Here is a 460,207-nt window from a genome sequence, read left to right as displayed (position 1 = left end):
AGGGTGGGGGAATATTGGGTTTATTTTAATAATATTGTGGTGTGTGGGCCCTCCTCACTGGAGGGCCCAAATATAAATGGACACGATCAAATAGTAGAAGTAGCTTGCGGTGGAGAGCATGAGAGAGAGGGCTGCGGCTGGAGCAGATCGCTTAGATGACGCCGAGCCCTCTTTCATGCCTTCCCACCAAAGTGTGAGTGTGTGGATATCAGTTCTTCAAAAAGGATTAAAAAGCTTTATTTCAGCAAAATTTTGAAAAAACGGCCTTTGGGTATTATAAATCGATACAGATCTCACTCGAACTCTATAGTCGCCGGCGGCTTCGTCGTCAAATCGTAGAGGACCCTGTTGACCCCGGGAACTTCCCTAACGATCCTCGAAGATATCCTCTCGAGCACCTCCCAAGGTATTCTCGATGGAGATGCTGTCATGCCGTCCTCGCTTTCAACTATCCTCACCGCCACCGCCCTCTCATATGCCCTCCGATCCCCCTTGACTCCAACCGTGCGGATGGGGAGGAGGACAGCGAACGCCTGCCAAACTTTGCTGTAGAGGCCGGTGCTCCTGAGCTCCTCCTCAACCACAGCGTTGGCCCTCCTCACGGCCTCGAGGGAGCCCTCCGTAACCTCACCGATTACTCTTATGGAGAGCCCCGGCCCCGGGAAAGGGTGCTTCTCAATTATCCTCTCGGGGATCCCGAGGCTCCTCGCTATTTCTCTGACTTCGTCCTTGTAGAATTCGGAGAGGGGCTCAACTAGCTCGAGGCCTTTTATTTTCCTCATGACTACGTTGTGGTGGCTCTTGATCTTCTCGGAACCCCTTCCCGCTGCTCCGCTCTCTATTCTGTCCGGATATATCGTTCCCTGCACCAGGTACTTCACATTCCTGCCCTCGGAAACCAGCTCCGAGACGAACTCCTCGAAGACCTCGGCGAAGGCCTCAGCTACCGCCCTCCTCTTGTCCTCCGGATCCGATAGACCTCTCAGCCTTGAAATGAATCTTTCGGATCTGTCCAGAACATATATGTTTTCTATTCCAGCTTCCCTGAGGGCTTCCTCAGCCTCTTCAGCTTCCCCTTCCCTCAGAAGGCCCGTGTCGACAACAAGAGCGTGCACCTTGTTTCTCCCGATCGCCATTGAGACAAGAACCGCGGCTGTCAGGGAATCCACGCCGCCGCTGACGGCTGCAACCGCTTCCCCGTCCCTCATCCTCTGCTTCAGCTCTCCAACTATCTCAGCTGCCCTCTTTTCAGGAAACCACTCCTCCCCAATCGAAGCAACGGAGGATAGGAAGTTTTCGAGGATCCTCATTCCATTCTCCGTGTGCTTAACCTCCGGGTGGAACTGGAGGCCGTATATGGGGAGGCTCGCGTGCCTGAAGGCTGCGATAACCCCGCCTTCAGTCCTCGCAAGAGGCCTCAGGTGCTCGGGGAGAAAGACAACGCTGTCCGAATGGGACATCCATGCTTTGAACTTCCTGCCCACACTATCAAAGATAGGATCTTCTGTGAGGACTTCCACTTCTGTGGGGCCGAACTCGCCCCTCCACCCCCTCTCCACCCTGCCTCCGAGGGCTGCTGCTATGAGCTGGTGGCCGTAGCATATTCCGAGAACAGGTGTTCCCCTCTGCATGGCTTCCCCCATCATCTCCCTCACTGCCTCCACATCTTCCTCAGCTACGCTCCTCGGGCCGCCGGAGAGGATCAGAGCGCTCGATGTCCTGAGGGGTTCCAGAGCCGTTCGCTTTTCCCAGGGAACTATCTCCGAGAGCCTCCTCAGCTCCCTTATCCGCCTCGCTATCAGGTGGGCATACTGCCCTCCGAAGTCGAAAACTGCTATTCTCTTCACTCCGGGCACCTCAGATAGAATATTTCGAGAGAGCTTCCTCCTTCACTTCTCTCAGCTCTCTCTCGAGCTCAGCCCTGCCTTCTCCATCGATCTTGCCTTCCTCGACCACAGCCTCCCCCTCCACCAACACAAGCTTCGGCTCAGTCTTCCCAGAGTATATTGAGGAGAGGGGTTCGTCGTAGAAGGCTGCATCGCCCTCGAACCTCATGCCGAAGACATCATATCCTCCGGCAGTGGCCTTGCTCAGGAGCTCCAGAGAAGGGCCGAAGATCTCCGCAGCTTTGGAGACTGCATGCTTCACTGTCCCGATCACGAGGGGCCAGTCGCTTCCGAAGGCATCAACGAAATCGAGAGATGCTATTGTTCTTCCGTAGAGGTGGAGGTTGCTGAGGGGGCAGGAAACAACTTTCAGCCCTTCTCTCCTGCACCTCTCCGGCTCCTCGATGCAGTGGACGGCTATCATCCCCCTGACTTGTCCTCCAGCGATTTCCATGAGCCTATCCAGCTCCTGCACCCCTTCATTCAAGTGAATTGCTACTGGGATCCCCAGCTTTCTGCTCATCGACAAGCTCAACGCTATGGCTGAAGGGTCTGCGAATCCCAGGGAGTGTATGAAGATCCCTCCCCTGAACCGCCCTCCGTCCAATCGGAGGAGAGCCTCCGCTGCTCCGCTCAGCTCAACAGGGCTAGGCCACCCCTCTCTGTTCATTACGGTTGGAAGCACGACTACCCTTGGGAGGTGCGCTGTTCTTCTGAGGGCTTCAATGTTTCCATGCAGGCTTCCGGTCATGGCTACGAATGTTGCGCCGTCGAGCAGGGAGAGCTTCAGTGCTAGAGATGCCAACTTGGAAGAGAGCTCAACGTCCTTCCTCAGCTCTCCCTCTCTCAGCTTCAGCTTTCTCCGAGAAATCCAATCGTAGCTGTTCCTCCAGATCCCTCCCTCCCCGACATCTATGACCTGCGGGTGGGCGTGGGCATCGCTGAATCCGGGGATCAGGGCAGATCTGTAGCTTCCTGAAGATCTTCCGGGGATCGCAATCCTCACATCCCTGTAGATCCTCCCCCTGAAGAACAGCTCCCCTACTTCAAATTCCCCCATTCCCCCTCCCTCAGAATTCCCCTCGGCCCTCCTTCCCTCAGCGCCGATGGTGTTATCCTGACGAACCTCGACTTGCTCTGGAGCTCCTCGATGCTCCTTGCTCCAATGTAGCCCATTCCCTGCTTCAGGCCTCCGATCAGGTAATCGATTATTTCGCGCAGAGACCCCCTGCACTCCACGAAGCCCTCTTCCCCCTCGGGAACTCTCTTGAAGTCTCCGTACCTGCTAGAACCGGAGCTGAGGGCTCCTCTGCTCCCCATTCCCCTGTACCTCTTGTAGCACTTCCCCCCTATCTCAACCCTGTCACCTGGGGCTTCATCGCTCTGAGCTATGAGGTAGCCCAGCATAACTGCATGAGCTCCAGCAGCGAGGGCCTTAACTATGTCCGCGGGCTTCTCTATCCCACCATCAGCTATTACTGCAACGCCCTCTCCGTAAACGGCATCGGCAACTGCAGCTATAGCTGTGAGCTGCGGGCAGCCGACCCCTGCAACCTCTCTGGTCGTGCAGGCGTGTCCAGGCCCTATCCCAACCCTGAGCCCTGTCGCCCCCGCTTCCGCGAGGGCCCTCGCTGCCTCAGCTGTAGCTATGTTCCCCGATATAAGCGGGATGTCTAGCTTGGAGAGCCTCGCAGTTGCCTCCAGGACGGCCCTGCTGTGGCCGTGGGCGGAGTCTATCACGATGGCGCTCGCTCCTTCCTCAGCGAGCTTCTCAGCGAGCTCTGCGTCTCGGGGACCGACAGCTGCTCCAACCGGGATCCCCCTATCCCTAAGCTTCCTGATTGCTGAGACCATCTGCTCTTCAGGAATGTTCCTCGGGAGCACGCCGAGACCTCCCAGGGATCCCAGGACCTCAGCAACCTTCTCCCCTGTGACCGTGTCCATTGGAGAGCTTAAGATGGGGATGGAGAGCTTCAAACCGGGTTGCATAGAAACTGAAACGTCTATTTCTGAGAAAGAAACATCGCTGGGGCCCGGGAGCAGGAGGACGTCCTCGAAAGAGAGGGCTGTTTCCGCTTCCCTGAGCTTATCCAAGAACTTAGGCATAAGGGCGACCCTTTTTCAGCCTTTTGAAGCTTTATAGCGTTGGAAAAAATAAGCGAAGCGGTCGAAATTCGGAAAGATATATTTATCCCCGCTCGAGGAGAGAGTTTAAGTTTGGTTGAGGTTTTCCATTCTGCTTGCTTCAGGAGCTGAGCAGAGAAGCGAAGTTCAGCAAGGGCTCCTTGATTCCTCTCATCGCCTCAGGCTCGGAGACCGCCACACTCATCATCCTTCGCTTGATCTGTGGTTTCAATATTTTAATACAGGGTTTTGAGATAATAGATTTTCGTGGAGATGCTGTTTGAAACTGAGGGGGATCTCGGGCCTCATCTCTGTTCTCTTCCTCATGATAGCCTTCCTCATCGTCTTCTTCTCGCTGTATTACCTAGCACAGTCCTCCGTCTCATATGTTAACAGCGCCGTGGAGAGGGAGTCGCTGGAGCAGAAGAGCTCCGAGCTCTCCAGATCCGTCTCGGGATACTTCCTGTACAACCAAAGCAGCGGTTCTGCATTCATTAATCTAACAAACTACTTCGGGGAGCCCGTTTTCCTCTCGAAAATCCTTGTGATATACAGCAGCGGGGTAGGGGAGCTGAGAAATCCCTCCAATGCGACTGTAATACAGCCGGGGAAGAGCGCTAGCATTGCGCTGAGCGGCTTATCGGATCAGCCTGAGAGCTTCATCGCCCTTCTCTACACGCTGAGCGGAGCCCAGGCTTCGGTTCCTCTCCTTCCCCTTCCTCAGCAGCCCTCCCAGGGCCTACCTTCGAACCTGCCTTCAAACCTGCATTTGGCAGAGAACAACTTGATGCTAGCAGACGACTTCTCCACCGATCCTCTAACATCTGGAAGAATTGTTGTGCTATCCGGCTCATGGAGTTGGAGCCAGGGAAGCTTGACTGTGCTGCAGGGGGGAACTGCTTCTCCCTCTAGAGAGAACATGGCATATTTGAACCTTCCTTCATATGGATTTCAAGGCGCTCTCCCAAATGAAACATATGTGCTGGTGAAGGTTATTCAAAATGATTTGCAGGGGAGCTATGCCGATGTCGTCTTTCTGAGCTCGAATTCCGCTTCATCTTCCATATATACCGCTGGGGCTCACTATCAGAACAGAAATTGGATGGATGCGGAGGTCTGGAAGTATCTCAGCAGTGGTGGGTGGAACGGGCCTCTCTCTTCTGGAGCTTCGATTTCGGTGGAGAATCCTGCCATCATAGAGGCGAGGTTCTCGAGAGCTTCGAATAGCGCCACGGTCTCTGCGTTGCTTCTTTCGAGCCGTGGAAACTCCTCGGCTTCATATAACGATGCTTCGCCTCTCAATGTAGCATACATAGGTTTGGGGAGCCGCAACAGTCAGAGCACGACCTTCGAATTCGTCTACGTTGCGAAAAACCGCGACCCTCTCTATGTTTACGTGGAAGGTATCCCGCCGTCCTACAGCGTGGAGATAGTAGGAAATGATGGAAGCGTTTACAGGGCAGCATACGACCAGAGCTTGGGCATGTTCAAAGCATACATCTTCAAGGATCCCTCCAGCTTCTACCCAATTCTCAAGAACGCACAAATCCTGGTGGTGAACGGCTCCTCCCTCGTTTACTTCTACTCTGGAGATGTCTGCGGAGGGTGCGTCTACAGCAGCTGAGAACTCTTGAGAGGAAAAGGTTTTCTTTCACTCCTCCCCGCTCATCCTTTCGAGCGATGAGAGGGCAGCATATATGATGGAGATCCCGATGATTACTGCTATGAGGGGAGACGCATCTACGGTTATGATCATTGTTTGGCCTGATACGGAGACCTCCCTGCTTATCTTCCCCCACCCAACCAAGCTGCCCATGACAAAGAGGGCTACCGCAGCGGATGAGAGGTAGAAAGGAAGAGAGAGGGGAAAGCGGAGCGCATAGCCTATGGCATCTAGAGCTATTATCACGATGAGGCTCAGGAGCAGGTACGGGGAGCTCCAAGCAACTTCTCCCTGAAGCGGGATGCCGTAGAGCGAGAGGAGCTTTGGGATGAGAAATGCGAACACCAAATAGTAGAGGATTCCGGAGATCGCTCCCCAAACAATTCCCTTGGCAGCTCTCGAAGCTGAGCTCACCCGCCCTTCACCTCGACGGAGACTGGATATATTCCCGCGAGAACAAAGCTGATCTCGGCCCTGCTCATCTCTTGCAATAAGGAGACTGGAAGGGTTACGTTCTTCCTGTAGACGCCCTCTTCAACATCTCCGAAGCTCAGCGACGCATTTCCTATCCTTATGGTTAAATTATCGAACCTCACGGTGACGCTGTGCCTGTATGTAACTTCCACCAGGACAGTTTGGTTGGGAAACGACTCGATGGGGGAAATCTCTATGCTGATGGCGTTTGGGTTGTTGAGAACCTCGAGGAAGAGGACGGCGAGGGGGGAGAGGAGGTAGGCTAGGAGCGCAGCCCCAAGCACTGCAACCCCCAGCTTGGCAGGACCGTACAATGCGAGGTCCTCCTCTGCAGCTCAGCTTATTTTCTGAGACCCAGGAGCAGCTGTATTCCGTGCTTGATGAGGAGGGATCCTCCCCAGACGAGGATGCCGAGATACCCCAGCTTCATCGCGAGGACGAGGAGGGAGGAGATGACGGAGGAGAGAACTCCTCCAACGTCCTGAGACTGTTGAGACAGCGCGGGGCTGAATGTCTTGTAATCGCCATATGCCAGGTATGCTGCGAATATCACGAGGAATATTCCTGCGGCAATTATTATGTAGGCCACGATGGGCTCCGGCTTCAAGCGCATTACCTCCGGTGAAGATTTGAGTTTTTCTCGGAGCATGTGCATTTAAATGTTGCGTTAACCCCCCAGTTAACAGCACTCTTATTTTCTCCTCATTCTTATTCTCCAGAGAAAGGGGAGACCCCATGATTCTCGGAGACAGGGACCTGAGGTACTACATAAAGACCGGGAGGATCTACATTGAGCCCTACGACGAGGAAATCGTTAGGGAGAACGGGATCGATCTCAGGATATCCAGCGAAATTGCCAAGCTGAAATCGAACAGCATTCCAATCGATACAAGAGATAGAGATCTGGATCCCAGCGGGTACTACGAAATCCTGAGGGGGGAGAGCTTCATCATAAATCCAGGAGAAAGAGCTCTCCTGAACACCATGGAGTTCATAAAACTGCCGGACGACATCATGGCATTCGTCAACCTGAGGAGCACTTTCGCCCGACTGGGCTTCCTCGCCCCGCCGACCATCGTAGATGCGGGGTTTGAAGGCAACATAACTATAGAGGTGGTCGGGGGGTCATTTCCAGTGAGGCTGCATGCTGGAGACAGATTTGCGCACTTGATCTTCGCCCGCCTCCTGACTCCAGTGGAAAAGCCTTACGTGGGAGACTACCAAGGCCAGAGAGGTGTCAGGCTCCCAAAGATGTTCAAAACTGCATGAACAGCTGAACCCCCCTCCATTTCTTTTGGATTTCATTTTTGATTTTTCGAGTGCTTAATACCATTCCTATTTGTTTATACAAACTTTTTGAATAGAAGTTAGAAAAATAAAAAGCTCAGAAAAAGCTCCACAGGAAACAGAGGGGTGTGTGGGAGCTTCTCAGGGGAAATAAGGGGTAGTCTCCATAGGAAATTGAGGGGTGTTAACTGGGGGGTTAACTCAGCAAGCAAGATCTCTCAACCCCTTCTTCAGCAGACCCCTCCACTTCCACTGGAGCAACTGGAAACATTATTAATCGATATAGATGAACACTTTTCCGTGGTGTCGTGCTTGGCTCAGAACGGAGAGATAAAGCTCGATCCCTGGGGGTACTCCCAGATAGCCGACTACGAGAAGCTCTTCACACTGTTCGGGATCAGGCCGTTCAGAGAGCTCCTCCCTAGAATAAAGAACCCCCACCACCTCATGAGGAGGGGAGTAATTTTCGGTCACAGGGACTTCGACCAGGTCCTGAATGCCCTTGAGAGGGGGGAGAAGGTAGCGCTCCTCACGGGCTTCATGCCCAGCGGTAAGCTGCACTTCGGCCACAAGATGCTCATGGACCAGATAATATACTACCAGAGCATGGGCGTGGACGTGATCATAGCAATAGCCGACATAGAGGCATATGCTGTGAGGAGGATGAGCAGGAAGGAGCTGATAAGGATAGCCCTGGAGGAGTATGTTGCAAACGCCCTCGCCCTGGGACTCCAGAAGAAGAACCTGAAGATATACTTCCAGAGCAACATGGACGCCCCGTACTACAGGCTCGTCGGGATGTTCAGCCAGAAGATAACCTCTGCGGAGTTCTCAGCGATATACGGGGAGCTGACCCCTGCTAAGATCACTGCAGTCCTCCACCAGGCAGCAGATATACTGCACCCGATGCTCGAAGAGTACGGAGGCTATAAATACGTTTTTGTCCCTGTTGGAGCAGACCAGGATCCCCACCTGAGGTTCACCAGAGACATAGCGGACAGGTTCTCGGGAGAGCTGAACTTGAGGAGGCCCTCCAGCACGTACCACAGGTTCATGACAGGCCTGGACGGGGGGAAGATGAGCAGCAGCAGGCCTGATTCTGCAATATTCCTCTCCGACCCCCTCGAAGTCTCTGCTTCCAAGCTGATGAGGGCTCTTACAGGAGGCAGGGCCACTGTCGAGGAGCAGAGGAGGCTGGGAGGTGAGCCGGAGAAGTGCACTGTATATGAAATGTACCTCTACCACCTCCTGCTGAGCGATGAGGACCTCCTCGACATCTACACCAGGTGCAGGAAGGGTCAGCTCCTCTGCGGGGAGGACAAGAAAATGGCCGTTGAGAAGATGCTGAAGTGGCTGGAGGAGCACCAGAGGAAGCTCGAGCACGCGAAGAGCGAGGCGGAGAGGCTCGTAGATATTCCATCCTTCTAGCACTTGTAGTTCTCTATCTCTATTCCGAGCCTCTCCGCCTGCGAGCAGAGCTCGTTTATGGGTATCAGCGCCTCCTTCCCCTTCTCAGTCTTGAGATAAGCTATCTTCCCCCAGATCTCCACCCTCCCCTTCTCCTTCACATAAAAGCACCCCATGAAGCAGGAGCATTCTCTCTTTCTCTCTGCAAAGCGGGGCTTTTATTCTTCAGCCCTGCTCTCTGGAGGAGAAACTCTACTTTTCAGAGGAGCAGAACCTCTGCAACAGAATCCTCCGCCTCCGGTATGACAGCTTGAGCTTCCTCCACCATCTGGGAGACGAGATCCCTGATCTCCCACTGAGCGTGGGGAGAAAGCCTGAGGCACGCAATGTGGAGGAGCTCCCTCAAGTTCACACTCATGAGCAGTCTCGTTTCGACCGCCTGAGGGATTATATACCTCGCATCCTCCTGGGGAACTCCAGACGAGACCATTTCATCGTATAGAGCATAAGCTTTTTCCATGAGCTCCCTGAACTTTTCTCCGAAGCCCTTCTCCTCCACCGATGGGGGGACTACAAAGCTCCTTTCTACCGTAGAAAACCTCTGGCTCTCCTGGGTGTACGATGCGAGTCTGTGTCTCACCAGCTGGTGAGAAGTAACCCTCGATATGCCCTCTATCAGGAACGTGAACACCACGTGCTCCAGAACGGAGGGGAATTTGTAGGAATCGAGAACAATCTCTCTCACATTCTCTTCCTTATATTCCTTCAGGTAGTGCTCTGCTCCTTTGAGCCCCAGCTTCCCAGAGGAAACCTTCACTGCAAGAACTATCAGCCTCCTGGGATCCCCCAACGAACCTGAGCTCCACGAAAGTAGCTTAACATGCAAGAGAATCATCCCTCTCTTCAAAAGGACCGCTGAAAAATTCAAGCGCTGCATTAAAAAACATAACCTGTTGAAAGCTCACCGGATCACGCTGAACCAAAATGAGAAATTTTCAAGCTTCGCCGGGAGTCTCTCCTGCAACAGGATCCCTCGAGTCTGTTTCGCTTGTTGCGCTAAAGTTAAAAGAACGACGCCTTCTTTCTTGCTCGGTGGTTCGGCGTGAGAGAGAAGACATTGTCCAGGCTGAAAGCAGCGGCCCTAATCCTCTCGATTTCCGGAGCTGTCCTCCTCCTAATTCTAGCTCATTCCGCCCTCTCCCAACCAATCCTCGGGCTCTCTGCACTGCAGAATTTGAGCGCCGCCCCGCAGCAGATAGAAGGTCTCAAAGAGCAGGTATCTCGCGGCTGCACCATGATAGTTGTCGGGAAGAACGCAACAGCGGACGGCTCCATAATAATTGCCAGAAACGAGGACTACGCAGGAAACTGGGCGAAGCATTTGATAATTGTGCCTCACCAGCATCACAGCGCAGGCGAGCAGCTGTGCGGGGCGACGGGCTTCTGCTTCCCCCTGCCCCAAGAGACGTACAGATATATTGCCATGGAGGACTGGGACACCTCGGGAGGGCTCTACCACGAGGCCGGAATAAACGAGAAGTTCGTTGCTGTGAGCGCAACAGTCACCACAAAGATAAACAGCAAGGTGGAGGAAGTCGATCCCCTCGTTGAACGCGGCGTTGCCGAAGATATAATCACAACCGTGGTTCTCTCAGCTGCATCAACCGCGAGGGAAGGGGTGCTTCTCGTCGGGAAGCTCGTGGAGACATACGGGGCAGCGGAATCCTTCGCCATGGCTGTTGCTGATCCGAGCGAGGCCTGGGTTATAGAAGTCGTCAGCGGCCATAGATGGGTTGCGGCTCGCGTCCCTGACAACAGCTACGTTGTCTACGGGAATGAGCTGCGCATATGCCGCGTTAACCTGAGCGACCCGAGCAACTTCTTGGGATCCCCGGATCTGGAGAGCTTCGCTGTTGAAAAGGGGCTGTGGAACGAATCTAAAGGTCCTCTCTGCGTAGCTGAGGCGTATGGAACAAAGCCGTCTCCGAGCAACTACAGGAGGGTCTGGGGGATCGAGAACTTATTCACCCCATCAGCGCACCTTGATCCAGAAGCAAAGGTCTACCCATACTTCATTGAGCCTGACAAAAAGCTCAGCATCAAGGACGTAATGCAGGCTCTGAGGTACTACTACGCCGGGACTCCCTACGACACCAGGTTCAATCCAAACGAGAGAGGTGTGGGAATATCGAGGACGATAGAGAGCCATGTGATCCAGCTCCGCGGCTGGATGCCGGTCGAGATCGGAGGGGTTATGTGGGTTGCCCTCTCGGCTCCGAGAGCGAGCATATATGTGCCATTCTATGAGGGTATAAAAGAGCTGCCATATGAATACACGATCGGCACGGACAGCTACGACAGCTCATCAGCGTTCTGGGCATTCAGATCGGTCGCTAACATAATGTTCATCAATGCAACCAAATACGAGCCTCTGGTCAGGGAGAAGTTCGATGCCTACGAGAACTTCCTCATTAATTCTCAAGAATCCATGGAGAGCTACGCCCTCATGCTCTTCGGCGTAGACAGAAACGCTGCCCTGGACTTCCTCAGCAGCTACACGAAGTCAGCAGCAGAGGGGGCCGTGAGCCTCGCGAGGTCTGTCTTCTCCCAACTCATGACCGACCTCGCAAAAACCGAGAAGTGATTTTTTTCCAAACAATACAACTTTTAATAACCTTCTGGAACATATGAGAGGCTGAGAATGATGCGTCATGCCCAGCGGCAAGCAGGTAGCTGTAATAGCAGCAGGAGTCCTCCTCATAGCGGTGATGATTCTCTCAGTAATAATCCCCATCATCACAGGCCTCGGAACGAGCCCCCTCGTCAACGTGGAGGGGATCTACGAATATTCCGGGGGAGGTTGGAAGAAGATAAACAGCAACGGAACGGTCTGGCTCCCCCAGGGCGAAGGGAACTACCTCATATACTTCAGGAACCTCAACTGCCCCTCCTGTCAGCAGTTCGATGCAGCGTGGAGCGAGTACTTCAAGAACTATCTCTTCAAGTCCCCCTACAACATAACTCCCGTTGAGGTTGTCTGCACCTACTTCTCCTACAGCTGCTCCGATCCATCAGCGAAGGCCCTCTTCAGCGCATTCGAGAACGCTCTGGGCCAGTACTTCGGAACTCCCTACCTCGTCATCATAAGCAACGGCTCCTTCATATACTTCAACTTCCCCCCCACTGATTCAAGCGGAGCCTATTCGGCTCAAGTCCTCAACCAGACCGTTTCCCAGGTCCTCTACCAGCACCTCAACCCGCAGGTTGCCACTCCAACCGAAACAGCCCCGGAGAACACCACAACCACAGCGACATGAGGAGAAGAGCGAAAAGCTTTTAAATTGCAGCCCTCCTCAATTGAAGGGCGCGGGGTGTTGCCTTTTTGTCGTCGCTTCCCATAACAGTGGAGCTGCCGCGGGCGGCAGGATCAGAGTTCTCATTGCAGATAGAGTAGATGATTTTTTGATAGAGGAGCTCAAGAAGCTCGGCATGGAAGTCCTCTATTCTCCCGGGATATCCAGAGAAGGATTGCTCAGCATCATTGGAGAAGCAGATGCCCTCGTCGTCAGGAGCAGGACGAGGGTGGATGCCGAGCTGATAGAGAGGGGGACCAGGCTCAGGGCCGTAGCGAGGGCCGGAGTGGGGACGGACAACATAGATGTCGAAGCAGCTAGGAAGAGGGGGATCGCTGTCGTCTCAGCGCCTTCAGCCCCGGCCGCTTCCGTCGCTGAGCTGACCTTGGCTCTCATGCTCGCCCTGGCGAGAAACCTGAAGAGGGCTTTCCGGTCTGCTGAGGAGGGGAAGTGGGAGAAGATCGAGGGCGTGGAGCTCAGGGGAAAGACAGCGGGCATCTTGGGGTTCGGGAGGATTGGAAGAGAGGTGGCGAGGCTCTGCAGCTGCATGGGAATGAGGGTAATAGCATACGACCCAAGGAGGGAAGCATTCTCCGGAAGCGCATATATCGAGGAAGCTGGAAGCCTTGAGGATCTGCTCAGAGCAGCAGACTTCCTCACAATCCACGTTCCGCTCACAGAGGAGACCAGGAAGCTGATAGGGAGGAGGGAGCTCTCTATTATGAAGGACGGGGCATACCTCATAAACACTTCCAGGGGGGCAGTCATTGATCAAGAGGCCCTGATAGAAGCTCTCAGGACGGGGAAGCTCGCTGGAGCAGCCCTCGACGTCCTCGAAAATGAGCCCCCCGGTGAGAGGGAAAAGGAGTTGCTCAGCCTCCCAAACGTGATAGCTACTCCCCACATAGGGAGCCAGACTGCTGAAGCGCAGAGGAGGATAGCTGCTGAGATCGCAGAGAAGATGTGGCAGCTCTTCGGAGGGGGATCCTGAATGCTCCTTGTGCCTGGACCAGTGGAGTTACACCCCAGAGTTCTCGAAGCCATGTCGAGGCAGGTTGTCTCTCACAGGTCAAAGGAGTTCTCAGAGTTGCTCTCGGAAATAACCGATGGCCTAGCGATGGCGGTGGGAGGAAAGAGAGGAAAAGCAGCTCTTCTCACAGGCTCGGGAACGCTCGCTGTTGAGTCAATGATATACAGCATAGTTAGCCCAGGCGACAGAGTTCTTCTCCTCGAGTTCGGAGAGTTCGGCAGGAGGATGAGGGAGTCCCTCGAGGCTAGGGGAGCCGAGGTGCATTTGCTCAGGGCCCCATTGGGAAGAGCCACCTCAGCATCAGAAGTGCGGGAAGCTGCGGAGAAGCTGAAGCCCAAGTACATTGCGACTGTGCATGTGGAGACGAGCACTGGAGCAATGGTCAGGGATCTCGAGGAGCTGTCCAGAGCAGCTGAGGAAGCAGGCTCTCTCATCCTTCTTGATGCCGTCTCCTCCCTCGGTGGCGAAGAGCTGAGGATGGATGACTGGGGGATCTATGCGGTGGCGAGCTGCTCGCAGAAGGGCCTCGGCGGTCCTCCGGGGCTCTCTTTCGTTGTGCTGTCAGAGGAAGCTGCTCAGAGGGTCTGCGAAACGGAGAGGAAGCCCTCCTATCTCGATCTCTGCAGGAACCTGAAGTTCCTGGAGAAGATGGAGACCCCATTCACACCTGCAGTGAACCTCATGTACGGTTTTGCTGAGGCCCTCAAGCTCCTCAGGGAGGAGGGGATTGACGGTAGGAGGGAGAGGATATGGAGAGCGAGCGGGCTGCTCTACAGGAAAGCCGGATCCATGGGATTCTCCCCCCTCCCCCCTGAAGAGCACAGGGCCCACACCGTTGCTGCGCTCTTTCCTCCGGATGGAATGGCAGCGTCTGAGATAATCGAAGCTCTGAGGAGGAGGGGGATCCACATAGCTTCGGGAATGGGGGAGCTGAGGGGGAAGATACTGAGAGTGGGGATAATGGGATACGTCGATGAGGGCATCGTAGAGAAGCTCATCTTTGCCCTCGAGGAGGTCGTGAGGGGAAGAGCTTGAACAGGCCGGCCGAGTGCATATCCTGCCTCATCACAAACAGGGTCGGAGACCTCAGGGAGGCGAGAGCTGGAGAGGAAGCCTACTCAGCCCTCATGTTCGCTCTTTCTGAGCTCGTGCGGAGGCCGAGGACGGAGGCGTTTGCTGAGGCATTCAGGTTGGCTGCGGAAGCTGCTGGAGAAGAAGATCTGTACAAATACGAGAAGGAGGAGCTGAACGCATTTGCTCAGGATCTCCTCACCTCCTTCGAAGCGGATGGCCTGGGGGAGGCGGAGCTCATGAGGATTGGGGCTGCAGCCAACGCTTTCGATACCAGGGTGCTCGGCTACCAGTTCAGCCCGGGGGAATTCGATTTTAAAAAGCTCCTTGAACCTCCAGCCGTTGACGATTCAGAGCAGATCGATTGGGAGAGCGTTGAGAGCATAGCATACGTTCCGGACAACTCGGGAGAGTTCGCGGTGGATGCATTGATAATGAAGAGGCTCTCGGAGCTCGGGTACAGAGTTTTGGCGGTGGCGAGGGAGGATCCCTATGAGATAGATGTTACAGCAGAAGATTTGAGGAAAGCTGTAGGAGGCTTTGCTAGAGTGGTGGCGAGCAGGGGAAACGCACCGCCGCTCTACAGGAAGAGGGCAGGCAGAGAAGCAGCGGAAGCAATAGAGGGAGCTGACCTCGTTGTTGCTAAGGGAATAGCAAACCTGGAGGCGTACATCGACTCGGAGAGGTGGCTGGAGGGCAGAGCATTATTCCTGCTCAGGGCAAAGTGCCCCCTCATAGCGAGGGCTTTCGGAGCTGAGAAGGGAGCGCCGCTGGTTGTGAGAGAGGAGAGAGCCTGGTCTTCAGCCCGGAGAATGAAGCGAGACAGCTTTCCCATGGAATAACAGCGGGCGGAAGCTATAACTACTGCACTCTGCAATGTGCATCACAGGTGCAGGGGACTTGAGCGCTGAGCATTCCAGAAGAAGCTTCAGGGTCTTCGATGAGAGGACCGAAGAATACGACATGTGGTTCGAAAGGAACGAGGCAATATACAGGACCGAGCTCAAGCTCGTCGAGAATTTTCCCTGCAGGCCTCCTTGCCTTGAGATAGGAGTGGGGACTGGAAGGTTTGCTCAGCCCCTCGGGGCTCAGTTCGGCGTGGATCCCTCAGTGCAGTCTCTATCCATCTCGAAGCTCAGGGGGATAGAGGTAGCGAGGGGGGTTGCAGAGAGCCTGCCTTTCAGAGACGGGAGCTTCAGCTCAGCATACCTCATAGTTACACTCTGCTTCGTCGACGACCCTTTCCAAACGCTGAGGGAGTCCTCGAGGGTTCTCAAGAAGGATGGAAGGCTCGTGGCATGCATAGTGCCTTTGGACTCCCAGTGGGGGCAGTTCTATCAGGAGAGGAAGAGGAGGGGGGAGAGCGTATTCTACAGGGACGCAGTCTTCTACACAAAGAAGCAGCTCAAGGAGATGCTGGAGGCTGCAGGCTTCGAGCTGGTGAGGGCTGAGAGCGTGCTGCACTATCCCCCGGGCTCCGAAATAGTTCCCGAAGACCCCCGTGAGGATGAGGAGGGATCCTTCGTCTGCTACGAGTCCAGGAAGGGCTGAGGACTTCAGCTCGATCTCATGCTGAATCCTCCGCACTCCAGCAAACTATTATACCTGCTCCAGCTAATGCCAAAGTGGTGGCGAAGGCGGAGAAGAAATGGCTTCCGAGAAGATCCTCGTGATAAACTACAAGGCTTACCCTTCCAGCTACGGAGAGAGAGCGGTTGAGATAGCTGAAGCCGCCGAAAGAGCTTCGAGGGAGCTGGGAGTCAGGATCATCCTGGCAGTTCCCTTTACCGAGATATCCCGCCTCTCAGAGAGGTTCGGGCTTGACATAATAGCTCAGCACGTGGATCCAGTTGCTGAAGGTGCTTATACAGGGCACGTAACAGCCGAAATGATAAGGTCGTCTGGGGGGAAGGGATCTCTCCTGAACCACAGCGAGAGGAGGATGCTCATAGCGGATATAGAGGAAGCCATACTGAGGCTGAGGAGCGCGGGCCTCTACTCAATAGCCTGCGCCTCCACCCCCAGGACGGCAGCAGCTGTGTCGCTCCTCGGGCCCGATATGATAGCTGTTGAGCCTCCGGAGCTGATAGGAACGGGGGTGAGCGTGTCAAGGGCAAAGCCCGAGGTCATAACCTCATCGGTAGAACTCATATCGAAGATTGCGGGGAGCAGAATTCCTGTCCTCGTGGGAGCTGGGGTGAGCAATAAGGAGGACTCGAGGAGATCCGTGGAGCTTGGAGCCTCAGGCGTTCTGGTTGCAAGCGCTGTTATGAACTCTAAGGATCCTGGAAAAAAGATAGCTGAGCTTGCAGAGGGGCTGCTGGGAAGATCCTAGCTCCTCCTCTCCTCCAGCTTCTTGAGGACCTGCGGGAGCGTTGTGTACTCCATCTCCTCGGGGCCCAGCCTGTGCGGCATGAATGGGCCGTGCCTCCTCATGTAGTCTGCTATCTGCTGAGCAAGCCTTCTGGTCTCGTCGAACGCGGGATCGTCGAAGAGGTCGCTCGGCCCAATGAGCTTTCCATCCTTTATGTTGAACCCAAGCGCCACAATCCTCGGAGGGCCGTCGAACCTGGTGCACCTGGCATCTCTCTGCGAGACAGGCATGAGGGGACCGTTGTGGCTCCCCCTCATCCACCCGGCAACGAGGTGGGGGAATGAGAAGGGCTCCAGTATCTCCCCCAAAGCGGGGAAGCCGCTCTGCGCCCTGGCAACAGCAACGGGATCGTCCTTCCCAACATACTTCCCAGCTATCAAGTTCAGCCTCTCGCTGCTGACGGCTGCAGCTATCTCTCCATCGGACTTTCGGAACACCCTCTTTATTGTATATCTCCCTGTCGTCCCTATCAATGCCAGGATGTCGTACGAGTCCTCGGGGGCGTTGAGGAAGTATATCTTGTGCTCGATCAAATCCCATATCTCGAACTTGAACCCGGTGTGCAGCTTCGAGTCTATAACCAGCCCGGCAGTGTTGAACGGATCGGCGAAGATCCTGTAGAAGGGCAGGTTGAAGGCTCCAGGCTCCGTCTTGTCGGCCATGAATACTACGACAGGCTCGCTCGGCCTCTCCTCGAACTCCATCTCAGCAACTCCAGGGCCCAGCCCCCTCACGTTTCCCGAGAAGGAGTCGGAGAGCAGGTCCTGCCCAGCCCCGTAGAGGCCGAGCCTCTGCGCTACCTTCGTCGCCTCCTTGAAAGCCTCCCAGGCCGTTCCATGGACTTCGGAGCTGTCAACCCCCCTGTAGTGGGTCATTATGAGCTGCAGGTCGTCCCCCACATTCGTAACGTAGAAGTCCTCTATTATCCCGTTCGCCTTCGCCTCCCCGAGGACTCTGGTGGCAGCAGCGAGCAGGTCTGGGTGAACGACGTGGTGGCCGGCGAGGCCCCCCACGTCAGCCTTTATCACGCTCAGCGTGACCTTCTTCCTTCCGGACAGAATGCATCACCGCTTAACTATTGGGAGCATGGAGTTTAAAATATAACGCTGTGATTCGCAAAAGCTGGGAACTTGCACGAAAATGTTTTTATATTCCCACTCTGTTTATGCATTTGAATAAACGGTGTTAGACATGAGTCTAATAAGGGAGGCCCTCAGGCTCGAGGAGCCGAGAGAGTACCTCGTGAGGGCAATGAGAATAGAGCCCCCGCAGAACGTGAGCGAGGCCTTCAGAGTTCACCTCCTCCTCTACGGCGGGAGCATCATCACCCTCGAGGCCATAAGCATAGAGTTCAGGGGGGCAGCTGTCGGCGGAACAATATCCAAGAGGGATCTCTGCGTCAAGATGAGCGGCGAGGGGTGCCTCAGCAGGATAGACCTCGCCTTCCCCGAAGGCGCCCTCGCGACATACGACAACGGGCACCTGGCGGTTGAGTGATTTCGACAAAAATCTTAAAAAATAAATTTTTCTTCGCGCAAACATTTTTAAAAATGGAATCCCATACTCTTTTATCGGCGATTGTCTTGATACGCAAATTCTCGAGGAGGGAGGGCCTGGAGGCCTGCATTTCCTACTACGAATACGTGATGCTATCCGAGCGCGGAGAAGCTGAGCAGATCTGCGAGGACCTCTATGGAAAAGAAGAAGATGAGGACGTATTGCTGAAGAAAGTCAGAGAGCCCCTTTTAGCAGCCCACTGACTGCTCTCTCAACTGCCTCTGCGCTTATCCCCTCAATGCTCCACAGTAGAGAGCTCCTGACGAGCAGCTCGACAGCCTCCTCCTTCTTCAGCCCCCTGCTCCTCAAGTAGAATATCGCATCTTCTGGAATCGGGGAAACGGAGGTCTCGTGGGAGGCCTTGAGAACGCTGCTGCTCTCGACCTCCAGCGAGGGGACGGAGTAGCTCTTCGCTCCATCCCCTGCCCTGTAGATTATGCTGCTGAGCTCGTTCTCGCTCTCAACAGCGCTCTGAGAGGCCTTCAGCTTCCCCCTGTGCACAACTGTTCCGCCGAAGTTGAAGCCTCTGCTTACTATCTTCGAGGATCCGAACGAAGATTCGCTCGATATGTTGGTTACGTGGTCGACCTTCTCCCCCCTGGAGGCCAGGAGGAATGACCTTATGCTTGCCTTTCCCCTCTCCCCCCTCATGAAAACGTCCTCATAAACAGCGTTTGACAGCCCGCCCACTGCTGCATTCCCGATCTCCACTTTCCCGCCGTCCGAGAGAACCCTGATCCAGCTCAGCGGGAGACCTCCTCCAGCAAATGCGCTTATTACCCAAAGCCTCAGCGAGGTTTCCTTCTCAGCGATGATTTCTGCAGTCACCATGGAGGCGCCGCTGCTCCCCTTTCCGGTTAAGATAAGGACAAGAGAAGCGCTAGCCCCCTCTTCCAGTTCAACTCTCAGGTGGTGGTGGGAGCTTCCGCTGATGGGGGGAGCAGCGAAAACTTCAATCTTTTTCTCCTCCCCTCTTGGTATTCTGAGGACAACGGCGTTTCTGACTCTGAGGAAGTGCTTCGCGAGCACTCTCCCCTCCTGCATTGAGAAGAGGAAGGGCTTCTCCTCTTCAGCCTCACCGCTCCCCCTGAAGCTTCCGTCGGGGAGGAGCTCGAGCACCTCGGCTCCAGGAAGGACGCTTCCTTTTATGAGTGGCTCAGCCCTCCCGGTGGGAGGGGAGATCGATTCCTCGTAGAGCCTCCAGCTCGTATAGAGCTTTATTGTTGGGCTGTCGCTGTACTTCTGGTATGGAAGCTTCTCGACCCAAGATTCTCCGCTGAGCGTCATCCCGTACCACCTAGCTTTGAGAACTCCAGCTGGATGACCGAGTTGAGGACCGAAGCCATCTCGAACGGGATGTCCACGATAATGTCCTCCAAGTAGCCGAGGACCATCAGGCTCTTCGCCTCTCCATCGCTCAGCCCCCTGGACCTCAGGTAGAAGAGCTGCTCCTCGCTTATCCTACCAGTCTTCGCCTCGTGGTTTATCGAGGCCGTCTCTTCCTCAACCTGCACGTGGGGATATGTGTAAGCCCTGCTCTCCCTGTCGAGGATGAGGCTGTCGCAGCTGCTGGCGACGAGAGAGTTCGCAGATCCCTTGTTTATCTTTATCAGCCCCCTGTAGACATTTGTCCCCCCGTTTGCGCTTATGCTCTTGCTCACGAGCTTTGCGGCCGTGTTCTTTCCAATGGCAATGACCTTCCCCCCACTGTCCTTCAGCTTCCTTCCGTTGGATATGGAGACGGTGTAGATGGATGTCCTGGAGTCGTCTCCCTTCAGTATTGTGCTGGGATAGACATATGAGACTTTGCTCCCCACGCCCCCCTCCAGCCACTGCACCATGGATCTTTCCTCGGCCACAGCCCTCTTGTTGTTGAAGTTTATCATGTTTCCGCTCCAGTTCTGGAGCGTTACGAACTTGACCCTGCTGCCCCTGTTGGCATATATTTCTACCATCCCGTCGTGGAAGCTGTACTTCCTGTACATGGGGGCGGAGCACCCCTCTATGAAGGTGATCTCGCTCCCCTCATCCGCTATAATTAGTGTGTGCTCGAACTGCCCCTCGAGCTCGCTCGCCATGAAGAAGAATGCTTCTACTGGCTGGGGGATCCTCACGCCCTTCGGAACATACACGAAGACGCCCCCGCTCCAGAGGGCGGTGTGGAGCGCCGCGAACTTGTGCTCAGCGTAGGGGAAGATCCTGGAGAAGTACTGCTTCACGATGTCTGGATACTTCTGCACGGCTTCCTCCATAGGTATCATGACGACCTTCTTTTCCTCGAGAAGCTTCTTTACCCCCAAGTACACGGTTTCGCTCTCGAACTGGAAGCTTATCCCTGCGAGGGCCCTCTTCTCGGCCTCTGGAAGCCTCAGAGACTCATATACCTTCCTTATGTCCTCGGGTATCTCCTCCCAGCTCCTGGCCAATCCGGCTTCAGGCCTCACGTACTGGGATATCTCATCCAGGTTGAGCTCCTCAACTCCGGTGAGCCAGTTCGGAGAGGGGAGCTTTTCGTAGGCCTCGAGAGCCTTCAGCCTCAGCCTGAGCATCCACTCGGGCTCCTTCTTCGTCCTGCTTATCTCCTCAACGAGGGACCTCTCGACTTTCCCCTTAATCGCAAGGAGCTTGAAAGCCCTCAAATCCTCTGGCAGCTCTATATCTGGGCTCGTCTGGAACTTCCTGAGAAGCTCCTCTCTCCCCTCAACCATTCTTCTCTTCTCCCTCCAGTGAGCTGTTCATGAGGGCAGAGTAGCCCTCCCTATCTATCCTCTCAGCGACCTCCATCCCTCCCTCGAGGGCGATCCTCCCCTTCAGGAGAACTGCTATCCTGTCCGGCTCGATGATGGAGAAGAGTCGAGTGTAGTGGGTTATGAGCAGCACCCCCCTTCCCTTCTCCTTCATCTTCCTGATGAACTCCCCGACAACCCTCAAACCATCTACATCAAGACCGCTGTCGGGCTCGTCCATTATGAGGTACTTTGGCTCGAGGACCATGGCCTGAGCCAGCTCGGCCCTCTTCTTCTCCCCTCCAGAGAAGCCAACATTGACCTCCCTGTAGAGGACCTCCTCCTTAAGCCCGACAGCAGCGAGGGAGCTCCTCATCCTGCTGAAGATTGTGGGATCGGAGATCTTCAGGAGGTCTCCAGAAGCTCCCCTCCTCTTGTTGTGGGATGCAACCAAGAGGCTGCTCAGCTTGACCCCGGGAACCTCAGGAGGCGACTGGAAGAGCAGCATCAGCCCGCGGAGGGCCCTCTCCTCTGGAGCGAGGCCTGTGACATCTTCTTCATCGAGCAGGATCCTCCCCCTCCTCAGCGAGACGAAGGGGCTTCCTGCCAAGACATTGGCGAGGGTAGTCTTTCCAGATCCGTTGGGCCCCATGAGGGCCAGCACTTCCCCCTCCTTCAGCTTTAGGTCGACGCCCTTCAGTATGATCTTTCCTCCAGCCTCAGCCTCAATGCCCTCTGCAATAAGCGGCAAAACACTCACCGAAAAGAATGGAGCGAGGCCAGAGAAAATATCTCCACTGTATATATTTGCGGATTCAGGCCTTCTCGAGGAGCCGGAGGCGGGAGGACAGGATTCTCTTCTCTTCCCTCTCCCTCCTCTTTGTAATCTCGAGGGCTCCCTGAACTCCGTACTTATCGAGGCAGTCGAGGCATATAGCTCTGGCTTTATCTATCCTGTGCATGCAGTCGGGGCAGATGAGCCTTCCGCAGATCTGGCACCTCTCCGCAGAGTGCTTCCTTCCGCACCTCTGGCAGAGGGTCTCGGAGCAGACAAGGCAGATCCCCTTCTCCTCATCGAAGCACTCCCTGCACACATGCCTCCCGCACTTTGGGCAGAGGAGCTCTGCCTTCCTCCTCCCGCATATCTCGCAGAGACCCGGTTTCAGCATGCAGCTACACTTGGAACTGCTCGAGGGCCTGGGGGAACTCCTTCACTATCCTCAGGCTCCCGCTCGCCCCAAGTATGTCCGCCCCAGCAGCGAACATGAGCAGGGCCTGAAGACCCGTCCTTATCCCCCCCGATGCCTTTACCCCCTGCTCTTCTCCAACGGCCTTCCTTATTATGAGGATGTCCTCTATGCTCGCCCCCCTCGATCCAAACCCTGTTGACGTCTTCACGAAATCAGCACCGGCCTCAGCAACCATTTTGGAAATTGAGGAAATGAGCTCAGCGTTGAGGGAGCCCGTCTCCAGTATGAACTTTATCCCTGCACCGAGCTCATGGGCGTGGGAGGTGAGCTCAGCAATCTCCTTCTCCACATAGTCAAGCTTGCCAGACAGCGCAGCCATTATGTTTATCACCACATCCACTTCGGAAGCTCCGTCGGAGGCAGCCCTCTCTATCTGAGCCTTCTTGATCTCTGTGGGGTCGTGGCCTAGAGGGAAGCTCACGACTGTTGCTATCTTGACCTCAGTTACTGAAGATGCATCTTTGACAGCCCAAGGAGGTATGACGAGGGCCCTGAAGCCGTACTTCTCCGTCTCATCCACAGCCCTGAGGATGGACTGGAAGCCCTCTTCCGGCTTGAGGACTGTGTGATCTATCCTCTTGGCCAGCTCCTCCGCAGTCCTGGGGATCCTCCTGCTGCTGAAGAGCACACCAACTCACCTTTCCTCCTTCTTCTTCAATTCGTGCCTGGTTATGTGCCTTATCAAGTCTTCTTCGCTGAAGAAGATCGGCGCCCCTTCTCCTTCTCCGCATATGGGGCAGAGGAGGCCCGAATCCTTCGTCCTCCTCGTCCTGAAGAGGGAGCCGAACCTGTCCACAACGACTTCATCGCTCTTGCTCAAGCCAGGCACCTTCTCATATAACTCATCAAAGACCTATAAACGGGTTTCTCTTATCTTCTCCAGCCCCGCGAGGAGCTCGTCCAGAGAGCGGGAGAAAGCAGAGCTCTCCTGCCCTATCCCTATCCTGAGGAAGCCAGGGGACTCGAAGCACTCCCCAGGGTTCACCAGGATCCCGCTCATGGAGAACAGCTCCTCGCTCAATGCAAGCGTATCATCCTCCCAGGGGATCCTGGCCCAGACAAACGCTCCTCCTTCAGGGATGACTGGGTCGAGGAGATCCCCCTTTGCTTTGGAGGAGAAGAGCTCCAGGTTCTTCTTTACTATGCTCCTTGCCCTCTCCCTCAGCCTCTGAACTGAGATCCTGGTGAGGACGGCTGAGGCTATCCTGTCGCTCAAGACCGAGGGGGAAATGCTGATGTAGTCTTTCACCGACCAGGCCCTCTCGATCAGCTCCCTCCTGCCGGCGATCCAACCAATCCTGAGCCCAGGGAGACCGTATACTTTCGAGAGTCCCGAGACCGAGACAGCGAAGCCCTTTCCTATGACCTCGAGGGCGCTCGGCCTTTCCCCATCAAGCTCCGAGCCCCAGTAGACTTCATCGAAAATGAGCATGCTGTTAGCTTTCCTCGCTGCTTCACCGAGCTCCTCCAGCTCCTCTTCTTTCAGAACCTTCCCAGTGGGGTTGTTTGGATTGCATATGAAGACGGCCTTCGGCTTTTCAGCCTCGATCTTCTCCAGCGCTCTATCGATGGGGAACCTCCAGGAAGGGTGGGAGCGCCTCAGAGCTTCAGCCCTCGCCCCGAGGAATTTGAGGAGGCCGGGAAGCTGCATGTAGTTCGGCAGATCAACGAAAGCGAGATCTCCATCCTCAACCGTGCTGATGAGCACTGAGAAGTTGGCTTCAGCCGATCCAGCGGTAACAAGAACCTCCTCTGCACTCACTTCGCCGTTGTAGAGCTCAGATATCCTCTCCCTCAGCTCCGGAGAGCCCCGAGTCCAGCCGTAGCTGAGCTCCAGATTCTTCAGCTCTTCGAGCCTCAGGCCCAGCTCTTCGAGATCGCCTAGCCTCAAGGGGAAGACCCCGCTTTCGCTCATGTTCACCCTCGCGAAGTTCTCGTGGAGGCTCTGCCACCTTTCAAGGCAGAATGCCTCGAGCCTTCCGTTCAGCCTTCCCAGAACCTTCGACCTCACAGATTCCCTCGAATTCATCGCGAATCTACCAAGAAATCTGCAGGAGAAGAGATGAGAGATAAAGGTTGTGTCCCGCCCAGATCCCGAAGAAGTGTTCAAGCACTGTGCCGGAGCTGTTCATATATGGGAACTATGCATCATGGGATTTGGGGGAGAGGGATGGAGGAAGCAGCAGTTGTAGCTCACCACTTCTGGAACGAGCCGGGAGGAGCCGAGCTCGTTATGGTGAGGGAGAGCTCTTGAGCAGGCCAGTTGGGCTCATAGCGAATCCCGCTTCCGGAAGGGACATAAGGAGGCTCGTGGCCCACGCCAGCGTCATAGACAACGTTGAGAAGGCCAACATGGTGAGGAGGATAATCGCAGCCCTTGACGCTCTAGGAATTGAGGAGATGCTGGTGATGCCTGAGACCTTCGGCATAGCCGAGAGGGCCCTCTCCCTCCTGCCTCAGAAGCCCAGGATGAGGGTTGAGTTCCTGGACATGAAGGTCAACGGCGACTGGAGGGACACGCTCACGGCAGCGGAGATGATGAAGGGTAGCGTGGGAAGCATAATAAGCATAGGGGGAGACGGGACCAACAGAGCCATTGCAAAGAGCGAGACCGATGCGCCTGTTATGCCCATTTCAACCGGGACGAACAACGTCTTCCCCATTCTGAAACAGTTTTGGTTTTTATAGGTATTGATAAGCGTTAATGAAATTTAAATATCTTATTGTTAGGAGGTATGCTGATGCTGTATGCCTATCTAGTCCTAGTTTCTTGGCTAGAGGTATTGCATCTACTGATGAATATGCTGGGTTCATGAGATGGAGTTTTCCATTATATCTTGGTATGAGAGTTTCTAGATTGTTTAAATACTGCCTTAGCGCAAATTTTGAAATTTTTCTATTAGCCGTTTTCGAATACTTTTTACTTCCTGGTTTAGTAAGCTTCTCAGCAACATAATCTCTCACTCCATGATGATAAGCATATTCTACTAGCTCAGCAAACGCTTTTCTCCGGATATCTTTTGCCCTTTCCTTTGGAAATCCAGGTGAAGTAACTTCATGGAAGTGCTTGCTCCTGATATCCAAGATATTTCCTTCTCTATCTACGATAACCATATTTACTCTATCAGGGTTGAAGTCGAAACCAGCTATATATCCACAATGCTTATTGCTCTCCATATTGTGACCTAGATGCCTTACATAAACTTCTAATGGGATGTTTACATGGATTTCCACGCTCTCTTTAAGGTATATCCCTACGCTGTAAGGAAGCAAAGAAGAGTTAGCTAACTCTTCTATTATTGGTACATATTTTTCACCGAATTTAGCCTTAGCAACTATCCACCTGTGTTTCCCTGTTGAAGAAGGTATTTTTATTTTAACAATATCACTTGTTTCAAATCTGATATTTCTATTTCCACTCTCATTACCTTTACCTACAGAAAATAGCTGTGGCTTCTTTAATTTTAAGTATGGCTGATCCTGGTAGAGCTTTGCCCTCTGTAGTGCAGAATAGGAGTAGTGAGCATTATTGAGTATTCGTGAAGTTAAGAGCTTAACTATCTCTGCATCGTTTAGCCCATCCCTCAACAATGAATGCGAATATTCCACAGCATCTCTAAAATTTCTCATAAGCAGGAGTAGCCATGCTCTGTCTTCAGAGGAGTTAAGTATTAACCTCCCCTTTATCGTAGGTTTCACTTCTTCCACTTTTCTACCACCATCCTTTGATTCTCCTCATCGTAATAAACAACGAGCTTATCACCTGCCTTCAAATTCAACCTCTCAGCGATTTCCTTAGGAATGGTCATCCTCATCTTTGGAAGTACCCTATACACACCTATTAGCTCCAAAATATCACCAGAAACACTTATATATCCTCGAATTTATAAATTTATTGAAACTCGACACCGATGAAGACGGCGAGGTGGATGAGCACTAGATGAATCCATGTTCGATGAGGGGAGTCACGAAGGAATGAATGGCTCCCGCAGTCGGGCATGAAGGATTCCATGGGTAATGAACACCTGTGTGGGTTAATCAAAGCCTACGTAGGTGCAAACCCTCCGCTGCCCAATCCCTGGAAGAGCTCGGCATCCGGACCTCCATCCTCTCCCCAACCAGCGTGGATTTGGAAAAGTACAGGGAGTTTTTCGGTCTCTCTCTGAGCGGCGTCAGAGTAATCGGGCCCAGGCTCAAGATGAAGAGGTTCGCCCTATACTCCAGGCTTCTCCTCCTCCCCATGCTCTCCAGGTATTCCGGGAAGGGAGAGATGGTCCTCATAGACTCTCCATTCTACAGGAAGGACGGGAGCCCTATAGCAGAATATATTCACTACCCCATCGAGCTCTACTTCAGAAATGCTACGGATTTCTCAGCCATGGAGAGAGCGGATCCGTACATAGCTGAGAAGTACGGCCGATTTCCGTGGAACATCTACCTGAAGTCTTTCCTGATGGCCGCTTCGAAGCTCTCCAGGAAGAACCCCTTCGAATCAGCATCTCTGGTTCTCGTCAACTCGGCCTGGACTGGGAACATAGTGAGGGATCTCTATGGAGAGAGGCCAGAGATTCTCAATCCTCCTCTTCCACCCTCAGTTGAAGCCGAGGCCTCCTCTCCTTTAGAACCATTCGAAGAGAGGGAAAACATTGCAGTTATGCTGGGGAGGTTCAGCGAGGAGAAGAGGTACCACTGGGTCATAGAGAGGGTGTTCCCAAAGGTCTTGAAGAAAATAGAGGGGGCAAGGCTCTACATAATTGGGTCCTCCAGCACTCCCCACTCGAAGGGATACTTAAATAGTCTCCTCAGGCTTGCTGAGAAGAGCTCCATGAAGGCTTCTTTTCACCCTGAATGCTCGGGGGAGGTGTGCTTTCTTCCCAATGCTCCAAGCTCACTGAAGAGTTCGATTTTTGGGAAGGCGAAGGTTTTTCTGCATGCGACAATCAACGAGCACTGGGGGATAGCTGTTTCCGAGGCTATGGCGAGGGGACTTCCGGTAGTTGTTCACAGATCCGGAGGCGCATGGAGCGATCTTGCCGAGCATGGGAAAAGGGGGATAGGATATGAGGATGAGGAAGAAGCAGCTGAAGCCATTGCAGAGCTCATGAGCAGGGGGGATCTCTGGAGGAAGTACTCGCAGCTCTCCCTCGAGAAGGCTAAAGAGCTTAGGTACGAGAAGTTCAAAGAGAGGCTCGGCTCCCTCATCCGCAAGCTGTAAATTGGAAAAGTTCTGCTAAATTTTTACTTGAAATAAAGCCTACTATCCTTTTAAACCTTAACACTCGAATAAGCATTAGATCAGGAAAATGGTGATGGAAGTTATGGAAAAGGCAAAGGCGACACCCCTCTTCATACTGTTGGCAGCATCGCTGGCAGCGACTGCGGTCTTCGCAAGCGTCTTCGTCTACTACCCGCTGAACATCTCGCTGACGCCATCCAAACCGGCAGTATACTTTGTCGCTGGTAGCAACGCTGGCCAGAATGACATCATGTATGGAACCGGGAACAATATCGCTGTAAGCGTTGATAGTGCAGACGCTTTTGCGCAGATAGAAGTCCACCCAACCTACCAGACAACCTACTACAAGAACGTGCTTAATATCACCAACCAGGACAGCCAGGCCTACTACGTCTGGCTCAACGTCATCAACCCAATAACGGTCAGAGGCAACCTGAGTTCAGCGGTTTTATATGTAATTGACGACTCAGGCAACCAGCACCTTGTTGACCTCCACCAAACTACGGGACCAGTGCTGGTAGGCCAGATATCTGGCGGAGCTACTTGGAGGATCGACCTGGAGTTCCAGATAACAGGCTATGGAAGCAATGGATCACCCAGCCAGGCGCCGATACTCTCAGACACATCTGCAAGCCTGAGGCTGATCTACTCTCCGTCTAGTGAGACACCGCCGTCGCCTTAAAGTGAGGTGACACGAAATATTGCCCCAAACAAATCCATTTTAACAAAAAAATTTTTTATTGTAGCTTCAGCTCTTATGCTCTCAGCTTTCCTGCTTCAAGCTTACGCGTCCGTGTTCGTATACCACCCCATCTCCGCGAATATTAAGCCCGTTAAGCCTCCTCTGATATTTCAACCTATTTCTACGGCAGGTGTATCTTCAGTCATAGATCCGACTAACACTTCTGCACAGGTGAACGTAACGATTCCTATTCAAGCTCAGCTTCTACAGAACCCAGATTTCAACGAGAGTTCTTCCCAGCTTGTCTATTGGAGCAACTATTCAAGCACAACCAATCTCGCATGGTCTGTAGCAACAGTTGTGAGTAACGACAATTACTCCGCAAGATACTCAGGGTCAATAACAAAAGGCACTTATACGGGCAGAATCAATCAGTCTGTAAACGTTTCAGGTCAACCATTAAATATAACAATTAGTTATCAAGTTCCCGTTCTCGATAAACCTATTTCTCTGAGTATAACCTTCGGCTTGTATAATCCTGCAAGAGGCTGGGTATGCTCAAATACGACTTCACTTTCTTCTACCACTACTTGGTGTACAGTCCCGTTTGTGTGTACCCCAACCGCTGGAACATATTACGCAATGCTCGAGATAATTGCTACGACTACAGCTAATGCTACAAAAAGTCTCAAAGTTGATATTGACTACTTCACGATTACATCTACCGGAGGAGCATTCAACGGCACAGTTCTTCAGGTGTATAACCAAGACTCCCAGCCTTACTACGCACTTCTAACACTCGATGCTACAGCGAGCACCTACAGCAATATTATCTCATGCAACATCACTCTAGGCAATTCAGAACCGATCCAGATCCGGAACGGCCAGATTGTAACAAGCAGTACATCAGAGGTGCAGGTGGCTAATCAAACCGCAGTCCCAATAAATGTTGACGTAACAGTTACAGGGGGTACTTCATCGCTCAATCTGACGCTGAAGTACTGCACACTGCCCGGAGGCAACGGCGCGTGTGTGTTCTATCCGCTGACCATAACGCTGAACTCGGGGTAGAAACTCATGAAGAAATGGGAAGCAGCAGTCCTCATCGCCGCAGCCTTCCTGATCGTGATGCTGACCCTCGGATCCAGGTTTTTCATATCCCCCATCTCTCTGGACATAGTCATCGGGCACTCCATGTACCCAACTTTGAAGCAGGGGGATCTAGCCCTCGGGATCTCGGCTTCCCTTTCCGGCTACAGGCCCGGGGACATAGTCATATACTGCAGGTCGGCCAGCTACTGCATAATACACAGGGTGATCGAGATAGGAAACGGAACCATAACCGCCAAGGGGGACTTCAACCCGATCCCGGATCCCCCAGTTAGCCCCAGCGAAGTCAAGTACAGGGTTGTATTCTCTATACCTGCCTGGATCTGGATCCCCTCCCTCTTCCTCCTCGCTTCCCTCTCATATCTCGACCTCAGAAGGCCCAAAGCATCCCTCCTCCTTCCATTCAACCTCGAAGCATTTCTCTACACTTTGATCCTCCTGGTCCTCTTCCTTGTATTCCTCTTCGCCATCGTCCAGGAGCCCGGCAGAGCCGCCACGATCCAGCTTCCATCTATGACCCTGAGGGGAATAGGCTTCGCCGAGAACAGGAGCACCGTGCTCATACATTACAACCTCTACAACCTCACGCCCCTCTCCGTTCAGTCCTGCTACGCTGGAGTCCCTCAGCTCTCCCTTCCGTGCTCTGCCTCCATAATAAACGGCAGCGCTGTTTCCGCTGACATCCCCAGCGGCCTCCTCGACTATTTATACAGCAATAATGAGGGGAGCTTCACGCTCAACATAACCCTCTCCCTGGACAAGGGCGCTCTGGTCGGGAGCTACCCCCTTGTCATATCGTGGCAGAGCCCTGCTCTCAGAATAGAGAACTCCACGCTCGTGATAGAGAACAGAAACCCCGTCCCCCTGAAGATCCTCAACTCCACTGTATACTACATGAACGCAACGGCCTACTACGGCTCCCCCCTGATGGTCGGGAAGATGAGCCTCCTCAACGAGACCGAAATACCTCCAATGGGGATCCTCAGGAAGCCCTTCCCTCCGGAGCAGGACTATGCATATGTGGAGGTATACTACGAGTACATGAACCAGACGGTGAGGTGGGTTGGAAAGGCTCAGTTCTCCTGAAGCTAAGAGGATCTTCTCCGCCCTCTCTGGGATTGCTCTGATCCTCTACGGGGTCCTCCTCCTTCTATCCTTGATCCTCCCAATCTACGAGCTGAAGGGGCCGGTAGAGGGGAAAATCTCTCTCTTCCATAGTGGCCTCTCCCTCTACGGCTCCCCCATAAGCATAGATGCGCTCAGCAGGGCCTCCCTCCTCTCCATCCCCCTCACTGCTATTGCTGCATCTTCTCTCATCCTCGGAGCTGCAGTCATTGCAGCCTCCGCGAGAAGGATCTCTTTTCCAGTTCTGCACAGAGCAGCCTTTTCCCTCTCCCTCTCCTTCCCCTCATCCTCAGCTTTGGCCTACTTATCCAGGCTCGTCCTCGTTGGGGAGGCAATGAGGGAGATCCCCCTCAATCTTGGAGGAGTGACTTCAGCAGGGATGATAATCATGCCGCCTGTCCAAGTTGCTTCTGGTCCTTCCCTCGCGCTCCTCACCCCGCTCCTCTCAATATTCCCGCCCGTCCTGGCAATGGCTCTGGCTTCGGTGAGCGCTTACTTAAATGCATACACCTCCTGACTATCGCAGTACTTTCAATTCAGCAACCTCAATGATGCATCTAGATCCTCAGACCTCCCTTCCTCCCCTCCCTTATCGCGGCCCTGTAGTCTATCACCCGGAGCCCCTTCCTCACAACAGCTGCCTCCACCTCATCCCCTTCCTTGATGATGACCTCCCTCTCCCCGTCCAGTGCTAGAACGGATGGAGAGGTTCTGAGGGGAACCTTTTCCCCATCCCCGATCCTCTTCCTTTCCCCCACCCTGACCTCCCTCAGCGCTCCTGGAGCTATCGGGCACAGCACAGCCTCTCCCCCCTCATCTCCAACCGAAACATAAGCGCCGCCCTCGTCCATCTCCCCTATCTCGAAGAAGGCCCCAGGTATGGAGCTCAGCCCGATATTGTATGGGGCAGAAACAGAGGCGACTATTTCCCTCACTAGCTCTGGCCTCCACACGGCCCTCGAACCTACGAACTGGTGGAGGGTTGCGCTCACCTCAATCAAGGCTATGTCCTCCAGCTTTCCGTTCCTGTATACCTCCACCCTCTTGGACCTGAACGTCACCTTTTCAGGATCAGCTGCGCCGAGGGCGACAGTCCCAGCAGCTATTGCAGCTATCGTAGCCTCTATCATGACGGGGAAGACGTTGTTCGTCCCGGTGGAAATGGGCATAACAGGCACATCTGTCTCGCTCTTTGCGATGGCTCTGTTGGTCCCGTCTCCCCCTATGCTTATTATGCTCCCCGCAACGCCCTTCATCATCTCCGCTGCCGTGAGCGTGTCTCTCCAGTCGCCGTTGACCTTCATGTCTAGGAACTCAACCCTCATCCTGGGCTTCTGAGGCAGGAGGGAGAGGGCCCTCTCGGCTATGCCGAAGGTCTCAGGCATCACCAGCATCTCCTCAATTCCTAGAGCGTCAAGGGCTGCGATTATCCTCCTCACCATGTTGGCCTTCTCAACGTTGTCTATGACGCTGGCGTGGGCCACGAGCCTCCTTATGTCCCTTCCGGAAGCGGGATTCGCTATGAGCCCAACGGGCCTGCTCAAGAGCTCTCCCTCACCATAACGGTAACGGCGGCAACAGCAACGATCATTTCGCTGCTTCTGTCCCCCAACCTCTCAAGCCCTATGCACTCTGCGCTGAGCCCTCCCTCCCTTATTTCAGCGCCGAGGATCCTGTAGCACTCCCCTCCAGGAAGAGCCTTCAGCACCTCCTCTCTCTTAACCTCCCTGCTCCGCGGAACCCCGACCTCGATGGAAACGGCGAACTCCTTCCCCTTTTCCGTAAGGTATGGGATGCAGACTCTAGATATGGCATCCTTCACGGCCCTGACTGCGGCCTTCGTTGGGTCCTGGCCGTGCTGGTCTATTCCCAGCCCGACCTCCACGAGGAGCTTCCTGTAGCCCTCACTCCCCACTCCACTTCACTTCCCCCGGATTTTCCATGTAGTGCTTTATTCTTCCCAGGAACCTCGCGGCTGGGGCTCCATCGTTCACCCTGTGGTCGAACGTTAGAGAGAGGAAGGAGAACTTCCTCCACTCGATCCCCCCGTCTTTCCCCATGACGGGCTTCTCGAACGTAGCATTGACTCCAAGTATGGCTACCTGCGGCGGATTTATTATCGGGTTGAATGTGCTCACCCCCAGCATGCCGAGGTTTGTTATCGTGAACGTCCCCCCAACTATGTCCTTCTCCTTCAGCATCCCCTTTCGGGCCCTCTCAGCAGCATCCTCGAACTCCCTGCTCAGCTCATTTATGCTTCTTTTATCGACCCTCCTGACAACCGGAGTGAAGAGGCCAAGGGGGGAGTCTACAGCGAAAGCTATGTTGACGTCCTCGTATATTGATATCTCGCTCCCGTCGAATGTCGCATTGAAGCTGGGGAACTCCTTGAGAGCGTGAGCCACAGCCTTCCCGATCATTATTGTGAGAGAGGGGGACTTCCCTGCCTCATCCTTCATCTCCTCCCTCTTCTTCAGCATCTCCTCCATGGAGACCTCCATGTTGAGGGTGACGTGGACAGCTTGGCTGTAGCTTCTGTATAGGTTCTGGGCTATCGTCTTCCTTATGCCCACGAACTTCCTCTTCTCCTTGAGTTTTGGTAAATAGGCCTCTGCTATGTAGGCCTCGACGCTCTCCTTATCGAGCTTCCCGAACTTCCTCCTCACATCCTCCTCCTTTATGTCGTACTGGTCGAGCAGAAACCTGATCTCTTCTTCCCCCATGATGAGATCACGCCTTCTCTATTATGGCTATGGCCTCCCCTACGGGGACTTCCTCTCCCTCCTTCCTCAAGATCTTCTTCAGCACTCCGTCCTCCGGGGACTTAACTTCACCGCTGATCTTCTCCGTCTCTATGGCAGCTATGGGCTCATCCCTCTTCACGGGATCCCCCTCCTTCTTGAGCCAAGAAACTATGGTCCCGGACCTCATGGTGAGGCCCAGCTTGGGCATTACCACCTCCACTTCAACCAATCCAGACACCTCATTTCAAAGAATGCTTGGAAAAAATTATTTGAATACCTCGTCTCCGCTCTTCACCCCGAGGGCGGGGTGAAGGTCGAACCTGACAACCCCGACCCTCGCCCTTCCCGCAACTGCCTCCGAGACGAGGGCAACCCCTCTGTTCCCGAAGCCGCCGCACAGCTCGATCGTTTTTATTCCCCTCTCGACCAGCCTCTTGGCAAGGTCCGCAGCTTCCGCGTAGCTCCCAACCCCGTAGACCTCCAGCTCCACCGATGGAGTTGAGACCAAAGCTCTATCGGCATCGCTCCTCGCGCCTGGGGCTATGAATATGAACGCGGCCTTAAGCTTCTCCGCCAAGCTATCACTCCTCCATTGTCTTCCTAACAGCCTTCTCGATGTCGCTCTCGCTCGGTATCCATTCGGGCTCCAGGGCCGGGCTGAACGGTACCGGAGTGTCCGGAGGGGTCACGAGCTTCACTGGGGCCTTGAGGCTCCTGAATGCCATGCTTGCAGCCATCGCTGCTATGTCTGCTGCGAATCCGCACCTCGGATAGCCCTCATCAACTACGACAAGCCTCCCCGTCTTCTTGACGGAATCGAGGATTGCATCAGCATCGAGGGGCTTCAGGCTCCTGGGATCTATAACCTCAGCTTCGATCCCCTCCTTGGACAGCTTCTCCGCAACCTTCAGAGACTTGTGGACCATCGCCGCCGTCGCAACTATTGTTACATCCTTTCCCTTCCTCTTGACATCCGCGACTCCGAGCGGTATCTCGTACTCTCCTTCGGGGACGTGCCCTTTCAGCCCGTACAGCCCCTTGTGCTCTATGAAGATGACCGGGTCGTCGTCCTTTATGCTCGATATCAGCAAGCCCTTCGCATCGTAAGGAGTTGAGGGCATGACGACCTTGAGTCCTGGGACGTGGACGAATATCGCGTGGAGGGACTGGCTGTGCTGAGCAGCAGCGCTGAAACCTGCTCCTGCCACCGTCCTGAGGACGAGGGGTATCTTAGCCCTCCCCCCGAACATGTACCTCATCTTGGCCGCCTGATTGTATATCTGGTCGAACGCTACTCCGAGGAAGTCTATGAACATGAGCTCCACAACGGGCCTGTATCCCACTGCTGCCGCTCCAACGCCTGCCCCTATGAAGCCGCTCTCAGCTATTGGCGTATCCCTCACCCTCTCGGGCCCGTACTTCTCTATGAGCCCCTTTGTTACTCCGAACACTCCTCCGTAGACTCCAACATCCTCTCCCATCACTATGACCTTCTCGTCTTTAGACATCATTATGTCGAGGGCTTCGTTGAGGGCCTCCGCGAAGGTTATGACTCTCTCTCCCATTCTGCTCACCTCTAAATCTTCCACTCCCAAACGAGCACCCCTTTGGTCGGGGTGGAGAACACATCTTCATAGAGCTCGCTCGGCTCCGGATAGGGGCTCTCTTCAGCGAACTTCACAGCATCCCTGACCTCCTCCACCACCTTCGAGTCTATGCTCTTCAGCTCCTCCTCGCTGGCTATCCCCATGTCCAGAAGCTTCCTCTTGAACAGCTCGATGGGGTCCTTGTTCTTCCTCCACCACTCCACCTCTTCTCTCTTCCTGTAGACCTGGGGATCCCCCTCGAAGTGGCCCATGTACCTGTAGGTCTTCGCCTCGATGAGCGTAGGCCCCTCCCCCCTCCTCGCCCTCTCCACGGCCTCCTTCACGACTTCATAGACAGCCAACACGTCCTGCCCATCTACTTCCACACCGGGAACCCCGTAGGCCGATCCTCTCTCGGCAACGCTCCTTATGGCCTGCTGCTTCGAGTATGGCAGGGAGATCTGGTAGAGGTTGTTCTCGCATATGAAGACGACCGGAAGCTTCCATATTGAAGCAAGGTTCAGCCCCTCGTGGAAGTTCTGCTGGTTTGAAGCGCCGTCTCCGAAGAAAGCTGCAGCTACTCTGTCAGACTTCGAGAGCTTGAATGCCAGGGCCGCGCCGACCGCGTGGGGTATGCCTCCCCCAACTATGCCGTTGGCCCCCAGCTCCCCCTTCCTGAGGTCAGCTATGTGCATTGATCCTCCCTTCCCCTTGCAGACCCCTGTCTTCTTGCCGTACAGCTCCGCCCACATCTCCTTCAGCGATCCTCCCTTTGCTATGAAGTGACCGTGACCTCTGTGAGTGCTCGTTATCACATCATCTTCCCTCAGATTGGCCATAGCCCCTACAGCAACCGCCTCCTCACCAGCGTAGAGGTGAACGAACCCTGGGATCTTCCCCAGAGAGAAGTGCCTTGAAGCCTCCTCCTCGCTCTTCCTTATCTTCACCATCGTCTCGTACATCCAGAGGAGCTTGTCCCTCGGGATCTCCTCTCTCGACAATTTCCCACCGTTTTCTAACTAATGCACTTCTCAATGATAAGGATTTCCTTTTGAAATTATTTTAATAATTAAATAATCATGGAAAGATAGTCGGTTGCAAAACAGCCCTCCATTCTCGAGGAGCTTCCTGCAGGGCGGCTCGCAGCTTTTCTCATCATTAAACTGCAGAGCAGCGAGCACCCTCACCTCGCTGGAAGCCCTTTTAACGCTTCATCACTGTTCCTCCAGCTTTCACGCAGCTGCCGAAAACATCCTTGGAGCGCTGCCGAGATAAAGCTACCTCTCCCTGAGTATGATGAAGGCATTGAGAGCGTGGAGGGCTGCGGCGAAAATCAAGTGCCCGAATCCTCCGGGAATGTGGGACCTGAGGAAGCCTCCGATGAAGGGAGAAGGAATAGCCGCGAGCGTGGCATAGAAGTTGATGGAAGCCATGTACTTCCCTCTCTCCCAGCTCTCCGTCCTCTTCATGAAGTAGGAGCTGTACCCGGGGGCCCAAGAAGCAATGTTGACTCCCAGGAGGGCGAAGGCAGCGGAGAGGAAAGGAGAGCTTCCTCCTCCAGCGATTCCGAGAGAGAGGAAGACGGCGGAGGCCGAGGTAGTTATCTCGGAGAAGGAGAGGAGCTTCTCCGGCCTCACTCTGTCGGCGAGCATCCCAAAAGGAAACTGCAGTGCCAGCCAAGCTGCGTTTTGAACGGAGTAGAGCAGCGCAGAGCTTTCAGCAGGTATCCCTTCAGAAGCCATCAGCGCAAATATCAGCGGGACCCATGTATAGTAGGTGAACCTGTCCAGGGTGGCGAAGATCGCGAACCCCCTGAGCTTCTCCGGAATCGATGAAACTCCAAAGCCTCCAGCAGCCCTTCCGCGAGCTTCAGTCTTTATCAAAGATGAGGAAGCGGCGGAGGAGGCGAACAGCAGGGAAGAAAAGGCGAAGACCCCAGGATATCCGAGAGACGACCTCAACAGATCTCCAGCTATGGGGCCGATTATCATCGCTACCGCTGTTCCCCCCATGGCAATCCCCACCACCGTCCCGGTCCTGATGCCTCCAACTTCTATGGCAAGGAGGTTTCTGGCTACCGCTCCTCCGAGAAAAGAGGAGTTCAGAGCCAGCACAGAGAGGAAGAACATTATGGGGGATCTGCTGGAAATGGCAAAGATCGGTGAGAGAGCGCCTGCGAGGGAAGAAAGCATCACAGCTTTTTCCCTCCCTAGCGTATCCGAAGCTCTGCCGATCATGAGTATGAACAGCGCAACCCCCAGGTAAGAGAGGGATTCCAGGATCGACTGGAGGGAGTACCTTATCCCTCCCTCTTCGGCATAGTACCTCAGCTGGTAGCTGTACGAAGAGTAGGCGAGCCCGAAGAGGAGGTAGGTTGCAAACAGAAGCGCAGGGTACTTCCTGGAGGCACAGCACGAGCTTTTAAATTCCCCGCCCAACTAGATCACCTCGGTGGTGAGCAATGGAGCTCAAGTTCTCGGGAAAGAGGATCAGAGTGTACGCCGGTATGATCAGGGGGCCGGAGGGCTCAGAGTCGTACAGGGAAGTTGTGAGGCACCCAGGAGCAGTCGTAGTCTTAGCTGTCCGCGAGGGGAAGGTCCTGCTCATAAGGCAGTACAGGCACGCTGTAGGGAAGTGGCTGCTTGAGCTCCCAGCTGGCACCCTGGAGGAGGGGGAGAGGCCTGAGGAGGCGGCTGCGAGGGAGCTGGCTGAGGAGACCGGGTACAGGGCCGAGAAGCTCAAAAAGCTCATTAGCTTCTACTCATCCCCCGGCATTTCGGATGAGATCCTGCACGTGTTCCTGGCGGATGGCCTCAGAGAAGGAGCTCCGCACAGAGAGGAGGGAGAGATCATAGAGAACCTTTGGGTGGATCTCGGAGAGGCCTTGAAGATGATCGAAAGGAACGAGATAGAGGATGCAAAGACCATAGCAGCTGTCCTCTACTACTCGAGGTTCTCCCAGTGATGCCCTTCGTGCTCGTGCTCCTCCTCAGGCTCATACGCCTCAGCAGCTTCTCTCAGCTCACCTCTGAGAAGGGCCTCGACTGCCTCAGAAAGCTTCGGCATCTCGTTTCCTTTGCTAGGATAGAAGAACACCTTCACTCCCGCCTCTCTGAGCAGCTCGAATGCTCTGTTTCCCATTCCAAGCGCAAGGACAGCATCGGGCTTGAGAGAGAGAATGAAATCTATTATTCCAACTCCTCTCCCGTGCTCGTGGCTCCTGTATGGATTCTCCTTCGCTTCAATTGACTCGATCTTCCCCTCTCTGGCTTCCACAACAGCAAAATAGGGAGCCCTCCCGAAGTGGGGATAGAGGAGGAATTTATCCCCGGCCTTAGCGACAGGAGAAACTATCCTCAACAGCTACACCTCAGGTCTCGATAGCTCCACGCCCCTTATTAAAGCATATGGAGCCCTTGTTGGGATCTCCACTTCCCACCACCACACATCGCTCCTCTCTCTGCTGAGCTGCTCCACGCTTTTGAGCATTTTGGGGAAGGAGGAGGAAAGCCTTATCCTCCCGACATTGCCCACGACCTCGCCATTCCTCACCAGGAGAGCTGCATCCCTGGAGACAGTTGAGAACTGGCCCTCCACATAGCTCTGGAGCCTGGTGTACCAGTTGTTCATCACTACAATCCCGTTCCTGAGCTCTCTGCTCATCTCCCCTTCGGCCAAATCTCCAGGCGGGACCTCCAGGTTCCACGCTCTCGGCATGGTCCACCCAGCATTTCCAGTGCTCCTCGAGCCGTTCCTCGAAGCAGTTGCAGAGTTGTGCAGGAGGGTCTTCAGCTTTCCCCTCTCTATCAGTGCCTTATCCTCCGTTTCAACCCCCTCATCATCGAAGAAGGCTCCTCCGGGCAGCGAGAGGTCTCTCGGCACATCGAGCAGCGAGAACAGCTCGTTCGCAACAGCATCTCCAGGCTTGAATGTTGAGAGGAAGGAGTACCCCATCATAACAGCGAGGGCTGAGGACATGAAGGCGAGGATGTTCATCAGGTTCCCCATCACCATTGGGGAGATGATGACGTCGTATCTCCCGGGGGAGAACTCCGCCTTTTTTCTGGAGAGCTGAGCTATCTCTCCAGCCCTCCTCCCGACCTCCCTGAGAGAGGATTCGCTCAGCTTAGAAGACCCTATGCTCCAGTGGCCGCTTCCCTCTCCCGAGAACGCCCTCAGATGAAAGCCCACGGAGCTCCTCTCCTCTTCTCCCTCGAATCCAGATGTCGTCGAGAGGGCCCTTCTGAACACCTCGAGCGTGAGAGTTCCCGAAGACCTCTCAGCTCCAGCCTTTGCAGCTTCATCCACAGCTCCCATCGCAAGCGGAACGGGATCCTCGAGAAAGCTCTTCACTCTTGGATCCGCAGCTCCTTTGAGGAGAGGCCCTCCTTCCCAGCGCGGGAGGGGGGAGTAGAGCTCCGAGCGCTCCATCCTCCTCGCAATGCTCTCTATCCTTCCAGCCTCCTCGGCAATCTTCCTCGGATCCGATGTTGAAAGCTCGAGGACCACAACCCTCTCCTCGATCCCGAGCCTCAGGTACACATCAACGGTCTTCCACCTCTGCACCGTAGCTATATCGCTGTCCCATATCTTCACGAGGGCTCTATCCCTCTCCACGGTAAGAACTGCTGCGTCCTGCCATCTTCCCTTGATCGAGTTCAGTATCTGCGAGGAAATTTCCAGAGCTCCCATATTAATCACCCAGCCCTCTCACCTTCACACCCGAAATCCTCACGTTGGGTCCTCCGAACCAGACGGGGACCCCCTGGTGCGGCTCCCCCTTTCCGCAGGTTCCGGGGAAGAACCTTAGATTCCTGTCCTTTGCAACTATCTTTCCGTAGAAGTCCCCGGTCGTTATCTCCACAACGGGGTTGAGCACCGGCTCGGCTATCTCCCCATTCCTGATGAGATACGACTCGAGCCCCACGTACCTCTGGTTCCACCTAACATCATCTATGTTCCACTCCATGTAGCTCTTCATGAAGAGCCCCAGGGAGACATCCTCTATCATCTCCTCGAACTCCATATCCCCTGGCTCCATGTAGGTGTTGCTCATCCTGACGAGTGGCTCCACAGCGTAGCTCATCGCCCTCGCAGCTCCGTTGCTCCTCCTTCCCAGAATGAAGGCAGTTTCCCTGTTGAGCAGCATCTCTGAGATCATCCCCTCTCTGTAGAGGTACCTCAGCCTTGCTGGAACCCCCTCATCGTCGTACAAGTAGAAACCCATGCTCCCGGGGATAGTGGGATCCTCTATCACCGTTGCCATCCTGCTCCCCATTTTAGTCCCGATCATATCGGGCTTAACGAAGGACTCCCCGGCCTGAGCGGCTTCCCTCCCCAGCACTCTGTCGGCCTCCATGGGGTGGCCCGAGGACTCGTGGACAGCTAGCCCCACTATCTCCTGCCCCAGCACGAGCTCCAGCCTCTCGCTGGGAGGCCTCCCTCCCCTCAGCATGACCCTCTCCAGCCTGGATGCTTCCTCGGACACCTCTTCCTCCATGTTCCACTCACCGAAAAGCTCCGCTCCCCCGCTCCCGCCGAACTCCCTCCACCTCTGCATGGTCCTCCCCCCTCCTTCAAGAACGTAGTTAAGCGAAGCGTAGGCCCTGGGGACAGTCGAGCGGACGTGCGCCCCATCGCTTGTCAGGAGGAGCTTCTCCTGCATGTGGACAGAGAAGGATGCAGCGAGGACGGAGAGCTTCGCTTCCTTCAGCGATTCCTTCACCCTGTCCTCGATAGCTTTCCCGCTCTCCACGAGCTCCCCCATATCCAAATCCTCTATACTCCTCTTCTGGAAAACCTGGTACGAAGCCCTTCCGAGCCTCTCTTCGCTCACTCCAGCCTTCCTCCTCTTGGATTTTGAAGCAGACCTCGCAGCAGATAGAGCAGCATTGAGGGCATCGCTGAGAGAGCTCGATGAGAGTATGTTTGTTGAGGCGAATCCAAAGCCCCCATCGAGAAGCACCCTTATCCCAACTCCGCTGCTGCTGAAGGAGGAAATGCTAAGGACTTTTCCGTTCCTCATCATGAGGGACCTCCCGCTGTCCCTCTGGTACCTGACCTCCACATACCTAGCACCCATCTGCATGCCTCTCTCTATCAGGCCAAGAAGAAGGTCCTCATCGATTTCAGCATCCATAGCGAGCACCTGGATCATGGTTGAGGAAGGATAAATATACGCTTTTCTCCCATATATTCTCGGATGATAGAATGAGCAGGGAGCCCAGGGATTTCGGCCTGACGGTCATAGTGGGGCCCATGTTCTCAGGGAAGACCACGGAGCTGCTCAGGCTGCTGAACAGGTACAGGCTAGCTGGCTACAGAGCTGTTCTCCTCAAGCCCTCCATAGATACGAGGTACTCCGAAAGGGAAGTCGTCAGCCACGACGGCCTGAAGATGGAGTCAATAATTGTTAATCCAAGCTATGAGGGCCTCTTCTCAGCGCTTGAGATGCTTCGGGATGCTGATGCAATCGGAATAGATGAGTTCCAGTTCTTCGAGAACGATCACAGGATAATCGACCTCCTCCTGGGGCTCAGCTTGGAGAGGAAGGTTTTCGTGGCAGCCCTCAATCTGGATTTCAGGGGGGAGCCCTGGGAAATAGTGAAGGAGCTCCTTCCCAGGGCCGACGAAATAATATCCCTCCAGGCCGTCTGCACCTATATAGACCCCAAGACCGGGAAGAGGTGCGGGGCGCCGGCAACAAGAACGCAGAGGCTCATCGACGGGAAGCCTGCACCAAGGGATGCCCCGAGGATATTGATAGGCGGGAGGGAGAGCTACGAGCCGAGGTGCAGGAGGCACCACGAAGCAGTTTAGCTCCTCCTCGCGGAGTATGAGAGCGCAGTCCCGAGAACGCTCAGCGCAATGTATATCTCCAGGCCGACAAGCAGGCTGCGGTTCAGAGGAGAAAAGATGCCCTCAACAGAAGTTATTATGGATGTGCTGATGGCCTGCCCGAAGTACCTCATTGTTGCCAGAAATGCCAGAGAAGACGCGAATGCCTCCCTAGGAGTATAGGACACGATGGCAGTTGTGTTGGGGGAGGCGAAGAGCGCGAATCCAACGCCTATCAGCACAAGGGATAAGTAAACGGACGCGAATCCTCGGGATGAGACAACTGGAAGGAGGGATGCAATTCCCACAGAGATTATGCCCATTCCGCTCGTTGCTATCAGTGAGGGATCGATCTTCTCGGCCAAATAGCCGGCCAGGGGGGATAGGGCGGCCTGTATTACGGGCTGAACAGTTAGGACAGCCCCCGCCTCGAGAGGGCTCAACCCCCTTATCTTTTCCAGATACACGCTGAGGAGCACCGTCAATGCGAACGTGGCGCTGTAGTTGAGCATGGCGGCAGCATAAGACATCAGGAGCCTTGGATTGAAGAGGGAGTGATGCAGGAGCGCCTCCCTCCTCCTCTCCAGAAGCATCAGAAGCAAGAAAGCTATGGAGCCGGAGAGGATCAGAGCTGCCCCGAGGGAGGGCTCATTCATGAGCGAAGTCCCGTAAGCTATGGCAACAGTCGAGATGGTGAATATGATGGACTCGAGAGCTCCGGGAGGGTTCATGGATCCCCTCTTCCTCTCCACGGAGGGGAGAGCTGCTGCTAGGCTGGCCGCGGAGACTGCGAAGGTGAACAGAAATATGGACCTCCAGCCGAGAAGAGAAGTCAGGGCACCACCAAGCAGGGGGCCGAGGCTCAGCCCTAGATACACAGCCATAGTGTTTATCCCGATCACCCTCCCCCTCCTCTCCGGAGGAAAGGCCTCCGAGATGAGAGCTACAGCCACTGATGTGACAAGAGCGCCGCTGATCCCCTGGATTGCCCTCACCGCGAAGAATGCATATGGATCCCTCGAAGGAATGAGAGCTGCAGCAGAGGATGCTGTGAAGAGGAGGAGTCCAGCAATATAAACAAAACTTCTCCCGATCCAGTCCCCAATTCTTCCTGCTATCAGTACAGTTGCTGCCAAAGGAATTAGGAAGGAGTTGTTTGCCCAATTTGCAAAGGAGAGGGAAATACGCAGGTCTTCAGCTATAGTAGCTATTGCCACGCTCACGCTGCTCGATAGGAAGGGGACGAGCGAGCTCGCCAGCGTGGTCGAGAGGAGCAAAACCCAGGGTCTCCTGCTCAAGATAGGGCACCGGAAACAGCTGAAGCTTAAAGATCGCCTGAAAGATTAAAAAATTTCTGGAGGGGATGCGCATCGAAAAGCGATTATCAGTGGACGGAGCAGGATATGCATGGGTCGAACTGCCTTATGACCTTCTCCACCTCCTTCGCAGCCTCTTCCCTTGAAGCGTTCACTCCAGCCATTCCTATCCTTCTGAGGTGCTCTAAGGAAAACTTCTCCATAGCTAGGAGGTTCTGGGAAGTTGGAGGTATGATGTTGGCCTCCTCAATAGTCCCTCTCTCCCCGACTCTGTACCTGTGGTAGAGGATCCCCCTCGGTGCCTCCACTGCCCCCCAGTAGATTCCTGGAGCTATATTCTCCTCTCTCGCCTCGACCTGCTCGGGTCTGTAGGAGTCTATAAACTCTGCCAGCCTCATGATGAACTCGTAGAGCTCAGCGGCCCTCGCGACGACACTGCAGTGCATGTTCCTGAATGGAGGAGCAAAGCCGTATGTTTTCAGCATCCTCCTCACCTCCCCCCTCAAACTGTAGAACGAGGTGCTCAGCCTGGAGATGGGGCCCACAACGTAGACCTCCCCTTCCCTCGTCCTGTATCTGAGGGAGTTTGAATAGGGAACCTGCTCTGCCGCGACCTCCTCCTCGAACCTGCTCACATCGAACCTCCTCCCCTCATAGCAGATTTCCCTGGAAACAAGCACGTAGTCTACCGAGCTGCACAGGGCCATCTTCCTCATCTCCTGCTGGTACTTTGGTAGCCTCTCGACACTCTCCAGAACGAACTCTGAGAGAGCCCTAGCGTTGGTTATGGCCTTCTCGGCCTCTAAGGACAGGGCTCTGACCTCCGACTGCTCCGGCATGCTGTAGACTCCCCCTATCCTTACGTTCACAACATTGTGGTACCTCCCTCCCAGCACCTTCATGGCCTTCCTCGACCACATGAAGAGGTCAACAGCCATCTTGTGGAGGTGGGGATCCCTCTTGAATACCTCTAGGGAAGAACGAGCCCCGAGGAGGTCTGGGAGCTGCAGGTACAGTATATGGAGGACATTGCTCTTTATGTGCTCGGCTGTGAATATAGCCTCCCTCAGCCTCTCCTGTTCATGAGGAACATCTATTCCCATGCCCGCCTCGAATGCCTTAGCTGCAGCCATCTGGTAGGAGACGCTGCATATTCCGCATATTCTGCTGGCTATTTCCGGGGCCTCATGAGGTCTCCTCCCCCTCATGACATACTCAATGAAGCGGGGGGCCTCCACTATGTGGACTTCAACCCTCTCGATGCCCTCATCTCCGTATACGAGCCTGACCTTCCCTTCTCCCTCAACCCTCGTGAGGAGCCCCTCGTGAGAAGCCTGGCTCACTTCACCTCACCCCTCAGCATCCTCTCAAAGTATTCCTTGTCCTTGGAGTAGCTGAACCTCATCATCAGAGAGAGCACCTCTCCCCTCCTTGCCAGACCCATCCTCTCCAGCCTCTCCGCGAACTTTTCCGCATCTTTTGGCGCTAGATCTTCTCTGAGTCCAAAGCACCCTGTGCATCCCCTCCCGAAGCTTGGGCAGATGGCCCCGCAGCCAGCTGAGGTTATGGGGCCGAGGCAGGGGAACCTCCTGTTCACCAGGACGCACTCGATGCCCTTCCTCTTGCATTCTGCGCACAGGGACTCAGGAATCGAGATCTCTCCCCCTCCGAAGGCGATCTTTCTGAGCGTTCTGAGAAACGATTCTCCGTTTATCGGACAGCCAGGTATTGAGAGATCAACCTTGACAACCTCGCGGAGGGAGTACACATCTCCCTCGGCATCGATGAGCTCAGGCCTCGGGTATACGGCTTTCTTAACCGCCTCGACATCCGCCCTGTCCCTGAGGGACTGCACCCCTCCGAATGTCGAGCACGTTCCAACCGCAACGAGGAGCCTGCTCCTCTCTCTTATATCCTCAACCCTCTCCCTCTGCTCTCTGCTGACCACCGAGCCCTCCACGAAGAATATATCGAACTGGCCCTCAAAGCTGTTATCGTCCTGCAGCTCCGGGAAATACGCTATTTCAAGAATCTCGGAGAGGAGCGGATCGCTGAGCAGAGCATAGATGATCTCGTTTATGCAGCCGGAGCACGAAGCCAGCTTCTCCACTCCGATCCTGAGCCTGCTCATATCCCCTCCACCTCCATGTAGCGGGAAACCTCCTCATATGAAAACACGGGGCCGTCCCTGCACACATAGTAGTGGCCGAACTGGCAGGTTCCGCAGATCCCCATTCCACACCTCATCCTCCTCTCGAGCGATACGTATATGCTGCGGGGGTCGAGGCCCATTTCAACGAGTCTCCTTGATGCTATCTTCATCATTATCTCTGGTCCGCATATGAAGCTCACCACGCTGCTTCCAAGCTTGATCCTGCTCAATACATCCGGAACCAGCCCCACCTCTCCCATCCACCCCTCAGCGGGCCTGTCTATCGTGAACCTTATCTCGGCATTCGGGAGGCTCCTGTAGCTATCCAGCTCGTATCTGTAAAGCATGTCTCCTGGGCTCCTGGCCCCGTAAACAACGAAGACCCTCCCATAATCTTCCCTGTTCTTCCAAACATGTTTGAGAATGGGCCTCAGGGGAGCGAAGCCTATCCCCCCAGCAGCGATCAGCAGATCCCTCCCCCTAGCCTCCTCCAGGGGCCATCCCCTTCCAAAGGGCCCCCTCGCCCCGATCATGCTCCCGGCTTTCAAACTTGACAACATGTACCTCGAAACGACTCCTACCCCCCTGACCGTTATGGTTGCAATCACGCCGCCATCGGAGCCGTATGCCAAGTCCGATAGAGAAATGGGTATCTCGCCGAAGCCCTTTGCGTAGATCATCAGGAACCTGCCCGGCCTGAACTCCGAGGCATCAGCTCCCCCTATGAAGAGCTTGAAAGTCTTCGTGTCTTTAGTCTCCTCAATTACCTCCCTGACCTCGGCTATCTTAGGGATAACCATGGCCTCATTTGCTGCCATAGCTCTTCATCACCTCCTGAAGTGCGTTCCTCAAGTCAAGTCCCATGGGGCATGCAGCTATGCACCTCCCGCACCCAACGCAGGAAATGAAGCCGTTCTTCTTCTTGGAAAAGAGGAACTTGTGGAGAACGAAGTGCCTGTACCTCATGTACTGCTCCCTTCTGAAGTGTATTCCAGCAGCCTGCCCGTAGACTGGGGAGAGGCAGCCGATCCAGACTCTGCTCCTCTCAGCGCTGCCATCCATCTTGATCTCATCGAGAAACTCAGTGCAGGAGCAGGTAGGGCAGGCCATATTGCAGTTGGAGCACCCCACGCAGTCCGCACTGAGCCTTCTCCAGAGAACGGTGTCTCCGGCGGATCTCTCCAGAGCTCCCTCGAGGCTTTCCACGCTTTCTCTGAACCTCTTCTTCATGCTCTCGGCAGAGGCTCTGATCCTCTCCCTGTAGATCTGAAGCTCCTCGCTGCCCTCATCCAGCTCTCTCAGGGGGAGAGATGAAAGCAGGTCTTCTCCCTTTCTGCTCCCTCCTCTGAACAGGATGCAATCTTTCCCTATGACTGCGAAAGATACATCGAAGCTTCCCTCAGCCGCAGGGCCCGTTCCAAGCGAGCTGCAGAAGCAGAATATCCCCGGCTCCAGGCACTCCTCAACAACGACCCAGGAGAGCCCTGCCCTCCTCCTCCTGTAGAGAGGATCCTCGGAGAGAAGGGAATCCATAACTGCCATCGAAGCAATGTCGCAGGGCCTCACAGCAAAAAGAGCCCATTCATTAACCTCTTCCTTCGCAAGGTATGATGCGTAGTTTCCCTCGGAGAGCAGGAAGGGCTGAACAGGAGGGTGCAGAATTTCCTTCACCGAGTGATGAGTTGCGGAACTTATTCCTCCCTTTCCAATCGGGATACCCTCTGTGCCGCTCAGCTTGCCGTATAAAATGCTGCCCCTCGTCTTCTTCGGTCCATATACCTTCGCCCCGCTCCCCTCGATCTCCAAGAATATTCTGTCGAGGTCCCTCCTCCCACCGATGAAGTATCTCATGAGCAGCAGCTCTCCTTTTTATTTTCCATAATATATCTTAATTTTGTAATAATAATAAATTTTTTTATTAACCAAAACTGCATTCAGAGCGCATCTTTTCCCTTCAGCAGCTCTATCAGCCTCGGAAGCGCTTCCCTCAAGTCTCCAGCGTAGAAATAATCGGCGCTTCTGTTCATTGGGCAACTCCTGTCCAGATTTATCGAGATGACAGTGCCCGAAGCAGAAACTCCCGCTAAGTGGTAGACCGAGCCTGATATCCCCAGAGCGATGTAGACCTTCGGGGATATCCTCTTCCCGCTGACTCCGATGAGCCTCTCTATGCTGAGCAAACCACTTTCAACGAGAGGCTTCGTGCAGCCATATTCAGCATTGAGGATCTCGGCAAGCCCGATAGCGAGCTCAAGCGTGCCGCTCTGCCTCACCCCATCACCTATCCCAAAGACAACCGAGGCATCATCGAGCTTGATCCTTTCTGCTTCTCTGCTTTCGATGATCCTCAGCTTCCTTGGGAATTCATCGAGCTCCAGGACCTGCATCGAGATTCGCCTTCTCTCCCCCGTATTTTCAGGGAATCCCCTCCTTATGATGGCAACGAATCCGCTCCTCTTCACCTCGAAGTCGCCCCAGACGGATTCCCGGTTCAGCGGCTTCGTCACTATGATGCTCTCCCCTTCTCTGCTGATTTTCACGGCATCTGTTATTACAGGAAGCTTCAGCTCACCGGCGAGGAGGGAGGAGATCCAGAAGGACAGAGGAGAGTCATTGAAGATGAACGAGGAAGCGCCGATCCTCTTCCCGAGCGCTTTCACCGCTTCCTTCAGCTGCTCAGGGGTAGGAACACCCCTGCTCCTGAGCAGCCACCCGCTTTCGAACTCGCATGGAGAGATTACCTGTGGAGGTTCGCCCTCGACTTCTGGATCGAAGACTGCTAGGTGCGAGCTCTCTGCCACAGCGAGCGAGGCTGAGCAAAGCTCCGCAACTCTCTTAGAGGAAAACCTCCCCAATGCAACGGATAGAGAAATCAGCTCAATCACCGATCACCTTCTTCAGTATTCTAGCAAGCTCCTCCGGGGAACTGAGCTCGATGGAAGATCTCTTCCTCTCTTCAGGCCTCCTGACTCTCAAAAGCTTAGAAGATTCCGGTGCTGCTTTATTCAACCTCTTCACAACAGGTTGCTTCTTTCTGGCATCGAGCCTGTCCTTCATCAGAACTGGACTTGGAGGAAAGGCCTCAGGAGTGGGAACCAGGATTGCTGGAAGGTCTGCCTCAACGATCAGTTCGCTCTCGGGAACACATTTCGCCCTGATCTTTCCGCCCTTCAGCTCAACCACCTCGCTTATAAAAGAGAGGAAAATCATGTTGAGGAGGCCGGAAACATATCCTCCGAGAGCCCCAAACGAAGTGTCTGAGCTCCTCTCTCCGAAAACGACGGCTGCGCAACCAAAGCCTTCTATGATGTCCTTCATCATCACTGCCGAGGAAAGAATATCGCCCTCCCCCTCTTCGAGCACGTAGATGAATGCTTCGTCCACCCCCCTGGAGTACAGCTCCCTCGCCGCCACCTTCTCGAAGCCTTCTTTGAGAATGGAAGCAGAAATCAGCTTCCACCCACTGACCGCTTTGAGCCTCTTCGAGAACTCAATCGTTGAGAGATCCTGCTCATCGATTCTGCCCTCTTCAGGAAAAAACTTCACAAACGTCAGGATGCATTCGTTCAACCACCATCTCACTCCAGTTATTTTTAAAAATTTATTGTTTTTTAGAAACCATAAATAAATATTTATATCAAGAAGTAAAAATTTTTGAAAGAGGGAAAATCATGTACCGATTTCCTGAACTTGGAACAGCTGTAGGCGGAGTCGAGTTCGCGAATCCCTTCATTTTGGGCTGCGGCCCCCCTACGAGGGATGCGGACAGAATAATAAGGGCCGCGAGAATGGGATGGGCGGGAGCAGTCCATAAGACGGTCGTAATACCGCCCACCAGGGATCCGACGCCCCACATAATTCTCAGAAACATTGACGGCTACCCGTTCATCAACCAGAACATAGAGCTGCTGACGACCTACCCAGTTGAGAACTGGGAGAAGTGGATAAGGGAGATAAAGGCTAAGGCGCCGAGCGATTTTGTGCTGATTTCCAGCATAATGGGAAGACCCGAGCCGGAGACGTGGATCGAGCCCCTGCAGAGAGTTCAGGAGGCAGGCACGGACTTCATAGAGCTCAATGTATCCTGCCCCCACGGAAGTCCCGAAAAATATATGGGAGCATACATTGGGCAGGATCCTGGACTTGTAGGGAACATAGTCAGGGAAGTCAAAAAGCACGCGAAGGTCCCTTTCAGCGTGAAGCTTACTCCCATAGTTACTGACATAAAGCCAATCGCTGCGAGCGCCCTCAATGCAGGGAACAGCATATTCACGATTGCTAACACGCACGGAACAGGCATAATAGGCATAGACATTTACAGAGATGAGCCGCTTCCAAGCGTGAAGGGCTTCTCTTCGCCGGGAGGACTGAGCGGTCCTGCGGTCAAACCAGTAGTCCTCAGGCTGATTCATGAGGTCAGCACGGCCTTTCCGGGCGCTGAGATATTCGGGCTGGGAGGCATAACCAGCTGGTACGACGCCGTTGAGCACATGATGGTTGGTGCTAGGGCGTTGCAGCTTGTGACCGCGGTTATGTGGTACGGCTACGGCATCATAGACAATCTGATCAGCGGGATGCTCAGCTACATGAAGGAGAGAGGATTCTCTACTGTAGAGGAGATCGTTGGAAGGGTGAACAGCAAGATAATCCCCCACTCCTCTCTCGATTTCGAGGAATGGGGAGCGACCTTCGTTGACCCGGAGAAGTGCATTGCCTGCGGCAGATGCCTCGATCCCTGCAGGGACGCAGGGGGAGGAGCCTTGTACTATGATCCTGACTCCAAAGTGGTTCGCGCCAATCCTAAGGACTGCATTGGCTGCGGACTGTGCATCAACCTCTGTCCGACAGGAGCGATCAAGCTGCTCCCGAAGGAGGAGGCAGAGAGGAGATACAACGAGAGCCTCCTCAAACCTGCACCGAGCCTATCTTCCAGACTCCACAGAGAGTATGAGAGGGAGCACGTGGATCCTCTGACCAGGACACTAAGGTAATTGAAAAAAGCAACTGAGGATCCTGCCTTCAGCACGCGGAAAAAGCTCAGAAAAGCATCACGGAGCTCTCCAGCGGGAGCCTCGGACGGGGGCCCGGAGTTTCGGCCGGCTTACCCAGAGCTAACATCCCAACATAGGAAGCGTTCTCGGGAAGGCCTAGTGCTTCTTTGAACTCTTCCTCAAGGAGTTGCGGTACGGCAATCCACCCGCTCCCATATCCAAGGGAGAGGGCAGCGAGCATCATGTTGCCCAGCGCGAGAGTCACGCTTTCAACGCCCCAGAGGTACTCATACAGAAGGTACTCATCGCTGAGTGTTCTCCTGCTGTAGTTCAGCATCCCAATAATATAGACAGGTGCAAAATACATCCCCTCATCGAACATCTCCTCCCACTTCTTCAGCCCCTCCTCATCCACCTTCTTCCTCAGCATCCTCTTCAGATAGATCATCTGCCCCCTCCTTATGAAGCCGTGGACAGTCTTCCTCTTCGCTTCATCTCTCACCACAACGAAGAGCCACTGCTCTGCTCCGCTGGCCGTGGGAGCTCTGATTCCAGCCTCCAATATCTTCCTCAGATCTTCTTCAGCAACAGGGTCACGGGTGAACTTCCGTATACTGGCCCTGCTCTTTATAAAATCAATTATGCTCATCTCACTTCCCAAAGAAAGCACCAGATATTCCTCCCTCCTGCGCAGAAATAAAGCTTTGCATTACTCAGCTCCCGCTCCACATATGCGTCATTCCTCGAAAATATGTGAACCTCAGACGAATGTGAAGATGATGAGGAGAGCTCCGAGGACGGAGAAGAGGGCATTGGCAGCAGGGTCGTCGTATCGAAGTGAAGCCGCTCTGAATGACCTGCTGCTGAGAGGCCAGAGCACCTCAACCCCAGCCCTTGTGAGCGAGTCGAGTGCAATGTGGCTCAGATAAGCTATGAGGGAGCAGGCGAAGAAAGCGGTCCACGGGAGGGCGCTCAGCTGCATGCTGATGATGTAGCCACTGCTGAAATAGGAGGCCGCCCAGCTCAGGATGACTGCTGAAAACAAGTTGTGGAGGAGGGCCCTGTGCTTCATGGAAGCGTCGAAGTCCGGGAGGATGGAGAAGAACAGCGAAAAGACGATCATGAGGGGATCGAAATAGGAAAAAATCCTGCTCATAACGAATGCTGAAAGGCCGATCCCGAAGAAAGCGTGAGTCGACCTCTTCAATAGGCATCTCCCTGACCGTACATCAGCTCTTCGATCTCTCTCCTGCTCTCCTCCGGAGCAACCTCCCCCTTCCTGCTCTCCATCCAGAGCTCCGCGACGTTGAGATCCCTTCCCACCGTCTTCTTCTCGTGAACGTCTATTCTGACGAGGGCGGGCAGCTTCGTGAACTCCCCAAGCAGTATCGCCTCTCCCGTCCTTAGGCTAGGGAGCATTCTCAGGAGCTCGTCGCTGAGGAGCTCGCTCGAGCTCTGCACGTATCTCAGATCGTTCGGCTCAACGATCTTCAGGATTATCTTGTTGTTGGTCTGGCTGAGCGAGCTCTCGTCTATGCTCTTTGGGCGCTGGCTGACCAGGCATATGCCAACGCCGAACTTCCTCCCCTCCCTAGCGATCCTCCCCACAACTTCCTTGGTGAGCGTTTCCTCCTCCCTGGGGACGAGTATGTGGGCTTCTTCGATGAATATAAATACAGGAACGGGAAATCCCCTGCTTCCATTGCTCCTCAGATAGGACTTCCTCTCATCCAGTATCCTTCTGAGGATGTACGATGCCACCACATCGCTCCCCACATCATCGACTTCACCCAGATCTACTATGTTCAGGTGCCCCGGCTTGATTATCTCCGCTATGGATTTGGCCGCCTTCTCGGAGAGTATGCCCTCGTAAATTTCCCAGAGATCTTCCAGCTTGTTCATGACGTTCAGAACAACATCTCTGTCGAGCTTTCTGGGGGGATTGGGCAGCTCCCGGCATATGCCGATCAATTTTTCATCCCCTCCAGCCTCCTCCTCAATGAGCCCGGTGCTCGCTTTCCCCTTACCCCCCTTCTTCCCCGCTTTCTCCGCTCCGCTCAGAATATCGAGGCACTCGAGAACCTTGTGCATGTAATCTATGACGTCGAACTTCGGGAGCTCGGCCGGGTCCTCCTTGCTTATGCGTTCCCTGGCTGCTATAGCAGCCCTGTACACATACCTCAGAACGCTCTGCTGCTTTATTGCATCCTCTCTGATCTTGGCAAGCTTCTGCAGCTCCCAGATCTTGAGCGTCGCAGGGTTTATCACAGGCTTTATCACGTTCTTCCTGTCATTGCCTATGCCTGAAGCAGCATATTCGCTGTGCATGTCGAAAAGCAGAACAGTTGCTCCCAGGCCGAGAACCATCCTCTCAGCAATGATGCTCACGGTGTTCGACTTCCCCGCCCCGGTCACAGCCAGAATTGCGGCGTGCCTCGAAACAAGGGAGTCGACGTTCACATACACGGGAACGTTTGGGTGGTTCGCAAGCACCCCGATCCTCACATACCCTCTCCTCTCGGAAGGGCTGTAGTAGTAGGGGGCCTCTTCCTGCATCCCCGAGGGCAGGAAGATCTTCCTGAGGATCTCATCGCTCGCTCTGAAGACCTTGCTGCTTGGGTTAGGAGGAGTTCTGGCCGGATCGAACCTCTTTCCTTCGAGGAGGGGGGTTATCTTCGTGAGGATCCTTATGGCCCCCCTCATGTAGTTCCTCGCCTCCACAACGTTCCTCCAGGTCTCGAAAGATCCGAGGTTCGTCATGTTCTCCGGTATGAACGGGTTTCCTGCGATGGATTCCTCGACCATTCCGAGGAGATAGTCTTCATCGTGCGAGACTATAACGAACTCTCCCAGCCTAGGGGGCTCCTTGGAGAGCATGATCACCATGGAGGGGGTGCTCTCTCCTATCACGTACCCGATTTCCTTGAGCTCCGATTCGTTTATCCCGAGCCTTTCATTGCTGAACATGCCCGACCCTTCTCCCATTCAAACCACCTCACAGGATATCGATCTCCTCCCTCCCGCTGAGCTCCTCCCTCAGCCCGAGGGCGTCCGTTACCATCTCCGTTATTCCCTTCTTTATGTGGGCCTTCAAGTGGGCTATGAGAAGGGGGAATGGGTATCCGTCCTCGGATGAGAGGGAGGCCAGCTTCAGGACCAAGTCCTCAAAGGCTCTGCCCTGCTGCCCCTCACTCATCTGTGGGGCCAGGAGCTGTATCTTTAGGACGGGAGCTCCAGGAGAGAGCCTGGCATAGCCGCTTATGAGGGAGACCCTCTCCGCCTGAGCTCTCAGCGAGCACGCATCCGTGAGCTCTCCCCTCACTGCCTCCTCCAGCGTGCTGAACTTCCCCTCTACTATGTATCCTTCCTTGGTTGTTAGCTTCGTTATGACGTACTGGTCTGGTAGCGGAAGGTTGAAGAGCTTGTTGCTCCTACCAGTCTTCGTTACGAAGGCCAGGAGGCCCCCTCTCGATACCCTCTCGAGGAGCATCTTCAGCCTCAGAGCCTTCTCAAGCATTTCCACGGTCTTCGCCCTCTCAGGGTCCTCGCCCAGCTCCCTCTCTATGAACCCCTTCACTGCCACTGCCGCGTCCTCCCTCTCCTCCCTCGCCACTATTTCTTCCACTTGACGGCACAGATCCTCATCCTCTCCGCTCAGATCTCTCAGCTTCATGTGAGCGGGCCTCGCTATGAGCGATTCTATGCTCCCGTCAGCCAGCGTGAGGAATCCAGAATCGAGGGAGTTCTTCATGGCTCTCAGCTCGCTTATCTGGCGGTAAACGGTGATCCTGTCTTGAGACATGGAAGGAGGAATGAGGACATCCACATCAACAACTCTGCTCTCTCCCCCATCGATATACCTCCCCCCAAGCTCATCGTAGATGAACCTCACCGCATAGGCCTTTATGAAGTACATCTCGAATCCCAGCATAGAGACGGGGAAGGATCCCCCATCAACGGCAGCAACTTTCTTTGGGCGGGGGAGGTTCCTCTTTGAGGACAGGGGCTCTGGGGAGATCATGCCCCTCTCTATTATCTCAATGGCTCTCATCTTCTTGGCTCCAAGCACAGCGATCTTCTTCCTTATCTCCTCGCTCTTCTTCGCAGCTACCTCGAGTATGTCATCTATGTAGCTCAAAGAGCCACCGCCTCCTCCTGCTCCTCTTCTATGACGGAGTTCGCCCCGCTCTTCCTCACCCTGAGCACAACATCTCCCGCGTCTTTCAGGCTCTCCTCATGAGTCACCACAATGATCTGGGCGCCTCCTCCTGCAGAGACCGCTTCCCTCAGCACGTCTGCCAAGTACCTGACCCTCGCTTCATCTAGGTAGTTGGTCGGCTCATCCAAGACAATGAACCCAGAACCCCTCCCCCCTCCGTACAGCTCCGCCACGACCCTCTGGGCTGCGAAGATGAACGAAAGATAGACGGCGACCCTCTCCCCTCCGCTTGCCTGGTCCAGGGAAACTTCCAAGTTCTGCGCGGAGTTTATGAGAGATATGTTGAAGGAATCGTCCACGCAGATTTCGTCATACGAGAGCTCAAACCTCCTGTATACTTCAACGAGCCTGCGCCTCAGCTGCTTGAGAGCGTGCTTCATGAGAATGGAGGGGAGCCCGCTCTCCCTCTCATATAGCGACCTGACCTTCAGGAGGACCTTCAGCTTGTAGACCGCCTCGGAAAGGGATCTGCTCAGCGCCTCCAGGTAATCCTTCCTCTCCTTCAGGACAGCCTTCCTGCTCCTCAGCGAGCTGAGCTCGTCTCTAACAGCCTTCAGCTCATCCTCCGCTTCGGAAAGCATTCTGCTGACTCCTTCCAGTTGGGAGCTCAGCTTGCTCCTCCTCTCTTCAAGCTGTACTATCGCTGAGGACTCTCTACTCAGCTCTCTTTCCTGCTCCTCAAGCAGCTTGATCTTCTCCCTTACTCGCGCGAGCTCCGCGCTTTTGGACTCCGGCTTCAGCTCTCTCAGCTCCCTCTCCATGTCAGCTATCATTTTCCCCAGCCTCACCGGATCGGAAGGAATGGGGAGCTTGAGCTGAGAGCTCAAAGCGGAAGCCTCCTTCTTAAGGGTCTCAACCATTCGCTCTACCGATTCGATATCCTCGGCCTCGATCCGCCTGGGATCGATAGAAATATCGCTGCCGATACGCCCAATTTTGCTCAGGGCCGATGATTTAAAGAGAAGAGCTCTGCTCACACCGTCGCGGAGCTTCGAGAAGATTTCCTCTCTCCTCTCCAGGTAAGATATCTCCTCTTCCAGCTTCTTCAGCTCAGCCTCGACTTCCCCAACCGAGATCCCCGAGATCCTCCTCCTCAAGGCTTCCAGCTCCCCAGTCCTAGAGCGGAGCCTGTTCGCAGTTGCGCTTCCCGCCTCAAGGACTTCCAGTTTTTTCCTCAACAACTCGTATTCTCCCCTCAAGCTCTCGAGCTGCTGTGAGTATTTGGAAATGAGCTCGCTCCTGTGATCGTCGTCCAGCTCCCTCCCGCAGACGGGGCACCTGCCCTTTGCTTCCTTCAGCTCTTCTATCGCTCTCTCGAGCCTAGCTATCTCGCTCTTCACAGTTGCCGAGGCCGTCCTCCCTTCCTCCAGCATACTCGAAAGGCGGGAGCTCAGCTCATCGATCATGCTCAGAGGATCTTGAGATGAGACCTCGATGCCGGTTCTCAACGCTATTTCCCTCAATTGAGATGCGATCTCGCCCTCCTTCCTACCCGCTTCGTCCAGCAGCTTCTTCGCTTCGCTCAGCTCTTTAGCCTTCAGAGCCCTTTCTCCCTCCAGCTTTCTCAGCTTGCTCGAGATGGCCCCCTCCTCTTCTTTAACGATCTCTTTCAGTTTCTCCAGAGGTCCTTCTATTCCAAGTTCGCCGAGCCTCGCCCTCACGTCTCTCAAGCTTTCAAGGAAGGCCTCAAGATCTCCCTCCAGCTCTTCTAAGAGAAGCAGCCTTTCAGCAGCCTTCAAATCTTCCAGCTTTCTCTTCAATTCCTCGGCCTTCTTGACCTCTTCTTCCAGCTTTTCCTCCTCAATTCTGAGATCTTTCATCTCCTTCTCAACAGCGCTGAGCTTTTCAAGGGACTCCCTCGCCTTAGAAAGCTGCGACTCGACCGAGCTCAGCTCAGCTATGTAGCTGTTTTTCTCGCCTTCTAGCTCGCTCTTACTGCGGGAAAGCTCTTCTTCTCTGGATGCTAGCTCCGCTATCCTCTGCTCTATCTGCTCCTCCTCCTTCTCGATCTTCTCTACCCCCTCCAGGGATCCCTTCAGCTTCCTCTCAGCTTCCTCGAGTTCATCCTCCGTGACCTTGAACCTCTCTTTCTCCTGCACCCCCACTTCAGAAGAGGGATGAGGAATGGGGCTCACCCTCACCTCGAGATCCTTCATCCTTTCCCAGGCCTTCAGGTAAGCGCTCAGTCCCAGTATGTTCATGAGGAACTCGATCTTGTCCTTTCTCGCTGAGGAGAGCGCTTCCCCTATCTCATCGAGCTTTCCCTGGTTGAGCACTATCAGGTCTATTACCGCCCTTTTTGCTCCCCTGTCTTCCAGGGTCTCTATGTCAGAGAACAGAACTAGCTGGGCAAGCTTTCTGGTGACTTCCTCTGCTCCGGTTGCTATGAGGCGCTCCCCTCCTCCAGATTCGCGATAGAGTGCATCGTACCGCCTCTTCCCCCTCCTTCTTTCGACCCTGTACCTGTTTGTGCCATCTGTCAGCGTGAGCGAGACGAGGAATTCATCTCTTCCCCTGTGGATGGCGTCGTTCAACCTCAGGTCGGGGAGCTCTCCGAGAAGCGCGAAATATATTGCCCTCACAATGCTCGACTTGCCTGCGCCGTTTTCTCCAACTATGACAGTAACTCCTTCATCGAACTTAATTTCGCTCCTTTTGCCGTAGCTGTAGAAGTTTTCGAGAACGAGCTTCTCCAGCTTCAGAGCGGAAGGCGGCATGTGCCATCAACTCATGAACTTCTTCAGCCCCTCCTTCCTCTCGCCTTGGGCCTTTCCTATCAAAGGCCACTGCTTGAGGGCCTTCTCCCAATAATCCCTCCTCTCGAGGATTTCTCCTGCAATGTCGTCGCACTTTGACTCCTCAGAGGAGGAGAGGCAGTTCTTCAGATCAATTATGAGCTTGGCTACAGCCTCATCGCCCACGATCTTCTTCACTATCTTCAGCTCCTCCCACTCGCCATCTGCCGCAAAATCCGAATCCAGAGAGGAATCCTCCGCCGGCTTCGAAGTGACGGAGAAAATCGCATTGCTCTTCTGCAGCTTTTCGAGCCGAGACTGAAGCACCTTCCTGAGACCTTCCCCTCCCCTCACAACTACATTTATTATTGGGGGCCTCCCGCCAGACAGCTGAGCAAGGAGCTTCTCTACACTGCTCGCAAATGAAGGGATATCCTCTTCTGAGGATATCTCGAATACTTCCTGAGGCCTTACATCAAGATCAACCTGGTGGACAACTGGCTCTTCAGGGCTCAAATCCACAATGTAGAATCCCTTGCCCTTCTTCTTCCACTCGGGCACTTCGCTGAGGGAGAGGATCTCCAGGCTTCCAGGGTAAGCCAGCACCCCATCCTTCACCCTCTCCACCGCCCTGAAGTGAAGGTGGCCGAGGGCATAGTAGCTGATGCCGCTCGGGAGGGAGCTAAGCTCGTAGCCCTCAGCGAACGGGAAGTAATCTTTGATGGAAATGTGCGAAACCATCACCTTTTTCCCTGGAGAGCTCTTCGCAACGCTCTCGATTTTACCCATTATGTTTCTTCCATGCGCCAGAGCTTTCGGCCCTCTTATAGCTCCGAGGCCGTAGAAGCAGGTTTTATCTCCCCCATCTTCTAAGCAGAGAGCGTCCTCGCTTCCAAAGAAGTGCTTCAAATGATAGACGTTGCTGAGATATTTGGAGACCAGGTAGGTCGCTGGGTGCTCGCTGGCTGTTGAGGTGTCGTGCTCGCCGTTCACAAGAACGATCTTTCCCCCTCTTTCGAGGAACTCTCTCACTGACTCCCGAAAGAATATCAGTGTGGAGTTGCTAGGCCTAGGCTTGTCGAAGAGATCTCCGGCTATCACGAGGAGCTTCACATGCTCGAGCAGGATTAGTTCCATCATCTGGCTGAAGGCTTCCTCCACATCTCTGTCCCTGTCCTCCCTCCCCAGACCGACGAAATTCTTCCCCAGATGCGTGTCAGCAGCATGAGCCATGATCGCCAAGAGCTTCACCGCCTGGAAGAACCCGCGGGATTCTCCTCAAGACAAAAGACAAGTTGCAGATTAAAAATATAAAAGGATAGATAGTCGAAAGTATCAGAACTCTGGGTAGTCATCGGGGACTCTTGCTCTGAAGTACTGCTTTGTTACTGGGCTCTGAAACAGGCCCATCTTTATTCCTTTCTTTCCGCTCGGACTCAGCTTCCACACCTTTATGGGAACAAGATCAACCTCTTTTCCTGTTGTCTTGTCCTTAACTCTGACCGGCTTCTTCTCCATAGAAAATAACCTCCATTACAAATGATTAAATTATATATCCATGGTTATATACTTAATGATATGGGTGCTTGAATGGGAAGGTGCGAGAAAACGGAGCTGATAATTGAAGACATAACTAAGTGCACGGAGCATCCCCTGACAATCGTGGTGGAGATGATGAAGTGCGCAAAGGAGAAGAAGAGAAGCTATGCGATAAAGGTTCCCCACGGGAGCATACCAATGAACCTCCTCATGGAATATGCGAGGAGGTACGGGGTTCTCGTAGATGCGAGCACCGAGGGAGAGTACGCGAAGTACATCTTCTCTCCTCAGTGAAGCATCTCTCGCAGGATAGCTGATCACAGCTCTACCCTCTGTCCTGCTGTAGGATGCAATGCTATATCTTGGCTTTATATTTCTATCATTGAAAGAAAAGTTTTCATTTGTAAACCTTATAGGTGAAAAGAAAATCTTTAAAACCATAAGGCAGATAACAGGTATATCATTTCAGGGTGCTCTCCGTTGAGCAGAGCTCGGGGCGAAATGCAGAGCGTTGCGGAAGGAGAAGAGGAAATCCTGAGGATAGTGAATGTAAGGAAGACCTTCGGCGGCCTGGTCGCTCTGGATGATGCCAGCATGAACATAAAAAAAGGGAAGGTTTCCATCATAATCGGTCCGAACGGTTCAGGGAAGACAACTCTCCTCAACGTCGTCACAGGGTTTCTGAGGTGCGATTCTGGGAGCGTCTTCTACAAGGGCGTAGACATAACGAACATGCCCCCCTACAGAATAAACCGCCTGGGCCTGGTGAGGACCTTCCAGATACCTCAGCCTTTCTACAACCTCACCGTCCTGGAGAACCTGCTGGTCGCCTCCAGGGAGAACATAGGAGAGAAAGCTGTGAACGCGATGAGGAGATCCAAATGGATAGAATACGAGAAGAGGGACATGGAGAGGGCCATGGAAGTTCTCAGAGTTGTCAACCTCCAGAAGGTCTCAGACCAGCCCGCCTCGAAGCTTAGCGGGGGGCAGCTGAAGCTTCTGGAGATAGGCAGGGCACTGATGAACGGCGCTGATACCGTTTTCATGGACGAGCCGGTGGCCGGAGTCAACCCAACTCTTGCTCACGAGATCTTCTCTTTGATAAGGAGGCTTGTGGAAGAGAGAGGCATGACATTTATTGTGATAGAGCACCGCCTTGAGATAGCCCTTGGCTACGTGGACTACGCATACGCCATGGCAAAAGGTAGGGTAATAGCTGAAGGCAGTCCGGAAGAAGTTATAAGCAACCCGGTGGTGGTTGAAACCTATCTGGGGAGGTAGCAGGAATGGCCGAGAGCATAATCAGAACAGATAAGCTGAATGCGGGATACGGCAAGATGCACATACTCTTCGATGTCTCCCTGGACTTCTCCGAGAAGAAGATCACTGTCATAGTTGGTCCCAACGGAAGCGGGAAGAGCACTCTCCTCAAAACCGTCTTCGGCCTCACGAGGGTGATCTCGGGGAAAGTAATGTTCAGGAACCGCGACATCACCGGGAAGCCCCCTCACGAGATAGCAAAAATGGGGATAGCATATCTCCCCCAAACTCAGAACGTCTTCGATAACCTAACTGTCCATGAGAACCTAGTGATGGCGTCCTATACCTTGACCAAGGAGGAGGCACGAAGCAGGAGCGAAGAAGTTCTGGAAATGTTCCCCATCCTGAGAGCCTACATGAAGCAGAAGGCTGGAAGGCTGAGCGGGGGAGAAAAGCAGATGCTGGCCATGGCCATGGCCCTCATGAGGACGCCCGAAGTCCTGATGTTCGATGAGCCGACTGCAGCCCTCTCTCCGAAGATAGCCCACCAGATAATCAACATCATCAGAGACCTTAACGCTAGGAGCGGCAAGACCATAATACTCGTAGAGCAGAACGCAAAGCTGGCTCTTGAGATATCGGATCACGCAGTGGTTATGGGAAGCGGAAAGGTAATCTTCAGAGGCGACGGGAAGAAGCTCTTGGAAGACCCCGAGCTGGGGCTCCTCTATCTTGGACTGAAGGCAGCGAGTTCTACATGAAGAAAAATTTAATTAATAGCTTCGAAAAAAGAATCCTGCATAATTGGTGGTATCTATGGCCAAGATAAAGGTCACAATAGATAGGGATGGATGCATCGGAGATATGGTATGCGTTAATCTGTGCCCAGACGTCTTCGAGATGAATGCCGAAGACGGAAAGAGCCAGATAGTGGCCAAGTGGAGGACCAACGCGAACGACCTCTCATCGGGGCTGGTCGACGAGAGCCTCGAGGAATGCGTGAAGTCAGCTGCGGAAAGCTGCCCGGTTTCAGTCATTCACTGGGAGAAGGCCTGAGCTCTTCAAAGCGGCTCGAGACCTTTTTTCCGGTCCTTACTTTTCGCCTTCTTCTACCGCCCTCTGCTGCTCGATGACATCTTGAAGGAGCTTGAAGGCCTTCACAGAATCGTCCTTGCTTATTATCAGTATCGTATCTGTATAGCAGCTCATTATCTGCGTTATGTTTATTCCGTTCAAATACATCAAGCGGGTGAGGAAATTCACAACTCCCGGCGTGAACATTATGTCGTAGGGGCTTATCATGACGAGAGCGCTCTGCTTTTCAACCTTATCGAGGACATCCTCCCTCTCTATCATCCTCTCCACATTCTCTTCATCTTCCTGGCTTATCACGAAAGTGTAGGACTTCTTTCCTTGAGTGAAGTTGAAGAACCTTGACCTGGATGCCACTTCTAGTATCTCCTTCAGCTTTCTCTCCACAGTGTACTTCTTCACTGTGAGCACTGTGATATCGTTCTGAAGCTCCAGCGTGCTCTTCGCGAGGACCTTGCCCACCGACTTCATGAGGGCCTGCTTCTCCTTCTTCAGCTCCTCCTCATACCTTATGAGAGCGGCCTTGATGGCATCGAGGTTGACCCTCTTCCTCTCGGATATCTTAGCAACCTCATCTGCTATCTTCTCGGCCAGCCATGTGTAGTTCACCAGGCCCTCGCTCAGGCACTCAATTAGGCTCTGGTTCTTGGAGACCACGAACCTGACGGCTTCGGCTATGGAGATCTTCTGCTCATCTGTCATTTTTTCATTCTCTCCGCAGAGAAGTTTACCGAAAATCATTGATGATAGGACTTTAAATTTTTTCGGTCGGCGGGCTCAGGTCTCGCTCAGCTTCCCGCAGACAGGACAGCTCGGATCCCTCGAAACAGCGATCTCTCTGAACTCGAGCCTCTTGAAGTCGAAGTATATCAGCTTTCCAGCAGATTCGCTCCTCCCGATCAATATCTTCAGGGCCTCAGCAGCCTCTAGGGCTCCCAGAACCCCTGGAGATGGAGGGAATAAAGAAGGAGGTGATTCTGGATCTGTAGCGTTCCTGAAGATGCAGTGGAGGCAGGGGGTCTTTCCAGGCAGAACGACCATCAGCTGCCCGTACCACTCTCCAACGGCCGCGTGCACGAGGGGCTTTCTGTGCTTGACCGCCACCTCGTTTATTCGGAATCTGGCCCTCCAGTTGTCCATACCATCTACTATCACATCACTTTCCTGGACAGCCCTCTCGAATGATTCATCGAAAACATCTATTCTCAGCGGAATAACTTCAATGTCGCCCCGCAGCTCCTTCAGCCTCTTGGCTGCCAGCTCAACCTTCGGCATGCCGAGCCCTGCTTCAGAGTATAGAACCTGCCTGTTCAGATTCGAGAGCTCAAGCACATCCCTATCAACCAAGATGAGTCTTCCAACCCCCGCTGCAGCCAAATACAAGCTGGCAGCGCTCCCCAGGCCGCCGACGCCTGCTACCAGAGCGGTTGAGGATGAGAGCTTCTTCTGCCCTTCCTCGCCTATGAGCTGAAGCTGCCTCGAATACCTCAGCCTCTCCCTTTCAGGCAGCAGGCTCAAAGCAGATCATCCAGCTTCTTCTTGCCCAGCTTTTTGCTTATAACATCTTTGACCTTGCTGTCTATATCCTCCTTTATCAAATCCTCAAAGATCTCCTTTTCTTCGGAAGAGGCCTGAGACTTCTGCTTCACATAGCCGCAGCTCCCGTCCGGGAGGAGGTAGTTGGACTTGCAGGTAGCGTACTGACACGAAGCTCCTATGCACTCGTCTCCTATCCAGCTGCAGAAGACGAACTTTCTCCCCGTCTTGGGATCCCGCCTTATCTGATATGCCCTCTTGGTGCACCAGAAGAGAGGACAGAGGTTGCTGCACTTCCCGTTTACTGGCCGAGGAGCGATTTCCTCCTCTCTGAGCCTGCTCTCCCTGTCCTCACTCCTTCTGGGCGCTTCAGTCCTCCTCTGTTGCCTCTCCCCACCCCTGAAGTCTCTACCAAACTTGCTCAACGATCTACACCTTCCCTCAGTTTAACGAAAGGGCAAAAACAATCACGGCTTGAACCACTTGAAGAGGACATATTCTATTCTTCCCCCCTCTTCAATGGCGAACATAAACTTTTTCTTCACGCTGTGGCTCAGCCTTCCCATCCTAACTATTTCAACCGGATCCATCATGTGACCTCCTCTGTAGACGTGAACGAGGTACGGCGCATGTTCAAGTCCTGGACCAATTCTGTACACAGCATAATCGCTTCCAAACTTCAAGCCACTCCTCACAATGAACCCCCTCTTCCTCAGATCCCTGTATACTATGTACAAAGAATCGAAGTCATCTATCCTTTTTCTGGCCTCCTCTCTGACCTCCTCCGAGCTGAGCCTCTCCCCATCGGGGCTGTATATCTCTATAGCCCCCTCCTCGAGAAGGTAGAGGGCTTCGATCAGGGAAAGCTCTATAGCTTCTCCGTACTCTCTTGGCTCAGGCTTCCTTATGCCGAAGGGCTTCCCGTAGAACCCATGCTTGTAGAGATTGGAGGCATTCTCTCCGCTGGGGAGAACAACTCTCAGCCCAAGGAGGATGCCTCTCGGGGCAGTTTTAGAGCTTGTATAGTGCGAGGTACTTGAAGTCATGACTCGCTTCCCTTATGATGTCGGCGAGGTCTTCCACCAGGTCAACGATCTCTTTCAGCAGCATGAGGGAGAAGACATCCTTTGAGTACTTCCTTATTATTTCCAGGACAAGCCCTCTGTATATTTGATCGATCTCCTCCTCCCTGGAGTTTATACCCTCATGCACCTCTATTATCATTCTGGCATTTGTACTCAAGAGCTTGGATTCCTGGAAGAGATCTGCAACCATGCCCAGAGATTTGCTGGACATCTCTATGATCCGCTCCTTTGTCCCCCCATCGAGCTCTATTCCCGACTCAGCGAGAATGCTCAGCCTGTAAGCAATAGAGTCTATTATCTGTATGAGCCTGTCCAGATGCGAGAGAGAATACATGTAGAGCTCCTTGGTCAGGAGGGCCGGTGAAACCCTCACAACATACTCCATTGTGCCCTCTCTGAGCTTCTGAGCCTCATCTTTGAGCTGCTTTACATATTCATAGCCTCTCTTCACGAGCTCGTATTTGCCCTCCCTCATGTTTAGTATGATTTCCTCGACCCTCTTCCTCTCAGAGTCCACGGCGCTGAGTATCTTCTGAAGCTGCTCGGAGAGGTTCATCTCTGCTATGCTGCTCTGTATGGCCTCGTTGTTGAGATTTATGAATTCCTCGGGCATCTTTGCAACACACCCACTGTTCTATGAGGGCGGAGACGGTTGCCCTGCTCTGTATTTTTCGGTTGCATCACGAAACAATTCTAAACATGAATCCTTATAAGCTTTCATATTGTTCTTAGACCTCTTCTTGCTCTGGAAGACGAAGCAGTGAAGCCTTCCTCCAAAATCTGGAGAGAGCTGAAGAAGCGCACCTTGGAGCCAGGAGGCAGGAAGCTCAGATCTCTGCGCTCAGCCTGCCGAGCTTCCTGCTCTCCTCCAACTGCTGGATCAGCCATTCCCTGTTCTCTCTGAGAGCGCCGTTGCTCTTAAGCGAGAGGTCTATGACTCTCTCTATTAGTTCAGACTCCTTCTCCGAATCAACTAGCCTGAGGAAATCCAGTATCGTCTTTATATATTCCTTCTCTTCATCGCTTGTTGCCTGCGAGGAGTACTCCTTGATGAATAGTATCATCTCGGCCCTAACTCTGCTCCCCTTCTTTAGGAGGAGTAGAAGCCTCTTCTCAGCCTCCTCTCCCATCCTACCGTTCAATAGCTCCTCTATCTTTTCGTAAATCATCTGCCTTTCCGTCATGATTGTTTGAAAGTCTCTAGTCCTCAAACCAACCACAACCGCGAAAATCTCCGATCTTCTCTGGCGAAGACCTCCGCACTCTGTCGCCCTCAGACATTTTCACGCGGCTCTCAGCGTGGCAATGCTGTTGTCAGCAACACCGTTTTCCTTCATGAAGTCCGTGTTCGCATAAACAGTGTTGGGGGGCACAGAATCATCGATGACAACAGCGAACGTGAACTTCTTCCTTCCCGCTACAACCACCTCAGCTTTTTCCCCTATCCCTAGCTCTTTCGCTAGAGACGGATTGATCATTATCTGTCCCGGCTTGGCACTGCTGTACCTTATCCTTATCCTCTTTTCTTTCAGCACTTTCTGCTTGGCTTCGGAGCCTGCCGGCGGAATGACCGCCAACAGAGATTTTATGTCCTTCTTCTCTGGCAACTTCTCTTCGTTGTTATCGGACATACGGCCTACCTCCGTTCATCCATGCGCATAGTCTTCCTCTTTGAAAAATATACCCGTTCCAAGTCTTTAAAAGTTTCCGCGTTTTTCAACTTCAAAAATAGGCCAGCTTTTCCTGATAGAAGAGGAGCTTTCAGCGCAGCAGCTTTCTGAAGATGAGCTCCACAAGCTCCGATGAATGGACCCTCTCCTGGCTCCAGGTGTCCCTGTCCCTCACGGTTACGGAGCCGTCCTCTATGCTCTGAAAGTCCACCGTAACTGCGAAGGGGATCCCGATCTCATCAGCTCGCGCGTACCTCCTCCCTATGCTTCCAGCCTCATCGTATATCGATGGTATCCCCCTCAGCTTGAAATCTTCGTATATCTTCCTAGCCATGTCTCGAAGGCGGTCGTCGTTCACGAGAGGGAAGACTGCAACCTTCACGGGAGACAGCCTGTGCGGCACCGAGAGTATGAGTCTATCTCCCTTCTCCTTCAGCCCATACTCCATAACTACGTAGAGCAACCTCTCCACTCCGAAGGAAGGCTCTACAACGTGGGGAATTATCTTCTTGCCCGTTTCCCTCTCCTCGACCTCCTCGACAACAACTGCCTCAGGAGGAACCCTTACTCCCCCCGCTTCCAGCCACTCTCCCTTCCTCAGCAGCTCCTCGACCTCCTCAGGATTCATGGATATCAATACTGCTTCTATTTCTGAAGCCCTGTCCTTGAACAGCTTTCCCAGAACTGCCCTGTTCACTTTTATCACCTTCCTCCTGACCGTTCTGGCCTGTTCGAACTGCCTGAATACGGTGAGGTCCTGCTTGCTGTAGACCGAGTGCCTCGAGAGGTCGTAGTCCCCCCTGTACGCGTGGCCGGCAACCTCAATCCAGCCCCACCTCTCCGTCTTAACGAGGAGGTCGAAAGTCTGCCTGGAGTAGTGCGCTCTCTCTTCCGGTAGCTTCTCCTCGAAGTACATGTTTTCTTCCGGAACTCCTAGGGACTTGAGAAAGTCCAAGGACACGACCATCCAGTAGCCGAGCCACGGCGTCTTTATCACTCCGCTGCTTATTGCTTCTGAAAGAGAGAAAATCCTCGGCTCCTCCCTCCCAGCCAGCCTGTCTTCCGAGCTGAGGATCTTGAGAGCTCTTTCCTTCACTGGAACCACGTACTCCTCATGCCCTGGCTTTTCTGGATCGAAGAAGAACTCGAACTCCATTATGGTGAACTCCCTGAGCCTCAGCATGCCCTGCCTCGGAGAAATCTCGTTCCTCCCCACCCTTCCCACCTGCGCTATGCCGAGGGGGAGCTTCTCCCTCATAACTCCGTAAACTCTCTTGAAGTTAAGGAACATGCCTTGAGCCAGCTCGGGCCTGATGTATCCATTGCTGCCTTCATAGGGGCCTATCTGCGTTCTGAAGAGAAGATTGAATGACTTGACCTCGCTGAGCTCGCCTCCGCACACTGGGCACTTCAGCCCCTTCTGCCTTATGATAGCTGTCAGCTCTTCGTTTGATCTGCCCTCAGCCTTCACCCCAGCGAGCTCCTCTATCAGCTGATCCGCCCTGAACTTCCTCCCGCACTTCAGACATGTAACGATGGGATCCGTGAAGCTCTCCAGGTGGCCCGAGGCTTCGTACACGATCTCGGGCCCTATGATGGGGGTCTCTATTTCAGCCATGATCTCCTGGTGCTTCCTAATGAAGTGAAATTTCCACTCGTTGATGATGTTTTCCTTGAGCATTGCGCCGTAGGGGCCCAGGTCATACATGCCGCTCAGGCCGCCGTAGATCTCGTAGGACTGCCAGAAGAACCCCCTCCTCTTGCCGACTTCGAAGACTCTGTCTGCCGCGCTGGATAGAGACATACCAGAACCCCTCTGTGAAGGAATGCTTAAGAGTTGTAAACTAAAATATTTTTGCAGGAGGCTACGAGTGGTTGCCTATACCATCATTTGAGTTGCCCCGGCTTCTCTTAGCATGAGCTCCTTCCTAAGATGCTTCATCTCTTTCAGCAGTTTATTTAAAGCTGCATTCACGGTCACCACGGAGCCGCCTTGCGGTTTTATAATAGCTGTTCTCCCGCCTCTGATGGTTTTCTGCCGTCACTGGGGCGGATTTCATCTAGCAACTTCATCGGCTAAACAAACTTGAAGACCCTTTATGACGTGAGTAGTCCACGAGCTTCCAGGTCTTGGTCAATGGATCCGCACCTTCACTATTAAAAACCATGCTTTATGAGAGCTAAACTTCTCAAGTCGAAAACCCAAAAATGCGTCAGGACAGCATTTCTTTAGTGATGAAGAGGAATCGCAGGGATCAATCTTCACCGAATGCTTTCTTCAGAACCGCTCTTATCTTGACTTTATCTTCCTCGCTCAGAAGGGACCTGACTGCTATGGGGGGTTCAACGGTGAACCCTGCTTTCCGCATCCTCTCTTCCATTGACGATAGGGCAATCCCGCCTCCCCATCCATAGGTGCCTATGAGAGCGATCTTCTTCCCCTTGCAGAGCTTCTTTTCCATCAGATAAACCAGGTGGCTGGCTAAGGGGTGCGGAGAGTTCTCGTATGTCGAGAATACCAGGACTATCAGAGAGGAGTCCTGCATTGAAGCTACAGCATCGGAGAAGTCATTTCTCCCCTTCGATGTGAAGCCGTATGTCTTGTATTTAACGCCCAAATCATTCAAAGCCCTTGTGACTTCCTCAGCAGCTTCTTCGGAAAAGCCGTACATTGACACAAAGGCTACAGTTGCTTCCCTCTCCTCAGAGCAAGCGGCCCAGCTTTCATACAGGGAGAGAAGCCTTTCAAGCACATTCTTGCCAGAGAAGCCCGCGCCATGTGCGGGGAGAACCAGGGCTGGATCGAGGTTGAGCCCCCTCAGCTTCACGACAGCATTAATAACATTCTGGCGGTAGGCTCCTATAACATTCACGAAGTATTTTTTCATGCTGTACAGATAGCGCTGGTCCTCGAGGCCATTGACTCCTATAACCGGTTCGCTCGGTATGGAATATGCACCAAAGACATCGCCAGTGAAAAGCGCTCTGTTTCTCTCAGAATAGGAAATTATGGTTTCCGGCCAGTGGAGCCAGGGGACATGGATGAATTTGATCTTGTGCCCGCCCACCTGAAACTCGGCTCCATCCCCAACCTCCAGCCTGGAGCTCGGCTCAAGGCCGTAGAAGCTCTTCATCAGCTTGAAAGATATGGGGTGCGACACCATAGTTATATCTGGATTCTTCTCCAGCACTTCCTTGATTGCTCCTGAGTGGTCCGGCTCCATGTGGTTCACAACCAAAGCCCTCAAGTCCTTCGGCGAAGCTATGGAGCTGAGGGCCTCTATGAACTCAGCATACCCCTTTGGGCCAGTATCGAACAGAACTCCGCCCTCTTCTGTGAACATGATATAGGAATTGTAGGAGATCCCCTCGGGGATTTCCCAGAGCGCTTCGAAGAACTTGGTCTCGGAGTCATTGATTCTTATCAAGGCTATGTCATTAGTCAGCTTGGCTACCTTCCATTCCAGCCCGCCCATTTTTTTAAACCTCCTCTTTTTCATTAGCTTTATATTATATATGAAAATTTCGCATATTCTTTCAGAAGGTTCTCTGGCCTCCTCCCCTCTCTAAAGGGGAAAGATCCCTTCAGGGGCTCGCAGGTTCCCCGCATCTGTTCGGGTCTACATCTGTCATATGCGGAGCAGCCAAGAAAGTCAGAGATTCCCATTTGGATCGATATTTTTCCATAGGCTTGGGGCTAACCCTCATCCCGGTTGCAAGGGTTAGGAAACCCTCATCGCCCGACATGCTCGCACAACCCTGTACTTCAATACACTCGCAGAAATTTATAAGCTTTCCATTCTCGCCTTAAAGGAGAGGCTTCCAGATGTAACTGCAGATACATCCATCAATGTCCGCTCGGCACACATGTCCTACTGACATGTCCTGCGCTATAAAGAAGACTTCTGCTCACCGCTTCAACACTTTATGGAACCTCCTTGCAACTCTTCTCAGCTCTGCATTAGGTTTCTCAAGCCTCCAAGCCACCTCACGCCGTTACTAGCGGATAAAATTATCCGCTAAGACCGTGGCTATTCGAATGCAGATGCGGAGAAGACTGCTGAGAGCGTGCTGATGAGCTATATAGAAACGGGATCTATTGAGGAGGGTTTGCACCTACGTGGGCTTTGATTAACCCACACAGGTGTTCATCACCCATGGAATCCTCCATGCCCGACTGCGGGAGCCATTCATTCCTTCGTGACTCCCCTCATCGAACATGGATTCATCTAGTGCTCATCCGCCTCGCCGTCTTCATCGGTGTCGAAATCTAGTAAGCTTATATCCTAAGTGATAATATATAAATTTTGACACCTATCAACACCTATAAAAAGCAAAACTGTTTCAGAAGGCGCTCAAGACGATCCCTCAATCTTCTAACGGAGATTACAACTGAAAGCCTCGATTTTTAAGGCGGGAATGAAAAGCTTCTACAAGTTGCAGCTTCTAACTTATTTTCAGCGATGATAATTAATGTGTGCGGGAGGCAAACCTCAAGCAAATCAATTGAAGCACACATAATCCATACAACACCTCCCGCAAGAAGATTGAGGCCTTCTGAGGCCGATGATTGCTTAAGGCAATCCATAATTCCAAATCTCCTAGAGGGGATAGGAGTAACGGGCCGGTTGCCCGGCCTGGACTAAACAAAAAGGATGCGTCTCCAAACATATGAATTGCTTGAAGGGCGAAGATCCCCTTTAGGGTGGGGAGGAGGCCAGATCTTTGCTTCAATTCTCATTTCGTCGCTCCACTCGATCTTCAATATTCACCTTCCACCGAGGGGCCCCTCCTCAATCGCCGCTCACAAATCCCGTGCTCGCTTGCCAGATGTTAAGCTCTTTCTGCACTCAGCAACAAAGGATCCGCTAATTCCATGCAAAAAGATCTTCCAGGTCCTTTGCGAGCTGAGCAACCTCCGAACTCATGCAGTCAGCCCAACCTTTCTGAAGATGTAGACCTTGAGGGGATCTATTCCTATTGTGAAAGCGGCCGAGTAGGCTAGAGAGAAGGCGACAGCAGAGGGAGAGATGGGCTCTACTATAGCTCCGAAGACCCCCAACAGAGAGAACGCCAGGATCACACCGATGATCGAAATAGTGAGCTCTCTTCCAGGTCTGCTCTTCCAGAACCAATCCCGCTCTCTGACTATCAATACTCTGAACTGGCTGGTGAACACCATGACCAGCAGGATGAACGTCTGCATTCCGCCCTCATCGAAGCCGAAGAGCCTCAGACCCAGGTAAATGGAGAGGAGAGCTTCAGCGAGGAGGGCTATTCCAACAACCGAAGATGAGACCATTATGTTCTTTATGTTCCACTTGTTTGGACTGAGAGAGGGCTCAGCGTTGTCAGTTGCGAGAGACATCGTTGCAAAGTCGTTGGCGAAGATGAGTAGGGCCATGCCCATCAGCGTGAGAACGTCGTAGTGAAGCCACATGAGTCCGAGGACAAGGAGGAAGGTGAACTGGATCACCTTAGTGACCTTGTTTATGAGCCAAGTCAGGGCCCTCTGGTAGACCTCCCTGCTCAGGACTATGGCATCGACGATCCCCCTAAGGCCGGGTGTCAGAAGGACCATCCCCGCTGAGCTCTTCGCAACATCTGTGGCATTTACTACAGCTATACCCAGCTCTGCCTGCTTGAGCGCAGGCGCATCATTCACCCCATCCCCAGTCATCCCGACCATGTGCCCTCTCTCCTGCAGCGACTTGACTATGGAGTACTTGTCTTCGGGATATACTTCAGCAATGAAGTCCGCCTTTTCAACGGCTTCTCTGAACTTATCCTGGTCTCCCTTTATTTCCGAGAGAGAGTACCCTTGGTCGCCTATTCCTACCCTCGAGGCGACCTCCTTCGCTATGGGGAAGCTGTCTCCCGTGAGCATCTTTGGCCTGACGTAGAGCTCTTTCAGCTTCTTGATGAGCTCCGGGGAATCGGGCCTAGGAGGATCGGAGAAAGCTATTAGCCCAACGATGTTCATCTGGCCGCCCTCTTCTCCGTAGGCGACGGCTATTGTCCTCAGCCCCCTCCGAGCGAGCCCCTCCAAGAGAGCATCCAGCTTCTCCGAAGCTGAGAAGCATATCCCCTTCAAAATCTGGGGAGCGCCCTTGGCGATCCTCATCCTTTTCCCATCAAGCTCAACGACTGCCTCCGTCCTCTTCAGGGAAGGGTCGAACGGAGTGAAGGAAATTTTCTTCCCCTTCCTCTCCACCTTAAGCTCCTCTGCCTTCTTCAATATGGCTTTATCTATGGGATCCTCCGTGCTGTCGGCGCTTGCATACGCAGCCAGCTCGATCACTTTCCTCTCATCCAGCGAGGGATTCAGAGGGATGATCTCTGTCACTTCCAGGGATCCGAGCGTTATGGTTCCGGTCTTGTCGAGGCAGAGTATGTCCACCGAAGCAGCATCCTCAACAGCATCCAGCCTCGAGACGAGGACTCCCTTCCTGGCGAGCTCCCTCGCTCCGCTGGCCTGCATGATCGTCATGACTGCGGGAAGGGCAACGGGGACGCACCCCATTAGTATAGCAACATCGAAGGTGAGAACGGATATCAATCCGTTCTTCAAGCCGGAAAGGTACACATATATGCTTGCAATGATCATCACCGCGAGGCCTATGTACATCGAGTATTTCGTCACAGTGAGCATTATCTCCTGCTGGTGGGACTTCGGCCTCGCAATCTTCACGAGCTCCGCAGTCCTTCCAAAATATGTGTTTCTGCCCGTTGCAACTACAATGCACTTAGCTCTTCCCCTCTTGACAAGTGAGCCGGAGAATATGATCCCTCCAGAGGAGACATCCACGGGCAGGCTCTCTCCCGTTAGAGCGGACTGGTCTACAGAGAGATCCCCCTCTATGATCTTGCAGTCTGCAGGAACAACATCTCCGAGCTCCACGATAGCAACATCTCCCGGAACGAGAAATCTGGAATCGATGACCTTCAGAGAGCCGTCTCTGAAAACTTTGGCTTTCGGGGAGAGCCTGCTCTTCAGCATCTCCAGAACCTTTCTGCTCGATTCCTGGTGCATGAAGCCTATAATGGCGTTCATGACGAGGAGAACTGCTATTATGGCGGCTTCGATGAAGTGCCCGATCAGGATCGAGAGAACTATAGCGATTTCGAGAAGCCACGGCATCGGCCCCCAGAACCTCTTCAGGAAGTCCACTGCCGCATTTCTCTTCTCCTCTTCGACAGCGTTTGGGCCGTATATTCTGAGCCTCCTCTCGGCCTCCTCCTCCTTCAGTCCGCTCGGATCAGTAGCAAGGAGCTTGAATACCTCATCGATGGATAAGCTTTCGAAGTCCTTGGTCTTCATCTTAGATGCTTCCACAGAGGGTCGCCCGATGAATAGTGAGGAGAACATGGGTTTATTTTTCTATGTCGCGGAAAAGCTCACTGCGCTATCGCTCTTCCTCAAGCCCTCCGCTTCACAGCCTCGAGGATGAAGGTCGCCCCTCCCAGCATGTAGAAGCATCGAGCTTTCCCGAAGAGCTTGGAGAAGAGGATGAAGAGAGAGGGGGTGCTGGGAAACCTCAAATATGTCCTCCTCAGCTCCATATACCTCTTCACCCCATCCCACCCCATGACTATTGCTCCTGCGAGGGGCGGAAGCAGGAGCATGAAGGGCCCTTCCAGGATCTTCGAGTAGAGCCTTCTCCTCACAGGCTTTCCGAGATCCAGGATCGCGATCGAACCCCCAGCTTTCACCGACTCATATGCTTCGTGGGCAGCCTTTCCGTAGTCAATGGCGTCTCGGAAGGAGAATGAGAACGTGGCTCCCAGCAGAGAGTTTCTTCTGAATGGAAGTGCTTCAAAAACACCCCTCACCAGCTCGACCCTTGGCTCCTCACTGAACCTGCTCTTCGCTTGAAGCAGCATTGGCTCCAGAGGGTCCAGGCCAACCACATAAACTCCTTTTCCCGCGTTTTTCAAAATCGTGGATATTGAACTGCCGGGGCCGCAGCCAGCATCCAGGATGATCCCTTCTTTTCCCCTGAAAATCCTCTCCACTTCCCTCCCGAAGACCTTCCTGACGTATCTGAGAGAGCCCATGCTCATTATGAGGTTCGCAGCATCGTAGACGTGGACGAGCTTCTCAAGCGTTCCCACTATTCTGAGCCATGACCGCACTCCCGAATCTGCCCTGTCCTCTTCTCTAGGCAAAGCTACTTCCTCAATATGTACCTGGTCTCCAGGCCGCTGTCCTGCAGCTCGATGCCAAGCTCTGCGAGAAGGCTCCTTATCTTGTCTGCCAGGTCGTACAGCCCCCTCTCCCGCAGGCTCCTCCTTACGGAAATCATCGCCTCTATCATTGCTCTAAGCCTCTGGTCCTCAGCTGCGGTTCCCTTCTCCGGCCTGTGGAAGCCGAAGACGAAGTTGGCCTCTTCGAGGAATAGGAGGAGCTGGCGGGCCAGCGCGGCGCTTTCCCTCGGCCTAACTCTTGAGAAGAAGATGTCTGAAGCCCTCCTCACAGCCTTGAGAGCTTCCGCAGTGTTGAAGTCGTCGCTCATGGCTTCGTGGAATTCCAGGTGTAGCCTCTCGATTTCTCTGAGGGCCCCGATGTCCTCATCGCTCAACCAGTAGTCCTGCCTTCCATCCTCCGCAATGGACTTCAGCTCCTTGTAAGCGGCTGAGAGCCTCTGCTGATTGGCTTCATGTTGCTGGAAAGAGTCTTCGCTGAATTCGAGCTGGCTCCTGTAGTGGGAGCTCAGAACCCACATCCTCACAACCTCTGGCCTCCACTTCTTCAGGACTTCATCTATGTACACCATGTTTCCCAGGCTCTTGCTCATCTTCTCCCCCCTTATCGTCAGCATGCCGGTATGCATCCAGTACTTAACCCAGGGCCTCACTCCGAAAAGAGCTTCCGATTGCGCCCTCTCGTTCTCGTGGTGGGGAAATATCAAATCTCCCCCGCCTCCATGTATATCTATGGGAACGCCGAGGTATCTCGAAGACATCACGCTGCACTCTATGTGCCAGCCCGGCCTCCCCTCTCCCCACGGGCTGCTCCAGTGCGGCTCCCCCTCCTTCATCCTCTTCCATAATGCAAAGTCGAAGGGATTTCTCTTCTCTCTCAGCACATCCTCCTCCTGCCTCCAGCTCTCAGCACTCTTCCTTCCCGAGAGCTCTCCATAGCGATCGTACTTGGAAACATCGAAGTAAACGCTCCCGTTTGATTCATAAGCATATTCGAGCTCCACGAGCTTCTCAATAGCTGAAATGATCTCTCTTATGTGAAGCGTTACCCTGGGAGAGAGAGTTGGGGCTATATCGAGTTGCTTCAGGACCTCCAAGTAGCTCTTGATGTTTTCCTCCGCCACATCGCTCCAGCTCTTCCCCTCCTCCTGCGCCCTCCTGATTATCTTGTCATCTATATCCGTTATGTTCTGAACGTGGACTACGTGGTAGCCTCGCAGGATGAGATACTTCTTCACGGCATCGAAGGCAATGTATGTCCTCGCATGCCCCAGGTGCGATCTGTCGTAAACTGTTGGGCCGCACACATACATCCTCACAATTCCCGGGGTGAAAGGCTCGAAGCTTTCCAGCCTCCTCGTGGCAGTGTTGAATACCTTCAACGAAGGCAGAGAGCTCAAACTTCCTGACCTCCGCTTTTATCTGGAGAGGAGGGATTATTATCGTTTCATTCTGCTTCTCGCAAGGAAGGCTGCGAGGACGGCTGAGAAAACCGCTATTCCTACAGGAAGCGGGATGTATATAGGAGCGTCCAGGGAGCACTGATAGGAGCTGGGGTTCAGCAGAGAGAGCGTCAACTCGCTGGAGAGAACAGAAGCGCTCCAGTTAGCCTGCGATCCGCACGTAAGCGAAGCATATGTGAACAGGTTCGGCATCTTTAGAAAAGAAGTGGAAGCATATGCAACAGCTTCGTATAAGCCTCTTCCCACCAGCGGGCCCCTCAGCTCTTCGCTCGGAGGCACCATCTTTCCATCAGCTTCTATGTATCTGAGGACCAGGTAAATTTCATAGCTGAGGGCAGTGCCCTCACCCTGCTTCAGGAGAACCCTCTGGCTCAGGTTCAGGGTGCTCCCCTCGGGGATCCATCCCGTGCGGTTTTCTCCATACAGCATCAAGCTGACGAGGTACTCCCTCCTGTACTCCAGCAGAATGTCCTCCGGTCCATTAACTATGAGAGGGAAGGTGACGTTCCTTCCGCTCGAATCGATGGCTCCTGTGATTACCAGCCTCGTCCCATTCTCGAAGTAGATTTCCTCCTCCACTGGAGGAGAGAAAGCCTCCCCCGCTTTGATCCAGAGCTCCGTGGCGTTGCCTGGAAGCAAAAGCCTAATCAAATATGTCCTCGAATAAACTGCGCTCAGATTCCCCGGAGATGCTATCCTGAAACTGTAGGGATCGATGGGAGATCCGTTGAAATAAGCTGAATCGAGCACGAGAGCTGTCCCGTTGCCCAAATCCTCAAATGTTGGAAGAACTGAGGCCGGGCTCTCCCCCTCTCTGACCCAAACGCTCTCTCTCACAGCCTCCGAGATTATGGAGAGCAGGTACTCCCTCGAATATACCAGGGTAAGATTCATGGGCCCTTCTACCTTATAGCTCGTCAGATTCACTTCCTCTCCATTAGCATAGGCTGTTTCCAGCAGCAGCCTTGTCTGGTTGGGGAACTCAATGGTCTCATTCACCAAACTGCTCAGAGGGGAGAGCCTGGGGACCCAAAGCACCAGCTCCCCCAGCGGATAGCTTATACCAACTCGGTACTCAACGGAATACTCAATGACGACAACGGATCCTGGCCCCACGGAAGATCCCTGCAACTTCTGCCCATTCACATATGCAACGGGATAAGTGAGCCTCGTCCCGTTCCCAAGGTCAACTGTCCTCAAGTACTGCGATATATCGCCGGTGCTCTGCAGGAAGCTGCCGTACGGCGTTATGACCAGAACCAGGCCGGACCAGAGCTCATATGCTGATGGGTTTCCCGGAGATATCCTGGATGCTCCTATGCCCGATGGTTGCGAGCTCGCTACCACACTCTCACGCGTTGCCGCCCCCACGCTCCAGGCGGAAAGGGGAGATGCCCACTTCCCAGAGAGGTTGTATGCGAGGGAGAGCTGAATGCTTCCACTGGAAAAAACAGCTATGGGCTCATCCCCTGAATATCCTCCGAGGACGAGCTCCACATCCAGAGGAACTCCATAGCCGCTCTTCTTCGAAGGATCCACAACTATCTCAGCATCAAGGACCTGAGCATATGGGGAGAGGATCACGGTATCGTAAGGGTTGCCGTCCACATAGAAGACCACCTTCGCCCCCCTCCCGTACTTCCCCACAGCTATGATCAGCTCATGATATCCTACGGGGAGCGCACTCTGCTTCCCATAAGCATAATACTGCTCTCCAGCAATCCTTCCGGAGAAGTAGACTCCTCCGTTTCCAGAGATGCCCGCAGCAGAGAAGGTCGAGAGAGAAGAGGTCGAGTTCCAGACATTGTCCAGGTAGCCCAGCTTGCCTCCATAGTCGTTCCTCCAGTCCAGAGCATTCTGCAGCCAATAGAGCTGTTCGTTTCCGTCGGCAAGCTTGAGCAGAAGGAATGCGTTCAGCTGAACCGAGAAGCCGGGAAATGCGTAAGTTCCGTTCTCGAAGTAAGAAATGGCGAAGGCATCTCTGCTCAAGTTGATCTCCCCTCTAACGGAGGAAGTTTCAATCCTGTAGAACGATCCCTGACCGGACATGAGCAAAGCTCCATAATCAGCTATCCCAACTGGTGCAGCATTGCCAAGAGGAGAAGCCCCGATCTTAATATTGGCAGAGACCCACCTCTCCACCGCAGGAGAGCCGCACATGCATACAACGATGCTCCCGCGATAATCTGCTGGAGCTTGACCAGGATTGTAGATCCCGATCTCCACGTTTGCAGGAGAATTAATATTGAGAGTCTCGTTAGAATTGAATTCAGTCGAAGGAGCGCTCCTGTAGAGATATTCTCCACTCTTCGCGTCCATTGCGAAGACCTCGATAGGTTGCGTCGAAGCTATCTGCAGCGAAAGGGTCAAATTGAGAGCACCGGGAGATGTGAAGTTGTATGTGTAGAAAACCATCTGGTTCGACCTGAGAGGTCCAATCTCGCTGTACCAATCCGTGAGGTTCAGCGATTCGCTGTAGCACTGAAAGAGCTCGACGCCTGCTGATTGCGCGCTCGCGGATTTTTCAGAAGTTGCGAGGAATAACAAAATGAGAAAAACCGAAGCAACCAGGAGGATCCTTCTCAAAGCTAATCACTTTCCCCAGCATGTTCACGAACGCTTCATAAGCTCGGAGAACTTCTTCACGAATCTCTCCATCTTCAGCTCTTCCGCTTTCTCGAGGGAGAGCTGCGAGTACTTCCTCCAGAGATCCCCCCTGCTCATGAGCTCAGCAACTGCTTCAGCAGCTTCTTCCTCACTCTCATATCCTATCCCCCTCTTTCCATTCTCAGCAAGGTCGCTCCATGCACCTCCGGACCTGTGCACAACTACTGGAAGTCCCCTCGCCATAGCTTCGGAAACAGCTATCCCCCAGTGCTCGTTGATTGTCGCATGCAGGAAAACCTTCGCCTTCCCAAAAACCGAGCTCTTCAGTGAGCTCGGAGCGTTGGGCAACAGGAACAGATCCGCTCTGCCGTCTGGGCTCTTCGAAACCCTCAGCCCGACATCCTCAGCCAGCTTCTCTATCCTGGTCAAGTAGTTCCTCGTGCTCCTTATTCCCGAGGACCCAATTATGTAGAGCCTTGCATCCTCTATCTCTTTCAAGACCTTTGGAAATACCCTCTCTATGACCCAGTGGTACCTCTTCTCCTCGCTGAACCTCCCAAGCATGACTGCAATGTTTTCCCTCTCTTCGAATGGTTCTAAAGGAGAGGAGGCCTCGGCTTCAATTGAGGGTGGAAGAGGAGGATTGAGAACCTCTGGCCTCTCTCCGTAGACCTCCTTTGCCCTCTCAGCTGTCCACGAAGAATTGGTAAGAACGAGATCCGAAGCTTCGAAGGGGTTGATCCCTATGAATCGGGGCAGGAGGAACTTGTAGACCCTCCAGTAAACATTCATCGGAAACTTGCTGTAGCGCTCGAGGATGTAGGGATCTTCCCCGTAAAAGTACCCCGTCCCCCTGTACTTTTCTTCAACCGACATCTCCAGAGGAAAGTGAATGTACTCTGCAGTCTTCACTCCCTTCTTCGTGAGATCTCTCAGGGACCTCCTCGCAGTTGGCTCGTCTGTGAAGAGCACTTCAGGCTTGAACTTCTTGAAAACTCTCTCAGCTACAACTGAGATGAGGAGCCTCAAGTATATTCCAAAAGCCCTGAGGTCCATCGGAAAGCTGTAGGCTTCCATCCCATCGAGGCTGATCCCGTACCACTTGGGGTACTTGCTGATGTCGATTTTCAGCGGCGAAGCCAAAGTGACTTTATACCCCATCGATTTGAGAGCTAGTGCTGCTGAGGAGCAGACCAGCTCTCCTCCTCCAGGTTCGTTCCAGTAGTGGTGAAGGACGACAGCCCTCTCCATGCTCTTCATCGGCTAAAGTTTCGGATGTTGGGCGTTATAACTCTTCTTCTGGTGCTCAAGCATTGGTGAGGAGGAAGCAGTTAGCAGGGAGGTCTAATGAATGCTCGGGAAACTTCAGTCGATCAGTATATTGAGCGCTGGTCTGAGGGGGGAGAACGGTATCCCGCTTCCAGAGTAGAACTTGCTGAACCATTCGTAGTAGTGCAGCCTCAGCGAGTGCGCGAAGACTATGATCCCCTCCAGACCCGCCGCCAGCAGGTTCCCAATTGCATATACCACAACGGCAGCAGCTGTGCCTGCTACACCACCCATCAACATTTCAGCAAGGACAGCAAAGCTGTACATGAGCCCCGCATGGGCGACGCTCAGTCCGAGAATTCTCAGGAAGCTCGCCGTGTTCCCTATCATCATGAGGACTGTGTCGAACATCTCCATGAACGACATCGTCAGCACCGAGGACAAAGAGCCGCTTTCGTGCTCGATGAGGTGAGCGAGCGGTTCTGCTATGAATATCGAGAGGAGCCCGAGGGCAGCTCCGTACTTTACGATCAGGCTTTCAACCCCTCCCCCTCCTCCGAACACGGCGCTATATATAAGGTGGCCCGCCTGTGGCGCGTTGTATATGACGAATGGGTAGAGGGCAAACGTGAATGCAAGGAACTTGGGGAGGCCGCGCGTCAGCATCCCCACAAGATCCCTTGAGAGAATGTGGTTGAGCATTCCTATGAAAGTTCCGAGGATGAGGAGAGTTGCACCCAGCCTCAGCGATATATTTATCATTATGTCCACGGCGCTGGCTCCTCCTTCGAACGGGGTCGGGAGCACTGGGTGGCCGTGCCAGAGGATTTCGCTCAGTTTTGTGAGCGGGCCGAAGAACTCTCCAGCCAGAATCCCCGTCACTATGCTCGCTCCTCCCAAATATAAAGCCAGCAACCCCGTATTCTTCCACCCTTCTCTCCCTCCCGCTTTCTTCATCAAGATGAACCCGAACAGCATCACAAGGAGGCCGTGACCAGCATCTGGAAACATCAGGGCGAATATCACGGGGAAAGTCACAGCTACCATGAGGGCCGGGTATACTTCGCTGGTCTTCGGGGCGCCGTAGTTGTCAACTAACATCTTGAAGGGCGCTAGCAGCTTAGGCACTGAGACTGCTGAGGGAGCTCTCTGCGCTCTGAACCCCCTCTCTGCCCTCCCCACGAACAGGATGTACTCCCCCCTGAGAGCCCTCTCCAGGGCCTTCTCCATCCTCCTGAGCTCGCTGGATGGCACAAACCCCCTCATCGCGACATAGAACTTGGTGAAGTTTGATAGCGACAGAAGCTTCAGGGCCTCTCCTGCCGTAGCAGCTTTGGCGTAGAGCTCTATTATTCTCTCCCTATACTTCAGAAGCTCTTCTTTCTTGGCCTCTATAGCGGCTTCAAGCTCCTCCAGCCTCTCCCTGATTTCTTCGCATGCCGCCGCCGGATTCTGCGGCAACCCCTCCGGCACTTCGAGCTGCTTGAAGCCTATGGAGAGAAGCTTCTTCTCTACTTCCTTTTCCCTCTCCTTCAAAGCTATAACAGCTATGTTGTAGCTTCCCTCGCTCTTCTGCCAGACGATGAAGTATTCATCTGAGAAGAGAGGGGGGATGCTCTGGACCTGCTCTTTCGGTACCTCTCCAATCTTCACGGCAAATAAATTCAGCTCAGACAGCTTCCTGAGCTCTACGTCCAGTGAGCATACCGATTCCAGGTCCTTCAAAATATCCATGAGCTTCGATGCCTGTTGCCTGCTCTCCCTTATCTGAGAAAGGAGGGGATCTGCTTCTGCCTCAAGCTTTGAGATCTCCTTGACAAGCTCCTGAGAGAAGGCAACCCAGTCCTCGACCCTTATCGATTCATCTACACGAGGGGAGAACTCCCTCAGCTCCTTCAGATATTCCTCCAGCTTCTTAAGCTTTGAGGAAATCTCGAAGCTTGTCCTCTGAACGAAAACATCTTGAGCGCCGGGAAAAGAGGAATCGAGCGAAACCGGGTGGAAGCTTCCGCTAGAGAGCAGAACAGAAGTCAAGGTGTTAGCTTTCTCCCTGGTAGTGATCAGCACCACTTCAGCCAGCACTTCCGGAACGAGCATCGACCTATACCTCTTTCTGCAGAAGCATTGAAAAAATCACGGGGCATCCTTTTTAATATTTGCTTCTCATCCACTGTAGCATCTTCTCGGCATATTCGATTCACCGCTTCAACCTATCGCTTTGCTCGCTTTCAAACTTTCAAAGTATATATAGAGGTGCTCTACAAAGTCTCTGCTGCAGTTTCCTGGTCTCAGCTTCATCGGGGGGACGCGATGAGCTCCAATCCCAGAGAGGGAAAGGTTGTGGTTATAGGAAGCGCCGACATTGTTGCGATGTACAGGACGCTGGGATGCCTCGGGGAGGTGCAGAGAGATCCAGCTGAGGCACTCAGGCTTGTAGATGTCTACGCCAACAGGAGCGATGTTTCCTTGATACTGATCGAAAAGGACCTGGGACAAATGATCGAGAGGGATGTAGAGAAGATCAGGAGGAGGACTGGGAAGATAATCTTCATGCTCCCCTCTCCGAGGACCGAGTTCGCCCCATCGAACATGAGGGAGGAAGTGCTTAAGGCTCTTGGATTCGGATGATTGTTCGGATACAGGCTAAGTATTTATAGGGATGCAATTCAATTTAAGAGCCGTTCTCAAGGTGGTTCGCGTGGAAGGGGGGAGGCCCGAAAAGCTCAGCGGCGCAGCTGTGGAGAAGATATCGAAGGAATACTCGGATTACTTGGCCGGCGTCAAGAAAGATGCGTTGAGCATGCTGGAGGACGGCTACAGAAAGATCCGGTCTGAAACATCCTCAGCTCTCATCGAGCTTTACTCTTCCTATGAGGATTACACCAAAAGCCTCGAAGCTTCTCTCGAGCTCAACCTCAGGCTCTCTGTGCAGAAAAAGAGGAACGAAATCATAGAAGCGGTGCTCGCAGAAGCGGAGAAGAGGTTATTTGAGCTAGGAGAGAAGGAGAGAGAAAAGCTCTACAGCTCTGCCCTGAAGAGAGCCCTAAGCAGCGCCCTCGGAAGAAAGTTCGAGCTGCACACAGAAGCTAGGGAAAAGAAGATGTTTGAGAAGCTCATCAAAAAAATGACGGATGAGGAGGTCGAAGTGAAGGCAGACCTGCCTGAAGGCAGTGGGGGGTTCGTCCTCTACTTCACCGATACTGGGATCTCCCAGGACTTCACTTTGAAGAGGGCGTTCGAGCTCATGAAGGATGAGCTCATGGTAGTTGCAAGGAAGTCTCTGTTTGAGGAGGAGTGATCTTCTTGAGCGTTCTGGGAAGAATAAAGAGGATATCTGGATCGCTCGTCGTAGCGGAGGACATGGCCGGCATAAAGATGTATGAAGTCGTCGAGGTAGGGGAAGAGGGCCTCGTAGGAGAGGTCTCGAGGATCGAGGGCGACATCGCATATATCCAGGTATATGAATCAACATCTGGATTGAGGCCTGGAGAGGTGGTAAGGGGCACAGGGAACCCCCTGGCAGTGGAGCTGGGGCCGGGGCTGATAGGACAGATATTCGATGGCATCCAGAGGCCCCTCGAGGAAATAAAGAAGCTCAGCAGCTCAATTTTCGTGAAGAGGGGCATACGCATTCCAGCGCTACCAAGAGAAAAGAAGTGGCACTTCAGGCCTAGCGATCAAGTGAAGCCCGGTTCAAAAATAAATGGTGGAACGGTTCTCGGAGTTACGAAGGAAAGCGAGCTGATTGAGCACAGAATACTCGCACCTCCAAACATCCACGGAACTCTGAAGGAGATCCAGCCTGAGGGGGACTACACAATAGAAGATGAGATAGGCACTGTTGAGCAGGATGGAAAGAAGGTACCCCTCAGGCTGCACCACACCTGGCCAGTTAGGATACCGAGACCCTATCTTGAGAAGCTGGAACCAAACGAGCCCCTCATCACCGGGCTCAGGATAATAGATACGCTGTTTCCGATAGCCAAGGGAGGGACAGCTGGCAATCCCGGGAGGCTTCGGAACAGGAAAGACTGTAACTCTCCACGGCCTCGCCCAGTGGAGCGAAGCTAAGGTTGTCATATACATAGGATGCGGGGAAAGAGGTAACGAGATGACGGAGGTTCTGGAGAGGTTCCCGGAGTACAAGGATCCGTGGACGGGGAGGCCGCTTATGGAGAGGACAATCTTGATCGCGAACACCAGCAACATGCCGGTTGCTGCGAGGGAGGCGAGCATATACGTAGGGATAACGATGGCGGAGTACTACAGGGACCAGGGCTACGATGTGCTGCTCGTAGCTGACTCCACGAGCAGGTGGGCTGAAGCCCTCAGGGAGATCGCTGGAAGGCTGGAAGAGATGCCCGCAGAGGAGGGGTATCCCAGCTATCTGGCATCAAGGATCGCTGAGTTCTACGAGAGGGCCGGAAGGGTTGTTGCTGCTGGCGATCCGAGGAGGGTCGGCTCAGTGACCGTTGGGGGAGCAGTCTCACCGCCCGGAGGAGACTTCACTGAGCCGGTAACCAGCCACACGAGAAGGTTTGTCAGAGTTTTCTGGGCTCTCGATACATCGCTCGCCTATTCGAGGCACTACCCAGCCATCAACTGGCTCATCAGCTACAGCGCCTACGCCGATACAGTGAGCGAGTGGTGGGTGAAGAACGTCGACAAGAGCTGGCCGGAGGACAGGAGGAAGGCCCTCGAGATACTCTACAGGGAGAATGAAGTTAGAGAGATAGTGAGGCTTGTGGGAACCGAAGGGCTGAGCGAATCGGATAAGCTGATACTGTTCACAGCAAGGCTGCTGAAGGACGGGTTCCTCAAGCAGAACGCCTTCGATCCAATAGATGCCTTCTCAGACCCGAAGAGGCAGTACAAAATGCTCCGCTCAATCCTCACAGTTCACGAAGCCGTTAGCTCTTTGATCTCTCAAGGTAAAGCTGCAATGGGGGACGTTGAGGCGGCAATCTCCGATCTTGTTGCACAGCTGGTCAGGGGAAGATACACAATCCCCCACGACAGGCTCGAAGAGTTCGACGCCATCGTGGGGAAGATCCTCGAAAAGCTGAAGGAAATCGAGAAGGGGAGGTGATGTTTCATGGCTGCGAGGGGGAAGAGGAGAGTCGCTGGTGCTATTGAATCGAGAGAGGTGGAGAGAATAAGGGGGCCGCTCCTGTTCGTCAGGATATCCTCAGGTGTCGCTTTCGATGAGATAGTTGAAGTGGAGCTTTCAGGCGGAGAGAAGAGGAGGGGGAGGGTTCTCGACGTCAGCTCCAATGTTGCAGTGATTCAGGTGTTCGAAGGGACAACGGGGATCTCGACAACGGGCACAACAGTTAGGTTCCTCGGAAAGACCCTCGAGATAGGGGTTTCCGAGGACATGCTGGGAAGGATATTCAACGGCCTGGGAGACCCAATAGATGGAGGACCAGCGATAATAGCTGAGGACAAGAGGGACGTTAACGGAGAGCCGCTCAACCCAGCCTCCAGGGCTTACCCCAAAGACTTCATTCAGACCGGTGTGAGCGCCATAGACGGGATGAACACGTTGGTGAGGGGGCAGAAGCTCCCGATATTCAGCGGAGGCGGTCTGCCTCACAATATTCTCGCTGCCCAGATAGCGAGGCAGTCGGTCGTCAGGGGGGAGAACGAGCAGTTCGCCGTCGTCTTCGCGGCTATAGGCATAAAGTACGACGACTTCCTCTTCTTCAGAAAGTTCTTCGAGGAGACGGGCGCTCGAAGCAAGGTGGCCATGTTCGTCAACCTGGCAAACGAACCGGCTATGATAAGGCTTATGACTCCGAGGGTTGCGCTCACCCTAGCGGAGTACCTAGCGTACGAGAGGGACATGCATGTGCTGGCAATAATAACCGACATGACCAACTACGCAGAGGCCCTCAGGGAGATAAGCTCTGCGAGGGAGGAGATACCCGGGAGGCAGGGGTATCCTGGCTACATGTACAGCGACCTCGCTTCAATATACGAGAGGGCGGGAAGGGTCGTGGGCAAGAAGGGGAGCATAACCCAGATGCCCATACTCTCAATGCCGAACGACGATATAACCCACCCGATCCCAGACCTGACAGGATACATAACGGAGGGCCAGATAGTTCTGGACAGGGGGCTCTACAACAGAGGCATCTACCCTCCAGTAAACGTGCTCATGAGCCTCTCCAGGCTCATGAAGGAAGGCATTGGACCGGGAAAGACCAGAGAGGACCACAACGATGTCTACAACCAGCTCTACGCTGCCTACAGCAGAGCTCAGGAGCTCAGGAGCCTGGCAACTATAATAGGAGAGGAGAGCCTCAGCCCCACAGACAAGAAGTACTTGAGGTTCGGCGAAGTATTCGAGAGGACGTTCATAAATCAGCTTCCCACCGAGAACAGGAGCATAGAGGAGACCCTCGATATTGCCTGGAACGTTCTCTCCATATTGCCTGAGAACGAGCTGACCAACATAAGGCCGGAGCACATTCAGAAGTACTACAAGAAGAGCTGAGGCAGGGGGAATGAGCTCAGACAGCAGAAGCAGGCTTCCCACGAAGATCAACCTGATCAGGCTGAAGAGAGACCTGGCCCTGATAAGGAGGATAAGGAAGGTTCTGGACGAGAAGAGATCGGCGCTCCTCCTCTACATCAGGACAATGATATCTGAATATGAGAAGCTCTATGCACAGACGGCTGAGGATCTGAAGAGGGCATACTCGAAGTTCGAGGAAGCCCTCCGCGAAACGGGCCTGAAGAGGTCCCTCGACCTAGCCTACAGCGTTCCCCCAAGCCTCCTGATCTCTGCGAGGACGAAGATAGTCTTCTCGGTCAAGACCCCATACCTCTCCCTGAACAGGGAATCCATTCCCAGGCTCTCGCACCCAGCAGACATCCCCCCAGGAATATTTGAGGCGAGGGAGGAGCTGGCTGGAGCCTTCGAGAGGCTCCTCAAGCTGATAGAGCTGGAGAACTCCATCTACATGCTTATAGCTGAGCTCAAGAGCACCCAGCGGCTGATAAACTCAATTGACTATGCTATAATGCCCGACTACGAGAGGAGCATAAAGTACATATCCCTCATTTTGGATGAGAGGATGAGAGAAGAGTTCATGAGGCTCAAAGTCCTCAAGGAGAAGAGAGCATCTGCCTCCCGCGAGGAGAGAGGATAGTCTCGTCTCTCCAAATTAGCAACATTTAAAAGCGAGGAGTTGAACAGATATGAACCAGTTCTTTGTGAGGGAATGAGTATGATGATCCGCAGGTTCGTGCTCTACGGAATGCTCGCCGTGCTTTCCTTAGCGCTGCTCGCTTCAATTGCATCCGCCCAGACAACCGCAACTGCTGCTGAGACCTCCACAGCAAGCTACAAGGCTCTTGGAGCTGCCTTAGCTGTGGGTCTCGCCGGCCTGGGAGGAGGCTATGCTGTCGCTGTTGCAGGTTCGGCAGGCCTCAGCGCTCTGACAGAGAAGTCTGAGCTCTTCAGCAACGTCCTTCTCATCGTAGCGCTGGGAGAGGGAATAGCGATATACGGGCTCATAGTAGCCATCCTGATAATAATAATGATATAGCGAGGATAAAATCTCTCAAAAGCTTTGTTCGCAGACTTTTTTTATTTCCCTGTGGGACGATGAAAAAGCCTTTGTGGAGATGGATCATGCCTGCTCCCGCTGCCAACTTCGGGGAGTGGTTCGACAGGGTGCTGAGAGAGGCGGAGATCTACGACTACGGCAGGTACCCAGTAAAGGGGATGGGCGTTTGGCTGCCCTACGGCTATGCATTGAGGAAGAACGTCATCGAGCTCGTCAGGAGGGAGCTCGATTCAACAGGCCACGAGGAGGTTCTCTTCCCCCTTCTCATACCCGAAGATCTGCTGGTCAAGGAAGAAGAGCACATACGGGGCTTCAGAGATGAGGTCTACTGGGTCACCCACGGAGGCCTCGAGGAGCTGGATGTGAAGCTGGCCCTCAGGCCTACAAGCGAGACCTCCATAAGCTACATGGAGAGCCTGTGGCTCAACAGCTACAAGCAGCTCCCGAAGAAGTACTACCAGATAGTGAGCATATTCCGCTACGAGACTAAGTCCACGAGGCCCCTCCTCAGGCTCAGGGAAGTCACAACGTTCAAAGAAGCGCACACTGCGCACTCTTCATTCGAGGATGCGGACAGGCAGGTTAGGGAAGCAGTAGAGATCTACTCGAAGATATTCGATCAGCTCGGCATACCCTATGTCGTATCTAAGAGGCCAGATTTCGATAAGTTCGCGGGAGCCCTCTACACTGTAGCATTCGATACAATACTGCCGGACGGAAGGGCCCTTCAAATAGGGACTGTCCACCACCTCGGCCAGTCTTTCTCCAAGCCGATAGATGTCAAGATAATGCTGAGCGATGAAAGCATCGATTACGTCTGGCAGACAAGCTACGGAATATCGGACAGAGTGATAGCATCTCTGATCGCAACCCATGGAGATGAGAGGGGAGCGGTCATCCCTCCAGGCCTCTCTCCAATCCAGGCCGTCATAGTTCCGATATACTTCAATGAGGAAGAGAAGAGATCCGTGCTGGAGTATTCGAGAACGATAGAGAGCAAGCTGAAGGACTGCGGCTACAGAGTGAAGCTGGACGACAGGGAGGAAATGACCCCCGGAAGGAAGTTCTACGATTGGGAGATGAAGGGAGTTCCAATAAGGGTTGAGATAGGGAAGAGGGAGATCGCTACCTCTTCCGTTGTGCTGGCAAGAAGGGACCTCCTCAAGAGGAAGACGGTCTCATCCTCGGACATGTGCTCCGAAGTATCCTCCCTCAGCGCGGAAATAGAGGAGAACCTCAGGAGGAAGGCGTGGGAAAGCTTCAGCTCGAAAATCAAGCGCTCTGAGAAGATTGAGGCAGATCTCGGGGACGAGGGCGGGAGAGGGATACTCGAAGTTCCCTGGTGCGGGAGAGATGAGTGCGCTCTCAAGGCCCAGGAGCTCAGCGGCCTCAAGGCCTTGGGCTCCCCAATCGACCCCCCAACCTGGATAAAGGGCACAAGATGCCCCGTATGCGGAAGGGAAGCGAAGACCTCCCTGAGGCTGGCTAAAACTTACTGAATCAAACGCTTTTCATTTCCTCTTCTCTATGGAACAGCTCGCTTTAGATCACACCTGCAAAGGTTTAAAATCTTCTGGAGCATATAGAAAGGATGCGCGCTTGTCCATTCAGCAGGAGGAGATAGTCTAAATGCCGAAGAAGAGAGAGAGCAGAGGAAGGCACAAGGGAGGAAAGGGATACGTAGAGAGAATTCAGTGCGATAACTGCGGAAGGCTAGTGCCAGAAGACAAGGCAATCTGCGTGGAGAGGATGTACTCTCCCATTGAGCCACAACTAGCTAGGGAGCTCGAGAAGAAGGGAGCAATAATAGCGAGATATCCTGTGAGGAAGTGCTACTGCATCTCCTGCGCTATCCATCTGGGAATCGTGAAGGTCAGAGCAGAAGAGGAGAGGAAGGCAAAGCAGAGCTTGCTGTGAGCTTCACTTTTCGGTGCAGAGATCCTCACAGATCTTCTTCATTTTTATCGCATCCCTCTCGAGAACCGGGCTCTCGCTTATTATCACTGCATTGATCCCGACCTCTCTGTAGGCTTCGCAAACATCCTTGAACTCCGGTCCGTAGCTCTCATCGAGCGCGTGGTGCTCCTTCTCCCCTCCCCTGGTGAACTCTATCTTCGAAAAGTGCGTGTGCAGAGGATCGATGGCTTCTCTCCCCAGCTCCTTCTCGAGCTTCTCTATAACAGCTATTACATCCCCCGGACCTTCCGGGAACTTCCCCAAGCTCCTGGCGTGCAGGTGGGCCCAGTCAACGACTGGCCTGCACCTCTCCACCTCTCTGCATATCTCGATGACATCATCAACCGAACCAACCTGCTTCGTTTTTCCCGTGGTCTCCGGGCCGAGCCAAACGCCCTCGGCCGCAATCTGCTTGGATCTCTCCCTAACTTCCTTGAGGGCCTCTATGACCTTTGAAACCGCCTCCTTGATCCCCCAGTCCAGATAGTACCCAGGGTGAAACACGACGACGTAGCTCCCCATCCAAGCTGAAGCCTGCAGAGCATCGAGCAGCCTCTTCTTGCTGCTCTCAACTTTCTCCCTCTCCACGGCGGAGAGGTTTATGTAGTAGGGAGCATGCATGCTGAGAACGACTCCGCTCTCCCTCGCTGCGCTTCCGAGCTTCTCCGCCCTCTCCCTCGAAATGTTCACCCCCCTCACAGCTTCGTACTCCATGGCATCCAGCCCGATGCTCCTCAAAAAGCTCGGCGCTTCCAGCAGATCCCCGGAGAGATCAATAGGCTTCCCTGCTGGTCCAAACCTCAGCTTCCCACAACCCATACTGCATCCCCTTTCATAGATCTTGTACAACTCAGAGATAAAACTTCATCCCATCCCTCGCGGCGTAGGTGGTTGGGAAGATCCTCCTGGCCTCCATCTCCAGGGCCTCAACATCATCGCTGTACCTGCTGCTTATGTGGAACAGGAAAAGCAGCTTCGCTCCAGCTTCCTTAGCAATCCTCGCAGCATCCCCAGCTGTTGAATGCCCGAAGCTCCAGGCCTCTTCGCGCAGCTCTTCGCTGAATGTGGAGTCGTGCACAATGATCTCAGCTCCCCTAATCCTTTCGATGTAGCTTTCACAGGGCCTCGTGTCCCCCGTATACGCGAGGGAGAACCTCACCCCTCCTCCCCCAGTTTTTCCTATGATGAGGTAGCCGAAAGACGGAGACGCTGTGTGGCAGGTTTCGAACGGGACTATCTCCACATAGCTTCCCAGCTCGATCCTCTGGGGCTCCCTCACCTGTATTTCGAACTGAGGCGAAAAGCCTGTGATCCTGAAAGATGATTCGAGAAACTCGCTCAGCCCGGGGGGCGACATTATGAGCAGGGGCTTCTTCCTTGACCCCATTCCCATTGTCTGGATTAGGCCGGGCAGTCCAAAAATGTGGTCCCCGTGGAGGTGCGTGACGAGAACAGCATCTATCCTCGAGGCTCCGATTCCGTATTCGGAGAGAGCCAGCTGGGCCCCCTCCCCAGCATCTAGAAGCAGGTACTTCCCCCTGTACTGCAGCAGGATGGAGGGCAACCTCCTCCCCCTATTCGGTACCCCTGCCGAAGTGCCGAGAAAGACTAGCCAGGAGTCGCTCATTTCCTCACCAGCACCAATATTGTTCGCGTCAGTCTGTTGTGCACGTACATGGGGCACCTGAACTTCTGCTCGAATTCGCTCGGAATAGAGAGCCTCCTGGCTATCTGCTCGTCAACTGAAACTACCACCCTCCCACCGCTCTTCAGGAGGTTTGAAAGCTGGAAGAGCGTCTTCGAGAGGAGATCCGCCGCTTCGGAATAGAGAGACCTCACAGACCTGTCATATGGAGGGTCGCTCACCACGAAATCGAAGGCGCCGCTCCTCGCTGGGATGAGCGAGGCATCGGCCCTGAAGACTTCGAAGGGAGCCCCGGAGAGCTCCTCCAGATTTCTTCTAGCCCCAGCGCACATATCCCGCCTTATGTCGCTGCAGAGGAGCTCTAGCCCCGTCCAGACCTCTGAAGCGGCAAGAGGAATTGTTGCAGTTCCGCAGAACGGATCGTAGAGCTTTTCTCCATGACCAGGAGAAGCCAAGTTCACCAGCAGCCTGGCATACCAGGGGTTCAGAGCTCCTGGCTTGTAGAACGGGAGATTGTGTGGATTCCTTCCCATCACATCTCCCTTCCCCTCGCTCGATATCGGCGCTCCGGCTATTATTACCCCCTCTGACATGTAGACATCGATGGGGTCCGCGCTGCTCCTCCTCTCCGCACCGCACCTCTCCTTCAGCACCTTTTCGACCGCCCGAGCGGCATCTTCCCTCTTCATTTTTCTGTTCATTCCCTGCACCCTCTTGACGCGGATGTCTCCGAAGCTTTCCACGCACTTCAGGTGCCAGATCCTTCCTAGCGCATCCAGAGCTATGCTCACAGCTCCGACTGATCTGATGGTCGAGGATCTCCGCTGAGCGAGAACTAAGCTTTCCCTGCTCTCCAGCTCAAAGAGAGCGAGTCCTGTGAAATGGTAGACCTCCCTGAAGCCCTTCTCCTTCTCCAGCAGGGAGACGAGCTCGGCTCTGCTCAGGCACGGAAACTTCTCAGATATGTCGGCATAGAAGAGCTCGCCCAAATCCAGGATTCCTCGGCTGCTCTTTTGAGGCCCTCGCTATTAACTTTTCCCTCACGAAGAGCCCAGGGCCTCTCTTATGTATGCCGCAGCCTCTCTTGAGACATCGAAGTACTCCACACCCTGAATTGGAGGAAGGGTGTTTGCAGCGATCACCTCCGAAACTCCCGCGCTCCTCAGCCTGCTCTGCGCCTCCCCCACCATCAGGGCGTGAGAGACGGCAACATACACTTCCTTCGCCCCGGAGCTCTTCAGGAGAGATGCAGCCTTAGCCACTGTCCCCCCGGTGCTCAGGATGTCATCAACGATGACTGCGCTCCTGCCCTCCACCTCGATCCCCTCGGCGCTGACCTCAACCTCCCCAGTCTTGAGGTCCCTCCTCTTGCTGAGGACGGCGAGAGGCGCTCCGAGCCTTCTCGCTATTGACGATGCTCTCTTCTGCGCTCCAGCGTCAGGCGCCACGACAAGAGGATCCCTGACAACGCTCATTATCTTTGCAGAGAGGGATTCCTCTGGAATCACGTTGTATGCTTTCCCCCTGAAGTAGATGAGCGATTTCTCTTTGTGTATGTCGATTGTTACCAGGGAGCTCCCTCCCATGAAGGACAGGATCTGCAGCAGGGCCTTCACGCTCACGGGCTCCCCTGCTATGAAGGCCCTGTCCTGCCTGCTGTAAGCCATATATGGAATATAGAGAACGATCTTCCTCGCCCTACCTTCGCTCAGGGATTCCATGATGAGCAGGAGCTCCCAAATGGAATCGTTCTGGGGTGGAGCGAGCGACTGCGCTAGGACTACCTCCCTCCCTGCAACATCTCCCTCCACCCTCACGTAGCTCTCTCCATCCGGGAACTTCTTGCTCTCCAGCCCAACGATCTCTGCGCCCAGCTCCTTCGCTAAGCTGCTGCAGAACCACTGCGATTTCGTTCCGCATAAAAGGACCTGGTCCAAGTGAAGACCACCATGCAATTTGGAATATGAAGCATGGCTAAAAAACTATCCTCTTCTCTAATATGCCCTTTGCGACCTCTCTCACTGCCCTTCCAACCGAAGAAGATTTCGCCATCCTCTTCAGAATTTTGTCCTCATCCTCACCATATGCCTTCTTCCACTCTTCTATGCTGTCAGCAATCCTCGCGAGAGCCCTCTGGTGTACTATGCACAGTCCACCATCAAGGGCCGGGAGGTCGCAGAGCTCGCACTTCTGCTCGGGAGACATGTAGCTTTTCATATAGCTGCTCAGCTCATTCTCGAGCCTCAGCGCCTTATTGAGCTCGCCCTCCAGAAACTCCCTCGCTTCCTTCACCACCTCTTCCCTCCCCTCTTTTCCCTCCCTTATTCTGAAGAGCCTCTCTTCGAACTTCCTGGTCAGCTCCGTTTTGGTTATGTCCGGGAACTTCTCCTTCAAGAAGAGCGCCACAGCGATGCCGAGCCTGGTAGGCCTCACTCCTCCCCCAGCCTGAACCAAATACCCCCTCTTGAAGAGCGTTTCTATTATCTGGGCCCTCGTAGCCTCTGTTCCTATGCCCTCCCTCTCCATCCACTTCAGCAGCGAGGTCTTCGTGTGAAGCCTCGGCTTTCCCTGGAATACTGCCTGCACTCTCGCGGAGACAACCTCGACTCTTTCCCCCTCCTTCAGAGGAAGAGCCTTCTCTCTTCCCGCCGAGAAGGGGTAGATTGAGGTCCACCCAGCCTTCACAAGAGCTCTGAACTGTGCTATAAGCCTCTCTCCTCCGGCAGAGATTTGGACCTCCTGCCTCTCGATCAGCGCGCTTTCCATGAATGCCGCTATATATCTCCTGGCTATCAGGTCGTAGAGCTTGAATTGGTCCCCCTTGACCCCCACCGGTCTCTTTCCGGTCGGATATATGGCTGGATGCGCAGGATCTTCTTTTTCTCCCTGCACTGGACTCAGCTCTCCTCTTCTGAGCACAGCAGATGCGGCCCCTCTGTAATCACCGATTTGGGAGAGCTCGCTTAGTATCTTTCTGTGCGGGATGGAAGGGGGGAGCTTTTCGCTGTTGGTTCGAGGATAGCTTATGAGGGCGTCGAGGTAGAGCTCTTCAGCCAAGCGCTGTGTGTAGCTTGGAGAGAATCCATAGACTCTGGAAGCCTCGTACTGGAGCTCTCCCAGATTGAAGGCAGGAGGCGGGCGGAGGGATTGTTTGCTGATCTCAACCTTCTCAACAACTCCATAGCCGGCGCTCACTATCTTCTCCCTCCTCTCGACGGCCTCCTGCCTAAGATTGAAGGGAGAATCGGCGTGGGTTGATGAAAACTTATCGCCTCTGAAGGACAGCTCCGCCCTCAGCGCAAACTTGGGCGGCGAGATGAAGGTCAGGAAGTCGAAATACCTCTCCACTGCTTCGACCAGCGTCGGGGTCTGAACTCTTCCAGAGCTCAGCACCCTCTTCTCTCCTGCAAGAGAGTTTATCCAGCTGAGCAGCCTGCTCAGGTTTATTCCCCAAATCCAGTCCAGCTCGTGGCGGCAGATTCCAGCTTCTATCATCTCCCAATCCAGATCTGATAGAGAGGAGAATGCCGCCCTGAGCTCCTCCTCCGTGAGCGTTGAGTACTTCATCCTGAAGGCCCTGGATCCGTTGCCGAGCATCTTCACTATCATGTATCCTATGACTGAGCCTTCAATGTCGAAGTCGCATGCATTCACATAGGCGGAAGCCCTCCTGGCCAGCTTCGAAAGAACACTGTAAAACTTCTTCAAGTGCCCAGATCCCCTTTCGGCCTCCCACCTGGGCACCCATTCGTACTCGAAAACAGGAAAACCCCTCTTCTTTGTCGAAAGAGAGAATAAATGGCCTGCCGCACTAGCGACCACATAAGTCTCCGATCCTCTCTTGAAGACCCAGTAAGGCACGCCATATTCCCTGCACTCCTCCGCATTTTTGGAGAGAGCCCTGGAGATCGCTGCTCCAGCCTTTGGCTTCTCTGAAATTATCAGCACGAATCCGTCTTCTATAGAGTCAGAGCAGCTCTTCCGCACAGATTTCGGCATGAGTTGAGCACATCCTCTGCCCGCTCTTCTGCATTCAAGCCCCTAATTTAGCAATCTCGAGAAAAAGCTTATTCAAAAAGAAGCGATGAGAGATTCATTTTTCCCAGAGAGCGGAGAGATCCTCTCTTTATCTTCCAAGCTTGGACTTCTTCTCCGCTTCAATCAGCCACTTAACAGGTATCAGCTGCTTGACTCCCCCCCTAAGCCACCTCGCCACTGTTATGGGAAGGAGCCCCTCTTCCAGCTCCTTCTCTGCTATGTATATCGGGTCCTTTGGAATTCCTGAAAGGTCTATGAATGGCGGCGCTCCGAGCGAAAGTTGCAGAGCCCTAGCGCTTATTATCCTGGCTCGCTCGAATCTAGTAAGCCTTTTCGGAGGAATTATTTCTTCGACGCTCTTGGGAATCGTGAAGCTCATAAAGTGAACCCCCAAAAACAGCAACAGAACAAAAATATGGTTATGAAGTTGAGGAGATTAAAAAGTTTTCAGAACTCTGGCATCTTGGGAGTTGAGCCGGGGGCTCCCCCTTCCTCTCCTTCCTTCCCCTTCTCCTTCTTCGGCGGCTGAGCAGCGATCAAGTCGTCGATCTTCAATATCGTTATTGCTGCCTCCACGGCGCTCTTGACAGCCTGCTTCTTCACTATTATAGGCTCAATGATGTTCTCATTGAATGTGTTCTCCACTATTTCTCCCGTGATGGCGTTTATCCCTGCCTGGACTTTACCTTCGCTGTGGAGCTGCCTCAGCTTCATCAAGGCGTCGAGTGCATCAAGACCGCTCGTCTCAGCGAGGATCATGGGTATGGTTTCAAGCGCGTCTGCAACAGCTTCCACTGCCAGCTGCTTCTTTCCGCCAAGGGTCATGGCGTACTTCCTGAGCTGGAGAGCCAGCTCTATCTCCGGAGCACCTCCTCCGCCGATGACCTTCGGATCCTTCATGACGTTCCTGAGCACATGCAGGGCATCATTAATGCTCCTCTCGGCCTCGTCCAGTATTATGTCGTTGGCTCCTCTGAGCAGTATCGTCACGCTCCTCGCATTCTTGACTCCCTCGACGAAGACCATCTTGTCGTTTCCTACCTTCCTCTCCTCTACAAGGGTAGCTTCTCCAAGATCTTCTGGCTTGAGGTCCCTAATGCTCGTGACGATCCTTCCTCCAGTGGCCCTCTCGAGCTTCTCCATATCGCTCCTCTTCACCCTCCTCACGGCCAGTATTCCTCTCTTGGCGAGGAAGTGCTGCGCAACATCATCTATTCCCTTCTGGCATATCACGACGTTTGCTCCAACTTCGGCTATCTTGTCAACCATCTCTTTGAGGAGCTTGGTCTCTTCCTCCAGGAATGCCCTCATCTGCTCGGGACTTGTTATGTTTATCTTGGCTGAAATCTCGGGCTTCTTTATCTCGAGCGGAGCATCCAGCAGTGCTATCTTGGCGTTCTCGACCCTCCTCGGCATGCCTGGATGCACGACCTCTTTATCCAGAACCGTTCCCCTCACAAGTATCGAGTCGGTGAGGGATTCGCCTTTCTTCTTCTCTATCTTTACGTTATCGAGCCTCACATTGAAGCCTCCGCCGTTCTCAATTGGTTCAGCAACAGCCTTCGCAGCCTCAAGTATCAGCTCGGTGAGCTTCTCTTGAGTAGCACCGCTTCCAATGTACTTGCTAGAGATCGAGGTCTTTATGAGCCTCTTGAGCAGCTCATCGTCCTGAGTGGAGACCTTGACGGCAATGCTGTCCAGAATCTCGATAGCCTTGCTCAGCGCATTCGAGTACCCCTCCATGATGAGGGTCGGGTGGATGTTCTGATCCAGGAGGAACTCCGCCTTTTCCAGCAGAGCGCCTGCCAGGACCACGGCGGTTGTTGTTCCATCGCCAACTTCAGCGTCCTGAGCTTTAGCCACCTCGACTAGCAGCTTTGCTGCTGGGTGGTTGACCTCCATCTCCTTAACTATCGTGACGCCGTCGTTCGTCACGGTGACGTCTCCGAAGCTGTCAACCAGCATCTTGTCAAGGCCCCTAGGCCCAAGGCTGGTCTTCAGGATCTCAGAGAGAACCCTCGCGGCCATGATATTTGCTCTGAGAGCGTCCCTTCCAGTTGTTCTCTGCGTTCCTTCTTTCAGTATAAGTACGGGTACACCGTAGCTCATAATTGTATCACCTCAAGCGTTCGTTATGCAGATGCATTTCTCTATCAAGACGAACTCAACTTAAATCATAAATCTACTTCTATAAAAACTTTTCGCTAATCTCAACAGTCTCACTCCAGCTTCGCTTCTCGAGCTCATCGGATGAGGCCAGCGTGCTTGTTCTCCTCCCCTTCCTTTCCTCCATATCCCGAAACGCCGTGCACAGAACCAATACGTTAATTATTTTTTCCTTCGACCCGCAGATTTGAACGGGTGCAGAGCTGTTGGAAGCGGGAAGGAAGATTTTCCACACGCTGCTTTCTCCTGAAGAAGCTCTCGAAGCCGTAAGGAGAGAGGGGCTCCTTTCGCCTCTTGGCACCGAGGCTGTGAGGTTGGAGGATGCTGTCAATAGGGTTCTCGCAGTTGACATCTACTCGCCCATCGACTACCCTCCATTCGACAGGAGCGAGGTCGACGGATATGCAGTTAACTCCAGGTCCGTTGAAGGGGCAGACGAGCTTCATCCGATCAGGCTCAGGCTCAAGGGAGTGCAGAGGATCGGGGTACCACCCTCACTCGAAGTTGGAGAAGGAGAATCCGTTGAAATAGACACTGGGGCAGCAATTCCCAGGGGCGCCAGCGCCGTCGTGATGGAGGAGCACACGGTTAAGCTGAGCAGCGAATCCGTCGAGGTCAGGAGATCCGTTGCTCCCGGAGAGAACATCTCTTTTGCTGGTTCGGACATAGCGAAGGGGGAGCTGATACTTCCGAAGGGGAGCATACTGTCGGCGGAGAAGATCGCTGTGCTCAGCTCTCTCGGCATAGACAAGATAGAAGTCTACAGGGCTCCGAGGGTTTCGGTTCTATCGACGGGAGACGAGCTCGTGGAGCCTGGATCTCCCCTTAGTCCTGGAAAGATATATGAGTCAAACGGCAGGATGGTCATTTCCTACCTCTACTCCATGGGAATCAAGCCGCTTTTCGCAGGCCTCGTCCCGGATAACTATGAAGCAATGCGAAAAAAGGCCGAGGAGCTCCTCGAGGGGAGCGACGTTGTCATAACGAGCGGAGGAACCTCTGCCGGAGAGAGAGATGTGGTCTATCGGGTCTTTCAGGACCTGGGAAAAATAATCGTCCACGGGCTGAGAATGAAGCCTGGAAAGCCCACAGTTATAGCAGCCTCGGGGAGGAAGCTCCTCATAGGCCTCCCGGGCTTCCCCCTCTCAGCCCTCTCCAACATGATCCTCCTCGTGGAGCCTATGCTAATGGAAATGATGGGCGCCCAGCCGAAGGATCTGAAGATGAAGGTGCTTTTTTCCGGGAAGCTGAGGAAGGGGCTCGGGAAGACATGGGTTCTACCCGTGCTGCTGAGCAGAATTGGGGAAAGGCTGTTCGCAGTCCCCCTACCCTATCAGTCAGGCAGCGTTTCAGCCCTCATGAGAACCGATGCTATTGCGATACTTCCGGAAGATGTGGAAGTCGTTGAGGATGGAACCCCGATCTACGTTGCTCCGCTGGCCAGGAGAGGATCCCTTTGGAAGGAAGCTCTCATCGTCGGGAGCCACGATCTCCTCCTGCCCGAGATCATTAGGGAGCTCGGCCTTCTAGAAAGAGTTGGAATGGCTTTCGTAGGATCTTTCAGGGGGCTCTCCCTCCTCAAGAAGGGAGTCATCGACATCGCACCTATCCACCTCCTAGACCCAGCAACCGGAGAGTACAACATCCCGTTTTTGAGGGCGGATGAAGAGCTCAGGGAGAAGGCCGTGCTGATAAGGGGGTACAGGAGGAAGCTCGTTCTGGCGTACAGGAAGGGGGAGGAGGTGAGCGGAATTGAGGAGCTTATGGAGAGAGGAAAAAGATTCGTCAACAGGAATGTTGGCTCTGGAACTAGAGCATACGTCGACACAATGCTCAGCAGGCTGGCTGAGCGAATGGGGGTGAAGAAGGAAGAGCTCTCGAGAAAGCTCAAAGGATACGAGTATGAAGCCCCCAATCACAACGCCGTTGCCGCTGCCATTGCTCAGGGGAGGGCGGATGCGGGCATATGCATTGAGCACGCAGCTTTCCTGTACAATCTCGACTACAGGGAGGTTGCCGAAGAGCGCTATGATTTCGCAGTTCTGAAGGATAGCATGGAAAAAGGAGCCGTGAAATCGCTGATAGAGCTCCTCAGGAGCGGAAGGCTGAGGGAGATCGCTGAGAGATACCACGGCTATGAGATCGATGAGGCAGCAGGAAGAGCAGTCTGCTGCTGATCTTTCTGCTCACTCTCACTTTCTGTGGGGGCCTTCGTACCTGTCTACCTCCTCGAGGAGGTGGTTCAGAACATCCTTGAAAATGCTGATGCCCACCTCAACAGCGTTCTTCGAACCAGGCAGAACCACTGCCACCTTTCCATCGGGGAGGATGAAGAGCTCGCTCCTGGATAGAATAGCGCTGATGCCAGCTGACTCGAGCGATTTGAGCCTGAAGAGCTCTCCAAATCCTGGGAGCTTCCTCCAAGCAAGGCTCTCCAGGACATCCACCGTTATGTCCCTCGGGCTCGGTCCCGTTCCTCCAATGAAGACCAGAACCCTGCTCCTCGATTCCCTCACAGCCCTCACTATGTCCCTGTAGCTGTTCCCAATATACTTCATTGAATCTACGGCATACCCAAGCTGCTCGAATGTTCTCTTCGCCAGGGCGCCGCTTTCATCGGTTGCTTCTCCAGAAGCGACTCTATCGCTGACGACCACTATCTCTATCATCCGCCTCCCCTCTTCACCCTCTTCCTCTCCCCGACGATCCAGTAATCTCCATCTTCCCTCCTCTCCAGCTTAAATATTGGAACCTCGCTCTTCACCCTCTCCACTGTCTCCTCGAGGGCTGGGAAAGCCTGCTTCCTGCTGGCAGCTGCAACAGCTACAAGCATCGTGGGATCTCCCGGCTTCAGCCTGCCGATCCTGTGCACCACTGCAATCCCCTTCAGCCCCCACTTCATTGCTTCCTCCTCCGCGATCTTCTTCATCGCCTCCTCTGCAGCGCTCCTTATGCTGTCATACACCAGCTCGTTCACCTTGCCCCCATCTTCCACTGATCTCTTGACGGTTCCGAGAAAAGAGGCTATGCCTCCGACTTCCCCCATCTCATCGCCTGCCTTCAAGATTTCCACGACCCTCTCGAGCTTCAAATCTTCCGGATCCTCCGTCGCTTTCGCAAAGATGACAACCATCTCTCACCCTCCGGAAAACCTTGGAGCGATCTCTATGAGATCGCCCTCCTCTACTCTCCTCTCTGGGCTTGAAGGCCTTCCGTTTATGAATATCACGAGGCCGTACTCCTTCTCTGCTCCGGGCGGTATCAGCTTCAATACGAGCTGCCTCGCCTCTGCTCCCTCTTCAGCTTCAACTTCCTTTATGCCGCCGATTATGTCGGAGTATATCGAGATCCCCCTAACCCTGACCTTCATTTTCACCCTTCACCTTTTTCAGGACTTTTATTTCCTCTATGCATGTGCTGGGGTACTGGCCCATCTCATCCTTCTCATACTTCTTAACCATGTCCCAGATGTTCAGGAGAGCGGCGGAGACCCCTGCCAGAGCCTCCATCTCAACCCCGGTCCTCGCGTGCGCTCTCACGGTAACGTAGACCGCAACTCGTTCATCTTCGAAGTCGAACTTCACGTCTACGCCGCTTATTGGAATGTTGTGGGTGAGCGGGAGGAGCTCAGGTGTCCTCTTCACGGCCATTATAGCTGCTAGGGTTGAAGCCGAAAGCACGTCTCCCTTCTCGACCTTCCCCTCTCTTATCATAGCTATCGTCTCTCTCTTCAGCCTGATCTTTCCAACTGCTGTCGCCTCTCTGTAGACCTCGCCCTTCCCGCCGACATCCACCATCTTTATTCCCATGCTCTCACTCTCTCCTGAAGAAAGGCTTCCTGAGCTCAACGGCCCTGCGAAGGGCCGCGGCCAGCGCCTCTCCATCTCTTCTTTTCATGGGCTCTAAAAAATCAACATACGGATCTTCAACGAAGAGGCAGGTCTTGAACTTAGCATCGGGGGTTACCCTGAGCCTCGTGCAGCCTTCGCACAGGGAGGGGTTGCCGTATCCCTTCACGAACGTGACTTCTATGCCTGTGGACAGCCTGTAGCTGGGGCGGTTCTGAAATGCCTTCACCTCAACATTCTCGACCAGATCTCCCAGCAGGCCCTCGAGGCCGTTGAGGGGGAAGTGCTCCTTGGAGTAGACTGCTGGAGGCGTTCCCAGGGGAATGAGCTCTATAACGTTCACATCCGCTCCAATGCTGGATGCGAACTGCACTATGCTCCTCAGCTCATCTGCATTGGAATTCATCAGAACGAAGTCGAGCTTCACTTTTATGCCGTACTCCTCCGCCATCTTTATCCCCTCAATAACCCTCCTCAGGCTCCTGGATCCCCCAGTAAGATATGCATAGGTGCTCTCGCGGAGGGAGTGAAGGCTCACGTTTATCCTCTCTAGCCCCCCTTCAGCCAGGGCTTTAGCCCTATCGACGAGGAGCGAGCCGTTCGAAGTCATTGTTACCCTCCCTCCCGCTTTGCTGATTTCCGCCACTATCTCTCCTATGTCATCCCGGATCAGGGGCTCACCTCCAGTTATCTTGTAGTCCTTCACTCCAAACTTAACGGAAACCTCAGCTAGGAAGCCGTAATCGGAGGGATCCATCAGTTCATTTCTTGGCGAAGAGGTTATCCCCTCTCTGTGGCAGAAGATGCAGGAGTAATTGCACCTCATTGTGACCACAAGCCTGTAGCTGTTGACGCACCTGTTGAATCTGTCTCTCAACACACATGCTTCCAATGGAGCTCATCCTCTCGCATTTCATGAGATCCCAAACTTTCACTTGAAGATTCTGAGGACTGCTATAGGTATTTGCCGTATATATACGTAGGAACGGGACACATGACTATCCTCCTCGCCCAGAGGCAGTCGGCGCAGCTCGGAGAGTTCCCCCAGCAGTCCACATCCGTGGTTTTTACAAAATCGCAGGAATCCCTCAGGGGGCAGTCGATGCAGGAAGGGTACATGTAGTTCTTCATGATGAACCTGAACCTCGAGTATTCCCTGCTCATCCAGATCTCCGCGAGGCTCCTCTCCTTCACATTTCCAAATGAATAGGCGTTGACCTTCTTCTTCCTCCCGAAGATGTACTCGTAGTAAGTGTGGAGGAACCTGTAGCACGGAGAGACCTCACCATCCCACCTGATCACTGCTGCATTGTTCTCGTCGAACTCGCACCTCCTCTCAGTAGTGAGCCTGAAGTTGGGCAGCTTCACGTATATCCCGTAGGTAGCGATCTTCTCAACTTCATCAACTATCTTTTCCATATCGACGCTCCCATCGTAAACTATATCGTCCTTCTGCTCTTCGCTCAGCGGAAGTAGGTTCGTTACGAGAACCGAGTCCACGCCTATGTCCCTCAAGTATCTGACAAGCTTAGGCAGGTCTCTGTAGTTCTCCTTCGTCACGACAGTCGTTACAGAAACGGTTGGCTTTCCGGAAGAATTTTCTCTTATCCGCCTGATCAGCTCCCTTATCCTCGAATCCACGAGGAGGGAGGAGAGATGACCCAGCGATGGAAGAGTGGGTTGCGTCGGGAGCGAGTCCATGGAGAAGTAGACGAGATCCACATCATTCCTTACAATTTCGTCGATCAGCTTGTTGCTCAGAAGCGTCCCGTTGGTCGTTATTCCGAGAGCGTATCCCCTCTTCTTCACCTCCCTCATCATTTCCAAAAATCTCGGGTGGACAAGAGGCTCACCGATGCCGCCGAATATGATCATCCTAAGCTCGGGAAAAGCCTCGGCATCCTTCAAGATCTTCAAGAACAGATCGAAGCTCATGTCACCGTCTTTATCTTCCCAGTGCTGCTTGAAGCACATCTTGCAGTTCAGGTTGCACCTGCTGGTTATCTCGAGATAGAGGTAGTGCATGTCGAGCTTTGGTCTCACAACTACCTCGGCATCCCAGAGAAAAAACCTGTGCTCCAGCTGGTCCAATTTCAGCCACCGCCGACCGGAGGGAAGATCACCACAGTGTCTCCATCTTTTATTTCAGTATCTAGACCCTTCAGGTGAAGCACGTTCACCCCATTCACCAGAATGAGGAAGCCCTTCTCCAGCTCTTTCTTGAATCCGGGGTAGCGAGAGTCGAGCAGATCTATCAGCTCTCCCACAGTTTTTGCCCCCTCAACTTCAAGGCTTCTCGATCCCACAATATCTATCAGCATGGCATATACTCTAACATGGATCATTTCAAACAACCCAGCAAGCTTTGAGAAGACGTTAAAAAAAAAAATTATTTGGCCAGGGGGAGGAGGTCCAGCTCCTTCAGCTTCTCCTCCGGTATCCTCCCGTCCTCTGTCCACCCTCTCAGGGCGTAGTACCTCGGCAGCATTTCCTTCAGCCTCACTGTCCTTCCCTTGTTGGGGCCTTCAGGCATTGGCTCCTCCAGGAACCTTCTCGGAAGGGTGTCCTCCGTCTTGGGATCCAGGCCTGCCTTCAGATTGAAGAGCCTCTCAGCGTTCCATATCCTCTCCCCGATCTTGAGGTATTCCTCAGTTGTCAGGTTCCAGCCAAGAGCAGCGTTAAGCATATCTCTGTAGTCGTCGGGACCGAGGCCGAATGTTGTGAAGAGGCAGAGCCCAGCAGAGTCAATTATAGCTGTAAGGTCCTGGAAGAGAATGAGCATCTTCACCTTATCATCGCTGATATCGTGGGGATCCATCTTCTTTGGATAGCCGAGGATCTCCGGGCTTATCATGTAGTTCTTTATGTGGCATCCTCCCCTGTTGTTTGTAGCGTACCCGAGGCCATGGCCTTCGGCTCCCCTCGGATCGTAGGCAGGAAGCTCCATCTTCTTGACTCCCATGAAGTACTGCTCTCCGTTGTACATTTTTGCCAATCTGTACCCTCCCTCAGCCAGCTTGTCTCCAAACCCATCCCTCTTGGCGAGCTTCTCTATGTAGTAGTGGAGAACTTCGGTGTTGCCCCATCTTAATGGGGGAGCAGACTTTCCGAGCTCAGAGTCCTTCAGGAGGCCCTTCTCGTAGAGCTCCATAGCTGTTGCGAGCGTCCCTCCTGTGGAAATAGTATCCAGCCCGTACTCATCGCACATGTGGTTCGCTTCAATGATGCTGGCCAAGTCGTTTATCCCGAGGTTGGATCCCAGAGCAAATATGCTCTCGTACTCCGGCCCTTCTGTAACCCCTATTGTTGGGAGCTTGTTCATCCTCGCGCATCCTATTGGACAAGCGAAGCACGGATGGTTCCTTATCAAGTACTTATCGGCCATCGCCTCGCCGCTCTGCTCAAAAGCATACTGGAAGACGCCGGTCTGGAAGTTCCTCGTCGGGTAGAGGCCGTTCTCGTTTATTATGTTCACGAGAACAGCTGTTCCGTACTTTGGAAGCCCTCCTCCTGCAACTGGATCAGCCCTGAGCTTGTTTATCTTCTCCCTTATCGTGAGCATGAACTTCTCTCTATCGGCAATTGGCACATCCTTGGTTCCCCTCACTGCTATCGCCTTCAGCTTCTTGCTCCCCATAACGGCTCCCGGACCGCCCCTTCCGGCAGCCCTGTGGACATCGTTCATAACGGCGGCTATCTTAACGAGCTTCTCTCCTGCTGGCCCTATTCCAGCCACCTTGATGTTCTCGTCCTTCAGCTCCTTCCTGATTGCCTCCTGGGTTTCGCTCATTATCTTTCCCCAGAGGTGCGAAGCATCCCTCAGCTCCACGTGCTCATCTTTTATATATAGGTACACGGGCTTTTCGGAAGCCCCCTCTATCACGAGGGCGTCGTATCCTGCTCTCTTGAGCTCAGCACCGAAGAATCCCCCCGAGTTGGCGAAAGTTATGTATCCCGTTAGAGGGCTCTTGGTTACAACGTTGTACCTCCCGCCAGTCGGAGCGCTCGTTCCAGAGAGGGGTCCCGGAGCAATTATCAGCTTGTTTTCCGGAGACAGCGGCTCGACTTTAGGATCCATCTCCTTGAGCAGAAGGTATATAGCAAGGCCCCTGCTGCCGAGCCACTTCCTGGCGAGCTCTTCGTCCCAGCTCTCGACCTTTATCTGCTTTGTCGTCAAGTTCACTCTGAGAAACTTCCCCCAATTACCATACATTTTTACCACTCTTATTCAGGTTGTGATTCTCTAAAGTTAATAATTGAGAAATCATCATATAAAAGAATTTCGCATTTTAATTGCACATAATATATTTCTTAACGTTTTAAAAATTAATATCATTATTTATTTTACAAAAATATACAAATAAAATTTAAATGAACGTTAAATACTTTTAATTCGTAATCAACGAAGAAGTTGAAGCTAGCGATCGGAGCCTGAGGCCTTCAACCTTCTGAAGGCCGCTGCCAGCCTCTCCGCCTCCCTATCTAATTGCTTTATCCCAAGCCTGTGAATGCAGTCTTCCGGAATTTCAGCTGAAAAAACTACAAATCCCTCGGGATCCTCGAAGATCTTGACCCCATAAAGGAGGAAGTTAAGCTCAAAGATCTTCCTCTCCAGCCCCTCGCTCAGCAGGTCTGTGAGGAGGGAGAGCCTGACATACCCCTCAACATCTCTCTCGAGGAGAAATGCCAGCTCTCCGCCTTCGCTTTGGCATTTAGCCATAAGAACCTCTTCTCTTATGAGGGTCGAACAGCCCTTAGCCCTGAAGGCCGATTCAGCTGCTGAGAGCAGCTGCCTGTAGCTCAACCAGCCCACCACGCCCCCGCACTTTTCTTCTCGCCGATCTCACAGATTGAACCAATTTTATCCATTTCATATAGGATATTATGAATGCTTCTCTCATCCGAGTAGTCGCCCGTGCTCATCATTTGAGCTTCTCAGGCTATTTTTAGCTACCCCGGCATCTCTGAGCATTGGCTTCCCCCTCTGCCGCTTCATCTCTTTCAGCAACTCATCGGGAGCTGCATTGACGGGCACCACTAGGCCCGCCTCAGATGGCTGCTCTGCCGTCTTTAAGGCGGGATTAGAGGTTTAGGCATGCAACCCCTTGGCATCGTCCTAGCAGCTCCAGCAGCTGAACAAACTTAAAAACCTTTATGACGCGAGCAGTCCATTGACCTCAGCTTCTCGCTTCGCATTTCCTATGTGCTTCGAAGCTAAGAGGACAGCTCTATGCTCATTCCCACATGGATCTGCTTGAACTTGGAGCCGAAGGCCCTCTGAAGCTCACAGAACGCTTTCATCCCCGTGCAGTGCCCAGCATATATGCTTTCTATATCGAAGGAGGAAAGAGACTCTATAGTCTTCGAAATCCTCTCATCGGACGCCTCTGCAAGATGGAAGCCTCCCAACAGGAACCTGATCTTCCTAGACCCTGAGAGAGAAACAGCCTTGCTGAGGATGTTCACTACTCCCGCATGTCCGCAGCCAGTTATCACGCCGATCCCATCCCTGAGCCTCACAACGAGGGCTATATCGTCAAGGAGCTCATCGTGCTTCAGCCTCCCCTCATCATCAACGAACATGTAGCTTTCCTCGACTCTCTCGAAGTCGCTCTTCCTCTCTATTTCCCCCGTCGTGAAGAGGCCTGGTGCTATTTTGACGGGATCCTTCGTTACGATGGGATAGCCTCCCAACCTCTTCAGCTCGCCCAAGTCATGGAAGGAAACGATTCCAACGGGACGGAGATAGGGCTCTGCGACGAAGGAGGCCTTCAGAGCAAGGGGGTGCATGATTATCGGGATCGTCCTGCCGCCTGCGCTCTCGAGCACCTTCACGAGACCGCCCGTGTGATCCCAGTGCCCATGTGTAAGGACTATCGCATCCAGGCTTCTTGGATCGATTTCCAGGCTCTTCATATTGAAGAGGAGGGCCTCCCCATTCCACCCAGTATCGATAAGCACCCTCTTGACTTCTCTTCCATAGCGGGCCTCGAGAAAGTAGGAAGCTCCGTGCTGTCCCAGGAGCCTCCCCCTGAATCCAACCACATTATCTGCAAGAACAACAACCCTCACGCTGTCAATGGAACCTTCATCCAATCTCTCCACCGCTTTTTCTATCAGCGCCCATATCATATATCTTTTCCGCCGGTTCTCATGGAAAAAGCGGATGTTGCAAGGCTCGGAGGTGCCTAAAAGAGCTCTCATTGGGCACATACCTCTTACGAGAGCAGCAGGTGATAAAGAGAAAAAGCACAATCAACAGATCCGAGCTTTTACGTAATATACTTACTTTTTTGTCAATTATATATATCTATTTTTTTTCTTTTAGATAATTATATAAATCCCGCTCTATATTCGGAAATTTAGTGATCTGCTTGCGCAGCTTCTTTCATGAACTCGATGGAGCCAGGCTGAATCTAGCGCACCTGAAAGTAATGATAGTATCTGGCCTCGGATTCTTCACAGATGCATACGATCTCTTCGTGATCGGTGTAGTTATACTGATACTTTCTGGAAGCGCTCAGACTTCGATACACTTGACCGGCAATCAAATGGGTGCGATAGGCTCCTCTTCTCTGGCCTCGGCCATTCTTGGGCAGCTTCTGTTTGGGAGAATAGCAGACATTTACGGGAGGAAGAAGATCTATGGCGTCGAACTTGCGATACTCATCGCAGGGGCCATCATGAGCTCCCTGTCATGGAGCTTCGAATCTCTCCTGATTTCGAGGATTATTCTGGGAATAGGAATAGGTGGAGACTATCCCGTCAGCGCTACAATAATGAGCGAGTACTCCAACGCGAGAGATAGAGGCAAGCTTGTGGGCCTAGTGTTCTCCATGCAGGGAATAGGAGCAATAACAGCTGTGCTTGCCGCATACACGCTGACAGCCTTCCTTTCTCCTGAGGTTGCTTGGAGGCTTCTCCTGGGGCTTGGAGCGCTACCTCCCATGTGCGTTGTTTTTTTCAGAAGGAGAATACCGGAGACGCCGAGGTACTCGCTTCTGGTCGCGAGGAACCATGAAGAGGCTGTCAGAGGCCTGAGGATGGTTATCGGAGGAAGCGATGGGGATTTCACGAGCAGAAAGGTGAAGATCGAATACAGCATAAACACGTTCTCCGATTTTCTCAAGCGCTTCTGGGAGCCTCTCTTCATCGCTTCATCCACCTGGTTCCTGATGGACGTAGCATTTTACGGCACCGGAATATACTCTGGCTTCATTGTTTCAGGCTTAATCCAGAGAGCCTCTCTCCAATCTCAAATTCTGATGGCAGGGATACCTTACTTTGTAGGGGGCTTCGGATACTTCTTCGCGGCATTTCTGATGGACTCCATGGGGAGAAAGAGGATTCAGATTCAGGGATTCCTTGCAATGGCAGCCATTTACACCGCTGTCGCTCTCTCCATAGTAGCTGAAGGCAGCAGGGTGAAGGAATTAGCTTTACCCAGGGAGTTAGCTTTCCTGATATACAGCGTTTCCTTCTTCTTCATCAATTTCGGTCCCAACGAAACAACTTTCGTTCTCCCCACAGAGCTGTTTCCAACGAAATTCAGGAGCACTGCCCACGGGATCGCTTCAGCTTCAGGAAAGGCCGGGGCCGCTGTGAGCACATATCTGATGCCCATGCTGTTAAACAGCATTGGGATCAGAGGGATGCTCTTCCTCCTTTCTGGGGTTTCTCTGCTTGGAGCTCTGATTTCGATGGGGCTGAAGGAAACAGCAGGATTGGTCCTCGAGGAGGCTTCGAAGGAGAAAGAGCTTCTGAAAATAGCTGCCTGACTTTCTCGCAGGATCAAGCTTTACGACTGCGAAAACCTCGCTTTTTTAAGCAGGAATGGAAAACTTATAAATCTCTAGCTAGTAGTTAATAGTTAGTGAAAACCATGAAGCTGCGCTGCCCTCGGTGCGGATATGTCTGGGACTATAAAGGCAAAAACTTGTACTACGCTACATGTCCCAGGTGCTTGAGAAAGGTGAGCATATCAAAGTATAGGGTTGAGTGAGCATGTCGGGCTATGAAGGTTTCCTAACCCTCTCGGTGAGGATGAGGGTTAGCCCCGAGCCCGAAGCAATTGAATTGTTGAAAAGGTATAGGGATGCCCTCAATTATGCCATAAAATGGGTTGTCGAGAATACTGTTAAAACTGAGAAAGGGTATAGAGTTCTTTCAATATCAAAGACGCACGAAGCTCTTAGTGAGAAGCTGAAGTCTTATAGACTTCCACCGAGGATAGCTCAAGATTGTTATAGAGAAGCTCGCTCAATAGTAAAATCCTATCTAGGCAACGGCGCCAATGGAAGGATACCTAGAGCTAGAACTCTCAGGTTGTGGCTGACTCCAAATCTAAGCTACAGGATTAGGAATGGTTATGTAGAGGTCCTCGGAGGCTTCAAGCTGAAGATTATCGGATGGGACAGGAGGTATGATGCATTTGAGAGCAGGGAAGCGAGGCTTATCTATAGGAATGACAAGATGTTCCTGATGATATATAAGAGAATTCCCAAGCCCGAGGCAGCCCAGCCTAGAGGAATCATAGCCGTAGATGTCAACGAGAAGCACATATACTACGGAAATAAATTTTCTATTGAAAAAGTTGCAACGCCTATCGAGAGAGCAGTTTACTTTAGGAAACTTGCTGAAAATCTTCAGAGGAAATATTCCTCAGCGAAGAATAAAGTTTGGCTAAGGAGGAAAGGCGTTCTGGACAGAATAAGGTATTTCCAAAGAAAAGCTTGGAGCATCATTGAGGACTGGGCAAAGAAGGCTTCCCTAGAGATTGTTACGATAGCTAAGCAGAACAGCTATGCCGTTGCCAGAGAAGACCTGAACGGACTGATAGAGTCCTTGAGGGAGCTGCCTAAAGATCATAGGATAAAAACAATAATGCTGTCGTATAGAAGGTTTGACTACTGGATAGACTGGCAGGCGCAGAAGCACGGAGTTAGAACTGTCATCGTAGACCCAGCATACACATCTTCAGAGTGCCCAATATGCGGTTCAAGGATGGTTGAATCTGGCTACAGAAGATTGAAATGTCCAATATGCGGATTTGAAGCTGACAGAGATGTTATAGCTGTTATGAACATCGAGAAGAAAGCCCTAAAGCAGATGGGGGGATCTCTGACCACCCCGACTGCCCCGCATATGACAGATGTAAGCCCGAACAGATGCGGGGAACCTGTGAGCCCCTGAAGGGGATCTCTCCCCTTTAAAGTGGAGAGGAGGTCAGATAGTGATTTCTGCGATCATCCTGGCGATAGTGAACTACTTCTTCAACGTGATGATTCCCGAAATATCTACAACATACCCGCAGCTCTCAAACATAGCGGTAGTTAAGGACTATTATCCATACGTAAACGCAGTCCTCGTGCTGATTTTGGGCTGGCTCATAGTTTCATCCACTGCTCAGGCGTTCTATGCCATGCTGCTTCCAAAGTACGGGATCTCAGCAGCGGGGGCCGTTAGGAGCTTGGTGAGGATCCTTGGAATCGCTGCCCTTATAGCGGGAGTCGGTGGCAGCGCTGCTGGAGGCGCCGCTGGGGTGGCCCTGGGTGGCTTCATCGGCATGATCGTCGGATATGCTACTCAGCAGGTCCTTGGTCAGGCCGTTGCAGGGATATTCGTCCTCATCTCGAGGCCTTTCAAAATCGGCGACATTATCGATGCTGCTGGAGAGAGCGAGGTTGAAGTGACCGATATAGCGTCGCTGTTCACAACTGCGAAGAGGAAGGACGGGAACCTGGTTCTGATACCGAACAACACGATGATAGGTCAAAAGATAGTTATCCACGAAGGAAAGAAAGCTGAAAGCAAGTAGAGCACATATTTTTCCTTTTCATGAGGTTAATTTTTTAATCTCAATAAACAAACTTTTCAGAGGCTGTGCCGCGGTAGCTCAGCCTGGTTGGAGCGCCGGACTCATACGGAGATCAGGGGAATAGGTCGCTCCTGAGAGATCCGGAGGTCCCGGGTTCGAATCCCGGCCGCGGCACTTCCAGAAAAAACCCTTCTATTTATTCTCTCCATTTTGTGCTCTGCTCTCTGGAGCAGGTCTGTAGAAGATCAGAGGCTTCTCTCTCATCAGCCCGCTGGGCTTGATCAGAAGGATCGCTATTATTGAAGCGCTGAGGAGGAGGTAGTCAAGCCATGCTACGTTGAAGGGAAGGAAGCCGGACAGCTGTTGCTTGTATGTGAAGATGAGAGTCCTCGCAGTGACGAATGCAAAGGTCCCAACCAGCGGGCCGAAGTCTGTGCCCATCCCCCCGAGCATCATCATGACCCATGGCCAGAAGGTCCAGGAAAATCTGTCGTAAGCTGTAGCTATCACTCCTATCGTGTAGTAGGCGTAAAGGCTCCCTGCCAGAGCCGCTGTGGCGGAGCCTATGAAGATAACAGTTGCCCTGCTCTTCACGATATCCTTTCCCAGCGCATTAGCAGAGTCCTCGTTCTCCCTCATTGCCTTCAAAGCTCTCCCGAATGGAGAGTTCAGCATCTTCCTGGAGAAGAGGAAGACGAGGAGCGAGACAAGGGCCAGCACTAATGTGTAGTAGACGTATCTGTTGTCTCCGAAGCCGTAGAAAGGATCTGGAACCTGGACTCCAGACGTCCCCCCAGCGATCGGCTCGTAGTTGTATCCTATGACCCTAGCTGTTTCGGCCATAGCCAGCAGGGTTATGCCGAGGTAGTCCTCCCTCAGCCTTACAGAGGGAATCACGCTTATGAGCCCTATGATCCCGCCGATAACTGCAGAGAGGAGAAGGGCAGCAGTGAATAAAAGAGCAGCATTCGCAGGAGAATGCGCGAGCCAGGGATCGAGAACAACAGCGATGGAGTTGCTCTGCAACACATAGTTATTCACCGTGAGCGGGGAATCAGGGTGGGCCAGATTGTAGAGGAGAACGCCCAGCCTTGGGGAGAACCACGCAGTGAAGAGGGCTCCGGATATCACGGCGAGCATCTTGCCGAAGTTGGGAAGGCCCATGTATCCGGCCTCAATGTTCAGGCTGACTACAACGATGAGGTAGATGAAACCCGTGGAAGCAATTGTCAGGAGCAGCTGGAGAGCCTCGCTGGCCATCTACTTCAGCCTCCTCTTCAATGCTTTGAGCTCTATTCCCGCTATGCCCTTTGGAAAAAGCAGGAGGACCAAGGTCATTATCAAAAGGGGGATGACAGGTCTGTAGGCGGAGCTGATCCCCGTTGCCTGGGTTATGTACCCAAGCAGAACGGTCTCGCTCGTCCCCACAACGAAAGCCCCGATTATGGAGCCGTAGAGAGAACCTATTCCTCCCAATATGCTCGATGCGAATATGCTCACGATCAGCGTCATCCCTATCGATGTGTTCGTATAGAACTTCAGCGGTATGAGGGATCCGGCCATTCCAGAGATCCCCCCAGATATGAACCAGGCGAACACATTTGCGAGCTCGACATTGATCCCTATTACTCCCGCGAGGTTCGGATTCTCAACGACGGCTCTGAGGGCTATGCCGAACTTGGTTCTCTTCAGCAGGATTTCGAGCGATGCCAGGACCGATAGCAGGAGGAGGGGGGAGATTATGACTGCCCTCTGGATCCCATTGCTTCCCATAAGGTCGAAGCTGTAGAACGTGAAGTCCCTGGCATCCAGACGGAGAGGAATGCTGTACCCCAATCTGCTTGAAAGTGAGGAAACGGAGGAGAGGAGGTAGGAGGACATGCTGTCTACATATATGTTCAGGAGGGAGAAGAGGAGCATGTCAACGGCTATCGTCGCTATCATGAGAACTGTGGGACTCCCTCCCCTCATCTTCAGGGGCCTGAGGATCAAAACGTATTGCATCACCGCAGCAGCCCCCACGATGAGGAAGGACAGGATAATGAACTCCAGATAAACTGCCGGAGGTATAGTGTAGCTGTAGACGGCGGCGTTGATCTTCTGGGGATCGGGAGACAACGAAGCTGTTGCTCTGACAGCATCGATCCTGCTCAGGGAGACCGAGCTCCATGCTATATAGGCGCCGAGAACAGCGAAGCTCGCCTGAGCGAAGTTCGGAACTCTGGTTATCGCGTATGTGAGCGAGAGGCCCAGGCTGATGAGGGAGAGTATCGAGCAGTATGTAACTGCGTTCATGAGCTGCGGAGAGAGCATCTGAGAGCCTCCTGCCGAGGAATGATTAAAAAGTTCAATTATAAGTGGATTATATTGCTTTCTCCCAGCTTCCAGTTCAGCTGAAAATGAACGCTTTCGTTGCTGTATCGTACATCCCTGCATATACCCACTGGTACTGGTTCGCCTCCTTCGCCACTCCGTAGATGAAGTAGTTCGCAAACGCCCTGTCACCGTTTTGATTCAGCTGGGTCCATCCCGTGACTCCATAGAAGTCAGAAGCTATGGTCGGGAGAACCTTCACCACCTTATCCGGATTGTACTCTCCGGCGGTAACTATGGAGAGAGCGAGTATCCATGCGATGTCATATGTGTTGTATGCATAGGTTATGGGCTCCGTCCCGAGCTGCTGAACGAACCTATTGGTCAGGGCATCGTACTTCGGATTGGGGAGCGTTCCGGATATGGTTGCAGTGAAGTTGGTCTTAACGGCGAAGGCTGCAGCAACTGGATCTCCAATCAGCTTTCCTGATTTAGCTATGCCGTCTGTCCCTATCCACCTCACGCTGGAGAGAGAGGAATATTGGCTCGCCTGATCCATGAACTGGACCCCCTCCTCGAAGGATATCAGGATTACTCCGACGCTCGACGCTCCGTACTTGCTAATGAGGGAGCTAACGGTGCTCGCCAGCTGATTGACCTCAGACGTGTAGTCGCTGGCCTGAGTAGAATATCTCGGCCCGCTGATGGCATCTATGCCGAGGGATGCGAGATTGGCGAGCGTGGAGTTTGCTAGGTTGTCTCCCCAGTCATCCCCTCTCCACACAACTACCACATGCTTGAGGCCGAAGTGGTTGGCCAGCTGCGCTAGCGCTTCCCCCTGCATCCTGTCGTCGACTACGAGCCTGAATATGAGGTCGTTTGGTACAGCGAGGGCTGGAGACGTGCTGGACGGGCTGAAGATCAGGATGTGATTAGAATTCGCGAATCCCATGAGGTTCTTAACTTCGGAGCTGGCCATTGGGCCTGCGACAAATTTAACTCCCTGCGAATAGAGGCTCTGGAGCTTCTGGAGGGCAACATCTGGGTTTGTCTGCGTATCCTCTATGATGACCTTGACTTGATAGGGAATGCCGGAGGCATTGAAGAACGAGTTAATGTCCGATGCTGCCATCTGCAGTGCCAGGCTGTTCTGCTGCCCGAATGTCTGCAGGTCTCCGCTCAGGGGAAACAGCCCCCCGATCTGTATGACCGTAGTCTGCTTTGCCTGCTGAGCAGTTGTGCCGGTGGAGCTCGGACTGCTCGAGGGCTTAGCAACATATCCTACTGCAACTCCAATGAGCAAAGCGACGACTGCTACGATTATAAGCTGAGCTTTTGAATCCATACATGCGACCTCCGTTTTTGGAAAGGGGGTTTAGATGAAGTTGAATATAAATTATTTCACCCCTTTCTTGTGGGAAACCGGCATTTCAGCAGAATCAATTATCGAATAATATTAATTATAATTTTAAATATTCTCTGCTCTGGAGCCTCTCACCGCTTCGGAACATCACTCCGCGGCCCTGTGCTCCTCCCCCCTCACAGCTGATAGGGCAAAGGCTATGAGAAGAACGAGCATGGAAGCTCCAAACGCAGCCTTTATCCCTACGAGGAATCCAGCTGCAAGGCCGCCAACAACGCTGCTCGTCCCCATGAAGATTTTGAATGCAAGCTCTCTCGGCAGGGATAGGGAGGAGACCCCTATCGCGAGGACGTAGCTCAGCAGCATCCCAACATTCCCGAGGGTCCTCTGTATTCCGCTTGCTCCTCCGTAGTACCCTCTAGATGCATTGGCCATTATCGCGCTGTTGTTTGCTGGATAGAAGAGAGCGGATCCTATACCCCCGATCATCGATGAGACGACTATGAAAGAGAGGGGAGTGTTCGGAGTGAGGACCGCTATGTATATCGCAACGCTGGCCATCATCATCCCTATCCCAAGAGTTGCGGGTATCCTGGAGCCTATCCTGTCCGAGAGCCTTCCTGAAAAGGGAGAAATGGCGCTGGCGATCAAATATCCGGGCACGAGGAGCAAAGAGGTCTGGAAGGGGGTGAGCCCCCTTACTCCCTGGAGATACATCGTCATTATGAACGAGATGGAAATGTAGCCCATGCTCTGGAAGAAGGATGCGAGTATCGCCGCAGTCAGCAGCCTGTTCCTGAAGGCCTTCAGGTCGATTATAGGCATTTCCTGCCTCGGCTCTACATAAAAAAGCATAACTGCGAACAGAGAGACCCCCAGAGCGACGAGTGAGGCTGCTTCAATATTCATCCCAGCCCCTGCTGCTTCAGTGCTCCCGAGCGAGATCAGGACGAGAGAGGCCGTCATGAGCAGCGTCCCGAGCAGATCGAACTTCCTCCTGACCGTAGCATACGACTTTATGTACTTAGCTCCGAGGGCGAACGCTGCTATTCCAATCGGCACATTTATATAGAAAATGAACCTCCATCCCAAGGCCGTCGTTATGAATCCGCCGAGCACAATGCCGAGAGTGGAGCCTATGTTCCAGCCTATCGACGTGTACCCGAAAGCCCTCCCTCTGAGGTTCGGAGGGTAGTAATCGGCGATAACGGCTCCAGAGGTGGACTGCATCATTGCTCCTCCAAGCGCCTGCAGCGCTCTGAATGCTATCAGGGCCTCCATGTTTGGAGAGGCTCCGCAGAGGGCAGAGCCTGCCGTGAATATCAGGAAGCCTAGATTGTATATCTTCGACCTTCCAATGTTGTCTCCGAGCCTCCCCATCTGGGCGCTCAAGGCAGCGATCACGATGATGTAGACCATTATTACCCATCCAGCCATCTCCAGGTTGCTGTGAAGCTCATCCACAATTGTTGGGATGGCTAAAACTACAATGGTGCTGTCTATTGCCGACATCATTACTCCGAGGAAAACTACGAGGAGAACCAGCTCCCTTCGAGCATTCTGCTGCATTTCGCTTCGCCCGCCTCTATCCTGCAGGAAGCTTCTGAACTTCACTGCTCGAGCTCCTACTTCAAGATATTGAGGATTAATAACTGTTCCCTGAAAAACTATAATAGCGCTACAGGAAAAATACAAGTGAAGCACCATGTCCAGGCTCCCCCTTCTTGCTACTGGAAAGCTCGGAGCAGACTACGAGCTGCTCTTTGCCTATTGGGAGATAGCCAAGGAGGAAGGAAAGGGGAGGGAGAAGGATGTAGTTCTGAGGAGCGAAGACATGGACATGCTCGAGTCTCTGTCGAAGCAGAGAGGCGGCAGGATCAGGCTCGATGATGCAATCTCAGCGCTCATCCCCTCCATACTCAACAGGATAGATGCCCAGCTTGCGCAGAGAGCTTACAGAAAGGTCCACCAGATCGAAGTGTCCCATGAGTTCGCTGCTGCAGCGCTGGCGAAAGTGATAGCTCTCTGGACAGTTGAGGCTCTGGAAACCATGGGGAGGGTCAGGATCTAGCTTTGACTGCTGCTTCCAAATATCTCCGCTCAAATTGAAGTTGTGGACGAGTTTCGCAGGGAAGAAGAGCTCTTCTGCAACACATTTTTTAACCTAGAGGGAACTATTTAATCAGAGGGGGCCGGTAGCTCAGCTGGAAGAGCGCTGCCCTCGCACGGCAGAGGTCCCGGGTTCAAGTCCCGGCCGGTCCACCACTTTTGGCTTCAAAGCTTCACATCTTGAAGGAGGCGCTGCCTTTTGAAGAGAATAGAGCTTCCTCCTCCGAGGAAGATATCATCCCTCAGCTTGGAAGAAGCGATGCTCAGAAGAAGGAGCGTGAGGAGCTTCAGGGAGGATCCCCTAAATATCGAGGAAGTCTCGATGCTCCTTTGGGCGGCCGGCGGAATCATTGAGGAAAACGGGTTCAGGAGGACGGCGCCGAGCGCTGGAGCAACATACCCGCTCGAGCTCTACATATTCATTGGGGAGAAGGCGATGGCGGAAGCACCGGAAGCTCCAACAGGCGTGTACAGATACATACCGGAGGAGCATGCTCTCGTGCTCGTAAAGGAGGGAGATGAGAGGAGGAGACTCGCTTTGGCATCGTTCGGGCAGAGGTTCATCCTGTCAGCCCCCATCTCCATAGCAATATTTGCTGAATACGAGAGGACGGTTTCCTACTATGGGGAGAGGGGATACAGGTACGTGCACTTCGAAGCGGGGCACTCTGGGCAGAACATATACCTTATGGCAACCGCTCTAGGGCTGGGGACTGTGGCTGTTGGCGCTTTCGACGACAGCTCAGTCAGAGAGCTCGCCGGATGCTCAGCTCAGCCGCTCTACATATTCCCGGTTGGAAGACCGAAGAAATCCCAGGAGCCCGGCAGCTTCGAAGGCATAGCGAAGAGGATCTCGGCGGAGAGATCTCGATCTCGCAGGGAGGAGAGATGAGCTCTGTGGACTGCAGCAAGATAAAGCTGTTCGTCGTCAGAATCTCGGAGGACTCCCCATCGGCGAGCACGGGAGTCAAGCTGTACAGGCTGGGCCTTGCAGAGCGAATAGGAGAGAGGAAGCTCAACAGAGCGAGGGGAATATTGCTCGACCCCTATGCATCTTCTCCGATCTCGAGGTCTGACAGCAGAGAGGCGGAGAGCATCATCGTCGTGGACAGATCTTGGAATGTTCTAGAGGAGGACGAGAAGTTGGTTTCTGTCCGCACAAGAGCTGTGAGGAGGAGGCTCCCCTTTCTGATGGCCTCAAACCCGGTGAACTACGCAAAGGCTTTCAGGCTAAGCAGCGCAGAGGCAGTTGCGGCCGCCCTTGCAATCCTGGGGTGCTGGGAGAGGGCAGAGGAGATCATGTCTAAGTTCAAATGGGGGGAGAACTTTTTTACCTTCAACGAGGAGCTCCTGCATAAATATGCGGAGGCAAAGGATGCCGAAGAACTGGAAAGAATCGAGAGGGAGATCATTAAGAATTTGATGGAAGGGGACCGAAGATGAGGGTAACAGTTGAGGCAGGGAGCAGGCTGCACCTCGGCTTCTACAGCATACTGAATGAGTCCAGGGCCTACGGCAGCGTCGGCATATACCTCGAGGAGCCGAGGACGCTCGTCCGCATTGCTCCAGAGGGATCAGCTCCAGATGAGCTCAGAAGTTTGATCTCGGCCATATGCGGCAGTGAGGCCGAGCTTGGAGCTCAGGTCCTCTCATCTCCTCCAAGACATGTTGGAGCTGGATCCACGACTCAAATAGCTATGTCCGCCGGCCTGGGGGCGAGCATCTACTGCAGGAAGAGGCTCAGCTACAGGGAAATAGCCGTTGCAGCTGAGAGGGGGACGGTCTCGGGAATTGGAATCCATGCATTCAGGTTCGGAGGGCTGATAGTGGACGGCGGGAGGGCGTGGAGAGAGGGAATGAAGCTTTCTCCCCCCAATAGCCCAAGAGATCTCCCCCCGCTGATCTCGCGCATCCCCATCCCCAAGGAGTGGATAGCCGTCCTCATTGTACCGAAGGGCGGCAGGAGGGTGAGGGAGGAGGAGGAGAGCTTCATGCTCTCCCCCGAGCTCCCAGACTTCGATCAGGGCCAGCTGCACAGGAATTTGGTAATGCTGCTGCACGGAGCGCTGGGAAGAAACCTTGGGCTTTTCTCCAGAGGGATCGAGGGGATTCAGAACCTGATGGGAGAGTACTTCGAGAGATATCAGGGGGGCCGCTTCTCCGGCGAGCAGACCCGAGCATCTGTTGACGTTCTGAAGGCCGCCGGCGCCCTCGGGACAGGACAGAGCAGCTGGGGGCCCCTTGCCTACGGCTTCTCTTTGGAAGAGAGGAGGGAAGCGCTTCTGGCTGAGATCCGCCGGCGGCTGAAGAGGGAGGGGATAGATGCGGAGGTCATCATCACTAAGGCGAGAAACAGGGGAGCAGCCGTGAGGATCGAAAAATGAAAGAAAAACAAACGGTACTTTTATATATGGTAAGTGCTTGATTATATATTTGGTGGGAAACTAAATGCCCTCAGCCATTGTACTAATAAATGCTGAAATTGGGAGTGAGGAAGAAGTATTCAACGAGATATCCAAGGTGAAGGAGGTAACTGAAGCTTACGTAGTATACGGAGTATATGATGTGATCGTCAAGGTAGAAGCGGAAACTATGGACAGGCTTAAGGAGGTCGTGGCCTCTCAGATAAGAAAGCTGCCCAAAGTCAGGTCCACGCTCACAATGATAATCGTCGAAGGGAAGGAGCTCAAGAAGAAGTGAAGAAGCTAGCTGTGGGCCTGGACGGCTTCGATTCGAATTTCTCCGGCTGCACTACTCACTTCACAGTTTTTTTAATCAAGCTTCTCAAGTCCTACGGCATAGATTTCAGGCTGAAGTCCGGGCCGATTCTCGTCAGGCTCAACCCAAACGTCCCGTTCAAGACGAGGGGGAACGCGGCAGTATCGCTCATTACAGAGGGGGATCTAAGCGAAAGCCTCGTGGAGAGGGCCGTGGAGGAGCTCTCCGGCATATACAGCTTCGATGGAAAGGGCTCAGCATTCATCCTCGACCTGGACTCCGCCCAGAATATAGAGAGGGCCGTGGAGCTCTACCGCAGATCCCTTTCAGATCTCGTCCCCAGGAAAGTCGCCCTCGAAGTTGCTGAGGAGATCGGAGGAATGATCGCTGCTGGCGAGAGGAGCCTGGTAGGCTCGCTCTCTGCTTTGGGCTACGCTTTCTCCGGATCGGAGTCCACATTCGAGCTCCTGGCCTACAGGTCCCTTGATGCTGAAGGGGAGAGGATCATCGATGAGGAGAGGGCCGCAGAGGTACTGCTCAGCTTCCCCTCCCTCTTCAACAATGTAAGCAGGAAGAGGAGGAGAGTCGTCGCCGTCCCAAGGGGGCCGGATCCTGTGCTCATAGGGATAAGGGGGACAGATCCGAAGGAGATAGTTGAAGCTTTCTCATCAATCCTCCCATACATGGAGAAGCCTTCCTCCTGGTGCATATTCAGGACAAACCAGCACACAGATCCTCACAGGTTTCCCAGGAAGATAGAGGAGCTCAAGGCTTACAGGACAGGACTGATAGAAGGGAGAGTGAGCAGCAGTCCCGAGGTGAGAAAGGGGGGCCACGTATTCTTGAACATCGAAGATGACAGCGGCGAGATAGCTGTTTCCTTCTACAGCGAGACTTATCCGATGAACAGAGTAGCCTCAGCGCTCAGGAAGGGAGACAGGATCAGGGTGCTGGGGGGAGCTGTGGATTCGAAAGGAGAAGGAGGGCTCATATTTGAAGCTGAGAAGCTGTGGATCCTGGAGCTCTCGGAGCTGAAGATATTCAGGAATCCAAGGTGCCCAAGATGCGGAGCTAAAATGGAGAGCGCAGGGAGAGGGAAAGGATACAGGTGCCCGAAGTGCGGATACAGGGCAGCGGAAGGCTTGGAGAAGGAAGAGGTGGCGCTTAAGAGGGATCCCCTGCCTTCCCCCATCTCTCCAATGGAGGGTAGGGTAAGGCACCTGGTCAAGCCATCTGAACTGGAAGGCGTTGAGCTCCCCAGAGTGGATTTGAAAAGCGGAGGGGAGAGCTGCTCTATCTGAAGAGCGCTGTCCTGCGCAGCTCCCGGGCCTCCCGCATAGAGCCACGCAGCAGGTCTTCAAAGAAAACCGCCGAGGCAAATTTTATAATCGCTCCAAAACCTATTTTCTTTCATAAAAGTGAAAGCGGGGATGTTATAGATGGGTAAAGTGAGGACCGCAATGGTAAAGAGGACAGCGAGAAGGCTGATCTCAATGTACCCAAGCCTCTTTACGGACAGCTTCGAGAAGAACAAGGAGCTCGTCAGGAAGCTTGTCGATATACCGAGCAAGAGAGTCCAGAACAGGATAGCCGGCTATGTGACCAGGCTGGTGAAGATAAGCAAGAAGAAGGAAGCAGCAACAGCTTGAGAGAGCGGTGTCTGCCTTTTGCCCAAGGTGATATTTGTAGGGCAGCTCAAGGAGATCTTTGGCGGTGAGAGCCTGGAAGTTCCTGGCAGAAGCCTCAGCGAAGTGCTCAACCTTCTCTCCTCGAAGGCTTCAGACCTCCTAGATCTCGACAGAAAGCCCAGCGGAAAGTACGTTTTTCTGATAAATGGGGTCGACTCCCTCATCTACGGCGACGATGCTCCGCTTAAGGAAAATGACGTTGTGACGATAGTGCCCATAAGCCACGGGGGATGAGGATTGTCCAGCGAAGATTCGAAAAGCGACAGGTTCCTCACCCTTCGATGGGACGATATAGAGGAAGCCTCTCTCACCATTGCTGAAAAGATCTTTTCCTCGGGCTTCACCCCGCAGGTCATCGTTGGGGTGTTGCGGGGAGGGTGGATCCCTGCGAGAATGCTGAGCGATCTTCTCGATGTGAAGGAGGTTGGGGCCCTCGAGATAAAGTTCTACAGGGGGGTAGAGGAGAGGAGCGAGCGCCCAGTGATAACGCAGCCGCTGGTCTGCGACGTAAAGGACAAGAACGTGCTCATAGTGGACGACGTTGCTGATACAGGAAAGAGCCTCCAGGTAGCTCTGGGGGCTGTTAGCCTCTACGGTCCCAAGCTCATAAAGACGGCATCCCTCTATACGAAGCCGTGGAGCGTGATCGTTCCGGACTTCTACTATGGCCAGACAGACAAGTGGATAATCTTTCCTTGGGAGAAGAGGGAGACGGTTCAGACTCTAGTTGAAGCTGAGTACAGGATAACAAGCAGGACATCTGTGGATGTGGAGGGGATATCGAGGGATCTCTCCCAGAAGGTCGGCCTCGATCAGGAGAAAATAAGGAGGATACTTAACCTCATCGTGGGGGAAAAGAGGCAGAAATGACCCAGAACTCCTCTTGCGCCAATGTGCCTATATATCCCAGCATGTCTTCCGCGCTATTCTTCACCATTTCGAGGGATAGACTCAGCATCCCTCCGGAGATAACAGTTCTCGAAGCCGAGCTGCCTTCTGCCCTTATAGCATCGTGCGCGCATGCTGCTAAGGCTGCCGAAGAAGCCGTCAGAGCTAATGAAGCCGGCGACTCCCTCAGGAACAAGCGGCTTGAGGTTCTGAGGAGGCTGCTGGTGAGGAAGCAGGTCAAAGATATCGAGGAGTTCTTGAGCAGATACAGCGGGGAGAGCTGCTTCGCCTATGTAACCAAGAAGCCTATAGATGTTCCTGAGCAACCTCCGTGCCGCTTCAATGAGAAGGCCGTGGAAGTTATTTTGGAGGATCCCGCCCTCAGGGAACTGGGGGAGCTGGCGCTGATTGCGGCGGTGGCTCTTTCCTCCATAGGCAGGTGGATCTCCTGAAGCCTTTCGTCTGGCAGACCGAGAGAAGCGAAAAAAAGAACTATGCTTCCCAATTCTCAGATTTTCGCTATGAGCTGCAGCTTGATATACTGTTCCTGAAAGAACTGCATTGGAGGTACTCATCATGCAGCCCGTGGTCATCGACGGCAGCTTTGGAGAAGGCGGGGGGCAGATAGTGAGGACTTCCCTGGCCCTCTCCGCCGTCACGGGGAGGCCCGTGAAGATAGTCAACATAAGGGCGAAGAGGAGGAATCCCGGCCTGCAGCACCAGCACCTCTCCGCAGTGAAGGCAGTTGCCATGATATCGGGAGGAGAAGCTGTAGGAGCATCACTGGGAAGCACCGAGCTCTCATTCTTTCCCGGGAGGCTGAGGGCGGGTTCCTTCAAGATAGATGTTGGGACGGCGGGCAGCGTAACGCTCATAGCTCAGGCCCTCCTTCCCGTGCTCCCCTTCCTGCCCGGAAGGACGAGCTTCGAGATTGTTGGGGGAACGGATGTCCCGTGGAGCCCAACTTCTGACTACTTCGCCTCCGTTGTTGCGAAAACAGCTGAGATTGTAGGCTTCAAATTTTCATTCGAGATACTCAGAAGAGGCTACTATCCAAGGGGAGGGGGGGCGGTGAGGCTTACAATAGAGGATCCCCCCGGATCTCTGAAGCCATTCAGGCTGCTCAGGAGGGGGAGGATAGAGAGGTTCGAAATAAGGAGCGTTGCGCACAACCTCCCGAGACACGTTGCAGAGAGGCAGGCTGGCAGCGCGCAGGAGGTCCTCTCCCGAGAATTCCGCGGTTCCGAGATCTCAACCCTCATTGAAGACGATTCCTCTCCTCTCAGATCTCTCGATCCAGGCTCCTCTGTGAGCATTGCTGCATACACAGAGAGCTCGATCCTGGGGGCTGACTCTCTCGGCGAAAGGGGGAAGAGGGCGGAGCTTGTCGGGAGGGAAGCGGCGCAGAGGCTCATCGAAGACCTCCGCACGGATATGGCCCTCGACAGGCACATGTCGGACATGATCATCCCGATCGCTGCTCTGGCTGGAAGGGGGAGCGAGGTCGGTGGAGCAGCGCTGACTGAGCATGCTCTTACAAACGCTTCTGTGGTAGAGAAGGTCCTCGGGGTCAGAGCAGCGGTTGAGGGGAAGAAGGGAGAGCCGTTTGTGATGAAGATCCTTTGAGGACTACTTCTCCTCTCCAGCCTGCGGAGGCATGCAGAACTTCTTCATAATTTCGAGAATTATGGAGGTGGTGCTGTTCGGGGTCACTCCCGTTTCCCTCCTCTCAAGCCTGATGACCTCCACATTCTTCAACCCCCTCTTTTCGAGCTCCCTCTTGAGCTCCTCCTCTCTGACCTTCTGGTCTGGGCCCAAAACGATTATGTCGGGGGAAAGCTCGACAATGGGCTTGAGGAAATCGCTCCTGTCGCCGAGAACTGCGTCTCTGACCCACTTCAAGGATCTGACCATCTCCAGCCTGGAGCGCTCCGGGAAGATCGTCTCCCTACCCTTCGCCTTCTTCGAGTTCTCATCCCTCGAAACTACGACGTAGACCTCCCCCAGCTTCGCAGCTGACTTAATGAAGTGCAAGTGCCCTGGATGGAGGATGTCGAATGTCCCAGCAACGACGACTCTCTTGGGCCTCTCCCTCTTCCACTCTATCTTGATCTTTCCCCGTATTGCCAGAGAGTCCAGAAGCCCCTCTGCGTAGGATACAGCTGCAATTGCTGTGCTGCAGTCGCCTCTCTGGAAGTAGTACTTCGCATCTTCCAGGTATAGGGAGGAGAGCTCGATGAGCTTCCTTTCATCTTCTTCCAAGGAAAAAGAGCCCCTCTCGACCTGCTTCAGTGCATCTTCGACCATGGGGATGTAGAGCGATGCCTTCTCACACGCGTCGCTCATCCTCTGAACACCTCTATGGAATCTCTCTCAGCAAAGTGGAGCTTCCCTGGGACTATCAAGGAGTGGGGAGGCCTGAGATCCTTCTCCATGATGGCTGAGGCTTCAGCCAGTATTATCCTCTCGTCCGGCCAGGCAGCCCTCTCTATGACTATGACTTCCCTGTCCTCGCTGAACGCGCCCATCCCCTCTCTCTCCTCTGCTTCGATCAGCAGCCTCACAGCATCCCTTGCATTAAGGGGGCCCAGCCTCTCATCTATATCGAGGAAGAAAAAGGTGTGGAGCCCTCTCTTCAGGTTCTCGGCCATCACCAGGTAGGGGTATGTCGAGAAGATTCCGTCCCTCGAGTAGACAATGGTCGCGCTCTCCCCGAACTTGTAGGAGAAGAGCCCTGTAGCAGATACGGAGTATGAGAATATGTTCACCGAGGGCACATACTCGACCCTGCATCCCATCTTCAAGAAGGAGGTTCTTAGCACTGAATGCGTGGTCGCTATGAAAGGATCTCCAACCGTTGCAAGTGCAACAGTCTTCCCCTCTGCTGCTTCCCTCATGAGAGCTTCTCCAGATCTGTCTTCCAGATCCCTCCTCGAAAGCTTCACTATCCTCCCCTTTTCCACCCCAATCCTCTCCAGCGCCTCGGCAACATCCGGATAGTAGAAGCTCGTGTATCCCTCATAGAAAACCTTCTCTGCCTTCCTCAGCTTCTCAGCAGCCTCACTGGTTATGTGTCCCTCTTGGAGACCGAGACCAACGAAAACGATCTTCCCTGGACAGCTGCTCAATGAAACATACCCCTGACACTAGGTATTAAAACCGTGAGGAGTATTTATCAGTTCGGAGTGAGCAGTCTGTGGGAATAGGCAGGGAAGGAGGGATCCTGACCGTAGGGGGCATATCGGCAGAGGAACTCGCGAGGGAGTTCGGGACTCCTCTCTACGTGTATGATGAGGAGACAGTAGAGAGGAACTTCGCCAGACTGGCTGGCTCCTTCAGCTACAGGCGCTTCAGGATTCTCTATGCCGCAAAGGCCAACTCCAATCTCCACATCCTCAGGCTCTTCAGATCTCTCGGCTCCGGCCTCGATGCAGTATCCCCATACGAAGTCCTCCTCGGCAGGATGGCGGGATTCCAGCCGGGCTCCATCCTGTTCACGGGCAGCAGCGTCAGCAGGGAGGACATGAAGATCGCTGAGGAAGCGGGAGCTTTGGTGAACATAGACTCTCTTTCGCAGCTGAAGAGATATGCTTTGTTGCGCGGAAATGGAGAGGTGTCTCTCAGGCTGAACCTAGGGTACGGGGAAGGGTACCACTCCTTCCTCGTCACAGGAGGAGCAACGAAGTTCGGGATCAGCATATATGATCTGGAGGCAGCCCTCGAGCTTTCCAGAGAACTCGGGATCACCGTGAAGGGCCTGCACACCCACATGGGTTCCGGGATAGCTGACCACAGGCTCCATGCCAGAGCGCTCCGAGATCTTCTTGAGCTGGCCGAGAGGATAGAGACCGTTGATTTCATAGATATTGGGGGAGGCTTCGGCATAAGCTACAGGAAGGGAGACCCCTCCCTCAGCATTGAGGAGCTTGGGAGAGAGCTCTCTCTTCTCATGGAGGATTTCACGAGCAGATCTGGGAGGGATGTGGAACTCTTCACTGAGCCCGGAAGGTACCTCATAGCGGAGGCTGGTATCCTGCTCGCCAGAGTGGTTGATGTGAAGAGGGTTCATAGCGAGGGCGGGAAGCGCTGCTTCATAGGAGTGGACAGCGGAATGGGTCACCTCATAAGGCCCGCGCTGTACGGAGCTCATCATGAGGTAGTTCCCGCAAGGATCAGGGAGGGTGGAGCCGTAGAGGCGGACGTCGTGGGGAACTACTGTGAGAGCGGCGACGTCATAGCTAGAGGCATCAGCCTCCCTCCAGTTGAAGAAGGCGACATCATTGCCGTCATGAATGCGGGGGCGTATGGATTCTCCATGAGCTCCAACTACAATTTGAGGCCCAGACCAGCGGAGGTCATTGTTAGGAAAAGTGGGAAGGCGGAGCTGATTAGGAGGAGGGAGAGCTTCGAAGACATGATCAGGACAATGCTCTGAGGCAGGATCGGGTTCCCGGAAAAAAGCATTCAGAGATAGAGCTGCTCCGGCTCTATGACGGAGCCCGGCTTGAGGGTCTTCCCCCCATTTATTATTGCCCCCTCCCCAACTATGGCTCCTTTCTTCCTGTACGCCTCCCCCTTAGCTCTCGCCTCCTGCAAGTCATAATTGAGAGTGACGACCATTGGCCTCAGGGTTGCCCTCTCCCCTATGACGCTGTCGGTCACATTTGAGTTGGAGCCGATTGTTGCTCTTGAGCCGACGTAGCTTCTCTTGAGCTCCACGCCAGCTCCTATAACTGCATAGGGCTCTACGGAAACCCCGCTCCTCAGAAGGGTGTGGGCTCCAATGAAGGCCCCCTTCGAGATGTATGCAGGCCCCTTTATAACCGAGTAGTGATCTATTGTGGCGCCGCTCTCTACGACTACTGGGCCCTCTAATATGGCGGTTGGGCTCACCTTCGCGTCCTGGCCTATGAAGACTCCCTCGCTCTCGCTGAGCAGAGACTTGACCAGCTCCAGAAGCTTCCACGGCGATGCGAGGGGGGTGTATCTCCCTGAGTAGATGTAGAATGACGGCTTCCCAGAGTTGAGGGCCCTCAGGACTGCATCAGCTGCTCTCTCGGAGCCCTCGAAGAACGAAAGGAGATCTTCCTTCTCCCCCACTATGGTGCCTGCGAAGGTGTAGGGCGAGGCTTCTTCCCTGATTATTGAGGCCCTCCTCACATACTTCCCAATGAACTCGACTTCTACTCCGATCCTCTCGATCTTCTCCTCCTGGAGGGACTGGTCTGGAACAACAACGGCGAGCCTAGCGCCTCCGCTCTCCTTCCAGCTATCCACAGCGCTCCGCAGGAAGTCCGGAGGGAAAACATGGCTCCCTACGATCAGGGCAACCTCATCGTCCTTGGCTTCACGAAGGGCCTCGGAGGCGCACCTTGCTGCAAGCTTTCCAGCGCAGTCGAGGAGCAGAACCCTCTCCCCTATGGAAGCCCTGACCTGCTGTGAAATTGAAGGATAAGCCACAACGATGTCCTCGAAGCCTCCGCTCATCGCCGCTTGAGCGATCCAGACAGCTACAGGCTTCCCGAGAACAGTTATGTTTGGAACAGGCTTTTCCTTCTTCGTGAGCGGGAACAGGCTCTCCAAATCCAGACCGCTGACGTATACTACTGAAACCATTTTTCATCACTCCACGGTCACGGTCTTTGCGAGGTTTCTAGGCCTGTCCGGATTGAACCCCCTTCTAACGGCGGTGTAGTATGCTAGGAGCTGGAAAGGAGGGGTGAGGGCGTAGGGCTCCAGGAGGGGGCTGGTCTCGGGAACTCTGAACAGCACCCTCGCCCCAAGCTTCTCCCTGAGCCTCTCTGGAGCCAGCGCAACCGTCATGGCCCCCCTTGCATTCATCTCTGCAACATTGCTCGCAATCTCCTCGAATGAATCGCCGCTAACTATGAAGAAGACGGGGAAGTCCTTCTCAACGAGCGCAATCGGCCCGTGCTTTGACTCTCCTGCAGGGTATGCCTCTGCATGTATGTATGAGATCTCCTTCAGCTTGAGGGCGGCTTCATACGCCAAGGGGACTCCCAGCCCCCTGCCGAGGAAGTAGAGGCTCTGAGAAGCATATATCCTTTCTGCCATGCCCTTCGAGGCCCCCTCCGTCATAGCTATAGACTCTCCAGCTATCCTCCCAGCCTCCCCGAGCGCACCGATCATCTCCCTCCCCTCGCTTGCATCGATCCTTCCGAGCCTCATCGCCAGCTTTATGGAAAGCAGCGATGCCACAAGCGCCTGAGTGAGGAAAGTCTTGGTAGCAGCTACTCCTATTTCCGGGCCGGCCCTCATGGGAATGGTGAAGTCCGCCTCCCTACCTATGGTGCTGCCCATTACATTTGTAATGGCTACAGCTGTTGCTCCCCTGGCCTTGAAGGCCCTCATCGCCTTCATCGTGTCTATAGTCTCCCCGCTCTGGCTGACGGCTATTATAACATCCCCCTTCTCCGCAAGGTGCTCCACAGTCCTGAACTCAGAGGCTATGAAGGGATAGACAATCCTCCTAGCAAGCTTTTCAGCGTATAGCTTGAGGAGAAGGGAGGCGTGGTAGCTGGTTCCCGCAGCAGTTACGAATATCCTCTCCCCCCTGCTCAGGAGGTCAGCAGCCCTGTCCAAAATATCGTCGCTCATGAGGCCTTCATATGTGTTCCTCAGGACCTGGGGCTGCTCGTGTATCTCCTTTATCATGAAGTGCGGATATCCGCCCTTCTTGACCATATCAGACTTCCAGTCAACGCGGATTATCCTCTTTCCCAGATCAACCTCCTCACCGCTCAAGCTCTCTATGTGTAGCTCGCTCGGCGATATCCAGCCAACTTCTCCGTCCTGGAGGGGGATGAAGGTGTTCGTGTGCTCCAGCATGGCCGGTATGTCGCTCGCTATCAGCTTCATCCCATCTGATAACCCAACTATCAGCGGGCTCTCCTTCCTGGCGAAAAATATCTTGTCGGGCTCCTTCAGGGCAACCATCGCTAAAGCATAGCTCCCCTCAAGCATGGAAACGGCTTTCTTGAACGCAGTGAAGACATCGGAGCTCTTGGAGAGCTCCTCCACCATGTGAGCAAATACTTCCGTATCCGTCTCGCTCCTGAAGATGTGGCCTGAGGATTGGAGCCTCCTCTTCAGCTCCAGGAAGTTCTTTATGATCCCGTTGTGGACTACTGCAACTTCCTGCTTGCAGTCCACCTGGGGGTGTGCGTTGATCTGCGTTGGAGCTCCGTGCGTTGCCCATCTTGTGTGTCCTATCCCCGTGCGGCCAGGCGTGTTGGGGAAGTCATACCTTTTGGCTACCTGCTCCAGCATTCCGTCGCTCTTCTTTACGGTGATCCTCCCCTCATCAGCATCAACTATAGCTATTCCCACGCTGTCATAACCTCTGTATTCGAGGGATCTGAGGCCGTTGGTGATTATCTCAGCGACCCTGCTCTTTGAGCAGGAATCTGCACAGGTGACCCCTATTATTCCGCACAAACCGGTGTACCTCGTCTGCTCTCTCTATCATACGGCGCAATTTATAATTTTTAGCGTGAAGCCCTCAGCGGAAAAGGAAAGCTCTCTCCCCTGTATGCAGCATCCCAGAACATGTACTCATATATCGAGCTGAGCCTGAAGGCCTCCTCGGCCTCTTTCCACACGCTCTCGTCCGCTGCGCGGAGGACCTCATCAGCTATATTGAGAACCCTCTCAACTATCTTCACGTACTCCCCCGTGGAATAGGTCTCGATCCACTTCCTGTAAATCGCGTTTGGGGAGCCCCTCCTCTCCAGGAACTTCCCCACCTCCAGGTATATCCAGTAGCAGGGCAGCACAGCAGATACTCCAACCGGAAAATCTCTGAGCAGCGCGGAGGAGAGCAGGTGGTTGACGTAGGCAACGTTTACGGGATTTGGCGGAGTCTTTTCCACATCCTCCCTGCTCATTCCCCACTGGCTGAAGAAAAGCTCGTGGAGGCTCTTCTCCACATCGTATACCCCTTTCGCATCCTCGATGAAGGCCTTCTGCCACTCTTCACGGGGGGACCTAGCCGAGAGGGCAGAGAGGGCCTTGGCAAACCCCCTGAGGTAGATAGTGTCCTGGACTACATACCTCTTGAAGGCGTTCTCATCCAGCGATCCGTCGGTCAGCCCCTTCAGGAATGGATGGTTGAGAATTGCCTCATATACATCGGTTATCTTGCTCCAGAGCTTCTGCACAGGCCTCTCCTGCATGGGGAGCACCCTATGATAAAAATCCGATGCTCGAGGAGATAAGCATTGCTGCTTACCTTAAAAACTCTGATGCTTGAAGCTATTTTCTCGGTGGAGATCGATCCGTGAAGAGCAGCTGGAAATATGCGGCATTCTATGTATTCTTCAGCATACCGCTGAACTTCGCAGCTAAGGATCTTCTCTCGGCCTCGGGTCCTCTTTTCCTCACATTCGCTCGATCGGCTTTTGTAGCAGCTCTCCTTATAATCATGCTAAAGAGGATCCCCAGGGTCGATTCTTTCCAAATAGCGATGTCTCTCCTGATCTATGCGAGCACAGTCCTGTGGCTGATGAGCCTCGAGTTGCTTTCTCCTGGAGACTCCATAGTGCTGGGATATTCAATGCCGTTCATCGCCATCATCCTCGGAAGGCTCCTCTACGGAGAGAGGGGCAGGCTCTGGATAGCCCTGCTGTCGCTGTCTGGCTTTGCCCTCTATTCGGTTCCCCTCTCCACGGGATCCAGCCTATCCGGCGTCCTCCTTTCCTTCAGCAATGCCTTCCTCTGGGCCCTCTATAGCGTTCTCTATAAGAGAAAGCCAGAAGCTGATCCTGTGGAATTCAATGCGGGGATATTCCTCGCAATGAGCGCTGTATCGCTCCCCTTCGCACTCCTGGAGAAGCCTCCAGCTCCCGCCCCCTTCCAGCCAATGCATGTCCTCGAACTCGTCTGGCTCGCTACCGCTGGAGGAGCCTTCCAGTTCATATCCTGGAACAGGCTCATTGTGGAGGAAGGAATAGAGAGAGCAACAATGATCAGCTATCTTGTTCCCATAGGGGTTCTCGCAATTCAGTCGGCATCATATGGAAAAGCCCCTGAAGCGGTTCAGATCCTCGGCCTCAGCATAGCGCTTCTCGGAGTATTCTTCCCATCAATTGCAGGAAAGCTCCCGCATCACCGCTTTAATAAGTAGGGAAGGGTTCCCAAGAGAGCATCAGGGGAGGTTCACCCGATCATCGGTTCCTCACTCAAAACAGCCTCATCATCTGCTCCTCTTCCAGGAGCTCTCTCACCTTTTTCTCTACATCCTCCTTCTTAACAGGGAGCTGGAGGCCAGACTTCCTCACCCTGAGAACTACGTTGCCCGCCTCTTCCTCCTTCCCGCCAACAATGAATATGAAGGGCGTCCACTTCATCCCCCACTCTCTCAGCTTTTCTCCGAGCTTTCTGGGAGAGTCGTCCACATACACTCTTGTCAGCCCTGCTCCCCTTATTTCCTCTGCCACATCCCGAACATAGCTGGCAGAGGCGTCCCCCACCTTCAGGACTGCAGCCTGATAGGGGGAGTACCATATCGGCAGAACAGGAGGAGAAGGCCTTCCCATATCGAGCGCGATCAGCCTATCAGCTATCATCGATATCACGAAGCTGCTCACCAGAATGAACTTCCTCCCACCTTTCTCAAAGGAGAGCGGAATCTTCTCAGCCTCGTGCTCAGCGCAGATGCTGTCCCCGCATGAAGATAAGCGCATCACTTCGAAGAACTCAGCCGAAGGAGGGTTGAGAGCAGGGAGCACTGCATCGTAGAGCTTCTCCCCTCCAGGCTTGAATGTCAAAGCGATCAGTCCACCATCGCCGCAAGAAGTTGCGAAGTCTTCGGGATCCTCCCTCAAGCAGAAGATTCTCTGAAGGTTGAAGCTCTGGAAGAGGATGGAGCGCCACGGCTCCTCGATCGAGAATCCTCTCTCCTCAACTCTCAGCCCGAACCTCGGAAGGTATTCTCTGAACAGCCTCTCGTGCAGCTTCTTTGAGAGCTTCGCTGAAAGAGAGGGCTCCCTCCCTCCGAAGCTCCTGGAGAGCTCCGCCATTGGGTGGCCAAAGGAATCGAGGAAGAACTCCTTGTACCACCCGAAGGAGGCTCTCAGAACCCTCATCCCGCAGCTCGAGGCCTCGCTCTCCACCTTATCGAGCAGCTCTTTCGATCTCTCTGGAGATTCGAGGGAGCTGGAGAGGTGGGCGTATGGATAAATGACAATTGCCGAGGCCCCAACCCTCTTAGCATGGTCGCAGATCTCTCTTCCAGCCTCTTCAGCCTCCCTCTCCCCATCCCCCCTCTCCACAGTTATGAAGGCAACGAGGGCATTTTCGGCCTCCCCGCTCTCTCCTCGGATCTCCTCAGCGCTTTCCACTGCCTTTTCCCTGATCCTGTAGCCGAACCTCTTCGCGTGTATTTGCAGCGTCCTCAAGCCTTCCTCCCTACATCGACAGGAAGCTTTTCTTTTCCCCTTGATGTTGCTGGGGCTGAATAGCGGGTATGGGAGGAGGAACCTGGAGCTCCCTCGAAATTATTATGAGGGAAGACATGACCTGGGGAAATATCATCGAGGAAACGATGGCTACCCTCTCCTCCTGCTTTTTCTTCTCGAAGAGCTCCGCCTTTTCCTCGATGCCCTGCGTCTGAATCCTCGCCTTGCCCCCCAAGCTTATTGATACGGCCATGGGATCGGAGCTCAGGCTGACTTTGAACTCATATATCCCAATCCCAGCCGCCGCATCTTCGCTTATCTTTGTTACAGTGATCTGGGTGTTGTACCTGAACATTGGGGGGAGAGCTTCGGAATACCTCTCTCCGCTTATCCTGTCGATTAGTATCTGCACCACCGGCAACTCCACCCACCTCTATCCCAAGACCAGAGAAGCCACCTGAAGGGCCCTGCTCCTCGCATCTTCTGCATTCCTTCCGGCTACATTTATTATTATTCCCGTTCTGGCATCCCTGAACTTGAACCGCTTGACCCCATTTATCTCGTATTCTTCAACTAGCTCCAAAGCGTAGCTCTCGCGGCTCATGGTCAACACCTTCATCACGAGCATCAGTGATCGAGGACTTAATCATCGCCCTCTAGGTCCTGCTAATTAATTGATAATACAGCAAGTATAATAGTTTGCGGCGGAGCAGGTTTCCCCAGAAGAAGCTTTTCCTGTGGGGGAAAAGAGCAGTAGCTGTGGGATCTCGAAGTGCAACGGCTCCCATCAGTTCTCGAGGTAGTGGAGAGGATCATCGAAGCAATAATGCTGAGAAGGCCTCCCTGAGCCTTTCATACGAGGTGGACAGCGACTCCGATATCACCCTCGTATCCCCAACAACGCTCATGAAGTTCGCGTCCCCCACCCACCTCGGAACAACATGCATGTGGAGGTGCCCCTCTACTCCTGCTCCAGCAGCCCTCCCCAGATTCATCCCAACGTTGACTCCATCTGGTCTGTATGAAGCCTTCAGCGCTGCGAGAGAAAGAGAGAGCACGTCCATCATCTCCTTCCTTTCTTCTTCATCAAGCTCCTCTGGAGTGGAAACGTGGCGGTAGGGTACTATCATGATGTGGCCCGCGGTGTAGGGGTATCTGTTCAGGACCACGAAGACCCTCCTTCCTCTGTACACTATCAGGTTCTCTCTGTCGCTCTTTCCGTTCTTCAGCATATCGCAGAAGATGCACCCTTTTCTCTCCTCCGAGGAGATCGAGCTCAAGTAGCTGGATCTCCAGGGAGCCCACAGGACTTTCAACTTTCCGAGCACCCTATTTACTCTTCGGCATCCTTTATTCCGTTCTCGGTTATCGCGAAGACTGCCTCCCCCTCCGGAAGGTGCGGCGCATCAACGACCCTTGCTATCCTCTTGTTCCCCCTGCTCTTCCTAAGCTGAACCCTCACTCCGGGCGCGTGATAGAGCACGTGCCCTCCGACAGCCTGTGTTGGGTCGCCGTAGAAGACGTCCGGCCTCGCCATGACCTGGTTTGTTATCACAACCGCTATGTTGAATATCTCAGCTATCCTCATGAGCTGGTGGAGGTGCCTGTTCAGCTTCTGCTGCCTCGAAGCGAGATTCTCCCTGCCTGGGTACTCCGCCCTGAAGTGCCCTGTAACAGAATCGACGACCACCAGTTTTATGTTCCTCTCCGGTATCATCTCGGAGACCTCCTCCACAACCGCCATCTGGTGGTCGCTGTTCACCGCCCTTATGTAGAAGATGTTCTCCATCACCTCGTCTGGGTTCAGCCCAAGGTTTCTGGCCATGGCCTCTATTCTCTCCCACCTGAAGGTTCCTTCGCTGTCTATGTAGACAGCCCTTCCGCTCAATCCTCCCCTCTCCGGAGGCAGCTGGACGTTGACGGAGAGCTGGTGGCTGAGCTGAGTGTTGTGGAGGATGAGGCCAGAAGATGATATGAAGTAGTGCGTCCTAGGAACTACCACATCATACACGAAGCCGTCGTACTTCTCAATCCTCGCCCTCTCAATCCTGAGGACCTCAGCAGACGGCCTCTCTCCTGGCCTGTAGCTCTCCAGCTTCAGCGTCATGTCGCCTTCTCTGACCATGAAGGCCCTCCGCCAAACCAGCCTTCCCCCCTCTACGATCAGGAATGGGTGGTTGAGCGTCACTCCCAGTTCGCTCCCGTCAGAAAGCCTCATCCTCACTATCTTCTTGACTTTCTCCCTGTAGACAGTTGGAGCTTCAGCCGGAACAACTGATCCTCCAAGGATCGTTGGGACGAGGGCCTCTCTCAGCTCAGCGGCAGTCCCGGTCCCGAGAGGCTTCCCCCCTCTCTCGCTCTCGGCCTCCTCATACAGATCAGAGACGGAAACGCTCTTCGCGAGCCCCCCCGGCCCGATAACAGGGAGCTCAGTCTCCGGAGTGAAGCACTTTCCCGTCCCGAACTCGCCGAAGAACTCTGTTATAGTCCTGGTCTCAACCCCGCCTCCCAGGAGATCGTCGAGCGCCTTGCTCCCAGTTGTTATCTTGCCGACGGTCTGCCTCTCCTTCTTTAACTCAAGCGCAGTCTTGAACTTTATATCGAGCGCATCCCTTGCGGCCTTTATAGCCTTCTGTGCTGTGACGAGAGGTATTCCGACGGCAGCGCTTATTTCCTGAGGAGTTGCTACGGCAATTGCTTCGAGGGAAGCGTAGCCTGCCTCGACAAGCTTAGCCGCTGTAGCAGGGCCTATTCCCGGAAGATCAGTCAGGCTCTTGATCTTTTTCTCTTCTTCCGAGGACTCCTCTTCCTTCTGAGCTTTTGGTGCCAATTTTCCCAACCTTTTCTTGAGGAAGTATCCACCTTCCAGTATAAATAAGTAGTTATCCGAAAATATTACTTTTCCTTTCCACGTTCAAACCAAGATTACTCAGAGGGAGGAGCTGACATCATGCATCGAAAAATGAAATAAGGAAAATTAGAGGCCTCAAAAGGCTAGAGAGACCTGGGGGAGCTCAAGAACCGTCTTCTTCTTCCTATCTTTTATCTTCTCTATAGATCTCAGGAAGTCCTCCATCCTCACCCGGTCTCTCCCCTCTCTAATGGCGAAGTAGCCTGCCTCAACGCATGTCGCCTTTATTTCTGCTCCAACGAACCCCTCAGTGAGCTCGGCCAGCTTATCAATATCTACATCTCTATCCGTGCTCATCTTCCTGACGTGAACGGCGAATATTTCTGCCCTCCCCTTCTTGTCTGGAAGCGGCACTTCTATTATCCTGTCGAACCTTCCCGGCCTGAGGATTGCGGGATCGAGTATATCTATCCTGTTCGTCGCTCCGATTATCTTGACGTTCCCGAGGGGGTCGAAGCCGTCCATCTCCGCGAGGAGCTGCATCATGGTCCTCTGCACTTCTCTCTCCCCGCTGGTTCCAAGATCGACCCTCCTCGCAGCAATAGCGTCAAGCTCATCTATGAATATGATGGAGGGAGCCTTCCTCTTCGCGAGCTCGAAGACCTCCCTCACTATCCTAGCGCCCTCTCCTATGAACTTCTGCACGAATTCACTTCCCACGACCCTTATGAAAGTGGCCTTCGTCTCGTTGGCCACGGCCTTGGCTAGGAGGGTCTTTCCAGTTCCCGGAGGGCCGAAGAGGAGCACGCCCTTCGGCGGCTCAATGCCCACCTTTCTGAAGAGATCGGGCTTTAGGAGGGGGAGCTCCACCGTTTCCCTTAGCTCCTCGATCTGTTTGGAGAGCCCCCCTATATCTGAGTAAGATACATTCGGCCTCTCTACAACTTCCATAGCCTTCACGTACGGATCCTCCCTGTTGGGGAGAACCTCAACAATGCTGGAACCTCTCTGGTTTATGGCCACGCTGGCGCCTGGATAGAGCTCCTCCCTCTTCACATTGCCTCCGATCGATACGATCAGGTTGGGACCGGAGGAGCTCTTGATGACCGCCCTCCCGTCAGGTAGAATGTCGAGGACTACGCCCTCGATGAGGGGGGGCGACAGGAGCTTCTCCATTTCCTCCTTGTAGTACTTCACTTCCTTCTTGAGGACCAGCTTCTCCTCTTCCAGCTCTTTTATCTTCTTCTCCAGGTACTTGACGTACTCAGCTATGCTGTCTCCCTCTATCCTCGTCAGATCACCATCGCTTTCCATATTAACCCCTGCACAATACTTTATAACAACCACACTAATTTATTCTAATATATCGGTTTAAATGGTATAGGGTGCTTTATTAATATGCCGGAGCAGCTCTACTGTGAGCTTTGCGGAAGCCCAATTGTTGGGAAGGCCTACAAGATAACGATAGAAGGAGTCAGCCTCACCGTCTGCGAGAAGTGCTACAGAAAGCAGAGCGCTAAAGCGCAGGAGAAGTCGGCGAGGGAAGAGAGGGAAGCGAAGCCGGCAGCTCAGCCGAGGCCCAAGAGAACTCAGCCCAAGATCAAGCACGAAGTGGAGTTCGAAGTTGTGGAGGACTATGCTCAGAGAATAAGGGAAGCAAGGGAGAGGAGCGGGATTTCCCTCCTAGCCCTCTCGCAGAAAGTCATGGAGAAGGAAACGGTGCTCAAGAGGGTTGAGCAGGGCAGGCTGAGGCCTTCCATAGATCTCGCAAGGAGGCTGGAGAAGGCTCTCGGCATAAAGCTGCTTGAGCCGGTTGTCGATGAATCCAGAGAAAGCTCAATGAAGATAGAGAGCGAAGACGAGATAACGCTGGGCGACATAGTGAACATACGCAAGAAGGGGTGATTTGTGTTTCTGAGCAGGAGAAGCTCAGTCCTCCTCTTTGAAAGGGGCACCAGCCCCTACATCCTCAAAGAGCTCGAAGTCCTTGCTTCTGTCCTCGGCATATCAGTGCTGGACAGGGTATCGCTGAGGGCCAACGGATCGGGGGTGAGGATAAGCGATTTCAAGCTTGAGGAGCTCGACAGAAAGCTGAGGCAGAGCGGTTCGGACCTCGTCCTCATTCAGCCCGAGTTGCCACCGAGCGAGAAGATAGCGATAATGAAGAGGACAAAGGCGGAGGTGATGGACAGGACGCTGCTCCTGCTCGAGGTCTTCGAGAGCAATGCCGGCTCGAGGGAAGCGATGCTTCAGATAGAGATGGCCAGGTACAGACACGAGATCCCCCTCCTAAGAGAGATCCTGAACAGGAGCAAGCGAGGCGAGCTCCCAGGCTTCCTCTCAGGAGGAACCTATGCCATAGACAGGTACTACAAGCAGGTCAGGAGGTCTATGGCAAGGGCCAGGAAAGAGCTCGAGGAGATCAGGAGGAGGAGAGCTATTCTGAGGGAGAGGAGGAAGAAGATGGGGCTCCCGTCTGTAGCGATAGTGGGATACGCAAATGCGGGAAAGACGACGCTCTTCAATGCGATGACCGGGAGCAATAAATTGGCGGGCCCTGTGCCGTTCACCACGCTGTCCCCCAAGACAGCGAGGCACACGTCTCTCCCCCTCCTCCTGGTCGATACTGTGGGATTCGTGCTGAACGTTCCCCCGGAAATCCTTGAGGCATTCTACGGGACTCTAGAGGAGATCAAGGAAGCCGAAGCCCTCATATTCGTCCTGGACATAAGCGAAGAGGAGGAGGTCCTGGAGGAGCAGATGAGGCAGGCAGCCGAGACGTTCAGGAACCTGGACTCCGCCTACAAACCAACTGTTATTGCGGCGAACAAGATTGATGCCGTCGGGAGCGCTGAGATCGGAAGAAAGCTGGAGCTCGTGAATTCGATGGGGTCCGAGCTCTTTCCCGAATTCCGGGGAGCTCATCCTGTGAGCGCCCTGAGGAGAACAGGAACGGAGGAGGTGGAGCGAGCAGCATGGCTCGCCTTGAGCCAGAGACAGGCGTTCTCAGAATAGGCCACAGGCCAGAAAGGGATAAGAGGGTGACTACTCATGTCGCTCTCGTTTCCAGGGCCTTCGGAGCTTCATACTTCTTCCTCTCTGATACCTGCGATTTAGGAGTGGCGAGGAGCCTCCTCCAAGTGGAGGGGAGCTGGGGGAGGGGGATCAAGCACTTCTCCTGCGGTCTTCCATACAGAAAGTACATCGGCGACTGGAAGGAGCTCGGCGGGAAGGTCGTCCACCTGACAATGTACGGAGTCCCCCTGGATGAAGGCCTGGAGGAGGTCAGGAAGTACAGGAAGCCTGTGCTCATAGCAGTTGGAGCGGAGAAGGTCCCCCGCGACGTATACGAACTTGCTGACTTGAACATCTCGGTAGGAAGCCAGCCCCACAGCGAAGTCGCGGCCCTCGCGGTATTCCTCGATAGATTATATAATGGAGAAGAGCTATATCTTGCATACGAGGATGCCAAGATTTCAATTGAGCCCTCCAGGAGAGGGAAGAAGCTGAGAGTTCTGGGTGAAGGCGGAAGATGAGCTCTAATTCGGGAGATGTCTCAGGAGGAGAGGAGCCGGAGGACAGCTTGGAGGAGTTCATATACAGGCTGGCCCCGAAGGGATCCATAACGCTCTTCAGGCTGCTCAAGAATGAGGGCCGAGAGATGACCGAGGATGAAATAGCTGAGAAGCTCGGCATAAACAAGAACGCCGTGAGGAAGGTTCTCTACAAGCTCCACGACCTCAACATTCTGGTTTACAGGAGGATGAAGGAGGAGAGCACCAACTGGAACACATACTACTGGAAGATAAACTGGGAGGGGCTCTCCGCAGCTCTGCTCTCGAGGAAGAGGGAGGTGCTTGAGAAGCTCAAGCTGAGGCTGTCCTATGAGAAGAGCAACAGAGTCATCTACCGCTGCCAGAAGTGCGGGAGGGAGTACAGCTTCGATGACGCTCTGGCCAACGACTTCACGTGCCCCATATGCGGGGTACCCCTCGAGTATGTGGACAGATCGAAGGAGATAGCTCTGCTGGAGGAGTATGTCAGGAAGCTCGAAGAGGAGCTGGCAGATGAGTCGAAGAAGGTACAGGGTGGTTGATCTCTTCAGCGGAGGAGGGGGCTTCTCCAGGGGGTTCAAGGAAAGAGGCTTCGAGATCGCTCTTGGGATAGATAATCTGAAGGCCGCGGCCAGAACATACAAAGCCAACTTCCCTAGTGCAATAGTTCTGGCGGAAGACATCAAGGAGGTTACTGGAAGACTTATTGAGGAGCTCGTGGGGAAGGCGGACGTCCTCATAGGGAGCCCACCCTGCGAGCCCTTCACAGCGGCGAACAAGAACAGGAAGAGAGATCCCCTGGACAGGCTTTATTCAGATCCCCAGGGAGTCCTGACGCTGAACTACTTCAGAATCCTGGCCGAGCTGAAGCCGAAGGTCTGGGTCATGGAGAACGTTCCAGCGATAACGGAGGGGGAGCTCAGGAGCGCCCTGGAGAGGGAGGCGGAGAGGGCTGGCTACAGCAGGGTTTACTTCAATGTTCTGAAGGCGGAGGACTACTGCACGCCGAGCAGAAGGACCAGGCTTTTTCTGTCGAACATCCAGCTCTCCCCTGAGAAGTGCGGGAAGAAGATCAAGGTCATTGAAGCTATAGGGGACCTCCCCCCGCCCAACTTCGAGCACCCTCCCAACCACGAGCCCGCAACCCTGAGCGCAAGGAAGCAGAGGAGGATGAGGAAGCTCGGAAAGGGAGAGGCCATGATATACTACGAGGGTTACGGAGGGAAAGCTCTGCCGAACCTCATAAGGCTAGACCCCGAGGACATCGCCCCCACCGTTCTCGGAAGCAGCAGGTTCATCCACCCCTTCGAGGACAGGCTCCTCACCGTCAGGGAGCAGGCAAGGCTCATGGGCTACCCGGATGACCACATCTTCCTCGGGGGGAGGGACGAGCAGTACAACATGGTCGGGGAGAGCGTTCCAGTAACTTTATCTACTGCTATCGCTCAAGAAGTCCTCGAATATCTCGAGAGGGAGCATGAGAAATGAAGCTCTCTGTCGGCCTCCACGATATAAGCAGCACATCCAGGCTCTCCGACTTCCTCCGGACGCTCTTCGCTTTTGACCTGGAAGTCGAGCTCGTGGTCTTCTCGAGGGTAACAGGCGCGGCAGCTCAGTACGGCATACCGGAGGCAAGCAAGCAGCTCTTCAAGAGGGGGATAAGCTTTCTCGTCCTCCAGGACATCGGAGAGTACAGGGAGATATTCCGGGACTACGGCATACTGCAGTACTCAGCTGCGCGGGGGAGGCCCATCTCCAGCTTAGAAGACCTAGAGATCCGCCCGGAAAGCGGGAGGATTCTCCTCCTCTTCTCGGGAAGCGATACAGGGTTCACATCGGGGGAGATCATTGAGGGTGCAGAAGCTGTGAGATCGGCTTCAGCTCCTAGAGAGCTTCCTCCAGAGTCCGCCCTAAGCTTGCTGCTGCATATTCTAGCAGAAAAAGCGGAGCAGACAAAAAAAGTATGAAATAAAAAATGTTTTGTTTTTTGTTTTGAGGTTTGCTATTAAGCTTCTTTGAAGGCCTTGGCCAGCGGTATGTACAGTATGAAGTTCAGCACAACTCCCAGGTACCAGCTGAGATTGGTCGGCCATGGTATTGGACCTGTCCACGATATCTGCCCGATCGCCCAGCTGAACAGGTATACTATCAGGATGGTCAGCACGTAGGAGAGGATGGCTGCATATGAATATCCATTGTGGTACCAGTACCCCTCAGGCCCCTTAGTGTACAGCTTCTGCAGGTCGTAGTTCCTCTTCTTCAGCACGTAGTAGTCGGCGACCATTATTCCTCCCATCGGTCCCAGTATTATCCCGTAGTTCGATGAGAAGGCCGTGACGTAGTTTACGATCCCCGGTCCACTTGATACTGCCCACCACGGAGCGAGGAAGAATCCAATTATTCCACTTCCTATGGCAGCCCACTTTAACGGCATCTTGAGCGTCGAGGTCAGTATGTTCATGGCTGCCGGTATGTTTGCTGTTATGTCTGTGCTGAACGGCGCAGCGAAGGCGAATATCTCACCGAGTATCATCGCAACAACGCCTGGAGCTCCGTACAGTATGATTTCCTGCGGGGTGACCCTTCCAGTGTAGACTCCCAGGTAGTACCCAAGGAGGGAGCCGATTATCTGCCCTACGACTATTCCAACAAGGGGTCCCACTATCAAACCAGTTACTCCTCTCTTGTCAGAATAGAGCCCTCTGGAGAGGTCGCTTATGTTGAGCGCTATAGGTGCCCACCAGTTTGTCTGGACAGCCAGGTATATTGCGAACGGCATCGAGAAGTAGGATACCCCCGATGGGATCTGCCCAACTGGCGTCTTGCCGCTGAGGTAGTAGAGCAGCCAGATGAAGTACAAGACTACGAGGGGGCCTGCGATGTCCACGAACCTAGCTATAGCTTTGAGGCCCTTCCACATCACATAGGTTGCCAGGGCCACATACGGCAGAACGATTATCCCAACGTACTTGAAGGAGCCGGCAGAGACGAGGTCTGGATTCCTCCCTCCGTAGCCAATAGCATAGAGGAGGATCATTATTATTGCCAGGCTTCCGTTGTAAGCCTCGATCCCGTACCATCCGAAGCCGACGATTCCTCTCAGCACTACCGCTATTTCAGCACCCTTGAATCCCCACGATGGCCTTAGCTGGACAGGATAAGGAATGCCGTACTTAACACCAACTATTCCGTTTAGCCAGAGCACTATGACTGCGGCGAAGTTCCCCAGAAAGGCTCCGACGGCCACCTGGACAGGTGTGAGTCCTAAGCTCAGCCCTATCGTTCCGAGGAAGAACATCGGAATGCAGACGTTCAGCGCGAACATCATCCATGAGAAAGTCACCGTTCCATACATCCTCTTTTCTGGAGGTATGGGCAGAAGCACCGGGTTTTCCTTATATCCCTTTGGTTCCACGTTTCCACTCATGCGGAATTACCACCCAATTTGTAAGTACTAATATGATAAATCTCACATTAATATTTAAATATTATGTCAAAAAAATTTCAAACATTAATAACGGGTTCTTGTCATAAGAAGAAACCAGCAGATCTTTCCAGTTCTCCTCCTCCTGCCGCGTCCGTCAGTATAGGTAATATCTTTTTATAGATGCACGCTGCAATATTATTAAGGTGGGAAATTTGGTGGAATTGAATAAAGATGTCGCGCTTAAGATGTACAAAGACATGGTCAAGATCAGATACTTCGAGGACACGATAAGGAAGTACTACTACGAGGGGAAGCAGCCCATCTTCAACATAGCTGCCGGCCCGATCCCGGGAGAAATGCACCTCGCAACTGGTCAGGAGCCGGCTGCGGTCGGCATGGCCGTCCACCTCAAAAAAGAGGACTTCATAGCTGCGACCCACAGGCCGCACCACATAGCAATAGCTAAGGGAGTTGACCTCAAGAGGATGGCTGCCGAAATCTTTGGCAAAGCCACTGGTCTCGGAAAGGGGAAGGGAGGGCACATGCACCTCTTCGATGTGAACGCCGCCTTCGGGTGCAGCGGGATAGTTGGAGCATCTTTTCCGCAGGCTGTCGGAGCAGGACTCGCATTCAAGAAGCTCGGGAAGGACAACGTAGCAGTAGCGTATGGAGGAGATGGAGCGGCTAATCAGGGAACCTTCCATGAGGCCCTCAACCTAGCGGCCCTCTGGAACCTCCCTGTCATATTCGTCATAGAGGATAACAAGTGGGCTATAAGCGTTGCGAAGTCCAAGTCAACAGCCGTCTCCAGGAATGCTGACAGGGCTGTTGCCTACGGGATACCCGGAGTATTCATACCGGACAACGACCTCTTCGCCATGTTCGAGGCATCCAAGGAAGCGGTCGAGAGGGCCAGGGCGGGGAAGGGGCCAACTCTCATAGAAATCGAGACCTACAGGCTCTACGGCCACTTCGAGGGCGACCCCGAAGTCTACAGGCCAAAGGATGAAGTTGAGAAGCTCAGAGCAAACGACCCTATCCTCAGGACAAAGAGCGAGCTCATAAGGAGGGGGTGGATGACAGAAGAGCAGAGCAGGAAGCTCGAGGAGGAAGCCAAGAGGGAGGTCGACGATGCTATAAAGTTCGCGGTCGAGAGCCCCTATCCCAGGCCGGAGGAGGCCCTCGAGGACGTCTTCAGCCCATCTCCGGTGCCTCCTGAGCCAGAGAGCAAAGGGACGAGGAGGCTCCCGATGTACTTGGCGATAAGCGAGGCAATTGCCCAGGAAATGGAGAGGGATCCCAGGATCATCGTGATGGGCGAGGATGTGGGGATATACGGAGGGATCTTCGGGGCCACCTACGGCCTTTACAGCAAATTCGGGCCCGAGAGGGTCATAGACACCCCAATTTCCGAGGCTGGATTCTTCGGAGCAGCGCTGGGGGCTGCCATGAGCGGCCTCAGGCCGATAGTAGAGCTCATGTTCGTAGACTTCTTCGGCGTTGCCTTCGACCAGATGTACAACCACATAGCCAAGAACCACTACATGAGCGGGGGCAGCGTCAAGGTTCCCGTGGTGATGCAGACGGCAATAGGCGGAGGCTACAACGATGCTGCTCAGCACTCCCAGGTCCTCTACTCCATATTTGCCCACGTTCCCGGCATAAAGGTCCTCGTTCCATCCAACTCCTTCGATGCGAAGGGGCTCATGATCAGCGCCATAAGGGATGAGAACCCAATCATGTACATGTTCCACAAGGGCCTCATGGGCCTTCCCTGGATGCCGTACCCGCAGTCCGCCGTCTCGGTTGTTCCCGAAGAGCCCTACCAGGTTCCGATAGGCAAGGCCAAGGTCGTCAGGAGGGGGAGGCACGTCACCATAGTAGGAGCAGCGCTCACAGTTCACAGGGCTGTGGAGGCAGCAGAGAAGCTTGCATCCGAGGGAATCGAAGCCGAAGTGATCGATTTGAGGACTCTGAAGCCTCTCGACAGGAAGACTATTGTTGACAGCGTGAAGGAGACGGGCCACCTTGTAGTCGTTGATGAAGATTACATGAGCTACGGAGCTACAGGAGAAATAGCGGCAGTTGCCGCGGAGGAAGCTCTCCCCTACCTAAAGTCTTACAGCAGGATAGCTGTTCCAGACGTTCCGATACCGTACAGCAGGCCCCTCGAGCAGTTCGTCCTTCCATCTGTCGACAAGATAGTTGCTGCGGTGAAGAAAAACCTCGGAAAGTGAAATCCATACATCGTTTTTTTGAACTTGTTTTCTGAAAAAACAAATATGGAGTGGTTAAAATGATAGTTCAGGTTCCAAGCAAGTGGGAAGTTTCCAAGTACGGGAGCGGTGTGGTGGCGGAGTGGTACAAGAGGGAGGGAGAGCCCGTAAAGAAGGGGGAGATAATCTGCCTCATAATGGTCTCCAAGATAAGGGTTGAGGTCGAGTCTCCCGTCGACGGCAAAATAAAGAGGATAATAGCGCAGAAGGAGACCGAAGTGAAGCCTGGAGATCCGCTGGTGGAGATAGAGTGAGCAGGGAGAAGGGAGGAGATTTTCACCCTGATGATCCCGTCGGCCTCATAATAAATCCCGTCGCGGGAACCGATCTCAGGAGGCTGACCTCGACGGCAGCTTTCATGGACAACAACATGAAGGTCAGGCTGGCAAGAAGCGTGATAGGCGGAATGGCTGGGATGGGGATAAAGAGCTTCGCTGTTATGCCCGACTACCTCGGAATATACAGGGCTCTCATTGATTCTCTGTCTTCCAGCGGAATAAGCATATTCCCGCTCAGTATGGAGGCTGAGGGAAGAGCGGAGGACACGAAGGAGGCTGTGAGAGAGCTGAAGCGGCTGGGCTCCCCCCTCGTTGTCTCCTTCGGAGGGGACGGGACGGTCAGGCTCATAGCAGAGGAGTCGGGAAGCATTCCTATCCTCCCCATATCTACGGGAACCAACAACACCATCCCCTACTTCACAGAGGGGACGGCTGCAGGGCTAGCTGCAGGGTACTTCCTGAGGGGGCTGGTCGATGAGGAAACGGCTCTCGTGAGGCTGAAGAAGCTCGTCGTTGAGATCAATGGAAGGGAGGAGGGTATAGGGCTCGTTGAAGTTGCGATGACCGACTACCCCTTCAAGGGCGCAGCAATGATAGACGTCTCGAGGGTGAGAGATGCGGTTGTGAGCATAGCTGAGCCGGGCGGCATAGGGATATCTTCCGTCGCCGGTATGATAGAGAGGCTAGGCTTTTCATCGAAGTCGGCGCTCAGGATAAAGTTCGGGAGCTCCAGGAAGGTGAGGGCCGTCGTATTTCCAGGAGTTGTAAAAGAGGTAGGCATCGAGAGCTACGAGCTCATCCCCGCAGGCTCCAGGGTTGAGCTGGAGAGAGGTCAGTTCGTTGAGGCGGATGGAGAGAGGCTCTTCCACGCATCGGAGGAAGACAGGGCGAGCGTCCTCGTCTCAGAAGATGGTCCCTTTTTGGTGGACGTCCCCTCCATTCTGAGCGCGGTCTCCTCCAGGAAGCTCTCCTTCCTCTGAAAGCATCAATGTTTATTTTAATGTGTTTTGGAATACTCTTTCTTGAAGCGCGGGGAAAGCTTTCATGCAGAGGAGAGCACCTGTAGTCATAAAGATCAGCGGGAGCTTCATTCAGCCCGACAGGCCTGAGATGGTGAAGAGCTATGCTGAGCTGCTGAGGGAGATATGGGAGAGCGGGTACAGGCCGATGGTCGTTGTGGGGGGTGGCAGGATAGCGAGGCTCTACATAGAGAGCGCCAGGAGCCTCGGGGCCAGCGAGTCCATGCTCGACCTTCTGGGCATAGATGTAACGAGGCTGAACGCCCACCTCCTCATCACCTCCCTCTCGGACCTCGCCCTCCCATATCCCCCGAGGAACATCGATGAGATACTGAACGCCAAGCAGGATCCACTGGAGCGCATAATGGTGGCGGGAGGTCTCCAGCCGGGCCAATCCACCAATGCCGTCTCAGCGGTCGTGGCAGAGCTGGTCGGAGCGAAGAGGATAATCAACGCTACTAAGGTGGATGGAGTCTACGACAGGGATCCCAACCTGGACAGGAGCGCGAAGCTGCTGAAGAAGATCACGACGCTGCAGATGAGGGAGATCCTCGAGAAGCAGAGCGCCCTCGCGGGGAAGTACGAGCTGCTCGATCCGCCCAGCCTCACCATAATAGAGAGGAGCAAGATAGTCGTGCATGTAGTTAACGGAGAGATTCCTCAGAACGTGATGAAGGCTCTGAAGGGAGAGGATATAGGATCGACGATACTCCCCATCTGAGAGAGGTCTACGCAATGGATGGAAGAGGGGGAAAGCTGAGGATCGGCATCATAACCAGCAGGAGGGCTCACCCCATCATAGAGGAAATAGCGCAGAAAATAGAGAGGAGCGAGCCGGTTGAGTTCAGGATATTCCCGCTGGACATCGCCGTCATCTCCTTCGCGAGCGCAGATGTCGTGAAGAACATCATCATGAGGAGGCAGGATTTGATCTCCAGGCTCAGGGAGTGCGATATGGTCCTGATCCCTGGGAACCTGGAGGGGGATGCGAGGAGAGTACAGGAAGTCCTGGGGATCCCCGTATACAAGGCAGGCTCCCAGCCCTCATCCCTCCCGAGGGTTGTGAAGCTCCTCCTCGAGAAGGGGGAGCTCTCCCCAACGGAGCCGGCTGATGAGCTCCTGAAGCTGAGGGAGGAGGAGCTCCTCAGGTCAACCCTAACTGAAGCATACAGAGACTTCGATGAGGCCTTCGAGATTGGAGGCCTGAAGATACCCTCGAGACCTCCTCCCATACTGATTGCAGCGGAAACCCCGGTTACCCTTCCGCCGGAGGAGCTGGAGGAGCACGCAGAGCGCCTCGAGAGGAGCGGAGCAGACATAGTCATCGCGGGCATACCGTGGGGTGAAGGCGTTGAGGAAAGCAGGAGGAGGATAGCTGCTGTGGAGAGAGGGCTGAACAAAGCTGTCCTGGGGGTCGACTCCGCGGATCCCAAGATCCTTCTGGAAGGGGCATCGATGGGGGCAGAGCTCCTTCTCTCCCTCAGTCTAAGGAGCATCGATGCCCTGAGGGAGGCGAGGAATAAAGCATTCGTCGTCATACCAGGAGATCCTGCTGAAGGCCTTGTCCCGAGGAGCGGAGAGGAAGCCGCATCCATGCTCCAGAGGTCGATCTCTCTCGCGAGGGATAAAGGGTTCACCAAGCTCATCGGGGATCCCATACTCAGCCCTCCCGGCCTCGGGTTCGCCGAATCGGTCTCTGCGTTTAAGCTCTCCTCCCAGCTCCTCCCAGAGATCCCGCTCTTCGCCGGCCTTTCCAACGTCATGGAGCTCTTCGATGCTGATTCCCACGGACTCCTGGCTCTCCTTGTCCAGCTGCTCGGCGAGATTGGGGTGAGCATCATGCTCACCTCCGAGGAGTCCTGGAAGGCCAGGAGATCGACCCTCGAGGCCAGGGGGGCTTCTCTGCTCACCTCATACTCTCTCAAGGCCAGGGCGCCCCCCCACAATGCGGGGATAGATCTGCTGTTTCTGAAGGAAAAGCATCCTCCCACGAGCTTCGCTCTTCCGGAAGGGTCCTCCGTTGAGGATGTTGATGAGGAGCCGTCCCCGGAAATCCAAAGGGAAGTATACTTCACGATCGGGGTTGACCAGGAAAGGAGATCGATCATCGCCTGTGCCCATGCTGGGGGTAAAGTCATGTGCTTCAGGGGTACCTCGGCCAGGTCCCTGTACAAGAGGATCTTGAGGAAGGTAGACGGCATCTCTCAGGGGCACGCCGCCTACCTGGGATATGAGCTCTCCAGAGCCGAAGCCTCCCTCCTCCTGGAGAAGAGCTACATTCAGGACGAGGATCAATGCAAAAAGCTAATTGACAAGAAAAATAATATCGTGAAGCTGTATGAAGAGCTCAGGAGGATGATAAGAGTTGACTGAGCTGAAGGACTTCAGACTCGCTTATGGTGAAACAATCCTCTACTTCGGGCCAAACTCCACCGAGAGGATCAGAGACCACATCAGGGGAATGAAGAGGGCCCTCGCAGTGACCGGGAAGAGATCGGCGAGGGAGAGCGGCGCCCTCTCAGACATAGAGAAGATCCTGGGCGAACTCGGCATCGAGATGAGGATCTACGATCGTGTCCACTCCAACCCAACGGTGGAGATCGTCGAAGAAATTGTCGGGGAGCTGAGGGATTACAAAGCGGACTTCATAATAGCCATTGGAGGGGGGAGCGTAATAGACTCAGCCAAGCTAGCCTCTGCCTCCTATGCTGAGAACAGGAGGCCTGAGGACTACCTGAAGGGCAACCACAGGGCCTCGAAGCACCTCTACCTCGTTGCATTCAACCTGACCCACGGAACTGGCACAGAGATAGACAGGTATGCGGTAGCTACGATAACCAGGACTAAGGAAAAGCTCGGCACATCCGTTGCATACCCCAACGTTTCGGTCGACAACCGTTCATCCTAACCGTGCCTTCATATATCAAACTGTAGTACCATGCATCTGACACGGTTAGGTTCATCACGGCTCTTTATTCCCCGTCTCCCCACCTGCGGGAGCCGTGCTCCCATCAGCGAAGAGCGGTTCATTCCTAGTCCCCCTCACTCAGATCATCGAGTTCATCCCTATTCTACTAGATATTATTTACAGATATATTTATAAATTTTTCTGTAGTAATTTAGTTTGTAGGTAAGTGTTATGCCTGAGGAGTACGTGTTTCATGCCAAAATTTCTAAGACTAGCCATGGTCTTCTCTGCATCTATATCCCAAAGGAGCTCAGCGAGAAGATGGGGCATCTTCATCGAAGAGAGGCGATAGTGCGTGTCACAATATCAGACAAATAGCGACATAGTTGATGCATCGACACTCGTAAAATATGTTACTGTAGTTGGTAGATTGGTTCCCGTATCGCCCGATGACTATATAGGGCTTGTTAGGTTAGCATATGATTTTAAAAAAGCAACACTCTACGCTACACGAATGATAACAACCGGCATGAATACTAACGCTATACTCAAAGAACTCAGGAGTATGCTAAACAAAGCCTATGGAGATTCAGCATATAAGACAGCCAAAACACTATTTGATGGATGCAGACATAATGGAGGCAACCCAAAACAAATCAAAGTTAGGAAGTTATTTATTATAAGTGAAGGAGAGGCGTCAAGACTTGGGAATAGGAACATTAGGCTTGAATCAATCGACACTATCAAGGTCAAGTATCCATATGATGGTTCATGGCTTTTATTCAATGCCTTTTTTGGAGAGAAATACTTACCGATTATTAGAGAGCTTATAGAACTGGCAAAGCAGAAAAGGATAAGCTATGGTGCAAGAATTTCGCTTAGAAGTGGGAAAATATATCTTTTTTTATCGATACCGACAGAGTTTTATCTAAAGCATTTTGGTAAAGGTAAAGCTGAAGGGAAACTTATCGCTGGTTTCGACCTGAATAGTGACAGAATTAACATGGTGATAATCGATAGGTATGGCAGGATAAGACATGTAAAGACTGAGCGGATCCCTGAGGTGACATCGCACGGCTATCCGAGGGGTAAAGCTAAAGCTAGAAGACTTGAAGCTTTGGCGAAATTACTTAAATATGCTTACTACCACAATGTTGGTACCGTAATTTTCGAGAACTTGCTGGTCATAAAGAAAAGGAAATACACTAGGAGTAAAAAAGCTAACCGAAAGATAACGAGATTCGCCAAGAGGGAACTACTACAATATGGAATTGTCATGGCTATGAAGTACGGCTTCAAAGTACTGCTCGTCAACCCAAAAGGGACGACAAAGTCCGAGAAGCATGATAAAGTTATGGAGAGATGCGGATTAGATAGGCATGCAGCATCAGCGTATCTCATAGCCTTAGGAGGCATGGAAAGACGTGAAACATATCAGAAAGCCATAATCTAATGTTTCAGCTCAGGTACCTCCTGACCCTTTCTAGGAACCAGATGCTCTTCACCTCCCTGGATGCTCTATACCACGCACTCGAATCGAGCGTCTCTCCCGCCTCGAACGTTATGGTTAGGGATCTCTCCAGAGCTGCAGTGGCGAAGATAAGGGAATACCTGAGGAGGGCCGTGGACAGCCCGAGGGACTTGGAGGCCAGGTACATGCTGCTGTATGCCAGCATGGCAGCGGGGATCGCCATAGACATGGCTGGAACGAGCATAATCCACGGCCTCGAGCACGGGCTCAGCGGCGTCGTTCCTCAGCTCGAGCACGGCGCTGGTCTCGCAATAATAGGACCAGAGCTCATGAAGATGCTATACAGGGCCAAGCCGAGGGAGGCCTGGGAGGTGATGAGCCTTCTGGATCCATCCCTCCAGCCGAGGGCCGAAGACGCTGAAAGGGCTGGAGAGTCTCTGAGGAAGTTCCAGGAATCTGCAGGATTCAGCCTGAGGCTCTCCGATTATGGCTTCAGCGAAGCTGAGCTGAGGGAAGCAGTGAGCGTTGCGTGGCCCCTCTTCGAGAGCAGGGTAACTCCGGAGATCCCTCCCCTGAGCAGGGAGGATGTCTTCTCCATCCTCAGGAGGCTGCTCTGAAATTTAACATTTTTTGATGAAATAATTTTTATAATCATAGGCTCCAACTATTAACTGCAGGTGCATTTTCCTTGCAGGAGGAGAAATTTCTTTACATAAGGAAGGCCGTTCCGAGGAGGGATATAGACAAGGTAACCGGCGAAGCGGAGTACATAGCAGACCTCGAGATTCCAGGAGCGCTGTGGATGAAGCTGGTCGGCAGCCCCCACCCGCATGCCAGGATCCTCTCCATAGACACCAGCGAGGCCGTGAGATCTCCCGGTGTAGTCGCTGTCCTCACTGGAAGGGACTTCCCCTTCAAAATCGGCCACCACATCAGAGACAGAGATGTACTAGCTCGGGAGAGGGCCCTCTACCTAGGCCATCCAGTTGCTGCAGTGCTAGCCGAGAGCCTGGAGGCGGCGGAGAGGGCGGCTGAGCTTGTGAAGGTCAGCTACGAGCCCCTCCCCCACGTTCTCGACCCGCTGGATGCAATGAAGCCAGATTCCCCGATACTCCACCCGAACCTCCACGAGTACGAGCACGTCCCCTTCCTCTACCCAGTACCGGAGACGAACATAGCGCACAAGTTCAAGCTGAGAAAGGGATCTCTGGAGGAGGGGGAGAGGGAGGCGGACGTCGTCATCGAGAGAGAGTACAGGCTTCCAATGCTCCACCACTCCTACCTCGAGCCCTGGGGAGCAGCCGCAAGGGTGAGGAGCGACGGCACAATAGAGATATGGACCTCATCTCAGGGGCCATTCGCTGTTAGGACGCAGCTAGCTCATTCCCTCCACGTCCCCGAGTCCAAGATAGTCGTCCACTACTTATATGTCGGCGGAGGCTTCGGAGCGAAGAGCGATCTCTTCCTTGAATACCTCCCCGCCCTCGCATCTCAGAAGGTGAATGGGAGGCCGGTCAAGCTCATACTCAACAGGGAGGAGAGCTTCTACTACGGCTTCCACAGGGGAGAGTACATACTGAGGCTGAGGACTGGGGCGAGGAGGAGGGATGGGAAAATCGTCTTCCACAAAGGTGAATACATCTACGGAACGGGCCATGCTGCTGATCTCGGTGCTCTCCTCGGCAACACAGTTGGATGGCTCGCCACAGGGCCTTACGACATTCCAAACGTCTGGATAGATGCATACACGGTCTACACCAACAAACCCACAACCACAGCCTTCAGGAACTACACCCACACGGAGCTCTGGTTTGCCTTCGAGCAGCAGATGGACATCCTCGCGGAGCAGCTAGGCATCGATCCCGTTGAGTTCAGGCTGAGGAACCTGATAAAGCCCGGCATCTCGACCCTCCCAAGCGGCCAGCCGACCTCAGAGGACTGGGGCGATCCCGAAGCTGTCCTCAGGAGGGCGGCGGAGCTCATCGAGTGGGACAAGGAGCCGGAGCAGCCAAAGGAGCCGTGGAAGAGGAGGGCCAAGGCAGTGGTGATGGCTCCCAAGGGGCCGTCGATGCCTCCCAACATAACGGCGGCTGCGGTGGTCAAGATGAACGAGGACGGGAGCGTCGATCTGCTCACTGGGGTGGCGGAGCTGGGCCAGGGAACGATGAACTCGCTGGTAATGATGGTCGCTGAGGAGTTGCAGATACCCCTCGAGAAGGTGAGGGTCTACGGAATCCAGAGAGATACTTCCAACACCCCGTACGATTGGGAGACATGCGCGAGCAGAGCCACTTTCGCTGTAGGGCAGGCAGTCCTCAAAGCTGTCGATGATCTGAAGCAGCAGATAAAGCAGCTCGCCTCCCAGGTACTCCGCGTCGACGCCTCCTCCATAGAGCTCAGGGACGGGAAGGCTGTGGTCAAGGGAGAGCCGTGGAAGTCGGTGAAGCTGGAGGAGCTGGCAATGGGCTACACCTTCCCCGATGGGCACGCTGTGCACGGGCAACTGATAGGTAGGGGCAGCTGGGTTCCGAGGAGGACGACGGGACTGGATGAGGAGGGCAGGGGGCATCCCCTCGAGTTCGTGACCTACAGCGCTCAGGCTGTCGAGATAGAAGTTGACCTCCTAAGCGGGAGGATAGATGTCCTGAGGGCAGTTGCTGTAGCGGATACTCCGTACATCAACAAGGTGCTGGCGCTCGGCCAGGCATATGGGGGAATCCTCATGGGCATAAACATGGCCCTCAGGGAGGAGATAAAGTTCGGGGACGACGGGAAGATACTGAACCCGGGGTTCACAGACTACAAGGTGGCGAGGGCGGGAGACATTCCCAAGAATATTTCTGTGGAGTTCCTCGCAACTAGGCTGCTCCACGATGCCCCCTACGGAGCAAAGGGCATTGGAGAGGTGTTCCTGGGAGGCTGGCCGGCTGCCATAGCCAACGCCCTCTACAGGGCAGCGGGGGTCAGGATCACGAGAGCTCCCCTTAGCCCCGAGAGGGTGATCGAGGAGCTCAGGAAGCAGAGGCCTGAGCTCTTGAAGGAGCTCATACAGAAGCTTTGAGGTGAGCCGAAATGAGAGCAGAGAGTCCAGTGCTGTTCAGAACGTCCCTGCCCGAGCTAGGAGGATACGTCAGGCCCAGGGACCTCCGCGAGGCCCTGAGCATTCTGGAAGAGCTAGGCGATAGGGCAAAGATATATGCAGGGGGAACAGACCTCCTGATAGATGCGAGGCTCAAAGATCTTCGTGGTAAAGTAATCGTAGACATCAAGGGGATAGAGGAGCTGAGGGGGATAAGGGAGGACGAGAGAGGCGTAGTCATAGGGGCAGCAACCACCATCGAGGAGATAAGGGAGAGCAGCATCATAGCATCGAGGCTCCCCCTCTTGAAGCAGGCAGTTTCCAGGTTCGCGGACAGCTTCATCAGAGCAAGGGCTACCATAGGGGGGAACATCTGCAATGCCTCTCCGGCTGCTGACACCCCTCTAGCCCTCCTGATCTACGGGGCCGAGGTCGAAGCTGCAAGCGTGAAGGGTGAGAGGAGGATCCCCATCAGCAGCTTCTTCACAGGGGTCAAGAGAACAGCCCTTCAGCCGGGAGAGCTCGTCAGAGCTTTGAGGATCCCTGTGCCCCAGGGAAGGCAGAGGGTTAAGTACATCAGGTTCGACAGGAGCGCCGAAGACCTCATGATAGTCGGCATAGCTGGAGCAGTTTTCGAGGGACCATCTCCAGAGGAGATCGAGCTCTCGCTGAGCTACGGAGCAGTCGCCCCAACCCCCCTCCTCTTCAGAGGGCTTCAGGACGCCTACCACAGCAGTGGTGCGGAGGGCGTTCTGCGGGAGGTCATGGGAAAGATATCCCCGATCTCCGACGTGAGGGCCAGCAGGGAGTACAGGTTGCACCTCGTCGATGTTGGGACGAGGCTCCTGCTGAGGGAGCTCTTCGGAGGTGATTGAAATGATCTCGCAAGACGGAGAGGTTAAGATAAGGCTCAAAGTCAACGGGAGGATTAGGGAGCTCAGCGTCAAGCCCAACGAGAGGCTCATAGACACCCTGAGAGAGAGGCTCAATTTGAAGTCTGTGAAGATGGGCTGCCTGACCGGAGAGTGCGGAACCTGCTCCGTCATCTACGACGGCCGCCTCGTGAAGAGCTGCCTCATACTGAGCGCTGAGGCCGACGGCAAGGAGGTTGTAACCGTCGAGGGTATCGCTGGAAGCGAAGAGATGAAGAAGATAACCGAGATATTTGCCAAGCACAACGCCTTCCAGTGCGGCTTCTGCACCCCAGCATATGCCCTCCTCGCATACTGGCTCATGAAGAGGAAGCAGAAGCCCAGCGACGAGGAGCTTGTTGAGCTTTCAAACAGCATACTGTGCCGCTGCACTGGATACGTTCAGATTCTCGACGCCCTTAGAGAAGTTGTTGCTTCCCGCACTTAACTTTTTTTTTTAAAAACATCACTTATCAAGAAGATGCCGCAGCCATGGAGCTCAGAGGAGTGAATGCTGTCGTTCTCGCAGGAGGCCTCGGAAGGAGGTTCAGGGAGAAGGGTGGAGGAGAGAAGCTCTTCGCTCCAATTGAGGGAAAGCCAATGCTGCTGAGGCTGGTAGAGAGCCTCTCCCCAGCCTTCCCCAAAATCATCGTGACAACGAAGGGGGACAAGATCGGGGAGATCGAGAAGCTGCTTGGCGGGTTTGGGAACGTGGAGGTCATCGACGACGGCTTCGAGCACAGATCCCCCATCTTCGGAATGATAGCAGGGGCCAGGGAAGCTGAGAGCCCCCTCGTCTTCGTCGCTTCTGGGGATTCCCCCTTCATAACCCCCTCCCTCCCCTCGGCCCTCCTAGAGCTCGGCAGAGGTTGCGAGGCAGTTGTCCCTCTCTGGCCCAGCGGAGCAGCCGAGCCCCTCATTTCTCTCTACTCGAGGGAGCTCCTCCTGAAGTCTTCCCAGGTCCTCGGCCTGAAGCCTGTGAGGGGGGATGAGGCTGCGAGGGCCTCCAGATCCCTAGCCCTCGTCCCGGTCTCCCTCCTCGAGGAGAGGGGAGTTGATGCGAGGCAACTTCTGAGCATCAACGAGCCTTCCGAGATTTCAGCTTTGGAAGGGAAGGCTTTGGAAATAAAGGGGCGAAAAGAAGATCCCGTGATCATCGAGGAAAAAGAGAGACCCTACTGGGATGCTGTGGAAAAAATAAAGGCTGGGAAGATGCTCGAGGCCTCTCTCAAGTTCGCTGAGGAAGCATTACTGCTCTCGAGAGAGAGGCCAAACCTCCTCTCCCTCCACGCCCTCCAGGACTCTTTAACCTTCCTTTCTCGGGGCAGCAGCGCTCAATCCATCAGGCCGGGAACATAGAAAAACCTCTCGAAGGCCCTGAAGGCCTTGGAGAGCGCGAAGCCAACGATGACGTATATTGCTGCAAGGATAATGTACACCTCAAGATACCTGAAGCTCCCGGCAGCTATGTACCTCGAGACGTAGAAGAGCTCCGGCAGGGTCACGAACGAAGCTATGCTGGAGTACTTGAAGAGGGCCACGAACTCGTTCCCCAGGGATGGGAGGGAGGCCCTGAGCCCTACTGGTAGCACTACGCTGAACACAGCCTTCCACTTCGAGAGACCCAGTGACTCCGCGGCCTCGTACTGGGTCTTCGGGACGCTGTTGAGCCCGGCCCTGAGGTACTCGGACTGATATGCAGCTGAGTTCAGGGCGAAAGCGAGCACGGAAGCCTGAAGAGGCGATAGGTTCAGCCCTATGGAAGGCGATGCATAGTATATGAAGAAGAGCTGCACCATCATCGGGGTTCCCCTGAAGGCTTCAACATATGCCCTCACGAGCCACCTCGGCAGCTTCAGCGAAGAAAAGACCCTCACCGCAGTGAAGAGGGAGGCAAGGAGGAATCCGAGTGCAAACGAGAGGAGGGAGACCAGGAGAGAATAGCCCAGGGCCTTGAGGAGGATCTGCCAGTTTCCGGCGATTATCTCGAGCCCCAGCAATGCTCACCACTCCGGCTCTATCTTGTAGAGCTCCCACATTTTGCTCAAGAAAGCCCTCGTCCTCTCCTTCTTCGGGGAGAAGAGTATCTCCTTGGGGGATCCCTCCTCCACGACCTCACCCGAGTCTATGAAGGCGATCCTCGATGCAACAGATGCTGCGAATCCGAGCTCGTGCGTTACGACAACCATCGTCATGCCCTTCCTAGCTAGCTCCTTCATGACCTGAAGCACCTCCCCCGTCAGCTCCGGATCCAGAGCTGAGGTAGGCTCATCGAAGAGGATCACCTCCGGCTCCATGGCCAGAGCCCTCGCTATTGCTACTCTCTGCTGCTCTCCTCCGCTCAGCTGAGACGGGTACTTTTCCCAGAGCGCCCTCGATATGTGCACTGATTCGAGGGCAGCCTCCGCCGCCCTCCTGGCTTCATCCTCCCTCATCTTCTTTACTTTCGTCAGCCCGAACATCACGTTCTTCATCACCGTCATGTGGAGGAAAAGGTTGAAGTGCTGGAAGACGATCCCTATCTTCTTCCTGTACTCAACCGGATCGATCCCGGGGGAGGTGAGCTCAATCCCCCTGAACAGAACCTTCCCCCTGTCCGGCCTGACGAGGAGGTTCATCATCCTCAGAAGCGTGGACTTCCCTGAGCCGGAGGGGCCTATTATCACGAACCTCTCCCCCTCTTTCACTTCGAGGGAGATGCCCTTCACAACAGCTCTGCCGTCGTAGATCTTCCAGACATCCTCGAGCCTTATCAAGCTGCTCACTTCAGCCACCACCCACGAACTCCTGAATGCTGTAGCCGTACGAAAGCCTCCTGTAGAGGTAATTTGCGAGAGATGATAGGGAGAAGCAGATTGCCAGGTAGATGAGGGAGACGAATATCATTGGATAAGTGAAGCTCAGGATGACCTGAGCGACGTGAACGGACTGGGTGAACATCTCCGTGACCCCTATGGCATAAGCAACCGATGTGTCCTTCAGCAGCGTCGTGTACTCGTTTATCAGAGCTGGTATGGAGAGCCTGAGGACCTGGGGAAATATGACATACCTGAAGCTCTCCCACCTGCTCAACCCTATTGCCAGGGAGCTCTCGTACTGGGAAGCACTCACCGAGCGCATGAGGGACCTGAATATCTGGGACTGGTAAGCTCCCGAGAGGATCCCCATTCCAACAGCCGCTGCTGCGAGATTCGGCAGCTTTATTCCAACGGAGGGGAGGCCGTAGAATATCAGGAAGAGCATGACGAGGAGGGGGATCCCCCTGAGGACATCGACAGCTGCATCAATAGCCCTCGCAGCAACCTTTTCGGAGAACGTCCTCAGGAAGAGGAGGAGGAACCCGAGCGCGAAGCCCAGGGCGAAGCCTGCAAGTGAGAGGAGGACAGTTACCCAGAGAGCCCTCAGAATTATCCCCACATATGGGAAAAAAGATTGAGGGGCAAAAACCACTCAGCTGCACCTCAGCCGAACCACTTGCTGACCAGCTGATCCCACTGCGGGGAGTTCATGAGCTGCTGGAGGGCCGAGTTGAGCTGGTTCAGGAGCTGCGTGCTGTCCTTGTTCACAGCAATCCCCAGCCTCTGCCCCGTATCCAGCGTCGCGGAGATGACAACGGGGTACTGCTTCGCGAAGGCCTCAGCTGCAGTGGTGTCTATCATAGCAGCATCGAGCTTCCCGTTCACCAGGTCCTGGACTACCAGTATGAAATTCTCGTAGGACTTTATGTTTATGCTCTTCCCAGTCTGGTTCACATACTGCTCAAGCATGAGCTCTCCCGTCGTCCCGCTCTCAGCTCCAACCGTCTTCCCCACGAGGTCATCGAGGGACTTCGGCATGAAGCTGCTCCCTTTCCTCACAACTATTGACATTGTGTTGTTGAAGTAGGGAATGGTGAAGGAGACCACCTTCTCCCTCTCGGGCGTTATTGTCATCCCCGCAATTATAGCATCTATCTGCTTGTTCTGGAGCGCCAGTATCAGGCTGTCGAAAGACATTGGGACGATCTCAACCTTGTAGCCCGTCATGTTCGCCAAAATGTTGATCAGCTCTATATCGAACCCCACGATGTTGCCCTTGTCGTCAATGAACTCAAACGGCGGGTAGTCCGGGGAGGTCCCTACCTTCAGCACTGGGAGGGAGGCCTGTGCAGTTGATGATGTTGCTGCTGGAGACGTTGTTGTCGATCCCGCAGGAGAGGTCTGCGCTCCCGTCTGCTGCACCGTTGAGGTGCTGGGCGCTCCTCCAGCTCCATGCCCAAGGTAGAAGGCTGCCCCCGCAGCCGCTGCAACAACTATGACGATCAGAGCGGCTATCAGTGTTCCTTTCACTTCAACCACCTTTCTGCATGCGTGAGTGATTCATGACCTCCCGCTCTGTTAATAAAGAATGCGCAACGGTGAGGATATTTTTCCCAGGAAATGCAATGCCAGTTGCATTTCCCAGCAGTTTGGGAAGGATTCAGATGCCGAGCATAGAGAGAATGAGGAGTATAGCTGTAGCTGAGAGGCTCAGGAGGGCGAACTTCATCATCCCCCTCAAGCCTCCCTCGCCGCTTATCTTCCCCATATAAGCCCCCAGCCCTGCTATTATGGCATTGGAAATAGCCACCGATGCAGCAATGGCTGAGCTCAGATCGAGGAGGCCCCTTATGCTCAGAATGAATGGGGAGAGGGCAGCAAGCGTGAAGGCTATGCTCCCGCTCATGCTCCATAAAGCTACGTACAGCGGTGCCAGCCTGGCCACTTCCCCATAGATCGAGTTCTTTACCTCAGCCAGGAGTTGCTCCTCTATCTCCCTGAGCTCCCTCAGCCTCTCGGCCTTCTCTGTCACGTACACTCCGAGGAAGGAGCTGAAGATCCCCATAGTCAGCGATCCCCCCAGAGCGGAGCCCAGGTACGAGTGGGGGGAGGAGGTCCCAAATATGAAGTTCCCCAGCACTATCCCGATCGCAGTAATGAGGCTGTCGAAGCTGTTAGTCACGAACATCCTCCTCGCTATCTCATCAACTCCCATGCTGCTGAGCATCCTCTTGATGCGGTGCAGCTCATCGATGCTCCTTCGCAACTCTCCGCCTTCCCCCTCATCCTAATTATGAAAGCTCTCAGGATAAAAAAAGCTCCCGAGAAACTCTATATTTCCGCGATTCCAATGAGAAGATCGAAGAGCCCGGTGTGTGAGCCTTGAGCAGGGAGTTCGAGCTGGTCCTCTACCAGCACGGGAGGAGGAGCTACGGCATAGAGGAGAACGTGAAGAGAGCTGTCAAGAAGCTGGGAGAGCTGAGGATCGATTCGCAGGGCATAGCAGTTTTCCCCGAGATGTGGTTCGGCCCAATCGCTCTGGAGGAGGATAAACTGAACGAGGCCCTCACCCCGCTCCACCTCCTCTCCTCCGACCTCGGCCTCCACATCCTTCCCGGAGCCTTCTACGTGAGGACAGGGGAAGGAGCATTCAGCAGGAGCTACATGATATTCCCAGACGGAAGGATGGAGCTGATGTCCGAGAAGATCTTCCCCAGCCTCCCCGTGAGGGAGAGGGAGAAGATAAGGGCCGGGAGGATCCTCAAGACCGTAGACCTCGGCTTTGTGAAGGTTGGTGCAGTCATCTGCGTCGATGCCATGTACCCAGAGATTGCCAGGTGCTTGGCCTTGAGAGGAGCTGAGCTCATACTGAACCCGGCCAGCATACCAGAGAACAGGGCATCGCTCTGGAGGAGCCTCGCCTCTGTGAGGGCGGCAGAGAACACGGTTTTTTGGGCAGCCGTCATGCTGACGGAATCCACCTATCCCGACGGAAGGCCTGTCAGGGGAGGAAGCGTTGCAGCCGATCCCAAGGGGGAGATAATAGCCGACAGCGGAGCTCTCGAGCAGGCCATCAGGGTTAAGATAGACCTCTCTGTCCTGGAGAGGCAGAGAGAGAGGTGGCCCTACCTAAGCGACATCTCGAGCTCAAGCTTGAGCGGGATCTGCGGAATCTTCCTGAGATGATGCTTTTCCTCCAGCCAGCCTCATCTTTATCCTCAGCTTCTCCTCATCAACCTCGAACTCCTTCCCTCCCTCAGCCTCACCATATTCTAGCTTCGAGGCCCTCGTCTCGCTCATTATGTACTCCCTGAACCGCTGCACCGCCCTCCTCAGCTCCTCCGACTCCGTGAAAACCTCGACCTCTATGACATCATTGTACTGGAGGCCGGCGCTCTTCCTGAGCATCTGTATCCTTCTCACCAGCTCCTTCGCGTACCCCAGAAGGAATGTCTCCTCGTCGCTCTCCTCAACTACGTAGACCTTCGCACCCCCCTCGACATCGAGCTCTGCCTCGAACTTCTCCGGCTTCTTCACTCCAACATCCACAGCTGTTACGTTGGCCATCGTTGCAACGATCTCCGCTACTTCTCTCCTCTCCTCCTCGCTGAGCTCCTGGGGGAGGATTAAGGCAACCCTTTTCATAGGCATCCTCCTCTTCATCCCCCTTCCAGCCCTGTATGCTAGGATCGACTCCACAGCCCTGAATGCTTCCTCTACGATGCTCTTCGCCCTCTCATCAAGGAGGCTCTGCGGCAGCCAGCTCACCTCCTCCATCATGACGCTCTCCTTCTTCTTCCCTCCAAGGCTCTCGGCAACGGCCTGGTAGAGGTACTCGGCATGGTAGGGGGTGAAGACTGCCATCAGGGGGAAGGACCTAGTGAGGACGGTGTAGAGAGTCGCGTATGCAGCCCTCTTCTCCGGGGCATCCTCCTCTGTCCACACCCTCCTCCTCACCGCTACAACATACCTGTGGCTCAGGTCCTCTACCAGGAAGTCGTAGAGGGCCTTCGAAGCTGCATGTATCTCGAAGTCCTCAGCCTTCTCGACAACCTCCCTCATTACCTCGTTCAGCTTTGTCAGCACCCACCTGTCAGCAAGCTTCAGATTCTTCAGATCATCCTCGAGCCTCTCCGCCTTCCATCTGTCGAGCTGGGCGTAGGAGACGAGGAACCTGGCAACGTTGTAGATTATCCTCAGCTTCCCCCCTATCTCCTCTATCTCCTTGTCCACATACCTTATGTCCTGCCACGGGGAGTTCCTGTAGCACATGAAGAGCCTCAGCTGGTCTGCCCCGTGTCTCCTCACGGCATCTCTGGCCATGACGACGTTTCCCTTGCTCTTGCTCATCTTCTGCCCCTGGCTGTCCAGTATGAGCCCGTGCATCCCGAGGGTCCTGTATGGGCTCCTCTCATGCAGAACTGTGCTAGTAATCAGGAGAGTGTAGAACCACCCCCTCACCTGCTCCGGCGGCTCGAGGGCGAAAGAGTAGGGATAGAGGTAGCTGTGCAGGCGCTCCATGTTCAGCTGCCTGAGCGCAGCTGTATGAGCTACTCCGCTGTCTGCCCAGACATCAGCTACGAAGGGCTCCCTTTTCATCTCCCCTCCGCACTTGGGGCACTTGAGCACAATTTCATCGATATACGGCTTGTGGGGATCCTCTATCTTCCTCCCAGAAGCCTCCTCGAGCTCCTTCAGCGATCCGAACACCCTAGTATAGCCGCAGCTCTCGCACCGCCATATCGGAAGAGGGGTCCCCCAGTACCTCTCCCTCGAAATGCACCAGTCCCTCGACGAGGAGACCCAGGAGTCCATCCTGCTGTAGCCCCAGCTCGGCCTGAACGCAGTTTCCCCGAGAGCCTTCCTCATGTCCTCAACCACAGCAGTCGTCCTGAAGAACCACTGCGTGCTGGGGTAGTAGATCAGCGGGGTCCCGCACCTCCAGCAGTGCGGATATTCGTGCTCCACCTCCTCGTATATGAGGACCAAACCCTTCTTCCTCAGCGCCTCGACGACCGCGTTGCTTGCATCTCTGAACCAGAGGCCGGAGAATGCTCCTGCCTCCTCGCTGAAGTACCCGTTCTCCCTGAGGGGAGTCCAGACCTCGAGGCCGTGCTTGAGCCCGGACTCGTAGTCCTCGGGCCCGTGGGCCGGTGCTGTATGAACTATGCCAGTCCCCTCAGTCAGAGTGACGTACTCAGCATCTATGACAGTGCAGTTCGGAGCCTTGCACTCAGCATCTTTGGGGACCTCCTCCGCAAGGGGGTGCCTGTAGCTCATTCCAACGAGCTCCTTCCCCTTCACCCTCCTCTCTATCCTTGCATCTTTCGCCTTAAGCTTGGAGATAAGGGAGGGGAGGAGGGCCTCCGCTGCTACATACTTCTCTCCCCCCACATCGAAGAAGGCATAGTCAGCCTCCGGATTAACGGCGAGGGCTCTGTTCGCAATTATCGTCCACGGCGTCGTCGTCCATGCGAGGAAGTAGAAGCTGCCGTCCGAGGACTTGACCTTGAAGTAGAGGCTGGGGTCCTTCACTACTTCTGCACCGAGGCTCAGCTCGTGGTTGCTGAGGGCTGTTCCGCACCTGGGGCACCTGGGGACAACCCTGCGGTCCCTGTAGAGAAGGCCCTTTTCGTAAGCCTTCTTCAGGAAGGCCCAGACCGTCTCCAGATACCTGGGGTGCCTTGTCTGGTAGGCGTTTTCGTAATCGAGCCATACCCCCAGCCTCTCGTTGTCCTTGACCCACTCAGCTATGTAGAAGTCAACGCTCTTCCTGCACTCCTCGATGAACCTCGAGACCCCAACCCTCTCCTCTATATCCCTCTTGCTCTTTACCTTGAACTTCCTCTCCACCTCTATCTCGACGGGGAGGCCCTGCGTGTCCCAGCCCGCCTGGGCCCACACCCTGTGCCCCGTTACAATGTGCAACCTGATCATTACATCCTTGTATATCCTCCCCCTGGCGTGCCCGGCATGCATGAAGCCGTTGGTGGTCGGGGGGCCTTCGAGGAAGGAGAACAGAAGCTTCCCCTCCCTCTCCCTCCATGCCATGTCGAGCACTTTCTTCCTCATTCCCTCCCTGCTCCAGTACTCGGAGACCTTCTTCTCGATATCCTCGTAGCTGTAGTTCTGCGGAAGGCTCCAGCTCAACTCTCCCACCTCAGCGAAATAGAAGATCCGATATCCTCGTCCAGGAAGGCCAGAAGGCTCCTGAACCTGTGCATCCTGTCGAAGCTCATCTCTGGAGGCCTCCCTCCGATCTCGAGGATCCGGCCTCCCTGCGAATAAACCATTCCGATTCCTGCTGCGGCATCAACAATCCTAAGCCTTGATCGGGCATCTATGAATGCATCTATCCTCCCGAGGGCGACATATGCGAGCTCCAGGGCGGCGCTGCCCAGGCTCCTTATTGAGACGTTCCACCCGCTGGAGGAGAGGGCATCGTAGAACCTCTTCACCTGCTCCAGAGCCCCCCTCTCATCGGCGTAGACAGCCAAGTACACATCTTCCCCCCTCTTCCTCCTCTCCTCAACTGCATCCTCCCTGCTCACCTTCTTCGCTCCGAGAAAAACCCCCTCCTCCCTCGAGAAGTTCACGGGCTCATCCCAGAATACAGGGTAAACGCACCCGGCTATGATGCTCTCCGCCCCATTCCCAAACCTCTCAGCGAAGGCAATGCTTATGCTGCTCCACCTTATCCCGCGGGAGAAGTTCCTGGAGCCGTCCAGGGGGTCTATGACTGCAGCTATGGGCTCACCCCCCATCTCGAAAACCCCCCTCTCCTCAGTAACTACCTTCCCCGCGAAGCCCTCTGACTCAAGGATCTCGAGGATGAGCTTCTCGGCCTCAACATCAGCCCTTATAGCTTCTCCTCCCTCCACCACCTTCTCAGAAGAGGAGGGCTCCGCGGCCAGCTTCCTCAGCAGCCCAGCAGCCTCCCTCGATACCCTGAGGCTCAGCTCCCTCAGCTCTTCCTCACTTCTGTTCGCTTCAACCACCCCATGCTCCTTCCCGATGGACGAGCGCTTAATAGTTTAAACCTCTAAAGGATATTTATCTTTTCCAGCAGTCGCCTCCAGAAGGGGAGGAGGCTGGAGAGCTTGGTAGCGAAGGCTTTGATATACACCCATGGAGATCTCGACGGGGTTGCCTCGGCAGCCGTGTACATCTACCTGCTGAGGAAGGCGGAGAAAGATGCAGAGATCTCTGTGAACTTCGCAGAGCCCAGCACCCTCCCATCCGTCCTCTCATCAACCCTCCCGCAAGAGACAGAAGGCCTCAGGATAGCGGTCATGGACCTCGGGCTGAACCCGAACACGAGGGAAGAGATCTTCAGAGTAGTGGTGAACCTTGGAAAAAGGGCAACTGTAGAGTGGTACGACCACCACATCTGGAGCGAGGACGAAATCAGGAGGATGAGGGAGGCAGGAGTCTCACTGTTCATTGACAGGGACAAGTGCGCAGCCGGCGTAGTTGCGGAGCACGCCTTCGGAGGGCTCGAGCCGGGGGACAACCTCTGGATCCTCGTCAGCTCAGTCTGCTCCTCTGACCTCTGGAAGTGGGACGAGCCCCTCTCCCCTCTGTACTACAGGGCCTTCGGGAGGAGAGAGGAGAGGATGAAGAGGGAGGCACTGGAGCTCTTCAGCAATGGAGCCATATGGAGCGATGAGTTCAGCAGCGCTGTGGAGGAGTACTTAGATCTGGAGCTGAAGGGTTACAGCGAAGCGCTGAAGAGGGCGAGGAAGCTGAGAATAGGAGGCCTGGAAGTAGCTTTTGCGGTCAAGCCGAGGGGTCCCCCCAACTCCAGCCTCCTCGCATCCCACCTCATGAGCAGGCTCGGGGCCGATGCTGCCGTCATAATCAGGGAGGACGGAGCTTTATCCCTAAGGTCAAGGGGTGCAGACGTGAACAGAATTGCGAGGTGCCTCGGGGGAGGGGGGCACATGCAGGCCAGCGGAGCAATGCTCTCTCTGCCCCTCCGCCTCAGGCTCTTGAGGCTCATTATCCCCCCTCTCTACAGGGTCCTCCTGGAGAGGTACGCAGCTTCCGAGGTCAGCTCCTGCTTCTCTGCGGTCAAGGATCAAGAGAGCTAGACAGAGAACCCGCAGCTCCTGAGCCTCTCCTCCATACTCCTGTAGGCCTCCAGAAACTCCCTCCCAGCAGAGCTCAGCGAATATCCCCTCCTCCCCCTCTTCCTCTCAACGAGGGGGACCATTGCCTTCGATTCAGCCATCTTTATCTTCATCCAGGCCCTCTTGTAGTTCATGTTCATCTTCGCGGCTGCCTTCCTTAGGCTCCCGCTCTTCTCTATCTCCTCCAGCAGCTCAGCAAGTCCCTTCCCCCCGATGACAATGCCGCCTGCCTCAACCAGTATCTCCAGCCTTGGATAGAAGCTGCTCTTCTGTGCAGATATGGAGCACCACCCTGCATTTTTAAGCTCTTCCAGCAGATATAAAAAGCTGGGGCCCGTGGCCTAGCCAGGATCAAGGCACCGGCCTGCGGAGCCGGAGATCCCGGGTTCAAATCCCGGCGGGCCCGCATACCAAAGCCAGAATAGTTTTCATGTTTTCCAGATTGCCGCAAAACATAATGGTTAACCACGGAACAAAATCAAAGCAGAAAACAGCATCAGGCCTGGGCTTTTTAAAAAAGATTTTTGTTCAAGAGGAATTGTACCAGAAGGCCCTCGTGTCCAGGAAGCTGCCATCGCCTAGGCTTACTATCTTGGCCACAGCCCCTGGGTACCAGGTGTCAGCTTTTATTTTCAGAATAACATAAGGGGTGGGAGCTTTGGTGACTCCCAGCGAGATGCTTACATTGGGAAGGTTTATCCCCACACTGAAGACGTATGTGCTTCCTCCCGTAACGAGGATATCTAGTGTATCATTTTGCAGTAAATCTATATATGCTACTCCGCTCACAGGCTGTCCCAGCTGTACTGAACTTCTTTCAATCCCCCCGGTTCGCGGAAGATGCTAACTGCATTTACCACCTCTATATAGCTATCCCACCAATCACATACGAGTGCTGGTATTTGAATTCGAACTGCACTTCTGTAATCTGCGGGCCACCGTTACGCCAAGAGCTCGTCATCATATCTCCATCGACGGTCATTTCTACATATCCTCCATCGAACCAAATGTCGCTGAAGGATGGATCCCTCCACTTTGTCTGTATTCTTATCTTGGTGCCCAATGGATAGTAGTACTGGACAGATATGTTGTAGTTGGTGGAGAACCTCAGCACTGTTGTGTTCTGGTACCACTCATTCAGAACTATTACGTCACCCGGAGAGGAAGGAGGAGGCTTTTGGAGGAGTTGCCCAGAGGCTGAGCTGTTCTTCGGGATGCTGTGCGCCACCACAGCGACCATCTTCTGCGTGTTGGAGTCCCTCGCAGGGTCCACAGCGAAAGTGTAGAGGCCGACGTAGGAGCCCTTCTCCACAACCGCCATCAGATTCACCGATTTGTATACATACTTATACTCGAAGGACAAAGGGGAATTGAATACCGTGAAGTAGTAGGCAGGTAAACCTGGAGTGAATGAAGCTACTCCTGCAGAATTTGAGTACCTCGTTCCTACGAGCTTCCAACCGTTCTCGGTCATCATGTAGAGGTATACCTTGGCATTGGGGAGAGGAGAACCATCGTCGCCCACCGCCTTTATGTATATCTCTTGGGGGTATGTCGCTGGGTAGTCCTCGTTTCCGATTTCACGACATTCCAGTAAGCAGGAGCAGCGAAGAACATCAGTATTAGGCCTATGACGAGCAGGGAAACATAATCAGCCATAATTCTTCCCTAATTTTATTACTGTCTTGTAACGATATAAAGATAGTGCCAAATTTAAAATATATAACATCAATTCACAGAACCATCTCACACCTAGATGGCATCCCTTGATTTTCAAGCCGGAAATCTTTAGGGTGAAGCAAAATCTATCGCTAACAGAGAATCAGGGGGTGCTGATGACGTCTAAGTTGCTGGTATCTTGCTTACTTCGCCGAGCTTCAGGTACACCACCAGCAGCAGGATGCCCGGTATAATTCCTCCAAATATGAACCCTAAAATCATCCACATCAGAGTGGACGACTTTGCTTCCTCGTAATTTCTTTCATCAATAAGCTTTACAATGTTGTTGCTTCCCATAAATATGATTATATTAATGATTCCGCCGATTATTCCCAAAATACCTATTGGGTGGATTGATGTTGCTGCTATACCGATAATCATTTCAAGTATTCCGAATATCAGTGAGACCATAGCTGCACCAGAAAGGAGGCTCTTAGCATCCTCGGCCGCTGGGTTTTTGGCTTGTGACACATCATCAACCTCTACATAAAAATAGCACCGCAGAAAGTATAAAAATTTTATGTATAGCTTGCACTCCTAGGTTTGCACTTTAGCGGGAAAGACTAGGCCTGTTCTCAAAGGTTAATCTCGGTAGCTTTTGTCTTATCTGACAGCACTTTAAGCACTTTCATTATCCATATCTACCAGAATCTTGATCTCTGACGGTACCGACAAGATCGAGACCGCCAGGTACCGGCGACCCGGGTTTCCACGGGGGCTGGGATTTCAGTAAAAGCCTCGCAGGAGAATAGCGTGATGATACCGAACAAGATACGCCTAGCTCTCCAAGCTATGTTAGAGCACGTGAAACCTCTTCCCGACGAGAAGGTGGCAAAGTACCTCTCAGAGGCGCAGGAGTTTGTTAAAGATCCCGACGACGCTCTATATGTTGCAACCGCGCATCTTCTGCGTAGCGAGGAGGGGTTTAAGCAAGCTATACTAGTTTTATGGAACAAGCGTGACTTCGACCTCTGGCGGCTGGTGGAGCGATGGGTAAGGGTGCTAGATCCTGGGGAATTCTATACTAACTATCTGAGGTCTCTCTTCTCGCCTGTCCAGGTTCAGTGCCTGTTATGCAATACCGCTAGCTTAGAGAAGGTTATCGAGGCCGCGCTTTCTACATAGGTGAGCGCCATATACTTGGTTGTTAACGAAGAGCCTCCAAACAAGATTGAAATCGAAACTCCGTGCCACATGATATTGATAGAATGGGAGGAGAGATATGGAGAGGTACTATGTCTCACCGTAGCTACTAGCTATAAGAGAGTGCATCGAAAAAGCACAGCAACCAATAGAAGAGGAGAGGTTGCGAGAAATGGAGCTAGCCAGGCAGTTATGCAAGCCATTTCCTTTCTCTTCCCAACAATATAATTCAAAAAGCGATAAGTAAAAAGAGTATAGCCAACGGATCTACGCATAACCCAGGCATGTATCCTCCTCCTTTTCATGAGTTAACTTCATTGGATGCTTTAAAAGTAGTTCTTTCATCCGAATCTTCCTCAATAAAATGCTTCCAAAGTTTACTAAGCATGTCAACTCTTTTCACAGGTACAGCTCTTCCATCATTGTTATTTAGTTAATTATTGAGTCAATATGTGCTTTTTCTGCGGGAGTTTACGCTTTTCTATTATTTCGCCAGTGCTTAGCCTCCAGCCGCATATATCATGAGCACAGATAATCCCCGAGATGACAACGGCTTCTATTCCGCCGCCTGGGAATGTGGAAGCACTTGCCAGGTAGAGGCCCTTTATGGGAGTTTTGAAATACGGCCTTTTTGTGTTAATTGATTGATGGAATGAATATATCGCTCCTTCAGGCATTGAAGTGTATCTCTCGAAAGTTTTAGGCGTTGCCGCATCCATTACGACTATATGACTACTTATGTCCGGGATGACCTTCTCAACTTTTTTGATTAATGCTTCAGCCAGCTCCCCTTTCTTCTTCAAGTACTCCTCCGTTCCCCTCTCAGGAAAGTCGTGGTAGCTTGCGAGGGTTAGTATTGTAAGGCTTGCCATGCCTTCAGGTGCCAGCGCAGGATCTGCGTTTGAGTTTATAACGACGCTGTAACCTTCATCTAGGTTGTTGATTATTGTTGGGTAGCTCGATAGATCCATATCCACACCCAGAAATACCACGAAAGCAGATGGCGACATCCTCAGATTTTTTATGTATTCAAGGAAATCTGTGCTCAGATGTTGCTTATCAATAAGCTTTAAGAAAACGGTTTTTGCGTTAACATTGGCGACAACTACAGGGCTCCTGAAAACTCTCTCACCAATCTTCACGCCTCTAACTTCTCCATCCTCCACAAGTATCTTATCGACTCTGTGCTTTGTAAGAACCTTGCCGCCATTGCGCTCTATAAAATCTCGCAAGGTACTAGCAAACCTCTGGGCACCTCCTTTCGGGAAGTATCCTCCGTAAAGATAGTATGCAACGGCGGCTGTTAGAGCGCTACTCGCAGGTGTTTCATCCGCTTTTGTCCCTAAATAGCCGAGCAACGCACAGAGTAAAGTCTTCAAATCTTCGTTCGTGAAAAACTCACTGAGTTTCTGCATGTATGTTTTATTCATCCAGTCATAGAAGTGCGGATGCTCCTTTGGATAATCGAGAAGCTTCTTAGGGCCAAAAACCTTCGCTATAAGCTCTGCTGGTAGCGGAGCACCGTAAACAAGGTCCCTATAACACTCATCATATGCTTTCTTGGCTTCGTCGAAGAATGTGTAAATGTTATTCGTCTCCTTCGGAAAAATCTCTGCGAGAGTCTGTATGAACCCTTCCAGATCATCAGCATCTATTTCTCTCTCCTTGAAGATAAACCTAACTCTGTTCCTCACAAAAAGCTCATCTCTATTAAGTCCAAGTTCGTTCAGTAGATAGCTGACGGGCCCCCTCTCCCACAGCCCACTTACATCCTCAACCCCCGCGTTGAATGTGAAGCCCATCCTTGCAAAAGACGAACAGTAACCACCTATTTGATAGTACTGTTCCAGAACCAGAACTTTATACCCTCTTTTCGAAAGCAGAGCTCCGCAGGTTAAGCCGCCTATGCCTGAACCAACTATAATAACGTCATATTCATCTTTACCCTTAGGCCTTCTAGGGTCTAAATCTACGCTCCAGTCGTACCTCTTAAAATCCTTTAAAGCGTAGTACGAGGGCGCTTTCAGAGGAAAGATAATAGAAAACGCCACACCAGCAGCTATCAAAGCATTAGAAAGCATCAAAGTCAAAGGGAATCTGAGCGTTAAGAAAATTAACGAATTAGCGGCGAAGACCGCTGCCCAAAATGCTGTGATTGCTTTGTTAACGGTCAAAAATATCTTGTCCCTCCAGTAAATCTCCGGATAATCCCTCTTTGATACCTGAAGGGTGTAGGGCTGTTCAATAACTAGGGAGGTTACAGACATTAAAAACAAAGCGAGATAGCTGAGGAAGCTGTTCTCCTCAACGAATATGCTTGAGTTGAAGATAAATGTAGCAACGGAAGCCGTGCTGAAGTAGAAGAGGGAAGTTATGTCCATAAGATTTGAATTCTTCTTGTGTATCTGATAGATTATTAGGATTAGCGAGATTAGAAGCGGAAGCGCAACCCCTAGCCTAGAGTCGATGCCACATAAAACCCAGTACGCAATCCATGGCGCGAAAGAAATTAGCAGGAAGAGCACGCCGGGCAGCTTCCTAACCATGGCTTCAGCCTTCGCAAACATATTTAGCTCTATTGATGTGAGGCTTATCATATTTAAGAAGCTTATGATTAGATTTTAATCGTTATGGTCAGCTTTTTTAAACAAAGAAAAGATGAAAGATGGTTTGTGGGAAAGAAAATGCGGCTCTGGTCTTTGCATCCGAAATATCTAGACTCTAAAGGTTTGGTTGCTTTATGGAGAGAAGGGTTGTTAGCAAAGAAAGTGCTTGAGGGCAGAACAAATGGTTATAGAAACCATCCTCAATTAGAGCGTTTCAAGAAGCATAAAGCTCCTTTGAGGGCAATAAATGCCTACCTTTTCGAAGTATGGAAGGAAGCGAGTAGGAGAGGCTATAATTTCGATCTTGAGAAGATAATACCGCTTGAGATAGATGAGAAAATACCCGTGACGAGAGGTCAGCTCGCATTTGAGTTTCAACATCTTCTGGAAAAGCTCCGCCAACGTAGTCCCGAAAGATATGAAGAAATAAAACATGTGAAGGAGGTAGAACCGAATTCAGTTTTCTACATTATTAAGGGTGGCGTAGAGCTTTGGGAAAAAGCGAAATGAATTCGATATATCAAATTAGAACTGATGGGTGTCTAATACATGCATGTACCTTGGAAAAATGCTGAAAATGCGCTAAACCATTAACTGAACAAGCCATTGAACATACTTTTGTATACGAAATGATAGTGAGTATTATCCTTTTATGGCTGGTGACAGTGGTTTTAGTCCTCAGGATATTCCATGCCAGAAGGCTGTGATTCGATAGAGATAGGGGCCTCATGTGGAAAGCAATTCAACCTCAAGAATGAGAGATGTGAAGATGCTATCGAGTCTCGATGATTTTGTTGAATGGTTTGTTGAGCTGAGCAAACTCAGGATATTTCGGGCAAAAAACACGTAAAACTTCAATGTGATGAATGGGGATAATCGAACGTCCTTTTTGGACGCAAGTTGGATTGTTGAATAGAATAGAGAATATGGTTCTCGCAATTGTCGAGGAAAGGGTATTGATGAAGCAACTTATTCAAAGAGCCCTATGTGTAGTAAAAACAAAAACAATCACAGTGCCTGAGGTATAGGTCATAGACCTTAGCATGATCGATGCCATATTGTCGGTGGAGCTTTTCTGATGCGACAACTGTTGACCTCAATGAGTGCGTGCAGGCAAGTATTGTATGGAGGAAAAAGATCTGGGGACTTTTGGAGAGACCCAAAAGCAGAGATTGGGTTAGCTTTTCTTACTGCCGGGATTTGGAGATCATATTATGCTTGCCTGTTTGCTTAGTGAGACGCATATCGTTGGCTTATCCATATATCTACTCTATATATCTACAATTTTAACGCTGACTATGGTGCTCATGTAGCTAAGTCTCACTCGAAAAGGAGGGCTGGGACAGCACTATACGTGCAGCATGCCTGTTGTACTGCTACTACATTCGGCTTTAGCCGGTTCCACATATAGATTTTACTGGAATTCCATAATCAATTGTAATTAGTTTTTTGAAAGCGCTATCTTTACTTCCAAACAAGGGAAATGCAAAAACTCACCTTTTCGAAGAAGAGGTGGGTCAGCACCCCCACTAAAGTTAGGAAGGAGCTCTTGGAGGAAAGCAAAGTAGTTGAGCAATAACTTTTATAAGAAAATCTCTCGAGAAAGAGGTGAAAAGAGGTGATGAGAAGCAGATTGATGAAGCTGGAAGAGGATCTGAAGAATATGCGAGCCACGCTGGATAAGATAAATGTGAACAAGATCGTAGAGATGATCCGCGAAGATAGGGAATCGAGATGAATAAGCCTAGCTATTTGTTTGATGCATCGCTTTCAGTCTTTTCTAATTGCTTCAATTGCTTCCGTCGTCTAGATGAGACTGTCTAGACTAACCACGCTGACCATATCTTTCAGTCTTTTCTAATTGCTTCTCGTAACATAGCTGTACTGAAACTCATTTGAGTTTAAAGCTTTTCCTGAACTCCTCACTGGATTTCAAAGCTTCCTCAAGGTCTTCCTCGGTTAACGAGAGCCTCAGCTCCTCGAAGGCCCTGCCTGGCTCAGAGGCCTTCGCTCCTGAATGCCGACTTCGAGAAGCGCCTGAGGAAGCAGCAGCAGCATTTTTCTTCAATTGCTCCACCGTGCAGTCAGTAGTTCAATGATTATAACATAGCTATAAATAAATTGTGCACCATCCTGACAATCATGACATTCATGTATAGAAATGTGCAATTAGAAAACTGAGTAGGATCGAGATCGATTTATAGGACGGCAAAAATATTCATTACTGCAAATTACTTCAGCCTAGCTCTTATCGAATTCGCGTGCTCCATCAACCCCTCAACTTCAGCTATCTTAGCAGCGTGCTCTGCCAAATTCATCAAGCCCTCGCGGGTCACATATTGAATATCCACAATTTTGATGAAGTCTAGAATACTCAAGCCGCCCCTTTTCTTTGCGAACATGTTTGTAGGCAGCACATGGTTTGCGCCTATAGCATAGTCGCCCAAAGCTATTGGAGTGTAAGGACCTACGAAAACTGAACCAGCGTTTTTAACCATTTTTGTTGCCTCAGCTGCACTGACCTCAGCTGATACTATTTCCAAGTGCTCCGGAGCATATCTGTTGGCGAAGTCAAATGCTTCCTTGAGGCTGTCCACCACTATTATAGATCCATAGTTCTTGAGGGATGCTTCTATTATTTCCCTCCTAGGGGATGAATGTGTCAGCTCGTCGAGCAGCTCAGACACCTCATTAGCGAGCTTGGGAGAAGTAGTCACCAGTACTGTCGCAGCCATCGGATCGTGCTCCGCTTGAGCTATCATGTCCATTGCAACATAGTACGGATTGGATGACTCATCGGCAATTATCAGAGCTTCGGTTGGCCCCGCGATGAAGTCAAAGTCCACGACTCCATAGAGAAGCTTCTTGGCTACAGCTACCCACACATTCCCCGGACCCACAATTTTCTCAACCCTCGGAATGGTCTGGGTTCCAAAGGCCATGGCAGCTACGGCATGGGCTCCGCCAACCTTAAAAACATCTCCAGCTCCGACCAAATCAAGCGCTGCGAGCGTGGCTGGGCTTATCGAGCCATCCGGCCTCGGAGGAGTGCAAACTGCGACCCTTTCAACCCCTGCTACCTTTGCCGGAATAACCGTCATCAGAACCGTTGAAGGATAGGAGGCTCTGCCTCCTGGGACATAGATCCCCATGCTCTCGATGGGAGTCCAGAACTGCCCTGCATATACGCCGCTGCTAACTTCGGTTATCCACATCTTCTTCGGCAACTGCTCTCTGTGGAATTTTTCGATGTTCTTGGCAGCCACCTTGAGGGCATCGATGAAGTCTTCAGGCACACTGCTGCGCGCTTTGCTGAACTCCTCCCTGCTCACCTTCAAACTTTCCTTATCGAGCACTCTCTTCCCGAAAAAGCTCTCGTAGAACCTTATAATTTCATCATCGCCGTCCTTTCTGACACGCTCAATTATACCCTCCACTTCCCGCTGAATGGACTCAACATCAAGAGAAGACCTGGCAAGTATCCTAGTGAGGTCCTCGCCACTCAGCTCGGTCAGCTTCTTAGGTTTTATGAGAGGCACTTCAGCTCACCTGTTTCGACTGATCTATGGGGTTGCCGTCTATATCCAGCAAAGGCTTCGGAGGATCCTTCTTCTGCGTTGCTAATGCCGTTGCGACGAATGTCAGCGTGCCGATGACCAGAGCCGGAAGAGCTGCTATATATATCGCGTCCCAAACAGCCCAATCCAGCTCACCGCCTTCGACTTCAAGCGCGTATGGGAGGAAGTAGAATATCAATGGTATCCAGACAGCCAGGTTTGCGACAACTGAAGCTATTGCTGCCGTTCTGTTTGACTTCTTCCAGTACATTCCAAAGATGAACGGTATTCCCTGAACCATCAGTATCAGCTCCCAGCTGAGGTTCATCAGGAAGTAGATGGTTTTAGCCCATAGAGCTATAGCTACCGAAACGAAGGCTATTACAGGGACAAGGATCCTCGAGATGAGCAGTTTGCTCTTCTCGCTCAAGTTAGGCTTGATCATGGGTAGCAGGTTCCAAGCTATCATAGTCGGAGGGATGAGGGAAGAGCTGCTGGCGCTACTCATGAGGGCTGCCAGCAGTCCGATGGTGAATACAGCAAAGACAGATGTTGGCAGGAATTTGAGGGCCATCGTCGGTATCACCTCATCTGGGTTTTCCAAGCCTGGCAGAGAAATTGAAGCCCATATTCCTATCAGTGCCGGTATCAGGCCCAGTGTCCAGTAGCTGAGTCCAGCGGCCAGCGCTGCTCGTTTGGAAGTTTTAGCGTCTTTGGCTGACAGAGCTCTCTGAACCAGATCCTGACAGGAAAGCGAGCCCATGCCCTGCACCAACCAGGAAGATAAATAGTACATCATGCCTAAAATACCAACGAAGCCCAGATATTCAAAGCCTGGACCCGGCAGTATCGAATATCTATCCAGGGGAATGTTTGAAGAAATGGATTCCCAGCCTCCAGCAGCGTTTATAACGAAAGGGACAGCCGCCACAGTTCCAGCTATGAACAAGATCATCTGCGCGAAATCGGTGAGGGTGACTGACCACATGCCCCCAAGCATTGTATACGTTATGGTGACCAGCGCACCTATCAACAATCCCTCTTCCCAAGTTATGCCTGTGTAGACTTTGAAGATATCACCGAAGGTTATTAGCAGAGAAGCAGTCCATCCCATGTAAGCAATGACTTGGACAACCAGCGATAGAACCTCCATGGTTCGACCATATTTGACCCTGAAGAAGTCCGAAACCGTCACATACCTCAGCTTTCTCAGCAGATGAGCGAAGAATATTCCGAAGAGAATTATGCTAAGCCCTGCACCCAAGGGATCCATTATGACCCCCCGGAGGCCGTAAGTGTAGGCCATCGAAGCGCCGCCCATCACAACTCCAGTGCAAAACCATGTTGCGAGAATGGTGCCGTATGTTAGCCAGAAGCCGAGCCTCCTCCCAGCTACAACATAATCGGTTAAACCCTTGACCCTTCTAGAGGCCCAAATGCCTATAAAAAGCATAGCTATTAAGTAAGCCACTGTTGCCCAAAGAGCAACTATGACTTTATCCATGAGAGCACCTCATCACATTTTTGATAAGCTTAAATTTATTTTTTGTGGAAATATAAAAGGGTTAAACTGTTATTGCTTTAATTATATTAAAGATACTATAATCTCTCAAAGCAAAATGCATAACCACTGAGGCAGTTTTGTGGTATGAAAGTGGCAGTAACAACCATTTCAAAAATCCGGAAGACGCTGTATCAGGTCCCTTCGGGAAGAGTCCAACTATAACCATGGTGGGTGTCGATCCGAAGGAAAAAAAAGCTTTCCGTCTCGTTGAGATCTTCGAAAACGAGGCTTCGAGATTCAGCATCGGCTCTGGACCTGTGCTCATATATATTTTAATGAAGAAGAATGTGGAAGCTGTAATATCATCTGAGATCGGTATTGATATGGACGAACTTCTCAGAGCGGCAAAGATCGACTACATTAAAAGCAAGCCTGGCACAAAGGTCAGGGAAGCTGTAGAAGCTCTGATCCAAAGCTTCAAGAGCATTCACTGAAAGCTTCGCATCGGATAGCGCATCTTTCGGCATGGTGGGAGAGAGCCTGAGAGCACGGGAGCTTCAAATGCAAAAATCCTCTCTATGCGATGCTTGTGCGGACGAGAGAGATCTGCTCGATCTAGAGCTCTTTCATGATTTTGCTGCAATATCTTCTGGCATTTGAGTTGGCTTTTGGGAGAGTAGCGGACTTTCGGTTCAGCCTGGGATCCTCTCTGCAGCGACAGAAGCACTTCAGACAGACCAGAGACATAATCCTGACGTTTTTGTCCCCGTGGGAAGGGAAGGCATAAAGTCAATGCATCCGTTTCGCTCATTAGCGACTTTCAGTCTTTTTTTGTTGCTTCCTGTCGCATAAATGTGCGGAAACTCCTTTATAAAGCTTGTTCCTTTTCCTTCGGTATTTTCTAATTGCTTCCTAAAACTGAAAGATGGCTTCTTGTCATCGATTTCCTCAGGCAATTAAGCCCCCCGCTTTCACTTTGACGCGCTCAGAGCCGTTTTCGATCCTAATGTAGCTGTGGTCTTTAAGAGCGGATCTGGGCACTCTCTCCCCTTCACTTAGACCGATTTTTTCAGCCATCCACACTGGGATCCTCAAATAGTTACCGGGTTCACCTTCCACTTCTGCTGTTATATCGAGGTCGCCTCGAGTCTCATACTCATCTTTCCCAAGCGCTATTACATGGTCTAAGAGAGTTCCCTCTAAATGGAACAGCGAGCGGAGCGATGTGTATAATATCCGCGAATAAGGCGATGAGTACGAGTCTATGAGCTCCGCAACGCTGAGCTTCTCTTTTGCATATTTATCGTCCAGCTGCTTTAAATAGCCCCTGATCTGCTCCCAAGCAACCGTTTTATCGCTGTACGCTCTCAGCACTTCTCTCGCATCCTCGAGGTACTCTTCATCTTCCAGCAGAACCCAATGCTCTTCCTTCACATCGACTATAACCAATTCAGCGTTACCTTTCTTGTAGTACCTGTTCACCCTTCCTATTGTCTGCTCGAGGCTCCTGTAAGGAGTTAATTCAATAACAGCCGAGTCGAAGTCCAAGTCCACGCCAGCCTCTATTGCGGGAGTGGAAACGAGGATCACCTTCTCAGCTCTCTTCTTCATGTCTTCCCTCACAGACCTGAATATCCTTGCTTTGTCCTTCGTCGGCATCCTGCCGTGGATTATTCCCACATTTGCAGAGAGCCCTTCTTTTTTAAGGGCTTTGACGATCTCTGTGTAAACACTGTAAGCTGTTTCGGGCACTATGGTCCTCACGAGCACCGTGCCGTGCTTTTTCAGGAGGCTCAATGCGTGCTCCGATATTGCTCCCGATCCTCTTACGAAATCGACTTTTACCATCCCTTTCGGATATTGCTTTTCCATGGGTGGGGCGCTGTACTCATCAACATCCAAGCCATTCCTCCGCGTCAGCATCTTAAGGTGATCTGCAACTGTTTCTGGCATAGTAGCAGAAGCCAGAACAACCGGTGCGTAGAGAGAGAGCGAAACCGCTTCATGCATAACAGTTACAAAGGGGTTAAAAGCGTCGTCCGCATAGCTGTGCATTTCATCGAAGAAGACGAGAGGAGTCCCCATCCTGATCAGCCCGCTGTAGAGAGATGCTTTCCTCTCCACTGCAACTGAGAGCAGCCTGTAGAGGAGCTCATCCATCGTGGTGACATAGACATCGGCTCCAAAGGGCTTCGCTGTCCTCTCCTCTTTGCAGAAGCCGTGAATGCATTCTGTGATCTCCGTATCGCCGCCGTAGTCCAGAGCGAGGCTGTATGGGATCCCATATATCGATGAGAGCCTTTCGAGGAGCTTCGAGAGCCTGTCTTCCATGTCTTCCACAAGTGCTCTGAACGGCTCCACGACGAGCACCTGCTTCCCGCTGTACAGACCCGGCAGCACTACAGCTTCAGTCTTCCCGCTTCCAGTTTCTGCTCTAAGGAGGAAGACTCCCTTCTCCATTGAAAGGATCTTTTTAGATGCTTCCAGCTGCCAAGGATAAGGATCGAAGCCTGTAGCTCCCTTGAAGAACGTTTCGAAGCTACTCATGATCCCGCCTCCTTTTTAGAACTCTGGATGAGATCCTGCTTACGGTAAGCGCTTATGCTCACATTGTAGTCTCGGATCTTTTCTATGGGAGATATACTTCTTTCCTTTATGGCTACCTTATAGACCGTGTATTTTGCTTGGAAGGATGTGCTGCTCCTGACAGCTTCTCTCATCCCATGGAAGTACAGCTTCACATCGACATTTGCCCCATTTACATCAAGCACAATCGAAACCGGAATGTGGGGTTCAACTTTTGTCAGGGAATCGCTGTCGAGGATCCCTTCGCCATCGGTGCTGTATCCCCTGCATAAAGAACCTTCTATGTAGCCGGCAACCGCATCTGCTATATGGAGCAGGATCACGCCCCTCAATATATCGCTTTTCAGCTTGCTCAAGGGGATCCTCACTCCGTGGTTGGAAAGATAGGCTTTCGCCAGAGCCACGGTCTCGAAGAATGTATCAACATCCCTAACATTGATGAAGTGGTGGAGCCTCCCAACAGCTGTAGCTACAGCAACCTTAAATATGGCATCACTATCGAGCCTTCTAGTACCGTGTGTTTCAGCAATATGCTTCTCAGCATCGATGAAAGACAGCTTGTAGGGGTGACCTCTGAAGCCAATAACATTCACACCATCCGCTTCCTCGATCCTCATAGTGCAAGGCTTGTACATGTCGTGGACCTCTGCGGCTATAACTGCGGGATCGTCTTTGTCGAGCCCGAAGACTTCCCTCATGAACTTTGCAGTAAATTCTTGGTGCTGTGTCAACGGAACAGCTGTTGCTATGAAAGCTCCGTTTTCAGCACCAATTATATTCCCTCTAGCGATTTCAATGCTCTCGCTCACTTCCGCTCCCTCACGCTATTGCTTTTGGAGGAGCTCGAGCCATGCTTTATCGACGGCATAAGCCTCTTCATTGTTTCCAAAGAGCATGAAAGCATCAGCATTGTCTATTTGGTTTGGCACAAAGAGATAAGACTCAGCAACACTTCTGTCACGCCTGTGTCCTTTAACGGCTCCGGGATCCATTACATTGGATGCGAACATGAGGCTGAATCTATCAACCTTTCTAGGAGTAGGCAAAAACTTCAGCTTATCCATGTCTGCACGATCAATACGATCTAGGATCCTTTCTGCTTTTACTGCCAGAAGGTTCTTCATTCTGGTCTTCATAATGAACCAGCCGCTTGAAAGCCTCTTGAACAGCTCCTCAGCTTTCATATCGTTCGTTAAGACAAAGCCAATGAACGGCTCGGGGACTAGCGCATGCTCGACCTTTCTCGCTTCATACAAATTGATCCTTCTTTTATTCAGCATGGCTCCATCCATTATTGCGTAGTGCCAAGTCTTTATGGAGAGCACAACATCGTACGGGATCCCGCTCACGCCTTTAGTTAGTGTGTCAATGTATTTTATGATATTCCAGTACTTCTCAATAGTATAGACCTCGGGTTGCTTCCCATTAACAATACTTATCGGGTAAGCACCGAGAGAAACGGCATCGAAGTGGAACTCTATGTATGGGGGCTTGAAACCTTCTACTGCTTCCTCCTTCTTAGCTATGTACCACTCGGTTCTGGATCCTTCGACCTTAGCAAGGAGCCCAGTGCCTATCTCGCAGGGCAAGTAGTCTCCTCTGACATTATGCCTGTTCATCATATATGTAAGCGCCCTAAAGAGGTAGCCTGAGAGCGTCGATGGAGGTATGTGGTAGTGGACATCATCCCAATAGCTACTGTGTGGCGACCGCGGAAGGAAAAAAGGGGAGAGAAAAAGGGCATTGAGCTTAACAAGCTTCAGCTCTGCCAATCCGCATCACTGCTTGCTACTGTTGTTTGGCACGTTTTTGAAGAAGCCTATTCTGGGAATGCTAAGCTGATCGATGTTTCCTAGGTATTCCGTCCCGAACTTGTTTGCAAGTGCTCTGAGGAACGCATACGCAATATTGCCTACCAGCCTAACAGCTTTCCCCTCTTTAACTTTGTTGAGAATGTCTTCAACATTGATTTGTTCTGCATTATTAATAATGCACTCTCTGCACTCGTTCTTGTAGCTCAAGGCTTTTCTCTCGAACTCCTCTAGAGCCTCTGTAACCGAAGTTATCACTGGAGATATTACTACGGGATCTGGCGACAGCCAATTGTAGAGGTCCACGACCACAGCTTTCTGCCTCTCATTAACGCTTTGCTTCTCGCTGTTGTTCTGCTTCTCATTATCACTTTGCTTCAGCCAGAAGCCGTCGAAAATGCTAAGACTTTTAGGTGTTCCAGCTCCAGCGATCTTTAGACCTTCGAGGAATGCGTATGCCAAGGCATGCGGCTCGTAGTTTTCCCAGCCTAGCATGAAGCCATGCCTGATTACTGGTATCAAGACGCCCGGCTCGATGTACTCCTTCTTCCACAGAGTCTGCTCAGACACTTCATTCTTATCTTCCTTCTCGGTTTTAGCATAAGCATCATAGGAAACTCTGTTTCTCTGCCTGATCGAGATGTCGTCTTGAACCGCTACTCCGCCTCCGTACCCTACTCTACCTCTTATATACGAGGCTGGGCTCCTCCACGATCCGCCCCACACGAATGTCAGTATATCTCTAGGATCCGGCACTCCGTTTAGATAGGTGTCGGTTATGTCTATGCTTAGCTTGAAGTGCTTGTAGTACGGCACCAGCACATTATCCTTCGTCCTGACGAGGGAGTAAGCTATTGCTCTGCGCTCGATCCCCCTCTGCTTTGTTGGGCTGTAGTACCCCTTATCGATCATCACAGCTTTTACATCGTTACCTGTCTTCACTTCTGCTCTGAGGCTGACTTTCTCAACAATGTTCAGGTTCTTTTCGCTGTGGCTACCGAAGTAGAGCTCCTGCGGCAGCTCTAGGATAGCATATATGGACATGTTTATGTGTGTGTTCGCTGAAAACACGGCGTTGTTTATCCGATCTACCATTTCAGGTGTGAGCCCGTTTCCTTCTGACTTGGATCCCCTTTTAGGCATGACCTACCACCTCACTCTGTCAGAACATCCTGATTCATTACTATCATTGCTGTATGGGCATCTTCGTACACCTTCATCCCGTACCGCTCCTTCAGCCTCACTTCCGCAGAAGGTATTGAATTCGCTTTAACGTACAGCTTATCCTCCTTTTCTTCATATTCAAAGCCAAACTCGTCGAGTACATTCTTCAACATCTCCTTTTCTTCAGCACTCGAGAACAGTATGGGTATTGAACCTATTGACCCATATCTCTCTGATACATACGCCAGCGCTTTGGTAAGGCTTCCATTCCTCACCTCTTCAGCAAAAGTCTTCAGGAAGTACTCGTCGCTTGTACCTTCCTCAATGTTTTGGGATCCTTCTTTCTGCTTTGTCCTGTCATTTGCAATGTATATGATCCCGCTGGCTATCTTTGCTATTGTTAGAGCTACCCACTCTTCCTTTTTACCTATATATGCTCTTGTGAAAAGGTATTTTGAGGCATGAGACATGCTTTTTCCACCCCTTTTATTTAGTTTTTTCAAGATTTGGAGAAAAAACCTCATTGAACCGAAAAGATCTGGGTTCCGGACATAGGCGATCACTTCGGGAAGAGCCGGATCCAGAGAAGCGTTCCCGACGCACAGCTTGAGGAGGGACAGCTTTTCAATGGCATCTTCGTTCAAACCAGACACCTTTACATGGAGCTTTTCGTCTCCGAAAAGGGCATTATATGTCAGGGCTGGATCAACGAACCCGCTTGCAACGGCCTTAATCGCCTTCTCCGTCTCAGTTTCTCCCATAACTTTGGGCTCTTCGAGTTCTATTTCTACGCCATTTATCTCCCCTTCTACGATTTCTTTGTCTTTTTTGCCATCTTTCTCGCTGATTTCCAGTGTGTAGAACAGAGCTACCAACATGCAGCGCAAACAGATATGAGCTTTATTTGAAAAATCCGTAGTAGTTTCATGCGGAAATCTCATCCTCCCTGCCCCCAGCTTTCCAGTTGCCCTTGAAAGGTACTCGCTTGAGCCGCAGTACATGCATGCCTTTCTGGAAACAGCTTCCGCCCTCTGTTCCATGTTCCTAGCTGTCATTGCCGAGAGTATCTTTTCGTCATCCAGCGCTTTTATCTCTACTGAACCCTTGCCAGTGTAGTCAACGAGAACAATATCATTTTCAGGATCGCGCTGCTGTAGAAAGGAACTGTTTTTCTCTATTGCTTCTTTCAGCACATCAATGATGTTTTTACCATTTTTTTCCTTCTTCTGGCTTTTCTCCTTCTGAACATTAAAATTCCCCAGCACATCTGGATATTTCAGCGCGTGCTTTTTCAGCATAACAGCTGGAGCTAACCCTGTAGGACTGCCTTCTCCGCTTTTTCTATACCACGCAGACAGGACTTCCTCTGTGGTCGCTTTATTCAGCATAGTTCGGAGCTTTGGAATGAAGTACTCGCGGACGAAATCGGAAAATTCGCTCCACACATCTATTTTTTCGGTGTCCTGTATAGGGAGGAGGATGTGCAACGTCCCAGTTGCAGTATCGTACCGCTCCAGCAGAACTCCATGCTTGATCATTAGGTAGTATCCGAACTTGTGGACGAGGTGTCTGTACGCTTTTTCTATTGTTTCGTTCTTCACATTCAGGCGGATGAAATTAGCTGTCTCCTCGATGAATCCCTCTATTCTGTACAGGGGCACTGAATAAGGCAATGTGAGCCAGCTCTTCATTATGTCCATTTTTCCCATCCAGATGGCATTTTTTCCATCTATTTTATTTTAGGAGAGATATCTTTATAAAGTTTTCTATCTAATGTCTAAATTAGACATAAAAATGGAGAATGGTGCCCTATCATGGGAAAAGTGATCAGTTGCGTAATAGGCTTCGATGAAAAGTTAGCTTTTCGGTCTCTCCTCAGAGTTGGGTTCGGACCGAGCGATGTCATTGCGCTCATTTATTCAAAGACCGGTAGCGATTACGATGTAAAAAAGGTTGAGAGTGCCGTTAAAAACATCAAAGACCTGCTGAGCTCTGCCGGAGCAGAATTCTTCGATGTTGTAACATCGGGTATGGATTTCGTTGGAGATGTGTCTATTATTGTAAGGAGCCTGAAAAAGGCCGCTGGGAATGAGGTGGTAGGCATCGTTTCTGGGGGGATGAGGATAACCGCATTCGAAACTCTGCTGGCCCTCCAGATCTATAAGAACTTCATCAACCAAAAGAGCAATGTGAAAATCCATATCGAGAGAGAGGACGGCCTCTACAGCATAAGCCTTCCTTTAGAGGTAATGAATCTCATGCCCCCTCCGTCCAGGGAGCTGGAATCGATAAAGCTGCTGAGCGATGGAGAGAAGCTCGATGAAGCTGTCCGCTCATTGTCTAGTGCGATGGGGGTTTCCAGATACACAGCATACAAGCTGCTGTACCGGCTGAGGAAGAGGGGGCTGATCACCATTCAGGGCAAAACACTGCAGCTCACAATAAGCGGGAAGCTCATAAAGGAGGCTCTGAGAAGTGATTGAAGGCTACCTTTTCGAGGCGGAAGTGTTTTTGAGATCTGACTGGAACGCCCCTCTGTTCACTGGAAAGCTGGTCAAGTCAATGATCATCGATGCACTCCCCGAATTGAAGGTGCTCTTCAACAAATCCTCGGGAGTTCAGCCAAAGCTCATCCATGTTTCTCCGCTCTTCCATTTCAATGGAAACGGAATCAGGTGCATCTACAGTGGGACTTCGGGGTACCTAGATAAGAGAAAACCTGCACCGAAGGTAACGATCAATGGAAAGTATAGGTTCTATGTTGGCTTCGTAGAGGGCGGATCTGTGGGGTTCGATGCTGTATACAATGCCCTTATGGGGATATCCGGAAGGCACCAATTCTCAAACCACACATTCGAAGCTGAACTCCTTTCACTCAGGACAGTGGATGTAGAAAGGGAGGCTTCGCGTGCTCTAGAGAGCATGCGAATTAGCAACGGAGGAAAGGTTCGCTTGGTCTTCAGCTCCCCCACCATGCTCAGAGATCCGTTCAGGACAGATAATCACAAAAGCCTCATGCCTTCCCCTCTGAACATATTTTCCACGCCGATCTACATATACCTATACCTTTCGGGAAAGCTGACCCAGAAGAGGCTGTATAAATTAGCGATCATTGCCCACAGAGTGATCAACGAGGCTCACACTGTCCATGATACAGTGAAGAAGGTCTGGGTTCACTATGATCTCCGAAAAAACCCTGTTCCGGCCCTCATTGGGTATGCCAACCTCTACCTCAATACTTCTTATTATGAAAAATACATGCTGCGGTATGATTTGCCAGAGCTTCTGAAAGAACTCTTCAAGCTCTCGATGATTCTTGGGATCGGGACTTCGAGAGCAGCAGGGTTCGGGCATGTTGCCTTTCAGCGGGTGGGAAAGACTTGAAGCATGCGGAGAGAAATACAAAGGAAAAAAAGTCGGCAGCTGATGGAGTTTTGCCATTTTCCGGAGATCCAAGCAAGACTTATAAAGGAGTTTCCGCACATTTATGCGACAGGAAGCAATTAGAAAAGACTGAAAGATTTCGGATACTGTCCTCGATACGCCGTTCAGCTCCCAAGCTATCTTTTCCGCTAATGAAGCAATTAGAAAAGACTGAAAGGTGCTTTTGTACGGCACTCCATACGAGCAGGTCATGTCCTCGATCCTCCCCCGAAGCAATTAGAAAAGACTGAAAGATGAGGAAGAAAGCGTCGAGCACTGCGAAGCAGTTAGGCTACAAGCTCCAGAGAAGCAATTAGAAAAGACTGAAAGATTTGAAGGTGAAGATAAGACCTCACGCTGTGAGGCACAGCTATGCGATGTTCGTCCGAAGCAATTAGAAAAGACTGAAAGTCTGGGATCCCCGTGACATAGACTGTTGCGATGGGGGATCCATTCGTAGCATTGAAGCAATTAAAAAAGACTGAAAGGAAGTGAGAGCTATTCCTATGACCCTTCCTACGCTCGAGTTTACGCTTACACCGAAGCAATTAAAAAAGACTGAAAGAATTTGAGTGGAGAAATCTGAGGAAGGGCAACCGCGGCCAGTATCGAATGGTTGAGAAGCAATTAGAAAAGACTGAAAGTCGGAGTTCACCATCAGAGTTAGGGCAAGAGGATGAGATCTTTCACTTTGAAGCAATCAGAAAAGACTGAAAGTCACCGTTTACTGTTTTCCAGCTGTTGCGCTGAGGTGTCTGGAGGAGCGTTAGCTTGCGCTTCCCTCATCCCGGCTTCCAAGTATTCCGGCAGCGAATTCCACGCGGCTATCTCCAGAAAAGATGCGATAACCGAGACGAACTTCAAAACAGTTACTATGCCGAGGAAAGCACCTATTAAGTAAGTCACCCCAGCGGCGTTGAACAGTCCCTCTCTTGCGTGCTTGCTGATAAGCTTGAAGGACCCCCTCAGGCTGTTGGCAGCAAAGAACCCGATGATGTAGACAACAGCAACGAGGAGGAGGACCGAAGGGGTAAGGCCCGACTCTGAGGTGAAAGTCGCGTTCAGCGAAAACCTGCCGGAGGCCGCCGATATACCTGCAATTGCTAACAGCATCCCCACGATCCAGAGCACCAAAGATCTGACGAAAAGCCTCCTGATCTGCGCATCTTCAACCAGCTCTGAGAACCTGGAAACAGCTACGTACCTGACTCCGACGCCTGAGAATGAGAGAATTACGGCAACTGCAGCAGCCGCTTCTGCGTTAAAGAGAGAAGCAACCCCGCCGAGGAAGAGGAGGATCGATCCAACGATTCCGAAGCCCTTAACCTCGTCCATCGGCAGCTTCTTTGATTCGGGAGGTGCTTGAGAGCCCTGCGGAAGCACAGGAGGAGCTTTTTCCAAGAGTAGCACCCGCTCACATCAAGTTTAGCGAACCTAATATTAAAATGTTTCAGGATGATTATCATCATCATTATTCTGAGCGAGCAACAAACAACTGAGAAATTTGCCATGCTTAGAACGGATCTCAAGCTCCTCGCTTCTCCTTTCTTTAGCCCCCCTACAAGAGATCTCATCCTTTCCGCAGAATTCATTATAAAGCAATATTGCGGCTTAAGCTGAGCGTGTCCAGCCAATATGTTTCGAAGCAGTCAGAAGATAATGAAAGAGCTCTTCTGGGCTCCTCCACGTCCTGAAAAGTGAGGCTTTCGTCGTAAAGCCCTGACGTGCCTTATTGTGCTATTAATGAATTAAGCGCGGTGGTTGCCATTGAAGCGCATGCTCCAATACCATCTCAAGAGGCATTCCCTATCGCCAACTGAGGAGAGTTACGTTAGGCCACGAGCGCCTCTCCAGGAGCCTCCTTTACAACAGCGCCTGCGAGTTTACCACAGCTTTTCTTCAAGCCTCAGGAAGCCTTTTATCTATCAGCGCAACAGACTTTACTGCCTCGCACTCGGTGCTCCAGCATGCCCACATGCTCTTGCTAGGATTGCTGCATCGCTGCCAAACGCTTCATCAAAACCTAAGTTTGCAGGGCGAGTGGCTTTATAGAAAGGCTCTTCATCTCATTTTTTGGAAGCATTGATGAGCTCAAGCCGACATTTCCATGCCCCTGCTTGTAATTCTCCGCTTGCTGGATAATAGCGTGCCAGCCTCTCTTAAACCACAAACATAATATATATACGTATAACATATATCGCAGGTTCCGTTAACTACAAACTTAAGTATGGAGGTTGGAAAGCATGGTGTCCAGTCTCAAGAACAGGACTGCGCTGGTGACCGGTGCAGCGATGGGTATAGGCAGAGAAATAGCTCTGCGGCTAGCCAACGAGGGCGCAGGCCTCATCCTGTTTGACTTATCCGAGAAGGTTCACGGCGTTGCAGATGAAGCCAAGAAGCTGGGCGTCGAAGCTCTTGGCGTAACTGGAGATGTATCCAGGAAGGCGGATGTTGAGAGGATGGTATCGGAGGCCGTGAGGGCTTTCGGAAAGATAGACATAGTGGTCAACAACGCGGGGATTTACCCTTCGAAACCATTTCTGGAGATGAGCGAGGAAGATTGGGATAGAGTAATCAATGTGAACCTGAAAGGCACGTTCCTGGTAACAAAACAGGTGGCGCCGCTGATGGTTAAGCAGAGATACGGCAGGATAATCAATATATCATCGGTGGGCGGGCTCGTGGGATTCCCAGCACTATCTCACTACTGTGCCAGCAAGGCAGGGGTTATAGGGTTTACCAGAGCAGTCGCATTAGAGCTAGCGCCCTACGGCATAACGGTAAATGCAATAGCCCCAGGACCCATTGAGACGCCGGAAGCTAAAGGCTCTGCCCAACAGGCAGCCGAGCAAATATTGAGAGCTATACCAGTAGGCAGATTGGGAAAGCCGGCAGACGTAGCATCAACAGTAGTCTTCCTGGCCTCGGAGGAGGCAGGCTTCATAACAGGAACTGTTATAGTTGTTGATGGCGGCTACACCGTCCATTAATCACAGAAAGCTTTTTTCCCATCCTCATATGAGCTTTCAGAATAATCCCGCGTTTTTTTTAAAAACAAGCATCAAAATAAATAATGCTGAAGGTGAGAAGGGAACTCGCCAAGCTGCTCCGGATAAATGCTTCTTCAAACGGGTATGTGAGGAGAGAAATGTCACCCCTCTACTTCAAGATTCATATGGCTAGCGAGCGGAATGGCGGAAGGAGATGCGCAGATGCTGTCTCGCAATCGGACTTCAATGTTATTGCTGAGATGCCCAAGAGAACTCATCAAGCCCTCTATTAGCTCGCTGGGCTCCATGAGCAGAGCACCCGTCCTCTCAAAAATCTTCGACAGCTCGAACACTCTGCTACTTCACCAACCCCAAGCTATCGATGCGTTTATAAGACATGGAGAGGCAGCTGCTTCTGAAACTTGCTGCTTGCCTCGGAGTTCCAACAAAATATCCTCTGATATATCGCGTAGTTCTTCAGCACCTGAGCGTTTCATCGATTCTCGAGCAGAGACTTCATAAGCCTAGCGTTCTCCAGCATCCAGTGGTCATTGTTGAAGAACACGTAAACCTTTGCTGGATCCAGGCTGTGGATCTTCTCTGCAACTTCACGCAGCTCGCCCTCGCTGTATTCATGCGCGTACCACGCCGTCCTTCCGTGCATCCTCAAGTATATTATTCCTCTGCTCTCAACTATCCACTCAGCTGTGGGCGCATCAATGGAGACTACTGTCAGCCCCGTCCTCCTTCCCCACTCAGAAGTCCCCTCATTGAAGCATGAGTCGTGCCTGAACTCCACTGCCATCCTCTGCCCCAGCCCCGATTTTTGGTGGAACAACTTTATCCTCTCGAGGTTGCTCTCTGTGCAGGTGAAGCTGGGGGGCATCTGGAAGAGGTAGAACTCCACTGCATCATCCAGCGGCTCGAAGAGACTGCGGAACTTCCCCCACGTCTCGATAGCATTTCCGCTGAGCCTCCTCAAATGCGTTATCGATCTGTGCACCTTAACGCTCCACCTCAGTCCGCTACCTTTCCTCGCCCACGAAGCAACCTGGTTCCTGAAAGGGAACCTGTAGAAGCTGGCATTCAGCTCTACAGCGTTAAGCCCGCTCTCTTCAATGTACCAGTCGAGGTTGCTTCCCTCATTCCAATCATAGAGCCACCCGCTTGTGCCCACATACACCTCCAACGGCTCCACCATGATATGATTACAACTGAAAGCCTCGCCTCTTTAGGGCGGGGATGAAAGCTTATATGCTTTTGCATCTATCTATGTCATTATTTTCATCAGTGATGATAATGTATGTGTGCGGGAGGCAAAATTCAAGCAAATCAATTAAAGCACATATAACCCATACAACGCTATCCGCACGAAGTTATGAGGCCTTCTGAGGCCGATGATTGATGAGCTCCATAACCCCGAGTCCCCTAGTGGGGATAGGGGTAATGGGCCGGAGACCCGGCCCGGGGGTGAATGAAGCAGATGTACCCCCAAACCAGTGAACCGCCCAAAGGGAACCCTCGCCCTTTAAGGCGGGGAGGAGGTCGGATCATATATTCTTCCACCGTTTAAGCTGACTGTCTCCTCGGCCAGCTCATTTATGTCACATATATGTATCCTCCTATAGGACTTCAAAACCCTTATCTTCACCACACCATGCTTCTCCAGCCTCCTCTTAACCTCCTCGATGAATGCCTTTGTCAAGCCATTTTTACCAGTTGCATATCTACTTTGCCGGCTATTCTAGCCTTTACTTCCTCCTTGAAGTCTTTATCATATACCTCCTCACCCATCCGCATTTCAGACACCTGTAGACTACTCTCGAGCCCCTTCCCTCACTCCTGATTCTAACGCTAAGGGTTAAACCGGGTATTAACGGTGTATGACGCCTCCTACAGTAACCCCTCCTAATATACCTTGGAGGTCTAATCCCTGCTTTCCCAGCCATCCTGAGCATTAAATCTATATACCTCCTCGCGAGCTCTAAATCCCCTCTCCTAGCCATCTCAACGGCAAGCCTGTAGAGTATAAGTATCCTCTCCCTAGCTATCTCACGAATGTACCTCTCACTAACCAAGGGCTCCAACCATTCGCGTAGCCAGCGACGTGATTTTATCTCCCCTGCAGCGATATAAAGGTTGACGGGTGATCGCCCTGGCGAAGCTCAAGATAGTGCTACTCGAGGCAGCACTAGAGACGGTTCCTCTGGGCATTGCCTCGCACCCAGCTGTCGCGAGGAATGCTACGAAGAGAGGTAAGCCCCCTACAGAGGTCTTGCTCGATGTAAGCATACACTACCCCGCTATGAAGAGGTTGCCTTTGAAGCATAAGAGGGAAGGCCTGACATAGTCCACATAAGCCTCCTCGAGTCCTTGGAGAGACCCTTGAATAAGGCTGGAATGCTCGAGGTATACGTGTACACTATACAGGGACACGCTATAATCATAGATCCCTCGACGAGGCTACCCAGGAACTACAATAGGTTTACAGGCCTCTTCGAGCAGTTATTCAAGGAGGGCCGCACCCCCCCCCGGCTCAGGAAAACTCCTCATACTGGTTAAGACTATGCCTCTCAAGTCACTCGTGAAGACCATGAATGCAAACGGGATAACCCTGCTGAGGGAGACATGTGAGCATCGATGGGTAGATGAGGTAGTGGGGGAGGCCCTAAGGGAGAACCTGGCGATAGGGATTGGTAGCTTCCCCCATGGGGACTTCGAGGAGGATACATTAAGGCATGCATCCGAATGCTACTCTATATACAGGGAGCCCCTGGCTACATGGATTGTTACATCAAGGATCATAGGTAGTGCTGAAAGGATACTAGGGATAATGGAGTGAGCCAGGGCTCCACTAGTATTACACTCCTAAGCGTATATGTTACTACTTGATAAGCTAGTTATCTGGTAGTGGGTTATATCAGGGCCATCAATTATCCTCAAATATGCCATCAATTATCCTTAAAATATTGATCAAGCTTAATACTTAAAGTGAGGTCATGCGTGATGCAGACTAGTGAAGTACGCTTAATGAGGGATCCTTTCGACGAGTATATTAGGTGGAGTACTCTAGACGTTAATGAGAACGCGAACAAGTATATTGGCCCAAGTAGCTTTTTCAGCTATCTCCTCGAGGACTACATGAAAAGAGATATACTCAACCTACTACCCTCTCGCATCCTAAGAGCACATAGGGATGGATTAATCTACGTGCATAAGCTACCCCACAGCATATACATACCATACTGCACCGGTCACAGTATTGCCAGGCTCCTCGAGAAGGGTTTAAAGACCCCCACAGTTATATCTAGGCCGGCAAGGCACCTCGACACCTTCGTGGACCACGTGGCTAACTACCTTATAACCCTCCAGCACTACTTCACTGGGGCACAGGCCTTCTCAAGCGTTGAATGGTACGCTGGTCCATTCATAAAAGCGGATAGGGCAGACTACAATAAGGTGAAGCAGAACATACAGAGGCTTCTCTACAACCTGAACTACCCAACCAGGATAGGTCTTCAGACCCCCTTCACCAACTTCACCATTATAATGGATGCAGCGAAAAAAGCCCTTGAAGGGGACTACGCCGTGTACGACGGAAAAAAGACTGAGCCACTCGGAGCATACGAGAAGGAGGCTAAGACATTCCTCCTAGCATTATTCGAGAACTACATGGCTGGAGATAGCGTCGGGCAGCCATTCACATTCCCGATACCGACCCTCATGACCACAGCGAAGATGATCTGGGAGGACCCGGAGATACACGAGGCCGTATTCAAGACAGCGGCTAAGAGAGGTAGCTTCTACTGGCTCAACACGAGGCTAGTAGAACCAGACGCTTCCTACGCATTATGCTGTAGAATATCCATAGACATGAGGGAACTCGAGTACGCCCACAGGAGCAGCAAGTTCAGACTGGGTAGCCTCAAGAAGGATGTTGAAGCTGTCAGGGAAGAGTACTGGAGCAAGATCGAGAGGCAGAGGTTCGGCGGGCTGTGGGCCATGCCGGACATAACCGGTAGCGTCAACGTGGCCGACGTGAACTTACCGCGTCTAGCCTTTGAGGCACGCGGTGAGGACGATAGGTTCTGGGAGCTGTACGACGACGCGCTATCCCTGGTTAGAGAGGCAATTGACTGGCAGAGAAACAGGTACATCAAGCTACTGAGAGAGCACCCCAGCTTCTACTACATGATAATCAAGTACATGCCTGAGTTCCCGACTTCTCACTTCAACACTATCGGGCTGGTGGGTTTACCCGAGGCGGCTGCCATACTAATGCAGGAGCCAAAGCTCTGGCTGGACGGTAACAGGAGTGATTGGCTAAGGGCAGCCGAGTTAATGAGGAAGATGGTTGAATACGCTACCAATACTGCGAGAAAGTGGATGATGGAGAGTGGTACACCGTGGAACGTCGAGGAAGTGCCAGCGGAGTCTGCCTCGCCGAGGATGGCTGAGATAGATTTGAAGAGGTACCCGGAGCTAGCCGAGTACCTGCCCGATCCCAGCGACCCAGTCTACTCTACGAGTATAGCGCCATACTATGCTACGGAAATGGAGCTACCTGATAGAATAGAGGTTGAATCCAGGGTGCAGAAGTACTTCACGGGTGGAGTAATGATGCACATATTCCTGGCAGAGGAGCCGGAGCCAGAGGCTCTTGCCAAGCTGGCTAAGAGGATAATGGATACAGACATAGTATACTGGAGCTTCACACCAGCCCTAACATACTGCCCCAAGTGCAACAGGACGTACACCGGGCTATACAAGGCTTGCCCGGTATGCGGGAACGAGAACGTGGAGATATGGAGCAGGATAATAGGGTACTACAGGCCACTGAAGAACTGGAACCCTCAGAGGAGGAAGGAGTTCTTGACCCGGAAACACTATGCATTCTAACACTTTTCTCTCTCTTCATCCCTGACGCCACGAGCCTCCCACTCTGTTCTCTAGGTCTAGTAGAAATCGTTCAAGGGAATGCATGAGCAGATATGGTGTTATCCATGAATCCCGGTAGTATAGTCCTTTACGGGACTAGCTGGAAGAATATCAGTCTGATCGACGTCCACAACTCCGTCACTTTCACCCTCTGGCTCTGCGGGTGCAACCTAAGGTGCCCGTTCTGCCACAACTGGATGCTGGCCGTGAACAGTCACGACGTGTGCAAGCCCCTAGATGTCAAGAAACTTCTTGGCGATGTAGAGTCCTCAAGGCTCTTCATAGACTACTTCCACATAACCGGTGGCGAACCCCTAGTTCAGTTCAGGCAACTGGTCGAGCTACTCCGGGCGGTGAAGGATAGGGGTGTTCCAGTAAGCCTGAACACCAACTTAACGCTACACGGCCCCCTCAAATACACCATCGAAAAAGGAGTGGTGGACCACGTTGCTACCGACCTGAAAGTCCCGTTCGCCGAGCTAACGGGCCTCGGCAACTACTCTACGGGACTCTGGGGGATGTACGTTAAGTCCCTGAAGCTCGTGACCGAGAAGTCTATACCGCTGGAGCTCAGGGTGCCAGTGGCCAGGGAGCTGACCCTGCGGGAGATACGGAGCGTCCTTAAAGAGCTGGAGCCCATCCTCTCGAGGCACATCGATAAAACCACGGTCATAGTGAACCCTCTGCTCTCGAGACCGGTTGTAAACCCGCGTGACTTAGAGTGGTGTGGCAAGTACTGTTTCCCGCCCATCGACGAGGTTAAGCAGGTGGCGTCAGTCTTCTCCGAGCTAGGTTTCAAAACTGTAGTGAAAGAGATGCCGTCGTGACAGAGAAGTATATGCCAATGGTCAGGCTGGTTTCCTACCTACACAACTCCAATAGGATAATAGCTGTGGCGTCCAAGGCGACGCTGACCAGCAAGGACTACGAGGGAATAGACTCGAAAATGGATGATGGGGAGGTGTCGAGGTGGCTCGTGGAGCTAGTCAGACGTAGCCACGGTAGTCCTCTAGAACACAGCTTATACGTGTTTGAAGTAGTATGCAGTAGAGTCTGCAGCCACCAACTGGTTAGGCATAGGCATGCAAGCTTCACGCAGCTAAGTCAAAGATATAGTGATAGCTACCTGAGGATGCTTGTGAAACATGCTGCCGAGTACCTGGGTGAACCAACTTCAACCCTAAGTCTAAGTCTAGGAGCGATTATGAATATTACACTTCAATTCTAGCCAAGTACCTTGAATCTAGGCCAAGCTACAACAGCCTCCTAGAAGCAGTCTCCGAAGCCTACATCATCCCCCTAGCCACACTCAGGGGCAGGGATCAAGGCTTCCTCGAGTTCCTAGTCGAGGACACCATGGACTACTATAAAGCCCTAGCCAGGGGATACACACCTGAAGACACACGCTTCCTCATACCACAGGCAGTTAAGACAAGGCTAGTGGTATCGATGAATGCACGTGAACTCGTAGAGGTATTTCTCCCGTTAAGGATGTGCACTAGGGCGCAGTGGGAAATAAGGTATGTAGCCTGGAGCATGTGGAAGATATTGAACGAAATACAGCCAGAGCTATTCAGCTACACGGGCCTCCGCTGTGTTCACATTGAAAACCGGGTACGTAGCAATCCACGCAGCCTCCAAGAATACCTTGAAGGTAGATGCAGCTTCACAGTAAGCAGGTGCCCGGAGCTCGTTGACAACACTAATATCCCGGCCAATGAAAAGCCTGTGGAGTTCTGCTACAGCATCGGCATAGGCTGCTGCGTCGCGGTTAAGCTACGATAGCCTTTTTCATCCTGTCTTTTTCCCATTTGAAGCAGTTAGAAAAGACTGAAAGTATCCTCCTTATAGCTGGGATGTCTACCTTTATGATGGAAGCGGCAACTTTAGAAGCAATTAAAAAGACTGAAAGTCATCAGGACGATACTGTTCAGGTGTTCTGGATCCAATGTTGCGACTATCGTAAATTCGTGGGAGAAGCTCGTAAATGAATGGTTATCAGCTCAAAGCTCTGCCAAGATGAGGAGCTTTTTCTTCGGAGGAGTGCCACGCATAACCTCACCATGGCTGTCTGCACTCCTCCAGATGAAAAGTATTAAAGGAAGCGTGGGGAATTATAAAAGAGGATAAAGATCCGCACAGAGTTTCGAAAATTGTGACTATATATTAAGGACCCCAAAAAACCAACGAAATTTAGAATTAAATTTAAAAAATAAGTTTAAAAACCAAAGAAAAATAGATTAACAATTCTGCAATGGTGAAAATAGCGATGAGCGCTACAATCTCTGTAGGTGAAGGGAGAAGAGGTACTGTTGCACACAATGTAAGTGAAGAGAAAAAGGGAGTATGGGAGGAAGCCCTGATTGAGGAGATGGTTTATCTAGTAGGCCATTTAGCACATGCAGAACAGCATCTCATGGAGATTGAGAGCCAACAGCAGATGCCCGCTATTGCACCAATGATAGATAAAATCCGTTACGCAAGAAAGCTTGTAGGAGAAGTTCTCTTTGAAACTCTTATTATAGGGAATGAGAAATCTGGAGACGAATTTAGAAGCAAAACTGAAAGCTTGTGGTGCACATTAAAGCACCTCTCGATGGCCCTAATACATTGCGATGAATCAGCCGAAAAGATCATGAAGAGGCTGATTGAGGCGGCAGAAAAATCCGCAGACAAGGAAACCATAAAGAACTCGGCTGAATGCCTCAGAAAGATGTATATCGTTCGAGAGACCATAACAGAGAAGATAAAGGAGCTTCTTTTTGAGACCCCCAAAAAGATCGGTGTTGCTGAGGCTATTCGGTGCCGCGAGGATCTGTGCTTAGAAGAAGAGGCTAAACCCTAAGCGTTGCAACCTCGCATTGACATTTTTGAGTAGCGGTGATTTTAGAATTTGGGGAATTGAGAGCTTTCGATTCGTGCTTCCCGCCCAAGGAAGCGATGAGCGCATTATGCTATTTTTCAATACCTTTTTTCAGTGCGAAAGGCTCGCATGATGCATCTGTGGCTGTGGAATGGAGTGCTCAGTTAATTTCAATAGAATCGGCATTGGATGCCTCAAAGCTATAGGAAAGAGACACGCAGGCGCTCTCCTAATCTTATCGCGGTCCCTTTAGTATTGCGGCAATTGAAATTAGATGATTGGACTACAAACGTAAGAGTCCAGAGGTCGAAAGTGCTCTCATATCTGAGGCATTCAGGCACTGCGCTGAGCTGCGAACTTGCATGAATGATAGAGAAATTAGACAGACTGCATCGAGCTTAGAAATGCCTTGAACTTTAAGAAACCGGATCCCGCATCTATAAAACTTCCAATCGAGCTCATCTCTTGGCTGCACCAGTGCTCAAATACCTAGAAACAGCCAAAATGGCGAAATAATCAATCAAAACAGCTGAAAAAGCTCAAATTTTGTAGCACATTAATCAGTCCGGCGGCAGCGTTTTCCGCAATGATTATGGCTAGAAGAATACAGAAATTCTAGTCGAGCGCAAATTCACCATCAATTGAAAGCCTTGAGCTGAGCATATATTTAGAAGTTGAGCGATTCACCCGGTTTCAAAATCACAACGCTGGTCTCAGGTCTCCTCTTCTTCACGAGTCCAGCGAACTCTTCGGGATCCGCTGCGATTGCGGGGAAAGTGTTGTAGTGCATGGGAACCGCTATTTTGGGCCTCAGCAGTTCAACAGCTTTAGCAGCCTCTAGGGGGCCCATTGTGAAGTGCCCTCCAATTGGAAGAAGCGCCACATCAGGCCCATACAGCTCACCTATGAACTGCATTTCAGCCACCAAGCCTGTGTCGCCGGCATGGTACAGGGTCTTGTGCTCTTTTTCGCCAATTACAACAACTCCAGCAGGATCTCCTATTGACGATGAGTGGTGAGCCGGAGTCAGAACCATTTTAAGCGAGCCAAACCGAGCCGGACCCCCTATGTTCGCCCCTACAGCTCTATCAGCGTCGCCTACTTCTCTTCCCAAGCGCTCTGCTAGCTCGAATACCGCGAAGACCCTTGCCTGCTTGTATCGTTTCATAAGCTCTACAGCATCACCGACGTGATCACCATGATCGTGCGTTACAATTATGAGATCCACGTTCTTGACTTCCTTCACAAATGAATCCACGGATCTGTGCGGCGATAATGGGTTTGTAATCCACGGATCGATCAGTGCGGTGAGCCCATCTAATTCCAGTTTGAACGCCGAATGGCCATACCATGTGAGCTTGGCCATGGATACGAGGCCCTCCTCCTAATCTACTCTAAGCAAGGAGACGGATTTAAATTCTTGCAGAAGCGTGTCCTTCGGTGCTCAATTTAATCGATAGAGGGCTCGAAAATTATCCCAGCGCAGGCGAAGTAGCGTGCCGCATAAACAAAAGAAATCCATCTGCCTCGAAGCATGTATGAAGCGAGCTGTGCTAGTTCAGAGCCTACACAGTCACATGAAGAATCAAAACCAGCGCTAACGATATACCAAGTAGAACCCCCGATAGGGTTATCATCATGGATGAACGAGTTTGTTATGGGTACTTACACACATTGAGAAGCTGGCAGATGAGGATCCAGAGAAATGAGCGGAACTTGAAAATGGATGGAAATTTAATCCTGAGAATAAATTGTCGCTATGCCTTTCTCATGCCAGCATTTCAATAGGAAGGAAACGAGCTTAGGGTTGTGAAGCATGAGGATCTCAGATAGAAAATGTTAATAATTAAAAAATTTATAATTAAAGAAAGAATTGAAAAAATAGAAATTTTTATACTGGGGGTATATGCTGTGGCAACGGAGGCATCAGATAAGGGGGAAGCCCGGAAGGGCGGGGGTATTAGCTTAAAGCTTTTCGCAACAGTTGCGATAATTTTGGCTCTCGCTGTATCAGCACTTGGATTCTATGCATATACCTTAAGGAATGCGAACAGCGACTTGAATGAGCAGGTGGCTGAGCTAGGCAAAAATTACACCTTGCTGAATGCTCAATACGAGTCCCTTAAAGCAAACTACACGTCTCTTGAAGCAAGCTGCACATCGCTGAATACCCAATACGGATACCTCCTCAATAACTACACTTCCCTTAAGGCAGATTACACGTCGCTTGAAGCGAACAACACCTCGCTGAAGAATCAATATGATTCTCTGTCAGCAAGCTATGCTTCACTGAATGCTCAGTGCAGCTCTCTGTTGATCAGCTATAACAGCCTTGGGGCAAACTTTACTTCGCAGTGCTATCTAAACGATTCTCTGCTAAGCAGCTATAAGAATCTTGAAGCAAGCTATGCATTGCTAAATACTCAATATGAATCTCTGTTGAGCATCTACAACAGCCTTGAGGCGGAATATAAAAACCTAGCAAATAAGTATAGCGAAGCCCAAGCTATCATATACCTTGAAAAAAGTGAAACCCTTGAGAAAGATAAGCACGTTCAAATCCCGGCAGGCAGCAACGTATGCCTTACATACAACTTAAGCTACACAGGCTATCTAGTAATAACATTCTCTGCTGTTGGAAACGTATACTTCTATGTAGGCAATGGGAGCTACTGGGTTAGGTATCCCTCTGGTTGCAATTCTCCGTCTGGTTGCCCTATTGCGGCAAGTTCGGGAAGCTTTATAGTGCCAGTGTTGCCCGGGACTACCTACGTCCGCATATACACCCCATCTATATATGCTGGATCAAACATTAACGATAACGGTGACGTACGTATACTGAGGAGGGGAGACAAATGCTTATTAAAAGTATAATGCAGCTTTTCCAAGCAGACCTCCTTGATTGTGTAGTTGAGCTGTGACTATAAAAAAGAATGGGAAAGAGGTACTCCTCACGAACTGGTTGCATACATCTTCTTAACTCATGGAAATTCTAAGGAGTCCCCTGTATGTAATGGCTTGAATCGTGTTCCAAATTTCTTCCTGAATTCTACTTGAGCATCGAACCCTGTGCAGTGTCCTCCATATACTGATTCAACACCCATTGAGTAGAGGGCGTCTACTGTTTTTGTTATTCTCTCCATAGGTGCTTCAATGAGGTGTAAGCCGCCAATAATTGCTGCAACTTTTGAAATGCCCGTTAACGCTATAGCATGTTTTGTTATGTTAACTATTCCCGCATGGCTGCATCCAGTAAGTATAACTAACCCCTCTCCCTTTACAGCTGCGATAACTGATATATCGTCTTCCATAATGTCTTGAACGACATGGTTTGAAGAGTCAATTGTCTTGAGTGGGATACCTACTTCTTCGAAGTCTGTTTGACGCGGCACGCTTCCAGTAGTTATAAGCCCGGGCATGAGCTGCAGGGGGTCTGCTGTGAGGAAAAGGATTGCGCCAAGTTTTTCTAGGTTTGATTTCGCATCGTTGGGCATTATCCCTACATGCCGTAAATATGGTTTATCGATGAAATTAAGCCTAAAGATGCTTGGGTGCGCTACGACAGGTATTCCTGATCTCCCTATTTTTTTAAGTACTTCACTTAGTCCTTGAGTGTGGTCGTAGTGGCAGTGGGTAAGCACGATAGCATCGATGCTCGCCGGGCTAATTTCCATAAGCTCCATGTTATGGAAAAGCACTTCAGGGCTCTGACCCACATCTATCAGGATATTCCTCGCGACGTTGTCTTTGCGGGCAGTTATATAGAAAGAAATCCCATGCGCACCCCAAAACGGGCTCTCGTACATCACAGTGTCTTCAACTAGAATCCTGACCCGAAGGGCGTCCAACATATCTATCTTATCTGCAGTCATGATGAAACGCCTACTTAAACCTCCTTCTTATAATATCAATAAACAGGAATAACACAATAGCAACGATTGTTGGAAGGAGCCATGCCAAGCCTTGACTTCCTAGAGGCATTGCCGCATTCAGCCTCGAGAAGGGCGTGTTTTCAAAGCCAAGACCTGATAGGAAATCGCCTATGCTGAAAAACATTGCTGTAATAACACCTGCTTGAGTAGCAAGCTTAACCTTAGAAAAGTCGGGAACGAGGAACATAAATATCATAACTATGAGGGCGGGATAGATGAGCATTAACCACGGAACAGTGTATCTTATAATTCTGGAAAGACCTAGAAGACCCAGTGAATAACCGACGATGTTGCTGGCTATTACGGTATACTTATACTTAATTTTACCCCCGCTCATTTGCTCAAAATTATCGCCTGCCGCCGACGTAAGGGCTGCAGATGTTGTGATGCAGGCTAGTGCAAGAAGGATGGCAAATACTGCTTTGCCGATATATCCTAAGAGTCCTTCCGCTATTCTAACGGTCAGTTCTCCGATATCCGCTGTAGGGAAGAGACTACCTGAGGAAGCGCCCAGATAGACTAGGCTAGTTGAAGTGAGGAAAAGACCGAAAGCAGCGAAACTTCCCGTCAGTAAGATTGTACGGGTTTGCAGTTTTGGATCTTCAATGCGTCGTAACTTTAATTCGTTAAGAAGCCAAAGACCGAAAATCGCTGCTCCTAAAGCATTCATTGTGTTATATGCGCTGGTTACGCCGTCGGTGAAGGCGGTGGCAGACCCTGTTGATGGAATTGGCGATAGAGGTGTGAGGATTCCCTTAATGGCTAAAATAACTATGAAGAGAATGAGTGCTGGAGCTAAATACTTACCTATTTTGTCCATGGCTTTAGGGCGGCTGTAGGCAATATAGTAATTGAAAGCGAAGTAGATAAGGAGGCTCACCCAAAGGGGGATCTGCGGGAAAAATTCTGCAACAGCCATCTCATGCGTGGCGGAGGCAACACGCGGCAGTATGAAGACAGGACCTATGATGAGGACTGCTAGCGTAGTATATGCAATCCCAAAAGCCTTCCCTAAAACTTTTGATGTAAGGCCGTAAAGAGAGGCTTTATGTATCGATATAATATAATAAACTAAAAGTACTAAGACACTATTCACGAAACCATATCCAAGTGCTGCTATAAGCCATGAAGCTCCTGCGCTTCTTCCTAAAAACGCTGGGAAAATAAGATCTCCTACTCCAAAGTGCCCTGAAAATATGGATGATGAAATGATAAAAAGGGCTGTGAGCGAAAGACCTAACTTCGCATTCTTGCTCATAAATTCACCTTAATGATGTGGAAAATATATAAACTTTTTTTAATTTTCTTAACACCCCTCTACTAGTCCTCTATTGCTGTTAATATAATGATGGTTATTGTTAAGGCTAACCATTTCCCGTTCTTTTTATCATAGGACTTTCCAGGACGAGTTGAGCCTCTTCTCCGCGCTTCACAGCGGTCACAGATGCTAAAGGCTACTGCTGTACATTATGTATCAATGAAGTAATGAATTGATGGATAATATGGTCAATCAAAGATTTGATTTCGACTTTTGTTAAAACTTTTAGCGATTCTGTCAAAGCAATGTTTAATTATTCTATATTGCCAAAATTATATAATATAACAAAATTATATGCATCAAGAGGAGGATATATGAAAGGAAGGAGCGTCGCTCTGTTCGCTCTCGGCCTGTTGCTGGCGCTCCTTGCATATCCAGTTGCCTTGTTTGTAAGCTTCCCTCTGGCTTATGCTTTCGCAGTTATAGCATTGATGCTGGGGGCAGTATTGGCGCTAAGAAGCCCTCGGAAGGTGAGCTGGTAATAGGTATGGTGCTTGCAGTGACCGCAGCCGCTGCTTTGGGGGGGAATCGCTTCTGCGCAAATGGCGTCAGCGATGCTTGAGAAGAGCGCTGAAAATATTGCAGGGTGCAGTGGGATAACAGCTTCTATAGGGCAGCCTGTTTCAGCAGGCTCGTGGAATGTGACAGTCCTTTCTGTCAGCACTCCTGACTACGTAAAAATACCTAATCTTGAGAAGCTAGAGAGCTCGTACTACATGCCTTCAGACTGCGGGAAGATCGTAGCTGTCAAGCTGAAGATCGAAAACATTGGAAAAGATGCGAGGAGCCCCTCAGTTATACGGGGCTTCAAACTGGTAACAGATGCGCATAAGGTCTACAACAGCACATACTACCCCGGGATCCCCGTGCTTAATGTGATTAGCGAAGTTCAGGCGAAGGCGCTTGCTGTCGAACCGCAGATCGATCAGCTGGCCGATAAGCTTGGTGTTAATTGGATAGTGGAGCCTGGAGCATCGGAAAAAGGATACGTAGTTATCGAGATTCCGGCCAATGAAAAGCCTGTGGAGTTCTGCTACAGCATCGGCATAGGCTGCTGCGTCGCGGTTAAGCTAGGATAGCCTTTTTTCATCCTGTCTTTTTCCCATTTGAAGCAGTTAGAAAAGACTGAAAGAAAACGATCAAGCTTTATATAGGAGTATCCGCATATTTATGCGACAGGAAGCAATTAGAAAAGACTGAAAGAATCATTTCCACGGGTGCTTTCAACGGGTGCGCAGGGCATAGTTTTCGGCCCAGTCCCCTCCAGGAGGCTCGGAAGGAGCCTCGGAGTGAACAACCTCCCACCGAAGACGTGCAGCTACTCCTGCGTTTACTGCCAGCTCGGCCGCACGACCAGCTTCACTGCATCGAGGAGGGCCTTCTACGATCCAAACTTCATAGTGAGGAGCATTGAAGAGAAGCTGAAGAGCTCATCCCCAGACTACGTAACTTTCGTTCCGGACGGAGAGCCTACGCTTGACATCAACCTCGGGGCGGAGATAAGGGGCATAAGGGAGCTTGGAGCAAGGGTCGCTGTGATAACCAACTCGTCGCTGCTGTGGATGGAGGATGTCCGGGAAGACCTCACGGCTGCGAGCTGGGTCTCCATCAAGGTCGACTCCCTCGATCCCGAAGTGTGGAGGAGGATAAACAGACCCCACCCAAGCCTGAAGCTGGAGAGGATCCTCGACGGGATCAATGAGCTCGCGCGGGAGTACAGGGGGACGCTCTGCTCCGAGACAATGCTGGTGAAGGGGATCTCAAAGCTGGAGGACCTCGAGGAGACCTCTCGCTTCCTCGCAGAGCTGGGCGTGGCAAAGGCATACATTGCAGTGCCGACGAGGCCCCCAGCTGAGCCTTGGGTCGAGCCCCCTGACGAAGAGTTCATCCTCCAGACTCACCAGCTGTTTTCTGAGAGGCTTGGGGATGAAAGAGTTGGGCTGCTCCTCGGCTATCCAGAGGGGGAGTTCGGCTCGGGAGGCTCAATTGAAGAGGAGCTCCTCTCCATACTCTCCGTTCACCCGATGAGGAGGAGGGAGGTGGAGAGGCTGCTGGAAAAGAGCGGTGCTCAGGCGGAGCTGGTCGAGCAGCTCGTGCAGTCTGGAGAAGTCGTGAAGCTTTGCTACAGGGGGGAAGAGTTCTACATGAGGAAGCTGCCTGGCAGGAGCCCCTAGCTTTCTCATCGCCTCTTTCATCCTTCTCTTACCGCTTCTGCTCTCAGTGAAGTCAATTCGACAGATTATGGCAAATCTCTGCAGGAGCTTTAATTGAACCAACAGCATTGTAAGGAATTCCTGCATGATCCTGGAAAGCGATGCAGGTTCTTAGTCTTGCTAATTTTAAACATGATTAAGTGATTAAAGGCGAACGCGGGCGCCTATAAAAACTCTTAGTTTTGCTAAATTTTAACAGGCGCATCTCAATGAAAGTCCTGGTCATAAGCGACATCCACGCGAATTATGAAGCTCTCAAGGCAGTCCTGGAAAGGGCGGGAAGATATGATGATGTGCTCGTGCTAGGAGACTTAGTGGACTACGGCCCAGATCCGGAGCTCGTTGTGGATCTTGCAAGATCTCTCGGTGCTAAAGCTATTAGGGGGAACCACGATGAAGCAGCAGCCTATGGAATTGACTGCAGGTGCGGCCCCGAGCTGCACGAGCTCAGCGTCTACACGAGGAGCAGGATAACTGCCTCGAAGCTTTCCCGCGAAGACCTCGAATATTTGAAGCTGCTTCCAGAGAAGATGGAGCTCACATTCTCGAGCAAGAAGGTCCTCATAGTGCATGGAAACCTCCAGTCCCCCCTCTACGGCTACACCTACCCATGGCTGAAAGACGAGGAGCTCTGCGGCCTCTTCAGCCCGAAGAGGCAGGTGAGGCTCTCCTCCAGGGGAGAATGTGAGGAAACTGGGCAGGACTACATATTCATTGGCCACACACACCTCCCATTCCTTAGGTCTTCCCCCTTCTTCAAAATAGCGAACCCGGGAAGCGCAGGTCAGCCCAGAGATGGGGATCCGAGGGCTTCAGCTATGCTGTTCGATCCAGACGAGGAGAAGGTAGAGTTTTTGAGGGTGCAGTACAGCATCGATAGGGTGGTAGATAAGCTCAAGCTCATCATCGATGACAGCAGGTTCCTCAATCAAGTGACCTCTCTGCTCAGGACCGGAAGAGTCACCCCCGATCGGTGATAGTTTTTAATCTTGCTATTCTTTAAACCACTATAGCAGGGGTTGCTGCATGAGCCTGGAAAGCGGCGCAGGTGGGCACCACCGGCACCACGGGCAGAGGAGAATGCTCGAAGAAAGCACAGTTCTCGGTTTCCTAGATGAAGCTCTCAGAGGTAGCTGCTCGGTCATAGACCTTGGCTGCGGCGATGGATACTTCACGAAGATGTTCCTGAAAAAGTGCAGCAAGGTTGCATGCGCAGACCTAGATGATACGCACTTCGGGGAGCTCAGCAGCATGGGAATCGAGACGTTCAAAGCTGACATATGCACTTTCAATCAGGGTACATACGATCTTGTCTTCATGTCCAATGTCTTTCATGGCCTCGTGCGTAGCTGCGGAGAATCGTTCTATGAGAACCTGCGTCAGCTAAGCAGGAAGTACGTAGCCATACTTGACTTCAAATTGGATACGCCCTTCGGTCCTCCTAAATTCATGAGGATACCGAAGGAGAAGGTGATAGAAATCCTCCAGCCTTGGGGCTTCAGGTTTGTGAAAGAAAAAGATCTGGGGACTCACTACTTCCTTCTCTTCGAAAAGATCTGAACCACCTGTGTTTTTAAAATCAAGTGGATGGTAGCCAATAGGCAAGTCGAGTTTTGTTACAGCCGAAAGTTTGCTCTTCAGGGCGGGAGGAGCTCAGCCTCGAATTGGTCATGGAGCTGGGAAAACTGAAAGAGCAAAATCAAAAAAAGTTGGAAGCTGGATCCTTCTAACTTAGAGATCATCAGCCAAGCGACTCCACATAGCTGATGAACTCCTGGGTGCTCGTGAACTCTCTGTATTCGCTGTCCGAGTATATCGCATATACGCTCCCGTTCGTATATCCTTGCTGTCTCCAGTAGTCGAAGAACTCCTGGAGGGCGACAGAAGCATCCTTCGGTGTTAATTCCCCATTGAGGTTCGTGTAGTATCCTCCGGCTGGATCGAGGATTGCCAGCTTTCCCCCCTCCGCTGGAAGCGCTACGGCAGCGTGGGCAGCGTCGTCGAATGATACCAGCATGACCCAAACATAGTACTTCCCCCCACCGTAGGCCGATATCATGCTCGCCAGGAGATTTGCCATATCCTCACAGTCGCCAGTCCTCTTAGCCAGAGTTTCGTTGGGGAACCTCCAGTAGTCACTGAACCACTCAAGCTTCCCGCCAATGCTTGGAAGCAGGGGCTCTGGAGAGTCGTATGAGTAGTAGATGTTTTCGTTTACCCAATCATACAAGCTGTAGACATCGTCCCAATATTCGGTCCCTTTCAATCTTTTCTAATTGCTTCAAAGCAGGACTATTGCGACTCTGTTGCTACTTGATTGCTCTTAGTCTTGCTATTTTTTAAACATATTCTGTTAGGGACTTAGACGGAATCTTGGTGATCTCTTAGTCTTGCTAATTTTAAACTATGTTCAATTATACTCTGTTTTCAGCTTTATATTTTTTGCCCATAAATTTTCGCTATGAAAAAAGAGCATGCATGCTGGAAAACTCTAGCTTGACATTTCGGAGTGAAAGCATAAGCGTTCTAATATTAGACATAGCTCTTCCTGACCCAAACAATTGTTAACTTCTTCTCCGCACACTTACCTTCAAGATATTGTGCTAGACAATATGCCTTAAGAAACAAGTAGCTGTAACGCTCTTCTTGGTCTTTCTTTGCCTGAGCGTCAAGTAACTGTATAGCCATTTTTAGCTTCGATCACATCTTCCTGTTCAAGCTCCCCATCTTCTCCTAATGGTAAAACCCACAGCCCTAACCTCGTTTAAAATTAGCGAGACTAAGAGATTTCACTTATCGGGCAGAAGAGCTCCTTAGCAATGCAAGCTTCAGAACAGCCTGGAAGAAATCTAATGGAGAGATAAAATCTTTGCCATATAGTGAAGAGCACGATTATGGCCACACTGGAGGCAGAAAAGAGGAACAGAGGAAAATTTGAGTTGGGCCTTCTCTTTCTCTTCACAGTTGCGTCGGTTGTAGCAGTTTTTCTAGCTCACACTGAGCATAAGTTGCCTGCCTCTAGGTAACCTAACATATCGGGCATGTCATCTTTCAGCCAATATAAATAACTCGAAGCATGCGGAGAGAAATACAAGGGGAAAAAGTCGGCAAGTGATGGAGTTTTGCCATTTTCCGGAATTTCAAGCAAGCTTTATAAAGGAGTTTCCGCACAGTTATGCGACAGGAAGCAATTAGAAAAGACTGAAAGTCTCGTCACAAAGGCTGGAACAGAGGAGTACTCCTTCACAATTGTGACCAATATTAAGACCGTGAAGAGGGGAGAGGTCAGGGCTGCAGCTGTGCTTCCTCCAGTTGCTTTCTACGGAGTTGTGAGTGAGGCGATGTATGTGAGCGATCCCCTGCCGCGCGAGCACAAAGGCAAGAGAGTGCCTAGCGATTTAACATACTTGAAGGATCTGGTGAACTCGGTAGACTCGATAGTCAGAGGGCTTAAGCATTAGGCTGCAGCTTTCCGCATTGAACTGTGCTTTGCTGTCCTTCGAAGGGTAGCTGAGCATGGAAGCATAGAGGAGGGGAGCTCGGGCAGAGTCCCGATTGAAAAGAAATGATCTGGATCAGATGGATGTGGAGGTGCATAATATGGAAGTGGAGCTGGTACCCACCTACCAGTTTGTCAAGTCTAAGTGCAGCATGAAGGGCAGCCCTGCAGACATGGCCTTCGGGAAGGCCCTCGATACAGCTCTATCGCAGCACAACTACTATCAGTCACTGACTTTAAGGCCACTCCTCAGGGAAGCGATGAGGTGCACCATGAAGGTTTTCGCGGATGAGCTGCGGAAGCAGGGAGTGGAGCTGTCGCGCTCGGAAAAAGTCGCTTATGCAGGGAGGGCATGGAGGATGCTCTCCTGCTGGAGGAAGAGCAAGTATGCGGAGCTGCTCAGGCCGCGAACTCACATCATACTTCTAGAGAAAAACGGAGCGCTATATGGAGTGTTCGCGCAGCCGGACTTCTGGAATGAGGTCGGTGTCTTCTACGAAGTCAAAAGCTACAATGTGGAGGAGGACGAGGATGCCGCGAGGTGCGTAAAGGAGCAGTGCAGGGTTTTCGCTCTGCTGGGAGAGCTCAAGCTTGTATACTTCACTAAGGATGCAAACGGCTACTACGCTCTCGTTGAAAAGCAGGTGGAGAAAGATCCAGGAGTGCTGGATGAGCTGTGGGAATACATATCATCGCTGGAAGAAGATCAGAGCACTCATGCTGAGCTGGATGAGCTGTTGAGATACTATCCCGTGGTGAAATACAGCTTCAATGCGGAGGAGAACAGATGGGACTTCTTGGGGTACGTTGAGCCGGATGAGGAAGAGATCCAAGAAGAATTTTATGAGGATGACTGGGAGTAAGGACTGGTTAAAAATTAGCATGACTGAGAGAGGAGCTAGAAGCATATGACAACATGCAGTAGCTTAAGATCCAGCTACTCTAAAAGCTGGTACTGGATAATAGTAGTATAGCAATTGCAAATTAATTAAATCAAATTAATTAAATAACATATTAACTGGTACAAAGTAATATTTATAAACATTGTATATCAACACACTTATTTGCAGAGTATGTTAATGAATTGTTGGAATAAAGTGTGGCATTCTGTACTTGCAGTACCTGGTAGAAAAGGTGGTTTAAATGACTGAGGTTATTTCTTCACGCGTTTCAGTGGACTATACCGTAGAAGATGCGATAGTGTACCTCCTAGAGATACTCGGAGGAAGCGTAAAAGGAGTAAAGAAGCTGATGAAGCTTATGTTCCTTTTACAATATGAACGTGAAGGTAACACTGTAGTAAAGTACCTCTATAAACATGAACCAGTCGCTAGAACCGAGTTCTTCATATGGAGCTATGGCCCACTATCCAACGAAGTATACGAGGTCATAGATGAAAAGCTCAAAATAGAAGACAGAGAAGTTCCGGTAACAATATCTCTATCTGGGTCATCACATGCTGAGCTACCTGGGCCCGTAAAAGAGCGGATTGAGTATGTTGCTAAAAAATATGGCGATATGATGGGGTATGAGCTGGAGAAGAAGGCGATGGAGCTGCTGGAGCTGGATGAGTATGCAAAAACGGAGTACATGGGCGTACTAATAGACAGCTACATTAAGGATGTATCTGGCAGGAAGAAGCTGGACCTGCACTTCGTAGACCTTGCTTATCAGCACTCCAGAGAATAAGTATCTTTCACTCGTTCAACAGCTCAGTAATAAACGCGTTATGCTTTCACCGGTAAAATATCAGAATTTCAGAGATATAGGTATCATAATTGTTTTCCATTTTTTAGGGCTTGCCTTTCGAAGTTATGCAGTTGCTAAAGGTATTTTCCACTTATCGCACCACTTTACTATGGAAGCATATATCGACTCATGTGCTTTCTTCCTACTGACCTTATTAATCTCTACTATATAGTAGGGCATCCTCGTATTTTTTGGTTTATTCAGCTCTAATAGAATACCTACTGGTACTGCACTACACTTCTCAAGTATTTTCCTCGGATTAGGATTTTCATCATACACTTCATCTATATTAGGAAATGGAGGGATGTTTTCGCTACTCTTTCTATATAGTTTAACCTCGATAAGCAGGAGAAAATTGTTTTTGACTGAGACAGCTACATCGTACCTGTTGCCCTTATTCAAGATGCAGCTCTCGCTTTTATTCATGATTACTGGATCTGGAACCACAGAATATTTCTTTTTGGTAAACGAATATGAAACTAGTGCGTTTCCCAATATGCCCATTCCCTGTTCGATCACCTTGTATCTCGTACACTCCTCATCTTCCTCGCAACGACTTATCATGGCATTTAATCCATACTTGCCCCACTGGATTATCTTCTTGTAAAAATCCAGAGTTATTGAGGTACGCTTGTACTCGACCCTAATGCCGCCTGCCTCTGTGAATTCTTTCACATAGTTGCTTACGCTATTCACTTCATCCATATAATGTGGTCCTCCACTACCTGGACTAGCGCATGCAAACGCCAGTTCAGTCCTCTATCATATTAATGGTTCTACATATATCTTCTAGAAATAGATTATTTAACTTTATGCTCTATTTCTTTCACGGTATTTCTTATAGGAATATGCTTAAGGAGGCCTAGGAGCGATTCATTCTTTGCTCTGAGTGATATTAACCGAGACCTACTTTTGACCAAGCGGTCCTCATTAATCTTGGCCGTTGATGACGGGCTCTGTTTATAGCGGGGTCATCCTTGCCTGGAGGCTCGTGAAGGAGTATAGTTATAGGGGAGGAGTTATTCTATTAAGACATCCTGTTACAAGCACTACGCTCTAGCGTTTGTTAGCATTGACCCGAGATCCCTCAATTTTCAGAAGACTAAGCATCGCAGACCTAGGGATATAATGCTTTTTGGCATATGAGGAAGTTTAAAATCGGCAAGACTAGAGTCCACTATTCCCAACATCACACGCTTCTCATAACGCATGCTTTAGTTTAAAATCAGCAAGACCAGAAGATGCTATGCGCAATCACTGAGCTTGGCTGCTGTGCTGAGTCTCTGCATGAGCAGCTATTGCAAGGAGGGCTGCTCCAACCAAAAGCAGGATCGCTCCTCCGACCGTTGCTGCTGGGAGGTTCAGCATTCCCCAAAAACGATGCAGAGCTTCGAGGAGGCTCCGCCCGATCATGCTGGCCGCAATCGCAGCGGCTCCCGCGAACACGAGAATGATTCCGAGGGCGAGCAGCGCAGCACGCCTCACCTCTCTCCTCTTCTCCCCAATGCTCTCGGGTCCGCTCTTAGATGCTTCTGCTTTCCCTCCATCTGCCTCCGGAGGCTTTTCGGGAGTCACGAAGCACCCAGCGAAGTAAAGCACAAATGCGGGAAAAGGAGCTGCGAACAGAAGCCCCACGAACACAAGCCTGATGAGAACCGGATCGACTCCGAAGTACTCTGCTAGGCCGCTGCAGAAGCCGCAGACTACTTTGTCCGTTCTGCTCCTGTATATCCTCTTCGGGCTTCCTCCCGACACTTCCGGATCTTCCTCCTCAGGTGATTCTGGAGCTCCAGATCCCTTCTCTATCCTCTTTTCCGCTATGTTTTTTTAAATCTTCATCTACATGCTACTGCGAGAGCTCTGCCAGCCTTCAGCATGAGGATATCGCGGAATCTGCTGCATAGGATACCAGCTCTTCCCAAAAGCTCTCCCCGTTTTTGATAGCAGAGGAATCGAAAAGCTGAAAGCGGAGTAGCACTGCTCTTCGAAAAGAATGAGAGGGAAAAAGGCTGAGGGAAATTCTGTAAATATTTATAATGAAAAAGGGGCCAAAATATTGGATCTGCGGATTGCCTGGTGGATGGATTGGTCGAAGCCGCTTTAGTTGAGAGGCTCGTGAAAAAATACGGCAGAGTTGAAGCGCTGCACGGCATATCATTCAGAATAGAGGAGGGGGAGTTCCTCGGCCTGCTCGGCCCCAACGGAGCTGGAAAGACGACGACTCTGAGGGCTCTGAGCGGCGCCCTCAGGATAACATCGGGCAGCGTCCGTGTTTTTGGCTGGGATGCTGTGAGTGAGGCAGAAAAGGTTAAGGAGGCAGTCGGGGTTGTTCCTGAGAGCCCTGCCCTCTTTCCCGAGCTCAGCGTTGAAGACAACCTCATCCTAACGGGGAGGCTCTACGGTTTGAGCACCACGGAGGCGAGAGAGTGGGCGAGGAGCGTTTCGGAAGAGCTTGGCCTGGAGGAGGTGATGAAGGGGAAGTACGGGGAGCTTTCAAGAGGGTTCAAGAGGAGGGCTGATGTGGCAGCAGCCATGATGCACTCCCCCAGGATGCTCATACTGGATGAGCCGACCTCGGGACTGGATGTCATGGCGGCAGTGAAGCTGAGGGAGTCTCTCAGGAAGCTGAACGAGAGCGGCACAACTATCGTTTTGGCAACTCACAACATCTCGGAGGCCATGAGCCTGGCGAAGAGGGTTGTGGTCCTGAACAGGGGGGAAGTGGTTGCAACAGGCACTCCTTCTTCGCTGAGGGAGAAATTGGGAGGGGAGGCTCTGGTTACAGTGATTCTTTCCAAGCCGAGCATGAAGCTCCTAGAGCTCGTCAGGGTGCACTACCCTTTCAGTACAATGAACGAGAGGGAGCTCAGGGTGAGCGCAGCGAACGCTGCGGAGGCCGTGAAGAGGGTGATGAAGCTGGCGGAAGCTGAAGGGATCGAGATATTGGACCTCTCAATAAAGGAGGCTTCTTGGGAAGATGTGTTTGCTAGGCTCCTGAGGGGGGCTGAGGAAAGAGCCCAGAGCTCCAGGGGAGGTGGGTGCGGGTGCGGATGCGGTGGCAGAGAGAGCTGAGAGCTGCTTTCATAATATTCATAAAGGACTTGAAGCAGTACTACGGCAAGGCCCCAACTCTGAGCTGGGGGCTGCTATTCCCCTTCACTCTTGTGGTGCTCCTGGGGATATTCGCGGGGGCCTTCGAGCCTTGGAGGATGGTTCCTGGTCTGCTTTCAATAGCCCTCCTATTCTCTGCTACAACGATGCCTCAGGTAGCGCTGGGATTCGACAAGATGAGCGGGGGGATAAGCAGGCTGATCTACGCTCCTCTTTCGAGCTCCGCAGTTGTTTTTGGGAAGGCCCTGGGAGGGGTTTTCTTCGGGATGGTTGGCGCGGGCATAGCTGTGGGAGTGCTGGTTTGGCTCAGCGGTCCGGTGCCCGTGATAAACCCCGCATTCCTTGCCGCAGGTTTGGTAATAGGAGCGCTCACGTTCTCCTTCCTCGGAGTGCTCTTCGCGGCAGCCCTTGAGCCAACTCAGGCTGTGGCAGCGCTGAACTTCGCGAGGTTCGCCATGATCTTCCTGGGAGGCGCTGTAATACCGAGGACGGTCATGCCATCTTTTCTGACCCCTCTTGTCTACTCGACGCCCCTGGTCTACACCACGGAGCTGATAAGGTACGGCGCTTACAACCTCTACGACTACACTGATCCCTACACAGCCCTCATAGCTGGGCTCATCTACATGACAGCTCTTGCCCTAATCTCATTCAGGCTGGTTCTGAGGCTGCTAACCCCCTAGCCTCTTCTCCCTCGTGGCTATGTATGTTATGGAGACAGCAGCAGCGGATGCAGCGAGCAGCGCAAGTATGAGGGTGTAGTTGATCCTCGGCCTGTAGCTCGTAGATCCGCTCTCTGTCGGCAGAGATGTTTCGGAGCCTGTCGCTGCTGTTTGGGTCTGCTGAGCGCTGGAAGTAGTGCTCGAGGCGGAAGAGGTGGAAGCCTCGGCCGTCGTTGAGGAGGATAGGGTTGTTGAAGTTGCATTTGCTTCGGCTTTCTCCGCAGGGATCCCCGCTATGCAGTAGAGCGTGTAGTCCCTGCTGCCGATGACTATCTCGGGGAGCCCGTCCCCATCAACATCTCCGACAGCAGGGGGGGCCATGAGGGGCTCTCCCGTTGTGAGGCGCCACTCGAGGGAGCTGTAGTAGCTCTCTGTTCCGTTGAGCTTCAGGATATCGAGCTCGCCATCGTATCTAGGCAGTAGAACCTCGTTGATCCCGTCCCCATCGACATCAGCAATTATGGGGGAGGCAACGGAGGAGACTCCCAGGTATGAGGCTTTGAGTCGGCCGTCCAGCGCATATATGAAGAGGCCCTGGTCGGTTGCGAGGACGATCTCCGGCTTTCCGTCCCCATCCACATCCCCTATGGATGGGCTGGACATGGCGGTTCCGTTGAAGCTAGACCTCCAGATCAAGCTAGATTTCGCGACGTCGACAGCGTAGAGCTCGTGCTCTCCAGCGATAAGCACATCTTCTTTTCCATCTCCGTTCAGGTCGTACAGGACAGGCCCCCCGTAGACCTCGCTGGGGAGCTCAATGCTCGTCAGCGAATAGTTTCCATTCGAGAACTTTATAACGTGGATGTAGTCCCCCTCCGAGACCACGATCTCTTGTTTTCCATCTCCATACACATCACCGGCAGTGGGAGGCTGAACTGCTCCAGTCCCAACCCTGATCTTGTAGAGCAGCTGCCCGTCCCCCCTCACCACATAGACCGTTCCGTCCAGCGCGTTCGCCACAATTTCAGGCCTCCCATCGCCATCCGCATCAAGCAGCAGGACGGTTGCTCTCTGGAAGCTTCCCGGGATGCTCCACTCCTCCTCCCCAGTAGCCCCGTTGATGCAGTGGAGCCTGCCGTCGTTCCCTCCCACTATCACATCAGGGATCCCGTCTCCATTCACATCGCCTACTGCTGCATTGACCAACCCCCCACCTGTCCTGTACTTCCAGAGGAGAGAGCCGTTTCCCATAAGGGCGTAGAGATAGCCGTCGCAGGATGAGAACACGATTTCATTGTCGCTGTCTCCATCGAGGTTGGCTATGACGGGGGAAGATGCTATGCACAGGCCTGCCTTGAAGGTCCACTTGACCTTGAAATCGATGTAGTAGTAGCGCGTCCCGCTCCATAGGTTCCCTGCATATCCAGTCCTGGCATTGTCGTGCTTGTAAGTTCCCCATATTATGCTGTGGGGAGGCTGCTGCGAGGCGAGAGCAGATGCTGGAAGGAGGAGAGAGAGGAGGACAATAGAGAGCAGGGCGAAAGCTGCTTTCCCGCTCAAAGTTCTCCACCGCTCGAAAGCTCTGCATTGCGGATGTTCAAGGGCAGGAGCCGGTCTGCGCGGCTCCTTTCCCGGAAGCTCGTGCACCCTCAGGCAGGGAGGAGGCTTGCTCTCGTTGCCTGAAGAGAGCACCCCTCGATTCACCATAATCTCAGCAGGCCGAGTATTTAAAGTAATGCCGCGGAGCTTTCTTTTGTGGATGTCCGATCCTTCAAGCAGTGGGAGGGCACGCTCTTAATGATGAAAGAAGATTTGTCCTTCCATTATGTGCATTTGCGTGGGAGGAGATGCGAAGGCATTCTGCTGCTTTCTGAGGCTCCAAGCAAGCTTTATAAAGGGCTTTCGGAGGATAGGGAAGAGCAAGGCTTTGGTGGTCCTCTTGGAGGCTTCTTTTGCAGTTCTCGGCAGGATCTATGCATCATTTTCCCCCCTGAGAGTTGTTTCGGGGATTCTCGTAAAAGAGGGAAGAGTCGCTTTCGCGGGGAGCTCTGAGGAAGCAGTGAGGCTGGCGAGGGAGCTGGGGGGAGAGGTACTGGACTTCAGGAAATACGCAGTGGTTCCAGGGTTCATAGACTCCCACATGCATCTCAACAGCCTGGGAATGAGCCTCATGACCCTGGATCTGAGGGGGGCGAAGTCGATAGAGGAGGTGAAGAGGAGGATCAGGCAGTTCAGGGACGAGGGAAGGGGGGAGAAGGTGATCATAGGGAGGGGGTGGGATCAGGAGCTCTTCGAGGAGAAGAGGTGGCCCTCGGCCTCGGACATTGATGAGGCCGCCGGCGGGATCCCTGCTGTTCTCGTCAGGGTCTGCGGCCACGCCGCCGTCCTGAGCTCATCTGCCCTGGAGATGCTGCTGAGGGAAGGGGTGGATCCCTCGTTGCTCCAGAGGGATGAAGCCGGAAAGCCTACGGGAGTGGTCTTCGAGGAAGCCGTCGGGAAGGCTCTTTCGCTCCTCTCGGGAGAGCTCGACAGGAGGGATCTTCTCAAGCGCGCCTCCCTCGAGGCAGCCAGGCATGGGGTGACAGCTGTCGGCTTCATGTCTGCGAAGCTCTCGGATCTAGAGGCCCTGGGGGAGCTGAGGGAGCACGAGGAGCTGAAGACCAGGGTTTTCGCTTATCTCGACCACGGTGAGCTGAAGAGCTTCAATGATCGCGGTTCCAGGAGGTATGGGGGGATGGCGGCGGTGAAGGGGATAAAGCTGTTCGCTGACGGCAGCTTCGGAGCGAGGACGGCCCTGCTCTCGGAGCCTTATGCAGATGCCCCTGAGACAAGGGGAGTTTCAGTCATGAGCGCGGAGGAGCTGTCCCACTGGATGAGGGCTGCAGCGGAGAGGAAACTCCAGGCAGCAGTCCACGCCATTGGAGATGCGGCCCTCGATGCAGTCCTCGAAGCCTTCAGCTCCTCCGGGGTAAGGGGGAGCATGGGGAGGGTTGAGCACGCTTCCCTCGCCCGGCCCGATCAGATAGAGAGGATGGCCTCCCTGGGCGTTGGTGCAGCTGTTCAGCCGCACTTCATAGTCTCAGACTGGTGGCTGGTAAGGAGGCTGGGGAGGGAGAGGGCGAGGTATGCCTACCCATTCAAATCCATGCTCAGGGCCGGCATAAGGCTTGGGTTCTCCACAGACTCCCCCGTGGAGCCGATAGATCCTTGGCTTACTGTTGAAGCTGCAGTGAGGAGGGGGGAGAGGGAGGGAGTGGAGCTCCACGAGATAACAAAGCACGAAAAGCTCAGCATAGAGGAAGCTCTCCACTGCTACACGAAGGGGTCCGCTGCGATAATGGGAGAGCGCAGCCTCGGGTCTCTGGAGGAGGGCAGCGAAGCGGACTTCCTGGTGCTGAGCAGAGACCCCCTTGCAGAAGAGGACCTGAGCTCTGTGGAGGTCCTCGAGACCTATGTAGGAGGGAGGAGGGTTTTCTCGAAGATCGGGGAGAAGGGCTGAAGGAAAGCTCAGCTCTGAAGAAAATTATATAATCTCCGCGGGCTTTCTTAATGATCAGCTATTTTCGACTTGCGTGGGCATCAAACTTAAAATAGCCGGAGTTGGTCCGCATGAGCTCTGAAACGGAGTTGGAGAAGATCGAGAAGCTGTTCAGGCCGAGAACGATAGCTGTTGTTGGAGCGAGCAGGAACCCCTCTAAGATAGGGGGGACGATCCTGAAGAACATCCTCGCCAACGGCTTCAGCGGGAAGGTCTATGCAGTGAATCCCGATGCCAAGGAGATAATGGGTGTGCCGAGCTACCCCAGCCTCCTCGATATTCCAGATGAAGTGGACCACGCGGTGATATCTGTCCCAGCAGACAAGGTTCCAGAAGTCGTTGAGGAGGCTGGAAGGAAGGGCGTGAAGGTGGTTTCGATAATAACCTCGGGGTTCAAGGAGACGGGGAGGGCAGATCTCGAGGAGAAAGTTGTTGAGATAGCGAGAAAGCACGGCGTGAGGATACTGGGCCCCAACATATTCGGAGTGGTCTACACCCCCACCAACCTCAACGCAACATTCGGGCCGGAGAAGGTTCTCAAGGGGAAGATAGCTTTCCTGACGCAGAGCGGAGCCCTAGGAATAGCGCTGATGGCCTGGACAGCAATGGAGGGCATAGGCCTCTCCTCCATAGTCAGCCTCGGCAACATGGCGGATCTGGATCCCGTTGACCTCGCCAAGTTCTTCGAGAGGGACGAGAACACAAAGGTCATAGCGATGTACCTGGAAGGCATATCCTCGGGGAAGGGGCAGAGCTTCCTCAGCGAGTTCAGGAAGGTGACCAGGAGCAAACCTGTAATCGCCCTGAAGGCTGGGAGGTCGGAGAGGGGGACGAAGGCCATAGCGAGCCACACGGGGAGCCTGGCCGGGAGCGATGCAACCTATGCTTCAGCATTCAAGCAGGCAGGTATACTGAGGGCCTCCGATGTCGAGCAGCTCTTTGACTGGGCCAAGATGATGGCAAGCGTTGACTCCTTCGAGCTGAGCGGTAAGGGGTTCGTGATAATAACGAACGGAGGGGGGATGGGGGTGATGGCGACGGATGCAGCAGAGGCCAACGGCCTGCCGCTGCTTGAAATGAGCGAGGAGCTCAAGCAGCAGTTCAGGAAGAGCATGCCCTGGTTCGGGTCACCGAACAACCCGATAGACCTGACGGGGCAGGCCTCGGCTGACAGCTACGAGGGAGCCATCAGGACGGCGCTGGAGAGCGATCAGATATCTGGAGCAGTCATCATGTACTGCGAAGTGGCATTCCTGGATCCCATTGAGCTCGCCAAGAGGATAGCCAAGACGCTGAAGGAGCACAACGTGAAGAAGAAGCCTGTGAACGTGGTCATGCTGGGAGGGGAGAGGACGAGGGAGGCAGCGAGGATGCTGGATGCTGAGGGGATACCGAGCTACCCAATTCCCGAGAGAGCAGTGTCATCGATGGCAGCTTTCTACAGATACGCCCTCTACAGGTCTGGGAAGACAGAGTCCCTCTGAAGCTGAAGCCCGCATTTCTTTTCAGATCCCGAAGAACTTTTTCACGTTGTCAACCGAGATCTTTTCGGCCTCCTCCTCGCTCAGCTCCCCGCTTTCTATGAGGGAGGAAAGGGATCTCGCTATGTCCCACGGATAAATGACCTTTCCCGGCCTGCTCGGGTCGTCTATGAAGTCGCTCTCGAGGAGGAGGAGTTCGGATCCCCTCTCTCTCAGCGCAGCGGAGATCACCTCCTTCCTCCCGAGGACTGTCGACCAGAGGCCCAGCTGCTCCGCCTCCTTCGAGACGGCTACAGTAGAGTGGTGGATGATGATTGAGTCCTTCTTCATGCCGAGCTTCTGCGCCAGCCTCGAGATGCTCTCCGCTGTGAATCCAGGGACCTGCTCGAGGTGGAGCTGCATTGGGCACCCGCTGTCCCTCGCGGCTTCGGCAGCGGCCTCGAGCACCTCCTGCGCAATGAGGGCCGAGTGCACAGGGACCTTGTAGTGCATCCTCCCAACTTCTCCTATGCCGTCTATCTCCCCGCTCCTGCAGGAGGACTCCAGCTTCTTCACCGCCGAGAGGGCGTAGCTTCTAACCTCTCCTGGGCTCTTCCCAAGCTCTATGAGCTTATCTATCTCGGCTGGGTGGAGGCCCGCAAAGCACCTCACCTCTAGGATCCTGGAGGATGCTGCTTCTCTGCAGTCCCTCGAGTGCAGCCTGACCAGCTCCTCGTACTTGTCTAGGTCGAAGAGCGGCTGGCCGAGGTAGTCCCAGGAAGGCAGCATTATGAAGGCTATGAACCACCCCCCTTCCTTCGCGAATGCCTCAGCTATCCTCCTCGCCCCCATCCCCTTCAGGGGGTTGGAGTGGGAGTGGGAGTCGGAGAAAATGGAGCGCTTCATTTCTTTCAGACTCCGCAGGAGGCCAGCTTGAACCTCTTGTGAGAGCTTGATACTACTCTCTTCCAGACCTGCTCAACCCTTTCCTTCGGGATTCCCAGGATGGATGAGGCCTCCTCTATCGGCTCCTGCCTGTCGACGAGGAGGTAGAGTATTCTGTCCAGCTCCTCGTAGCTCATCCCGAGCTCTCCCTCTGCGGTCTGCCCGGGCCAGAGGCCGGGGGAGCTCGGCTTTCCAGCTATCCTCTCGTCTATTCCAATCGCCCTCGCCATCTTCCTCACCTGGGTCTTGTAGAGGGAGATTATCGGGTATATGTCTCCAGCTCCGTCCCCCCACTTTGTGAAGTAGCCGAGCAGGAACTCGCTCCTGTCGCTCGTTGCCGCGACGAGGAGGTTCCTGGTGTTCGCGTAGAAGTAGAGGGATGCCATCCTCACCCTCGCCTTCACGTTCCCCTTCGCTGTTTTCTCCGCGCTATCGTAGCTGAAGCCGAACATCCTCAGTATAGATTCCACAGCATCGGTTATGTCGGCAACCAAGTACCTGATGCCGAGGCTCTCCGCCACAAACCTCGCATCCTCGAGGTCTGAGGGGGGAGTCTCTTTCTCGGGGAGGATGAGGCCGAAGACCCTGTCTCTCCCAACCCCCTTTACGAGGAGGTGGGCTGTGAGGGCCGAGTCGAGGCCTCCGCTTATCCCCAAAACGTACCCTTCTTTTCCAGATGAGATGAGGTAGTCGGCCGCACACTTCGCTATCTTCTCGGCTCCTGCTGCGTAGTCGATGTCTGGAGGGTATGAGCTCATCTTCCGCTCTCTCCACCTGCTCATTCTCCATCTGCAAAAGATAAAATTATCGCTTCAGTGAACAGAGAGCTGGTGGTGCTCAGGCTTGAAGATCTCGGTCGCGATCTCCGCATTCAGCTCGGAGCCCTCAGGGGAGCACAGAGAGAAAGCATTGAAGTTCCTCGAGGAGTTCGATGCTGCCATGGAGGGGAAGGTCTCGTTCTACCTGCTCGGGGGCTACAGAGGCCTCATGAAGCATGCAGCTGACCTCCTGCTCTCCAGGAAGAGGAGCGTCGCAATGGTCCTTCCCCTTGAGTACGAGGAGGAGGGAATCCCGGAGGAAGTCCTGAAGATAAGGGCTGGGACAACGTTCACCAACAGGAACGTGATCATGGTGAGGTCTGGGGACATGCTCCTCTGCCTCGGAGGAGGCCTCGGCTCAGCGACGGAGATATTCAATGCGCTCTCAATGGGGAAGCTCGCAGTCGTGCTGAGGGGGGCGGGCCTCCTCACCGATGCCTTCGAGAGGGCCCTGGGAGAAGGGGAGGTCGATCCGAGGAAGGGCGGCGTGCTTAAGTATGCAGAGAAGGGGGAAGAGGCAGCCAGGGCAGCTGAGGAGCACCTGCTCAGGAAGAAGCGCTCCTAGATAACCAAATATACTCCTGTTTCACAGAAGGGAAGCGCGGAGTGGTGGGAAAATTGCCTCTGCTTTCTCTTTCGAGGGAAGAGGCCTCGAGGATGCTGCTCGAGGGGAGGATAACGATCTCTGTCTTCGGCCTGGGAAAGATGGGCCTTCCTTTAGCCCTAGTATTTGCGGACAGGGGGGCGATGGTCATAGGCGTTGACGTGAACGAGGAGCTGGTCTCAAAGCTCATGAGGGGGGAGAACCCCTATCCATTTGAGCCCCAGATAGACGAGATGCTCAGGAGGTCTCTTGAGAATGGGAGGTTCACTGCTACAGCGGATGGAGCATGGGCTGCTTCGCAGAGCGATCTCTCCATAATAATAGTCCCTGTCTACGCCTCGAGGAGGGGGGTGGAGCTGAGGAGCATGGATGAGGCTGTGGAGCAGGTTGGAAGGGGGCTGAGGAGGGGATCCATAGTTGTCACTGAAACCACGCTGCCTCCCGGAACCACGGAGAGCTACATCCCCAGGCTTGAAGCTCTCTCGGGCCTGAAAGCTGGGGAGGAGTTCGGAGTCGCCCACGCTCCTGAGAGGACGATGAGCGGGAGGGTGGTGAAGGACATAACGGAGAGCTACCCGAAGATCATTGGGGCGATCGACAGGAAAACGCTGGAGCCGCTCATTGGGATATACAGCGCAGTGAACAGGAAGGGGGTCATACCGGTTTCGAGCATAAGGGCGGCAGAGGCAGTGAAGGTGTTCGAAGGCGTCTACAGAGATGTCAACATAGCCCTGGCCAACGAGCTGGCGATGATCTCTGAGAGGCTTGGGCTCAACGCTGCAGAGATAATAGAGGCGGCGAACTCCCAGCCCTACAGCCACATCCACAGGCCTGGGGCTGGGGTCGGAGGTCATTGCATCCCCGTCTACCCCTGGTTCCTCATAAACCAGTTCCCCGAGCTGGCCAGGCTGATAAGGCTCTCAAGGGAGATAAACGAGATGATGCCCCTGCACATGGTTGAGCTCACGCTGAGGGCCCTGAACGCTGCAGGGAGGGCAATGAAGGGGTCGAGGCTCGTGGTCCTGGGCCTGAGCTACAGGGGGGACGTGAAGGAGCACGTTAACTCCCCCTCGATCCCCCTTGCGCAGGAGCTCATGGAGTGGGGGAGCAGAGTTGAGGTCATGGATCCCTACTACAGCAGCGCTGAAATAGAGAGGTTCGGCCTCGAGCCCTTCAGAGGAAGCTTCGAGGGTGCCGATGCCCTCATCGTTGCTGCGGATCACAGGATGTTCAGGGAGCTCGATCTCGCGAAGCTGAGGGAAGAGATGAGGACCCCAGTCATAGTGGACGGGAGGCACATATTCCTCGGGAGGAAGGAGGCTGAGCTCTTCTACTACATAGCCCCAGGAATACCTCTGAGGGAGCCCTCTGCGGGGAGGGGGTGAAGACCTTGGACCCCCTCAGAGATCTGAGGAGCTACCTGGAGTGGCTGGAGAAGAGGGGGGAGCTCGCTAGGATCGAGGACCCCCTCTCTCCCGAGCTCGAAATACCGTCTCTCCTGAGGAAGGTCATGTACTCAGGAGGCCCAGCTGTCCTCCTCACCAACATCAAGGGGTTCGAGGGATGGAGGGTTGCGGGGAACTTGTTCCTCTCCCTCCGGACGGTGAGGGAGGCCCTCTCAGTCGAGAGGCTCGAGGAGATAGGGGAGAGGTTCATTCCTGAGGCCCTCATCCAGCCTCCCCATGCTCTATCGGAGAAGGTTAAGGCTGCGGGGGAGCTGCTGAGGCTCTCGAAGTACCTCCCCTCGAGGACTTCTAAGGCTCCATTTCTGGAGAACTTCCTAGATGGGAGCAGAGATCCGCTGAACAGGATCCCGTTCTTCAAGACCTGGCCCAAGGACGGGGGGAGGTACGCTACCTTCCCCATGGTTATCACCAGGGATCCGGAGAGGGGGGTTGTCAACATGGGTGTCTACAGGATCATGATCCTCGATGGGAGGAGAGGGGTGCTGCACTGGCAGATCCACAAGAGGGGGGCTCTCGCCCAAGCAGCTGCGCTGGAGAGGGGAGCTGAGGAGATCCCCGTGGCAGTTGCTATGGGGAGCGATCCAGGCACCATGCTCGCCTCCGTCTCCCCGGTCCCCTACCCCATCGACAAGGTCCTCTTCGCTGGAGCTGTGAGGGGAAGGGGGGTTGAGCTGCTCGAGCTCCCAAACGGGATCCCTGTCCCTTCAAACGCTGAGGTCGTGATTGAGGGGAGGGCGAAGCTGAGGGAGCTCTCGAGCGAGGGGCCATTTGGGGATCACTGGGGTTACTACGACAAACCGAGCGAGAAGTACCCTGTCCTCGAAGTAGACAGGGTTTACTTCAGGAGCGACCCAATATACTACGGGAGCGTTACCGGGATTCCCCCACTGGAAGATGCGGTGATGGGGAAGGCGGTCGAGAGGATCTTCAAGCCGCTGCTGAAGCTCCTGCTGCCCGAGATCGTGGAGCTGAACTACCCTCCGGAGGGGGTCTTCCAGGGAATGCTCATAGTTTCCATCAGGAAGAGGTACCCTGGACACGCCAAGAAGGTGATCTCAGCCTTATGGGGTCTGGGGCAGAGCTCCCTCACCAAGATCATAGTTGTCGTCGACCACGACATAGATCCCGGGGATGTTGGAAAGGTCATATGGGCCGTCTCCTCGAACGTCAACCCTGAGAGGGATGTCGTCATACTGGAGGGGAGCCACAGCGATGCCCTCGACCCTTCTAACACCAACCGCTCATTCGGAAGCAAGCTGGGCATAGATGCAACTAGGAAGCTGCCCGAGGAGAGGGAGGGAAGAGAGTGGCCTGAAATCCTCGAAGAGGACGGAGAGGTCCTCAGGAGGATAGAGGCTGTGCTCTCAAAGCTTCCAAGCATCTGGAAGGGGGCAGAAAGGTTCCGTGAGTAGCTGGGATCCCGGGAGGGTTTCGAGGAGGAGCAGGCTTGAAGCAGCGCTGAGGCTCATAAGGATCGAGCACACGCTGTTCAGCCTGCCCTTCGCATATGTTGGGATGGTCCTCTCGGGCTATCCATACACAGCGAAGACTGTTGCACTTGCAACCCTTGCGGTCTTCGGTTTGCGCAGCGCAGGGATGGCCTTCAACAACATAGCTGACCTGGAGATAGACAGGAGGAATCCGAGGACTGCAGGGAGGCCCCTCGTAGTTGGGGCCCTGAGCTTGAGGGATGCCTGGGTCATTGTACTTGCAGGATCCCTGCTCTACTTCCTCTCCGCATTCCTGCTGAATGCATATGCTTTTGCCCTCTCTCCCCTTCTCTATGCTGTGGCCATGAGCTACCCCTATGCTAAGAGGCTCCACCCATTCCCCCACATCCATTTGGGGCTGAGCCTAGGCCTCGTTGTGTTCGGGGGTGCCATAGCTGCCTCGGGGGGCTGGGTCAGATCCCTCTTCGAAGCGCTCAGGAGCGTCCCGTGGCTCTACCTAGGGGGCGTCACATTCTGGGTTGCGGGGTTCGACACGCTGTACAGTATAATGGATGTCGAGTACGACAGGAAGGAGAAGCTGGGGAGCATACCCAGCAGGTTTGGAGTTGGAGGAGCTCTGGCCTTCTCCTCGGCCTTCTACTCCTTAGCTTTTGCTCTCTTCACGGCAGCTGTTTATGCATACAGGCTGGGCGCGGCATCCCTCATCTCGGCTGCAGCCTCTGGGGCGATTATGGCTGTGCAGGAAGCGATGGCCGCGAGGAGCTTGAAAAACATACCGAAGGCCTTCAACATGAACCTGGCGCTCGGGATATTGGTAAGCGCTGGGGTGCTGATAGATGCAGCTCTGAAAGTCCTTCTCTGAGCAGTATATAGAAAGAAAAATTTACCTTTCTTGTGAAATGCGCGGTGGGGTGTGGAAATGAACAGGACAGCCCTCGCAGTTCTCCTGATCTCTGCTGCAGTTATTGCTGCTGCACTTGCAGCCTATCATCTTTCGGCTGGGAGCGGAGGAAGCATGTTGATAAGGGCTGGAACGCTCCAGGGAGGCATAAGCACACTGGACGAGATGCAGTACTTCAACCTGAGCTCCAAGGAGGGAGTTAATCTCCAGGTCTACAGGTTTGAAAAGACGACCGACATACTTGCGGCGATCGAGAGGGGGGATATAGACGTTGCCGTCATACCAACTGAGATGGCAGCGAAGCTCATCCAGAGCGGGATCCCAGTGAAGATAATTGCTCCGGAGATGCTGCAGAACCAGGCCGTCCTGAGCAGGGGGGATGTGGCATCGCTGCAGCAGCTGAGGGGGAAGAGCGTGATCTCCCTCCTCTCGACGGGGAGCTACATGATGTTCAAGGCCTACATGAAGATTATATACAACATGACCGTCTCCGACTCCCAGCAGGGTGGCGGTGATGTTATTGGCATCAACTCTCCGCCTGGGGCCATCCTAGATGCCCTCTCCAGGGGAGACGGCGCTGCTGCTGTGGTCTGGGAGCCCTTCGTTTCGATTGGGGTGGAGGGATACAACTTCACTGTTCTAGCCACATTCCAGCAGCTGTGGAGGGATTCCAGCTCTTCCGGCCTCCCCGTTATGCTGGTCTGGGTCGCTTCCCAGAACTTCACAGCCGATCCGAAGAAGGTCAGCGCTTTCCTCTCGATGAGGGAAGATGCGGTGAAGATGTGGAGCAGCAGCTCCGCCTCTATTGAGAAGATGCTGGAAGACCTCTACGGCTTGAACGAGAAAGAGGCATCCTACCTTTACAGCAGGGTCACCATCCTCGACAACAGCTTGAACTCCACGGTAAGGGAGGGGATAAGGAGCGCGTGGGCTCTCGCCTGGAGGGGAGGCTACCTCTCCCAGGATCCCTCTGGCATAGGTGATCAGGCATTCTACAGCGCAAGCTGAGCCTGCTGGGCTGGATCTACCTCTCTGTAGCAGTGCTGCTCTCCTGGGCCCTCCTGCTCAGGCTCTTCCCGAGATCGATCCCGGGCCCTGGTGAGGTTGCACTGTATTTCGAGAGCGCTGGTCTCGGCGCAGTTCTCACCAATGTTGGGAAGACTCTTTTCAACACAGCTATGGGATACCTGCTCTCCCTCCTCCTCACAGTCTTTTCACTCATCCTCTACTACTCAAGCAGCCAACTTGCGGCCTTCATAGAGGCCCTCAACACGTTCATCCAGAGCGTCTCCGCCCTCGTCTGGGCGCTCATATTCCTCCTCATATACGGCCTCACGAGCTCAGCTCCCCCGATCTCCGTAGTCGCAGCGACCTCCTACCCAATCCTCCTCACCCTCGCTCTCAGCGGATCCAAGATGGTTCTGGAGAAGTACGGAGATGTTGCCAAGGTCATGGGGGCAAAGAGAGCTCAACTGCTCAAGTACTTCATCCTGCCTGGATCGCTCCCCTACATAGTGAGCGGCAGCAGGGCGGCTGTGGGGAGCGCTCTGAGGATAAGCGTCGTTGCGGAGGCCTTCGGCAGCAGCGGGGGAGTTGGGTACATGCTGGTCTACTGCTACGACCTGGGGAACAAGGGGGGAGTCTTCGCATGGAGCATTATGCTCATTGCCCTGATGATGCTGCTCGATCTCGCTGTGCTGAGGCGCTTGGAGAGGTGGTCGATGAGTTGGATGAGCTAGTAATCGTAGAGGATCTGAGGAAGAGCTTCAATGGGTATCCGGTCATAGAGGGAATAAGCTTCACCCTCAGGAGGGGGGAGTGCCTCGGCATAGTCGGTCCCAACGGTGCCGGGAAGAGCACGCTGCTCAGGATAATCGCTGGGATAATAGAGCAGGACTCAGGCAGAGTTGAGGTGAGGGGGAGGATAGGGTACACCCCGCAGGAGAACATGCTGCTGCCCTGGTTCAGCCTGAGGGAAAACATCCTGCTCGCAGCCAGGCTCTCAGGGATGGATGACGGCGAGTCGAGGTCGAGGCTCGAGTCCCTCGCTTCCCTCCTCGGAATAGAGGAGCACCTGGACAAGAGGATAAGGGAGGTCAGCGGCGGCACGGCGAGGAAGGCTGCGCTGGCACGGTCGCTGATAACTTCTCCAGACGTCCTCCTCCTCGATGAGCCGTATACCGGGCTGGACGTGAGCTCGATAAGATCCCTCCACGGAGCTCTCAAGCGGCTTAGGGAAGAGAGGAGGATGGGCATGCTCATAGTCTCCCACCAGCTCGGAGAGCTCAGGGAGATAAGCGACAGAGCTCTGGTGCTCAGCCACAGGCCGGCGAGGGTGGTCAGGGAGATAAGCTGGAAAGATAGAGATATATCACCGGAAGACATCTTCTGATTCATGGGCGGGGGTGCCCGAGCTGGACGAAGGGGGCGGACTTAAGATCCGTTGGCGAAGGCCTGCGTGGGTTCAAATCCCACCCCCCGCACCAGCTTACTTCTCTGAAGGAAAGATCACCCAGCTCTCGAGGCCTTCAGGATTTCCTCCAGCTTCACCATCAGCTTCTTGAGGGGAACAGAGAGCTCCTCCCCGACGGAGAGGTCAGCAATCGCGATCCCCAGGATTTCAACGTCCTTCACTGATGAGGTCCTCCTCAGAAGATCGATAATCAGCTTTGGGGGGAGCCTGTGGGACCAGAGAACCGCTTCGGCTTCAAGCTCATCTGGGGAGAGGAGAAAGATCCTGCCTCCCTCAGAGCCCTCAACAAGGAGGGCATCGGCAACAAGGAGCACCTCCGCATGAGACACGGCAATCTCTGAGAAGCAGCTCTCGAGGCCTCCCAGACACCTTACGGTGCGGACTCCCCCGAGAGCCTCATCTATGAGGTCGCAGAGCCTGAGGGCTGCAACATCGTCGGAGCGGAGCTCTGTTCCAATGCAGGCTACAGCAGCTCTTCCCGTTCTGGAGAGAGAAGTGAGCTTCTCGGCAAGCTCTTCGGGAGATATCTCTTTCAATCCGCATCGTTGTAAGTGTTGAGAGGCGGCGCATTTAAAGATTTCATCATTATGCACAATTATTATTGAAATAGTTGTATGGCTTTTTAATAGAAGAAAATATTTTCACTTTTTTCAATTTTTACATAGAAAAACTTATAAAATTGAAAAATAAACCGAAAATTGAGGAGATTAAATTGCCCTCAGAGATAGAGGCCGAGATGCTGTCAGTCGTGCTCATTGGGGCCGTGTTCTGCGCAGTCTACGCGCTGAGCAGCAGGGCTCCCCTCTTCAGGACAAGCAAGGGGGCATCTCCATACACGGCTGGGATATCCTACAATGGAAAGCAGTTCGCTCAGGTCTCCGACATGATCGTATTCCTCTCCATCCTCCTGGCGGCAGAGTCCCTCACTGTGGCGCTCTTCTTTGTGAATGCCACTGCGTGGACGATCCTCCTCTTCTCGGCCTTCCTCATAGCAGTCGTCCTTGGCTACTACACCTATATGGAGGAGGAGCGGAGTGGGTGAGAGATCATCTTTGAAGCTCGTGAGGAAGAGCCCGTGGCTCTTCCATTTCAATTCCGGAGGATGCAACGGATGCGATATCGAGGTTGTAGCATCTCTAACCCCGAAGTACGACATAGAGAGGCTGGGGGCAGTTCTGACCTCCTCTCCCAAGCATGCTGATGTCCTGGTCGTCACAGGTCCCGTGACCAGGCAGACTGCTGCATCCCTCAAGATGATCTACGAGCAGATGCCGGAGCCTAAGATCGTGATAGCTGTTGGCACCTGCGCGTGCAGCGGAGGAGTGTTCAGGGGAGGCTACAACGTACTCGGAGGAGTCGACAAGGTGATCAAGAACCCCATATGCATCCCAGGATGCCCCCCTAATCCGAGGATCATATACTCAACTCTGAAAAAGCTGTATGAGGGCAAAGTTGGAGGAGGAGAAGATGGGAGCCGTTAGCATATCTAAGGAGGATCCTTCTGTAGCAGCCACAATTCCTGAGACGCTTCCAGAGACTGCCAGGGCAGTGCAGCAGAGGTACCCCCACTTCATGGGGATAACGGCCGTTCACGCAGGATCAAATATAGAGCTCCTCTACTCTTTCAGCAGCTGGAGCGGGGAGATGAAGCACCTCCTCGTCACGCTTCCTGAGAGAGGGGGAGCCGTAGAGAGCATAAGCAGCGTTGTTAAGGGGGCCTACATCTACGAGATGGAAGTGAGGGACATGTTCGGCGTCGAGTTCCTCAACCACCCCCTCCCCGGCTCGAGGCTCCTCCTCCCTGACAGCTATCCAAGCACCGCTCCTCCTCCGCTCCTCAAGACTGTTTCGCTGGAGCAGCTCCACGAGATCCTCGACAGCGTTTCACAGATGGAGCCTCCTTCTCCGGCCATACCAGTTACAGGATCCTCGAGGCACAGCGTGGAGAGCCTCGTCATACTGCCCTTCGGCCCCTACCACCCAGCCCTCAAGGAGCCCGAGCACTTCGCCATAGCGCTTGACGGTGAAAGGATAGTTGAGGCGAGGCCGAGGATAGGATATGTCCACAGGGGGATAGAGAAGCTCGCCGAGAACAGGACCTTCCTGCAGGCTCTGTTCCTCGTAGAGAGGGTCTGCGGGATATGCAGCTTCCACCACTCCTGGACCTACACCCTCGCTGTTGAGAAGCTTCTTGGCATATCTCCGAACATGAGGGCTGAGTACCTCAGAACACTAGTGGCTGAGCTGGAGAGGATCCACAGCCACGCCCTCTGGATAGGCCTCCTTGGATACTGGGCTGGCTTCGACTCCATGTTCATGTGGCTCTGGTCCGCGAGAGAGAGGGTGATGAAGCTCTTAGAGATGATAGCGGGGAACAGGGTTAACAAGTCCTTCATAACCATCGGGGGAGTCAGGTACGACGTCTCAGATGAGAAGCTGAAGATAGTCCAGAGGGAGATAGCCGAGTTCGAGAAGGAGTTCAGGCGAATATCTGAAGCAGTAATGTCGTATGAGCCGATAGCTGAGAGGACGAAGAACATTGGGGTTTACCACGCAGACCTCGCTGTAGCATCGGGCGCCGTTGGGCCCGTCCTGAGGGCGGCGGGCATAGCCTACGACATCAGGAAGGCGGAGCCCTATGGAGCTTACCCCGAGCTTACCTTCGATGTCGTTACTGAGAAGAGGGGCGATGTCCTGAGCATAGCAAATGTGAGGGTAAAGGAGACGTTCGAGTCAATAAGAATAATACAGCAGCTCGTGGAGAAGATGCCTGGAGGAAATCCCGTGCCCTCGGCATTCTTCATGGGAACTTCGAAGGATGGAGAGGCTATGGCGAGGACGGAGCCGCCGAGAGGCGAGCTCTTCTACTACGTGAGGGGGAAGCTCGGGGCCAAGAACCCCTACAGGGTGAAGATAAGGACTCCCACGCTTCCCAACCTTGTCCTCGCGGCCGAAGCTCTGAAGGGCTACACGCTCGCCGACGTCCCCCTCATACTCACGATGATCGACCCCTGCTTCAGCTGCGAGGACAGAGCCATCGTTTACCCCGGGAAGGGCGATCCCATTTCCGTCAGGCTCCCGAGGGCAGCTCCATCCGGGGTTAGCCTGGGGTGTCCCCTGTGAGCAACAGCAGCCTCGTCCAGATTGCGGTATTCTCTTTGCTGCTTGGGGTAGCTTTCGCATTCGTCTCCTTCATCTTCGAGTGGTTAGAGAGGAAAGCGCTCGCAAAGATCCAGAAGAGGGTGGGCCCCCTCTTCTCTGGACCATGGGGGATCCTTCAGCCGTTCTACGACTTCGCCAAGCTTCTGAGCAAGCGGGAAGTCCTCCCGGAGGGGGCTGAAGTGGTCCTCTACAGGCTAGCCCCGATAGTTGGGGTGACCCTACTCACCTACGGATTCCTCCACATCCCCTTCATCTCCACATCCCCCCTCCTGAAGTTCGACGGTGACCTCCTGGCTGTGCTGGTGATCTTCGCCCTGACCTCTTTATCCTACCTCTTCGCCGGCATGGCTGTGAGAACCCCGTTCACTGTCGTTGGGACTAGCAGGCTCATAGTGCAGTACTCGCTCTACGAAATGATCTTCCTAGCCAGCTTCGCCCTCGTCTTCCTGCAGGTGGGCTCAGCAACCATTGCTGACATAGTCGCATACCAGCTTTCCTCCCTTCCGATCATAGTTTACCAGCCCATCAGCTTCTCAGTCGCCCTGTTCTCGCTGCTGGCAAAGCTTGAAAAGCCCCCCTTCGATCTGCCGCATGCCAAGCAGGAGATCGCGGCGGGATGGATGAGCGAGCTCTCCGGGAGGACTCTCGCTTTCATGAGGCTCTCGGAGGACATGGACTATGCGCTGAGCGTTTTCCTGATAGTAGCTCTATTCCTTGGAGGAGGAAGCGGCCCGCTCGCCTCCCAGCTCCCCATTCTCTGGCCCGTCTACTTCATCTTGAAGGCATTGCTTCTAGTGCTGCTATTGGCATTCATTGAAGGGGTAGCAGTGAGGGTGAGGAGCATCCTGCTCCCGATGAGGCTGGGGCTCCCGCTTTCCTCCCTCCTCGTCCTTCAGTCTCTTCTTTTAGCTCTCTGGAGGATGGGATTATGGTAGCAGCTAAGGGAGCGAATACACTCAAGGAGGCTCTCAAGAGTTTCTTTTCGAAGCCCGAGACCCTGCCCTCGGAGGAGGCGGAGAAGGCCTTCAGCGATGCATCGAGAGGGATCCCCGCGCTCATTCCTGAGAAGTGCATCGGCTGCTCCCTCTGCGCCCTTTCCTGCCCATCTCAAGCCATATCGATGGTTCCGGGAGGCAAGAGGACGCTTGGGAACAGGGTGGTTGATGTTAAGAACCCCAGCTTCGACTATGCGAAGTGCATATACTGCGGTCTGTGCTCTCAGGTCTGCAGGCAGGGGGCCATCGTCATGAGGAAGGACCTGGAGCCGATAGTGATAATCAAGTGAGGTGGAAGGGTTGGACATCCTCGCAGATGCTCTGAGCGTTTCAGGCCTCATCCTCATGCTCTATGCCCTCACATCCGAGAAGTGGTCCCACAGCGCAGTCTCCCTCCTCTTCAGCTCCCTGCTCGTTGGCCTCTCTCTTGCCGAGAGAGCAGAGCCTAAGGTGGGGCTGGCAATAGTCCTCATCTACAGCGGGGGGCTCACCGCACTCACGTATGCTTCGACCGCCCTTCTGAGCAGGAGGGAAGCATCGGTTTCCGTTTCAAGGAGGATCTTCAGCATTGTTCTCGTCCCCGCGATGGCATCGCTGCTGTTCTTAGCTGCTTTGAGAAAGAGCTCCCCCCTGGCAGCAGTGCCCTGCTTTCCAGTACGAACCGCCACTGCTTCTCCTCAGGATGCGCTGGCCCTTGCAGCTGTGTTCGTCATGGCTGTTTCCGTGATATTGGTTCTTTTCAGAGGTGCCGAGAAGTGATCGATCCGCTCTCATTCGCAATTTCGGTTATGTTCATCGGATCTGGGATAGCTTCAATAATGACCTACAGGAGCCTGTTCCGCCTCATACTCGGAATGATCTCCGCCTCCCTCGGAGCCGTCTATTTGCTGGCAGTGAGCTGCCTTCCCTACTACTCAGTAGTCCTCGTGGCTGGTGCGGCAGGGATATCTGAAGCTGCCCTCATATCGTTCCTCATCGTCCTCTCAAAGAGGAGGGAAGTGGAAGACTTCGATGAGCTGAGGAGCTCCTCCAGGTGATAGCTATGGGGTTTGCAGAGAACATGCTTCTTGTCCTATCACTGAACGGATTCCTGGCTTCCGCACTGATCCTCATGTTCAGGAAGCACAGGAGAGCAGCGGAACTTCTCACCATATTATCCTCTGCTATTTCTCTCGCTGCATCATCCTTCCTCATGCTCAGCAACTCTCCTCCCCTTGAGCTTAAGCTCATCCCCCACGTAACCCTTCTTGCCGACAGGCTCTCCATATTCTTCTCTTTCGTGGTCAGCCTGGTCGGGACTGCCGTCGCCCTCTACAGCGTTGAGTATATGAGAGAAGCTGAGGACTACACAAGATACTACTCTCTGATCTCTCTTTTCATAGGAGCGATGCTCAACCTCGTCCTCTCCTCGGACCTAGTATTCCTCCTGTTCAACTGGGAGCTGGTTGGAGTCTGCAGCGCTCTGCTCATAGGGTACTGGTGGGATAGGGAGAGCGCCAGGAGGGCAGGAGTGAAAGCTTTGGTGATGACGAGGATCGGAGATATAGGATTGATGGCCTTCGCAGCAGTCGCGCTGTACTACGGGGCCTCGCAGATCCCCTCGATCATTTCTGAGAGTGACTACCTCCGCATCCTCCTCCCGTTCGCCCCGCTGCTTATTCTTGCTGCTATGGGGAAGTCAGCCCAGTTCCCCCTCCACACCTGGCTCCCAGATGCGATGGAGGGTCCCACAACGGTGAGCGCCCTCCTCCATGCTGCTACAATGGTCAAGGCAGGCGTCTACCTCATGCTGAGGTTCTACCCGCTGATAAGCTTGAGCAGAGAGAGCATTTTCCTCCTGCTGGCAGTCTCGCTCGCTACACTCTACCTCTCATCCTTTGCAGGACTGGTCTCCATGGATCTGAAGAGGATACTGGCCTTCAGCACCCTGAGCTCCCTCTCACTTATGTTCCTCGCCTTGAGCATGGGCCAGTTCTACCTTGCGGTTCTGTACCTATTCAACCACGCTCTGTTCAAAGCCCTCCTGTTCCTCACAGCAGGAAAGATAGAGCACACATTCCACACGAGGGACATCACTAAGCTGAAGGGGCTCTGGGGGAAGGGCATGAAGCTGGAGACAGCCGAATTCCTCGTAGGAGCGCTCAGCGCTGCTGGCCTCCCTCCGCTGGCAGCAGGGCTGGTCAAGGAGGAGATTTTCGCAGTGCTTCCCCTCCACATTCCTCCAGCTCTCAGCTATCTCATAGCAGGCACCCTCTCCTTCTTCCTCTCCCTCTTCATAATGAGGCCGTTTGCGGTCTCGTTCTTGGGCGGAGGGGAGAGAGGAGAAGAGCTTGAGAGAACTCCCATCATGAGCGGAACGAACTTCGCCCTCCTCGCAATGACCCTCGCAGCATATCTGCCGACCTCATTCCTCGCAGAATACTTCGGCGCCGAGAGCATAGGGTTCGAAATCGAGGCCCTCCCCTTCTTCAGTGTGCTCCTGGGAATAGCGGTTGCGCTCCTGATTCCGAAAATTCCCCTTTCTCCTGGGCATGGAGTCAGGAAGGTGCTCGAGAGCTCCTTCGGCCTGGACATTCTCTACAACAGAACTGGAGAGCTATTCTCGAGGAGCCTCTCGTCCCTTGCTTCCAAGGTAAACAGAGATAAAGCTTCTCAGGGGATAAGCGGGATGATAGCTGTCCTCCTCATAATACTGATTCTGGTGGTGGTGCTCCAATGAACCTGGAAACCAGCGCGGCAGTTGTCATGCTGGCATATACGATAATCTCGTACGTCCTTTACGCAGCAGCAGGCAGGATCAGGCAAACCGTTCTGGTAGCGTTCTCCTCCGCAGCAGCAGTTCTGCTCGCCTACCTCTCATACGGCAGCAGAGGGGTTCCTGGGCTCATAGGCTTTTTCTCGAGCATCACCCTCATATTCATGCTGGTGGGAAGCGAGCTGGAGGGGGCAGAGAGGAGGGATCTCCTATCATTGCTGGGAACTTACTTCGTCGGCATCTCCATAATGCTGACGTCTACAACAAGCGCCTTCAGGCTGTTCATCTACTGGGAAGCGATAGCTGTGCTGATGATAGGGGCTCTGGGTATATTCAGGAGAGAGGAAGGCTATGCTGCAGCCCTGAAGTATGCGGTGATATGCCTCCCCGGCTCAGTAATTGGGCTAATGGGCCTGATAATGGCAGCAGGGGAATCGGGCACTTTTCTCTTCCCCCAGCTCCTTAGCGGCTCCAGCCTCCTCTCCAAAGCGCTCATCAGCATCGGCTTCGGAGCAGAGGCTGCCCTCTTCCCCATGTACGTGTGGCTCCCTAGCGTCTATGTCGGAATGCCTCCACTCCTTCTGGGCATCGAAGTATCCTCCCTCCTTCCTGCTTCCGTATACATAGTGGGAACTGTGGCTTCGACCAGCGCTCCCATAGCAGCAGCGGTCTCATTCCTCGCCCTCGCGGGCTCCATCATAGGCTCCCTCTCGGCAATAGCGCAGAACGACCTGAGGCTGCTCCTCTCCTACAGCACGCTGTCGCACATAGGGTACATGATAATGGGACTGTCGGTGGGGACAGCTCTGGCGAGAGACTACTCCCTCCTCCACATTGTAGCACACGAAATTCCGAAGGCTTCGCTGATAGCAGTTGCCTTCGCTGCTCTCAGCAGGCTGGGGGGAAGCAAAATAAGCGACCTGGGGGCGATGAAGGGAGCCTACAAGTTCGCTGCAATAGGAGGAGCCCTCGCTCTTCTGGGGCTTCCCCCGTTCCTCAGCTTCTGGAGCGAGCTGTTCATATTCCTCGGGACCTTCTCAAGCACGGTGCTCTGGAAAGCCGCAGCTCTCGTCTACTTCACAGCCATACTCATTTCATCGGGCTATGCCTTCAAAATAATCTATGCTTATTCTGCTGCTCCAAGCAAGGGTAGAGAGGAGCGCGCAACTGATGCATTCGGTATCCTTCTGCTCCTCTTCTTCGCTCTATCGCTTCTCCTCTCCCCGCTGCAGTCCTACATTGTGAGCTACTTCCTCGGCTAGCTGGGAGCCGGTTTTTCCCTAGTCTCTCTATACTAAAGTTTATTAGTAGGCCGCTCTGCGTGAGATAAAAAGAGGCTGGTTGCAGTGAGGAAGGAAACAGCTTCCATCCACGGCCACAAGTTCCACGGCGATCAGTTCGGCTCCAGAATGGTCCCCATATACCTGACCTCGATGTTCGAGCAGCCAAACAGAGAGAGCGGCGAAACGGGGTCGATAGAGGGAGAGAGGGAGCTCAAGTACTCGAGGGAGGAGAATCCAACTACCAGGTACCTTGAGAAGGTTCTGGCGGAGCTGGAGGAGGGGGAGGACTCGCTAGCATTCAACAGCGGCATGGGGGCTTTGACAGCTCTGTTCCTCTCGAAGCTGAAGCCCGGAAGCAGCGTAGCTGTTCCCATCGAAGCTTATTCGGGAACAATAGCTCTCCTCCAAGCTCTCTCGGAGAGGATCGGCTTCAGGATTGTGAAGGTGTGGCCCTCTACGGAGGCTGTAGCAGAGGCGATCGAGAGGGGGGCAGACATCGCAGTAGTTGAAACGGTCACGAACCCGACACTCAGGGTGATAGATGTGAGGGAGCTTGCCAGGGTGAGCAGAGAGAGGGAGGCACTCCTCATCGTCGACAACACGCTGGCTTCTCCCGTCGTCTACACACCTCTCTCCGACGGCGCATCCTTTGCTGTCGAGAGCGCAACGAAGTACATCGCTGGCCACAACGACGTGATAGGAGGGTTCGTCTCTGGGAAGAGGGAGGAAATAGCTCAGCTCTGGGAGTGGAGGAAGCTGACCGGAACGATAATGCAACCTCTGGAGGCATTCCTCGTCCAGAGGGGGGTCAAGACCCTTCACGTTCGTTACCAGGCGCACTCGAGGAACGCTCAGGCAGTTGCCGAGTTCCTCTCCGAGCACCCCAGGGTCGAGGAAGTATTCTACCCTGGTTTGAGCAGCAGCCCCTACCGCGAGACAGCGGACAGGCTCTTCAAGAGGAAGCTCTACGGGGGCGTCGTTTCTTTCAAGGTGAAGGGAGGAAAGGAGGAAGCCCTGAAAGTTCTGAGGAGCGTGAAGCTGATAATACCATCTCCGAGCTTCGGCGGAGCGGAGAGCCTGCTGACTTATCCGGTCATCTCTGCATCTAAGTACATTCCGCCGGAGGAGAGAGAAAGGCTGGGTATAGGAGAAAACCTGCTCAGGCTCTCCGTCGGGCTCGAGGATGTGGAAGATCTGAAGGAGGATCTCGACCAGGCGCTCAGGTGACTAGCCTGAGGTCCGGGGCTCCTTCAGGAGGCTGAGCACCCGGTCAGCCAGTTCTTTCACCGAGGAGTATGCTGATGATCTCTTCAGCATGGGCAGATTCCCGAATGCCAGCTCCAGCCTCTCATCTCTAGCAACTGTTGCTATCACCCTTAGCCCCCTCTCCGCATAGGCCTTTTCCACCTCTTTGGAGACTGCTGGGCTGCCCACTCCCTCGTTTATCACGACTCCAAGGACGCTTATCTTCGCTTCCTCAGCCAGCCTGGCGAGGTTCAGCGTTGGGACTATGGAGAGTATGCTCTGGGCGCTCACGATGAGGGCTCGGGACTTCGATCTCATGTACTTCATGAAGTCCAGGGTCACGTCCGAGAGGCCCGGAGGCATATCGACGATCAAGTAGTCCAGCTTACCCCATATGGTTACGGCGAGGAGCTCCTTGAATACTTCGTTCAGCTCAGTTCCCCGGAGAGGAGAAGGGTTTTCCTTTGTGAAGAAGGCAAGCGACATCAGCTTAACTCCCAAAGCATCAGCGGGGAGAACACCCTTCTCCTCTCTCAAGGACATGTGCTCCACATTTAGACCCAGAATTCGGTGGGTGCTGGGGTTTGTGAAGTCGAGGTCGAGGAGGCCAACAGAGTAGCCGAGCTCCGCGAGCCTGAGGGAGAGGAGGGAGGAGACCGTGGTTTTTCCCACTCCCCCCTTGTAGCTCATGATGGGGAGAATGGTTGAGACCTGCTCAAGCCTCCTCGGAATTATGCTCTCTCTCGCATCCCCCATCAATCCAGCTCCACCTCCTCTATGTAAACTCCTCTCCCGCTCACTATTTCGTAGTCCCTGGAGCCGCACTTCGGACAGGATGCGAAGGAGTGAATGGCCTCCGGAATGAAGTGGATCATCTCGGAAACATCGCTCCCCAGCTCCTCCGGGAGGAGCTTCCACCTGTAGCCGCACACCCTGCATTCCAGCTCGGCTTCCGATGTTCTGTACTCTATTTCCCCAACATCTACGCTGAACTGTCTAAGCAGCTCCCTCAGAGCGAAGTCCAGAACATCGAGGTCTATGGACTGCAGCCTCCCAACGCTCAGAACAACTCTCTTAGCCTTCCTGTCCTGCAGCCTCTCGGAAAGGTGAGCTGCAATGGACTCAGCCAGTGCCCACTCGTGAACCAATCCTCCAACCTCCCGTAATCATTTAGAAGGGAAGGTATAAAAAAGCATGTGCTTTTTCAGCAGAAGGAAAAATCACTCGATCGGTATAACGGTTCTTACCTTGAAGCCTCTCGTGATGTAGGCCAGATATGCTATTCCCACAGCGAGCCAGGCGAAGCCAAGCTCTTTGGCATATATGTCGAGACCGTACCAGATTGCTGCTGTGACGAGGAAGCCAACGAACGGAACCAGCGATAGCAGCGTCTTCTTCTCCAGCTTTATGAAGCGGTAGGCCAGTGCTATGTGCATGACAGCGAATGCGCTCAGGGCCCCGAAGTTGACCACGGAGGAGAGGTCCTTCAGCGTCAGCAGGTAGACGAGGGGGGCCGTTATCAGAGCAACGATTATCGTTGAGACGTATGGAGTCTTGTACTTCGGATGAACCTTGGCGAAGAACCTCGGGAGGTGCCCCTGCCTGCCCATTGAGAAGAGAACTCTCGATATTCCTGCCTGCGCCGCCAGCGTATCTCCAACTCCCCAGGCAAGAACAGTTCCTATGAGGGTCAGCAGCTGGATGGGCCTTCCTCCAGCTTCCTCAGCTATGTAGAAGAACGCAACGTCTGGTGAATCGAAGGAGTAGCCAGGATGAACGACAGCGGCTAGGTACGTCTGCAGGATGAACATTGAAGCTATTATCGGGATCACCAGTATCACCGCCCTGCTGACAACTTTCCTAGCTTCGATCGTCTCTTCCGCCAGAGTCGTCATTATGTCGAATCCGAGGAAGCTCAGGACAGCCACCGAAGTTCCCGAGAGAACGGCACCCCAGGAGAACTCCGATGGGTTGTAGAAAGGAGCCAAGGTGAAGCTGAGCGACGGGTCTGTGGCGACCTTGTAGATGGCTGCTGCCACAAAAGCGACCAGCACGAAGTCCTCGAAGAGGAAAAGCGCCATTGAAGCCTTTGCTGTGAGCTCGACTCCGAGCACGTTGAGGACCGTTGCGAACACTATGAATATTGTTGCCCACACTATGAGGCTTATACCAGTCAGGGCTTCCAGCCAGAGAGCAGATACCAATATTACGAGGGCCGGTATGAGCACGTAGTCGAGCAGTATCAGCCATCCCGCCAGGAACCCGATGTTGTGCCCGAGCGTTTCCCTAACATATGCGTAAACAGAACCGGCCTCGGGGAACCTGAGAGCGAACTGACCATAGCCCCACGCCGTGAAGAACATCGCTACAGCTCCGAGAGCATAGCACAGCGGGACGTGGCCCCTGCTGAGCATAGCTACGATTCCGTAGATCCCCATGGGAGCTATGGGGACCATGGTCATTATTGCGAAGGCTATCAGGTCCCTCATCCTCAGAACTCTCTTCAGCTGCTCCTTTCCCTGCTTGTCTTCGCTCACGCTTCTCACCTCTTGAGGGCGGAGAGGAATGTTCTAGCGTCCATCAAGCTTGAGGGGATCGAGACTCTGACGGTCTTCTTCGGATCCACCAGCTGGCTTATCTGGATGTCGGCCGCCAGGCTGGAGAGCAGGTAAGCATCGTGCCAGTCCAGCCCGAAGGCAGCAGAAAATGCCTTGACAATGGATCTGGCTGCTTCCTTCAGCGATTCTTCGAGGCTTCCAGCTGAGACTATGAGGTAGAGGCCGTCTCGGTACTCGAGGACAGGCCACGGAGGGGAGAGGTTCTTCAAGACTTCGAACTCCACCGTCACCTCTCCCTTGACTTCGCAGCCCGAGACGGAGATCTCTCCATCGGCCATGGCAGAGTGGAGATCTCCGAGACCGAAGAGGGCTCCGCTGAACTCAACGGGAAGGTAGAGAATAGCACCCTCTGTTATGTACTTGGTGTCCAGGTTCCCTCCATTCCTCCCTGGAACTCCCGTGGGCTGAGCCTCTATGGAAGCCACTCCAATCACTCCGATCATGGGTCTGTATGGTACCTTAACGCCTCCGAGCTCCACAAAGTCCCCTCTCTTCACGCATTTCCTAATCCTCGATTCCCTAACATCTTCTCCGAGGAAGCCCTCTCCAGGAATTGCTACTACAAGACCCTGCTCGGATGTCTTTATCCTCTTTATCTTGACGGCCAAAGCGTCTCCGGGGTCAGCGCCCTCAATGAATATCGGGCCGGTCGCCGGATTCACCTGCGAAAAGTCTATCGAAGCGAGCTTCTGGCTCTCATCGCTTATTTGGTTCGAGAAGCAGTCCCTTGTTTCAAGCACTACTTCTTCTCCCGGCTCCACTCTTCCGATGGGCTGCAGATTTGGGTCGAATTTATAGAAGACTCTGGAGGAGTCGAATCTTTGAACCACCGTTGTTACACCCTACGGCATTTCTCTCCTTATCGTTTTTAATAAATTTCATTTTCTTTTTTCAGATAAGCAAATAAATTCTCATTTTAAAAAATTCTAAAAAACTCGAAGACTTCGGATCGGTGAGCCTCTTGAGGCTTTTCAGCAGGAAAAATTCCGTCTTTCTGGTGGAAGAGGGAGGGAACCGGATTGTCAGGAAGCAGTTCCGCAGCAGAAAGGCCTTCCTCAGGGAGCTCGAAGCCCTGAGCTACTTGAAGGGAAAGCTCGATGTTCCCGCAGTTTTGGACTTCAGAGCTGAGGCGAACGAGCTATACCTGGAGTACATCAGCGGCGACCTTCTCTCGGATCTATCTGGGGAGCACTTTCTCGATGGCGTGGCTTCGGCTTCAGAGTGGCTGAGGAAACTGCACTTCGCAGGATTGGCCAAGGGGGACTGCAACCCTAGGAACTTCATACTCGGTGGATCGAGGATTTACGGGGTTGACTTCGAGGAGGCAAAAATCATTGTGAATGGAGGAGAAGATCAAATCAAGGACCTCGTAGACCTCGCTTCAACTTCGGCACTGGTGATGGTTTCTGGAGGCAGCGGAGCTGAGAATGCCCTGGACTCGATCCTCGAAGCGGTTCAGGAGGGGTACGGAAAGTTCGCTGAGCCTGCAGACGAAGTTCTGAGGAAAATGGCTGAGTTTCTGAGGAGGAGGATGAAGTACAGGCCCGAGAAATCTCAGCTCTTCAGCGAGGTCATTGAGGCTGCAGAAAGGAAGAGGAGAAAGGCTGTTCCCAATTTTTCGATAAATTTAATTACTTCTAAATGCTAGTAAATACTTGATGAGGTATGGTAGAGAAGCTCTACAAGCTGAGCCAGTTCGCTAGAACTGTTGGTGTAAGCCGCAGCGCTGTTATTAAGTGGATTAAGCAGGGAAAAATCAGGGCTGTTAATATTCATGGCAGATGGTACATCCCAGAATCAGAATATGAGAGGCTCATCAGAGGAGCGTAGAAAGAGCTGGAAGCAGTTGAACAAGCAGATGAAAGCTGGAAATGGACTTGATAGAGACTTAATTGGAGCCATAAACATTGGGCTCAAATACCTAAACTCAAATGGGAGGGCTGTGGCGTTGCCCTCGACGGAGCTCCATGGGGTGCGGTTGAAGCTTATGATATCGCACCGAGGGCTAACCCCTCTCACGAAATTAAAAGTATCGGAAACCAACTAAAAGTACCGTGAGAGAGGAAACGCTCACGTGATTCCTCAGTGCGAAAAGCAAAGGCTATTCATAGGCTCTCTCAGCATCCTTGAGCTAGGGTTTGCACCTGCGTAGGCTTCGATTAACCTACACAGGCGTACATCACCCATGGAATCCTTCGAGCTTGACTGCGAGAGGTATTATTCTTCATAACTCCCCCTCACCGAACACGAATTCATCTGGTGCTCATCCACCTCGCCGTCTTCATCGTGTCGAAATCTAGTAAGCTTGTATGCTCATGGGCTTGCATAGATGCTCATCAATACCTATAAAAAGCGAAACTGTTTCAGAAGGTATTCCTCTTCCTCAGTGGTAGGAAGACCTTCCTGAGGCACCCCCTGTCGAACATCTCCCTAGCTCCTCCTCCATGGGAGACGATCCTGTAGCAGAGCTCTCTGTTCAGCACCAAACTCCCGCAGATCCCCTCGACGCCGTATTTTTCGAAGGGATGATCAATCATTGGAGATGAGGGGCCAAGTATGAACTTGTGGGCTATGTGCTTAGAAGCTGGAAGGATGTAGTTTATTGTGTGGTTCGATATTGTAGTGCCGGTTATGTACAGCCTGGTTGCTTCTCTGAACAGCTTCGAATATGCCCACCAGGGATAGACCTCGGCATCCTTCGAGGCAACCTCCATCAGCTCCAGAACGTAGACTTTCTTAACTTTGTCCTTGAGCCTCCTTATGTATGAAGGGAAGTACCCTACGAGGACGACGACATCATTCGGCTCGAGCTCCTCCTCAATCAATGCATCCCTTTCCGTGAGCTCCCCCCTCGGCCTGTTGACGAGGGCGTTTGCGGCTGCGAGCCCGAAGCTGACCTCCAGACCGCGGCCCGAGAGGAGGAGCTGGAGAGCATCCTCGATCCTCATCCCATCCAGATTTCCTGGGAGTCCGAAAGACATCCCCCCATCTCTGTTTGTGTAAGATACTCCAGCCCCTCCGTCGTCCAGTTCAACGTATGTGTAGCTCGCCCCCACAACAGCCCTCCTTATCCTCTGCCCTCCGGACCTCTTGAGAGCTTCTTCGAAGATCTCCTCCATGACGCTCCGCTCCACAGTTATCCCCTCCTCAATGCCTTCACAGATCACCTGTAGTGCTCTTGAGAGGGGAACTCTCCTCTCCTCACCTCGTTAGCGTATCTCGATATCGCATCGCGGGCTATCGAGTAGAGATCCGCGTATCTTTTCGCGAATGGGGGAGGCTGGGGCGTGAGCCCGAGGACATCGTGGAGGACGAGGACCTGCCCATCGCAGTGGGGGCCCGCTCCAATGCATATTGTAGGTATGCTGAGCTTCTCGGTTATCCTCTTCGCTATGTCCGAGACCACATACTCCAGAACGATGGAGAAAGCACCCGCTTCCTGAACAGCTTCGGCATCCCTGTAGAGCTGCTCTTCTTCCTCTCTCCTCTTCCCTATCATCCTGTATCCCCCCAGCCTGAGGAACCTCTGGGGCGTGAGACCTATGTGCCCCATCACTGGGATCCCTGCCCTGACGAGAGCCCTTATCTGCTCGGCCACCTCCTCTCCTCCCTCCAGCTTGACGGCATCTGCACCAGCCTTCACGAACTGGGCCCCGCTCTCGAGGGCCTTTGAAGGGCCAATCTCGTAGCTCATGAAAGGCATATCCCCCACGATGAGCGCTCTGGGTTTTGCTCTAGCCACTGCCCGCGTGTGCTCTATCATCTCCTCCAGGCCTATCTGCAGGGTGTTCTCCATTCCAAGAACTACCATGGCCATGGAATCTCCAACAAGTATTGAATCAACGCCTGCCTCATCCGCTGCCCTGGCGAATGGAGTATCGTACGCGGTTATCATGACTATCTTCTCTTTCAGCTCCTTCTTCTTCAAGAACTTCCTGACGGTCATCTTTTCGCTTATAGGAATCACCACCTATTCATTGATAAGGGAAGGTTTTTGCCTTTCTGTTTTTATTTTTTTCTAAAACAATATAAATTAATTCTGGTGAGTTTATGTCAGCGCAGGTACTCGGCCTCAACAGCCTTGATCAGATGGTGGAGGAGCGATACGGTCCTCGCGTCGATGCCGAGCCTTTCTCCTTCCGATGCTATGTAGCCGTTGATGTAGTCGATTTCTGTCTTCCTCCTCATCGTGACGTCCTGAAGCATGCTGCTGCTGTTCTCCCTTGTCCTCTCGGCAACCTTAATCAGCGCATCGGCTGGATCCTCTGGAAGGGATATGCCCTTCTTCTCCGCTACCATCCTTCCCTCCTGCACAGCATCTCTTGCGATCTTCAATGCATAGCTGTTTTCAAGCAGGACTCCGTTTGGTTTCCTCAGGAGAGCCGTGATCGGATTTATGGCGGAGTTGATTATCCCCTTCAGCCATATGTGGGGCTCTATATCGCTCACAGCCCTAGCCTCTCCTCCCCCCTCTTCGAAGTCGCCGGCGATCTCCTCAGCCTCGCTCCGGGCTTTCCCCCTTATCCCCCCTATTATGATCTCGCCCTTCCCCCTGAGCTCAGCGCAGAACTCTCCGCACGATGTCAGCCCGTAGGTCACCGATGCAGCCAAGGACTTCTCCTCCCCGAACAGCTCCCTTGCGGCCTCGATGTGCCCAAGGCCGTTAGAGAGAACGATCACGCTCTCTGCTCTCCCCTTCAGTGCGGAGAGGGACCACGCAACATCGTAAGCCTTCACAGCTAAAACGGCCCTTGAGCACTTAACGGGGGCGCTGATGCTATAGGTCATGACCTCCCCTGTCCAAAGCTCACTATTCTTTTCCCTCAGCTCAACCTTCACGAGCGAGTTATTCCCCCTTCTGGAGATAGCAACTGCATCTCTGTTCCTGAGGAAGTACAGAGCCAGAATGCCCACGTTCCCCAGGCCCACGATGCAGTATTCATGCTTTCCCGAGATCACCCGTTTTCACCGAGGCCTATTTCTAGGACTCCGCTGGGCACAACGGAGACGTATAGGATGTCTCCTTTCTGCCAGTAACCTGGCCTTGGTATGAAGCCGGGGGAATCGAGCCTCGGGAGGGAGGTTCCATTGAAGTAGACCGCCACCACCTTTCCTTCTACCTGAAACTTGAGGGTCACGGGGATCGGCTGGAAGTCCAGGGGCTTCTTCAGCCCAATTCTGAAGGAAGTCTCGTTCAGTGTTTCGACCAATAGGTATGATCTCTCAGTGGAGTACTTGTATAGCTCAGAGGGAACGGTTATCCAAGTACTCTCACTTTCTATTGTGGAGATGGTCTCATTGAGAGCTGAAACCATTTGGGATGGGGACTTCCAGTCGAAGCTGGTGGCGTGGGTGTAGATGACTGAGACCCCGCCGATCCTGACGTTGAGCATTGTGATTGGCTTTAGAATCCTGAACGCCCAGGAATGCTTGCCGTCTATCTTCAATGTAATGTGCATGTCGTACCAGTGAGATGGAGCATTCAACTGGAAGGGCTTATCGCTCATGACTATCCTTATCCCCAAGCTCCTCATCAGTTCCAGCTCAGCCCTGTCTGTTCTTCCGTATGGGGGGATATATGTGAGGACCCTGTAGCCGCTAATGTTCCCCTCGATGTCTTCTATCGATCCCTCCAAATCATCAATGGTCCTCGGAGGGAGGAGATGGTATCTCGTGTGAGCCGCTGCCTCCCACCCATAGACTCGAACCAGCTCGCTGTAGAGAGACCAGATTTCGCTGTTGTTGAGCCCTGAGCGATCTGCCGTGATCACTCCGAAGACAACCCTCATCTCGGGATGGTTCTCCAAAATGTAGCTTATGAGGTCCATCTCGAAGTTCTGGTAGATCACAGTTCTGTTCCTGATGTTGAAAGTTATGCTCGAAAGCTCGCCCGGGTCTGCTACGAAGTCATCGACTCTGAAGATGCAGGCTGAAGAATAGCCAGCATAGTACTTCGAAGCCCCTAGGTAGACTACGGAGCTGCTCTCGCTGTGTACTTCCCTCGTTGCGAGGACTAGAAGGAGAGCTGCGAGGATGATGAGGAGCAGAGCAGCCTTCCTCGTGATCAGCCATCTCCTCACCATTTGCTCAGCCTCCTCCTCGCAACTGCTTGGTACAGGGAAAACGGAAGAGCCACAAGGGCGATGAAGGCCTGCATCCACAGTATCAGGGGAACCATGACGACGGTCTTTCTGGAGCTGGATAGGGGGATCCTTATGCTCGGCTCATTTCTGTAGAGAGTTTCAAGGAACTTGTAGAGAGCAAAGGCTTCGAGGATCCCGGTTGCGTAGCTAATGGCCAGATAGGTAATTGGGTATCTATAGAGGAATGCGAGCAGTATGTAGAACGGGGTGTACTGGAGGGCGTTTACGAAGTAGCTCGCGAGCCCCCCGCCTCCATATATCCCATAGTACGTCAGTATGCTTGAAACAATCGTGTTCATGATTACGAATATGAAGGGGAGGCTTCCCAAGCTCGTGTACAGCGATGTTAGTAGCAGGTTCCTCCTCCCGTTTGCTATCAGCCTCTTCAGCCTGGTCATCATCAGCTTCTGAACTCCTAGAGTTATCCTGAAGACCTTTGAGAAGAACCTCCTGAGGCTGGAGGGGTCAACGGTGTAGGAGAAGGCACTCGGAATATAGAGAACGCTGTAGCCCCTCAGCTGAAGCTCCCAACTTACAGAGGTGTCCTCGACATACGTGTCTTCGGGGAATCCCCCCACTTCGATGAGAGGTTCTATCCTGTAGAGGGCGCAGGAGCCGTTCAGGCTGTTGACGCTCTTGAAGACCGTCTCCGAGAATCTCACCGTCAAGAGGTAGTAGAGCGAGGCTAAGTTCCTGAAGGCCTTAGCGAAGAACCAGGAAAGCTTCCCGCTCCCCTCAGGCCTCCACAGGAGGACTGTGCCGTTCGCTCCCGCCACGCTCCTGTCTTTCGAAAAGAAACTGAGGATCTTCTCAAGGTACTTCCTCTCCAGGATGGTGTCGGAATCCAGGACGAGCATGTACTCATGCTCCTTGGATATTTCGTTAAGGAGGGCGTTTATCATCCCAGGCTTTCCCGTATGCTCCCTGAAGGAAACGATGGTTATGAAGATCTTAGCACCGGACTTTAGAGAAACCCTGTATTTCAAATAGCTCTTCTTCTCATCGTAGCCTGCCGAGACCAGCTCGCTGGGCATCTCTCCTATGAGGCCGATGATCGTCTGGACTGTGGAGTCCGATGATGCATCGTCCAGAACGTAAATGGTCCTCGGAAGAACGGACTGATTTATTGCTGAGAGAATGGACGGCCTTATGTATTTCGAAGCGTTTCTGGCGGGAATTACAACTGCTACGCTCGGTTGCTTCTGGAGCGGAGAGAGCTCAGATTGAACGGGAAGCTGGAATAGCTTGCTGTAGTGGACCCTCCACGACCTGAAGGTCACGAAGCCCCTGTATATCGGGACGATCCATATAACGTATAAACCGTATTTGATGTATGTCAGCAGGAAGCTGAACTTGACCAAATCATCTGGCTCGACAAACTGCGGCAGCGCTGCGGGAAACATGCATTAGGCACCTTCTTTATGATCTTAAGCCCTGAGCAGACTCAATTTTCATCGTCAATTCAATATTGTTTTGTAGTTAAAAATACACCAGCAATCATTATTATAGTTTTTTGGTTTGTAGGAAAGAGGATATGAGACGCTCAGGACCAGCCTCAAGCTGAATGGACCTTCTGATGCCTGTTTGGGCAAACTTTTGTCTTCACAGGCAGGATGATCATAATCTCAAGGAGGTCAGAGGATAAACCATAGCTTTCGCTCACATCGAGTCCTGAGCAACTATCAGCTTATGAAGAACCGTTCTCGGATTCCTCGATTCGCTCTGTGAGGGAAGCTTTGGGAAACAGGGCTGTGTTCGAGCAGTCCCTGGGTCAGAGGAAAAACGCGTACCCGGCCCGGCGAACTCAGAGATTCAGAACAAAATGCTGCTAAAGGTGGTAATACCATCTCAATATGTTATTTGCGATAAAGAGGAAAACTTGATTTTTCCGAATGTTTAATATTTTCAATTCTGTTATAATGGAAGAATGTGGTAGAAATGCTTTGAAAAATAGGGAAAACCAATTTATACAACCTCTTTCCAAAAAAATGCCAAGGTGGTAAAATGTCTCGAACTAGAGCAGTCTCTACTTCGCTCGTTATAGCTGCAGTTGTAGTCATCCTCATAGTAGCTGTTGCCGGAGTCTATCTTGCAACGAGGGGAGGCGGAGCCCCCTCAACAACTACTACAACGACCTCACCAGCTGCGACAACCACAACTCAAACAACAACATTGCAGCTCTCAGGTTCGCTGACGGTCCTTGTCCCCTCGGGAGACCCCACGCTCCTTCCGTTCATCCAGATGGTTGCCAACGACTTCATGGCTAAGTATCCTAAGGTAACTGTCCAGGTGCAGCCCGTTCCATATGCTCAGCTGGTCACAACTGCTCTGACATCTCTGAGGAACCAGAACCCATCTCCAGATCTGATCATTTACTACCCGTCTCAGGCTTCAACGCTCGGCCCATATCTGCTTGATGTCAGGCCGTACTTCACCAAAGGAGTCTTCAATCTGAGCGATATACCTCCATCGACGCTGCTTCCCACGTACCTTCTCGATAGCCAGGGAGGAATTGTGAAGGTCTCGGGAGTCCCGTTCCAGCAGGTCTTCGGCTATGCCCTAGTCTACCAGAAGAGCATATTCCAGAACCAGACGCTGAAGAGCGAGTTCGAGAGCAAGTACGGATTCCCGTTCGACCCAACTAAGTGGGATACCTGGGACAAGCTCATAACTGCTGCCCAGTTCATCCAGTCGAAGGGAGTGACGAAGTACGCCCTCCTCTTCCCTGACGGCCTGACGCAGTCGATCTTCAACGGCTACGTTGCCATATTCTTCACCTACGCGCTCAACGATTCATGCACGGCTGTTCCTTCGGCATCTGCACAGGGAGTTCCAGTCCAGGGATACTGGGCGTTCTTCAAGCAGGTCAACGGAACTATAGTGCCAACGATAAACTGCACTGCGGGCATCGAGGCTCTCAAGACTCACAAAGCGCTTATACAGTTCGAGCCTCCGATAGACCAGCAGGCCATGGAGTACGACCAGCTGAGGGACCTCTTCCTCACTGGAGACTATGCTATGGTTGCAGCGTGGACGAGCTTCATCCCAATATACAACAACGCCTCAGTATCTAAGGTTGCTGGGAACATAGGGATCGCACCTCTGCCGAGCGTAGCGACTGGGCAGGCCCCCACGTTCATAGGAATAAATCCCAACTCGAAGGACCCAGACCTCGCTGCTCAGTTCATAGCCTTCATGATGACTCCGCAGGAGTACAAGAAAGGGGCTGAGCTCTACGGCTTCCTGCCAGCGACATTCTCCGGAATGGAAGAAGCCGCTAAGGTCAACCAGACTGCGTGGGTCGCCAACTTCATACCCTTGCTGAAGGAGATGACCATACCTGACTTGAAGAGGATGGCCCTCGTCAACTATATTACCAACTTCTTCACGGATCTGAGGCCGATATTCATCAACACTGCAGCCGACTACTTCCGCGGGAAGATAACGGCAGAGTACGCCATGAACTATATAGCTGAGCAGTGGGTAAAGCTGATGAAGGTCTCGTCCTGAGGAGGTCCTCGGAATGAGGAGGATAAACAAATACATTTTTTTGCTCTCTCTCCCAGCTGTAGCCTATCTCTTCATATTCACGATTTACCCAATCATAAGCAACTTCATCCTCAGCCTCTACACCCAGGACGTCCTGGGCAATCTCCACTACACCGGGCTTGACAATTACCTCTGGTTCCAGAAGGATCCCTATCTGGTGAGGATAACTTCGAACACGCTCCTCTACATGACCACTACGCCGGTATTCGATATAATACTGGCAATACCTCTGGCGGTTGCTCTGAAGAGGGTGGGCAATAAGTGGCTCTTCCTCATTATGCTCCCAGCCTTCATCCCCCCCGTTACAGCTGCCAGCATGTGGTACCTGATGATAAACCCGTTCTTTGGTCTGGCATACTACTTCACGAAGGAGAACCTGGCTTCCTCTATTTGGACTGTAATTCTCGTCAATGTCTGGAGGAGCCTCCCGATGGCAACTCTGATAATATATTCTGGTCTAGCGTCGATTCCGAGGGAGATCGAAGCAGCAGCGAGCGTCGACGGCATAAGGGGAGCGAAGAAGCTGTTCATGATCGATCTTCCCCTCGTTGTCCCCCAGATACTTATGGCATTCGTGCTGATGACATTAACAGGCCTCTTCACATTCGATCCCATATACATAGGCACATCTCAGGCAGGTCCGAGGATCCTCGACAACCTTGCTTACTACGCTTTCGACCAGTTCTACTCCGGTGTTCCAGGCTACGCAGCAGCTATAATAGTCCTGTTGAGCATACTCTCGACTGTACTCTCGTATGTCTACATAAGGGTTCTGGGTTCCAGGAAAGCCGTTAAGTTTCCCGCACCCTCCTTCCTTCCATCTTCCGATCTGCCGCTGTGGGTTCACAAGGTGGTGATGACAGTTTACCTGCTCTTCTTCATGATTCCCATGTACTGGGTAGTCGCAGTCTCTGTCAAAACTCCAATAGAGCTCATAAGCATTCCGCCTACCATCATTCCAAAAACGGTCTCAAGCAGCAACTACATGCTCATGTTCACCGACGGCCTTCCATACATAATAACAACGCTGGCCGTCTCGTCTATAAACACCCTCACAACTCTCGTTCTCTCCGCCCCGCTTGCTTACACTATGGCCTTGCACAAGACCGGTGGGAGGAAGCTGCTCGTCTACATCCTCTATCTTAACGCAACGCCCACCCTGATATACATAATACCGCTGTTTGCTATACTCAAGTACCTCGGGATAATAAACACCTGGTGGGCACTGATCCTGACATATCCAATTATGACGATCCCGGTGACTACTTGGATACTCTACAACTACTACCTTAAGTTCCCGAAGCAGCTTGAAGAGGCATCGCAGATGGATGGAATGAACCCGCTCAGGACCTTCATCCGGGTAGGCATTCCGCTCAGCAAGAGCGGTCTCAGCGTTGCAGCCATATACGCATTTCTCTACTCGTGGGGCGCCCTCATATTCCCTCTGGCCTTCACTTATTCCCCCTACGACCTGTCCCATCCACTGTCCTTCTCGGGCGCCCAGACCTTCTCCATATTCATAGGGCTCCTCATGAGCCCGGTCTCGATGAGCTATGGGGGCGTAGCGGCAGCAGGAGTTATAAGCTCAATTCCTCCCCTGATCCTGCTCTACTGGGGGAGGAACAACCTGCAAAAGATTTGGGGTTCCGGAGGTGTCTGAGATTTGCCACTGAAGCTTCAGGGAGTGAGGAAAAAGTACGGAAAGTTCGAGCTGTTCATCGAAGACTACACGTTCCTCGATAAGAGCTACAACGTCGTCCTCGGGCCCAGCGGCTCCGGGAAGACCACGACGCTCAGGATAATAGCTGGGCTTGAGTACCCCGATGCTGGGAAGATACTGCTCGACGAAGAGGACATAACATATCTTCCCCCCTACCGCAGGAACATAGGTCTGGTATTTCAGAACTACGCGCTCTACCCCCACATGACGGCATACGAAAACATAGCTGTCCCCCTCAAGATAAAGAAGCTGAGCAAGGATGAGATAGACAGGAGAATAAAGAGGGTTGCCACGATACTTGGCATAGCTGATCAGCTCGAAAAGTACCCCTCTCAGCTCTCCGGAGGCCAGCAGCAGAGGGTTGCAATAGCTAGAGCCCTGGTTAAGGAGCCCAGGATCCTCCTGCTAGATGAGCCCCTCAGCAACCTAGATGCCAGGATAAGGATAGAGGTGAGGGGGTTCCTGAAGGAGCTCCAGAGGGAGCTGGAGATGACAGTGATCCACGTGACCCACGACCAGGAGGAAGCAATGGCAATTGCGGACAACATAATGCTCCTGGAATCGGGGAAGATAGTGCAGAGCGGGACGCCCTTCGAAATATACAGGAAACCGAAGAACCTCTTCGTCTTCAACTTCATCGGCTTCAGCAACGTCCTTCCTGCTGAGATCCTCGGGATAAAGGATGCCGACAAAGTGGGGTTCAGGCCGGAGGATGCGAGGCTGTCTAGCAACGGAGGTACTCTGGCGGGAAAGATCAAGAGGATACAGTATCTTGGATCATACAAGCTCATAGAGGTTGAAGCTGAGAGCGGACGCATGATCCTTGTTAGGGTCAAGCCTGAAGAGAATTGGAATGAAGGAGATAGGGTTTTCATAGACATCCCTCCTTCTTCACTCATCCTCTTCAAGGATGGATCCTCAGTGCTGAAGTGAGGGCAACCTTCTATGAAGGCCCTCTCAATAACGCACACAGATCTGGATGGAGTAGCATCCTCTGCCATTGCACTCAGGGCACTTGAGCCTGGGAGCTACAGGGTTGTCTTCACAGAGCCGGACTCTCTTCACCTCACGCTGAGAGCTCTCTCCTCGGAAGGGAATAAGTACGACCTCGTATCCATAACCGACCTCGGCCTGAATCCGAGCACGGTTGCTGAATCTCTCAATATAATCTCGAGCTCACTCAGCCGTTCTTCCAAGGTCATTTGGATCGACCACCACATCTGGAACAGAGAGTGGGAGGAGATGGTTGCCGCTTCTGGAGTGGAGCTCATGCGCGACACCTCTACATGTGCTGCCGGAATTGCTAGCAGGCTGAGGCCTGGAGATGCATACCTGGAGGAGCTCTCGAAGATCGTGTGCTCAGCCGATGAGTGGAGGTTCGACGACAGCAGGGCTCCCTGGCTGGTCAGGTATGTGGGTTTCAGCAGGGATCAAAGATGGCTGCAGGAAGCCCACAGAACTATATTAAATTCGAGGAGCATCGAAGAGCTCGTTGAGAAGTCGAGGGCAAGGAGCATAGAGGTGTTCGATATAGAGCTGAGATACTCAAGCGAGTTCTTGAAGAGGGCAGTGGTCGTAGAGAGGAGAGGAGTAAGGGTAGTATTTGGAATCAAGGAGGAGCCAGAGGTGAGCGCCAGCCTCCTCGCTCAGCTGATGTTTGGCAGGCTGAGAGCAGACATAGCTGCAATACTGAACGAGAGCAACAGGCTCGAGTTCAGATCGAACAAATGCAACGTGAGGGAGATCGCTCTCAGGCTGGGAGGAGGAGGGCATCCTAAGGCGAGCGGAGCTCCTTCACCGCTTGGTGCGGGAAGCTCGCCTGTTCTCTCAAGCGAGGATAAGATCAAGATTGTGCTTGACAGGATCCTAGAAGCAGTCGAGCAGGTGGGATGCATCCCTGTCTGAGAAACCTTTTCTAGGTTCCTGTGCACACTTCTTCTACGGGCTCAGCAGCGAGCCTCTCCCTGAGCGAAATTGTCTTCTTCAGAGACTCGTACAGCTCATCGACCTCCTCCTCTGTGTTGTAGATGTAGAAGCTGGCCCTCACGCTCCCCGTTATCCCCAATCTGTAGTGGAGGGGGTGAGCGCAGTGCCCCCCGCTCCTCACGGCGATGCCGTACATGTCCAGGGCCTTCGCCACGGTGTGGTGGTGGAGCCCCCTTACGTTGAAGGCCACGAGCCCCGTCCTCTCCTCAGGACTCTTGGGGCCGATCACTGAAACCTCATCGCCGAGCTCAGAAAGCCTCTGGAGAGCCCTCCTCACGAGCCTGATGTCATGATCCCTCACGCTCTCCATCCCGATCCTTTCGAGGTACCTCACAGCCTCCGCCAGCCCTATCATTCCAGCGATGTTGGGAGTTCCAGCTTCAAACCTCCAGGGGAGCGGCTGCCAGACGACGCTGTCGAGGGTGACATCCTCTATCGTTTCTCCCCCAACTCTGAATGGGGGGAGCTCGCTGAGGAGGTCCTCCCTCCCCCAGAGTATTCCGGTTCCCGTTGGGCCGAGCATCTTGTGTCCGCTGAAGGCCATGAAGTCCAGCTCCAGCTCCTTCACTCTAGTCGGTATGTGCGGGACATACTGAGCTCCATCTCCCACAGCTATTGCCCCAACCGAATGGGCGAGCCTGGATATCCTCCTCACATCGTTGACAGTGCCAACAACATTGCTCGCCATGGGGAATGCCACGACCCTTGTCCTCTCGCTCAGCTTCTCCTCGAGATCCCTGTAGTCGATCCTGCCTTCAGAATCCACATCTGCATATTTGACCTTCGCCCCAACCTTCTTCGCTACTTCCCTCCAGGGAAGCATGTTGCTGTGGTGATCCATGACAGTGAGCAAGATTTCATCGCCTGCCGAGAGCTTCCCAAGCCCCCACCCCCACGCAACTAGGTTTATAGCATCGGTGGTATTCATGGTGAGCACTACTTCTCTCCAGGAGCCGGCCCCGATGAACTCGGAGACCGCCTCGTGGGCTCTCTCGAACTGCTCGCTCGCCTCCTGAGAGAGCGTGTGCATCCCCCTGTGGACGTTGGCATTGTGGTAGAGGTAGAACCTGGCTATGGCCTCAACGACCTGCCTCGGCCTCTGCGTAGTAGCAGCGTTGTCGAAGTAGATGAGCCTCCTGCCGTTTACAGTCCTGCTGAGGATGGGGAAATCCCTCCTTATGCTCTCGACATCGAGGGGCAATCCTCTCACCGAGATGTTCTTTTAATTGGAACTCTCTTATTAAGTAGATCCAGCTTTCCCGAGCAAGAAAAAGAGAGGGATCAAGCTTCTTCGCGGGCTGTGCTCCGATCCTTTCTGCGGATGTACTTTCTGCACCTCTCCTCCCTGTACTTGGAGAAGACCCGAGAGAGGTATTCCTCAACGCTCAGCACCCTCAGCTTACCCTTCTCCACCCTCTCGAGCATCCCGAAGGCTACAAGCCTCTTCAGGATCCTCTTGGAAGTCCTCGTTGTTGCGCAAAGATCGTCTCTGAGCTTGCTCAGCAGCACGAGCTCGCTCTCAACTTTCCCAGCATAGCTTGAAGAGAGGAGGAAGAAGGCCATGAACTCCCTCTTCTTCGGCCACCTCAACTCCCTCACCGCCTTCCGCAGCTCCAGGACGAGGGATCCTCGCTGAGAGCGGAGAGATCAGCTCTTATGGCCTCCCCCCACGCATCCTTCTCGAGAACCAGGAAGTCCTCGGTGAGGGGGGGCGGAGGAGCAGCAATAGACCCCTTTCCAAGCACAATCTCGAGATGAGAAGCCACCTTCTTCCCTTTCAAATACACGGAGGCTATCGATGCAACCGGCTCGCAGAGGACGAGGATTTCTGCACCCTCCTGCTGGAGGAGCTGCTTCGCCTTCCTAACCGCTTCATTCACATCGGAGATGGCGACTTCGTAGACAACGAAGCCTTTTGGTATCCTCGTCTCATATCCCTCTCTTCGCTGTGCTTCTCTGCATTCAAGCTGAGGCAGGGCCTCGGCCTCAATCCTCCTCTTCGAAAAGCTCAACGGTTATCCTGGCCTTGACTTCGCTGCTGCTGAATGGAGGAGGAGCTTCTCCGAGGTCTATGCCAATGACCACCTGATTGCCCAGCGAATCCGTCATCTTGACTTCTGCCACATACCTTTTCTTCGGGCCCTCCTCCAGAGCCTTTATGACGCCTTCATATATCCTCGAGAAGGCCATCTGGAGGGCTATGGGGCTCGAGAAGTCCTCGGGCTTGAGCTGTATGTTTGCGAGCCCACCCATGACTTCTCCTATCCTCGCCTTTCCCTCGAAGACCGCGACCTTCTTTACTTGCTCGCTCAAATTAGACACCACTTCACGTTTCTTGATCATCATTCTAATATTTAATTTCAGATGACCCAGTAGAGGTAGAAGGCCAGCGAGGAGACCAGGAGGCCTGCCCAAACCACCTTGCTGAGCCTGAATATCTTAGCTCCGTCGAACGGCCCAATTGGTATGAGGTTGAAGAGAGCGAACCATGCGTTTATGAGCGAGAGCATGGAGAAGAAGCTCGGGTTAAACGGATATAGGGCAGCGCCGAGCAGGGCTATGAGTATGTTTGTTGCTATTCCAGACGCGCTTATTCTGAGCAGATCCCTCTTCACCAATACATTTCCGTAGCAGTATATGCCGACGTAGCCTGGAGCGAGGAATGCTATTGGGAGGACGGAGGATATGAGGGTCAGGAAGAGGCCAAGGGGGTCGAGGACGAACCTGCTCGAGCAGCCTGCTCTCCTCGCGAAGTACCTGTGAGCCATTTCGTGGAAGAAGAACCCTATGATGACAGCTATGAGCCCCTGGTAGGAGAACTTCCCGAGAAGTGCAACGACAACGGATATAGCCCCTATCCCGAGCGAATAGCTCTCCCTTTCGTTCAGCCTGTATACTATGCCGCTCAACTTGCGCACCTTCACTTCATGCTTCTTCCGATCAGATATTCGTCCAAGCTCCTCTGCGAGAGCATCTCTCTGAGAGCTCTTTTAAACTCATCTGCTGCCTCCCTCGAAAGCACTCTGCTCTCCACGATGCTCAGGAGCTCTTTCAGATCATTGACTTTAACTGGATCAGAGGAGAGCGCTGCCCTCACAGTTTCCCTTATATGCCAGTTCCCGACGGGGACTATGTACTCTGGAAGCACTTCCCGCAGTATTATGAACTTGGCCTTCCTCCTGATCCTGTGCAGATGCTCCAGCACGGCCAGCCTGGCGGCGGAGTACCCTCCGTCCATGTGCGATACCTCCCCCCACTGGTTCTCCCTCACCACCCCAATTTCAGGCTCGGAAGAGTCCAGGGCCCATATGCTCCTCGGGTACCAGACTTCGATCCAGTACCCCTCATAGCTCCCCGGGATGAGGGCGATGAGAAACCTGTTGTGCAGGTACTCCCCCCTGTAGAGCAGGATCTCTCCAACCGTTTCATATCCAAGGATCCTCCTCCTCAGGTAGTCGCTCAGGGAATCATCGACGGCCGTTATCGCCCACCTAGTGGGGACGAGCTTCCTTCTCCTCTTCGCTCCGAGCAACCCTAGGCTCAATGCCCTCTCCAGAAGATATACATCCTTCTCCTTCGTGTAAAGCTCTACCAGAGCTTCCCCTGCCCTGATATCATCCCATATCATCCTCTCGAGATCTCTGTCAACCTTCGGAGAGCTGCTCACCCTCACTCTCTCCAGCGGAGATAGGAGGCCAATGGGTCTCACAACGCTGTCGAAGGAGAGCTGGAGGACGGGAGGCTTCTTCAGCTGTACTTCGCTGTCGACCGGCTTCAAGCTGACCAGCGCAAGCGATACTTCTCCTTCATAAAGCCTCCACGGATCGGAGGCTGGGACCCTCAGGACTCCGCTCAGGAGATTGCTCCTCATTTCCACAATTCCCTTGAGATCGAGCTTTCCATGCCACGACTTGGGATCATCGTAGAGAGAAGGATTCTCTCCGGAGCCCGAGGGAGCTATGTTGTAGAGCACTGCCACATCGGGATATCCCCTCTCCCCGACTATGCTGCTGGGCGGCGTCATCCCGGAGATATCCTTGGACCTGACGACGGAGACATAGGTTCTAAGCATACCCCGTGCTCTTGCGAGCAGCGGGCACTCCTCGAGGCCGCAAAGCTTCTTTGTACCCTTGCACAAGATGCAAAGAGAAGCTCTTGGAGGCATGATTCTCAGCAGGCTGCTCTTCTATCTAATAAATCGTCAGTCGCAGGTTATATAGATGGTGCCGTTTTCCGTTCTAGGTCATCGCAGATCTTAGGCCACTCCGCATGGAGGTCATGGGCACCCTTCGAGCCCAACGGCACGCGGCTCATATCTATGAGGTACTTCCCAACTAAGTTCTCGGCTCCCACTGCTCCTCTGGGCACTGCCCGTCACTGGAGCGAGTTTATATCTCAACTGTTAACGACTCCTGATTCCGCTTGAGAAGAAATGGATCTCAGAAGATCTTGTACCGAAGTATTCCAGCTATCCCGTCGAATGACTCCTGGAGCCACTCCCCCTCTGGAGAGTTGAGGGGGACGACCACCAGCTCAGCTCCCGATCTCTTCGCCAGGGCCTCCAGCTCATCTATCAGAGGATGGTCTTCGACAACGAGGAGGTGCTGGAGCGCACCCATCTCCGCCGCCTGCTTGACCTCATCGTATCCGAATACAGCCAGACCATCAGCCTTCGCCATGTGAGCCTTCAGCTCCTCAACACGCTTGAAAGCGTCGGAGTACCTGTGATCCTGCAGTACATCGGAGGCCTTTATGACGAGCTCCCTCAGCCCCGCCTCATTCTGATAGCCCACATCTATCAGCTTGTCTATTACTAGATCCCTGAGCCTCTTGTCGAGGTACTCGCCGCTGACGAAGTCCTGCTTGCTGTATCCAGGGCCTCCAATGAGGATCCCCTTGAGCTTTCCCTCGAGCAGCAGGGGCTCGAAGAGCTGCTTGGCCCTCTCTGCCACTGTCTTGTAGAAGTCCTCAACCATCTGCTCTATTATCCTGTCGAACCTCCTCTGGCTCTGCCCTCCCTTAGTGTGCTTGCCCGGTATGTAGCTCATGAAGTTGTCCAGCAGCTCTATGGTCGTTCCCTTCAGTAGCCCGATCGTTGCCTCATCCCTCTCGATTATGATGAGACCATGGTAGCTCTTCTCTGATATCATGTCCTCCAGGAACTCCGTGTGGAACCACTTATCGGTTCTGTAGTAGTAGACCTTCACGGGCTCGGGAGGCGAGAACATCATGCATATCTGCTTCCCGGTATCGGAGTTCACTCCGCAGAAGAGGACGAGCCCGTTCTCCGGTATCTTGTTGATATTGCCCAGCCTGTCTATCGCCATGCTTAAAGACGTCTGCACAGCATCCTTCGTCCTCTTCAGCTTTATGTTGTCCGTTATGCTCAGCTCCGTTCTAAGCATGTTGACAACGTCGCTCACCGGCCTTCCGGGAGGGATGTACAGTGAAAGGAGGGTCGTAGCTGGAGCCTTCCACTGCTTCAGCTCCTTTATGATCATCTTCAGCTGCTCCTTGGTGACCTGATAGCTCATCCCGACCTCACTTCGCCTTCTCGCTTCTCTGCATGTCTTTTCCAATTGGAGAGATGAACCTGATTCCTAATAATTGTTATCCTATTCGGAGGACTAAGCTCAGCTCTGCCCTTCGACTCCACTCTCAAGGAAGCTTTTTTCTGAACTCTGTTGTTTTGATGTAAAAAGGGTCGCCGCTCCCATCTAGCCTTTTGCTCTGCTCAGCTTTTCAATTATGGGGTCAATGGACTTCCTTATGGTTTCGGGTACCCCTTCGAAGCCCGTATCCAGAAATCCTCTTATCAGGAGAGATACAGCCTCTTCCTCAGAGAACCCCTTGGTTTCCAGATACTCGATTTCCTCTCTCCTGATCTTTCCTATGCTCGCCTCATGGGTCAGCTCGGCATCCTCCGTGAGGGAGCTGAGCTCAGGCACAGTCTTTATCTCGCCTTCTCCTCCCAAGATCATCCCCTTGCACTCTATATGCCCCTTCGCCCTTTCCCCCTTAGCCACGATCTTCGCCCTCGACTCAATTCTGCTCCTCTCCCTGGACAGCAGCCTTGAGAGGAGGATCGAGGAAGAAGACTTTCCCAGCAGGTGCACTTCCATGCTGTACTTCAGCGAGCTACTGCCCCTTCCTGCAACGATCTGTTCGGTCCTTGAGGAAGAGCTATCGCCTTCCTGGATTATCTGCGTCGTGAACGAGATCGATTTTGCTTCAGAGTAGTTGATATAGACGTCGTGGTACTTTCCTCCATCTCCCACACTGACCGATGTGAAGGCTGAAACGCCGACGAGGGGGAGCCAGTTGTGCAGCATCACTTTGGTGTACTTCGCATTGGAGCCTATGTGTATTTCTTCCAGGCTCGAGTGCACTGCCTCGTTTACAAGAGTGAAGCATCCTGAAGCTCCGATGGCCTCGGCGTTGCTCTCTATGACTGTGAGGTTGTAGACCTTCTGCACGATTCCCCTGTTCCCCAGGACAAAGCAGTTGAAGATTGGCTTGCTTACCTTAACCCCCTTCGGGACGTAGAGGAATATGCCACTGTCTACCTGCTTCAGGTCCCCCCTGACCGTCTTGAACGCATACCTCTCGAATATATCAGGATAGCTCTTCGCGGCCTCATGTATTTCCATGTAGACTACTCCCATCTCCTCGAGCTCCCTGGACAGCCTTCTGAAGAGGAGGGACTCGTTGAGGACAACTCCGCCTCCCTCTTCAACGCTCAGCCCAAGGCTCTTCGCCTTCTCGAGAGCATCCCTCAGACCTTCTTTCTGAGGATCCATGTTCACTCAGCCCCCAAAATTCCATACCCTCTGTTGAGGACGCTCTTCAGCATCTTCCTCGCATCCTCGCCCAGAGAAAGCCTGCCGTTGATCATTACGTACCCCTTCCCCAAGCTCTTCAAGTACCTGGCCATCGCGCCCGCATGGGTTACGAGCAGGATCCCCACCCCATTCTCGGCCATCTGGTTAATCAGCTTAGCTATTCTTCTGATCGAGTCTATGTCAACCCCGCTGTCGGGCTCATCGAGGAGGGCGACCTTAGGCTTCGAGAGGGCTACAGTCGCCAGCTCTGCCCTCTTCGACTCCCCCCCGCTGAACCCATCGAAAGCGTTTCTCTCCAGAAGGTACGAGATCAGAGTTGTGTTAACAGCATCTCCGAAGAAATCCCTAGAGCCGTGGATCTCGGAGAGCTTTTCGAGGAGAACCCTCATCTTAATCGGCAAGGGTGGGGGGATCTGGTGCGCGAGAGCAAGACCAAGCTTCGATCTCTCCCAAGGCAGGAGGTGAGTTATTTCTTTCGAGTCAAGATATATCTTCCCGCCAAGCACCTTATAGCTGGGGAGCCCCATTATTGCCCTTAGGAGAGAGGTCTTCCCGCTCCCATTCGGTCCCAGGAGGACTGTAATTTCCCCCTCCTCTATCTCCATGCTCACGTCTCTCGCTACTACTTTACCCTCAACTGCTACAGTCAGCCCAGTTACCTCGAGGACCTTCCTTGTCAAGGCGGCCACCTGATGAGCAGAGGATCAAAGGCCCACAATCAAAGAGTCCTCACACAGCATAATAAATCCCTGGCAGCGAGGAGGAGAAGCATGAGAAGCACATGAACATTTTCAATAATCTCAGAAAAAATGGAAAAATAGATTTAAATAAAATTAGAATAATATTGTGATTTGATTGAATGAAGGTGGAGCAGCTTGTCTTCTACCGAATTTGAAAAGCTTATGGACAAATGGCTCAATGCCAAAGATTTCTATGTTGTTGGAAAGAGGGTAGAGAGGGCCGACACTCTGGAGAAGGCACTGGGCAGGGCGAAATTCATCGAGGACTTCTACATGAGCGACATGCTCTTCGTAAAGCAGGTGATCAGCAGGCATCCTCACGCTAGAATTCTGTCCATTGATGACTCTGAAGCGAAGAGGGTCAGAGGCTTTCTCCTCAACATTACGGCCAGAGACATACCGGGAGAGAACCAAGTAGGCTACTCCCTCCCCGATCAGCCCCTCTTGGCACATAGGAAGGTCAGATATGCGGGAGAGATCGTGTCCCTCGTCGTAGCGAGGGACATCGACTCTGCGATGGAGGCAGCGGATCTGATAAAGGTCGAATACGAGCCGCTCCCCCACATCTTCGACCCCCTCGAGGCCATGAGGAGGACGGATGTCCTCGTTCACGATGAAACGGGTTCAAACATAGCTTTCAGGACCAGGGTCAGGAAGGGAGACGTGGAGAAGGGCTTTTCCGAATCCCATGTGGTCGTTGAAAACGTTTACCGGACCTCCCATCAGGATCATGTCTATCTAGAGACCGAAGCGGCCATAGCCATACCCGGTCTCGAGGGGAAGCTTACTATCCTCTCACCATCACAGCATCCGCACCTCACGCAGAGGATCGTTTCGAGAGTCCTGGGCATTCCGGCGAGCCACATTAGGGTAGTTGTCCCCTACTTGGGGGGAGGCTTTGGCGGAAAGGACGATGAGGGCCCCCTCACCTCGGCCAAGGCGGCACTTGCTGCTTTCCTCACCGGAAAGCCGGCGTTCATTGAGTACTCAAGGGAGGAGAGCTTTTCAGTGCACCCGAAGAGGGAGGCGACTGTGATAAAGTACAAGAGCGGGGCCGATTCCGAAGGGAATCTGAAAGCTATAGAGGTCGAAATAGTCCACGATACCGGCGCTTACGCTAATAGGGGGCCTTTCATTCTGTGGAGGGCCACAATGCACGCATCCGGACCATACTTCGTTCCAAATGCGAAGGTCGACGGATACTGCGTGTATACGAACAAAGTCTACCAGGGCTCCTTCAGGGGCTTCGGCAACCCCTCAGTTCAGTTCGCTGCAGAGAGCCAGATGGATATTCTAGCTGAGAAGCTCGGGATGGATCCCCTGGAGATCAGGCTCAAGAACGTCCTTACTCCTGGGGCCACAACGATGACTGGGCAGACGCTTGATTCCTCCGTAGGCGTCAAGGGGGCTCTAGAGGCTGTTGCCGAAAAGGCTGCCTGGAGGGAGAAGAGGAGGCTCTACTCTTCACAGAGCGGGAGGTTCAGGAAGGGGATCGGCCTCGGCGTCATATGGCATGGGATAAGCACATCTCGAGGTGTGCCCGACTGGTCAGCAGGGACAGTGAAGATCGAGCCAGACGGTTCCGTTTCGGTCCTTGTGGGCATCGTAGAGATCGGGCAGGGCTCCCCCTCTTCTTCCCACAGGCAGATAGTTGCGGAGGTGCTCGGGGCTCCTCTCGATATGGTTCATGTTTACTTCGGCACGACCGATGCCCCGGACACTGGAGCAACCCACGCATCGAGAGGAACGGGAGTTGGGGCGATAGGGATATATGCGGCTTCGATCGAGCTGAGGGAGAGGCTCAACGCCCTCGCAGCGAAGATCCTCGGGACGGATCCGGAGGACATAGCAATAGTAGACGGCGTCGCCAGATCTAAAAAGGATCCCTCCAAGAGCATAGCCTGGAAGGACCTCGTGAAAAAGGCATACGAGAGCGGAGTGAGCACCTCCGCAACTGGCTACTTCTTCCTCCCCAAGGGGAAGTTCAACGATGAGCTCGGGCAGGGCTTCGCCTACATTTCCTACAGCTACATGGCTATCATCAGCGAGGTCGAAGTCGACACCCTCACGGGAAAGGTCAGCGTCCTGAGGGTTTACCCAGCGATCTCTGCTGGAAAGATCATAAACCCCGTGCAGGTCGAGGGGCAGGTAGAGGGGGGATATGTTCAGGGCATGGGCTTAGCACTCACGGAGGAGCTGAAGTTCAGCGAGAGGGGAGAAATAATCAACAGAGACCTCACAGACTACGTCATACCCACCTCCCTCGATGCTCCCCAGATCGAGGATCCCATATTCATCGAGGACAGGTTCAAGTACGGTCCCCTCGGAGCGAAGGGAGTCGGAGAGATGGCCCTTATACCGGCGCCGGCCTCCATAGCAAATGCGGTATCCCAAGCCATAGGGAGGAGGGTGACGGAGCTCCCCATAACTCCGGAGAAGGTCCTCAAGCTGCTGGAGGAGAGGTGATCCCAATGTTCTACAGAATCCCCAAATTCGAGTATGCTAGAGCTGGAAGCATGAAAGAAGCGCTCGAGATTCTCAGAGAAGGGGACTGGAAGCTGCTCGCTGGAGGAACCGATCTCCTGATAGACATGAAGATCGGGAGGCAGTCCCCCAAGAAGGTTCTGGACATTTCCAGGCTTAGAGAGATCCGCTATGTGAGATTGGAAGGCGATCGGATGAGAATAGGAGGTGGATCGAGGCTGCAGGAGCTGCTGGACAACATCATAGTTAGGGAAAAGGCGCCCCTCCTCAGCTCTGCCTTGACCGAGATGGCTTCCTGGCAGATAAGGAATGTTGCAACCATAGCGGGGAACCTCTGCAATGCCTCGCCCGCCGCTGACTCCGCCCCACCCCTCCTCGTCCACGATGCCGTAGTAAAGCTGACATCTTCCTCGGGGAGCAGGAAGGTTCCGCTGCGGGAGTTCTTCCTTGGCCCGAGGAAGACTATGCTGTCCAGCAGCGAGCTCCTTGAGGAGATCGAGCTCCCGCAGCTAGATGGCTACTACCACTGGTACTACAAGCTCGGGAGGAGGAACGCCTTCACTCTTTCCGTGGTCTCCATAGCCCTTGCTGTGAAAATTGAAGACGGCACATTCTCGGATGTGAGGATAGCTATGGGTTCAGTTGCCCCGAAGCCCATCAGGGCATCCACAGTTGAGAGGGAGCTCATAGGAAAGAGCGCGGAAGAAAGGAATGTGAGCAGAGCAGTGGAGCTGCTCGAAGAGGACATCTCCCCCATCACCGATGTGAGGGCTTCAGCTGAGTACAGAATGAGGGTTTCTAAGGCTCTTCTGAAGGAGGGCCTCCTCAGCTCGCTCAAGCACTTTGGAGGTGATCGCGCGTGAAGGTCTCATTCAAGCTGAACGGCACCCCAGTGGAAGTCGATGCCGAGCCCAACGAAATTCTGCTCGACACGCTCAGGCTTAAGCTTGGAGTCAGAGGAGTGAAGAGGGGGTGCGAGAGGGCTGAGTGCGGAACCTGCACTGTTCTCCTGGACGGCAGGCCTGTCTACTCCTGCAGCATCCTCACGGTCCAGGTTGAGGGCAGCGAGATCGAGACAATAGAGGGGATCTCCAGGGAGGAGCTTGGCAGGAAGCTGGCGGAGAGCTTCTCGAAGGAAGGTGCTGTTCAGTGCGGCTTCTGCTCCCCGGGCTTCATAACTACTGCGTATGCGCTGCTCAAAGCCAATCCGAAGCCGTCTGAAGGCGAAATAAAAAAGGCCATTGAAGGGAACCTGTGCAGGTGCACAGGTTACAAGAAAATAGTTGAGGCGATCAAGAAGGCATCTGTTGCTGAACTGAAGTAGATCTGCGCAGCCACACCCCGCTTCTTTTTTTCTCCACCTCTCCGCTTCTTGCTATTATCTCGCCCCTCAGCACAACTGCTTCCACCTTCCCCTTCATCTTCATTCCTATGAATGGGGTAAGCGGGCTCTTGGTTATGAGTGACTCCCTGCTTATCACCGTTTCCGCCGCCGGATCTACTATGACCACGTCTCCATCGCTCCCCGGCATCAGCTCCCCCTTCTTCGGCCAGAGGCCGAACAGCTTAGCTGGATTCCTCGATATGAGCCTGGGGACGTCCTTCAGCTCTATTTGTCCTGAAAGCGCTAAGTTCAGCATTGAAATGAAGAGGGTCTGAACGCCAACGAATCCCGCTGCAACATCCCAGATGTCCTTATCAGGCGACTTCTCCTCGGGCGAGTGGGGAGCGTGGTCTGAGCCTATTGAGTAGATGGTCCCGCTCCTCAGGGAGCTCAGCAGAGCCAGCCTGTGCTCCTTTTCTCTGATCGGCGGGTTGACCTTAATGCTGCTGCCGTATTCTTGATAGTGGGAGCTGTCGAAGTACAGGTAGTGGGGGCACGTCTCTCCTGTCAGGCTCACCCCCTCCTCTCTGGCCATCCTGAGATATTTGAGCACGTCCTTCGAAGATATGTGAGCTATATGCGCCCTCCCTCCCGTTTCCCTTGCGATCAGGAAGACCTTCATGACAGCCATCTCCTCGGTCACTGGAGGTCTCGAGAGGAGGTGGGCAGCAGCATCCCTCCTCCCCGAGGACTTCACCTTCTCAACAAACATGTTCACGAGCTGGTCGTCCTCAGCGTGGAAAACGACGGTGAAGTCCAGCTTCCTCGAAAGCTCGAGAGCTCTGTAGATAGCTGGGTTGCTCGGAGGGGGGAGATTTCCTGTGGTTGGTCCCATGAAAGCTTTGAAGCCGACTGCCCCCTCCTTCAGCATCTCCTCCATCCTGTTCAGGCTCTGGTCTGTCAGCAGTCCATAGAGAGCAAAGTCAACATTTGCCTTCCTGCTTAGGAGCTCCCCCTTCTCTCTTACCCTCTCTCCTGAGTCGACAGGGGGGATCGTGTTAGGCATCTCTATGACCGTTGTAACACCTCCTGCAGCAGCCGCTGCTGTCCCGTGATCGAAGTCGTCCTTGTACTCGAGGCCGGGCTCCCTCATGTGGACGTGCTCGTCAACTGCTCCAGGGAAGACGAGCTTCCCCTCAGCATCCAGCACTTCCTCCGCCCAGCTCCTGGGGAGGGATCTTCCGATGCTATGCACTTTTCCATCGATGATTAGGATGTCTCCGTCGAATATTCCTTCTGGGGTAACGATGTGTCCCCCCCTTATAAGGAGATTCATATTGCTCTCAACTCCTCATGATCAGTATTCAGTTATTTTATGATAAATCAATATTATTAAAATTTAAATAAATAGACTTTTCAATAGAATTCCTTGGGTCTGTTGGAAATGACCGAAGCTGAAAGGCGTTATACCTTCATTGGGAAGGACATCCCCAGGAGGGATGCGGAGAGCAAAGCGAGAGGATTTCTTGAGTTCGCATCTGACATATATGTTCCAGGAATGCTTTATGGGAGGATAGTCTACAGCCCCTATCCCTTCGCCGACATTGAGGAGATAGACGCAAAAGCAGCTGAGTCCATGGGGGCTGTTGTCCTGACTCCTCTCGATGTGCCGAGCAGGCCGTTCAACATAAGGCTGGTCAGCGTGAACGAAGTGACGTTCAAGGACTGGAGCGTTCTCACATTCTCCCCCAGGTACCTCGGCGACCCCGTTGCTGCGGTTGCAGCTCCTTCAGAGGAGCTCGCCCAGAGGGCTGCGGAATCGATCAAATTCAAGTTCAGGAGGATCTATCCTCCAGTCCTCGATGCCTTCGAGTCCATGGGTGCTCAGGCTCCGGCAGTGAGGGAGAGGATCCTGAAGGGGGAGGAGGAAGTCCAGGTGAAGAACAATGTTGGGGCTGAGATGAGATACTCTGAAGGGGATGTCGAAAGGGCAGAGAGGGAGTCCGACGTAGTTCTGGAGAGGACCTACAAGACGAACAGGAGGTACCACTTCCAGCTCGAGCCGAAGGTCTCCCTATGCATTCCGGAGCCGGATGGAAGGCTGAGCGTGTACACTACTACGCAGACAATACACAATACCAGGATCCTCATAGGCCAGGTCTTCGGGATTCCGCTCAGCAGGATATCCGTGAAGAGGATCCCCATAGGAGGCTCGTTCGGCTCAAGCATACAGACCAACCTCGTTACCCTAATATCCGTGGCCCTCTGCCTGAAAGCTAGGAAGCCCGTCAAGATCTCCCTCACGAGAGAGGAGGACATGTACGACCATGCTGACTACGAGATGCACCTGAAGCTCAGGGTAGGGGCTAAAAGGAGCGGAGAGCTCACCTTCGGAGAGCTTGTGAACATAATGGATATTGGAGCCCACCAAGTCCAAGCTTACCCCCTCCTCGGCACAGCGCTGGGGTGGTTCGTCTCCCTCTACAAGTGGAGGAACATAAGATACGAGGGGAAGGCTGTATACACGAACAAGACTCCATCCTGCGCCTTCAGGGGTTACGGGGCTCCCCAGATCTCGTGGGCTGTGGAATCGATAATGGACGAGCTTGCTGAGGAGCTCGGCATGGATCCCCTGGATCTAAAGCTGAAGAACTACGTCGGCCTCGGAGACGTGTTCTGGGGTCAGGGCCCGACCGTGAGGAGCATCATAAGATCAGATGGAGTGAGGGAGCTGGTCGAGAGGGGGAAGCAGCTCATAGGTTGGGAGAGGAGGCAGCCTCCTCACCTGAAGAAGGGGAGGTACAGGATGGGGCTCGGCTTCGGGAGGTCCTTCCACACCTCGGGGGCCGGAGGCCCCATATCGGGAGAGGTCATCGACTACACGGGCGCAACCCTGAAGCTCAACGAGGACGGGAGCCTCGACTACATAACCGCTCTGCAGGATCATGGGGGTGGGACGCTCGAGGCCCACGCGAAGATAATTGCGGAGGAGCTCGGCGTTCCGCCCCACCTCATAAACATAGTCCCCTCCGACACCAGCACGACTCCATACGATGTGTGCACCCATGCCTCAAGAGGGACGTACGTTGGAGGGGAAGCGGCGAGGAGGGCAGCCCAGATAGTGAAAGCGAAGGTCTTCGAAGCAGCCTCCAGGATCCTCTCGAGGGCCGTGAATCCTGAAGCTTTCAAGATAAAGTACGATGAGTCCCTCGAGCAGGCGGTCGTGTATGTCGAGGGAATGAAGGATATGAGGGTGACGCTTTCGGAGATTGCGAGGACATCGTGGCAGAGAAACTGGGGGACGATAGCTGCAACTGTAAGCTACAGGGCGACCTCTGCTCCCCCGACCTTCACGGTGTTCTTCGTGGAGGTCGAGGTGGATACGTACACCGGAACCGTGAAGCCGAAGAGGGTGGTGGCAGGAGCAGACCTCGGAACAGTCATAAATCCGAAGCTCGCTGAGGGGCAGCTCCACGGAGGCTTCGTGATGGGCTGGAGTATGGCCTACCTGGAGGACACTCTCTACGACAGGAAGAGTGGGGAGCTCATGAACAGGGGGATGGTTGTGGACTACAAGATCCCAACATCCCAGGACGCTCCGAAGCTCGATGACTTCAGGGTCATCTTCGCCAACACATATGAGCCCACGGGCCCCTACGGAGCCAAGGGGCTCGGAGAGGCTGCCCTCAATCCAGTCGCCGGCGCCGTGGCCAACGCAATATACAACGCCATTGGGATAAGATTCTACACGCTGCCCATAACGCCTGAGAGGATCCTCGAAGCTCTCTCGGGGAGGTGAAGAGCTGTGAGCACCCTCAACAGGATGAACACGAGGATAATCCCGGTGACCTTCGTCTACCACGAGCCCAGGACAGTTGAGGAGGCCCTCGAGCTGCTATCCGAGCTGGGGGAGGATGCGAGGATACTGGCAGGGGGAACAGATCTCCTCGTCAAGATGAAGGCAAGGCAGGTCGAGCCGAAGCATGTGATAAACATAAAGAGGATAGAATCGCTCAGGTACATTACCGAGGAGAAGGGATCTATAAGGATTGGGGCTCTCGCGACGTGGAGGGATCTGGAGAGGTTTTCCAGCATAGCCGGGAAGATCCCCGCCCTTATGGATGCTGTGCGCCAGATGGGGAGCGTTCAGATCAGGAGCATGGCTACCATAGCGGGGAACCTCTGCAATGCATCGCCTGCCGCTGACTCCGCCCCACCCCTCCTCGTCCACGATGCGAAGGTGAAGGCTCTGAGCGTGAGGGGGGAGAGGGAGATAGCGTTGAGGGAGTTCTTCATTGCCCCAGGGAGAACAGCTCTGAAGCCCGATGAGATGCTCGTTGAAATAGAGATCCCCGAGCCTCCTCCGGGCAGCTCCTCGGCATTCATAAAGCTGGCCAGAACGGCCATGGATCTGGCGAAAGCTAGCGCCGCGGCCTACCTGAGGATCGAGGATGGAATAATAGCTGACGTGAGGATAGCTCTCGGATCTGTAGCTCCGAGGCCGGTCCGCTCTCCAAGCGTTGAGGCTGAGCTGCTGAACAGGCCCTTCAGCGAAGCTCTGGTTGAGGAGGCTTCGTGGAAGGTTCAGCAGGACATATCGCCGATAGATGATATAAGGTCTACTGCTTCCTACAGGAGGAGAGTTTCTCCCGTTCTCGTGGCAGATTCTCTGAAGATGGCTTATTCGAGAATCGGAGGTGGTGGAGCTTGATGATAAGGTTCAGGCTGGATGGGAGGGAAGTTTCCGCAGAAGTAGAGCCGAACGAGCTGCTGCTCAACGTTCTGAGGGAGAAGCTCGGAGTTAAAGCTCCTAAGTACTCCTGCGGAATAGGAGAGTGCGGCGCATGCACTGTCCTCCTGAACGGAGAGCCCGTGCTCTCCTGCCTTACCCTGGCTGTCGACGCTGATGGTAAGGAAGTCGTGACCGCAGCGGGAATAGAGGAGAAGGCTTCATCAGTCATCTCCAGGGCCTTTGCGGAGGAAGGAGCCGTGCAGTGCGGATACTGCTCCCCTGGATTTACTGTCATGACCTACCGCCTCCTGCAGGAGAAGAGGGATCCCAGTGAGGAAGAGATCAGGGAATTCCTCAGGGGCAACCTCTGCCGTTGCACTGGCTACGTGAACATTATTAAGGGAGTGAAGAGAGCAGCAGAAGAAATGAGGGGTGTAAGATGAAGGACCTGAGAGGCAAGGACATTCTTTCTGCCTTCGACTTCGATAGGGAAACAATTGAGCACCTTTTCCTGGAAGCGGAGGAGCTGAGGAGCAGGCTCAGAGAAGGGAAGCTCAGATTGGCCGAGGGGAAGATCCTCGCAACGGTGTTTCTGGAGCCCAGCACGAGGACCAAGATGAGCTTCCAGATGGCCATGCTCAAGCTGGGAGGGAGCGTCATAGACTTCCAGCCAGAGACCAGCTCCATTCAGAAGGGAGAGAGCGATGTAGATACCATGAGGATAATCGATGGCTATGAGCCAGATGCGATCGTTCTGAGGCAGAGCAAGCCGTTCTTCCCCCACAGCATAAAGGATGAGATAAGGGCCCCAATAATAAACGGTGGCGATGGAACAAACGAGCACCCAACTCAAGCTCTCCTCGACCTGTACACGATATGGAGGGAGCTCAGAGAGATAGATGGGCTGAGGATAGGCATAATGGGGGACTTGAAGTATGGGAGGACGGCCCCTTCCCTCTCCTACATGCTGACCTTCTACAGAAACGTCCGCGTCTACTACATCTCTCCGAAGGAGCTCAGGCTCAGGGAAGAAGTGAAGAGGAACATTGAGGGGAAGCTTTGGTATGCAGAGGTCGAGAGGCTCGAGGACATCGAAGAAGAGCTGGACGTGCTTTACGTAACGAGGCTGCAGAAGGAGAGGTTCAGCGATCCCTCGGAATATGAGAGACTTCGCTCAAGCTATATAGTTACGGTCTCGGCCCTCAAGAAGATGAAGAAGATCCCAATCATAATGCACCCCCTCCCGAGGGTTTGGGAGCTCCCCCAGCAGGTGGATCAGCTTCCGCAGGCAAAGTACTTCGAGCAGGCAAAGAACGGAATGTACATCAGGGCAGCCCTAATCAAGGAAATACTCGGCCTATAGCAATACCTCCATTCTTTTTTGCTGTGCTGGCCTTTTCAAATGCCTTTTCAAATGAATGTCAATTTCGAAAAGGGCTCGCTTCACAAAAATCCTCAATGCTGAACCGCTCACCTCGATGACAGAATCCTTCATTATTTTAATGGCACACCATTGAGTTTCTCCCTACCCCTCGGCAGCAAATCATTTAGAAGGCTGACCTCAAGTTAATGATCTCTGTTCGGGTGAGCAAGGTGAGCTTTTCTGAGAAGATCTCTGAGTTCTTCGAGATAGAGAAGAGGGGAAGCACAGCTAAGATCGAAGTCATCGCTGGAATAACCACCTTCCTCTCCATGGCCTACATCCTCTTCGTGAACCCAGCGATACTCACCGATGGCTTCTCGATAGCGCTCCGCCAAGCCCTCGGCATACCAATCTCGAGCCCCATTCCCGATCAGTACCAGGGCCTCCTCTACAGCATAAGGCTTGGCTTCACTGCTGCGACCGCTATCTCTGCAGCTGTGGCGACGCTGATAATGGCCCTCTACGCCAAGCTCCCCTTCGCGCTGGCACCGGGGATGGGAGAGAACGCATTCGTAGCCTACACGATAATCCCCCTCTTCGCAGACCTCATCCTTTCGAGCGAGAGGGCTGCTGGTGTGGAGGCTGCGGAGCTCGCCATCTACCTCGCTCTAGTCTCTGTCTTCTTCAACGGCATACTCTTCCTCATATTCTCCATGGGGAAGATCAGGGAATTTATCATAAATTCAGTTCCAGAGTCCCTCAAGCTCGGCATCGGGATAGGAATAGGCCTGTTCATAACTCTGATAGGGTTCGCCGATGTGGGGATAGTGAGGGGAGGAGCGGGAACTCCCATAGCATTCAACACTGAAGCGCTGAGGACCCTTCCCTTCTACCTTGGGATGCTGAGCTTCTTCATAGCATCGGTCCTGCTCGTGAAGAGAGTGGTAGGAGGGTTCATCATAGCTATACTCGCCTCAACTATTGCGGCGGGGGCTTTCGGAATGCTCTCCCTCCCTCCATCGCTTGTAACTGTCCCAACTCTCACGACATCAATACTCAACAATCTCCCAAAATCCTTCTATTTGTATGCCTCTCTCTTCGGCATTGGATTCCCGATAGCCTTCTCTCTCTTCCTCGTAGACTTCTTCGATGGCATCGGGACCATCACGGGGCTGGCGACAAAGGCGAGGCTGGTTGAGAACGGGAAGATAGTTGGAATAGGCAGGGCGCTGATAACTGATGCTCTCTCCTCTATTCTCGCTCCCTTCTTCGGCACTTCGACGGTTGTGATCTATATAGAGAGCGCTTCGGGAATTGAGCAGGGGGGTAGGACGGGGCTCACTGCTCTGGTCGCATCACTCCTCTTCTTCCTCTCCATCGGGCTGACGCCGCTGTTCACAGCGATTCCGTCTTTTGCTACGGGGGGCGTCCTCATGCTCGTTGGGCTCCTCTTCCTGACCATGGCTGGGAAGCTGACTGAGCTCGAGGACTACAGCGAGCTCATCCCTGCATTCGTAACCATAACATCGATACCTTTCACATACAGCATCACGACAGGGATAGGGCTGGGCTTCATCACCTATGTGCTCATAAAGCTGCTGACGGGGAAGCTGAGGGAAATCAAGCCTGGAGTTGCTGCAATAGCTGTCCTGTTCCTGATATACTTCATCCTGGTTGCGAAGGGATTCTGACCTCAAGCAAAGCAGTTTTTTATCTCCTTCGTCATTTTTAAAAGGTTCGCAAACGCATTCAGCTCATTGGGAATGCACTGAAGCACAAGATGGCTGGAAGTTATGGCCAGAATAGCTCTTATAGTCAATCCAATAGCTGGGATAGGCGGTCCCGTTTCCGCAAAGGGAAGCGACGCGATCCCCTGGGGAGAGCTCGGAGTGTACATAGGCCCTTCGTTCAAGGCATCGATCCTCTTTGCGAGGGAATTCAAGAGGTCTGTTCCAGAAGGGATCCTGAAGAGAGAAGAGATCCTTGTCCCGAGGGGGTTGATGGGGGAAATTGCGGCGAGGGAAATGGGGGGAAGGCCGAAAATTATCTGCAGGCCGAAGTATCCGAGCAGCAGGGAGGACACGAGAAAGTGTTCTGCCAGAGCAGCAGAGGAGGGGGCCGACCTAATCCTGTTCGTAGGCGGCGATGGGACTGCCTTCGATGTCTATGAAGGCTCAGGAGGGAGGGTAAGCCTTCTTGGGATCCCAGGGGGGACGAAGGTCTACAGCTCCGTTTTCGCCAGGAGCATAGCCTCCGCAGCAAGGCTGCTGTCTTCTTACTTGAAGGGGGAGTTCCTGCACACAACAGGCGAGATAATTCTGGTCGATGAGGAGGAGCTGAGGAAGGCCGGGAGGTTCTCTGTCTCTGGTGTATATCTTGCAAGGACTATCGAATCTCTTAGCGCACCGGAGCACCAGCAGAGCAAAGACTTCCACGCCTCCGAAGAGGAGGAGCTCAGGGAGCTGGCGGAGTGCGTTTCCGAGGAGATCTCCGAGGAACAGCCTCTCATCGTTGGGCCGGGGAGGACGGCGATGGCCATTTCGGAGAGGCTCGGAATAGAGAAGAAAGATCTCCTGAGCGTTTCGGCTGGATGGAGAGAAAGAACCTACTGCTCAGACTGCTCTTCCTCGGATATAGCAAGCTTCTGCAGCCTTTCCGGTGGGGCTAAAACCGTTAAGGTGATCATCTCCCCCCTCGGGAGCTCTGGGTTCCTCCTTGGAAGGGGGAATCAGCAGATACCGACCTCAGTTCTGAGGGAAATGAGCCTGAGCAACCTGATAGTTGTTGCGACAAGGAGCAAGGCCTTTAAGCTGAAGCAGCTCTATGTGGACTTGAAGGGAAGCGGGGCTGAGGAGAACTTCGTTGGCTATGTCAGGGTGAAGATAGGCTGTGGAGAGGAGCTGGTGATGAGAGTTCAGCGCGCTTGAAGGTTGTGTGAAATGTTTATAAGCTATCCAGCCGGCAGCAATAATGGGCTCAGAAGAGCGGCGCCCTCGGGATCGCGTCCCCCTCACAGCCCGTCCCAGAAGCCTCCGCTCGCGAATGGGATCCCTTTCTCCGGAGAATGAGAGAATAAATGAGATATGGAGGTAGTAGCCCCTGCTGTTCGAATTCGTTGATCCGAAGAAGAAGATGCTGAAGATGAGGGTGGAGAGCCCAGATGACCTGTGGCTCCTCTACACCCTTCTCAAGGAAGGCGACAAGGTGACTGCGAGGACGATGAGAGATGTCAAGCAGGGGGAGGGGGAGAAGGGGAGGAGACTCCCCATGATACTCACGATCTCCCTCAAGCACATGGAGTTCCAGCCCTTCACCAACAGGCTGAGGATGAGGGGCATAGTCATTGAGGGCCCGGACACATTTGGAATACTTGGATCGCACCACACCCTCTCGGTGGGTGTTGGGGATGAGCTGCTTGTGGAGAGGGAGGAAGGGTGGAGCGCAAGAGATGTGAAGAGGCTCGAAGAGTCTTCAATGAAGCTCGGTTCTGTCATTATTGTTGCAGTGGACTACGATGAGGTCGCAGTCGGGGTCTTCAGAAGGCAGGGGCTGAAGAGAGTCCTGGAGAGGGATCTGAGGCTCCCGGGAAAAGGGGATGAGAGGAGAGAGGCGGAGCTCAGTGAATCTGTGGAGGATATAGCGAAGGAAGTTGCGGGGATCTCCGAGAGGGAAGGAGATGTGGTCGGCATAGTTGTAGCGGGACCCGGCTTCCTCAAGGAGAAGGTTCGTGAGGAACTGCAGCGGATCTTGAAAGATAAGCCCGTACTCATCGAGAACGCGAGCATGGGAGGATATGCAGGGATCAGGGAGGCCGTTGCGAGGGGTAAGCCGGCTGAGCTTCTCAGGAGCCAAGAGCTCCATGATGTGGAGGAATCGTTTGAGAGGATCCTCAGGCAGCTGGGGGAAGATCCCCAGCTCGTGGGGATGGGAAAGGAGGAGTGCGGTGAAGCTTCGAAGGTGGGGGCTGTGGATGTCTGCCTCGTCCTCGACGAGCTGCTCTCTTCTGCAAGCTCTCAGGAGAGGCTCGAAATAGAGGGCATTCTCAACAGCATTCAATCTTTCGGAGGAAAGATCCACGTGGTTCCGTGGAGCACACCGCTGGGCGAGAGGCTCTACTCTCTCGGAGGGATGGTCTGCCTGCTGAGGTTCCCGCTGTTTCGAGAAAGGTCTAGGTGACAGATTCTCTGTTTATGACCAGGCGGTCCTTCGTGGGGTGAGCCTCAACGATTTCCATGCATCCTTCCCGAGCAATTTGCCTCACGATGTCGAGGTCGTCTGGATGGAAGCAGAGCTCCTCTCCCCCGCACCTGAAGAGGAGCCCCCTCTCCAAGTACTCCCCAATTTCCTCTTCCCCCAAGCATTTTAGCACTCCATAAAGCAAGGTTCCTTCGGCCGTGGCCTTCTCATACACCCTCAGGTCGCTCTCCGCAGCCCTCGCGAACCTCCTCCTCGTCTGGATCTCGTCCTTGAAGGATGCTGGGCAGAAATGGATCGGGATCCTCAGCCCGCGCTCCTCTGCAGCCCTCATGGCTTTGAGCGCAGTCTCAGCGCTTCCCGAGACCGCCTTGCCGTCCCGAGAGAAAGAAAATCCCATGATGCGGAGGGAAGACTCGTTGGACTCGCTTACCTCCAGCTCATTTATGTTGAGGAAATCCGCATTTACTTCATCGAGGAACTCTGCCAGGGCAACTATTTCACCCTCCCTGCCCGGGATGGCCGGGATCTCGGCGCCCACGCTCATACCTGTTAGCTCCTTCGCTCTCCTGATCCTCTCTAGCGCCTCCCTCCTGGTTGGGTGGAACCTTATCTCGTCGAGGCCAGCAGCTTCGAGGGCTCTGAGGACCTCGTCTCTGGCAAGTAGCCCGTTCGTGTAAAGGTGGATGTGGAAGGAGGGCCCGAACGCTGCCTTGAGAGACCTTATGACCTGCAGAGTCCTGTCCAGCCTCTCCAGGGGATCCCCTCCCGTTATGCTAGCTGAAGAAGCCCCGCTCCTCTCGATCTCCGCGACAGCTTCCTGAATGGTCTCAGCCCTCCTTTCATTGACGAACATGACGTCCCTGTTCTTTCTTGCGGAGCTTATCGGGCAGTAGTAGCAGCTCTCCCTGCAGAGCCCTGTTATGAAGATCACCGCCTTGCTTCCAGAAAAGCACAGAGAGCAGCCGGCGGCGATCTTGCCTCTGTAAACGGCTGCGTACTTCGATATCCTGATGCTTCCCTTCGTCAAATCCTCTCAGCCACCGCCCTTCTCAGGGCAGGATCCCTCTCCATCAGCTCCCTCAGCCTCTGCTCGAAGCTCTCCCCGGGCTCGAGGGTCTCGCTGAGATAGACCCCAGTCCTCCCGATCTCGCTCCTTCTGCTGAGAACCCTGACCCTCTCGAGAACAGTATCGAGGCTTATCCCGAGCACCGATGCTGCTTCGGCCTCCCTTCCCAATATGCTCGAGAGGACATATCCATTCTCCACTGGCCTGACAAGCTCAAGCCTCTTGTTCACTCCCGGAACCCTAACGCCCCGGAGCAGCTCCTCGAAGCTTATCGCTCCCCCGAACCTGTAGAACTCGCTCTCCCTCCTCTGAAGCTTCACCAGAGGAAAGCTGACAACCTTCAGCTCCTCTGGGTCAAGCACAATGTATGCCTTGGGAGAGCTTGAGGGCGTTGCCTGGACTATCCTCCTCTCGTAGAACCTCTCTCCTGCCTTCTCCAGCATCAGCTCGACGAGATATGAGGGCACAGGTTCCAGGAATGCCACATCCACATCGCTCTTCTCATGAACGTCCCCCCGAGCCACGCTCCCGTGAAGGACGAGAGAGGAGCTCAAATTTTTGAGAGCCGACATTATCTTCTCAGCAGCTTCTCTTTTCTCCCTTAGGAGCTCCAGATCTCTCTCGCTGTAGACCACCAAGCGTTCATCGAAGTTTCTAGAAATCTTCTCTCTGGCCATTTTCTTCCGCTTCCTCTAACAGTACCACTCTGTAGCGTTTTTCCCATTGTGATACGGTCTTCATCGGTTCCCACCTTGCCCATAGGGATCTAGCTATCCCCATGGGCTCATGGGCGGCTGTCGAGCCCAGCGGCACGGGGCTCCCATCTAGGTTAGACCATCTGGGGCTTAGAGCATTGCTCCCATCGCCCAACTGGAAAACTATTAGTCAAGACATATATAAATCCTGCTGAATCGAAAAAACACAAATTGATAACAGAGTGCTACGATCTAACGGTTCTTCCCCGCAGAAAGCTGAGCAGAAAGGGGTTGAGGAGGCGGTCCAAAGCCCCGCATCCTTGGCCGCTAGACTACCCGGCTTCTGCAACATTCTTTCTTGATTGAGGCCCTTTAAGGTTTTCTCCGCCCTTTCTTCGGGCCTTTTCTCTTCGCTACTCCTCCTCTTCCTCTTCGATCTCCAGCTTCTCTCCTTCTTCGATCTCCTTGAGCGTAGGCTTCCTGGTCGTCTCCTCAAGCAGCTCCTCCAGCATCTTGACATCATCGTCTCTTATGTAGGGAGCAACGACAGCGACCCCTCTGTCATGGTAGTTGTCCTCGCTGACCTTAAGGCTCTCGTATACTATGAGGAAAATCGGAATGGTAGCCGTGAGCGTATCCTTCCCTGTTCTCTTGAGGCCGAACTCTTTGTAGAGAGATATGGCTTCCCTGTCCTGCCCGACCTTCAGCTCAACCTCGATGGAATCTCTCAGTATCATGAAGTCGCTGAAGGTGGGAAGCCACTCGTTCATGAGGAGGTCCCTTCCAACCGCTTTAACTACGTCCTCAAGGGCCCCCTCCACTATCTCCTTCTTCTTTATTTTTCCTGAGTGCGCTGTGAGAACAACGCATTTCTGCTGCTGAGCTGGCATCGTTCGCACACCAGACTGTTTGGTTCATTTAAAAGGGGAGAGGTTAAAAAATGTTCTCTAGCAGAATTTACTTTCCTAGGAGTTCAGAATATGCCTCCTTGAGGAGCTTCATCCCGCTCGCTATCTCCTTCTCGGTTGGGTAGCTGAAATTGAGCCTCATGGTGTTCTTTCCGCTGCCGTCATGGAAGAAGGATTCTCCGGGGACGAAGACCACTCCCTTTTTCATCGAAACTTTCAGCAGATCCCTCGTGTTCAGATCCTTGTTGTTGAAGTACATCAGCAGGAAGAGCCCTCCCTTGGGCTTCGTCCAGTATCCTTCCCCGGAGAAGTTCTCCTCGAGCGATGAGAGCATTGTATCTCTCTTGCTCCTGTAGAGGGGAAGGGATCTGGAGAGGAACTCCCTGTATATCCCCCTCCTTATCCACTCTATGGCTATGAACTGCGATATCGTTGAAGTGTGGAGGTCTGCTACTTGCTTTATCAGCTCGAGAGCTTCGATTAGGGAGCGCTCAGCCATTATCCATCCTATCCTCAGTCCCGGCGAGAGGATCTTGCTAAGCGTGCTCATGTAGATTACTCTGCCCTCCTCATCCAGCTGCTTTATTGGCCTCATGGGCCCCCCTTCGAAGGTTATGAGGTTGTACGGGTCGTCTTCGAATATCAGGAAGTCGTACTTCACAGCCAGCTCGTAGAGGTGCTTCCTCCTTTCCTCGGTCAGAGTTGTTCCCGCGGGGTTGTGGTTCGTCGGAACCGTGTAGAGGAGTTTTACCTTCTTTCCTTGAGAGTAAATACCGCGAAGCAGGTCCTCCAGCTCCTCTGTGTTCATTCCGTTCATGTCCTGGGTTACTCCGTAGATGACGGGCCTCCTCGGCTTGAAGGCGTTGAGGGCAGCCAGATAAGTCGGCTTTTCCACAATTACTATATCTCCCGGGTTTATCAGTGCCCTAGCAGTTAGATCGAGGCCCTGCTGGCTGCCGGTCAGTACGATCATATCATCGTACTCGCGCCCAACAAGGTTGAGCTCGATCTTCATCAGATCTCTGAGGGTATCGATGAGCTGGGAGATCCCCTTCGTCGGGGCATACTGCATCGCCTTCTGAAAGTTCATCATAAGCGATTTTTCAAGGATCTTCACTGCCTCCTCGAAGGGAAACTGGCTGAAGTCCGGAAGCCCTCCCCCAAAGCTTATGACCTTCTTCTGCTCAGTTACCTTCAGAAGCTCCCTCACGTCGCTGGCCCTGTACATCTTCATGTCTTCACTGAAGAAGCTCGAGAGAAGCATTCTCCTACCCTCACCATTTCACATGAAGATCATTTGTTGATCATCCTATTTAAACATATCTGGTTTTTATTTAATACTATTAGAAAAAATTAAAATAAATAAAGCCAAGAAAGGGTTGCTTCCGCTCAAATTATTCAAAAAGCGGAGAGCACTAATTTATAATTATCCCCTTCGAATTGATATTTTGCTTCAGAGGGCAGGATGCATGTTTCCGCACCGATATGGGCGCGTTCTTGGATTGGCACTTTTGGTTATTGCGCTCACTGCAGCATCTCTCCTGAGCTACGGCTTCATATTCCCCCACCATACGAGGCTCGTCGTCTCAACGACGACATCCCTCTATGCAACGGGGCTGCTGGACTACCTTGCGGAAAAGTTCAATTCCGCTCACCCAGACGTATCGGTTGAGTTCGTTGCTGTTGGAAGCGGAGCTGCACTAGAGCTGGCGAAGAGAGGGGATGCCTGCGCGGTCCTCGTGCACGCTCCAAGCCTTGAGCAGAAGTACATATCGCAGGGGGTCATAACGGATCACCAAATATTCGCTTACAACTACTTCATTATAGTCGGACCGAAAAGCGATCCTGCCAACGTGAGCGGGGCCTCTTCAGCAGCAGATGCATTCAGGAGGATCTATCTCGTGGGAGAGGAGGGAAAGACCGTCTTCATAAGCAGGGGGGATAACTCTGGAACCAATGTGAAGGAGCTTCAAATCTGGAACGACTCCGGCCTGGATCCGATGGGAAAGCAGTGGTACAAGAGCATTGGGGGAGGGATGGATCAAGCGCTCCTCGTGGCAAATGAGCTCAACGGATACACGCTGAGCGATATGGGTACCTTCCTGCTCTTCTCGAAGAACGGAAGGCTTCCAAATCTTGCCCTGCTCTTCCAGAATTCCGCCGAGCTTATAAACATCTACAGCTCCTACATTGCAGCCAGCTGCTCCGGCTCAAATTTGACAGCTGCAAGGGAGTTCGTCGACTTCGTAAATGGAGCCCAGGACCTGATCGGGAGCTATGGACTAGATAAATATGGGGCTCCACTCTTCTACCCAGCGAAGGGAAATGAGGATTTCCTGAACAGGACATGGAGCGAGTTAGCCAAGGGATAGGAATATGGATCAGGAAACTATCATGACGATAGTGAGATCCATCTACATATCTGGAACAGCTACTCTGATAGCATTCCCTATTGGTATTTTCCTGGCCTACAGGTTCGCTGTCAGGGGTATATCTGGGTGGGCCTCAGCCATAATCGAATCGCTTGTAGGATTCCCAACTGTGGTCCTCGGCCTCCTCCTTTACTTCCTCCTCAGCTCCTCCGGCCCCCTCGGCTTCCTCCACATGCTGTACACGCCAGTTGCAGTGATATTTGGGGAGGCCGTGCTGGTCATTCCAATAATAACCTCAGTTGGATACAGGCTCCTCAGACAGAAGGCCCTGAAGATATCCGAGCTTGCTGCCACTCTGGGGGCGACCAGAGCTCAGACGGCCCTCCTGATCCTCCAGGAATCCTTCAACGGGATCCTTGCCACAATGATAATGGCCTTCTCGAGAGCCATAGGCGAGCTCGGCATAGCGCTGATGCTCGGGGGAAACATAGAGGGCTACACCAGAGTCATGACCACGGCCATCGCCCTGGGAGTCTCAAAAGGCCTCTTCGGAGACAGCCTCCAGCTCGGGCTCGCCCTCGTGGCCATCATGATAAGCATAGGCCTCCTGCTGAAGCTGGTGGGCGGTGAAGAGGATTGACAGAGATCAAACTGATCGATGCGAGCTTTCATTACAAGGGGAGGGCCTCAGCAGCAATCTCCAACGTGAGCACATCCTTCAGGAAGGGGGAGACGGTGCTCATATACGGACCCAACGGCTCGGGAAAGACGACGCTCATGAAGACAGCAGCCCTCATATACAGGCCATCTGAGGGCGAGGTTCTCCTGGACGGGGAGAGTTTCTGGTCTCTCAGCGAGGATAAGAGGACTCTTCTGAGGAGAAAGGTGACGTATGTTCACGAGAAGCCCGTGATGGTGAGCGGAACAGTTATGGACAACCTGCTCCTCGGCCAGAAGATAAGGGGGGCTGATTTGAACGAAGCAGAAGAGGAGGCAAAGCGATGGCTCTCGAAGTTCGGAATGGAATTCATAGCAGACCTGAAGGCGGAAAAGCTTTCGTCAGGACAGATGCAGCTCGTCTCCCTCATTAGGGCCTTCCTCCTCTCCCCCGACATCCTGTTCCTAGATGAGCCCTTCGCCCACCTCGACAGGGAAAAGAGGAGGTTCCTGGAGAAGGTGCTGGGAGAGGGCTTGGGAGGAGCAGGCATCGTTATATCGTCCCACGACGAATCTCTCTCCCAGAGGCTGGGGAGCGACAGAATAATATACATGGAAGAAGGGAGGATCGTTCAGGATAGCTGAACCTCTCCAGAACCTCCTCCAAAAAGATTAAAGGGCTCAGAGCTTTGGCCCTTCTTCACTGCTCAGCAGGTCCAAAGGCAAAAATGCTTTCTATCATCGCCCGAATCGATTTGATCTCTGGAGGGAAATATTCTTATCGTGTCTTTCGGGCTGCATATAGAACAAACTTATAACGGCGGCATTGCAACAATTGCATGAATGCGGAATCTGCTTGTTTCCATTCAACTGTGAACATTCAGGACTTAGCAGGGGTGGAGCAAAGATGGTGGTCAACGTAAAGAAGATAAATGACTTCGAGTGGCTCATCGAGAAGGGAGAGAAGCCCTGCATGAGAGTTCCAGCAGTGGTCTTCGCAGATGAGTTCCTGATCTCGAAAATGAAGGAGGACCTCACGCTTGAGCAGGCGGCCAACGTAGCCTGCCTGAACGGCATAGTGGGCGCAAGCTATGTGATGCCCGACGGCCACCAGGGCTATGGATTCCCCATAGGCGGAGTGGCGGGGATGAACATAGAGGAAGGCGGAGTAATAAGCCCAGGAGGAGTGGGATATGACATAAACTGCGGCGTCAGGCTGCTGAGGACCGAGCTCGACTTCGAAGATGTCAAGGGAAAAATAAAGGAGCTCGTGGACGAGCTCTCAGTCAACGTTCCGAGCGGCCTTGGAAGCGAGGGTAAGATAAAGGTCTCCACCTCCGCGCTCAACGAGGTGCTCGACAGGGGAGTTGAGTGGGCGGTGGAGAAGGGATATGGATGGAGCGAGGACCCGGAGCACATAGAAGAGAGGGGGAGCTGGAAAGCTGCAGATTCCTCCAAGGTCTCCCAGAGGGCTAAGAGCAGGGGGGCCCCTGAGCTCGGCAGCCTCGGCAGCGGAAACCACTTCCTAGAGGTCCAGGTAGTCGATAAAATATACGATGAGAGGGTTGCGAAGCAAATAGGCATCACGCATGAAGGACAGGTAACGGTCATGATACACACCGGGAGCAGGGGCCTCGGCCACCAGGTGGCGAGCGACTACTTGCAAGTAATGGAGAGGGCCATGAGGAAGTACGGAGTGAATCCTCCGGACAGGGAGCTCGCAAGCATTCCGTTCAGCTCCGAGGAGGGGCAGGATTACTTCAAGGCTATGGCGGCAGCCGCGAACTATGCCTGGACCAACAGGCAGCTCATAACCCACTGGGTGAGGGAGAGCTTCAGAAAGGTCTTCGGAGCGAGCGATGACAGGCTCGGGCTGGAGATAGTGTACGATGTAGCCCACAACATAGCGAAGGTCGAGGAGTACAGCATCGAGGGGAGGAGGGTGAAGCTGGTTGTACACAGGAAGGGAGCAACGAGGGCTTTCCCTCCGGGGCACCCGGAGATCCCCAAGGATCACCAGCAGGTTGGGCAGGTCGTCCTCATACCTGGATCGATGGGGACTGCGAGCTACGTTCTCGTTGGGACTCCAAAGGGAGAGAGAACCTGGTTCACTGCCCCTCACGGCGCTGGAAGGTGGATGAGCAGATCCAAGGCCCTGAAGAGCTACACAGCAGATCAGCTGCTCAGAGAGCTGGGGAAGCAGGGAATATATGTGAGGGCAGCTTCAAAGGGAGTCCTCGTCGAGGAGGCTCCAGCAGCTTACAAGGATGTGGACAGAGTAGCAATGGTAGCCGACAGGGTTGGAATAGGCAAGCTTGTAGCAAGGCTCAGACCCATAGGCGTGACGAAGGGATGAGGTGGGCTGCGGGGTGAGGAGGGAGGAGCTGCTGAGGGAGAGGATAGCAGATGATCCCCCAAGCGATGAAGCTCTGAGGTGCGGAAGAGAGCTCATAAAGTACTACGACCAGATACACGGCTTCATGTCCGGCCACTTGGCAGAAGCGGCGAGGATACTGGAGGAGGGGGTGAGAGAGAGCGAACTCAGGTTCCTCTCCTTCACCGGGAACATCGTCTCGACGGGTTTGAGGGGGCTCATAGCGAAGCTCATCAGGGACGGGCACTTCAATGTTGTTGTCACAACTACAGGGACCCTGGACCACGATGTTGCTAAATCCCTCGGCCCAGGATACTTCAAGGGGAGATTCGAGCACGACGATGTCATGCTCCGGGAGATGGAAGTCCACAGGCTGGGAAACATACTCGTTCCCGTCGAGAGCTACGGCCCAGTCGTCGAGAAGTTCGTCAGGGAGCTGATGGAGGAGCTGAAGGGGAGGAGGGTCTCCCCCAGCGAGCTGATTGCATTGGCAGGAAAGAGGATCAGCGACAGGAACTCCATACTGAGGGCAGCCAGCGAGAGGGGAGTCCCGGTGATAGTCCCAGGGTTCTACGACGGGAGCTTCGGGACAAACTCCCTCATATTCTCGAGGCTGAACAAAGTAGAGATCGATCTGTCGCAGGACCAGAAGCTGCTGGAGGACATGGTCTTCGAAGCAGAAAGCAAGAAGAGCCTCGCCCTCTCCATAGGGGGAGGCATAAGCAAGCACCATGTCATATGGTGGAACCAGTTCAAGGGAGGCCTGGACTACGCTGTTTACCTCACCACAGCCCCCGAGTACGACGGGAGTCTGAGCGGAGCCCAGACGAGAGAGGCAATATCGTGGGGAAAGATCAAGAGGGAGGCGAAGCACGTCGTAGTCTACGGGGATGCGACCATAACTCTTCCAATACTGGTCTCTGTTCTGTATTAGAGGTTATAACTATTAAGCCCTCTTAACTGCATTTTGGATCAGTAATTCTGCTCTGCAGCAGTCAGTGCTGGAAGCGATGATAGATGGCAGAGACAACAGCTGAATCCTTCAGGCAGATGAGCCCCGCCGAGTTCTTCTACAGGAACAAAGAGATCGCGGGGTTCACCAGTGCCTCCAGAGCGATGTACCAGGCTGTTAGGGAGTTCTTCGAGAACAGCCTCGATGCTACCGAAGTCCACGGCATACTGCCGAGGATAGTTGTGAGGATTTCGAGGGAGGATCCCAACAACCCCAACTTCTTCACCATAACAGTCGAGGACAACGGCATAGGGATTCCGAGCACCGTTATTCCCGATGCCTTCGGTAGGGTCCTATACTCCTCGAAATACAAGCTCAGGCAGACGAGGGGGATGTACGGCCTCGGCGCCAAGATGGCGATTCTGTACGGGCAGCAGAACACGGGGAAGCCGTTCGAGATATTCAGCAGCACCGTTCACTCCAAGAAGATATACTACTACAAGCTGATGATAAGGATGGACAAAAACGAGCCCCTCGTGCTCGAGGAGGGGGAGTGGCCCAAATCCAGCGGCTGGCACGGCACTGTGGTGAAGCTGACCCTGGAAGGGGAGTGGAGCAAGAGGACGAGGGACTACATATCAGTCTACTTGAAGAGGACAGCGATAATAGCTCCCTATGCGGATATAGCATTCATCTACCCTTCGACGGAGGGGGATGGGAAGGATCCCGAGATCGCAGTTTACAGGAGGGTCACTACCAAGCTCCCCGCTCCTCCGAAGGAGACGAAGCCACATCCTTTCGGCGTGGACCTAGAGATGCTGAAGATGATGATTGCGGAGAGGCCCTCTGCCTCAATGAAGGAGTTCCTCATGAAGAGCTTCCAGAGGATAGGGGAGAAGAAGGCCCTGGAGGTCCTGGAGAAGGCTAAGATAAGTCCCGAAAAGAAGGCATCATCGCTCACAGACAAGGAGCTGGAGAGCCTATACAAGGCCATGAGGGAAACGAAGTTCATAGCTCCATCCCCTGAAGCTCTCTCCCCAATTGGGGAGGATCTCATAAAGATAGGCCTCAAGGAGGTGCTGGGAGCAGAGTTCGTTGAAGCTGTTACGAGGAAGCCGAAGTCATATGGAGGCCACCCGTTCATAGTAGAGGCAGGCATCGCCTACGGAGGAAAGCTTCTTGAGAACCTGGACGAAATAGCGAAGGACTCCCTCAAGGGGCAACAGGGCCCCTACATAGCCCTGCTGAGATATGCCAACAAGATACCCCTCCTCTTCGACGAAAAGGCCGACGTCATATGGAGCATAGTCAACTCCGAGGAGTTCAACTGGAGGACGACCTACAAGCTCGAACAGACAGACGTGGTAGCAGTCCTAGTGCACGTAGCTTCCACGAAGGTTCCCTACAAAGGCGTTGGGAAGGAGAGCATAGCTCCTGTTGAGGAGCTCAGGAAGGAGATAGAGGCAGCCGTTCAGGAAGTCGCGAGGAGGCTGAGGGTCTACATAACGAGGAAGAGGAAGAGGCAGGAAGCGCAGGAGAAGCTGAGGCTCTTCATGAAGTACATTCCCGAGGTTGCCCAGAACCTGGCGTTCTTCGCTGCAGAGGAGGACGATCTTTCTAAGCTGTCAAAAGCTCTCGAGGAGCGCCTCCTGGAAATGGCGAAGAGGAAGGTGAGAGTACAGCTCGAGCAGGCGGAGGATCTGGGACCCGTGGCTTCAGCCCAGGCTCCTGAGGCGGAGAGCCTAGCAGCTGAGGACCCATCTTCCTCCGAAGATGAAGAGGAAGGAGGTGACGAGGAGTGAGCGCTGTACAGGACAGGGCCGATCTGAGGGCGAGAGAGCAGTCGATGAAAGCCATTCGAGAGATATTCCTCAAGCTTGTAGATGAGATAAAGAGAGGAGAGGAGCCTACTCTGGTCATCAAGAAGAGGACGCTCTCCAACACGATCTACGATCCGAAGAGGAAGCTGCTTCTGCTGGGAAATCAGAAGCTGGTGAGGAAGCTCTTCGATGAGTCAGAAGCGAGGACCTTCATGCAGACGGTGCTGATGGCAAGGATCATATATGAAGCTCTCAAGAACAATGAGTACCCGACCATAAGAGACCTCTTCTACCGCGGCAAGCACACTCTGCCCTACGCATCTCCCAGAGACAGGTTCAAGAACACGTGGGAGGAGCAGAAGGAGAGCGATGCTGTGCTCAGAGACGTCGAGGTCCTCACCAACAAGCTGAGAGAGGAGATGCTGATACTGAGCAAGGAGAAGGGCAAGGTGGTTGGGGACATGAGGCTGAGGAGCGGCAACGACGTCATAGATCTGAGCAAGATGGGGCACGGGGCATATGCCATCGAGTCAACCCCAGACCTCATCGAGTTCGTCGACTACCAGGCCGAGTACGTGCTCGTGGTTGAGAAGGACGCAGTCTTCCAGCAGCTGCACAGGTACGGCTTCTGGAGGAAGAACAAGGTCATCCTGGTGACCAGCGCCGGCCAGCCGGACAGAGCAACAAGGAGGTTTGTGAGGAGGCTTAACGAGGAGCTCAAGCTCCCCGTCTACATTTTGGCCGACAGCGACCCATACGGGTTCTACATATACAGCGTCTTCAAGATAGGATCGATAACCCTGAGCTACGAGAGCGAGAGGCTCGCAACTCCCAGGGCAAGGTTCCTCGGAGTAACGATGAGCGACGTCTTTGGCGACGACGTGCCCCTCAGCGAGATATACCTCTCTCCAGAGGAGGCAAGAGGCGGGAGCGCAGAGAAGCTGAGGAGAGAGAAGAAGGAGAGGTTCCTGCGCGCCTTGAAGGAGTTCGGCTACAAGGGCAAGCTGGACAAGGAGCCCTTCATGACAAGCGAGGAGAGGAAGAACTTCATCATAAGGGCCAAGGAGCAGGACCTCGAGAGGGCCGTTGAGCTGGTTGGGGACAGGGTCTACAGAGCATTCGCCGGAGAGCAGCTGAAGACCACGAGGAGCGGAAGGAAGAGTGTCAAGAGGTCTCCCGGCTACCAGTGGTTCCAGGACCCGAAGTGGATAAAGGAAATAGGGATATTCTTCCTCACCCACAGCAAGCTCGAGATCGAGGCCATGTCGAGCAAGGGGCTGAAGTTCCTGGCAGACGAGTACATCCCCAGGAAGATAGAGAGCAGGGACTGGCTGGACTGAGAGGATCCTCAGTCCTCCCTCTTCAGCACGGTGTGGAAAGTGTTCTTCCTGCATGTGCGGCAGTAGTGGTAGATCCTCCCCATCTCTGCTAGATTGAAGCTGACTTCCAGGTACCACTCCGTCCCGCACTCATTGCACTTGAGGAGCCATCTCGTCACTTCTTTTCACCTCTCGTTGCCTGCAGAATGAGCTCCGCAGCTTTCAGGAAGGCCCTCGCGGCCTCATTCCCCATGAGGTCCTCCGCCTCATATGGATTGCCGAACTCCGATAGAGGCGTCGATAGAAGAGGGTCGTAGGGGATCCTCGCGATCACCTTTCCTCCCAAGATCTCCTCCACCCTCTGCCCTCCCTCGCCCATTATCTTCGCTTCTTCTCCATTGGGGCACTTCACGTAGCTGAAGTTCTCGACGATCCCGAGGAGGGGTATCCTCTTTATCTTCAGGAACGTCACAGCCCTCTTCACAACGTTAATGGAAGCATCTGATGGAGATGTAACGACCACGGCACCGCTGAGCTTCGTGGCATATTCTGTTATGCTCTGTATCTCATCTCCTGTCCCCGGAGGAGTGTCCATGAGGAGTATTTCCGCGCCCCCCCAGTCAACGGATGCGAGCATGTCTCTGATGAACTTCATCTTGAGCGGCCCCCTCCATATGACTGGGAGGTCCTTGTTGGCGAGGAAGTAGCTTATGCTGACAACCTTAACTCCCATTGGGCCTTCGACGGGATATATGGTCTCTCCCTCTGCCCTCAGCTGGGCATCTTCGATGCCTAGATATATAGGTATGCTCGGGCCGTGTATGTCGCCGTCGAGGATGGCTACTTTCCCCGCATAGCCGAGCCTTGAGAATGCAAGGGTCAGGTTGGCGGTTGTTATGCTCTTACCAACGCCTCCCTTCCCGCTCAGGACGACTATCTTCAGCGGAATGGCTGAGGTCTTCCTCAGCGCCTTAGCCTTCATTTCCGCCTCCTTTCTCATCATTTCAGCATAATTGGAACCCAAACTCAGCAGCACCTCCTGTGAGTTCAGAAGGATGGGGGCATGGGCTTGGAGCGCTTCATCTCAGCGGAGATCTGCCTTCCGAGACGAGCTTCGCTTGAACTTGAAGCGAGGGCTCGTCTTTCACGAAGCAGCCCGGCCCCGATCTCCACGCCTCCGCCCAGCCCGATCCTTCCCATAACATTTTTCACTTCTCGAAGCTCACCAGATGCAGATGATCTTCAGGTATGCAAAGAATCAACTTATCGCTTATATTTTTTCTTAGTTTCAGCCACTCTGCCTTGCTTATTCTCAGCCTCACAGCAGTGCCGTTTAAATCCGCTACCACCACAACATCTGTGAGCTCATCGCAGTAGATGCCTACTCGGGCCTCTATGGCGTTGCCGTCAACGCAGGCATCCCCACTTCTCGAATCGAAAACGCCGAAGAATCCTGGGTTCGGCCTAAGATGCAGCTGCCTCCCTTCCAGGCACTCCTCGTGCCTCGGTTAAACCTCACCAACGCAGTCTTCCCGTTCAGCTCTATCAGAGTCTCGCTGCCAATGAGGTATTTTTCAATGCGAGCTGAAATCTTGATGAATTCGAATAGATCCAGCATGTACTGACTTGAGGCAGCTCTCTCCTCGTTGAGCTAAATCGAGCCAGCAAATAAAAACTTGTCAGTGCAAATTAGAATAAAAGGTTCCGATGAAGAGGATCCTAAATGCAGATGATTGCGAGATGAAGAGAAACCCACGCAATGAGGACCTCTACACCTTCCTGAGAGAGAGGCTCGAGGAGCTTCCCTGGCTCTTCAAAGTTCTGGACTCCGTAACTGACTGTGAGCTGGAGGGGGGCGAAGTGCTTCTGATTGTAGATAGGGAGACGGGGAGAGGCATTGAGGTAGTCGCGAGGCCAGATCCCGAGGCCCAAGGATTTGTTCCAGTAGCCTGGAAGAAGCTTCAGGTTCTGAGCGCCGATGAGGACTGGGAGAGCCTTCCCAGAGCGCTCGCTGGATGCGAGGACAGCAGGATACTCAGGCAGGGAGACCTCGTCCTCATTGAGTGCGGAGCTCCCCAGCTCTCCCCCGAAGAGGCTGTTGAAACCATGAAGAAGTTCGGAGACCCGGAGGTGCTCTGCTTCTATGGATGGGAGGAGTGATGTTCCAAGAAGGCTCTCAGTGAAGGGGTGGCTGAGCAGCGAGGAGTTCAGCGAGCTGCTCAAGTTCAGCGACTACAGGGGGGCTAGGCCCGACGGGTCCAGGGAGTTCGTGATCAACCTGAAGAAGGCAAGGAGCAACGGGATCAGCATTGATAGCGTGAGGGAATCTATAAGCAGGCTGGAGAGGAGCGGAAAGCTTTCCGCAGCTGATTCCGAGCCTCCCAGCAGTTCAGCGGAGAAGATGAGGGCATCCCTCCTTCTGGAAGGAGACAGGATAGTGCTAAGGCCCAACTTCTTCCTCAAGGGACTTCTTGGGAAGCCATCGGAGTACCTAAGCTACGACAAGGCGTTGAAGGGCTACATAGTTCCCCCCGCGAAGCTCTTCGAGGTCGTTGAGAAGCTCGCCTCTCTCGGCGTTGAGGTGGAGGACAGGACGAGCATATCGAAGAGCCTCCCACTCAGCTTCAGAGTTGAGCTGAAGGCGGAGCTGAGGGACTACCAGGAAGAGGCCCTGAATAAGTGGATCGAGAACGGAAGGAAGGGGATAATAGCGCTCCCGACGGGATCCGGGAAGACGGTGATCGGGATAGCTGCCATAGCCAAGGTTCAGGAGAGGACGCTCATAATAACCTACACGAAGGAGCAGCTGAACCAGTGGATAGAGATGATACTCAACTACACCAACATCCCAAAGTCTATGGTATCCCCCTTCTACAGCGAGGAGAAGAAGCTCGCTCCAATAACCGTCTCCACATACCAGACCGCCTTCAGGTACATAAGGGAGCTCTCCTTCAGGTACAGCTTCCTCATAGTCGATGAGGTCCACCACCTCCCTGCCGATAAGTTCAGGACGATCGCTCTTGGAATGTACTCCCCAGTCAGGATGGGGCTGAGCGCAACTGTGATAAGGGAGGACGGGAGGCATGTGGATCTCTTCCCCCTGATGGGAGGGATAGTCTACTACAAGACCCCGCAGGAGATGGTTGATAAAGGGTACCTGGCTCCCTACGAGACATTCATCATCAGGGTGAGGCTCACTGATGAGGAGAGGGCGAAGTACGAGAGGCTCAAGGAATCGTACAAGAACATAACAAAGGGGATACCGTTCAAGGAAGTCCTGGCGAGGGCCCAGAAGGGGAACCCCATCATGGCCAGGGCCCTCAAGATACACAACGAGATGCTCCAGATATACCAGAAGGCGAAGGAGAAGGAGAAGGTTGTGATCAACCTCGTGAAGAAGGAGCTGGAGGCCGGCTCCAAAATACTTGTTTTCACCCAGTACGTTGATCAGGCGGAGGAGCTTGGGAAGATGCTCGGTGCCAAGGTTTTGACAGGATCCACTGATTCCAAGGAGAGGAAGAAGATACTGGAAGAGTTCAGGGAGGCCAAGTCGGGAGTCCTCGTCCTCACTACTGTTGGGGATGAGGGACTGGACATCCCAGATGTGAACGTGGGTATCATAGTTGCGGGCACGGGGAGCAGGAGGCAGTTCGTCCAGAGGCTGGGGAGGCTGCTCAGGCCTAGGCCGGGAAAGGTTGCGAAGCTCTACGAGCTGGTCACCAGCGGGACTGCCGAGGAGGCACAGATGAGGAAGAGGAAGAAGCTCAGCCTCGACATGTTTGGAGCTGGAGAGAAGGAAGGAGGCAAGTGAAGGCTCTCCTCGTTCTATCGCTCGCGCTAAGCGGGGACCTCCCCGCTCTGGCCCACGAGCCTGAAGCCGCAGAACGGGCAGAACTTGGAGCCGGGAGGTATCCTCCTCCCGCAGTTCGGGCAGAAGTTGAAGCCCCCAGCTTCAAGTGCTCCCATTTTCTCGGTTCCTCTCTGCTCGGAAGACGACGAGAACTTCTCTCTGTACTCCCTCTTGAGGTCGTCCTTGACGAGGTGCATGTAAATCTGGGTGACCTTAATGTCCGAGTGTCCCAGTATCCTCTGGAGGGCTGGGAGGCTCATCCCCCTCCTCACTGCTACAGTTGCGAAGGTATGCCTGAGAACATGGGGCCTCACCTTCCCCACATCAATTCCAGCGCGCTTCGCAAGACTCTTCAGCCTCTTGTAGAGGCCGTTGTAGGAGAGCTCAACAAGCCTTCTGCCCCCTTCCCCTCCAAGGAGCTCCACCCTCTTCCTCACAGCTTCGCTCGAAATCTCCCCAAGGAAAACAGTCCTCTCCTTCCCGTACTTCGCGTTCCTCACAGTTATCTCCCCCTTCTGGGGGTCCACATCATCTACGGTTATGGAGAGGAGCTCGTTGGCCCTCAGCCCAGTCTCGAAGAGAAGGGAAACTATGAGGAGATCGGTGAGGTCGCGGCAGGAAGAGAGCAGCTTTTCCACCTCCTCCTCGCTCAACGCCGAGATCTCCGAGCCGCTAGGCCTCTTGACGACCGGGACTGCTTCCCTTGGAAATCCAAGCCAGCTGAGCCACCTCCTCACGAAGAGCGAGTAGTAGTGCATCGTGACCTGGATCCTCCTCTTCTTCACTGCGTCCCTCCCAGCAGACTTCAGCCTCGAATTTATCCACGCTACCACGAGGGAAGGATTCACTTCACTGACCTTTGAGGCTCCTGATGACTCTATGAAGTCCTGTATTGCGGCCCTGTAGCTCTGGACAGTCTTCTCGGTGGACCCTGAGGCCCTGAGCAGGTTCAGGAAGAACTCCATAGCTGTCCTCAGATCTCCTTGCTTTATCTGCTCAGGAGGAGGGGCTAGCAACTCAGCATCTCCTGCAGAGAGTATCATGTCGGGCTGAGTTTTAAAAGAAGACACCAGGTCATTCCTATCTAGGTCAGTGGAGAGCAGAGAGACGGAAAAGCTTTAAAGGGAGATCGGGTTAAAAACAGAAATTGGGGGTTGAGGAGGCTGGGGAGATCCCCCGCGACCGGGGTTCGAATCCCCGCCCGGCTACCATTGCTTTCACTTCTCCCCAGCCCTTTCTTCTCTCTCTTCGAACTTCATGTTGAAGAGCCTGTACAGCTTCTTGGCCCTGGCTTCCCCTATTCCTTCTACAGCCATGAGCTGCTCTATGCTCGAGGACACTACAGCCCTCAGCGTTCCGAAAGCAGTGAGAAGCTTCCTGGCAGTCTCATAACCAGCGATAACCGCCAGGGAGTTCAGAATCCTCTCGCTCTCTGTTGCCGCCTTCCTCCTGACGTATGGGAGGAACTTCCCCTCCCCCCTCCCTTCCTCCTTCAAAGCCCTTACCTTAGCAGCCATCCATCTGGCGGTCATCTGCGGATCCCTCGTGTAGATGACCGGTATCCTGAACTCTATAGCGATCTCGTCGATGGCCCTGACAACTGCTGTTGGAGAGATCTCCCTCTCTTCCAGAACCTCCCAGAGATCCCCCTCTATTAGGAAGACTGCCGTCAGCTCACCCTCCCTCGAGGCAGAGGAGAGGGCTCTGGCCTGGCTCCAGAGCCGCGAGTCCAGTATGCTGTTTATGAAGTCCTCTGCCCTCTTTCTCTCCACGAGGATCCCCTGAGGTCCCGAACCAAAGGGGATGAAGTAGTCTCCGGCCTCGAGCTTGCTTACTGCGACCCTCATTCCAAGCTTCCTGAGCTCCCTCACTACTGCATCAGAGCGGGATTCCTCGTTGGAATCCACGACGATATCAGCAGGAAAGAGCATGCTGTTTCCGCCGATCATAGTTGTTTGGAGTGGAAAATGTGGGATATAATCGTTTCCGGGTCTCTTGGAAGGAACCTAACAGGAGAACTACTTTTCGAGGTACTTCCTCTCGATGTAAGTTATGGCTACAGTCAGGATACCAGCGACTCCTATTCCCACAATCAATATCTCCAGGAATCCTGAGTCGAATATTGCGGCTCTCAGTATGTCCAGGTTCGTTCCGCCTTTGAAAGTAGAGAGGGAGTCCCCCAGCCTCATGAAGGCGAATATGAAGATCAGGGTGAGGATCATCCCGACTATGTCTCTCCAGACCCTGATGCTCCTGTTTATCAGCTTGACTATCCCCTTTCCGACCAGGATGGAGAAGGCGCTCAGCCCGAAGATGGGGGAGGAGTTCTCTATCGCTGTGCCAATGGAGGCGATGGTCTGAGAGGAGTAGATCGTGTAGGAGAAGAGGACTATGCCAGCCACCAGGAATATAGTTGCTACAGTCGATGAGACAAACATTATGGGACTGCTGGCCCAGTACTCGTATATTTTTCCTTCGAGGTTGAACCCTCTGACAATCATGGCGCCTCCCAGGATAACTCCAACCACGAAGGTGGCGTACTGCAGGTAGCCGAAGAAGCTCAGCACCACCAGAGAAAGCAGGATTATTCCGGGAACGCCGAGGAATATCCTGGAGAACCGCGGCTCGAATATGGCTTTCTTCAGGTACTTCCCCAGGAGTATGTAAGTCTCTTCGACCCCCCTCATCTGCTCCACGACTACCCTCCTCACCGAGACTATTGGGAGGACGGACTGTATTATGGGGATGACGAGCTCATCCTCCGTCCCGTCGCTCACCACAACGGCGCCGTCAGCCCCGATCTCCCTCTTCAATCTCTCCACATCTTCCCTTATCCTCAGGTCCCCCTTCACTGGATCCCTCTCGTCCCCTGCTACGAGGGCTATTTCAGCTTCAACGCCCTCCTCCTTCAGCTTATCGAGGAGCTGGATCCCCGCGAACATCACGTTCAGGTCGCTGTCCTCTGGGGACTTCTCCGCGAACTCCACAGCAGCCTTCAGGACGTTTTCTCTCCCGACGATGGGAGCTCTGAAGCCTGTCTCCCTCTCTATGTCGTCGTCTCTGTCCACCACAAGGACCAGCAGTTTCCTCCCTGTCAATTCCCCACTCCTCCTGGAGAAGAAGCCTCCCCGCATTCATGGAATACTTTGACTGTGGTTCAGTTAAATTTTTTCCTCTTCATTTCAATACCCTGCCTGTCTCCATGTACCACAAGTAGAGGTCGAGCGAGTCCAGGCCGATCCCCAGCTCCCTCGCGATGCCCTCGAGGATCCTCTCTATATCAAGGTACCTCCTCTTTGTCAGGCTCCTCGGCTTCTCGTATACACCGTACCTCGAGAGGAGGTCGAGGATGTGGAAGTCTATTATAGCAATGTCCGAATGTCCGGTGTTCCTCAGGAAGTGGCTGGCCTCCTTCATTCCTATTCCATATACGTTTTTCACAAGCCACTCTCTCTTTTCCTTTCCCGAGCCCTCCTTCTTCACGATTCTGCATATTTCGCTGAAGAGGGGCCTGTTCCTCACGATGTACTCGGCCCTCTTCTCGGGATACCTGTGCCCCATCCTCCTCAGAATTCTCTCGAGCTCTTCCTGAGGGAGCTTCAGGAACCCCTCCCCCACAGCCTTCTGGATGGAGATGCCCTTCTCAGCCGAGAAGTTAGCAGTGAGTATGCAGAAGGACAGCTCAGAGAATATCTCCGCGCAGCTCCCCTCCTCCCTGAGCCTCTTGAACTCGCTCAGCCTCGACTGCACCAAAGCCCTGACATCCTCTCTCTGCATGACCGACTTCAGATCTTCAACGAGCCTCGAGCTCAACGAGGTCCACCTGCCACCAGCTTCTGCTGCAGAGAATTTCAGCAGCACAGCTCCATGAGCTGCACTGCTGCTCCAGGATTTATAAAGAGCAGCTCTAGGAAAAGAAAGGTTTTTTAAAAAAAATCAGGTTAGGACTATACCTCCATCAACGACGATCGTTGATCCCGTCATGTAGGAGGACTCCTCTGATGCTAGCAAGGCAACAACGTTCGCTATTTCGCTGGGGTCGGCGAAGCGCCCGAGAACTATCCTCTGGGAGTTGAGCTTCTCGAACTGCTCATAGGTCATGTTGAGGTTCCTTGCAGCCCTTTCAACCATAGGAGTCTTCACCCAGCCGGGAGCCACGGCGTTGACTCTTATTCCGTACTTCCCGAGCTCCAGCGCAGCCAGCTGGGTGAGCATAATGACTCCGGCCTTGGAGAGGCTGTAGGGAAGAGCTCCAGCCAGCGGCTTCAGGCCAGCAACTGAAGCAATGTTCACAATCGAGCCTCCCTTCCTCTTGATCATGAGGGGGGCGAAGTGCTTTATCATGAGCCAAACTCCCTTCAGGTTTATGTTCATGACTCTGTCGTAGTTCTCGGAGGTCGTCTCAAGTATAGAAGCGCTGGGAGGCTCTATTCCAGCGTTGTTCACTAGAATGTCCAGGCCTCCGAACTTCTCGGAGACCTGCTTCGCTGCTCTCTCTACATCCGCTTCGCTGGATACATCAACTTTGTAGAACTCTGCCCTCCCCCCGCGGGATCGGATCATCTCTACGGTTTCCTGCCCTCCCTTTTCGTTCACATCAAAGACCAGAACTGTGGAGCCGAGAGAGGAGAGCTTGAGGGAAATGGCCCTTCCAATCCCGCTGCTTCCTCCGGTCACAATTGATATTTTTCCATTCAGATCCATAGAAGTCGCCCTACTTACTTATTAAGAAGCGCTTTCTTAAATACATTTCACTTATATGCAGCTTTCTGCGCAGCGAACAGAGCAAAAAGCTCCTGCAGAAGCTCTTTCAGTTCTGGAGGAACGCATTAACAATATAAACCTCGTCAGGAAAATTAATTTGCTGAACAGAGGAAGGGATCGGACATGCCCAGCCACGGTTCGCTAACAAAAGCCGGTAAGGTCAGGAACCAGACTCCAAAAATAGAGCCGAAGGGGAGGAAGAACAAGCCCCCCAAAGTGAGGAACAGGATCGAGTATTTCGTCAGAGTTGTGAAGCCTACTATGAAGGCGGCTTCACCGTCCTCCAGATGAAAGCAGAGGGCGCGTGAAACGCATTTGAGCTGCAGCATATCCTGGAGGAAGATCGCCAGAGCCCTTTCTGTTGCTTCCATTGCTACGTTTGCTGGGTTCTTCGGCCTCCTGCTCTCCGTCATCTTGATAAAGGCCATCTTCATCCTCCTTCCCTCCCCCAGCTTGGCTGTTGCTGTTCTCCGCTTCGCCCTCTCCGGTGCAGTCATACTGCTCTGGCTCTACCTCTGGTGGAAGAGCGCAGTCTACATGAGGAACAGGATTCTTTCGAAGAGCCTCGCGAAGGCTTCAGAAGATTGATCGAGGGAGAATCGGCCGGGATGATGACAGCGGGGGATGCCTTCAGAATAAGCTGAATCAGTGTGGAAAATGGTAGCCCCTGACCGGAATCAGGAGGCGGAAAATCCCGAGAAATCTTCCTTTTTTCGCCTTTCGTAAGGCTGCAGCTCAGAGAGAAATCAGACGTTGAGATAGTAGTAGAACTCTGCGGGAGTTATGAAGGAGCTCAGCCTCCTCAGCTCCTCCCTCTTGACCTCTATGTACTTCTCTATGGCAGATTCAGAGAAGGCGGGGAGGAGGAAGCCGTGGTCTGCCTCGAGCTCGTCAAGGGCCTCGCCGAGGGAGGAGGGGAGCTTGGCTATCCCGAGCTGCTCCACCCTCTCTGCAGGAAGCTTGTATATGTTCTCATCCACTGGATCCCCCGGATCTATTTTCCTCCTTATTCCGTCCATCCCAGCGAGCAGAACAGCTGATGATGCGAGGTAGGGATTTGCGGAGGGATCGGGGGGCCTGTACTCCACCCTCTTCGAGCTCGAGGAGTTCTTGTGGTAGGATGGGATCCTCACGGCCGCGCTCCTGTTCCCCCTGCTCCATGCAAGGAATATTGGGGCCTCGTAGCCCGGGAGTAGCCTCTTGTAGCTGTTGACAGTGGGGGAGACGATCGCTGAGAGGGCCCTGCCGTGCTCGAGGAGGCCCCCTATGAAGTACCTGGCAGTCTGGCTTATCCTTGCATATTCATCGCCCTCATCGTAGAAGAGGTTCCTCCCCCCATCCCACAGGCTGACGTGTATGTGCATTCCGCTCCCGTTGTCTCCGTAGATGGGCTTCGGCATGAAAGTTATGACCTTGCTGTGCTTCTTCGCTACAAGCTTCGAGACGTACTTCACGAGCTGAACTCTGTCTCCGAGCACTGGAGGAGAGGAGGACTCGAAGTTTATCTCACCCTGCCCTGATGCCCCGACCTCGTGGTGGTGGGCTTCAACTTCTATGCCGAAGCTCCCCTCCAGCACCTCCGCTATCTCCTTCCTCACAGCAAATGAATCATCGAAGGGAGGCGGTGCGTAGTATCCTCCCTTCGGAGGGAGGGAGTAGTTCCTCCTCCTCTCGAATCCTCCAGAGTCTGCCCTTATCCTGTAGCCAGAGGATGTGCTGGAGAGCGAGACCCGCACGTCGTCGAATATGTAGAACTCGAGCTCCGCCCCTACTAGGGGGGTGTAGCCCTCAGCATTGAGGATGCTTACCGTCTTCTCGGCTATGAACCTGGGATCCTTCTCCAGCCTCTCCTTCCCGAACATGTCGAATATTGCGGCGAATGCATCACCAGTCCCCTCGAAGAAGGGGTCTTCCCTGAAGGTTTCAGGTATGATCTTCACCACCAGATCGCTCTCGAATATCTCCTTGAAGCCAGGAACGCTGCTCCCGTCGAGCTTTCCGAAGCCCTCTTTCAGTGTCCTCTCGCTGAGCTGGTTGGAAGAAATAGTAACCTGGTGAAGCTGCCCTATCAGATCGGTGAGGAAGAGGTTTATCCACCTTATCTTCTTCTGCTTTACCTCCTCAACGAAGCTTTCGCTCATGCTCCAAACCCTTTTAATGATCTGTCTAATAAGGCATCAACAAATAAAAGATTTTTGCGCCAAATGAGAAAAAATTTTCATAAATTTTGTTGAAATGCTGTATCTTTTTCAATCTTTTTTCACAGGCACCGGCTCCCCCTAAAATATATTCGCGGCATGCACCGAGAATACATGAGTGGAGCATCTGCAGGGGAAAGCGTGCTTAAAATGGAGGAGCGCTTGAGGGCAATAATGAAAAAGCTCTCCGAGGACCTCGGGGAGGAAATCGTTGAGAGGCACAGGGAGGAGATAGCTGAGAGCAGGGAGCTCGCCGAGCTGCTGAGGAGGTGCTCTTCCTGCCAGGATCCCTCTGAGCTCACGAGGCTCAGGGAGTACAGGGATCTCCTCAAGAGGCTCAAGAGGATCATGTACTACGAGAGGAGGAGGTTCAGCGGAGAAAGAGGAGAAGTAAGCACTGAGGAGAGGGGGGAGAGGATCGGGGAGATCGCTGCCTTCATCATGAAGCTTCTGGAGCAGATGGGAGGAAGGAGCGTCCTCGACATAGGGTGCGGAGAGTTTCCCAAGTTCCTCCTACCGAAGCTGCCGAAAGGAACCCTCTACATAGCTGTAGATTCGAGGAAGAAGATAGTAGAGAATCTCAGCTCCCTCAGAGCAGAGGGGATAAGTTTCTTCCCGGTCCTCGCTGACGCAGCTGAGACGGACTTCGAGGCCCTCCTAAAAAGCTTCGGGGTATCTGAGGTCGATCTTGCTTTGCTCCTCAGGACGCTGAGGGTCCTCCAGAGGACGAAGAGGGTGAACGCTGTCGATTTCATAGAATCGATACCATCGAGGGCCTTCCTGATAAGCGAGCCCTTGAAAAGCTTGGTGAAGGGGGGATCCACAGAGAGGAGGGAGAAAAGGTTCCTCTCATCCCTCGCGAGGGAGCTGGAGGAGAGAGGGGTTTTCGCCTACCACGAGCTGTTCCAGATCGGAGATGAGCTCTTCCTCCTCCTCAAATAGCGCAGGATTCAGAAAATGAGGCTTATGGTGGGGCGGAAAGGTATCGGCTTCCTCCTCGAAACGTGATCTGCAGCCTCCTCATCATCTTCGCTCAGTATCCTCACCCTGCACCCCACCTCTCTCTCGATTGCCGAAGAGAGCCCCCTCAGCAGCCCGAGCTCATCGAGCTCCCCCTCCGCCAGTCGATTCCTAAGATCCTCAGGAAGGCTCTGGTAGAACTCGTAGAGGTACCTCGCAGCCTCCTGCGGCTTTGTCCCGAGATTTGCCTTCCCTACTTCCCTCATTAGCTCCTTCATCTGCGCCCCCTCTCTGAGGGAGGAGAAAATCTCGGAGACAGCCCTTCCCTTGCTCTTCGAGGCGACGACTACAACGACTTCTTTTGGCTCCCTCTTCAGCGCTCCCTTGATGCTCTCCACATCCTCTTTTATCCTCTCGATGACCGCGAAAGCTATCTCCTCCTCCGGGTGGCTGCTGAACCTGCTCGGGTCGGGCCACTCCTCGAGAACCACAGAGCCCTGCTTCCCTGCTCTGTGCCAGAGCTCTTCAGCGAAGGCTGGGGTGATGGGGACCATCATCTTTATCCACTCCTCCGCCATCCTCCTCAGCAGCTCCCAGTTCGGCGATGCCTTCAAAGACATGTACTTCCTTATGTCCTGCTCTATCAGGAAGTAGATCCCTATGGAGGCATCCCTGAACTGGTAATTCTCCATGCTCTCAGTTATCGATGATATCCTCCTCCTGAAGACGCTCTCGAGCCACCTCTCCTCGCTCCCAACCTCAGTGCTTCCAGACCTGCTGCTGAATATCTGCTCTGCAAGCTCCATTATCCTGCGCAGCCTCTCGTGGATGACAGGTATGAGATCCCTGCTGTAGTTCGCGTCGTTCCCTATCTCCGCTGAGTAGGCAAGGGCGAGCCTGAGGGAGTTGGGCCCGACCTCCCTCATTGCTTTGAAGAGGGGGATGAAGTTCCCGAGGCTCTTGCTCATCTTCTCCCCCTCAACCATTATGTGGCCGTTCACGACTATCCTCCTAGGCCACAGCTCCTCAGGGAAAATGGCGACGTGGTTGAAGATCATGAAGGTGAGGTGGTTTGGGATGAGGTCCTTTCCGCTGTGCCTGTTGTCGAGCGGGTACCAGTACAGGAACTCCTCCCTCATCCCCTCGAGCTCCTCTGCGCTCACTCCCAGAAATTCAGCCAGTTTCCCCGGATCCCCCTTGCCAAGAAGCACGTAGTCCCAGAAGGCCTCTGTGAGCTTTTCTGAAGGGATGCCGAGCTTCCTTATCCTGTGGATCATCGTGTAGAATGCCATGTAAATTGTTGAGTCGCTGAGGCTCTCTATTATCCACTTCTCGTCCCAGGGCAGGGGAGTACCCATCCCCCTGCTCCTAGCGCATGCCCTCTTCTTGAGCCACTCCACAACGCTCTCGAACCAGCCCCTGTACTCTGGAGGAACTATTTCCATCCTGCTCAAGGCTTTTCTCACTTCGGCCTTCCACTCCTCGTTCTCGTAGTCTATGAACCACTGGTTCTCCAGTATCTTCACAACTATTTCGTTCCCGCACCTGCAGTAGACGGGGCCGTTCGCTATCTCGTAGAAGGAGTCAGCCTCTCCTCTCTCCTTCAGGAACTTCACCAGCGCTTCCCTTGCTTCCTTAACGCTCCTTCCAGCTATGCTGCTCGCGAACTCCTTTGCTTCCTTCCCCTCAGCCAGCTCAACTATCGAAGCATCCATGACGCCCTCGCTGAACTCCTTCAGGTAGATCTCCTTAGTAGCTCTATCGAGTAGGTCCCTCTGCTCCGTGCTTTTTATTCCGAGGAGCTTCACCTCATCCTCCGCTGGGAATTCTCCGAAGCCCTCGAGGGAGATCACCTTCACAGGGCGGATCCTCCTGGCCTCCTCCGAGAGCTCTCCCCCTCCCTCTGCTGCTTCCTTCAGGGCAACGTAGTCGTATGGGGCGTGGGCTGGGACGCTCATCACAACCCCCGTTCCGAAGCCCTCGTCCACGAAGGAGGCGGGGAGAACAGGGATCTTCCTCCCAGTCACTGGGTTCACCGCATGCTTCCCCACAAGGTCCTTTCCCTTGAAGCGAGAAGCAGGAGGCTCAACGTTCTTCTTCTGGAAGGAGATCTTCCTGTATGCTTTCTCAGAGAGCACCACCATCTTGCCTTCTATTCTCGCCGCTACGTAGCTCGCCTCTGGGTTCACCCAGATGTTCACTGCTCCAAAAACAGTCTCCGGCCTGAGGGTCGCAGCGGGGAAAACGAGGTTTTCCTCCGATGGGAAGAATATGAGCGTGAGCTCCTGTATCTCGGGCTCCACGTCCCCCTTCGTGTCGTGCATCCCAACGGGCATCTGGTGAACTGGGCACCACCCGACAGGATGCGTTCCCCTCACTATGTAGTTCCTCTCCCTGAGCTTCTGGAACTGCCACCTTATGAATGACCTGTACTCCTCGTCTACGGTTGTGAACTTCCTCCTCCAGTCGATGGAGAGGAGGTAATCTCTCATGTCCTTCTCCGCCCTTCCCTTGAAGTACCTCGCAAGATCGAGGGGCGTCTTTATCTTCTCTATATCCTCGCTGCTTACCTCGTACAGCTCCCTGTACTCCCTGAGGAGGACCTCATCTCTGTTGAGGAGGGCTTCGGTTGCCGTGAGTATCGGCGTCCCGGTGAAGTGGAAACCCATGGGGAAGAGGACGTTGAAGCCCCTCATCCTCTTGTACCTCGCAACTATGTCCGGGATCAGGTACGTCCTCCCGTGCCCGAGGTGGAGGGGGCCGTTGGTGTATGGATATGCAGCTGTCAGGAAGAACTTCTTCTTCCCCTTCTCAGGATTGCTCTGGTTGATCCCCTTTTCTTCCCAGAACTCTGACCACTTCCTCGAAATCGAGATGTCGAATTCGCTGAAGCTCTCCAGCTTAGCTCACCACGCTGATTTATCAAACAATAAGGAAGGAGAAATGAACAATTTAAATGTTTCAAATGAGCTCTCCATCCTCTTATCGCTCAGCGGAAGGAAATAACGCATGCCAGCTCATCAAGCTCGGCCGAACAGTATTGTATATATTCCAATAGCGATGAATTATATCTTGAACATCGAAAATAAGGCGGCAGAAGGATAGCATGATCACAGGAAAGGTAAGCAACGAAGTCGCCTCCGAGAAGGCTGAGCTCGAATGCTGTTTACCGATGCCTTCGAGAGGGAGGAAGAAAAGAGCTGAGAGGTGAGAAGCTACGGGGGAAGAAAGCGGGCCTCTTCCGAGGAAGGTCCTCTCAATATACGTGGTGGACACGAGCGCATTCACAGATCCGAGGCTGAAGGCTTTCTTCGGCTCCGAGAGCCTTGAGGCCACGATCAAGGGGATCTCTTCTCTCTTCGCTGAGTTGCGCTTCAGGCTCGATCTCCAGTTCTACACGACTCCCTCGATGGCCGGGGAAATGAGGAAGTACCTCTTCTCAAATGGAGTCTCCCTCGAATCCCTCAACGACCTCTTCTCCTGGATAATCGTGAAGGCTCCCGACATGCTCGCAACGAAGATCCCGGCAATAATTATGAGCGAGTACATATCTTCTGTAAGGGTGAGGACCTACAGGGGCCTCAGGCTCATTGAAGATCTCGTAAAGAAGGCGCTGAGGGCTGGAGCATCGGGAGGCAGGGGGGAGGAGGCGCAGGCCCAGCTCATACACGAGGCGAGGGAGAAGTTCAGGGAGATAATGAGGAAGGGTATAGTGGACAGCCCAGAGGACTTCGATGCAGTGATCCTGGCATACGAGCTCAAGGGAACCCTCGTTACCAACGATGAGGGCATCAGGAGGATGGCCGAGAAGATGGGAGTCATCGCTGTTGACCCTCCATCCTTTTTCGAGGGCCTGAAGAGGCTAAAGCTCATGCTCTACAGGAGCAGCGGAGAAGGAAAATAATTTATTTATTGGTTAGAAAAAAGAAGAAAAGGAGCTTGGGCATGATGATACGATGGTATACTGAGCTGGAGAGTAATGAAGAGAAATCCCCTGACTGACCGGAAGGAGAGATGAAATGATAACTTACAAGCTTCTGGCGAAGGCCCTGAACATAACCGAGATAAGGGCCAGGAGGCTCCTCAAGTCCAAGAGCCTCAGGAGGTCTTCCTACGGGGACCTCGAGTACCTCGTTTTCAAGAGGGACATCGGCCCATATCCTGAGGGGACAGCTGTAATCTTCCACAACGAAGATATTCCAAGGGTCGTTCCGGGGTATCCCCAGATATCGAGGATCCTCCTCCTCAAAACCGCTGTCCCCCAGCACTTCAAGGACCAAGTAGTTGTCGAGGAGAAGCTGAACGGCTACAACGTGAGGGTAGTAAGCTATGCGGGGAAGCTCCTTGCTCTCACGAGGGGGGGATACATATGCCCCTACACAACCCATAGGGTGGAGAGGATATTCGCTGAGAGAGGGATAGAGGACATCGAAGGATACACCACCGTTGCTGAGGTCGTGGGGCTTGAGAACCCCTACACGAGGTTCAGGTACCCCGAGTGCGAAGGCTTCTGCTTCTACGTCATCGATGTCATGAAGGACGGGTCCTACCTCCCCATCGACTCGAAGAAGAAGTTCTGCAGCGATTTCGGGCTGGACTGCGTGAGGGAGCTGGGCAGGTTCAGCAAGGATGAGACAGAGGAGATAATGAATATAGTCAAGAAGATGGAGTCGGAGAACAGGGAGGGCATAGTCCTCAAGGATCCCCAGAACAGGGTTCCTCCCCTCAAGTACACCACCTCAGCCACCAACATCGGGGACATTGCGGAGGGGATGAAGTACATGTTCGACGAGGGGAAGACCTACATATTTCCCAGGATCCTCAGGGAGGTCTTCAAGAACTTCGAGGAGCAGCCTGGCGAGGAGGTTTTGAGGGAGAGGATGAGGAGGCTCGGAGAAGCCCTCCTCCTCGAGCCCCTCGAAGCAGCCAAGAAGGTTGCATCTGGAGAGGCAGTAGCTGAGGAGTTCACCCTCAAGTTCTACTCCGAATCGGTAATAGACGAGTTCCTAAACTTCATGCAGAAGCAGGGCATACTGCTCAACATAAAGAACATGGAAAGGGAGAACGGAGAGATAACGATATGGTTCATGAAGCCTAAGAGGACCAACCTGGAGTTCAGGAACATAATGAGCTCCGGCCTCTCTCCCCTCGACTGAAGGTCTTTCCTTTGCTAAAGCATGTCGGAAAGCTGAAAAAATCAGAGCGCGATTTTCCTTTTTTCAGAGCAATTTTTTTGTTTAAAAAAGAAGAGAAAAGATAATATATTCTCAGAAATCAAAGACTCACGTGGCTGTTCCCCGGCAAACGAGGACATTGCTGGAGGGGAGCAGACTTCCCGAAATGCTTTCGAGAAAAGGTGATGGGATGTGGTCTCAAAGATCCCTATTTCTAAGCCCATAATAGGAGATGAGGAGGTTGAAGCAGTAGTCAGGGTTCTGAGGTCCGGCATGCTCACTAGGGGGGCCGAGACAGAGAGCTTCGAGAAGGAGTTCGCCTCATACATAGGGACGAAGTACGCAGTGAGCGTGATGAACGGCACAGTTGCTCTCGAAGCCTCCCTCAAAGCACTAGGAGTGAGGAGCGGGGACGAGGTCATAGTCCCTGACTTCACGTTCATTGCCACTGCAAGCGCAGTTGTCAATGTGGGAGCGAGGCCCGTCTTCGCTGACATCGATGAGAGGACATACTGCATAGACCCGGAATCGGTCAACGAGCTCATAACCGGGAGGACGAGAGCAATAATACCGGTCCACCTCTTCGGGCACCCAGCAGATATGAAGGCGATAAACGAGATAGCCGAGGACAGGAGGTTGCTCGTCCTAGAGGACTCGGCGCAGGCGCACGGGGCGGAGATCGATGGTGTGAAGGTAGGATCTCTAGGGCACGCTTCAGCCTTCAGCCTTTATGCTACGAAGAACATGATGACCGGGGAGGGAGGGATGGTTACAACAAGCATCGAGAGCGTCTACGAGCTCCTGCTTAAGCTGAGGAAGCACGGGGAGGCCAAGAGGTACGTGAGCGACATGATAGGAAGCAACCTCTTCATGACAGAGATGCAGGCAGCCATCGGAAGGGTTCAGCTCAGGAAGCTCGACAGGTGGAACGAGATCAGGAGGAGCAACGCGAAGTTCTACATCGAAAAGCTCTCGAGAGTCAAGGAGATAGTCCTCCCAACTGAGCTCCCTGGCTACAAGCACGTCTTCCACCAATTCGTTATAAGAGTGCCCTCCGAGCTGAGGGACAAGCTGGTGGAGCACCTCAGCAGCAGGGGGATAGGGGTTGCGATCCACTACCCATACCCGGTTCACGACCACCCCGCATACAGGGCTCTCGGCTATCCTGAGAGCATCAACCCCGTCTCGAAGCAGGTCTCGAGGGAAGTCCTCAGCATCCCCGTCCACCCGCTCCTGACCAGGGAGGACCTCGAATACGTAGCTGCATCGATACTGGAGTTCTTCAACCAGGGCGCCTGAGGAGGAATGCTTTGGACTTCTCACCGCTCGCGGAGCTCTTCAGGGAAGAAGTTATCCCCACTTCCTCTTCTCCAAAGCTGAAGAGGCCGAGGGCCCCCTTCTACCTCGAGGCCTGGTGCCCCTGGATGAGAGCTAAGACCCCCAGCGCTTCTTACCTGTACTCACCGCACAAAGCTGAAAAGCTTTCTCCAGAGTTCTCGAGCAGGCTCATCGCTTCAATAAGGAAAGAGCTGGGGAAAGCTGGCTTTTACCACAGCTTCCTCGTCAGGAAGCTCTGGAGCTTCTCGTGGAAAAAGATCGCATCGATGAGCGGGAACCCCGAGCTCCCCTCTTCTGATCTCGAGGGGGGCTCCGAGGAGGAGGAGCTGGACGCTGAGGTCCTAGTCATTGCTGGAGAGGGGAGCGCTGTCAGCTTCGCCAACGCTTCAGCTGAGCTCTCGAAGGGTAAAATAATCATGATCCCCACCCGCCCCCTGAAAGATCTGGAGAGGGAGGCTGGAGAGAGCTTAGCTGGAGAAGTCGAGGTGCTGGATTCCTCCTATCTGGGAATGTTTGAGGATGGAGCGTATGCGCTGAGCAGGGAGAGGAGGAAGATCTACAGGCTGAAGGCCGGGAAGCTCGCCTTCTCCACTGGGATGAGGGACGCCTTCCCGATATTTGAGAACAACGACCTCCCAGGAATAGTGAGCTCGCAGCTCGCCCTGAGGCTTATGGGGGAGCACTCTGCCTTAAGGAATGTGAAGAAAATCGCTGTCCTCGTTGGGGATGAGAGAGGGCTCGAGACAGCGAAGGAGCTCTCGAGGATGAGGGAGGTGATCCCCATCGCAGTTGGAAGCTTCGCAGGAAGCGATGCTGCTAGAGAAGCAGGGGCAGTTCCAGCGCAGGAGATAGAGGCAAAGGGGTATCCGAAGCTGGAGGGCATAGAGGTGAGGTCCCCAGGATCTGAGGGCTTTGAGGCGGAGCTGCTGGCTTCAGCCCTCAGGGCTGTTCCCGAGATAGAGCCCCTTCTCCAGCTGGGATCCCCGATCACGTTCTCCCGCAGGATAGCAGCTGTAACGGCAGCAACAGATGAGGCAATGAGGATCGAGGGCTCGAAGTCGGTGTTCTTCTTCGGCGAAGCTTCGGGAACTCCGAGGGAGCTCGCCAAGGAGGAAGCTGAGCTTGCGGCAAAGCTAATGGCTGGGAGAAACCTTTCAAGCGAAGATGAAAGGAGGCTCAAAGAGATAAGGGACTCGAAGCAGCTCCAGGATCCAGGGGAAGTCATTGTGGAAAATCCTCCACTCTTCCTCCTCGCGAGGAGCGCAGGGGGCATGAAGTTCGTCTGTCCCTGCCAAGACGTAACCCTCGAGGACCTGCTGAGAGCTTACGACATGGGCTACAGGGATCTCGAGAGGCTGAAGAGGTTCACAGCGCTTGGGACAGGGAGCTGCCAGGGGAGGATCTGCAGGTTCTCCGCAGCTCTTCTGCTCTCCTACTTCAGGAGGGTTTCCCTTGGTTCCCTCGGCAGCTTCAGGCAGAGACCTCCCCTCGAGCCTGTTGAAGCAGCATTCCTCTCCTAGGTGATCCCCGTGGAGTGCAGGACAGCTGTAGTCGGGGGAGGCGTAGCAGGTCTTTCTCTAGCTATGAACTTGGCCCTCCTCCAGGGGAAGGGAGAAGATATATGCGTCTTCGAGGCGAGGCATCTTGGGTACGGATCCTCCCTCAGGAATGCGGGGAGGTACAGAGTGCACTTCGGGGACGAGAGGAACCTGGAGTTCGCCATTGAGTCGGCGAAGTACCTGAGAGAGCTGAGCAGGATAACGGGGATGAACACCCTCTTCACGAGATCTGGATACCTCTGGATAGCTTCGGACGAGGCATCCTACAGAGTGCTCAGGGAGTCCAACGCCCTCTTCTCCAGGTGGAAGGTGCCCCTCGAGGAGATGCCTCCGGAAGAGCTCTACAGGAGGTTTCCTTTCCTGAGGAGGAGGGAGGAAATCATCGCAGGGTTCTTCGGGAAGGAAGATGGGTCCATACACCCCGATGCAGTTATCTTCGGCCTGGAGAGGAAGTCCAGGAAGCTGGGGGTGAAGATATTCGAGCGCTCCCCCGTCGAAGGAATAGAGATCGAGGGAGGAAAGGTTGCTTACCTCTCGGTCTCCGGTTCCAAAGTGAAGGCGGAGAGAGCCGTTCTCGCGAACGGGGCTTGGCTGGGGGAGCTCTCGGAAAAGCTGGGCCTCGGGATACCTATTGAGCCGGTTAGGAAGGAGATAGCTGTTACCGAGGCCTACGCCTTCAGGATAGTGCCTTTCGTCGTCGACTCCTCCCTCCACATGTACTTCTCGCAGACTCTGAAGGGGGAGATAATAGGATCTACGGCGCTTGGGACAGAGCCCAAGGGAACAGTGGATCTGGGAAACACCTTCGCCTGGATGAGGAGCTTCGCCCGCAGGCTCTCCAAAGCTCTCGTCGGCGGATCCCTTGTAAGGATAATGAGGGTTTGGAGCGGCTACTATGAAATGACCCCGGACAGGTCTCACATCATTGGCAGATCTGAGGAATGGCCAGAAGGCCTCTATGCTCTAGGAGGCTTCAGCGGCCACGGCTTCATGCTCGGTCCACTTTCCGGAAAGCTGCTGGCAGAGCACCTCCACACGGGAAAGGTCAGCAGGCTCATGGCTCCCTACTCTCCTGACAGGTTCAGGGAAGGAAAAGAGCTGAGGGAGACCTTCGTCATAGGATGAGGCTCGAGCCTATCGATGAGAGAGTAGGAAGCTGAGAGCCGAGCTGATAATCCAACTAATCGATCGCTGTGGCACCGATAGCGGTGTGAGCAGGCTTCTCAATGCAGCAGCTCAGTGAGCAATTTTAGTGATCATGGCTTATCTCATCGATGATCTGACTTGCTTTTCCAGCTGTATCGCTGAACTTGCTGAGCATCTCCTTATCGTAAGTTATCAATCTGGAGCCTGTAGCTCTTGCTAAAGCTACGTATACCGCATCATAAACGGTTATGCCGTGGCTGAAGGCTTCCTCGATAGCTTTATCTAAAACCTCTAGGTCGCTCACAACCTCTAGACGAAGGCTTTTCAGCGCTTCAACTGCATTTATGACATCCGTCGAGTTTAATCCTTCAACATATCTCAGAGCGTTTGCCAGCTCAATGAAAAGTAGCGAAGGAACATATATGGTGAGTCGGCCATTTAAATAGAGATCTCTAATCCTTCGCATCTCTCTGGACTCTTCCTCCTCAACAAACCATTTGGCGACAGCACTTGCATCAAGGACGAGCCTCGTCTTCACCTGCGATCCCTGTATTCCCTGATTACTTCGGCTAGAGGCTTCTCGGGCTTTGCTTTGCGGGAGATCTCGTCCATAACCTTCAGAGCCCACTCGACTTCTTCTTCGCGAACCTTCTCCTCTATTGCTCTCCGAATAACATCGCTCCAATTCACATTTCTAAATCTATCCATTCTTTCCTTAAGTTCTCTAGGAATCCTGACAGTAATCTTGACCGACATGGTAGCATCAAATAATATATGTCTTGTCAAAACTTATAAGTCTTATTTTGTGAGTACATAAATTGACCATACCTAAAGATGCCGGCCAGAAGAGAGCATAAACTTTGAAGATAGTCTGCTTAGGAGCCTGCTATTAACAATCCAAAACAATTGTTTCCCTCACGCATCTGATTTGTTAGTACCTTCAATTGATGTGCAGTTTATACCTTCAATACTGCAGAGCATTCACATCCATAGAATATAGAATTGAAGTGTTTGTAGCAGCCGTTTCCTGTCTGCGGCCTTTTAGGTCTCCGTAGGCGGTTCATCACGGTTTCCCCTAGCCCCCTCCCCACGGACAGCCGTGGGTCTCGGAAGCTAGGGGTCATCACAATATCTATAATGCTTCAGAGCTTATAAGTTATAAGTTTATTAGGTATACTCCATCAGCATATTTAATAGAACTAAAAGCAAGAAGAGCATTAATAAACCTACAAAAATCTTAAAAGACCTGCTAACCAGAAACCGCACCAAAACCCTGCGTTGAATGTTACTTGATAAAGTTGAGTCATCAGAGAATCCGACCTCCTCTCTGCCCTGAAGGGAACCTTTCCCCTTTAGAGCGGGATGAGGTCAGCTTTGTTCGAAACATTAAGGCACGGTTAAGGTTAACGGCATAGGGAGCAACCATGCTTTTGCCGCAGTCATAGGCCCGCTCACAGAAGTCCTCATAATGATAACGCTGGTCAGCGTCGCTTTGAGGCTCAGGAAAGCTCTGTACAGGAGCTGATTTTTTGCTCTATCAGCTCTATACTTCCAGCGTTTGAGAGAACCTTTTTCTCGGTTCCTTCGGAAAAAATTTTCAGAGCTGAAGCTACAGCTCATTCATGCAGAGTTGTTTTTGAATTTAGAGATGAACTCTTCGCTGATCTTCTTCGCTATTGCCTCCACGGTCTCCTGGTCGAAGTCCAGCGTTGGCTGCTTGGCTATGCCAAGCTCCGATACCGTCACTTCATATGTCGGCACTACCCCGTTCTTCCTGAGCACGTTGGATGCGCATTTGAGAGGGCAGCCGTTTATTGCTATGACCGCTTTCGCATCGCGGAATATTTTGAGATGAAGCTGCGAGCCGGCTCCTACGGCTGAAAGGCAGCACATCCTCACAAGCTGCGGGTACCTATTCGTGAGGATACGGGCCACCTCATTCCCTATCTGCCCTGTACTGGAAGCGCCGTCGCACGCTGCGACTATTATGAGGTTGGGGGCATAAGTGCTGCAGTGCGGTAGCAGTGTGAATTTTTTCTCGCTCATGAATCTCACCAATGCTATTTTTTATTGCCTTGCTGTGCATGCTGGAGGCCTCGCTTCTCGTCGGAAGGAGAAGACGGGAAATACTTCTTCACCCACCCCTCCATGTGCAGGTAGAGGATGGCCAGCACCGGCTGAATAGCTGGGACGAGCGCGGGGGAAAGCGCAGCCATGCCTCCGCTCATGCTGGTTGTAGCTATCGCTGCAGCTACGCTCGCATTTTTCGTTATCGTCAGGAAGGCTACAGTCTGATGGTCTGCATAGGATAAGCGCAGCAACCTGTCCAGCAGAAGCAGGGCTCCTATGGTGATCAGCGTAAGGATGGTCTGGTACAACAAAATCGAACCGGCTATCCACGGCTCTTTTATGAGAACCGTTGTCTTTCTAGCTAACAGGAAGAAGATGAGGGCGAGCATGCTCAGCATCGTTGTTGTGGAGAGATACGGCTTGAGGGTTTTATCTACATAGCTTGTGGACTTCTTCTTCGAAGCATAGTACCTTATGAGCTGGCCGACTATGAGGGGGAGAACCAAGACTATGGCGAGAGATTCTACGATAGTAGCGAGGGGTATCTCCATCTTTATCGCTGAGCTGTAGAGCGCCATGTATGCAGGGGTAACCGCAAGGGTGAGAAAAGTGAGGATCATCACGAGCATTACGGCAAGCTCCATGTTCCCCGATGCGAGCATCACGTAGCCGAGGCTGCCCGAAGAACCGGGGACCGTGTTGACCAGGAAGAATCCGAGCCCAACAAGTTTGTTGCTGAATATGTAGGAAAAAGCCCAAGCAAGCAGAGGGGAAAGTATGTATGCAGATGCCAGAGTCATCAGGATCCCCCTCATCCAAACCTTGAACTTGTTGAAGCTCCTTGCAACCTCGATCAGCTCTCCCCCCTTCATCGTAACGGCTGAGGGCAGGATGGTCATTATTGCCAGAACTTCCACTAGATCGGAATAAATCTGGTTGCTCATGCTCGAGAACAGCTTGAACTTCTCCCCCGCCAGAACAGCAATCAGGATCGATGCGATCGTGTAGAGGATGAGATACTTCCTCAAATGCTCGCTCAGAGCGTTCGCCGAAGTCATCCAGTCCGCCTTGCACAGCAAGCTGATCCCCCTTTACTTCAGAGTACTTTTATACTTTTTGGTCAGTCAATCTAATCAGTCAATTTGACCAATTAGTAAAGATTTATAATTCTCCTCGCTGAATGCAATGATGGTGGAAGAGTTGGAAAGGAGCAGAGATGCTGAGGAGAGGATAATAGAGGCTGCCGCCAGGGTCTTCGCGAGGTACGGTTACTTCAACGCTCCTGTTCAGCTCATAGCACAAGAGGCAGGGGTCTCCAAAGGCCTCGTCTTCTGGCACTTCAGGACAAAGGAGGAGCTCGTGGTCAGGGTAGCAGAAAGAGCCCTCCCCTCGGATGTTATAAGGAAGTGCGTCGATTCAGGCTTGAGGGGAAAGGAGCTGCTCTATTGCATCGGGAAGAGCTACCTGAAGAAGTACGAGGATGAAGTGAACAGGCTTCTATTCATCAACACGCTTGCCCTCTCTAACGTCAACGAGAAGATGAAGGAGGAGCTGAGAGGCATATGCAGCGGGCTTCTGGAGAGAGCTGCAGAGAAGGTGTATGGGGATGCGGGGAAGGAGAGCGTGACCAGGATCAGGTCGTTCTTCGGAGGGCTCATGTGCTACACGCTCAACCCTCCAGCGAACATCTCGAGAAAGGAGTACCTGGAAAACCTGATCAATCTGGTTTCCCCTCCTGCGCAAAAGGGAGAAGAATCTTCGCGGAAGGAGTGATCAGAGCAGAAGCTCCGCGGTAGCTTGAGGAAAAGCCGTTGAAGATGAAAATCTCGATGAGCCCTGGAGAGGAACAGATTTATACGTCCATCATCCCACCTCTATTCTTGGTGCTGGGGCTGTGAAGCAGCGCTATCTGAAGGAAGCCATCCAGGAGGTTGAGGCATCGGGGCTGTGCTCATCTTTTCCCGAGCTGCTCGATGCGGAGAAGGTCTTGAACCTCCCGGGAGAGGAATTCGAAGAGTTCTCCAGGCTGATGAGGTCCGTTCTGGAGCCTACTCGCCTGAAGATCCTCTACCTCCTCCGCCAGACCTCACTGCCGACATGCGTAATAGCTCACCTCCTTGATCAGGACAGAACGCTGATTTCCCACCACCTGGCCAGGCTGGTGGAGCTCAACCTGGTGGAAGTGAAGAGGGTGAGAAGATTCAGCGTATACAGCCTAACCGAGAGGGGATCTGCTCTGCTGGACGGGATCCTTGAGCTGCTCAGCGACCTCTCTGGGATCAGCCCGCCCGAGCGCTAGCTTTTTCTCGAAGCATCGGGAAGGGATCGAGGTGCTTGAGGAGGATCGAACAGCTTCGAGCTCGAGAAATCATTCTGCAGCTTTCATTTCTGCTTTTCTCTGTGCAGGATGAGGTGCAAGCGGAAAAATCGTTTGAGTGGAAAACTGTTCTGAGAGATCATTCGCCGAAGTACCTGATCGCTCCCGATGGGCAGACCTTCTGGCATCCCCTGCAGAGCTCGACGCAGTTCTCAGGATGAGCGACCCTCGGCTTCCCGTCTTCCCCAGGTTTATAAACGCCGTGGGGGCAGAAGTTCAAGCACGTCAGGCATCCTGTGCACAGATCGTAGTCTATTATTGGGTACCAGTTCTTCGCCAAAGCTTTCCCCTCAGTCCGCCAGCGTCTTCTCTATCTCCCTCGCCGCCTCCTCGGTCGTCATGTTCCTTATCTCGACCGGCTTGAACTTGGACTCGTCGAACCCCGTTTCCTTGAACACCCACTTGAACATCTTCATCTGCATGTCAGGAGCGCAGCCGGCCACCACCAACTTATCGATCCCGTTCTTCCCCGAGAGGAGAACCCTCCAGAAGTTGTCGCCGTCGCTGGCGCAGAGCTGGGGGTGTATTGCTGCGAAGTCCACCTTCTTCTCCCGCCTGAACTTGTTCACCAGCTCAAACACATTTATCTTCGAAAACGAGGGGCAGGTTCCCTGGCAGACGCAGACTATCAGCCCTTTCATATGAACCACCATTCATATGAATGAAAATTCACAAATTAATAAAAATTACAGCTGAATGCCCCGTCTTTACTGCAGGGAAGAGGGTACAGCATTCTGAAGGTGGCCTGAGCTTGAGCAGGAGCCTCAAAATTCCCTGCACAGCTGCTTCATAGGATCCTCCTCGATAGGATAGAGGACGCCCTCGAATCCAAGAGGTGCAACTGCATAGCTCTGAGCGGCGGCATCGATACGAGCCTCGTTGCCTACGTTTCAAAAGTCCTCCTCGGCACAGAACTCAAGGGCTTCCTGACGTACTACAGAGGGGGCCTTCCGAGGGACATGATGTACTCGATGCGCCTCTCCAAGCTCTTGAACATGGAGCTCGAGACGGTGGCGATCGATGATGACTATATGTGCAGAAAGATCCCGCTGATAAAGCAGATGGCCGAGAGGGGAGGGCACGACGACTTCATAGAGTACAGGAACGATGCCGTTTTCCTCGCATCGATCGAAGCAGCAAAGGAGCGCGGTTGCAAATGCATATACACGGGCTCCGGAGGCGACGAAGTGTTTGCAGGATATTCCTTCATGTACAAAGAGCTCACTTCGGAGGAAATAGATGAGAAGACGAAGAAATGGGGCCTTCAAGGGAGGTACCCGGAGTTCGAGATCGCGAGAGCTCTGGGCATTGAAGCATACAGTCCATATTTAGACAGAAAAGTTCTCGAGGTTGCTCTAGAGATTCCCGTTGACTGCTTGAGGATGCAGACATTAGAGGGAAAGACGATTCTGAGGGAGATCTTAAAGGATCTCGGCCTGGAATTCATAGCCTCCAGGGTCAAGACTCCAGCTGAGGCCGGTGCAGGAACAGATGGCCTCGGATCAGAAGACTTCGAGAAGCTCCTCCAGAGATGCGCTTGAAGCTCCTTTTTTAAAGCATTGAACAAGAGCTCTCATTTTTCCGAGGAGCGCGCGGGCTTTTCTCCTGAAGAGCCGAGATCTTCTGCTGTTCTCTTGAAAAAACCCCTCGATGCAGGTCAAGAGCTCTTAACAGATGCTGTGGAATAGCTGAAGCCTCAATGTATATTTGGGAGCACAGAGAGAAGCTCTGTTGGTTTGCTGAGATCCTGGTAAGGAGATCGTGGATGAGGAAGTCAGCTTGATAGAGAGGGCTGCGGGAGCGAGAGATCACTGAGAGAGCAGCGTGGCACGAAATGGTGCGCAAGGCTTTTGAAGGGACAGAGCATATCTGCAGACTTGAATGAGCTTTGGAGAGTGGGCGGAGCTGGCTAAACCTCTAGCCTCAGTTGTCTGGCTTAATTACAACAGCATGGGCATCATCGATACTGCTCTGGAGAGCCTACAGGGAGTCTACGACTTGGATTACCCGGAGCTGGAGCTGATAATAGTCGATAACGGCTCCAATGATGGAAGCTTTGAATTTGTGAAGGAGTTCGCTGAAAGGAAGAAGCCCGGCAATGTGAGGCTCAAGATTGTGAAGCTTGAAAGGAACTTGGGATTCGCGGGGGGAGTAAACCGAGGCTACTCAGCGAGAGATAAGGGATCTCAGTACCTCGTCCTCCTGAACAACGATGCAGTCCCTTTCCCGCAGAGCCTCAGCAGCATGGTGGAAGTCCTTGAAACCCACGAATCCCTCGGTGGAATTCAGGGGGTTGTAGTGAAATACGATTCCCCAAACAGGATCGATACTGCTGGAGACTTCATCAGCGAAATCATCACACCGCATATAGCCTTTCGCGACATGGACTCCTCCTCCGTCAAGAATGCCTTCTTCGTAACATACCCGGATGGGGCGTACTCCGTATACAAGATCAGAGCTCTTGAAAGAGCTCTCGGAAGGAGCGACAGGCTATTCTACGATTTCACTTATGCTTATTTGGATGACGTTTACTTGGGACTGAAGCTGTGGAACGCGGGATTTCGCTCAGCATCGATCCCCCTGCTCACAGCGAAGCATGCGAGATCAGCCACCTTCGGGAAGATCAAACCTGTTCAGCTTTATTTAAATATAAGATTTAGAATGGCTCTGAACGAGATGGCAAACAGCAGGTGGAGGGGGCTCATAATTGCCCACCAGCTGAGCAGGGTTCTTCTGAGGGTGCCAAGCAACATGAAGTCTATTGCATTCTCTGCCGTGAGGATGGGGATGAGGATGGGGAGGTTCTTGAAAGCAATGGGAGAGGGCATAGACCTATACAAAGCTCCTATAATTGAGCTGGACGTTGGGGATGCGATTGTGAGTTTGCTGTATGGGAGACGCTTCGAAAGGCTGACCACCAATCTGGTGATCAAGCTTGCAGAAGAGCGCTTCCGCTTTGACTTTTAGCTTATTCTCGCGGAGCCTCTTTCTGAATCGATAGGGTTTTCCCTAGTGCTCGGATTCTCCTATGGAAACTTCGTAGAGGGTGAAATCCGGAGATCTGAATAGCTCGGCGATCCTCAGATCCTCAATCTTGAACCAGGTATTCCAGCTCTCCGCTGAACTGGAAGGCTCAGTGCTGTTCATGATCTTATTCAGCTCATCTGTGAGGTTGTGAGCCGTCGCAACGTAGAGCAGCTTAGACCCGGTGGCGTTCATCAGATATACAGCTTCTTGGAGGCTCGGCATTCCGCTCAGTATAGCGACTTGCGTGAAGTTCCTTATGTACAGGTGCATCATCGGGTATATCGAGAGCGGCATCAGTATCTCTGCAGGCTTCTCCTTGATTGCCCCCGCAGCATATTCATAAACAGTCAAGTTGCTCACAGCTGGGGCCATCCTCCACGGGTATCCCCACGACGTCCAGTCCGGAGAAGCTCCGTTCCACAACTCGAAGTTCTGAGATCCATTGCTCGTGAAGACATAGGCTGTTCCGGCTAGCACGATAAGTATAGCGAAGACCGCGAGAAGGCCCTTTGATCTGCTGAACAGGCCGGATACTGCGTAGGGGGTGAGGAGGGTCATCAGGGTGAGGAGCCACCTGTAGGGGGTGATAGATACGGTGAACAGGGTGTAGGAAAGGGAAAAAGCGAGGGAGATGGCAAGCGCAACCTTGATGGAAGGATCGCTCTTCCTCAGAGCAGGGAGGGCGGGGAGGAATGGAATGAGCATGAGCATGGAGATGACGGTGAACTTAAGACCCGTGTTGAACCTTCCGCCTCCAGCCACCGAGAGCCCCTCGCTGGAAAACGATGCTGCAGGTCTGGAAGGATAGCCTGCGTAGAATAGGAGGAGGATGGATGACAATGAAAGGGGGATCAAATATGCGAGCCTGTGCAGACCTTTAGATCGGGCCGCCTCGACGAGGGATATAGCAATTGCCGCGAAGCAGGAAAGCTCATAGCTCATGGCCATGAGCACAAGCACGGAAACCTCAAGCGCAGTGCTGTGGGATGGCTTAGAAGCCTTTATGTAGAAGTATAGCATCAGCAGGGCAACTCCAAGGATGTGCCTCTGCCACTGCTCGGTCTGGCCTAGGATCCACGGATTGAATGCGATAGCAACTGCAGAGAGGAGGGAAGCGGCCCTTGATCCAGTTAGCCTGTATGCTATCATCGCGGAGAGGAGGGAGAGGAGCCCTGCCATGATTGGTGGGTAAAGCTTGTAGAACAATATGGGGCTCAAGCCCGTCCATGCTGTGAAACCGGAGATATAAGTTAAAAGAGGGGGGAGGTTCCTGAAGCTGCCCAGCCAAGGATATGCCGTTGCAATTTTTGGGCTCGATGCGAAGTCCAGAGCGTTTGAGATGTACTCTATGGTGTCCCAACCGATAGGGAGAGCGGTTCTGAGCTCGGGATAGAGCCTCACGAGAAAGCCCACAGCGAAGGCCGAGGCCCCAACCCATTCAACCTTGAACTTCTCCTGGAGACCCCTCAAGAATGCTTCCAGGTCCTCTGCAGTCAGCCTCCTGCTGAAAACAGCGTGCTCATTGAATATTGTGCTTACGGAAGAGGAGACGGAAATGAGCAGGTTTCCGATGATGATGAGCTGAGCGAGCCTGAACGATGTCAGATCTATTATGCCTCCCCCAATCAGCTTTGCATAGAAGCTCGTTTCGATGAGCGTGTAAATTGAGGAGCACAGCCTTCCAAGCACTGCTGAGAACAGCCCAATCCATGCCAGCAGGTAGCTCGAGAGGATGTAGCGGGTTCTGCAGCGCTTTATCTCGAGGAGGGCGACCAGGATGGATGAAGAAAAGAGCATCCAGAAGTCGTAGTCGACTGCTTCGAGCCACGGCTGGGAAAAAGTTGCATATCTTTGGGAAGCGGCCCACATTATGAGGACGAAAGCTGCGATCGAGATGATGCCTATGAATGCTCTGAACCTGAACAGCATAGAGAGCAGAGGGCTTTCCAAGGAATTTCCGCCTTCGCCTTCCCCGCAGCGCTGGCTCATTCACAGTCCCAGATTTTCGTAAGAGTTCTAATGGTTTTATAACCTGTCTAGCCCATCGGGCTTTCAAAGCCTTCGATACAGCAGGCTTCGAAACGTTTAATACTGAAGCTTTCACAACTAGCTATGATTGACAGCAAAATCGGAAGAGAGCATCAATGGTGCTTAAGGGCCTGATCCTTGCAGGCGGGGAGGGGACCAGGCTCAGGCCCCTCACCCTCGTCATGCCGAAGCAGCTTATACCGCTGCTGGGAAAGGCAATAATAGAGTACCCGATACAGCACCTCGTCGAGGCTGGGTCGAGGGAGATAGGGATAGTCATAGGGTACCTCGGCCACATAGTTGAGGATTTCCTCGGTGACGGCTCAAGGTATGGAGCAAGCTTCACATACATCGAACAGCTCAAGAGGCTCGGGATAGCCCACGCGATCCACTTAGCAATCGAGCACGGGTTCATCAACGACTCGTTCATAACCTACCTTGGGGACAACATCCTCGCCCAGGGGATCTCCAAGTATGCAAAGAGGTTCGAGGAGGAGGAGCCGGATGCCTATGTCCTTCTCAGCAGGGTGAGAGATCCCAGCAGGTTCGGAGTGGCCCTCATCGAAGGGGGGAAGATAGTAAAGCTGATAGAGAAGCCCAAGGAGTTTGTTTCTGACAAGGTTGTTGTAGGTATATACATGTTCAGAGACCCCGACCTCGTCGAGAAGGCATTCAAAGATCTTAAGCCTTCATGGAGGGGGGAGTACGAGATTACAGAGCTCATCCAGTGGTTCATCGACAGGGGGCACAGGGTTCTCTACGATTCAGTGGATGGGTGGTGGAAGGACGTGGGGACTCCCGAGAGCCTGCTCGAGGCCCTCTACCTCCTGCTCGACTCCATAGGATCGAGGATAGAAGGGGACCTGAAGGGGGATGTGGTAGGGAGGGCGATAGTTGAGAAGGGAGCTGTAGTCGAGGGGAAGGTCTACGGCCCAGCCTACATAGGGAAGGGGTCTTTCGTAGCGAGCAGGGCAGTCGTCGAGCAGTACGTTTCCCTGGAAGGCGGCGCGAGGATCCTCTCCGGGTCCGTCTCGAGATCCCTGGTCATGGACCAGAGCATTCTTGATCTGAACGGGCTGAGGCTGGTGGACAGCGTAGTCGGGAGGAGCAGCAGTGTCAGGTGCTCGAGGGAGCTCCGCGGCGAAGTGAGGCTCTCCATCTCCGACTACAGCAGGGTTGAGATATAGATTCCGGGTGGTGCATTCATGAGGATCGCAGTACTTGGAGGAGCGGGATTCATAGGGAGCAACTTTGTTCGGCACATCCTCGGAAGGATGGGGGGCAGGGCCGAAGTCCTCGTCTACGACAAGCTGACATATGCGGGGAGGCTCGAGAACCTCAGCGATGTCATCGAGAGGATAGAGTTCGTTAGGGGGGACATAGCGAACGGGGAGCTCCTCGCCCACGTTCTCAAGGAGTTCAAGCCTGATGCGGTTGTGAACTTCGCAGCAGAGACGCACGTGGACAGGTCCATAAACGAGCCGTCTTCCTTCATAAGGACAAACATATTCGGTGTCTTCACAGTTTTGGAAGTCGTGAAGGAAGTGGGGATCCAGGTCTTCGTGCACATATCCACGGATGAGGTCTACGGAGACCTTGCTGGAACAGATGAGGCAGCAGATGAGTCCTGGCCTTTGAACCCATCGAGCCCCTACTCAGCTTCTAAGGCCTCGGGAGACATGCTCATCAAGGCCTACGGAAGGACCTACGGCCTTCCATACAGGATAGTGAGGCCATGCAACAACTACGGCCCCTACGAGCACCCGGAGAAGCTCATACCGAGGACCATTGCGAGGCTGATGCACGGGAAGAAAGCTACTATCTACGGGGACGGGAAGCAGGTTAGGGACTGGCTTTATGTTGGGGACTTCGCTGAGGCCCTCGCGAGCATAATTGAGAAGGGAAAGGACGGCGAGGTCTACAACGTATGCGCCCAGCATTTCGCAACAGTTGGGCAGATCGTGGAGAGCGTAGTGAGGCTGATGGGGAGGGATCCGGGATCGGAAATGCTCTACGTAAGGGGAAGGCCGGGGGAGGACAGGAGGTATGCGATGAGGTGTGATAAGGTAAGGGAGCTCGGGTGGAAACCTTCATTGAGCCTCGAGGAGGGGCTGAGGAAGACCGTGCAGTGGTATCTTAGCAACGAGCAGTGGTGGAAGCCTCTCGTCGACAGGACATACATACTGGAGGACGAGCCCTGGAGGGCGGAGAGAAGGTGAGGATCCTCGTAACCGGGGGAACGGGGCTCCTCGGGTGGTGGGCTTCTAAAGTCCTCTCGGAAAGAGGCTACGAGGTAATTGCAACATTCAACAGGCAGAAGCCCCCCTCTCTCGAAGGAGCATCGTGGGTGAAGATGAGCCTCGAGGAGCCAGGAGGAGTTAACGAAGTTTTCGATGAAGTTAAGCCTGATGCCGTGATTCACTCTGCTGCTTTTACAGACGTCGATGGCTGCGAGCTGAACAGGGATGCTGCATATAAGGTGAACTACCTCGGTGCGAGGGCCGTTGCCGAGGCTTCAGCTTCGAGGGGGATCTTCTTGGTATACATATCCACGGACTACGTCTTCGATGGGGGGAAAGGGATGTACAGCGAAGATGACATACCTGCTCCGATAAACTACTACGGCCTCTCAAAGCTCCTCGGGGAAGCAGCTATCGATGCCTTAATGAAGGGGAAGAGCAGTATTGTGAGGGTGAGCGGCCTCTACGGCTACAGCCCGAGCGGGAAGAAGAACTTCGGGGTCAGAGCTCTAGAAAGCCTTATGGAGGGGAGGGAGGTCCAGGCGTTCTCCGATCAGCACCTCTCCCCAACATATGTGCCGGAGCTGGCGAATCTCCTCTCTGTGCTGATCGAGGAGAAGATCTCTGGGATCCTCCACATAGCTGGTGAGAGGCTTTCTAGGTACCAGTTCGCTCTCCTCCTCGCAAAGAAGCTTGGGGCGAAGGAGGATCTCGTAAAGCCCTCTTCCCTCGAAAGGGCCGGGCTCAAAGCTAAGAGGCCGAGGGACTCCAGCCTCGACTCTTCGAAGGCAAAGAGCCTCGGTCTCTCTCTTCCCAGAACGGAGAGGAGCATAGAAGACTTCATAAGGACATATGAAGATTTGAAGAAGATGTACGGGTAGGCGGTCCCCATGCCCTTCGAATCGTTTGCGAGGCTCGAGATACCGGATGTCGTGCTCATAAAGTACAGGATCTTCGAGGATCTTCGAGGGTTCTTCGCTGAGCTCTACAAGAGGACGGACTTCCTCTCCGAAGGGATCCCATACGACTTCGTCCAGGCAAATCTCAGCTTCTCGAGGAGGGGGGTTGTGAGGGGGCTCCACTACCAGCTCAGGCCAATGGAGCAGGGGAAGCTCGTTTTCGCGATCAGGGGGAAGGTTCTCGATGTTGCAGTTGATATAAGGAAGGGTTCCCCGTGGTTCGGAAGGTTTGCATCCGCAGTTCTGGAGCCAGGCCTAGCCCTCTGGATACCCCCCGGCTTCGCCCACGGCTTCCAGGCGATCGAGGATGCATACTTCCTGTACCTCGTGACGAAGGAGTACAGCGCGCAGCATGAGAGGTGCATAGCCTGGAGCGACCCTGAGATAGGGATCCCCTGGCCCATCAAGGAGAACGTAATCCTGAGCGATAAGGACAGGAAGTGCCCGCCTCTCAGGCAGGCCGAAACGAACTTCTCCTATCAATAGGTTCTCAAAAGAATGTGCTTTCGGTACAGCTATGCACTCAGCTTTCAGCCAAGCTTTTTTGGAAAGCTAGTAGGGATCCCCGGAAAGAATGAAAAGCTGCTTTTTCGATCCAGATGACTTATTCTGCACATGATCCAACGAGCAGGAAGCACATGGCTATAGCTTTCGAGTAAAAAAGGGACACCGCTGTTGCACTGGAAAACCATCTGCAAAATATATATAGCAAGGCGGCAAACGGATCTTTAGGATGAGGCCTCCATGACCTTCCTTTCGGAAGCAGCCGCAAGGCTGGTGGGAAAAGCTGAGGAGAAGCTCTCTCAGAGGGCGAGGGAGCTCCTCGCGAGGATTTTGCTCCCAGACGAGATAACTGGGGCTGTTGCAGAGAGGTACGTCAAGAAGGCCCTCAGGACGGGGGCATGGAGGGACCTCAGGCCTGAGAGCAGGGCCCTCCTCATGGTCTCGAGGGCCTGGAAGGTCATAAGATCCAAGTTCATGAAGGGGATACTGTTCAGTCTCTTCCTGGAGATAGAGCTCCACACGCTCAGAGGGAGGGCCCTGTTCTACGGGATATTCATATCTCTCAAGAGGGGCATGGGCACGCTTGGAAGAGCTCTCGAAAGCATGGAGAGGCTCCTGGCGATCGGGATATTCTACCTGAACAACCCACCGATGTACAGGGCATATGGGTAGGCTACTCTGGACGCAACTGGGAATAGAACAGTAGCAGGATCCAGGTTGAGATAGGCGGTATAGAATGTTATGTTACCTGGAGTAGCGGATTATATGCTGTTTATTCTGAGTAAAGCAATAGCTATTGAGGAAAAACTGCCAAAGCGGGAGAGAGCTTAGGAACATATGAACCTGGAGCCCACGCTACTCGATACTGTTGCTTTAATACTCGCGCTAGTTCACTTCACGGTTCCGCTGGGATACTATTTCTACCTGAGGAAGAAGTACCTGGATAGGCCTTGGGGTTTAAGCACTGACCAGAACTTCCAGCCGAAGGTCACAATCATAGTTCCAACATTCAACGAAGCTAGGTTAATCAAGGATAAGCTAGACAACATATACGGGCAGGACTATCCGAAAGGTAGGCTGGAGATCATAGTCATTGACTCAGCGAGCACCGATGAAACACCTGGTAAAGTGAGGGAGTGGATGAAGGAACATCCAGAACTCAACATCAGGCTCATTGAGGAACCTGTGAGAAGAGGTATGGTTCCAGCGCTAAACTACGCATTGAAGCATGTCTCAACTAACTCTGAACTCGTGATATTCACGGATGTTGACGCTTTCTGGGAGCAGGACACATTGAAGAGAGCTGTCAGCTACTTCTCGGATCCATCTGTGGGAGCAGTAACAACATGCATAGCACCTCTGCAGAAGGATACTATTGAGAAAACATACAGGAATTACTACAATGTTGTCCGGGTGGCAGAGTCGAAAATTCATAGCACACCAATACACAATGGAGTGTTCATAGCCTACCGCAAAGAGCTTCTCAATAAGATAGGTAGCTTACCAACATATACAGGTAACAATGACTCTACGCCCGCATCGCTCATAGCATTCATGGGCTACAGAGCCATACAGGCAGATGATACAATCGCTAGAGAGCCTACCAGAAAAGGAGAAGTTATGAGGAAGATACGGAGGGCACAGCATCTAGTCCTGCACTTCATGAATACGAGACGCTATGCGAAGAAGCTGGGTATATATAGGAAGACACCCTTCGATAAGATATGGAATATTGAGGCATATATGCACCTAGTAAACCCCTGGCTTATGCTGATAGCAATAGGACTCTTCATAGCATCAGCTCTATCAAGCAACTTGCTGGCAATATTGATATTGTTGGTTGGGATGATATCGCTCTTATTTAAGGCGTTCAGAACCTGGATGATAAGCCAGCTATGGCTGTGGATAGCAATGTTCAGATGTAAAAAAACAAAGGATATCATGTGGAGTAAGTAAATGGACATAGCAGTAGTCCACAACCTAGCTGAGCACCCTGGTGGGGGGGATCTAGTTGCACTGAATATCATTGAGGCTCTTCTCGAGAGGGGACACACCGTAAGCCTATACACATCCCATCCTGAGAGTATGCGCAGAGTTGCACTGTACTTCGGAAGGAGCCCTGAATCGTTCGATGAGCCCAGGATTAAAAAAATCGAAGTTCCAAAAGCGATCAGGCATCCTTACAACATCTACATTATGGCCAAGAAGGCGTTTATCGAGCTGAAACAGCACGACCTGACGATATTCTTCGACGACATACCGAAGCCAGCTCGAGAGCTGAAGAAGATCCTAGTCTACGTACATTATCCGCATGCGGCGAGAATACTGTTGAACCAGTTGGTTCCCTACCATTACAGAGACATGCTTAGGGGCAAAATCGTATGGAAGCTACATTCGGTATTGTTCAAACGATTCTTCCTTACAAACTGGGGAGTTGAAAACATCTATGTAGTAACCAACTCGACGCTGACATACGATCACGTATCCAAAGCATTGAGACCACGACACCTAGCTAAGATCTATCCGCCAGTACAAGTTAAACAGATAATGAAATACACCCATAGTTTCGGCGGAAGCAAGGAGGACTTGGTTGTGTATGTGGGGAGGATCCAGCCAGAGAAGGGTATAGACGATGTAATTAAAGCAGCGACGTTACTGAAGAAGAAAAAAAATATTAGAGTCAAGCTAATGGGCTTCGGCTACGACGACAGATATCTTGAGTGCTTGAGGAGACTGGTGAAGAAGCTAGGGTTGCAGGGGCAAGTTGAGATAAGGGTAAACGCTGCAAGAAGAGAGATATTCGAAAGCCTAGTGAAAGCTAATGTGATAGTGCACCCAGCGTACTACGAACCTTTCGGAATAGCTGTGACCGAGGGAATGGCTGCAGGTTGCATACCGGTAGTGAGAAAAGGGTTCAACGGGCCATGGATAGACATATTAGAACAGGGAAAATATGGCCTTGGGTTCGAAGAACCTGAAGAGCTTGCACAAGCTATTGACTCGATCCTCTCGGGTCGCCATTCCATTAGTGTTGCTGAAGTCGCAAAGAGAGCTTTGATGTTTGACGAAGAGATATTTAAGAAAAGATTCATTGCATATATAGAGCGGCTTTGAATAGGTTAACAATATGCGCATAACCATCGTCTGTACATACTATCCTTTCCCACCATCTATAGGAGGCGTCGAGACGATCGTTAGAAACGTTGCTAGAGAATTAGCTAGGAGGGGTCACGAAGTCCATGTGGTTACGTCGAACCTTGACGTCACGACCCAAAGGCCTATAACCGATATCGGAGTTGAGGATAGGGAGAGGGTCGTGATCCACAAACTTAAGCCCAGTGGTTTCAAAATAGGTTATGCACGTACTTTAGATGGGTTGAGGGAGACCATAGCTGAGATAAAGCCCGAAATAGTATATGCGCATAACCTCCATCCACATCTTTTTCAGCTGGCTAGGTGGAAGAAAGATGTTGGCTATATGTTGGTAGCAGAGTTACATTACCCGGAGATAGAGCTCGATTTTATCATACAAAAACTCATGATGAAACCAGTTATGTATGCACTAAAGATAATCTCTAGTAACATAGACTTATTCGTAGCACATACTAAGTTGGAAAAGCTATGGCTCAAGAGATATGGTATAGATGAAGCTAAAGTAAGAATAGTCTTCACACCCCACATACCTAATGAATTAGTTAGACAAGTTCCAAAGTTTAAATATAATGATACGGTGCTTTTTCTAGCTAGAATCACTCCTAGAAAGGGCGTTCATATGCTCGTAAGGGCTTTTCGCAAAATAGTAGATGTAATTCCTAACGCAAAGCTCTTGATAGCGGGACCTGAAGATCCTTTTTATGGAAAGTACATACGTGAGTTAGCGAGGAGCCTTGATCTGGAAAAGGTCGTGAGCTTTCTAGGGCCTGTAGATGAGACTAAGAAGATAGAATTGATGGCTTCAGCAACAGTGTTTAGTTTGCCAGCACTAGCTGACTATCATCCAATTGTACTCATCGAAGCACAAGCTCTGGGAACGCCTGTAGTATCAACGAAAGTTGGAGCCATACCTGAAATAGTCGTAGATGGCGAGACAGGGTTACTTGTAGAGCCAGGTAGCGTTGATCAGCTTGCAGAAGCCATGGAAACATTACTAACGAATGAAAGGCTTCGTGAGAGAATGTCCCAGAAGGCTAGGGAATGGGCTAAAAACTTTGTATTAGATAGAGTGATCACTGAGTTAGAGAGGATGTATAAATCGTTGGAGGTATGATAAAGTTGCGGAAGATAAAGATATCATATTTCCAATTAAACTGTTACAAAATTATTACAAATCAAGTGCGTGCTACTATTCACCTAACATTCGTGAGAGGATGCTCGGAGTTGGGTCGAAGGTTGGGAGTTGCATATACATAAACGACGTAGTTAGCGTACTCGGTAAAGGAGCTCGAAATTAAGTGAATGCATCTTGGATGGATGCCTCGCAGAGCTACTAGCCAAGTATAGGGCTTTCATCGATAAGTATTCTTGGAGCAGCTACACTTCGGGGTCAGTGGAGCAACTGGGCCAGCACTTAAAGCATTGAAAGATCAGAGAGAGTTAAAAACGTAGTCGGTTTGGGTTGCAACTAAAATATGGCTAAAAACTCTCATTCAGAACAGGGATTCGCCTGATCACCAAATCTATCTACTGTGGTGCGGTATGATTAGATCTCTATGGCGCTTTACGTTATTCAAACAGGCACATAGGTATTCGCTTTACAGATCTTTCTATATAGCAAGAATTATCGGTGTTATCATCCAGATCCTAAAGCCCCGGGTTGTTATAGACATAGGTGGCGGCAGAAGCTCCTGGCTTAGATTCGTAGGTGACCCCGAAAAAGTGGTTACTGTAGATATAGATTTAAAAGCATTAGAAAACTCGCTTGCAGCTCACAAAGTGCGAGCTGATGCGCAGTACCTACCATTCAGGAAAATAGAGGGCTCTCTGTCGATATCGATTTCAATACTTGAACACCTACCAAAGTTCGACAAGTGCTTGGAAGATATGATTCATGTTAGCGACTGGATTATGATCCAGTTACCAAACCTCAGAGGGTTCGTAGAGCCTCACACAGCAACGCCACTGCCATTCATGATTTCGAAAAATGTACTCAAAGCTATCACGCGGAAATATTTCCCCGGGCTGTACGTTAACTTCCTCTGCACGAAGAGCAATTTAATTGAGTTCTTAAAGCAGCGTAAAGGCATCTTCACTATCTTGGAGTGGGATTATGTCTACCCTTCGTATCTGTTCTACGGCGTGGTATCGAAGTTGTTTAGTTTTTCTCAGCTTTTACCTCATGGATATCTGTTGCTCATTGGTATTTCAAGACCTTCCAAGGGTATATTTCATTAGCAATTTCCTCAAGGCATGCGAATAGCAATTAAAGGTAAGTTCCCCTATGCGTGTTGCAAGCCTCAGTGAGTGCGGAGAGTGCCCCGCATTGAGGAGCATGATGTACCCTGATTATTCGCTTGTCCGTGAACTAAGATACCGAGTTAGGCCTTCCACTTTTTTGTTTAAGCACCCAAAACTCGCTCCCAGATGGGGCTAATTTTCAGAGCAGACATTGGAGCGGTTAAGGAATGACAGCACTTAGGCTTCTGGTTGTAACGGAACCCTACTTGCCTGAGGGTGGCGGTGCCGAGCTCGCTACTCATCTTATTCTATATCTACTGAGAAGTAACTTCGAGATAACCGTTGTGACCGGAATAAGGGATCCAGCTAAGTTAGAGGGCATCAAATACGTATATGAACCTTTGCTACCAGTGAGGAATAAGCACCTACAGTGGTTCAACGCCTTAAGACTCGCTAGAAGCAGACCCTTTGAGAAGCTCATTGAAAGAGCCGACGTGGTCTACGTGCCAAGGTTCGCTTTTCCAGTGATACCTCTAGCCAAAATGCTCGGTAAGAGGGTTATAGTCCATCTCCACGACTACATCCCCGTATCATATACAGCTGCAGTGCTAGCACCATTCGAAGAGCATGGAAACAGAGTATCGAAGGATGACCTTGAACTAGAATGCATGAAGAGCTTTAAGCACTGTGCAACCGCAGCGCTAACAGCCTGGTTAGCGCCTAGGCTTGCGAGGAGGTGGATATCCATGGCTGATGCCATAATATGCGTCTCGAAGAGACAGGCTCAGATAATTTCAGAGCTAGCACCAGAGCTCAGAGACAAGATCAAAGTTATCTACAACCCACTCCCTGAAACACCGAACATAGAAAAGAAGCCCTCGGAGAAGCCCTCGTTCCTATATGTAGGCGGAGGTTCGTATGTTAAAGGTTATCATTTGTTAATCAAGCTACTTAGAAATATCGCTAATTCAGAAAAGGAGTTGGTTAAAAACGCAAGGTTTGTGCTAACTAATACCTACACAAAGGAGCAAGTTGAGGAGCTTATGCATTTGAAGAAGAAGTACGGCCTTGAAATAGTAGTCAAGGGTAGAGTGGGATATGAAGATCTCCTAAAGCTACATGCAGAAACATGGTCTTTGCTCTTCCCCTCTATATGGGAGGAGCCACTACCTTACGCAGTCATGGAGGCTATGCTACTGGGCACAATGCCAATTGCAGCTAGAGTTGGGGGGATACCGGAGATAGTTAAAGATACAGATGCTGAAGCATTCGTGTTTGATCCTATTTCCATGCATGAATTTTCAACGAAACTATACGATATTGCTGGACTGAGTACTCGCGAAATTACATACCTTGCATATAGCATCAAAGACCAAACATCAAAGAAGTTCAACGAAAAAGTTATCAAGAAACATCTATACGATATTTTCCTCACTTAGAGGATATTTTGTCATACTGTTTATAGATTTTATAGATTCAAAAGTCTGATCAATAATGCTCGTAGTTGAGCTTTCTACAGATCGAATTCCATCTCCTCCGCAGAAAGGAGGGGCTATCGAGAGGTATGTCTTCCAAATCTCCAAAGCACTAGCAAAACTTGACGCCAAAGTGCATCTAATATCTGTCGGTGATGGATTCTACAGCGAATTCTTGGACGGTGTAGTGAGGCATGTATATGATCGTAACGGCCTCAACTTTTTGGAGACGCTTGGAGGATCCGTCATTTCTAAGTTTTCTTCGGAGCTTAATAGGAAGATTCTATATGATACGAGGATCATATTTTCGTATCTTAACTTCGTCAAGGAAACATACGGAAATATAGATGTTATCCATAATCACTACTTTACGACAGCTTTCGCTCCACTTGCGTTCAAAGCATTGAAGAATCGCGGAGTACTGCTAGCGACGCACTACCACAACATCCCCAATGAGAACTCGGTCAACAAGTTTTTGGCTAAGCTTTACGACATTCATTTACCTGTAAGTCGCTACGTTGCAGAAGAGGTTATTAAGAGGCTCGGGGTTCGCAAAGATAGGGTTCATGTGGTTTACAATGCTATCGATGTAGAGATGTTTGAGTGTTTACACAACAGTTCGAGTGCTGAGAAGGAGAAACTTGGCCTTGAGAGCGATGATTTTGTATTGCTATATGCGGGAAGGATAACACCTGAAAAAGGGCTTCACCACCTTGTAATGGCTTTCAAGCATGTGATTCATGCAATTCCAAAGAGTAAGTTGCTCATTGCAGGCCCAGTAGGGCAATTCGACAAGAGCGCTTCTAGGGATGAGGCCTACTTCAAATATATAACACAGCTGATCCGCGAGCTAAACATCGGCGAGAGCATCAGGTGGCTAGGATACATTGATTTGACAAAAGGTACATACCAAGTAGCAGATATAATTGTGGTACCATCGATATGGCAGGATTCTTGCCCTACCGTTGTTATGGAGGCTCTGGCCTCATGTAAACCCGTTGTAGCCTACCCAACTGGGGGGATACCTGAAATAATTGAGGGTCTGCCCTACGATTTTCTAGCTGAAAGGATTGAGCCAGAAGCGCTTGCGAAGAAGATAATTGAGATAGCTTTGTCGAAGCATAGAATAGACTATAAGCTCCTTAGAAGACACGTTGAAGAGAATTTCTCCGTAGATGTCATGGCTAGGAAACTGAAGAAGCTGTTCGAGGAGTTTGCGAAATGAGGAAGGCTCTTATCGTGGCTCCGAACATAGGTCTCCACATGGGTAAGGGTGGTGGCGTTCGTGTTGCAGTCGCCATGGCAAAAGTATTTGAAGAGCTGGGATTCAAGCCTTATCTAGTTGCGGGCAGGGGGTATACGGTTGAAAGGCTCTCGCAATTACACGGTATGAGCTTGCAAAAGACTGGAGCTCTCTACTATCTAGGCTTCGGGGAGTCAGCTAGAATTCCGTTTCCGCTACAAGTCAAAATGATTGCTTCATTCGTTGAAAGGCTTGTATATAAATACCGTCCGGAGGTTGTGGTATTCCACGATGATATCCCCTTGATCGATGAGAAGGTATTCAAGGAGACCAATGTTATCCTCTACTCTCACTTTCCCTACGCGGCGAGAATAAAGTTCAACGTGACGGATGTCTATGAAATACCGCCGACAAAGAGGAGTAAAATCCTTGAGGATGTTTACAGGAAAGCGTTGAGGAAGCTCATCTACATCGATAGCGTTCCAGAACCCGTGACTCTGATAGCTAACTCAACTGTGACTGCGGCCTTTATGTGGAGGCTCTGGAATAAAAATGTAAAAATAATACATCCTCCGCTCATAAAGCCTGAATGTAGTGTTAAACATGAATTTGTAGGAAAGGAAAATCTAGTTGCAGTTCTTGCAACTCTGCAACCAAATAAAAGGGTCGGTGATGCCCTCAAAGCTTTAAGCTTGATAAAAAGCGCTGATGTGAAGCTCATTATAATAGGTCATAAAGGCGATAAACGCTACATAGATTACCTAGAGAATCTGATTCGTTCACTAAATGTTCAAAACAGGGTTACATTAATAACGGACGTCAATGAACGTACGAAATGGCGCATACTGGCAAAAACGAAAGTTGTAATATCTGCAGCTCACTTTGAGCCCTTCGGGATAGCGGTTCTCGAAGGTATGTATACAAATGCGATTCCGATAGTTTATAGAGGGGCTTTATCGGGCCCCTGGATCGATATTATAAAGCAGGGTAAGTATGGCTTAGGCTTTAAGGCACCGGTTGAACTTGCGAAAGATATTGAAACTGCAGTAGAGGACTTCGGCACACTCTCATATACATTTTACCCCGTAAGAAGGGCTGAGAAATTTACATATGAGGAATTTGGCAAAAAATTGAAACACCTAATATGCAGATGCATCGGTTATTGCTATGACTCAACTTAACTAGTATAGCGTGGAAGTCATGTACTGTGATGTTTTAGTTATAAGTCTAACGTTGTTATTTTCGTTTCTTAGCACCATTGCTATGAGATACGATTTTTCCAGAGCCGGTTTTCATTATTATGACATAATACAATCGTCACCATACAGTATATTGGCTACTTTCATTTGGAGCACTTTCATTTCTTTTTATCTGTTCCGCATGAAGAGTAGTACATGTCGTAACAGCAGGTTTCATATAGTTTTCCTTTCTATGCTTGCCCCGTTACCATTTCTAATCGAAGTAGTAGCAAATTATCCAAGCATATGGGCACGAGACGTCTATCTTCATGGGCAGATAAAATTCCTTGATAGTGTTGGAACGCTGGATAAGCTGGAGTATAGCTATCCAAAACAATATCCAAACTTTTTTCTTATATGGTATATAGTCTATAAAGTTTCGGGGATCACGGATATTAGAGAAGCAAATCTAATTATATTATACCCGGCACTATTCCTTTCGTTTCTCCTGTTTCTATATGCTTCTTATAAACATATGTTTACTAAGACTACCCGAAATAATGTTGACACCTCCTACACTGCCATAGGTGTTCTGCTAGCTTCTTCACTTGTAATGTTCAATAGAAGCGAGCTCACATTTCAGCATGCAAATACGCGTATTTATGCTATTGACATTCTTTTTTTCTCAATTCTTTTATTGTTATTATGTAGACGCGTAGAGAGAAAATTTACTATAATATTTTTGTATATGATATCCACCATTAATTTAGTTATGTCGCACGTTCTTTTCCCATTAGTAGTTGCGACCGTACCGTTTATACTTATAGCCCTTGACATCTTCTCTAACGAAAAAAGACTACTCATTAAAAAATATACAATAACATTTATACCGCTTATATCATGGCTTTTATGGAATTTATGGAACTACACTACGAGTACTACTGTAAAAACTGGCATTACTTCGTTTTTTAATTATCTGTATCAAGAGCTAGGAAGAGAGCTCGTCATATCTTCATTGAGTATAAGGGAGCCTATACCTTTAGTTGGTGTATATCTAAGAATTTCTTTTAAGACGATTATTATTGTTTTTACTTTAATTTCCCTAATTTACATTTCATATGAATTCCGTCTCATTAGAAAGAAGCCTGAAAAGACTGAATTTTATGACATGAAAATATGGACATCATATATATTGGCCACAATTTTGGTCTTCGGTGTTACAGCCTTTAGTGCGAGTCTAGGGAACTCTATTGATAGAATGATGATAACATATATTCCTCTTATTGTTCCCTTGACTCTGAAAGCTCTTGGCGAGACCAAGGGTTTTGTTTATAAGAAGTTGCCTAATGGATTGAGAATAACTATAAGTGCTTTAATTCTTATTTTTACAGTATGTGTCATCCCATCCCAATTCATATTACTACACGAGATCTCTGTGGCAGATGCCAATACCGCACCTCTTGATGTCACATGCGCTTTCCTAAACAACCATTTGACCAAGGATCCTGGTCTTATTACAGCTTCACCATTCATGATATACTACGTATACTTTGATCCCGATGCCACTGTCTATAGGTACTCTGGGGATCTAGGATTAATCGGCGACATTTCTCAGCTATCTGATATATATCTTTTAAATCACGGCGTAAAAGTTATAGACTACAGATCTATTATACAGTGGTCTTACCGATATGAATCATACCAGCAAGGGTTTAACGAGTGGCTATCAGCGATTCTTGAACCCCTTTACGTAAGCAACTCAATAATTTATCAAAATGGAGAATACGAGTGGATATTCTATGGCTAAACAAACATCGAATATGTTACCCTTCACTCACGGCCTAGGATTTGGAGGTGCTCAAGTGAGCACGCTCGAATTCTTCAAGTTGTTGAAGGGTTTAGTAAATATTCGTGTTGTTGTTTGTGAGGGTGCTGACGAGAGGTTTATCAACGGTCTTCGGTCTCTGGGCTGGATTTGGCAACATCTTCCATGCAAATCTTTACCTTTGTTTGTGGCATATATTTGTCATCATACGACCAGTATTTGCAGTAAAATCCAAACACCCGGTAGATAGCATGGTGCGAGACTTGAATCGGTCGTGCATTAATATTCTGTATAGTGGCTATGGAAACATTGGCGATGAGATGATACTAGTAGGAACTCTGAATTATTTGAAGAGATTGGGGCTGAACTGTGTACGCGTTATCGATCAATATGAGCAAGTTCCTCTAAAATTATTGATGACGACGCGAAAAGAGTTGAAAGATATATATACTAAGTACACCGGAATTAACGAATTATTGGGTTCCAGAGTTAGCAGATTCCTTAACTATGTTCAAACATCTCTTGGCTTGATTTCGTTAAGTAATGCTGTTTTTAATAGGTGGATGAAGAAAGAGAGGGGCATGGATGAAGATATAATTCTCTGGCATAGAGGTTGCTCCGGTTATGACAGTTATCACAGTACACGACTACTTGCTACATCCATTGTGAGCACTGCGTCCATTGCTTCCCGATTCCCCGTAACGGTTCTTGGCGGGTTGAGCATGGGTTACACAGATAACGCAATAGATAGGGAATTAGTTAAAGCATTCCTGAGGTATTGGCATTTCATTCTGTTGAGAGAGCCCTACTCATTTAGATACGTGAAAACGCTGATCAACGATAAGAGCGGGTTATATCTAGTCCACGATTTTGCAGTACATGCAGAGAGAATGCCTACAAAGACTTCGGAGGAGAAGAAGAATAGCATACGTAGCGTTTGCGATGATAAGCCTGCTATCGGGCTTATCCTTAGGGATTATTACTACCAACGGAGATTCCCCGCTGATACAAGGACAAGGTATCTCAGCTTCATAAGGATGCTTGTTAACGTTATAGAGGGCGAAGGCTACAAAGCAATACTTATCCCCGCGGGTTATTTGTTTGGCCGTGATAACGATGTTAGATTCTATACAGAACTTCTCAAGACAGGAGTTGTTAATAGTGACACCGTCAATATACTCGAGAAGGCGCATCTGCTTACACCAGGAGAATTCATAGATATGCTTTCAGGTCTTGATATGGTGGTATCGGTTAGAACCCACGGCTTTATCGCATCCGCCCTTGCAGGTATTCCAGCTATCCATCTGTACTACGAGCACAAGGGCGCGGGCATATCGAAGTTTACATTTGGAGTAAATGGCCTCAGTCTTTTCAACTGCATGAAGCATGATGATGAATGCATTAGGGAAATTAGAAGGATGATCGAAGACCGCCGTAACATAAGCAGAACTCTGCCTACTAGAATTCAAAAAGCAAGAGAGTACAACCACAAACTATTGGAAGAAGTGCTGACCACGATGTGATCTCATGCAACACAGATTAGCAAGAAGTAAAAACACGTATTGCTACTAAGTATAGTCAATCCAGGCCATAGTTTTCGAGTGATAGATTCATGGTAGAGAGATTCTACATCAAGGAGCCCCGGGTTGAGCCCGAGCGCCTCCACGCCTAGGCACAATACTCACCCTTTCCCCTTCCTCGAGGATGCCCCAGCTAGGAAGCTGAGGATAGGCCTCGGGGATGACATAGGCTACGTCCAGTGCACGGATCCAGGTAGGCCGTAAACCTGTGGTGGTACAGTAGTATTCGGGATAAAGCGCTCAGTGATAGCTTGGACTTCTCGCTTTTTAACCTATATGGGTACTCTCACCGTTTATGTGAACCTTAAATAAAAATAAAGAATCATCTATACTAAGATTTCGCAGGTGCTGCTGCTTGAGGATAGCGATCACGGGAGGGGCAGGCTTCATCGGGCACAACTTAGCTCTCTACTTAGCTGAAAGGGGGTACAGAATAGCTGTCATCGACACGCTTGAAAGAGCAACTCCTTTTGCTGTCAGAAGACTAAAAACTGCTAACATCCCCATTTACAGGATGGATGCGAGGGATCTGGGGGGATCTCTCAGCAGCATAGGCGATATTGACTTCATCGTCCACTCAGCGGCATATGTTAGCGTTGAGGAATCCCTCTCAAAGCCTGAGCTGTACTTCGAGAACAATGCGATGACAACGCTGAGCATCGCTAGGCTATGCACCGAAAAGAGGATCCCCATCATTTACTTCAGCTCAGCTGCTGTCTACGGAGAGCCTTCGAAGCTCCCAATAAGTGAAGACCACCCCCTTGATCCCATCTCTCCCTACGGCCTCAGCAAGCTCTTCGGAGAGGAGATCCTTAAGCTCTACTCAAAGTTCGGCCTCAAGCACACCATCCTCAGGCTTTTCAATGTCTACGGCCCTGGACAGTCGAGCAGCTATGCAGGAGTAATTTCTAAGTTCATAGAGAGCGCTTTGAAAGGCTCTGATTTAACGGTCTATGGCGACGGCTCTCAGACGAGGGACTTCGTCCATGTGGAAGACGTAGCTAGAGCAGTAGAGCTTGCTCTGGAGAAGCAGGCATATGGAGAGGTGCTCAACATAGGAAGCGGCAGAGCTGTTTCGATCAAGGAGCTGGCAGAGCTGATGAGGAGGAGCATATGCCCAGGATGCCAAATAGTGCACAAGCCCGCCAGGCCCGGAGACATCAGGCACAGCTGTGCTGACATAAGCAGGGCTCGGAAGGTCTTGGGATACCAGCCGAGCATAAGCTTAGAGGAAGGGATAAGGGAGCTTGCAGAGTTTTATAGAAGGGAAGGCTCCGTGTTCTGAAGTCAAAATGAAAAAGGCCTGCGAGGTATACCTTCTCAAAAAAGCTTTTGAAAAATAAGCTCTGCTACGCGTTTAATGTTGGAACAGAGCTAGAAGCAACCGAGAAATTCTCTTTATGAAGCGGGGGATATCACGGCCCTATCCCCCCATGATTCGTTTAAGTTTCTATCCTTTATCGCTCTGCTTTTCAGCCCTTTTGTTAATGCAGGTTAGAAATCATTATTTGTGGAAGCCAGCTTCTCCGTTCTCGCCAAGCGCATACCTCGTTATTTGAAGGCATTCAGCTCTTCACAAGGGATAGCTTTAATCTCTGAAGCTTTTCATGAGAACCGATTACTTTGCAAGATATTGCGAGAATGGACGGCTTGGCGAGGAAATGATAGATCCGTCAGGATTTTTTTTCTGCAATAAAAGAAGCCGTTTTTTAAGCTCGAGAAAAGGGGAGTAGACTCTGTTTTTTAATGCTTTTTTATGGTTTTAGCTTTGAGAAAATTCGTAAAAATTGGTCCTCACCATGAATTTTTTGGTCAGAAATTCGTAAAACCTCGGTAAAAATTGGTTGGAAATTGGTAAAACCGAGGTAAAAATGACAAATTTGGTGGTAAAAATGACAAATTTGGTGGTAAAAATTAGAAAAACAAATGCAAGCTTAGGGCCTTTCACTTCTCTAAAACTTGGCCTTCGCTTTGCTTTTTCGAATGGCTCTCCATCTCACTGAGAGCTCTCTCTAGGATCGCCCTAAGCTTTTTAGCTTCTTTATCGCTCAGCTCCGAAGCAACTAAGCTCTTCAGAAGAGCCTCTAATACTCTAATGCTCTTTTCCTATTTGCTAAACCTTTAAGCTCCAGCCCTTCGGAGGAGTGAAGCTTCGAGACATATTCGTATCGATCCTTCGGCCCGAGGTATCAGTATTCGCGCTTTATCTTCGTCTTCCCGTTCACCTTCTCCGTTCCTTCATAATGCACAGCATATAGGTAGACCCTTCCCCTCTATTCACTTCCTTTATGTAGCTGTAAGGCTTTCCACAGCGGGGGCTGGCCTTTAAGCTTGTTGCGGACAAATTTACCCCCAATTATGATGATCGAGTCTCCTCCATTAGAGCGTTGCGGATACTTTTACCCGCTAAAAACACAGCGGCCATTTTCTCCCTTTTGGCCCTCATCTTCCTAATGGGAAAGGTAGGTTATACCAAAGTGGTTTGGGTTCTGTTTCCGTATAAAAGGAGGAGTGCAACATAATGAACTGGTCAGCTAGCAAATCCCTCCATCTCCAATCGGAAGCTCCCGGCAACCTGTCGATGAAATAAAGAGGCTCTTCGAAGGGTCGGAGAAAGAGATCGAAGGAGACGGAGGGCTTATCTGAGCAAAGAACTCGAGAAGCTTTCGAGCGAAGTAGGGAAGCCTGGAGACAGCTTTATTAGAAGATTCCCTTCAGGGAAAGGACGGAGGAGGTCTTCGCAGATGCCCCTCATAACTTCTCAGGAGGCTGAAGAATCGGGGCTCATCAGAGCAGCTGAGCTCATGCTCATCTCCGCGAGAACAGCCCCAAAAGCTAAGGGAGAAGATGACATTCTTACAGCAATGATATTCGGAGAGGATAAAGAGAAGCTCGCTTCAACGATGGAAAGGATGGCCGATGAGAGGGGAGATCCCGGGTTCAGGAGGGATGCGAGGAGCGTGAGAGATTCCAGCATCGTTGTTATAATTGGAGTCAGAGGCACAAAGGGCCTAGGCCTAAACTGCGGGGGGTGCGGCTTTCCAAACTGCGATGCCATGGAAAATGCAGCGAAGGTCCAGGGAAATGACTTCACAGGGCCAAACTGCATATTCAAGCTCCTCGATCTCGGGATAGCTCTCGGCTCAGCTGCTAAGACGGCCGACATCCTCAACGTAGACAACAGGATCATGTACAGGGTAGGGGCTGCGGCAAAGAGGCTAAACCTGCTTCCGGAAGTCAGCGTTATCATGGGGATACCCCTCTCAGCGAAGGGCAAGAACATATTCTTCGACCGCAAATAGCTCCTTCTCCTCAAAAAAAAAGCCCTCAGAAGCTTCACTCTTTCTCTTTTTCTTGTAGCTTTCTTGGGAGGCTTAATTGGAGAGGCGGGAACCGAAACAAATATCAGAAAAGGGGGATCAATTGAAACCCTGCATAATGCTCCAGGAAGCAGAACTATTGGGAGGACGCGGTTGGCTTTGACTTCGGAGAGAAGAGCTGGTGCTCGAGAAAAAAGCCTCTCGAGGAAGGGCCTCCTCAGAACCCTCCTCCTCGTCCTCCTGCGCAAGGATGCCCTGCTCATCCTCCTCCTCGTTTCTTCGCTTCCCGCAGCCCTCACAGCTTCCTACTCCCTCCTCTTCCCAGTCTTCTCAGAGGAGGCCAGAGGATCCCTCTCCCTCCTTGGGGAAAGACCTTCTCTCTCCCTCTCTCCATCTCAGCCCCAGAACGCGACATGCGCTGAAGTTTATGCACTTTCAGCCGAAGTGCATTCGAGCTCCTCCTCCACTGAAGCATCAGCTTTCTTCGTTAGCTCTACAGCCTTCGAAGAAATGTTCGGGATCCCTTTGCCTCAAGAAAAACCAGCAGCCTTCCTCGGATCCTCTATCTCCTCTCTGCTTAAGGCTAAAGAAGGATCAGTTATCGAGGTGTGCTCAGAAAACTCATGCAGCTCGTACAGAGTACTGGGAGTCCTGGGAAGCTCTTCTTTTCCCTCTAGCATTTTCATTGTGAACGGAACATTTCCCAATGAACTTCCTGCCTATGCCGAGAAGCTTTACCTCTGCCCTTCAAATGCAGAGAGCTTCATCGAAGCTGCAGCAGAGGACATAGGGGGATCCCTCTCCTCAATTGCAGCGATCCTCTCTGCAACCATTCTCTCAGCATGCTTCCCAATCATCTTCATAGGGTTCAGGAGGATCCTCTCCCTCGCAGGAAGAGATGCCGAGACCCTGCTCGAGGTGGGGGCTTCGAGGAGATCCCTCAAGCTCTCCCTCTTTTTCCTAGTCTACGCTCTAAGCGCCTCGATGTTCGCTTACGGCCTCATCCTCGGGATCTTCTCAGTTCATTTCTCCCTCTGGGCCCTCAGGCTCTTCGGGATATTCGTGGAATCGAGGCCCCTCCTTTCTCTTTCGCAATCCCTCGATCTCTTCCTCATTTATGCAACAGTGAGCGCATTGGCTGCAGCTTTTGCAGTGAGGCGGTGGGAGATTGCCTAGCACAGCCTTTGTAGCTTTTTCGAGGGCCTCGAGCAAGAAAATATACATCCTCCTCTCCATATCTTCCTTCGCCTTCATAACAGCGATCCTCATCAACGCAGGGTTCATCGAATCGCTCTACGACCTCTCCAGCAGCATGATCTACCCTTCGAACCCCCCAACCCCCCACTACATAGCCATTTCCTCATACTCCTTGGCCCCCTTCACATCAATAGTCAGCATGAATGCAGTAGACAGCATCCTGAAATCCTCGGGAGGAGCAGCTGTTTCAACGATCTACGAAGTCCTAGCCCCCGTAGAGATTGGATCCAGGGTCCTCATACTCAGAGGCATAAGCAGCGGGAACCTCTCGGCTGTTGCCGGTAGCTTCAGCATCTCCGGGGAAGAATTCAGCGATGCATGCATGGACTGCCTCTGGGTAGGATCGGGGATTGCCGAGGAGCTCGGCCTCAAAGCGAACGAATCTGCTATTTTGTACTCCATCATGACCTCCTCCCCCTACCTCTTCAAGGTCAAGGGGATCATCTCTTCAAGCTCTCTCCTCGACTGGGAGCTCCTGACGAACCTCGATGCTGCGAGGGCAGTCAGGGGGATAGGGGGGAGCGAGGCCTCCATTGCCCTGATCTTCGCCTCCAACGAATCATCGCTCGGTAAGATTGCAGAGGCTATCGGCGCTTCACCGGAAAAATCTGGAATCCTCGAGAGAGCCCTCTTAGCCCTCAGGTACTCAGGGGGGAACATAAGCGCTTCAGCATACGGATCCCTCTCCAGCTTCTACCTCTCAAGGCTTGGGATCAGCAGGAGCCTTCTCTATGCAGTGCTCCTCTCAGTCCTCATCCTGCTCGCAATAGGATTCTACTACTTCGGGAAGGCTGTAGCAGGAAGCGATCCTCAGTCTTTTTCAATACTCCACGAGCAGGGCCTCTCCGTTAAAAGGATTAAGCTGTACTCCCTCCTCTTCTCCTCTCTCTCAGCAGCTGCGGGATCCTTATCATCCTTCGCAGCATCCTATTTAATCTTCCCGAAACTTGGAGTCAGCTTCCTCGGATACGTGATCCACCCAGCCCTAAGCTCTGAGTTCCTCGCCCTAGGCTTCCTCTTCCTCCTCTCATTCCTCTCCTTGGGCATATATGCATCGGAAGTGGTCAGCTTTGAGGAATCTTGAAGCACTTCTCTTAGCCTTTGTGATCGCTTCAATTATCCTCGCTAGGATTTCTCCAGCTTACTTCTCAGGGAGCCTCTTCTCAACAGATGTCTGGCCCCTCTACAGGTCTTCCCAAGAAATTCTCAGCAACCCTAGCGCAAAGATATGGGACGATGCTCTCTTCGACGGCTACAACAACCATTGGCCTGGCGTCATTCTCTCAGCTTCCTTCCTCTCCTCCTTGACAGCTATCCCCCTCAAGGACATCTATGCATATGCTTTAACAGCAACATGCAGCCTTGCTTCAGCGATCCTTTTCTACTCAGTGCTCAGGCTCTTCTTCAGCAGGAAGGCGAGCGCTCTTTCTCTTACAATCTTCGGCTTCTTCCCCTCCTTCCTCGTCTTCACCTTCTCCCCCCTGAAGGAGGTCTACGCATACCCCATCTCCCTTTCAATCATCTTCTCAGCGCTGAAGCCCCTAGCAGGGAGGGAGATCTCGAGGGGAGAAGCTCTTTCCCTTTCCATTCTCTCTGCAGTTCTGGCATTGACGCACCACCTCGCAGCCCTCATGACCTCCGGCTTCCTCCTCGGCTCTTCTACTGTTCTCTCCTTTCTCAAGATCAAGGGCCTGCTCAGGCCTCAAAGCAGAGCATCCTCTTTCTCCCTCTCAGTAGCTGGACTAATAACAGCGGCTGCAGCATCAATATACTTCCTCATCTACGGCTCCAGCGGTCTCAAGATCCCGATAGCTCCGAGCGCAGCCTTAACTTACGCTCTTTATGCAATTCTCATATACGGGGGCTTCCTCATACTCTACAGGAAGCCCTCCCCCCTCGAGCAGATCGCAGTTATAGCTACTGTCCTAACAGGATCCTCCCTCTTCCTCCTCATGGGGAACTTGATCCCAGGGATCGTTCCTAGGCTCTCAATGATGTACTGGTACTTCATCCCCGCAGCAGCGCTGCTGGTGCTGCTCTCCCTTCCCATCGAAGACGTACGTATCTTAGCGATTTCAGCGGGGATGGGCCTCCTCATTATACTGAACATCCTTTTCATCCTGTTCAGCGAGCCTGTTTTCTCTAGCATAATCCACAGGTTCCTCAACTACCTCGCTTTTCTCTTTCCATTCCCTGCTGCCTGCGCCCTCACGAGGAAATCGAGGCCTGCAAGGCTCCTCTCTATCTTCGCAATAGCTATTACTCTCCTCTCAGGCATCGCAGTCATGCACAACATTGTATCGATAGGCCCAGACATCTCCTACTCCTGGTACTACCCTAGATGCGAGTGCTCGGGCTTCGATGCCATATCATCTTTTTCTCCCGCTTCGATCCAGCTCGCAGGGGACGTCAAAGTTTCATACTACTTCTCAATGCTGAGGAATGTCCAGCAGCTCCCCTACCTCGAGATCGAGTACCTTTCTTCAAGCAGCGGAAGCAACACGCTTTTCATAGCCTACACAGCTAACTTCATATACGGCCTGAAGATCCAGCTGAACATGTACAAGATCCCTATCGGAGTGCTCAGCTCCTACAGCAGAGTATTTGACAGCAGCTGCGTAAAGGCCTTCATGCAGAGCGCGGAGGGAAAGCGATGATCCTCGATCTCAGGAAAGTCTGGTTCACTTGGGGATCCGATGCTGTTCTCAGGGATGCCTCCCTCTCCATCAGTGAAGGGGAAGTCATTCTTGTCAAAGGGAGGAGCGGTGTTGGGAAGACGACTCTCGCCAGGATAGCATCCCTCCTCCTCAGGCCTTCCAGCGGGGAGGTAATTTTCTTGGGAAAAAACACTTCAGCAATGAGAGATGGGGAGAGGGATTCCCTCAGGCTGGAACACATAGGATACGTCGATCAGTCCTACAAGCTCATCTCAACCATGACCGTCCTCGAGAACGTAATGCTCCCCCTCTCCCTCATGGGGAAGAAGAGCGATGAGGGCGAAGAGAAGGCCAGAAAGCTCCTCTCCCAGCTGAGCATAGAGGAAGCAGCAGATAGGATGCCCTGGGAGCTCAGCGGGGGGCAGAGGCAGAGAGTAGCAATAGCGAGGGCGCTGATCAAGGATCCCATCCTCATCGTTGCAGATGAGCCCTTCTCCAACCTGGATGATGAAGCAGCTTCGATGGCTGCGGAGCTCCTCAGGAAGCACGCAGAATCGAGGAAAGCCGGAGTCCTCATAACCACGACAGACCTCTCCATGGAGCTCAAGGGAAGCAGAGAGCTGCTCCTGAGAGAAGGATCCCTAGCTGAACTGGGGAGAGATCACTCCCTCTTCTGAGGCTTCTCTGCTCGAGGAGGGATCAGGGCAACCCTCGATCTGAGGAAAATAGAATACTTCCTGTATGAAGCAACGAACGATATCGCAGCTGTGTAGGCTGATAGGGAAGCTGCAACTGGGCCGAGCCTTATCCCCCAGGGGGTGTAGTTCAAGATCAATCCGATTAGGGGGACGAGGGCCAGAGAGAGGCCTATGCTCAGGGCGAGCCTCTCCAGATCGCTCAGCTCTTCCTCCCTCGGGTACAGCGCCTCAACTGTTGAGTATCCTGGCAGGAAGAGCACGAACAGCGTTCCGAGGATGTACCTAAGGGCTGAGAAGACCTGCGAGTAGCTTGAGAGGGCAATCGATGCAAGGGTGAGGAAAGCTATTGACAGGGAAGTCCAGAGCCAGGCCGAGTAATCCATCCTCCCAAGATAGCCCACGAAGTCCTTGGGAGGGCTCGGGTCCTCTATCCTCACCTTCCCTTCCTGTATCTTCCTGTAGAGCTCCATGAGCTCTTTGTGCTTCTTCCCCTTAGCTATCTCTTCTAGGGTCTTCAAGAGAGAGGCACCCCCACTACTCTCAAATTCAGATCCACCCACCTCCCCGTGTACTCCCAGAGCCCGCTGGTCGCATTGTACATCCACAGCTCGAATATTAGAGTGGCATTTGTTCCTATGAGCTCCGGGCTGTTCGGTATTGGGAATGCATACTTGAGCAATGAGTCCTGGCCGCTGTCGAGGAAGATTATCCTGCTCCAGAGCTCTGGAGCTGTGCTCGGCGTCGTGTTCGTCGGTAAGGCATCGATGTTTCCGAACCTGTAGACTACCTTGAAAGCCTCCGGGATGCCCATCTGGTTCGAGACGTAGATGCAGAGGGTCAGGTTCTCCCCAGTTAATGCAAAACTGGGGTACTCCCCTATCTGGCAGTTCTCGTTCAGCAGCCCTATAGCATTGAAGGGCTCCGTCCTCCTGAACTCCTGGGCAGCCGCGAAGACGCTCGCTACTACTACAACTGCGAGAATTACGGCGAAGACCTCATCATCGAGAAGGTTCACTCACAGCCCACCTCCTCCTCATCCTGAACCATATGCGCAGGTATATCCTCGGGAAGAATATGTAGAACAGAACGGGGATCGAGAGGAAAGCAATAACCTCTCCATACTTCTCAGCCATCATAGCTAAGTAGCGATCCTGCGCAACTGCCTCGAGGCTGCTCACGCTGCTCTGGATCTCTGCAAGCTTCGCTTCAGCTTCCCCTGTCCTGCCATCCTGTATTAGGGCAAGGGTCTCGTTCAGCTCAGAGACCATCGCTGTAACGTTTATGCCCTTCTCGCTCAGGCCCTGCAGCCTCTCCAAGAGCTCCAGAGCCTCAGACGTGTACTGATCCACTACAGTACTCGAACTGCTCGAGGCGTTCTCAGCCGAAGCGTGCGGAATCTGAATAGAAAGGAAAGCTATCGCTATGAGGATCGTTGCTAAGACATAAATCCTCTTACCCGTTTCCCGCCACCTCCGCGAAGCTCCTATAGCTGTACCCCAGCAGGCTGAGTGCCTGGACAGCGTAGGAAGCCCACGTTGACATGGCTTTGCTGTGAAGCAGTGTGAAAGCCATGGGGGGTCTGTAACCTGACTTGATCATGGCATCTACCAGCGACCTGCTGCTCAGCTCTAGTGAGGTTCTCACGGCCCTAAATGTCTTTCCGTTCGATGCGATGAGCTGAGCAAGCTCTCCAGGCTTCATGCGCCTGTTTATCGATTCGTAGCTGTACCTCGCTTCAGCCGGGTTCGCCTTCAGAGCATCGTAGAGGAGCTTCAGCATCTCCCTCGCCCTCCCGCTGAGGGCAACTGCATAGGAGCTCGAGAGGATAATCAAATCAACCTCCCCCTCTGGGCTCTTGGAAGCAATATCGAGGACGTAGTGCAAGATGCTCGCGAGGATTGCATCCAGCTCTTCTGGATTGGAGGCGTCGAGGTTTGCTATCAGCACTCCTCCTTCTGAAGAGCCTCCCGCCTTTCCTGCACCTGAGTCCTCACCCGAAGAGGTGTAGTCCTTCGAGACCAGCATCTGCTTGCTCAATGATTTCTTCCAGTGGATGGTCTTCAAGGGGTCTCCAGGCTCATATACCTTTACTCCAGCATACTCTCCATAGCTCCTCCTCCGCATTTGCTGAGAGGAAGCGTACTCCGCTATCAGCCTCCCGATCAGTCCTGAGATCCCGGATCCGAGAAGCGATCTCGCCAGCTCTTCAAACTCCTCCTGCGGAATCGCATAAGCCATTCCGGCCTCTTCGAGCCTCATTAGCACGCTCATCGAAAGCTCCTGCGGCACAGATCCCGCTCCCATCCTCCCAAGGGCTTCTCCAGCCCTCTCCAGCAACCTCGATGTCATCGGGAGGGCGTTGAACTCGATTGTCAAAGCTCCAAGGCTCCTGAAGGCGAACCCTGAGGGATCGGAGGCTGAAAGCTCTACGCTCATCCGGTTCACCCCCATGTGCTCAGCGACCTCGCTTAGAACAACAATGCTTCCCGGTTCTGCCTTCTTGATGACCCTTTTCCTCCATGTCTCAGCAATCAGAACTATGCTGCTCCTCGCTTTAACTAGGAAGCCTATTGCTACCTTCGAGCCAGCGTAGACATCGTTTCCTCCGTTGAGCAGCTGCACCTCAGCGTTTCTGAGGGAAAAAGCGTACTGGAAAGCTGCAACTCCTATTACAGCAATGGAAGCAGAGAGGAGGGCGGGGACTACCTGGGGGAATATGAAGGCTGAGAGGGAGCTCAACCCTATAAGCTCGAGGGAGGAGAGCGATGAGGGTCCCAGGAACCCCCTCCCCTCTCTGAACTCAGCGTACTTCCCAGCTGCAGCTGCAGCAGCTATGAATATCGGGGAGAAGTACGGGCTGAGCCCCGAGGAAGCGAGGGAGACCGAGGCTGCGAATGGGAGAGATGCCTGCGGTGTAGCTATGAGGATGGCCAATAGGACTGGTATTGGGAGTGCATACAGGAAATTTCCGCTCGAGTAAGCATAGGCTGCGCACGGAACAGAGACGAGAGCTGTGAGGATCGAGAGGAGGATTTTCTCCCTCCTTTCCACTTTTCTCCTCATCTCGAAGCTGCTAGAGGCCCAGACGAAGCTGAGAGCCGAGGAAGCGCCTAGAGCTGCGAGATATGTCACCAGGAGGGGCCTCCCCCGGCTCCAGCCGTATACCTCCTCCTTCACTGCATCCAGAGCTCCTAGCTGAAGCGCTCCCGTGTAGATGTGCAATCCTTTTGCATTGCTCAGGTTCTCCAGCAGCTCCGTGTTCCCTTCGAGTCCTATGTACTCATTGGAGAAGAATAGCTCCGATGGTATTAGGATGAGCTCCCCTCCCCCCACCTTCCACCCAGCGAGTATGAGGAACCTGCCCATCGGCTCCCCAACATCGTAGAAGCCGTTCCCGTTCTCGTCTATGTATGCATAGCTCGATGTATAGGCTTCAAGAGCATCCGGTTCCTTCCCGGAAGCGATGGCCGTTGCGTTTGGTACTGCTACAGGGATCCTGAGAGATCCTGTCGTCTCCGTCCTTATGACCCACCTGCTCCCCAGAGCTGAGACCTCGTCCAGGACAGGCCCCGAGAGCTCTGCAGGGATCCCGAGGGAGCTCAGAAGCTCTTTCGAGTACCCCTCCGAGTCCCCCAAAACAACGGTGGAGCCGCAGCTCAGCATCCTTTCCACAGCATTCATTTCCTCCTGAGTCATCGGCCTCTCGAGAACCATGACAACTTCGGAGCCGCACTGTATGCCTGTCAGGTTCCGGTCTATCGAAGCGCCCGTCCTCTGCACTAATTCGCTCATCCCCAAGCTCCCCGTGTTCCATGGGCTCAGAGGAGAGCTCGATGGAGCGTAAAGGATCACAGAGAAGGCTGAGAGGGCCAGGACGAAGGAAATGATGAGGGGGATCGCGGGGGCCTTCACCTGAGCTCCTCCTCCGCCTCTCTATAGGAATCCCTCAGCTCCTCCTCCGAGGGCTTCTTCTTGCTATACAAGAACCTTTCATAGGCAAAGAGGAAGGCCTTGAGCTTCTCCGCAGACCCCCCGAGAGCCCTCGCTGCCCTCTCTCCGAACTCCCTCAGCGTTTCGCTGGGGAGAGGGGGAAGGGAATGAGCGGAGAGGATGCGGACGAGCCTCCTGTAGAGCCTTACGGGCTGAGGAATTTCTTTTCTTTCCTTCCCTGCAAGCCTCTCGAGGAAAAGCTGCAGCTTGGTTGAGCTCATGGAGAGGCTCTGCGATGAGGCGCTCGAAAGCGCTAAAAACAGAGCAGCGATCGCAGCTATGAGGACCGGGTTTATAGCGAATACCTGGACGGATGCCTGCTTTTCCTCATATGTCCCGTTCTGCGGTATTATCTCCACAGTGAGGTTCTTCTCTGCAGCTATCGAAAAGAAGCCCAGCTTGAGAGCTATGCTCCGGATCCCCGAGCTCATGTTCCCCACGTAGAGCACCTTCCCCCCTCCCTCCCTCACGAGAACAGTGTAGTTCCCCGGATCCTCCGGGAGGACTAGGTAGAGGGGGATCTCCGAAGAAAGAGAGAGGGAAAGCCTCGGGGCCCCAACCGAAGCCTCCAGCTCTTTACCCATAACTGTGAGGTTGCTCTGGAAGGAAGCTGCTAGGTACTTCCCCCTCGGCTCTACTGAAAAGATCACAATGTAAGCCCCGCTTGGAATACCTCTCGCATCGAGATCATAAACGTTAATTCCAGGGTCAACAGCGAGAGTCTCGTTGAGGAAAATCGTGCTTCTATCCTGGCTCTCTACAAGGATCCTCGAGTACAGCTCCTCGTCTGCTTCCGATTCAATTGAGAGGTTCAGATGCCCTCCCGCTTCAATGCTCTGAGGAGCATAGAATCTCAAAGGAGGCTTTTCCGCTGTGATGTTCAGGGTCCTGTAGACGAGGCCGTACCCCGGGGATCCCCGGACTTCCCCGCTTACAGCTATATAGAGAGATGCAGTGCTCACCTCCGAAGTGAAGTAACCCCTCTCCGTCCCCGGGATATCTATGCTGAACGCATAGCTGCTCGTGTTTTCTCCCACCAGAAAGAGAGATCTCTCGGAGAACCCGCAGCAGAGGAGGGAAACGCTTATGTTGTCAACGTATGTCTCATCCTTGAACATGAGCTCAACTTCCAGGGAGCTCCCTGCCTCCGCTGAGCTTGGAAGGGAAGCACTGAACTCAATTGCGTTTGGGGCCTGAACTCCACTCGTCAGCATGCTCTGTATCGCATCGAATGCGTTGCTCATCCCAGAAATGAGAGCCGAGAGCCTCGCGCTGTAGTAATCCCTCGTTGCTGAATCCTGGATCATGCCTACAAGCTCCTCTGCATATGAAGGGAGCTCCTGCTGCAGCTGGAGCCTCAGCCTGTAGAACCTGTAGAATGTCGCTATGGAGGCGTTTCCTCTCTCAGATGAAGCTACAGAAGCGATCTCGCTCACTTCCCTCAGCATGCTCCACACATCTTCGTGGAGGTACCCCAGGTATTCCGTTGCATTAACGCTGAGAGCCTCATTTGCTATTTCAGCAGCTTTCTCGTAGCTCCCGCTGTGAAGGCTTGAGAGGGCATCGATCAGCATGGAAGCTATTGGAGCGGGGTCGAATCTGTAGCCGTCGGCTGAGCATGCAGCTGGGATGCCAAGGAAGAAGGCCAAGACCGCAATGAATGCGAAGATCCTCCTCATGGAAACACCACTCGCAGCGTATATCCAAGAATCTCCAGAACCCTTACCGCAGCTATTGCCGCGAACACAGCCATCAGGACAGCATCGAGGACCCTGAGATCTGAGTACTTCCTGAAGCTTGGAAGCACAGTAGTTGAAACGAAGTAGATGAGGATCGAAACTGAAACGTATGCATCCGGCCTATCCTCCCCAAGCGCAGCAAGAGCCGAGGAGAAAACGGACTGGAGCAGAGCGTATATGATTATGTCCCTCGCCGCGCTCTTCACCCCTCGATCACCCTGAACTCAGCCCTGTAAACCCCGCCGGCGAACTCCTCTTCAACCCTCTCTAGGCTTACCCCGAGCGTTGATGAGAGATATGCGGGAATGAGGACTTGAACTGGGTTGAGAGGCCTCCACTCTCCGCCGAGCAGCTCTTTCTTCACACCTATAAGCTCCACGGAGACCGATTCCCCAGATTTCTTGACTGAAGCCCTCTCCGAGAAGCCGAGCTCGCTTATGGCCTGCTGCGGATCCCCTCCTTCGGAAGCCACCTCAGAGGGGATTGCCATGTAAGGCGAAGCTTCCGAAACCCCAATGCCTGGCTCGACTTCCCTGCATGAAACGGGCTTCTTGGAGAACACTACGAGGACTCTTCCATCTTTCAAGCAGGCCCTGAGGCTTTCTCCTCCGAGGAGGCCCATGTCCTCATATACCTTGAGTAAAATTGAGGATATGGAGGAACTGTACCGAAGGACTGCTTCGCTCAAGGGATCCCTGTACGTGTATCCTATGGCGGCGAGGACCCCCCCGAAAACTATGGCGGAGAGCGAGACCCCCGCTGCGCTTCCCATACCTGCATAGAGGGAGTAAGCTGCGAATCCAGAGGAAACTGCTATTATCGCTACTCCGAGAGCTACAAGCCTAGCATCCAACTCTGACCACCTGTGCCTTTAGAGAAGAGAAGCCTGCTTGGGGAAAAGCCTCGAAGATCTCCTCCATTCCTCGAATCACTCCTTCGGAACGCTGACGCTCCTCAATGCATCCTGAACTATCTCCTCCTTCTTCCCCTCCGGTATCCCTGGCTTCAGCAGGATCCTGTGGGGAAGTGCGTACTTCGCGAGCATCTTAACATCATCGGGAACAACGTGGTCCCTCCCCTTGATCAAGGCATATGCCTTGCTCAGCCTGTAGAGGAAAATGGGCCCTCTGTGCCCCGGTCCAGCCCTCACCTCCTCCCTCGACCTGATGTAGGAAGCTATGTCCGCTATGTAGTCCACGATCCTCCTGTCCGCGTAGACGAGATCCTTCAATGAGTCCTGGAGCTCTCTGAGCATTTCCCTGCTCATTACAGTCCTGAGCTGCTCTACATTGCTGAGGTAGAGCTCATCCGACCTCCCCACTATCTCAGCCTCTACATCCCTCCCGACATAACCAGATTTTATGATGACCCAGAACCTGTCCAGGAAGCCGAGGGAGATCTCATACACTCCAGCCTCTATTTCCGGAGGGATCATCGTTGCGAAGACGTGGAACGGCCTCTCCAGCTCGAAGGTATCTCCCTCTATGCTAACTCTGTACTCAGCCATGGCCTGGAGGAGGGCAGAGTGCACCCTAGGGGGGATCCTGTTAACATCATCTACTTGGAGGAAGTTGGTGAATACGCTCCCCTTCACTAGCCTCCTGTCGCCGTTCAGAGTGTGTATGTAGAATCCGATCATATCGCTGGGCAGGATGTCCGGGTTTCCATGGACCCTCCTGTAGTCGCTTCCTATCGTCTTAGCGAGAGCCTTCACCGCCAAAGTCTTCCCTATGCCAGGAGGGCCCTCTACGAGCACGTGGCCCCCTGCAACAACTGCTGAGACTATTATCTCCAGCTCCTCCCCCTTCCCCAGGACTATGTTGCCTACCTGCTCTATTATTTCTCCGAGTATGCTGCTCCAGATATCCGCGCTCCTCTTCATCCGAAACAACTCCTCTCCTCTTTTTCTTATCTTTCAACCTTCAAGCAACGAATCAAAATGGGTTCGGAACTAATAAAAATTTATATGGAGTGCAATGCCAGTCTTTCTCACTGCTGAAAGTGATGTGGATTGAGGAAGAGGACTGCTGCAGCTGCACTAGTTTCAATAGCTTTCCTTTCCGCCCTCTTCTACAGAGGGGGCATCCTGTCCTTTCTGGAAATGTTGCTGATGGAGCAGTACAGCTATCTGCTCATTTTATTCCCAACATCAGCCTGGATAATTGCAGATCTCTTGAAGAGGCACTCGACGATGAGGCCTCCGGGGATCCTAAAAGCGTCATCTCTTTTCGGGGGGATCCTCATTGCTTCAGCCTTCCTCCTCCTCTCCAGGATACCCTCTGATCATTCCCTCGAGTTCGAGCTCCTCTCCCTCGCAGTGGCCTCCTCCTCAATAATCATCATTGCATTCAGCGAGTTCGACGGCCTCCTCATTCCAACTGCTATTTTCTTCCTGCTCCTCATCTTGGTTCCTTTGCCCGGATGGGTCTTCGCTCTCTCCCCTACCTCTCTCCTCGATCCAATGGCATCCCTTGCTTCTTCTTTGACAGGCATCCCCACAGTCTCTGAGAAAGGCGTTGTGGGGATCGAAGCTCCTGAGGGAGGCTTGGTACAGATTGCTCCGCAGCTCAACAGCATCGCTGTAATCGCAGCAGCACTCTCAACGCTCCCCCTCATATTCTACCTCGCATTGAGGTCATCTGCTCGGAGGAATGAGAAGATCCTTGCCGTTGCGAAGGCAGTAGCTGCTTCTTTCCTCACAGTTATAGGGGGAACCTTCCTGAGGATCCTCCTCCTATTTGTCCTCGCGAAGAGCGCCGGCTCCGGAGCAGCCTCGCAGCTCTTCCTCTTCACCCCAACCTTTTTCTTCGGGGCCCTAGCCATAATCGCTTCAGTAGCAGTAATGCGGAGCCTCCCTTCGCCTAAGCTGAAGCCCAAGAATGCAGCTCCGCCTTCCGGAAGGGGGGATCTCGCACTGAAGCTCGCCTACCTCTCCCTCGCTATCGTCATCTTTTCTTTTCTTTCACTCCCTGCTCTTAACCTCGGATCTCCCAGCGCAGAGCTCAAACTGGATCCTTCTGAGCTCTTCGGGATTCCCGGAAGCTCTGTAGAAAGCACAAGCCTCAGGCAGCTTGAGCTGGAGTCTCTGCCTACTCCCATGGGAAGCGGAGCCCTCAGCCAGTATGCATCATATGCTGCAGTCATCGATGAAGGTAACGCAACAGTGTACAGCATCATAGAGATCGCTGGAGCGCCGAGCTCATTCATCCCATGGCCCTCAATCCTCTCATCCCGGGGCTTCTATACAGAGCAGCAGTGGGTGGAAGATGAGGGGAACTCCTCGGCATCCTTCATTATTGCAACAAGCTTGAGCTCGAAGGTTGCTCTCGGGTATTCGCACCTTGAGCTGCCTCAGAGCCCGGAAAAAGAATACGTCAGGATAACTCTCATATCCCCCATCACAGGGGAAAACCAGAGCTTTTCTCTGAACGAGATCCGTTCTCTATTGAAAGGCGCTTCCCTGCCCCCGCAGGAGGGTATCCACTACAGAGGAATAGAGGAGATCGCCTACCTCGGAATTTTGATCGCCGTTTTATTCGGGACTGCTGGGCTCGCTCATAGCTTAAGAGGAAGGAGGAGCTCTGAGCTCCCAGTACAAAAGCTTTCTCATTGAAAGATCTCGTCCAAAGTTATAAATTGATGTTCTTCATTAATTCATTGCGGTGCCATAATATTGACTTGTAGCGATTTTACTGTGGTCATACCTACGCTCAACGAGAGGGAGGCAATAGGCCTTGTCTTAGATGAGCTCTTCTCAAAGGGCGTGCCCCCAGAGAGGATCCTCGTTGTTGATGGGCGGAGCAGCGACGGAACTGCCGAGATAGCATCGCAGAAGGGGGTGAAGGTCGTCTTCCAGAAAGGGGAGGGAAAGGCGGATGCCCTGAAGAGCGCCCTCGATCATGTCGATGCTGAGAACATAGTTGTCATGGACGGAGACTATACGTACCCTGCAGATTATGTATGTAGCCTCGTTGAAGCGCTGGTCCAAGGAAACGACCTAGCAATAGGTGTCAGGAAGAACGCAGAGAAGGGTTCTCAGGGCCTCATATACAGATTTGGGAACTGGGCGCTTACCTCTTTCTTCAACGCTTTATTCGGAACGAGGCTCTCCGATGTCCTCAGCGGCATGTATGCTGTGAAGAGGGAAGTGCTCGAGGAGATGTTCTTTGAGAGCAAAGGCTTCGGGATAGAGAGCGAGATAGCGGCCCACGTCGCTTCGAGCGGAGGATCGATAGCGGAGATCCCCATCTCCTACAGGAAGAGGGTCGGTGAGAAGAAGCTCAAGAGCATCCACGGCCTCGGGATAGCGGCAACTATGCTCAGGCTGTCCTGGAGGTACAACCCAGTCTTCTTCATATTCATTCTCGGCTCCCTCATAGCAATTCCGGGGCTGATCCTGGGGGCATACGTTGCGTACAACCTCCTCTTCCTTGGGATAAACTACTACTTCAAGGGGCTCGTGGCCATCTTCCTGACCCTCGCCGGTGTACAGCTCTTCGTTGCAGCTCTCATTTCCCTGTACATGAAGAGGCTTGAGCTGAGGATAATCAAGGCTGTGAGGAAGAAGAGGAGGACATGAGTATTTTAAGAAGAGAGGAGCAGATCGATCCATGATTGGGAGGCGCATGCCTTGAAGAAGATGAACATCATAGTTACCGGAGGCTCAGGATTCATAGGGCATCACCTAGTCAGGTTTCTGAGGAGAAGAGGGCACAGCGTCTACAACATAGACATTGCCTCGGAGATCCCCGAAGAGAGGGTGGACGTGAGGAGCTATGAGGACATGAGGAAGATCTTCTCATCTGTAAAGCCCGATGCCGTTGCTCACCTTGTAGCGGTTGCCTCAGTTCCAGCATGCGAGAAGGAAACAGAGCTTTGCTTCGAGACAAATGTAGGGGGAACTCTCAACGCATCGAGGCTCTGCTCTCACTTCGGGTGCAGGATCGTCTTCGCTTCCAGCTCCGCAGTCTACGGAAACCCTTCGAAGCTCCCGACTCCCGTCTCAAGCCCAGCCAGCCCGGTGAACTTCTACGGCCTCTCAAAGGCCCTGGGAGAGAGCATAGTCCGCTACTATGCTCCTTCATCGCACGTCATCTTCAGGATATTCAATGTTTACGGACCTGAGTGCTACAGGTCCTACGTGGTTCCTGACATCGTGAGGAAGATATTGTCGGGACAGAAACCTGTGAGGCTTCTTGGAACTGGGGAGGAGGCCAGGGACTTCATATACATAGACGATGTCCTCGAGGCATTCAGGATGGCGATCGAGGGGGGAGAAGTCGGGACTTTCAATCTTGGATCTGGAACCTCGCACAAGATAAAGGAAGTTGCCCGGATGATAGCGGAGATAATGGGGAGAAAAGACCTGGAGTTCTCCTTCGAGGGATCTCCGAGGAGCGGGGACTTCAGCATAAACATGGCGGACATAAGCGGTGGAAACGCTCTTCCAGGATGGAGGCCCTCCGTCGAGATATCACAAGGACTGAAGAGCGTCGTCTCCTGGTTCCTCGAAAGCCGCACCGCTTCTTAATCTTTTCTCAGCTTTAAATAGAGATGAACTCCTCCGCAGAATAATCGCTTGGCTTCCCAGCAATCCTCTCTACTTCTCTTTGCTCCTGCTCATCTACAGTCGGCAGCAGCTCGACTAGAGCCTCCAGCAGAGCTCTCTTGATCTCTTCTCTAACAATCCTTCTGAGCTCTTCAGCGCTAAATTCCATACAGCTCGACCAATCATGTTCAATTTAATATATTACCATTTTAGTTTAAAAAACATGACCATATAACGACAGAAGAAACTTTCGACCTCCTCCTCGCCCTGAAGTGCGAGGGTTCTCGAAACCTCTAGAGCGGGAGGTTTGGGGCTACATACTTTTTATTCAGCCTTAGGCCGGGTTTCCAGCCCATTACTCCTATCCCATTGGGACTTGGGGTTATGGTTAGGACAGCATCCCTAATCGTTAAGCCATTCAAGTTGAACGAGATATGCTTTGAAATCCTCTTCAGATTGAAGCTTCTTTACATCTATTTTTTCAACGTATTTTGCTAAGAGTGGCTTTTCATACTGCTTATTCAGCAGTTTAGAGAGCTCATATATTGGATCATCTCTGCACTTAGATCGATCTCCGCCCAATCCTATGCACAACCAAGCTTCATGCATAGGCTGAACAACCGCAACTCTAACCCGTTTTCTTTCCTCTAATTTAAAGTGTTCTAATATTCGATTCGTAGACTCTTCTGTACTCAGCCTTTCGGAGTCAATAATAAAGAGCATTTTCCATGAAGAGGCCCCCACAACTCTAGCTAAAACTTTTCTAGCAAGAGCCTGATTGCAGCCGGTGGTAGGGATTCTGAATATCTTCGAGTTTCTTGACCATTCAATAATATTCAAGGTCTTCAGCTTATCGAGGAGCTTCTTATGGAAATCACTGCCATAGAAATCCTCAACAAAGATCAGCCTCTCATCGCTCAAAATACTACACCACAAAGTCTAGGCTGAAGCTAGGACTCCTCGTATGTCAGCCTATAGAACACGTAGTCACTCAGGGCGATCCCCAACTGCTTGAGTTCCTGATAGAGCTCATCAGGCTTCTCTATTTTCTCAACGTAAGTTCCGCGCTCAGTATCTCTAAAAACTATTAAAACTCTGCTGGGCTCAACTAGGTCTACAACTATTGGGGAATGCGTAGCTACTATAACGGGGATGCTCAAGCTGTTCAATCTATCAACAATATACTCTAGCATCTTAGCATGCATGCTGTTCTCAATCTCATCAGCAAGGAGAATAGAGGGCTCCAGCTCTACAGCAGCCATAATCGCCAAAAGCTTGATAGCCCCATCAGGAATATTTGGGGGTGGCAACTCTAAGCCATTCTCCTCTGCTTCTAGAGCTACTTTGCCCATATAAGAATTAACCTTTATGGAAAACCCGGGGAAGAGCTTTGCCATTGCATCCGAAAAGCTCTCCGGCAAAACCCCACGCATACCCTGCAAAGCAAGCAGAACCGAAGCCAAATTCGTAGCTCGATCATCGAGGCGAAGCTCACCTTGATAAGGTTTAGGCTCCGTCAGTGCACCTATATCTGGGTGGCGAATTAAACCAACTCTTCTCAAAGCTTCATGGATTGTTTCGATTAGTGTTGGAGGCTTAAAGAACTTTAATCTTAAGCCTGTCTCAGTGGGTGGCTCGTCATATTTCTCGTAGTACCCATAGAGAATTGGTATTAGATCAGGTGAAGTCTCGGATGGTATTGGGGTTACTGATGCGCATATACCATGAGATTGCTGGAACACGCATTCTTCTAATGGGAAAAAAATTTTAAAGAAAAGCAGGGGTTCAGGAAAGCTAGCCTCAGCTTCGTATATGTAGCGATTTCCTTCCATCTTATATGTTGATTTGAACCTTTCAGAAAGTTGTTTTAAAATAATTTTATGCGAGAACTTTTCCGGGAGTTTTTCTATTATCTCAGCCTTTGTTTCAACTCTGATGTGGTTCGGTAATACCTCAATAACTTCAAAGCCTGGCCATATCTCTGCATAATATTTGAACGGTACCAGAGTGTCAAGCTGTGGACTGTATCTGAAGTATGTTTTGAATTCAATGGCCTGTCTGTACACATTGCGCTCTTTTCCATTCTCGGTATGGTAGTGCTCTAGCAAAATTCCTATCATAACCACTTTACTCGGATCCCTGCCATATATCAGATCTTTGCCAGACCAATACTTAGGCATATGCGGCGCGTATGGTATTCTTCCAGCGAAATCTATCAGCGCTCTACGAAGGAAATCGAGAGCTTCGAGAACATTTGTCTTGCCCGAGGAGTTCGGACCCACTAACACATTTATTCCTGGCTTCAGCTCGAGCTCCAAGTGCTTTATGCTCTTGAAGTTCTCGATATATAGCTTCTTTACAAAAATTCTATCCTCTTCGACATGTTGCTTTTTGCCTTCGGACATAATCGTTGCCTTCTAGAGCTTTCCACGGTAAATTTCGATGATGAAGGTTATAATATTTTGCTAGCTGATCAATAAAGGTTATTATTAGATTATAACTGAAAGCCTTAGGGTTAATGGGCTGAAGGCCGGGGCTGGAGGTAAATTGAAAGAGATGTACCTCCAAACCAATGAACCGCCCGAAAGGAACCCTCTCCATTCAGGATGTAGAAGAGGTAGAGCATCTTAAGAAGCGATGCATAGGACACGCATTCTCTGGCTGTGGGGCTATATAGATTTAAGAGATACCATGTATTAGTGGTATTGAGGGAGAATGGTTGTCTCGAGAAGTGGTGGTTAAGGTTAAGGTGCCTTCCCATTACGCTGGAGATGTTGAGAAGGATGTTAGGGTAGCTTATGCAATTGACTTATTCCTAAGGGGGGTTGTTAGCGTTGAGCGTGCTGCTGAGCTGGCTGTAATGGGCCTGTATGACTTCCTAGTAGAGCTCCGCAGGAGAGGGATACAAGCCTATCCTTATATCGATGAAGAGCTTCGGGAGGAACTAGAGATTGAGTGATGAGGTGAACAGCTGCTTAGTACTGGATTCCAGCGCTATAATAGCGCTAGCAGAACTGACCTCCTTCCCTCTCTAAAGGGAAAAGCTTCCCTTTAGGAGGTTCAGTTCCCCGCATCTGTTCGTGTTTACATCGTATTCTTTCCATAGGATCGGGGTTAATCCTCATTCTGATTGCAAGGGTTAGGAAACCCTCACCGCCCGACATGCTCGCTCCCTGACTTTATGTAATTTCTTGAACAATCATTAAATTTATAGCAACGCTTAGTTAATCAAACACCATCCTTTATATTTGATGCTGGATTTTGTGTCGAGCGGAATTCAACAATGCCGAGGTAATGTAAAGGCTTGTATTTGGTATCTTGTTTAACAATTCTATGGCTTTTCCCTTTGTTATGATCCCACACTTCTTGGCAAGCTCTATTAACCCTAGTGTGCCTATTGCTTTTACCCCCAGCTTATTGCATACACTTCTGGCATGCTTATCGTCTGTAACTACGTATGTTATATTTTCATGCGATTCTTGTTCTTGCGATATAGCGAGTGCTATAGCAATGGCTTGCGACTCGCCTTTGCCGAGGCTTTTTGGGATATCTATTGGAAGTTCTACCCTTTGTACCTTAACCACCGAAGCATCAGAAATAGGCGGGTTCGTGTTTGCTTTTTGAAATTCATCTACAACAGCCTGGGGTATTATGATGTTCGCATCGCACATCTTTTGTATGCCTTCTAAAAGATCTAAGCTCTCTAATTCTCTAAGAGTTATTATGACAGTAGCGTCAAGTATTAAAGATTTTTTCAACTTCTTCAATATCGCTTACCTCGGCCTCAAAAGGCTTTATGCCTCTCCTTCTCAAATATTCGACGAACCTAGGCAGAGGCTCCCCAGCTATTTCTGCCGCTAACTCCACAGATATCAGTTTTTTCTGGAGCATGCTCACCGCCAGTTCTTTCCGCTTCCTGAGAAGATTCTCCATAACATCGGATTTCTCGGAAAATCCGTAAACTACATAGATGTACAAGAGCAACTCGTCTTCGGACATGACCTTGACAAATTCCGCTATGTCGCTTAAAGCCTTCTTCCTTTTCTCATCTAGCTTCTTCCACGATTCTTCAGCCTCAGCAATACCTCGATCAGTTAAGATGAAGCCATCTTCAGTTTCAGAAACTAGCCCGTTGTTGAGCGCGACTTCCAGCTTGTCGCTGACTTCTTCGCTCCAAGGCCCCATTCTGTATGCCTTAAATCCAAGCGTCTCGCTCAGCTGATCTATGCCTCTAGATGCAATAAAGAGCGCCTTTTGGATGTGCACTTTAGAAGGGAGCTTTCCATTAGCTGCATAAAGAATCAGCAAAACCCAGTTCAACGGGTCAATATCTTCAAGGTCTTTAGTGATCCGTTTTAGCTTCAGCATGAAATCAGAAACATTCACTCTCTTCGGCTTCTTCTCACTCATTACCGGATCACTCCATCTCAACTCAGATTAAATTGCTAGTTTGGTTTTCTTACTATATAAGAATAATGATAAAACTTATTATAACTGTTTACATAGCAAATTAGATAGCAAATATACTTCTTTAGTATGAGGGTACTTATCATGGGCGTAATAGAGGCGAGCCTCATTAAAGAAGGCGATGAGTTGGCAACTCGAGCACTGAAAGTAAGGCATTCGAGAGGTTCTTTTGCAACACCTGCATATGCTGTTAACATAGCTGAATTCGATCGAAACATTATAAAAGAGAGCGACTTACAGGGGATTGCAGAGGTCAGTATATCTTTTACACCAGAGCGTTTAAAAGACTTAAATAAAGATGCTCGTCGTCAACAGCAAATGGAAGATAAAATTAACAGCCTTATGAGTAGAGCACTCCGAAACCAGCTAGTTGTAGGTTTGCCTATTTTGAAGGGTAAAAAAAGACGCGAGCTCAGCTCAAATGAAGCTTTTTCTTATGGTACTTATATTGCAGAACTCATAGCTCACCCAAGAACCGACGTCGTATGTACACCCATATTTCATAGAGTTGCTGAGACAAATGTCGAGGTTCTTATGGAGAATTTTTTAGAGGTTATGACTTCCTATGATGTAGGAGTTGCCTTATCTATACCATATACTATATCCAGAGAGATGTGGGAGAAGCTTTTTGAAATTTACTTGAAGCACTCAAACAGGAATAGTCGGGCCCTTAAGAACTTCCTGTGCGTTGATTACAACGGCTCAAACCCTATGTTAAAATACACGCTTCACAACTATGTTTTAAGGCTTGCAAAGACTCTTCAAGATAGCATAGGCGAACCTGTCATTATATACGGTGCAAATGTAAAGTACGGTAATGTTTTAAAGAAATATGAGGAATTGCCTGCCGAAGACCTTATTTCATACTTTACTCAGACGGATATAATCGGTGAAAATCATAAAGAAAAGGGTCTACCGCAGGAGGTAGCAGAGAAGTCTCGAGCTGATGAGTCGTTATGGAGAGAAAAGCTTCTCAATAGAGAAAGATACACATACATAAACATTGAGAAAATGGTAAATGAACCTAAGCTAGCTATACCCGAAATAAACCACATAGCAGAGCTAATTAAGGAAAACTACAAGTCTTCATATATTAAAAGGAGAGTCAAGCAAATAAACATTAAACACATCCTAGCTGAAACAGGAGTTCTAAAACCACTATTTAGTGGCCAGGGCTGGCAACAATACGAAAATCCAATGCAATACCTCAACAGTAAAGAAATACTGAAAATGGATAAAACAATACTCAAAAGATTAGAGGAATATAACAAAATTCTTAAATCTAAGAATTTAGACGAATACCTATAGTTTTAGCTCAAAGCAAAAAAGTGAAAAACATTAATTTCTGCTTTCTATGCTCTTTCAAAAAAGATGATAATTTAAAGCATTTTTTCCAGAAATAGATTGGTTTTCATGAATTTCTTTCCTTAGCTTGTCAGAATATTTAAAAATATACTTTGTCTTGGCGGGAAGCTACACATCTAAAGCTATCAAAGAGCTTTTAAAAATATGTAAAAAAGATGATTTTTGCTTAATCGGAAAGTTCGAGCATGAAGCCAGATTCTATAGAGCTGACCTTTCTCTACCATAAAGGATGAGGGAGGGCTTCAGGAGCTGGAGAATATAAGGAACTTGGCCCTCGAGAGGACTGCCAAGAAGCTGAGCGTGGCCTCCAGCCACGTGCTGGAGTTCGTTAACTCGCTGAGGATCGAGCTTGGATTCTACGTAGGATCCCTGAACCTCTGGGACAGGCTGAAGCAGCTGGGGATCCCTCTTTCTTTCCCCGAACCACTCCCTCCTGAAAGCAGGGCCCTTCGCTTCAGGGACCTTGTGGAGGCTTCGCTCGCCCTCAGGATGGGAGGGAAGCCTGTAAGCAACAGCCTAGATTCGGGGGGGCCATAATGCTGATCTCCGGCCCGAACAAGGAAGGAAAGACATTCTTCCTCAGCAGCATAGGCCAGGCCCAGCTCATGATGATGGCGGGGATGTTTGTAGCCGCTGAGCACTTCGAATCTTCAGTTTCTTCCGGAATCTTCACGCACTTCAAGACCGAAGAGAGGGCGAATCTGAGCAGGGGGAGGCTCGAGGAGGAGGTCGCGAGGATGAGCGAAATAGCAGAGCATATCAAGAGGGGATCCCTCCTCCTCATGAACGAGTCCTTCTCCTCTACAAACGAGAGGGAGGGCTCGGAAATAGCCCGCGAGGTAATAGTTGCCCTAGCAGAGAGAGGAGTAAGGATAATTTTCGTCACCCACTTCTACGAGCTCCAGAGGTGGCTGATGGAAAGCAGAAAGGACGACGTGCTCTTCCTGAGGGCGGAGAGGAAGGAGGACGGAACGCGCACATACAGGATAATCCCTGGAGCCCCGAAGAAGACCAGCTATGCTGATGAAGTATACTCGAAGATCTTCGGCGAAGAGCTTCCAAAGGCTGAAGCAGCGGAGTGAAAAGATCAAATTTAGCTCAGGCTCTTTGAAGCGTGGCGGGAGCTTTCGCAGTTTGAACAGCCTCCCATAATCTGGCCTCCTCCAATCCTCGAAGGGAGAAGGGCGAAGCTTCCCTTCAAGCGGTTCATTGGTTTGGAAGGGGGAGCGTTGCTCCCGTAGTTTGTCCGAGGAAGACCGTTATGAACCCAGTAGCGCAGATACAGAACGTTGCAGTTCGAAACATGAAGGCGCAGTTGAGGTGAACGGCAGAGTCGTATGCCACACATCTCTCAGAAAAAGCTGATGGCATGAAGTTGTGTGGGACAGAAGAAAGCTCTTTTTTCCATGATGGAGTAGCTCGCTTGGGAAAATTTAACCTTTAATCAGCAGTCTCCAGAAGGCGGTTTGAGAGATTAAAAAAGTGAATAAGGAGTGCCTCCCTATTTGTTAGGGGGGTTTTTTGAAAAAACACGAAACTCTTCCTAAATAAGGGATACTATGCGAAGTATTACCTCAATCAAAGCTACGGACACCAACGCAATTATCGTATATCTTACATAAACTGGCTTGATTTTGTTCATCAGGTATGAACCCGTGAGACCACCAAGCGCTCCAGCCACAATCAGCTCCGGCCAGAGAGGTATGCTGTCAACGTGAAGCAGAGACATGTATGAGAGCAGCCCCGCTAATGATACTGCGAATGCTACAAAGCCAGTTGTGCCGGAGATCTTTTTGGGATCTGGTAAGACATAAGTAAGTGCGACTATTGCAAACGGGCCCGCATCTATTCCAAGAAGGCCCCCCATATACCCTGCCGTGAGACCAAATATCACTGCCAGGACATTCCCTTTCAGGCCTTTCAGCTCGTTTACTTTTCCCGTCATTGAGGTAAGGCGATAAATGGCAAATATCAGGAAGGCAGCAAAGACGCTCAGGTCAAGTATCTTCGGCACATGTATGTTCGTATATGCTCCGAATGGCACCATGATCACTGCTGGCACCAAAATGAGCAGGCCCATTCTCAAATTTATGTTGCGAGCACGGAAATTGTTTGCTGTAGCCACAGACAGCTCAAAAACATTCTGCAGAAGCCCAGCAAGAATCGCAGAGTAGTAAGCCATTCCCAGCGTCACGTAGTTGGGAATGAGCACTCCAGCTGCACCCATCCCGGCAATTGCGAAGATCGAGGAAAGGGCATATGTTAACAGAGATATTATCGCTGAATTCATTGCTATCACCTGCTACCTCCTGCTAATGCTTTAGGCTGTGCTGGATGTGGCCTTTCAGCACCGCTTATCAGGCTAAAAACTAAACCGGCCTTTCTCAAACTGATTTTTTGACTGCTTACCAAGGTTTTTCACTTTTGACCACTTATACTGACTGACTGTATAGTCAAAAACCCTTATAAACTTTACTGACTGGTCAGTACTATCTGACCGACCGATTAGTTTTATGCTGAATTATGAACATTTATCACGGCTTTCAAAAAGCACTTCGCCTGTGGGAGTTAAGGATCTGTAAGAAGTAAATGTGAAGGTTAGAAACTGAGATAAAGCTCTATCTCAGAGCAAGAAGGTATAAAAGCACTGTTCCTGATAATATTGCTTAGCGGTGGCTGTTATGGTTCTCTTGCCCGATTACAAATGGCTTGAGGTTGTGCCTGGCAGACGTGGTGGACGGCCGACAGTTAAGGGTACGAGAATATCTGTTGACGATATTCTGGATATGCTTGCTACCGGTTTGAAACCTGAAGAGGTTGCCGAGGAGTTTGATATACCGTTGGAAGCTGTATATGAAGCATTGAGGTTTGCATCTAAAGCGATGAAGAGGTTTACAGTAGTTGCTGAAGCTTCTAGCTGACGAAAACACGCCTAAAAAGCTGATAACCATCTTGAAGCAGTACGGTGTAGATGTCTCGCGACTGCAGGATCTAGCACCCCGAGGTATTAGCGATAGAGAATTAGTCGATATGGCAAACAAGCTCGATAGAACAATATTAACAAGAGACACCGACTTTGCGGCACCAAGCTTCTTATCTCTAGTGAAGAACGGAGTAATCTACATTTCCTGCCAATTCTCCAAGGACGAGATACCTAAAATTGCTGAGAGAATAGCTTCAATAGCCAACCTGCTAGAACCTAAGGCTGGGCTGCTCATTGTTGTAGAGCATAATTACATAGAGATTTATGACTAACGTTTAGAACCGAAAGCTCCTTCTTTTAAGGTTGGGGTGGAAGCTTATTATAAAAATTGTAGTTTTTTACCTATTCTCATTGATGATAGCTGATGCGTGAAGGAGGCAAATCTCAAGCAACGCTCAATGATCAATACTGTGCCACCAACACAAATGCTCGAGGCCTCCCGAGGTAGGGGTAATGGGCTGAGTACCATGGCTAAGAGTTATTCCTTAGTTACATGAAATATTGTCGATTAGGATTATCAGCAATGAATGGGGAATTACCCAGTTACTTATCTAGTTTATAAATCATATTTTCCCCTAAATGAAGGAGAGGCTTTATATATCATCATGGAATATTTAAGTGGTGAGCCTGCCGGGATTTGAGCCCCTGGGGTCTCCCATCCCGGAGCCAAAACCTATATCAAAATGTTGCAAGGAGTCAAGAAGAGTGCGCACCACACACGCGGAGAAAATAATTAATATTATCTATTGCGGGAGGTTTTTATTCTATTGCAAAGTGCTTTAATCCTTCAAAGCTGTACATTGTAGTTGTGGGTGTAACTGAATGTCCAAAGTCATACGTGTACGCTATGAGAATGGAGTTCTCAAGCCTCTAGAGCCTATAGAGCTCAAGGATGGGGAGGAGGTAATGGTTTTCATCCGCAAAAGGAGGATAGGGGAGGTTCTTGACAAGTATGTTGGAATGTTTGGAGAAGCTAGTGTTGAAGAGTTGAAGCAGTATGAGGAAGAGGCTCAAGCACAGTGAGTAGCGTATTCATAGACACCAATATACTCTACAACATACTATTCAAGACAAACCTGACTCAAATAGCTAGGAGGCTCTTAGAGGAGTTAGAAGATAGAAAATTTCATACAAGTACAACAGTTGTAAATGAGCTTCTCTACATTGCTGTGAGAAAATACTATCAAGCTTCAGAAGAAGCTAGAGGACCTTATAGTCTACGAAGGATAATAGCTATAAATGGATACCCCAAATTAATCATTGAAGGTGTGCGTAGATTATTAGAAGATCTTGAAATGGAAGTCCTAGTAGAAGATATAGAGTACAGAGAAATGATAAATATAGCTACTCGTTTGAATCTTCTGCCAAGCGACGCTATAATAGCACTAACATGTAAGCACTACGATATAGACACTATTCTAACTTTTGACGAAGACTTCAAGCGTGTTCCATGGCTGAAGGTGGTTCCCTAGCCCACAGTGTTATCAACCATAATCGCCTTTAATGGAGGAGTAGCAAAACCTCTCAACTAGTCTCCTAGCACATAATTTCCTTAACAGTAAGGAGAAAATCTAGGGAAAATAGCTATATGGCGGGCCCGCCGGGATTTGAACCCGGGATCTTCGGCTCCGAAGGGCGAGGACATAAAAGCGGAGCTTCCAATAGAAACAATCAATTGGAAACATATTTCAGGACGATAATCCTATAGGATACCCATGATGATAGTCTGGAAACACTCAACCTCCGGGAAAGACTTATTGCCTCAACACTCTAAGCATATGCATGGGGCTAGGATATGTCTAAGGTTATTAGAGTAAAGTACGAGAATGGAGTTCTCAAACCTCTTGAACCTTTGGATTTAGAGGAGGGAGAGCTTCTGCTTGTATCGATTGAGAAGCCAGTAGGTGAACTCTTTGGAGTTCTCAAGAGAAGGAATCCCCCGGTCAGGCCTGAGGATGTTGAGAAGGTTATAGAGGAGGTAGAAATTGAAGGTCCTCTATGATTCCAACGTACTAATAAAATACCTTGCTGGGGATGAGAATGCAAGGACTCTAGTAGAGAAAGTGATTAACGGTGAGTGGAGTGGATACATAACAGGGACAATAGCCAGCGAGACTTTATACGTCTATCTAAGGTTCGCATTAGATATTCTATTGCAAAGTGCTTTAATCCTTCAAAGCTATACATTATAGTTAGGTGTAGCTGAATGTCCAAGGCTATTAGGGTCAGGTATGAGAATGGTGTATTGAAGCCTTTAGAACCTGTAGAGCTAGACGAAGGTGAGGAAGTTCAAGTGAGGATTGAAAGAAACCTTAGAGAGAGGATAAAGGATCTCATCGGTATCCTAGGCAGATCTAGTGAGGAAGAGTTAGAGAGATACTTAGAAGAGGCATGGTCTTCTTGATCTTTTTGGATACTAACATACTCTACCATATTCTTCACGACACGCCTAAGACCAATCAGGCCCTGACTTTACTAGAAGAGAATCCTGGAGACTATGTTATCGATATGGCTGTTCACAACGAGATCATCTACACCTCGACAATGAATTACCTAGAACATAAGCATGGTGTAAAGGGAATATACTCGTTAAAGAGGTGGATAACGAAACAAGGATATCCAGGAGAAGTCATTAACGCAGTCAGAGAATTAGTTAGAAGGTTAAACATAAGGCTAATACCAAGCACCTATACCGAACAAGAACTTTACGAAACAGTATTGAGGTACAAGCTTCTGCCAAGTGATGCAATAATAGCGCTAACATGTAAGCACTATAGCATAGATACTATTCTAACCTTTGACGAAGACTTCAAGCGTGTTCCATGGCTGAAGGTTATTCCTTAGTTTCACGAGAAATTATCGGTTAGGATTAGCTTCAACGATGAATATATCAACTGGATGCCAAGGAGGATAATCTGAAAACTTTCCGTGGATAGAAGTATAAAACATATTGGGCTGAATGCTCATAATAGTTCTTGGGTGCATGGGGATTGTCCAAGGTGGTTAGAGCAGTGTATAAGGATGGCTTGTTGAAGCCATTGGAGCCTGTGGAGCTCAAAGAGGGGGAGGAGGTATTTGTAAGGTTAGAGAGGTACGAGGACCGGGTCAGGAGGCTCCGGAAGTACCGGGGTATACTGGGAAAGGAGAGCGGGGAGAAGATAGAGGAACTCCTACTTGAGGCTGAGTTCGAGGACCTCTAAAAGAGGATAAGCGGGTTGAAAATAGTAGATACTAATATATTCGTACAATACCTCTTTGATGGAGACCGTGCAGATGAAGCTGAGAGACTCTTAGCCTCGAATCCAGACCTGGCGGTGACAGTTGGGATAATCGATGAGGTAGAATTCGTGATAATAAGACGTATAGCAGAGAAGAGGCTGGGCATTGGGAAGCTCATCAGGCTAAAGGAGCATATAAGGAAGAATGGGTTGGACTTCGCAGTTGACATGCTAGAGCGTTACACTGGAATGCTCCACGAATTCGACATAGGTGTCTTGAGAGACTATGCACAACCCAAGGAGCTACTAGAAACCATGAGCAAATACAGGCTAACTCCAAGCGACGCTATAATAGCACTAACATGTAAGCACTACGATATAGAAACCATTCTAATCTTTGACGAAGACTTCAAGCGCGTTCCATGGCTAAAAGAGGTTCCCTAGCCTACAGTATTATAAACCACAATCGCCTTTGATGGAAGGGCAGCGAAACCCCTCTACTAATCTCCTAGCACATAATTTCCTCAGGAGTAAGGAGAAAATCTAGGGAAAAAGCTATATGGCGGGCCCGCCGGGATTTGAACCCGGGGTCTCCGGCTCCGGAGGCCGGCGCCTTAGTCCTGGCTAGGCAACGGGCCCACTGCTGCACAGATCTTCCTTCCTCAGCACGGTAATATTGCTGAGCACCTCCCTTTTAATTTCCTCAGGGGGAAGAACGCTGAGCAATAGGCTCTTCAGCCTCGAGGCATCGACAGCTGTGCTCGCACTCTGCCCCGCAATGGCGCAGAACTCCTCCATCCTGGAGCTCGGCTCATAAGTACCTATCCTCCTGGAGAGCTCTATTATTTCTTCCTTATCCATCCCTATGAGGGGCCGCATGACGGGGATGCTGACGAACTGCTCTGTTGCATAGAGGTTTTCAAGGGTCTGGCTGGAGACCTGGGCGAGGCTCTCACCAGTAGCTATGGCCTTGGCCCCCTCCTTCTCAGCTATGGCCTCTGCACCTATGTAGAGAGAGGACTTGAGGGCAACAGTCCTGAAGCCATGGGGAAACTTCTCCAGGTACGGGAAGATCCACCTGTGCTCGACTACAAAGACCTTCGGGCTGTACCCATAGCACCACCTGCATACGAGAGCCTTAACTGTTTCTAAGAACTTCTCCTTCTGAGCCTTCCCCCCAATGTTGAAGAACGCTATGTCAACCTTCGCTCCCCTCTTCATGAGCATCCATGCTGCAACAGGGGAGTCGAACCCTCCAGAGACCAGAGCAACGATCTTCCCCTCGCTCTCTAGGGGAAGGCCGCCGGGTCCTGGGATCTTCTCAGTGTAGACGAAGAACCTCCCCTTCCTCGCTTCGACCCACACGGTCACCTCAGGAGCCTCCAGGTTTACTCTGAGAGCCCCCCTCCTCAGCAGCTCCGCCCCCACGAGCCTCTCTACGTCCTTGCTCGTGAATCTCTCCTCCTCTGCTCTCCTCCCCCTAACCATAAAGACTTTCCCCCTGACTTCGCTCTCAGCGGCATCTGAAGCCTTCGAGACCAGGTCGCTGAGGTCTCTGTATTCTCCTGAAAAAGCCCTGCTGACACTCTTGACTCCGAAGACCCTAGCAGCCGCGAAGGCCTCCCTCCCATCTTCGGTAATCCCCTCGATTACTATCCTCCCGGGGATCACCCTCACCTTAGCATCGGAAAAGCCCGACTCCTTCAGAGCTTCCTCTATGTTCCTCGCCAGGAGGGACTGCATCCTCCTCCTCGCAATTGCCCCCTTGATCCCTATTTCCCCGAACCTAACGATGACGACATTGTACTTCAAGACAGCACACCTTAACCTCTTGCATTATGCTCTAGCTCTACAGAAGATAATTAAGTTCCATGCTTTTCCTCCCAAATGAAGAGAGAGGAATTGAAAGTATTAAAAGGGACTCATTTCTTCATATAAACGGGGCGCTGCAGTTATGGAGAAAGACGAAGAATCGGCAATAATCCTCCTGTTCGGAGTCATCCTGCTCCTTGTCCTTCTGGGCTTCACCGTAGCTGCATCGCAGGTCGACTGCCCCAACTACATGCCCATGTACTCGCAGCCGGGCCTCAAGCTCGTGTACAACATAACCTACGTCCAGGGAAACTACACGGAGCAGATGATCAGGATAGAGACCGTGACCGCGAGGGCTCTGGGAATCTACAATGCTAGCATTGTTGTTCTGAACGCTACTGAGGGCTCACCTCAGGGATCCCCCCTCTACAACTCGACGCACAGCTACAGGATTGCAGAAGGCTTTGGAATGGAGGAAATAGGGCTGGTAGACAACATGCTTCCAGTCGGTATTAAGGAGTACAGCGTCTCGGGGATAACCTTCCTTGGAATAAAGTACTACGACCCCAGCAGCGGAGCGGTGATAACGGTGGATCCAAATACTGGGATAATACTCAGCATTGAATACTCGGGAGTAGGGAGCTACTACAACGCTTCACTGGTTGCGATAGAGGGGGGAAGCCTCTGCCATGCCTGGTAGATCCAGAGTGCACATAAGGGTCTACGGAAGGGTTCAGGGAGTCTTCTTCAGGGCCTTCATAAAATCAGTTGCCGATGAGCTTGGGCTGGGTGGGTGGGTCAGGAACGTGGAGGACGGGAGCGTTGAGATAGTTGCTGAGGGGGATGACGAGAAGCTCCAGAAGCTCATAGCAGAGGCGAGGAGAGGCCCTCCCATGGCGTTCGTCGAGAGGATCGATGTGGAGTGGGGAGAGTACACTGGGGAGTTCCAGGACTTCCGCATAAGGAGGAAGCAGATCGACTGAGCTTAATAAGGATACTTTAAATATCTCGCATGTGGAGAGAAGAGGATGGAGGTAGAAGAGCATGGCGCTGGCAGGCTCAATTTACTCCTCGCTGACCATCATCGCAGTTTCCGTTGCTGTTTTCCTCGTGGGAATAGCGATCGGGAAGGCTCTCGGCTGGGCTGTGAGGAACCTCCTCGAAAAGGTTGGGATGAACGAGTGGATAGAGAGGTTCGCAGTCGGCAAGGCCATAGCGAAGGCAGGCTACAAGCCCAGCGAATTCTTCGGAAAGGTAACTGCTTGGATAATATACGCCTCAACCATCATCATAGCTCTGTACTCCACAACCTCCCTCATGGGGCTCGTTGAAGCGACCCTGATCCTCAGGAGCATACTCATCGTGTACATTGGGGGGTTCGTCAAGGCTTTCATAGTAATAATCATCGGCTTCCTCCTCGTCGATGCCTTCATCGGCTACCTCTACAAGACAGAGGAGTCTGCGGGGGAGCTCGAGTTCCTGAGGCCAGTGGCAGAGTACCTCAGGATCCTCCTCTACATAATAACCGTTGTATTCGCCCTAGACCAGGGGGGCATCGAGGTATCCTTCCTAGGTTCGATGCTCACCCCGATACTCTGGGGGATAACGGTAATGATGGTCATAGTCATATTGTCCCGGTCTGTAGAGAAGCACATCAAGCCTTCCAGCAGCTGATCTTCATCTGAGGAGAAAAATTCTGATCTCACGGAAGAGGGATCTCCCCCCTGCTCAGGTAGCGGTCTATGAAGAGCGGAAGGAGCTTTATAGCAGCCCTCCTCGCCGAGAGGGGGAACTTCGGAAAGGCCCTCAGCACCCTCTCCTGCAGCTTCATCTGCCTAACCATGGATCCCATCCTTCCAGTTCGGAAGCTCTCCTCATAGGCTCTCTCAGGATCGAGCCCCTCGGAGATCAGCTTGGCGAGGGTTACGGAGTGGTATACTGAGGGCCTGATCCCCTCTCCCGTAAGAGGGAAGACTGTTCCTGCCGCCTCCCCTATGCTGAAAACCCCCCTCCGCACGCTCGGCTTCGGAAATCCTATGGTTATAACGGATGCGGAGAGATCCTCCACTTTGCCACGAGGGATCCTCCTCTTTATGTACTCCAGAAGCTTCTCCTTCGGGTTCTTCGAGAGGAGGGATCCGTACCCAGCATTCACTTTCCCCCCCTTCGAGGGGAACATCCAGTAGAACCCTATGCCTCTCGAATCGAAGTCGAGCACAACGCTCTGGTGGAGCTCCTCCCCCTCCACAATCGCCCTCGCTATCGGTATCCTCTTTTTCCCCTCAGAGAAGGGCCCCCTAGCATCTATGGCTATCTCCCCATCCTCCGAGAAGGGCCTCGACCTCGCGCAGAGAACTCTCCCGCCCAGCCTCTCCACTTCCCTCCTCATCTGGGAGACCCACTCGCTCTTGTCTATTATAAACCAGAGGGGGGATGAGTAGCTCTTCTCCGCTATCGTAACACCATCCAGGAGGACGCGGAACTCCCTGATCTCCTCGACGATCGGGGGCTGCACATCGTATATTTCCATATCCTGGTTCAGCAAAGCTTCACCGCAAGGCTTCCTATAGGGGCACTCTCCGTCGTAAGCTACTATGCTCTCTGCTCCTCCGCTCACGAGGGCGGCGATGGAAAATGAGGCCCCTGAAGGACCTGCGCCGAAAACCCTGATCTTCCTGCTTCTCAAGCTTCTCTCTCCCCCGGATCAAAAGATCCTTCCGCGATGGCTGGGCTTTCAAAGCTCCCCGGATTTCTCGAGGATATCTGGGAACAGCAGATTAAATTTATTAAGTTTGATTCAAAGAAGCATTTGCTCAAAACCATTGCTCTGAGAGGTGCCAATGAATGTCAGTAGGAAAGGTGAAGGGCATCAACTCCCACGGACACTTGGGCTGGGTAACAAAGAGGTGCAGGATATGCGGAAGGCTGATGGATGTAACGAGGCAGATCGTCTACAAGTGCCCCAACTGCGAGAAGAAGTATGGTGCTTACTTCTGCGAGGCAGACGCGAGGGTGCTGCACTACAGGTGCCCCTACTGCAAGGGACAGCTGGTCCTCTTCACTGAGCGGGTAAAGTGAAAGGGGACCCTGGTTCTCATGAGCTTCAGGTATGTTTGGCTCGATCCCCACAGGAGGGCTGTGGAGATCGGCCCCAATGAAGACGGATCCTTCCTCTACTTCATCGATGCATTCATTCAGTGCAGCGGCCTCAAATCTCAGAGCCCAGAGGACATTCTAAGGATCCAGGGAGGGGTCTCCATAGCGGAGATCCCCCTTTCCTCAGGAGAGGGGATAGCCAGGAGGGCGGAAGCCCTCATCGATGAAGAGTACGGGATCGTCCAGATAATAAGCCTGGAAATAGCGTCTTCCAGGCAGCTCTCCGAGGAGCTTCTCGAGAAGGAGGCCGAGAGGACTGAAGCGGAAGCGAGATCTCTCTGCTCCTCTGAATGATCGGGATCTCCTCGAATTCTGGCGCAAGTTATTTTAAACGTGATTTCCAATTCAGGAGTTGTTCAGGGTGCATTCCAAATGCAGGAGAAATATGACGTTGTGATTGCTGGTGCCGGGCCGGCCGGTTCGACTCTCGCATACCTCCTCTCCGCTCAGAAGTCCTACAGGGTAGCTGTTTTCGACACGAGGTCTTGGGAGGATCTATGGGGGAAGCCGTGCGGCAATGCCATAGGAGCCCACCACTTCAGCGAGCTGGGCATACCATCTCCGAGGGGGGACGAGATAAAGCAGGTTGTCAGGGGAATAAGCATATACAGCCCAAATGAGAGCCACGTCTTCACAGTATACGGAGAAGGATACATAATCGACAGGAACAAGCTGGGAAACAGGCTGCTCAGGGATGCAGTCAATGGGGGAGTCGAGTTCTTCCCCAAAACTCATGTCCTCAAGCCTTTGCTCGAGAACGGGAAAGTTGCTGGCGTGGAGGTAAGCGATGGCAGCGGGAAGAGGGAGGTTAAGGCAAGCGTCGTCGTTGATGCTACTGGAACGGCCGGGGTGCTGAAGAGGCACCTCCCGAGAGAGTGGCCTGTAGCGGAACAGCTCGATCCGAAGGACAGCGACGTCGCCTTCAGAGAAATAGTGGAGCTCGACTACGAGGTTCCGAATAAGGACATCATAAGGATATATCTGAACCAGCAGATCGCCCCAGGAGGGTACTGGTGGTTCTTCCCGGAGGGAGATAACAGGGCAAACATAGGGCTCGGAGTGCAGGGAGGCATGGGGCACCCCAGCCCCATGAGCATATACATGAGCAGGCTCATGCAGAGGCCTGAGGTATCGAGGAGGAAGAGGGTCATCTCCAGCATGGGGGCGAGCGTCCCCACGAGGAGGCCCATAGACAGCCTCGTGTGGAACGGCTTCATAGTCATTGGAGATGCAGCTTTCACTGTAAATCCGGTGCACGGAGGGGGGATGGGATACGCAATGATAGCTGCTTACTGGGCCGCCCGCGGAATAGAGAAGGCCCACGAAGCCGGGAGCTTCAGCGCCTCAGATCTCTGGGGTGCGAACACAGGATACATGAAGATGATAGGGGCCAAGCAGGCATCTCTTGAGCTGACGAGGATATTCCTCCAGAACCTCAGCGACAGGGACCTGGAGTTCATCATGGAGAAGAGGATAGTGAGCGAGGAGGATGTTGACATACTTGGGAGGAAGGGAGAGCTGAGGGAGGGGAGCATAGAGAGGGCGATGAGAATAGTGGACGACTTCTTCAAGATCCTCAAGATCTCTTCGAGGCCGAGCCTCCTCCTCAAGCTCAGGACGCTCCAGGCGTTCATGAGCAGAATGAAGTCGCTCTACATGAGCTACCCTTCTTCTCCAGCTGGGCTGAGGGCCTGGAAGGAGTCGGTTGAGGAGCTCAGAAGGGAGTTCCTCAGGGAAATAGGATCAGGAAGATGACCTTTTTTCCGAAAGCTTGAGCGCTTCTATGTACCTGTAGGCCCCGTGGGCAGCGACGCTCCCCTGGGCTGCAGCAGTGATCACCTGCCTGAATGCCTTCCACAGATCTGTGCAGTCTCCCGCAGCAAAGATCCCCTCGGCGTTCGTTTCCATGTAGCCGTGGACTTTTATGAACCCGTAGTCATCGGTCTCCAGGCCAAGGGACTTTATGAAGGGGAGATCAGGCTCGAACCCGATCTCGATGAAGACCCCCTCAACGGGCAAAAGCTTCTCCTCACCCGTCTTGAGGTTCTTCACCCTCACCCCGGTTACTTTTTTATCTCCAACGATCTCTGTAACAACGCTGTCGAGCAGCATCTCAACGTTCGGCTTCGACCTGACCTCTTCAACGAGTATAGGCTGCGCCCTGAACTCGCTCCTCCTGTGGATCAGGTAAACCTTCTTGGCATAGCTGCTCAGGAGGGAAGCCCCTTCCATGGCTGAATCTCCCCCTCCGACGATTGCCACAGCCTCAGCCCCCTTGAAGAAAGCCGCATCGCAGATGCTGCAGTAGCTCACCCCCCTACCGGTGAACTCCTTCTCTCCCGGGACTCCGAGAACCCTCCTCTTGAGCCCTACGGCAACGATGACAGCCTTGGAGGTTATTCTCGTCCCACTCCTGGTCGTTGCTACGAATCTCTTCCCTTCTCTCTTCACTTCGGTGACCCTGTCATGAAGGATCTTCACTCCATAGGACTCGACGTGCTTTCTGAACCTTCCTATCAACTCACTGGCGCTTATCCTCTCGAAGCCTAGATAGTTCTCTATCTCGGATGTATTGTTGAGCTGTCCTCCTAGAGCCTCCCCAACGACGATGGCATTGAGCCTGTAGCGGGCTGCGTATAGAGCCGCCCCGAAGGCTGCGGGCCCACCGCCTATTATCAGGACGTCAGCGTCTATCTTGTCTTCCTTCTTTTTGGGAGCTCCAAGCCTGAGCGACAAGAGAACCACCTCGGTTGCATTCGCTTCAGAGAGTTTAAATGTTGCGTCATTATGGATGAGACTTCTTCTATGCGGAAAAATTAGCTCTGGAGAGATGAAAAGGAAGCCAAGCTGCCTGCTTATGCCTTCATTCTGAGCATGGAAGTCAATCTCCGGAAGAGGCGAGCGAAAGGATCAGCTCAAGATAGGTTTTTTTCTCTACTTCCCCCCTCACTCCCAGAGACATGAGGGCTTCCTCTACGCACTCAGCTCCGCACCCCTCCTTGCCCTCTATCTCGGCGAACGTCCCGAGGCCCTCAACTCTGTCCAGGGAGACCTTGAAAGACGAGCAGTCGAAGTCAGTCCTCACTTTTTTTACAGTGGCAAACTTCCTGAAGCTAAGCGATTCGAGTATGCTCAGTATCTTTTTCCAGTCTGGTACGTCAGCATTGATCTCCTCCCTTGCCTTCACTCCCCTCTCCTCGATCCTCCTCCCCTTGAACGTTAGCTCCGCCCTCTCCCCTCTCCCCCTCCTCTCAACCCTGAGCCTCAGGGCCTCATCCCTTTCCTTGAAATCGTAGCAGGGATGGGAGAAGTATATGTCCTCCATCTCAAGCTCTTCCATGCCCCTGCACTTTTCCTCGAGAATATCCTTCAGCCTCTTCATCTCTTCCTCCGAGATCTTCACCTTAACCTCCACTTCCAACGAGGCTCACCTCTGAAATTCCAGAGGGAGCTCTCTCCCCTCCCAAACAGCTCTGACCTTTATCCACTTCGAGAGACCGCTGTTCCTGATCTTGGGGATGAGCACCTGCTCTATCTGGAAGACTCCAGCCCTCTCCTTCATGAAAACCGTTATGACCACCGGGACCTCGTCTGTGCTCCCTATAGTCACCTTCTCGATGCTGAGGGCAGAGATCGCATGGATGTCGTTCTTCCCCATCCTGTAAGGAATCCTCGCCCTCCCTTCGGACATATCCGTTCCGTCGGCAACCTTCACGCTTCCAGCCTCAACGGTTAGCGAAGGAACTTCGAAGCTCGTAGAGTAGATCCCGTGCATCACCTCCTGCCTCATCTTGATCCTCTTCTTTTGGTCGTCCGGAAAGAGGGAAGAGAGAACTCTGTCTATAATGTCCTTGGAAATCAATGCCCCGATGAGCTCGTGGTTCATCCTGTGGACGCTGTTTCCTATGTCGTGGAGCAGCGCCGCCAGCATAACAATGAGCTCCGCCTCTTCCACGCTCGAAGCTGTTCCATCCGCAACAGTCGTAGGAGAAACTCCTCTGGAAACTAGCCTCCTGAATATTTCTAGGCTCGATCCAGAGACTATCCTCGCGTGCACGGGGCCGTGGTCGTTGTATCTGAGCCTCTTCACAGCCATGACGTTGCTCATCTCGAGGAGCGCTGTGAACTCCTGGTCGGACCAAATGATGTCCATTGCCTTCTTCAAGAGGGGGTTCCTCTGAAGGTGCTCAGAGATGAGCGAAGGCGACACTACTGCTTCGCTGAAGATGCTTTCCGATGTCATCGCAGAAACCTCCAATCAGTTCTTCCGAGCAATATTTATAGGTTTTCTGTTTAATCTAATTTGTTCATCATTTCGAGCAGGCGGAGGGCTTAGGGTTGGAGAGCAAGACAAAGTACGAAGCTAAGATAAGGGAAAAGAGGTGGGACAAGTCAAGAGAGCTCCAGGTCATCGAGAGGTGGGAGAGGGAGGGGATGCCGAGGTTCAGGAGGGAAGAACTGGGATCCTCCCCCGCCCTCATAATAGACACCCCACCTCCCTACCCCAGCGGAAAGTGGCACGTGGCTGGAGCAGCACACTATGTTCAGCACGACATAATCGCGAGATACTTCAGGATGAGGGGCTACAACGTCCTGCTCCCCTTCTACGCCGATAGGAACGGGCTCCCTGTTGAGGTTAGCGTCGAGAAGAAGACAGGCCTCAACCCCCACGAGCTCTCCTCAACGCCTGAGGGGAGGGAGAAGTTTCTCGAGCTCTGCCGCAGGGAGCTCGATTCCGTAGAGAAGGAGCTGGTCGAGATCCTCAGGAGGCTTGGTTGCAGCTATGAGTACTGGAGGAACGGGACAGACAGCGAGGAGTACAGGAAGCTTACCCAGTCTACGTTCATAGATCTCTGGAAGAGGGGGCTCATATACTTCGCCGAGAGGCCCGTGAACTGGTGCCCGAGGTGCAGGACGACCCTGAGCGATGCCGAGCTCGAGTACACCACAAAGGAAACATACCTCTACTACATAAAGTTCGAGCTCTCGGGCGGGGGAGAAGTGATAGTAGCAACTACGAGGCCAGAGCTCCTCGCTGCTTGCAGGGCGATAATCTACAATCCGAGAGACGATAGGTACAAGGGGCTGAGCGGGAGGAGAACCATCTCCCCAATATATGGGAGGGAGATACCCATAATTGAGAGCGAATCGGCTGATCCATCATTCGGGACAGGCCTAGTCATGATATGCAGCTACGGCGACAGCACAGACGTCAGGCTGTTCAGGGAGCTAAAGCTGGATCCTCAGGTCCTCATAGATAAAGATGGGAGGATGAACGAAGCCTCAGGCTTCCTGAAGGGGCTGAAGGTGCAGGAGGCGAGAGAAAAGATAGCTGAGGAGCTGGAGAAGATCGGGGCCCTCGTCAAGAAGGAGAAGATCTCGCACACTGTTCCCGTATGCTGGAGGTGCGGCACTCCAGTTGAGTTCATACATGTCAATGAGTACTTCCTGAAGCAGGTCGAATTCAAGGAAAAGCTGCTGAAGGAGATCGAGAGCGTGAAGTTCTACCCCGAAATGCACAGGCAGAAGCTCGTTGACTGGATAAAGTCCGTTTCATCGGACTGGCCCATATCGAGGGACAGGTACTACGCTACTGAGGTGCCTGTCTGGAGGTGCAGGAAGTGCGGGAGCATCCTCATCCCGGAAGAGTTCAGATACTACAGGCCCTGGAAGGAGGAGCCCCCATTCGACAGGTGCCCCAAGTGCGGAGCAGGTAAGGAGTTCATCGAGGGGGAGAAGAAGGTCTTCGACACCTGGTTCGACTCCAGCATCTCCATGCTCTACGTCACTGGCTACAAAAGGGACAATGAGATGTTCGAGAAGGTGAGGGGCTCAGTTCTCAGGCCTCAGGGATACGAGATAATAAGGACGTGGCTCTACTACAGCCTCCTGCGGGTCTACCAGCTGACGGGGAAGATGCCTTTCAAGTGGGTCAGGGTGACGGGGATGGGGCTCGATGAGAAGGGGGAAGCGATGCACAAATCCAAGGGGAACGTCATAGATCCCTTCCCAGTGATAGAGGAGTACGGAGCCGATGCCTTCAGGTTCTGGGCGGCCGCTTCAGCTAAGGTGGGGTACGACTACCGCTTCAGCCCCCAGCTCCTGCGGACGGGGCAGCTCTTCGCGACAAAGCTCTGGAACATAGCGAGGTTCATCTCCCAGTTCCCCGACCCTGGAGGGGCATCAGCGGGGAGAACTAAGCTGGACTCCTCAGCCATTGCGCTCATGAGGAAGCACTTCAGGAAGTACATCCAGGGGTTCGATGAGATGGACACCTACGAGCCTGCCATGACTGCCTACGACTTCATCTGGAACACGTTTGCCAGCCACTACCTAGAGCTTGTAAAGAGGAGGGCCTACAACGATGAGGGCGAGTTCAGCGAGGAGGAGCAGCGCTCAGCTTGGGCCACCCTCCACATGCTCCTGAGGGCTTCCCTCAAGATGGTCGCTCCAATCATGCCATTCGTGAGCGATGAGATATGGAGGAGCATTGGCTACGGCAAGGGCGTCCACGAAGAGAGGTTCACCGAATCTGAATATGGGGAGAGCGCATCAGACGAGGAAGCCATCCTAATGGAAACTGCCATCAAGGCTAACAACGATATATGGAAGTTCAAGGTTGAGAGAGGTATGAAGCTCACCGATGCTATAGAGGCAGAGCTCATCCTCCCACCGATTCTGGAGCCAGCCTCTAAGGATCTGGAGAAGCTGCACAAGATAAAGAGAGCGGTATATACGGAGCCTCAAAAAGATGCCAGGCAGATAGGAGAAGTGGTCTGGATAAGAGAGTGAGGTCTCGCTCATGATCGATCCCTACAGGATAAGGCAGGACTTCCCCATTTTTTCCAGCGAGCTCGGAAAAGGCCTCGTCTACCTTGACAACGCCGCAACTACTCAGAGGCCGAGGCAGGTCATAGATGCGGTGAGGTCCTTCTACGAGGAGAAGAATGCCAACGTCCACAGGGGGCACTATCCTCTCAGCGAGGAGGCGGACAGGCTGTACGAGGAAGCTCACGAGAAGGTCGCAAAGTTCATAAACGCATCCAGCTGGGAGGAGATATCCTTCTTCCAGAACACCACCCACGCTATATCAGCTGTTGCCATCCCCGTAGTGGAGTGGGGGCTCATGCGCGGGAAGAGGAGGATACTCCTCACCCTAATGGATCACCACAGCAACATGCTCCCATGGAGGAGGGCTGCTGGGCTCCTCGGGGCCTCCGTTGAATACGTTGGAGTGGACGAGAATGGGTACTTGAAGATATCCGAGCTCGAGGAAAAGATGGGAGAAGACCTCATAGCCGTTTCCTTACCTCACGCTAGCAACGTCACCGGTGCGCTCAATCCAGTCGAGGAGATCTCCAGGATGGCGAAGGAGCACGACGCTCTCCTCGTTCTCGATGCCGCTCAGAGCGCTCCCCATCTGGAGATCGATGTCCGGAAGCTGGGGGTAGACATCCTTGCCTTCAGCGGCCACAAGATGCTCGGCCCATTCGGGATCGGGGCTCTCTATGTAAGGAAGGAGATAGGGGAGGAGCTCTCCCCGGTCATGGTAGGAGGGGGGACGATAAAGGACGTGACGCTTGAGAGGATCGAGTACGCTGACCTCCCATACAAATTCGAGGCTGGCACCCCCGATGTGGCGGGGGCCGTGGGTCTCTCTGCTGCCATAGACTACCTTCAGTCCATAGGAAGAGCGGGCATAGTGGAGCACGAGAAATACCTCATGCAGCAGCTGAGGAAGAGGCTCGAGGAGCTCGATTGGATAAAGCTCTATCCAGGGAGGATGAGGGGGGAGCACCTGGGAGTTGTTTCGTTCAATGTGGAGGGGGTGAACCCCCACATCGTTGGAAAGGTGCTGGGGGACTTCTACAACATAGCAGTGAGGAGTGGGCTCCACTGCGCCCACCCGTACCACTATGCTATAGGGGCAGGCGAGGGGACTTTGAGGGCCAGCTTTTATATCTACAACACCATAGAGGAAGTTGATTACCTCGCGTCTTCCCTCTCTGATGCTAGGAAGAAGTACTTCGGCTGAAGGTGAATGCATGTATGGATCTTGAGAGGAGGTTCCACCTTATAACCAGCAACGCGGAGGAGATCGTTACAGAGGAGGAGCTGAAGCAGAAGCTCGAGACAGGAGAGAAGCTCGAGGGCTACCTGGGATACGAGCCGAGCGGCCTTTTCCACATAGGATGGATGGTTTGGGCTTACAAAGCCAAGGATCTCGTGGACGCTGGAGTGAACTTCAGGCTTCTCGAAGCTACTTGGCACGCAATGATAAACGACAAGTTCGGGGGAGACCTGGAGCTGATAAGGGGAGCAGCGAAGTACATAAGGCACGGCCTCAAAGCACTGGGAATACCCGTGGACAGGATCAAGTTCATAGATGCGGAGGAGATGGTCGGGGACAAGAGCTACTGGGAGCTTGTCCTCAGGGTGGCTAAGGGAACATCGCTCGCGAGAGCAAAGAGGGCGCTGACCATAATGGGGAGGAAGGAGGACGAGGCAGAGCTTGACTCGAGCAAGATAATCTACCCATTCATGCAGGTCTCCGACATATACTACATGGACCTGAACATAGCCCTGGGGGGAATGGATCAGAGGAAGGCCCACATGCTCGCTAGGGAGCTGGCCGAGAAGCTTGGGAGGAAGAAGATAGTTGCCATCCACACACCCCTCCTCACGAGCCTCTCTGGAAAAGGGAGGGCTGGGGGCGGAGGGTCGAGGGACGAGGTCCTTGCGGAGGCGAAGATGAGCAAGTCATCCCCAGAGTCAACCATCCTGATCCACGATCCGGAAGATGTGATAGAGAAGAAGGTTCTTTCCGCCTACTGCCCCAAGGGAGTGAAGGAGTTCAACCCAGTCCTCGAAATAAACAAATACATCCTATTCTATGAGGAAGGCTTCACTCTGAGGATAGAGAGGCCCAGCGAGTACGGGGGGCCTATCGACGTTGAAAGCTACAATGACCTCGAGAGGCTCTTCACCGAGGGCAAGATCCACCCCCTCGACCTCAAGAAAGCAACAGCGAGAGCGCTTGCTGAGAGGCTCAAACCCGTCAGGGAATACTTCAGAACAAACGCAGAGGCGAGAAAGCTGGCTGAGGAGATTGCCAAATTCTACAGGATCGAGATCTCTTTTTGAAGCGGTCTCGCGTACTCCCTGAAGGCCTCGAGGTTCAGATGAAGCTGCGGGGAAAAACTTAATTTTTGGTTATTCTCAGCTTATATTGAATGCCGAATTCCACCGGAACGCTTCGAGGCGCTCCGGCTAGCTGAGGAGTTCGGAAATTTCACGCTCACGCGAGTAAGCTCACACCTCATTTCTGGTGTGGAGGATGATTACTCATGAAGTACCTGATAAGAGCGAAAGTAGAGGTAGATGGGATAGTAGACAAGAACGATGTTATAGGGGCCCTTTTCGGGCAGACCGAGGGGCTCCTCTCCCCTGAGCTCGATCTCAGGGAGCTGCAGGACAAAGGAAGGATAGGAAGGATACAGGTGGACATAAAGTCCAGCAACGGCAAGATAAAGGGAGAGATAAAGATACCTTCCAACCTGGATCGCGCTGAGACAGCGCTCATAGCAGCGCTTATAGAGACCATAGATAAGGTCGGACCCTACAGCGCGAAGATACAGGTAGTGAAGATCGTAGATCTCAGAGTCGAGAAGCTGAAGAAGGCCGTTGATAGGGCGAAGGAGCTCCTCAGGATCTGGCAGGCTACCGAGATGCCGGACATAAAGGATTTACTGAGAGAGATAGAGAGCGCCCTCAAGCCTGCAGAAATCATCGAGTACGGTCCGGAGAAGCTCCCAGCTGGAAGCGAAGTCGAGAAGGGGGATGAGCTCATAATCGTGGAGGGCAGGGCCGATGTGCTCAACCTTCTCCGCTATGGCTACAACAACGCGATAGCTGTGGAGGGGGCAAAGGAGAGCATACCGGAGAGCGTGAAGCAGCTCGCATCAAAGAAGAAGAAGGTCATAGCCTTCGTAGATGGGGATCACGGCGGTGAGCTCATTCTCAGGACGCTTCTCAGCTCAACCAAGGTCGACTACGTCGCTAGGGCACCCCCTGGGAAGGAAGTCGAAGACCTCGTTGGGAGAGAGATAGAGCAGGCGCTTCAAGCAGCTGTCCCGGCTGAGCAGTACAGAGCTGAAATGGAGAAGAAGGTCGAGAAGAAGCCAGCTGAGCAGCCGAAGCCAGAAGCTCCAAAGGCTGAAGCAGAAACTCAGCAAGCGCTCCAGACCCAGGCTGCTGAAGCACAGCAGCAAGCACAGCTCCCTCAGCCGATCACCTATGAAATACCCGAGGCAGTGATTAAATCCATATCTGAGCTGAGGGGGACCCTCGAGGCTATAATATACGACAGCTCGTGGAACCCCATTGCGAGGGTGCCCGTGAGAGATCTGTACAGCCAGCTCGAGAGCCTGGAGCCAGGAAAGGCTGCAGCTGTAGTCTTCGACGGGATAGCTACTCAGAGGATAGTGGATGCCGCCTCGGCAAAGGGAATAAAGCTCCTCGTCGCCGCCAGGATAGGGAGCATTGCCAAGAGGAAGGAGGGGGTAGCACTCCTCACAATGGGAGACCTGCTCAGCTGATGCTGAGAAGCTTCTGCATCGAGAGAGGGGTTTTCATTGAGCAGGAGAGTTCTGAGGCCAGGCTCCGTTCTCATCGAAGGCAAAGGAGAGACAGGAATTCTGGAGCCGGAGATAAGCCTGCTTCCTTCGGAGGAGAGGAGGGGCAAGTATGTTGCCATAGAGGGGATAGACGGCTCGGGAAAGACCACGCTCACCCAGCTGATATGTGAGGAGATGAGGAGAGAAGGTAAAGAGTGCGACATCGTGAGGGAGCCGTACTACGATGAGGTGAAATCCCTCCTCCACAGGATGCCGGGGATGAATCCCATTGCTGAAGCCTATCTCTTCGCAGCCGACAGGATGATCATGCACAGCGAGAGGCTCGCCCCCCTCCTGAGGAAGGAAGGAGTCCTGGTTCTCGGGGACAGGAGCTATCTGGCGAGCATTGTATACCAGAGCACGAGGGGGGCTCCGGTGGAGGTCATAATGTCCCTCAACTCGTTCGCCATTCAGCCGGACCTCGTCATCCTCCTCGACCTCGAGCCCTCTCTAGCTTGGGAGAGGCTTCAGAGGAAGGGGGACAGGCAGCTCAAGCACCTCGAAGACAGGAAGAGCTTCGAGAGGCTCAGGAGGGCCTACCTGGAAATTTCCAAAGCTCTGGCTAATCCCCCCGTTGAGGTCATCGATGCCTCCCCTCCCCCGCAGGAAGTCCTCAGGAGTGCCCTAGAAGTCCTCAGGGCGAGGAAGATCATATGAGCAGGCCTCAGCCCAGCTGCACCTTCCCTCCCGAGATCTTTATTCTTCCCTCGCCTGCAAGCTCGTAAAGGAGCCTCCTCGCTTCTGCCCTTGTGAGCTTCAGCCTCCCCTGCAGTATAGCTACGGCATCAGCTACGCTCAGCTCGCCATACTCCGTCATCGAGTCTAGGAGGATGTTGTAGCCCTCTCTGCTGACCTTCTTCTCAACGAACTGAGCTTCAGAGATGCTGAGCTGGTTCATCTCGAGGTACATCTTCTCGCCCCCCCGCCTATCCTTGAGCAGAAACAAGGAACCCCCAACCTCCTTGAGCTCGAGAACCCTCGCCTTCAGAATCAGTCCGAGGAAGGATCCCGTGTGGGTTGCTGCGAAGGAAACTGAGTTGGAGACCCTTTCGAGCTCTCTCGCAAGGGGCCTCAAATCGTAGCCAACAGCATATATGAGGCTCGGGTAGCCCACTGCTCTGCTCAGGTCTCCCTCTACAGCAACCTTCTCAGGAGGCAAGCCACGCCTTCTCAGGAAGCCCTCCAAGATGTTCCTGTTCATTGGAGAGAGCTCTATTATGCGTGGTTCCATCCCATCCCTCAGTGCATTTGCCGCTGCCAGGGAAAGGAGGTACATTGCTCCTATGCCGTGGTGAGTTATCACCACCGCCCTCAGCCTGGTGCCGAGCTCCTCCAAATTCAAATGGCTCCACCACACAGCTATTCTGAGAGAAAAATAATTTTAATTTCTGCAGAGGAAGCTGCTGGAAGAGAAGAGGTGCATCAAGTGCAGAGCTTGAGGGAGATACTCTCTCACTACCTCGAGAGGGTCCCGTGGCTTAAGGAGTATTGCGATATGGTTCTGAGAGGGGAGAGGTGGGGCGGAAATGCTGTGCTCATCGTTGTCGACGCATCCCTTGTCTCATCAGGGCTCAGCTATTTCGGAGTGGTCTTGCCGAAGGTTGAAGAGTTCAGGAGGAGGTTCGTGGAGAGCGGAGCCGTGAGGACTCTAAGGGATCTTGCTGAAATGGACGCTGACTCTCTCGCATCTTTTTGGAGGAACGGGAGGACTGTTGTAGCAATGAAGGAGATCGCTGGGAAGCTGAGCCAAATGGGAGGTGGAAGCGATGCGGAATCGCTGCGGAGGTGGGCAAGCTCTTCAAGCGTATCTGCTTGGAGGAAAGATGCTATTGGCTCTATAAAGGGGATTGGGATCATAACCTTCCAGTACCTTCGCAACATGGGAGGAGCAGACACGATAGTCCCGGACAGGATTGTGAAGAAGTTCCTGAATGAAGCTCTCGCGAAAGCTGGTCTTGAGCCCATAAATGGAACGAATGAAGAATTCGTAGAGAGGGCCGAAGCAGTCATAAAGAAAGCGGGCTTCAGGCCCACCGAGATCACATGGCTTTCATGGATCATCCAATCCGGCGCAGACAAATTTGAGAGCTACAGGTATCTGCTCAGATAATGCTTTCCTGTGCTTTCAAGCATACTCTCTTTCAGGTATATACTCCCGGAGGAGAAAGCTGGGGTTCCTCGGCAGCAAAAGTCTTTGGGTAAATCAAAGCGCTGCATTCCCTCCCTGCTCTGTATTTTCAGGCATTTTTCTGGTGAAGATACCCTTCAGCAGCCCACCGAGCTCCTTCAGCGAACCGTAGTATCCCGTGATAATCAAGATGGATTGAGGGAAGGCAGCATAGAAAGCCGGTGCTATTTGGGTAAAGTAGAAGCTGTAGAGGGTCCTGTTCCCCAGAACGTAGAGCAATGCATACATGAGCAGGAAAACGTCTGTGGATAGGAGAAGGCCGTAGCTCTTGAGCTCGAACCCAGGCCTCTCCCTCTCGATGAAGTAGAGGGGGAGTGCGATCAGAGAGGAAACGAAGACTGGAACGTATATGATCGGGGAACCTGAAGCAGGTATGTCTGGATTGTATGATAGGTAGAAGGGGCTCCAGCCCAGGATCCAGTCGATGGGTGTGCTGGTTGGCGGTCCAGGAGGCCTGCTCTGCATGTGCCAAGCAAGAGCGGAGCGCAGCTGGTCTATGACCCAAAGAGCCCCGTAGTGGCTGGCGAGCGGAATGAAGACCAGAGCTCCGGTCAGGATGGGCAATCCTACCGAATAAGCCAGAGCCTTTAAGTAGAACCTCCTCTCCCTAGAAAGCCAGATCATGAGGAAGGGGACGAGGAAAAGCCCGCTGTACTTTACAGTCCCGGAGAGGGAAATGAACAGCGCGGAGAGGAGCGGTCTGTTGTATGCGTAGAAGAGCAGGCCCAGGGCTGTGAAGAAAGCTAGGTGGATGTCGAGCATTGCAACGCTCCCCATGTTCTTTGTTAGCGGATCGAGTGCAGCTGCTGCGGATGCAAGTGATACTCCGAAAATGCCGGAGAGCCTCCACCCTATGAGTCCCGCGATTACGACCAGAAGCCCGGCCTCGATCACTCCGGGGATCCTCCATGAGACGGGCCTGTCTCCTAGAGTCACCATTGAAAGGGCTATGATGTACTTGGCCAGGGGCGGGTGCTCCGGGTTGACATAATCGAAGACTCCGCTGTTGTCCGGCATGGGGTAACCGGGAACTACTTTAACGATGTCAGAGCATACATCGTATGGAGACATGCTCTCAGGCAGAGCCACTGCTAGTGCATAGCTGTTGCGGTAGTCATCCTTGAGAATCGCTCCTCCGGATCTCTGCACTGAGAGCTCGCATGAGCTCACGGCATCGCTGCTGCTGAACTGGATGTTGTATCCGAAGAGAGTGCCGTTGTAGAGGTAAACCGTCTTCAGCCCCAGGACCTCGTTGGCCAGAAGCCTCGAGCTTGGAACATACCAGATCTCGTCGCTGACGTAGCCCTGGAGGGAGGAAGCCTGCTCGTATGTTAAGAATATTTTCACACCGGAAAGAGCAATGATGATGGCGAGGCTGATAACCGCAGCCGCTCTGCCCCTCGGCTGGAGAGCCCTTCTCAGCCAATCTCCCCTCAAAGACAGCATCCCTCTTTGAAAAGTATGTCTTTTTTAAGCGGAAGTGCATTAAAAATTTTTATCCTCGTTACGAAAAATGCTGAATAATGCTCGGGGGTCACCATGCCTAGGAAGAAGGATTCGGAGGATGTGGTGCTCGAGGAGGGCGATCTGAAGATATTGAGGGCTCTGGCTGAGAATTCAAGGGGGAGCCTGAAGGAGATTTCCGATGCTGTTGGGATGCCCATCTCGACGGTCTTCTCTAGAATAAAGAAGCTCGAGCATGCGGGTCTGATAAAGGGATACACTCTGAGCGTCGACCACAGCAGGCTCGGCTACAAGATAACCGCTATAATCCACTTCAGTGTAAACGGCCCCTACCTGGAAGAAATAGAGAAGATGCTGGCTTCTAAGGAGAACGTCATATTCCTGTACGACGTTACTGGAGACTTCGACATAATAGCTGTTGCCAGGTTCAGGAGCATCGAAGAGCTGGACAGGTTCGTCAAGGACACGCTGAAGAACCCCCATATAAAGAGGACGACGACGAGCATTGCCCTGAGGGTTGTGAAGGAGAGCCCAACTCACGTCCCCCTCTGACGGTTTCTCTTCCAATTCCTTGAGATGAAGAGGTAATGTCCATCAGAAAGCTCGGCAGGGCCCTCACCATCGCTTCCATAGCTTCTGCAGCTTTAGCAGTTGCAATGGCCCTGTTAGCCTTCTTCCTCACAAGGGAAAGGGGGCACATCATTGAAGCGCTGATTTTCTTCATCGCTCTCGCTGTTGTATTGAAAATGAGAATTTAGAGGCCCGGCACCAGCTTGGAGCCCCTGCGAGCCCTCTCGGCGCTCACTGGGAACTCCAACGCGGCTGGCTTAACTTCCGGGATCTGACGAGACCGGGTGTTGCCCAGCCGCTATGGCCGGCCCGGACCAATTAATTTCTAATTCTTTCAGAGGTTTTTAAAGTTTGATGCCATTTGCTTCACTGAAATCCAGCAAGGAAAAAGCAATGCAACAAGCCATGCTCAATATCATATAGCGAAAAATTATATTTTTGTGCGGAGAGAGTTGTTCAAAAAACACCAAAGAGGAGCTTCTCAAATGGATAAGAGAATGAAGAGGGCGGCCGAGCTGTTAGAGAAGCTTCAGGGCATCAAGGCTCTAGCCACGGACGTGGACGGCACGATAACTGCGGATAGGAAGAGCTACTTGATCCCCCCAGAAGTCATAGAGGGGATGACCCTGCTGAAGAAGTCCGGAATAAAGCTCTTCTTCGTCTCCGCCAACGCTTTCCCCATCGTCTACGGTCTCGCCAGATACCTCGGGGCAGACGGCATCGTGGCCGAAAACGGATGCATTGTCAGTGCACTGGGGAAAGGGAGGGGGCCTCCATCTGTGACGGAGCTGTGCAGGGACTCGAACCGAAGCATTGCTACGTTCATAGCGGAGAGCTTTCCAGATAAGTTCAGGGAGTCCTGGCAGAACGAGTTCAGAAGGTACGATTTCGCCCTCGAGGTCCTCGACGAATCGCTGGACTCCGCGAGAATAAGGGAGCTCGTAAGCAGCGCTCTTGCGAGGACAGGACTTCATGACAGGGTCGATGTCAACTACAGCGGATATGCAGTGCACATAACCCCGAAGGGAGCTGGGAAGCTGAGAGGCCTCAAGCAACTGATCTCATCTTTCGGGATCCGAATGGATGAAGTGGCTGGAATAGGGGACAGCTACATGGACTGGGACTTCATCAGGGAGACTGGAGTTAAGGTGGCTGTGGCAAATGCCGATCGTGAGCTTCTGGAAAGAGCAGACATAATAACGGATTTCGACAGCGGCTACGGCTTCGCTCAGCTCTGCAGAGCACTTGCTGAAGCCAAGATGCTGGGGAACAGCTCCAGACCTCCCGAGGGGAAAGCGAAGGAAGACCTCTGAGGCAGCATCAGCCCCTCGAATAGATCCTCCGGAAGACCGAGAAAATCCTCCTCTTTATGCTCTCCTTATCCTCGGGTTCCCTCAGATTGACGCCTGCTGCATACTTGTGCCCCCCTCCCCCCATTGCTTTTGCCAGGAGGGATACATCGAGATTTTTGCTCCTGAGGCTTATCCCCTTCCCATATACGAAAACGTAGATGTCAGCCCCCATGCTCTTCTTCTTTTCGAAGAAGCTCTGTAGGTCGCCGGGGTGTATCTTTTCACTCGGATATAGGAAAACTATCTTCTTCTCGCCCACATTGAATAGCTCTGCCGTCTGGGCAGCCTTCTCCATGAGCTCCTCGTACTCGCTCATTGCTTGTTCGTAGAAAGACTGGGCCCAGCTGGGCCATATGTACCCGTCTATCCAGCTCTCGAGGGTCCTGTACCTTATGCCCCAGTCTCCCCACCTGAGTATTATCCTCCACTTTGAAGTTAGATCGAACTTGTTTGAGAAGGTGTCGTCGTCTTCGGCGAGCCTGACGAGGTCTTCGATGTGAGGAGGAAGCTGGTACCCCCTCAGAACCGTCTGCCTCAGCAGCTTAGAAGCGCATTCGGCCGACTGAGAAATTATCATCTCCATGTTCGGGCATCCCCTCGCTGAGCTTATCAAGGCATCATCCCAAATGTGGTGATCCACTATGTGGATCCCTACGTTGCACTTCCTGTCTTCCTTCAGTATTTTGCTGAGCACATCCTCTCCAATGTTGAGGTCAGTTATGTAGATTTCATCGGCCCTCGCCTTCTTGAGCTCCTTGAAGTAGTCGTACACCTTCGTTGTGCTGGAGAGCCTGATGTAGTCCCTCGAGACGCCGAAGGCTGTTGCCAGCATCGCTGCTGAGGCAATTCCGTCGATGTCCCAGTGAGATACTATCCCGATCAAATCTACCAGCTCCCAGAAAGAGATCAATTACTTATTGTATATTACTGACATATATATTTTACAGCTTAAAGCCTCGATATTATGCGAGGCCTCTTCCTTTATGAACAGACAGCTCTTAAGCATTAATTTGGCTGATTCGCTGAACCTCATTGTGGTTTTAAAAAGCTCTCACCACTACAACGTCAAATGCTCGCAATGCTGAAGAATCTTCCATTTTTTCTGCAGCGGAAAAAGATGAGAAATTTATTTATAGCGAAGCGACCAATTTAAATGAAGTTATCTACTGACGGCGGTGAAGGCTTTGACACTTGCGGATGTAGCAAGCATACTCTTTTGGCTGATATTCTTCTTGCTCATATTCTCACCGACAACATCTCAAGCTAGAATCAGGGCGGCCAGGGCGAGAATCCTCGCTTCTCTCGAAGCAAAGACCAAGATGAAGTTCATAACGATGATCCACAGGCAGGAAAGGGTCGGCATACTAGGGATCCCGGTCTACAGGTATATAGATGTCGATGACAGCGAAGAAGTCCTCAGGGCGATAAGAGAGACTCCGGAAAACGTCGGGATAGCCCTGATCCTCCACACTCCCGGAGGCCTGGTCCTCGCCGCCTCCCAGATAGCCCTCGCCCTCAAGCGCCACAAGGGAAAGAAGGTCGTGATAGTCCCTCACTACGCGATGAGCGGAGGCACGCTCATATCTCTCGCTGCTGATGAGATATGGATGGATAGGAATGCTGTTCTTGGACCCGTGGATCCCCAGATCCAGCTCCAGCAGTATGGAGCTCTTCCTGCCCCGAGCATTGTTAAGCTAGCGAAGTTGAAGGGGAGAAGGCCGAAGACATAACGCTGATAATGGCAGATGTTGCCGAGAAGGCCATAAAAGGGGTTCAAGACCTCGTCGCAGAGCTCCTCAGGGACAAGATGGGGGAGGAGAAGGCCAGAGAGCTGGCGGAGAAGCTCACTGGAGGAACATGGACACATGATCATCCAATCACCTACGAAGAGGCTGAGAAGCTCGGCCTCCCAGTTAAAGATCAGATCCCCCCAGAAGTCTACGATCTGATGTCCCTCTACAAGGCCCCCATAATGCAGAGGAGCGGCGTCGAGTACATCCCCTGGTCTCCCCAGAAGACTAGCAGGTGATTTGAGGAGCGAACAAGCTTCTTCCAGCTTTATTTTCAAATAGGAAATTAAGAGAGGGATCCCGAGGAAAACTTCAGACTGAAACCCTCCAGACTCCCTCTTCGGAATCGTAGACAACTTTCCCCTCGGAGAGGAGCTTCTTAAACAGAGATGCCATTTTCTCTGGAAGGGATTTTGCTACCTTCGCCGGATCCCTTTCATTGGTTCCAGACAGCTTGGACTGGAACTTGTCCCAGAAATCGGGATCTACCGCGATGTACTCACCCTCCAGCTCTATCACCACTGCCCCCTCCCTCTTCAGCTTATCGAAGAAAGCCTTCGGGTTCTTCAGCCATGTGAGTTCGCTCTGAAAGACAACCCCCTCTATGCTCAGCCTCTCTATGGCTGTTGCCCCTCTTCCTGCCTTCGACGGCCTAGCTGCCTCCGGCCTCGCCTCTGCCTCATGCGCCCCTCTCTGGACGGCCTCCTCCAGCTTCTCTATCCTCTCTCTCAGCTCAGCAACAGACCTTGCTAGCTCATCTATCTTCGCGGTGAAGGGGTTGACTATGTCCTGAACGGCTCTGGCAATGCTCTGAACGAGCTCCCTCTCCTTCGAAGATCCCTCCTCCTTTTCCTTAGCTTCTTTTTGCGGGAGCACCTGCGCCTCAATCTGCTTGTGCTCGGAGAGGGCTAAGCTCTTCATGTATTCCGAAATGCTTTCGAATCCCCTAGCGGCGGCCCTGCTCTTAAGCTGATTGAACTCCTCCTCTGTCAACTTTATTGTAACGATGGGCAAGCCTTCTCACCACTATGGAGGGGCAGGAAGCCTCCCCTTCTCTCTGCTCTTCGCTACCTCAGCTGCCTCTCTGAGTATTGACTCGACCTCCCCACCTGCGTCTACTGAAACGGGAACAGATCCCTCGAACTGGGCGTAGGAACCTATCTCAATGCCCAACTCGTTCAGCTTCTCCTCAAAGTCGCTGAACATGAGGGAGAGCTCCGGAGCAGCTTTCGAGAAGTTCTTCTTGAGATCTGAAATGAGCGGGATTATCTCCTTTGCCATGTCGACCGTCGCGTTCATGTCGAGCATGGTCTCGAACTTCACCCTCACCCTTTCAACCGAGATCCTCATCGACTTGATATTGGCGAGTATCCTCTTCCTCTCAGCTAGCTCGGCAGCGACCTGCATGGCGAACTCCTTTCCATAGAGCTGATTTATCCTCATCAGGTCCTGCATCTTCTCCTCTATTCCGCTTTCGAGCTTGCTCTCGATGAACCTCAGCTTGTTTTCCATTATCCTAAGAGATGCTATGGCCCTTGCAGTCTTCTTCCTGTCGAGCTTCTTTCCGAACAACTCTTAGCACCAGAGGAAAAGCAGAATTTTCGTTGCCTCTGCAGTATATTTCTGTGAAATGGTATTTAAAAACTAAAAGACGCTTTCATTTTTCATCTGAGCTTCATCTTCATCTTCCTTCTGGAAATCCTGGCGGATAGGATCCTCTCCCCCTCGAACCACCTGGCTCCGAGGTACAGAATGACTACGAAGTACAGAATATTTGCGGCGAAGCTGACGATGATCGGGGTGCTCCACCCCTGGAAAGACGCTTTGAGCGCTATCAGCGGGGTTGAGGCTGGGATGAGCGAAATTGCGATGACAGCGGAGGTGCTCAGCTGCGACAGGTCTATGTACATGAGAAGTATGTAGGGAACCAGGATCGGAAGCCAGGCATATGAAGCCATGGCCTGAGCTTCCCTCACGTTGCCGGCGAGCGATGCTATCACAATCGATGCCGCCAGGATGAAGAGGAGGGAGAGGAGGATGCCTAGGCCCGCAGCGATGATCGAAGCTGGGCTCAATATGGATAGAGTCCCCGCGAGCTGCAATCCTCCAGCCCCAGTCTTCGAGAATATGGAGCTGATGTAGTAGTAGAATCCGACACCCATTCCAACCATTCCTATCAGGGAGAGGATGAATGCCCCGAATACTTTCGAAAGCAATATCTGGGTCCTCTTTATTGGAAGAGAGAGCAGTATCTCCAAGGTCTTCTCCTCCTTCTCCGTCCCCATGCTCGAAGCCGCCAGGCTGGATGCTATCGAAAAGACCATTATAGGTGCTACAATGAGCATTATGGAGCCAGTGAGCAGAGAATTCACGAGCGCTAAGCTGTACTCTTTTCCTCCAAGGACTGCAGTTTCGTTCAGAGAAACGAGATGGAGGAGCGATGTTGCGTTCATGTCGGGGTATGCTCTCCATAGAAGGCTCATCAATATCTGCTGCTGAAATGCGCTCACCGCAGATGAGAGAGAGGAGAACTTGACCGTAGAGGAAATGCTGAGGTCTCTCACGTTCTCATAGGATGATATGATGGCCCCCCTGCCCGAGGAAATGTTGGCTGAGAATCCCGCTGGTATAACCAGGACCGCATCATATGATCCCTTCTGGAGCAGAGAAGAGATCTGAGTTCCCGGAGGGTAGAGCTCAACAGTCCCGTTCGGAAATGACTTGAGGAAGCTGACGAAAGCTTTCGAGAGCTCTCCCTCATCGTTGTCCACGACAGCTACCTTCAATCCGAGGGTTGCTGACTGGACAGTTTTCTCCGTTGCATATCCCATGACCGAGCCAAGGAGGATGAAAATCACCATGGGAGCAACTATGAGCAAAACGAAAATCCTGGGATCCCTCAGCATCTCCTTCGTCTCCTTTGCTATTAGAGTCTTCAGCGAACTCTTCACTGCGATATCGCCTCCATGAAGGCCTCTTCCAGGTTTTGAGCCCCGTACCTGCTTATCAGCTCCGCAGGCGTGCCCAAATCAGCAATTTTACCATCATGTATGAAGGCCACTCTATCGCACAGGAACTCCACCTCAAGCATGTTGTGGCTACTGAGGAGGACGGTGATCCCCCACTCCTTCGCCCTTTTCTTGATCTCCTTCCTCAGCTGGAGGGAGTACAGAACATCTATCCCGCTGGTTGGCTCGTCCAGAATTGCCAGCTTCGGCTTGATCATGAGGGTTCTGGCGACCTGCAGCCTCCTCTTCATCCCCTTGCTGTAGGTCTTTATCCTCTCCTTCAGCGCTTCGCCCAAACCAGAAATTTCCATGCCTATTTCCACAGATTCCTCTCCTGAATCGTACAGCGAGGATATGAACCTCAAATACTCTATGCCAGTCATATAAGGATATGCGCCAGCATCTTCTGGGAGGTAGCTAATTAGCTTTCTGACTTCCTCAGCCTGCCTGAGAACATCTCTGCCGTAAACGCTAACTCTTCCTCCGCTGGGCTTCAGAAGCGTCGCGATTATTCTGAGAGTCGTGGTCTTTCCTGCTCCGTTTGGGCCAACCAACCCGAAGATTTCCCCCTGCTTCACTTCGAAGCTCAGCCCCTTCACAGCTTCCTTGTCGCCGAACTTCTTCACGAGATCTCTGACTTCAACTGCTGGAGCCGACATCAGAATCATCTCATTTGAAGCTATAACTTCATCGAAGCATTTAAACTTTAAAACCATGCCTTGAGAGAGAAGGAGCAGTTAAAGAGCTTCGAAGCAGAACAGCGTGCTTTCGATGAAACTCAGAATTTTCGAGAAAGCACAAAACTCAAAGCATCACTTCTATATATAAGTTGTCAACTATTTCCCTGTATCTGTTCCTAACGGCGACATCAGTAAATGTTCCGAATGCTGCAGCTATATCTCTCTGGTTCCTCTTCTCTCCCATTATTGCCGAGGATATGTAAGCTATGGCAGCCGCAACCGCTATGGGCGACTTCCCCTGGACCATGTTCGTCTTCTCCATGGCGTTGGCCAGCCTGTACATGAGCTTTTCCGCTCCCTTGCTCAGTTTGAGGGCCGTTGAGAATGCGGGAACGTAGTCGATTGGACTGGTGAGCTTTGCGTTTATCTTCCCCCCACTGAGCTCCACGATCTTTCTGTATGCGTACCTCGCGCTCTCCTCCTCGACCTCGAGCGCATTCATGATCGATGAAAACGACCTAGGAATCTTCGAGATTCTGCTGGAAATGTAGAGAGCTGCGGCAACGTAGGCCCTCATCTTCTCCCCTCTACCCAGCCCAGCCTCTACGACCTTTCTGATCAGAGTTGAAGCTGTTTCGAGGACGACCTGGGGGAGGCTCAGCATCGAGGCGCCCTCCTTCAGCAGAGTCAGGGCAGCTATCATCCTCTTGTTCTCTCTCATCCTCGTTGAAGCGATCCTCCTCCTCAATATGTACATCTTCTTCCTCTGCGAGAACTTGAGCCTCCTTATATCAGATTCGCTTATCGTCGTGGATATACCGTAGTCGTGCATAGTCCTTGTCAGGGGGGCGCCGACCCTCGAGCGGAGCTTCCCATCGCTGGTTGCGAACTCCCTCCATTCGGGCCCCAGGTCGAATATGCTTCCCACTACCTCCCCAGTAGAAACGCAAATTATTTCCCCTCTTTCCTGGTCCACTACTACCTGAGGACACTTGCCTTCATGTTCGTGAGCATCCGATGAGCTCAAATCACCTTCTCCTCCGGGCAGGCCTTCTGGAACCATAGCTCGTGAACGTGACCTTCTTTCCGATGAGCTTGGATAGATCCATATCTTCGCGAATTGCTATACCGAGGGCTAGAGGGGAGTCCACATTTCCAATGATGTCTGCCACCTTCCCTATTGGGCTCAGATCCGGCGAGAGGATCGCGTCCCCTATCTGTGGGATATCCTTTCCCTCAAGCCTAACAAGGAACCTCTTCCTGTCGATGACCTTCTCTATTTTTCCCTCTAGCCTCATAGAAAGCCCTGCCCGTTCTAAAATACTTTCATTTCCGTTTTAAAACAGGTCTGGCGGGTATTACAATTGTTCCGAAGATTCCCCTCATTCTCATGAAGTTTACTTTCGGACAGCTCTAGTCCTGTCAATATCATGTATTACCACGCGAAATGTTTATATAATACTTTCTCCGCAGCAGGACCCCCCATTCTTTGGGGGGATTATGGAGGATTGCTCGAAATAGCGCTGGATCTTCCCCACGAAGAGAAGAATGAGCCAGCACAGTTCCAGGGTCAGCGAAAAGAGCGTTTTCGCAGCTTCTGTGGGAGAAGGGTTCGTCTTTCGGAGCTCAATAATTTCCTCTGAAAGAGTAAGCCAAAATGCTTTTTCCATTTAATGCTCAGTAACCGAATCAAGCGCCCCGGGTTCCCTGCTCCTGTGCCCGAATAGGAGGATTCTGCCTGCCCTTCTTCAGCTCCTCAGCTATCATCAGGAGGACCTTCCTCTTGCTCCCTCTCTTTTCCACGATCACCCTTTCCTTCTCCTCCCACCACTTCTTAGGGTACTTCTTCTCCTCTATAGAAGGATTCAGCCCGAGGCGCTCCGCGGCAGATGCTATTTCCTTGGCAGAAGGTTTGGGAATAGAGTGAGAGAGCGGGACCTTCCTTCCCATCCCTCTGGAAGCGTGAGAATCAAAATACGATGGGTAAACCACAACTTTCTTTCCAGAAAACTTCCTCGTGCTCTCCAAAAGGGTTTCCCTGCTGAGGGATCACTTCAACAGAATTGCGTTCACAACTCCGTCCTGTCCGGGCCTTGATATAACGACTGCCTTCCCAGACTCCACTTCGATCACAGTCCCTTTCGTTATTATCCCTCTCCTCGCATATTCCTTGTTGCTGGGGGTCTCGAGGACTCTCAGTATCTTCTCAACTCTGACCTTCTTCTCTCCTCTATCTATGACGACTGCCCTGCTCGCCTTCTTCAGCCTGACCTTCAGAGTTCCTCCCCTTCCCTTCTCTACGCTCCTCTCCTCCTTTTCAGCCAGCTTAGTCTCCACCGGAGCTCCCCCAAGCAGGGCCTTCCTCTTCACCTTGTAGTTTCTGCTCTTTCTCCCTCCGCTGGGCTTCTTCAAATCGTTTTCCTGATAGATCCCCATACTTCAAATCCCTCTCTGATGCATAGAGACATTTTTCAAACGAGGTTTTAAACATTCTCCGTGGAATAGCAAAACCTTAATTCTCTCAGAGGAATATAAATGAGTGGGCCCCAGCTCGCATCGGGAAGTGTTGCCGGTTGTCAAGGAGCGTTAGGATACTCAGCATCCTCACCAGGCCTCTCTACAGAGTTTACGAGAGATATCTCTGGGAGCAGATAAAGGATGGGAACATGCCCCAGCACATAGCGATCATCCCCGACGGAAACAGGAGGTGGGCTAGAAAGCAGGGAATCGAGGATTTCTTAGGGCACAGAGCTGGGTATGAGAGGGCCCAGCAAGTCCTGGAATGGATCTGGGAGCTTGGAATAAAGGCAGCTACAATATATGTTCTGTCGACTGAGAACTGCCTGAAAAGAAGCGCCGAGGAAAAGGAGAACATATTCAATCTCCTTTCCGAGGCATTGGTGAAGCTGAAGACAGATGAGAGGATATTCAGGTCCAAGGTGAGGGTCAGGGTAATAGGGAACTATGACTTGTTACCGGAGAGGGTGAAGAAGCTTGCGAGGGAGGTCGAGGAGGCAACCGCTGAAAACAACGAGAGGATCCTCAACATAGCCGTCTGCTACGGAGGGAGGCACGAAATAATTGAAGCGATAAAGTCGATAGCCTCCGACTACAAAGAGGGAAAAATCAATATCGAGGACATAGATGAGAGGCTGGTGAGCAGCTATCTCCTTACAAAGGACTCACCAGACCCCGATCTCATAATAAGGACGAGTGGCGAAGAGAGGATAAGCAATTTCCTGCTGTGGCAGAGCGCATATTCTGAGCTCTACTTCACTGATGTCTACTGGCCTGAGTTCAGGAAGATAGATCTGTGGAGGGCAATCCGCTCTTACCAGAAGAGAAAAAGGAATTTCGGCTCGTGAGCGCGTATAGCAAAAAAAGAGATCCCCATGACAAAAACGAACTTCAGACTTTCCTCTGCGCCTCCATAGTTAATCTGCTCTGATGAGCCAAGGCGAGCGATGCTAACAGCATGCTGGCCCCCAGCAGTTCAGCGATCAGGAGAGCTTGGTCTCCGGACTTCGCTGCGGTGGTTGAGCCGGAGAGCAGCTGAGCCCTCTTGTCTGGGAAGACCTGTATGGTTCTGAGGTCTATTGAGTAGCCGTACAGCATGACTCCCTCTCCTCTCGCCTGAGGCCAGTCGACATAATAGCTCTGATAGGCGTGCTTCTCCAGCTGCTCAAACGTGAAGATGGTCGGCACGAGGTCTATGATGTACTGCTGTATCTGGTAGTACTTCTGATACCTCTCAGTCTGGTTTATCGTCTGGAGGGCATCCATTATCATTGAGTCCAGCTTCGAGTCCATCAGCCACTCGTTCTGCTCCCATGTTCCCAGGCTCTTGCTGGAATATCTAGCCAGCAGGAGTGGGCCTATATCGTTTATGACAGGGCCGTCGAAAATTGAAACTATGTTGGGCGAGCTCGAGAGGTTAGCCATTTCCTGGACAACTGAGAGCCAAGGCTTCTTGACCACGTTCACAGTTATGCCGAGCTGCTGCATGTTCGCTTTGAAGAGGAGGGCCACTTTCTCCTCATCTGGAACCTCAGCAACCCAGTGATACTCGACCGGATACTTGTCGAGCTGACCGTAGTACTTGCTCTGCTTCAGTGCCTCCAGAGCTTTCTGAGGATCATAAGTGTAGCACGTTGCGTTCGGGAGAGATGCGGGCAGGCTCGGCGCTATCGGCCCGCAGGCCCTCGGGCTGCCTGGGAATATCTGGTTGATCACCGTATTGTAGTCGAAGCCCCACGCCAGCGCCTTTCTGAAGTTGATGTCATCCGTCGGTGGGAGCTTGGTGTTGAGCATCAGGTAGAAGACATCGCCAGAGGGGATGTTGGCTATGCTTATCCCCGTCACATTGGATAGGAAGTCGTAGTTCTCCTTTGGCTGCCACTGATCCGTTATTTCCAGCTCCCTCTTCATCATCAAGGTCCTCACGGTTGAGGGGTCAGTCGTCCCAATGAATATGGCTGTGCTTGGAGCATTTGGCTTGAGGCCTGCCCAGTACTTGTCGAACTTTTGGAGGACCACTTGGGACTCCAGCTGGAAGCTCTTGACCATGTACGGCCCGCTCCCGGCATCATGTGTGAGGAGCCAGGTCCTACCGTAGTCGCCGTACTGCCCGTAGTTGTACTGCGTGCTATTGTAGACTATGTGCTGCATCACCAGCTTGCTGTTTAGGATGTAGAACCTCGTCAGTGCATCGAGGAATGGGCCGTAGGGAGACTTCAGCTTTATGACCACCGTGTAGTTGTCAGCAGCATAGATCTGGTCCACATACGGCAGAAACAGATAGGAGAAGCCCTCCTTTATGGTCAGGAGCCTGTTCATGCTGAAGACGACGTCATTCGCAGTCAGCTCGCTTCCATCGTGGAAGAGTATCCCTTTCCTGATGTGGAAGGTCCAGGTCCTTCCATCATCGCTGACATTCCAGCTCTCAGCAACCCAGGGTATCACGCCTCCCCCAGGCTTTGGATAGACGAGTGGATCGTAGAGGTTGTTTATGGTTGTTGCGCTTGCATAGTCATTTCCGACCGCAGGATCTATGTAATTTGGCCAGGCGAATGACACCCTCAGGACGCTTTCCCCTGTTGCCTGTGTGGTGCTTGTTTGAGTAGCAGAAGTTGTGGTCTGGGTCTGCTGAGTTGTAGTAGTCTGAGTTGATGGGCCACGGCTCAGAATCAAACCAGCTGCTATGGCTATTACTACAATGGCTACTACTGCCACCAATACAAATCTTGAAGAAGGCATCTGCATGATCACCTTAAAGCGTTGGTGAATTGGGAAAAGGAGCCCATATATTTAAATTTTTTGTTACAATTAGAACAGATTTTTTATATTATTCTAAATAATTTATAATATAAAAAGTTTTTTAAAGACTTCTATCCCACTCTTTTCTCAACCACTTTCCGGGGAGAGAGAATTGACCGATCGGAGGGCCGTGAGGATAGGAATAGACATCGGCGGGGCTTTCACAGATCTCGTTGCATATAACGAGGAGACGGGGGAGCTCGTATGGAAGAAGGTCGAAACAACTCCATGGGATCCTTCGGAAGGAGTAATCAATGCCCTGGAAAAGAGCGGCATTGACCTCAAGAGCTGCTATGCTTTCATACACGGGCAGACCCTTGTCATAAACACAATCCTCACGAGGAGCGGGGCGAAGGTAGGGCTCATAACGACGAAGGGATTTAGAGACGTCCTCGAGCTCCAGAGGTCCAACAGAAGGGACATGTACAACTTTCAGTACAGGAAGCCCGAACCATTCGTTCCTAGGTATCTTAGGAGGGAAGTGACCGAGAGGATCCTGAGCGATGGTTCTGAGCTCGTTCCCCTGAACCAGGAGGAGCTCGAGAGAGAGGTCAACTTCCTCGTTGAGCAGGGAGTCTCCTCCCTAGCCATATCATTCTTCAATTCGTATGCCAACCCATCCCACGAGAGGGAGGCAGCAGAAATCATAAGGAGGAAGCACCCCGATCTGAGCATCACTGCGAGTCACGAGATAACGAGGGAGTGGAGGGAGTACGAGAGAACTTCAACAGCAGTTCTCAATGCCTATGTAAAGCCGAAGATGAGGAGCTATTTGGAGAAGCTCGAGAAGGCTCTGGTCGAGAGAGGCTTCAAGGGGACGAGCTTCGCCATGCTGAGCAATGGGGGAATGGCCACTTTCAGTTACGTTGCGGAGTACCCGATCTACAGCGTGGAGTCGGGACCTGTTGCTGGAGTCATAGGAGCCCTCCAAATAGCCAAGCTGATTGGAGAGAGGAACATCATAGCACTTGATGGAGGGAGCACCACAACAAAGGCCAGCCTCGTGGAGAACCTCACTCCAAAGGTCACGACGGATTACTACGTAGAGAGGGACAGGTGGAGGTCGGGGTACCCCATAAAGGTCCCTGTCGTTGAGACGGTGGAGATAGGTAGCGGCGGGACGAGCATCGCGTGGATAGATGAGGTGGGGAGCCTGAGGGTCGGTCCGAAGGCAGCCGGAGCTTCTCCTGGCCCAGCATGCTACATGAAGGGGGGAACAGAGCCTACTGTGACAGATGCCTATGTCGTTGCTGGGATCTTGAATCCTCAACACCTCTTGGCGGGGGAGCTCAAAATAAGCAGGGAAGCGGCGCTGAAGGCAGTGGAGAAGATCTCTTCCTATTACAAGATCACTCCTGAGGAGGCCGCCTGGGGGGTGATAAGGATAGCCAACGAGAACGCTTCGAGCATAATTAGGATCATCAGCATACAGAAGGGCTACGATCCCAGGGAGTTCTCTCTGATAGCATATGGGGGATCCGGCCCTCTGTTTGCGCCATTCATAGCGAGAGAGCTGGAGATGAGGAGCGTAGTTGTTCCCGCCGTGCCTCCGGGGGTTTTCTCAGCATGGGGGCTTCTGGCCACAGACATCAGGCACGATGCCATAAAGACGGACATTGTCCGTTTGGAGGAGGGAGAGGCGCAGAAGATCGAGGAGAACTTCGCTGAGCTGGAAAGCAGGATAATGGAGATATTTGAGAAAGAGGGGCTCGCCGGCAGAGAAGTGGTTTTGGTGAGGTATGCCGATCTGAGGTACTATGGGCAGGAGCACACAGTGAAAGTTCAAGTTCCCTTCAGCAGGATCGGGAGGGAGGAAGTTGAAAAGATCAGATCAATATTCCACGAGGCTCACAGGAAGGAGTACGAATTCAGCCTTCCTGACAATCCCGTGGAAATAGTGAACTTCCACGCAACTGGATACGCTGTTGTCAAGAAGGTTCAGCTCTCGGAGAGCGCGGAGGGAGGCCCCTCTTCCATCGAAAACTCTCTTGTGGGGAAGAGGGATGTTTTCATGGATGGGAAGAAGGAGAGGATTCCCGTCTTCTCGAAGCCCCTAATCCCCGCAGGCAGGAGGATCGAGGGTCCAGCGATAGTTGAGGACCCCACATCCACCATGCTCCTGCTTGAGGGGATGAACCTCATCAAGGACAAGTACGGCAACTTGATAGCGAGGTGGAGCAGATGAGCTCAGATCCCTTCACGCTTGAAATACTGAAGAGGAACCTCGTCGTGGCAGCAGAGGAGATGTTCTACGCTTTCGGAAGGACAGCCATGAGCCCTGTGATATACGAGGTGCTCGACTATGCTGTTGGAATAGCCGATGGAAGGGGGGAGCTGGTAGCTCAGGCTCCCGGAGTCCCGGGATTCTCGGGAGTCCTCGACTTTGTAGCTAAGGAAGTCATGAGCAAGTTCGGAAACGAGCTCAGAGAGGGCGACATCATAGCAAGCAACGTTCCGTACACCTCCGGCACCCACCTTAACGACGTGGCTCTGGCGATGCCTGTTTTCTACAGGGATGAGCTGGTCGCGATCATTCTGAACAAGGGGCACTGGAGCGAAGTTGGAGGGATGCACTTCGGCAGCTGGACGAGCGACAGCACCGAAATCTTCCAGGAGGGAATCCTGCTTCCGGCTATAAAGATCTACAGCGAAGGGAAGCCCAACAGGGATGTGCTCGACCTCATTCTCGCCAACAACAGGCTTCCCAGGCTGACCAAAGGAGACATGGAGGCTCAGATAGCCAGCATGAAGGTCGCAGCAAGGAGGGTGAGAACTCTCATCGAGAAGTACGGCCTAGATGCTGTGAAGAGGGCCATGGAAAAGGTGATCGAGGACGGGGAGAAGGCAGCTAGGCTGAGGCTGAGGGAGCTGCCGAAGGGGACATTTGAGGCTGAAGACTACATCGACGATGACGGCTTCGGAAACAGCGAGGTCTACGTGAGAGTTAAAGTGACGATAGAGGATGATTCCTTCACAGCAGACTTCACTGGAAGCAGCCCGCAGGTAAGGGGATCGATAAACAGCCCATTCCCCGCGACCGTTTCCGCAGTCAGGGAGACCTATATGGCTGTGACCGATCCCCACGCCGAGCCAAACGGAGGGTTCTTCAGGCCTGTCAGGGTCATAGCCCCAGAGGGGACAATATTCAACCCTCTCCCTCCTGCCCCAACCTCTACATATTGGGAGAGCATGGCCTATGCCACGGACCTCGTCTGGAAAGCCCTTGCCCCCCATGTACCTCAGAGGCTCTCCGCAGGGCACTTCCTCTCTATCCTTGCGACAATCCTCGGAGGAACGGACGACAGGACGGGAGAGCCCTTCGCTATAGTAGAGCCGCAGCCGGGGGGATGGGGTGGATGGGAGGGAGGAGATGGAGAGAGCGGCCTCGTTGCCTGCGGAGATGGGGAGACTTACATAGCGAGCAATGAAGTCTACGAGAGGAGGCACCCGATAATGGTTGATAGGTTCGAGCTGAACGTAGCAGACGGAACTGGACACGGCAAGTTCAGGGGAGGCTTCGGCGTCAGGAAGGACTACAGAGTCCTCACCTCCAGAGCATATCTGACTCTATCGATCGGGAGGAGCAAGTTCCCTCCATGGGGGGTGAACGGAGGGAGGCAGGGCACTCCCAACTATGCAGTGATATTGAAGAGAGACGGGGGAGAAATGAAGGTCAGGAGGATTGCAAACTACGAGATGCTGAAGGGTGATGTTGTGAGCTTGAGGAGCGGCGGAGGAGGAGGATGGGGGGATCCGCTGGATAGAGATCCAAAGCTTGTGGCGTGGGATGTCAGGAACGAGTACATCACCCTGCAGCAGGCGAGAGACATATACGGGGTAGTTCTCGATCCGAGAACGCTTGAAGTCGACTTCGAGGCAACAGCCTCTCTCAGAAAGAGCATGAGGGAAAGGGGTGGAGATTGACCTGGGCGAGGTACATAACTAAGAGGATCCTCAGCCTTGCATTCGTGCTGTTCGGCCTCTCCATCCTCATCTTCTTCATCTCGAGAGTGCTCCCCGGCGATCCAGCGAGGCTCGCTCTTGGACCGAGGGCCAGCCAGGAGGCGGTAGAGGCCCTCAGGAAGCAGCTGCACCTCGATCAGCCGTACCTGATCCAGTATGTTTACTGGCTGAAGGATGCTCTTGCTGGGAAGCTTGGACAGTCCCTCTACACCTACAGGGATGTGTCCCAGGACATAAAGGAGTTCTTCCCCGCAACACTGGAGCTCGTCATTTACGCGGCGATATTCGATGCGGCTGGCGCAATAACTCTCGGAGTCCTGGCAGGGAGGCATGCCGGTAAGATGATAGACCACTTGACGAGGATCCTCTCATATGTGAGCGTCGCTGTCCCGAGCTTCGTCTTCGCAATTTTCCTGCAGCTGATATTCTCCTACTATCTTAACCTGCTTCCTGCCTACGGAAGGCTCTCAGAGGGCGTATCTCCTCCCCCCACGATAACCGGGCTCGTGACCATTGACTCGCTCATAACAGGAAACTTTTCGGCCTTCATTGATGCACTCAAGCACCTCCTACTCCCGAGCACCGCTCTGGCCCTCGGAATGATGGGGCAGGAGGCCAGGATCACCAGAACCAGCATCGTTGAGAACTCCCAGAAGGAGTTCATCCTCAATATGGAGAGCCACGGAATATCGGAGAGAAAGATAATGTTCAAGTACCTGCTGAAGCCCAGCCTCATACCAACTGTCTCAGTGTTCGGTCTGGATATTGCAGGAACCCTGGCAAATGCCTTCCTCGTGGAGACCATATTCAACTGGCCGGGATTTTCCAGGTACGGAGTTGATGTTATGCTGAGAAAGGATCTGAACGGAATCGTCGGAGTCGTCATGATGGTTGGCCTGACCTTCGCAGTTATAAACCTGATCGTCGATCTGGTCGTCGCTTATCTTGATCCCAGGATCCGCTTTTCCGTCGGAGGGAAGTGAGCGGTGCGTCCCCTGGACTTTCTCATGCGCAGGCTTCCCCAAGAGAGGAGGGAGGAGCTCAGGAGGAGGTGGTACAAGTTCAAGAGCAACCCCCTCTCTCTCCTGGGACTTGCCATAGTCCTCACCGTTGTCTTCGGGGCTATCTTCGCTCCTTACATAATACCGTATCCGGAGAGCGTTGGGCTGTACATGAACTTCAGCCAGGCATTTCAGCCGCCCAGCCTCCAGCACCCGTTCGGAACAGACGGCTACGGCAGGGACGTGCTCAGCAGAACCATATACGGCTTCCGCTACAGCCTCCTCCTCGCTGTGGTCGTGCTGAGCATCGTGGTTGCTCCTGGTACCCTTCTCGGCATGATTGCTGGATACTACAGAGATACAAAGATAGAAACAGCTATAATGAGGCTCACCGACATCTTCCTCGGAGTGCCCCCTCTCATACTGGCTCTGGCAATAGCGAGCGTCCTCTCGCCCAACCTGGTAAACTCCATGATGGCCGTTACCCTTATGTGGTGGCCGTGGTACACGAGGTTGGCATACAGCTCGACAAGCTCCATAGTTAATGAACCATTCATAAAGGCAGCTCAACTGATAGGAGCGAACCTCAGGCACATCCTGTTCAGAGAGATATTTCCGAATATAATGGGAAGCATTCTGACCAAGGTCACCCTCGACGTTGGGTGGGTCATATTGATAGGTGCCAGCTTGAGCTTTCTTGGCCTAGGAGCCCAGCCGCCAACTCCCGACCTCGGCACAATGGTTGCGGAGGGCGCGAAGTACCTCCCATACTACTGGTGGGTCACAGTCTTCCCAGCTGGAGCGATCGTGTACATCATACTCGGCTTCAACCTCCTGGGAGACGGAATAAGGGATGCTCTTTCCAGCGACTGAGGTGGATCTGCTTTGTCTGAAAACCTGCTCCAGATAGGCGGCCTTCACGTATCGTACAACGTCTATGGGATACGCTACCACGTCCTCAACGGGGTCACCATGTCTGTTAAGAGGGGGGAGAAAGTAGGAATAGTGGGTGAAAGCGGGTGCGGAAAGACCACTACCCTCAAATCAATTCTCAGGATACTCCCCCCGAATGCCATCATTGAAGGAGGAGACATAGTTTACAGCTCAAAGAGCATACTAAAGATGAGCAAAAGAGAGATCGCGAGGCTGAGGAGGACGAAGATCTCTATGATATTTCAAGATCCAACGGCAGCTCTGAATCCGGTATTCAGGATAGGAGAGCAGCTCTTCGACATAATAAAGGCGAAGCACGAAGAGGAGGGGAATGGAGTGAGCATGAAGGAGGTGAAGGAAGAGGCTGAAGAGCTGCTGAAGCAGGTGATGCTCCCTGAGCCTGAGAGGATCCTGAACAGCTATCCCTTTCAGCTGAGCGGAGGGATGAGGCAGAGGGTCATGATAGCCATGGCCCTCGCAAGCGCCAGCGAGCTCCTCCTTGCTGATGAGCCGACAACGAACTTGGACGTAACCATACAGGACCAGATTCTGAAGCTGATAAGCAGGATAGTGAGGGAGAAGGGGCTTTCAGCGGTCTTGGTCTCTCATGCGCTGGGAGCCGTAAGGAAGATGGTCGACAGGGTGTATGTCATGTATGCTGGAGCGATAGTGGAGGAGGGGAGGGCAGAGGACGTCTTCGGGAACCCCCTCCACCCCTACACTAAGATGTTGCTGGCGAGCGCTCCAAAGCTGACAGGAGGAGGGATAGCGGAGGGGATCCCCGGGAGAGTCCCGGACTACAGCTCACCACCTCCTGGATGCAGGTTCCACCCGAGGTGCCCCAGAGCCATGCCGGTCTGCCGCTTCAAGATTCCAAAGATGATCGAAGTTGAGCCCTCGCACAGGGTGGCCTGCTATCTATACCAAGAAGGCGGTGAGAATGAATGAGAGAGATCCTCAGGATTGAGTCGCTCACCAAGCACTTCAAGACGTCGAAGGGAATAGTCCACGCTGTGGATGACGTCTCCTTCACAGTGCTCAAGGGCAAGACGTTCGGCCTCGTTGGGGAGAGCGGCTCAGGTAAGAGCACGACGGGACACTTAATAGCTGGGATATACGCTCCAACAAAGGGGAAGATCCTGTTCGACGGCATTGATATAAGCGTAGAAACCAGCAAGAGGCCCCTCTCGGTGAAGAAGAGGATCGGTATGGTGTTTCAGGACCCGAGCACAAGCCTGAATCCAAAGCAGACGATAGAGGAGATCGTCTCCCTTCCACTGAAGATCCACATGAGGATTGTTCGGTATGATGAGATGAGGATGAGGGTGAGGGAGCTCCTCGAGAGAGTGCAGATACCTCCAGATTTCATGCACAGATACCCCAGAGATCTTGGAGGGGGAGAGAGGCAGCTCGTAGCTATAGCAAGAGCCTTGGCGAGCGAGCCCGATCTCATGATACTGGACGAGCCGACAAGCGCCCTCGATGTGAGCGTTCAGGCCAAGATAATAAACACGCTCATGAAGCTGCAGAGGGAGATGGGGCTCACCTACATATTCATAACGCACGACTTGAGCCTCATGAGAAACGTCGCGGATGAAGTTGCGATCATGTACTTAGGCAAAATATACGAGATAGCGGAAGCGGAGAGCTTCTTCAGAAGCCCCCTGCACCCCTACACAATGATGCTCTTGTCCTCAATACCAACACTGACCGATGAGGAGGAAAAGCTGAAGCCGAAAGGCATAGAGCCAAGGGGCGAAATACCGAGCGCAGTGAACCCCCCGCGGGGATGCCGCTTCAACACGAGGTGCCCCTTCGCAAAGGAAATATGCAGAACTGCGGAGCCTCCGATGGAGGAAGCAGGAAGCTCAAGGAAGGTCTCCTGCCACTTCTGGAAGAATATAAGGGACTCAGGGGCCGCTTAGCACTTTACGCTCCATCATTCAATTGACTGTTGCTCTTTCCCGATCAAAGTCTTCGGACCTCGATCCCCCTCTCTCCCGCTGCCCTCTCGACAGCCTCTCTGAATTCACGGTTTCCTGCCTTCTTCTCCATATATACAGAGGAAATCCCCTCGTAGTTCTTTTCGAGGACCTGCTCCAAGACTTTCTCGCTGATCCCCTCTTTGATGGCATATCTGGGGACGATGTGCCCGAAGCACGCGGAACCGCTGAAAGTCAGCTCGGAGAACCTCTCGCTGTAGTGGCCGCCTCCAAACCCTACCGCCCCCTCACATTCTGGGAGGGAGTCCTCCTGGAGCAGTTGGTCGGCCTCGTAAACGACCTCAGCAACCAAATGATGCAGATCCTCCCTCCTCCACATATCCTCACTGCTCCCGATCTCTATGAATGACAGGGGCTTCGCAACGCCTGTTGGACCGTGGTGAGTGGCCTCGTAGGAGACCTTGAGCTCTCCGCTCAAGCCTCTTGAATCGACCTTTTCCTTGAGCTTCTTAAGGAGGAACCCGTTGAGCCTCGGGAAGCTGATTGAAACCTCCTCCTCTCTCCCGCCAAGCAGAGCCTGCTTTAGCAGATTTCCGGTGGAGTGGACGGTGAGGCAGGGTATCTCGGTCTCGCTCCTGTGCTTGGAGAGGACCAGAAAGGCATCGAACCCTTCAAGTTCGTTGAGAAACTCGAACTCAACGACGCTCTGGGGAAAACCCCTGATCTTTTCCTCCCCAACCATCTTGCTGAGCTTTTCCGCTATCCCCGAACCAGCTATATCCTTCGTGCTGTAGACATATAGGATCCTCATCTGCTCCACACCGAACCTCTTTTCCCTCAGCTTCAGCTTCATAGCAGACTTAGGAATTTAAGGTTTTTCTGCAGAGAGACAAAAGAGCCTACTCAGGGATGGATCCAGAAAAAGTTTTTCCTCTTAGATGCAGAAATATTAGAGCTAGGAGCTTCAGCTCTGCACTGATGCTGGTAGGAAGCAATGATAGAAGGCTTCATAGGAAAGCTCGGTAATGCGTACTGGATGGTCAGGGGATACTACACAGTCTCAGGCAGGGTGCTTGCCCTTCCCAGGTACCTTATCGGAGAAAGCGGGTATGCTGTTGTGAAGGAGCCCGAAGCTGCAGTTGAGATCGCTGAGGAATTAGCTCCTGGAACGATCGCGTACGCCGAATGCTACGGCAGGAAAGTCCCCCTCCTCGAGAGAGAGGAATTCGAGGCAGTTCTCGATCCGAGGCAGGGGCCGTCTTTGAAGAAAGGAAGGATATCCGAGGCTGCTGAGGAGCTCCTGAGGATTCTGAGGAAAGAGATTGGAAGCGAAGATGTTGGGGTGACAGGAGGACTGCTCCTGGGAAAGCAGACGAGCGATATAGACGTAGTAGTTTACGGGAAGGAGAGCAGCATACGGGCATATGAGGTTCTTGGAGAGGAAAGAATTCTGGAACGATACACGCTTGACGAGGCCATGAAGCTTCTCGAGAATAGAGGTCAGAGAGCCTTTGCCGAAAAGCTTGTTGAAAGGGAGGCGAGGAAGAGGCTGCAGGGGAAGTTCATGGGATTCGATGTTTACATAAGGCTCGTTCCTGCTCACCCGGACAGCCCTGTTGAGTGCCGCAGGAGGGTGATCAAGGCAGGCGAGGTGAAGAAGGTCGTGGAGATCACCGATGCTAGAATGGGGTACCTCTATCCATGCAGTTACGAGGCGAAGGACCTCTCAACCGGAGAGGAGATCACCGTGTATTCAGATAGGGGGAGGTTCTGCGAGCTCTTCTCCGAGGGGGAGAGGGCCCTTGTAGCAGGAGAGAGGGAAATAGTGGAGGAAGAAGGCTCAACCAGGGAAGCTGTCTATCTGTGGAGGGCGGAGCACTTCGCTATTCCAGTGGATGAAGAGAGGCGGTTCGAGTGAAGCTCTCGAGCAGAGGGCGGTGGAGGGCTGAGATGATAGGAAGCTATGTTGAATCCCTCGCTGTTTCAAGGCCTCTCGGCGTCAGGCCGGCCTTTCTTGGGGTGAAGCTCGTCTCCGAAGACCTCGGGGAGGCGAAAGCTTATGAAGGGAGCAGGCTGCATACTCTACTCTCCAGAAGAGAGCTCGATGGCGAGCCCATCTTTCTGAACTTCACCCACTCTCCAGAAGCCCTCCTCAGAGCTTTTACAGGTGAAGGGATATCTGTCCGCTGGGACCTCTTTCCCCCGAGGATAGAGGAGGCCCACCTCGTTGTGAGGGCAAAGCTAGAGAGCTATGAAGAGGGAAGCCCAGCCAAGATGCTCCTGAGGCTCGGCGAAGAATGGGTCGATGAGAGCTCATTCTTCCCCCTGACGAGGGCTACTGGGCTGGTAGCGGAAATCCTGATAGAGCTCAGCAGGCTAAATTTTGGGGACAGAGAGGAGAGGGAGGAGCTCCTGGCAACCCTGAAGAGAAGGCTCAGGAGGGTCACCGATAGCAAGGAGATCTTCGAGCTCCTCGAAGAGGCTGAGGAGAGGGTGAGGGGAAATTGGAGGAGATGAGGAAAGCAATTGCAAGAGCTGCCTCTCTTGCGATAATGCTTGAGCCGACAGGCTGGGGGGTTGGCGGCAACGTCTCCAGGACGATGGATCATCCGGACAAAACCCTCCAGGACTACATAGTTCTCGGCTACGAATTCGGAGAGAGGATAGTAGATGAAGCATTGGCTGAGGATGGAAGCGGCACCAGGTTCCTGTATCTGATAAAAGAGCAGATGAGGAGATTCGGGACAAACCTGGCCTTCGGAGAGATATTCCTCCTGTACCTGAATGCCTACGGGGCTCTCAGAATGAGATCGCTGGATCCAGATGCTGCTGCTGAGGGAGCGATAAGCCTGCTGGAGACGATGGAGCCGAGGAACTATCTTGAAGCGATCTCGGCTTCAATCCCAAGGTTCATTGGAAGGTTCTCATCCTCGCTGATCCCTTCGCTCACTCCTCCCATATCCTCGGATTTAGCTGAAGGAAGGCTGAGCATCATCCTCAGGCTCAATCCTCACGACCCAGTTTCCTGCGAAGCGACGAGGGGGTTCCCCTTCTCGCGGAAGCTCTACAAGGATCTTCTCGAGGTCCTTTCCTGCAGAATCCCTCGGTCTCGCGATATAGATTCCATCTTCAGGAGGATCTGTTGCTTCTACGTTGACTACCTCGTCTACAGGAGGGATGGTCTTGAAGCTGCCGAGAAAGCTCAACAGGAGTGCTGCCGCGGGAAAGCCGAAAAATCCCTCGGCTCGATTTCAGATGTTGCAACATTAGTGCTCTTCTACTACTTTCTGAAATGCTCAGGAGGAGAGAGATAGATGTCCAAGAGATCCCTGAAGGACTTCATTGAAAAGAGGGAGGAGGAGCAGCAGGGGGTGCTCGAGATCCTCGCTGATATTCAGGAGAGGCTGGAGAGAATCGAGAAGAGGCTCGAGAGAATCGAGGAAGCCATAAGCGAAATGAAGGAGAGCAGAGCAACTAGTGTGGGGAAGAAGGGGATAGAGGAGATGGAGGAAGCGCTTGAGCTGCTTAAGGTAAAGGGCTTCTTGAAGGAAAGCACTGATCTCTCAAAGAGCAGGAATAGGAGGGCGATAATAGAGAGGCTGAAGGGAATGGGAGCCCTCGAAATAAGGGGAAGCAGCGACACCTACATTGTGCACCCCAGAAAGTTCGAGGAGTTCCTTAAAATGCTCGAGGAAACGGGAGAGAGCGATCCCAATGCTGCGGGAGAGAAGTTCGGGGATCTCAGAGAGCTATTCAGCGAGATGCTGAGAGCCGGGCTCATATTTTTCGATGTTAAAGAGAAGAAGTGGAAGCTCATCAAATGAAGGCAGATCCGCGGTCTTAAAGCCTTGAGCTCCGCACTGAAGAACCGCTTTCAACCCCTTAGGGAAAACGGCGAGGAAGCATATCCACGTAGACGAAGAGCTCAGCTTTTCTGAACAGAGGGTTCCTCAACAGCTTCCACAGCATCTCCTCATCGTCCTCATGAACCTCGCACACCTCTCTCTCCTCAGCAATCTCCTCTATAGCCTTGAGCTTCCACTCCCTCGGATTGCTATCCTCGTCTCTGAAGATGAATCTCTCCACCAAACCTGGATCGAGCCCCCTCCGAGCAAGCTCCTCCACGATCTTCCTCCTCTCCGAGGTACTCCTCCCGGAAAGCACAATGATTTTCCCCTTCCTTGCCCTGTCTTCGAGCACCAGCATTCCAGGCGTTTTCCTTGACACGCTTTCTTCAGAACCGACAGATCCCTTCTTTTCGAGAAGCACACCATCTACATCGAAAATGTATACGCACTCCCCCATCTTTTCACCTCTGGAATGACGAATATATCGGAGCTCTGCTCATCTGCAATTTCCACCACTCCTCCCAGGGCGATCATTATTCCAACAATGCAGCACACTGCAGCATCTGCATCATCTCCGCGCAGAGAGATCCCGAGGACCTTCTGCACCATTTCCTCAGTGCTTGAAAAACCCATGAGCAGAGCTGAGCAGTGCGGGTGGGTCTCAACGATCACAGCGTTCTTGAGCTCCTTTTTCAGGCTTTCGGAAAGCCTCTTTCCTGCTGAAGCAAGCTCTCTCATCCCTCTGAAAGAGACCGGGAGGAGCCTGCAGCCCAGAGAAGCGGCAAGCCTGTCCAGATCTCTGAACTTTTCTTCGGGATCGAAGGAAAGAGGAGCATCTACAACGATAATTATTGAACGCCCCTTCCCGACCACCGAGATGAGATTGGGAACGATCTCATCTGCGCTCTGCACCCTCTCCAGATCAAATGCGCTCTTTCCCCAGGGGTAGATGCAGAGAGAAGTCCTCTTCTTCAAAGAGAGATCTATTCCCGCTATGACGGGCCCTTCCCCTTCTTCAAGGACTGGGCTTCTCTCTCGGTCTGAGCTCATCGACGGGAGCCTTTTCAGCTGCTTCAAGGTACCTCCTCAGCACTTTCGGTATTATGACCCTCCCATCGGGCTCCTGGAAGTTTTCGAGGATGGCTGTTATCGCTCTAGAAGTGGGAATTCCAGTCCCGTTGAGGGTATGCAGGTACTCCCTCTTCCCATCTGAAGCCCTCAGATAAGTCAGGTTCGCCCTGAATGCCTGCCAGTCGAGCACCTGGCTTATGCTCGCTATCTCCCTGTACTTGCCCTGAGCTGGATACCAGACCTCTATGTCGTATTTCTTCGCGGCAGGGAGCCCCAGCTCTCCGCTCACAACGTTGACCACTCTGTATGGGAGGCCCAATCCCCTGAGGATTTCTTCTGTGTTGCTCACCATTTCGTCAAGGTGCTTCCAGCTGTCGCTCGGGTGGGCGAAGACGAACTGCTCGATCTTGTGGAACTGGTGGACGCGGAAGATGCCCTTAATGTCCCTGTTTCCAGCTCCAGCCTCCTTCCTGAAGCATGGGCTCCATCCGACCAGCTTCAGGGGGAGGTCCTGCTCCCTGAGGGGATTTTCATATGCTAGAGCCATGAGGGGGTGCTCTGCAGTGCCTATCAAATTGAGGTCCTCTCCCTCTATTTTGTATATCATGTCCTTGAAAGAAGAGTAGTCTATTGCCCCCTCGAGCACTTCCGTCCTAAGCATATAGGGTGGGATGACCGGGGTGTACCCCTTTTTCGTCAGCACATCCAGCGCATAGAGGCTTATGGCGAAGTCCAGCCACACAATATCTCCTATGAGGTAGTAGAACCTCGAACCAGCGACCCTTGCTGCCTGAAGAGTGTCTCCCATTCTGAGAACCTTCTCGAGCATGTCCGCATGCCCAATGAGCTCCCTGTCCTCGATGAGCTCATACTCGACATCGAAGCCCCACTTCTTCGTCTGCCCGAGGAATTCCTCAAGATTCCTCTTCATGACCTTCGGCTTTCCCCAGAACTTGACAGGAACGTTCTCCTCATCTGAGTACCCTTCAGGAACATCATCTGCCAGAATGTTTGGCAGCTTCTTCATTGTCTCCTTCCACATCGCTTCCGCTCCTGCGAGCTCCTTCTCCTTTGAGGCGACAGCATCTTCTAGCTCCTTGGCTTTCAGGAGTAGCGCCCTCTTCTCCTCCTCATCTTTGGCCTTCGAGATGCTTCTGCTCAGCAGATTGTGCTCCCTCCTCAATTGTTCAACTTCCCTCATCAGCTCTCTGTACCTTCTGTCCGCTTCTATGGCTTCGCTGACTATGGAGGGGTTCAGACCTCTCTTCCTAACCATCTCAATGTATTTTTCCGGAGAGCTCCTTATGAGCTCTATGACAGTCCATTTGGGCATGAGCTCCTCTCCTCACAACGATAAAAGAGTAAATACCCTATATAAGGTCATCAACTCAGCTTTTCATTCTCTCGAAGCATGAATTAGCAGAGTTTTTCAAGTTCAACTGCGTGCTATCATTGAGGAAGCTATGGAAAGGATGTTCTGTATGTCCGAGAGCACTTCTGTCGCAGCCGATTTGAATTCGACGAACAGTATTTTATTTTCGTAGCTCAGCCTCAGGAGGTTTTCTGGTTTCCTCAATGACCCCGCCATCTTCGCGAGCTTGCTCACATCCTTCCCGCATCCAACGAACTTCTCTCTACCCAGCAATACATTCTCCGTCTTATCACTGCAGAACTTCCTCTTCCTCTCGATCGTGCTTGGTGAGAGGTCCAAGTTCTGCGCATATTCAATTTTGAATATGATTTTATCATGCTTCGAAGTTATTTTGGAAATTGGATAGTATATGAGGGAGTGCCGAGGAAGCAGAATGAGCACCGCTTCAGCACGCTTGTAGATCCCCCTGTCTATCTTGTAGAGAGCTCTGAATCCGAGCGATGTGCCGAGCAAAGTGTATACCTTGTCCTTCGGATTCAGTATCTTCTCGAGCCCGTCTCCTATCTCCTTCATCTTCTTCACGTTTCTGTTGTGCTCCCTGAAGAAAACTGCCGGCATGGCAAGTGCGAGAGCTATCAGAACGATCAGTGCTGCTGTTTCCGTGCTCATTGTATGACCCTCACCTTGTCTATCAGCTTTTTGATGTTTTCCATTCCAATCAGCTCCTGTTCGCTGAGATGAGGCATCAGGAAAATTGGAGTTTCGGGGAACTCCTCCCTCAATTCTTGCAGAGTAGTACCATCCTCATTTTTTAACCTGTTCATGACGATTCCCTTCACTGCGATTTTCCTCCTGTTCAGCTCCGGAACCAGCCGCTTCAAGTCTAGGATTGGGAGCTTCTCCGGAGTCGTAACCACGTAGACGCTGAACTTGTTTGGGTCGGTCAGGTTTCTGATCTCTTCCCGCACTTCTTCTCTCATCTTTACGAGCTCCACCAGTATCCTATCATCTATCTTCACTTTTTTGCCGGCCTTGACAGATTCTATAGCTTCTTTCAGTCCAGCTATTTTGCTCCTCAGGTCTATGAGCTGGTCCAGCCAAACCTCCTCTACCCAGGGAATGTTGAGGATCCTCAAAGTCGGACCTGAGGGGGGTGTGTCTACTATTATAGCTTCCTCCTCTCTCCTGAACAGCGACATGAGGAAATCGAAGAGAGCCTCATCCTCTATGCCTGGAGCATACTTCAGTGTTTCAAAATATTTGTCTATATTGAGCACATTCGCTGATTTGTACAACCCGCCCATAAGCTCGGTGTACCTGGAGAGATAGGAGGCAACGAGGGCATCAGCATCAGCCTCTCTGGCCTTCAGCCTCTCCACCAAAACTTTCTCTTCATCGCCGATCTCAGTTCCGAAAACATCCCCCAGATGATGGGCCGGATCAATTGAGACCGCTAGAACCTCTTTCCCCATGGTGCTCAAGGCTAGAGAGAGGATGGAGGAAAACGTCGTCTTCCCCACGCCTCCCTTTCCCGTTACCAGGATAACACCTTTCACATCTCTGAGGAGATCGAAGTCCAAGGCTTTCTCAGTCCTCCATGTTGAGGATGTCGAAGAGATCTCCAAGCTGATCGTCTATTCTCTTGCTCTTTCCAACCAAGTGAACGAGCTCTTCGAGCGAATATGGGAGAACTCTCATGGCTACTGAGGTTGGAGGAGAAGGGAGGCCTACGAAGCTCCCAAAAATGAGAAGAGAGAAGAGATTGAGCATTTCCGAATATTCTCCCTCGAGGGAGCTGATGGACTGGTACTTGAAGTATTCGCTACTAATATGGAAAAGGGAGTTAAAAAAACCTTTTATTTTAAGAAGGTGGTGCTTCAGTGACAACCTCTTTCTTCCTCCGTTTCAGGGCCACATTTAAGAACTCTCCCATCAGCATCAGGTCCAGCAATATCAATATAGCAACTATCACTGTCAAGGCAAGTCCCATGTACATCGTTGAGACGTTGTGGGTCGCCAGGCCCTTTGTGAAGGTTGGGTAGGCAACCTCATAAAGGTACCAGCCAAGCGCCAACGTCACCGTGAGCCAAAGGAAGAAGGCTGGTGTGAATATGCCTATGGCAACCTTCATGGGCTTTCTTAGGACGTAGTAGACCCACGATGAAGTCGTTATGAGGGCAAGCGCTGCCAGCAGCTGGTTAGCTCCAGAGAAGGCAGGCCAAACGTATGATATAGATCCAGTGTAAGCGAGGCTTCCTCCGATCAATATGGGGATCAGCGAGGCTAAGTACCTGTTGTTGAGGATCTTGTGAAGCGTTGGCGTTCTGCTTTTCAAAGGCTCAATGATTTCCATCCAGGTAAACCTAGCAAGCCTGTTTGCCGTGTCCAGCACAGCGAAGTCGAAGGTTGCGAACCAGAGGCCGGCAAATATCGCTCCATACACGATATCGATTCCGAAAGCGTTGTGGACGACGATCCCGTATCCCTGGGTGAAGGCCCCGAGGGTGTTGGCAACAACGAACGTGTACGGGTTCTTGTCCACTCCAGCAGGCCAATTAGTGCTCGAGGCCAGCATCTGGAAGCTTTGGGGGAGAGTGCTGGCAACGCTGAAAGCTACTACGAGGGCTACGAGCCCTTCAGTGAACATTCCTCCGTACCCTATCATGAGAGCATCGAGCTCGCTGTTGAGCTGCCTAGCTGTTGTTCCCGAGGCGACTAGACTGTGGAAACCGGAGAGGGCACCGCAAGCTATTACGAGGACTATTACGGGCCAGACAGGCGAAGGCTTGTATCCTACGAGAGGCTGCGTCAGCGAGGTTACGGCAGGGATCTGTATGGTGGCCATTGAGACTATTAAAGCTACTGCACCAATTATGATCCCTCCCCACATTATGTAGACGTTTAGGAAGTCCCTAGGCTGCAGGAGGTACCAGAGCGGAAGCCATCCAGCGAGCCATCCAAATATGAGAAGCAGTGTTACCCAGGTGTTGTAGTCCTTTATTACCAGTGGAATGTGGTATCCCACGTAAATAGCTCCTATTATCAGCAGAAGCCCAATCACCACGGCATAGGGGAGCTTTAAGTTTGCCTTGTATATCAGGACTCCCACAATTATGGCAATCGGCATGAAGAGCATTATTGCTGTAGCAACCTGTGGTCTTGTCATGAACACGTTGACATCGAATATTACGAAAGCTGCTATTATGAGGATCAGCGAGAACAGCATGAACCAGAGGAAGATGTACTTGATCCTGTCGGACAGCACCTTTCCGGCTACTGTACCGATGGTCTTGGATTCATACCTAACCGATGACATGAGCGCTAAGTAATCGTGGACAGCACCTATCACAGCATTCGCCAGAAGGATCCAGAGGAAAGCAGGGAGCCAGCCCCAGGCCATCGCCATGGTAGGACCCGCGATCGGTCCGGTCCCCGCTATTGCCCCCACGTGGTGGCCGTATAGAACATATTTGTTCGCTGGAACGTAATCGATGCCATCGAAGTTCTTGTGAGCAGGGGTAATGTTTTTGTCGCTAGCGCTGACGACCTTTTTCTGAAGGAACCTTCCGTAGGTGAAGTAGAAGGCCAGATACCAAACAGCCGCAACGAGAAGCAGTAGCCAGACATTCATTTGTTGCTCTCCTCCTTCTCTTTAGCCCCCATCGCTTCCTTCCTCACTCTTGCCAAGACTTCCTTCGGAACTTCGCCCAGCCAGTATCCAGGACCAGCAATCAGCAGGTATGTTCCGACTATGAATGTGATCGCCTGGTCTCCAGGTATCCCTCTGGGAGAGTTCGTATATCCTATGTACAGCCCGTGGAGCAGCAGTATTGCTCCCAATATCGTCATCAACATTCCAGCGATGTTCTTTGCACCCATTTCGGAACACCTATCTAAAAGAGCTTGTAAAATAACTGAAATCTTAAAAAGTATTTAAATTTTTCATTACTTTTTATATTTTATTAGGAAAGAAATTTTCGACATGCTTTTTGTCTATTTTATTTCTTAACTAAAATAAAAATTTTTATTTTAAAATAAGAGACAGCTTTTTTGGAAAACTCGATGAGAGCCGCGGCCGGGATTTGAACCCGGGACCTCTGCCTTACCAGGGCAGCGCTCCACCAGGGCTGAGCTACCGCGGCACCACGCTTTAGAATTCGACTGCTACCTAATTACTTTTTCGCTGAAGATTCTGTAAGAGCTTGATGCAGGACTCCAGCGCCTTGTCCAAGATGACAGGAAGTTTTCTGGAGCGCTTATCGCTCCGGAAAAAAGCTTTTAAAGAAGCCTGCATCGAAGCTTTCGCCGAGCCTCCTCGGTTCTTCTGGATCACTTCCTCTCCAAGCTCCTCATGCATGCCCCCAGGTTTTTTGCTAGCTCAAGGATATAGCCCAATCCTTTCTGGACATCCGGATCTCCGAGAGCCTTCATTAGCCCCATGAGCCCGCCGCTCTTCTTGGCCTCCGCTGGGGAAGTCGATGCTATGCCGTTCAGAAGGCAGAATGAGGCGTCTTCGGCATTCATTTTCAGCTTCTCCACCTTCTCCCCTTCAAGCCTTCTGGATGCTTCGAGCAGTGCGCCCAGCAGAACTCCCAATCTCAGGAGGCTCGGATCCGCCTGCAGCCCTGCCATAGCTTCATCGGCTGAAGAGAGAAGCTCCTTGAGCATTCCAAGCATGCCGGACTTCTTAAGCTCCACCGCTACTTCTATAAGATCCTTCAGTGCTTCTACTTCCACTTCACTGAATTCCTGCTCCATTTCATACCACCCCCTCATACTCTGAGCTTGTCTAGCCAACCCTGGTAGAATCCGCGCTTGACCAGCCTCATTGCATAACTCTCAGCCACATTATAGCATTTGTTCCAGCTGTACTGCTGACCGTCGAACTCCACTTCGCAGACTCCAAGGAATCCCTTGTCTCCACTGTAGGCAACGCAGGCGACCGGATGGGCTTCAGCTGGCTCCCCAACTCCATAGAGCTCGTTGAGAAGAATGCTGACTGCCTTGTACGTAGCTGTATCTACGAAGACTCCTGCTGTTCCAAGGCCTGTCGGAGGCATAGAGTGCTCTCCCGTGAGGAATATGTCGTCGTATTGCGGATGCCTGAAGTCTTTAGCCCTCGCCTTGACGAACCTCCTGTCCTGTTCGAAGATGAATTCCGGATCCTCGAGGACCTTAGGCGGCCTCGGCATCGGAACCTTAACGAGGAGGTCGTAGGTCTCCTCGAAGTGCTTCGTTATGACCGCTCTTTTATCATGAGTTTCCTCCTCGAGCTTCATCGAAACCGTTTTTCCCGAATCATCAACCTTCTCTATCCCGTCGTGGGTCTTTATCTCGATGCCGTACTTCTCGAAGTACTTGTGCCACAGCCTGCCGATGTCTTTTCCAAGGGCCCAAGAGATATCTCCTACTTCCGGCATCCTGGGGCTGAGTATGACTATCTTCGCTTTAATCCCCCTTGTGCGGAAGAAGTGCCCCAGAACCGTTGAGAACTCCATAGGGTATATGCCGCACCTGAATGGAACCTCGGGGACAGCTACCACCACCTTCCCTCCCTTGAAGCTGTTCAGAGCTTTGTTGAGCTGCACCGCTGCTTCAGGTTCGTAGTTGTGGTACCCTGCTTTATCGTATCCAGGTATTCCGTCCCAACCGTTTCTCAACCCAAGCGTTACGAAGAGGTAATCGTAGCTCAAGCTGCTTCCATCACTGAGGAGAACCTTCCTCTCCTTTGGGTCTATCTTCGTTGCTTCCTTTATAACCACGCTGACTCCATACTTCTCGAAGTTCCTCAGGGGAGCCCTCGTCTTCTCTACAGGCAAACCATCGAGAGCAACGTCCAGCCAGAGAGGTGGCATGTATGTCCACTCATCTCTGTTAACGACAGTTACATCGAAATCAAGGGAGTACTTCCTCTTTGCTTCAGCGAGATTGAAGGCAGCGATTACGCCAGCCGCGCCTCCTCCCAGCACCACTATCCTTTTGCCCATGAACTACCACCAGGTGAATATATATTTTCGATTATCAGCATTTATAAAAGCTATTAAAATGCTTGTTCCTTACTCTCATTCTGGTGACAGTGCCCGAACTCTGCTGGGCATGAGAGCCGCGCTTCTTGCCTGTGGAATATAGAGAAGGATCGGTAGCTGTGCATTTGAATGCCCGGGAAACAGATTCGTGGGGAGCCGCTGGCATTTCAGCTTTCCAGATTTCCAGACGCTGAACATAAATAATTAAACTGCTATTAGCATAAAATCAGGGCAAAATGGTGATTCGCTGTGAAGGATGAAATAGACTACAGTGAGCTGATTCCGGAGGATCTTCTGGAAGAGATTAGAAGGTACGAGAGGGAGGAAAAGTCGAAGGAGAAAGTCCAGTTTCCAAGCAGCAGGGACATAGTTGAAGCGGTGAAAACTGCGTCGCTCGTTTCAAAGGGAGGCATCCATCCAGACGAATTCCCCGAGGTAGTAGTGAACATGCTGAGGGAAAAGGGATTCGATACGAGGTTCGTGAGCGCTAAGAGGGTTTGGAAGGTCTATGAGAACTTGGTCGAGAGAGGGATAATACCAGATGTTTTCGGGGTTAAGCTTACATAGACTTTGATAAGCCTATGTAAGCCTTGGGCTTCATTGCCTTCAGGTCTCCTTTCATTGGAGACCATATCATTGGCTTAGCTCCTCTTAGGGCAACCCCAACCCACAGCTCGCGGTTGAGTAGGGGTTTTACGGTTTTCTCCCACCACTCATAGCTGTGGGGAAAGCCCCGCATCCTGAGGTATATGTTTATGGATGCATTCTTCTGTCTGTCAATAGTGAGTCCGCATCTGGGACACTTGAAGACCTGCCCTTTTAGGTCTTTAACAACGAACCCGCATCTAGAGCAGGTCTTCGAGGTGTCCTTAGGGTTGACTTCCTTGGTAATGGCTCTTTGCCCAACTTCATTAATAATGTTCATCCAGCTAACTCTAGCAATTCTCTTTCTAAGGCTTTTGCTCTTGTTCTCTGACTTCAGAATCATTTTTTCTTTATTTAGCTTCTCGAACCCATGTAGAGCGTTGGGGATTATTTTAGTTAATTGGGTAGCCATCTTTCTCTCAATATCCCTACATTTGTTTTTCTCTCTATGGGAGTATTTCTCCAGAAGTCGCCTTCCCCTCTTCAGCTTCCTTGAAGCTATCTCCTGCACTTTCGCCTTCTTTTCTTGGTAGATGACTCTAGTCGTTATTATCGGTTTTAAGTCAACATGTATAAATCCAATGCTTGGGCTGAAGCCCGTGAGTTCTAATTCATTGCTGTCCCATCCAACTGCATTGTTAATAGTGTAGTCTTTCAATTTTTTGAACGGTACTAGTATTCTGTCATCTTTTAGAATAACTTCACCTATCTTCCAACCATCGACTCTACCCTGTTTAGCGAACCATGTCTCTCCGTAGGGTACTTCAATATGCTCGTATGGCTTCAATGTTATCCTGATAACCCTCTTGCCATAGTCTACTCTCATCAGCGTAATCTTGCATCTGGCAAACCTCCTCTTAATCCTCGGCTTTGCTTTCTTCGCTTTTCCCTTGTTGTATTTCTTCTTCCACGAATCCATTATGCTGTAAGCTGTTCTAATTACAGCATCTACCCAATGCGAAGCATATGAGTTATCTTTCAATAGCTCATCTCTCATCATCTTCTTGAACTCGTTGCTTTTCGGAATCTCTGGAGTCTTGACCTTGGTGGCATGTCCTTTCCTATACTTCTTAAAATCATATCTCCAAGTAATGTTACTCCATATGATATCTATAGCTTCCTGTAGCTCATCTACATACCACGATATTAGCTCTTTAACTCTATTGTCCTCAAATGGCACCGTGTACATCCTAACATCTTCACGGATTGCTACTTCCTTCACGATTTACTCCCATCCCGCCAAGAATTCTTAAAACTTCGCTTTTCGGATATCTCAGCTTCCCTGTCGGCAGCCTAACAGCCCTGATAATTCCCTTCCTCTGCCAGACCCAGAGCGTCTTAACCGATATACCAAGCATCTTAGCGGCATCCTTTGGATGTAATAGCTCTTCCTCCACCAATCTTCATCAAATAGACTAAATAGACTAAGAGATATATAAACCTTATCTAAAAATCATTAATACCTATAAAAGGCGAAACTGTTTCAGAAAGGCGTAGTTCAGAGGAAGGGGGGATCTCCTGAAGAGTGAAGATATCCCTTCATTTTTTAAGACAGCTGAATTTTTTGATGAGCCCGCATGCTCTACAGGGTAATGCCCAGAATCCCCCCGCAGAAATTCAGCCTCGATTCTTTTGGCAGATCCTTTTCGATCTGCTTCTTCAATGAAGGGGACCGTATAAGCACGTACCTGGAAACCCACATCAGCGCTGAAACGCTTAGATCCCTCTTCGGAGTTGAGAGGGCTGATTACGAAGATCTTTTGAAGATCTTCGGGAGAGAGGTCTGGATGGGGGAAGCGAAGCTAAAGAAAGAGAGCGATCTCATCCTTTCGGATTTCTGCATTTACGATGCGGCAGGTATTGTGAATTCGATTGGAGGAAAGGGGGGAATCTGCATATCCGCCTCGAGGGATGCATCGGCAAGGGAGATCCTGCTCAGGAGGGCCGAGAAGCTTGAGAGAAGGGCACTGAAGAGCGAAAGCAGGTCTCTCGAAGCGATGAGCCAGGAGCTGAGGAGGAAAATTCCGAAAATCCTTCCAGGAAGGCTCCTTGTACTTGCTCAGTGTGAGAGGGAGCTGAAGGCCCTTGAGAAATCTGCTGGAGACTCTTCCACAGCGGAGCTGAAATGGAAGATGAGGAGGCTCAGAAGTGCCGAAGATCTGGGGAAGGCTTTGAGGCCACCCAAGCCGAGCTTCTGGGAAAAGGCTTTCGGGCTTTCCAGCTGGATTGCGTGGAATGAAGATCGCCTCATCGAATCTCTGAAGCTACCGGATCCCAGCCTGCACAGGTCGGATTTTTCGAGGGATTTAAGGCTCCCCTCGGTCCTTCCAAAGAGAGAAGGATCATTCAGATTGGGAGTCCTCGAGGACGGGAGAGAGCTTCGCCTCTCGATTGAGGATCTGAAGAGGCATGTCTATGTGGTGGGGCAGACGGGCTCAGGAAAAACCACATTCTTGAAGACCCTCGTCCACAGGCTGAAAGCTTCTGAAAGCGCAGCAGTAGTCGTCATAGATCCCCATGGGGACATGGCTCTCGAGCTCGCAGAGGAGATACCGGAATCGCACTTTCTGCACCCATTGAAGAGCCCCTTTGGAGTTAACCCCCTCGATCTTCCGCGTGCCGAGAGCAGAGAGCATGCGGTGACGATAGCGATAGACATCCTGCTCGAAATCTTCAAAGAGGTGCTCCGTCTCACTGACTCAGCTGTCAACGTAAAGTACATACTTCAAGTCCTCCTGAGGATGCTGTACATGAAAACGGACAGCCCGACGATGAGGGACATTTACGAAGCAGTCCTCCTGCTGAGGAGCGGGGAGCTGGAGATAGATGCAGAGGATCCCAAGTGGGAGGTTCAGATAGAGGCCTTGAAAAGCATGAGGGAGCAGTCCTTCATCTCAGCGCTCTCCAGACTGGAACCATACGCACACGATTCGCTCCTCCGAAGGCTTACCTCGAAGACAACGCTGGATTTCGAAAACCTGATCACCCCAGGCTCCGTACTCCTCTTCTCCATCCCAAAGGCGGATCTGGGAGAGAACCTGGCAAGGCTCATCGCCTCCACCGTTTTCATGAAGCTCTGGTTCGAGGTGCTCGCAAGGGCAAGGCTGGAGAAAAGCAGAACCCCTTTGTTCTTGATAGTGGACGAGTTTCAGTTCATAAGCGACCTCCCCATAATTGAAACTGTTCTCAGCGAGGCGAGGAAGTACGGGCTCCACCTGGTAATAGCGCACCAGCACACAGGGCAGATCTCGGAAGAGCTCCTCCAGTCCATCCTCACCAACTGCGCAGTGAAGGTTTCCTTCGCTGTTGGAGGGGGCGATGTGAAGAGGCTCTCATCGATGGATCCTGCTTTTTCGGAGACTCTCAGCGAGGCCCTCGGCATGCTGAGCGCTGGGCAAGCTGTGTTCAAGATAGCTTCAGGGCCCGGGGAGCAGCAGATCCCTCCCATCGTTGCGAGGGTCGATCTCATCCCCCACGAGAGGAAAAGGGAGGGTGAGATAGTGAGCAGAGAATTCGACCCGGGAGAGCCGGAGGAGAGGGACCTGAAAGAGCTCCTCAATCCAGTCCTAAAATACATAGACCCCGTAGACCCCCTTGAAGCAGTCCTTCTTCATGAAATCTACAAATCGAGGGAGATCTCGATATCTCAGCTGACCATGAAGCTGGAAGCAGATGGTGAAAGGGTGGAGAAGGCGCTAGGAAGGCTCCTGAGCAGGGGGCTCGTTTCAGTTGCAGGAAGCGGGAGAGACAGGGTGGTCATCTACAGGAAGGGGATTGCAGAGGGGCTGAGAAGGAAGGCCAGGAGCGAGGAGTGGTTCCTCTCGGCCTTCAACGTTTCCATGTTCTACTACAGGAAGGGGTGCATTGCTGTCCCAACAAAGGAGAACCCCGGAGGTGAATTGCATCCCGATATCATCGCCCTCCCCATCAATAGGAAGACGTGGAGGCCCCGCTACAGCAGGGCGGTAGCTGTGTTCATTGAAGGTTGCGATAGCTTCGCAAGGAAGAAAATAGCATTTGAAAAGATAGATCCGAAGATCATGGGATTCTACGGGATCCATGTCTGGATAGACAGAAAGTGCTCTTCTGACATTCATCGCGGGGAATTTGAGGGAAGGGGGATCGAGCTGCATTTCCTCGACGAGATCGTATGATCTTTTGCTCCCTCTGCTCTCTCTGAGCACTCGAGCGCCGAAGCTTCAAAAATTCTAATCGGTTTTTTAATTTTATTGTTTATAATTTTTTAAATATATCACCCCTATATATTATAAATGCTTGTAACTTTCAAAGAAAATTTTAAATATTTGATGATTTACAATTTGCCTCAAGGGATGAGGAATGTCCCTCAAGAGAGTTCTCAAGTGGTACCACATCTTGGCAATGGGGGTTGCAGGGATAATAGGAACGAGCTGGGTCTACCTCAATACAACATTCTACGACCTCTACGGGCCGGGAGGAGTCATTCTAGGGTACTTTATAGGGATGGTTATGGCGGCTCTGATTGCTCTGGCGTATTCCGAGATGTCCTCAGCCATACCTAGGGAAGGGGGAGAAGTGGCCTTCGTTTTTCCCGCCATCGGAGCCGCGGGATCCTATTTCATTGCGTGGATGTTCCTGCTCGGCATGCTAGCTGCGGCTCTCTCTTTCTACGTCATCGGGATCTCCTTCCTGCTGAGCATGATATTTCCTCAGCTGAACACCTATCCGCTCTACACAGTTGCTGGCTATCCCGTTTACCTCCCCTGGATAATTGTTGGATATATTTCAGCCATCCTCGTTGCTGGATTGAACTATGTGGGAGCCAAGCTGACGGGAAACGTTCAGACGGTTCTGTTCATCCTTCTCCTGATAACAGGTGCAATAATAGTAGCAGTTGCTGCCGTCTACGGCTCTCTCACCAACTTTGAGCCTCCCTTCAAGCCGGGAACATCTCCCGCCTCATCCAGCTTCAGATTCGCCCTGATATCGATCGGCTATCTCTCTGGTTTCGAAACGCTTCCAATGATAGCTGAGGAATCGCAGGTGAGTCCAAGGAGGTTCGGCTATCTGGTTGCCTTGAGCGCAGTTCTGGCGGGTATCTGGTATATGACTATGATGTTCGCCGGCTCCCTCCTGATCCCATGGCAGGGATCTTCCGAGAGAGCACCTCTAGGGCTGATCAGCGAGCTGAAGATGATAAATCCTGCGCTTGGATATGTGGCTTGGCTGGCTTCCTTCCTGGGTCTTGTAACATCTTGGATACCATCCATGATGACTACTTCGAGAATGATATACTCCCTCGCGAGAGGAGGGCTGTTTCCCAAGCAGTTCGAAAAGCTCCATCCAAAATACGGAGTGCCCACCAATGCCCTGATATTCTCACTGGTCATCTCCATGATCTTGGGGCTGCTCGGCAGAAAGGGGCTCGTCTGGTTCCTCGATGTAGCCGGTGTTGCTCTGGGAACTTGCTGGCTGACATCGGTTATTTCAATGCTCATAACGCGGAGGAGGTATCCCCACCTCGAGAGGCCCTTCAGAGTTCCCGCAGTCTACATAATTGGAGGCATTGCTCTCATCATAGGGCTCATCGTCGTGGTTGTCCCGCTGATTCCCGGCACCGACGTGAGCCTGGTGTGGCCCTATGAATACCTGCTGCTCATAGCATGGGTTCTCCTCGGAATAGCGATATACTATGCTTATGTGAGGAAGAGGATCAGGGAGATCGGAGTGGAAAACATTGGAAGAGGCCTGCTCGGAGAGTACTACGATAAAATATACGGAGTCAAGAAGGAAGAGAAGGAGAAGGCATGAGTCATGAAAGCCTATGTCTCCGTGGACCTCGAGGGCATGCCATTCATCGTTTCGGGAGAGCATACATTCCTAAGGGGGAATCTGTTCAGCGAAGCCAGAAGGATAGCAACTAGAATTACCTTGGCTGCAGCAAGCAAGCTGCATGAGCTCGGATTCGAAGAAATACTAGTTGCAGACAGCCACGGTCCGATGATAAACCTCGATGTCGAAGCGTTTCCCGAATACGTTTCGGTCATAAGGGGGTACCCAAGATCTCTGAGCATGGTCTCGCAGATTGAAAAGACCGACGCTGCTGTTTTCCTGGGCTACCATTCGAAAGCTGGAACGCTTCGGTCGAACTTCGACCACACATTCAGCAGCGCAACAATCGACAGCCTTAAGATAGGCGGAACTGAGGCCAGCGAGTTCCTGCTGAATGCTTATGTCGCCGGATTCTATGGGGTACCGGTTATACTTGTAGCTGGGGACAGAGCTCTCATAGAGGGGGATGTCCGGAAGTTCGCTCCATGGGTCGAAGCTGTTTCCCTGAAGGAATCCCTTTCCAGGTTCGCCTCGATAAGCCCGAGCACTGCAAGGCTGGAGGTTGAGCTCTCTAAAGCGGCGGAGAGGGCTTTTATGAAGCTGAAGAGCGGAGATGCGAAGATCCTGAGGCCCCCCTCCCCTGTTGAGATGGAGATCAGATTTCTTGGCACAGAGCAGGCCGATGTAGCTGAGCTCCTGCCGTCCGCAGAAAGAGTGGACGGGAAAACAGTGAGGTATGTTGCGAAGGATATCGTCGAAGCATACAAGGTTCTGGAGCTGCTCATACACGCAGCTCCAAAGCTCTACCCCTACAGCTACTCTTCATATTGATTTTTTTAAAAAATCATATCAAATTCTCTTTCAAGACCCTCATCGCATTCTCGTGGGCAACCTTCTTCAGATCGTCCTCGGAGAACCCCCTCTTCATGAGCTCAGAGTACAGGGCTGGGAGCTTGTCTATGCTCTCGAAGCCCTCAGGAGCAGGGAGCCCCAGCAGTCCAAGAAAGTCTGTTCCAACAGCAATCATATCAGAACCGTAGCTCTCTTTTATGTACGCAAAGTGTTCAGCGAGCTCCTTCGCACTAGGCCTGCCGCTTTCCGAGATCAAAGCCCCAATCGCGGACATCCCAATGACTCCCCCGATCTTGTGGAGCTTCTCGAGGACCTCATCGCTGACGTTCCTGCTCTTCTTGACGAGCTTCCTCACGTTTGCGTGGCTTATAATAACAGGCTTCCTGCTGATGTCTAAGGCCTCTAAAGCAGTCCTGTCGCTCGCATGTGCGAGATCTACTATTATACCGAGCCTGTTCGCAGTCCTGACAAGCTCTTCTCCCTGATCTGTTAGGCCCAGATCTTTCTTCGATGAGCAGCCGGTCCCGTACTTGTTCATGTAGTTCCATGTTATCCCAATGCTCCTCAGGCCGAGCCTCTTTAAGAGAACAAGATCGTGAGGCTCATCCAGCGGCTCTGCCCCCTCGAGGTGGAGAAGGAAGCAGACGCCATCGCCTTCTAAGCACGCTTTTGCCTGCTCGTAGCTCTCAACGATCTTTATTCCGTATGCTTCCGACATCTTATAGTAAATTGAGAAGTGTTCCATCATGACCGTCTGGGGAGACCTGTACTTCGTCGCCGGCATCCACTTGCCGTAGAGCTGCTCAAGAACCCTCGACTCTTCCGGGCTGAAGCTCTCTATGCCCGGAAAGACTGCCGCAAAAACGAGCTTCACTCCCCCTCTTTTATATTTGGGAAGATCCGCATCCCTTCCAGGCACATCCTCGCTGAAGTCTCCGAGAGGAGATCCCCCGCCGTGGTAGAGGAAGTATGCCGAAACATCCTCGTGGAGGTCCACAGTTGGGATTTTCGAGAAGGAAATCATCTCCGTCATCTCTTTGCTCTTATATTGGAAGAGATCTCAAAAAAAGTTTTCTATGAAGCGGGGAAATCACCTTCCTGTTCCTATTTCCGAGAGCATCTGCTCTAGAACATTCGAGAAGTTCTCCAGCTCCTCCTTGCCGTGGATCAAAGCTGGAAGCAGGTGGGCCATGCCCTCTCCCAGGTAAAGAACGCCGGAGTTCCTCGCCATCAGATTGAGAACCCTCTCAGCCTTCCCTCCGCTCCACCTCAGCTCGTAGGCCTCCCCCGTGTTCTTGGGCTTCCTATGCGTGAAGTGCACCCCAGTCATGGTTCCCTCTCCCGTCGAGTAGCAATCGATGCTGTAGCTCATGCATAGCCTCTCGAGCCTCTCTCTGAGCTCTCTCCAAGCAGCATTCGCTTTCTCATAGATCTCTCTGTGGCTGCTCAGATAGCCTATGAACGCCATTCCAGCAGACATAACGATGGGATTCCCGACGAAGGTTCCTCCGTGGAAGGATCTCTTGTCCCTTTCAGGGTGCTTGATGTGGTCCATCAGCTCCATTATCTCCGCTTTCCCTCCTATTCCGCCCGCCCCCGGCATCCCTCCTCCTATTGCCTTTCCGTAGACATTAAGATCGGCCTCGATCCCGAAGTACTCCTGCCCTCCGCCCGGCATCAGCCTGAAGCCCGTTATGGTCTCGTCGAATATGAGGAGCGCTCCATATCTGAATGTCAGCTCTCTCACCTCCTTGAGGTAGCCCGCCTCTGGCCCTATGCAACCCCCTCCTCCTATTACAGGCTCAATGAGAACAGCTGCCGCCTCCCCGCTCTTCAGGACCCTTTCGAGAGCCTCTGGATCGTTGTAGGGAACAGCAACTGTGTACTTCAAGAACTCCTCTGGGATGCCGGCTGAATCGGGCTTGCTGAAAGGAGGAGAAGACGTGGCTACATGAAGCGAATCAACTCCGCCGTGCCAGCCGCCCTCCATCTTCACCACTACCTTTTTCTTGGTGTAGGCCCTCGCCAGCCTCACAGCATACATGTTCGCTTCTGTTGCGCTGTTGGAGAACCTGAACATCTCGACGCCTGGAAGAACCTTAGTGAGCAGCTCGGCGTACTCAACAGCATACGGGTTCTCGTAGCCGAGATGGCTCCCCCTATCCCTGAGGGCCTCTTCAACAGCATCCACCACGACTTGGGGAAGGTGGCCGAGGAGGTGGGTTCCGTGCCCCTCCCAGAAGTCAGTGTACTCGTTCCCATCGATATCCCATACCTTTGTCCCCTTACCCCTCCTGATGAAGACGGGGTGCGGAGTTAAGTATCTTATTGCATAAGTTACTCCTCCAGGCAAAACCTTCTTCGCTCGCTCCCACAGCTGCCTGCTCCCCCTCGTCCTCTCAATGTACCTCTTCTCTTCCCTCCTCTCCATCCCCTCCAGCTTCATTAGGGCTCTATCTTCCCCCATGCCGGTCATCCCACGCTGAACTTTATCTTGAACGGGAGAAGCTCCGTCATGAGGTGGAGGCCCGGGGGCATGAAAACGATCCTCTCTGCAGTGCTGACGAGCATGGAAGCCGTGCCGAGGTCTCCAGGCGTTCCGGTGCTCCTCCACGAGACGCTGTAGTCCTTCCCCTCTATGCTTATTTCTTCGAACTCAGGAGCCCCTGCATAAGCTTCGAACTCGACCCTTATGACTTCCCTGCTCCCAACGAAGCCGGAGCCGTACCCCTTCATCCCGAGATTCTTCCCCCTCTCTATCTTCCTCCCTCCAGGAAGCTCAAAATCCCTCTCTGCAGGAACCAGGCTGTAGCCCTCCTCTACTCTGCTGAGGTTCAGGTCAGCCGCCTGAGCTATAAGGAAGACGGACTCCGCATATCCAACATGGCCTGTTATCTCCCCCATCTTCAGCTTCCTCTCAACGGCTTCAGGCTCCTCTCCGAGCCCTATCTTCTTCATGAAGGGCTCCCTCCTCTTCAGAGCATCCAGGCTCCTCCTCGCCTTTATCTTTGTCACAGCTGTGACGGATGAAGCCAGCACTGCTGGAAGCGTGTCCAGGAGGAATCCAGGATTTATCCCAGTCCCTATGACAGGGGCTCCAGTAGCTATTGAGATCTCGTTTAGCCTCTTCGCTAGGACGGGGTACCTGTAGTAAGGATATGAGAGGGTTTCGCACGATGAAACTACCGGGACCCCCATTCTCAGGAGGGAAACGAGCTGATCATAGACAGAGTCCAGATAGGAGCTGGTTGCGTGGATGACCGCATCAGCATCCTGAACGGCCTTAAGATCCCTGCTCACCTTCACACCCAAGCTCTCAGCGCCCAGCAGCTCTCCCACATCTCGGCCTGTCAAATCCTCCCTCACATCCATAGCCCCAGCGATATCGTGCCCCCTCTCCAGTGCTACCTTGGCAGCCATCCTCCCGATGGCGCCGAACCCGTAGAATCCTAATCTCAGCCTCAAGTTCCTTCACCATTCTCTTTTCTATGCCTGCTATGAATATAAAGAGTTTTGCATTTGAACAACTGTGGGAGAAACCTCATCTTAAAAGGCCTTGCCCTCTTTTTGGGATCTCGATTGGAGTTCGAGGCGAGGTACAGGCGGTTTCTCAGCATAAGGGATGTATCTATACTAAATGAGAGGGCCTTCAGCATCTTCAGAATAAAGCACCTCCTCTACATCTTTCCATCGATAATATTTCTCCAGAAGGGCCTTTGGGGGAGCCCTGCGCACCTCGCGGCTGGAGCCTTTTCAGCGATCTGGGGGGTTGCATCAGCCATGCTATCAAACGGGAGCATGTCGCTCGAGGGGAAAGCATTGAGCCTGGCCATCAATGCTGTACTCTCGAGAGCTGGGGGAAGGAGGATGGAGATTATTGAGGATCGAGCTTGAGTACAGAACGAAAGGCTGCTTTGAGCTCCCACTCCTCGACTATTTCCCAAGGCTGAGCCCCTACAGCATGAGGGAGATCGTTCTCGAGGGGATCCCCCTCCACCCCAGGATCACTATCAATGGAGCCGAGGAAGGAATATGGATCGAGGAGGCACGAGATTGCGAAGATCCCGTGTTTTTGAACAGGGACGAAGCGATCTGTGGCGCTGTTGCGGGGATCTCTCACGAGAGGAACGGGGTTGCCTTGATCAAGAAAGGTTCGAGGTTGTTTGAGCTGAGGACGGGAGATGGAATTAAGCTGACTGGGAAGGATGCTGTTTTCTCCAAGGTTCCCGGAGCTCTAGTGGTCGCCCTAAGCGATCCACCTCATACCCACATCGTCACGGCAGGGAGCTGGGGAGCAACCATCTTCGAGAAGGCCTACAGAGGCAACCCAAGAAAAGCTTCAGTGGGGTTCAGAAGCTTCAGCGTAATATATGAGGACGGCAGGTCTCAGCTCATTCGCGACAGAACATTAGAGGAAGCAGGCTTCCCGGCAGAGGCGGTTGCCCTCATCGACAATTCCTTCCTGGCTTGGAGCTCAGGATGGCTGTTGTGGATCAATGATGAGGAAATCCCCAAGCCTAAGGCATTCGCTGGAAGCGAGAAGCCTGAGTTTGCAGGCTTCTTCATGAACCTACCGGTCTTATCAATTGACTCTAAGCTCTACCGCTTGGAGGAGGGAGCCCTCATCCAGCTTGAGAAGATTGGAGAGGTGAAAGGGAGCGCGACTGCCAGCGATGTTGCGGTGATCGATGAAGGGAACTTCGTGAAGGCTTACGACATCAGCTTCAAGCCCATCCTTTCGCTTCCTAAGGACAGCTCTTCGAGCTGCTGGGCCGCCGATGAAAAAGTCTTCTGCTGCTCCAAAGGGATCTGCTGCTTCATTGAAGCTGGGAAAAGCGGAGCATCGCTGGAACCTCATCCAGAAAAAGAGCATACTCTTATGATAGAGGCCGAAGGGATTCCCCTCACGGTAGAGCACCGGGGAGCAGTGAAGAGGATCGCCGCAGGGGGTGGCGCTGTGCTCAATGAGGAGAAAGCAACGGTCCTCGAGCCGTTCAGCTTCGAGGTGCAGATCTTCCACCCCCTCGGGAGGATCGAGACCTCTATTTCCTCACCTCCGAGAAACGCCGAGATCGAGGCAGAGCTCCAGGTTTTCAAGGCCCCAGTTCCGCACGAGTGCGGAGGATCAGCTTTCGGGATCATCAAGGTAAAGAGAGCTAAGGCTCCGGAGGGGGTTGAGCTGTTGGCCCTGGGAAGGGAGCTAAAGGAAGGGAAAGAGCTGGAGGTCTGCTTTGAGAAGATCCCGGAGAAAATTGAGGTCGTCGCCCTCGATTCTGCGAGGAACTACGCAAAGACTGCAACAATCCTTACTCCGAGCATCATTGAAATAGATCCCCCGAAGGTAGAGGTGAAGATAGTTCATGGAGAAAAAAGTAGCACCATCGAGCTGGGTAGCGATGCGGATAGAATGCTCGCGTCCTTGGTCTGTTCCAACAGGAAGATTGATCTCTCGAGCGGGAGGAGGGAGGTAAGGGGATGCGCTGTTCCCGCCCATCTGCTCGTAACAGCTGTGAAGAAGGGGTTCGCTTTCCGCTACAGGAAGAATATAGCCCTGAGCGGTCTCTTCGGCTTCGCAGAGAAAGCGGTGAGGGGAGGAGGGAAGGAAATCTACAGAGAGGGCGGGTTCTATGCTGAGATCGCCCTTCCTCCCTTCCCTGAGCTGAACCCAATAGAGAGTTTCAGCTTGAAAGTCGATAAAGATGTGGAGATTGCCTTCGAAAGCGCTCAGCCCGCAAGAGGGATCATCCTCTCCTCCGGAGGAGAGGACTTCATGAAGCCTTTTCCCATTATCCCCGGCCTTAACAGGCTGCATGTCCCTCTCAGCAACTCATACTTTCTTGTTATGTTCGACGGCATCCGCACCCGCTCCTACAGAATAGATGTCCCCCTGGAGCTGCAGCTGAAAAGCGCATTCCTTCAAGCCGAACTCCTCTCCAGGGTTTTGAGGAGAGGATCTCTGGATCCTGCAACGGAAGATCCCGGTGCTCTGTGAGCGGAGCTTCCCATGCTCATGATATTGGTGCTGGAAACAGTGCGATCTCTCCTCTTTTAAGGCCTTTCTTGAAAGATGAGGTGAGGAAAGATGGTCAGCCTTTCGAAGCTGAAGCGAGCATCCCCGATCTCAGCGCTTTTAACTCTCCTTCCTGCAGCCAGGGCAGAAGAGATCCCCCTGACCGTAACTCCGGCCCCACCTCCAGGAATATCGAATGCCATTGAAACCATGCTGAGCTGGCTCATGTGGATAGGCTGGGTCGCGGTAGCAGGGGGTTTCATAGCAGGGGCCATTTCCCTCGTTATTGGAAATTCCGAGAGGGGAAGAAGGCTCATAATAAGCTCGATTTTTGGCGCGCTGATAATGGCATTTTACTCGGCATTCATAAGCGGTCTCATATACTGATTTTTCCAGCCTTTTCACCCTCTCAGCTCTCTCCTCCATCTTTTTTCCCTTTCCTTCGAGGAGAAGCTCCTTGCCTTTCAGCTGAATAGCCCTCATTTCCTAACTGCTGGAGCTCGGGACCTTCACCTTCGTGCATCGAGGGAACTCTGAGCTTAACGGTACCGTAATCTGCTTCAGCGTCTGCGCTCCTTTCGTTCCTTTCTGCATTGCTGCCTCCGCCGCGAACATTTCGATCGACTCCCCTCAGCCTCCCCCTGAAGGCGATGGACAGAGGAGCAATGGCCTCCCTCGCAACTCCGGCAGCAGCGCCTGAGCCGAAAATCCCCAATATGCTGGGAATAACTCCTGCGAAGAAAGGGTAGAGGAACGCGAATGTTATGTCGCGACCGGGCATCATCTTGCTCATGAGGACGAGGAAGACAGACGCTATGGGGCCGGCGAGCATCATTCCAGAAAGCATGCTTACCAGCCACCTCGCAGCTCCCTTCATGGCTGGGTGGAGGTAGGAGACGGCTATGAGGGGGGATGAAACTGCAAGAGCCAGTATCATGAAGTACCTCACGTAGACGAACACGCTTGCTGTAAGCACAGCGAAACCAATCATCGCCGCATATTCTGCGAGAAAGGGGATGAAGTATCCCAGCACGACCGCTGAGGCGATCTCTGCGCTTATAGCAACAAATACCCAGCTCACGTCTATCTGCTGGATGAGATACGAGCTCAGGTAGTTCAAGAGCTCCGCCGTTGCATTGAAGACGCTCGGGAAAAGAAGAGAGATGAGGGCTACAGCAACAGCTTCCCTGATCCCCTCAACGACCGCCTCCGCTGCTCTCCCCCTCGCAATGGCTTCCCACGCAATATTGAAAGCCAGAAATGCGCCGAGAGCTCCTAAGCTCAGATCGAGGACGAGGGAGTATATCTCGTGGGCAGCCCCGCTTTCCGGAAGAGTGGGGGAGAAGGTCAGCTTCTGCAGGTCAATCGCTGGTATAGCAACGGTGGCCTTCTGGGCTACATCGTAGATTATGCTGAAGGGAAATGAGTATGGGTTGTAGCCTGGGTTCCTCACTACAACGGCGAATACATCGTATCCTTCCCTTCCTTCGCTGTCCTGAGCATTTATGCGTACTGACAAGCTGGAGTAGGATTCATTAGAAGGGAGGGAGTAGGAGTGAGAGAGAGCGAGGGGCTCCTCTCCAGCTGTAGCGGTATCTGTGGATCCGTCGCCCCACTCCACCTCGAGAGTGTAAGGAGGGGTTCCCCCTGAGAGGCGGACTGTTAAATTGAACGGCTCTCCAGAGTTCACGAAGCTGCTCTCAGTGTAGCATTCCACGGAAATTGAACCCCCTCTTCCGAATACTGCTCCAGAAGCGAGAGAGGCGGAGAAGAAGCCTATCCCAACTATGAGGAGGGCAGAGGCGAAGAGCTTCACGCCCTCATCCATCCTCCCAAGCGCTAGGTAAGCGGAGGAGACAGCAACCAAAGCTCCAGAAATGGCATAGAAAATCCACCCGTACTGCAGCGGAGGTGAGGATCCCCCGTAGAGAGAGCGCACAAGCTCCCATCCGAATGAGGCGATGAGCACTGAAGCAGTTCCCCCGAGCATGAAGGCCCCGGAGCCCTCCCTCCCAAATATCCTCAGAATCGCTCCAGCAATGACAGCGCCTACCCCCATCGCGGAGGCGAGCCAGAGACCCCACGAGATCAGAGACCACAGATCGAGCAAGCCTCGGTCACCTCGAAGAGAGGATGGCGAGGAGCAAAGCAGCTCCCCAAATCGCAATGAGGAGAGCAAGGGCGTGCCTTCTGGAGAAGATGCAGAGGACTACAGAAGCTGTAGCGAGGAGAGCAGAGAAAATGAAGAGGGAGAGAAAAGGGGGAAACGGCGAGGCAGATGAAAGCATGCTCCACGCAAACCAAAGGGCGCCGCGGAGCGCTTCGGGAAGCGAAGATATGCTCAAGCCAATCCGCCTTTCTACTTAACGCTTGTCGAGAAAAAAGCTTTCTCTTCATCTGTTGCGAGGACGCGGACGGTGACCCTCTTCCTCCAGGTCTTCAGTATCCCCGAGCCGACGGGCGCGGCTGCGAGGAATCCAGCTTCGGCTTCGCTGAGCCTGTATATGTTCTTAACACCTTCAACTCCCTGCTGCTCCTGCCTCATGAGGAGGACGGTAGCTGACTGCTCGAGGATTGCCCTCCCCTGGGGGCTCCTTATCAAGTCCTCGGCCCTCTGCGAAATGTATATGAAGGCCGTGCCGTGCTTCCTCCCCCTCCTAGCTATGCTCTCGAAGAGGCTGAGGATGGATGGAGTTTCCATGAATAGCCAGGCCTCATCGACGAAGAGCACCGATCTCCTGGCCCTCGTGAAGAGCCTGCTGTGCATGTAGCTTGAGATGAGGGCTGAAATCAGGACCTTGAGCCTCCTGCTCCTGATCCCCTTGAGGCTGAACACTACGCTGCCGTTCAATGCTGGAGGATCCCCTCTGAAGATGCTCGAGTCCGGAGGCACCTCCGCACCCTGGAGGTACCTCGACAGCTCCCTGTCCCTGATTCCAGAGGAGAACTCAGCTAGGTCGCTGAAGAGCTCCCCCCTCATGAAGAGCTCCTTTCTGAGAACTCCAGCTAGGTGGTCGGGGATCCCATAAACTTCTCCAAGGATGTCAGCCACCTGGCCGAGCTCGAGAGCCCCGCTCCTCATCAGCTTCAGAGGATCCAGCCCGAGGGGATCCCCTTCCCTTATCTCAACGCTCCGCGCGCCAATTGAGCCCGCTATCCTCGCGTATTCCCCCTCTGGGTCTATTCCAACGTAAAGGATCTCTGGAAACGAGCTCCTCAGGCGCTTCAAGTAGAGCTTAGCGGTCATGCTCTTTCCAGAGCCGGTCGCTCCGAGGATGACGAAGTTCAGGTTGGGCTTCGACCAAAGATCCAGGAGGACCGGGGATCCTGTACCGCTCATTCCGAGAAACACCCCTCCGCTTTCGTGCAGCTCCTCGTCGATGAGGGGGAACAGAGCTTTCAAGCTTTCCAGATCTGCGTACCTCTTTTCTATGCAGAGTGCCCAGAAGCAGGGGGAGAGGCTGTAGAGCTCCGTTTGGATGGGGGGAGGCTCAGCATCCATTCCATATCCTCTCAGAAGGGATCGGATTCTCTTCTCCCTCGCGTTGAGAGACCTCAGGTCCTCTCCTGAAACTGTAAGCAGCACCTGGAACTCGAAAAGGGAGGATCCTCCCAATATCCTCGATGCCAGCTCGCTGAGGCGCTCCTCTTCAAACTCCTCCTCGCTCCCTCTTCCTGAGCTTTCCCTTCGCCTTCTCGCCCTCTCAACGAGGCCCACTGCTCTGGACCTCTCGACCTCCTTGAAGAGGATGGCGACTTCTCTTGCTTCTGCGAAGAATGTAAACAGGACCCCCTCGGGAAGCATTGAGGGGTATCTGTGGACTACGAGCACCCTCGCAAGGGATCCGTCTTCGAGCAGGAGGGTGAGCGGGTTGAGGAGCGCTTTCGCTTCTGGCCTGGAGGGCTTCTCGATCTTCTCGGCCCCGAAACGGAGGGGGATCCCTCCCACTTTCGCTTTAAGATAGAACTCGGTTTCGACGGCCCTCAGCCTGTAGTCGAAGTATCTTTCTTCCCTCTCGCTCCTCCTTACAAGAATGCCCCCCTCCCTCGCAGCTGCGAGTAGGGAGGCGAAGTCAGCGAGCGCGTAATCTCTCTCCTCATGTGGAAGTATGGCGAAGCTCACTCCCTGCAGCCTGTACCACTCCCACTCGATCGCTTTCCTCCTATCTTTCGAAGCTCCTCCTCTCATCCAACCCCCTTCAAAAAGAACAACTCAGTTAAAAAGCGGAGACAGAGCACGCGGCATCTTTTAACCGATCTCTGCATATTGGGGATGGAATTGAAGAGAAAGGGAATTTCGAACCTGGTAGCAAGCCTCGCAATGGGCATCGTGATCTTATCCATTGCTGCACCCGTTCTCGCGGAGCTCGCTGGGAGGAGCTCACAAGCGCAGAGCAGCGTAGCCCAGAGCCCTCCGATGATAAGCGTTTTCGCGTTCTCCTCGAACAGCAGCTACCAGGTCATAGTCTACAACTACGGCTCCACCAATGTGCCGAAAGCCTACATAATATACAACAGCAGCTCAGGCCCCTCCTCCTACGTGCTTGGAAGCATACCATCTGGTAGCTACATCGTGGCAGAGATCGAGGGATACCCGATCTCATATGCTGACAGCCTTGGAACCTCTGTCCCGATCAGCGTGGTGAACCAGGGTTGAAGAGGTGCATTGCAGAGGCAGCATCAATTCTCCTTCTGGCGCTGGCAGTAATTGCTTCCCTCCGCTACTTCATAGCTGTCCAGGAAACAGCGGCTGAGAAAGGCAGAGAAGCATCTCTTTACGGCAGCCTGCTGAGCGTTAAGAAGGGGGAGGCGATCCGTTTCTACATGAGAAGCGGCGACCTATGCATCAGCTCAAGCATCTCGGAAAGGGCTGTCATCGCAGTCCACAGCAGTTTGAGCTCTTCCGATAACTCTACTGCAGTCTTCGAAGCGGTGATTCCTTCGACTTCCTGCCTTTCTCTCAGAACATTTCTTGGGCCCGGAATTAATGTGGAAAGCGCAGATGTTCTTGTCCTCACAGAGAGCGGAAGCGCCTTCATCTGGAACAGCAGCTTGGGAGCTGAGGGGGTGAGGATCTCGTGAGGAGAGGGCAGTCAGAAGCGCTCGGAGCTCTGCTCCTTTCCATCCTCATTGCAATTGCTCTGCTCGCCCTCTCCTCGATGCTGAGGGCGGAGCGCAGCTACATCTCCAGCTACAACGAGATTGCATACACCCTCAGCATGAAGAGAGCCGAGGAGGTGAGGTTCTTCAGCAACAGCAGCGGGATATACGCTATGAGCACAATACCTACGGAGCTGATAGCAGAAGCCGTCTTCGCCAACGGAACTCTGTACTATGAGAGCTTCACGGCAACAGCCTTGCCCCAGCAGGCCTGGGTGAGCCTCAGCTTGCCGAACAGCGCGGCAGAATACCTCACATTATACAAGAACGCGAGCCTAGCAGTCTTGACTAAACGCGGCAACCTCTTCGTTTATTCGCCAATTGAACAGGCGAAGAGCTCTGCAACGATCGCCCTGAAGGGTCTGCTCCCGATGACCGGAAAGTTCAGCATATATTATGTAGGGAACAACACAAGGCTGCTCGCATCCTACAGCCTCACGCTGTCCGGATCATCCACTTACGATCCATCGAGCGGGACATGGAGCACCTCCATAACCGGAAGCTTCTCCATTGCTGGAGTCTGGATCCCCGTTGCCGTCCTCTACACAGGATCCCCCCGCATATATGAGAGCTGGGTGCCGAACTCCAACTCCTTCAACCTGACAATAGAGGGCTCCCAGGGGGGAAGATTTACCCTCCAGATGAAGGCAGACGGCTCAGCTATTGCAACATCATCATCTTCCCTCACTGCCTTCAAGAAGATGAAGATGATCCTCTTTCTCCCATCGCTGAACATGATGTCTGCCGCCGACACAACGATCTACAGGATGCCAGGAGGGGAGCTTTTAGCTGTTCTCACAGCATATCCCAGCACGAGCGGGAGCTTCCTCTCCATCGCTGCAAAGAACCTGCTGGATTCTTCTGTTACCTCAGTCAGCACGAACTCGTACTATACATACAACTCCGCAGTGAATCAGGGATGCTATTCCTACAGCTACGGTTCCGGATGCCACTGCTCCTCCAGCGACTTCATCTCCTCCTATGCCGATGTCTATCAGACGACTTACACTGCAGGCGTCAGCTTTTCAGGGGGCATCGACATCCTCCTGCTAGACACAGACACAATGGAGAGCACAGCGGTTTCAATATCACCATCCGCTCTCATAATCTCGGACCTTAGGGGAGACGGCTATCACCTGAACCTGGACCCCCCTTCCCTCCTCAAGATGGCATCTGGCTACACTGCACAGATCGAGACCCCGTCCTGGAGCTTCAACAGGGTCGATCAGATCGGCAGCAACCCTGTGGTTTCTTGGACAAATGTGACAAAAACGGTGAGCCTTCCAAATGGATACCCAATTTCTGTGAGCGGATACGTGTACATGAAGTTCTCGTATAGCTACGGAACGCCCTCTCCGGGAGGAGGCGGAAGCTCCTCACCTCCCCAGCCTTCTCCATCATCCATAGAGCTCTACTACATACAAGTCCCCATGCCCACATCTCCGCAACCGGAAAATGCCACGATCTACATATACGCAGAGTCGGCAGATCCTGCCACAGCACCCCAACTCAGGGCCCTCTACAGCATTTATAACGAGCAGGAGGCAAAATATGAAGTCCAGAACGCTACAGTCCAATTTTCTCCAGTAGACACCCCACTGGGAAGCCGCTACGGGGTCTCATTCGTCCTCAGCAGGGATGCTCGGAGGACGCTCGCAGTTCAGATATACCTCGGCTCGCAGCTGATTGGATGGAGCGTCTTCAAGAACAGCTCATCCAGCTGATTTTTAAAAATAACTCAAATGTGCAGAGTGAGGGCAAAGATAATGGATGAAATGGAGGGGAGAACTGTGCTTCTGCTGTGCCCCAGGGCTATCCTTTCGGCAGCAAAGCCGTAGGCGAGAGTGCCGAGATAGGCAGTGGCAACTTGAGAGGGGAAAGGGGGTCCTCCCAATCCTAGCATTATAGCGCTCATGTAAGGAGACAGAGCAGCAGTTGCGGCAACCACTAAGAGGATCTGGGAGAACTTCCTCATGTGCCTCTTTCCTTCGTAGATGAACTCGGCAAATATCTGGAATGTGCTTGGGTCTATATCTCCGATCGTCTTGAAGAAGGGTACCATGTCTGCGATATAATCGAAGATCCAGGGCCTCGCCCCCCGTCTCAGCTTCTCATCCCCTCTCATTATCTCATCAGATGTCAGGTTCCTCCAAACTCTTACTCTGTCAAGCATGTTTTCGACGACCTTCTCAACGGGGAAAGCGAAGGTAGCCTTAACTGTAAGGAGAAAAGAGGGGAAGGTCGAGAGGATTGAGAGGGTGCTGAAGACCAGGAGGTGAGATGAAAAATCTCCAGCTTTTCCCCATAAGAGCAAATCCAATAGTGGAACAAAGAGCAGAGCGGAGCCGAATGTACCCAATGCGTTCAGAAGCCTGCCGAGCTTCTCAGAAAATACTATCCTCATCGTCGGAGGATACTCTGGAACTGCTTTCACAGCCAGAGGGATCGCAGTGAGGAATACCAAGGCATAAGCGAGGCCGGATCTTCTCGATTCATAAGCAACACTTCCAAAGCTCTGGAGGTTCTGAAATCCTATCAGCAAGCTTGGGGCCATACCGAGGAGAACTATCATGAGCACAGAAAGCGTGATCCTGCTCTGAATGCTCTTCTCTATCTCAGCCTCAGCATCCTTCATCACCTCTCGTGCCCTCTCTTTGAGCATGATCGGAGCCGCCCCCGAGCTCAGAGATGCTATGTAATCGATCAGGATGCCTCTCGCCTTCTTCCCAGCCATCCTCAGGAGGAAGCGGAGCGACTCTCCCGTTCCTAAAAGCTCAGACAGCCTCACAAACCTCTCTCCGAGAACCCTAACCCCCTTCATGGATCTGCTGTTCGAAGAGAACTTCAGAGCTTCAGCCAGCTCGAGCCCTGTCTTCGAGACGGATGCTGAAGCAACAATGAGGAATGGAAGCTCTTCTTCCACCCTCTTCTTCAAATCCGAATAAGTCGCTACCCTCTTCGCTATCTTCCAAATGGATGGTAGCAATGGAGCCGAGGCCAGCAGCGGGGCGAAAGGCGCATCGATCCTCAAGAGGAAAAATACCAGAGCAAGAAGCCCAGATATCATCGCAGTTGCGAATGCTTCCCTCACCTCTCTCCCCGCTTTCCTGTACTCCTCTATTCCTGCTGCAGTAAGGGCCACTGCATGCTTGTACTTTTCCTCAATCTCAGAGAGGAGACCCAGAGTACCCACCCCCTTCCTCCTCCGCAACTGAGCCCTCCAGCCTCCCCATCAGCTCGCTGAACCTCACCGATTTCGAGAGGAGCTCTTCTGCAGATGCAGCTGCACCGTTGCCTCTCCTCCAGAGCTCTCTGGCTTCAACCCTTCCGTCCTCGTGGCTGTAGATCAGCTCCGAGAGGGACTTCAGCTGCCTTCTCGGAGCATCGCCGTATCCCATCACAGCCACATAGTGGAACATCCCAACCTGGGAGGGGGAGAGTTCGATCGGTGGGGCCATCAGCCTCCCGATTACCTCTTCAGGAGAAGAGGCGTGGAAGGATGTGAGGGCCCCGAGCCCGGCCGTCATAGCCTGGGCGAGAACCTGCGCTTCCTTCCCCCTCGTCTCTCCTACAACTATGAGCCTAGTCCCGGAGGATCTGAGGCTGGCCTTGGCGAGGTCGAAGAGATCGACCTTCACAGCTCCAAGCTCAAAAGTTGTGTACCTGCTCCAGGGCGCCCCTGGAGGGGGATCTATCTCTCCCGTATCCTCTATAACCACAACCTTCCAGGTTCTGGGGACTAGATAGTGGAGAATGCTTCTCATCAGTGTGGTCTTCCCCGAGCCCGGAGGGCCCGCGATGATGAGGGACCCCCTTGCGAGCAGCACCTTTTTGAAGAATTCAGCAACTCCCCTTTGCAGTACTCCAGCTTCAACTTGCTGCTCTATGCTTGGGGGAGAATGCATCCTCTTCCTCACAACTATTTCCGGCCTCAGTTGAGAGATCGTTGGGAATACCAAGTGGACCCTGTGACCGCCGTCTCTCTTGGGGAGCTGAGCATCTACGATAGGATTGCTTGTGCTTATGAAGGTCCCGCACTTCGTTGCAATTAACTGCTGCAGCCTGACGACATCTTCATCACTTTCAAAGGAGATGTTAGTCTGCACGAAGTCCTGCTGCGGCCTGTTGGATTCAACTATGAAGTGCCTTATCCAGACGCTGCCGGCCCCCTCAATGCTTATATCTGTTATGAAGGGGTCATCCAGGAGCACCTGAACTTTTCCGTATCCAAGGACGCTGTTCAGAACGTAGAGAGCCTTCGCCACGTCTTCCCTGGGGATTTCCAGAACCGATGCCAGGACGTCTCCAACATCATTCCCCTTCTTCAGAAGGAGAACAACATCGTCGAGCATTCTTTCGATTTTTCCGGTCAATTCTTTCAGGTCCTCAAAAGGAGAAGCACAGTAAAAATACTCTCCATCCTTCTCCTGTATTGAAACCCTGTAGGCTCCTATGCTGTAGTAGGCTATTGCCTTTGATGAAGCTCTGCAACTCTCAAACAGCTTAACGCTTCCTTGAGAGAGCTCCTCTGTTACTCTTCGGGTTGGGGCCTTCCTGCGACCAGCTTTCCAGAATTCAAGCATCAATTGCCCAAGCCCCATAAGAAAAGGGGGAACATATAAAAAACATCATTCTTTGGGAACGAGCTCCTTTAAGGAGCTGAGTATTTCTCTCTCCATCAGCATGTGGCTTTCGAAGTGGTTGTTTGGATCGGCTGCAAGTGTATAAACCCAGTATATTAAGAAGAAGCCGCCGAAGAGAATGGTGAGGATCACGTAGAGGAAGGTGCTCCTCTCAGGGACTGTCCGGAACTCTTCAGCCCTCCGCGTAAAAGTGGGGATCTTCTCCCTCAGCTCATCGAAGAGGTCGCTCATAAGCAGCTTCTCCTTCTCCGAATGCTTGTAGAAGTCCTTGTTCAAGTAGTGATACACATAGAATATGTAGAATGGTATAAGAGTGAGGATGGTGTCGAGCACAGCGTTCTTCTCTCCGGAGCTCGCTTCTTTCAGCTCATTCAGCCTCGACTTCATTGAAAAGGCTCTCTTGAACTTCAAGACATCCGCTATTTCTACAACGGTCTCGTAAAATGATAGGGATCTGGCGAAGTGCTCGTTCCTCCTGCTGATCCACTTGTATATCACGTAGAAGTTTATCAAGACTCCAGCAAGCGATATTGCGGCTCCTATCGTTAAGAGCGGGGCTCCAGCGTGGTGGGCGGAAAAGCTCAGCGCAACCCCAAGCAAAGCTATGAAAGCTCCCGCTGCAGTCAATATCGCAGGAGTGAATGGAAGAATTATGGGCATTTTATAATCTCTCGTCTTCGCTTCTTCGCTCAAGGACTCGGCCTTTTTGAGAAGAGAGTTCAATTTCTCTCCTTCAGACGACAAATTTTTCCACCATTTAATAATTTAAAAAAATATTATATAAGCTATTTCCCTGCCGCTATCCTCCCATGGCAGAGATCCACTGCATCTGCCCAGAAGAGGAGTCCTGGACTAGGACGCTCACCTGCTTAACGGTTGAACCGGAAGCTGGGCTGACCGTGAAGACAAACAGCTGATCAGACTTCGCGCCAATGGTGGAGGGAACAGTGGGGCTCAGGCCAGAGAGATCCCTCGCATATTTGACAGTTCCATCTCCTAGCACTACTGTTATGTTTTGAACAGTGAGCTGGTTCGGCAGGCTGTTCCTTACATCGAGGGAAATTATGTACTGCCCGCCCGTTCCAACTTCTGATGAATAGGTCGCGGTTGCCATATCTAGGCTTGTCAGCCTGGACTGCTGCGAAGAGATCCACCCCCTCAGTGCGAAGACCGCAACTACAGCAATCAACAGCATTGCCATCACGGCAACAATTTCGCTAATGCCTCTCTTTCTCCTCCTATTGAAACTCGCTCCGCTCGACATTTCTTCCTCCCAATAGGAAGAACCGCTTAAAAGCTGTTGCAATTAAGCTTAGGAGCCCTGAATTCCGCTGTTTGCACGAAGAGGCAGAGAAAAGAACATTAGAGGGAGACCGCAAAGGAAAAGCTGCATGGCTTCACTGAGCATTGGTGCTGGAAATTGCTGGCAGAAGTCCACGAGATGATAACCAGAAAAGTTGCCAAGATAATAGGCCTTCAGCAGAGAGAGATGGAAACTATGCTGAAGGCTGTGAGCTCTCCGGAGCAGAATGCCCCTCAAGGGGTATCTCTCAGAAGAAGGCTTTCCTACAGAAGGTTCTACTCACCAGTATGGATTTTGAACGCAGCGCTGGAGGCGAGGAAGCTATACGTTAAAAACAGGAAAGAGGAGGCCATGGCTGTCCTTGGGCTCGCCATATATTTTTCCCAGGAGCTCATCTCAGGGGGGTACGGGATATTCCGTTCGAGAAATAAGGAATTTTCTCCCAGAGAAGCGGAGGCACTCATCTCGGAGAAGAGCATCAAGGAATGCGTTGAGAGCTTCAAGCCGTCGCTGAGCTACATCCAGAGAGAGATCGCAAAGTGGACGGGGAAGAGGAAAGATGAGAGGGAGAAGATCGGGGCAGCGGCATGTCTGACTTCCACGCTCATAATGACGGCCCTATATCCGGGTCCAGCGAAAATCGCTGAGATCGGAAGGGAGTGCAAGAAGCTGAAGGAAGATGCCGAAAAAAGCAAAACGGCGAGGAAGTACAATGCATGGATAAACGCAGCCGCACTGGCAACTGTCCTCTCCTTAGTAGCCCTTTCCTACTTCAGCGCAGTTCTCGCTGTTGTTGCTCTTATGGCTGGGGCATCTATCCTCGCTATCCTCCTCTCTAAGAAGAAAAACTACATTAAAAAGTCTCTGTCGAAGAAAGGGGAGTGCTCATCATATGACGAGAAGGCTGCAGACTTTCTTCTCTATCCATAGCTTTCAGTGCATTTGCTCTTTCCTCAGTCTCAATCGACTTCAACTGCTCCTGCCAAAATGACATTAAAAACAACAACTTCTCAGACAAGCTCTTCACAGAGCACTTCTCAATCAGTTGCAACAGAAAGACTCGCCTTTTAAGGCGGGGATTGAAGCTCATAAGCTATAATTAATGCATGCGGGAGGCAAACCTCAAGCAAAATTGAATAACCAGTACTATGCCTCCAGCATGAAGTTTTGAGGCCTTCTGAGGCCGATAGTTGTAAGCCTTATGGCTCATCAGGCTCAATCTCCCTCTCGAGTTCATCGGGAGCGTATCATTGCCCTCTCTCCCTTTCATGGTAACCCCTCCCAGAGCCCTCATCTGCATCTTCTGCCGCGCGGTGATCGAGAAGATGATCCCTCTGTGGAAGATGCTTGGACTCCTCTGCTTTCCACCCCCAAACCGCAGACTGCATCGATCGCTTCAACCATGATTCATTATATTATGAGAATTTTGAAAAAATTTCTTGAATATATAAAAAAGCTCTCTCATCATTTCCTGCTGACAATGAAGCTCCGGAAGAGCTCCTCGAACATTTCCCCGCTTACCCGCGTCCTGCCTCCAGCCTCTATCATCGCATTAGATGGATTCCTCTCAGGATAGATCCCTCCGAGCTCTCCCGAGAGCCTCTTCTCAAACGAAGGGACGAGGGGGTTGGAGTAGAAGACTCCAACTGGTATTCTACTTCCCCACTCAGAGGCCTTCTCCATGGCCTTGATGAGCTTCTCTTCAGCCTCGCTATGGTCCCTCACATAGGGATCCCAGCTCTCCCCAGCTCCCAGCTTGTATATGGCCTTCCTGTAGAACTCGGCGGTGTAAATATCATTGAAGGTCACACACGGCTGCAGCACATCTATGAACGCAGCACCCTCATGCTTAGCCGCTTCCTTGATCAGCTCTTTCAGGTGGTTTCCATCGAAAGCGTATCCCCTCGCCACGAAGGTGTACCCGGATGCGAGGGCGAGCATGATCGGGTTCAGGGGGCTCTGAATGTTAGGAGCCGCGAGCGCTTTGGTCCTCGCATTCAGCTGAAGGGTCGGGGATGCCTGCCCCTTCGTGAGCCCGTATACCCCGTTGTTGTGCATCATGACCACAATGTCCAGGTTCCTCCTTCCTAGGGCTACGAAGTGGCCTGCCCCAATGCCAAGAAGATCTCCGTCTCCTCCATTGACGAAGACGTTCAGCTCCGGCCTTGCGAGCTTAATCCCCATGGCAAATGGTATGGCCCTCCCATGCAGCGTGTGCACTCCATTCGCGTTTATGAAGTGGGCAATTTTCCCCGAGCACCCTATTCCGGAAACTATCACGGTTCTGTTTGGATCCGCCTTCATTTCCTCGAGGGCCTTCGTGAGCGCGGCAAGTATGCCGAAGTTCCCGCATCCAGGGCACCAGTCTATCCATATGCCCGTCCTGTAGCTTAACTCAGGCGCCATCTCTGAGAACCACCTCTCTCGCTCTTCCTGAAGCGATCTTCTCCAGAGCATCAGAAAATTCGTTCAGCATCATAGGCCTCCCCGTGTACTTGATTATCTTGCTTCCAGCCCCCCTTCCGAGCTCCATGGACATGAGCGACGAGATGCTGGCAGTATAGCTGTGCTCAGCAGCTATTATCCTCTCGCTCGGGATATCCGAAAGGATCCGCATCACCTCCTTCTTCGGGAATGGCCAAAGCATCTTCACATTGACATATGAAAACCTGAGACCAAGCTTTTTCTCCATTCTCTCAGAAGCTTCGACCGCTACTCCCTTCACTGAGCCCCATCCAATTATCAGAAAGTCCGGATCCCTATGACCCTCGAGAACTACCTTCTTTTCAGCAGGTATCTCTTCCTCGATCAGCCTCATCTTCTCCATCCTCTTCCTGTACATAAGTATTCTGTTCTCAGGGTCCTCTGTGATGTGCCCGTATTCATCGTGCTCATCTCCGGTGTACCACATAACCGCGTTTCCCTGCCCTATGAAGGCCCTCGGAGAGATCGCTGAAGACAGGTCGAACCTCTTGTAGGGAACATCGCCTCCCGAGTAGATCTTTCCCCTCTCTATCCTGAAATCCTCAAAGTTAGGAAGCCGGATCACAGCTGTGGAATTTGCCAGGAACTTGTCCAGGAGGTGGATGACGGGGACCTGGTACTTCTCGGCTATGTTGAATGCTTCTGCTGCGTCTGCGATGGCTTCCTCGTGATCGCCGGAGGATATCACTACCCTGGGGAATTCGCCGTGGCCTGAGAATATTGCAGCCATGAGATCAGACTGTGACCGTTTCTCCCTAGATGTTCATCCCAATCGCTTTATATGTTTTCATGTTCACATCTAGGGAGTTCCACCTCGTCCATAGAGATTTAGCTATCCCTATGGGTTCATGGGCGGCCGTCGAGCCCAACGGCACGGGGCTCCCATCTAGAGTTGGGCCACCTAGGCTTGGAGCACTGCTCCCATCGCCTAGGTGGACTCTACGGAGGAGATTCCATACAGCTACAACATCTCTGTGCCACAGCTCTCCGCCTTTTGAGCACTTCCCGATTCTAGAACCGTTTCTATAAATTATTCTTGAGTTATGTACAGGGCATGTTCTAGAGGTGTTCCTTGAATCCACGTAGAGCACTGGAACGCCGTATTCCTTCGCCTTCTCCTCTACGGCTTCCTGAACTCCTCTGAAGGATGCTTGAAATATCCTGTGCCTGAGCTGCTCATCCTTGATTTTCTTAATCATTCCTTCAGCAGGGTTATCTCCTAGGTTCTCAAGAACTATAGCATGGTGCTTCCTATAGGCATTTCTAACAATTATGTTCGCAATCTTCCACCTGATGTCCTCTTTCCTGTGCTTCTCCTTGAGCTTCCTCAGAACCTTTCTTTTCGTTCTAGACTTAGTTCCATATGCTTTATCATACTTCTCCTGAACCCTCTTCCTTCGGTAGTAGTAGCCTAATACAACATCCTTGGTGTTTGTCTCAAGCAGATAAGGAGCATTGTCAACCAATATTGCCACGTTATTCTCATTGACATCTACGGAGATGAAGCCTTTTGGCTCATACTCTTCGACATCTTTGAAGAAGGATAGGTAGATTATTAGCTGTCTGCTCCTTCTATCCAGCTTTACCTTGGCTTCACTAGATAGTCTCCAACCCCTATTTACGTACTTCCAGTACTGCTTGTGGGGCTCAATTTCAACTGGCACCCTTCCTCTATGAGTAGCAATTTCTATAGATGTATAGCCTTTTGGCTTCCACAGGCGGTCGTCTAACCATATCGTTATCCTCCTAACTTTCGGAAGCTCACTCTTAGCAAGACCTTCCTCCTTCAGTTTGAGGAAGCTCTCAGCCCTAGCAGCAGCATCCTGGCATGCTGTGTAAGCGTAGTGAGATGGCAAATGAGGGTAGAGCTTTCTCATTTCATAATACTTCAATGCTTTGAGCCTGATGAAGCTGCTTATATCATTCCTAGCAGCATAGACTGCTAGTTGTTCAACCATGTTTCTGTACATACCTTCAAGCTCAACAAAGAATCTGAATGTTTTCCTCGGAAGTTTAATGCTCTTGACAACAACAGTCCTGGTTATTCTCAACGCTTCACTCAATTACCTTTCGACCTCATTTAGAAGCTTTCAGCAGAGTAACTTACACCGAGAAGCCTGCAAACTTCCTTAGGTCTCAGCATACGTTCATCAACATCGCTTATATCATTATTTTTTATAATATCAATACTTATAAACTTTTCCTACAAATATTAAATACATTACAGCCCTCAAGGCACCTCTCATTGTTATTTTATAGCATTTTTTATATAAAACATAGCATATACGCCCCGGGCCGGTTCTTGCGGGGCAGAGAAGCGTAAAAAACGCCAAACAGATAATCAAATATAAACTCAGATGCTCACAGATCAGCGCGATGATGCATCATGAAGCTGATGGGAATAACCTTCGATCTATGGTACACGCTGATATATGAAACGGAAGAGGATGAGGCCAAGTACCAGGAAATGAGGCTGAAAGCAATACAGAGAGGTCTGGAAGAAGTTGGGTTCTCCTTCGACAGCGAACTCCTCAAGAAGAGCTTCACCCACCTGAGGAAGTACTCCCTGTCAGTTCCTTACGAGGCTTTTCTGAAGCTAATAGCATCTTCCCTAGGATTAAGCCTCAGTGGAGCAGGGCTGGAAGCTCTTAAGCAGAGATATATCGAAGAGATTGAAAAGTACGAAGTCAAGCTCGGTCCTGGAGTTCCAGATATTCTTGAAGAGCTGAAGAACCTCGGAGTCAGGATCGCTGTTGTAAGCAACACCTCCTTTCCAGAGAAGTCTCTCTGGAAAATTCTCGGGAGGAGGGGGATATCCCAGTTCCTGGATGCAATTGTGTCGTCATCTGATGAGGGGGTAGAGAAGCCCAATCCAGCAATCTTCGCTAAAGCTCAGAGCAGGCTCGGAATACAGGCAGAGCGCATCTTGCATGTGGGAGATTCATGCGTAGAGGACTATCTTGGCCCGATTTCTTTCGGAATGAGGGCCGTCCTCTACAAGGGCCTCTACCAGTACAGGAAGGAAAAAAGTTTACACGAGCTGTGCCTGGCTAACAGCATTGCATCAGCAGACGACCTCAGAGAAATACTCCGCTACGTTCGCTGAGCCCTGCGCTTCAAAGCTAGGGCATAGACAGCCGTCAGCGCTCCCAAAACGACGGCACCGGAAGGAATTGTCACCTCTATCCCTGGAGTCACGGCAGTGCTCGCAAGCACGCCGAGGAGCATTGCTGAGCCGACAATTGATATCAAGGGGAATCTGCCCATCTTCCTCCTGAAAGATATGTGCGCCAGCAGTATTGAGAGCCAAGTGAATATTCCTCCGAAGGCAGCAATCCCGAACGCTATCAGATATGATGAAGATGAACCGTACATGTACGTCAGAATGGACATCGCCGCAACTCCAATCATTGATGCTGAGACAGCATTGAAAGGAACCTTGAACCTGTTCAGCTCGCCGAGCTTCTTTGGTGCCATTCCGCCCCTGGCCAGAGAGAACAGCATCCTCGAGCTGAGGTAGAGGTCAGCATTCGCCCCAGACAAAGCTGCTGTGAGGACTAAGAAGTTCGTTATGGAGGCTGCCGCCGGTATCCCGACAAGGCTGAAAGCAGTTACGAATGGGCTCTCCTTGACTCCGGCAGCCGTCCATGGTATCATGCTCACAATGACAATGATCGATGCTACATAGAGGATGGTCAGAAGAGATAGCGTGCTCCTGAACGCCTTGGGAGCATCGTTCTCGGGATCCTTCGCTTCCCCAGAGGCAACTCCAACCACTTCAACCCCGATGAACGAGTAAACAGCTACGACTGTTGCTAGCCAGACACCAAAGATTCCGTTGGGGAGAAGGCTCTCGGCATTGATGCTGAGAGGCGAAAGCCCGAAGCTCGATGGCCTGAGGATTATGTATGAACCGATAACTATGAACAGCGCCACAGCGCTGCTCTTGATCATTGAAAGGATGTACTCCACACCTCCCAAAGCATTGACTTTAATCGAGTTGAGGAAAAGCAGAGCGGCACCGAAGACCAGCATCCAGATGACGGGATTGACCCCGGGGAACCAGTACGACATGTAGATCGAAGCAGCGACGAGGTCCGCACCTATTGCGAACACTTCTGCGAACCAGTACATGTACTTGACCGCGAACCCCAAGTACCTCCCAACGAAGAGCTCAGCGTGGTTTCCAAAGGAACCAGTGCTCGGAACAGCCCTCGTCATCTCAGCCAGCGAGAGGCCCACGGTGTACGCTATCACTGCTCCCAGCACAAATGAAAGAGCAGCACCTGGTCCTGCGAGCTTGATTGCGAAGCCGCTTCCGAGGAAAAGCCCCGTTCCTATGGCGGAGCCTATCGAAAGCATCACCAACTGCCCGTGAGAGAGGATCTTGAGAAGGCCTCTTTCCCTTTCTTCGACTTTCTTTTTCAGAGAATCTAGGTCGCTCATGAGTGCTCACCTCCGCACTAATAACTTCAGAAAAAAAATCAGGCTAGCTCTATCCCCCTCCTCTTCAAATCATGCGCGACATCTGCCAGCCCTAGCTTCACAAGAGTTGCCTCTCTGGGGAGACCTGTATTCCTGTCCCACCCTCTAACTTCGTAGTACTCGTCCAGCATCCTGTCGAGCTCAATGATCTGTCCCTTAGACTTTCCATTGGAAATCGGCACCTTCAGGAAGCGCTCTGGTAGGTAGTCGTCCTTTCTCCTTATCCCCTCCCTGACTATGTAGGCCCTTTCGAGGTTGACGATCCTTTCCCCAACGGCCTTAACTTCCTGCGGGGAGAACTCAAGTCCCGTTATGCTTGTAAGCAGCCTCGAAGCCAATTCATAGCTGAGGAGATCCATGTTCTCGGCCAAGTTCTTGCAGACTTCCAGCGAGTCAACGATGGCGCATATGTTTTCGTAGTGAGCAACCAGCTTCCCCTTACCCCTAACTCCTAAGCGGAGCGTGGCCTCCGGCTCGCCGAACAGCTGCTTCCCAACCTCCGGGTCGTCGCTCAGCTCTATGAAAGGTTCAGACCTCAGATGGTCCGCCCCCCTGCTGGCAACTGCGAACCCCAGCCCGTATCCCTTCAACGCCCTTGGGTCTGCCTGTATCATTTCCAGCTTCTTCACGTGGAAGGCTATGTCCTTCCCCCTTCCCAGCTTCTCAGCAGCCCTCGCAACGCCTTCGGAGAGCACAGCTCCGAATCCCATCCTGTAGGCGATCTGCTCTATCAGCTCCATAACTGCCTCCATGTTCCCCCATTCAAGCTTCAGCCCGCCTGTCTCCTCTTCTCTGAGCTCCCCTCTCTCAAAAAGCTCCATTGCCCACGAGATGACTTCGCTCGTTGTTATCGCATCCATCCCCAGATCGTTCAGGAGATCGACTGCCTCGAGGGCCTTTTTCAAATCCCTGTTCCCAATTCTCACGGTCATTCCAGCAAGAGATTCGTACTCGAGCCCTTCAGATATCAGAGGGCCCTCCCTCGAGCTCCTGTAAGTGTAGACTCTGCTGCATGGCACCACGCAGGAGAAGCACGCCCTCGTCTTCACGTTGTGCTTAAGCGCTAAAAGCTCCCCGCTCACTTCGAATGCGAAGTCGACTTCTCCTCTTTTGAAGTGGTGGGCTGGGAGCATCCCTATCCTGTTTCCGGCAAGAAGGATCCTAGTCGTTCCCATGATCCTCCTCGGCCAGTACTGCTCGTGAGAGTAAACCAGCCTCTCTACCTCTTCGACGATCCTCTCGAACTCCCTAGGCTTCGCCACCTCTACATAGCCGTCCCCCCTGACAGCTATAGCTTTAACATTCTTCGATGCCATTACTGTCCCCATTCCCGTTCTGGCAGCTGGCCTCACAACATTAAAGAATACCCCTCCGAACAGGACTCCGTTCTCAGAAGCAGGTCCTATGACAGCAATTTGAGCCCTGTAGTCCCTGAGCTCCTTCCTTATCATTTCGTATGCCCTGGATATCCTCTCCCCCCATATTCCTTCAGCATCTCTGATCTCTACGCTTCTGCTGCTTACATAAATGTAAACCGGCTTCTCGCTCTTCCCCTCAATGATTATCTGATCGACGCCCGCATACTTCATCTCGGAGCCGAAGTGGCCGCCGGCATTCGAATCTCCAAGGATCCCGGTGAGGGGAGATTTTGAGCTAACATTAACCCTTGTTCCCAGAGGAAACCCTGTCCCAGCAACAGGTCCAGTCGCTATCAAGAGCTTGTTCTCTGGGGATAGAGGGCTCACATCGGGAGGCACCTCATCGTAAAGCCTTCTCGCGTTCAATCCCCTCCCTCCAATGAATCCCCTGGCATCAGCTAGCTTCAGCTCTTCGTACCTGAACTCTTTGGACGAGAGGTTTATCCTGAGCACCTTTCCCGCGTAGCCGTTAAGCTTACCCACTCCTCCCCACCCAGACCCTCCTGAGCTTCATTCCTTCCCGTAGCGCCAAAGCATATTCACTCCCGAATGGGGAATCTTCAGCATCTCTCGATATGGGTTCTCTGCTGAGGAAGAGCGCTCCCGTTGGGCACCTCTTCACGCACTCCGGCTCCCCGCCGCACAAATCACAGAAAAGAGGCTTCAGAGACAGCTTGTTCAGCGAAAGATAGCCGTATGGGCACGCACTTACGCATGAACCGCAGCCTATACAGAGATCCTCGTTCACCTTCAAGGCCCCAGTGCTTTCATCTCTGTATATCGCTGAAGTTGGACAGGAGGCCATGCAAGGGGCATCCGAGCAGTTCTGGCACGTCAGCGGAAAGTCAACCTTCAGAAGGTCGTCCTTAACGACTTTTATCCTGGAGAAGTACGGAGAGAAGACCCCTTCATGCTTGAAGGAGCACCAGAGCTCGCAGTACCTGCAACCCGAGCATCTGGTGGGGTCCGCTCCTACATGCAACCCCATTGGCTCATAGGATCACCATGGACTGAAAAAGGAGGAAGTCTTTCTATAAAAACTTTTCTCTGCATCTTTGATAGCTGCGTGTTCGATTTTTATGCTCGATCTGCCTTCCTCACGCTTTTTAAATGGGTCCTCACTTCACTTCTCCCGAGAGATTCCTCACTGCTTCCAAGACTTCCCTAGCGTGACCCTTTGGGCTCACACCAATTCTGCTCCACACTATCTTTCCCGAGGGGTCGATGATGAAAGTACTCCTCAACGCCCCTTCCCTACCACCCCTCTTCTTTCCCCACGCTCCCAACATTTTGTGTATCCTTCCATCGGGATCTGACAGCAGCGGGACGAGTATCTCGTTTTTCCTCTTGAACTCGCGGTGGGAAGATGGAGAATCCCTGCTCACTCCATACACCTGGACTCCGAGCTTTTTGAACTCCTCAAGGAGCTCTGTGAACTCTCTTCCTTCGAGGGTGCACCCGGGAGTGTTGTCCTTCGGATAGAAATAAAGGACAGTCCACTTCCCTCCTATCAGCTCGCCAAGCTTGACTTCTCTCCCCTCCTGATCCAGCACAACGCTTTCGAGCAGTTCCAAATTCATGCCACCTCATTTTCAATTTTTGATAAGTATTAATCGAAGAAAAGCTTAAATAAAACCCGTCTATAATTTCATTCACCCATTCAGGTGAAGAGAATGAGGAGCATTTCTACTTCAGCAGTCATAGCCATAGTGGTCGTTGTTCTGATAGTAGCTGTTGCCGGAGTCTACCTGGCAACAAGGGGAGGCGGAGCTCCCTCAACAACAACGTCTCCAGCCTCAACACCCACAACCCAGACAACTACGACAGCACCATCGACTACGCAGCAGCAAACAAAGACAACGACGGCCCAGCTTTCAAAGAACAGCATCTGCATTGTTTACGATGTTGGAGGAAGGGGTGATCTGAGCTTCAACGATATGGCCTACCTCGGGGCGAGCAAGGCAGCAAAAGACTTCGGGCTGAAGCTCGTTGAGGCCCAGAGCACTTCGCAGAACGACTACCTGCCGAACCTCAACACTTTCGCGCAGAGCAACAGCTGCGTCGTCATAGTAGCTGTCGGCTTTCTCATGGCTGATGCGGTGAACCAAACAGCAGCCCAATATCCCAACCAGAACTTCGCAATCATCGATGCTGTTGTGAACCAGCCCAACGTTCTCAGCATAACATTCACTGAAGAGCAGGGTAGCGCACTGGCAGGAGCTCTGGCAGCGCTGATAGCGCACTACTACAACTACTCCTCAGTAGGCATTGTCCTGGGAATGGAGATTCCCGTTCTGTACAAATTTGAAGCTGGCTACTACTGGGGGATAAGGTACGGAGAGCAGATCTATCAGCAGTACACCGGGAAGAATGTGACTCCACTGAACGTCCTCTGGACATATACCGGTTCTTTCAATGATCCTGCAAAGGGCAAGACAGCAGCTCAGGCCCAGCTCGCTCAGGGCGCTGCCGTGGTCTACAATGTAGCTGGGGCAACAGGTCTGGGAATATTCGATGCCGTTCAGGAGAAAGTTCAGTCCCTCGGCAAGACCATGGGGCCACCCTTTGCTATAGGAGTTGACAGCGATCAAGACTGGATAAAGCCAGGATTGATAATTGCCAGCGTAGAGAAGAGGGTTGATGTTGGAGTCTACGACGCCGTCCAGAGGGCCCTCAGCTACTATGCTGGAAACGTTTCTCGATACGGAGGCAATCTCGTCCTTGATCTAAGTGCAGGAGGAGTCTCTCTGAGCACCCTTGACGACCTCAACACATTCCTCCAGATAGCTGCTCAGGCTGGAAAGACCGTCAACCAAACCCAGATATACCAGCAGGTTGCAGCGATGAGGAACTCGATACCTCAGTGGATCTGGGATGCGGTTGCCAACCTGACAGCGACGCTCAAGACAAACAAGGACATCTCGGCCAACGGAGTCAAATTCTCCTACATAGAGTCCCTCATAGTCAACAACGCCCTCGACTCATCAAAGATAAAAGAAATAAGGGCCTCCCTTGGAGTTCCGACAGGATAACCTCACGTACAATCAAAACCAACCTTTTTTTGGAGCTGAATTGGTATGTCCTCTCAAAACAATGTTGCTGTCGAGATGGAGGACATTTCGAAAATTTATCCAGACGGAGTAGTTGCGCTGAGCGGAGTTTCAATATCTGTGAACAGGGGGGAAATACACGGCATTCTCGGTGAAAATGGAGCTGGAAAGACGACCCTCATGAGGATCCTCTACGGCAACATAAGGCCCACGAAGGGAAAGATCAGGGTCTACGGGAAGGAAGTCAGCTTCAGGAGCAGCGCAGATGCTATAAGAATGGGGATTGGGATGGTGCACCAGCACCCTGCGCTCGTCCCCGTCTTCACAGCCCGAGAAAACATCGAGCTGGGCCTCCCCTCGGACTTCAAGCCGAAGACAAGCCTGGAGGATCTGATGAGCAGCACAGGAATGAAGGTTCCTCTAAATGAGAGAGTTGAAGACCTCTCCCTGGGAATTGCCCAGAAGATCGAAATCCTCAAGGTGCTCTACAGGGGGGCGGAGATCTTAATCCTAGATGAGCCAACCACAAACATGACTAGCGAGGAGGTAGGAGAATTCTTCTCAAGCTTAAGGAATCTGAAGAGGATGGGAAAGACAGTCCTCTTCATCTCCCACAAGTTGAAGGAAGTGCTCGAGATCACCGACAGAGTAACGGTGCTCAGAAAGGGAAAGGTGAGCGGGAAAGTTCTGACTCCGCAGACAACCGCCGAGGAGCTTGCTAAGCTCATGGTAGGGAGGGAGGTTTTCCTGAAGCTGGAGAAGCCGAAGGTGCAGGCTGGAGAGAAGATCCTGGAGGTTGAGGACCTCTGGGTGAAGAGGTGGGATGGCTCCTGGGCGGTGAAGGGAGTGAGCTTCCACGTGAGGAAGGGAGAGATATTCGGAATAGCGGGGGTCGAGGGGAACGGCCAGAGCGAGCTGATAGAGGCGATCACCGGTTTGAGGAGGGCAGAGAAGGGGAAGGTCGTCTTCAAGGGTGCCGATGTCACGAACTCCTCTCCTGCGAGGCTGTACTCCATGGGCCTCGCACACATCCCAGAGGATAGGCACAAGACTGGGCTCATCCTGGACATGAGCGTCTGGGAGAACGCGATCCTGGGAATCCATAAGAGGAGGGAGTTCCTCCTTCCAATGCAGCTGTTCAACATGAAGAATATACTCCAGCACACCGGGAAGCTCGTCGACCAGTATGAAATCGTCGTTTCTTCTCTCGCTTCCCCCGTTCGGAGCTTGAGCGGGGGGAATCAGCAGAAGGTTGTCGTGGGGAGGGAGCTCTCGAAGATGCCGGAGCTGATCATAGCCTCTCAGCCTACGAGGGGGCTCGATGTCGGTGCAACCGAGTACATAAGGAAGCTCCTGCTCGGATTGAAGAGCGAGGGTAAGGCGGTTGTCCTAGTTTCCAGCGACCTCGACGAGATTCTCGACCTCACAGACAGAGTTGCTGTTATGTATGAAGGTCAGTTCATGGGAATAGCTGAGTCCTCATCTTTGAATGAAAAGACGATAGGGATGATGATGGGAGGATACAGGCTGAGCGAGATAGGGGGTTGAAAGATGGAGTTGAGGCAGCCATTCATGAAGAAATATGGAACAATTCTGATGAGCTTTGCAGAGGTTGTCGTCGCAACGCTCGTAGGTCTGGGGATTTCAGCCCTCCTGATTAAGCTGGGAGGATACAGCCCGGAAAATGCCATATACTACCTTTTCAAAGGAGCGTATGGAAACCTGTACGGGTTCTACACGACCCTCAGCTACTCGATCCCTCTGATGCTGACTGGAATGGCCTTCGCAGTGAGCGTGAGGGCTGGGCTTTTCAACATTGGAGCGGAGGGGCAGGTCTATATATCTGCCCTCGGAGCGATTATAGTGGCTTCGATACCCCTTCCTTCGTATCTCTACCTCCCAGCCGAATTCGCCATAGGCGTTGCTCTCGCTGTAGGATGGTCTCTTGCAGCAGGCGTCCTGAAAGTCTGGAAGGGAGTCAACGAAGTAGTTTCCACTATCATGCTCAACTGGATTGCCTTCTGGGTAGTCGAGTACTCCAGGTCAAACATCTTCTATGACCCCCTCTCTCCCGACAGGACAATAAGGGTTCCTCCTGCTGGGAGGCTTCCCCTGCTGGTAGCTAATACTCAGCTTTATTCTGGAATATTCATATCGCTTGCTGCCGTCATCATCATGTACATCGTGATGTGGAGGACTGCGGTCGGCTATGAAATAAGGGCCGTAGGCCTGAATCCCAACGCCTCCAAGTACGGAGGGATAAGGGCGTCGCTGGTAGCGCTTGAAGCCTTTGCCATCAGCGGGCTGCTTGCAGGTCTGGCCGGAGTCATGGAGACTGTTGGAAGGCCTCCCACCTATGCAATAGTCACGAGCTTGACCAACCTCGTCAACCTAGGATTCAACGGGATAACGGTTTCCCTCATAGGGAGGAACAACCCTCTGGGGATAATACCCGCCTCTATATTCATCGGGGGCCTCACGGCGGGAGCCACTTCCATGCAGATATTCGCAGGCGTTCCTCTGGAGATGGTTGAGGCCGTTCAGGGAATCATCGTCATAGTGCTGGCAATTCCTGGCCTGGTGAGGCTCATAAGAGGGAAGGTGAAGAGGTGAGCGCGATGGATGCTTCTATGGTCTTGAGCATCTTGATCCAAACAGCCTATGCATCAACACCGCTCCTTTTGTCCTCTGTCGGAGAAATACTCTCGGAAAGAGCCGGAATCGTAAACATAGGCCTCGAGGGCATTATGCTCATATCCGGCTTCGTAGGAGTGGTTGTTGGACAGGAGCTCCTGAACCCCCTCGCAGGAGTCTTGGCGGCGGTTGCTGTTGGGGCACTGATAGGTCTGCTACACGGATTCATCACAGCCTACTTGAAGGGAGACCACGTCATAAGCGGGCTGGGAATAAATCTCTTTGCCCTCGGTTTTGTACCCTACGGGATCTATGCTGTGTGGGGAGTGAGAGGATACTTCAACCCCAGCGATCAGGCCAAGGTTCCCAAGATCTTCGGAGTATCTCCGATCTTCTTAGCCAGCTTAGTAATAGTCTTCCTGATTCAGTACCTGCTCTTCAGAACTAAGTTCGGCCTTTCGCTGAGGGCCTGCGGAGAAGACCCCCATTCTGCCGACGCCTCCGGGGTAAGAGTTGAGAGGATGCAGCTGCTGGCCGCAGTAATCGGATCATCCCTCTCTGGACTGGCTGGCGTCTTCATGTCACTGGACTGGCTGACGACGATCACGAAGGATCTTCCGGCAGGAAGAGGATTCATAGCCCTCGCCATTGTAAACTTCGCAAACTGGAACCCTCTCCTTGCCCTCCTCGGCAGCTACATATTTGGTTTCTCCTGGGTGGCCATAGAATGGCTTAAAATATCTGCACTCAAGCAGGTCATACCAGTGACTCTGATCAACACCATCCCTTACATAGTGACCCTCGCTGTTACTGCTGGGGTGCTTGGAAGGTCCAGGCCCCCGAAGTACGCAGGGGTGCCTTATAAGAAGGAGTGATAGCAATGGAGAAAGGGACAGTCCGCGTCATGGTCGCATCCTCGTCTCTAGGCGAAGATATAGGGAGAAAGTTCGCAGCAGAGATCGAGAAGGAGCTGAAGGAGAGGGGGCTCAGCACCCTTTTCTTCGGGAACGCGAGCAGCCCGGAGCACGTTAGGGGAGAACCAGAATGCTTGAGCTGCGCCGTGCTCGTTGCTACTGGAGGAACCGAGGACTTAATAGTAGAAGCCGGCAGAAAGAGCAGGAGCATATACCTGTTCTACCACGATTCTTACAACAGCCTCCCAGCAACTCTCGAAGTTGCTGCATATCTGAGAGAGCTGGGAAAAAGGGTCCGCATGTACAAGTACAGCAATCCTGAGGCACTTGCTGATTTCGTTGAGATGCTCAAAAAGGCGGCGGAGGGGGCGGACAGGCTGAGAAAATGCAGGCTTGGAGTAGTGGGAGGAGTCAGCAGTTGGCTGGTCTACAGCAGGGTCTCCCCCCAGACTGTCAGGGAAAGGATCGGGGCTGAGCTGGTAGAAATGCCCCTTGACGAGTTGCTGAAAGAGATGGACAAGAAGGAGAAGCCATCTGGAAGCTACGGCTTTCTGTCGAATGCAAGAGAGATGCATGTTAACGAAGGGGAAATCGAGAAGGCTCTCCTTGTCCATGAGGCCCTTGAGGAGATCGCAAAGAGGCATCAGCTGTGCGGTTTGACTGTCAAGTGCTTCGATCTCATAATGGCTAGGAAGACGACTGCCTGCCTCTCCATGTCTCTCATGAACACGAGAGCCTTTCCCGCTGCTTGTGAGGGAGATGTTCCCCTCTTAATTTCAATGGCGCTCGGAGAATTCGTTACAGGGAAGCCGGCGTTCATGGGAAATCCTGCGTCTGTAGCTGGGAACGAGCTGCTAATAGCCCACTGCACGTCGCCGCTCATTTCCTCCTTCACGCTGACTACGCACTTCGAATCTGGAATGGGAGTGGGAATAAACGTGGACTTCCCAATAGGAGAAAAGGCTACTGTCTTCAGGATAGACCCGAAGCTGGAAACCATCAGGATTGCTGTTGGAAAAGTAAGGGAGAGGAAGTGGAGGGCCGATCTCTGCAGGACCCAGGTCTTGCTGGAAGTGGAGGACGCGGAGAAGATGTTGAGGGAAAGCATGGGCAACCACTATGCTCTGATTCTCGGCGACTGGAGGGATCACCTATCTCTGGCTGGAGAAATGCTGGGCCTGCGTGCAGAGTTTTTCTAGCTGTCTTTTTCTGTGCTATCCTCACAAACTGAAAAGTTTAATGAGCTGATGCATACATTAAATTAATGCAAGGTAATCCATCATGGATCCAGATTTCCAGGAAGTTCTCAGGAGAGTTGAAAGTTTCAGAGAGGAAATGATAGAATTCTTGAAGGGGATTGTAGAGATCCCGGCTGTTTGCCCCGACTATGGTGGAAGTGGGGAGCTGAAGAAGGCTGAAAAAATAAGGAGACTCGTTGATGGATGGGGATTCGATCAAGTCATCGAAATAAATGCCCCAGACGAAAGGGCCGAAGGAGGAGTGAGACTGAACATAGCTCTCCTCTACGGGAAGGGGGAGAAGAGAGTCTGGCTCATATCACATATGGACGTCGTTCCTCCCGGGGATCTTTCGAAGTGGACCGTTACAGATCCCTTCAAGCCAGTCCTGAAGGAAGGCAAGGTGTACGGAAGAGGATCCGAGGACAACGGACAGAGCCTTGTTTCTTCACTCTTCGCGGCGAGGGCGCTGATGGAAGCAGGAGGGGATCTCAAGAGATCGATCGGCATACTGCTTGTCAGTGATGAGGAGTGCGGTTCTAAATACGGACTGGAATACGTTGTGAGCAAAGCTCCTAACCTAATAAAAAAAGAGGATCTCGTGGTTGTTCCAGACGGAGGAATGCCGGACGGCCTCTTCATAGAAGTTGCGGAGAAGTCCATTCTCTGGCTCAAGTTCATCATTGAGGGAAAGCAAACTCATGCCTCAACTCCCAATAAGGGCTACAACGCTCACAGGATAGGGGCTCTGCTCGCAAGCAACCTCGACAGGATCCTCAGGAACAAGTACTTTTCTCAGGATCCTTTGTTCGATCCTCCAGAGAGCACGTTTGAGCTCACAATGGCAAGCTCCAGCTCTCAGTCCCCAAATATAATTCCCGGAAGGTTCGAGTTCGTCCTCGACAGCAGAATACTTCCTGTCTATTCAATAGAAGATGTCATGCAGACAATCAACAGCGTCGTCAGCTTCATAAGGGAGATGAATGAGCAGAAGCTCGGGGAAGAAATCTATCCAAAGATAGAAGTGATAGTACTTCAGAGATCGGACGCCCCAGCACCAACACCATCTGACAGCGAAGTGGTTGAAGCTCTGAAGAAATCCATCAGGATAGTCAGAGGAGCAGAGCCCAGGGTGGGAGGGATCGGGGGAGGGACAGTGGCAGCGATACTCAGGAAGAGAGGGATCCCGGCTGCTGTGTGGTCCACCATCGATGAGACAGCTCACCAGCCCAACGAGTATGCTGTAGTTGAGAACATGGTGGCCGACGCAAAGGTCTTCTCTCTGCTTCCAATTCTGTGAGCTCTCCTCTGCTTTAAGGATTTTTCAAGGCTGGCTGCATCCCTTGAGGTCAGAATATCTAAGACAAGACGCTGGAGAGAATTTCCATAAATGAATTAAGATAGAATATAAAAGTCAATTTTTCTCTTAACATTCCCATTACTATTTATATACCGTTTAAAACGAATAATTGTGTTGAACGAGAGGTTATGGTCATGAAACTCACAAGCATAGTGAAGGTAGATCCGAAGGGAAGGGTTACCATACCTCTTTACATCAGGGAAGCGATGGATGTCCACGAGGGGAGGTATCTCGTCATAATCGCTGATGTCGAGAAGAAGGAGATAGTCCTCACACCGATAACTAGGAGCGCGGAGAACATCTATGAGATCAGGGTTGAACTTCAAGACAAGCCTGGAGCTCTAGCCGAATTCAGCAAGTTGCTCAGCGACATGAAGCTGGACGTCTTGCTCTCGAAGTGCTCAACGGTTAAGAGAGGAGAAATAGGAGAATGCTCCGCGGTAGTTGAGCCGCTGGACCCAAGCATAGACATGAAGGCTGTCGAAGAGAAGATCAAATCCCTGGACGTAGTCTTCATGGTCTCTGTGAGACCTGTGGAGAAGGTTGGCTGAAGGTTTCAGCTGATGGCATCGGTGCTCGTCGGCGTCTGCGGATTTCCCAAATCCCTCTCTACTGTTTTTTCGAGCTTAGATGTTGTTGAAGTTCAGCAGAGCTTCTATGAGCCCCTCACCGAGAGGAGGATAGACTCCATCAGAAGAGCAAACCTTCACGGAAAGGAAATAACTCTCAAGGTATGGCAAGTCGTAACCCATCCTTCGGACTCCCCAACATGGAAAAAGATGCGCAAGACACCGGAGGGGGAGCTGAGCAACTACGGCTACCTAAAGCCAACCGAGGAGAACCTCAGTGCTCTTAACCTCTCGCTTAGGCAGGCAAAGGAGCTCAATGCTTCGGCGGCTGTGCTGCAGACTCCGCCATCCATGCCGTACAATGAGGGCCACCTAGAAAATATAGCTGAGTTCTTTAAACACACCCTTGATCTCTCAAAGAAGCTCGGCCTCATGCTCGTGTGGGAGCCGAGGGGGGCTTACGCGCAGGACATCCAATTCCTCAGAAGGGTGTTTGATGCTGGAGTGGTAATATGCTCTGATTTTCTGCGAAGAGGAGTCCTCATCGAGGGCGAAGTACTGTACACAAGGCTTCACGGTCTTGGAGGGAAAGAGGTCAACTACAAGTACAGATATTCTGAAAAAGATCTGAATGCTTTGAAAGACATCGTCTCGAAATATTTGAATACGGCAAAGAAGATCTATGTTTTGTTCAATAACGTGCACATGTTCGAAGACGCGCTTAGGTTCAAAAAGATGCTGGGTGATGAGAATTGACCATATATTGGGAAAAGTGCGACATCTGCGGTAGGCATGCCCCTACATCCTTTGTCACATTCAGGGGAAAGACTATGAGAGTTTGTTACAGGTGCAGCCTCCTCTTCAACATCTGGAGCTACAGGGGAGAACCTTCCTGGAAGAGGCCAAAATCTTCCATTAGAAAAGAAGAAGACGAACAGGAGAGAAAAATAAGAGCAGTGGAAGAGATGCTAGAAAGGGAAAAACAATAATAAAAAGCGATCCGATCTCTTTAGGTGTCAGAAGTGATCTGAAATGAAGGTAGTGTTCAGCAGAGCCAGCGATTTCAAGGAGATAATATCCCTGGTTTCAAGAAGCCTCGATGAGATACCCTTTATAATTAATGACGAAGGGCTGAGCGTTAAGGCGCTGAGCGAAGATAAGACAACGATGGTTATCCTGAGGGTTCCATCAGAATATCTCGAGGCACTGGAGCTGGAGGTTCCGGTAAAATTCACTGTCAGCTCATCTGAATTCAGCAAGGTATTGAAGAGGGCGGCCAGAGGAGACTCTCTCGGCCTCTCTGTTGAGGGCGACGAGCTCGTTGTCACATTCCAAAACGAGAAGCAGAGGATGAAGAGAAACTTCAAGATCCCCATAGCTTCGAAAGATGTGGAAGAAATAGGAGAGCCCAAAGTTGAGCTTCCCGTTGAACTCTCAATGGCCTCCAGAGATTTCAAGGAAGTTGTAGAAGATGCAAAAAGAGTAGGAGGAGAAGTCAAGCTTCTCTTCGAAAACAAGGAGCTAAGAGTGTCAGCAGAATCTACTGGCAGAGGATACTTAGCTGTCCTCAGAGAAGACGCTCCTCTGATTTCTTTAAGAACTTCCACAGAGAAAGCAGAATCCAAATACAGCATTGACCTCCTGTACTCGGTTGCCAGAGGGCTGCCATCCGATGGTGTGTTGGTTCTTTCTTTCGGAGAGCAGTTGCCTCTCAAGCTTTCATCCGAACTGGAGAAGATCGGAACCATTGCTTATTGGGTTGCCCCCACAGCATGAGTCTGATCGAAAAAGCAGAAAGGTATAAGGTCGCTTTTCCGGTATCGTTAAAAGAAAAAACTGAGCTTCCGGATCCATTTTTCCTCCTTTTATTAAGGAGGAGCAGTTCTCTTTTTTGTCCGGATAAAAGGGATCTGTTTAAAAACTGGCAAAAGGAAAGCAGAAAGTTTCAAGAAGAGGAGGAGGTCAGGGGGGCTGAGCCTGGAGGTATTGTAGCCTTCTGCGGCCCGTATGGCCCTGGGACATAAAGCAGCTTTGACTTGAATATTTCTATCTTCCTTATGGGGAAGATCTTCTTCGCCTCGGAGAACATCTCGCCCGTGAGCGAGTCGCCCATGAATGCCTGAACCAGCTCGTCGAAGCTCATCTCCTTCGCCTTCTCCGTAAGAATCCTTTCCATAATCTTTCTGATTATCCTCTTCTGGCTGCTCTTTGCTTTGAAGGAAGTGAATGCTGCCACAGATACCCTCAATATATATCCATCTTTAGTCTCAACCTTGAAGATCCCCTGTATCTTGCTATTCTTTCTTCTCGTCAGGACTTTGAGATAATCTCTAGCTAGCTCGTGTCCTTTGAATCTTGTCTTGGCTGTATGCCCGTCCACACCTATTATCTGGAACTTCAGCTTTATGTGGACTTGGTTGTAATCCCCAGTTATGTCGTAGAGAGTGGCCTCAATGGTCCTTCCTATCAAGCTTGAGGGTTCGAGGGCGGGAGTGCTCCCTATGGAGACCTCTCCGAATACCGGAGGAGCCAGCACCTCATACCACTTTTTCTGCTTCCACAGATCTTTTACCTCCTTCCTCTTTCCCTTGGCAGCGGACATGCCAAATCTCACCACAGAGCTACTCGGTTTTTTCTATACTCCTTCTTTTTGATGCACTTAAGGCATTAATAACCGTAGCTATAGACCTCAAGTACTCTTCGACTGTGTTCTTTATGGTCATTATGTCCCCTCTTTCAGTTTGCATTTCAATGATTACCTTTTTACCTTCTCTGCGGGCCGAGGTCTTAATTTTTTCTCCTGAGGGCTCATCATCGGGCGAAATGGCTTCGATAATTGTTTTCGCCAGCTCTTCATCGTCAAGCGTAATTTCCAGCACAGCCTCAAGCCTCTCATCTTGCATTTGCCCTCACCTTTTGCTTGAAACAATGACAAAAGGAAATTCGGGCGCAGGTCTCAGCTCTCCCAAAGCATTTCTCTTCTCCGCTGGCAGGGCGGCTATCTCAAATAATGAAGTTACGACCGATCCTCCATCACTGCACGCGAAAACGCTGCTCCCAGCGAGCCCCATCTTTCTTGCGAGGTTGGCTAAAAAGTGGATGGGCTTCGGCAGATCGCAGGGAATTAATACGATCCCCTCTTCGTTCGGTTTGATTTTCCCCCCGATCATCACCCTCATGACCTCGCCTATCCACCTCAAGCTGTTCATCCTCAGCGATAGAAGGCCTTCGATGGGCATTTCGTTGGCATAGAAGGAGATTAGCGATCCAGGAGAGACTTCCAGCGCGATGTCGATGGCTTCACCTATCTCTTTCAGATCATATTCCCTCTCCCCGCTCTGGTAGTAGACCAGAGGCCTCAGGAGCTCCTTCTTAGGCTGCTTGAGGCTTCTGTAGCTCAAATTTTCTAAGAGAAGCTCAACCAATCTTTTCATCTCTTCTTCGCTCAGTTTAGAGAGGGACAGCTCTGGGGATATACCCTTCTCCTTCAGAGCTGCAGATATTTTTTCATGGTCAGCTGCTGAAAGAGAGACGAAGAAGGGATCCACAGTATGGTATATCGAGTCGTTGACAGTTCTGCTTGGAGTCTGGATGAGGGAGATGGTCTTTTTCTGCACTTTCAGCGATGATTCCGTCTGAATGAAAGAAAGGAGAGGGTCGGTCTCTTCCACTATCCT

The 460,207-nt window shown here is 52.4% G+C and carries 465 protein-coding genes, 6 tRNA genes, 1 rRNA gene, 8 pseudogenes and 1 CRISPR repeat array (1 of these 481 running past the window's edge); of the genes and pseudogenes, 243 read left to right on the top strand and 237 right to left on the bottom strand.

Annotated elements, in window-relative coordinates; translation table 11 throughout:
• Positions 1-54: 54 nt before the first annotated feature.
• From ACLGLO_RS02715 to ACLGLO_RS02700, 4 genes are all read right to left on the bottom strand, one after another.
• Positions 55-177 carry a hypothetical protein gene (locus ACLGLO_RS02715; RefSeq protein WP_492128865.1) on the bottom strand — a complete coding sequence of 41 codons (123 nt, stop codon included), beginning with the start codon at positions 175-177 and terminating at the stop codon, positions 55-57.
• Between the two features lie 116 nt (positions 178-293).
• Entirely contained in the window at positions 294-1,847 is a 1,554-nt protein-coding gene (gene guaA / locus ACLGLO_RS02710) for a glutamine-hydrolyzing GMP synthase (protein ID WP_492128864.1), read from the bottom strand.
• A 10-nt stretch (positions 1,848-1,857) separates the two neighbouring features.
• Entirely contained in the window at positions 1,858-2,946 is a 1,089-nt protein-coding gene (locus tag ACLGLO_RS02705; protein ID WP_492128863.1) for an amidohydrolase family protein, read from the bottom strand.
• Positions 2,928-3,992 carry an IMP dehydrogenase gene (locus ACLGLO_RS02700; protein WP_492128862.1) on the bottom strand — a complete coding sequence of 355 codons (1,065 nt, stop codon included), beginning with the start codon at positions 3,990-3,992 and terminating at the stop codon, positions 2,928-2,930. Before ACLGLO_RS02700 ends, ACLGLO_RS02705 begins: the two co-directional genes overlap by 19 nt.
• Positions 3,993-4,290: 298 nt before the next feature.
• Between ACLGLO_RS02700 and ACLGLO_RS02695 the strand changes: the two genes are divergently transcribed.
• Positions 4,291-5,634 (top strand): hypothetical protein, encoded by a 1,344-nt coding sequence (locus ACLGLO_RS02695; RefSeq protein WP_492128861.1) that lies wholly within the window; start codon positions 4,291-4,293, stop codon positions 5,632-5,634.
• A 27-nt stretch (positions 5,635-5,661) separates the two neighbouring features.
• Here the strand turns inward: ACLGLO_RS02695 and ACLGLO_RS02690 are convergent, their stop codons facing one another.
• From ACLGLO_RS02690 to ACLGLO_RS02680, 3 genes are read right to left on the bottom strand one after another with little or no spacing between them, the layout of a single operon-like run.
• On the bottom strand, positions 5,662-6,087 hold the full coding sequence (locus ACLGLO_RS02690) for a hypothetical protein (protein ID WP_492128860.1): 426 nt from the start codon (positions 6,085-6,087) through the stop codon (positions 5,662-5,664).
• On the bottom strand, positions 6,084-6,461 hold the full coding sequence (locus tag ACLGLO_RS02685; protein WP_492128859.1) for a hypothetical protein: 378 nt from the start codon (positions 6,459-6,461) through the stop codon (positions 6,084-6,086). The genes ACLGLO_RS02690 and ACLGLO_RS02685 overlap by 4 nt, the downstream gene beginning before the upstream one ends.
• A gap of 26 nt (positions 6,462-6,487) precedes the next feature.
• Positions 6,488-6,754 carry a hypothetical protein gene (locus ACLGLO_RS02680; protein ID WP_492128858.1) on the bottom strand — a complete coding sequence of 89 codons (267 nt, stop codon included), beginning with the start codon at positions 6,752-6,754 and terminating at the stop codon, positions 6,488-6,490.
• Between the two features lie 128 nt (positions 6,755-6,882).
• Here ACLGLO_RS02680 and dcd point away from each other — a divergent pair, with 128 nt between their 5' ends.
• Together dcd and ACLGLO_RS02670 are read left to right on the top strand one after the other, a co-directional pair.
• Positions 6,883-7,416 (top strand): dCTP deaminase, encoded by a 534-nt coding sequence (gene dcd, locus ACLGLO_RS02675; RefSeq protein WP_492128857.1) that lies wholly within the window; start codon positions 6,883-6,885, stop codon positions 7,414-7,416.
• 330 nt (positions 7,417-7,746) lie between these two features.
• Positions 7,747-8,862 carry a tryptophan--tRNA ligase gene (locus ACLGLO_RS02670; RefSeq protein ID WP_492128856.1) on the top strand — a complete coding sequence of 372 codons (1,116 nt, stop codon included), beginning with the start codon at positions 7,747-7,749 and terminating at the stop codon, positions 8,860-8,862.
• Here ACLGLO_RS02670 and ACLGLO_RS02665 read toward each other — a convergent pair.
• Positions 8,859-9,002: a hypothetical protein gene (locus tag ACLGLO_RS02665; protein WP_492128855.1), complete on the bottom strand. Its 144-nt coding sequence runs from the start codon at positions 9,000-9,002 to the stop codon at positions 8,859-8,861. The genes ACLGLO_RS02670 and ACLGLO_RS02665 overlap by 4 nt on opposite strands.
• A gap of 98 nt (positions 9,003-9,100) precedes the next feature.
• Complete coding sequence (gene thyX / locus ACLGLO_RS02660; RefSeq protein ID WP_492128854.1) at positions 9,101-9,736, bottom strand: FAD-dependent thymidylate synthase; 636 nt, start codon at positions 9,734-9,736, stop codon at positions 9,101-9,103.
• Positions 9,737-9,943: 207 nt separating this feature from the next.
• On the opposite strand from thyX, the gene ACLGLO_RS02655 reads away from it, so the two are divergent.
• From ACLGLO_RS02655 to tpiA, 7 genes are all read left to right on the top strand, one after another.
• A complete protein-coding gene (locus ACLGLO_RS02655) occupies positions 9,944-11,485 on the top strand; it encodes a C69 family dipeptidase (protein WP_492128853.1) in 1,542 nt (513 codons plus the stop codon).
• 67 nt (positions 11,486-11,552) lie between these two features.
• The gene (locus ACLGLO_RS02650; protein ID WP_492128852.1) at positions 11,553-12,158 is read left to right on the top strand and encodes a hypothetical protein; all 606 of its coding nucleotides are present in this window, start codon (positions 11,553-11,555) and stop codon (positions 12,156-12,158) included.
• Between the two features lie 40 nt (positions 12,159-12,198).
• A complete protein-coding gene (locus tag ACLGLO_RS02645; RefSeq protein WP_492128851.1) occupies positions 12,199-13,185 on the top strand; it encodes a hydroxyacid dehydrogenase in 987 nt (328 codons plus the stop codon).
• Positions 13,186-14,259 (top strand): pyridoxal-phosphate-dependent aminotransferase family protein, encoded by a 1,074-nt coding sequence (locus ACLGLO_RS02640; protein WP_492128850.1) that lies wholly within the window; start codon positions 13,186-13,188, stop codon positions 14,257-14,259.
• Positions 14,256-15,137: an ARMT1-like domain-containing protein gene (locus tag ACLGLO_RS02635; RefSeq protein ID WP_492128849.1), complete on the top strand. Its 882-nt coding sequence runs from the start codon at positions 14,256-14,258 to the stop codon at positions 15,135-15,137. The genes ACLGLO_RS02640 and ACLGLO_RS02635 overlap by 4 nt, the downstream gene beginning before the upstream one ends.
• Positions 15,138-15,195: 58 nt before the next feature.
• On the top strand, positions 15,196-15,846 hold the full coding sequence (locus ACLGLO_RS02630) for a class I SAM-dependent methyltransferase (RefSeq protein ID WP_492128848.1): 651 nt from the start codon (positions 15,196-15,198) through the stop codon (positions 15,844-15,846).
• A gap of 97 nt (positions 15,847-15,943) precedes the next feature.
• Positions 15,944-16,630 carry a triose-phosphate isomerase gene (tpiA, locus tag ACLGLO_RS02625; protein WP_492128847.1) on the top strand — a complete coding sequence of 229 codons (687 nt, stop codon included), beginning with the start codon at positions 15,944-15,946 and terminating at the stop codon, positions 16,628-16,630.
• Here tpiA and fbp read toward each other — a convergent pair.
• Positions 16,627-17,727, bottom strand: coding sequence for a fructose-1,6-bisphosphate aldolase/phosphatase (gene fbp / locus ACLGLO_RS02620; RefSeq protein ID WP_492129120.1), 1,101 nt, complete (start codon positions 17,725-17,727; stop codon positions 16,627-16,629). The two genes, tpiA and fbp, sit on opposite strands and share 4 nt — an antisense overlap.
• Positions 17,728-17,860: 133 nt before the next feature.
• Here fbp and ACLGLO_RS02615 point away from each other — a divergent pair, with 133 nt between their 5' ends.
• Both ACLGLO_RS02615 and ACLGLO_RS02610 read left to right on the top strand, forming a co-directional pair.
• The gene (locus ACLGLO_RS02615; protein ID WP_492128846.1) at positions 17,861-18,166 is read left to right on the top strand and encodes a hypothetical protein; all 306 of its coding nucleotides are present in this window, start codon (positions 17,861-17,863) and stop codon (positions 18,164-18,166) included.
• 86 nt (positions 18,167-18,252) lie between these two features.
• Positions 18,253-18,429, top strand: coding sequence for a hypothetical protein (locus ACLGLO_RS02610; RefSeq protein WP_492128845.1), 177 nt, complete (start codon positions 18,253-18,255; stop codon positions 18,427-18,429).
• Here ACLGLO_RS02610 and ACLGLO_RS02605 read toward each other — a convergent pair.
• From ACLGLO_RS02605 to ACLGLO_RS02575, 7 genes are read right to left on the bottom strand one after another with little or no spacing between them, the layout of a single operon-like run.
• The gene (locus ACLGLO_RS02605; RefSeq protein WP_492128844.1) at positions 18,401-19,513 is read right to left on the bottom strand and encodes a SufB/SufD family protein; all 1,113 of its coding nucleotides are present in this window, start codon (positions 19,511-19,513) and stop codon (positions 18,401-18,403) included. The two genes, ACLGLO_RS02610 and ACLGLO_RS02605, sit on opposite strands and share 29 nt — an antisense overlap.
• Positions 19,510-20,934: a Fe-S cluster assembly protein SufB gene (gene sufB, locus ACLGLO_RS02600; protein WP_492128843.1), complete on the bottom strand. Its 1,425-nt coding sequence runs from the start codon at positions 20,932-20,934 to the stop codon at positions 19,510-19,512. The genes ACLGLO_RS02605 and sufB overlap by 4 nt, the downstream gene beginning before the upstream one ends.
• A complete protein-coding gene (gene sufC, locus ACLGLO_RS02595; protein WP_492128842.1) occupies positions 20,927-21,712 on the bottom strand; it encodes a Fe-S cluster assembly ATPase SufC in 786 nt (261 codons plus the stop codon). Before sufC ends, sufB begins: the two co-directional genes overlap by 8 nt.
• A 55-nt stretch (positions 21,713-21,767) precedes the next feature.
• Positions 21,768-22,121 (bottom strand): hypothetical protein, encoded by a 354-nt coding sequence (locus ACLGLO_RS02590; RefSeq protein ID WP_492128841.1) that lies wholly within the window; start codon positions 22,119-22,121, stop codon positions 21,768-21,770.
• A gap of 4 nt (positions 22,122-22,125) precedes the next feature.
• Entirely contained in the window at positions 22,126-22,830 is a 705-nt protein-coding gene (gene deoC, locus ACLGLO_RS02585) for a deoxyribose-phosphate aldolase (protein WP_492128840.1), read from the bottom strand.
• Between the two features lie 6 nt (positions 22,831-22,836).
• Entirely contained in the window at positions 22,837-23,022 is a 186-nt protein-coding gene (locus ACLGLO_RS02580; protein ID WP_492128839.1) for a hypothetical protein, read from the bottom strand.
• Positions 23,023-23,055: 33 nt separating this feature from the next.
• Positions 23,056-24,231 (bottom strand): pyridoxal phosphate-dependent aminotransferase, encoded by a 1,176-nt coding sequence (locus ACLGLO_RS02575; RefSeq protein WP_492128838.1) that lies wholly within the window; start codon positions 24,229-24,231, stop codon positions 23,056-23,058.
• Between the two features lie 221 nt (positions 24,232-24,452).
• Between ACLGLO_RS02575 and ACLGLO_RS02570 the strand changes: the two genes are divergently transcribed.
• Positions 24,453-24,890 (top strand): NAD(+)/NADH kinase, encoded by a 438-nt coding sequence (locus tag ACLGLO_RS02570; protein WP_492128837.1) that lies wholly within the window; start codon positions 24,453-24,455, stop codon positions 24,888-24,890.
• Here ACLGLO_RS02570 and ACLGLO_RS02565 read toward each other — a convergent pair.
• Positions 24,885-25,910: a transposase family protein gene (locus ACLGLO_RS02565; RefSeq protein WP_492128836.1), complete on the bottom strand. Its 1,026-nt coding sequence runs from the start codon at positions 25,908-25,910 to the stop codon at positions 24,885-24,887. The two genes, ACLGLO_RS02570 and ACLGLO_RS02565, sit on opposite strands and share 6 nt — an antisense overlap.
• A complete protein-coding gene (locus ACLGLO_RS02560) occupies positions 25,898-26,053 on the bottom strand; it encodes an AbrB/MazE/SpoVT family DNA-binding domain-containing protein (protein WP_492128835.1) in 156 nt (51 codons plus the stop codon). The genes ACLGLO_RS02565 and ACLGLO_RS02560 overlap by 13 nt, the downstream gene beginning before the upstream one ends.
• A gap of 176 nt (positions 26,054-26,229) precedes the next feature.
• Between ACLGLO_RS02560 and ACLGLO_RS02555 the strand changes: the two genes are divergently transcribed.
• From ACLGLO_RS02555 to ACLGLO_RS02535, 5 genes are all read left to right on the top strand, one after another.
• Complete coding sequence (locus tag ACLGLO_RS02555) at positions 26,230-27,417, top strand: glycosyltransferase (protein WP_492128834.1); 1,188 nt, start codon at positions 26,230-26,232, stop codon at positions 27,415-27,417.
• A 271-nt stretch (positions 27,418-27,688) separates the two neighbouring features.
• Positions 27,689-28,120: a hypothetical protein gene (locus tag ACLGLO_RS02550; RefSeq protein WP_492128833.1), complete on the top strand. Its 432-nt coding sequence runs from the start codon at positions 27,689-27,691 to the stop codon at positions 28,118-28,120.
• A 609-nt stretch (positions 28,121-28,729) separates the two neighbouring features.
• Positions 28,730-29,191, top strand: coding sequence for a hypothetical protein (locus tag ACLGLO_RS02545; RefSeq protein WP_492128832.1), 462 nt, complete (start codon positions 28,730-28,732; stop codon positions 29,189-29,191).
• Positions 29,192-29,197: 6 nt separating this feature from the next.
• Entirely contained in the window at positions 29,198-30,316 is a 1,119-nt protein-coding gene (locus tag ACLGLO_RS02540) for a signal peptidase I (protein ID WP_492128831.1), read from the top strand.
• Positions 30,294-30,872 (top strand): hypothetical protein, encoded by a 579-nt coding sequence (locus tag ACLGLO_RS02535; RefSeq protein ID WP_492128830.1) that lies wholly within the window; start codon positions 30,294-30,296, stop codon positions 30,870-30,872. Before ACLGLO_RS02540 ends, ACLGLO_RS02535 begins: the two co-directional genes overlap by 23 nt.
• A gap of 40 nt (positions 30,873-30,912) precedes the next feature.
• On the opposite strand, the gene ACLGLO_RS02530 is transcribed toward ACLGLO_RS02535, so the two are convergent.
• The 8 genes from ACLGLO_RS02530 to ACLGLO_RS02495 all read right to left on the bottom strand — a co-directional run bounded on the left by ACLGLO_RS02530 (position 30,913) and on the right by ACLGLO_RS02495 (position 37,123).
• A complete protein-coding gene (locus ACLGLO_RS02530) occupies positions 30,913-31,899 on the bottom strand; it encodes an NAD(+)/NADH kinase (RefSeq protein WP_492128829.1) in 987 nt (328 codons plus the stop codon).
• Entirely contained in the window at positions 31,896-32,270 is a 375-nt protein-coding gene (locus ACLGLO_RS02525) for a Lin0512 family protein (RefSeq protein ID WP_492128828.1), read from the bottom strand. Before ACLGLO_RS02525 ends, ACLGLO_RS02530 begins: the two co-directional genes overlap by 4 nt.
• Positions 32,260-33,078, bottom strand: a complete 819-nt coding sequence (locus ACLGLO_RS02520) for a dihydrolipoamide acetyltransferase family protein (RefSeq protein ID WP_492128827.1) — start codon at positions 33,076-33,078, stop codon at positions 32,260-32,262. The genes ACLGLO_RS02525 and ACLGLO_RS02520 overlap by 11 nt, the downstream gene beginning before the upstream one ends.
• A gap of 7 nt (positions 33,079-33,085) precedes the next feature.
• The gene (locus ACLGLO_RS02515; RefSeq protein WP_492129119.1) at positions 33,086-33,319 is read right to left on the bottom strand and encodes a biotin/lipoyl-containing protein; all 234 of its coding nucleotides are present in this window, start codon (positions 33,317-33,319) and stop codon (positions 33,086-33,088) included.
• Between the two features lie 45 nt (positions 33,320-33,364).
• Complete coding sequence (locus tag ACLGLO_RS02510; protein WP_492128826.1) at positions 33,365-33,676, bottom strand: DUF6506 family protein; 312 nt, start codon at positions 33,674-33,676, stop codon at positions 33,365-33,367.
• 4 nt (positions 33,677-33,680) lie between these two features.
• Complete coding sequence (locus ACLGLO_RS02505) at positions 33,681-34,664, bottom strand: alpha-ketoacid dehydrogenase subunit beta (RefSeq protein ID WP_492128825.1); 984 nt, start codon at positions 34,662-34,664, stop codon at positions 33,681-33,683.
• An 11-nt stretch (positions 34,665-34,675) separates the two neighbouring features.
• Positions 34,676-35,647, bottom strand: coding sequence for a thiamine pyrophosphate-dependent dehydrogenase E1 component subunit alpha (locus tag ACLGLO_RS02500; protein WP_492129118.1), 972 nt, complete (start codon positions 35,645-35,647; stop codon positions 34,676-34,678).
• A 315-nt stretch (positions 35,648-35,962) separates the two neighbouring features.
• On the bottom strand, positions 35,963-37,123 hold the full coding sequence (locus ACLGLO_RS02495; RefSeq protein WP_492128824.1) for an MFS transporter: 1,161 nt from the start codon (positions 37,121-37,123) through the stop codon (positions 35,963-35,965).
• A 23-nt stretch (positions 37,124-37,146) separates the two neighbouring features.
• Between ACLGLO_RS02495 and ACLGLO_RS02490 the strand changes: the two genes are divergently transcribed.
• Positions 37,147-37,650 carry an NUDIX hydrolase gene (locus tag ACLGLO_RS02490; protein WP_492128823.1) on the top strand — a complete coding sequence of 168 codons (504 nt, stop codon included), beginning with the start codon at positions 37,147-37,149 and terminating at the stop codon, positions 37,648-37,650.
• On the opposite strand, the gene ACLGLO_RS02485 is transcribed toward ACLGLO_RS02490, so the two are convergent.
• Genes ACLGLO_RS02485 through ACLGLO_RS02475 form a run of 3 tightly spaced genes read right to left on the bottom strand, consistent with a single transcriptional unit; the run spans position 37,629 to position 40,824 of the window.
• A complete protein-coding gene (locus ACLGLO_RS02485; RefSeq protein WP_492128822.1) occupies positions 37,629-38,045 on the bottom strand; it encodes a NifB/NifX family molybdenum-iron cluster-binding protein in 417 nt (138 codons plus the stop codon). The two genes, ACLGLO_RS02490 and ACLGLO_RS02485, sit on opposite strands and share 22 nt — an antisense overlap.
• A 3-nt stretch (positions 38,046-38,048) precedes the next feature.
• Entirely contained in the window at positions 38,049-39,377 is a 1,329-nt protein-coding gene (locus ACLGLO_RS02480; RefSeq protein WP_492128821.1) for a metallopeptidase TldD-related protein, read from the bottom strand.
• A 1-nt stretch (position 39,378) separates the two neighbouring features.
• Entirely contained in the window at positions 39,379-40,824 is a 1,446-nt protein-coding gene (locus ACLGLO_RS02475) for a TldD/PmbA family protein (protein WP_492128820.1), read from the bottom strand.
• Positions 40,825-40,895: 71 nt separating this feature from the next.
• Here ACLGLO_RS02475 and ACLGLO_RS02470 point away from each other — a divergent pair, with 71 nt between their 5' ends.
• Entirely contained in the window at positions 40,896-41,504 is a 609-nt protein-coding gene (locus ACLGLO_RS02470; RefSeq protein ID WP_492128819.1) for a thymidine kinase, read from the top strand.
• Here ACLGLO_RS02470 and ACLGLO_RS02465 read toward each other — a convergent pair.
• From ACLGLO_RS02465 to ACLGLO_RS02435, 7 genes are all read right to left on the bottom strand, one after another.
• Positions 41,501-42,820, bottom strand: coding sequence for an MFS transporter (locus tag ACLGLO_RS02465; RefSeq protein ID WP_492128818.1), 1,320 nt, complete (start codon positions 42,818-42,820; stop codon positions 41,501-41,503). The two genes, ACLGLO_RS02470 and ACLGLO_RS02465, sit on opposite strands and share 4 nt — an antisense overlap.
• Before the next feature lie 86 nt (positions 42,821-42,906).
• A complete protein-coding gene (locus ACLGLO_RS02460) occupies positions 42,907-44,181 on the bottom strand; it encodes a Ni/Fe hydrogenase subunit alpha (RefSeq protein WP_492128817.1) in 1,275 nt (424 codons plus the stop codon).
• Complete coding sequence (locus tag ACLGLO_RS02455) at positions 44,178-44,969, bottom strand: NADH-quinone oxidoreductase subunit B family protein (RefSeq protein WP_492128816.1); 792 nt, start codon at positions 44,967-44,969, stop codon at positions 44,178-44,180. The genes ACLGLO_RS02460 and ACLGLO_RS02455 overlap by 4 nt, the downstream gene beginning before the upstream one ends.
• On the bottom strand, positions 44,966-45,808 hold the full coding sequence (locus ACLGLO_RS02450) for an FAD/NAD(P)-binding protein (RefSeq protein WP_492128815.1): 843 nt from the start codon (positions 45,806-45,808) through the stop codon (positions 44,966-44,968). Before ACLGLO_RS02450 ends, ACLGLO_RS02455 begins: the two co-directional genes overlap by 4 nt.
• Positions 45,795-46,841 (bottom strand): 4Fe-4S dicluster domain-containing protein, encoded by a 1,047-nt coding sequence (locus ACLGLO_RS02445; RefSeq protein ID WP_492128814.1) that lies wholly within the window; start codon positions 46,839-46,841, stop codon positions 45,795-45,797. The genes ACLGLO_RS02450 and ACLGLO_RS02445 overlap by 14 nt, the downstream gene beginning before the upstream one ends.
• Before the next feature lie 83 nt (positions 46,842-46,924).
• Positions 46,925-47,875 (bottom strand): electron transfer flavoprotein subunit alpha/FixB family protein, encoded by a 951-nt coding sequence (locus ACLGLO_RS02440; RefSeq protein WP_492128813.1) that lies wholly within the window; start codon positions 47,873-47,875, stop codon positions 46,925-46,927.
• Complete coding sequence (locus ACLGLO_RS02435; RefSeq protein WP_492128812.1) at positions 47,868-48,560, bottom strand: hypothetical protein; 693 nt, start codon at positions 48,558-48,560, stop codon at positions 47,868-47,870. Before ACLGLO_RS02435 ends, ACLGLO_RS02440 begins: the two co-directional genes overlap by 8 nt.
• Before the next feature lie 101 nt (positions 48,561-48,661).
• Here ACLGLO_RS02435 and preA point away from each other — a divergent pair, with 101 nt between their 5' ends.
• Positions 48,662-49,981 (top strand): NAD-dependent dihydropyrimidine dehydrogenase subunit PreA, encoded by a 1,320-nt coding sequence (preA, locus tag ACLGLO_RS02430; RefSeq protein WP_492128811.1) that lies wholly within the window; start codon positions 48,662-48,664, stop codon positions 49,979-49,981.
• Between the two features lie 46 nt (positions 49,982-50,027).
• Here preA and ACLGLO_RS02425 read toward each other — a convergent pair whose 3' ends face one another.
• The 7 genes from ACLGLO_RS02425 to ACLGLO_RS02395 all read right to left on the bottom strand — a co-directional run bounded on the left by ACLGLO_RS02425 (position 50,028) and on the right by ACLGLO_RS02395 (position 58,453).
• Complete coding sequence (locus tag ACLGLO_RS02425) at positions 50,028-50,642, bottom strand: nitroreductase family protein (protein WP_492128810.1); 615 nt, start codon at positions 50,640-50,642, stop codon at positions 50,028-50,030.
• A 99-nt stretch (positions 50,643-50,741) separates the two neighbouring features.
• Positions 50,742-51,188: a metal-dependent hydrolase gene (locus tag ACLGLO_RS02420; protein ID WP_492128809.1), complete on the bottom strand. Its 447-nt coding sequence runs from the start codon at positions 51,186-51,188 to the stop codon at positions 50,742-50,744.
• Positions 51,185-52,966, bottom strand: a complete 1,782-nt coding sequence (locus ACLGLO_RS02415; protein WP_492128808.1) for a helicase HerA domain-containing protein — start codon at positions 52,964-52,966, stop codon at positions 51,185-51,187. The genes ACLGLO_RS02420 and ACLGLO_RS02415 overlap by 4 nt, the downstream gene beginning before the upstream one ends.
• A gap of 10 nt (positions 52,967-52,976) precedes the next feature.
• Complete coding sequence (locus ACLGLO_RS02410) at positions 52,977-54,119, bottom strand: DNA double-strand break repair nuclease NurA (RefSeq protein WP_492128807.1); 1,143 nt, start codon at positions 54,117-54,119, stop codon at positions 52,977-52,979.
• The gene (locus tag ACLGLO_RS02405; protein ID WP_492128806.1) at positions 54,116-56,917 is read right to left on the bottom strand and encodes an AAA family ATPase; all 2,802 of its coding nucleotides are present in this window, start codon (positions 56,915-56,917) and stop codon (positions 54,116-54,118) included. Before ACLGLO_RS02405 ends, ACLGLO_RS02410 begins: the two co-directional genes overlap by 4 nt.
• 6 nt (positions 56,918-56,923) lie before the next feature.
• Positions 56,924-58,168, bottom strand: coding sequence for a metallophosphoesterase family protein (locus tag ACLGLO_RS02400; protein WP_492129117.1), 1,245 nt, complete (start codon positions 58,166-58,168; stop codon positions 56,924-56,926).
• Between the two features lie 102 nt (positions 58,169-58,270).
• Positions 58,271-58,453: a chromatin protein Cren7 gene (locus ACLGLO_RS02395; RefSeq protein WP_492128805.1), complete on the bottom strand. Its 183-nt coding sequence runs from the start codon at positions 58,451-58,453 to the stop codon at positions 58,271-58,273.
• Between the two features lie 72 nt (positions 58,454-58,525).
• On the opposite strand from ACLGLO_RS02395, the gene ACLGLO_RS02390 reads away from it, so the two are divergent.
• From ACLGLO_RS02390 to ACLGLO_RS02375, 4 genes are all read left to right on the top strand, one after another.
• Entirely contained in the window at positions 58,526-58,768 is a 243-nt protein-coding gene (locus tag ACLGLO_RS02390; protein WP_492128804.1) for a hypothetical protein, read from the top strand.
• Between the two features lie 186 nt (positions 58,769-58,954).
• Positions 58,955-59,755, top strand: coding sequence for an ABC transporter ATP-binding protein (locus tag ACLGLO_RS02385; RefSeq protein ID WP_492128803.1), 801 nt, complete (start codon positions 58,955-58,957; stop codon positions 59,753-59,755).
• A gap of 5 nt (positions 59,756-59,760) precedes the next feature.
• Positions 59,761-60,495: a branched-chain amino acid ABC transporter ATP-binding protein gene (locus ACLGLO_RS02380; RefSeq protein WP_492128802.1), complete on the top strand. Its 735-nt coding sequence runs from the start codon at positions 59,761-59,763 to the stop codon at positions 60,493-60,495.
• Positions 60,496-60,550: 55 nt separating this feature from the next.
• A complete protein-coding gene (locus ACLGLO_RS02375) occupies positions 60,551-60,790 on the top strand; it encodes a ferredoxin (protein WP_492128801.1) in 240 nt (79 codons plus the stop codon).
• A gap of 36 nt (positions 60,791-60,826) precedes the next feature.
• Here the strand turns inward: ACLGLO_RS02375 and ACLGLO_RS02370 are convergent, their stop codons facing one another.
• The 15 genes from ACLGLO_RS02370 to ACLGLO_RS02300 all read right to left on the bottom strand — a co-directional run bounded on the left by ACLGLO_RS02370 (position 60,827) and on the right by ACLGLO_RS02300 (position 80,758).
• The gene (locus ACLGLO_RS02370) at positions 60,827-61,528 is read right to left on the bottom strand and encodes an ACT domain-containing protein (protein ID WP_492128800.1); all 702 of its coding nucleotides are present in this window, start codon (positions 61,526-61,528) and stop codon (positions 60,827-60,829) included.
• A 75-nt stretch (positions 61,529-61,603) separates the two neighbouring features.
• Positions 61,604-62,344, bottom strand: coding sequence for a HesA/MoeB/ThiF family protein (locus tag ACLGLO_RS02365; RefSeq protein ID WP_492128799.1), 741 nt, complete (start codon positions 62,342-62,344; stop codon positions 61,604-61,606).
• Complete coding sequence (locus ACLGLO_RS02360; RefSeq protein ID WP_492128798.1) at positions 62,341-62,787, bottom strand: hypothetical protein; 447 nt, start codon at positions 62,785-62,787, stop codon at positions 62,341-62,343. The genes ACLGLO_RS02365 and ACLGLO_RS02360 overlap by 4 nt, the downstream gene beginning before the upstream one ends.
• 42 nt (positions 62,788-62,829) lie before the next feature.
• Complete coding sequence (endA, locus tag ACLGLO_RS02355) at positions 62,830-63,408, bottom strand: tRNA-intron lyase (protein ID WP_492128797.1); 579 nt, start codon at positions 63,406-63,408, stop codon at positions 62,830-62,832.
• Positions 63,374-64,060 carry a hypothetical protein gene (locus tag ACLGLO_RS02350; RefSeq protein ID WP_492128796.1) on the bottom strand — a complete coding sequence of 229 codons (687 nt, stop codon included), beginning with the start codon at positions 64,058-64,060 and terminating at the stop codon, positions 63,374-63,376. The genes endA and ACLGLO_RS02350 overlap by 35 nt, the downstream gene beginning before the upstream one ends.
• A gap of 214 nt (positions 64,061-64,274) precedes the next feature.
• Complete coding sequence (locus tag ACLGLO_RS02345) at positions 64,275-64,631, bottom strand: hypothetical protein (RefSeq protein ID WP_492128795.1); 357 nt, start codon at positions 64,629-64,631, stop codon at positions 64,275-64,277.
• Positions 64,632-64,730: 99 nt separating this feature from the next.
• Positions 64,731-65,078, bottom strand: coding sequence for a molybdopterin dinucleotide binding domain-containing protein (locus ACLGLO_RS02340; protein WP_492128794.1), 348 nt, complete (start codon positions 65,076-65,078; stop codon positions 64,731-64,733).
• Between the two features lie 130 nt (positions 65,079-65,208).
• Entirely contained in the window at positions 65,209-66,921 is a 1,713-nt protein-coding gene (glyS, locus tag ACLGLO_RS02335) for a glycine--tRNA ligase (protein WP_492128793.1), read from the bottom strand.
• Between the two features lie 451 nt (positions 66,922-67,372).
• Positions 67,373-68,593, bottom strand: a complete 1,221-nt coding sequence (locus tag ACLGLO_RS02330) for an FprA family A-type flavoprotein (protein WP_492128792.1) — start codon at positions 68,591-68,593, stop codon at positions 67,373-67,375.
• A gap of 1,448 nt (positions 68,594-70,041) precedes the next feature.
• A complete protein-coding gene (locus ACLGLO_RS02325) occupies positions 70,042-72,453 on the bottom strand; it encodes a plasma-membrane proton-efflux P-type ATPase (RefSeq protein ID WP_492128791.1) in 2,412 nt (803 codons plus the stop codon).
• 83 nt (positions 72,454-72,536) lie between these two features.
• A complete protein-coding gene (locus tag ACLGLO_RS02320) occupies positions 72,537-73,286 on the bottom strand; it encodes a class I SAM-dependent methyltransferase (protein ID WP_492128790.1) in 750 nt (249 codons plus the stop codon).
• 2 nt (positions 73,287-73,288) lie between these two features.
• The gene (cysS, locus tag ACLGLO_RS02315) at positions 73,289-74,722 is read right to left on the bottom strand and encodes a cysteine--tRNA ligase (RefSeq protein WP_492128789.1); all 1,434 of its coding nucleotides are present in this window, start codon (positions 74,720-74,722) and stop codon (positions 73,289-73,291) included.
• 39 nt (positions 74,723-74,761) lie between these two features.
• The gene (locus ACLGLO_RS02310; RefSeq protein ID WP_492128788.1) at positions 74,762-77,371 is read right to left on the bottom strand and encodes a thermopsin family protease; all 2,610 of its coding nucleotides are present in this window, start codon (positions 77,369-77,371) and stop codon (positions 74,762-74,764) included.
• Between the two features lie 24 nt (positions 77,372-77,395).
• Entirely contained in the window at positions 77,396-78,643 is a 1,248-nt protein-coding gene (locus ACLGLO_RS02305) for a glycosyltransferase family 4 protein (protein ID WP_492128787.1), read from the bottom strand.
• 114 nt (positions 78,644-78,757) lie between these two features.
• On the bottom strand, positions 78,758-80,758 hold the full coding sequence (locus ACLGLO_RS02300) for a V-type ATP synthase subunit I (RefSeq protein ID WP_492128786.1): 2,001 nt from the start codon (positions 80,756-80,758) through the stop codon (positions 78,758-78,760).
• A gap of 213 nt (positions 80,759-80,971) precedes the next feature.
• Here ACLGLO_RS02300 and ACLGLO_RS02295 point away from each other — a divergent pair, with 213 nt between their 5' ends.
• The 8 genes and pseudogenes from ACLGLO_RS02295 (at position 80,972) to ACLGLO_RS02260 (ending at position 88,155) form a co-directional block, all read left to right on the top strand.
• Positions 80,972-81,289, top strand: a complete 318-nt coding sequence (locus ACLGLO_RS02295; RefSeq protein WP_492128785.1) for a V-type ATP synthase subunit F — start codon at positions 80,972-80,974, stop codon at positions 81,287-81,289.
• Between the two features lie 70 nt (positions 81,290-81,359).
• Positions 81,360-81,959 (top strand): V-type ATP synthase subunit E, encoded by a 600-nt coding sequence (locus tag ACLGLO_RS02290; RefSeq protein ID WP_492128784.1) that lies wholly within the window; start codon positions 81,360-81,362, stop codon positions 81,957-81,959.
• Positions 81,960-82,021: 62 nt separating this feature from the next.
• Positions 82,022-83,750: pseudogene (locus ACLGLO_RS02285) on the top strand (V-type ATP synthase subunit A).
• 6 nt (positions 83,751-83,756) lie between these two features.
• On the top strand, positions 83,757-85,160 hold the full coding sequence (locus ACLGLO_RS02280; protein WP_492128783.1) for a V-type ATP synthase subunit B: 1,404 nt from the start codon (positions 83,757-83,759) through the stop codon (positions 85,158-85,160).
• A 10-nt stretch (positions 85,161-85,170) separates the two neighbouring features.
• Positions 85,171-85,818: a V-type ATP synthase subunit D gene (locus tag ACLGLO_RS02275; protein ID WP_492128782.1), complete on the top strand. Its 648-nt coding sequence runs from the start codon at positions 85,171-85,173 to the stop codon at positions 85,816-85,818.
• A 78-nt stretch (positions 85,819-85,896) separates the two neighbouring features.
• A complete protein-coding gene (locus ACLGLO_RS02270; RefSeq protein WP_492128781.1) occupies positions 85,897-86,217 on the top strand; it encodes an ATP synthase subunit c family protein in 321 nt (106 codons plus the stop codon).
• Positions 86,218-86,303: 86 nt separating this feature from the next.
• Entirely contained in the window at positions 86,304-87,737 is a 1,434-nt protein-coding gene (gene proS / locus ACLGLO_RS02265; protein WP_492128780.1) for a proline--tRNA ligase, read from the top strand.
• A gap of 130 nt (positions 87,738-87,867) precedes the next feature.
• On the top strand, positions 87,868-88,155 hold the full coding sequence (locus tag ACLGLO_RS02260) for a 30S ribosomal protein S26e (protein WP_492128779.1): 288 nt from the start codon (positions 87,868-87,870) through the stop codon (positions 88,153-88,155).
• A 3-nt stretch (positions 88,156-88,158) separates the two neighbouring features.
• On the opposite strand, the gene ACLGLO_RS02255 is transcribed toward ACLGLO_RS02260, so the two are convergent.
• From ACLGLO_RS02255 to thsA, 7 genes are all read right to left on the bottom strand, one after another.
• Entirely contained in the window at positions 88,159-89,013 is an 855-nt protein-coding gene (locus tag ACLGLO_RS02255; RefSeq protein WP_492128778.1) for a TIM barrel protein, read from the bottom strand.
• A gap of 31 nt (positions 89,014-89,044) precedes the next feature.
• The gene (locus tag ACLGLO_RS02250; RefSeq protein WP_492128777.1) at positions 89,045-89,821 is read right to left on the bottom strand and encodes a ribonuclease Z; all 777 of its coding nucleotides are present in this window, start codon (positions 89,819-89,821) and stop codon (positions 89,045-89,047) included.
• Positions 89,818-90,828 carry a TRM11 family SAM-dependent methyltransferase gene (locus ACLGLO_RS02245; RefSeq protein WP_492128776.1) on the bottom strand — a complete coding sequence of 337 codons (1,011 nt, stop codon included), beginning with the start codon at positions 90,826-90,828 and terminating at the stop codon, positions 89,818-89,820. Before ACLGLO_RS02245 ends, ACLGLO_RS02250 begins: the two co-directional genes overlap by 4 nt.
• Before the next feature lie 51 nt (positions 90,829-90,879).
• A complete protein-coding gene (locus ACLGLO_RS02240) occupies positions 90,880-91,776 on the bottom strand; it encodes a ribose-phosphate diphosphokinase (protein ID WP_492128775.1) in 897 nt (298 codons plus the stop codon).
• Between the two features lie 37 nt (positions 91,777-91,813).
• Positions 91,814-93,838, bottom strand: coding sequence for a DNA topoisomerase I (locus ACLGLO_RS02235; RefSeq protein ID WP_492128774.1), 2,025 nt, complete (start codon positions 93,836-93,838; stop codon positions 91,814-91,816).
• A gap of 127 nt (positions 93,839-93,965) precedes the next feature.
• Positions 93,966-94,256, bottom strand: a complete 291-nt coding sequence (locus ACLGLO_RS02230) for a DNA-directed RNA polymerase subunit K (RefSeq protein WP_492128773.1) — start codon at positions 94,254-94,256, stop codon at positions 93,966-93,968.
• A 68-nt stretch (positions 94,257-94,324) separates the two neighbouring features.
• A complete protein-coding gene (thsA, locus tag ACLGLO_RS02225) occupies positions 94,325-95,986 on the bottom strand; it encodes a thermosome subunit alpha (RefSeq protein ID WP_492128772.1) in 1,662 nt (553 codons plus the stop codon).
• 263 nt (positions 95,987-96,249) lie between these two features.
• On the opposite strand from thsA, the gene ACLGLO_RS02220 reads away from it, so the two are divergent.
• Positions 96,250-98,220, top strand: a complete 1,971-nt coding sequence (locus ACLGLO_RS02220; protein ID WP_492128771.1) for a molybdopterin biosynthesis protein — start codon at positions 96,250-96,252, stop codon at positions 98,218-98,220.
• Between the two features lie 15 nt (positions 98,221-98,235).
• Here the strand turns inward: ACLGLO_RS02220 and ACLGLO_RS02215 are convergent, their stop codons facing one another.
• The 10 genes from ACLGLO_RS02215 to ACLGLO_RS02170 form a co-directional block, all read right to left on the bottom strand.
• On the bottom strand, positions 98,236-98,712 hold the full coding sequence (locus tag ACLGLO_RS02215; RefSeq protein ID WP_492128770.1) for a MogA/MoaB family molybdenum cofactor biosynthesis protein: 477 nt from the start codon (positions 98,710-98,712) through the stop codon (positions 98,236-98,238).
• On the bottom strand, positions 98,709-99,176 hold the full coding sequence (locus ACLGLO_RS02210) for a molybdenum cofactor biosynthesis protein MoaE (RefSeq protein ID WP_492128769.1): 468 nt from the start codon (positions 99,174-99,176) through the stop codon (positions 98,709-98,711). The genes ACLGLO_RS02215 and ACLGLO_RS02210 overlap by 4 nt, the downstream gene beginning before the upstream one ends.
• Positions 99,177-99,179: 3 nt before the next feature.
• Complete coding sequence (locus tag ACLGLO_RS02205; protein ID WP_492128768.1) at positions 99,180-99,413, bottom strand: hypothetical protein; 234 nt, start codon at positions 99,411-99,413, stop codon at positions 99,180-99,182.
• Entirely contained in the window at positions 99,397-99,852 is a 456-nt protein-coding gene (gene moaC / locus ACLGLO_RS02200) for a cyclic pyranopterin monophosphate synthase MoaC (protein ID WP_492128767.1), read from the bottom strand. Before moaC ends, ACLGLO_RS02205 begins: the two co-directional genes overlap by 17 nt.
• Before the next feature lie 4 nt (positions 99,853-99,856).
• Positions 99,857-100,783: a GTP 3',8-cyclase MoaA gene (gene moaA / locus ACLGLO_RS02195; protein ID WP_492128766.1), complete on the bottom strand. Its 927-nt coding sequence runs from the start codon at positions 100,781-100,783 to the stop codon at positions 99,857-99,859.
• A 62-nt stretch (positions 100,784-100,845) separates the two neighbouring features.
• A complete protein-coding gene (locus ACLGLO_RS02190; RefSeq protein ID WP_492129116.1) occupies positions 100,846-101,916 on the bottom strand; it encodes a tungsten cofactor oxidoreductase radical SAM maturase in 1,071 nt (356 codons plus the stop codon).
• A gap of 68 nt (positions 101,917-101,984) precedes the next feature.
• On the bottom strand, positions 101,985-102,236 hold the full coding sequence (locus tag ACLGLO_RS02185) for a MoaD/ThiS family protein (RefSeq protein WP_492128765.1): 252 nt from the start codon (positions 102,234-102,236) through the stop codon (positions 101,985-101,987).
• 44 nt (positions 102,237-102,280) lie between these two features.
• Entirely contained in the window at positions 102,281-104,104 is a 1,824-nt protein-coding gene (gene aor / locus ACLGLO_RS02180) for an aldehyde ferredoxin oxidoreductase (protein WP_492128764.1), read from the bottom strand.
• Positions 104,105-104,308: 204 nt separating this feature from the next.
• Positions 104,309-104,695 (bottom strand): hypothetical protein, encoded by a 387-nt coding sequence (locus ACLGLO_RS02175; RefSeq protein ID WP_492128763.1) that lies wholly within the window; start codon positions 104,693-104,695, stop codon positions 104,309-104,311.
• Between the two features lie 410 nt (positions 104,696-105,105).
• A complete protein-coding gene (locus tag ACLGLO_RS02170) occupies positions 105,106-105,987 on the bottom strand; it encodes an MBL fold metallo-hydrolase (RefSeq protein ID WP_492128762.1) in 882 nt (293 codons plus the stop codon).
• 269 nt (positions 105,988-106,256) lie between these two features.
• Here ACLGLO_RS02170 and ACLGLO_RS02165 point away from each other — a divergent pair, with 269 nt between their 5' ends.
• The 4 genes from ACLGLO_RS02165 to ACLGLO_RS02150 all read left to right on the top strand — a co-directional run bounded on the left by ACLGLO_RS02165 (position 106,257) and on the right by ACLGLO_RS02150 (position 109,882).
• Positions 106,257-107,669: an MFS transporter gene (locus ACLGLO_RS02165; protein WP_492128761.1), complete on the top strand. Its 1,413-nt coding sequence runs from the start codon at positions 106,257-106,259 to the stop codon at positions 107,667-107,669.
• A gap of 226 nt (positions 107,670-107,895) precedes the next feature.
• On the top strand, positions 107,896-109,083 hold the full coding sequence (locus ACLGLO_RS02160) for an RNA-guided endonuclease TnpB family protein (protein ID WP_492128760.1): 1,188 nt from the start codon (positions 107,896-107,898) through the stop codon (positions 109,081-109,083).
• Between the two features lie 88 nt (positions 109,084-109,171).
• Positions 109,172-109,708 carry a mechanosensitive ion channel domain-containing protein gene (locus ACLGLO_RS02155; RefSeq protein WP_492129115.1) on the top strand — a complete coding sequence of 179 codons (537 nt, stop codon included), beginning with the start codon at positions 109,172-109,174 and terminating at the stop codon, positions 109,706-109,708.
• Positions 109,709-109,775: 67 nt separating this feature from the next.
• Positions 109,776-109,882 (top strand) — tRNA-Met (locus ACLGLO_RS02150).
• A gap of 18 nt (positions 109,883-109,900) precedes the next feature.
• Here ACLGLO_RS02150 and ACLGLO_RS02145 read toward each other — a convergent pair.
• The 4 genes from ACLGLO_RS02145 to ACLGLO_RS02130 all read right to left on the bottom strand — a co-directional run bounded on the left by ACLGLO_RS02145 (position 109,901) and on the right by ACLGLO_RS02130 (position 114,953).
• Positions 109,901-110,968: a branched-chain amino acid ABC transporter permease gene (locus ACLGLO_RS02145; RefSeq protein ID WP_492128759.1), complete on the bottom strand. Its 1,068-nt coding sequence runs from the start codon at positions 110,966-110,968 to the stop codon at positions 109,901-109,903.
• On the bottom strand, positions 110,969-112,021 hold the full coding sequence (locus ACLGLO_RS02140; protein WP_492128758.1) for a branched-chain amino acid ABC transporter permease: 1,053 nt from the start codon (positions 112,019-112,021) through the stop codon (positions 110,969-110,971).
• 76 nt (positions 112,022-112,097) lie between these two features.
• A complete protein-coding gene (locus ACLGLO_RS02135; protein WP_492128757.1) occupies positions 112,098-113,366 on the bottom strand; it encodes an ABC transporter substrate-binding protein in 1,269 nt (422 codons plus the stop codon).
• A 165-nt stretch (positions 113,367-113,531) separates the two neighbouring features.
• The gene (locus ACLGLO_RS02130; protein WP_492129114.1) at positions 113,532-114,953 is read right to left on the bottom strand and encodes an MFS transporter; all 1,422 of its coding nucleotides are present in this window, start codon (positions 114,951-114,953) and stop codon (positions 113,532-113,534) included.
• Between the two features lie 136 nt (positions 114,954-115,089).
• On the opposite strand from ACLGLO_RS02130, the gene ACLGLO_RS02125 reads away from it, so the two are divergent.
• From ACLGLO_RS02125 to rtcA, 12 genes are all read left to right on the top strand, one after another.
• Positions 115,090-115,455 carry a hypothetical protein gene (locus ACLGLO_RS02125; RefSeq protein ID WP_492128756.1) on the top strand — a complete coding sequence of 122 codons (366 nt, stop codon included), beginning with the start codon at positions 115,090-115,092 and terminating at the stop codon, positions 115,453-115,455.
• 118 nt (positions 115,456-115,573) lie between these two features.
• Positions 115,574-115,649: transfer RNA gene (locus tag ACLGLO_RS02120), tRNA-Ala, on the top strand.
• A gap of 43 nt (positions 115,650-115,692) precedes the next feature.
• Complete coding sequence (locus ACLGLO_RS02115; protein ID WP_492128755.1) at positions 115,693-116,385, top strand: SagB/ThcOx family dehydrogenase; 693 nt, start codon at positions 115,693-115,695, stop codon at positions 116,383-116,385.
• Positions 116,386-116,390: 5 nt separating this feature from the next.
• A complete protein-coding gene (locus ACLGLO_RS02110) occupies positions 116,391-116,936 on the top strand; it encodes a DUF367 family protein (RefSeq protein ID WP_492128754.1) in 546 nt (181 codons plus the stop codon).
• Positions 116,933-117,877 carry a hypothetical protein gene (locus tag ACLGLO_RS02105; protein WP_492128753.1) on the top strand — a complete coding sequence of 315 codons (945 nt, stop codon included), beginning with the start codon at positions 116,933-116,935 and terminating at the stop codon, positions 117,875-117,877. Before ACLGLO_RS02110 ends, ACLGLO_RS02105 begins: the two co-directional genes overlap by 4 nt.
• A 64-nt stretch (positions 117,878-117,941) precedes the next feature.
• Positions 117,942-118,193, top strand: coding sequence for an Lrp/AsnC family transcriptional regulator (locus ACLGLO_RS02100; protein WP_492128752.1), 252 nt, complete (start codon positions 117,942-117,944; stop codon positions 118,191-118,193).
• Complete coding sequence (locus ACLGLO_RS02095; protein ID WP_492128751.1) at positions 118,190-119,512, top strand: TiaS agmantine-binding domain-containing protein; 1,323 nt, start codon at positions 118,190-118,192, stop codon at positions 119,510-119,512. Before ACLGLO_RS02100 ends, ACLGLO_RS02095 begins: the two co-directional genes overlap by 4 nt.
• 138 nt (positions 119,513-119,650) lie before the next feature.
• On the top strand, positions 119,651-119,860 hold the full coding sequence (locus tag ACLGLO_RS02090; protein WP_492128750.1) for a 30S ribosomal protein S17e: 210 nt from the start codon (positions 119,651-119,653) through the stop codon (positions 119,858-119,860).
• Positions 119,861-119,887: 27 nt separating this feature from the next.
• On the top strand, positions 119,888-120,133 hold the full coding sequence (locus ACLGLO_RS02085) for a MoaD/ThiS family protein (RefSeq protein ID WP_492129113.1): 246 nt from the start codon (positions 119,888-119,890) through the stop codon (positions 120,131-120,133).
• A gap of 3 nt (positions 120,134-120,136) precedes the next feature.
• Positions 120,137-120,769 (top strand): phosphoribosyltransferase, encoded by a 633-nt coding sequence (locus ACLGLO_RS02080; RefSeq protein WP_492128749.1) that lies wholly within the window; start codon positions 120,137-120,139, stop codon positions 120,767-120,769.
• A gap of 41 nt (positions 120,770-120,810) precedes the next feature.
• Entirely contained in the window at positions 120,811-121,239 is a 429-nt protein-coding gene (locus ACLGLO_RS02075) for a hypothetical protein (RefSeq protein ID WP_492128748.1), read from the top strand.
• A gap of 109 nt (positions 121,240-121,348) precedes the next feature.
• Positions 121,349-122,413 carry an RNA 3'-terminal phosphate cyclase gene (rtcA, locus tag ACLGLO_RS02070; protein WP_492128747.1) on the top strand — a complete coding sequence of 355 codons (1,065 nt, stop codon included), beginning with the start codon at positions 121,349-121,351 and terminating at the stop codon, positions 122,411-122,413.
• 3 nt (positions 122,414-122,416) lie between these two features.
• Here rtcA and ACLGLO_RS02065 read toward each other — a convergent pair whose 3' ends face one another.
• The gene (locus ACLGLO_RS02065; protein WP_492128746.1) at positions 122,417-123,133 is read right to left on the bottom strand and encodes a DUF357 domain-containing protein; all 717 of its coding nucleotides are present in this window, start codon (positions 123,131-123,133) and stop codon (positions 122,417-122,419) included.
• Positions 123,130-123,915, bottom strand: a complete 786-nt coding sequence (gene dph5, locus ACLGLO_RS02060; protein WP_492128745.1) for a diphthine synthase — start codon at positions 123,913-123,915, stop codon at positions 123,130-123,132. Before dph5 ends, ACLGLO_RS02065 begins: the two co-directional genes overlap by 4 nt.
• Positions 123,916-123,983: 68 nt before the next feature.
• On the opposite strand from dph5, the gene lysA reads away from it, so the two are divergent.
• Entirely contained in the window at positions 123,984-125,222 is a 1,239-nt protein-coding gene (gene lysA / locus ACLGLO_RS02055) for a diaminopimelate decarboxylase (RefSeq protein ID WP_492128744.1), read from the top strand.
• A gap of 29 nt (positions 125,223-125,251) precedes the next feature.
• Here the strand turns inward: lysA and ACLGLO_RS02050 are convergent, their stop codons facing one another.
• Genes ACLGLO_RS02050 through tenA form a run of 3 tightly spaced genes read right to left on the bottom strand, consistent with a single transcriptional unit; the run spans position 125,252 to position 128,982 of the window.
• A complete protein-coding gene (locus ACLGLO_RS02050; protein WP_492128743.1) occupies positions 125,252-126,403 on the bottom strand; it encodes a hypothetical protein in 1,152 nt (383 codons plus the stop codon).
• Positions 126,404-126,409: 6 nt separating this feature from the next.
• On the bottom strand, positions 126,410-128,245 hold the full coding sequence (gene glmS, locus ACLGLO_RS02045) for a glutamine--fructose-6-phosphate transaminase (isomerizing) (protein WP_492128742.1): 1,836 nt from the start codon (positions 128,243-128,245) through the stop codon (positions 126,410-126,412).
• A gap of 50 nt (positions 128,246-128,295) precedes the next feature.
• A complete protein-coding gene (gene tenA / locus ACLGLO_RS02040) occupies positions 128,296-128,982 on the bottom strand; it encodes a thiaminase II (protein ID WP_492128741.1) in 687 nt (228 codons plus the stop codon).
• A 104-nt stretch (positions 128,983-129,086) separates the two neighbouring features.
• Here tenA and ACLGLO_RS02035 point away from each other — a divergent pair, with 104 nt between their 5' ends.
• Positions 129,087-129,932 carry a DMT family transporter gene (locus tag ACLGLO_RS02035; protein WP_492128740.1) on the top strand — a complete coding sequence of 282 codons (846 nt, stop codon included), beginning with the start codon at positions 129,087-129,089 and terminating at the stop codon, positions 129,930-129,932.
• A gap of 55 nt (positions 129,933-129,987) precedes the next feature.
• On the opposite strand, the gene ACLGLO_RS02030 is transcribed toward ACLGLO_RS02035, so the two are convergent.
• The 7 genes and pseudogenes from ACLGLO_RS02030 to ACLGLO_RS02000 all read right to left on the bottom strand — a co-directional run bounded on the left by ACLGLO_RS02030 (position 129,988) and on the right by ACLGLO_RS02000 (position 135,370).
• The gene (locus ACLGLO_RS02030; RefSeq protein ID WP_492128739.1) at positions 129,988-131,205 is read right to left on the bottom strand and encodes a threonyl-tRNA synthetase editing domain-containing protein; all 1,218 of its coding nucleotides are present in this window, start codon (positions 131,203-131,205) and stop codon (positions 129,988-129,990) included.
• A 10-nt stretch (positions 131,206-131,215) separates the two neighbouring features.
• Positions 131,216-131,626 (bottom strand): hypothetical protein, encoded by a 411-nt coding sequence (locus ACLGLO_RS02025; protein ID WP_492128738.1) that lies wholly within the window; start codon positions 131,624-131,626, stop codon positions 131,216-131,218.
• Positions 131,627-131,638: 12 nt separating this feature from the next.
• On the bottom strand, positions 131,639-131,809 hold the full coding sequence (locus ACLGLO_RS02020; protein WP_492128737.1) for a hypothetical protein: 171 nt from the start codon (positions 131,807-131,809) through the stop codon (positions 131,639-131,641).
• A gap of 208 nt (positions 131,810-132,017) precedes the next feature.
• Positions 132,018-132,533: an HIT family protein gene (locus ACLGLO_RS02015; protein ID WP_492128736.1), complete on the bottom strand. Its 516-nt coding sequence runs from the start codon at positions 132,531-132,533 to the stop codon at positions 132,018-132,020.
• A gap of 5 nt (positions 132,534-132,538) precedes the next feature.
• A pseudogene (gene radA / locus ACLGLO_RS02010) lies at positions 132,539-133,150 on the bottom strand (DNA repair and recombination protein RadA); the annotation flags it as partial.
• Between the two features lie 228 nt (positions 133,151-133,378).
• A pseudogene (locus ACLGLO_RS02005) lies at positions 133,379-134,035 on the bottom strand (helix-hairpin-helix domain-containing protein); the annotation flags it as partial.
• Positions 134,036-134,191: 156 nt separating this feature from the next.
• Positions 134,192-135,370: a proteasome-activating nucleotidase gene (locus tag ACLGLO_RS02000; RefSeq protein ID WP_492128735.1), complete on the bottom strand. Its 1,179-nt coding sequence runs from the start codon at positions 135,368-135,370 to the stop codon at positions 134,192-134,194.
• A gap of 84 nt (positions 135,371-135,454) precedes the next feature.
• Between ACLGLO_RS02000 and ACLGLO_RS01995 the strand changes: the two genes are divergently transcribed.
• From ACLGLO_RS01995 to ACLGLO_RS01970, 6 genes are read left to right on the top strand one after another with little or no spacing between them, the layout of a single operon-like run.
• On the top strand, positions 135,455-135,961 hold the full coding sequence (locus tag ACLGLO_RS01995) for a multiprotein bridging factor aMBF1 (RefSeq protein WP_492128734.1): 507 nt from the start codon (positions 135,455-135,457) through the stop codon (positions 135,959-135,961).
• Between the two features lie 3 nt (positions 135,962-135,964).
• Complete coding sequence (locus ACLGLO_RS01990) at positions 135,965-137,071, top strand: GTPase (protein WP_492128733.1); 1,107 nt, start codon at positions 135,965-135,967, stop codon at positions 137,069-137,071.
• Positions 137,032-137,592 carry a tRNA (cytidine(56)-2'-O)-methyltransferase gene (locus ACLGLO_RS01985; protein ID WP_492128732.1) on the top strand — a complete coding sequence of 187 codons (561 nt, stop codon included), beginning with the start codon at positions 137,032-137,034 and terminating at the stop codon, positions 137,590-137,592. Before ACLGLO_RS01990 ends, ACLGLO_RS01985 begins: the two co-directional genes overlap by 40 nt.
• Positions 137,589-138,152, top strand: a complete 564-nt coding sequence (locus tag ACLGLO_RS01980) for a transcription factor (protein ID WP_492128731.1) — start codon at positions 137,589-137,591, stop codon at positions 138,150-138,152. The genes ACLGLO_RS01985 and ACLGLO_RS01980 overlap by 4 nt, the downstream gene beginning before the upstream one ends.
• A complete protein-coding gene (locus tag ACLGLO_RS01975) occupies positions 138,124-139,098 on the top strand; it encodes a DNA cytosine methyltransferase (RefSeq protein WP_492128730.1) in 975 nt (324 codons plus the stop codon). The genes ACLGLO_RS01980 and ACLGLO_RS01975 overlap by 29 nt, the downstream gene beginning before the upstream one ends.
• On the top strand, positions 139,095-139,577 hold the full coding sequence (locus ACLGLO_RS01970; RefSeq protein ID WP_492128729.1) for a RecB-family nuclease: 483 nt from the start codon (positions 139,095-139,097) through the stop codon (positions 139,575-139,577). The genes ACLGLO_RS01975 and ACLGLO_RS01970 overlap by 4 nt, the downstream gene beginning before the upstream one ends.
• A 38-nt stretch (positions 139,578-139,615) precedes the next feature.
• Here the strand turns inward: ACLGLO_RS01970 and ACLGLO_RS01965 are convergent, their stop codons facing one another.
• On the bottom strand, positions 139,616-141,037 hold the full coding sequence (locus ACLGLO_RS01965) for a cytosine permease (RefSeq protein WP_492128728.1): 1,422 nt from the start codon (positions 141,035-141,037) through the stop codon (positions 139,616-139,618).
• Positions 141,038-141,252: 215 nt separating this feature from the next.
• Between ACLGLO_RS01965 and ACLGLO_RS01960 the strand changes: the two genes are divergently transcribed.
• The 12 genes from ACLGLO_RS01960 (at position 141,253) to mobA (ending at position 154,338) form a co-directional block, all read left to right on the top strand.
• Complete coding sequence (locus ACLGLO_RS01960; RefSeq protein WP_492129112.1) at positions 141,253-143,274, top strand: alpha-ketoacid dehydrogenase subunit alpha/beta; 2,022 nt, start codon at positions 141,253-141,255, stop codon at positions 143,272-143,274.
• Between the two features lie 59 nt (positions 143,275-143,333).
• Positions 143,334-143,567, top strand: a complete 234-nt coding sequence (locus tag ACLGLO_RS01955) for a biotin/lipoyl-containing protein (protein WP_492128727.1) — start codon at positions 143,334-143,336, stop codon at positions 143,565-143,567.
• Positions 143,564-144,571 (top strand): NAD(+)/NADH kinase, encoded by a 1,008-nt coding sequence (locus ACLGLO_RS01950; protein ID WP_492128726.1) that lies wholly within the window; start codon positions 143,564-143,566, stop codon positions 144,569-144,571. The genes ACLGLO_RS01955 and ACLGLO_RS01950 overlap by 4 nt, the downstream gene beginning before the upstream one ends.
• Positions 144,572-144,635: 64 nt before the next feature.
• On the top strand, positions 144,636-145,331 hold the full coding sequence (gene pyrH / locus ACLGLO_RS01945) for a UMP kinase (RefSeq protein WP_492128725.1): 696 nt from the start codon (positions 144,636-144,638) through the stop codon (positions 145,329-145,331).
• A 14-nt stretch (positions 145,332-145,345) separates the two neighbouring features.
• Complete coding sequence (locus ACLGLO_RS01940) at positions 145,346-146,983, top strand: dihydropteroate synthase-like protein (RefSeq protein WP_492128724.1); 1,638 nt, start codon at positions 145,346-145,348, stop codon at positions 146,981-146,983.
• Positions 146,976-147,518, top strand: a complete 543-nt coding sequence (locus ACLGLO_RS01935) for an iron-containing alcohol dehydrogenase (RefSeq protein ID WP_492128723.1) — start codon at positions 146,976-146,978, stop codon at positions 147,516-147,518. Before ACLGLO_RS01940 ends, ACLGLO_RS01935 begins: the two co-directional genes overlap by 8 nt.
• Before the next feature lie 355 nt (positions 147,519-147,873).
• A complete protein-coding gene (locus ACLGLO_RS01930; protein ID WP_492128722.1) occupies positions 147,874-148,971 on the top strand; it encodes a transposase family protein in 1,098 nt (365 codons plus the stop codon).
• On the top strand, positions 148,971-149,606 hold the full coding sequence (locus ACLGLO_RS01925; RefSeq protein ID WP_492128721.1) for a dehydroquinate synthase/iron-containing alcohol dehydrogenase family protein: 636 nt from the start codon (positions 148,971-148,973) through the stop codon (positions 149,604-149,606). The genes ACLGLO_RS01930 and ACLGLO_RS01925 overlap by 1 nt, the downstream gene beginning before the upstream one ends.
• 71 nt (positions 149,607-149,677) lie before the next feature.
• Positions 149,678-152,050 (top strand): xanthine dehydrogenase family protein molybdopterin-binding subunit, encoded by a 2,373-nt coding sequence (locus ACLGLO_RS01920; protein WP_492128720.1) that lies wholly within the window; start codon positions 149,678-149,680, stop codon positions 152,048-152,050.
• A gap of 11 nt (positions 152,051-152,061) precedes the next feature.
• Positions 152,062-152,943, top strand: coding sequence for an FAD binding domain-containing protein (locus ACLGLO_RS01915; RefSeq protein ID WP_492128719.1), 882 nt, complete (start codon positions 152,062-152,064; stop codon positions 152,941-152,943).
• Between the two features lies 1 nt (position 152,944).
• Entirely contained in the window at positions 152,945-153,427 is a 483-nt protein-coding gene (locus tag ACLGLO_RS01910) for a (2Fe-2S)-binding protein (RefSeq protein WP_492128718.1), read from the top strand.
• 44 nt (positions 153,428-153,471) lie between these two features.
• On the top strand, positions 153,472-154,338 hold the full coding sequence (gene mobA / locus ACLGLO_RS01905) for a molybdenum cofactor guanylyltransferase (protein WP_492128717.1): 867 nt from the start codon (positions 153,472-153,474) through the stop codon (positions 154,336-154,338).
• Here mobA and ACLGLO_RS01900 read toward each other — a convergent pair.
• The 5 genes from ACLGLO_RS01900 to ACLGLO_RS01880 all read right to left on the bottom strand — a co-directional run bounded on the left by ACLGLO_RS01900 (position 154,314) and on the right by ACLGLO_RS01880 (position 158,043).
• Entirely contained in the window at positions 154,314-154,979 is a 666-nt protein-coding gene (locus ACLGLO_RS01900; RefSeq protein WP_492128716.1) for an amino acid ABC transporter permease, read from the bottom strand. The genes mobA and ACLGLO_RS01900 overlap by 25 nt on opposite strands.
• A 3-nt stretch (positions 154,980-154,982) precedes the next feature.
• A complete protein-coding gene (locus ACLGLO_RS01895) occupies positions 154,983-155,744 on the bottom strand; it encodes an amino acid ABC transporter ATP-binding protein (RefSeq protein WP_492128715.1) in 762 nt (253 codons plus the stop codon).
• A gap of 1 nt (position 155,745) precedes the next feature.
• Positions 155,746-156,429, bottom strand: a complete 684-nt coding sequence (locus ACLGLO_RS01890) for an amino acid ABC transporter permease (protein WP_492128714.1) — start codon at positions 156,427-156,429, stop codon at positions 155,746-155,748.
• Between the two features lie 11 nt (positions 156,430-156,440).
• Positions 156,441-157,316, bottom strand: a complete 876-nt coding sequence (locus tag ACLGLO_RS01885; RefSeq protein WP_492128713.1) for a basic amino acid ABC transporter substrate-binding protein — start codon at positions 157,314-157,316, stop codon at positions 156,441-156,443.
• 121 nt (positions 157,317-157,437) lie between these two features.
• A complete protein-coding gene (locus ACLGLO_RS01880; RefSeq protein ID WP_492128712.1) occupies positions 157,438-158,043 on the bottom strand; it encodes a VIT1/CCC1 transporter family protein in 606 nt (201 codons plus the stop codon).
• Between the two features lie 116 nt (positions 158,044-158,159).
• Here ACLGLO_RS01880 and ACLGLO_RS01875 point away from each other — a divergent pair, with 116 nt between their 5' ends.
• Positions 158,160-158,963, top strand: a complete 804-nt coding sequence (locus ACLGLO_RS01875) for a carbon-nitrogen hydrolase family protein (RefSeq protein ID WP_492128711.1) — start codon at positions 158,160-158,162, stop codon at positions 158,961-158,963.
• On the opposite strand, the gene ileS is transcribed toward ACLGLO_RS01875, so the two are convergent.
• Both ileS and ACLGLO_RS01865 read right to left on the bottom strand, forming a co-directional pair.
• Positions 158,925-161,927, bottom strand: coding sequence for an isoleucine--tRNA ligase (ileS, locus tag ACLGLO_RS01870; protein WP_492128710.1), 3,003 nt, complete (start codon positions 161,925-161,927; stop codon positions 158,925-158,927). The two genes, ACLGLO_RS01875 and ileS, sit on opposite strands and share 39 nt — an antisense overlap.
• Complete coding sequence (locus tag ACLGLO_RS01865; protein WP_492128709.1) at positions 161,924-162,775, bottom strand: inositol monophosphatase family protein; 852 nt, start codon at positions 162,773-162,775, stop codon at positions 161,924-161,926. The genes ileS and ACLGLO_RS01865 overlap by 4 nt, the downstream gene beginning before the upstream one ends.
• Before the next feature lie 102 nt (positions 162,776-162,877).
• Here ACLGLO_RS01865 and ACLGLO_RS01860 point away from each other — a divergent pair, with 102 nt between their 5' ends.
• On the top strand, positions 162,878-163,870 hold the full coding sequence (locus ACLGLO_RS01860) for a DHH family phosphoesterase (protein ID WP_492128708.1): 993 nt from the start codon (positions 162,878-162,880) through the stop codon (positions 163,868-163,870).
• Here the strand turns inward: ACLGLO_RS01860 and ACLGLO_RS01855 are convergent.
• The gene (locus tag ACLGLO_RS01855) at positions 163,867-164,097 is read right to left on the bottom strand and encodes a winged helix-turn-helix domain-containing protein (RefSeq protein ID WP_492129111.1); all 231 of its coding nucleotides are present in this window, start codon (positions 164,095-164,097) and stop codon (positions 163,867-163,869) included. The genes ACLGLO_RS01860 and ACLGLO_RS01855 overlap by 4 nt on opposite strands.
• Positions 164,098-164,239: 142 nt before the next feature.
• Between ACLGLO_RS01855 and ACLGLO_RS01850 the strand changes: the two genes are divergently transcribed.
• A tRNA-Arg gene (locus tag ACLGLO_RS01850) sits at positions 164,240-164,315 on the top strand.
• 122 nt (positions 164,316-164,437) lie between these two features.
• Here the strand turns inward: ACLGLO_RS01850 and ACLGLO_RS01845 are convergent.
• The 3 genes from ACLGLO_RS01845 to ACLGLO_RS01835 all read right to left on the bottom strand — a co-directional run bounded on the left by ACLGLO_RS01845 (position 164,438) and on the right by ACLGLO_RS01835 (position 166,099).
• A complete protein-coding gene (locus ACLGLO_RS01845; RefSeq protein WP_492128707.1) occupies positions 164,438-164,698 on the bottom strand; it encodes a hypothetical protein in 261 nt (86 codons plus the stop codon).
• Between the two features lie 73 nt (positions 164,699-164,771).
• On the bottom strand, positions 164,772-165,434 hold the full coding sequence (locus tag ACLGLO_RS01840; RefSeq protein ID WP_492128706.1) for a hypothetical protein: 663 nt from the start codon (positions 165,432-165,434) through the stop codon (positions 164,772-164,774).
• A gap of 317 nt (positions 165,435-165,751) precedes the next feature.
• The gene (locus tag ACLGLO_RS01835; protein WP_492128705.1) at positions 165,752-166,099 is read right to left on the bottom strand and encodes a hypothetical protein; all 348 of its coding nucleotides are present in this window, start codon (positions 166,097-166,099) and stop codon (positions 165,752-165,754) included.
• 282 nt (positions 166,100-166,381) lie between these two features.
• Between ACLGLO_RS01835 and ACLGLO_RS01830 the strand changes: the two genes are divergently transcribed.
• Entirely contained in the window at positions 166,382-166,753 is a 372-nt protein-coding gene (locus ACLGLO_RS01830) for a hypothetical protein (protein WP_492128704.1), read from the top strand.
• The gene (locus ACLGLO_RS01825) at positions 166,754-166,999 is read left to right on the top strand and encodes a hypothetical protein (RefSeq protein ID WP_492128703.1); all 246 of its coding nucleotides are present in this window, start codon (positions 166,754-166,756) and stop codon (positions 166,997-166,999) included. It begins immediately after the preceding gene.
• 209 nt (positions 167,000-167,208) lie between these two features.
• On the opposite strand, the gene ACLGLO_RS01820 is transcribed toward ACLGLO_RS01825, so the two are convergent.
• Positions 167,209-169,368: a phytoene desaturase family protein gene (locus tag ACLGLO_RS01820; protein ID WP_492128702.1), complete on the bottom strand. Its 2,160-nt coding sequence runs from the start codon at positions 169,366-169,368 to the stop codon at positions 167,209-167,211.
• Positions 169,369-169,455: 87 nt separating this feature from the next.
• Between ACLGLO_RS01820 and ACLGLO_RS01815 the strand changes: the two genes are divergently transcribed.
• Positions 169,456-169,887, top strand: coding sequence for a pyrimidine dimer DNA glycosylase/endonuclease V (locus ACLGLO_RS01815; protein WP_492129110.1), 432 nt, complete (start codon positions 169,456-169,458; stop codon positions 169,885-169,887).
• 1,381 nt (positions 169,888-171,268) lie between these two features.
• On the opposite strand, the gene ACLGLO_RS01810 is transcribed toward ACLGLO_RS01815, so the two are convergent.
• The 3 genes from ACLGLO_RS01810 to ACLGLO_RS01800 form a co-directional block, all read right to left on the bottom strand.
• The gene (locus ACLGLO_RS01810; RefSeq protein WP_492128701.1) at positions 171,269-171,454 is read right to left on the bottom strand and encodes a hypothetical protein; all 186 of its coding nucleotides are present in this window, start codon (positions 171,452-171,454) and stop codon (positions 171,269-171,271) included.
• A gap of 154 nt (positions 171,455-171,608) precedes the next feature.
• On the bottom strand, positions 171,609-172,916 hold the full coding sequence (gene hisD, locus ACLGLO_RS01805) for a histidinol dehydrogenase (protein WP_492128700.1): 1,308 nt from the start codon (positions 172,914-172,916) through the stop codon (positions 171,609-171,611).
• A 1-nt stretch (position 172,917) separates the two neighbouring features.
• The gene (locus ACLGLO_RS01800) at positions 172,918-174,438 is read right to left on the bottom strand and encodes a high affinity choline transporter 1 (RefSeq protein ID WP_492128699.1); all 1,521 of its coding nucleotides are present in this window, start codon (positions 174,436-174,438) and stop codon (positions 172,918-172,920) included.
• Between the two features lie 137 nt (positions 174,439-174,575).
• Here ACLGLO_RS01800 and ACLGLO_RS01795 point away from each other — a divergent pair, with 137 nt between their 5' ends.
• Positions 174,576-174,932, top strand: a complete 357-nt coding sequence (locus ACLGLO_RS01795) for a NifB/NifX family molybdenum-iron cluster-binding protein (RefSeq protein ID WP_492128698.1) — start codon at positions 174,576-174,578, stop codon at positions 174,930-174,932.
• Positions 174,933-175,166: 234 nt separating this feature from the next.
• Here the strand turns inward: ACLGLO_RS01795 and ACLGLO_RS01790 are convergent, their stop codons facing one another.
• The 6 genes from ACLGLO_RS01790 to ACLGLO_RS01765 are packed head-to-tail and all read right to left on the bottom strand — an operon-like array spanning position 175,167 to position 181,708.
• Complete coding sequence (locus tag ACLGLO_RS01790) at positions 175,167-175,394, bottom strand: hypothetical protein (protein ID WP_492128697.1); 228 nt, start codon at positions 175,392-175,394, stop codon at positions 175,167-175,169.
• Positions 175,387-176,985 (bottom strand): CRISPR-associated helicase Cas3', encoded by a 1,599-nt coding sequence (cas3, locus tag ACLGLO_RS01785; RefSeq protein ID WP_492128696.1) that lies wholly within the window; start codon positions 176,983-176,985, stop codon positions 175,387-175,389. The genes ACLGLO_RS01790 and cas3 overlap by 8 nt, the downstream gene beginning before the upstream one ends.
• Positions 176,982-177,833 carry a hypothetical protein gene (locus ACLGLO_RS01780; RefSeq protein WP_492128695.1) on the bottom strand — a complete coding sequence of 284 codons (852 nt, stop codon included), beginning with the start codon at positions 177,831-177,833 and terminating at the stop codon, positions 176,982-176,984. The genes cas3 and ACLGLO_RS01780 overlap by 4 nt, the downstream gene beginning before the upstream one ends.
• A gap of 15 nt (positions 177,834-177,848) precedes the next feature.
• A complete protein-coding gene (locus ACLGLO_RS01775; RefSeq protein ID WP_492128694.1) occupies positions 177,849-178,796 on the bottom strand; it encodes a hypothetical protein in 948 nt (315 codons plus the stop codon).
• Between the two features lie 6 nt (positions 178,797-178,802).
• Positions 178,803-179,978 carry a hypothetical protein gene (locus ACLGLO_RS01770; protein ID WP_492128693.1) on the bottom strand — a complete coding sequence of 392 codons (1,176 nt, stop codon included), beginning with the start codon at positions 179,976-179,978 and terminating at the stop codon, positions 178,803-178,805.
• A gap of 11 nt (positions 179,979-179,989) precedes the next feature.
• Positions 179,990-181,708, bottom strand: a complete 1,719-nt coding sequence (locus ACLGLO_RS01765; protein ID WP_492128692.1) for a hypothetical protein — start codon at positions 181,706-181,708, stop codon at positions 179,990-179,992.
• A gap of 105 nt (positions 181,709-181,813) precedes the next feature.
• On the opposite strand from ACLGLO_RS01765, the gene csa3 reads away from it, so the two are divergent.
• A complete protein-coding gene (gene csa3, locus ACLGLO_RS01760; RefSeq protein ID WP_492128691.1) occupies positions 181,814-182,482 on the top strand; it encodes a CRISPR-associated CARF protein Csa3 in 669 nt (222 codons plus the stop codon).
• Positions 182,475-183,383 carry a CRISPR system precrRNA processing endoribonuclease RAMP protein Cas6 gene (gene cas6 / locus ACLGLO_RS01755; protein WP_492128690.1) on the top strand — a complete coding sequence of 303 codons (909 nt, stop codon included), beginning with the start codon at positions 182,475-182,477 and terminating at the stop codon, positions 183,381-183,383. Before csa3 ends, cas6 begins: the two co-directional genes overlap by 8 nt.
• Before the next feature lie 112 nt (positions 183,384-183,495).
• Positions 183,496-184,139: direct repeats of the CRISPR family, unit length 24 nt; unit sequence GAAGCAATTAGAAAAGACTGAAAG.
• On the opposite strand, the gene ACLGLO_RS01750 is transcribed toward cas6, so the two are convergent.
• A complete protein-coding gene (locus ACLGLO_RS01750) occupies positions 184,140-184,823 on the bottom strand; it encodes a DUF996 domain-containing protein (protein ID WP_492128689.1) in 684 nt (227 codons plus the stop codon). It lies immediately after the preceding feature.
• An 842-nt stretch (positions 184,824-185,665) separates the two neighbouring features.
• On the opposite strand from ACLGLO_RS01750, the gene ACLGLO_RS01745 reads away from it, so the two are divergent.
• Positions 185,666-186,412, top strand: coding sequence for an SDR family NAD(P)-dependent oxidoreductase (locus tag ACLGLO_RS01745; protein ID WP_492128688.1), 747 nt, complete (start codon positions 185,666-185,668; stop codon positions 186,410-186,412).
• A gap of 92 nt (positions 186,413-186,504) precedes the next feature.
• The gene (locus ACLGLO_RS01740; RefSeq protein ID WP_492128687.1) at positions 186,505-186,705 is read left to right on the top strand and encodes a hypothetical protein; all 201 of its coding nucleotides are present in this window, start codon (positions 186,505-186,507) and stop codon (positions 186,703-186,705) included.
• Between the two features lie 200 nt (positions 186,706-186,905).
• Here ACLGLO_RS01740 and ACLGLO_RS01735 read toward each other — a convergent pair whose 3' ends face one another.
• From ACLGLO_RS01735 to ACLGLO_RS01725, 3 genes are all read right to left on the bottom strand, one after another.
• Positions 186,906-187,601: a DUF72 domain-containing protein gene (locus tag ACLGLO_RS01735; RefSeq protein ID WP_492129109.1), complete on the bottom strand. Its 696-nt coding sequence runs from the start codon at positions 187,599-187,601 to the stop codon at positions 186,906-186,908.
• A 339-nt stretch (positions 187,602-187,940) separates the two neighbouring features.
• Positions 187,941-188,117 (bottom strand): hypothetical protein, encoded by a 177-nt coding sequence (locus tag ACLGLO_RS01730; RefSeq protein WP_492128686.1) that lies wholly within the window; start codon positions 188,115-188,117, stop codon positions 187,941-187,943.
• A 46-nt stretch (positions 188,118-188,163) separates the two neighbouring features.
• Positions 188,164-188,490 (bottom strand): ribonuclease P protein component 4, encoded by a 327-nt coding sequence (locus ACLGLO_RS01725; protein WP_492128685.1) that lies wholly within the window; start codon positions 188,488-188,490, stop codon positions 188,164-188,166.
• A gap of 68 nt (positions 188,491-188,558) precedes the next feature.
• Between ACLGLO_RS01725 and ACLGLO_RS01720 the strand changes: the two genes are divergently transcribed.
• The 7 genes and pseudogenes from ACLGLO_RS01720 (at position 188,559) to ACLGLO_RS01690 (ending at position 194,195) form a co-directional block, all read left to right on the top strand.
• On the top strand, positions 188,559-188,762 hold the full coding sequence (locus ACLGLO_RS01720) for a hypothetical protein (protein WP_492128684.1): 204 nt from the start codon (positions 188,559-188,561) through the stop codon (positions 188,760-188,762).
• A gap of 23 nt (positions 188,763-188,785) precedes the next feature.
• Positions 188,786-189,254 (top strand): annotated as a pseudogene (locus ACLGLO_RS01715) (hypothetical protein).
• A 188-nt stretch (positions 189,255-189,442) separates the two neighbouring features.
• Entirely contained in the window at positions 189,443-191,311 is a 1,869-nt protein-coding gene (locus ACLGLO_RS01710) for an anaerobic ribonucleoside triphosphate reductase (protein ID WP_492128683.1), read from the top strand.
• 104 nt (positions 191,312-191,415) lie between these two features.
• Positions 191,416-192,177 carry an anaerobic ribonucleoside-triphosphate reductase activating protein gene (locus ACLGLO_RS01705; RefSeq protein ID WP_492128682.1) on the top strand — a complete coding sequence of 254 codons (762 nt, stop codon included), beginning with the start codon at positions 191,416-191,418 and terminating at the stop codon, positions 192,175-192,177.
• Positions 192,174-192,578, top strand: coding sequence for an FAD-dependent thymidylate synthase (locus ACLGLO_RS01700; RefSeq protein ID WP_492128681.1), 405 nt, complete (start codon positions 192,174-192,176; stop codon positions 192,576-192,578). The genes ACLGLO_RS01705 and ACLGLO_RS01700 overlap by 4 nt, the downstream gene beginning before the upstream one ends.
• Positions 192,572-193,135, top strand: coding sequence for an FAD-dependent thymidylate synthase (locus ACLGLO_RS01695; protein WP_492129108.1), 564 nt, complete (start codon positions 192,572-192,574; stop codon positions 193,133-193,135). The genes ACLGLO_RS01700 and ACLGLO_RS01695 overlap by 7 nt, the downstream gene beginning before the upstream one ends.
• Positions 193,136-193,619: 484 nt before the next feature.
• Positions 193,620-194,195: a hypothetical protein gene (locus ACLGLO_RS01690; protein ID WP_492128680.1), complete on the top strand. Its 576-nt coding sequence runs from the start codon at positions 193,620-193,622 to the stop codon at positions 194,193-194,195.
• 685 nt (positions 194,196-194,880) lie between these two features.
• On the opposite strand, the gene ACLGLO_RS01685 is transcribed toward ACLGLO_RS01690, so the two are convergent.
• Positions 194,881-195,579 (bottom strand): metal-dependent hydrolase, encoded by a 699-nt coding sequence (locus ACLGLO_RS01685; protein ID WP_492128679.1) that lies wholly within the window; start codon positions 195,577-195,579, stop codon positions 194,881-194,883.
• 470 nt (positions 195,580-196,049) lie between these two features.
• Here ACLGLO_RS01685 and ACLGLO_RS01680 point away from each other — a divergent pair, with 470 nt between their 5' ends.
• Entirely contained in the window at positions 196,050-197,087 is a 1,038-nt protein-coding gene (locus ACLGLO_RS01680; protein WP_492128678.1) for a hypothetical protein, read from the top strand.
• Between the two features lie 107 nt (positions 197,088-197,194).
• Here the strand turns inward: ACLGLO_RS01680 and ACLGLO_RS01675 are convergent, their stop codons facing one another.
• Both ACLGLO_RS01675 and ACLGLO_RS01670 read right to left on the bottom strand, forming a co-directional pair.
• Positions 197,195-198,085 (bottom strand): MBL fold metallo-hydrolase, encoded by an 891-nt coding sequence (locus tag ACLGLO_RS01675; protein WP_492128677.1) that lies wholly within the window; start codon positions 198,083-198,085, stop codon positions 197,195-197,197.
• A gap of 10 nt (positions 198,086-198,095) precedes the next feature.
• Positions 198,096-199,403: a branched-chain amino acid transport system II carrier protein gene (locus ACLGLO_RS01670; protein ID WP_492128676.1), complete on the bottom strand. Its 1,308-nt coding sequence runs from the start codon at positions 199,401-199,403 to the stop codon at positions 198,096-198,098.
• Between the two features lie 374 nt (positions 199,404-199,777).
• Here ACLGLO_RS01670 and ACLGLO_RS01665 point away from each other — a divergent pair, with 374 nt between their 5' ends.
• The 5 genes from ACLGLO_RS01665 to ACLGLO_RS01645 all read left to right on the top strand — a co-directional run bounded on the left by ACLGLO_RS01665 (position 199,778) and on the right by ACLGLO_RS01645 (position 203,236).
• Positions 199,778-199,945, top strand: coding sequence for a hypothetical protein (locus ACLGLO_RS01665; RefSeq protein WP_492128675.1), 168 nt, complete (start codon positions 199,778-199,780; stop codon positions 199,943-199,945).
• Positions 199,946-200,005: 60 nt separating this feature from the next.
• The gene (locus ACLGLO_RS01660) at positions 200,006-200,542 is read left to right on the top strand and encodes a DUF4352 domain-containing protein (protein WP_492128674.1); all 537 of its coding nucleotides are present in this window, start codon (positions 200,006-200,008) and stop codon (positions 200,540-200,542) included.
• Between the two features lie 138 nt (positions 200,543-200,680).
• The gene (locus ACLGLO_RS01655) at positions 200,681-201,637 is read left to right on the top strand and encodes a radical SAM protein (RefSeq protein WP_492128673.1); all 957 of its coding nucleotides are present in this window, start codon (positions 200,681-200,683) and stop codon (positions 201,635-201,637) included.
• Positions 201,638-201,885: 248 nt separating this feature from the next.
• Positions 201,886-202,653 (top strand): metallophosphoesterase family protein, encoded by a 768-nt coding sequence (locus ACLGLO_RS01650; RefSeq protein WP_492128672.1) that lies wholly within the window; start codon positions 201,886-201,888, stop codon positions 202,651-202,653.
• Positions 202,654-202,702: 49 nt separating this feature from the next.
• A complete protein-coding gene (locus ACLGLO_RS01645) occupies positions 202,703-203,236 on the top strand; it encodes a class I SAM-dependent methyltransferase (RefSeq protein WP_492128671.1) in 534 nt (177 codons plus the stop codon).
• A 181-nt stretch (positions 203,237-203,417) separates the two neighbouring features.
• On the opposite strand, the gene ACLGLO_RS01640 is transcribed toward ACLGLO_RS01645, so the two are convergent.
• Entirely contained in the window at positions 203,418-203,942 is a 525-nt protein-coding gene (locus ACLGLO_RS01640) for a transglutaminase-like domain-containing protein (RefSeq protein WP_492128670.1), read from the bottom strand.
• Between the two features lie 856 nt (positions 203,943-204,798).
• Here ACLGLO_RS01640 and ACLGLO_RS01635 point away from each other — a divergent pair.
• From ACLGLO_RS01635 to ACLGLO_RS01625, 3 genes are all read left to right on the top strand, one after another.
• Positions 204,799-205,137, top strand: a complete 339-nt coding sequence (locus tag ACLGLO_RS01635) for a hypothetical protein (RefSeq protein WP_492128669.1) — start codon at positions 204,799-204,801, stop codon at positions 205,135-205,137.
• A 139-nt stretch (positions 205,138-205,276) separates the two neighbouring features.
• Positions 205,277-206,038: a hypothetical protein gene (locus ACLGLO_RS01630; protein WP_492128668.1), complete on the top strand. Its 762-nt coding sequence runs from the start codon at positions 205,277-205,279 to the stop codon at positions 206,036-206,038.
• A gap of 280 nt (positions 206,039-206,318) precedes the next feature.
• On the top strand, positions 206,319-206,864 hold the full coding sequence (locus ACLGLO_RS01625) for a Panacea domain-containing protein (RefSeq protein WP_492128667.1): 546 nt from the start codon (positions 206,319-206,321) through the stop codon (positions 206,862-206,864).
• Positions 206,865-206,987: 123 nt separating this feature from the next.
• Here the strand turns inward: ACLGLO_RS01625 and ACLGLO_RS01620 are convergent, their stop codons facing one another.
• Together ACLGLO_RS01620 and ACLGLO_RS01615 are read right to left on the bottom strand one after the other, a co-directional pair.
• Positions 206,988-207,629: a hypothetical protein gene (locus ACLGLO_RS01620; RefSeq protein ID WP_492128666.1), complete on the bottom strand. Its 642-nt coding sequence runs from the start codon at positions 207,627-207,629 to the stop codon at positions 206,988-206,990.
• Between the two features lie 549 nt (positions 207,630-208,178).
• The gene (locus ACLGLO_RS01615) at positions 208,179-208,679 is read right to left on the bottom strand and encodes a PspC domain-containing protein (protein ID WP_492128665.1); all 501 of its coding nucleotides are present in this window, start codon (positions 208,677-208,679) and stop codon (positions 208,179-208,181) included.
• Between the two features lie 399 nt (positions 208,680-209,078).
• Between ACLGLO_RS01615 and ACLGLO_RS01610 the strand changes: the two are divergent.
• A pseudogene (locus ACLGLO_RS01610) lies at positions 209,079-209,996 on the top strand (ABC transporter ATP-binding protein); the annotation flags it as partial.
• Positions 209,975-210,718 (top strand): ABC transporter permease, encoded by a 744-nt coding sequence (locus tag ACLGLO_RS01605; protein ID WP_492129107.1) that lies wholly within the window; start codon positions 209,975-209,977, stop codon positions 210,716-210,718. The pseudogene ACLGLO_RS01610 and the gene ACLGLO_RS01605, both read left to right, overlap by 22 nt.
• Here ACLGLO_RS01605 and ACLGLO_RS01600 read toward each other — a convergent pair.
• Positions 210,707-212,257 (bottom strand): FG-GAP-like repeat-containing protein, encoded by a 1,551-nt coding sequence (locus ACLGLO_RS01600; RefSeq protein ID WP_492128664.1) that lies wholly within the window; start codon positions 212,255-212,257, stop codon positions 210,707-210,709. The two genes, ACLGLO_RS01605 and ACLGLO_RS01600, sit on opposite strands and share 12 nt — an antisense overlap.
• A gap of 370 nt (positions 212,258-212,627) precedes the next feature.
• Between ACLGLO_RS01600 and ACLGLO_RS01595 the strand changes: the two genes are divergently transcribed.
• The gene (locus ACLGLO_RS01595; RefSeq protein ID WP_492129106.1) at positions 212,628-214,196 is read left to right on the top strand and encodes an amidohydrolase; all 1,569 of its coding nucleotides are present in this window, start codon (positions 212,628-212,630) and stop codon (positions 214,194-214,196) included.
• Positions 214,197-214,306: 110 nt separating this feature from the next.
• The gene (locus tag ACLGLO_RS01590; RefSeq protein ID WP_492128663.1) at positions 214,307-215,719 is read left to right on the top strand and encodes an acetate--CoA ligase family protein; all 1,413 of its coding nucleotides are present in this window, start codon (positions 214,307-214,309) and stop codon (positions 215,717-215,719) included.
• A gap of 21 nt (positions 215,720-215,740) precedes the next feature.
• Here ACLGLO_RS01590 and ACLGLO_RS01585 read toward each other — a convergent pair whose 3' ends face one another.
• Positions 215,741-216,601, bottom strand: a complete 861-nt coding sequence (locus tag ACLGLO_RS01585; RefSeq protein WP_492128662.1) for a TatD family hydrolase — start codon at positions 216,599-216,601, stop codon at positions 215,741-215,743.
• A 5-nt stretch (positions 216,602-216,606) separates the two neighbouring features.
• The gene (locus ACLGLO_RS01580) at positions 216,607-217,422 is read right to left on the bottom strand and encodes an NAD+ synthase (protein WP_492128661.1); all 816 of its coding nucleotides are present in this window, start codon (positions 217,420-217,422) and stop codon (positions 216,607-216,609) included.
• 61 nt (positions 217,423-217,483) lie between these two features.
• Here ACLGLO_RS01580 and ACLGLO_RS01575 point away from each other — a divergent pair, with 61 nt between their 5' ends.
• The 8 genes from ACLGLO_RS01575 to ACLGLO_RS01540 all read left to right on the top strand — a co-directional run bounded on the left by ACLGLO_RS01575 (position 217,484) and on the right by ACLGLO_RS01540 (position 224,366).
• Complete coding sequence (locus ACLGLO_RS01575) at positions 217,484-218,023, top strand: SLOG cluster 4 domain-containing protein (RefSeq protein ID WP_492128660.1); 540 nt, start codon at positions 217,484-217,486, stop codon at positions 218,021-218,023.
• Between the two features lie 53 nt (positions 218,024-218,076).
• Complete coding sequence (locus ACLGLO_RS01570) at positions 218,077-219,447, top strand: nucleotide sugar dehydrogenase (protein WP_492128659.1); 1,371 nt, start codon at positions 218,077-218,079, stop codon at positions 219,445-219,447.
• Positions 219,444-220,940, top strand: a complete 1,497-nt coding sequence (locus ACLGLO_RS01565; protein ID WP_492128658.1) for a UbiD family decarboxylase — start codon at positions 219,444-219,446, stop codon at positions 220,938-220,940. Before ACLGLO_RS01570 ends, ACLGLO_RS01565 begins: the two co-directional genes overlap by 4 nt.
• Positions 220,933-221,841: a UbiA-like polyprenyltransferase gene (locus ACLGLO_RS01560; protein WP_492128657.1), complete on the top strand. Its 909-nt coding sequence runs from the start codon at positions 220,933-220,935 to the stop codon at positions 221,839-221,841. Before ACLGLO_RS01565 ends, ACLGLO_RS01560 begins: the two co-directional genes overlap by 8 nt.
• Positions 221,842-221,898: 57 nt before the next feature.
• Complete coding sequence (locus ACLGLO_RS01555; RefSeq protein ID WP_492128656.1) at positions 221,899-222,888, top strand: ABC transporter substrate-binding protein; 990 nt, start codon at positions 221,899-221,901, stop codon at positions 222,886-222,888.
• Positions 222,889-222,920: 32 nt separating this feature from the next.
• Positions 222,921-223,619: an ABC transporter permease gene (locus ACLGLO_RS01550; RefSeq protein WP_492128655.1), complete on the top strand. Its 699-nt coding sequence runs from the start codon at positions 222,921-222,923 to the stop codon at positions 223,617-223,619.
• Complete coding sequence (locus ACLGLO_RS01545) at positions 223,607-224,272, top strand: ABC transporter ATP-binding protein (protein WP_492128654.1); 666 nt, start codon at positions 223,607-223,609, stop codon at positions 224,270-224,272. The genes ACLGLO_RS01550 and ACLGLO_RS01545 overlap by 13 nt, the downstream gene beginning before the upstream one ends.
• Positions 224,273-224,279: 7 nt before the next feature.
• A tRNA-Leu gene (locus ACLGLO_RS01540) sits at positions 224,280-224,366 on the top strand.
• Between the two features lie 22 nt (positions 224,367-224,388).
• Here ACLGLO_RS01540 and ACLGLO_RS01535 read toward each other — a convergent pair.
• Complete coding sequence (locus ACLGLO_RS01535; RefSeq protein ID WP_492128653.1) at positions 224,389-224,889, bottom strand: hydrogenase maturation protease; 501 nt, start codon at positions 224,887-224,889, stop codon at positions 224,389-224,391.
• Positions 224,890-225,065: 176 nt separating this feature from the next.
• Here ACLGLO_RS01535 and ACLGLO_RS01530 point away from each other — a divergent pair, with 176 nt between their 5' ends.
• The 10 genes from ACLGLO_RS01530 (at position 225,066) to ACLGLO_RS01485 (ending at position 233,775) form a co-directional block, all read left to right on the top strand.
• A complete protein-coding gene (locus tag ACLGLO_RS01530) occupies positions 225,066-225,395 on the top strand; it encodes a hypothetical protein (protein WP_492128652.1) in 330 nt (109 codons plus the stop codon).
• Positions 225,388-225,834 carry an NADH-quinone oxidoreductase subunit B family protein gene (locus ACLGLO_RS01525; RefSeq protein ID WP_492128651.1) on the top strand — a complete coding sequence of 149 codons (447 nt, stop codon included), beginning with the start codon at positions 225,388-225,390 and terminating at the stop codon, positions 225,832-225,834. The genes ACLGLO_RS01530 and ACLGLO_RS01525 overlap by 8 nt, the downstream gene beginning before the upstream one ends.
• Positions 225,821-227,476, top strand: coding sequence for an NADH-quinone oxidoreductase subunit D-related protein (locus ACLGLO_RS01520; RefSeq protein ID WP_492128650.1), 1,656 nt, complete (start codon positions 225,821-225,823; stop codon positions 227,474-227,476). Before ACLGLO_RS01525 ends, ACLGLO_RS01520 begins: the two co-directional genes overlap by 14 nt.
• Complete coding sequence (locus tag ACLGLO_RS01515) at positions 227,473-228,450, top strand: complex I subunit 1/NuoH family protein (RefSeq protein WP_492128649.1); 978 nt, start codon at positions 227,473-227,475, stop codon at positions 228,448-228,450. The genes ACLGLO_RS01520 and ACLGLO_RS01515 overlap by 4 nt, the downstream gene beginning before the upstream one ends.
• Positions 228,444-228,800, top strand: a complete 357-nt coding sequence (locus tag ACLGLO_RS01510; protein WP_492128648.1) for a 4Fe-4S binding protein — start codon at positions 228,444-228,446, stop codon at positions 228,798-228,800. The genes ACLGLO_RS01515 and ACLGLO_RS01510 overlap by 7 nt, the downstream gene beginning before the upstream one ends.
• Before the next feature lie 10 nt (positions 228,801-228,810).
• Positions 228,811-229,269, top strand: coding sequence for a hypothetical protein (locus tag ACLGLO_RS01505; RefSeq protein ID WP_492128647.1), 459 nt, complete (start codon positions 228,811-228,813; stop codon positions 229,267-229,269).
• Positions 229,266-229,547, top strand: a complete 282-nt coding sequence (locus tag ACLGLO_RS01500) for a hypothetical protein (protein ID WP_492128646.1) — start codon at positions 229,266-229,268, stop codon at positions 229,545-229,547. Before ACLGLO_RS01505 ends, ACLGLO_RS01500 begins: the two co-directional genes overlap by 4 nt.
• A gap of 5 nt (positions 229,548-229,552) precedes the next feature.
• Entirely contained in the window at positions 229,553-231,229 is a 1,677-nt protein-coding gene (locus tag ACLGLO_RS01495; RefSeq protein WP_492128645.1) for an NADH-quinone oxidoreductase subunit 5 family protein, read from the top strand.
• Complete coding sequence (locus ACLGLO_RS01490) at positions 231,226-232,527, top strand: proton-conducting transporter transmembrane domain-containing protein (RefSeq protein ID WP_492128644.1); 1,302 nt, start codon at positions 231,226-231,228, stop codon at positions 232,525-232,527. Before ACLGLO_RS01495 ends, ACLGLO_RS01490 begins: the two co-directional genes overlap by 4 nt.
• A gap of 84 nt (positions 232,528-232,611) precedes the next feature.
• Positions 232,612-233,775, top strand: a complete 1,164-nt coding sequence (locus ACLGLO_RS01485) for a cystathionine gamma-synthase family protein (RefSeq protein ID WP_492128643.1) — start codon at positions 232,612-232,614, stop codon at positions 233,773-233,775.
• Here ACLGLO_RS01485 and ACLGLO_RS01480 read toward each other — a convergent pair whose 3' ends face one another.
• The 4 genes from ACLGLO_RS01480 to ACLGLO_RS01465 all read right to left on the bottom strand — a co-directional run bounded on the left by ACLGLO_RS01480 (position 233,776) and on the right by ACLGLO_RS01465 (position 237,241).
• Positions 233,776-234,549 (bottom strand): P-loop NTPase, encoded by a 774-nt coding sequence (locus ACLGLO_RS01480; RefSeq protein WP_492128642.1) that lies wholly within the window; start codon positions 234,547-234,549, stop codon positions 233,776-233,778. It lies immediately after the preceding gene.
• Positions 234,549-234,941 (bottom strand): hydrogenase nickel incorporation protein HypA, encoded by a 393-nt coding sequence (gene hypA / locus ACLGLO_RS01475; RefSeq protein WP_492128641.1) that lies wholly within the window; start codon positions 234,939-234,941, stop codon positions 234,549-234,551. The genes ACLGLO_RS01480 and hypA overlap by 1 nt, the downstream gene beginning before the upstream one ends.
• Before the next feature lie 72 nt (positions 234,942-235,013).
• Positions 235,014-236,330, bottom strand: coding sequence for an APC family permease (locus tag ACLGLO_RS01470; RefSeq protein WP_492128640.1), 1,317 nt, complete (start codon positions 236,328-236,330; stop codon positions 235,014-235,016).
• Positions 236,331-236,335: 5 nt separating this feature from the next.
• Positions 236,336-237,241 carry an acetamidase/formamidase family protein gene (locus ACLGLO_RS01465; protein ID WP_492128639.1) on the bottom strand — a complete coding sequence of 302 codons (906 nt, stop codon included), beginning with the start codon at positions 237,239-237,241 and terminating at the stop codon, positions 236,336-236,338.
• A 131-nt stretch (positions 237,242-237,372) separates the two neighbouring features.
• On the opposite strand from ACLGLO_RS01465, the gene ACLGLO_RS01460 reads away from it, so the two are divergent.
• Both ACLGLO_RS01460 and ACLGLO_RS01455 read left to right on the top strand, forming a co-directional pair.
• Positions 237,373-238,059 carry a hypothetical protein gene (locus tag ACLGLO_RS01460; protein WP_492128638.1) on the top strand — a complete coding sequence of 229 codons (687 nt, stop codon included), beginning with the start codon at positions 237,373-237,375 and terminating at the stop codon, positions 238,057-238,059.
• Between the two features lie 17 nt (positions 238,060-238,076).
• Positions 238,077-238,235, top strand: a pseudogene (locus ACLGLO_RS01455) (helix-turn-helix domain-containing protein); the annotation flags it as partial.
• A 539-nt stretch (positions 238,236-238,774) separates the two neighbouring features.
• Here ACLGLO_RS01455 and ACLGLO_RS01450 read toward each other — a convergent pair.
• From ACLGLO_RS01450 to ACLGLO_RS01430, 5 genes are all read right to left on the bottom strand, one after another.
• Positions 238,775-239,578, bottom strand: coding sequence for a Rossmann-like domain-containing protein (locus ACLGLO_RS01450; RefSeq protein ID WP_492128637.1), 804 nt, complete (start codon positions 239,576-239,578; stop codon positions 238,775-238,777).
• Positions 239,575-240,357, bottom strand: coding sequence for a 3-methyl-2-oxobutanoate hydroxymethyltransferase (gene panB / locus ACLGLO_RS01445; protein ID WP_492129105.1), 783 nt, complete (start codon positions 240,355-240,357; stop codon positions 239,575-239,577). Before panB ends, ACLGLO_RS01450 begins: the two co-directional genes overlap by 4 nt.
• A 107-nt stretch (positions 240,358-240,464) precedes the next feature.
• Positions 240,465-241,370, bottom strand: a complete 906-nt coding sequence (locus ACLGLO_RS01440) for a ketopantoate reductase family protein (RefSeq protein WP_492128636.1) — start codon at positions 241,368-241,370, stop codon at positions 240,465-240,467.
• On the bottom strand, positions 241,367-242,494 hold the full coding sequence (locus ACLGLO_RS01435) for a hypothetical protein (RefSeq protein WP_492128635.1): 1,128 nt from the start codon (positions 242,492-242,494) through the stop codon (positions 241,367-241,369). Before ACLGLO_RS01435 ends, ACLGLO_RS01440 begins: the two co-directional genes overlap by 4 nt.
• Complete coding sequence (locus ACLGLO_RS01430; protein ID WP_492128634.1) at positions 242,488-243,957, bottom strand: glycosyltransferase family 2 protein; 1,470 nt, start codon at positions 243,955-243,957, stop codon at positions 242,488-242,490. The genes ACLGLO_RS01435 and ACLGLO_RS01430 overlap by 7 nt, the downstream gene beginning before the upstream one ends.
• Positions 243,958-244,558: 601 nt before the next feature.
• Here ACLGLO_RS01430 and ACLGLO_RS01425 point away from each other — a divergent pair.
• Genes ACLGLO_RS01425 through ACLGLO_RS01410 form a run of 4 tightly spaced genes read left to right on the top strand, consistent with a single transcriptional unit; the run spans position 244,559 to position 249,728 of the window.
• Positions 244,559-246,064 carry an ABC transporter substrate-binding protein gene (locus ACLGLO_RS01425; RefSeq protein WP_492128633.1) on the top strand — a complete coding sequence of 502 codons (1,506 nt, stop codon included), beginning with the start codon at positions 244,559-244,561 and terminating at the stop codon, positions 246,062-246,064.
• Between the two features lie 13 nt (positions 246,065-246,077).
• Complete coding sequence (locus ACLGLO_RS01420) at positions 246,078-247,763, top strand: ABC transporter permease (RefSeq protein ID WP_492128632.1); 1,686 nt, start codon at positions 246,078-246,080, stop codon at positions 247,761-247,763.
• A 3-nt stretch (positions 247,764-247,766) separates the two neighbouring features.
• Entirely contained in the window at positions 247,767-248,756 is a 990-nt protein-coding gene (locus ACLGLO_RS01415; RefSeq protein ID WP_492128631.1) for an ABC transporter ATP-binding protein, read from the top strand.
• 12 nt (positions 248,757-248,768) lie between these two features.
• Complete coding sequence (locus ACLGLO_RS01410) at positions 248,769-249,728, top strand: DHH family phosphoesterase (RefSeq protein WP_492128630.1); 960 nt, start codon at positions 248,769-248,771, stop codon at positions 249,726-249,728.
• 10 nt (positions 249,729-249,738) lie between these two features.
• On the opposite strand, the gene ACLGLO_RS01405 is transcribed toward ACLGLO_RS01410, so the two are convergent.
• The 9 genes from ACLGLO_RS01405 to ACLGLO_RS01365 all read right to left on the bottom strand — a co-directional run bounded on the left by ACLGLO_RS01405 (position 249,739) and on the right by ACLGLO_RS01365 (position 257,331).
• Positions 249,739-251,010 (bottom strand): aminotransferase class V-fold PLP-dependent enzyme, encoded by a 1,272-nt coding sequence (locus ACLGLO_RS01405; RefSeq protein WP_492129104.1) that lies wholly within the window; start codon positions 251,008-251,010, stop codon positions 249,739-249,741.
• A gap of 80 nt (positions 251,011-251,090) precedes the next feature.
• Positions 251,091-251,408 (bottom strand): hypothetical protein, encoded by a 318-nt coding sequence (locus ACLGLO_RS01400; protein ID WP_492128629.1) that lies wholly within the window; start codon positions 251,406-251,408, stop codon positions 251,091-251,093.
• Complete coding sequence (locus ACLGLO_RS01395) at positions 251,405-251,821, bottom strand: hypothetical protein (protein WP_492128628.1); 417 nt, start codon at positions 251,819-251,821, stop codon at positions 251,405-251,407. The genes ACLGLO_RS01400 and ACLGLO_RS01395 overlap by 4 nt, the downstream gene beginning before the upstream one ends.
• Positions 251,796-252,152 (bottom strand): hypothetical protein, encoded by a 357-nt coding sequence (locus ACLGLO_RS01390; RefSeq protein WP_492129103.1) that lies wholly within the window; start codon positions 252,150-252,152, stop codon positions 251,796-251,798. The genes ACLGLO_RS01395 and ACLGLO_RS01390 overlap by 26 nt, the downstream gene beginning before the upstream one ends.
• A gap of 17 nt (positions 252,153-252,169) precedes the next feature.
• The gene (locus ACLGLO_RS01385; protein WP_492128627.1) at positions 252,170-252,718 is read right to left on the bottom strand and encodes a zinc metalloprotease; all 549 of its coding nucleotides are present in this window, start codon (positions 252,716-252,718) and stop codon (positions 252,170-252,172) included.
• Positions 252,719-252,729: 11 nt separating this feature from the next.
• Positions 252,730-253,947, bottom strand: coding sequence for an Nre family DNA repair protein (locus ACLGLO_RS01380; protein WP_492128626.1), 1,218 nt, complete (start codon positions 253,945-253,947; stop codon positions 252,730-252,732).
• A gap of 301 nt (positions 253,948-254,248) precedes the next feature.
• The gene (gene prf1, locus ACLGLO_RS01375) at positions 254,249-255,343 is read right to left on the bottom strand and encodes a peptide chain release factor aRF-1 (RefSeq protein WP_492128625.1); all 1,095 of its coding nucleotides are present in this window, start codon (positions 255,341-255,343) and stop codon (positions 254,249-254,251) included.
• Between the two features lie 183 nt (positions 255,344-255,526).
• Positions 255,527-256,609 carry a SufD family Fe-S cluster assembly protein gene (locus ACLGLO_RS01370; protein ID WP_492128624.1) on the bottom strand — a complete coding sequence of 361 codons (1,083 nt, stop codon included), beginning with the start codon at positions 256,607-256,609 and terminating at the stop codon, positions 255,527-255,529.
• A gap of 2 nt (positions 256,610-256,611) precedes the next feature.
• Positions 256,612-257,331, bottom strand: coding sequence for an ATP-binding cassette domain-containing protein (locus tag ACLGLO_RS01365; protein WP_492128623.1), 720 nt, complete (start codon positions 257,329-257,331; stop codon positions 256,612-256,614).
• A gap of 195 nt (positions 257,332-257,526) precedes the next feature.
• On the opposite strand from ACLGLO_RS01365, the gene ACLGLO_RS01360 reads away from it, so the two are divergent.
• Genes ACLGLO_RS01360 through ACLGLO_RS01350 form a run of 3 tightly spaced genes read left to right on the top strand, consistent with a single transcriptional unit; the run spans position 257,527 to position 261,199 of the window.
• A complete protein-coding gene (locus tag ACLGLO_RS01360; RefSeq protein WP_492128622.1) occupies positions 257,527-259,857 on the top strand; it encodes a xanthine dehydrogenase family protein molybdopterin-binding subunit in 2,331 nt (776 codons plus the stop codon).
• Between the two features lie 5 nt (positions 259,858-259,862).
• A complete protein-coding gene (locus ACLGLO_RS01355) occupies positions 259,863-260,738 on the top strand; it encodes an FAD binding domain-containing protein (RefSeq protein ID WP_492128621.1) in 876 nt (291 codons plus the stop codon).
• Entirely contained in the window at positions 260,735-261,199 is a 465-nt protein-coding gene (locus ACLGLO_RS01350; RefSeq protein WP_492128620.1) for a (2Fe-2S)-binding protein, read from the top strand. The genes ACLGLO_RS01355 and ACLGLO_RS01350 overlap by 4 nt, the downstream gene beginning before the upstream one ends.
• Here ACLGLO_RS01350 and allB read toward each other — a convergent pair.
• Positions 261,168-262,535 (bottom strand): allantoinase AllB, encoded by a 1,368-nt coding sequence (gene allB / locus ACLGLO_RS01345; RefSeq protein ID WP_492128619.1) that lies wholly within the window; start codon positions 262,533-262,535, stop codon positions 261,168-261,170. The two genes, ACLGLO_RS01350 and allB, sit on opposite strands and share 32 nt — an antisense overlap.
• Positions 262,536-262,628: 93 nt before the next feature.
• Here allB and ACLGLO_RS01340 point away from each other — a divergent pair, with 93 nt between their 5' ends.
• From ACLGLO_RS01340 to ACLGLO_RS01310, 7 genes are all read left to right on the top strand, one after another.
• Positions 262,629-264,998 carry a xanthine dehydrogenase family protein molybdopterin-binding subunit gene (locus tag ACLGLO_RS01340; RefSeq protein ID WP_492128618.1) on the top strand — a complete coding sequence of 790 codons (2,370 nt, stop codon included), beginning with the start codon at positions 262,629-262,631 and terminating at the stop codon, positions 264,996-264,998.
• A 6-nt stretch (positions 264,999-265,004) separates the two neighbouring features.
• The gene (locus ACLGLO_RS01335) at positions 265,005-265,910 is read left to right on the top strand and encodes an FAD binding domain-containing protein (RefSeq protein ID WP_492128617.1); all 906 of its coding nucleotides are present in this window, start codon (positions 265,005-265,007) and stop codon (positions 265,908-265,910) included.
• The gene (locus ACLGLO_RS01330) at positions 265,910-266,374 is read left to right on the top strand and encodes a (2Fe-2S)-binding protein (RefSeq protein WP_492129102.1); all 465 of its coding nucleotides are present in this window, start codon (positions 265,910-265,912) and stop codon (positions 266,372-266,374) included. The genes ACLGLO_RS01335 and ACLGLO_RS01330 overlap by 1 nt, the downstream gene beginning before the upstream one ends.
• Positions 266,371-267,294, top strand: coding sequence for an aspartate carbamoyltransferase (pyrB, locus tag ACLGLO_RS01325; RefSeq protein WP_492128616.1), 924 nt, complete (start codon positions 266,371-266,373; stop codon positions 267,292-267,294). Before ACLGLO_RS01330 ends, pyrB begins: the two co-directional genes overlap by 4 nt.
• Before the next feature lie 230 nt (positions 267,295-267,524).
• Positions 267,525-268,985, top strand: a complete 1,461-nt coding sequence (locus ACLGLO_RS01320; protein WP_492128615.1) for an NCS2 family permease — start codon at positions 267,525-267,527, stop codon at positions 268,983-268,985.
• Between the two features lie 102 nt (positions 268,986-269,087).
• The gene (locus ACLGLO_RS01315; RefSeq protein ID WP_492128614.1) at positions 269,088-270,221 is read left to right on the top strand and encodes an ATP-NAD kinase family protein; all 1,134 of its coding nucleotides are present in this window, start codon (positions 269,088-269,090) and stop codon (positions 270,219-270,221) included.
• A 205-nt stretch (positions 270,222-270,426) separates the two neighbouring features.
• Positions 270,427-271,470 carry a pelota family protein gene (locus ACLGLO_RS01310; protein ID WP_492128613.1) on the top strand — a complete coding sequence of 348 codons (1,044 nt, stop codon included), beginning with the start codon at positions 270,427-270,429 and terminating at the stop codon, positions 271,468-271,470.
• Here the strand turns inward: ACLGLO_RS01310 and ACLGLO_RS01305 are convergent.
• The 4 genes from ACLGLO_RS01305 to ACLGLO_RS01290 all read right to left on the bottom strand — a co-directional run bounded on the left by ACLGLO_RS01305 (position 271,463) and on the right by ACLGLO_RS01290 (position 275,424).
• On the bottom strand, positions 271,463-272,518 hold the full coding sequence (locus ACLGLO_RS01305) for a radical SAM protein (protein WP_492128612.1): 1,056 nt from the start codon (positions 272,516-272,518) through the stop codon (positions 271,463-271,465). The two genes, ACLGLO_RS01310 and ACLGLO_RS01305, sit on opposite strands and share 8 nt — an antisense overlap.
• Positions 272,515-273,234 (bottom strand): nucleotidyltransferase domain-containing protein, encoded by a 720-nt coding sequence (locus ACLGLO_RS01300; protein ID WP_492128611.1) that lies wholly within the window; start codon positions 273,232-273,234, stop codon positions 272,515-272,517. Before ACLGLO_RS01300 ends, ACLGLO_RS01305 begins: the two co-directional genes overlap by 4 nt.
• A gap of 431 nt (positions 273,235-273,665) precedes the next feature.
• Positions 273,666-274,142, bottom strand: coding sequence for a DUF2286 domain-containing protein (locus ACLGLO_RS01295; protein ID WP_492128610.1), 477 nt, complete (start codon positions 274,140-274,142; stop codon positions 273,666-273,668).
• A 67-nt stretch (positions 274,143-274,209) separates the two neighbouring features.
• Entirely contained in the window at positions 274,210-275,424 is a 1,215-nt protein-coding gene (locus tag ACLGLO_RS01290) for an aminotransferase-like domain-containing protein (RefSeq protein WP_492128609.1), read from the bottom strand.
• Between the two features lie 238 nt (positions 275,425-275,662).
• Between ACLGLO_RS01290 and ACLGLO_RS01285 the strand changes: the two genes are divergently transcribed.
• The 7 genes from ACLGLO_RS01285 (at position 275,663) to ACLGLO_RS01255 (ending at position 283,675) form a co-directional block, all read left to right on the top strand.
• Positions 275,663-276,532 (top strand): ABC transporter substrate-binding protein, encoded by an 870-nt coding sequence (locus ACLGLO_RS01285; protein ID WP_492128608.1) that lies wholly within the window; start codon positions 275,663-275,665, stop codon positions 276,530-276,532.
• Between the two features lie 4 nt (positions 276,533-276,536).
• The gene (locus ACLGLO_RS01280) at positions 276,537-277,172 is read left to right on the top strand and encodes an ABC transporter permease (RefSeq protein ID WP_492128607.1); all 636 of its coding nucleotides are present in this window, start codon (positions 276,537-276,539) and stop codon (positions 277,170-277,172) included.
• On the top strand, positions 277,169-277,834 hold the full coding sequence (locus ACLGLO_RS01275; protein WP_492128606.1) for an ABC transporter ATP-binding protein: 666 nt from the start codon (positions 277,169-277,171) through the stop codon (positions 277,832-277,834). The genes ACLGLO_RS01280 and ACLGLO_RS01275 overlap by 4 nt, the downstream gene beginning before the upstream one ends.
• A gap of 262 nt (positions 277,835-278,096) precedes the next feature.
• On the top strand, positions 278,097-279,545 hold the full coding sequence (locus ACLGLO_RS01270) for an RtcB family protein (RefSeq protein WP_492128605.1): 1,449 nt from the start codon (positions 278,097-278,099) through the stop codon (positions 279,543-279,545).
• A gap of 13 nt (positions 279,546-279,558) precedes the next feature.
• Complete coding sequence (locus tag ACLGLO_RS01265; RefSeq protein ID WP_492128604.1) at positions 279,559-280,497, top strand: deoxyhypusine synthase; 939 nt, start codon at positions 279,559-279,561, stop codon at positions 280,495-280,497.
• Between the two features lie 83 nt (positions 280,498-280,580).
• Complete coding sequence (locus ACLGLO_RS01260; RefSeq protein WP_492128603.1) at positions 280,581-282,317, top strand: DNA topoisomerase VI subunit B; 1,737 nt, start codon at positions 280,581-280,583, stop codon at positions 282,315-282,317.
• Positions 282,318-282,361: 44 nt separating this feature from the next.
• Positions 282,362-283,675, top strand: coding sequence for a DNA topoisomerase IV subunit A (locus ACLGLO_RS01255; RefSeq protein ID WP_492129101.1), 1,314 nt, complete (start codon positions 282,362-282,364; stop codon positions 283,673-283,675).
• Positions 283,676-283,683: 8 nt separating this feature from the next.
• Here the strand turns inward: ACLGLO_RS01255 and ACLGLO_RS01250 are convergent, their stop codons facing one another.
• Genes ACLGLO_RS01250 through ACLGLO_RS01235 form a run of 4 tightly spaced genes read right to left on the bottom strand, consistent with a single transcriptional unit; the run spans position 283,684 to position 285,006 of the window.
• Entirely contained in the window at positions 283,684-283,833 is a 150-nt protein-coding gene (locus ACLGLO_RS01250) for a hypothetical protein (protein WP_492128602.1), read from the bottom strand.
• Positions 283,830-284,678: a P-loop NTPase gene (locus tag ACLGLO_RS01245; protein WP_492128601.1), complete on the bottom strand. Its 849-nt coding sequence runs from the start codon at positions 284,676-284,678 to the stop codon at positions 283,830-283,832. Before ACLGLO_RS01245 ends, ACLGLO_RS01250 begins: the two co-directional genes overlap by 4 nt.
• Positions 284,679-284,701: 23 nt before the next feature.
• Complete coding sequence (locus ACLGLO_RS01240) at positions 284,702-284,854, bottom strand: hypothetical protein (protein WP_492128600.1); 153 nt, start codon at positions 284,852-284,854, stop codon at positions 284,702-284,704.
• An 8-nt stretch (positions 284,855-284,862) separates the two neighbouring features.
• Positions 284,863-285,006 carry a hypothetical protein gene (locus tag ACLGLO_RS01235; protein ID WP_492128599.1) on the bottom strand — a complete coding sequence of 48 codons (144 nt, stop codon included), beginning with the start codon at positions 285,004-285,006 and terminating at the stop codon, positions 284,863-284,865.
• Positions 285,007-285,394: 388 nt separating this feature from the next.
• Here ACLGLO_RS01235 and ACLGLO_RS01230 point away from each other — a divergent pair, with 388 nt between their 5' ends.
• Together ACLGLO_RS01230 and ACLGLO_RS01225 are read left to right on the top strand one after the other, a co-directional pair.
• Positions 285,395-285,814: a hypothetical protein gene (locus ACLGLO_RS01230; protein ID WP_492128598.1), complete on the top strand. Its 420-nt coding sequence runs from the start codon at positions 285,395-285,397 to the stop codon at positions 285,812-285,814.
• On the top strand, positions 285,798-287,465 hold the full coding sequence (locus ACLGLO_RS01225) for a DEAD/DEAH box helicase (RefSeq protein WP_492128597.1): 1,668 nt from the start codon (positions 285,798-285,800) through the stop codon (positions 287,463-287,465). Before ACLGLO_RS01230 ends, ACLGLO_RS01225 begins: the two co-directional genes overlap by 17 nt.
• A 26-nt stretch (positions 287,466-287,491) precedes the next feature.
• On the opposite strand, the gene ACLGLO_RS01220 is transcribed toward ACLGLO_RS01225, so the two are convergent.
• From ACLGLO_RS01220 to ACLGLO_RS01200, 5 genes are all read right to left on the bottom strand, one after another.
• Positions 287,492-288,574, bottom strand: a complete 1,083-nt coding sequence (locus ACLGLO_RS01220) for a site-specific integrase (protein WP_492128596.1) — start codon at positions 288,572-288,574, stop codon at positions 287,492-287,494.
• Between the two features lie 147 nt (positions 288,575-288,721).
• Positions 288,722-289,453, bottom strand: a complete 732-nt coding sequence (locus ACLGLO_RS01215; RefSeq protein ID WP_492128595.1) for an ERCC4 domain-containing protein — start codon at positions 289,451-289,453, stop codon at positions 288,722-288,724.
• Between the two features lie 69 nt (positions 289,454-289,522).
• Positions 289,523-290,602 (bottom strand): DUF373 family protein, encoded by a 1,080-nt coding sequence (locus ACLGLO_RS01210; RefSeq protein ID WP_492128594.1) that lies wholly within the window; start codon positions 290,600-290,602, stop codon positions 289,523-289,525.
• Between the two features lie 79 nt (positions 290,603-290,681).
• Positions 290,682-291,317 carry an N-glycosylase/DNA lyase gene (locus tag ACLGLO_RS01205; RefSeq protein ID WP_492128593.1) on the bottom strand — a complete coding sequence of 212 codons (636 nt, stop codon included), beginning with the start codon at positions 291,315-291,317 and terminating at the stop codon, positions 290,682-290,684.
• A 123-nt stretch (positions 291,318-291,440) separates the two neighbouring features.
• Positions 291,441-292,208, bottom strand: coding sequence for an SDR family NAD(P)-dependent oxidoreductase (locus ACLGLO_RS01200; RefSeq protein ID WP_492128592.1), 768 nt, complete (start codon positions 292,206-292,208; stop codon positions 291,441-291,443).
• Between the two features lie 183 nt (positions 292,209-292,391).
• On the opposite strand from ACLGLO_RS01200, the gene ACLGLO_RS01195 reads away from it, so the two are divergent.
• Positions 292,392-292,559 carry a 30S ribosomal protein S30e gene (locus ACLGLO_RS01195; RefSeq protein ID WP_492128591.1) on the top strand — a complete coding sequence of 56 codons (168 nt, stop codon included), beginning with the start codon at positions 292,392-292,394 and terminating at the stop codon, positions 292,557-292,559.
• A gap of 24 nt (positions 292,560-292,583) precedes the next feature.
• Positions 292,584-292,856: a hypothetical protein gene (locus ACLGLO_RS01190; protein WP_492128590.1), complete on the top strand. Its 273-nt coding sequence runs from the start codon at positions 292,584-292,586 to the stop codon at positions 292,854-292,856.
• Positions 292,857-293,014: 158 nt separating this feature from the next.
• Here the strand turns inward: ACLGLO_RS01190 and glnA are convergent, their stop codons facing one another.
• A complete protein-coding gene (glnA, locus tag ACLGLO_RS01185; protein WP_492128589.1) occupies positions 293,015-294,409 on the bottom strand; it encodes a type I glutamate--ammonia ligase in 1,395 nt (464 codons plus the stop codon).
• 207 nt (positions 294,410-294,616) lie between these two features.
• On the opposite strand from glnA, the gene ACLGLO_RS01180 reads away from it, so the two are divergent.
• A complete protein-coding gene (locus ACLGLO_RS01180; RefSeq protein WP_492128588.1) occupies positions 294,617-295,408 on the top strand; it encodes a class I SAM-dependent methyltransferase in 792 nt (263 codons plus the stop codon).
• Positions 295,409-295,416: 8 nt separating this feature from the next.
• Here ACLGLO_RS01180 and leuS read toward each other — a convergent pair whose 3' ends face one another.
• Positions 295,417-298,257: a leucine--tRNA ligase gene (gene leuS, locus ACLGLO_RS01175; protein WP_492129100.1), complete on the bottom strand. Its 2,841-nt coding sequence runs from the start codon at positions 298,255-298,257 to the stop codon at positions 295,417-295,419.
• A gap of 434 nt (positions 298,258-298,691) precedes the next feature.
• Here leuS and ACLGLO_RS01170 point away from each other — a divergent pair, with 434 nt between their 5' ends.
• The 5 genes from ACLGLO_RS01170 to ACLGLO_RS01150 all read left to right on the top strand — a co-directional run bounded on the left by ACLGLO_RS01170 (position 298,692) and on the right by ACLGLO_RS01150 (position 304,622).
• Entirely contained in the window at positions 298,692-299,330 is a 639-nt protein-coding gene (locus tag ACLGLO_RS01170) for an RNA ligase partner protein (protein WP_492128587.1), read from the top strand.
• Between the two features lie 115 nt (positions 299,331-299,445).
• Positions 299,446-300,582, top strand: coding sequence for an RNA ligase (locus ACLGLO_RS01165; RefSeq protein ID WP_492128586.1), 1,137 nt, complete (start codon positions 299,446-299,448; stop codon positions 300,580-300,582).
• A 210-nt stretch (positions 300,583-300,792) separates the two neighbouring features.
• Entirely contained in the window at positions 300,793-301,899 is a 1,107-nt protein-coding gene (locus ACLGLO_RS01160; RefSeq protein WP_492128585.1) for a DegT/DnrJ/EryC1/StrS family aminotransferase, read from the top strand.
• 11 nt (positions 301,900-301,910) lie between these two features.
• Positions 301,911-303,458 carry a (2Fe-2S)-binding protein gene (locus ACLGLO_RS01155; protein WP_492128584.1) on the top strand — a complete coding sequence of 516 codons (1,548 nt, stop codon included), beginning with the start codon at positions 301,911-301,913 and terminating at the stop codon, positions 303,456-303,458.
• Positions 303,459-303,467: 9 nt separating this feature from the next.
• A complete protein-coding gene (locus tag ACLGLO_RS01150) occupies positions 303,468-304,622 on the top strand; it encodes an NAD(P)/FAD-dependent oxidoreductase (protein WP_492128583.1) in 1,155 nt (384 codons plus the stop codon).
• A 124-nt stretch (positions 304,623-304,746) separates the two neighbouring features.
• Here the strand turns inward: ACLGLO_RS01150 and ACLGLO_RS01145 are convergent, their stop codons facing one another.
• The 4 genes from ACLGLO_RS01145 to ACLGLO_RS01130 form a co-directional block, all read right to left on the bottom strand.
• Positions 304,747-305,181 carry a type II toxin-antitoxin system VapC family toxin gene (locus ACLGLO_RS01145; protein WP_492128582.1) on the bottom strand — a complete coding sequence of 145 codons (435 nt, stop codon included), beginning with the start codon at positions 305,179-305,181 and terminating at the stop codon, positions 304,747-304,749.
• On the bottom strand, positions 305,178-305,399 hold the full coding sequence (locus ACLGLO_RS01140; protein WP_492128581.1) for a VapB-type antitoxin: 222 nt from the start codon (positions 305,397-305,399) through the stop codon (positions 305,178-305,180). The genes ACLGLO_RS01145 and ACLGLO_RS01140 overlap by 4 nt, the downstream gene beginning before the upstream one ends.
• Positions 305,400-306,263: 864 nt before the next feature.
• Positions 306,264-306,689, bottom strand: coding sequence for a putative zinc-binding protein (locus tag ACLGLO_RS01135; protein ID WP_492128580.1), 426 nt, complete (start codon positions 306,687-306,689; stop codon positions 306,264-306,266).
• Between the two features lie 14 nt (positions 306,690-306,703).
• Positions 306,704-307,792 carry an arsenic resistance protein gene (locus ACLGLO_RS01130; RefSeq protein WP_492128579.1) on the bottom strand — a complete coding sequence of 363 codons (1,089 nt, stop codon included), beginning with the start codon at positions 307,790-307,792 and terminating at the stop codon, positions 306,704-306,706.
• 121 nt (positions 307,793-307,913) lie between these two features.
• Here ACLGLO_RS01130 and ACLGLO_RS01125 point away from each other — a divergent pair, with 121 nt between their 5' ends.
• A complete protein-coding gene (locus ACLGLO_RS01125; RefSeq protein ID WP_492128578.1) occupies positions 307,914-308,486 on the top strand; it encodes a TetR/AcrR family transcriptional regulator in 573 nt (190 codons plus the stop codon).
• 121 nt (positions 308,487-308,607) lie between these two features.
• On the top strand, positions 308,608-309,012 hold the full coding sequence (locus ACLGLO_RS01120; RefSeq protein ID WP_492128577.1) for an ArsR/SmtB family transcription factor: 405 nt from the start codon (positions 308,608-308,610) through the stop codon (positions 309,010-309,012).
• Positions 309,013-309,169: 157 nt separating this feature from the next.
• Here ACLGLO_RS01120 and ACLGLO_RS01115 read toward each other — a convergent pair whose 3' ends face one another.
• Complete coding sequence (locus tag ACLGLO_RS01115) at positions 309,170-309,370, bottom strand: 4Fe-4S dicluster domain-containing protein (RefSeq protein ID WP_492128576.1); 201 nt, start codon at positions 309,368-309,370, stop codon at positions 309,170-309,172.
• Between the two features lie 10 nt (positions 309,371-309,380).
• The gene (locus ACLGLO_RS01110) at positions 309,381-309,731 is read right to left on the bottom strand and encodes a heterodisulfide reductase subunit A-like protein (RefSeq protein WP_492129099.1); all 351 of its coding nucleotides are present in this window, start codon (positions 309,729-309,731) and stop codon (positions 309,381-309,383) included.
• A gap of 141 nt (positions 309,732-309,872) precedes the next feature.
• Here ACLGLO_RS01110 and ACLGLO_RS01105 point away from each other — a divergent pair, with 141 nt between their 5' ends.
• On the top strand, positions 309,873-310,631 hold the full coding sequence (locus ACLGLO_RS01105; RefSeq protein WP_492129098.1) for an asparagine synthase C-terminal domain-containing protein: 759 nt from the start codon (positions 309,873-309,875) through the stop codon (positions 310,629-310,631).
• A gap of 340 nt (positions 310,632-310,971) precedes the next feature.
• A complete protein-coding gene (locus ACLGLO_RS01100) occupies positions 310,972-312,057 on the top strand; it encodes a glycosyltransferase family 2 protein (RefSeq protein WP_492128575.1) in 1,086 nt (361 codons plus the stop codon).
• 42 nt (positions 312,058-312,099) lie between these two features.
• On the opposite strand, the gene ACLGLO_RS01095 is transcribed toward ACLGLO_RS01100, so the two are convergent.
• A complete protein-coding gene (locus ACLGLO_RS01095; protein ID WP_492128574.1) occupies positions 312,100-314,067 on the bottom strand; it encodes a hypothetical protein in 1,968 nt (655 codons plus the stop codon).
• 194 nt (positions 314,068-314,261) lie between these two features.
• Between ACLGLO_RS01095 and ACLGLO_RS01090 the strand changes: the two genes are divergently transcribed.
• The 21 genes from ACLGLO_RS01090 (at position 314,262) to ACLGLO_RS00990 (ending at position 338,454) form a co-directional block, all read left to right on the top strand.
• Positions 314,262-315,332, top strand: coding sequence for a glucose-1-phosphate thymidylyltransferase (locus tag ACLGLO_RS01090; protein WP_492128573.1), 1,071 nt, complete (start codon positions 314,262-314,264; stop codon positions 315,330-315,332).
• Between the two features lie 18 nt (positions 315,333-315,350).
• A complete protein-coding gene (gene rfbB, locus ACLGLO_RS01085) occupies positions 315,351-316,364 on the top strand; it encodes a dTDP-glucose 4,6-dehydratase (protein WP_492128572.1) in 1,014 nt (337 codons plus the stop codon).
• A complete protein-coding gene (gene rfbD, locus ACLGLO_RS01080) occupies positions 316,361-317,266 on the top strand; it encodes a dTDP-4-dehydrorhamnose reductase (protein ID WP_492128571.1) in 906 nt (301 codons plus the stop codon). Before rfbB ends, rfbD begins: the two co-directional genes overlap by 4 nt.
• Positions 317,267-317,275: 9 nt before the next feature.
• Entirely contained in the window at positions 317,276-317,830 is a 555-nt protein-coding gene (gene rfbC / locus ACLGLO_RS01075; RefSeq protein WP_492128570.1) for a dTDP-4-dehydrorhamnose 3,5-epimerase, read from the top strand.
• A gap of 258 nt (positions 317,831-318,088) precedes the next feature.
• Positions 318,089-318,520, top strand: coding sequence for a hypothetical protein (locus tag ACLGLO_RS01070; RefSeq protein WP_492128569.1), 432 nt, complete (start codon positions 318,089-318,091; stop codon positions 318,518-318,520).
• Positions 318,521-318,685: 165 nt separating this feature from the next.
• Positions 318,686-319,804, top strand: coding sequence for a glycosyltransferase (locus ACLGLO_RS01065; protein WP_492128568.1), 1,119 nt, complete (start codon positions 318,686-318,688; stop codon positions 319,802-319,804).
• Entirely contained in the window at positions 319,805-320,962 is a 1,158-nt protein-coding gene (locus ACLGLO_RS01060) for a glycosyltransferase (protein ID WP_492128567.1), read from the top strand.
• Positions 320,963-320,975: 13 nt separating this feature from the next.
• Entirely contained in the window at positions 320,976-322,115 is a 1,140-nt protein-coding gene (locus ACLGLO_RS01055) for a glycosyltransferase family 4 protein (RefSeq protein ID WP_492128566.1), read from the top strand.
• 428 nt (positions 322,116-322,543) lie between these two features.
• Positions 322,544-323,239, top strand: coding sequence for a class I SAM-dependent methyltransferase (locus ACLGLO_RS01050; protein WP_492128565.1), 696 nt, complete (start codon positions 322,544-322,546; stop codon positions 323,237-323,239).
• 230 nt (positions 323,240-323,469) lie between these two features.
• Positions 323,470-324,681 carry a glycosyltransferase family 4 protein gene (locus tag ACLGLO_RS01045; RefSeq protein WP_492128564.1) on the top strand — a complete coding sequence of 404 codons (1,212 nt, stop codon included), beginning with the start codon at positions 323,470-323,472 and terminating at the stop codon, positions 324,679-324,681.
• 55 nt (positions 324,682-324,736) lie between these two features.
• Positions 324,737-325,942 carry a glycosyltransferase family 4 protein gene (locus ACLGLO_RS01040; RefSeq protein ID WP_492128563.1) on the top strand — a complete coding sequence of 402 codons (1,206 nt, stop codon included), beginning with the start codon at positions 324,737-324,739 and terminating at the stop codon, positions 325,940-325,942.
• The gene (locus tag ACLGLO_RS01035; RefSeq protein WP_492128562.1) at positions 325,939-327,141 is read left to right on the top strand and encodes a glycosyltransferase; all 1,203 of its coding nucleotides are present in this window, start codon (positions 325,939-325,941) and stop codon (positions 327,139-327,141) included. Before ACLGLO_RS01040 ends, ACLGLO_RS01035 begins: the two co-directional genes overlap by 4 nt.
• A gap of 769 nt (positions 327,142-327,910) precedes the next feature.
• Positions 327,911-328,945 (top strand): hypothetical protein, encoded by a 1,035-nt coding sequence (locus ACLGLO_RS01030; RefSeq protein WP_492128561.1) that lies wholly within the window; start codon positions 327,911-327,913, stop codon positions 328,943-328,945.
• A gap of 269 nt (positions 328,946-329,214) precedes the next feature.
• A complete protein-coding gene (locus ACLGLO_RS01025; RefSeq protein WP_492129097.1) occupies positions 329,215-330,486 on the top strand; it encodes a polysaccharide pyruvyl transferase family protein in 1,272 nt (423 codons plus the stop codon).
• A 123-nt stretch (positions 330,487-330,609) separates the two neighbouring features.
• Positions 330,610-330,747, top strand: a complete 138-nt coding sequence (locus tag ACLGLO_RS01020; protein ID WP_492128560.1) for a hypothetical protein — start codon at positions 330,610-330,612, stop codon at positions 330,745-330,747.
• 151 nt (positions 330,748-330,898) lie between these two features.
• Positions 330,899-331,828, top strand: a complete 930-nt coding sequence (locus ACLGLO_RS01015) for an NAD-dependent epimerase/dehydratase family protein (RefSeq protein ID WP_492128559.1) — start codon at positions 330,899-330,901, stop codon at positions 331,826-331,828.
• A 1,459-nt stretch (positions 331,829-333,287) separates the two neighbouring features.
• Complete coding sequence (locus tag ACLGLO_RS01010) at positions 333,288-333,845, top strand: ferredoxin domain-containing protein (protein WP_492128558.1); 558 nt, start codon at positions 333,288-333,290, stop codon at positions 333,843-333,845.
• 63 nt (positions 333,846-333,908) lie between these two features.
• Positions 333,909-335,039 carry a hypothetical protein gene (locus tag ACLGLO_RS01005; protein ID WP_492128557.1) on the top strand — a complete coding sequence of 377 codons (1,131 nt, stop codon included), beginning with the start codon at positions 333,909-333,911 and terminating at the stop codon, positions 335,037-335,039.
• Positions 335,032-336,204 carry a hypothetical protein gene (locus tag ACLGLO_RS01000; protein ID WP_492128556.1) on the top strand — a complete coding sequence of 391 codons (1,173 nt, stop codon included), beginning with the start codon at positions 335,032-335,034 and terminating at the stop codon, positions 336,202-336,204. Before ACLGLO_RS01005 ends, ACLGLO_RS01000 begins: the two co-directional genes overlap by 8 nt.
• Positions 336,191-337,777, top strand: coding sequence for a hypothetical protein (locus ACLGLO_RS00995; RefSeq protein ID WP_492128555.1), 1,587 nt, complete (start codon positions 336,191-336,193; stop codon positions 337,775-337,777). The genes ACLGLO_RS01000 and ACLGLO_RS00995 overlap by 14 nt, the downstream gene beginning before the upstream one ends.
• The gene (locus tag ACLGLO_RS00990) at positions 337,774-338,454 is read left to right on the top strand and encodes an ABC transporter ATP-binding protein (RefSeq protein ID WP_492128554.1); all 681 of its coding nucleotides are present in this window, start codon (positions 337,774-337,776) and stop codon (positions 338,452-338,454) included. The genes ACLGLO_RS00995 and ACLGLO_RS00990 overlap by 4 nt, the downstream gene beginning before the upstream one ends.
• Here ACLGLO_RS00990 and ACLGLO_RS00985 read toward each other — a convergent pair.
• From ACLGLO_RS00985 to ACLGLO_RS00950, 8 genes are all read right to left on the bottom strand, one after another.
• The gene (locus tag ACLGLO_RS00985) at positions 338,439-338,993 is read right to left on the bottom strand and encodes a DUF8471 domain-containing protein (protein WP_492128553.1); all 555 of its coding nucleotides are present in this window, start codon (positions 338,991-338,993) and stop codon (positions 338,439-338,441) included. The two genes, ACLGLO_RS00990 and ACLGLO_RS00985, sit on opposite strands and share 16 nt — an antisense overlap.
• Positions 338,990-339,490 carry a DUF1616 domain-containing protein gene (locus ACLGLO_RS00980; RefSeq protein ID WP_492128552.1) on the bottom strand — a complete coding sequence of 167 codons (501 nt, stop codon included), beginning with the start codon at positions 339,488-339,490 and terminating at the stop codon, positions 338,990-338,992. The genes ACLGLO_RS00985 and ACLGLO_RS00980 overlap by 4 nt, the downstream gene beginning before the upstream one ends.
• Entirely contained in the window at positions 339,474-339,791 is a 318-nt protein-coding gene (locus ACLGLO_RS00975) for a hypothetical protein (protein WP_492128551.1), read from the bottom strand. The genes ACLGLO_RS00980 and ACLGLO_RS00975 overlap by 17 nt, the downstream gene beginning before the upstream one ends.
• A gap of 136 nt (positions 339,792-339,927) precedes the next feature.
• Positions 339,928-342,387, bottom strand: coding sequence for a DUF4350 domain-containing protein (locus tag ACLGLO_RS00970; protein ID WP_492128550.1), 2,460 nt, complete (start codon positions 342,385-342,387; stop codon positions 339,928-339,930).
• Positions 342,384-344,144, bottom strand: a complete 1,761-nt coding sequence (locus tag ACLGLO_RS00965) for a DUF4129 domain-containing protein (RefSeq protein ID WP_492128549.1) — start codon at positions 344,142-344,144, stop codon at positions 342,384-342,386. The genes ACLGLO_RS00970 and ACLGLO_RS00965 overlap by 4 nt, the downstream gene beginning before the upstream one ends.
• The gene (locus tag ACLGLO_RS00960) at positions 344,141-344,410 is read right to left on the bottom strand and encodes a hypothetical protein (protein WP_492128548.1); all 270 of its coding nucleotides are present in this window, start codon (positions 344,408-344,410) and stop codon (positions 344,141-344,143) included. Before ACLGLO_RS00960 ends, ACLGLO_RS00965 begins: the two co-directional genes overlap by 4 nt.
• The gene (locus ACLGLO_RS00955) at positions 344,407-345,057 is read right to left on the bottom strand and encodes a hypothetical protein (protein WP_492128547.1); all 651 of its coding nucleotides are present in this window, start codon (positions 345,055-345,057) and stop codon (positions 344,407-344,409) included. Before ACLGLO_RS00955 ends, ACLGLO_RS00960 begins: the two co-directional genes overlap by 4 nt.
• Before the next feature lie 75 nt (positions 345,058-345,132).
• Positions 345,133-346,086, bottom strand: coding sequence for an AAA family ATPase (locus tag ACLGLO_RS00950; protein WP_492128546.1), 954 nt, complete (start codon positions 346,084-346,086; stop codon positions 345,133-345,135).
• A gap of 129 nt (positions 346,087-346,215) precedes the next feature.
• Here ACLGLO_RS00950 and ACLGLO_RS00945 point away from each other — a divergent pair, with 129 nt between their 5' ends.
• Genes ACLGLO_RS00945 through ACLGLO_RS00935 form a run of 3 tightly spaced genes read left to right on the top strand, consistent with a single transcriptional unit; the run spans position 346,216 to position 349,734 of the window.
• On the top strand, positions 346,216-347,817 hold the full coding sequence (locus ACLGLO_RS00945) for a hypothetical protein (protein WP_492128545.1): 1,602 nt from the start codon (positions 346,216-346,218) through the stop codon (positions 347,815-347,817).
• Positions 347,818-347,877: 60 nt separating this feature from the next.
• On the top strand, positions 347,878-348,783 hold the full coding sequence (locus ACLGLO_RS00940) for a glycosyltransferase family 2 protein (protein ID WP_492128544.1): 906 nt from the start codon (positions 347,878-347,880) through the stop codon (positions 348,781-348,783).
• A gap of 60 nt (positions 348,784-348,843) precedes the next feature.
• On the top strand, positions 348,844-349,734 hold the full coding sequence (locus tag ACLGLO_RS00935; RefSeq protein WP_492129096.1) for an NAD-dependent epimerase/dehydratase family protein: 891 nt from the start codon (positions 348,844-348,846) through the stop codon (positions 349,732-349,734).
• 13 nt (positions 349,735-349,747) lie between these two features.
• On the opposite strand, the gene ACLGLO_RS00930 is transcribed toward ACLGLO_RS00935, so the two are convergent.
• The 3 genes from ACLGLO_RS00930 to ACLGLO_RS00920 form a co-directional block, all read right to left on the bottom strand.
• Positions 349,748-349,921, bottom strand: coding sequence for a hypothetical protein (locus ACLGLO_RS00930; protein ID WP_492128543.1), 174 nt, complete (start codon positions 349,919-349,921; stop codon positions 349,748-349,750).
• Between the two features lie 233 nt (positions 349,922-350,154).
• On the bottom strand, positions 350,155-350,673 hold the full coding sequence (locus ACLGLO_RS00925; protein ID WP_492128542.1) for a hypothetical protein: 519 nt from the start codon (positions 350,671-350,673) through the stop codon (positions 350,155-350,157).
• Positions 350,674-350,702: 29 nt separating this feature from the next.
• On the bottom strand, positions 350,703-352,157 hold the full coding sequence (locus tag ACLGLO_RS00920; protein WP_492128541.1) for an AAA family ATPase: 1,455 nt from the start codon (positions 352,155-352,157) through the stop codon (positions 350,703-350,705).
• A 314-nt stretch (positions 352,158-352,471) separates the two neighbouring features.
• On the opposite strand from ACLGLO_RS00920, the gene ACLGLO_RS00915 reads away from it, so the two are divergent.
• A complete protein-coding gene (locus tag ACLGLO_RS00915; RefSeq protein WP_492128540.1) occupies positions 352,472-352,711 on the top strand; it encodes a UPF0175 family protein in 240 nt (79 codons plus the stop codon).
• A gap of 283 nt (positions 352,712-352,994) precedes the next feature.
• On the opposite strand, the gene ACLGLO_RS00910 is transcribed toward ACLGLO_RS00915, so the two are convergent.
• Positions 352,995-353,519: a PIN domain-containing protein gene (locus tag ACLGLO_RS00910; RefSeq protein WP_492128539.1), complete on the bottom strand. Its 525-nt coding sequence runs from the start codon at positions 353,517-353,519 to the stop codon at positions 352,995-352,997.
• Complete coding sequence (locus ACLGLO_RS00905) at positions 353,488-354,120, bottom strand: hypothetical protein (protein ID WP_492128538.1); 633 nt, start codon at positions 354,118-354,120, stop codon at positions 353,488-353,490. The genes ACLGLO_RS00910 and ACLGLO_RS00905 overlap by 32 nt, the downstream gene beginning before the upstream one ends.
• 183 nt (positions 354,121-354,303) lie before the next feature.
• Here ACLGLO_RS00905 and ACLGLO_RS00900 point away from each other — a divergent pair, with 183 nt between their 5' ends.
• The 3 genes from ACLGLO_RS00900 to ACLGLO_RS00890 all read left to right on the top strand — a co-directional run bounded on the left by ACLGLO_RS00900 (position 354,304) and on the right by ACLGLO_RS00890 (position 356,666).
• Positions 354,304-355,527 (top strand): hypothetical protein, encoded by a 1,224-nt coding sequence (locus ACLGLO_RS00900; protein ID WP_492128537.1) that lies wholly within the window; start codon positions 354,304-354,306, stop codon positions 355,525-355,527.
• 279 nt (positions 355,528-355,806) lie between these two features.
• Positions 355,807-356,121 (top strand): hypothetical protein, encoded by a 315-nt coding sequence (locus ACLGLO_RS00895; protein ID WP_492129095.1) that lies wholly within the window; start codon positions 355,807-355,809, stop codon positions 356,119-356,121.
• Entirely contained in the window at positions 356,121-356,666 is a 546-nt protein-coding gene (locus tag ACLGLO_RS00890) for a MutS-related protein (protein ID WP_492128536.1), read from the top strand. The genes ACLGLO_RS00895 and ACLGLO_RS00890 overlap by 1 nt, the downstream gene beginning before the upstream one ends.
• Positions 356,667-357,127: 461 nt before the next feature.
• Here ACLGLO_RS00890 and ACLGLO_RS00885 read toward each other — a convergent pair whose 3' ends face one another.
• Positions 357,128-357,874, bottom strand: a complete 747-nt coding sequence (locus tag ACLGLO_RS00885) for a sulfite exporter TauE/SafE family protein (RefSeq protein ID WP_492128535.1) — start codon at positions 357,872-357,874, stop codon at positions 357,128-357,130.
• A gap of 391 nt (positions 357,875-358,265) precedes the next feature.
• Between ACLGLO_RS00885 and ACLGLO_RS00880 the strand changes: the two genes are divergently transcribed.
• From ACLGLO_RS00880 to ACLGLO_RS00835, 10 genes are all read left to right on the top strand, one after another.
• Positions 358,266-358,505: a DUF433 domain-containing protein gene (locus tag ACLGLO_RS00880; protein WP_492128534.1), complete on the top strand. Its 240-nt coding sequence runs from the start codon at positions 358,266-358,268 to the stop codon at positions 358,503-358,505.
• Positions 358,486-358,839, top strand: coding sequence for a DUF5615 family PIN-like protein (locus ACLGLO_RS00875; RefSeq protein ID WP_492128533.1), 354 nt, complete (start codon positions 358,486-358,488; stop codon positions 358,837-358,839). The genes ACLGLO_RS00880 and ACLGLO_RS00875 overlap by 20 nt, the downstream gene beginning before the upstream one ends.
• 550 nt (positions 358,840-359,389) lie before the next feature.
• Entirely contained in the window at positions 359,390-359,590 is a 201-nt protein-coding gene (locus tag ACLGLO_RS00870) for an antitoxin family protein (RefSeq protein WP_492128532.1), read from the top strand.
• Positions 359,587-360,039, top strand: coding sequence for a PIN domain-containing protein (locus ACLGLO_RS00865; RefSeq protein ID WP_492128531.1), 453 nt, complete (start codon positions 359,587-359,589; stop codon positions 360,037-360,039). The genes ACLGLO_RS00870 and ACLGLO_RS00865 overlap by 4 nt, the downstream gene beginning before the upstream one ends.
• Before the next feature lie 323 nt (positions 360,040-360,362).
• Positions 360,363-360,569 carry an antitoxin family protein gene (locus tag ACLGLO_RS00860; RefSeq protein ID WP_492128530.1) on the top strand — a complete coding sequence of 69 codons (207 nt, stop codon included), beginning with the start codon at positions 360,363-360,365 and terminating at the stop codon, positions 360,567-360,569.
• Positions 360,553-360,759, top strand: coding sequence for a hypothetical protein (locus ACLGLO_RS00855; protein ID WP_492128529.1), 207 nt, complete (start codon positions 360,553-360,555; stop codon positions 360,757-360,759). Before ACLGLO_RS00860 ends, ACLGLO_RS00855 begins: the two co-directional genes overlap by 17 nt.
• A 14-nt stretch (positions 360,760-360,773) precedes the next feature.
• A complete protein-coding gene (locus ACLGLO_RS00850) occupies positions 360,774-360,971 on the top strand; it encodes an antitoxin family protein (RefSeq protein ID WP_492128528.1) in 198 nt (65 codons plus the stop codon).
• Positions 360,959-361,411 carry a PIN domain-containing protein gene (locus ACLGLO_RS00845; RefSeq protein WP_492128527.1) on the top strand — a complete coding sequence of 151 codons (453 nt, stop codon included), beginning with the start codon at positions 360,959-360,961 and terminating at the stop codon, positions 361,409-361,411. Before ACLGLO_RS00850 ends, ACLGLO_RS00845 begins: the two co-directional genes overlap by 13 nt.
• A 155-nt stretch (positions 361,412-361,566) precedes the next feature.
• Entirely contained in the window at positions 361,567-361,767 is a 201-nt protein-coding gene (locus tag ACLGLO_RS00840) for an antitoxin family protein (RefSeq protein ID WP_492129094.1), read from the top strand.
• A 15-nt stretch (positions 361,768-361,782) separates the two neighbouring features.
• Positions 361,783-362,229 carry a PIN domain-containing protein gene (locus ACLGLO_RS00835; RefSeq protein ID WP_492128526.1) on the top strand — a complete coding sequence of 149 codons (447 nt, stop codon included), beginning with the start codon at positions 361,783-361,785 and terminating at the stop codon, positions 362,227-362,229.
• Positions 362,230-362,345: 116 nt separating this feature from the next.
• Here the strand turns inward: ACLGLO_RS00835 and ACLGLO_RS00830 are convergent.
• Positions 362,346-362,424 (bottom strand) — tRNA-Arg (locus ACLGLO_RS00830).
• Positions 362,410-363,597: a tRNA uracil 4-sulfurtransferase ThiI gene (thiI, locus tag ACLGLO_RS00825; RefSeq protein ID WP_492128525.1), complete on the bottom strand. Its 1,188-nt coding sequence runs from the start codon at positions 363,595-363,597 to the stop codon at positions 362,410-362,412. The genes ACLGLO_RS00830 and thiI overlap by 15 nt, the downstream gene beginning before the upstream one ends.
• Before the next feature lie 142 nt (positions 363,598-363,739).
• Between thiI and ACLGLO_RS00820 the strand changes: the two genes are divergently transcribed.
• The 3 genes from ACLGLO_RS00820 to ACLGLO_RS00810 all read left to right on the top strand — a co-directional run bounded on the left by ACLGLO_RS00820 (position 363,740) and on the right by ACLGLO_RS00810 (position 365,271).
• Positions 363,740-364,297, top strand: coding sequence for a hypothetical protein (locus tag ACLGLO_RS00820; RefSeq protein WP_492128524.1), 558 nt, complete (start codon positions 363,740-363,742; stop codon positions 364,295-364,297).
• On the top strand, positions 364,287-364,580 hold the full coding sequence (locus ACLGLO_RS00815; RefSeq protein WP_492128523.1) for an acylphosphatase: 294 nt from the start codon (positions 364,287-364,289) through the stop codon (positions 364,578-364,580). The genes ACLGLO_RS00820 and ACLGLO_RS00815 overlap by 11 nt, the downstream gene beginning before the upstream one ends.
• 61 nt (positions 364,581-364,641) lie before the next feature.
• Positions 364,642-365,271 (top strand): hypothetical protein, encoded by a 630-nt coding sequence (locus tag ACLGLO_RS00810; protein WP_492128522.1) that lies wholly within the window; start codon positions 364,642-364,644, stop codon positions 365,269-365,271.
• A gap of 28 nt (positions 365,272-365,299) precedes the next feature.
• On the opposite strand, the gene ACLGLO_RS00805 is transcribed toward ACLGLO_RS00810, so the two are convergent.
• Positions 365,300-366,283, bottom strand: a complete 984-nt coding sequence (locus ACLGLO_RS00805) for a geranylgeranyl reductase family protein (protein WP_492128521.1) — start codon at positions 366,281-366,283, stop codon at positions 365,300-365,302.
• A 158-nt stretch (positions 366,284-366,441) separates the two neighbouring features.
• Between ACLGLO_RS00805 and ACLGLO_RS00800 the strand changes: the two genes are divergently transcribed.
• The 3 genes from ACLGLO_RS00800 (at position 366,442) to ACLGLO_RS00790 (ending at position 368,508) form a co-directional block, all read left to right on the top strand.
• Positions 366,442-366,675 carry a hypothetical protein gene (locus ACLGLO_RS00800; RefSeq protein ID WP_492128520.1) on the top strand — a complete coding sequence of 78 codons (234 nt, stop codon included), beginning with the start codon at positions 366,442-366,444 and terminating at the stop codon, positions 366,673-366,675.
• Positions 366,676-366,693: 18 nt separating this feature from the next.
• Entirely contained in the window at positions 366,694-367,047 is a 354-nt protein-coding gene (locus ACLGLO_RS00795) for a hypothetical protein (RefSeq protein WP_492128519.1), read from the top strand.
• A gap of 78 nt (positions 367,048-367,125) precedes the next feature.
• On the top strand, positions 367,126-368,508 hold the full coding sequence (locus tag ACLGLO_RS00790) for a digeranylgeranylglycerophospholipid reductase (protein WP_492128518.1): 1,383 nt from the start codon (positions 367,126-367,128) through the stop codon (positions 368,506-368,508).
• Here the strand turns inward: ACLGLO_RS00790 and trxB are convergent.
• The 3 genes from trxB to ACLGLO_RS00775 form a co-directional block, all read right to left on the bottom strand.
• Positions 368,497-369,489: a thioredoxin-disulfide reductase gene (gene trxB / locus ACLGLO_RS00785; protein WP_492128517.1), complete on the bottom strand. Its 993-nt coding sequence runs from the start codon at positions 369,487-369,489 to the stop codon at positions 368,497-368,499. The two genes, ACLGLO_RS00790 and trxB, sit on opposite strands and share 12 nt — an antisense overlap.
• 145 nt (positions 369,490-369,634) lie before the next feature.
• Positions 369,635-370,168, bottom strand: a complete 534-nt coding sequence (gene cyaB, locus ACLGLO_RS00780) for a class IV adenylate cyclase (RefSeq protein WP_492129093.1) — start codon at positions 370,166-370,168, stop codon at positions 369,635-369,637.
• Between the two features lie 12 nt (positions 370,169-370,180).
• Entirely contained in the window at positions 370,181-370,996 is an 816-nt protein-coding gene (locus tag ACLGLO_RS00775) for an HD domain-containing protein (protein ID WP_492128516.1), read from the bottom strand.
• Between the two features lie 95 nt (positions 370,997-371,091).
• Here ACLGLO_RS00775 and ACLGLO_RS00770 point away from each other — a divergent pair, with 95 nt between their 5' ends.
• From ACLGLO_RS00770 to tmk, 5 genes are all read left to right on the top strand, one after another.
• On the top strand, positions 371,092-373,545 hold the full coding sequence (locus ACLGLO_RS00770) for a valine--tRNA ligase (RefSeq protein ID WP_492128515.1): 2,454 nt from the start codon (positions 371,092-371,094) through the stop codon (positions 373,543-373,545).
• 10 nt (positions 373,546-373,555) lie between these two features.
• Positions 373,556-374,788 (top strand): aminotransferase class V-fold PLP-dependent enzyme, encoded by a 1,233-nt coding sequence (locus tag ACLGLO_RS00765; protein ID WP_492128514.1) that lies wholly within the window; start codon positions 373,556-373,558, stop codon positions 374,786-374,788.
• A 14-nt stretch (positions 374,789-374,802) separates the two neighbouring features.
• Positions 374,803-375,897 carry a tyrosine--tRNA ligase gene (locus tag ACLGLO_RS00760; protein WP_492128513.1) on the top strand — a complete coding sequence of 365 codons (1,095 nt, stop codon included), beginning with the start codon at positions 374,803-374,805 and terminating at the stop codon, positions 375,895-375,897.
• A gap of 203 nt (positions 375,898-376,100) precedes the next feature.
• Positions 376,101-377,351, top strand: a complete 1,251-nt coding sequence (gene dnaG / locus ACLGLO_RS00755) for a DNA primase DnaG (RefSeq protein WP_492128512.1) — start codon at positions 376,101-376,103, stop codon at positions 377,349-377,351.
• A 36-nt stretch (positions 377,352-377,387) separates the two neighbouring features.
• Complete coding sequence (tmk, locus tag ACLGLO_RS00750) at positions 377,388-378,086, top strand: dTMP kinase (protein ID WP_492128511.1); 699 nt, start codon at positions 377,388-377,390, stop codon at positions 378,084-378,086.
• Positions 378,087-378,093: 7 nt separating this feature from the next.
• Here tmk and ACLGLO_RS00745 read toward each other — a convergent pair whose 3' ends face one another.
• A complete protein-coding gene (locus ACLGLO_RS00745) occupies positions 378,094-378,771 on the bottom strand; it encodes a hypothetical protein (protein WP_492128510.1) in 678 nt (225 codons plus the stop codon).
• An 84-nt stretch (positions 378,772-378,855) separates the two neighbouring features.
• Between ACLGLO_RS00745 and ACLGLO_RS00740 the strand changes: the two genes are divergently transcribed.
• Positions 378,856-379,539 (top strand): hypothetical protein, encoded by a 684-nt coding sequence (locus ACLGLO_RS00740; protein WP_492128509.1) that lies wholly within the window; start codon positions 378,856-378,858, stop codon positions 379,537-379,539.
• A gap of 93 nt (positions 379,540-379,632) precedes the next feature.
• Here the strand turns inward: ACLGLO_RS00740 and ACLGLO_RS00735 are convergent, their stop codons facing one another.
• Complete coding sequence (locus ACLGLO_RS00735; protein ID WP_492128508.1) at positions 379,633-381,063, bottom strand: hypothetical protein; 1,431 nt, start codon at positions 381,061-381,063, stop codon at positions 379,633-379,635.
• A 93-nt stretch (positions 381,064-381,156) separates the two neighbouring features.
• Here ACLGLO_RS00735 and ACLGLO_RS00730 point away from each other — a divergent pair, with 93 nt between their 5' ends.
• Both ACLGLO_RS00730 and ACLGLO_RS00725 read left to right on the top strand, forming a co-directional pair.
• Positions 381,157-381,633, top strand: coding sequence for an Lrp/AsnC family transcriptional regulator (locus ACLGLO_RS00730; protein ID WP_492128507.1), 477 nt, complete (start codon positions 381,157-381,159; stop codon positions 381,631-381,633).
• Between the two features lie 35 nt (positions 381,634-381,668).
• Entirely contained in the window at positions 381,669-381,839 is a 171-nt protein-coding gene (locus ACLGLO_RS00725; protein ID WP_492128506.1) for a hypothetical protein, read from the top strand.
• Between the two features lie 5 nt (positions 381,840-381,844).
• Here the strand turns inward: ACLGLO_RS00725 and rrf are convergent.
• Positions 381,845-381,963 (bottom strand): 5S ribosomal RNA (gene rrf / locus ACLGLO_RS00720).
• 173 nt (positions 381,964-382,136) lie between these two features.
• Here rrf and ACLGLO_RS00715 point away from each other — a divergent pair.
• On the top strand, positions 382,137-382,964 hold the full coding sequence (locus ACLGLO_RS00715) for a phosphoglycolate phosphatase (RefSeq protein WP_492128505.1): 828 nt from the start codon (positions 382,137-382,139) through the stop codon (positions 382,962-382,964).
• A gap of 7 nt (positions 382,965-382,971) precedes the next feature.
• Here ACLGLO_RS00715 and ACLGLO_RS00710 read toward each other — a convergent pair whose 3' ends face one another.
• Positions 382,972-383,886: a DHH family phosphoesterase gene (locus ACLGLO_RS00710; protein ID WP_492128504.1), complete on the bottom strand. Its 915-nt coding sequence runs from the start codon at positions 383,884-383,886 to the stop codon at positions 382,972-382,974.
• A gap of 292 nt (positions 383,887-384,178) precedes the next feature.
• Between ACLGLO_RS00710 and ACLGLO_RS00705 the strand changes: the two are divergent.
• A pseudogene (locus ACLGLO_RS00705) lies at positions 384,179-385,032 on the top strand (SDH family Clp fold serine proteinase).
• 73 nt (positions 385,033-385,105) lie between these two features.
• Here the strand turns inward: ACLGLO_RS00705 and ACLGLO_RS00700 are convergent.
• The 8 genes from ACLGLO_RS00700 to ACLGLO_RS00665 form a co-directional block, all read right to left on the bottom strand.
• Positions 385,106-385,807: a hypothetical protein gene (locus tag ACLGLO_RS00700; protein ID WP_492128503.1), complete on the bottom strand. Its 702-nt coding sequence runs from the start codon at positions 385,805-385,807 to the stop codon at positions 385,106-385,108.
• A 12-nt stretch (positions 385,808-385,819) separates the two neighbouring features.
• Positions 385,820-386,365, bottom strand: a complete 546-nt coding sequence (locus ACLGLO_RS00695) for a hypothetical protein (RefSeq protein ID WP_492128502.1) — start codon at positions 386,363-386,365, stop codon at positions 385,820-385,822.
• 92 nt (positions 386,366-386,457) lie between these two features.
• The gene (locus tag ACLGLO_RS00690; protein ID WP_492128501.1) at positions 386,458-387,744 is read right to left on the bottom strand and encodes an ABC transporter permease; all 1,287 of its coding nucleotides are present in this window, start codon (positions 387,742-387,744) and stop codon (positions 386,458-386,460) included.
• The gene (locus ACLGLO_RS00685) at positions 387,741-388,460 is read right to left on the bottom strand and encodes an ABC transporter ATP-binding protein (protein WP_492128500.1); all 720 of its coding nucleotides are present in this window, start codon (positions 388,458-388,460) and stop codon (positions 387,741-387,743) included. The genes ACLGLO_RS00690 and ACLGLO_RS00685 overlap by 4 nt, the downstream gene beginning before the upstream one ends.
• Before the next feature lie 145 nt (positions 388,461-388,605).
• Positions 388,606-389,508, bottom strand: a complete 903-nt coding sequence (locus ACLGLO_RS00680; RefSeq protein WP_492128499.1) for a transcription initiation factor IIB — start codon at positions 389,506-389,508, stop codon at positions 388,606-388,608.
• 1 nt (position 389,509) lies between these two features.
• Positions 389,510-389,779 carry an H/ACA ribonucleoprotein complex subunit GAR1 gene (locus tag ACLGLO_RS00675; protein WP_492128498.1) on the bottom strand — a complete coding sequence of 90 codons (270 nt, stop codon included), beginning with the start codon at positions 389,777-389,779 and terminating at the stop codon, positions 389,510-389,512.
• 391 nt (positions 389,780-390,170) lie between these two features.
• A complete protein-coding gene (locus ACLGLO_RS00670) occupies positions 390,171-390,509 on the bottom strand; it encodes a signal recognition particle protein Srp19 (RefSeq protein WP_492128497.1) in 339 nt (112 codons plus the stop codon).
• 21 nt (positions 390,510-390,530) lie between these two features.
• Positions 390,531-390,917, bottom strand: a complete 387-nt coding sequence (locus ACLGLO_RS00665) for a 30S ribosomal protein S8e (RefSeq protein ID WP_492128496.1) — start codon at positions 390,915-390,917, stop codon at positions 390,531-390,533.
• 137 nt (positions 390,918-391,054) lie between these two features.
• Between ACLGLO_RS00665 and uppS the strand changes: the two genes are divergently transcribed.
• On the top strand, positions 391,055-391,846 hold the full coding sequence (uppS, locus tag ACLGLO_RS00660) for a polyprenyl diphosphate synthase (RefSeq protein ID WP_492128495.1): 792 nt from the start codon (positions 391,055-391,057) through the stop codon (positions 391,844-391,846).
• A gap of 43 nt (positions 391,847-391,889) precedes the next feature.
• On the opposite strand, the gene ACLGLO_RS00655 is transcribed toward uppS, so the two are convergent.
• On the bottom strand, positions 391,890-393,737 hold the full coding sequence (locus ACLGLO_RS00655; RefSeq protein WP_492128494.1) for an ABC transporter substrate-binding protein: 1,848 nt from the start codon (positions 393,735-393,737) through the stop codon (positions 391,890-391,892).
• 172 nt (positions 393,738-393,909) lie between these two features.
• On the opposite strand from ACLGLO_RS00655, the gene ACLGLO_RS00650 reads away from it, so the two are divergent.
• From ACLGLO_RS00650 to ACLGLO_RS00625, 6 genes are read left to right on the top strand one after another with little or no spacing between them, the layout of a single operon-like run.
• Positions 393,910-395,982, top strand: a complete 2,073-nt coding sequence (locus ACLGLO_RS00650) for a hydantoinase/oxoprolinase family protein (protein WP_492128493.1) — start codon at positions 393,910-393,912, stop codon at positions 395,980-395,982.
• Positions 395,979-397,721 (top strand): hydantoinase B/oxoprolinase family protein, encoded by a 1,743-nt coding sequence (locus tag ACLGLO_RS00645; RefSeq protein ID WP_492128492.1) that lies wholly within the window; start codon positions 395,979-395,981, stop codon positions 397,719-397,721. Before ACLGLO_RS00650 ends, ACLGLO_RS00645 begins: the two co-directional genes overlap by 4 nt.
• A complete protein-coding gene (locus tag ACLGLO_RS00640) occupies positions 397,718-398,743 on the top strand; it encodes an ABC transporter permease (protein WP_492128491.1) in 1,026 nt (341 codons plus the stop codon). The genes ACLGLO_RS00645 and ACLGLO_RS00640 overlap by 4 nt, the downstream gene beginning before the upstream one ends.
• Positions 398,744-398,767: 24 nt before the next feature.
• Positions 398,768-399,634, top strand: a complete 867-nt coding sequence (locus ACLGLO_RS00635) for an ABC transporter permease (protein ID WP_492129187.1) — start codon at positions 398,768-398,770, stop codon at positions 399,632-399,634.
• A 12-nt stretch (positions 399,635-399,646) separates the two neighbouring features.
• On the top strand, positions 399,647-400,642 hold the full coding sequence (locus ACLGLO_RS00630; RefSeq protein WP_492128490.1) for an ABC transporter ATP-binding protein: 996 nt from the start codon (positions 399,647-399,649) through the stop codon (positions 400,640-400,642).
• Positions 400,639-401,619, top strand: a complete 981-nt coding sequence (locus ACLGLO_RS00625) for an ABC transporter ATP-binding protein (RefSeq protein ID WP_492128489.1) — start codon at positions 400,639-400,641, stop codon at positions 401,617-401,619. Before ACLGLO_RS00630 ends, ACLGLO_RS00625 begins: the two co-directional genes overlap by 4 nt.
• A gap of 43 nt (positions 401,620-401,662) precedes the next feature.
• On the opposite strand, the gene ACLGLO_RS00620 is transcribed toward ACLGLO_RS00625, so the two are convergent.
• Positions 401,663-402,490, bottom strand: a complete 828-nt coding sequence (locus ACLGLO_RS00620) for a D-aminoacyl-tRNA deacylase (protein ID WP_492128488.1) — start codon at positions 402,488-402,490, stop codon at positions 401,663-401,665.
• A 141-nt stretch (positions 402,491-402,631) separates the two neighbouring features.
• Here ACLGLO_RS00620 and ACLGLO_RS00615 point away from each other — a divergent pair, with 141 nt between their 5' ends.
• The 4 genes from ACLGLO_RS00615 to ACLGLO_RS00600 are packed head-to-tail and all read left to right on the top strand — an operon-like array spanning position 402,632 to position 405,461.
• Positions 402,632-403,555, top strand: a complete 924-nt coding sequence (locus tag ACLGLO_RS00615; RefSeq protein ID WP_492128487.1) for a hypothetical protein — start codon at positions 402,632-402,634, stop codon at positions 403,553-403,555.
• Positions 403,552-404,154, top strand: a complete 603-nt coding sequence (locus ACLGLO_RS00610; protein WP_492128486.1) for a hypothetical protein — start codon at positions 403,552-403,554, stop codon at positions 404,152-404,154. The genes ACLGLO_RS00615 and ACLGLO_RS00610 overlap by 4 nt, the downstream gene beginning before the upstream one ends.
• Positions 404,151-404,951, top strand: coding sequence for a triphosphoribosyl-dephospho-CoA synthase (locus ACLGLO_RS00605; protein ID WP_492129186.1), 801 nt, complete (start codon positions 404,151-404,153; stop codon positions 404,949-404,951). The genes ACLGLO_RS00610 and ACLGLO_RS00605 overlap by 4 nt, the downstream gene beginning before the upstream one ends.
• Positions 404,952-405,461, top strand: a complete 510-nt coding sequence (locus ACLGLO_RS00600) for a hypothetical protein (RefSeq protein WP_492128485.1) — start codon at positions 404,952-404,954, stop codon at positions 405,459-405,461. It abuts the gene before it with no gap.
• A 58-nt stretch (positions 405,462-405,519) separates the two neighbouring features.
• Here ACLGLO_RS00600 and ACLGLO_RS00595 read toward each other — a convergent pair whose 3' ends face one another.
• The 11 genes from ACLGLO_RS00595 to ACLGLO_RS00545 all read right to left on the bottom strand — a co-directional run bounded on the left by ACLGLO_RS00595 (position 405,520) and on the right by ACLGLO_RS00545 (position 413,915).
• Positions 405,520-405,942, bottom strand: coding sequence for an HAD family hydrolase (locus ACLGLO_RS00595; protein WP_492128484.1), 423 nt, complete (start codon positions 405,940-405,942; stop codon positions 405,520-405,522).
• The gene (locus tag ACLGLO_RS00590) at positions 405,912-406,535 is read right to left on the bottom strand and encodes a hypothetical protein (RefSeq protein ID WP_492128483.1); all 624 of its coding nucleotides are present in this window, start codon (positions 406,533-406,535) and stop codon (positions 405,912-405,914) included. The genes ACLGLO_RS00595 and ACLGLO_RS00590 overlap by 31 nt, the downstream gene beginning before the upstream one ends.
• Complete coding sequence (serS, locus tag ACLGLO_RS00585) at positions 406,501-407,889, bottom strand: serine--tRNA ligase (RefSeq protein ID WP_492128482.1); 1,389 nt, start codon at positions 407,887-407,889, stop codon at positions 406,501-406,503. The genes ACLGLO_RS00590 and serS overlap by 35 nt, the downstream gene beginning before the upstream one ends.
• 102 nt (positions 407,890-407,991) lie before the next feature.
• Positions 407,992-408,597 (bottom strand): hypothetical protein, encoded by a 606-nt coding sequence (locus ACLGLO_RS00580; protein WP_492128481.1) that lies wholly within the window; start codon positions 408,595-408,597, stop codon positions 407,992-407,994.
• Positions 408,594-409,553, bottom strand: coding sequence for an ArsA family ATPase (locus ACLGLO_RS00575; protein WP_492128480.1), 960 nt, complete (start codon positions 409,551-409,553; stop codon positions 408,594-408,596). Before ACLGLO_RS00575 ends, ACLGLO_RS00580 begins: the two co-directional genes overlap by 4 nt.
• The gene (locus ACLGLO_RS00570; RefSeq protein ID WP_492128479.1) at positions 409,516-409,815 is read right to left on the bottom strand and encodes a DUF7990 family protein; all 300 of its coding nucleotides are present in this window, start codon (positions 409,813-409,815) and stop codon (positions 409,516-409,518) included. The genes ACLGLO_RS00575 and ACLGLO_RS00570 overlap by 38 nt, the downstream gene beginning before the upstream one ends.
• A complete protein-coding gene (locus ACLGLO_RS00565; protein ID WP_492128478.1) occupies positions 409,790-411,559 on the bottom strand; it encodes a carbon starvation CstA family protein in 1,770 nt (589 codons plus the stop codon). The genes ACLGLO_RS00570 and ACLGLO_RS00565 overlap by 26 nt, the downstream gene beginning before the upstream one ends.
• The gene (locus ACLGLO_RS00560; RefSeq protein WP_492128477.1) at positions 411,556-411,807 is read right to left on the bottom strand and encodes a hypothetical protein; all 252 of its coding nucleotides are present in this window, start codon (positions 411,805-411,807) and stop codon (positions 411,556-411,558) included. The genes ACLGLO_RS00565 and ACLGLO_RS00560 overlap by 4 nt, the downstream gene beginning before the upstream one ends.
• 188 nt (positions 411,808-411,995) lie before the next feature.
• A tRNA-Thr gene (locus tag ACLGLO_RS00555) sits at positions 411,996-412,070 on the bottom strand.
• 187 nt (positions 412,071-412,257) lie between these two features.
• On the bottom strand, positions 412,258-412,686 hold the full coding sequence (locus ACLGLO_RS00550; RefSeq protein WP_492128476.1) for a helical membrane plugin domain-containing protein: 429 nt from the start codon (positions 412,684-412,686) through the stop codon (positions 412,258-412,260).
• 14 nt (positions 412,687-412,700) lie between these two features.
• Positions 412,701-413,915, bottom strand: a complete 1,215-nt coding sequence (locus ACLGLO_RS00545) for an NAD(P)/FAD-dependent oxidoreductase (protein WP_492128475.1) — start codon at positions 413,913-413,915, stop codon at positions 412,701-412,703.
• A 288-nt stretch (positions 413,916-414,203) separates the two neighbouring features.
• On the opposite strand from ACLGLO_RS00545, the gene ACLGLO_RS00540 reads away from it, so the two are divergent.
• Positions 414,204-414,521 (top strand): hypothetical protein, encoded by a 318-nt coding sequence (locus tag ACLGLO_RS00540; protein ID WP_492128474.1) that lies wholly within the window; start codon positions 414,204-414,206, stop codon positions 414,519-414,521.
• Here the strand turns inward: ACLGLO_RS00540 and ACLGLO_RS00535 are convergent.
• On the bottom strand, positions 414,514-415,821 hold the full coding sequence (locus ACLGLO_RS00535; RefSeq protein ID WP_492128473.1) for a zinc ribbon domain-containing protein: 1,308 nt from the start codon (positions 415,819-415,821) through the stop codon (positions 414,514-414,516). The two genes, ACLGLO_RS00540 and ACLGLO_RS00535, sit on opposite strands and share 8 nt — an antisense overlap.
• A complete protein-coding gene (locus ACLGLO_RS00530; RefSeq protein ID WP_492129185.1) occupies positions 415,799-415,996 on the bottom strand; it encodes a helix-turn-helix domain-containing protein in 198 nt (65 codons plus the stop codon). The genes ACLGLO_RS00535 and ACLGLO_RS00530 overlap by 23 nt, the downstream gene beginning before the upstream one ends.
• A 180-nt stretch (positions 415,997-416,176) precedes the next feature.
• Here ACLGLO_RS00530 and ACLGLO_RS00525 point away from each other — a divergent pair, with 180 nt between their 5' ends.
• From ACLGLO_RS00525 to ACLGLO_RS00515, 3 genes are all read left to right on the top strand, one after another.
• Positions 416,177-418,753 carry a helicase HerA domain-containing protein gene (locus ACLGLO_RS00525; RefSeq protein ID WP_492128472.1) on the top strand — a complete coding sequence of 859 codons (2,577 nt, stop codon included), beginning with the start codon at positions 416,177-416,179 and terminating at the stop codon, positions 418,751-418,753.
• Positions 418,754-418,937: 184 nt separating this feature from the next.
• On the top strand, positions 418,938-420,389 hold the full coding sequence (locus ACLGLO_RS00520) for an APC family permease (RefSeq protein ID WP_492128471.1): 1,452 nt from the start codon (positions 418,938-418,940) through the stop codon (positions 420,387-420,389).
• A 3-nt stretch (positions 420,390-420,392) separates the two neighbouring features.
• Positions 420,393-421,241, top strand: coding sequence for a M55 family metallopeptidase (locus ACLGLO_RS00515; RefSeq protein ID WP_492128470.1), 849 nt, complete (start codon positions 420,393-420,395; stop codon positions 421,239-421,241).
• A gap of 13 nt (positions 421,242-421,254) precedes the next feature.
• Here the strand turns inward: ACLGLO_RS00515 and ACLGLO_RS00510 are convergent, their stop codons facing one another.
• From ACLGLO_RS00510 to ACLGLO_RS00500, 3 genes are read right to left on the bottom strand one after another with little or no spacing between them, the layout of a single operon-like run.
• Positions 421,255-422,295 carry a dipeptidase gene (locus ACLGLO_RS00510; protein ID WP_492128469.1) on the bottom strand — a complete coding sequence of 347 codons (1,041 nt, stop codon included), beginning with the start codon at positions 422,293-422,295 and terminating at the stop codon, positions 421,255-421,257.
• 57 nt (positions 422,296-422,352) lie between these two features.
• Positions 422,353-423,729 (bottom strand): aspartate aminotransferase family protein, encoded by a 1,377-nt coding sequence (locus ACLGLO_RS00505; RefSeq protein ID WP_492128468.1) that lies wholly within the window; start codon positions 423,727-423,729, stop codon positions 422,353-422,355.
• A 5-nt stretch (positions 423,730-423,734) separates the two neighbouring features.
• On the bottom strand, positions 423,735-424,727 hold the full coding sequence (locus ACLGLO_RS00500; protein WP_492128467.1) for an NAD(P)H-dependent amine dehydrogenase family protein: 993 nt from the start codon (positions 424,725-424,727) through the stop codon (positions 423,735-423,737).
• A 102-nt stretch (positions 424,728-424,829) separates the two neighbouring features.
• Between ACLGLO_RS00500 and ACLGLO_RS00495 the strand changes: the two genes are divergently transcribed.
• The 3 genes from ACLGLO_RS00495 to ACLGLO_RS00485 all read left to right on the top strand — a co-directional run bounded on the left by ACLGLO_RS00495 (position 424,830) and on the right by ACLGLO_RS00485 (position 427,659).
• Positions 424,830-425,156: a hypothetical protein gene (locus tag ACLGLO_RS00495; RefSeq protein WP_492128466.1), complete on the top strand. Its 327-nt coding sequence runs from the start codon at positions 424,830-424,832 to the stop codon at positions 425,154-425,156.
• Positions 425,140-427,254: a hypothetical protein gene (locus ACLGLO_RS00490; protein WP_492128465.1), complete on the top strand. Its 2,115-nt coding sequence runs from the start codon at positions 425,140-425,142 to the stop codon at positions 427,252-427,254. Before ACLGLO_RS00495 ends, ACLGLO_RS00490 begins: the two co-directional genes overlap by 17 nt.
• A gap of 90 nt (positions 427,255-427,344) precedes the next feature.
• Positions 427,345-427,659: a hypothetical protein gene (locus ACLGLO_RS00485; RefSeq protein WP_492128464.1), complete on the top strand. Its 315-nt coding sequence runs from the start codon at positions 427,345-427,347 to the stop codon at positions 427,657-427,659.
• A 22-nt stretch (positions 427,660-427,681) separates the two neighbouring features.
• Here the strand turns inward: ACLGLO_RS00485 and ACLGLO_RS00480 are convergent, their stop codons facing one another.
• Genes ACLGLO_RS00480 through ACLGLO_RS00470 form a run of 3 tightly spaced genes read right to left on the bottom strand, consistent with a single transcriptional unit; the run spans position 427,682 to position 431,461 of the window.
• On the bottom strand, positions 427,682-429,382 hold the full coding sequence (locus ACLGLO_RS00480) for a hypothetical protein (RefSeq protein WP_492128463.1): 1,701 nt from the start codon (positions 429,380-429,382) through the stop codon (positions 427,682-427,684).
• Positions 429,383-429,389: 7 nt separating this feature from the next.
• Complete coding sequence (locus tag ACLGLO_RS00475; RefSeq protein ID WP_492128462.1) at positions 429,390-429,617, bottom strand: hypothetical protein; 228 nt, start codon at positions 429,615-429,617, stop codon at positions 429,390-429,392.
• A 14-nt stretch (positions 429,618-429,631) separates the two neighbouring features.
• On the bottom strand, positions 429,632-431,461 hold the full coding sequence (locus ACLGLO_RS00470; RefSeq protein WP_492128461.1) for a VirB4 family type IV secretion system protein: 1,830 nt from the start codon (positions 431,459-431,461) through the stop codon (positions 429,632-429,634).
• A 78-nt stretch (positions 431,462-431,539) separates the two neighbouring features.
• On the opposite strand from ACLGLO_RS00470, the gene ACLGLO_RS00465 reads away from it, so the two are divergent.
• Genes ACLGLO_RS00465 through ACLGLO_RS00455 form a run of 3 tightly spaced genes read left to right on the top strand, consistent with a single transcriptional unit; the run spans position 431,540 to position 434,156 of the window.
• The gene (locus ACLGLO_RS00465) at positions 431,540-431,929 is read left to right on the top strand and encodes a hypothetical protein (RefSeq protein WP_492128460.1); all 390 of its coding nucleotides are present in this window, start codon (positions 431,540-431,542) and stop codon (positions 431,927-431,929) included.
• Positions 431,926-432,354 (top strand): hypothetical protein, encoded by a 429-nt coding sequence (locus tag ACLGLO_RS00460; RefSeq protein ID WP_492128459.1) that lies wholly within the window; start codon positions 431,926-431,928, stop codon positions 432,352-432,354. The genes ACLGLO_RS00465 and ACLGLO_RS00460 overlap by 4 nt, the downstream gene beginning before the upstream one ends.
• On the top strand, positions 432,351-434,156 hold the full coding sequence (locus ACLGLO_RS00455; RefSeq protein WP_492128458.1) for a hypothetical protein: 1,806 nt from the start codon (positions 432,351-432,353) through the stop codon (positions 434,154-434,156). The genes ACLGLO_RS00460 and ACLGLO_RS00455 overlap by 4 nt, the downstream gene beginning before the upstream one ends.
• Before the next feature lie 14 nt (positions 434,157-434,170).
• On the opposite strand, the gene ACLGLO_RS00450 is transcribed toward ACLGLO_RS00455, so the two are convergent.
• Genes ACLGLO_RS00450 through ACLGLO_RS00435 form a run of 4 tightly spaced genes read right to left on the bottom strand, consistent with a single transcriptional unit; the run spans position 434,171 to position 438,339 of the window.
• Positions 434,171-435,625, bottom strand: coding sequence for a hypothetical protein (locus ACLGLO_RS00450; RefSeq protein WP_492128457.1), 1,455 nt, complete (start codon positions 435,623-435,625; stop codon positions 434,171-434,173).
• Entirely contained in the window at positions 435,600-437,015 is a 1,416-nt protein-coding gene (locus ACLGLO_RS00445; protein ID WP_492129184.1) for a type II/IV secretion system ATPase subunit, read from the bottom strand. The genes ACLGLO_RS00450 and ACLGLO_RS00445 overlap by 26 nt, the downstream gene beginning before the upstream one ends.
• Positions 437,016-437,060: 45 nt before the next feature.
• A complete protein-coding gene (locus ACLGLO_RS00440; RefSeq protein WP_492128456.1) occupies positions 437,061-437,819 on the bottom strand; it encodes a DUF4234 domain-containing protein in 759 nt (252 codons plus the stop codon).
• 55 nt (positions 437,820-437,874) lie between these two features.
• Complete coding sequence (locus ACLGLO_RS00435; protein ID WP_492128455.1) at positions 437,875-438,339, bottom strand: archaellin/type IV pilin N-terminal domain-containing protein; 465 nt, start codon at positions 438,337-438,339, stop codon at positions 437,875-437,877.
• 156 nt (positions 438,340-438,495) lie between these two features.
• On the opposite strand from ACLGLO_RS00435, the gene ACLGLO_RS00430 reads away from it, so the two are divergent.
• Positions 438,496-439,308 carry a hypothetical protein gene (locus ACLGLO_RS00430; protein WP_492128454.1) on the top strand — a complete coding sequence of 271 codons (813 nt, stop codon included), beginning with the start codon at positions 438,496-438,498 and terminating at the stop codon, positions 439,306-439,308.
• A 534-nt stretch (positions 439,309-439,842) separates the two neighbouring features.
• Here ACLGLO_RS00430 and ACLGLO_RS00425 read toward each other — a convergent pair.
• The 4 genes and pseudogenes from ACLGLO_RS00425 to ACLGLO_RS00410 all read right to left on the bottom strand — a co-directional run bounded on the left by ACLGLO_RS00425 (position 439,843) and on the right by ACLGLO_RS00410 (position 442,925).
• The gene (locus tag ACLGLO_RS00425) at positions 439,843-440,784 is read right to left on the bottom strand and encodes a 2-oxoacid:ferredoxin oxidoreductase subunit beta (protein ID WP_492128453.1); all 942 of its coding nucleotides are present in this window, start codon (positions 440,782-440,784) and stop codon (positions 439,843-439,845) included.
• Positions 440,774-441,196 (bottom strand): hypothetical protein, encoded by a 423-nt coding sequence (locus ACLGLO_RS00420; RefSeq protein WP_492129183.1) that lies wholly within the window; start codon positions 441,194-441,196, stop codon positions 440,774-440,776. The genes ACLGLO_RS00425 and ACLGLO_RS00420 overlap by 11 nt, the downstream gene beginning before the upstream one ends.
• Before the next feature lie 27 nt (positions 441,197-441,223).
• Positions 441,224-441,595: pseudogene (locus ACLGLO_RS00415) on the bottom strand (2-oxoacid:ferredoxin oxidoreductase subunit alpha); the annotation flags it as partial.
• Between the two features lie 22 nt (positions 441,596-441,617).
• Positions 441,618-442,925 carry an RNA-guided endonuclease InsQ/TnpB family protein gene (locus ACLGLO_RS00410; protein ID WP_492128452.1) on the bottom strand — a complete coding sequence of 436 codons (1,308 nt, stop codon included), beginning with the start codon at positions 442,923-442,925 and terminating at the stop codon, positions 441,618-441,620.
• A gap of 323 nt (positions 442,926-443,248) precedes the next feature.
• On the opposite strand from ACLGLO_RS00410, the gene ACLGLO_RS00405 reads away from it, so the two are divergent.
• Positions 443,249-443,968, top strand: coding sequence for an HAD family hydrolase (locus tag ACLGLO_RS00405; RefSeq protein WP_492128451.1), 720 nt, complete (start codon positions 443,249-443,251; stop codon positions 443,966-443,968).
• On the opposite strand, the gene ACLGLO_RS00400 is transcribed toward ACLGLO_RS00405, so the two are convergent.
• The 4 genes from ACLGLO_RS00400 to ACLGLO_RS00385 all read right to left on the bottom strand — a co-directional run bounded on the left by ACLGLO_RS00400 (position 443,956) and on the right by ACLGLO_RS00385 (position 448,339).
• Positions 443,956-445,308: an amino acid permease gene (locus ACLGLO_RS00400; protein ID WP_492128450.1), complete on the bottom strand. Its 1,353-nt coding sequence runs from the start codon at positions 445,306-445,308 to the stop codon at positions 443,956-443,958. The two genes, ACLGLO_RS00405 and ACLGLO_RS00400, sit on opposite strands and share 13 nt — an antisense overlap.
• 38 nt (positions 445,309-445,346) lie before the next feature.
• On the bottom strand, positions 445,347-447,248 hold the full coding sequence (locus ACLGLO_RS00395; RefSeq protein ID WP_492128449.1) for an aldehyde ferredoxin oxidoreductase family protein: 1,902 nt from the start codon (positions 447,246-447,248) through the stop codon (positions 445,347-445,349).
• A complete protein-coding gene (locus tag ACLGLO_RS00390; RefSeq protein WP_492128448.1) occupies positions 447,241-447,753 on the bottom strand; it encodes a 4Fe-4S dicluster domain-containing protein in 513 nt (170 codons plus the stop codon). The genes ACLGLO_RS00395 and ACLGLO_RS00390 overlap by 8 nt, the downstream gene beginning before the upstream one ends.
• A gap of 130 nt (positions 447,754-447,883) precedes the next feature.
• Positions 447,884-448,339, bottom strand: coding sequence for a peroxiredoxin (locus tag ACLGLO_RS00385; protein ID WP_492128447.1), 456 nt, complete (start codon positions 448,337-448,339; stop codon positions 447,884-447,886).
• Positions 448,340-448,438: 99 nt separating this feature from the next.
• Here ACLGLO_RS00385 and ACLGLO_RS00380 point away from each other — a divergent pair, with 99 nt between their 5' ends.
• The 10 genes from ACLGLO_RS00380 (at position 448,439) to ACLGLO_RS00335 (ending at position 458,306) form a co-directional block, all read left to right on the top strand.
• On the top strand, positions 448,439-449,797 hold the full coding sequence (locus ACLGLO_RS00380) for a BMP family lipoprotein (protein WP_492128446.1): 1,359 nt from the start codon (positions 448,439-448,441) through the stop codon (positions 449,795-449,797).
• Positions 449,798-449,842: 45 nt separating this feature from the next.
• On the top strand, positions 449,843-451,363 hold the full coding sequence (locus ACLGLO_RS00375) for an ABC transporter ATP-binding protein (RefSeq protein WP_492128445.1): 1,521 nt from the start codon (positions 449,843-449,845) through the stop codon (positions 451,361-451,363).
• Positions 451,364-451,366: 3 nt separating this feature from the next.
• Positions 451,367-452,428, top strand: coding sequence for an ABC transporter permease (locus ACLGLO_RS00370; protein ID WP_492128444.1), 1,062 nt, complete (start codon positions 451,367-451,369; stop codon positions 452,426-452,428).
• A 5-nt stretch (positions 452,429-452,433) separates the two neighbouring features.
• Positions 452,434-453,324 (top strand): ABC transporter permease, encoded by an 891-nt coding sequence (locus ACLGLO_RS00365; RefSeq protein WP_492128443.1) that lies wholly within the window; start codon positions 452,434-452,436, stop codon positions 453,322-453,324.
• A gap of 5 nt (positions 453,325-453,329) precedes the next feature.
• Positions 453,330-454,562, top strand: coding sequence for a hypothetical protein (locus ACLGLO_RS00360; RefSeq protein WP_492128442.1), 1,233 nt, complete (start codon positions 453,330-453,332; stop codon positions 454,560-454,562).
• Positions 454,563-454,644: 82 nt separating this feature from the next.
• Positions 454,645-455,901: a M20 family metallo-hydrolase gene (locus ACLGLO_RS00355; protein WP_492128441.1), complete on the top strand. Its 1,257-nt coding sequence runs from the start codon at positions 454,645-454,647 to the stop codon at positions 455,899-455,901.
• Between the two features lie 194 nt (positions 455,902-456,095).
• Positions 456,096-456,512 (top strand): AbrB/MazE/SpoVT family DNA-binding domain-containing protein, encoded by a 417-nt coding sequence (locus ACLGLO_RS00350; RefSeq protein ID WP_492128440.1) that lies wholly within the window; start codon positions 456,096-456,098, stop codon positions 456,510-456,512.
• 12 nt (positions 456,513-456,524) lie between these two features.
• Positions 456,525-457,286, top strand: coding sequence for a DUF72 domain-containing protein (locus ACLGLO_RS00345; RefSeq protein ID WP_492128439.1), 762 nt, complete (start codon positions 456,525-456,527; stop codon positions 457,284-457,286).
• On the top strand, positions 457,283-457,519 hold the full coding sequence (locus tag ACLGLO_RS00340) for a hypothetical protein (RefSeq protein WP_492128438.1): 237 nt from the start codon (positions 457,283-457,285) through the stop codon (positions 457,517-457,519). Before ACLGLO_RS00345 ends, ACLGLO_RS00340 begins: the two co-directional genes overlap by 4 nt.
• A gap of 43 nt (positions 457,520-457,562) precedes the next feature.
• A complete protein-coding gene (locus ACLGLO_RS00335) occupies positions 457,563-458,306 on the top strand; it encodes a hypothetical protein (RefSeq protein ID WP_492128437.1) in 744 nt (247 codons plus the stop codon).
• Positions 458,307-458,475: 169 nt separating this feature from the next.
• Here ACLGLO_RS00335 and ACLGLO_RS00330 read toward each other — a convergent pair whose 3' ends face one another.
• The 3 genes in view from ACLGLO_RS00330 to ACLGLO_RS00320 are tightly spaced (at most 19 nt apart) and all read right to left on the bottom strand, a layout consistent with a single transcriptional unit that may run on beyond the window.
• On the bottom strand, positions 458,476-459,132 hold the full coding sequence (locus ACLGLO_RS00330; RefSeq protein ID WP_492128436.1) for a 30S ribosomal protein S3ae: 657 nt from the start codon (positions 459,130-459,132) through the stop codon (positions 458,476-458,478).
• 19 nt (positions 459,133-459,151) lie between these two features.
• Complete coding sequence (locus ACLGLO_RS00325) at positions 459,152-459,433, bottom strand: KEOPS complex subunit Pcc1 (protein ID WP_492128435.1); 282 nt, start codon at positions 459,431-459,433, stop codon at positions 459,152-459,154.
• A 6-nt stretch (positions 459,434-459,439) separates the two neighbouring features.
• On the bottom strand, positions 459,440-460,207 hold the 3' portion of the coding sequence (locus ACLGLO_RS00320) for a hypothetical protein (protein ID WP_492128434.1). The gene runs 414 nt beyond the window's last position; only the last 768 of its 1,182 coding nucleotides appear in the window; the start codon falls outside the window, past its right edge — the gene reads right to left on this strand; the stop codon is at positions 459,440-459,442.

The organism is Fervidicoccus sp. SLHALR4 (genome assembly GCF_058692745.1).
Note: the sequence above shows the minus strand (reverse complement) of the source record. Positions and strands in the feature narration are given on the sequence as shown.

Excerpts from the sequence above, each read along its gene's own strand:
- proS (WP_492128780.1), top strand. The coding sequence starts at position 86,304 with ATGCCTGCTCCCGCTGCCAACTTCGGGGAGTGGTTCGACAGGGTGCTG.
- ACLGLO_RS01660 (WP_492128674.1), top strand. The coding sequence starts at position 200,006 with ATGGCGTCAGCGATGCTTGAGAAGAGCGCTGAAAATATTGCAGGGTGC.
- ACLGLO_RS01985 (WP_492128732.1), top strand. The coding sequence starts at position 137,032 with ATGGCTCGCCTTGAGCCAGAGACAGGCGTTCTCAGAATAGGCCACAGG.
- ACLGLO_RS01650 (WP_492128672.1), top strand. The coding sequence starts at position 201,886 with ATGAAAGTCCTGGTCATAAGCGACATCCACGCGAATTATGAAGCTCTC.
- ACLGLO_RS01310 (WP_492128613.1), top strand. The coding sequence starts at position 270,427 with ATGCTGAAGATGAGGGTGGAGAGCCCAGATGACCTGTGGCTCCTCTAC.
- ACLGLO_RS01585 (WP_492128662.1), bottom strand. The coding sequence starts at position 216,601 with ATGAAGCGCTCCATTTTCTCCGACTCCCACTCCCACTCCAACCCCCTG.
- ACLGLO_RS00330 (WP_492128436.1), bottom strand. The coding sequence starts at position 459,132 with ATGTCCGCTGCCAAGGGAAAGAGGAAGGAGGTAAAAGATCTGTGGAAG.
- ACLGLO_RS01165 (WP_492128586.1), top strand. The coding sequence starts at position 299,446 with ATGATAACTTACAAGCTTCTGGCGAAGGCCCTGAACATAACCGAGATA.
- pyrH (WP_492128725.1), top strand. The coding sequence starts at position 144,636 with ATGCAGAGGAGAGCACCTGTAGTCATAAAGATCAGCGGGAGCTTCATT.
- ACLGLO_RS00360 (WP_492128442.1), top strand. The coding sequence starts at position 453,330 with ATGGAGAAAGGGACAGTCCGCGTCATGGTCGCATCCTCGTCTCTAGGC.
- ACLGLO_RS01215 (WP_492128595.1), bottom strand. The coding sequence starts at position 289,453 with ATGATCGGCGGAAACAGCATGCTCTTTCCTGCTGATATCGTCGTGGAT.
- ACLGLO_RS01815 (WP_492129110.1), top strand. The coding sequence starts at position 169,456 with ATGCGGCTCTGGTCTTTGCATCCGAAATATCTAGACTCTAAAGGTTTG.
- ACLGLO_RS01520 (WP_492128650.1), top strand. The coding sequence starts at position 225,821 with ATGGGAGCCGTTAGCATATCTAAGGAGGATCCTTCTGTAGCAGCCACA.
- ACLGLO_RS00725 (WP_492128506.1), top strand. The coding sequence starts at position 381,669 with ATGTCCATCAGAAAGCTCGGCAGGGCCCTCACCATCGCTTCCATAGCT.
- ACLGLO_RS00735 (WP_492128508.1), bottom strand. The coding sequence starts at position 381,063 with ATGCTGTCTTTGAGGGGAGATTGGCTGAGAAGGGCTCTCCAGCCGAGG.
- panB (WP_492129105.1), bottom strand. The coding sequence starts at position 240,357 with ATGACCGTCAGGAAGTTCTTGAAGAAGAAGGAGCTGAAAGAGAAGATA.
- cas3 (WP_492128696.1), bottom strand. The coding sequence starts at position 176,985 with ATGAGTAGCTTCGAAACGTTCTTCAAGGGAGCTACAGGCTTCGATCCT.
- ACLGLO_RS00355 (WP_492128441.1), top strand. The coding sequence starts at position 454,645 with ATGGATCCAGATTTCCAGGAAGTTCTCAGGAGAGTTGAAAGTTTCAGA.
- ACLGLO_RS00920 (WP_492128541.1), bottom strand. The coding sequence starts at position 352,157 with ATGTCCGAAGGCAAAAAGCAACATGTCGAAGAGGATAGAATTTTTGTA.
- ACLGLO_RS00435 (WP_492128455.1), bottom strand. The coding sequence starts at position 438,339 with ATGTCGAGCGGAGCGAGTTTCAATAGGAGGAGAAAGAGAGGCATTAGC.
- ACLGLO_RS00900 (WP_492128537.1), top strand. The coding sequence starts at position 354,304 with ATGGGCGTAATAGAGGCGAGCCTCATTAAAGAAGGCGATGAGTTGGCA.
- ACLGLO_RS00370 (WP_492128444.1), top strand. The coding sequence starts at position 451,367 with ATGGAGTTGAGGCAGCCATTCATGAAGAAATATGGAACAATTCTGATG.
- ACLGLO_RS01690 (WP_492128680.1), top strand. The coding sequence starts at position 193,620 with ATGAGCGCTACAATCTCTGTAGGTGAAGGGAGAAGAGGTACTGTTGCA.
- glyS (WP_492128793.1), bottom strand. The coding sequence starts at position 66,921 with ATGTCTCTATCCAGCGCGGCAGACAGAGTCTTCGAAGTCGGCAAGAGG.
- ACLGLO_RS02135 (WP_492128757.1), bottom strand. The coding sequence starts at position 113,366 with ATGGATTCAAAAGCTCAGCTTATAATCGTAGCAGTCGTCGCTTTGCTC.
- ACLGLO_RS02455 (WP_492128816.1), bottom strand. The coding sequence starts at position 44,969 with ATGAGCAGGCTCAGGATCGGAGTGGAGAAGCTGGCTTCGTGCTCCGGC.
- ACLGLO_RS00930 (WP_492128543.1), bottom strand. The coding sequence starts at position 349,921 with ATGGAATTTAGCGCTGAAGAGCTCAGAAGGATTGTTAGAGAAGAGATC.
- ACLGLO_RS02065 (WP_492128746.1), bottom strand. The coding sequence starts at position 123,133 with ATGAGCGACGCGTGTGAGAAGGCATCGCTCTACATCCCCATGGTCGAA.
- ACLGLO_RS02700 (WP_492128862.1), bottom strand. The coding sequence starts at position 3,992 with ATGCCTAAGTTCTTGGATAAGCTCAGGGAAGCGGAAACAGCCCTCTCT.
- ACLGLO_RS02000 (WP_492128735.1), bottom strand. The coding sequence starts at position 135,370 with ATGGAAAGCGATGGTGATCTGACGAGGATAGAGGGAGACAGCATAGCT.
- ACLGLO_RS01770 (WP_492128693.1), bottom strand. The coding sequence starts at position 179,978 with ATGCCTAAAAGGGGATCCAAGTCAGAAGGAAACGGGCTCACACCTGAA.
- rfbB (WP_492128572.1), top strand. The coding sequence starts at position 315,351 with ATGAGGATCGCAGTACTTGGAGGAGCGGGATTCATAGGGAGCAACTTT.
- ACLGLO_RS02105 (WP_492128753.1), top strand. The coding sequence starts at position 116,933 with ATGAGGGTAACAGTTGAGGCAGGGAGCAGGCTGCACCTCGGCTTCTAC.
- ACLGLO_RS02390 (WP_492128804.1), top strand. The coding sequence starts at position 58,526 with ATGGGAAGGTGCGAGAAAACGGAGCTGATAATTGAAGACATAACTAAG.
- ACLGLO_RS01495 (WP_492128645.1), top strand. The coding sequence starts at position 229,553 with ATGGGGTTTGCAGAGAACATGCTTCTTGTCCTATCACTGAACGGATTC.
- ACLGLO_RS02475 (WP_492128820.1), bottom strand. The coding sequence starts at position 40,824 with ATGGATGCTGAAATCGATGAGGACCTTCTTCTTGGCCTGATAGAGAGA.
- ACLGLO_RS00715 (WP_492128505.1), top strand. The coding sequence starts at position 382,137 with ATGGATAAGAGAATGAAGAGGGCGGCCGAGCTGTTAGAGAAGCTTCAG.
- ACLGLO_RS01090 (WP_492128573.1), top strand. The coding sequence starts at position 314,262 with ATGGTGCTTAAGGGCCTGATCCTTGCAGGCGGGGAGGGGACCAGGCTC.
- ACLGLO_RS01060 (WP_492128567.1), top strand. The coding sequence starts at position 319,805 with ATGGACATAGCAGTAGTCCACAACCTAGCTGAGCACCCTGGTGGGGGG.
- ACLGLO_RS01290 (WP_492128609.1), bottom strand. The coding sequence starts at position 275,424 with ATGCTTCTCTCGAGCTTCTTCAGTGAAGACATGAAGATGTACAGGGCC.
- preA (WP_492128811.1), top strand. The coding sequence starts at position 48,662 with ATGTACCGATTTCCTGAACTTGGAACAGCTGTAGGCGGAGTCGAGTTC.
- ACLGLO_RS00520 (WP_492128471.1), top strand. The coding sequence starts at position 418,938 with ATGTCCCTCAAGAGAGTTCTCAAGTGGTACCACATCTTGGCAATGGGG.
- ACLGLO_RS01955 (WP_492128727.1), top strand. The coding sequence starts at position 143,334 with ATGATAGTTCAGGTTCCAAGCAAGTGGGAAGTTTCCAAGTACGGGAGC.
- ACLGLO_RS01390 (WP_492129103.1), bottom strand. The coding sequence starts at position 252,152 with ATGATCAAGAAACGTGAAGTGGTGTCTAATTTGAGCGAGCAAGTAAAG.
- thsA (WP_492128772.1), bottom strand. The coding sequence starts at position 95,986 with ATGAGCTACGGTGTACCCGTACTTATACTGAAAGAAGGAACGCAGAGA.
- ACLGLO_RS02340 (WP_492128794.1), bottom strand. The coding sequence starts at position 65,078 with ATGTCCGATAACAACGAAGAGAAGTTGCCAGAGAAGAAGGACATAAAA.
- ACLGLO_RS00380 (WP_492128446.1), top strand. The coding sequence starts at position 448,439 with ATGAGGAGCATTTCTACTTCAGCAGTCATAGCCATAGTGGTCGTTGTT.
- ACLGLO_RS02415 (WP_492128808.1), bottom strand. The coding sequence starts at position 52,966 with ATGGGAGAAGGGTCGGGCATGTTCAGCAATGAAAGGCTCGGGATAAAC.
- ACLGLO_RS01055 (WP_492128566.1), top strand. The coding sequence starts at position 320,976 with ATGCGCATAACCATCGTCTGTACATACTATCCTTTCCCACCATCTATA.
- ACLGLO_RS01065 (WP_492128568.1), top strand. The coding sequence starts at position 318,686 with ATGAACCTGGAGCCCACGCTACTCGATACTGTTGCTTTAATACTCGCG.
- ACLGLO_RS02255 (WP_492128778.1), bottom strand. The coding sequence starts at position 89,013 with ATGGGTTGTGGGAAGCTGAGGTTTGGACCAGCAGGGAAGCCTATTGAT.
- ACLGLO_RS01675 (WP_492128677.1), bottom strand. The coding sequence starts at position 198,085 with ATGACTGCAGATAAGATAGATATGTTGGACGCCCTTCGGGTCAGGATT.
- ACLGLO_RS00645 (WP_492128492.1), top strand. The coding sequence starts at position 395,979 with ATGAGCTCAGATCCCTTCACGCTTGAAATACTGAAGAGGAACCTCGTC.
- ACLGLO_RS01425 (WP_492128633.1), top strand. The coding sequence starts at position 244,559 with ATGTCTCGAACTAGAGCAGTCTCTACTTCGCTCGTTATAGCTGCAGTT.
- ACLGLO_RS01940 (WP_492128724.1), top strand. The coding sequence starts at position 145,346 with ATGGATGGAAGAGGGGGAAAGCTGAGGATCGGCATCATAACCAGCAGG.
- ACLGLO_RS02520 (WP_492128827.1), bottom strand. The coding sequence starts at position 33,078 with ATGGGGGAAGAAGAGATCAGGTTTCTGCTCGACCAGTACGACATAAAG.
- ACLGLO_RS02275 (WP_492128782.1), top strand. The coding sequence starts at position 85,171 with ATGAGCTCAGACAGCAGAAGCAGGCTTCCCACGAAGATCAACCTGATC.
- ACLGLO_RS00795 (WP_492128519.1), top strand. The coding sequence starts at position 366,694 with ATGAGCTTCAGGTATGTTTGGCTCGATCCCCACAGGAGGGCTGTGGAG.
- ACLGLO_RS01820 (WP_492128702.1), bottom strand. The coding sequence starts at position 169,368 with ATGATAAGCCTCACATCAATAGAGCTAAATATGTTTGCGAAGGCTGAA.
- mobA (WP_492128717.1), top strand. The coding sequence starts at position 153,472 with ATGGAGCTCAGAGGAGTGAATGCTGTCGTTCTCGCAGGAGGCCTCGGA.
- ACLGLO_RS01800 (WP_492128699.1), bottom strand. The coding sequence starts at position 174,438 with ATGGATAAAGTCATAGTTGCTCTTTGGGCAACAGTGGCTTACTTAATA.
- ACLGLO_RS01765 (WP_492128692.1), bottom strand. The coding sequence starts at position 181,708 with ATGGGAAAAATGGACATAATGAAGAGCTGGCTCACATTGCCTTATTCA.
- ACLGLO_RS02020 (WP_492128737.1), bottom strand. The coding sequence starts at position 131,809 with ATGAGCCGCGAGAGCTACGCTTTGGAGCTAGTTGAAGAATACGAGATA.
- csa3 (WP_492128691.1), top strand. The coding sequence starts at position 181,814 with ATGGGAAAAGTGATCAGTTGCGTAATAGGCTTCGATGAAAAGTTAGCT.
- ACLGLO_RS02215 (WP_492128770.1), bottom strand. The coding sequence starts at position 98,712 with ATGATAGAGATAGTGGTCGTCAGCGATAGAGTCGCTTCTGGAGAAGCA.
- ACLGLO_RS01705 (WP_492128682.1), top strand. The coding sequence starts at position 191,416 with ATGAATCCCGGTAGTATAGTCCTTTACGGGACTAGCTGGAAGAATATC.
- ACLGLO_RS01370 (WP_492128624.1), bottom strand. The coding sequence starts at position 256,609 with ATGGATCCTCAGAAAGAAGGTCTGAGGGATGCTCTCGAGAAGGCGAAG.
- ACLGLO_RS01975 (WP_492128730.1), top strand. The coding sequence starts at position 138,124 with ATGAGTCGAAGAAGGTACAGGGTGGTTGATCTCTTCAGCGGAGGAGGG.
- ACLGLO_RS02345 (WP_492128795.1), bottom strand. The coding sequence starts at position 64,631 with ATGACGGAAAGGCAGATGATTTACGAAAAGATAGAGGAGCTATTGAAC.
- ACLGLO_RS00550 (WP_492128476.1), bottom strand. The coding sequence starts at position 412,686 with ATGGAGCAGGAATTCAGTGAAGTGGAAGTAGAAGCACTGAAGGATCTT.
- ACLGLO_RS01050 (WP_492128565.1), top strand. The coding sequence starts at position 322,544 with ATGATTAGATCTCTATGGCGCTTTACGTTATTCAAACAGGCACATAGG.
- ACLGLO_RS01995 (WP_492128734.1), top strand. The coding sequence starts at position 135,455 with ATGCCGGAGCAGCTCTACTGTGAGCTTTGCGGAAGCCCAATTGTTGGG.
- ACLGLO_RS02155 (WP_492129115.1), top strand. The coding sequence starts at position 109,172 with ATGATTCCCGAAATATCTACAACATACCCGCAGCTCTCAAACATAGCG.
- pyrB (WP_492128616.1), top strand. The coding sequence starts at position 266,371 with ATGAAGGACCTGAGAGGCAAGGACATTCTTTCTGCCTTCGACTTCGAT.
- ACLGLO_RS01510 (WP_492128648.1), top strand. The coding sequence starts at position 228,444 with ATGGTAGCAGCTAAGGGAGCGAATACACTCAAGGAGGCTCTCAAGAGT.
- ACLGLO_RS02130 (WP_492129114.1), bottom strand. The coding sequence starts at position 114,953 with ATGCAGCAGAATGCTCGAAGGGAGCTGGTTCTCCTCGTAGTTTTCCTC.
- ACLGLO_RS02185 (WP_492128765.1), bottom strand. The coding sequence starts at position 102,236 with ATGATCCATGTTAGAGTATATGCCATGCTGATAGATATTGTGGGATCG.
- glnA (WP_492128589.1), bottom strand. The coding sequence starts at position 294,409 with ATGAGCGAAAGCTTCGTTGAGGAGGTAAAGCAGAAGAAGATAAGGTGG.
- ACLGLO_RS02705 (WP_492128863.1), bottom strand. The coding sequence starts at position 2,946 with ATGGGGGAATTTGAAGTAGGGGAGCTGTTCTTCAGGGGGAGGATCTAC.
- ACLGLO_RS02575 (WP_492128838.1), bottom strand. The coding sequence starts at position 24,231 with ATGAATTCGAGGGAATCTGTGAGGTCGAAGGTTCTGGGAAGGCTGAAC.
- ACLGLO_RS02405 (WP_492128806.1), bottom strand. The coding sequence starts at position 56,917 with ATGCCGCCTTCCGCTCTGAAGCTGGAGAAGCTCGTTCTCGAAAACTTC.
- ACLGLO_RS02395 (WP_492128805.1), bottom strand. The coding sequence starts at position 58,453 with ATGGAGAAGAAGCCGGTCAGAGTTAAGGACAAGACAACAGGAAAAGAG.
- ACLGLO_RS01240 (WP_492128600.1), bottom strand. The coding sequence starts at position 284,854 with ATGGGAAGGATCGGGCTGGGCGGAGGCGTGGAGATCGGGGCCGGGCTG.
- ACLGLO_RS01315 (WP_492128614.1), top strand. The coding sequence starts at position 269,088 with ATGGCCAGAATAGCTCTTATAGTCAATCCAATAGCTGGGATAGGCGGT.
- ACLGLO_RS02330 (WP_492128792.1), bottom strand. The coding sequence starts at position 68,593 with ATGGGCGGGCTGGAATGGAAGGTAGCCAAGCTGACTAATGACATAGCC.
- ACLGLO_RS00890 (WP_492128536.1), top strand. The coding sequence starts at position 356,121 with ATGCTGATCTCCGGCCCGAACAAGGAAGGAAAGACATTCTTCCTCAGC.
- ACLGLO_RS01355 (WP_492128621.1), top strand. The coding sequence starts at position 259,863 with ATGTTCTACAGAATCCCCAAATTCGAGTATGCTAGAGCTGGAAGCATG.
- ACLGLO_RS00420 (WP_492129183.1), bottom strand. The coding sequence starts at position 441,196 with ATGAGGCTGATCGAGGAAGAGATACCTGCTGAAAAGAAGGTAGTTCTC.
- ACLGLO_RS01025 (WP_492129097.1), top strand. The coding sequence starts at position 329,215 with ATGGTGCGAGACTTGAATCGGTCGTGCATTAATATTCTGTATAGTGGC.
- tpiA (WP_492128847.1), top strand. The coding sequence starts at position 15,944 with ATGGCTTCCGAGAAGATCCTCGTGATAAACTACAAGGCTTACCCTTCC.
- ACLGLO_RS00545 (WP_492128475.1), bottom strand. The coding sequence starts at position 413,915 with ATGGGCAAAAGGATAGTGGTGCTGGGAGGAGGCGCGGCTGGCGTAATC.
- sufB (WP_492128843.1), bottom strand. The coding sequence starts at position 20,934 with ATGGTTGAGGGGAGAGAGGAGCTTCTCAGGAAGTTCCAGACGAGCCCA.
- ACLGLO_RS00845 (WP_492128527.1), top strand. The coding sequence starts at position 360,959 with ATGGTCTTCTTGATCTTTTTGGATACTAACATACTCTACCATATTCTT.
- ACLGLO_RS01140 (WP_492128581.1), bottom strand. The coding sequence starts at position 305,399 with ATGTCGGTCAAGATTACTGTCAGGATTCCTAGAGAACTTAAGGAAAGA.
- serS (WP_492128482.1), bottom strand. The coding sequence starts at position 407,889 with ATGCCCAAATGGACTGTCATAGAGCTCATAAGGAGCTCTCCGGAAAAA.
- ACLGLO_RS02500 (WP_492129118.1), bottom strand. The coding sequence starts at position 35,647 with ATGTACGAGACGATGGTGAAGATAAGGAAGAGCGAGGAGGAGGCTTCA.
- ACLGLO_RS01255 (WP_492129101.1), top strand. The coding sequence starts at position 282,362 with ATGAAAGCCATTCGAGAGATATTCCTCAAGCTTGTAGATGAGATAAAG.
- ACLGLO_RS01135 (WP_492128580.1), bottom strand. The coding sequence starts at position 306,689 with ATGAGCGAGAAAAAATTCACACTGCTACCGCACTGCAGCACTTATGCC.
- dcd (WP_492128857.1), top strand. The coding sequence starts at position 6,883 with ATGATTCTCGGAGACAGGGACCTGAGGTACTACATAAAGACCGGGAGG.
- ACLGLO_RS00595 (WP_492128484.1), bottom strand. The coding sequence starts at position 405,942 with ATGGGGGAGTGCGTATACATTTTCGATGTAGATGGTGTGCTTCTCGAA.
- ACLGLO_RS00405 (WP_492128451.1), top strand. The coding sequence starts at position 443,249 with ATGAAGCTGATGGGAATAACCTTCGATCTATGGTACACGCTGATATAT.
- ACLGLO_RS00950 (WP_492128546.1), bottom strand. The coding sequence starts at position 346,086 with ATGAAGAGGAGCGCGGATATCTGGAGCAGCATACTCGGAGAAATAATA.
- ACLGLO_RS02650 (WP_492128852.1), top strand. The coding sequence starts at position 11,553 with ATGCCCAGCGGCAAGCAGGTAGCTGTAATAGCAGCAGGAGTCCTCCTC.
- rfbC (WP_492128570.1), top strand. The coding sequence starts at position 317,276 with ATGCCCTTCGAATCGTTTGCGAGGCTCGAGATACCGGATGTCGTGCTC.
- ACLGLO_RS01490 (WP_492128644.1), top strand. The coding sequence starts at position 231,226 with ATGAACCTGGAAACCAGCGCGGCAGTTGTCATGCTGGCATATACGATA.
- ACLGLO_RS00935 (WP_492129096.1), top strand. The coding sequence starts at position 348,844 with ATGAACATCATAGTTACCGGAGGCTCAGGATTCATAGGGCATCACCTA.
- ACLGLO_RS00880 (WP_492128534.1), top strand. The coding sequence starts at position 358,266 with ATGGTTCTCTTGCCCGATTACAAATGGCTTGAGGTTGTGCCTGGCAGA.
- ACLGLO_RS02480 (WP_492128821.1), bottom strand. The coding sequence starts at position 39,377 with ATGGGAGCTCTGGAAATTTCCTCGCAGATACTGAACTCGATCAAGGGA.
- ACLGLO_RS02540 (WP_492128831.1), top strand. The coding sequence starts at position 29,198 with ATGAAGAAATGGGAAGCAGCAGTCCTCATCGCCGCAGCCTTCCTGATC.
- ACLGLO_RS01030 (WP_492128561.1), top strand. The coding sequence starts at position 327,911 with ATGTCGCACGTTCTTTTCCCATTAGTAGTTGCGACCGTACCGTTTATA.
- ACLGLO_RS02075 (WP_492128748.1), top strand. The coding sequence starts at position 120,811 with ATGTCTTCCGCGCTATTCTTCACCATTTCGAGGGATAGACTCAGCATC.
- ACLGLO_RS00325 (WP_492128435.1), bottom strand. The coding sequence starts at position 459,433 with ATGCAAGATGAGAGGCTTGAGGCTGTGCTGGAAATTACGCTTGACGAT.
- ACLGLO_RS02400 (WP_492129117.1), bottom strand. The coding sequence starts at position 58,168 with ATGGCTCATGCTGCTGACACGCATCTGGGGAAGAATTTCGTCGGTCTG.
- ACLGLO_RS01910 (WP_492128718.1), top strand. The coding sequence starts at position 152,945 with ATGATCTCGCAAGACGGAGAGGTTAAGATAAGGCTCAAAGTCAACGGG.
- ACLGLO_RS02590 (WP_492128841.1), bottom strand. The coding sequence starts at position 22,121 with ATGCTGAAACCGGGTCTCTGCGAGATATGCGGGAGGAGGAAGGCAGAG.
- ACLGLO_RS02505 (WP_492128825.1), bottom strand. The coding sequence starts at position 34,664 with ATGGGAGAGAGAGTCATAACCTTCGCGGAGGCCCTCAACGAAGCCCTC.
- ACLGLO_RS02270 (WP_492128781.1), top strand. The coding sequence starts at position 85,897 with ATGATGATCCGCAGGTTCGTGCTCTACGGAATGCTCGCCGTGCTTTCC.
- ACLGLO_RS01620 (WP_492128666.1), bottom strand. The coding sequence starts at position 207,629 with ATGGATGAAGTGAATAGCGTAAGCAACTATGTGAAAGAATTCACAGAG.
- ACLGLO_RS00445 (WP_492129184.1), bottom strand. The coding sequence starts at position 437,015 with ATGCTTGAATTCTGGAAAGCTGGTCGCAGGAAGGCCCCAACCCGAAGA.
- ACLGLO_RS00885 (WP_492128535.1), bottom strand. The coding sequence starts at position 357,874 with ATGAATTCAGCGATAATATCTCTGTTAACATATGCCCTTTCCTCGATC.
- ACLGLO_RS02715 (WP_492128865.1), bottom strand. The coding sequence starts at position 177 with ATGAAAGAGGGCTCGGCGTCATCTAAGCGATCTGCTCCAGCCGCAGCC.
- ACLGLO_RS01100 (WP_492128575.1), top strand. The coding sequence starts at position 310,972 with ATGAGCTTTGGAGAGTGGGCGGAGCTGGCTAAACCTCTAGCCTCAGTT.
- ACLGLO_RS00345 (WP_492128439.1), top strand. The coding sequence starts at position 456,525 with ATGGCATCGGTGCTCGTCGGCGTCTGCGGATTTCCCAAATCCCTCTCT.
- ACLGLO_RS01580 (WP_492128661.1), bottom strand. The coding sequence starts at position 217,422 with ATGAGCAGGTGGAGAGAGCGGAAGATGAGCTCATACCCTCCAGACATC.
- ACLGLO_RS01480 (WP_492128642.1), bottom strand. The coding sequence starts at position 234,549 with ATGGGGGATGCGAGAGAGAGCATAATTCCGAGGAGGCTTGAGCAGGTC.
- ACLGLO_RS01070 (WP_492128569.1), top strand. The coding sequence starts at position 318,089 with ATGACCTTCCTTTCGGAAGCAGCCGCAAGGCTGGTGGGAAAAGCTGAG.
- ACLGLO_RS01010 (WP_492128558.1), top strand. The coding sequence starts at position 333,288 with ATGCCCCTCATAACTTCTCAGGAGGCTGAAGAATCGGGGCTCATCAGA.
- ACLGLO_RS02450 (WP_492128815.1), bottom strand. The coding sequence starts at position 45,808 with ATGGCAGCAAATGAGGCCATGGTTATCCCTAAGATAGCCGAGGTCAGG.
- ACLGLO_RS00800 (WP_492128520.1), top strand. The coding sequence starts at position 366,442 with ATGTCAGTAGGAAAGGTGAAGGGCATCAACTCCCACGGACACTTGGGC.
- ACLGLO_RS02190 (WP_492129116.1), bottom strand. The coding sequence starts at position 101,916 with ATGCACTACCTCTATCTCGAGATAACCAGCAGGTGCAACCTGAACTGC.
- ACLGLO_RS01270 (WP_492128605.1), top strand. The coding sequence starts at position 278,097 with ATGGTGGTCAACGTAAAGAAGATAAATGACTTCGAGTGGCTCATCGAG.
- ACLGLO_RS02140 (WP_492128758.1), bottom strand. The coding sequence starts at position 112,021 with ATGCTCTCTCCGCAGCTCATGAACGCAGTTACATACTGCTCGATACTC.
- ACLGLO_RS01970 (WP_492128729.1), top strand. The coding sequence starts at position 139,095 with ATGAAGCTCTCTGTCGGCCTCCACGATATAAGCAGCACATCCAGGCTC.
- ACLGLO_RS01300 (WP_492128611.1), bottom strand. The coding sequence starts at position 273,234 with ATGGCCAGAGAGAAGATTTCTAGAAACTTCGATGAACGCTTGGTGGTC.
- ACLGLO_RS01625 (WP_492128667.1), top strand. The coding sequence starts at position 206,319 with ATGACTGAGGTTATTTCTTCACGCGTTTCAGTGGACTATACCGTAGAA.
- ACLGLO_RS00790 (WP_492128518.1), top strand. The coding sequence starts at position 367,126 with ATGCAGGAGAAATATGACGTTGTGATTGCTGGTGCCGGGCCGGCCGGT.
- ACLGLO_RS02550 (WP_492128833.1), top strand. The coding sequence starts at position 27,689 with ATGTATGGAACCGGGAACAATATCGCTGTAAGCGTTGATAGTGCAGAC.
- ACLGLO_RS00675 (WP_492128498.1), bottom strand. The coding sequence starts at position 389,779 with ATGAGGCTAGAGGGAAAAATAGAGAAGGTCATCGACAGGAAGAGGTTC.
- ACLGLO_RS02350 (WP_492128796.1), bottom strand. The coding sequence starts at position 64,060 with ATGCCCGAGGAATTCATAAATCTCAACAACGAGGCCATACAGAGCAGC.
- ACLGLO_RS01555 (WP_492128656.1), top strand. The coding sequence starts at position 221,899 with ATGAACAGGACAGCCCTCGCAGTTCTCCTGATCTCTGCTGCAGTTATT.
- ACLGLO_RS00810 (WP_492128522.1), top strand. The coding sequence starts at position 364,642 with ATGGCGCTGGCAGGCTCAATTTACTCCTCGCTGACCATCATCGCAGTT.
- prf1 (WP_492128625.1), bottom strand. The coding sequence starts at position 255,343 with ATGAGCTATCAGGTCACCAAGGAGCAGCTGAAGATGATCATAAAGGAG.
- ACLGLO_RS00860 (WP_492128530.1), top strand. The coding sequence starts at position 360,363 with ATGTCTAAGGTTATTAGAGTAAAGTACGAGAATGGAGTTCTCAAACCT.
- ACLGLO_RS01645 (WP_492128671.1), top strand. The coding sequence starts at position 202,703 with ATGAGCCTGGAAAGCGGCGCAGGTGGGCACCACCGGCACCACGGGCAG.
- ACLGLO_RS00375 (WP_492128445.1), top strand. The coding sequence starts at position 449,843 with ATGTCCTCTCAAAACAATGTTGCTGTCGAGATGGAGGACATTTCGAAA.
- ACLGLO_RS01280 (WP_492128607.1), top strand. The coding sequence starts at position 276,537 with ATGGATCAGGAAACTATCATGACGATAGTGAGATCCATCTACATATCT.
- ACLGLO_RS01710 (WP_492128683.1), top strand. The coding sequence starts at position 189,443 with ATGAGGGATCCTTTCGACGAGTATATTAGGTGGAGTACTCTAGACGTT.
- ACLGLO_RS02260 (WP_492128779.1), top strand. The coding sequence starts at position 87,868 with ATGCCGAAGAAGAGAGAGAGCAGAGGAAGGCACAAGGGAGGAAAGGGA.
- ACLGLO_RS00730 (WP_492128507.1), top strand. The coding sequence starts at position 381,157 with ATGCCTAGGAAGAAGGATTCGGAGGATGTGGTGCTCGAGGAGGGCGAT.
- ACLGLO_RS00965 (WP_492128549.1), bottom strand. The coding sequence starts at position 344,144 with ATGAGGAGGATCTTCGCATTCATTGCGGTCTTGGCCTTCTTCCTTGGC.
- ACLGLO_RS01605 (WP_492129107.1), top strand. The coding sequence starts at position 209,975 with ATGCGGTGGCAGAGAGAGCTGAGAGCTGCTTTCATAATATTCATAAAG.
- ACLGLO_RS00600 (WP_492128485.1), top strand. The coding sequence starts at position 404,952 with ATGTCCAAGAGATCCCTGAAGGACTTCATTGAAAAGAGGGAGGAGGAG.
- ACLGLO_RS00390 (WP_492128448.1), bottom strand. The coding sequence starts at position 447,753 with ATGGGGTTGCATGTAGGAGCGGACCCCACCAGATGCTCGGGTTGCAGG.
- ACLGLO_RS01230 (WP_492128598.1), top strand. The coding sequence starts at position 285,395 with ATGAAGAGAAACCCACGCAATGAGGACCTCTACACCTTCCTGAGAGAG.
- ACLGLO_RS02090 (WP_492128750.1), top strand. The coding sequence starts at position 119,651 with ATGGGTAAAGTGAGGACCGCAATGGTAAAGAGGACAGCGAGAAGGCTG.
- aor (WP_492128764.1), bottom strand. The coding sequence starts at position 104,104 with ATGTATGGTAATTGGGGGAAGTTTCTCAGAGTGAACTTGACGACAAAG.
- dnaG (WP_492128512.1), top strand. The coding sequence starts at position 376,101 with ATGAAGTACCTGATAAGAGCGAAAGTAGAGGTAGATGGGATAGTAGAC.
- ACLGLO_RS00760 (WP_492128513.1), top strand. The coding sequence starts at position 374,803 with ATGGATCTTGAGAGGAGGTTCCACCTTATAACCAGCAACGCGGAGGAG.
- ACLGLO_RS00635 (WP_492129187.1), top strand. The coding sequence starts at position 398,768 with ATGCGCAGGCTTCCCCAAGAGAGGAGGGAGGAGCTCAGGAGGAGGTGG.
- ACLGLO_RS02615 (WP_492128846.1), top strand. The coding sequence starts at position 17,861 with ATGAGTCTAATAAGGGAGGCCCTCAGGCTCGAGGAGCCGAGAGAGTAC.
- ACLGLO_RS00625 (WP_492128489.1), top strand. The coding sequence starts at position 400,639 with ATGAGAGAGATCCTCAGGATTGAGTCGCTCACCAAGCACTTCAAGACG.
- ACLGLO_RS00820 (WP_492128524.1), top strand. The coding sequence starts at position 363,740 with ATGGAGAAAGACGAAGAATCGGCAATAATCCTCCTGTTCGGAGTCATC.
- ACLGLO_RS01925 (WP_492128721.1), top strand. The coding sequence starts at position 148,971 with ATGTTTCAGCTCAGGTACCTCCTGACCCTTTCTAGGAACCAGATGCTC.
- ACLGLO_RS01430 (WP_492128634.1), bottom strand. The coding sequence starts at position 243,957 with ATGTTTCCCGCAGCGCTGCCGCAGTTTGTCGAGCCAGATGATTTGGTC.
- ACLGLO_RS01260 (WP_492128603.1), top strand. The coding sequence starts at position 280,581 with ATGGCAGAGACAACAGCTGAATCCTTCAGGCAGATGAGCCCCGCCGAG.
- ACLGLO_RS01630 (WP_492128668.1), top strand. The coding sequence starts at position 205,277 with ATGGAAGTGGAGCTGGTACCCACCTACCAGTTTGTCAAGTCTAAGTGC.
- ACLGLO_RS01965 (WP_492128728.1), bottom strand. The coding sequence starts at position 141,037 with ATGAGTGGAAACGTGGAACCAAAGGGATATAAGGAAAACCCGGTGCTT.
- ACLGLO_RS02605 (WP_492128844.1), bottom strand. The coding sequence starts at position 19,513 with ATGACGCTCAGCGGAGAATCTTGGGTCGAGAAGCTTCCATACCAGAAG.
- ACLGLO_RS01035 (WP_492128562.1), top strand. The coding sequence starts at position 325,939 with ATGAGGAAGGCTCTTATCGTGGCTCCGAACATAGGTCTCCACATGGGT.
- ACLGLO_RS00605 (WP_492129186.1), top strand. The coding sequence starts at position 404,151 with ATGAGGAAAGCAATTGCAAGAGCTGCCTCTCTTGCGATAATGCTTGAG.
- ACLGLO_RS02380 (WP_492128802.1), top strand. The coding sequence starts at position 59,761 with ATGGCCGAGAGCATAATCAGAACAGATAAGCTGAATGCGGGATACGGC.
- ACLGLO_RS00365 (WP_492128443.1), top strand. The coding sequence starts at position 452,434 with ATGGATGCTTCTATGGTCTTGAGCATCTTGATCCAAACAGCCTATGCA.
- ACLGLO_RS00515 (WP_492128470.1), top strand. The coding sequence starts at position 420,393 with ATGAAAGCCTATGTCTCCGTGGACCTCGAGGGCATGCCATTCATCGTT.
- ACLGLO_RS02160 (WP_492128760.1), top strand. The coding sequence starts at position 107,896 with ATGTCGGGCTATGAAGGTTTCCTAACCCTCTCGGTGAGGATGAGGGTT.
- ACLGLO_RS01685 (WP_492128679.1), bottom strand. The coding sequence starts at position 195,579 with ATGGCCAAGCTCACATGGTATGGCCATTCGGCGTTCAAACTGGAATTA.
- ACLGLO_RS00620 (WP_492128488.1), bottom strand. The coding sequence starts at position 402,490 with ATGAAGCTGAAGCTGAGGGAAAAGAGGTTCGGTGTGGAGCAGATGAGG.
- ACLGLO_RS00400 (WP_492128450.1), bottom strand. The coding sequence starts at position 445,308 with ATGAGCGACCTAGATTCTCTGAAAAAGAAAGTCGAAGAAAGGGAAAGA.
- ACLGLO_RS02470 (WP_492128819.1), top strand. The coding sequence starts at position 40,896 with ATGAGCAGGGAGCCCAGGGATTTCGGCCTGACGGTCATAGTGGGGCCC.
- ACLGLO_RS02445 (WP_492128814.1), bottom strand. The coding sequence starts at position 46,841 with ATGAGATACTTCATCGGTGGGAGGAGGGACCTCGACAGAATATTCTTG.
- ACLGLO_RS00485 (WP_492128464.1), top strand. The coding sequence starts at position 427,345 with ATGGTCAGCCTTTCGAAGCTGAAGCGAGCATCCCCGATCTCAGCGCTT.
- ACLGLO_RS00815 (WP_492128523.1), top strand. The coding sequence starts at position 364,287 with ATGCCTGGTAGATCCAGAGTGCACATAAGGGTCTACGGAAGGGTTCAG.
- ACLGLO_RS01225 (WP_492128597.1), top strand. The coding sequence starts at position 285,798 with ATGGATGGGAGGAGTGATGTTCCAAGAAGGCTCTCAGTGAAGGGGTGG.
- ACLGLO_RS00775 (WP_492128516.1), bottom strand. The coding sequence starts at position 370,996 with ATGACATCGGAAAGCATCTTCAGCGAAGCAGTAGTGTCGCCTTCGCTC.
- ACLGLO_RS02375 (WP_492128801.1), top strand. The coding sequence starts at position 60,551 with ATGGCCAAGATAAAGGTCACAATAGATAGGGATGGATGCATCGGAGAT.
- ACLGLO_RS00990 (WP_492128554.1), top strand. The coding sequence starts at position 337,774 with ATGATCCTCGATCTCAGGAAAGTCTGGTTCACTTGGGGATCCGATGCT.
- ACLGLO_RS01295 (WP_492128610.1), bottom strand. The coding sequence starts at position 274,142 with ATGCCAGCTCAGCAGCAGAAATGCGTTGTTCTCACAGCGCACTCAGGA.
- ACLGLO_RS00870 (WP_492128532.1), top strand. The coding sequence starts at position 359,390 with ATGTCCAAAGTCATACGTGTACGCTATGAGAATGGAGTTCTCAAGCCT.
- moaC (WP_492128767.1), bottom strand. The coding sequence starts at position 99,852 with ATGGGAATAAAGATGGTGGATGTCGGCGGGAAGGGCGAGGTCTACAGA.
- ACLGLO_RS02050 (WP_492128743.1), bottom strand. The coding sequence starts at position 126,403 with ATGGTTTCAGTAGTATACGTCAGCGGTCTGGATTTGGAGAGCCTGTTC.
- ACLGLO_RS00505 (WP_492128468.1), bottom strand. The coding sequence starts at position 423,729 with ATGGGGGAAGATAGAGCCCTAATGAAGCTGGAGGGGATGGAGAGGAGG.
- ACLGLO_RS02370 (WP_492128800.1), bottom strand. The coding sequence starts at position 61,528 with ATGACAGATGAGCAGAAGATCTCCATAGCCGAAGCCGTCAGGTTCGTG.
- thyX (WP_492128854.1), bottom strand. The coding sequence starts at position 9,736 with ATGATTCTCTTGCATGTTAAGCTACTTTCGTGGAGCTCAGGTTCGTTG.
- ACLGLO_RS00850 (WP_492128528.1), top strand. The coding sequence starts at position 360,774 with ATGTCCAAGGCTATTAGGGTCAGGTATGAGAATGGTGTATTGAAGCCT.
- ACLGLO_RS01420 (WP_492128632.1), top strand. The coding sequence starts at position 246,078 with ATGAGGAGGATAAACAAATACATTTTTTTGCTCTCTCTCCCAGCTGTA.
- ACLGLO_RS02145 (WP_492128759.1), bottom strand. The coding sequence starts at position 110,968 with ATGGCCAGCGAGGCTCTCCAGCTGCTCCTGACAATTGCTTCCACGGGT.
- ACLGLO_RS02490 (WP_492128823.1), top strand. The coding sequence starts at position 37,147 with ATGGAGCTCAAGTTCTCGGGAAAGAGGATCAGAGTGTACGCCGGTATG.
- ACLGLO_RS00685 (WP_492128500.1), bottom strand. The coding sequence starts at position 388,460 with ATGTCGGCTCCAGCAGTTGAAGTCAGAGATCTCGTGAAGAAGTTCGGC.
- ACLGLO_RS02125 (WP_492128756.1), top strand. The coding sequence starts at position 115,090 with ATGTCCAGGCTCCCCCTTCTTGCTACTGGAAAGCTCGGAGCAGACTAC.
- ACLGLO_RS00580 (WP_492128481.1), bottom strand. The coding sequence starts at position 408,597 with ATGAGCACGGAAACAGCAGCACTGATCGTTCTGATAGCTCTCGCACTT.
- ACLGLO_RS01180 (WP_492128588.1), top strand. The coding sequence starts at position 294,617 with ATGGAGGAGCGCTTGAGGGCAATAATGAAAAAGCTCTCCGAGGACCTC.
- ACLGLO_RS01040 (WP_492128563.1), top strand. The coding sequence starts at position 324,737 with ATGCTCGTAGTTGAGCTTTCTACAGATCGAATTCCATCTCCTCCGCAG.
- ACLGLO_RS00510 (WP_492128469.1), bottom strand. The coding sequence starts at position 422,295 with ATGACGGAGATGATTTCCTTCTCGAAAATCCCAACTGTGGACCTCCAC.
- ACLGLO_RS00560 (WP_492128477.1), bottom strand. The coding sequence starts at position 411,807 with ATGGGTGCAAAGAACATCGCTGGAATGTTGATGACGATATTGGGAGCA.
- ACLGLO_RS01980 (WP_492128731.1), top strand. The coding sequence starts at position 137,589 with ATGAGCTCTAATTCGGGAGATGTCTCAGGAGGAGAGGAGCCGGAGGAC.
- ACLGLO_RS01670 (WP_492128676.1), bottom strand. The coding sequence starts at position 199,403 with ATGAGCAAGAATGCGAAGTTAGGTCTTTCGCTCACAGCCCTTTTTATC.
- ACLGLO_RS00565 (WP_492128478.1), bottom strand. The coding sequence starts at position 411,559 with ATGAATGTCTGGCTACTGCTTCTCGTTGCGGCTGTTTGGTATCTGGCC.
- ACLGLO_RS01665 (WP_492128675.1), top strand. The coding sequence starts at position 199,778 with ATGAAAGGAAGGAGCGTCGCTCTGTTCGCTCTCGGCCTGTTGCTGGCG.
- ACLGLO_RS01435 (WP_492128635.1), bottom strand. The coding sequence starts at position 242,494 with ATGGTGAGGAGATGGCTGATCACGAGGAAGGCTGCTCTGCTCCTCATC.
- ACLGLO_RS01200 (WP_492128592.1), bottom strand. The coding sequence starts at position 292,208 with ATGGATCTGAATGGAAAAATATCAATTGTGACCGGAGGAAGCAGCGGG.
- ACLGLO_RS02250 (WP_492128777.1), bottom strand. The coding sequence starts at position 89,821 with ATGAGCGACTCCTGGCTAGTCTTTCTCGGCACTTCGGCAGGGGTACCG.
- ACLGLO_RS02235 (WP_492128774.1), bottom strand. The coding sequence starts at position 93,838 with ATGCCGAAATCTGTGCGGAAGAGCTGCTCTGACTCTATAGAAGACGGA.
- ACLGLO_RS00335 (WP_492128437.1), top strand. The coding sequence starts at position 457,563 with ATGAAGGTAGTGTTCAGCAGAGCCAGCGATTTCAAGGAGATAATATCC.
- ACLGLO_RS02230 (WP_492128773.1), bottom strand. The coding sequence starts at position 94,256 with ATGAGCTTCACGATTCCCAAGAGCGTCGAAGAAATAATTCCTCCGAAA.
- ACLGLO_RS02305 (WP_492128787.1), bottom strand. The coding sequence starts at position 78,643 with ATGGAGAGGGCTGTCGTCCTTCACCACTACTGGAACGAACCTGGAGGA.
- ACLGLO_RS02205 (WP_492128768.1), bottom strand. The coding sequence starts at position 99,413 with ATGAAGGTCAGGGTTAGGGGGATCTCGATATACTCCGACATAATCGGC.
- ACLGLO_RS01330 (WP_492129102.1), top strand. The coding sequence starts at position 265,910 with ATGATAAGGTTCAGGCTGGATGGGAGGGAAGTTTCCGCAGAAGTAGAG.
- tenA (WP_492128741.1), bottom strand. The coding sequence starts at position 128,982 with ATGCAGGAGAGGCCTGTGCAGAAGCTCTGGAGCAAGATAACCGATGTA.
- ACLGLO_RS00765 (WP_492128514.1), top strand. The coding sequence starts at position 373,556 with ATGATCGATCCCTACAGGATAAGGCAGGACTTCCCCATTTTTTCCAGC.
- ACLGLO_RS00470 (WP_492128461.1), bottom strand. The coding sequence starts at position 431,461 with ATGAGAGGAGGAGCTTCGAAAGATAGGAGGAAAGCGATCGAGTGGGAG.
- ACLGLO_RS02300 (WP_492128786.1), bottom strand. The coding sequence starts at position 80,758 with ATGCTCGTTCCGGAAGTGCTGGCTGAAGTGGTGCTGATCACTACCAGG.
- ACLGLO_RS00350 (WP_492128440.1), top strand. The coding sequence starts at position 456,096 with ATGAAACTCACAAGCATAGTGAAGGTAGATCCGAAGGGAAGGGTTACC.
- ACLGLO_RS00655 (WP_492128494.1), bottom strand. The coding sequence starts at position 393,737 with ATGCCTTCTTCAAGATTTGTATTGGTGGCAGTAGTAGCCATTGTAGTA.
- ACLGLO_RS01915 (WP_492128719.1), top strand. The coding sequence starts at position 152,062 with ATGAGAGCAGAGAGTCCAGTGCTGTTCAGAACGTCCCTGCCCGAGCTA.
- ACLGLO_RS01110 (WP_492129099.1), bottom strand. The coding sequence starts at position 309,731 with ATGAAAGGGCTGATAGTCTGCGTCTGCCAGGGAACCTGCCCCTCGTTT.
- ACLGLO_RS02640 (WP_492128850.1), top strand. The coding sequence starts at position 13,186 with ATGCTCCTTGTGCCTGGACCAGTGGAGTTACACCCCAGAGTTCTCGAA.
- ACLGLO_RS00590 (WP_492128483.1), bottom strand. The coding sequence starts at position 406,535 with ATGAGCTCAGACCGAGAGAGAAGCCCAGTCCTTGAAGAAGGGGAAGGG.
- ACLGLO_RS02280 (WP_492128783.1), top strand. The coding sequence starts at position 83,757 with ATGGCTGCGAGGGGGAAGAGGAGAGTCGCTGGTGCTATTGAATCGAGA.
- ACLGLO_RS00665 (WP_492128496.1), bottom strand. The coding sequence starts at position 390,917 with ATGGGGATCTATCAGGAAAACGATTTGAAGAAGCCCAGCGGAGGGAGA.
- ACLGLO_RS02295 (WP_492128785.1), top strand. The coding sequence starts at position 80,972 with ATGAGCTCCAATCCCAGAGAGGGAAAGGTTGTGGTTATAGGAAGCGCC.
- allB (WP_492128619.1), bottom strand. The coding sequence starts at position 262,535 with ATGAATCTCCTTATAAGGGGGGGACACATCGTTACCCCAGAAGGAATA.
- ACLGLO_RS00615 (WP_492128487.1), top strand. The coding sequence starts at position 402,632 with ATGATAGAAGGCTTCATAGGAAAGCTCGGTAATGCGTACTGGATGGTC.
- ACLGLO_RS01590 (WP_492128663.1), top strand. The coding sequence starts at position 214,307 with ATGAGCTCTGAAACGGAGTTGGAGAAGATCGAGAAGCTGTTCAGGCCG.
- endA (WP_492128797.1), bottom strand. The coding sequence starts at position 63,408 with ATGACTTCAAGTACCTCGCACTATACAAGCTCTAAAACTGCCCCGAGA.
- ACLGLO_RS01410 (WP_492128630.1), top strand. The coding sequence starts at position 248,769 with ATGAAGGCCCTCTCAATAACGCACACAGATCTGGATGGAGTAGCATCC.
- ACLGLO_RS00425 (WP_492128453.1), bottom strand. The coding sequence starts at position 440,784 with ATGGCGCCTGAGTTAAGCTACAGGACGGGCATATGGATAGACTGGTGC.
- ACLGLO_RS01045 (WP_492128564.1), top strand. The coding sequence starts at position 323,470 with ATGACAGCACTTAGGCTTCTGGTTGTAACGGAACCCTACTTGCCTGAG.
- ACLGLO_RS00525 (WP_492128472.1), top strand. The coding sequence starts at position 416,177 with ATGCTCTACAGGGTAATGCCCAGAATCCCCCCGCAGAAATTCAGCCTC.
- ACLGLO_RS01195 (WP_492128591.1), top strand. The coding sequence starts at position 292,392 with ATGCCCAGCCACGGTTCGCTAACAAAAGCCGGTAAGGTCAGGAACCAG.
- ACLGLO_RS02210 (WP_492128769.1), bottom strand. The coding sequence starts at position 99,176 with ATGGTTGTCATCTTTGCGAAAGCGACGGAGGATCCGGAAGATTTGAAG.
- ACLGLO_RS02100 (WP_492128752.1), top strand. The coding sequence starts at position 117,942 with ATGCCCTCAGCCATTGTACTAATAAATGCTGAAATTGGGAGTGAGGAA.
- ACLGLO_RS00905 (WP_492128538.1), bottom strand. The coding sequence starts at position 354,120 with ATGCTGAAGCTAAAACGGATCACTAAAGACCTTGAAGATATTGACCCG.
- ACLGLO_RS01745 (WP_492128688.1), top strand. The coding sequence starts at position 185,666 with ATGGTGTCCAGTCTCAAGAACAGGACTGCGCTGGTGACCGGTGCAGCG.
- ACLGLO_RS01680 (WP_492128678.1), top strand. The coding sequence starts at position 196,050 with ATGTTAATAATTAAAAAATTTATAATTAAAGAAAGAATTGAAAAAATA.